This is a genomic window from Pseudomonas sp. S06B 330 (assembly GCF_002845275.2).
In the GTDB taxonomy this organism is placed as follows: Bacteria; Pseudomonadota; Gammaproteobacteria; order Pseudomonadales; family Pseudomonadaceae; genus Aquipseudomonas.
The window spans coordinates 5,146,804-5,608,176 of the sequence record NZ_CP088149.1 but is presented as its reverse complement, the minus strand read 5'-3'; the positions used below and the strand labels follow the sequence as shown (position 1 = coordinate 5,608,176).

Here is a 461,373-nt window from a genome sequence, read left to right as displayed (position 1 = left end):
ACAAGGAACATCCTGGGTTATTTCCTGGGGAACGACCATGTTTGTGTTCTGCTTGTCCATGCCCGAATCATGGCTGCCAGGCAGGACCAGTTCCGCAATGCGCAAGCGCCCCAGTTCCGGCATGTTGCCCATCCAGTTTTGTGTGCTCATGTTGCACTCCTTGCGTAATGAGAGTGCCTAACGTGCGTTGTGCACGGTGTGCTGAGCAGAGGGAAATGTATCGTGGGTCAAGCCAAGGGGGCGGGTCGCCGGTCCAAGTCGGCCTGAATCTGTTCCAGCCCATCGTTTAATGCTTGTTCCAGCTCACGCTTGTAACGCAGGTAGAGCGTGGTTGAACCCTGTTCATCGGCCAATACTTCGGACAGGTCCAGATCGGTGATGTAGCAACGATAGCGCTCGGCTTGGCGGCGCTGCGCGATGATCTCACGAGCGACCATGGCGTATAGCTGGTCACCGTGTTCGAGTTCTGAAAACTCTCGCTGATTGCAGTAAAGCGTGACCATGACTCTGTCACCGACACCAGGCTGTAAGATGGCCTGTACTTCGTAACAAGGCATGCCGAAGGTCAGTCTCGGTGCCTGGCGTGGTTCTACGCTGCGGACCTTGCCCGGGCCGGAGGGCATCAGTTGATAATACAGAGCTTGCGCCGAGCCATGGCAGTGGAGGTCGTCCAGTGGCAAGCGTGCGTCACTGCGCAAGGTGATCGAGTCCAAAAAACGCTGCAGCGGTAGCAGCAGGCTGCTTTCATCGTGAAACGGAATACGCTGCTGCCACAAGGCGTTGTGCTCATCCAGCACATAGAGATCCGCCCAAGCGTCCTGAATCCGGTAGAACACCTGGACGCATGCTGGCTGGCCCAGTGGCAGCAGGTGCGCGAGGTCGTAGTCCTGCAGGGCATTGCCGTCCAGGTGTAGCGGGCTGTAGTCGACGCGCTCCTCGCACAAATAGGTCAATAGCGCTTCGGTGCTGTCCAGTGTGATCAGGTTGATTGCCCCGGCCTGCAGTTCCAGCACATGAGTGTGTTGCTGAACCTGCAGCACGTAGCGATGGTTCAAGCCCTGGCTGAGTAGCGCCTGAGCGGTGGCGAACACCTCTTCGACCCGTTGTGCGATGGCGTTAGCGCGGTTGTGGCAGAAGCAGTGCACGCGTAATTGTGGTCGGTGCCCGGCATTGCTCAGGCCGCTAAGATAGTCACGTAAGCAGCGCAGCAGGGCATGCTCGCTGTCATAGCGTTGTACCTGGACTTCGTTCCAGCTGTTGAGTGTGACCTGATCCAGGGTCAGTACTAGGTTCTCGCGTACACCGGCGTAGCTGAGCGAGTCGGTGCGCTCGGTGGTCATCAGTACATTGAGGTCACGGTGATGCTGCAACGGATCGATACCGACATTAACCAGCAACAGCACCTCATCGGCCACACTCGGTTGTAGCAAGCGTTGGTCACTGACCCTCGGCAAGGGCAGGGGCACGCTCTGTTGCAGGCTACTCAGCAGATTAAACAGTTCGTACTCGCTCAAGTCGCTGGTGCCCGGATGCAAGGCCAGGCGGGTGGTGCTGTCGATCACGCCGTTGCGGTGAGCCCAGGTCAACAACTCAAGCAGCTCGCGGCAGCGCTTGATTGGGGCGAAATGTTCCCACTCGTGAACGCCCAGATTACCGTTGTACAGGCCCCAGTGGGTTTGCCCCGGCTCCTTGCGGTTGGGTGATTGGACGAGGGTCAATGTGTCTTCGGCCAGGTCTGGAGCGATGCCTGGGTTGATAAACTCGACCTTGCCGGCGCGGCGTTCGAACGCGGCATACAAGCGTCGGCCAAGAACGCTGAGATCGCGCTGGTCGATACGGCTGGTGGCGTTCTGGTTACGGGCAAACTGGCACAGGAAGCGGTAGCTGTAGTTCAGTTCGGCCACCAGCTCCCTGCGTTCAACCGCTACCTGGCGCACTTTCCACTGGCTACGGCTATCGAGTAGCGCCAGTTGGCGCTCGTCCCAGCCCCATTCCTGACTCAGTCGCTGCAACAGAGCGCGCTGCCAGCTGGCGCTGCGCTGACGGGGCAAGCCACTGAGTTTTTTGTTCACTTTCAGGTACAGACTGCGGCGTACCAACTCCAGTCGCTGATGTTCGCCACGCCCTTGCAAGTACTGTTCGATACGCCGGTAGACCATCATGTACGGGTCGAGCTCGTCGAGGTCGAGACGGTTGGCAAACACCGCTTTTTTGAACTGCAGGCTTAGACACTGCACCTGCGGGTGTTCGCTGGCATAGACCTCGGTCAGCAGCAGCTTGAGCACCGACTTGTAGGGTGACTCGATGCCCTTGAACAACTGCCAGAGCCCGGCACCGACAAACTCACCCGGGGGAATATGCGCCAGATGACCGAGGTCGAGGTGGTCTTCAGCGCGCACGAAACGCTTGGACAGTAGGGTTTCGATGTATTGGCAATAGCGCTGTTCTTCATAGACCGGCACCAGCCACCATAGCGGCGTGCGTCCCGCCAGCCAGATGGCGGTGCGATAGAACTCGTCGAGCAGCAGGTAGTGCTGCGTGGTGCCACAGTCATCGGAGCTCAGCTGGCTGTCGCGTTCACCTTGAACGAAGCCTTGCGGTTCGATCAGGAACAGATGCGCTTCAGCGCCCTGGCTGGCGGCCCAGATTTCCAGGAGTTGGCACTTTTTACGCAGCTCCGTCAGTTCGTTTTCGGTGAGATCGGCGGCATGGCAGACCCAGACGTCCATGTCGCTTTGTTCGGCCTGGGCGAGGGTGCCCAGGCTACCCATCAGGTAAAGCCCATGGATGGGTTGCGGAGGGTTGCCGCGGCGAGCCTTGTAGGAAAATGAGCGGGTCAAACGTTGTGCTTCAGCCAACAGTTGGGCGTCAGGCTCGAAATTGGCGACGCCAGCCGGTGTAGCGCCGGAGACATAGCCGGGCAGCAGCGGGTGATTGACGTGGAAAAACAGCGCCAACAAGGTCAGGACTTGCTGTTGTCGGCTCGATAGCCCTTCCATGGCTCGCTCCAGACGCCCTTGATTAAGCGTCAGGTAACGTTGGCGCAGTTGGCTGAGCACCTTGCGGTCAATGCCCTGCTCGAGGTTGGGGCGGATTTCGTGGGGGTGGTTCATTGCAAGCTACAACCGGCCGTGTGGAGGAAGCAGTGGCGAGTTTAAGCGTTATTTGAATTTTGACGCCATTTTACCAACGCAGCGGGAGCGGATTCATCCGCGAAGGACTAGGCAGCAGTCCTGTCATTGGGGCCACTATGCGCCCCTTCGCGGATAAATCCGCTCCCACCACTGAGTATCAGGCCGGTTGGGCGATGTTGAGGATGGTTAGCAGTTGTTGCACGTGTTCGGCTGCATCATGGCCCAGGCTGGTCAGGTAGCCGCCATCGGGCTGGTCAGTCAGTTGTTTGTCGTACAGGCGTTTGGCAGCGGCGATGACTTCTGCAGGTGCGGTGTTATGGACCTTGATACCTTCCTGGCTGCTATCCAGGTTGAAAAGGGCAAGGACTTCCAGCTCGGCAATCAGTTCGGGGGTAAACGACATAAAGACTCCGACTTCCAGACAAGGAGGGCAGCACCGTCACCGGTGCCTGGGTGTGCAGTGTAGTCAGGGAAATCCTGCTTTGCTTTAGTCCTTTTCCGGCGGCAGCTCGGGCAGGGCGCGCAAAGCGGTTTCGTACCATTGTGTATTGAATGCGCGGTCTTCTTCGAGCATCGCGTCAATCTCATAGGCCAATACGTGGGCCATGAGGTTGAGGATGTCTTCGCGTTCGTAACCGACCAGGGTCAGCTTGTTGAAGGTGGCTTTGGCGGCAGGCGGGTTGTCGCTTTCGATCTGGTTCTCGATCGCTTCGATCAGGGTCGACTCGGCGAATTCTTCTTCGTCGTTGTCGATATCGGTTGGCTCGCTCATGGGCGATCTCCTCTTGAGGGGATGCTCAGTTTGCCACGAGCCAAGCGCCAATGCCTTGCTATCGACCATCAGTATGATGCTGGTCAGTGTCCTGCACTTGGGTCTATAACTCTCGGGCCAACCCCTTTACGGCCTGGAGGCTGTTTCATGCTCAAGCTTCATGGATTTGCAGTCAGCAACTACTACAACATGGTCAAACTGGCGCTGCTGGAAAAGGGCATTGCGTTCGAAGAAGTGTTGTTCTTCGGTGGCCAGAGCCCGGAAGCGTTGAAAGTCAGCCCGCGCGGCAAGGTGCCGGTGCTGGAGACCGAGCATGGTTTTCTCAGTGAAACCAACTTGATTCTCGAGTACATCGAGCAGACCCAGCCCGGTAAGGCGTTGCTGCCGGAAGGTGCCTTTGCTCAAGCCAAGGTGCGCGAGCTGGCCAAGGAAATTGAGCTGTATATCGAGTTGCCTGCTCGCGCCTGCTTCCCCGAGGCCTTCTTCGGCATGAAAGTCGACCCGGCCATCAAGGACAAAGCCAAGGCTGAGTTGCTGGCAGGCGTGGAAACCCTCAAACGCAACGGCAAGTTCGCCCCCTATGTCGCGGGCAGTGAGATGACCATTGCTGACATGCTGTTCTGCTTCAGCCTCGATCTGGCAAGCGCAGTGGGCAGGGATGTCTTCGACATGGACTTGCTGGCAGATTTCCCTCAGGCCAAGGCGTTGCTCAAGCACTTCAAGGAAAATCCCAACGTGGTGAAAATCACCGCAGACAAGGAAGCGCAGATGCCGGCGTTCCTGGAGATGGTGCGTAGCGGCAAGCGCTAACGAATAGAGCAGCAGGCTCGCGGCCGGACGCCGACGAGCCTGCGCATCTACGACTTAGCGGCTGGCCAGCAGCGCCTGGCCGCGAACTACTGCAGTCCGTACCTGGGCTGGTGCAGTGCCGCCGATGTGGTTACGGGCATTGACCGAACCTTCTAGGGTCAGCACGGCGAACACGTCCTGTTCGATCTGATCGCTGAACTGACGCAGTTCCTCCAGGCTCATTTCAGCCAGGTCTTTGCCGGTATCGACACCGTACTTGACCGCGTGGCCGACAATCTCGTGGCAATCACGGAACGGCAAGCCACGGCGCACAAGGTAGTCAGCCAGGTCGGTGGCGGTGGAGAAGCCACGCAGGGCCGCTTCGCGCATGATTGCATGGCGCGGTTTGATCGCCGGGATCATGTCGGCAAAGGCCCGCAGCGAGTCGCGCAGGGTGTCGGCGGCGTCGAACAGCGGTTCTTTGTCTTCCTGATTGTCCTTGTTGTAGGCCAGTGGCTGGCCTTTCATCAGGGTCAGCAGGCCAGTGAGGGCGCCGAACACGCGACCGGTCTTACCGCGCACCAGCTCCGGAACATCCGGGTTTTTCTTTTGCGGCATGATCGAACTGCCGGTGCAGAAGCGGTCGGGCAGGTCGATGAACTGGAACTGGGCGCTGGTCCACAGCACCAGCTCTTCGGAGAAGCGCGACAGGTGCATCATTGCGACGCTGGCGGCGGCGCAGAATTCAATGGCGAAGTCGCGGTCGGAGACGCCGTCCAGCGAGTTGCCGCCCACCGCTTCAAAGCCCAGCAGTTTGCAAGTCAGTTCGCGATCGATCGGGTAGGTGGTGCCCGCCAGTGCGGCGCTGCCCAGAGGCATGCGGTTGGTGCGCTTGCGGCAATCGACCAGTCGCTCGTAGTCACGGCTGAGCATTTCGAACCAGGCCAGCAGATGGTGGCCGAAAGTAACCGGTTGAGCGGTCTGCAGGTGGGTAAAGCCGGGCATGATGGTTTCGGCTTCACGCTCGGCCTGCTCCAGCAGGCCTTTCTGCAGGCGGGTGATCTCGGCCAGGATCAGGTCGATCTCGTCGCGCAGCCACAGACGGATATCAGTGGCGACCTGGTCGTTGCGGCTGCGGCCGGTGTGCAGCTTTTTACCGGTGATGCCGATGCGGTCGGTCAGGCGTGCTTCGATGTTCATGTGCACGTCTTCAAGGTCGACGCGCCAGTCGAAGTTGCCCGCCTCGATTTCGCCCTGGATGGTTTTCAGGCCATCGATGATGGTGTCGCGCTCGGCGTCGGTGAGCACGCCGACCTTCGCCAACATGGTGGCGTGGGCGATCGAACCCATGATGTCGTGGCGGTACAGGCGCTGGTCAAAATTGACGGAGGCGGTGAAGCGGGCGACGAAGGCGTCGACGGGCTCACTGAAGCGGCCGCCCCAGGACTGATTGGTCTTGTCGGTGCTCATGGATTCACTCGTTGAAGGCGTGAACGGAAAGTGGCGTTGATGATAACAGGGTTGAGCTCTGTGCCGCAGGGCGGCGGTCGGCGCACGTGCGTGATTATGTCGCGCAAGAGGTAGGCGACAGCACACGCGCAACAGGATATTTATCGATTGAACGGCAGCGTTCCGGCAACCGTCTACAGTTGGACAGAGGATCGGCATGTTTCCTGCCGAACCAGTGAATCTTTAGCCATCGTGCGAGTCTGAGCGTGGATCGCCGTGACGGTCGTCACCTCACCCGTCTACGCTACCCTTGTGCGAGACTCACGCAGGAATCCAGCGCTATATGAATGTCCTGATCGTTGATGACGAACCCCAAGCCCGGGAACGCCTGAGCCGACTGCTTGGCGAACTGGGTGGCTATACAGTACTGGAGCCCAGCGCCACCAATGGCGAAGAGGCTCTGGCCCTGATTGACAGCCTCAAGCCTGAGGTGGTCCTGCTCGACATCCGCATGCCGGGCCTGGATGGTCTCCAGGTTGCTGCGCGCCTGTGTGAGCGCGAAGCCCCGCCTGCCGTTGTGTTCTGTACCGGTGATGACGAATTCACCGTGCAGTCCTTCACCGACAGCACCCTGGGCTATGTGCTCAAACCGGTAACGGCCGAGGCCCTGCGTGAAGCGTTGAGAAAGGCTGAGCGCCCCAGTCGGGTACAGCTCGCGGCGCTGACGCGGCCGGCCGCTGAGAGTGGCAGCGGGCCCCGTAGCCATATCAGTGCGCGAACCCGAAAAGGCATCGAACTGATTCCCCTGGATCAGGTGATTTATTTCATTGCCGACCACAAATACGTGACCTTGCGCCATGAAGCCGGCGAGGTGCTTCTGGATGAGCCACTCAAGGCATTGGAAGACGAGTTTGGTGATCGCTTTGTGCGGATTCACCGTAACGCACTGGTGGCGCGCAATCGTATCGAACGGCTGCAACGTACGCCGCTGGGGCATTTCCAGCTGTTCCTCAAGGGCCTTAACGGCGATGCGCTGATCGTCAGCCGCCGCCATGTGGCCGGTGTGCGCAAGATGATGCAGCAGCTTTAGGGCAGGCTTGGAGAATATTCCTACCAAGGATGGTTTATTTCTCCTGTGACATAGATCTGCAAGCGTGTCGGATTGAGCTGTTATCATCCGTTACATCTATCTTTGTACGGATCGATCCATGTCCACTCGTGAAATCCGCATTGCCACGCGCAAAAGTGCCCTTGCCCTGTGGCAGGCCGAATACGTAAAAGCTCGTCTGGAGCAGGCTCATCCTGGTCTGCTGGTTACCCTTGTTCCGATGGTCAGTCGCGGCGACAAGCTGCTCGACTCGCCGTTGTCGAAGATCGGTGGCAAGGGTTTGTTCGTCAAGGAACTGGAAACCGCATTGCTGGAAAACCAGGCCGACATTGCCGTGCACTCGATGAAAGACGTGCCCATGGACTTCCCTGAGGGCTTGGGCCTGTATTGCATCTGCGAGCGTGAAGATCCGCGTGACGCCTTTGTTTCCAATACGTTCAAGAGCCTCGAAGAGCTGCCTGCAGCCAGCATCGTGGGCACCTCCAGCTTGCGCCGTCAGGCCCAACTGCTGAGCCACCGTCCTGATCTTGAAATTCGCTTTTTACGTGGCAACGTCAACACGCGCCTGGCCAAGCTTGATGCCGGTGAATACGACGCCATCATCCTTGCTTCAGCTGGCTTGATCCGCCTTGGTTTCGAAGATCGCATCACCTCTGCCATCAGTGTCGACGACAGCCTTCCAGCCGGTGGCCAGGGCGCGGTGGGCATCGAGTGCCGCAGTGCCGACAGCGAGATCCATGCCCTGCTGGCGCCGCTGCATCATCAGGACACCGCTGACCGTGTGACGGCTGAGCGAGCGCTGAACAAGCACCTCAATGGCGGTTGCCAGGTACCGATTGCCTGTTACGCCGTGCTCGAAGGCGATCAGCTGTGGCTGCGCGGCCTGGTCGGTGAGCCAAGTGGCGGCAAACTACTGAGCGCTCAGGCCCGTGCACCGCGCAGTGCTGCACAAGCCCTTGGCGTTGAGGTTGCCGAGGACCTGCTCAAGCAAGGCGCCGAAGACATCCTCAAGGCCGTTTATGGCGAGGCCGGCCACCCGTGAGGAGCTGGCGCCTGCTCCTCACCCGGCCGGCGGAAGAATGCACTGCGCTGGCCCAGGTGTTGGCCGAACAAGGGGTTGCCAGCAGCAGCCTGCCGTTGTTGGAAATCGAGGCGCTTAGCCTGGATGAGCCTCAGTGTGACCTGTTGCGTACACTGGATCGTTATGCGGCGATTATCGTGGTGAGCAAACCGGCTGCACGCCTTGGGTTGGCACAGGCCTCATGTTTTTGGCCGCATCTGCCGCCGCTAGCCTGGTTTACCGTGGGCGCCGCCTCTGCTCAGATTCTTCAAGCCCATGGCTGTCAGGTCAGCTTTCCAGAGGCGGGTGATGACAGCGAAGCACTGCTGCAACTGCCCGCATTGCATCAAGCCATTGCCGTGGCGGCGCCACGGGTACTGATCATGCGTGGCGAAGGCGGTCGTGAACTGCTCGCCGAGCGTCTCGCCGAGCAAGGTGCTAGTGTCGATTATCTGCAACTCTACCGTCGGCAACTGCCAGCCTACCCGAATGGTGCCTTGTCCTCGCGTGTTGTCGGGGAACGCCTGAATGGCCTGGTGGTCAGCAGTGGGCAGGGTTTTGAACACTTGCGGCAACTGGCCGGGGATGATTGGCCGCAGCTGGCTCGACTGCCGCTGTTTGTGCCTAGCCCGCGGGTTGCCGCACAAGCCCGGGATGCCGGGGCACAGAATGTAGTGGATTGTCGCGGTGCCAGCGCCGCGGCATTGTTGGCGGCACTGCAGCAAATGCCTGCACCTGCCCTCTGAAGCGCTAAGCTGATTGGCGACGAGCCCAATGCAAAGGATGGATACGTGAGCGAAACTGTCTTGCCCAACGATGACTTGCAATCGACGCCTGAAGCGTCTGAACCCTCCACCGCCAAGCCGGAAAAGCGCTCGGGCAATGGCCTGGCGATCCTGGCCTTGCTGCTCGGTGCCGCAGGCGTTGCTGTCGGTGGCTGGGGCGTCTGGCAAGTCCGCCAGCTTCAAGGTGCCGAACAAGGTCAGGGCCAGTACCTGCAGTCCTTGGGCGAAAAGACCCAAGCGCTGCAATTACGTGAACAGCAGATGTCGACGCAGTTGGCGGCCTTGCCTGCTGCCAGCGAGCTTGAAGACCGCCGCCGTCTGGTGGCGCAATTGCAGGGCGATCAGCAACGACTGAGTCAACGCCTGGAAACCATTCTAGGAGCCAGCCGCAAGGACTGGCGCCTGGCTGAGGCCGAGCATTTGCTGCGCTTGGCCAGCTTGCGTTTGTCTGCCTTGCAAGATATCGCCAGCGCTCGCGCACTGGTCCAGGGTGCTGACGACATCTTGCGTGAGCAGAGCGATCCGGGTGCCTTCGCCGCCCGTGAGCAGTTGACCAAGAGCCTGGCTACCCTCAACAGCGTTCAACAACCGGATCGTACCGGGCTGTTCCTGAAGCTGGCGGCCCAGCGTGAGCTGGTGCAGCAGCTCAGTGCGGTGTCGCCGGAATTCGACAGCAATGCCGATGCGTTGGGTGCCTTGACCGCTGATGGTGATGGCGCCAGTCGCTGGTCGCAGTGGTGGGCGGAGTTGTCCAAGTACTTCCAGATTGATTTCAACGCCGATGAGAACATTCGGCCGTTGCTGGCCGGGCAGTCGCTCAATCAACTGCGCCTGGCATTGAGCCTGACCCTTGAGCAGGCCCAGTGGGCTGCGCTCAACGGTGAAGCGAAGGTCTATACCCAGGCACTGGACGATGCTCGTAGTGTTCTGCTGGCCAATTTCAATGCGGACAACCCGCAGAGCAAGGCGATGCTTGACAGTCTCAATGCTTTGGCCGAGGAGCCGGTCTCAGTGGTGGTGCCGGATCTGGCGGACAGCCTCAGCGCGGTTCAGGCCTACCTTGAGCGCCGGCACCTGCCGGCCGAGGAGGCCAAGCCATGAAACGCGTCTACCTGTTGGCGGTGGTGGCCATTGCTGCTGCAGCCGCGCTCGGGATCGCGATCGCCAAGCACAGTGGTTATGTGCTGATTTCCTATGGCAGTTTTCGCTATCAATCGGGGCTCTGGGCGGCGCTGGCGGTGCTGGCTGGCATCATCCTCGCCGTGCTGTTGGTGCGTTATCTGGTCGGTCTGGTTCTGACCTCCAGTGGTGTGGTTAACCCCTGGTCGCGGCGCAACCGCAGCCGACGTACGCGTCTGGCCATTGAGCAGGGCCAACTGGACCTCGCCGAAGGGCGTTGGGCCAGTGCCCAGCGTCACCTGCAACGCGCCGCAGAAGCTGAGCGCCAACCGTTGCTGTACTACCTTGGCGCAGCGCGGGCGGCTAACGAGCTAGGCCGTATTGAGGACCGCGACAACTTGCTGGAACGAGCGCTGGAGCGCCAGCCGCAAGCGGAACTGGCGATTGCTTTGAACCATGCCCAACTGCAGATGGATCAGGGGGAAAGTGATGCGGCCTTGGTCACTTTGCAGGCTATGCAGGAGCGTCACCCGCATAACGCTCAGGTGCTGCGGCTGTTGCAGCGGCTGTATCGCGAACGTGGCGACTGGTCGGCGCTGATCCGCATGATGCCGGAGTTACGCAAGGACAAAGTCTTGCCCGCTGCTGAGCTGGCGGAACTGGAGCGACGCGCCTGGGGCGAGAACCTGAGCCTGGCCGCCAGCCGTGAAGGCGAAGAGCAGAGCGCCCGTCAGTCCCTGGAGCGAGCCTGGCAACAGCTTACGGCGGCCCAGCGCCAGGAACCGCAACTGGTATCGGCCTATGCCGAACAGCTGCGACAGCTGGGTGCCGAGAGTGAGGCCGAAGAAGTCCTGCGCACGGCGATCAAGCGTCAGTACGAAAGCCACTTGGCGCGGCTCTATGGCCTGGTGCGTGGAACTGACGTGGCACGCCAGCTACAAACCGCTGAAGGCTGGTTGAAGCAGCATAGCGATGACCCTGGCCTATTGCTCACCTTGGGTCGGTTGAGTCTGCAAAACCGTCTGTGGGGCAAGGCCCGCGATTACCTGGAAAGCAGTTTGCGCCTGCAGCGCAATCCTGAGGCTTGCGCCGAGCTGGCGAGGCTGTTGGCCGGGCTGGGTGACACTGAACGCAGCAATCAGTTGTTCCAGGAGGGGCTGGGATTGTTGGATGAGCGCCTGCTGGCGTTGCCGCTGCCAGAGGCTGTTCGAGCTTGAGCTACCCTTGGGCTTGCGCTAATCCGCAAGCCCAGGCCGCTGGCGAAAACTCCTACTCGCTCTTACTCCATGGTCATACGAAAGCTGAAGATACTTCCGGTTGAATTCGCGACTATTCCTTTGCGGATCAACGACTTGTCCTAATTGTCGTGCCTTGAAACAAGACCTGGCTTTCCTCTACCGTTAAAGCCTGTCTCTGTCGATTCCGGAACTACCATGTCGTTGGCCCGCTTGCGTTCTATGTTCCTTCCGGCGTTGCTGGTCTCGGTGCTGATGCTGGCGTCTGCATTCTATCTTGAGTGGGGCATGGCATTGGAGCCGTGCCCGTTGTGCTACAGCCAGCGGCTGCTGTTGGCGGGGTATGCACTGGTCTGTCTCTGCGCGGTGATGCAAGCGCCTGGATACTTCGGCACGCGCATTTATGCGGCACTGGCGCTGTGCTTTGCAATGGGCGGAGCGTTGCTCGCAGCCAGGCATGTATGGTTGCAGAGCACGCCGCCGGTAAACATTGGCTGCGAACCCGCCATGCGCTATTTCATTGAAAACCTGCCCCTGAGCCAGTTGCTCAAAGTCATGGTGTTGGGCAGCCCTGAATGCGTGCCCATCAACTGGAGTTTTCTCGATCTGACGATTCCTGAATGGAGCTTGCTGTCATTTGTGCTGTTGGCGGCTCTCCCGATCATTCGCCTGTTCGCACACAGGCGTTCGGTGGTCAGCTCGCAAGTAAAAAACTAAAGCGATCAATTCCAAGTGCAAACGACCGGCGGCAAGAGCAAGTGGGATTAAACACTTGTATGAACTTTGTCGCCTGCGTACCTTGAAGCCTAGGGCGCACGGGAATAATCTCCCTGCACGCATACCGAAAACACAGCTGCTCGATGCTGCCCTGCTGACGTTACCTTTGCTTGCAATCTTGCGAGCGGGGGCAGGGGCATTACCCAGAAGGGAAGAGATCGCCATGCTAGATAGTTGTCAGAATGCTCAGGAACGCTGGGGTGGGGTTCACAAGCTCATTGACCGCTGGTTGGATGAGCGTGCAGAGCTGGTGACAGCCTTCCGTGAGTTACGCGACGCCAAGCCGGCCTTCGCCGACAAGGACAAGAACCGCGACTTCTGTGCGGTACTGATCGATTATGTGTCTGCCTGGCATTTTGAAGTGAGCGAGCAACTGGTCAGCGAAGCCAAAGCGTTTGGCGATACCCGCGGCCTGGAGCTGGCCAAGCAGATCAGCCCGCGTATCGATGCGATTACCGAGATAGCTTCAGCCTTCAATGATCACTGCGACAAGGGCAACTGCAATGATCCAGAGCGTTTCGCGAAAAAGCTAAACGAGCTGGGTAGCTTGCTCCATGAGCGCTTCGAGCTTGAAGACTGCCTGATCGAAGTACTGCACAACGCGCACAGCGAAGAGGCTGAAGTACAGGCTTGATCGGTGCGCCGACGTTTCAGTCGGCCACGTCGAGCAACTCGATCTCAAACACCAATGGCGTAAAGGGCGCAATCAGGTCGCCCGCGCCTTCGGCGCCATAAGCCTGGGCTGATGGAATCACCAGGCGCCACTTCGATCCGCTGGCCATCTCTGGCAATGCTAGTTGCCATCCTTCGATCACACTGTCGAGACTGAACCATTGCGGGTGCTGGTTCTGATCGAAGACGGTACCGTCAGGCAACTTGCCGACATAGCGAACCTGCACTTTTCCTTTTGCTGCAGGTTTGGCACCCGTGCCTATGACCTGTTCGGTGACCAGAATGCCTGCGGCTAATTCGCGCACACCTGGGCGTGCTCGTTCGGTTGCCATGAAGCGTTTTTCTGCGCTCAGCAATTGCTCACTTTGTGCGTGTAGGGCAGCCTCGTTGGTGTGTGTTTCATGTTCACTGAGTAGTGTCGCCATGCGCTCTTTGCTCAAGGCCAAAGGCTTGTTTTGATACGCCTGGCGCAACCCTTCGAGCAAGGCTTCCAGTTGCAGGTCAGGAACGTCTGTACGCAGTCGTTCACCAAGGCTGGCGCCGATGCTGTAGGCCAGATCATGGTCTTTCTGAGCGGTGTTGGCAGGCGCTGCAACGAGCGTTGGTGGCAATAGAAAAAGAGCTAATACTAGATAGCGCGACACGGGCTCACTCCTGCTTCAGCGGAAGTAAAGTATGCCAGCCTTGGCCTGCTACTTCGTGTAAATATCAGCAACACATTGAACAGCATCTACACTTGATTCCAGCTGCAGCGATAACAACTTTGCCCAGGCATGCAACGCGGCGCCTTCATTACTGTCAACATGCCCTAGCGGCGGTAGCAGCAGAAGCATAGTATGAGCCGCACTCTCGTCAGCCAGGAGGTAAGCCATGTCGGCCAATAAGAAGCCAGTAAGTACGCCGTTACACCTGCTCCAGCAACTCTCGGGCAGTTTGCTCGACCATTTGGAAAATGCCTGCTCGCAAGCGCTGGCTGATGCTGAAAAACTGCTCGCCAAGTTGGAAAAGCAACGGGGTAAGGCACAAGAAAAACTGCACAAGTCGCGTCTCAAATTGCAGGACGCTGCCAAGTCCGGAAAAGCCAAGGCGCAGGCTAAAGCCAAGTCTGCAGCAGCTGAACTCGAAGAGTTGCTCGACTCGCTCAAAGAGCGTCAGTCGCAGACGCGCACCTACATCCTGCAGCTCAAACGTGATGCCCAGGAAAGCCTGAAACTGGCCCAGGGTGTTGGCAAGGTCAAAGAAGCTGCAGCCAAGGCACTGACTCAGCGTGCGGCCAAGCCTGCGGTTGTAGCGGCCAAGCCGGCCACCAAGGCTCCTGCGAAAGCCGCGAGCAAGCCTGCGGCTAAACCTGCAGTCAAAGCCGCTGCCAAGCCAGCTGCCAAAGCACCTGCGCGTGCTGCCGCCAAACCAGCCGCCGTGAAAGCGCCAGCTAAGCCTGCGGCCAGAGCCGCAGCGGCTAAACCCGCCGCTGCTAAAGCGCCTGCCAAAGTTGCTGCCGCCAAACCTGCTGCCAAACCAGCGGCTAGAACCACTGCTGCCAAACCTGCTGCCAAGCCAGCCGCCAGAACTGCTGCAGCTAAACCTGCAACCAAGCCTGTTGCGGCAAAAGCGCCAGCCAAGCCAGCGGCCAAACCAGCAGCAGCGAAAGCCCCGGCCAAGCCTGCAGCCAAACCTGTCGCAGCGAAAGCACCTGCCAAGCCTGCTGCAAAAGCACCTGCAAAGCCTGCGGCCAAACCTGCTGCAAAAGCGCCTGCCAAACCAGCGGCCAAGCCTGCTGCAAAAGCACCTGCCAAACCAGCAGCGCAACCCGTTGCGGCCAAACCAGCCGCTGCGCCGACGCCAGCTGCTGCAACCCCGGCACCAGCAGTCACTGCGCCGGCGAGCACCGCGCCGACTGCACCTGCATCCTCGGTAACACCGTCTCAGACCCCGTCTTCGGCATCCTGAGTCGACTGCATCACGGCGCGCAGCTTGTGCAGCGCGTCGTGTTGCATACCGGTGTCGATTGGCGCCAGGTAGTGCAGCCAGTCACACTCAGACTCGCCAGTTGCTGTCCAGCCTTCACAGACTCCCTGCAAGCGCTCCAGTAAAACGCGCTCAGCCTCCAGTTCCAGCCCCTTCACTCGCTCACGTAAGCTCGCCAGTTGCGGATCCTGCGCTGCCGCGTCACGCCAGTGTTGGCGCAAGCTGCGTAGCGGTTTGACCACGTCGGTCTGCCAGGGTGTGGCCATCTCGCGTAGCGCTTGCACGCGTTGTTCGCTCGGCGTTGCACCACGTGTATTGAGCCAGGCCGCGCAGAGCAGCAGGCAGACATCGCCACCTTGATCCTGCCATTGCAGGCAGACCGCCTCCACGCCTGGGCGGGCGTAAAGATTCAAGGCAAAATTCCACAGGTCGGTGTGCATGGTCCCACTCGCGCCAGTTGCCGACGAAGCTGGTAGACTCCGCGGCCATTATGATCAGACTATCGAACCTCACTTTACAGCGTGGTCCCCAGCGCCTGCTAGAAGGCGCTGAATTGACCCTGCACGCCGGTCACAAGGCCGGCCTCATCGGTGCCAATGGCGCCGGTAAATCCAGCCTGTTCGCCTTGTTGCGCGGTGAGCTGACGCCTGACTCGGGCGACTGTCTGCTGCCGGCCGACTGGCGTATCGCGCACATGCGCCAGGAGGTCGACACGCTCGACCGGCTGGCTGTCGATTATGTGCTTGATGGTGATGTCCGCCTGCGCAAGGTTCAGGCGGACCTTGCTGCTGCTGAAGCTGCCCATGACGGCACTGCGCTGGCGCGTCTGCATATCGAACTCGACAGCGCTGACGGCTACACCGCCGATGCCAGGGCACGCAAACTGCTGGCCGGTCTGGGCTTCACCAACGAGCAGATGGACCGCCGTGTAGGTGACTTCTCCGGTGGCTGGCGGATGCGTCTGAACCTGGCCCAGGCATTGATGTGCCCGTCCGACTTGCTGTTGCTCGACGAGCCGACCAACCACTTGGACCTTGATGCGATCCTCTGGCTGGAAGACTGGCTCAAGGGTTACCCGGGCACGCTGTTGCTGATTTCCCACGACCGCGATTTCCTGGATGCGGTGGTTGATCATGTGGCCCATGTCGAGCAGTGCAAACTGACCCTCTACCGGGGCGGCTACACCGCGTTCGAGCGTACGCGTGCCGAGCGTCTGGCACAGCAGCAACAGGCCTATGAGAAGCAGCAGGCCCAGCGTGCGCACATGGAAAAGTACATCGCCCGGTTCAAGGCTCAGGCCACCAAGGCACGTCAGGCCCAGAGCCGGATCAAGGCTCTGGAGCGAATGGAAGAGCTGTCGGCGGCTCATGTCGACTCTCCATTCGATTTTACTTTCCGTGAGTCGGAGAAGATCTCCAGCCCATTGCTTGACCTCTCTGAAGGCCGCCTTGGCTATGGCGACAAGACCATTCTGGAGAAGGTCAAGCTGCAGCTCACGCCGGGCGCTCGGATCGGCTTGCTTGGCCCTAACGGCGCAGGTAAGTCGACCCTGATCAAGAACCTCGCCGGTGAGCTGGAGCCACTTGGCGGACGTCTGGTGCGGGGTGAGAACCTGTCCGTGGGCTACTTTGCCCAACACCAGCTCGACTCGCTGGACAACAAGGCGAGCCCCTTACTGCATCTGCAGCGCCTGGCACCTACCGAACGCGAGCAAACCCTGCGCGACTTCCTCGGTGGCTTTGACTTCCGCGGCGGCCGTATCGACGAGCCGGTGCTGAATTTCTCCGGTGGTGAAAAGGCTCGCCTGGCGCTGGCCTTGATCGCCTGGGAACGACCGAACCTGTTGCTGCTCGACGAACCGACCAACCACCTGGACCTGGAAATGCGCCTGGCGCTGACAATGGCCCTGCAGGAGTTCAGTGGTGCGGTACTGGTGGTATCGCACGACCGTCACCTGCTCAAGAGCACAACCGACGATTTCTTGCTGGTGGCTGACGGCAAGGTCGAGACCTTTGATGGTGACCTCGACGATTACACCCGCTGGTTGGTTGAGTACCGTCAGCGCAATGCGCCGGTCAGTACTGCGCCGGTCAATGGCGACAAGACCGACAAGAAAGCTCAGCGTCAGGCGGCGGCTGCGTTGCGTCAGCAACTGGCCCCGCACAAGCGTGAAGCCGATAAGCTTGAGCGCGAGCTGGGGGCCCTGCATGAGCAACTGGCGAAGATTGACGCCAGCCTGGGTGACAGCGCGTTGTACGAAGCGACACGCAAGGATGAACTGCGCGACTTGCTGGCCCAGCAGGCCAAGCTCAAAGTCCGTGAAGCCGAACTGGAAGAAGCCTGGATGGCCGCCCTTGAGCAGCTGGAGACCATGCAGGCGGAGCTGGAGGCCTTGTCTTGATGGCGTCATTGCAGTTGCCAGTGCCGCCGGAATGGATTGCGCCATTCTGGCTGGGCTTGCAGATACTTCTGATTCTCTGCGCCGCTTTTGTCCTCCAGCGCCTGGTTGGGCGCTGTCTGAAACGACTGGGTGAACGCTACCCGCTGCCGCCGGAACTGATGATGCCGGTGCGCGGCGGCCTGCGCTGGCTGATCATGGGCAGTGCCCTGGTGTTCGTGCTTGAACGCCTGGGGGTTTCTGCCACAGTGCTGTGGACGGCCTTGTCTGGTTTTGTTGCCGTGGCAGCAGTGGCCTTCTTCGCCATGTGGAGCGTGTTGTCGAACTTGCTCTGTGCGGTGCTGATCTTCACCGTTGGGCCGTTTCGGATCGGTGACGTGGTCGAGCTGGTGGAGACCATCGACAAGCCTGGGGTGAAGGGCAGGGTAGTGGCTATCAATCTGTTGTTCACCACCTTGATCGAATTACCGGAAGCCGGTGGAGCGTTGGTTCAGGTGCCCAATAGCCAGTTCTTCCAGAAATCGGTACGACGCTGGCGTGGTGCCGAAGTCTTGCCGCTGGTGGTTGAAGACAAAACCGCGGGTAATTGATCGGCGGCGTTAAAAAAGCGTGGTTATTTTTTCACCAGCGCACTAGCTTAGAGCTTTGTGACAAGCCAGGGCCGAGGTGCGCGATGTCGTTGGAAACGTGGTTGGCATTTTTTGCCGCTTGTTGGGTAATCAGCCTGTCGCCGGGCGCCGGGGCCATTGCCTCGATGTCTTGTGGCCTGCAGTACGGCTTCTGGCGTGGTTACTGGAACGCCCTGGGCTTGCAACTGGGCCTGGTGCTGCAAATTGCGATCATTGCCGCAGGCGTCGGTGCAGTGCTGGCAGCGTCCGCGACAGCATTCCAGATCATCAAGTGGTTTGGCGTTGCCTATCTGGTCTACCTGGCGGTCAAACAGTGGCGCGCGTTGCCTGCGGACCTCAGCGACGACTCTGCTGTGCGGCCCATCGGTAAACCGCTGAGCCTGGTGTTCCGCGGTTTTCTGGTCAACGTTAGCAACCCCAAGGCGCTGATCTTCATGCTGGCGGTGCTGCCGCAGTTCATCAACCCGCAGGCTCCTCTGCTGCCTCAATACCTGATCATTACCGCAACCATGGTCAGCGTTGACCTGTTGGTCATGGCCGGCTACACCGGGCTCGCGGCGCGTGTCCTGCGTTTGCTGCGCACGCCCAAGCAGCAGCGGCGGATGAACCGGACCTTTGCCGGGTTGTTCCTTGGCGCTGCGACCTTGCTGGCAACCATTCGCCGTGCACCGGTGTAAAGCGCTGCGGGCAACGGTGTTGTTCACCGGCTATCAACAGGTCTCCCCCCCTCAAAGATGAATTTGTCACTAAAATTTACTGAGATTGCCAGCTAAACCTTGAGCGATGGCCAATGGAAGTGAACAATGCAATACCTCGCATTGTTATTTGAGATTGGCTCATGATTCTCCGTTCCCGCGTGTTCGCCTGGCTACTCTGGCCGCTGCTGGCGCTGAGCAGTACTGTGCTGCTGGCCGAACCTGGCGATGACGCCGCCAAAGCCTTACACCTACTCGACTACATCGGTGCCGATTATCCGGCGACGGTCGAGGCGGGCAAGGTGGTGGATGACGGCGAGTACCGCGAGCAGTTGGAGTTCACCGACGTCCTGCAAGGCCTGATCAGTGGATTGCCGGCCCACACTGAGCGTCAAGCGCTGGAGCAGGGCGTGGTGAGCTTGCGCCAGGCGATCAATCAGCGCCAGGACGGTGCCAGCGTCGCCCGTCAGGCTCGACAGCTGGGTGCACAACTGGCGGTGGCTTATGAAGTCAGTCAGGCGCCGGTAATCACTCCCGATGCTGTTCGTGGTGCGCCGCTGTATGCCCAGCATTGCTCGGTCTGTCATGGCGACAGTGGTGCTGGCGATGGTCCGGCGGGTGTCGGTCTTGAGCCGCCACCGGCCAACTTGCGCAGCAGCGAACGCCTCGCTCGGCTGAGTTTGTTCGACCTCTACAACACCTTGGGGCAAGGCATCGAGGGCACGGACATGCCTTCCTTCGCCGACCAGCTCGACGAGCGCCAGCGCTGGGACCTGGCCACTTATGTCGCCAGCTTCACCGCGGATCCAGGCAAGGCTAAAGGCGACACCCGCTATAACCTCGCTGACCTGGCGCGTCAGACCCCGTTGGAAGTTGAAACGGCGCAAGGGCCAGAGGCAGCAGCGCAGTTCCGCGCCCAACGTGCCCAGCCTCCGCAGGTTCAGCGTGGGCCGGCACAGTTGCTCGACTACACCGCCACGACCTTGGACAAGAGCCTGACAGCCTATCAGGCGGGCGATCATGAACAGGCCTATGACTTGTCGGTTGCAGCCTACCTGGAAGGTTTTGAGCTGGTCGAAAGCTCGCTGGATAATGTCGATGCCAATGTGCGCAAGGACACGGAAAAATCGCTGATGGCGTACCGGCAGTCCCTACAGGACGGCTTGCCGCTTGAGCAAGTGAGTCAGCGTCTGGACGCCGCCAAGGCCAAGCTTAAGGAGGCTGCGCAATTGCTTGGCGGCGATAGCCTGAGCTGGTCATTGAGCTACATTTCTGGCCTGCTGATTCTACTGCGCGAAGGCCTGGAGGCGATCCTGGTGTTGGCGGCGATTCTTGCCTTCCTGCGCAACACTGGTCAGCAGTCGGCGGTGCGTAGCGTCAACATCGGCTGGGCGCTGGCATTGGTGGCTGGTTTTGCCACCTGGGCGCTGGCGGCCTATGTCATCGACGTCGGTGGTGCACAGCGTGAACTGCTTGAAGGCTGCACGGCGTTGTTCGCCAGTGTCATGGTGCTGTGGCTGGGCGTGTGGATGCACGATCGGCGGCACGCTGCTGCCTGGCAGAACTACATCAAGAGCAGCTTGGTCAGCGGTGGTGGGCGCTTCGGCTTTGCCTTGCTGGCGTTTTTCTCGGTATACCGTGAGCTGTTCGAGGTGATTCTGTTCTACGAAACCCTGTGGTTGCAGGCCGGGCCCGCCGGGCACCAGGCGGTGCTCGCCGGTGGTGCCACGGCATTGGTGCTGTTGGTGGGGCTGGCTTGGGTGATTCTGCGCGGTTCGGCGAAGCTGCCGCTGTCGTTGTTCTTCAGTATCAACGCGGCACTGCTATGTGCTTTGTCGGTGGTGTTTGCCGGTCATGGCGTCAAAGCCTTGCAGGAAGCCGGAGTGTTCGGTACGCGACCAGTGCCGTTCTTCGAGTTCGACTGGTTGGGTATTCACGCCGATGCCTATTCGTTGGCTGCGCAGGCTGTGGCATTGGTGGCGATCTGTGTGCTGTACGGGCGTAGTTACCTGGGGCAAAGGCGTCGCGTCTCCGCCAACTGATTCAAGCACTGCGTGTCAGCTTGCACGGCGTCGATCATATCGCCGGCAAGACCGGCTCCCACAATGGTCCTGCGTACACCGAGCCTGTGGGAGCTGGCCTTGCCAGCGATGCAGACACCGCGAAGCCTCTGACACCGCGCCGATGCCATCGTCAGCAGGGCAGCGAGCACAGAGTTTATGGGGGCGGGCTGCAAAGCAGCTCCGAAGCGCGGATACTGTTCGCCTGTTTGGTTTTTGTGGATAGTTAACCGATGCGTATCTGGATCGACGCCGATGCCTGCCCTAAGGCGGCCAAGGATCAGGTGATTAAATTTGCCCTCAAGCGTCAGCTGGAAGTGGTGCTGGTTGCAGGGCAGAGCCAGATCAAGCCGGCATTCGCCTGCGTGAAATTGATCGTCGTGCCCAGTGGGCCGGATGCCGCCGACGATTACCTGGTTGAGCATGCCGTGCCGGGCGAGTTGGTGATCTGCAGCGATGTGCCGTTGGCCGACCGGTTGGTCAAAAACGGTGTTGCCTGCCTCGATCCGCGCGGGCGAGAGTTTGACGAGCGCAACATGGGCGAACGCCTGGCGGTGCGCAACTTGTTCACCGACCTGCGCGAGCAGGGGCAGGTCGGTGGTGGGCAAGCACCCTATGGCGATCGCGAGAAACAGGCATTCGCGAACTCCCTGGACCGCATTCTGACGCGGCTGGCGCGTCAGTTTCCGCGTTGATAGGGGTTACTTGTCGCTTTCGTGAGTCAGTTCCAGTACCCGATCAACCAGCTTGTTGATGCCGCTCGCCGCTTCGCTGATTGACTTAGCCAACATATAGGCCGGCGTGCTGACCAGCTTGCGCTGGGTATCTTCGACGATGTCATGGACATCACATTCTTCATGGGTGCCACCCATCTTGACGATGGCGGCGCTGGTATCAGCGTCGTTGCCGATGGTGCAGACCACGCCGGGGCCGTAGATCTTCGCCGCCAACGCTGGCGAGATGCAGATCAGGCCCACGGGCTTGCCGGCTTCGGCAAACGCTTCGGTCAAGGCCAGTACATCTGGGTTAACGGTGCAGCCAGTGCCTTCAACGGCAAAGTTGGAGAGGTTCTTCGCCGCACCAAACCCTCCTGGAACGATCAGCGCATCGAAATCGTTGGCGTCCGCTTCATGCAGGTCCTTGATGTCTCCGCGGGCGATACGTGCCGACTCCACCAGGACGTTGCGCGATTCGGGCATCTCTTCGCCCGTCAGGTGGTTGACGACATGCCTTTGCGCAATGTTCGGCGCAAAGCACTGTACCTTGGCGCCGCGCTGATCGAGGCGCAGCAGTGTAATTACGCTTTCGTGGATTTCGGCGCCGTCATAGACGCCACAGCCGGAAAGAATCACTGCAACTTTTTTTTGGGTCATGCTCACTACTCCCGAGTCGAGGCGTTAAATGTCCTCTAAATTGGCAGATGTCGCCATAGGGTTTCCGGTAAACCAGGCCTAATCTTGTGTAATAGCCTGGAGATGGATGACCCATGGATCTGATTCTGTTGGCGGTACCGTTTTTCTTTGTCCTGATTGTGGTCGAATTGATCGCCGATCGCCTGCGGGGGATGCGCACTTACCGTCTGGCCGATGCGATCAACAGCCTCAGCACCGGGGTGCTGTCGACAACCACGGGCTTGTTGACCAAGGGTGTAGGCCTGGTTACCTACGCCGTGGCCTGGGACCATCTGGCGCTGTTCACGTTGCCCAGCGACGCGCTGTGGGTCTGGGTCCTGGCCTTTGTTTTGTACGATCTCTGCTACTACTGGCTGCACCGCTTTGGTCATGAGCGCAACATCCTCTGGGCGGCGCATTCGGTGCATCACCAGAGTGAGGAGTACAACCTGTCGACAGCCTTGCGTCAGACCAGCAGCGGCTTCCTCCTGTCGTGGATCTTCTACTTGCCCTTGGCAGTGCTGGGCGTGCCACCGCTGGTATTTATCACGGTGGCAGCATTGAACCTGCTCTATCAGTTTTGGGTACACACCCGGCACATCCCCAAGCTGGGTTGGTTCGAATGGCTGTTCATTACGCCGTCCAATCATCGCGTACACCATGCGCAGAATCCTTTGTACTTGGATCGCAACTACGGTGGAGTGTTCATTGTTTGGGATCGCCTGTTCGGCACTTTTCAGGAAGAGGACGACAACGAACCGGTGATTTTCGGCGTAACTACGCCACTGGCCAGCTGGAATCCGTTATGGGCCAACCTGCAGTTCTACGCCCAACTCTGGCATGACGCATGTCATGCCGAGCGTTGGTCGGACAAGCTGCGGATCTGGTTCATGCCCACTGGCTGGCGACCTGCCGATGTGGCACGGCGCTTTCCACAGGCCAAACAGGACTTGAGCCGCTTTCGCAAGTTCGAGGTGCCGTTGGGTTGGCCGCAGCAGCTCTATGTGGTGCTGCAGTTTGCTGTGTACGTGGCCTTAGGCAGCTACCTGATGGAGCACGTTGAGCAGCTGTCTGGCGCAGCCTTGCTGGTGGGCTGGGGGGTGATGGCGTTCGGGTTGTTTGTGTTCGGCACAGCGCTGGAGAATCGCCCTTGGGCCTTTAAGCTGGAGCTGGTGCGGCTGGGATTGAATGTCCCGGCCATGGTCCTGGCCGGGATAACCGGTTTATGGCCGATCACTGCCTTGGTCTGGGTCGCGTTGTTTGGCTACACCCTGCTCAGCGTGTTCGGCCTGTATGGCAGCCGCTTCTTCGCGGGCGACCCGCGCCGCCTTGAAGCGACGACGCAGCCACAGGCAACCACCGAAGGCCAGCAGGCCACCGAGCACCCATAGCTCGTACTTCTTCACGTTGCCGAGCATGCCTTCGAGAATGGCACCAAAGTGATAGGCGGCGGTGCCTAGGGCAAGGGCCCAGACCGCCGCACCGATGCCGTTGAGCAGCAGATAGCGGCGTGGCGGATAGCCGGACAGGCCGATTGCGACCGGCATGACCGTGCGCAGACCGTAGACGAAGCGAAAACTCAGCACCCAGATGTCCGGATGGCGGCGAATGTGCTCCAGCGCGCGATCGCCCATCATCTGCCAGCGTGGTTTGCGTGCCAGCAACTTGCGCCCGTGCTTGCGCCCCATGAAGTACCACAGCTGGTCGCCGGCATAGCTGCCGAAGAAGGCCACCAGGACCACCAGGTTGATATCCATGTATCCGCGGAACGCAAGGAAGCCGGCGAGAACCAAGATGGTCTCACCTTCGAAAAACGTGCCGAGAAAAAGGGCAAAGTAGCCGAAATCCTGAAGGAATTGTTGGAGCATTTTCTGGGTGCTGGCGAAATGAACGCGCAGCCTAACCCTTCGTGGCCTTGGGGGAAAGTATCCAAATGTGTCTCGACGTTAACATTTCCTACAAGGACAATGACTGCGTCCTCAAGTCGCAGGGTTGTCCTTGGCTGTCATTCACGCGTCATAATGGCCGCTTATAACTGTCGCGCTCGCCCGCCTGCGCGGGCTCAGGAGTCTGCCGTGAGCTTTACCCCCGCTAACCGTTTGTTTCCTGCCACCCGTCTGCGTCGCAACCGTCGTGACGATTTTTCCCGTCGTCTGGTGCGTGAAAACGTTCTGACTGTCGATGATCTGATCCTGCCGGTATTTGTGCTCGATGGCGAAAATCGCCGTGAAGAAGTCGCCTCGATGCCAGGCGTCGAGCGTCTGAGCATCGACTTGCTGCTGGAAGCTGCGCAAGAGTGGGTGAACCTGGGTATTCCAGCCCTGGCTTTGTTCCCGGTGACACCAACCGAGAAAAAATCCCTGGATGGCGCGCAAGCCTGGAACCCGGACGGCATCGCCCAGCGCGCCACACGCGCCCTGCGTGAGCGTTTCCCGGAGCTTGGGGTGATCACCGACGTTGCCCTCGACCCATTCACCACCCACGGCCAGGACGGTATCCTCGACGAGGAAGGCTACGTACAGAACGACATCACCGTCGACGCCCTGGTGCGTCAGGCGTTGTCCCATGCTGAAGCCGGTGCTCAGGTCGTCGCCCCTTCGGACATGATGGACGGTCGTATCCAGGCCATTCGTGAAGCACTGGAGCTGGCGGGGCACGTCAACGTGCGTATCATGGCCTATTCGGCCAAGTACGCCAGTGCCTACTATGGCCCGTTCCGCGATGCGGTTGGCTCGGCCCTGAACCTGGGTAAGGCCAACAAAGCCTCGTACCAGATGGACCCGGCCAATAGCCAGGAAGCCCTGCATGAAGTGGCTGCGGACCTGGCCGAAGGTGCTGACATGGTCATGGTCAAGCCAGGTATGCCGTATCTGGATATCCTTTATCGGGTCAAGGATGAATTCAAGGTCCCGACCTTTGTCTATCAAGTCAGTGGCGAATACGCCATGCACATGGCCGCGATCCAGAACGGCTGGCTGAGTGAGGGAGTGATCCTGGAATCCCTCACCGCCTTCAAACGGGCAGGAGCTGATGGCATCCTGACCTATTTCGCTGTTCGCGCTGCTCAATTGATGAGAGGGCAGTAACGCCCTTCAGGAACGCCAGATGAATAACGAAGTACTCAGTGATGTCGATATGAAGCAAGCCCAGCCCGTGCCGGAGCAAATGCTCGAAACGCCGCCGGAGCCTGCTGCGGTGCCTGAGCCTGTGGCCGAGGTCGAGGCGCCCGCGCCTGCCCCGGCGCCGGCTGCACCGGTCATCGCTGTCCCAGGCCTGGATGACAGCAGCCTGTACATTCACCGCGAGCTGTCGCAGCTGCAGTTCAACATCCGCGTACTGGAACAGGCGCTGGATGAGAGCTATCCCTTGCTGGAGCGGTTGAAGTTCTTGCTGATCTTCTCCAGTAACCTGGATGAGTTCTTCGAAATTCGTGTGGCGGGCCTGAAGAAGCAGATCACCTTTGCCCGTGAGCAGGCCGGCGCTGACGGCCTGCAGCCGCACCAGGCATTGGCACGGATCAGTGAAGTGGTACACAGCGAAGTTGATCGTCAATACGCGATCCTCAACGATGTGTTGCTGCCGGAACTGGAAAAGCACCAGATCCGCTTCATCCGTCGTCGCCACTGGAACACCAAACTCAAAACTTGGGTGCGCCGCTTCTTCCGTGACGAGATCGCACCGATCATCACCCCGATCGGTCTCGATCCGACGCACCCGTTCCCATTGCTGGTGAACAAGAGTCTGAACTTCATCGTTGAGCTGGAAGGCGTGGATGCCTTCGGCCGCGACTCGGGTCTGGCGATCATTCCGGCCCCACGCCTGTTGCCACGGGTGATCAAGGTGCCGGAAGACGTCGGTGGCCCGGGCGATAACTATGTCTTCTTGTCGTCGATGATCCACGCCCACGCCGATGACCTGTTCCAGGGCATGAAGGTCAAGGGCTGCTACCAGTTCCGTCTGACTCGTAACGCCGACCTGGCACTGGACTCCGAAGATGTCGAAGACCTGGCCCGGGCCCTGCGAGGCGAGCTGTTCTCGCGCCGTTATGGCGATGCGGTGCGCCTGGAAGTGGCCGATACCTGCCCTAAACACCTCTCGGACTATCTGCTCAAGCAGTTCAGCCTGAGCGAAAGTGAGCTGTACCAGGTCAATGGCCCAGTCAACCTGACCCGGCTGTTCAGCATTACCGGCCTGGATAGCCACCCCGAGTTGCAATACACCCCGTTCACGCCAGCAATTCCCAAGCTGCTGCAGAACGCCGAGAACATTTTCAGCGTGGTGGGCAAGCAGGACATCCTGCTCATGCACCCCTTTGAGTCGTTCACCCCGGTGGTCGATCTGCTGCGCCAGGCCGCGAAGGACCCACACGTTCTGGCTGTGCGCCAGACCTTGTACCGCAGTGGTGCCAACTCGGAGATCGTCGACGCGCTGGTTGATGCCGCACGTAACGGTAAAGAGGTCACTGCGGTGATCGAATTGCGCGCGCGTTTCGACGAAGAATCCAACCTGCAACTGGCCAGCCGTCTGCAGGCTGCTGGTGCGGTGGTGATTTACGGCGTGGTTGGCTTCAAGACCCACGCCAAGATGATGCTGATCCTGCGTCGCGAAGCCGGCGAGATCGTGCGCTATGCGCACCTGGGGACCGGTAACTACCACGCCGGTAACGCCCGCCTGTACACCGACTATAGCCTGCTGACGTCCGACGATGCCTTGTGCGAAGACGTCGGTAAGTTGTTCAGTCAGCTGATTGGCATGGGCAAGACCTTGCGCATGAAGAAGCTGCTGCACGCGCCGTTTACCCTGAAGAAGGGCATGCTCGACATGATCGCGCGGGAAACCCAGTTTGCCCTTGAGGGCAAGCCTGCGCATATCATCGCCAAGTTCAACTCGCTGACCGATCCGAAGATCATCCGCGCCTTGTACAAGGCCAGTCAGTCAGGCGTGCGCATTGACCTGGTGGTGCGCGGCATGTGCTGCTTGCGGCCGGGGATTGCCGGGGTGTCGCACAATATTCAGGTGCGCTCGATCATCGGTCGCTTCCTGGAGCACACGCGGGTGTTCTACTTCCTCAACGGCGGCGAAGAGCAGATGTTCCTCTCCAGTGCTGACTGGATGGAGCGCAACCTCGACAAGCGCGTCGAGACCTGCTTCCCGGTCGAAGGCAAGAAGCTGATTCTGCGCGTGAAGAAGGAACTGGAAGGGTACCTGACTGACAACACCCACGCCTGGATCCTGCAACCGGACGGGCGCTATGTGCGCAGCACGCCGACCGGCAACCAGAACCCGCGCAGTGCCCAGGCGACTCTGCTTGAGCGCCTGAGCAACCCGGTCCTCAGCGTACGCTGAGGACGAAGCCGACCCGGGTCAGCCACTCAGCCTCCAGGCCGAAGTCGGCCTGGGTCAGCTGATTCTGTTCCAGCCAACCGGCTGGGAATTCAACGTCAAGGCTGTCCCCAGCAGCGTGCAGGGTGACCGTCGGCATCTGCTGGGTGCCACGGATGTGGTGGAACAGGATCGCAAAGCGCAGCAATACGCACAGGCGAATCAGCTTGGTGCCTTCTTCGCCGAACTCGGCAAACTTGTCTTTGGGGATATTGCGGCGGTGGCCGCGCACCAACAGTGCAAGCATCTGCTGGTCTTCGCGAGAGAAACCTGACAAGTCCGAGTGCTCGATCAGGTAGGCGCCGTGCTTGTGGTAGTGGTAGTGAGCGATATCCAGGCCCACTTCATGCACCTTGGCCGCCCAACCAAGCAGTTCCCGCCAGATCCCGTCTTCCAGGTCCCAGGCCTTGGCCACCTGGTCGAAGGCGTGGAGGGCTTTGCGCTCGACCCGGGCAGCTTGGCCCTGGTCGACGTGATAACGCTCCATCAGCGAGCTCAGGGTGCGTTCGCGCACGTCTTCATGGTGATGGCGACCGAGCAGGTCATAAAGCACGCCTTCGCGCAGGGCGCCGTCGCAGTGATCCATGCGCTGCAGTTCGAGGGCGTCGAAAATCGCTTCCATGATTGCCAGGCCTGCCGGGAAGATCGCCCGACGGTCTGGTTTGACGCCGTCGAAGTCGATCTTGTCGGTATCGCCAAGCTTGAACAGCTTGCGTTTGAGCCAAGCCAGACCTTCGGCATTGACCTCGCCGCTCCCCATGCCGCCTGATTTGAGCGCCAGGCCGATGGCACGGATAGTCCCGGAAGAGCCAATGGCTTCGTCCCAGGTCAAGCGGTGCAGGGCATTTTCAATGCTCATCAGCTCCAGGCGCGCAGCCGTATAGGCTTGTGCATAACGTGCCGGGGTGATCTTGCCGTCACGGAAGTAACGTTGGGTGTAGCTGACGCAGCCCATCTGCAGGCTCTCGCGCAGCAGCGGCTCAAAGCGCTGGCCAATGATGAACTCGGTACTGCCGCCACCAATGTCGGCAACCAGGCGTTTACCAGGGGTATCGGCCAAGGTGTGGGATACGCCGAGATAAATCAGGCGGGCTTCCTCACGGCCGGAAATGACTTCTACCGGATGGCCGAGAATTTCTTCGGCGCGGCGGATGAATTCGCCGCGGTTACGCGCTTCACGCAGGGCGTTGGTGCCAACGATGCGCACAGCGCCGTCGGGCATGCCGCTGATCAGCTGGGCGAAGCGCTTGAGGCAGTCCAGACCGCGCTGCATCGACTCTTCGTTGAGTTGGCGCTCTTCGTTGATGCCTGCGGCCAGTTGCACCTTTTCCCCAAGCCGCTCAAGAATGCGGATCTCGGTATGGTGGGCCTTGGCCACAACCATATGGAAGCTGTTGGAGCCCAGGTCGATGGCAGCAATCAAGGACAGATTCTTGGCTGTGTTTTGCGGCATGATCATGGCTTCTCGGTCGATAACCCGGCAATCCTGCCACGATCCAAGGCTGACGCCAACGCGCAGCTTAGCAAGGCTTGATATAGGGCAGGTTGATTGAGGAAATATGACTTTCCCGTGACAGCGGTGATATGAGCGGTCATGCACAACTATAGTTACACTCAATCGTCGGCGGCTTCCTGTAAGTCGCCGGTGCAGCTATGATGGGCCACGTTTTTTTGCTTACGACCTTGGAGACTTCCATGAGCAGCGATCTTATCAAACACGTCACTGACGCCACCTTCGAAGCCGAAGTCCTGAAGGCTGAAGGCCCGGTGCTGGTCGACTATTGGGCTGAATGGTGCGGCCCTTGCAAAATGATCGCGCCAGTTCTGGACGATATCGCCGCTACCTACGAGGGCAAACTGACCGTCGCTAAGCTGAACATCGACGATAACCAGGAAACCCCGGCCAAGCACGGCGTGCGTGGCATCCCGACGCTGATGCTGTTCAAGAACGGCAACGTCGAGGCCACCAAGGTCGGCGCACTGTCCAAGTCTCAGCTGGCAGCCTTCCTGGATGCCAATATCTGAGTGAAAAAAGCCCCGCATTCGCCGGGGCTTTTCTTTATCGGGTGACTAGACGCCAGAAAAAGCAGGTGTTACATTCGGCCTCGCACTGATTTTTCGGTGCCCTCTGCACGCCGTCGCCGACGCATCCCTAATTCGAATCAGTACGCGATCCTGTCGCCTTCTTTGCGGCGCGGCTTCATTAAGCCAGAAGCTTAATTCCCCCTTCTTACATGATTACGTCACTCCCCTTATGAACCTGACTGAACTCAAGCAAAAGCCGATTACCGATCTGCTCGAAATGGCCGAACAGATGGGCATAGAAAATATGGCCCGTTCGCGCAAGCAAGATGTGATTTTCTCCCTGTTGAAAAAGCATGCGAAAAGCGGCGAGGAAATCTCCGGTGACGGCGTGCTGGAGATTCTCCAGGACGGCTTCGGCTTCCTGCGCTCGGCTGATGCCTCTTACCTGGCCGGCCCTGACGACATCTATGTCTCGCCAAGCCAGATCCGTCGCTTCAACCTGCGTACCGGCGACACCATCGTTGGTAAGATCCGCCCGCCAAAAGAAGGCGAGCGTTACTTCGCCCTGCTCAAAGTCGACACCATCAACTTCGACCGGCCGGAAAACGCGAAGAACAAGATTCTGTTCGAAAACCTGACGCCGCTGTTCCCTAACGAGCGCCTGAAGATGGAAGCCGGTAACGGTTCCACCGAAGACCTCACCGGCCGGGTAATCGATCTGTGCGCCCCGATCGGTAAAGGTCAGCGTGGCCTGATCGTCGCTCCGCCAAAAGCGGGCAAGACCATCATGCTGCAGAACATCGCGGCCAACATCACCCGTAACAACCCCGAGTGCCACCTGATCGTTCTGCTGATCGACGAGCGCCCGGAAGAAGTGACCGAAATGCAGCGCACCGTGCGCGGCGAAGTGGTTGCTTCGACGTTCGACGAGCCACCAACCCGCCACGTGCAGGTTGCGGAAATGGTCATCGAGAAGGCTAAGCGCCTGGTCGAACACAAAAAAGACGTGGTCATCCTGCTCGACTCGATCACCCGTCTGGCACGTGCCTACAACACCGTGATCCCGAGCTCCGGCAAGGTGCTGACCGGTGGTGTTGATGCCCACGCCCTAGAGAAGCCAAAGCGTTTCTTCGGTGCTGCGCGTAACATCGAAGAAGGCGGCTCGCTGACCATTATCGCCACCGCGCTGGTAGAAACCGGCTCGAAGATGGACGAAGTGATCTACGAAGAGTTCAAGGGCACCGGTAACATGGAGCTGCCGCTGGACCGCAAGATCGCCGAGAAGCGCGTCTTCCCGGCCATCAATATCAACCGTTCGGGCACCCGTCGCGAAGAGCTGCTGACTGCCGACGACGAGCTGCAGCGCATGTGGATCCTGCGCAAGCTGCTGCACCCGATGGATGAAGTCGCGGCCATTGAGTTCCTGATCGACAAGCTCAAGCAGACCAAGACCAACGACGAGTTCTTCTTGTCGATGAAGCGCAAGTAAGCGGTTGCGCTGTGCAGCAGAAGCCGGGGCAACCCGGCTTTTTGCTATCTGTACTTTGGCTATTCTGGCTGGCCGGGTTAGGCGCTACACTTTGCTCCCCCGACCGGCTCGGCGAATACGAGGCTTTTGCATGCAGTATCGCGATTTGCGCGACTTTATCCGTGGCCTGGAACAGCGCGGCGAACTCAAGCGCATCCAGGTTCCGATTTCTCCAGTTCTGGAAATGACTGAAGTCTGCGACCGCACGCTGCGCGCCAAAGGTCCAGCGCTGTTGTTTGAAAAGCCCACAGGCTTTGATATTCCGGTGCTTGGTAACCTGTTTGGCACCCCGGAGCGGGTGGCCATGGGCATGGGCGCCGAGTCGGTCAGCGAGCTGCGTGAAATCGGCAAGCTGCTGGCGTTTCTCAAGGAGCCGGAGCCACCCAAGGGCCTCAAGGATGCCTGGTCGAAGCTGCCGATCTTCAAGAAGGTAGTGTCCATGGCGCCGAAAGTGGTCAAGGATGCAGCCTGTCACGAGGTGATCATTGAAGGTGAAGACGTCGACCTGGGCATGCTGCCGGTGCAGCATTGCTGGCCGGGCGACGTTGCGCCGCTGATTACCTGGGGCCTGACCGTGACCCGCGGGCCAAACAAAGAGCGTCAGAACCTGGGGATCTATCGCCAGCAGGTGATAGGTCGCAACAAGGTCATCATGCGCTGGCTCAGCCACCGTGGCGGTGCCCTGGACTATCGTGAGTGGTGCGAAAAGCACCCTGGCCAGCCGTTCCCGGTCTCGGTCGCCTTGGGTGCAGACCCGGCGACTATTCTCGGCGCTGTCACCCCGGTGCCGGACACATTATCCGAGTACGCGTTCGCTGGCCTGTTGCGCGGCAATCGTACCGAGCTGGTCAAGTGCCGGGGCAATGATCTGCAGGTGCCAGCCACCGCTGAAATCATCCTCGAAGGGGTGATTCATCCCGGTGAGATGGCACCGGAAGGTCCGTATGGCGACCATACCGGCTACTACAATGAAGTGGACAGCTTCCCGGTGTTTACCGTGGAGCGCATCACTCACCGGCAAAAGCCGATCTATCACAGTACCTACACCGGTCGGCCACCAGATGAGCCGGCAATTCTCGGTGTGGCGCTAAACGAAGTGTTCGTGCCGATCCTGCAGAAGCAGTTCCCGGAGATCACTGACTTCTACCTGCCGCCGGAAGGTTGTTCCTACCGCATGGCGGTGGTGACCATGAAGAAGCAGTATCCGGGGCACGCCAAGCGCGTCATGCTCGGGGTCTGGTCGTTTTTGCGACAGTTCATGTACACCAAGTTCGTTATTGTCACAGACGACGACATCAATGCCCGCGACTGGAATGATGTGATCTGGGCGATTACCACGCGCATGGACCCCAAGCGCGACACGGTGATGATCGAGAACACCCCGATCGACTACCTGGACTTTGCCTCGCCCATTTCCGGCCTGGGTTCGAAGATGGGCCTGGATGCGACGAACAAGTGGCCAGGGGAAACCACCCGCGAATGGGGACGGGTCATCGTCAAGGATGAAGCTGTCACCCGGCGGATCGATGAGCTGTGGAATCAGTTGGGAATAGACTAAATGCAGGTAACCTTGCAGCCGTCCGGGGCGGTGTTGGTGCTCAACCCCGGAGAAAGGATTCTCGATGGGGCGCGGCGCCTGGGCTACGACTGTCCGCAGAGTTGCCGCAATGGCAATTGCCATGTCTGCGCTGCGCTGCTGGTTGAAGGGCGGGTGCGTCAGGAAGGGCAGGAGCGTGATCACGGCGAACTGTTCACCTGCATCGCCGAGCCACTGGAGGACTGCGTCTTGTTGTGGGATGGCGTGCTCGCCTTGGGCGAGTTGCCGGTACGGACACTGGCCTGTCAGTTGAGCGAGTGCGTTGAGGTCGGTGGTGACGTCTGGCGGGTGCGCCTGCGGGCGCCCGCTGGTAAACCGCCGCGTTATCACGCCGGGCAGTACCTGATGATTGAACGCGAAAGTGGCGACAAGGCGGCGTTCTCCCTGGCTTCAGCACCCCACAGCGGGCGCGACATCGAGCTGCACGTGCTGGCCCGCGAGAACAGTGCGGTGGAATTGATCGCTCAATTGCAACGCAACGGTATGGCGCGTCTGGAGATGCCCTTTGGCGATACGCATCTGGCCGAGTTGCCTGACGGTCCGCTGGTGCTGATTGCTGCGGGTACCGGTATGGCGCAAATGCACAGCCTGCTCGAACATTGCCGAGCGCAAGGCTTCAAGCATCCGGTCCACCTGTATTGGGGCGTTCGCCTTCCCGAGGACTTCTACCAGATCGAGCATTGGGCCGAGTGGGAGCAATTGCCGAACCTATACCTGCACAAGGTCGTCAGCGATCTGTGTGGTTGGGAAGGGCGCTGCGGGATGCTGCATGAGGCGGTCTGCGAGGACTTGAACGATCTGGCGGGTGTGCATGTTTATGCCAGCGGTTCGCCCAATATGATTTATGCCACCCTCGATGCACTGGTTGAAGCGGGAATGGACGCTCACCAGATGCGCGCCGATGTATTCGCTTATGCACCTCGTAGCGAGTGACGGAATAAGGCACGCTGCAATAGCGTGCCCGCTTTAATAACCCAGACTGTGGGTGCGCGGCATAAGACGATTATTATTGCCAGCAAGGTAAATAACTTTCGCTACACTTGAAACAACACCCGGTTGTTGGCGCAAAGCCTCGAGCTAGGGCGCCTCCGGGGTGTGGTGAGGCTTGTGTTCAATACGTAATCTGCCGTACGGTAAGTACGCGGGTAACGTATTCGTTTACAGTAACTCACTTCAGTAGTTCACGAGGAATCCTGGCGGCAGCTATGTCGGCAATTGAAACTGCATCCTTGAATGTGGCCTATCCTCCGTTGCTCGACTTCGGACAACAACTGTCTCGCGAGCAACTTCAACTTTCGGTTCACCACACCATGTCCCGGCATCAGGGTGGCCCGGTCTGGCTGTTTGCCTACGGTTCGCTGATCTGGCGGCCGGAATGCAATGCCGAAGAGCGTCGGCGGGCTCGAGTGCATGGCTATCACCGCGGCCTGTACCTGTGGTCCCACGAACATCGGGGTACCCCAGAGTGCCCGGGCCTGGTCTTTGGTCTGGACCGAGGTGGTTCTTGCAGTGGCTTTGCCTATCGCTTGCCACAGGAGCGCCTGGAAGACTCGCTGTTGGCCTTGTGGCAACGTGAGATGCCTTACCCGGCCTATCGTCCCCATTGGCTCAATTGCCGTCTCGAAGATGGCAGCAAGGTCCAGGCCCTGGGATTTGTGCTGGAGCGGCACTTGCCGTGCTATGCGGGTAACCTGCCGGATGATCTGCTCAGTCAGATCTTCGCCAATGCCAAGGGGCGGTATGGCAGCACCCGCGACTATGTCGAGCAAACCCTTCAGGCCTTGCGCAGTCATGCCATGCCGGATCGTAACCTGGAGGCCCGGTTTCGGCGCTGCCATGCATTACCGCCGCCACAACAAAATCATTTCTCTGCGCCGTAACAACGTGTTCGCTTCGCGTCCAATCGCAGCTTGACGGCAGCGGCTACAACGCTGATCAGCGCGTGGTCACCACCAATTTGCCCACGGCCTTGCGCTGACCGAGCATATCAATAGCCGCGCCCGCTTCACTCAGCGGGAAGGTCTGTGACACCAGTGGCTTGAGCTTGCCCTCGGCGAACCAGGCGAACAGTTGCTTGAAGTTCGCCGCGTTATCCTCCGGCTGGCGCTGGGCGAATGCGCCCCAGAATACTCCGAGCACCGCGGCACCTTTGAGTAACGCCAGGTTCACTGGCAACTCCGGGATGCGCCCACTGGCAAAGCCCACCACCAGCAGACGGCCGTTCCAGGCAATGCCACGCACTGCTTGATCGAACAGGTCGCCGCCGACTGGATCGTAGATCACGTCAGCACCATTGCCGCCGGTTAGGCGCTTGATCTCGTCCTTGAGGCTGTGTTCGCTGTAGTTGATCAGCTCATCGGCGCCAGCGGCCTTGGCGACAGCGAGTTTTTCGGCGCTGCTGGCAGCAGCGATCACCCGTGCGCCCATGGCCTTGCCGATTTCCACTGCCGCTAATCCGACACCGCCCGACGCACCCAGCACCAGCAGGGTTTCGCCGGCCTTGAGCTGGCCGCGTTGCTGCAGAGCATGCATCGAGGTGCCGTAAGTCATGCCAAAGGCGGCTGCACGGGTGAAGTCCATTTGCTCAGGAATTGGCAGCACGTTGTAGGCGGGTACTGCCACCTGTTCGGCAAAACTCCCCCAGCCGGTCAGGGCCATGACCCGGTCACCGACTTTGAGATTGGTGACCTTTTCACCCACCGCGCTGACGACGCCGGCAGCTTCGCCACCGGGAGAGAAGGGCAGTGATGGCTTGAACTGATACTTGCCCTCGATGATCAGTGTGTCGGGAAAGTTGACCCCGGCCGCATGCACATCGAGGAGAATCTCGTTCTTTTTTGCTACGGGGCTGGCGACCTCTTCCAGGACCAAGCCCTGAGCCGGGCCCAGGGTTTTGCACAACACTGCTTTCATCGGGACTATTCCTTTGCGCGTAGTGGCCGATAAGTGTAGGTGGGTCAGGTGCCGGGTCAACGAGCATGGCCCGTCCTGATAGGCCGACATAAGCCCGGGCTTGGGTTTGACCGGTGCGCTGGGTATGCTGGCGCCAACTGTTTGAGGAGCGAATTCGTGAAAGCGTGGATCTTGATGGTACTGGCGCTGATGCTGCCGATGGCGGCCATGGCCGAAGAAGCCAAGGAAGGGGAACCGAAGGTCTCCTACATTTCCCTGAGCCCACCCTTCGTTGGCAACTATGCCCTGGATGGCGGCCCGAAGCTGCGCGTGTACAAAGCCGACGTTGCCCTGCGGGTAAACAGCGATGTGGCGGCGACTGCGGTCAAGCACCATGAACCGCTGATCCGCAATCAACTGGTGGCGCTGTTCACCCAGCAGAACCTGGAAAGCATGAGTAATGTCGAGGCCAAGGAAAAGCTGCGTCAGGAAGCCCTGAAGCAGGTCCAACAAGTGTTGGAGAACGAAGAAGGCAAGCCGCTGGTTGATGACCTGCTGTTCAACAACCTGATTGTGCAGTAATCAGGATGTCAGGCTGCTGCGGAAACGTCTCAAGGCAATAGCAAAGAACGCCAGGCCAATGGCGGTCAGCGCCAGAAGATCCGGCCAGACTACCGTCAGGCCGGCGTCGCGGAACAGGATCGCAGCGCTGAGGCTGACAAAGTGGGTCGAAGGCGATAGCTGCATTACCCACTGTAGCCATTGCGGCATGCTGTCTAGCGGTGTACTGCCCCCGGACAGCAAGAGCATGGGGATGATCACCGGAATCGCCAGCAGGCCGAATTGCGGGGTCGAGCGCGCCAGGGTGGCGAGAAAAATTCCCAGTGCAGTACTGGCAAACAGGTACAGCGCGGTAACCGCCAGGAACAAGCTCAGCGAGCCTGCTAGCGGGACGCCCAGGGCGCCTTTGACCACCACCTCCAGCGATATCCAAGTGCACAGCACCACCACTAGGGCATTGCTGCCGATTTTTGCCAGCATGATCTCCAGCGCTGTCAGTGGCAGCACCAGCAGGTGATCGAGGGTGCCATGTTCACGTTCGCGCAATAGAGCGGTGCCGGTGAGAACAATCGCCAGGATGGTGATGTTGTTGACGATCTGGATTACCGCCAGAAACCAGCCGCCTTCCAGGTTCGGGTTGAAGAGTGCCCTTGGGCTGATCAGCGCCGGGATGTTGGCTGCGGCAGAACCCTGGTTGGCATAGTCGAGCAACTCGCGTTCGAAGATTCGTCCAATGTAGCCGGCGCCCATGAACGCCTGGCTCATGGCCGTGGCGTCGACATTGACCTGCAGTTCCGGCGAACGTCCGGCCAGCAAGTCGCTTTGAAAATTCACCGGTATATTGATCACGAATGTGTACAGGCCGCTGTCCATGGCCTGGTCCAGCTGATCGTAGGCGAGCGGCACTGCAGGCTGGAACTCGGGTGGCTGCAGGGCTTCGGCGAGCTTGCGCGAAACCATGCTGTGGTCTTCGTCGATTACTGCCACGCTGGCATTGTGCACGCCGATGATCGATCCCGCTGCCGGCATGTAGATCGCCACGCTGAAGGCATAGAGCAGAAACAGCAGCAGTACGCTGTCGTGGCGCAGACTGGTCAGTTCCTTCAGGCCCAGGCGCAGGGTGTGTGCCAAACGATGCATCAGACCTCCTGCTTCTTCAGCATGGCCAGGCTCAGGCCGGTGAAACCGAGGAAGAAACCCAGCAGCGCCAGGCACTGCGGCCATAGCTCACGCAGACTCAGCGCCTTGGTGAAGGTGCCGACGGCGATATCGAGAAAGTAGCCAGCCGGGAACAGTTGCCCCATCAGCGCAGCCGAGCCATCGAGTGAGGAGCGCGGTACGATCAGCCCGGAGAATTGGATGGTCGGCAGGCTGGTGATGATCATGGTGCCGAGGATCGCGGCAATTTGCGTGCGGGTGAAGGCGGAGATCAGCAGGCCCAGGCTGGTGGTTGCCAGCAGGTACAACAGCCCACCACAGGCCAGTGCCACGGCGCTACCTTTGAACGGCACACCAAACAGCCAGCGGTTCATTGCCACTAGCAAGGCCAGATTGACCAGGCTGATGGCCAGGTACGGCGCCTGCTTGCCGAGCAGGAACTCCAGGCGGGTCAGTGGCGTAGCATAAAAGTTGGTGATCGAGCCCAGTTCTTTCTCGCGAACGATACCCAAGGCCGTGAGCATGGCGGGAATGAAGGCGAGGATCAGCGCCATCACCCCCGGGCCGATAGCATTGACGCTGACCACATCTTGGTTGTAGCGAAAGCGGGTCTCCAGGCGTACCGGTGTTTGTCCGGGGAGTGCCTGGCTGCTCAGCGCCGCCAATTGCTCAAGGTTGGCCTGGTGCACGGCTTCGACGTAGTTGCGGCTGGTCTCGGCGCGAAACGGCATGCCGCCGTCGAGCCAGGCGGCCACCACTGGCTGGCGTCCGGCGTGCAGGTCGCGAGCAAACCCGGGTGGGATCTCCAGGGCCAATTTGATTTCTGAACGCTGCAGACGCTTATGCAACTGTGCCGAATCGCGAATGGGTGGTTGTTCGGCGAAATAGCGTGAGCCGCGGAAGGCTTCAAGGTAAGCCCTGCTTTGTGGGGTCTGATCCTGGTCGTAGACGGCGAACGCGAGGTTTTCCACATCCAGCGAAATGCCGTAGCCGAAGATCACCATCATGAACAAGGCGCCGAGCAGGGCGAAGGCCAAGCGAACTTTGTCACGCAGCAACTCTTTGCCTTCGCGGGTAGCCACGGCGAACAGGCGTCTGATGCTGAAACCCTGGGACATCAACAGTGGCACTGTCGCGGCGGGTGCATCCAGTTGCTTTGTAGCGGCAGACGTTTCGCTCGTACCTTGGGCTTGTTCAAGACAGGTGACAAATGCGTCTTCCAGGGTGGCGCCGGCGAACTGCTGCTGGAGTGCGGCAGGTGTGTCGCAAGCCAATACCTTACCGGCGTGCATCAGGCTGATGCGGTCACAACGCAGCGCCTCGTTCATGAAGTGGGTGGAGAGGAAGATAGTCACCCCTTGATCCCGTGACAGTTCGATCAGCAAGCGCCAAAAGTCATCACGGGCAGCCGGGTCGACCCCCGAAGTCGGTTCGTCGAGGATCAGCACTTCAGGCCGGTGCAGGACTGCCACCGCCAATGACAGGCGTTGGCGCAGGCCCAACGGCAAGGCCCCGGATTGCTGGTCGGCGATTGCGCCGAGGTCAAAGCGCTCGATCAGCTCGGCGATACGCGGTGCGCTGTCAGCCTTGGGCAGATCGAACAGTCGGGCGTGCAGTTCCAGGTTCTGGCGCACGCTCAGCTCGCCATACAGCGAGAAACTCTGCGACATGAAACCGACCCGCTTGCGCGTGGCCAGGTCTTTGGCGTCCACGGGTCGACCCAGCAGGGTGGCGCTGCCTTCGCTGGCCGGCATCAATCCGGTGAGCACTTTCATGGTAGTGGTCTTGCCGCAGCCGTTGGAGCCGAGAAAGCCGAAGATTTCACCGCGACCGATGGCGAAGCTGACCTTGTTCACCGCAGTGAAATCCCCGAAGCGCAGGGTCAGTTCATGCGCTTCGATCGCAATCGTCGTGTCGCCGTCAGGGCGCGGAGGAATCTGCAGGGGTTGCGCGGCGTGTGCACTGTCGCCTTGGTAATGAGTGAAGGCGTCATCCAGCTTGCCGCTGGCGGTGACGCCGGCAAGTTCGGCGCTAAGCCCTGAGGCAATTAATTTGCCGCGATCGAGCATCAGGCAGTGTTCAAACTGCTCGGCCTCCTCCATGTACGCCGTGGCTACCAACAGGGTCAACTGCGGTCGATCCTTGCGGACCTGCTCCACGAGTTCCCAAAAACGTCGGCGTGACAATGGGTCTACACCTGTTGTTGGCTCGTCGAGGATCAACAAGTCCGGTTCGTGGATCAGGGCACAGCACAATCCGAGCTTCTGCTTCATGCCACCGGACAACTTGCCGGCAGGTCGCTCGGCAAAGCGTTCGAGGTCGGTGGCTAGCAGCAGGTTGTGCATGCGCCGCTCGCATTCCACCGCGCTGAGACCGAACAGGGTAGCGAAGAAACGGATGTTTTCGCGGATCGACAACTCGGGGTAGAGGTTGTTGCCCAGCCCCTGAGGCATAAAGGCGATACGCGGGTATAGGCTATTGCGGTGGCGGCGCTTGCGGATTGAGCCGCCGAGCACTGAGAGCTCACCGTTTTGCAGTTTTTTCACCCCGGCAATCAGACCGAGCAGGCTGGATTTGCCGGCTCCATCCGGGCCGATCAGGCCGCAGCGAGTGCCCGCAGGCAGATTGAAGGTGATGTCCTGCAGGGCGCCCAGCTTGCCATAACGATGGCTGATACCCTCGGCCTGCAGCGCCAGTGCGTTCATTGCAGGTTGGCCGGCCAGTCCACTTCAGCGGTGCGCACGTAGCCTGCGCCTGGCATGCCAGGCTTGGCTTGCGGCACGGCGCTGGGTTCGGTTAGGCGCAGCTTGACCCGAAACACCAGCTTTTGCCGTTCGTCGCGGGTTTCCACTTGTTTTGGCGTGAACTGAGCTTTGGCAGCCACAAAGGCAATCTTCGCTGGCAGAGCCTTTTCCGGCAGGGCATCGAGCACTACTCGGGCCTGATCGCCGACGGTCAGCCGACCGCTGGTCGACGCTGGCAGGTAGAGGTTCATGTACTGGTCATTGGGGTCGATCAGCATCAATACCCGCCCACCCGCGCCAAGGACTTCACCGGGCTCGGCCAGGCGCAACTGAATGATGCCGTTGATCGGCGCACGTAGGCTGCTGTCGTCGATTTCACTGGTGAGTTGGGCGACTTGAGCCTGGGCGGCACCGATGGCGGCCTTGATGGCTGCCAGTTGAGCACGTGCGGCGACGACTGCAGAGTTGGCCGTGTCATAACGTGCTTGCTGCTGGTCGAGCAATTGTTGGCTGGCGTATTTGCGCAGGAAAATTTCCCGTACGCGCTTGAGTTCCTGGCTGGCCAGTAGCAGTTCGCTTTGGCGCAGTTGCACGTTGGCCTGGGCGGCAGAGTAGTTTTCCTGGGCGCGCAGTACTTCTGCCTCAGCCTGGTTACGCTGGGCCTCGAGGGTGCGGGTGTCGATACGGGCTAAAAGTTGGCCCTGAGTAACCTTGTCACCTTCATCGGCCAGTACTTCGGCCAGGCGTCCAGGAATCTTGGTGGCGATCTGCACTTCAGTGGCTTCGAGCCGGCCGTTGCCCATGCTCAGGCCGTCGGGCAAGCGATCGTGCAGGGATTTCCAGTAGCCCAGGCCGCCCGCAGCCAGAAGCAGGGCGATCAAGGCGCCAGCGAACAGTTTTGGGGTATGTTGGCTCATCAGTCTGCATCCTGCTGCATTCACGTCAGAGTGTGACGTGGCACCGATCCTGGCGCGTTGATATTGGTCAATCAGTCCGCAATCCTACGCTGTTTAGCGTAAGGCGAGTACCGCAGCCCATTGTTCGGGAGTCACCGGCATCACTGACAGGCGACTGCCTTTCTGTACCAGGGGTAGTTCGGCCAGGGCGGTCTGTTGCTTGAGGTATCCCAGGCCCAAGATCTTGCTGAAAGTCTCTACGTGAGCAACGTCGACGGCGCTCCAAGGGTTTTTGTCTTCATTGGCTTTGGCGTCGAAATAGTGGCTTTGCGGGTCCAGGGCTGTCGGGTCGGGGTAGGCGGCGGCACTGATCTTGGCGATACCGGCAATGCCGGGCTCGGGGCAGCTGGAGTGGTAGAAGAAAAATTGGTCACCCACTGCCATGGTGCGCAGGAAATTGCGTGCCTGATAGTTACGAACACCGTCCCAGCGCGCCTGTTTCAAGCGTGCCAGATCCTTGATCGAGAGTTCATCGGGCTCGGATTTCATCAGCCAATAGGCCATGGGTGCTGCTCCTGACAAAATTTGAAATAACCTGTTGCATGAAACCGACAGTCGGTTGGCGTCAAGGTTTGCGTGTCGACGCGCGTTGTCGGAGAATGCGCCCATTTTAAGCTTGACGCTGCTGCAACCCATAAAAATGTTGCTGACACGTGATCAGTTTGCCTGAGGGGGGCAATCGATGAATCGCAAACCGGACTTGCTCTGGATTTTGGTATTTTTGTTCGGTTTGGGTGTGGTCACTACCGGTTATGCGCAAAGCCTATGGGAGCGCAAGCTCGACGCTCCTTATGAGATGCCGGTCAATTCGCAACAGCGTTGATCGCTGTGCTTGCGCCTCTTAGCCAGGCGCCAGGTACCAGCCACGGTCCGAGACCGTTCCTTGTAGTGGTACATCCCAACTGGCTTGGGCCAGTCGTTCGACCTTTTGGCATTCATGTGCCAGCCCCAGCAGCAAAGGCTTTTTCCACGCCTTTCGGCGGGCCTGATAGGCCAGGCTTCGATCGTAGAAGCCACCGCCCATGCCCAGTCGGCCACCCACCTCGTCGAATCCCACCAATGGCAGCAGGATCAGGTCCAGTGCCCAGATTGGTCGTTGCCGCGCCAAGCTGATGTGTGGCTCGGGGATGCGAAAGCGGTTGGGGCGCAATTTTTCGCCGTGTTCGATGCGTTGAAAGACCATTTTGCTTCTTGGCCAAGCCTGCAGCACCGGTAAGTAGGTGCGCTTGCCGCGCCGCTGAGCTTCGCGCAACAACAGGCGGGGGTCGATCTCGCAATCATTGGGCAAATACAGGGCGATGTGCCTGGCGCGGCGAAACAGTGGATGCTGGGCCAGTTGCCGGTACAGTCCACGCGCAGCCTGGCGTTGCTCGGCTGGGCTCAGGGCGCGACGGGCATCTCGTAACAGGCGGCGAAGTTGGGGGCGGGTGAGCGGCGCGGTGTCGGTCATGGCACGGGCGTTCCCAGAGAGGGCTGTCGCCGAAGGCGACAGCTCGATTGCACGCGTGTGACGCGAACAAAGGTAATTCAGGCTCCCCGACGAACCGCTGTCGGTGTAGCCCTTGAACCCGAAAGTTCAAGGTGGAGATTGCAGGAGGCGTTCAGGCTTTCCGTCAAGCGGACATGCACACCGGCCCCAACGTGCAACCCCCGTGGTTGTGCGTATCGGCTCAGGGACATGACCGACTGGCAAGCACTCCAGGGAGTGGCGCCAGTATACTGAAACTCAACGGGGTTTTGTATCCGCATCGTCGGTCAGGGCCTGATCGACTCGTTCCAGCAGGTCGCGCACCTGTTCACGGCTGGCACCCGTTGGCACTTCAGGGCGTTCCTGGTTGTGCAGCAGGTCGTGGGTGATGTTCAGCGCAGCCATCACCGCGATCCGGTCGGCGCCAATGACTTTGCCGCTGCTGCGGATTTCGCGCATCTTGCCATCCAGGTAGCGCGCTGCGCTGACTAGGTTGCTGCGCTCTTCGGGCGGACAGATGATCGAATATTCTTTGTCGAGGATCTGAACGGTGACGCTATTGCTTGAACTCATGAGTCTTGCTCCAGGGCCTTGAGTCGCAAAATCATCGATTCGACCTTACGCCGGGCGATTTCGTTTTTTTCGATGAGGTGGGCGCGCTCCTCGCGCCAGGACTTTTCCTGAGCTATTAGGAGTGCGTTTTGCCGTTTTAGTTGCTCGACCCGCTCAATCAGCAGTTCGAATCGGCCCATCAGCGTTTGCAGATCGTTCTCTTGCATTGGTTGCCACTCGATTCGGTCTGGCGGGTGGTTGCCCGGTTTATGCCCCGGCCTGCCCCGAGTTGGCCGCGTCGATGGTCTTGGCGCGCCTGCCGGTGCTAGGATACAAGGTCTTCATTCTAGTCATTGCGCCGTCTGGCGCCTAGTTGCCCATGCCCAATACCAATTCGCCGTACACCGCTTTCGCCACTTTGCTCAGCAGCAACGGGCATCCTGTATCCCCTGCCGAACTGCACGGGCTGTTGCTCGGACGCAGTTGCACCGGTGCCGGCTTTGATGCCGAAGCCTGGTTGGCCGATGCCGCGCACCTGCTGGAAAATGATCCGGCAGACAACGTTCGTAACGCTTTGATCGGTCTACAAGAGATGGTCAAGGGTGAGCTCACCGGTGACGATATCACTGTCGTGCTGTTGCTGCCGGGCGATGATGTCGCGCTGACTGAACGCGCCGCGGCCCTGGGTGAGTGGTGCAAGGGCTTCCTCTATGGCTTTGGTCTGAACGCCGGTGGCTTGACCTTGAGCATCGAGGCCAAGGAAGTCCTGCAGGATCTGGATGCCATTTCCCAGGTTCAGGACGCTCTGGAAGAATCCGAAGACGGCGAAAGCGACTATATGGAAGTAATGGAATACCTGCGCGTCGCTCCGCTGCTGCTGTACACCGAGCTGGCCAAGCCAGTCGAGCCTGCAGCCAAACCTTCGCTGCACTGATTGCAGAGGGACCCCACTGCCCATGAGCCATATCCCCAAGTCGGAATACGCCCGTCGACGCAAGGCGCTGATGGCGCAGATGGAGCCCAACAGCATTGCCATCCTGCCCGCCGCTGCGGTTGCCATTCGCAACCGTGACGTCGAGCATGTGTACCGCCAGGACAGCGACTTCCAGTACTTGAGCGGCTTCCCCGAGCCTGAAGCGGTGATTGCCCTGATCCCCGGTCGTGAGCACGGCGAATACGTACTGTTCTGCCGTGAACGCAATCCCGAGCGTGAGCTCTGGGATGGCCTGCGCGCCGGTCAGGAAGGTGCGATCCGCGATTTTGGCGCCGATGACGCCTTTCCCATCACGGACATCGACGACATCCTGCCCGGTCTGATCGAAGGCCGTGACCGGGTCTACTCGGCCATGGGCAGCAACCCGGAATTCGACCGTCACCTGATGGACTGGATCAACGTGATCCGCTCCAAGGCCCGCCTAGGCGCCCAGCCACCGAACGAATTCGTTGCCCTGGATCATCTGCTGCATGACATGCGCCTGTATAAGTCGGCGGCAGAAGTGAAAGTAATGCGTGAGGCGGCGGCAATTTCTGCCCGGGCTCACGTCAGAGCCATGCAGGCCTGCCGTGCAGGGTTACGCGAATACAGCCTGGAGGCCGAGCTCGATTACGAGTTCCGCAAGGGCGGGGCGAAGATGCCGGCCTATGGCTCTATCGTTGCCGCTGGCCGCAACGGCTGCATCCTGCACTACCAGGAGAATGACGCGCTGCTTAAAGACGGGGACCTGGTGCTGATTGACGCGGGCTGCGAGATCGATTGCTACGCCAGCGACATCACCCGGACCTTTCCGGTCAGCGGGCAGTTCTCGCCGGAGCAAAAGGCGATCTACGAACTGGTACTCAAGGCGCAGGAGGCGGCGTTTGCCGTGATTGCACCAGGCAAGCACTGGAACCACGCCCATGAGGCGACGGTGCAGGTGATCACTGAAGGCCTGGTCGCGTTGGGCCTGCTCAAAGGTGATGTACAGGCGCTGATCGAAAGTGAGGCCTACCGGGCTTTCTACATGCACCGCGCCGGGCACTGGCTGGGCATGGATGTGCACGATGTTGGTGAATACAAGGTCGGAGGTCAGTGGCGTGAGCTCGAACCGGGTATGGCCCTGACGGTGGAGCCAGGCATCTACATCGGTGCCGATAACCAGAGCGTCGCGAAAAAATGGCGTGGTATTGGTGTACGTATCGAGGATGACGTAGTGGTAACAAAGCAGGGCTGTGAAATCCTGACCTCAGGTGTTCCCAAGACAGTGGCCGAAATCGAAGCCTTGATGGCTGCTGCGCGCAGTGCTGCGGCATGAATCGGGTCAACCTGGCAATCATTGGCGGTGGCCTGGTTGGCGCGAGCCTGGCGCTTACCCTGCAAGCCGGTGCCAAGACGCGTGGCTGGAAGATTCTGCTGATTGAGCCGTTCGCGCCGGGCGACAGCTACCAACCGAGCTATGACGCCCGCTCCTCGGCTTTGTCTTTCGGCACCCGACAGATTTATGAGCGTTTGGGCCTGTGGCAGCAGATCAGCCGCCGCGCCGAACCGATCCGCCAGATCCAGGTGTCCGACCGTGGCCGCTTTGGTGCGACGCGTCTGGACGCGCTGGAAGAGGGCGTGCCAGCCCTGGGTTATGTGGTGGAGAACGCCTGGCTCGGCCAGTGCCTGTGGAAAGGCTTGGACGCCGAAGTGGTAAGTTGGCGCTGCCCGGCAGAAGTGACGGCTATGCAGGCGCTGGAGGACGGTTATCAGCTGACGCTCAATGACGATACGGTGGTCGAATGCGACCTGGCGGTGCTGGCCGATGGTGGTCGATCCGGCCTGCGCGAGCAACTGGGTATTCATGTCAGCTCGCGGCCGTACAACCAGAGTGCCCTGATTGCCAATATCACGCCGAGCGAAGCCCACTGTGGTCAGGCGTTTGAGCGCTTCACCGATGAGGGGCCGATGGCGCTGCTACCTTTGCCGGAAAACCGCTGTGCGCTGGTCTGGACCCGTGCCGGCATGGACGCCAAACGCTTGGCCGAAGTGGACGAGCGCAGCTTCCTCAGCGAATTGCAAAGTGTGTTCGGTTACCGCTTGGGCACCTTGCGCCAGGTCGGTGCGCGGCACCTGTATCCCTTGTCGTTGATCGAGGCTCAGGAGCAGGTGCGTCCGCATCTGGTGGTTCTGGGCAATGCCGCCCATAGCCTGCACCCAATTGCCGGTCAGGGTTTCAACCTGTCTCTGCGCGATGTGCAGGCGTTGGCCGAAGGTTTGCTGGCAGGTCCTGCTGTTCCTGGTGACTTTGCCACGCTGCAGGCCTATCGCGAGCGCCAGCGCCTAGATCAGGAGCTGACCGTGGGCTTCTCCGACCGCGTCACCCGCTTGTTTGGCAGCGCGCAACCGCTGATTGCCACCGGGCGCAACCTGGGGCTGTTAGGGCTCGACCTGTTGCCCCCGGCCAAACGTTGGTTTGCCCGGCAGGCCATGGGCCTGGGAACCCGCCCGGACTCACGGAGCTGAGCATGAGCGATCCGCGCAAACTGGCACGGCGTGCACGCATGCTGCGCTGGATGCTGAACCTCTATCCGCCGTACCTCGGCGCGGGCATCCGCGTGCAAAGCATCAGCCCCGACCTGCGCCAGGTGAAGGTGCGCATGGGCCTGCACTGGTTCAATCGCAATTATGTCCATACCCAGTTCGGCGGCAGCCTGTATTCGATGGTCGATCCGTTCTACATGCTGATGCTGATGGAACTGCTAGGCCGCGAGTACATCGTCTGGGACAAAGCTGCCAGTATCGACTTCATTGCACCGGGCAAAGGCCCTGTGTTTGCCGACTTGCGCATTAATGACGCGCTGCTCGCCGAGATTCGCGAGCACACCGCAGGCGGCAAGAAATATCTGCCACGACTTCAGGTCGATATCCGCGACGCTGCCGGTGAGCTGGTGGCGCAGGTCGACAAAACCCTTTACGTGCGGCTAAAGCCGCAAGCGAGACAGGCTTAAGGCATGGAAATGCGCGCAGATCTGTTGATTGTCGGTGCCGGTATGGTCGGCAGCGCCCTGGCCCTGGCTTTGCAGCACAGTGGCCTGGAAATTCTTCTGCTCGACGGTAGTCCGCTGTCGATCAAACCCTTTGATGAGCAGTCCGCCTTCGAGCCACGGGTCAGCGCCCTGTCGATGGCCAGCCAACGCATTCTCGAACGCCTGGGTGCCTGGCCGGGGATTGAACAGCGACGTATCAGCCCTTACTCGGACATGCGTGTCTGGGACGGTAGCGGCACCGGCCAGATCCATTTCTCGGCGGCCAGCGTGCATGCCGAGGTGTTGGGACACATTGTCGAGAACCGGGTGGTTCAGGATGGTCTGCTGGAGCGCCTGCATGACAGTGAAATTGGTCTGTTGGCCAATGCCCGTCTGGAGCAGATGCGCCGTTCCGGTGACGAGTGGCTGCTGACCCTTGCCGATGGCCGCACCTTGCGTGCGCCACTGGTCATTGCCGCTGATGGCGCGAATTCTGCTGTGCGGCGTCTGACAGGGTGTGAGACGCGTGAGTGGGATTACCTTCACCACGCCATTGTCACCAGCGTGCGGTGCGCTCAGCCGCATCAGGCGACCGCCTGGCAACGTTTTACTGACGATGGACCGCTGGCGTTCCTGCCATTGCTTCGCGATGGCCAGCAAGATTGGTGTTCGATCGTCTGGTCGACAACACCAGAACAGTCCGAACGCCTGATGAAGCTGGACGACGCGGATTTCTGTGCGCAACTCGAGCGCGCCTTTGAAGGCCGCTTAGGGGCTGTGCTTGAGGCCGATCCACGGCTTTGTGTGCCGCTGCGCCAGCGGCATGCCAAGCGCTATGTGGCCGAAGGCCTGGCGCTGATCGGTGACGCCGCGCACACCATTCATCCGTTGGCGGGGCAGGGCGTCAACCTCGGCTTTCTCGATGCAGCGGTACTGGCCGAAGAACTGCTGCATGCCTACGAGCGCGGTGAGCGCTTGGCTGATGTGCGTGTGTTGAGCCGTTTTGAGCGGCGGCGCATGCCGCACAACCTGGCGCTGATGGCGGCGATGGAAGGTTTCGAGCGCTTGTTCCAGGCCGACCCGCTGCCGTTGCGCTGGTTGCGCAACAGTGGCCTGAAATGGGTTGAGCAATTGCCCGAAGCCAAGGCTGTGTTTGTCCGTCAGGCGTTGGGCTTGAGCGGTGATTTGCCGGCACTGGCCCGGACCTGATGCCGCTGTAACATCTGGTAACTCCTCCCCGGTGAGTTCGGTTGAGAAGGCAAATGGGATTAACTACCATTTGCGCCTCTATTTGAACTCCGAGGACTGCACCATGTTGCCACGCAAGCACGTATTGGCCGCCCTGGCTCTGACCCTGTTGGGCGGCACTGCCCAGGCGGCGGACGAGGTGGTGGTGTATTCCTCGCGCATCGACGAGCTGATCAAGCCGGTGTTCGACGCCTACACCAAAGAGACCGGGGTCAAGATCAAGTTCATCACCGACAAGGAAGCGCCGCTGATGCAGCGCATCAAGGCCGAGGGGCAGAACGCCACCGCCGACCTGTTGCTCACGGTCGATGCCGGTAACCTCTGGCAGGCTGAGCAAATGGGCATCCTCCAGCCGATTAAGTCTGAGGTGATCGACAAAAATATTCCTGCTCAGTACCGCGCTTCGTCCCATGACTGGACTGGCCTCAGCCTGCGTGCGCGGACCATCGCCTACTCCACCGATCGGGTCAAACCTGAAGAGCTGAGCACCTACGAAGCCCTGGCTGACAAGAACTGGGAAGGCCGCCTGTGCCTGCGCACGGCGAAAAAGGTCTACAACCAGTCGCTGACCGCGACCCTGATCGAAACCCACGGCGAGAAGAAAACCGAGGAAATCATCAAGGGCTGGGTCAACAACCTGTCCACTGACGTGTTCTCCGATGACACCGCCTTGCTGCAAGCCATCAACGCGGGTCAGTGCGACGTCGGTATCGTCAACACCTACTACTATGGTCGCCTGCACAAGGAAGACCCGAAGCTGGCGGTCAAGCTGTTCTGGCCAAACCAGGCCGATCGCGGTGTGCACGTCAACCTGTCGGGTATTGGCCTGACCAAGTATGCGCCACACCCTGAGGCCGCGAAGAAGCTGGTCGAGTGGATGACCGGTCCAGAGGCGCAGAAGATTTTCGCTGGTGTAAACCAGGAATTCCCGGCTAACCCAAGCGTGGCACCGTCGGAAGAAGTGGCGGCCTGGGGCAAGTTCAAGGCTGACAGTATCCCGGTTGAAATCGCCGGTAAGCGTCAGGCTGAGGCAATTCGTCTGATGGATCGGGCTGGCTGGAACTAAGCGCAAGGCTTTATCCTTGCGGGGCCCTGAAGGGCCCCAATCGCTGGCAATGTCAGCTCCCACTTTGACAGCATCCTGTGGGAGCTGGCCTTGCCAGCGATCGACCGCAACGCGGTCGCAATCTTCCCCACAGAGATTTTCTTTTGGCTCACCCCGCCCAACGCCGCTGGTATCCCCTGGTTTTCACCATCGCCGCTCTGGTCCTGCTGCCGCTGAGTGTGTTGCTGCTGTCCTGGCAGTCACTCGACACGCAGATATGGTCGCACCTGCTCGATACCCAGATGAGCCGCTTGTTGGGCAATACCTTGACCTTGATTGTCGGTGTCGGAGTGGGCGTCACTGTACTGGGCGTGAGCCTGGCCTGGCTCACCAGTCTGTGCGAGTTCCCCGGGCGGCGCTGGCTGGACTGGGCATTGATGCTGCCATTTGCCATTCCCGCCTACGTGCTGGCATTTGTCTTTGTTGGCTTGCTGGACTTTGCCGGCCCTGTGCAAACCCTGCTGCGTGAAGCATTCGGGCCGATGCGCTTGCCGCGCGTGCGCTCCACGGGTGGGGTGATCATCGTTCTGGTGCTGGTGTTCTATCCCTATGTCTACCTGCTTGCCCGTACCGCCTTCCTGGCCCAGGGAAAAGGCCTGATGGAGGCGGCGAGAGTGCTGGGCCTTTCACCCCTGCAAGCCTTCTGGCGGGTGGCGCTACCGATGGCGCGCCCGGCCATCGGTGCCGGTATAGCGTTGGCGCTGATGGAGACCCTGGCCGATTTTGGCGCGGTGTCGGTGTTCAATTTCGACACCTTTACCACGGCAATCTACAAGACCTGGTATGGCTTCTTCAGCCTGTCGAGTGCTACCCAGTTGGCCAGCTTGCTGTTGCTGGTGGTAATGCTGGTGTTGTACGGCGAGCGCCGGGCCCGTGGCGCGGTGCGTAGCAGCAATGAGCGTCCACGAGGCAAGGCGTTGTACCACCTGCGGGGCATCAAGGCACTGGCGGCCAGCAGTTGGTGCCTATTGGTGTTTGCCTGCGCGTTTGTCATCCCGGTGCTGCAATTGCTGGTGTGGTTCTGGAAGCGCGGACGCTTTGATCTGGATGAGCGCTATACCAGTCTGATCCTGCATACCCTCTACCTAGGGGCTATGGCAGCACTGATCACCGTCGGTGTAGCCCTGATACTGGCGTTTGCCCGCAGGCAAGCGCCGACACCAGGCATTCGCGCCGGGGTCGGCCTGGCAAACCTGGGCTATGCCTTGCCAGGTTCGGTATTGGCAGTGTCGATCATGCTGGCCTTCAGTTACCTCGACAATCAGGTCGTGGTGCCACTGTCCAACTGGCTGGGAGGCGCCGGGAGGCCACTGTTGTTGGGCAGTTTGTATGCGTTGCTGCTGGCTTACTTGGTGCGCTTCATCGCTGTGGCCTATGGGCCGCTGGAAAATAGCCTGGGGCGAATTCGCCCGTCGTTACCGGAGGCTTCCCGTAGCCTCGGGGTCAGTGGTCCGAGATTGTTTTTCAAGGTGTATCTTCCGTTACTGGTGCCGGGTGCCTTGAGTGCTGCCTTGCTGGTGTTCGTCGACGTCCTCAAAGAGATGCCAGCCACCTTGCTGATGCGCCCGTTCGGTTGGGACACCCTGGCCGTCAGGGTGTTTGAGATGACCAGCGAAGGCGAGTGGGCACGGGCTTCGTTGCCTGCCTTGACGCTGATTCTGGTCGGCCTGTTGCCGGTCATCGGCCTGATACGACGTTCAGCTCGACACGTCGGTCAAACGCGCTGAGGGTGCCAGCCTTCAAGCTTGCAGCTACAATGCGCGGCATTCGCTGCGGTTGGTCCTACAGACCAGGTAGCTACAACGCTACCTACAGCCGTTAGCTTCGCCACGCCCGGAAGGAGAAACCCATGGGACAGCGTACGCCTCTGTATGACCTGCACCTGGCGCTAGGCGCCAAGATGGTCGATTTTGGCGGTTGGGACATGCCCCTGCATTACGGCTCCCAGGTCGAGGAGCACCATCAGGTGCGCCGTGACTGCGGGGTGTTCGATGTTTCCCACATGACCGTTATCGATGTTCATGGCGACCAGGCCAGTGTCTGGCTGCAGCGTTTGCTGGCCAATGACGTCAATCGTCTGGCTGAGTCGGGCAAAGCCTTGTACAGCACCATGCTGGACGAGCAGGGCCGGGTCATTGACGACATGATCGTCTACCGCTGCGATGAGGGTTATCGTTTGGTGGTTAACGCTTCGACCCGTGACAAGGACCTGAAGTGGCTGAACGACCACAAAGGCGCGTTCCAGGTCGAACTCACTGAGCGCCCGGAGCTGGCCATCCTGGCCATCCAGGGGCCTGAGGCGCGCAGCAAGGTCGCCGAGTTGGTAAGCGCTCCGCGAGCAACCCTGATCCGCGAACTCAAACCCTTCGAAGGCCGAGCCGAAGGTGATTGGTTTGTCGCCCGTACCGGCTATACCGGCGAAGACGGCCTGGAAATAATTTTACCCGCCCTGCAGGCGCCTGCCTTCTTCAACGACCTGGTCGGTGCCGGTATCGCTCCGAGCGGCCTTGGCGCCCGCGATACCTTGCGCCTTGAAGCGGGCATGAACCTGTATGGCCAGGACATCGACGAGGACCACACGCCGCTGACGTCGAACCTGGGCTGGAGCGTTGCCTGGGAGCCGGCTGAGCGCGAGTTCATCGGTCGCAACGGATTGCTGGCGGAAATCGAGCGGGGTGTCGAGCAGAAACTGGTCGGCCTGGTGCTGGAGGAGCGTGGCGTCCTGCGCGCTCACCAGGTCGTGCGCGTCGCCGGGATTGGCGAAGGGGAGATCACCAGTGGTAGTTTCTCTCCTACGCTGAGCAAATCGATTGCGCTGGCGCGGGTGCCGATGGCAACCGCCGATCGTGCCGAGGTGGAGATCCGCGGCAAGTGGTACCCGGTGCGGGTGGTCAAGCCGACCTTCGTGCGCCATGGCAAGATTCTGATCTGAACCTATTTTTGGCGGGCTGACCGCTTACCCTATCGAGGACAACAAGATGAGCAATATCCCCGCCGACCTGCGTTTTGCCGAAAGCCACGAGTGGGCCAGGCTGGAAGCTGACGGTAGCGTAACTGTAGGTATCAGCGACCACGCCCAAGAAGCCCTGGGCGACGTAGTGTTCGTTGAGCTGACCGAGGTTGGTAAAGTCTTCGCTGCAGCCGATGCTGCTGGCGTGGTCGAGTCGGTCAAGGCTGCCTCGGACATCTACGCTCCGGTCAGCGGTGAAGTGATCGCGGTCAACGAAGCGCTGGCCGACAGCCCTGAGTCGCTGAACAGCGATCCGTATGGCAGCTGGATCTTCAAGCTCAAGCCAAGCAACACCGCCGAACTGGACAAGCTGCTTGACGCTGCCGGCTACAAAGCCGCCATCGGCGAATAGTTTTCACACAAAGCGGCAATCTCTTCCTAGACTCAATATGCCTCGGTTGGTCGGGGCTTGGTCTAGGAAGAGAGAGCCGCTATGTCCCAGTCGCCGTCCCTGAGCCAACTGCACGACCCCAATCCGTTCTTGCGTCGTCACTTGGGCCCCGATGCCTCGGAGCAGCAGGCCATGCTGCAGGCCCTGAGTTTGGGCAGTCGTGGTGAATTGATCGAACAGACCGTCCCGCCGGGCATCCGCCTGAACCGGCCACTGGACTTGCCTGCCGCCTTGGACGAACAGGCTGCTCTGAGCAAGCTCAGGGGTTATGCCGAACAGAACCAAGTCTGGACCAGTCTGATCGGCATGGGCTACCACGGCACGATCACACCGGCCGTCATCCTGCGTAACGTTCTGGAAAACCCGGGCTGGTACACCGCCTACACGCCTTATCAGCCGGAAATTGCCCAGGGCCGCCTGGAAGCCTTGCTCAACTTCCAGCAGATGATCATCGACCTCACCGGGTTGGACCTGGCCAACGCCTCATTGCTCGATGAAGCCACGGCGGCGGCCGAAGCCATGGCCCTGGCCAAGCGCATGGCGAAGTCGAAAAGCAATGTGTTCTTTGCCGATGAGCACAGCCATCCACAAACGCTTTCGGTGCTGCAGACCCGCGCCGAAGGCTTTGGCTTCGAGTTGGTTATCGATGCTGTGGATAACCTGGCCAACTACCAGGTGTTCGGCGCTTTGTTGCAGTACCCCGATACCCATGGTGAGATTCGCGACCTGCGTCCGGTGATCGAGCAGTTGCATAAGCAGCATGCCCTGGCCTGTGTGGCCGCCGACCTGCTCAGTCTGCTGATGCTGACCCCGCCAGGTGAGCAGGGGGCTGATGTGGTCTTGGGGTCGTCCCAGCGATTTGGCGTGCCGATGGGTTACGGCGGCCCGCATGCTGCCTTCTTTGCCTGCCGCGATGAATTCAAACGGGCCATGCCCGGACGTATCATTGGCGTGTCTAAGGATGCTCGCGGCAACGTGGCGCTACGCATGGCTCTGCAAACCCGCGAACAACATATCCGCCGCGAGAAAGCCAACTCCAACATCTGTACTGCACAGGTACTGCTGGCCAACATCGCTGCGTTCTATGCGGTTTACCACGGCCCGCAAGGCTTGCAGCAGATTGCTCAGCGGGTGCATGCGCTGACCTTCATTCTGGCTGCAGGCCTTGAAAGCAAAGGCATCAAGCGCCTCAATCAGCACTTCTTCGACACCCTGACGCTGGAGGTGGGTGGCAGCCAGACTGCAATAATCGAGAGCGCTGAGGCCGCGCAAATCAACTTACGCATACTCGGCCGGGGCCAGTTGGGCGTCAGCCTCGACGAAACCTGTGACGAAAGCACGGTACTGCGCTTGTTCGATATTTTCCTTGGTGCCGATCATGGCCTGGATATCGCCAGCCTCGATGCTCAGGCCCTGCCCGAAGGCATTCCGGCAGGTTTGGTGCGGCGTTCGGCCTTCCTCACTCATCCGGTGTTCAACCTGCACCACAGTGAAACCGAGATGCTGCGCTACCTCAAACAGCTGGAGAACAAGGACCTGGCGCTCAACCAGTCGATGATTCCCTTGGGCTCCTGCACTATGAAGCTCAACGCTACGAGCGAGATGATCCCGATCACCTGGCCAGGGTTTGCCTTGTTGCATCCTTTTGCTCCTGCGGCGCAAGTGCAGGGTTACAAGGCAATGATCGATGAGCTGGAAGCCTGGCTGTGCGCGATCACCGGCTTTGATGCAGTCTGTATGCAGCCCAACTCCGGCGCCCAGGGTGAATACGCCGGGTTGATGGCGATTGCCAAGTATCACCGCAGCCGTCATCAGAGCCAGCGGGATATTTGTCTGATTCCTTCGTCGGCTCACGGCACCAACCCAGCGTCGGCGCAGATGGCCGGCATGCAGGTGGTGATCGTCGAGTGTGATGAAGCGGGTAACGTTGATCTGACCGACCTCAAGGCCAAGGCTCAGGCCGCCGGAGAACGTCTGTCATGCTTGATGGCGACCTACCCATCGACCCATGGGGTGTATGAAGAAGGCATTAGTGAGATCTGCGAGGTTATCCACAAACAGGGCGGTCAGGTATACATGGATGGTGCCAACCTCAATGCCCAGGTCGGCCTGACCCGGCCCGCTGATATTGGCGCCGATGTCTCGCACATGAACCTGCACAAGACTTTCTGCATCCCTCATGGTGGTGGTGGGCCGGGCATGGGGCCGATTGGCGTGCGGGCCCACTTGGCGCCCTTCGTGGCCAGCCACCCGGTGGTCCCGGTGCCCGGGCCGGACCCACAGAACACCGCAGTCAGCGCCGCGCCGTGGGGGAGTGCGAGCATTTTACCAATCAGCTGGATGTATATCGCCATGATGGGCCCGCAGCTGGCCGATGCCAGCGAAGTGGCGATCCTCTCGGCCAACTACCTTGCTGAGCAGCTTGGCGGAGCCTTTCCGGTGCTGTACCGCGGGCGTAATGAGCGCGTGGCCCATGAGTGCATTCTTGATCTACGGCCGTTGAAAGCACTGACCGGGATAACCGAAGAGGATGTCGCCAAGCGTCTGATGGATTACGGTTTCCATGCGCCGACCATGTCGTTTCCGGTACCGGGGACGTTGATGGTCGAGCCGACCGAAAGTGAGTCAAAGGCCGAGCTGGATCGCTTTGTCGAGGCGATGCTCAGTATTCGTGCGGAGATTCGTGAAGTGCAGGACGGTAACTGGCCGGCAGAAGACAACCCGCTCAAGCATGCGCCGCATACCTTGGCGGATGTATTGGGTATCTGGGAGCGTCCGTACAGCATCGCTCAGGGCATTGCGCCAAGTGAGCATGCGCGCCTGCACAAGTATTGGCCGGCGGTGAACCGAGTGGACAATGTGTTTGGGGACCGGAACCTGTTCTGTGCCTGTGTGCCGGTGGAGGATTATCGGTAGATGGGGCTGTGTTGTGCAGGACGACTGTGGGAGTCAGCCTTGCTGGCAAGACCAGCTCCCACAGGGTTCGACCGTTATTCGCTCGCTACCGCATTCTTGGCCAGAATCGCGTTAGCCAGGTCCATGTCGCTCACTTCAAGCTCTGGGTTATCAGCCCGCACTTTGTGCATCGCGGCTTCCAGGTATGGCCCACGGATTGCGCCTTGGCTGGCAACAAAGCTGCTGGCATCGTCCTGAGTGGCAACGACCAGCTTGTGATCCTTGGACGTCAGATACGTCGAAGCAGTGGTCGCGCCGGAGGAAATGACATTGCGCCAGAACGTATCGGCCATGGCCGAACCGATTGGCAGGGAGAGCAGGGCAAGGGTCGCGACTGCAAATTTGAGACGCATCGAGGGGTGACTCCAACTGATTAACTGGCAGCTTGGAGTGGTTTGCCTGCGTCTAGTTCCCTGGTGCGACCCTGAGCACTTCCGCCGTTGTGGTCAGTCCAGTCGCTACCTTTTGTGCACCGCTCTGCTGCAAGCTTTTCAGGCCTGCCTCGACGGCTTGCTGACGGAGTAATGCCAGGTCTGTATCGGCGCGGATCAGGCCAATCAGTCGTTCGTTCATACACAGTAATTCATGGATACCGGTGCGCCCGTGATAGCCGGTCTGCCTGCACCCGTTGCAGCCTGTAGCCTGGTAGCCCGCGTCGCCCTTGGCGGCTGGCGCCTTGCAGGCACTGCAGAGCGTTCGTACCAAGCGCTGGGCCATGACCCCGATCAGTCCAGCCTTGATCAAGTGTGGCGCAACGCCTAATTCAAGCAAGCGGTTGATGGCGCTGCAGGCATCGTTACTGTGCAGGGTAGAGAGCACAAGGTGGCCGGTCAGCGCCGCCTGGAAGGCCACCTGGGCGGTCTCCAGGTCGCGAATTTCACCGATCATGATGATGTCTGGGTCCTGGCGTAGCAGGGCGCGGGCGCCTTCGGCAAAGCCCAGGTCTATCGCCGTGTGCACCTGCAACTGATTGAAGCCGGGTTCGACCATTTCAATTGGGTCTTCGACCGTGCACAAGTTGACCTCAGGTGTGGCCAGGTACTTGAGTGTGGCGTACAGGGTACTGGTCTTGCCGGAGCCGGTGGGCCCGGTAACCAGGATCAGGCCGTGGCGCTGTCCAATCAGCCCCTGCCAACGCTTCAGGTCGTCGCCGTCCAGGCCAAGTTGGGCGAAATTCTGCTGCAGAAGGAGAGGGTCGAAGATACGCAGTACCAGCTTCTCACCAAAGGTGGTGGGCAGGGTCGACAAGCGCAGTTCGACTTCGTTGCCATCCTGCAGGCGGGTCTTGATCCGCCCGTCCTGAGGGCGACGCTTTTCCACCACATTCATGCCCCCGAGGGTTTTCAGGCGGCTGATGATGGCCAGGGTGACCTCTGCCGGGAACTGATAGACCGGGTGCAGCACCCCGTCGATGCGAAAGCGCATATGGCCCTGGTCTCGCCGGGGCTCCAGATGGATGTCACTGGCGCGTTGATCGATCGCGTATTGCAGCAGCCAATCGACGATGGTGACGATATGGGCTTCATCGTCACTACGCTGCTGGCCGTTTGCGCCGAGATCAAGCAGTTGTTCGAGGTTGCCACCTGAAGAGGATGTTGATGGCTGACGACTGGCTCCGGTGACCGAACGGGCCAGGTGAAAGAAGGTCTGGCTGAACTGGCGAATTTGCACAGGGCTGGCCAGCACATGCTTGATCGGTCGTCGCAACACCCGCGTCAGATCGCTTTCCCATGCTCTGACATAGGGTTCGGCACTGGCCACAGTGATGCTTTGGCTATCAGCGGCTATCGCCAGTATGCCGTGACGTTGAGCGAAGGCTGCGGACATCAGTTCGGTGGTGGCGGCAAGATCAAGCTGCAGTGGATCGATATGCAGATAGGGCAGTCCGGCGTGTTGAGCCAGCCACTGGCCTAGGGTTTCAAGGTTCAGGCGCTGGCCGGGTTGGCGTGGGTCAGGCAGGCTTTGGCGGGCGATATGTTCGAGGGGATGGACGTCGGCGCCCAGACCTTGAGCGCTTAGCGCCTGAGCGGCATCCTGGGTGATGAGTTGCGCGTTGAGTAAATCAGTCAGGAGATCGTCCAGGCTCAGCCTGCGATCCTGTGTACTGACAGACATGTGGCGTCCTTGCCTTGCTGCCTGAAGGGGTGGCAATCACAAGCGTAGTTGACTGTGGGCAAATGCAAGGCCGATATGCGTTTCCAGGCATTGCCAAGTTCAGTCTGTACGCCGGACAAGCTGCAGCCTGACTTCATCGACACAGATCAAGTTGCGCATTTTTTGTGCAATCAATTCGGCGCGGTGCCAGCTCAGGCCGGCAATCTCGATCTCGACGTTGAGTACATCGTCCAGTTGGTTCATCAGTACTTTATGGGGGGTGAGAAATTGCAGCGCGAACAGGTTCAGTAGGCGGCACAGGCTATCGGGTTCAGCTTCGACCTGCAGGTGGTAGTGCACGCAGCTATGGGCGCTGCCAGCGGCCCAGACGTCGTCACGCAGTGGAGTAACAGGGCTGTCGAAGCGTTCAAGTGCGCTCATGGAATTCTCCGGGTTAAGTGTGAGAAATTTTCACATGCGCAGGCGGGTATTTTTTCTCTATGATCAGCGAATGTGGCGAATCTTCGAATTGATCAATTCGCATCAGTACACAATAGGGGAATTATTATGCAAAGCGAACTGGACGCCTACGACCGCCGCATCCTGGCCTTGTTACAGGAAGATGCGTCGCTTTCCAGTGCGCAGATTGCCGAGCGCGTAGGGCTTTCCCAGTCACCGTGCTGGCGACGGATTCAGCGTCTGAAGGAAGAGGGGGTGATTCGCGGTCAGGTGACCTTGCTCGACCGCAAGAAGATTGGCCTGAACACGCAGATTTTCGCCGAGGTCAAACTCAATGCTCACGGGCGCTCCAACTTCACCGAGTTCACCGAAGCGATTCGCGGTTTCCCAGAGGTGCTGGAGTGTTATGTGCTGATGGGCGCAGTGGACTTTTTACTGCGCATTGTCACCCCGGACATCGAAGCGTACGAACGTTTCTTCTTCGAAAAGCTGTCGATGGTGCCGGGGATCCAGGAGGTCAACTCGATCGTGGCCTTGTCCGAAATCAAGTCCACGACGAGTTTGCCGGTGCTGCGCTAGGCTTTACTTGCGCAGCAGGTGCTTCCAGCCACGGCTCTGGAACACAGCCATGGCTTGGTCGGCACGAGCTTCAAGGACCTCAGTGCGAACCTCTGCTTCCACTTCGTCGCTGATCGGCAGGTTGGCCAGTTCGTGCAGCTTGTTCAGCTCACCGAACAGGCGGTCCAGATCCGGGCTCTCCAGCACCTGACGGGCATGGTGCAGCCAGGCCAGCAGGCGCTCGATACGTGGCAGCTGTTCGGCCAGGTCTTCCGGCTGGCGATGGTACAGCGGCAGTTGCAGGTCTTTGGCTTCATCGGCCAGCAGCACGTTCAGCCAGTTGGCCAGTTGTGCGGCACCTTGGCGATCGCCGCGCTTGTTGCGCTCAACCGTCCAGCCACGGGCCAGCAGCCAGCGTGAGGTTTCCAGGGAGAATTGCCCCCAACGGGTGTCCAGCAGCTCTTCGGCGAACTGCTCGGGCGCGGCGCGGCGGACATCTTCGTCGTCGTTGCCGGCCAGCACCAGCGGGCGCCAGTCTTCCAGCAGGGCGTCGAGGCTGGCCCGCAGCGCACGGGTGGTTGCACGCGGTGCAGCCTGGCCTAGGCTGCTGGCCATGGCGCGCAGTTCAGCCAGGGATTCGACCCAGTCCTGCAGCAGGCGCCAGTGGCCATTGAAGCGGTACTGTTCGGCCAGACGCTGGCTGGCGCCGAGCAACTGCCAGGCCAGCGCGGCGAAGGCGTCGTCCAGCGACATTTCAGCGCTCAGTTCGGCAGCTGGCAGGCTCAGCGCGTAGCTGCTCGGGTCGAGCAGGCGATAACCGCGCTCGGCCTTGCTGATGTCGCAGGGGAACAGTGGCAGACTCGCGGCCAGCTCGGCGGCCAACTCCAGTAACGCTTCTGGCTCGCCTTCGCGCAGCTCAAGCTCTAGCTCGCAGATCTCTTCCTTCTGCTTGCCAGCGACCACAGTGCCCAGGTCCAGGGCGGCTTCAATTACAACTTTTGCCTTGCCACGGCCCCAGGCGATTTCCGCGTATTCGCGAGTGAAATCGGTGGTGAACAACGCTTTGATGGCCTTCTTGTCCACCTCGGCGAGTTCGGCTGGCCAGCATTCGTCGTCGAGCTTCTTCAGGTCCAGTTTGGCCTTGGGCAGTTGCCACTCGTGCTCGTTGCGCTGGGACAAGCCCGCGACGCTTTGGCCGCGGGTCTTGAGGGTCTGGATGACCACTTCGCCGTCGCGGCGCAGGCGCAGTGCGACCTTGGCGGCGGCCAGGTCACGCTCCGGGGTGTCGAAGTACTGGTTCAGCAGTTCGCGCTGCTGCCAGCCAGACTTGTTGCGCTTCTTCAGCAATGGGTGTTCGCGCAGGGCGGCGAGGGTCTCGCGGCTGACCCGCAGTTTGATTTCGGTTTCTTTGTGCATTGCTGGGTAATCCAGGCTCGTATGACAGGGAGCGTCTTGGCCGTGCAGTGTACAGGACTCGGCCGCCGACGGTTTATTCCAGGTGCCCGATGGCCCTATGATGGGTTTCGCACTGAGGAGAACGCGCATGCCCTTGCCATCGCTCAAAGACCAGTTCGCCGCGCTGATTGCCGCGCCTTCGGTCAGTTGCACCCAAGCTGCGCTGGACCAATCCAACCGTGCGGTGATCGACCTGCTGGCGGGTTGGCTGGGCGACCTGGGTTTTGCCTGCGATATCCAGCAGGTAACGCCGGGCAAATTCAATCTGCTGGCCAGTTACGGCACGGGCCCCGGTGGGCTGGTGCTGGCCGGTCACAGTGACACGGTGCCCTATGATCCTGGCTTGTGGCAGACCGATCCACTCAAGTTGACCGAAGTCGACGGGCGCTGGGTTGGCCTGGGCAGTTGCGACATGAAAGGCTTCTTCGCCTTGATCATTGAGTCGGTGCAGCCGTTGCTGGCGCATGACTTCAAGCAGCCGCTCTTGATTCTTGCCACCTGTGATGAAGAAAGCTCGATGTCTGGCGCCCGGGCCTTGGCCGAGGCAGGGCGCCCGCTGGGCCGGGCGGCAGTGATCGGCGAGCCCACCGGGCTCAAACCGGTCCGCCTGCACAAAGGCGTGATGATGGACCGTATCGACATTCTTGGTCGCAGCGGCCATTCGTCGGACCCGAGTCTTGGCCACAGCGCGCTGGAAGCCATGCACCAGGTGATGGGCGAATTGATGAAGCTGCGTCAGCAATGGCAAAAAGAGTTCAACAACGCCCAGTTCAGCGTGCCGCAACCCACCCTGAACTTCGGCTGCATCCATGGCGGTGACAATCCCAACCGGATCTGTGGCCAGTGCGCCCTGGAGTTTGACCTGCGGCCGTTGCCGGGGATGGACCCAGAGGCGCTGCGTGCTGCCATCCGGCAGAAACTTGCACCACTGGCCGAGCAACACCAGGTGAAGATCGACTACGCTCCCCTGTTTCCTGAGGTACCGCCCTTTGAGCAGGCTGCGGACGCTGAACTGGTGCGGCTAGCCGAACGTCTAACCGGTCATCGCGCCGAAGCGGTAGCCTTTGGCACCGAAGCGCCTTATCTTCAGCGCCTGGGCTGCGAAACCCTGGTGCTTGGCCCAGGCGACATTGCCTGTGCTCACCAGCCAGGTGAATACCTTGAAATGTCACGCTTGCAGCCTACTGTGCGTCTATTGCGTGAGTTGATCGAACATTATTGCCTGAGCCCGGTAATTGCCCGCTGAGTTCAGCCGTTTTCCCAAAGGAGATTGCGCGTGACGCCAAGCCTGTTCCGACGATAACCCTTCGAGCGCTGTGTGCTTTCCCGTTCTTGTCCCATTTTCTACAGGCTCTGTGGTTATGCCCGATTACGTCAACTGGCTGCGTCATGCTTCGCCTTACATCAATGCTCACCGGGACTGCACCTTTGTGGTCATGCTGCCCGGTGACGGGGTCGAGCACCCCAACTTCGGCAATATCGTCCACGACCTGGTCCTGCTGCACAGCCTCGGCGTTCGCCTGGTGCTGGTGCATGGTTCACGTCCGCAGATCGAAACCCGTCTGGCCAATCGTGGCCTGACCCCGCACTACCACCGCGGCATGCGCATCACCGATGCGGCCACCCTGGAGTGTGTCATTGATGCCGTGGGCCACCTGCGTATCGCCATCGAGGCGCGGCTGTCGATGGACATGGCCGCTTCGCCGATGCAGGGTTCGCGCCTGCGCGTGGCGGCCGGCAACCTGGTCACTGCGCGGCCGATCGGTGTGCTTGAAGGTGTCGACTATCACCACACTGGTGAAGTGCGTCGGGTGGATCGCAAAGGCATCAACCGCCTGCTCGATGAGCGCTCGATAGTCTTGCTGTCGCCGCTGGGCTACTCGCCTACCGGTGAGATTTTCAACTTGGCCTGCGAAGACGTCGCGACCCGCGCCGCCATCGAACTGGGTGCTGACAAGTTGTTGCTGTTCGGTGCCGAGCGCGGCTTGCTCGATGAGCAGGGCCGGCTGGTGCGTGAGTTGCGTCCGCAACAGGTACCTGCGCATTTGCAACGCTTGGGCAATGACTATCAGGGCGAGTTGCTTGATGCCGCTGCTGAGGCTTGCCGTGGTGGCGTTGCACGCAGCCATATCGTCAGTTATGCCGAGGACGGCGCCTTGCTTACCGAACTGTTTACCCGTGATGGTGGCGGTACCCTGGTGGCCCAGGAGCAGTTCGAGAAGGTGCGTGAAGCGGCGATCGAAGACGTCGGTGGTTTGCTTGATCTGATCAGCCCGCTGGAAGAGCAGGGCATTCTGGTGCGTCGTTCGCGTGAAGTGCTGGAACGTGAGATCGAGCAGTTCAGTGTGGTCGAGCGCGAAGGGATGATCATCGCCTGTGCGGCGCTGTATCCAATTGCCGACTCCGAGGCCGGGGAGCTGGCGTGTCTGGCTGTAAATCCCGAGTATCGCCATGGTGGCCGCGGTGATGAGCTGCTTGAGCGCATCGAGACGCGGGCGCGGGAGATGGGGCTCAATACCCTCTTTGTGCTGACGACCCGAACTGCTCACTGGTTTCGGGAGCGAGGCTTCGTGCCGAGCGGTGTCGAGCGACTGCCTGCGGCGCGGGCTTCGTTGTATAACTATCAGCGCAATTCGAAGATTTTCGAGAAGGCTTTGTAGTTTTTGGGGCTGCTTTGTAGCCCATCGCCGGCAAAGCCAGCTCCCACAGGGCTCGGTGTACTCCATCCCTTGTGGGGGCTGGCTTTGCCAGCGATGAGGCACTTGAAAGGCATAAAAAAACGCCGTCGAGCCTAGGAACGACGGCGTTTTTTATTCCAGCACCCAACCGCGTTTACACGGTATGCAGGTACCAGTTGTACTCAAGGTCGGAGATGGAGTGTTCGAACTCCTCCAGCTCACTTTCCTTACAGGCCACGAAGATATCGATGTATTTCGGATCGATGTACTTGGCCAGGATCTCGCTGTCGTCCAACTCACGCAGGGCATCTCGCAAGTTGTTCGGCAGGCTCTGCTCGTTCTGCTCGTAGGAGTTGCCTTCGGTCGGTGCGCCTGGCTCGACCTTGTTGGTCAAACCATGGTGAACACCGGCCAGCACGGCGGCCATCAGCAGGTACGGGTTGGCATCGGCACCGGCAACGCGGTGTTCGATGCGCACGGCGTCTGGGGAGCCGGTCGGTACGCGCAGGGCGACGGTCCGGTTGTCCAGGCCCCAGCTTGGCGAATTCGGCACGTAGAACTGAGCACCGAAACGGCGATACGAGTTGACGTTCGGGCACAGGAACGCCATCGACGCCGGTAGGGTCTCGAGCACACCGCCGATCGCGTGACGCAGTGCGGCGTTCTGCTCGGGATCCTCGCTGGTGAAGATGTTCTTGCCATCTTTGTCCAGCACCGAGATATGGACGTGCAGACCATTACCCGCCTGACCCGGATAGGGCTTGGCCATGAAGGTGGTGTCCATCTCATGGTCGTAGGCGATGTTCTTGATCAGGCGCTTGAGCAGTACCGCGTAGTCGCAGGCCTTCATCGGGTCGGCAACGTGGTGCAGGTTGACTTCAAACTGCGCCGGGGCGCTTTCCTTGACGATAGCGTCGGCAGGGATGCCCTGCTCCTTGGCGCCTTCGAGGATGTCCTGCAGGCAGTCGACGTACTCGTCCAGGTCATCGATCAGGTAAACCTGGGTCGACATCGGACGTTTGCCGGAAATCGGCGAGCGTGGCGGTTGTGGACGGCCGTTCACGTTCTCCTGGTCGATCAGGTAGAACTCCAGCTCGAAGGCGGCGCAGATGGTCAGACCCATCTCGTCGAACTTGCTCACTACCTGGCGCAGCACTTCGCGCGGGTCGGCAAAGAACGGCTCGCCTTCGAGTTCGTGCATGGTCATCAGCAACTGGGCGGTAGGGCGCTTCTGCCACGGCTCGTTGGACAGGGTATCGGGGATTGGATAGCAAATACGGTCGGCATCGCCGATGTCCAGGCCCAGACCGGTGCTTTCGACCGTCGAACCGTTGATATCCAATGCGAAGAGGGAGGCCGGCAGGTTGATGCCTTTCTCGTAAACCTTGTGGAGGCTGGTGCGCTCGATGCGCTTGCCACGCACCACACCATTCATATCTGCAATCAGAAGGTCAACGTAGAGAACCTCAGGATGTTCCTTAAGGAACGCGTTCGCTTCGTTAAGCTGAACGGCACGCGGGGGTACCGACATGATGCAACACCTTTGTTGTTAAAAATATCAATCAATGGGGGCTTGCAGCTCCAGTCAATCGGAAAGCCCTACCGAAGTCAAGCCAACCCCATGATGCCCTAAAACGGCCCTCAAGCGGCATTTTTGCTGCAATTGAGGGCGCAGACAATCACTGCTTTCGTACCATACGAGCGATTTTGAGCGGGCCGTGTTCTATTTTTTACGGGGGTGTTGTGTAAAAAAATGAACAAGGCTAAGCTCGGTGGCAACCCATAACATCAATAATACCGGGGGTTATATGTCACGCCTGCCGACAACCGGCATCACCGCCTGCCGCTCGCAGATCGGTTTGCACGCAATTTGCGCGAGCGCTTATCGCGATGCGTCTGTACGCATTCACCCGGCTGAAATAATTGACGGCCCGGGCAGCCTGCCTGTTGTCGCTGCATCTTCGAATATCCTCTGCCTTCACTATAGCGGCCCTCGTCGCGGCTTGCCCCTGCGTGGCTTTTGCTTTAGCTCCGCGAGGCATCCAGAATGTCTGCGACGGCCCACTCCGGGTGTCCTGACGTCTGTCCAGACATTTACCTCCTGAGGTATTTATGAGTAACAACCTCGACCAGCTCACCGATTGGTTGAAAGAACACAAGATCACCGAAGTCGAGTGCTTGATCAGCGACCTCACCGGGATCACCCGTGGCAAGATTTCTCCAACCAACAAGTTCATTGCCGAAAAAGGCATGCGCTTGCCCGAGAGTGTCCTGCTGCAAACCGTTACCGGCGACTACGTCGATGACGACATCTATTACGAACTGCTGGACCCGGCCGACATCGACATGATCTGCCGCCCTGACGAGAACGCGGTGTTTCTCGTGCCTTGGGCCATCGAGCCGACCGCTCAGGTGATCCACGATACCTACGATAAGCAGGGCAACCCGGTTGAGCTGTCGCCGCGCAACGTGCTCAAGAAGGTGTTGAAACTCTATGCCGACAAGGGCTGGCAGCCGATCGTGGCGCCAGAAATGGAGTTCTACCTGACCAAGCGTTGCGAAGACCCTGACTTCCCGCTGCAACCGCCAATTGGCCGCTCTGGCCGTCCGGAAACTGGCCGCCAGTCATTCTCTATTGAAGCCGCCAACGAATTCGACCCGCTGTTCGAAGACGTCTACGACTGGTGCGAGTTGCAGAACCTGGACCTGGACACACTGATCCACGAAGACGGCACCGCGCAGATGGAAATCAACTTCCGTCACGGTAATGCCCTGGCGTTGGCCGACCAGATCCTGGTGTTCAAACGGACCATGCGTGAAGCGGCGCTCAAGCACAACGTCGCTGCCACCTTCATGGCCAAGCCGATGACTGGCGAGCCAGGCAGCGCCATGCACCTGCACCAGAGCATCATCGACGTGCACACCGGCAAGAACATCTTCTCGACTGAAGATGGGCGCATGAGCGAGCTGTTCCTCAGCCACGTCGGCGGTTTGCAGAAGTTCATCCCTGTGGTGTTGCCGCTGTTCGCGCCGAACGTCAACTCGTTCCGCCGCTTCCTGCCCGATACCTCGGCGCCAGTGAACGTTGAGTGGGGTGAAGAGAATCGTACTGTCGGTCTGCGCGTGCCGGATGCCGGCCCACAAAACCGTCGGGTCGAGAACCGTCTGCCAGGCGCCGATGCCAACCCGTACCTGGCGATCGCTGCCAGCTTGCTGTGTGGCTATATCGGCATGGTCGAAGGCATCAAACCAAGCGCACCGGTGCAGGGCCGTGGTTACGAACGACGCAATCTGCGTCTGCCGTTGACCATCGAAGACGCCCTGGAGCGCATGGAAAACTGCAAGGCGCTGGAGCCGTACCTGGGCAAGAAATTCATCACCGGTTACGTCGCCACCAAACGCGCCGAACATGAAAATTTCAAACGCGTAATCAGCTCCTGGGAACGTGAGTTCCTGCTGTTCGCCGTCTGATCAACCCGGAGCCGCAGGACCGCGGCCGTCAGAAAACGGAGAAGCACATGAGTGTCAACAACCCGCAAACCCGCGAGTGGCAAGACCTGAGCCGTGATCATCACCTGGCGCCTTTCAGTGACTATAAACAGCTGAAAGAGAAGGGGCCGCGCATCATCACCAAGGCTGAAGGCGTGCACTTGTGGGACAGCGAGGGCAACAAGATCCTCGATGGCATGGCTGGTCTGTGGTGTGTGGCGGTCGGTTACGGTCGGGAAGAGCTGGTTGAAGTTGCAGCCAAGCAGATGCGTGAGCTGCCGTACTACAACCTGTTCTTCCAGACCGCGCATCCACCTGCGCTGGAGTTGGCCAAGGCGGTTTCTGCCGTGGCTCCGGAAGGTATGACGCATGTGTTCTTTACCGGCTCCGGCTCTGAAGGTAATGACACCAACTTGCGTATGGTCCGCCACTACTGGGCGGTCAAGGGCAAGCCGCAAAAGCAGGTAATCATTGGCCGCATCAACGGTTATCACGGTTCTACCGTGGCCGGTGCCGCACTGGGTGGCATGAGCGGTATGCACGCGCAGAGCGGCACACTGCCAGGCATCGTGCATATCCCGCAGCCTTACTGGTTCGGTGAAGGCGGCGACATGACTCCGGACGAGTTCGGGGTGTGGGCGGCCGAACAACTGGAAAAGAAAATCCTCGAAGTCGGCGAAGATAACGTCGCTGCCTTTATCGCCGAGCCGATCCAGGGCGCAGGCGGCGTCATCATTCCGCCAGACACCTATTGGCCGAAGATCAAGGAGATCCTCGCCAAGTACGAGATTCTGTTTATCGCTGACGAAGTGATCTGTGGTTTCGGGCGTACCGGTGAATGGTTCGGCTCCGATTACTACGACCTCAAGCCTGACCTGATGACCATCGCCAAGGGCCTGACTTCCGGTTACATCCCAATGGGTGGTGTGATCGTACGTGACGAAGTGGCCAAGGTGGTCAGCGAGGGCGGTGACTTCAACCACGGCTTCACTTACTCCGGTCACCCGGTTGCGGCGGCCGTGGGCCTGGAAAACCTGCGAATTCTGCGCGACGAGAAAATCATCGAGCGGGTTCACGAAGAAACGGCACCGTATTTGCAGAAACGTCTGCGTGAGCTTAACGATCACCCGTTGGTGGGTGAAGTGCGTGGCCTGGGCATGCTCGGCGCCATTGAACTGGTCAAGGACAAGGCCACCCGGGCGCGTTACGAAGGCCAGGGCGCGGGCATGATCTGCCGCCAGTTCTGCTTCGACAACGGTTTGATCATGCGCGCGGTAGGCGACACCATGATCATTGCACCACCGTTGGTCATCAGCCGTGAAGAGATCGACGAGCTGGTGGAAAAGGCACGCAAATGCCTGGACTTGACGCTCGAAGCGCTGAAATAGCCAAGTGCTAGGCTAGCGTAATGGCATCATCAAGTTTCGAGGCGCGCTTTGGTTGAAAGAGCGCCTTGGAACTTGCCAGACTAGCGACTGTTTCAGTCGCCCTGCTTGCGCCGTAAAGAGCCGGCCACTGAACAGATGGCTAAATAAAAAATTCTGGAGCATTACGCATGAAGAAATTGGGCAAGACGTTGTTGGCTGTGTCCTTGATGGGCGCCATGGCCAGTGCTGTTCAGGCGGATGACAAAGTGCTGCACGTTTACAACTGGTCGGACTACATCGCACCAGACACCGTCGCCAAGTTCGAAAAGCAAACCGGCATCAAGGTCGTTTACGACGTCTTCGACAGTAACGAAACCCTGGAAGCCAAACTGCTGGCAGGCAAGTCGGGCTACGACGTGGTCGTGCCGTCCAACAACTTCCTGGCCAAGCAGATCAAGGCTGACGTTTACCAGAAGCTGGACAAATCCAAGCTGCCGAACTGGAAGAACCTCGATACCGACCTGCTCAAGGCCGTTGGCGATGCCAGCGACAAGGGCAACGAACACGCCTTCCCATACATGTGGGGCTCCATCGGCATCGGTTACAACCCTGAGAAGGTCAAGGCTGCACTGGGCGTCGACAAAATCGACTCCTGGGACGTGGTGTTCAAGCCGGAAAACATGGAAAAGCTGAAAAGCTGCGGCGTGAGCTTCCTCGATGCACCAACCGAAATGATCCCTGCAGCATTGCACTACTTGGGCTACCCAACCGACTCCACCGACAAGAAACAACTGGCCGAAGCGGAAGCCTTGTTCCTCAAGATCCGTCCTTCGATCGCCTACTTCCATTCGTCCAAGTACATCTCGGACATGGCCAACGGCAACATCTGCGTCGCCGTGGGTTATTCGGGTGACCTGGAACAATCCAAGGCGCGTGCTCACGAGGCTGGCGACAAGGTCAAAGTCGACTACATCATTCCGAAAGAAGGCGCTGGTACTTTCTACGACATGGTTGCCATTCCTAAGGATGCCGCCAACGTCGACGCCGCGTACAAGTTCATGGACTTCCTGATGCAGCCAGAAATCATGGCTGAAATTACTAATGCCGTGCGATTCCCGAACGGCAACCAGGCGGCCACCCCGCTGGTGGACAAAGAGATCTCCAGCGATCCGAGCATCTATCCGCCGGCTGATGTGAAAGCCAAGTTGTACGCGATCAGCGATTTGCCGGCTGCGGCCCAGCGAGTCCTGACCCGTAGCTGGACCAAGATCAAGTCGGGCAAGTAAGCCGGCTGTGTCCCTGGGTGCGGTGCAAATCACGCCCAGGGATGATTTAAGTACAAATTTTTTTTGCGACAACAGTGCATCGAAGGTAAGTTGCGCGCCGGTTTGTGTTTACGGCAGGTGTTTCTGCCGTTTGCCACTGGCACTAATGTGAGGACCTCCCACTTGTCTATTTCTACTTTTCGCAAGGCCATGCTGGCTGGAGCGGGTCTGACGCTGGCGATCAGCGTCCAAGCGGCGCCCACGGTGCACATTTATAACTGGTCGGATTACATCGGGCAGACCACCCTCGCAGACTTCGAAAAAGCCACTGGCATCAAGCCGGTGCAGGATGTTTTTGATTCCAACGAAACCCTGGAAGGCAAATTGCTGGCCGGTCGTACCGGTTATGACGTAGTGGTGCCGTCCAACCATTTCCTCGGTAAGCAGATCAAGGCGGGCGCGTTCCAGAAGCTCGACAAGGCGCTGCTGCCGAACTATTCGAACCTGGACCCGGCGCTGATGAAGCGTCTGGAAAAGAACGATCCGGGTAACCAGTACGCTGTCCCCTACCTGTGGGGCACCAATGGCATCGGCTACAACGTCGAGAAGGTCAAGGCGGCACTGGGCACCGACAAGATTGACTCCTGGGCCATGCTGTTCGAGCCGGAGAACATCAAGAAGCTTTCCAAGTGCGGCGTCGCCTTCCTCGACTCAGCTGACGAGATGATTCCAGCGGTGCTCAACTACATGGGCCGCAACCCCAACAGCACCAATCCCAAGGACTACGCCGACGCTGAGAAGAAGCTGCTGGCGGTGCGTCCTTACGTGACCTACTTCCATTCCTCCAAGTACATCTCGGACCTCGCCAACGGCGACATCTGTGTCGCTGCCGGTTTCTCCGGTGATGTCTTCCAGGCCAAGGCCCGTGCTGAAGAAGCCGGCAAAGGCGTGGATGTGGCTTATGTGATTCCCAAAGAAGGCGGCAACCTCTGGTTCGACATGCTGGCGATCCCCAAGGACTCCACCAATGTCAAAGAGGCCCATGCCTTCATCAACTATTTGCTTGAACCTGCGGTGATAGCCCAGGTGAGCGATTACGTCGGTTATGCCAACCCGAACCCCAAGGCTGGCGATCTGATGGACCAGAGCGTGCGAACCGACGCAGCGGTTTACCCACCGCAAGAAGTGCTGGACAAGTTGTACGTAAACTCCGAGTTACCACCCAAAGTGCAACGTTTGATGACCCGTAGCTGGACCAAGGTCAAGTCGGGCAAGTAAATATCCAGGGTCCGTCACGGCAGGGGCGGGCGCAAAAAATCTTGTTGGGAGTTTCACAAATGGCTGTTGCCTCCGGTGCCTATAAGAAAGCCCTCGAGGGCGACCAGCAACCTAAACAGGTGCTGGTCAAAATCGACCGGGTTACAAAAAAGTTCGACGAAACGATCGCCGTGGACGATGTGTCCCTGGAAATCAAGAAGGGCGAGATCTTCGCCTTGCTCGGTGGCTCCGGCTCTGGCAAATCTACCTTGTTGCGCATGCTGGCTGGTTTCGAGCGACCAACCGAGGGGCGAATTTTCCTCGATGGCGTAGACATCACTGACATGCCGCCGTACGAGCGGCCGATTAACATGATGTTCCAGTCCTATGCGCTGTTCCCGCACATGACCGTGGCGCAGAACATCGCCTTCGGCCTGCAGCAGGACCGCATGCCCAAAGCCGAGATCGATGCCCGCGTTGGCGAGATGCTCAAGCTGGTGCACATGACCCAGTACGCCAAGCGCAAGCCGCACCAGCTTTCCGGTGGCCAGCGTCAGCGTGTCGCTCTGGCCCGTTCATTGGCCAAGCGTCCGAAACTGCTGCTGCTCGATGAGCCGATGGGTGCGCTGGACAAGAAGCTACGTTCGCAGATGCAGCTGGAATTGGTGCAAATCATTGAGCGCGTGGGTGTGACCTGTGTCATGGTGACCCACGATCAGGAAGAGGCCATGACTATGGCCCAGCGCATCGCCATCATGCACCTGGGCTGGATTGCCCAGATCGGCAGCCCGATCGACATCTACGAGACGCCAACCAGTCGTCTGGTCTGCGAGTTCATCGGCAACGTCAACCTGTTCGACGGTGAAGTGGTCGAAGATGCCGAAGGCCACGCCGTCATTGCCACCCCAGAGCTTGAGCGCAAAATCTATGTCGGCCACGGTGTCACCACCTCGGTGGAAGACAAGCGCATCACCTACGCCCTGCGCCCAGAAAAAATGCTGGTGACCACCGAACAACCGACCTGCGAACACAACTGGTCGCGCGGCAAGGTTCACGACATCGCCTACCTGGGTGGCCATTCGGTGTTCTACGTCGAGCTGCCAGGCGGCAAGATCGTCCAGTCGTTCGTTGCCAACGCCGAGCGCCAGGGCACCCGTCCAACCTGGGACGACCAGGTTTACGTCTGGTGGGAAGACGATAGCGGCGTGGTACTGCGGTCATGAACATGCGCAAGCTCAAGCGAGCCTTCAATCGAATAAAGCCCGAGGGGCGTCATGTCGTCATCGGCGTGCCGTTCATTTGGCTGTTCCTGTTTTTCATGCTGCCGTTCTTCATCGTTCTGAAGATCAGCTTTGCCGAAGCAGACGTGGCGATCCCGCCATACACCGAAATCTACAGCTACGTCGAAGACAAGATTCAGCTGGTCCTGAACATGGCCAACTACGGCCTGTTGACTCAGGATGAGCTGTACATCGCCGCGTACCTGGGTTCGTTGAAGATGGCCTTCTTCAGCACGCTGTTGTGCCTGCTGATTGGCTATCCGATGGCTTATGCCATTGCCAACGCGCGCAAAGAGACTCAGACGGTGCTGTTGCTGCTGATCATGATGCCGACCTGGACCGCGATCCTGATTCGTGTGTATGCCTGGATGGGCATTCTCAGCAACAACGGCCTGCTCAACAGCTTCCTGATGTGGCTGGGCCTGATCGATCAACCGCTGCAGATCCTCAACACCAACCTGGCGGTGTATATCGGAGTGGTCTATTCGTACCTGCCGTTCATGATCCTGCCGCTCTATGCCAACCTGGTCAAACACGACCAGAGCCTGCTTGAGGCTGCCTCGGACCTGGGTTCGAGCACCTTCAACAGCTTCTGGAAGATCACTGTGCCGCTGTCGAAGAACGGCATCATCGCGGGCTGCATGCTGGTGTTTATCCCGGTGGTCGGTGAGTTCGTGATCCCGGAACTGCTCGGCGGTCCGGAAACCCTGATGATTGGTAAAGTGCTCTGGCAAGAGTTCTTCAACAACCGTGACTGGCCAGTGGCGTCCGCCCTGGCGGTGGTGATGCTGGCGATCCTGATCGTGCCGATCCTGCTCTTCAACCGTAGTCAGGCTAAAGAGATGGAGGGCCGGGCATGAAGCGTTTCAGTTTCTCCAAACTGATGTTGGTGCTGGGCTTGTTGTTCATCTACCTGCCCATGCTGATCCTGGTGATCTATTCGTTCAACGCCTCCAAACTGGTAACGGTATGGGGCGGCTGGTCGGTGAAGTGGTATGTCGGCCTGCTCGACAACAGCCAACTGATGGGCTCGGTGATGCGCTCGCTGGAGATCGCCTGCTACACCGCGATCGCCGCCGTGGCGCTGGGCACCCTGGCGGCCTTCGTGCTGACCCGGGTGACGCGCTTCAAGGGCCGTACCCTGTTCGGTGGCCTGGTCACCGCGCCGCTGGTAATGCCTGAAGTGATTACCGGTCTGTCGCTGTTGCTGCTGTTCGTGGCCATGGCGCAGATGATCGGCTGGCCGCAGGAGCGTGGCATTGTCACCATCTGGATTGCCCATACCACCTTCTGTGCGGCCTATGTGGCCGTGGTGGTGTCGGCGCGCCTGCGCGAGCTTGACCTGTCGATCGAAGAAGCGGCCATGGACCTCGGTGCGCGGCCGTGGAAGGTGTTCTTCCTGATCACCATCCCGATGATCGCACCATCGCTGGCGGCGGGCGGCATGATGTCGTTCGCCCTGTCGCTGGATGACCTGGTACTGGCCAGCTTCGTGTCCGGTCCAGGCTCGACCACCTTGCCGATGGAAGTCTTCTCCGCGGTGCGTCTGGGCGTGAAGCCGGAAATCAACGCAGTGGCCAGTCTGATCCTGCTGTCGGTATCGCTGGTGACCTTCATGGTCTGGTACTTCAGCCGTCGGGCTGAAGAGCGTCGTCGTCGGGCGATCCAGCAGGCTATCGAGGAAAGCGCAGCCGATTCGTGGAAACAGCCAGACGTGCGTCGCGCACCGGCGCCTGTTTCGGCGTGATCTGACAGACTCCATCGCGGGCAAGACCAGCTCCCACACGTACTGCATTGACCAGACATTGTGGGAGCCGGCCTTGCCGGCGATTGGACCCTTGTGGTCCTACTCCGGCCAATGCCAGGCCGACTCATCGAACATCCCTTGACCCACCGCTCGGGTCTGTCTCAATTCCTTCTCCAGCACAATCGAGTTGCAGGTCGCATCCTGTCAGATTGATTAGCATCAGTGCGTCCTTGCGTGGTCAGCGGATATAAAGTATTTCTGATTGTAAAAGCTTGAATGAATTACCTTTGTCGCATGCGGCAGATGGAACCCTGATCTACGCTAACACTCGCATCTTTATATCGAATTGGCACATGCAAGGAGCCTGCATGACGGTATTGCGTCCTGTATTGATCGTCAGCCTGGGATTGTTGCTCGTGCTGAGCGGCTGCGGCGAGAAAAAAGCTGTTGAAGCCGAGCTACCCCGAGTGGCTATACAACATGTTGAACCCAGTGATTTCGCGGCGTCCGTGACCCTGACCGGCGACGTTCAGGCGCGGGTGCAGACCGATCTGTCGTTTCGCGTGGGCGGCAAAATCATCTCCCGTAGCGTCGACGTTGGTGACCACGTGAAAGCCAATCAGGTGTTGGCCAAACTCGACCCCAAGGATTTACAAGCGAACCTCGACTCGGCCAAGGCTGAGGTGTTCGCCGAGCAGGCGCGGGTGACGCAGTCCAGCGCCGCTTTTATCCGCCAACAGAAGCTGTTGCCCAAGGGTTATACCAGCCAGAGCGAATATGACTCGGCCCAGGCGCAGTTGCGCAGCAGCCAGAGCGCTTTGAAGGCGGCCCAGGCGCAGTTGGCCAATGCCCGCGATCAATTGAGCTATACCGCTCTGGTGGCTGAAGCAGATGGGGTAATCACCGAGCGCCAGGCCGAGGTCGGCCAGGTGGTACAAGCCACTGTGCCGATTTTTACACTGGCCCGTGATGGCGACCGCGATGCGGTGTTCAACGTCTATGAAGCCTTGCTGGTCGCACCTCCAACCCATGAATCGATCACGGTCAGTCTGGTCGACAACCCGAAAATCACCGCGCAGGGACAACTGCGTGAAGTCACTCCGACAGTGTCGGCGCAAAGCGGCACGGTGCAGGTGAAGGTGGCGTTACGCGATGTACCGCCGGGTATGGAGTTGGGCTCACCGGTCACTGCCACCGGTAATGTCCAGGGCAAGCCAAGCGTCGAACTGCCGTGGTCGGCCCTGACCAAGGACTTGCACGATCCTGCCGTATGGTTGGTGGGGGAAGGCAACAAGGTCAGTTTGCGCAAGGTTCAGGTCATTCGTTATCTCACCTCAAAAGTGGTGGTGGGCGAAGGCCTCAAGGGAGGGGAAACAGTGGTGGTGGCAGGTGGGCAGTTGCTCAATCCGGGCATGCAGGTTGAAGTTGCGCCGCTCAAGGACATCGGGGTGCCTCGATGAAATATCTTCCCCTTGTTTTGGGCAGTGTTCTGCTATTGGTTGGTTGCGGAAAAGAGACGGCGGCACCGGATCCGGTTCGCCCGGTATTGTCGGTGATCGTTGAGCCTCAGGTGCAGGCCAACCTTGGGCGCTTCGCCGGGAACATCCAGGCGCGCTTCGAAAGTACCTTGGGCTTTCGCGTACCCGGTCGGATTGCCCGGCGCTGGGTTGATGTCGGCAGTCAGGTGAAAGCGGGTGATGTGCTGGCGAGCCTCGACCCTACTGACCAGCGCAACCAGTTACGCGCCGCCGAGGGCGACCTGGCCAAGGTCCAGGCCCTGTGGATCAACGCCCAGGCCAATGCCCGCCGCCAGCAACAGCTGTTCGACCGTGGGGTTGGTGCCCAAGCACAACTGGATATCGCGCAGACCGATCTGAAAACTACCGGCGCCTCCCTGGAACAGGCTCGGGCGGCGGTCGATCAGGCACGTGACCAACTCAGTTACAGCGATTTGCGCAGCGATCATGCCGCAGTCGTCACCAACTGGCAGGCCGAAGCGGGGCAGACCGTCAGCGCTGGTGAAGCGGTGGTTACCCTGGCGCGGCCGGAGATCAAGGAAGCGGTTATCGACTTACCTACCTACCTGGCCGAGCAACTGACCCCAGACCTGAAGTTTCTAGTGGCTTCGCAATTGGACCCGAGCATCAACACCGCAGCGACGCTGCGTGAGCTTGAGCCCCAGGCGGATGCCACCACCCGTACCCGTCGCGCACGCCTTACCCTGGCGCAAACACCCAATGCCTTCCGCCTGGGCACAGCGATCAGTGTCACCTTGACCTCCAGCGTGTCACCGCGCAGCGAGCTGCCCGCGTCGGCGTTGCTGGAGAGTGAAGGCAAGACCCGTGTATGGATCGTCGATCCACAGCAAAAAACCGTAGCTACCCGAGATGTGAAGCTACTTGAACGCACGCCTGGCACCGTGGTGCTGGCGTCTGGCGTACAGGCCGGTGAGCGTGTGGTGACAGCGGGTGTGAACAGTCTCAAATCGGGCCAGAAGGTCATCGTCGACGAGGAAGACCCGCAATGAAAGGAAGCTTCAACCTGTCGGAATGGGCGCTGAAGCACCAATCCTTTGTCTGGTACCTGATGTTCGTCGGCTTGCTGATGGGCGTGTTTTCCTACATGAACCTGGGGCGTGAAGAAGACCCCTCGTTCACCATCAAAACCATGGTGATCCAGACCCGGTGGCCTGGGGCGACCCAGGATGAAACCCTCTATCAGGTCACCGATCGTATCGAGAAGAAGCTCGAAGAGCTGGACTCGCTCGACTATGTGAAAAGTTATACCCGACCGGGTGAATCGACGGTCTACGTCAACTTGCTCGATACCACCAAGGCTGAGGACATTCCGCAGATTTGGTACCAGGTGCGCAAGAAGATTCAGGACATTCGCGGCCAATTCCCTCAGGGGATTCAGGGCCCGGCGTTCAACGATGAGTTCGGCGACGTCTTCGGTTCGATCTACGCCTTTACCGCCGACGGCCTGACCATGCGCCAGTTGCGTGATTACGTCGAACAGGTACGTGCCGAGATCCGCGAAGTGCCTAACTTGGGTAAAGTCGAGATGATTGGCACCCAGGATGAAGTGCTGTACTTGAACTTCTCTACGCGCAAAATGGCCTCCTTCGGTATTGATCAGCGCCAGGTGCTGCAAGCGTTGCAGGCGCAGAACGCGGTGACCCCGGCCGGGGTGATCGAGGCAGGGCCTGAGCGCATTTCTGTGCGTACCACGGGCCAGTTCGCCTCCGAGAAGGACCTGGAAGCGGTCAACTTGCGTATCAATGATCGCTTCTTCCGCCTGGCGGACATTGCCGAAATCCAGCGTGGTTATGTCGATCCACCCGCGCCGATGTTCCGCTTTAACGGCGAGCCTGCCATTGGCCTGGCCATCGGCATGAAGGCCGGCGGCAATATTCAGGCCTTTGGTGCCAACCTGCATAAAAAGATGGACAGTGTGGTCGCTGAATTGCCCGTCGGCGTTGGTGTGCACACGGTGTCTGACCAGGCTGTGGTAGTCGAAGAAGCGGTGGGTGGCTTTACCAGTGCGTTGTTCGAGGCGGTGATCATCGTCTTGGTCGTGAGCTTCATCAGCCTGGGTGTGCGCGCCGGCTTGGTGGTTGCCTGCTCGATTCCGCTGGTGCTGGCCATGGTCTTCATCTTCATGGAGTACAGCGGCATCACCATGCAGCGGATTTCCCTCGGTGCGTTGATCATCGCCCTGGGCTTGCTGGTGGACGATGCGATGATCACCGTGGAGGTGATGGTCACACGCCTGGAAATGGGGGAAAGCAAGGAGCAGGCGGCAACCTTTGCCTACACCTCGACCGCCTTCCCGATGCTCACCGGTACCTTGGTGACAGTGGCCGGCTTCGTGCCGATCGGCCTTAACGCCAGCTCGGCGGGCGAATACACCTACACCTTGTTTGCGGTGATTGCCGCGGCCTTGTTGGTGTCCTGGGTGGTGGCGGTTCTGTTTGCCCCGGTACTGGGCGTACATATCCTCAGTACCAAGGTCAAACCGCACAACGAAGAACCCGGACGGGTTGGCAAGGCGTTCGAGCACAGTCTGCTGTGGTGCATGCGCAATCGCTGGCTGACCATCATTGGCACGGTGCTGCTGTTTGTGCTGGCAGTGTTCTGCATGCGCTTTGTGCAAAACCAGTTTTTCCCGTCTTCGGACCGTCCGGAAATCCTCGTCGACCTCAACTTGCCGCAAAACGCCTCGATCGAGGAAACCCGCAAGGCGGTGGACAAGCTTGAAGCGACGCTCAAGGGCGACCCGGATATCGTGCGCTGGAGTACCTATATCGGTCAGGGGGCGATTCGTTTCTACCTGCCACTGGATCAGCAACTGCAGAACCCGTACTACGCTCAGTTGGTCATCGTCAGTAAGGGCTTCGAATCCCGTGAGACGCTGATGAAGCGTTTGACCAAGCGCCTGCGTGAGGACTTCGTCGGCATCGGCACCAACGTCCAGTCGCTGGAAATGGGCCCGCCGGTAGGGCGGCCGATCCAGTACCGGGTCAGTGGCAAGGACATCGACGAAGTGCGCAAGCACGCCATTGCCCTGGCGTCCCTGCTTGATCGCAACGAGCATATCGGCGAGATGATTTACGACTGGAACGAGCCGGGCAAGGTACTGAGGGTTGAGATCGCCCAGGACAAGGCGCGTCAGCTCGGCCTGTCGTCCGAGGACGTGGCTCAGGTGATGAACAGCATCGTCACCGGCGCGCCGATTACCGAGGTGAATGACAACATCTACCTGATCGATGTCGTGGCGCGCGCCGAAGATGCCGAACGTGGTTCGCCGCAGACCTTGCAGAACCTGCAGATCGTCACGCCTAACGGCACGTCGATCCCACTGCTGGCCTTCGCCACTGTGCGTTACGAGCTGGAGCAGCCTTTGGTGTGGCGTCGCGACCGCAAACCAACCATCACCATCAAGGCCTCGGTGCGTGGCGAGATCCAGCCGACCGATCTGGTCGATCAGCTCAAGCCTGAAATCGACGATTTCGCCAGCAAGCTGCCAGTGGGCTATTACGTGGAAACTGGCGGTACCGTGGAAGAGAGTGGCAAGGCGCAGGGGCCGATCGCTAAGGTTATCCCGCTGATGCTGTTCTTGATGGGCACCTTCCTGATGATTCAGCTGCAAAGCGTGCAGAAGCTGTTCCTGGTGGTCAGCGTGGCGCCGTTGGGGCTTATCGGGGTAGTGCTGGCGCTGGTACCGACGGGAACGCCAATGGGCTTTGTGGCGATCCTGGGGATTCTCGCGCTGATCGGCATCATCATCCGCAACTCGGTGATTCTGGTCACCCAAATCGACGAGTACGAGGCCCAGGGCTTTTCACCTTGGGCGGCGGTGCTTGAGGCCACCAACCATCGTCGGCGACCGATCCTGCTCACTGCGGCGGCGGCGAGCCTGGGCATGATTCCGATCGCCCGCGAAGTGTTCTGGGGGCCGATGGCCTACGCGATGATCGGCGGGATCATCGTTGCCACCTTGCTGACGTTGCTATTCCTGCCGGCGCTGTATGTGGCCTGGTACAAGATCAGGGAGCCGCAGGGTAGCGAGGCGTGATTTCATCGCCGGCAAGGCCGGCTCCCACAGGTCATGTGGCTGTCGTGCCATTGTGGGGGCAGCCTGACCGGCGATGGGTTTAGTGGATAAATCACAGGCATAAAAAACCGGCGCTCAAGGCGCCGGTTTTTTGTTTGCCGCGTCGGCTTACAGCCCGTCGAGCATCGCCTTGTTACGTACCGCGCCCTTGTCGGCGCTGGTCGCCAACAGAGCGTAGGCTTTCAGTGCAGTGGTCACTTTACGTGGACGCACTTCCACCGGCTTCCAGCCCTTCTTGTCCTGTTCAACGCGGCGTGCAGCCAACTCTTCATCGCTGACCAACAGGTTGATCGAGCGGTTAGGGATGTCGATCAGTACCTTGTCGCCGTCCTGTACCAGACCGATTGCGCCACCAGCAGCGGCCTCTGGAGACGCATGGCCGATGGACAGGCCCGAGGTGCCGCCGGAGAAGCGTCCGTCGGTGAGCAGGGCACAGGCTTTGCCCAGGCCTTTGGACTTCAGGTAGGAAGTTGGGTAGAGCATTTCCTGCATGCCCGGGCCGCCTTTCGGACCTTCGTAGCGAATGATGACGATGTCGCCTTCTTTCACTTCATCGGCGAGGATGCCGCGCACGGCGCTGTCCTGGCTCTCGAAGATCTTGGCGTTGCCCTCGAAGACATGGATCGACTCATCAACACCCGCAGTCTTCACCACACAACCGTCCAGCGCGATGTTGCCGTACAGCACGGCGAGGCCGCCTTCTTGCGAGTAGGCGTGCTCAACGCTACGGATGCAGCCGTTTTCACGGTCGTCATCCAGGCTCGGCCAGCGGGTCGACTGGCTGAAGGCGGTCTGGGTCGGAATACCGGCAGGGCCTGCCTTGAAGAAGTGGTGTACCGCTTCGTCGTTGGTCTGGGTGATGTCCCACTTGGCGATGGCTTCTTCCATGCTCGGGCTGTGCACAGTCGGCAGGTCAGTGTGCAGCAGGCCGCCACGGGCCAGCGAGCCGAGGATGCTGAAAATGCCACCCGCGCGGTGAACGTCTTCCATGTGGTACTTCTGAATGTTCGGCGCAACCTTGCACAACTGCGGCACCTTGCGCGACAGGCGATCGATATCGCGCAAGTCGAAATCGATCTCAGCTTCCTGGGCAGCGGCCAGCAGGTGGAGGATGGTGTTGGTTGAACCGCCCATGGCGATGTCGAGCATCATGGCGTTCTCGAACGCCTTGAAGTTGGCGATGTTGCGCGGCAAGACGCTCTGGTCATTGTCGCCGTAGAAACGCTTGCACAGGTCGACAATGGTACGGCCAGCCTGAAGGAACAGCTGTTCGCGGTCGCTATGGGTGGCCAGGGTCGAACCGTTCCCCGGCAGGGCCAGGCCCAGTGCTTCAGTCAGGCAGTTCATCGAGTTGGCGGTGAACATGCCGGAGCACGAACCGCAGGTCGGGCAGGCGCTACGCTCGTATTCGGCGACTTTTTCATCGGAAGCGGTCGAGTCTGCAGCGATGACCATAGCGTCGACCAGGTCCAGGCCGTGGCTGGCCAGTTTGGTCTTGCCAGCTTCCATCGGCCCGCCAGAGACGAAGATCACCGGGATGTTCAGGCGCAAGGCGGCCATCAGCATGCCAGGGGTGATCTTGTCGCAGTTGGAGATGCAGACAATGGCGTCGGCGCAGTGGGCGTTGACCATGTACTCGACCGAGTCGGCGATGATCTCGCGGCTAGGCAACGAATAGAGCATGCCGTCGTGGCCCATGGCGATGCCATCGTCGACCGCAATGGTGTTGAATTCCTTGGCCACGCCACCGGCGCGTTCGATCTCGCGAGCGACCAGTTGGCCCAGGTCCTTCAGGTGTACGTGACCTGGGACGAACTGGGTGAACGAGTTGGCGATGGCGATGATCGGCTTTTTGAAATCTTCGTCTTTCATCCCGGTGGCACGCCACAGGGCGCGTGCGCCGGCCATATTGCGACCGTGGGTGGACGTTTTCGAGCGGTAATCAGGCATGAAGCACTCCTGGCGGCTAATCAGGTAACAAAAAGGGGAGTGAGCTTCTCTTGTCCTTTGCACCGAAGGCATGTGGCCGCTGGTACGGATGAAGCCGAGATCGCCGCGGGATCGCCGTGCGCTCGGCCAGAGCTCATAAACCCGCCGGGATGACTGGCGATGAATAGCCCGATTCTACACCGCTGGCGCTGCGAAGGAATGGCGTTGTAGATGGTTGGTGGTGATCAGCGGCGGCCCTGCTCTGCGGCAGGGGTGTCGGCGCTCTGTGTAAGACCGTTCTGAAAAGCCCTGCAAGCCTGGAAAAGCGGCTGTTCCCACTTGCTGAACTGAGTATTATCACCGCGCCGCATGTGCGGCTCATGAGACGACACCTTAATGGACCTTCCCAGTTTCAGTTCATCGCGAACCTACATTCTGGCACTGAACGCAGTGGCGTCAGGGCTGCCCGTTAGCTGACCGTCAGCCTTGTCGGTTGGCCTCCAGGCGCCTGCGTTGCTGCCTGGAGATCGGTATGACATTTACCCACGAAGCAAAGATGGCCGGGCTGACATTGCCCCGCGAGCAGGCGTGCTTTGGCTGGTGTTACTTGCTCAGCCGGATGAAACTCGACCCGGCCACCGCCAGTGGCCCTCTGGTGACGTCGATCGCCGATGCCGCCGGGCTGTACGATCAACAGGCAGGGTCTAGTGGGCGATGTGGATAACGAGGCAGCAGTAGCATTGATCCAGTGGCCAGGAGCATGAAGCCGACACCTAGGCTCGTTGCCACTTGCTCACTGAACAGCGTGATTACACCACTTCCAGCGGCGCCCACGGCGAGTACCAAGGTGTTGATCATCGATGCCGCTGCGCCCACGCGGGTTTGCTGTAACGCCAACGCGCAACTTGTGGCTGCCGGGAGGGCTAAGGTAGTGCCAGTGGTGGCGACGATCATGGGTATCAGTGTCGACATCAGTGACGGTGATTGCGTCCAGGCTCCCATCACCATCATCAGGCCCGCCAGGACAATCAAGCCAAGGCCAATCAAAATTTGTACCGAGGTGCTCAGACGCTGGTTAAAGCATCCGGCGACCAGGCCGCCCACCACAAAGGCAATAGCGTACAGAACGAACACCTGTGCGAAATTGTGAGGGGATAGCCCCAATTGGTCTATGAACAGCAGTGGGCTTAAGACAATGAACGAGAAATGGCAGGTAAAGGCTATGGCTGCGATCACGCTATAGGCAACAAATTCACGATCGTGGAGAAGTGTGCGGTAGATGGCGAAATAATCAACCTTCGACGTGTTTTTGTGAGTGTCATCCCTGAGAAAAAACAAGGACATCAATAGTGCGATACAGGCGAGCTGAGTGAACGTAATGAAACTGCCAGGCCAGTCGAATGCCTGCTGTAGCCAACTTCCAGTCAGGAGTGACAAGGAGATGAACAGACCGCTGGCACTGGTCTGCAGGATTCGCATCGCATTACGTTGCTTACCCTCGAACAGATCCTGAACGAGTGCCTGGGTAAGCACAAAACAGCCGCAGCCCACGGCTTGCAGTATCCTGAAACCGATGAATGTCAGGTAGTGGGTGCTAATTACACAGCCCACTGCGCCAACAATGGAGGTCAATAAACCAAGCAGGAGTAGCCTTTTGCGGCCGATTTTATCGGACAACGGCCCTAAAACAAGTTGTGCAGCAGCGACGGATAAGGCAAACAAACTAATGGAATAGGCAATGTGAGTCGTGTCGACTTCTAAGTGCATGCCGAGTGCTGGAAACGACGGCAGTATTACATCTAGCGGGAATACCCCAAGCAAGCTCATTATCAGTAATAATGCGATGACCAGTTCGGGGTTGGTTTTTTTGTTTTTGTATGGGCTTGTTATCATTTATGTAGCCCCTTTTTAATATTGTGGTTCCGTTGTGAGGTTTACGTGTTCCGCATTGACAACGAATACCGGTTGGTGATGCATGGCAGCCTCTTTTTATTATTTATAGTTGTTGGAAATGATGCGGTTGGAGTGGTGGTGTTGATTCTTGCGGAGTGGATCGCTTTAAAGAGTATGCGTTTATTTTTAATGAGCAATAGGGTGGCGTGTAGGAGGTTTCGTGAACGCTTGTATGATTTATCTTTCGATTATTTGGTTGCGAAACATAAACTGTTGATTATTCGTAATGCAGCTGGCAAAAAAAATCCCGGCACTTGGCCGGGATTTTTATAACTGCACAGCCTTAGCTGTTAGGCAGCAAGCGGCAGGTAATGCTCTTGATGTAACGGGTTTCTGGAATCGCCGGATGCACCGGATGATCCGGGCCCTGGCCGCCACGTTCGAGCAGCTGGATGTTACGGTCCAGGTGACGGGCGCTGGTCAGCAGGATGTTCTGCAGATCGTCCTCGGGCAGGTGCATCGAGCACGAAGCGCTGACCAGAATGCCGTCTTTGGTCAGCAGACGCATGGCTTGCTCGTTCAGGCGCCGGTAGGCGCCTTCACCGTTTTTCAGGTCTTTCTTGCGCTTGATGAACGCGGGCGGGTCGGCAACGATCACGTCAAAACGCTCTTCGGAGGCCTTGAGCTCCTTCAGTGCTTCGAACACGTCACCTTCAATGCAGGTGAGCTTCTCGGCAATGCCGTTGAGCCCGGCGTTGCGCTCAACGCCATCAAGGGCAAAGCTCGAGGCATCGACGCAGAACACTTCACTGGCGCCGAACACGCCAGCCTGCACACCCCAGCCACCGATGTAGCTGAACAGATCGAGAACGCGTTTACCCTGAACGTACGGTGCCAGACGGGCGCGGTTCATGCGGTGGTCATAGAACCAGCCGGTTTTCTGGCCTTCCATTACCGGGGCTTCGAATTTGACGCCGTTCTCTTCCAGGGCAACCCATTCCGGCACCATGCCGAATACGGTTTCAACGTAACGGTTCAGGCCTTCGGCGTCGCGTGCGGCCGAGTCGTTCTTGAACAGGATGCCGCTAGGCTTGAGTACTTGCACCAGGGCGGCGATGACGTCGTCCTTGTGTTGCTCCATGGTCGCCGAAGCCAGCTGAACCACCAGGATGTCACCAAAACGATCAACCACCAGGCCTGGCAACAAGTCAGAATCACCGTACACCAGGCGGTAGAACGGCTTGTCGAACAGACGCTCGCGCAAAGACAGGGCAACATTGATGCGGTGCACCAGCAGCGACTTGTCCAGCGCAAGCTTAGCGTCACGCGACAGCAGGCGTGCGCAGATCAGGTTGTTCGGGCTCATGGCAACGACGCCCAGAGCCTTGCCGCCGGCGGTTTCAAGAATCGCCTGGTCACCGGCCTTGAAGCCATGCAATGGGGTCGCGGCGACGTCGATTTCGTTGCTGTAGACCCACAGATGGCCGGCGCGTAGGCGGCGGTCGGCATTGGCTTTGAGACGAAGGCTGGGCAGGGACATGACGTCGCTCCGGAAAAAAGAGCGGGAGTATAACCTGACGCCCGCTACGCCGACGTGAATAGCGACAAATTGCATCAAAGCGATGGCCTTTCGCTTCACCTCTGGCCAGCATGATCGGGTTAGAATCGCCGCTCAGCCCCGAGTGTGTACATATGTCCCAGGAACTCTCCGCCGAACAGATCCAGCAAGCCTTGCAAGGCATCAGCGTGCCGCCTCAGCCGCAGATCATGGTTGACCTGCAGTTCGAGCAATACATGCCTGATCCCGACCTTGAGGTGATCGCCAAGTTGATCTCCCAGGACCCAGGCCTATCTGGCGCCCTGCTCAAGCTGGTCAACTCGCCTTACTACGGATTGACCAACAAGATTGCCTCAATCCAGCGTGCGGTGAACCTGCTCGGCAGTCGTTCGATTATCAACCTGATCAACGCCCAGTCGATCAAAGGTGAGATGAGTGACGACACCATCGTCACCCTCAACCGTTTCTGGGATACCGCGCAGGATGTGGCTATGACCTGCCTGACCCTGGCCAAGCGCATCGGCTCGCAGGCGGTGGATGAGGCCTATGCCTTGGGACTGTTCCATGACTGCGGCGTACCCCTGATGCTTAAGCGCTTCCCCGATTACATGGGGGTGCTTGAAGATGCCTACGCCAAGGCCGGCAGTAACAAGCGTGTGGTAGATACCGAAAACCAGGCGTTCAACACCAACCACGCGGTGGTCGGCTACTACACGGCCAAGTCCTGGCGCCTACCTGAGCACCTGAGCAATGCGATTGCCAACCATCACAACGCATTGGCGGTGTTCAGCGATGACTCGGCGCGTAACAGCCAGTTGAAGAACCTGTTGGCGATCTTGAAGATGGCTGAGCACATCTGTTCCTCGTACCGGGTGCTGGGCAATCAGAGTTTCGACCATGAGTGGAACGCCGTTGGGCACCTGGTGCTCGACTATGTGGGGCTTTCCGAGTACGACTTCGAGAACCTCAAGCAGACTATTCGCGAAATGGGCAGTCACTGATTCATGCCGGAATTACCAGAAGTCGAAACCACCCGGCGCGGTATTGCGCCTTACCTGGAAGGTCAGCGGGTCAGCCGGGTGATCGTGCGCGATCGACGCCTGCGTTGGCCGATCCCTGAGGATCTCGATATCCGCCTGTCTGGGCAGCGCTTCGTGAAAGTGGAGCGGCGCGCCAAGTACCTGCTGCTTAATGCTGAGGTCGGCACGTTGATCAGTCACTTGGGGATGTCCGGCAACTTGCGCCTGGTGGAAATCGGCTTGCCGGCAGCCAAGCATGAGCATGTGGATATCGAGCTGGAGTCAGGCCTGGCCTTGCGGTATACCGATCCGCGTCGGTTCGGTGCGATGCTCTGGAGCCTTGATCCGCTTAACCACGAGCTGCTGATCAAGCTCGGCCCGGAGCCACTGACCGATCTGTTTGATGGTGAGCGCCTGTTCCAGCTGTCGCGTGGCAAGTCGATGGCGGTCAAGCCGTTCATCATGGACAACGCGGTGGTCGTTGGCGTCGGTAACATTTATGCAACCGAAGCATTGTTCGCTGCCGGAATTGACCCGCGCCGTGAAGCCGGTGGTATTTCTCGCGCGCGCTACCTGAAACTGGCGATCGAGATCAAACGTATCCTGGCCTGCGCCATTGAGCGCGGCGGCACCACATTGCGCGATTTTATCGGCGGCGATGGTCAGCCGGGCTACTTCCAGCAGGAGTTGTTTGTCTACGGACGGCGCGAAGAGCCGTGCAAGATTTGCGGCAGTATCCTGCGCGAGGTCAAGCTGGGTCAGCGCGCCAGTGTGTTCTGCCCGCGCTGCCAGAAGTGATGGTGCTCAGCGTGGGCTGAGCACTTCAGCGGCGCCCACGCCACGTGGGTCGCTCGCAGCCTCCAGGGTCTGTTTGGCCTTGTCCCAGAACAACACTTGCTGATTGCCGTAGGTCCGGCCCAGGTCCTTGAGCTGGTAGCCGCGCGCCTGCAGTTCGCGTTGCTGCTCAATACTGAACGCATTTGGTTCGTGCTCGACCACATCGGGCAGGTACTGGTGGTGATAGCGTGGCACTGCCGGCCAGCTGGCGACCGGTTTGCCTTCGAGAAAGCCCAGCATCGACAACAACACCATGCTCGGAATGCGGCTGCCACCCGGGGTGCCGAAGGCGGCGAACTGCGTGGGACTTTCGATAAAGCTCGGGCTCATGCTCGACAGCGGTCGCTTGCCAGCGGCCACAGCATTGGCCTGGCTGCCAGCCAGGCCGTAACTGTTACTACCGTGAGGGTCGGCGGCAAAGTCGTCCATTTCATTGTTCAGCACCACGCCGGTGCCAGGCGCGCTGAAGGCCGCACCGAAGGGCAGATTGACCGACAGTGTTGCGGCCACGGCGTTGCCCTGAGCATCGATCACAGCGAAGTGGGTGGTGTGATCGCCTTCGCGCCAAGTGGGCGCGGGTGGCAGTTTGCTGCTTGGCGTTGCTTGATGCACCTCGATGCTATCGGCCAGGCTCGTCAGGTACGGGCGCGAAAGCAGCTGTGTAACAGGATTGGCGACATAATCGGGGTCGCCCAGCAGGCCGCGGTCACGGTAGGCCCTGCGCAATACTTCCAGCACGTAATGGCTACGCTGCACCGGCTCGGCACTTTGCCACGGCAGGCGTTGAAGCATGGCCAGGCTCTGCGCCAGGGCTACGCCACCGGCTGATGGTGGGGGGGCGCTAATCAATTCACGTTGGTCAGCCAGCTGATAGCGTAGCGGTTCGCGTTTAGCGGTGCGGTAGTTGGCCAGGTCATCCAGGCTCCAGATCCCGCCCGCAGCTTGCACGCCCTGGACCATGGCCTGGGCAGTGGGGCCGGCATAGAAACCGTCGCGGCCTTGGTTGGCCAGACGCTCAAGGGTGACGGCTAGTTGCGGCTGGCGGATCTGTGCGCCAAGGGCGGGTACTTCACCGTTGATGAGAAACAGCCGGGCGCTTTCAGGATCATCACGCAGGGCGCTTAAGCGCATCTTGGCCCGATCACGGTAAATACGGTCAACGGCAAAGCCCTGGTTGGCCAGGCGAATGGCCGGGGCCAGGGTGCTTTTCAGCGGTAGCTTGCCGTAGTGTGCTGCGAGGTCGGCGAGCGCGGCTGGCAAGCCGGGAATTGCCGCTGCCAGCGGGCCGTTGATTGATAGCCCGGGCTGAACCTTGCCGTCCTTCAGATACATCGCTTCGCTGGCCTTGGCTGGCGCACGTTCGCGAGCATCTATAAAGGCATAGCGCGCGGGTGTGTCGCCTTCGCGCAGGAGGAAAAATCCACCGCCACCCAGCCCGGAACCATAGGGTTCCACGACAGCCAGGGCAGCGCTGACGGCAATGGCGGCGTCGAAGGCGTTACCGCCTTGCTCGAGGATTTCCCGTGCCGCGGCAGTGGCTTCAGCGTGTGGGCTGGCAATCGCAGCGCGTCCCGGGCCTTGTGCCTGGGCACAGACAGCCCCGAGCGCCAGGGTGGCGCCAAGTACTAACGGAACGAGCTTGCCGACAAACGGCATCAGGCCTTGCCGGTGATTTTACGGTATTTGGCCATCAGTTCTTCTTCGGTCTCTGGATGGGCTTCATCCAGGGGAATACAGTCAACCGGGCAGACTTGCTGGCATTGAGGCTCGTCGTAGTGGCCGACGCACTGCGTGCACAGGTTAGGGTCGATCACGTAGATCTCTTCGCCTTGAGAGATGGCAGCGTTCGGGCACTCGGGTTCGCAGACGTCGCAATTGATGCAATCGTCGGTGATAATCAGGGACATGGGGACTCCGGCCAGGGCTCGTAACCCTGGCATTTGAAAACCAATGGGCACAATTGTGCCGCATTAGCGCCCGCAGTGCACGCGGGCGCCGTGGTCAAATCGCCGATGTCACTTTTTGAAGCGCTCGGTCAGGGCCTCGGCCACGATCGGATGGACGAATTTGCTGATGTCGCCACCCAACGCTGCAATTTCCCGGACCAGGGTCGAGGAAATGAACGAATAACGCTCTGAAGGGGTGAGGAACAGGCTTTCCACGTCTGGCGCGAGCTGGCGGTTCATGTTCGCCAACTGGAACTCGTACTCAAAGTCGGAAACTGCACGCAGGCCGCGCAGGAACACATTGGCCTGCTGCTCTTTGGCGAAATGCGCCAGCAAGGTTGAGAAGCCGATGACTCTGACATTGGGCAGGTGCTTGGTGACCTCACGAGCCAGTTCCACCCGTTGTTCCAGCGGGAACAGTGGGTTTTTCTTGGGGCTGGCGGCGACCGCAATGATCACCTCGTCGAACAGCCGTGAGGCTCGCTCGACCAGATCGCCATGTCCCTTGGTAATAGGGTCGAAAGTACCTGGGTACAACACTCGGTTCATCGCGTCGTCCTGGCAGGAGTGCGTTGGGGAGTCGGATGGTATCGCAGCAGTGGCGGTCGGCCAAGTCGCCCGCGCACGCTGAAGGCACTATAGACAGTGTGTCCATTTGTTGTCATCTACCGGCAACCAGGCGTTCGATCAAACCGTCAGTGAGCCGCGCAGTGAGCCCATACACCGACAATTGCGGGTTGGCACCGATGCTGGTGGGGAACAATGAGCCGTCGTGAACCGACAGGTTGGCCAGTTGATGATGTCGTCCCAGGCTGTCGCAGACCGCCTGGCGCGGGTCTTCGCCCATGGCGCAGCCACCCATGACGTGGGCGCTCCCCAGGCGGGTACGAAACAGCTCCAGGCTGAGAGTGTCGATCATTTGTCGGGCTTCGCTCAGGGTCTTCACATAACGGCCATCGCTGTGCATCGGCAGCACGGCGTCGGCACCGGCGGCGAACTGGATTTCGGCCATGGTGTGAAAGGCGCGGCGTACACCGTCCCAGGCATAGGGCGAAACCGAGTAATCGAGCACTGGCGAGCCGTCATCGCGTAGCTGCACTTGGCCGCCGACGCTGTCGGGGTGAAAACCGTCGCGTAACAGGGCGAGCATCACATGGGTGTTGGGCAACTGTTCCATGCGCAGGGCGCTGTCTTTGCCAAATCCGCCGAGTAAGGTTGCTGCCAACGCAGGTTGCAGCGGTGGGACTTCGAGCTTGTAGCCGATCGGGCCGGTAACGCCGTTAAGCCATTGAAAGTGGTCGGAGTAAATCGACTGGGGGGCGCCATAAAACGGATTGACCTTGTCCTTGAACAGACCGGCACTGAAGTTGACCAGGTGCAGGAAGGTTCGCTTGCCCAAGCGCTCATGAGGATCGGGGGCCTCCGAGCGTAACAGCAAGGCCGGGCTGTTGATCCCGCCACCCGCTAGGATGTAGTGCCGCGCCTTGACCTCAATCTTGCGTCCGTTGGGGTTCACGCAGCGTTCATCCATGGCCACACATTGCAGGCTGCTGATGCGTTCGCCGTTGTGGACTAAACGCTCAGCGCGGGCCAGGTAGAGCAGTTCGCCGCCCTTATCCAGGGTGGCGGGAATGGTGGTCACCAGCATCGATTGCTTGGCGTTTACCGGGCATCCCATGCCGCAATACCCCAGGTTCCAGCAGCCGCGCACGTTGCGTGGGATCACTTTCCAGTGGTAGCCGAGGGCTTCGCAGCCGCGCCGCAAGACATCGTTGTTGGCATTGGGCGGCATCGCCCAGGGGGCAATACCCAGGCGTTGTTCCATACGCTCGAACCAGGGCGCCAGCTCGGCGCTGCTCAAGCCTTTGACACCATGCTCGCTGGCCCAGTGCTGCAAGGTCGGTTCGGGGGTGCGAAAGCTTGAGGTCCAGTTGATCAGGGTGGTGCCGCCTACTGCACGGCCCTGGAGGATCGTAATGGCGCCATCTTTGCTCATGCGACCGATGCCTTCTTGGTAGAGGCTGGCATAGGCCTGGTCTTCGAGCAGGTGGAAGTCGCTGCTGGTTTTGAGTGGACCTTCTTCGATCAGCAGTACCTTGAAACCGGCCGCACTGAGCAACTCGGCACTGGTGGCGCCACCGGCGCCGCTGCCGATGATGGCGATATCGGTTTCCAGGGTCAGGTCCTGGTCCAGGCGCGAGGCGTCACGGGCTTTCCAGCCGCGGATCAGTCCTTCGCGAAACAGGTCGGGTACGGGCATCTTCAGCCTCTTGTTGTTAGGGGCGGGTCAGACTTTGGGTGGTCCGGGGTAGCCACATTGGGCCCAGGATTCAGGCATTTCGTACCAGGCCATCTGCAGCAGTTGCAGCAATGAGGCATGGCCCATGTTCAACAGATTGAGCGAGCTGTTCTCCCAGCGTCGCAGAAAGGCTGCAATCTGCTCATTGCTGGCGCTGTCCCAGCTGCCCCAGATGCCTGTCAAGGGGCCGCGGGTCACCGGCAAGGCGAGTACATCGAACAATTGCCGGGTCAGCTTGAGCATGGCCGGGGACAGGCTGGCGAGTTTGTTGTCCAGCCGATGCAGGAGTGCCTCACGGGTGTCGGCAGCCGCAGTGCCAGCAAGAATCACCGGAATCAGCGCGTGGAGGATCGGCAGATCGCTCTGGCGCAAGGTGATGAAACCGCTGGCGGGTGTTTGCGCCGTGCAGCCACTGAGGCTGGCGCCGATCCCGGCGGTGGCCAGAAACGCCGTGGCGCCGAGGCTGAATTTGAGCAGCCCGCGGCGGCTCAGGGTTGCAGTTGTTGGCAGGCTTGTGGTCATTGTTGTTGTGCCTGATCGGTGTGTTAGCGAATGAACAGTTTGAACACCAGCTTGAGCAACGACTTGCCATAAGGTGGGTAGATCAGCCGCGCGGCGTTGAAGCGCTGCTTGGCAAAAACGGCCTTGGCCTTGCTGAAGGTGAGGAAACCTTCGTGACCATGGTAGTGGCCCATGCCCGACGGGCCGACACCGCCGAAGGGCAGGTCATCCTGGGCTACATGCAGCAAGGTGTCGTTGAGACAGGCACCACCGGAGTGGGTTTGCTCCAACACCTTTTGCTGCTCGGCACGGTCGTAGCCGAAGTAGTAAAGCGCCAGTGGGCGAGGGCGCTGATTGATGTATTGCAGGGCCTGATCAAGATGGTCGTAAGGCACCAAAGGCAGCAGCGGTCCGAAGATTTCATCCTGCATCACGCGCATTTCATCGCTGACCTGAAGGAGCAGATGAGGCGGCATGCGTCGGCCCTGGCGCGGCTCTTGCGGATACAGGTTGATTACCGTCGCGCCCTTGTCGCGGGCATCGCTCAGGTAGCTTTCCAGACGAGCCAGGTGACGAGGGTTGATGATTGCACTGTAGTCAGGGTTGTTTGCCAGGGTCGGGTAAAACCCGTGCACAACCGTGCGGTAGGCACTGACGAAGTCATCCATGCGATCACGCGGCACCAAGACGTAATCGGGTGCTACGCAAGTCTGGCCAGCGTTCATGGTCTTGCCGAAGGCGATACGTTCGGCGGCGTCGACCAACGGCACAGTGTTCGAGATGATGGCAGGAGACTTGCCGCCCAGCTCAAGAGTAACTGGGGTCAGATTCTGCGCTGCGGCGAGCATTACATGGCGGCCGATGCTGGTGGCGCCTGTGAATAATAAATGATCGAAAGGCAGGCGCGAGAAGGCCTCGCCGACGTCCGCTTCACCGAGTGTCACGCTGACCAGGTCTTCCGGGAATACCGATGCCAGCAACTTCTTGAGCAGCAAGCCGGTCGCCGGCGTGGCTTCGCTGAGCTTGAGCATGACCCGATTGCCGGCGGCCAGGGCCCCGGTCAAAGGCCCCATGGCCAGAAACAACGGGTAGTTCCAGGGCACGATGATGCCGATCACGCCCAGCGGTTGATACACCACCTTGGCGCTGGCGGGCTGGAATGCCAGGCCCACTTTACGTGGCGACGCTTTCATCCACTGCTTGAGGTGCCGTTCGCTATGGCGCACACCTTGAATGCTCGGCATCAATTCTGCCAGCCGGGTTTCATCGGCGCTGCGACCGCTGAAGTCTTCGTTGATGGCTGCGATCAAGGCTTGCTGCTGTGCGACCAATAGTTCGCGCAGGGTCTTGAGCCATTGTCGGCGCTGCTCCAGAGATGGCATCGGGTTGCCAGCGAATGCCTGACGTTGGGCACTGAACTGCACAGCGAGGTCGTCAAGGGCGGAGGGAGGCAGTAGGCGAGCAGCGTCAGCGGTCATACGGAACTCCACGGCATGTTGTTTTTATAGAGCTTATACTCTAATTCGAGTCCTTAGCGACTGTTTTTTGTCGGACAAGCAGGTACATCCTGATTCGGATACACCGTAAGATGGGTGTATTCATTCGAGCCTGACATCGGAAACTGATCATGGCCCCGCGTATCAACACCCGCGAGCGCATCGTGCAAAACAGCCTGGAGCTGTTCAATCAGCAGGGCGAGCGCAGCGTCAGTACCAATCACATTGCCGCGCATATGGAAATTTCCCCGGGCAATTTGTACTACCACTTCGCCAATAAGCAGGAAATCATCGCCGTCATCTTCACCCAGTACGAAGAGCTGGTGGAAAGCTTTCTGCGCCCGCCCCAAGGGCGAGCTTCGACGGTCGACGACAAGCGTTACTACCTCAAGGAACTGCTGGCGGCGATGTGGAACTACCGCTTTCTGCACCGCGATCTTGAGCACCTGCTCGACAGCGATAAGGAGATGGCGGCGCGCTACCGGCGCTTTTCCCAACGCTGCCTGATCCAGGCCCAGGCCATATATCGTGGCTTTGTTCAGGCCGGAATCGTGCAAATGGACGCTGTGCAGATCGAGTCGTTGACCCTCAATGCCTGGATCGTGCTGACCTCCTGGGTGCGTTTTCTGTGCACCACTCGGGAGAACACTGCGCACCTCAGTGAAGACGCGATCAAGCGTGGCATTTACCAGGTACTGGTGCTGGAACTCGGTTTTGTCACACCGCAGGCCCGCCCGGCGGTGGATGCCTTGTGTCAGGAATTCTACGTTTCGCTCAATCAGGCGCTGGAGCAATAACGCCCAGCCGCTACCCGTTCAATCGTTCAGGAGATTGTCATGCCCCTCGCGCAACTGATCACCGCCCAGCAATTGGCCGAACGCCTGGAGGCGTCGGCGCTGGTGATACTGGATTGCCGTTTTGCCTTGGAAGACATCGATTATGGCCAGCGTAGTTATGCCGAAGGGCATATCGAAGGCGCGCACTTTGCCGACCTTGAGCGGGACCTGAGCGGCCCGGTTATCAAGGGGGTGACCGGCCGCCATCCGTTGCCGGATCCGCAGCGGCTGGTCGAGCGCCTGCGTGCCTGGGGCATCGACAAAGACAGCGACATTGTTCTGTATGACGATGGCCCAGGTGCCTTTGCCGCCCGCGCCTGGTGGTTATTGGCCTGGCTCGGCAAACGTAGCGGCGTGGCGATTCTTGATGGTGGCCTGAAAGCCTGGCATGCGGCCGGATTGCCGCTGAGCCTGGACCCTCCGGCCAAGCGTGAAGGTACCTTCAGCGGCGAGCCGGACGTTAGCCTGGTAGTTGACGCTGCGCAGCTCAGCGAGCGGTTGGGTAAACCCGACCTGACCTTGATCGATGCCCGCGGCCTCCCGCGTTTTCGCGGAGAAGTCGAGCCGATTGACTCGGTGGCCGGACATATTCCGGGGGCGCAATGTGCGGCCTTTACCGACAACCTTGGGCCTGAAGGGCATTTCCTGCCGGTTGATCAACTGAAAAAGCGCTTTGCCGAGAAGCTGGGCAAGCGTGCGCCTGAGCAGTTGGTGGCGTATTGCGGTTCAGGGGTGACGGCGTGCCATAACCTGTTTGCCTTGGCACTGGCGGGTTATCCGTTGGGCAAGCTGTATGCGGGGTCGTGGAGCGAGTGGATTACCGATCCGCAGCGGCAGGTGGCTAAGGGCGACTGAGTTTCGCTGCCTTGATTGGCCCCTCGTAGCCGCTGCCGTGAGGCTGCGATCGGGCGTGAAACGGCTGTAAAATCAGGCCGCCGCGATTCGTCAGACCCAACGAGGTGTACGAGCTGCGACTGCCACGCGGTCGATCGCAGGCGGCTACAGCATCGAGGGGCTGTGAGGCTGGCCGAAGGCTCAGGCGCCTTCCAGCCACTGCGGAATGCGCCTTTCCAGGTAATACCCAGGATTGCGCAGGCTGCCTTCGACAAAGCCGACATGACCACCGCGAGTGTGCAACTCGAAGGTGGTCTGCTTCGGCAGTTCATTGGCCGCCGGCAAGCTATGACTGAACACGAACGGATCATCGCTGGAGTGGATAATCAGCGTCGGCGTGCGGTTTTCGCCAAGAAAATAGCGGCTGGACGCCCGCCGGTAATAGTCCTTGGCATCGGCAAAACCATTCAGCGGCGCGGTGACCCGACCATCGAAATCCCAGAACGTGCGCAGATTTTCCAGTGGTCCGAGACGCTCCAGCGCCGCCAAGCCCTCATGGTGACCGTGGTGCTGAAAGTGCCGTTGCTTGTCCTTCACATAGGCAAGCATGGCGCGCATGAAATGAGCCTGGTAAACCCGCGAGAAGCCCAGGCCAATTCGATCGGCGCACTGGTCCAGGCGAAAGGGCACCGATACCGCCACCGCGGCCTGCAACTGGCTGCGCGAACCTGCTTCGCCCAGGTGCTTGAGCAGTACATTGCCGCCCAACGAGTAACCCACGGCGTAGAGCGGGGCCTGAGGGCGACTGGCGCGCAGGTGCTCAATGGCCTCGGCAAGGTCTTCGCTGGCCCCGGAATGGTAGCTGCGCGGGAGCAGATTAGGTTCGCCTGAACAACCGCGCCAGTTCAGGGCCACGCTGGCCCAGCTGCGGCCTGCCAGCGCTTGCTGCAAGCCAAGGACATAAGGCGAGCTGGATGACCCGGTGAGGCCATGAAGCACCAGCACCAACGGCGCGGTCGCTTCGTGCGGCCCATGCCAGTCAAGGTCGAGAAAGTCGCCATCGGCCAGCCACAAACGTTCGCGTTGGCGGGTCAATGTGGCCGATTTGCGCCACAGTGGCCCCCACAACGTTTGCATATGTGGATTGCCCAGCCCCAGGGCAGGTTTGAAGGGGCTGGGGGGGACAGAAGACATCGGAGGAATCTCTTGAAGAAAAGCGCAACGGTTGCCTTGAAGTGTAATGCCCGTTGCGCCTTTGTGCTTTGAATCAGCCGCGTTGCCAGAGTGCGTAGTACACCTGACCGGCCTTCTTTTCCCGGTGCAGGCGCCAGTTGCCAGGCAGCTGCAGGGTTGAAGGCGGGGTTTCGCTTTCGGTGTAGATCCAGGCATTGGCCGCCAGCCACTGGCGCTCTTCAAGCAGGGCGCAAGTGGTGGGCAGCAGGTCCTGGTGGAACGGTGGGTCGAGGAACACCAGGTCGAAGGCAAGCTTGGCGTCACCCTGCAGGTAACGCTGGGCGTCACTCTGGATCAACTGGCCGCGTGGGCAGCGCAGCAGCTCCAGATTCTGCCGCAGGCTGGCGATGGCGGCAGGGTTGCTGTCCAGCGCTACCGCCTCGGCGGCACCGCGAGACAGTGCCTCCAGATACAGGGCGCCGCTGCCGGCAAAGGCATCGAGCACTTTGGCGCCTTCAATATGCGGGGCGAGCCAGTTGAACAGGGTTTCGCGCACACGGTCCGGCGTCGGACGCAGGCCAGGCGCGTCAGGGAAGCTCAGGCGACGGCTGCGCCATTCGCCAGCGATGATGCGCAGTTGGCCCTGGCCATTGTGTGGCTTGGCCGATTTTGCGGATGGACTGGCCATTAATGCTCCGGTACGCCAAGCGGTTGCTCGGCGGGTTTGTCAGTGGGCGGCGGCAGCGGTTGCTGCGGCACGCTAGGACCTGCCGTGACGATGACCATCTTGTCAGCAGCAAGGTGCTTGTTCAGGGCTGCCTTGACCTGTTCGGTGGTCAGGGCCTGGGATTGCTGCATGTAATCTTCCAGCCAGGTCAGCGGCAGGTTGTAGAAGCCGATGGCGCCCAGTTGGCCAACGATGCTGGCGTTGCTGGCGTTGGACAGCGGGAAGCTGCCGGCCAGTTCGCGTTTGGCATCATCCAGCTCCTGCTGGGTCGGGCCGGTCTTGAGGTAGTCGGTCAGAATATCCTGAACCAGCTTGAGCGTGCCTTCGCTGAGTTCGGCACGGGTTTGCAGGTTGATCATGAACGGGCCACGGACCTGCATCGGACTGAAGACCGAGTATACGCCGTAGGTCAGGCCACGCTTCTCGCGCACTTCACTCATCAGGCGGGTACCAAAGGCGCCACCACCGAGGATCTGGTTACCCAGCGACAGCGCCGCGTAGTCCGGATCATTACGGTCGATGCCCAGCTGGGCCAGCATCAGGTGGGTCTGCTTGGACGGGAAGTCGATGTGCGTGGTGCCAGGCTTTGGCTCAGTTGGCTGAGGTACCTTGGCCAGCGCAGGGCCTTTTGGCAGGGCTGCCGAAACTTGCGCGGCAACAGCTTCGGCTTCACTGCGGCTCAGATCGCCGACCAAGGCAATGACGGCATTGCCAGCGCTATAGGCCTTGGTATGGAAGGCGCGCAGTTGCTCCAGGGTGATGGGCGGGATGCTCTTGGCAGTGCCATCACTTGGATGAGCGTAAGGGTGGTTGCCGTACAGATGTTCGAACAACGCGATGCCAGCCAGCTTGCCAGGGTTCTGCTTCTGGTATTCGAAACCGGCCTGCATCTGGTTTTTGATGCGGTTCAGAGCACCTTGCGGGAAGGTAGGCTTGCCCACCACCTCGGCAAACAGCTTCAGTGCCGGTTCACGCTTGTCGGCAGCACTGAGGCTGCGAAGCGTGGCCACGGCCATGTCGCGGTAGGCGCCATTGCCAAAGTCAGCGCCCAGGCCTTCGAAGCCTTCGGCGATGGCGGTGACGTCCTTGCCGGCCACGCCTTCGTTAAGCATGGCATTGGTTAATGTGGCCAGGCCTGGAGTGTCACCGTCCTGGCTGCTGCCGGCGGCGAAGGTCAGGCGCAAGTCGAACATCGGCAGCTCGCGGGCTTCGACGAACAGCACGCGGGCGCCTTCGGCGGTGTTCCACGTCTGGATATTCAGCTGACGGCGGCTGGGTGCCTTGCCATCCAGCTCGGCCAGCGTCTGCAGGGTATTGACCGGCTTGGCCGCAGTGCTGGCGGACGCCTGGGCGGCATTGTCTGATTGCGCGGGCTTGGCCAGAAAGAAGGCCAATGCACCAACCAGTCCTAAAACGCCAAGGCCGATCAGGGTGTAGCGGGGTGCGCTGCGATCACTCATGAGCGGTCTCCTCGGGCAGTACGTGGGCAACGCTCAGGCGTTCACGGGTGAAATAGGTGCGCGCAGCGTTCTGGATGTCGGCTGGGGTCACGCTTTTCAGCTCGTCGAGTTCACTGTCGATCAACTTCCATGACAGGCCGACCGTTTCCAGCATGCCGATGGCGGTGGCCTGGCTGCTGATGGAGTCACGGTCGTAGACCAACCCGGCGATCACCTGGGCGCGTACGCGCTCCAGTTCTTGCGCCGAAGGAGGTGTGGTCTTGAGTTCGTCGAGCAGCGTCCAGATGCCTTTCTCAACGTCGGCCAGGGTCTTGTTCTTTTGCTGGTTCGGCGTGGCCGAAATCAGGAACAGGCTGTCGCCGCGAGTGAAGGGGTTGTAGTTGGAGGAAGCCCCGGAGACCAGCTCCTGGCCGCGCTCCAGCTGGCTTGGCAGGCGGGCGCTATAGCCACCATCGAGCAGCGCCGAGATCAGACGCAGGGCGTGCACAGTGCGTGGCTCCTTGGCGGTGGCCAGGCCCGGGACGTTGAAACCGTAGATCAGGCTTGGTAGTTGAGTGCGCACATGCAGGGTGGTTTCCCGCAAGCCCGGTTCGGCCAGTTCCAGCGGCAGTTTGGCCGGGGGAGTGGCGCGCTTGGGAATGGCACCGAAGAAACGCTGGGCCAGACCTTTGACCTCGTCCACGGTGACGTCGCCAACCACCACCAGGGTGGCGTTGTTCGGTGTGTACCAGGATTCGTACCAATGACGCAGCTCTTCGACCTTCATGCGGTTCAGGTCAGCCATCCAGCCGATGGTCGGGGTGCGATAGCTGCTGGCCGGAAAGGCCATGGCGCTGAACAGCTCGAACGCTTTGGCGTTGGGCTGATCGTCGGTGCGCAGGCGGCGTTCTTCCTTGATTACCTCGATTTCGCGGCTGAACTCATCGGCTGGCAGGCGCAGGCTGGCCATGCGGTCAGCCTCCAGCTCCAGGGCGATTGGCAGGCGATCACGGGCCAGCACCTGGTAGTAAGCGGTGTAATCGTCGCTGGTAAAGGCGTTTTCTTCGGCGCCGATGTCGCGCAGGATGCGCGAAGCTTCGCCGGGGCCAACTTTCTCGCTACCCTTGAACATCATGTGTTCCAGGGCGTGGGAAAGGCCGGTCTGGCCGGGAGATTCATAAGTCGAGCCGACCTTGTACCAAATTTGCGAGACCACCACTGGCGCCCGGTGATCCTCGCGTACGACCACTTTCAGGCCATTGTCGAGAATGAACTCGTGGGTGGGTTGCGGATCGGCGGCAAAGACGGCGAACGGCAGACAAACTGTGCTGAGCAACAGGCCAGCGGCGCGGCGGGCTAGAGCATTCATACGTTGTTTAACCTGTAGGACTGCCCGCGTGATCTTAGCGTCGGCGGGCTAGGAGGTGCTAGGATACTGATCCGGTTGCCTGACGACCATGCCTGTCGAGGATCTAGCCCGCAGGCTTGATGACAAAATGCTGCGCATGAACGAGCCGGAATAAAAGTAGTCTGTTCTGCGTTAAAAGAATTTTCGAGGCGCCGCAGTGGCGCATCGCTACCCTGAGATAGCCGTCTTCCATGTTTGGTTCCAACGACGACAAAAAGACGCCGGCCGCGCCCGGTGAAAAGAAAGGCCTGTTCGGCTGGCTGCGTAAAAAGCCCCAGCAACCCGTTGCCGAGCAGCCACAAGCCCCTGAGCCGATTGAATCGGAGCAGCCTGCCGCGCTAATCAACGAAGCGCCGGCCGCTGTTGCTCCGGTGGACGTTGCACCGGCTGCGGTTGCCGCACCTGAACCTGTTCAGGTCATCTCCGCCCCCGTGCCGCAGATGCCGCCCGTCGGGTTGGTTCTGCCTGTTCCTGAAGAGCCGGTAGCACTGGTAGCCGACCTGGAGCCGCACACACCACCGCCAATCCCGGAACGTCCGGCGCCTGTGCTGGCAGCCCAGGCCGAACCTGCGCCTGTGATTGTTGAGCCTGAGCCTGAGCCGGTTGTGGTGACACCTGAGCCGGTTTTCGTCGCACCAGAACCGGTTGCCGCCCCGGTGGTAATGCCCGAGCCTGCGCCTGTAGCGCCTGTAGCGCCTGTAGCGCCTGTAGCGCCTGTAGCGCCTGTAGCGCCTGTAGCGCCTGTAGCGCCTGTAGCCATCGTCGAACCGATTGCCGAACCTGCGCCTGTCGAAGAAGCTGCCCCGGTCCGCAGCGAGGAGAGCAAAGGTGGCTTCTTCGCCCGCCTCAAGCAAGGCCTGTCCAAGACCAGCGCCAGCATTGGCGAAGGCATGGCCAGCCTGTTCCTGGGCAAAAAAGCCATCGACGACGACTTGCTCGACGAGATCGAGACCCGCTTGCTGACCGCTGATGTTGGCGTTGAAGCCACTTCGGCGATTGTCCAGAGCCTGACCCAGAAGGTCGCACGTAAGCAGTTGGCCGACAGTGATGCGCTGTACAAGTCCCTGCAAGGCGAACTGGCAGACCTGCTCAAGCCGGTTGAACAGCCGTTGCGCATCCAGGCACAGAACAAACCATTTGTGATCCTCGTCGTTGGCGTCAATGGCGCGGGCAAGACCACCACCATCGGCAAACTGGCGAAAAAGCTGCAGCTGGAAGGCAAGAAAGTCATGCTCGCCGCCGGTGATACCTTCCGTGCCGCTGCCGTCGAGCAGCTGCAGGTCTGGGGCGAGCGTAACCAGATCCCGGTCATCGCCCAGCACACTGGCGCCGACTCCGCGTCGGTGATCTTTGACGCCGTTCAGGCTGCCAAGGCGCGCGGCATCGATGTGCTGATTGCCGATACCGCTGGTCGCCTGCACACCAAAGACAACCTGATGGAAGAGCTGAAGAAGGTCCGTCGGGTCATCGGCAAGCTCGATGCTGACGCGCCGCACGAAGTCCTGCTGGTGCTGGACGCCGGTACTGGACAGAACGCGATCAATCAGGCCAAGCACTTCAACCAGAGCGTTGAACTCACCGGCCTTGCCCTGACCAAGCTCGATGGCACCGCCAAGGGCGGGGTAATCTTCGCCCTGGCCAAGCAGTTCGGCCTGCCGATCCGCTATATTGGCGTGGGCGAGGGTATTGATGATCTGCGCGCCTTCGAAGCTGAACCCTTCGTGAAAGCACTGTTTGCCGAGCGGGAGCATCCATGATTCGATTCGAACAGGTCGCCAAGCGCTACCCCAATGGCCACGTCGGTCTGCATGAGTTGAGTTTTCGGGTGCGTCGGGGCGAATTCCTGTTCGTCACCGGCCATTCCGGCGCTGGCAAAAGCACCTTGCTGCGCTTGCTGCTGGCCATGGAACGACCGACCAGCGGCAAACTGCTGCTGGCCGGGCAGGATCTGGGGCAGATCAGCAATGCGCAGATCCCCTTCCTGCGCCGCCAGATTGGCGTGGTGTTCCAGAATCACCAGTTGCTGTTCGACCGTACCGTATTCAACAACGTCGCGTTGCCGCTGCAGATCCTTGGTTTGTCCAAGGCCGAAGTGGCCAAGCGCGTCGACTCGGCGCTTGAGCGGGTAGCTCTGTCTGATAAAGCCGAGCTGTATCCTGGTGACCTGTCCACTGGCCAGCAACAGCGTGTCGGTATTGCCCGCGCCATCGTTCACCGCCCGGCCTTGCTGCTGGCCGATGAACCGACCGGTAACCTTGACCCGCGCCTGGCCGCGGAGATTATGGGTGTTTTCGAAGATATCAATCGCCTGGGTACCAGCGTGCTGATTGCCAGCCACGATCTGGCGCTGATCGCGCGCATGCGCCATCGCATGCTGACCCTGCAGCGCGGCCGTTTGATCGGCGACGGGGAGGCCGGGCAATGAGTGCGACACGCAGTCCCAAGGTTTCCGAGCGAGTAGCGCCCAAGGCCGCAGATCCTCAACCGGAAAAGAACAAACGCAGCAATCATGACGACGACGGTCCGGATTTTCGCACCCTGCTGCATGCCTGGCTGGAAAGCCACCGTTCGAGCCTGCTCGACAGCTTGCGCCGTCTGGGCAAGCAGCCAATCGGCAGCTTTTTCACCTGTTTGGTAATGGCGGTAGCACTGAGCTTGCCGATGGGCCTGTCGTTGCTGCTGAGCAACGTAGAGCGTCTGGGTGGCTCCTGGCAGCGTGCGGCGCAAATTTCCCTGTACCTCAAGCTTGATGCCAGCAGTCGCGACGGTGAGGCCCTGCGCGAGCAGATCAAGGGCTTGCCGGGCGTTGCCGAGGCCGAGTACGTCAGTCGCGAGCAAGCACTGGAAGAGTTCCAGCAACAGTCCGGCCTGGGGGATGCCCTCCGTGAACTGCCAGAGAACCCGTTACCTGGTGTGGTCGTGGTAACTCCGGCAGAAGTTGACAAACCGGCCCTTGAAGCCTTGCGCCAGCGCCTTGCGGAGCTGCCCAAGGTGGATGTGGCGCAACTTGATCTGGTCTGGGTCGAACGCCTGGCGGCCATTCTCAAATTGGGCGACCGCTTTGTCTTCGGGTTGACCGTTTTGCTGGTCTCGGCGCTGCTTTTGGTAATTGGTAACACAATTCGCCTGCACATCGAGAACCGTCGTACCGAGATCGAAGTGATCAAGCTGGTCGGTGGCACCGACAGCTATGTACGCCGGCCTTTCCTGTACATGGGCGCGCTGTACGGCCTGGGTGCCGGAGTACTGGCCTGGGGGGTGCTAGCATTTGGCCTGAATTGGCTGAATGATGCGGTAATCGGGCTCTCCGGGCTATATGGCAGTGATTTCTCCTTAGCCGGGGTTCCGCCTGCCGATGGTCTGTCGCTCTTGCTTGGTGCGGTACTGTTAGGGTATATCGGTGCTTGGATTGCGGTCGCCCGCCACCTGAGCGAGCTTGCACCGCGATAGTGTCTTTTTGCTGCTATTGACTCTTTTTATTTTTAGGGAACTTGTTTCGTGGTTTCCGGTCAATGTTGGCAGTGCCTGCGGGCACGAGTTTAGTGAGTCGGAGGTTTTTTCGTATGACCACTTCGTTGCAACCTGCCTATGCCCTGGTTCCCGGCGCAAACCTGGAAGCCTATGTGCACACGGTCAACAGCATTCCACTGCTGACGCCGGAGCAGGAGCGTGAACTGGCCGAGAGTCTCTACTATGAGCAGAATCTTGAGGCGGCTCGGCAGATGGTGCTCGCCCACCTGCGGTTTGTCGTACATATCGCTCGTAGCTATTCCGGCTACGGGCTGGCCCAGGCCGACCTGATTCAGGAAGGCAATGTTGGCCTGATGAAAGCGGTCAAGCGTTTCAACCCTGAAATGGGTGTGCGCCTGGTGTCCTTTGCTGTGCACTGGATCAAGGCCGAGATTCACGAGTTCATCCTGCGTAACTGGCGCATCGTCAAGGTCGCTACCACCAAGGCCCAGCGCAAGCTGTTCTTCAACCTGCGCAGCCAGAAGAAGCGTCTGGCCTGGCTGAACAACGATGAAGTCCATCGTGTCGCCGAAAGCCTGGGGGTAGAGCCTCGTGAAGTGCGTGAGATGGAAAGTCGCCTGACCGGTCACGACATGGCCTTTGATCCAGCAGCTGAAGCTGACGACGACAGCGCGTTCCAGTCGCCAGCCAACTACCTGGAAGACCATCGTTACGACCCGGCGCTGCAGCTGGAAGATGCTGATTGGAGCGACAACTCCACCAGCAACCTGCACGAAGCCCTGCAGGGCCTGGACGACCGTAGCCGTGACATCCTCTACCAGCGCTGGCTGGCCGAGGAAAAGGCCACGCTTCACGACCTGGCCGAGAAATACAGCGTATCCGCCGAGCGGATTCGTCAGCTGGAAAAGAATGCGATGAACAAGGTGAAAGCCTTGATCGCAATCTGAGTCGTGATACGGCAATAAACAAAAAGCCCCGACGTGTCGGGGCTTTTTTATGGTGCCAGGTCATTCAGACGGCAGCGCAGGTCTATAATCGCGCCGCATTGGCACCGTCACTTTTTCCGTCACCCCTGTCGAGACTGTTATGACCATTTCCTTGTACGCCGCTTCTGTTCCTGTTTTCAAGCAAATGCTCAACGCCATGAGTGAGGTTCTGAACAAGGCCGAAGCTCACGCCACGGCGAAAAACATTGATCCGAGCGTCTTCCTGCAGGCTCGCCTGTATCCGGATATGTTTCCACTGGTTCGCCAGGTACAGATCGCTGTTGATTTCGCCAAGGGTGTATCGACGCGCTTGGCTGAGGTCGAGTTGCCGAAATACGATGACAGCGAAACTACCTTTGCTGAGCTGCAGGCGCTGATCACTAAGGTTCTGGCTTTCCTGGACGGCGTTGCGCCGGCGCAGATCGATGGCAAGGAAGGCATCGAAATCGTGACCCGTCCGGGCACGCCAAAAGAGAAGCGCTTCACTGGCCAGGCTTATTTGCTGACTTACGGCCTGCCGCAGTTCTTTTTCCACGTAACCACCACGTACGCAATCCTGCGTCACAATGGTGTGGAAGTGGGCAAACGTGACTACATGGGCGCGTTCTAAGGCGTTTACCCAGTAATCAGCAAACAATAAAAACCCGGCAAGGTGTACGCTTTGCCGGGTTTTTTATTGGTTCCAGGGCGCCTTGCGCGGGCTTTCCAGCTGCACCAGATAGCCACTGCCACCCAACTGACGCATCTGCTGACGAATCCAGCCGGCACGCCGTGCCACGTAACTGCTGGGGCGGCTGGCGCTCCAGTTCAGCGGGCTAGGCAGCACGGCGGCCAGCAAGCTGGCCTGCTGACGGCTCAAGCGGCTGGCATCGACGCCAAAATGATGTTGCGCCGCAGCTTGGGCGCCGAACACGCCCTCGCCCCATTCGGCACTGTTGAGGTACACCTCAAGTATCCGCTCCTTGGACCACAGCAACTCAATCAGCGCCGTAAACCAGGCTTCCAGGCCCTTGCGCAACCAACTACGGCCCGACCAGAGAAACTGGTTCTTGGCCACTTGCTGGCTCAGGGTGCTGGCGCCGCGAATGCTGCCGCCGCGTTCGTTGTGGGCAAGCGCCGCCTGGATGGCAATGAAGTCGAAACCCCAGTGACTGGCAAACTTCTGATCTTCGCCGGCGATCACTGCAACCTTGAGCTCATCGGAGATACGCTCCCACGGCTCCCAGTCGCGTTGCAGGTCAATCGGCTCGCCGTTGAACCAGGATTCGACCTTGCGTTCGACCATCAATGCTGTGCCCGGCGGGGGTATCCAGCGCAGCATCAGTACCAGCAAAGCGCTGCCAGCAGCGAACCAGAGCAGGGCGCGGGTAAGACGGCGGATAATGGACGACAACATAGAGATGGCTTGGCCGAACCGAATGAGCGGGCCATTATACAGACCCTGTGATGACTAGGAGTCGCCTCATGTTGCGTAGTTTTCTCTTGCTCGCTGCCTTTTTCGGATTCACCGGCGTTGCCCTCGGGGCCTTTGCTGCACACGGTCTGAAGGGGCGTCTGAGCAGCGAGTACCTGGCGATCTTCCATACCGGGGTCACCTATCAGTTGGTGCATGCCCTAGCCCTGCTCGGCGTTGCCGTGCTGGCCACGCAGTTACCCGGTCGCCTGATTGGTTGGGCCGGTGGCTTGTTCGCCGTGGGGATTGTGCTGTTCTCCGGCAGCTTGTACCTGTTGACCCTCAGTGGCGTCGGCAAACTGGGTATGATCACGCCCATTGGCGGCCTGGCGTTCCTCGGTGGCTGGCTGTGCCTGGGGCTTGCCGCCTGGCGTCTGGGTTGACTCGGCGGTCCGAATCGAGACGAATGGCGATGCTTGGCCTTGGTCGCAGCACCTGATCGGGGCTAGAATGCTGGCCCCTAAAAATAATGGTGGCCGTGCGCATGCGCATTCAATTGAACGGTGAACCCTTCGAGTTGCCCGATGGCGAAAGCGTCGAGGCCCTGCTGACCCGCCTGGACCTTGTCGGGCGCCGTGTCGCGGTAGAGCTCAACCTGGATATCGTGCCACGTAGCCAGCACGCAGCGACGGCGCTGTGTGAAGGTGATCAGGTCGAAGTCGTGCATGCCATCGGCGGCGGCTAGAGCCCCAGGATTACCTTGCAAGTCCCTCAACCTTTCAGAGGATTTCCGATGAGCAACCTTCGCAGCGACAAGCCTTTCACTCTGGCCGGCCGTACCTTCCAGTCGCGCCTGCTGGTCGGCACCGGTAAATACCGTGACCTTGAAGAAACCCGCCTGGCCATCGAAGCCTCGGGTGCCGAGATCGTCACCGTTGCCGTGCGTCGTACCAACATCGGCCAGAACCCGGGCGAACCGAACCTGCTCGATGTGCTGCCGCCGGATCGCTACACTATCCTGCCGAACACTGCAGGCTGCTATGACGCCGTTGAAGCAGTGCGTACCTGTCGTCTGGCCCGTGAGCTGCTCGATGGCCACAACCTGGTCAAACTGGAAGTACTGGCCGACCAGAAAACCCTGTTCCCCAACGTGATCGAAACCCTCAAGGCCGCCGAAGTGCTGGTCAAGGACGGTTTCGACGTGATGGTGTATACCAGCGACGACCCGATCATCGCCCGCCAACTGGCAGAGGCCGGTTGCATCGCGGTGATGCCGCTGGCTGGCCTGATTGGTACTGGCCTGGGTATCTGCAATCCGTACAACCTGCAGATCATCCTCGAAGAATCGAAAGTTCCGGTACTGGTCGACGCCGGTGTCGGTACCGCTTCGGATGCCACCATCGCCATGGAAATGGGCTGTGAAGCAGTGCTGATGAACTCGGCAATCGCCAACGCTCAGCAGCCGATCATGATGGCTGAAGCCATGAAACACGCCATCGTTGCCGGCCGCCTGGCCTACCTCGCCGGGCGTATGCCGAAAAAACTCTATGCCAGCGCCTCGTCGCCGCTGGATGGTCTGATCAAGTAAGAGCCCCTGATGACTGAATCGCAAGAAACGCCGACCTCCACCGAAGGCGAAGAGCGCCAACACCGCCGCATCAAGAGTTTCGTGATGCGCGCCGGGCGCATGACCGAAGGCCAGCAACGTGGTCTGGAGCAGGGTGGTCCACTGTTCATTCTGCCGCTGGCCGATAGCCCGGTGGACTACGACCAGGTCTTTGGCCGTTCGGCGCCGCGTACTCTGGAGATCGGTTTCGGCATGGGCCATTCCCTGCTGGAAATGGCTGCTGCCGCGCCGGAGCAGGACTTCATCGGTGTCGAAGTACACCGTCCGGGTGTCGGTGCGCTGCTCAATGGCGTGCTGACTCAGGGCCTGAAGAACCTGCGGGTGTACGACTGCGATGCCATCGAAGTACTGAACAAGTGTGTGGCTGACAACAGTCTCGATCGCTTGATGCTGTTCTTCCCTGATCCGTGGCACAAGAGCCGTCACCACAAGCGTCGTATCGTTCAGCCCGAGTTTGCTGAGCTGGTACGTAGCAAGCTCAAGGTCGGCGGTGTATTCCATATGGCTACCGACTGGGAACCTTATGCCGAATACATGCTGGAAGTGATGAATGTCGCTCCGGGTTATCGCAACCTGGCGGCGGACGGCAAATGCGTGGAGCGTCCGGCCGAACGTCCAATCACCAAGTTCGAGCGCCGCGGTGAGCGGCTTGGGCATGGTGTTTGGGATTTGAAGTTCGAAAAGCTGGCGTAAACCTCGCGACCGCTTTGCGGTCGATCGCCAGCAGGCCCGGTTCCCACAGGTGCTGTGATTGCCTGCAGTTTTAAATTGTCAGGAGATCTGTGTGGGAGCGGGCCTTGCCGGCGATGGGCTGCGAAGCAGCCCTGAAAGCGACGTGTTTTCAGCGTCGGTCTGCGACCACGCCAATCAACACCAACACAATCAGCAACACCGGCGCCAACGCATAATTGTTGAACTGCGCCAGGCCTTTCACCACCCACGGGGTGGCATAGATCAACGCCGCACCACTGCCGATCATCACCAGCAGCGCCATGAACGGCACGCGCAAGGCGCCTGCCAGGCCGCCCAGGCGTTGTTCTACCCAGCCTTTGATGTCGGTGCCGAACAGCACCAGCAAGCAACCCACAAGCGCCAGTGCGATCTCTGACAGGTTGCTGCGACTCCAGCGAGAAACGGTCGAAAGCAGGTCGAGTACCAAGTCCATTCGTAATCCTTAGGTCAAGAAATACTGCAGCAGGTCGTTGAGGAACAACTGGCCTCGCGGGGTGGCGACCAGTCGCGTCGTTTCGACCTGTAAAAGGCCCTTTTGTTCGGCCTCACGTCGTGCGGCAGTGAGCTGATCCAACGGCAATCCAGTGCGCAGGCTGAACAGTTCGGCATCCACGCCCTGGGTCAGGCGCAGGGCGTTCATCAGGAACTCGAACGGCAGCTCATCCAATGGCAGCAGTTTTTCACCTGCCTTGAAGGCTTTGGCCGGGTTCAGGTAGTCCTTGGGCAGACGCGTCTTCCAGGTGCGCAGGATGCGTCCGTCCGGGTGACTGAGCTTGCCGTGAGCACCCGCGCCGATGCCGATAAAGTCGCCAAAGCTCCAGTAGTTGAGGTTGTGCCGTGCAGCACGACCAGGCTGAGCGTAGGCTGAGACTTCGTATTGGGTGTAGCCGTGGCTGGCCATAAGGGCTTGGCCGGCTTCCTGGATGTCCCAGAGAATGTCGTCTTCAGGCAGCAGTGGGGGCTGGTTCCAGAACACCGTGTTTGGTTCCAGTGTCAGCTGGTACCAGGACAAGTGCGTGGGGTTCAGGGCAATAGCCTGGCGTAGGTCGCCGAGGGCGTCATCCAGGGACTGATCAGGCAGGCCGTGCATCAGGTCCAGGTTGAAGTTATCAAAGCCGGCATTACGCGCCATGTCGGCGGCGCGAATGGCTTCGTCACCGTTGTGGATGCGACCCAAGGCCTCAAGCTTGGCCTGCTGGAAGCTCTGGATGCCGATCGACAAGCGATTGATGCCCAGTTGCCGGTAGGCCTTGAACTTCTCCTGCTCGAAGGTCCCAGGGTTGGCTTCCAGGGTAATTTCGATATCGCTGGCAAACGGGATGCGCTGTTCAACGCCTACTAACAGGCGACCCAGCGCGCGAGCGCTGAATAAGCTTGGCGTGCCACCCCCGAAGAAAATCGAGCTGATCGGTCGGCCATAGACCGCGCCCAACTCCTGGTCAAGGTCAGCCAGCAAGGCGTCGACGTAGGCCTCTTCCGGCAGCTCAGGTGTGGCGGCGTGGGAGTTGAAGTCGCAGTACGGGCATTTGCGCACGCACCAGGGAATATGGATGTACAGCGCCAGAGGCGGCAGCTGTGGCAAGGCCGCCCGCGGCGTTTGGGAAGTAAAGCCAGCCTCGCCCAGATGCAGTGGCTGTGCCGGCGAATGATCGGTCATGCCAGGCCCAGACGTTGACGCAGCAGGCTCATGGCACGGGCTCGGTGGCTGATCTGGTTCTTGTCGGCAGGGCTCAGCTCGGCACTGGAGCAATTACGCTCAGGCACCCAGAACAGCGGGTCGTAGCCAAAACCGTGTTCGCCGCTCGCTTCGGTGAGGATGCGGCCATGCCACAAGCCTTCACAGAGGATCGGCAGCGGGTCATCAGCGTGTCGCACCAGGGCCAGGACGCAGACGAACTGCGCGCCGCGCTCAGCCTCGGGAACGTCCTTGAGGACTTCCAGCAGCTTGGCATTGTTGGCGGCATCGCCCTTGCCATCGGCATAGCGCGCCGAGTAGATGCCTGGTGCACCGCCGAGAAAGTCCACGGCCAGGCCCGAATCATCGGCCAGCGCGGGCAGGCCGGAAATGCGTGCGGCATTGCGCGCTTTGAGGATGGCGTTCTCGACAAACGACAAGCCGGTTTCTTCCGGCTCGACACTGCTGAATTCACCAATGGAGCGCAGTTGCACGGTATCACCGAGCATGGCCTGCAGCTCTTTGAGTTTGCCGGCGTTGTGGCTGGCCAATACGAGTTGTGGAAAAGTCATTAGTCGCCTGGGAAAAGCTCTTGGTTGAAACTGATGGTTTCGGACTTGCCGTCAATTCCAACGTTGATGATGAAGGTGCGGGTTTCCTGTTGTTCAACAGGGAACTGGGCGATGTAGTAGATCGCGCCTTGTTCGTTGATCTGCTTGAACTTCAGTGGGACCGAATTGCTGGTCAGGTCTTTGACGGTGCCGCTGACCTGAGTGACCACCGGTTTGCCGGCCTTGATCACCGACACGTTGATCACGCCCTGGTTCTTGCTGCGAACCAGTTCGGCGGCCTTGGCGGTCTCTGGCTGCAGGAACGTGGATATGAACGTGCTGTAGTGCACCGTCGTATCACCGAAAACTTCCTTGCGTTCGCCCTTGATGGCGTCGGCAGCGACTGCCGTTGCGCTCAGGCAGGCAACCAGTAAAAAACTTAACAAGCGGCGCATGATCGTTCTCCTCCAGTGTGCGGATTAAACCGCGACCTTGTGTTCGGTAAGGCCGGGGCTGCTGACACGATAAATGCCGATCTCCCCTAGAAGATTAGGCCATAGCTTGCTCGCCCACCCGTGACGGTGCAAATGGTCGACGGCCAGACGGTCAAGCACCTGTGCGCGACGCTCGCTGCACAGCGCCTCGAAGTCTTCAAAGGTGCAGAAGTGGATGTTCGGCGTGTTGTACCAGGTATACGGCATGAAGTCCGAAACTGGCATGCGACCTTTGGTCGCCAGGTACCAGCGGCAACGCCAATGGCCGAAATTGGGGAAGGTGATGATGCACTGGCGACCCACACGGAGCATTTCGTCGAGAATCCGGTCCGGGTACTCCACGGCCTGCAGGGCCTGGGTCATGACCACCACGTCGAAGCTGTTGCTGGCGAAATTGCCCAGGCCCTTGTCCAGGTCCTGCTCGATGACGTTGACGCCTTTGGCTACGCATTGGGCAATATTGTCGGGGTCGATTTCCAGGCCATAACCGGCCACTTGCTTGGTGTCGCGCAGCGACGCCAGCAGTTCTCCGGTACCACAACCGAGGTCGAGTACCCGGCTGCCGGCGGGGATCCAGTCTTGGATGATTTCCAGGTCGGCTCTCATAGGGTCCTCAGCAGACGATGCGGTTCATGTAGTTCGTGAATCCCGTGATGTAGCGCGGGGTCGGGATCAGGAAGGCATCATGGCCATACGGCGAGTCGATATCCAGGTAGCAGACGTTCTTGCGGGCGGCAATCAGGGCGTCGACGATCTCCCGCGAACGCGCTGGCGAGAAGCGCCAGTCGGTGGTGAACGACATCACACAGTAATCTGCGGTGACATTGGCCAGGGTTTTGGCCAGATCGCCACCGTGGGCGGCGGCCGGGTCGAAGTAGTCCAGCGCTTTGGTCATCAACAGGTAGGTGTTGGCATCAAAGCGCCCGGAGAATTCTTCACCCTGGTAGCGCAGGTAGCTTTCGACCTGGAACTCGACGCTGTGGAAGTCGTAGTTGAGCTTGTCGCTTTTCAACTCGCGGCCGAATTTCTCGCCCATGGAGTCATCGGAGAGGTAAGTGATGTGGCCGACCATGCGCGCGAGCATCAGGCCGCGCTTGGGGATCACGCCTTGATCCTGGAATGAACCGCCGTGGAACTCTGGGTCGGTGAGAATGGCCTGGCGGGCCACTTCATTGAAGGCAATGTTCTGCGCCGAAAGCTTGGGTGCAGAGGCGATATCCAGGCAGTGACGCACGCGATCAGGGTAGGTGATGGTCCATTGCAGTGCCTGCATGCCGCCCAGGCTGCCACCGATGACAGCAGCCCACTGGCCGATTCCCAGGCGGTCGGCCAGGCGCGCCTGGCTGTGTACCCAGTCCTCCACGGTCAATACCGGGAAGTCGGCGCCATAGGGCTTGCCGGTGACGGGATTGAGGCTGCTGGGGCCGGTACTGCCATTGCAACCGCCGAGGTTGTTCAGGCTGACCACGAAGAAGCGATTGGTATCGATGGGCTTGCCTGGGCCAATGCAGCTGTCCCACCAGCCCGGCTTGCGGTCGTCGGGGCTGTGGTAGCCCGCCGCATGATGGTGGCCGGACAGCGCATGGCAGATCAGCACGGCGTTGCTGGCCGCGCTGTTGAGGGTGCCATAGGTTTCGTAGATCAGTTCATAGCTGGCCAGCGAGCGACCGCAAGCCAGCGCCAAGGGCTCGTTGAACTGTGCCAGTTGCGGTGTTACCAGACCGACCGAATCTTCGGGAAAGACAGTGGACATCGACCCTGCTCACGCTTAAATGAGGCGTAAGTCTAAAGACCACTGGGGTATGCAGCAAGCAATGTACCCGGCCCTTTAACAGCATCGCTGGCAAGTCCGGCTCCCATTGTGGAAGCCGACCTTGCCGGCGATGGCTGCAGCGAGGTTTCGGATCAGACCAAAAGCCGCAGCATCTCAGGCATTGCGGTCATTGCCGCCAGATTGTTGATCACCAGCATATCGATCAGCTTCAGGGCCATGAACGCCAGAATCGGCGAAATATCCAGGCCACCGAGATTGGGCAGCAGGCGCCGGAACGGTGCCAGGAACGGGTCGCAGATCTGATTGACCAGCTCAGCGCCAGGGTTGTGGCTGCCTGGGGCAACCCAAGAGAGGATCACGCTGATGATCAGGGCGAAGAAGAAAATCTTCATGAACAGCGCGGTAACGCCAATCATCGACCAGACCAGCAGTTGCAGCGGATTACCGGTAGTGCCGTAGGCCAGCAGCAGGGTCAGGCCCATGATCAGCAACTGGACAATGATCGCCAGTACCAGCGACGACATATCCAGGCCGAACAGGCTCGGAATAATTCGGCGCATGGGCTTGAGCAGCGGCTGGGTCGCGCGCACGGCGAACTGGCTGAGGGGGTTGTAAAAGTCGGCGCGAACCAGCTGCAAGATAAAACGCAGCATGATGATCAACAGGTAAAGGCTGCCCAGGGTTTGCAGGATGTAAATGGCAGCGGTGTTCAATCCGATCATGTTCGGCTCCTTAGTTGCCCAGTTGTTCGGCCATTTCAGCCGAGCGGTGCGCGGCAGCGCCCAGCGCTCTCTCCACCAGCGCTTCGAATCCATCGGCCTGGAACGACTTGATTGCCGCTTCAGTAGTGCCGGCAGGGGAAGTGACACGGCGACGCAGTTCAGCGGCGTCGACATCACTGCTGACGGCCATGTGAGCCGCACCCAGGGCGGTTTGCAGGGTCAGTTTGGCGGCGATTTCCCGTGGCAGGCCAAGTTTTTCGCCTGCAGCGGTCATAGCTTCGATCAACAGGAAGAAATACGCCGGGCCACTGCCGGAAACGGCGGTGACAGCGTCGAGCTGTTGCTCGTTGTCCAGCCACAGGGCAATGCCTACGGCCGACAGCAGTTGTTCGGCCTGTTGGCGCTGTGCGGCAGAGACCTCAGCGGTGGCGTACAAGCCGCTAACACCTTGGCGCAACAATGCTGGGGTGTTGGGCATGCAGCGCACGATAGGTTGTGCGCCAAGCCATTTGTTCATGCTCGCGCAGGTGATCCCGGCGGCAATCGAAACTACCAGTTGCTCAGGCTTGAGGTTCGGCTTGAGTGCTTCGCACACCGCCTTCATGGCCTGAGGCTTGACTGCCAGCACGACAACGTCGGCACCTTCGATGGCCTGGGCATTGTCGGCGAACAGTTCAATCCCATGCTCAGCGTGGATTTTTGCCCGTTGTTCGGCACCCGGGTCGCTGGCGCGGATCTGCGCGGCGTCCAGGCCCTGGGCGCGCAGGCCGCCGATCAGGCTGGCAGCCATGTTGCCGGCGCCGATAAAGGCAATACGAGTCTTGCTCATGTCAGGTCCTTTAGGGGGAAAGTTGAAAAAGGCATAGGTCAGGGCTGGCCGTAGTCACGTGCGCCGAACAGCGCAGTACCGATACGGACCCAGGTCGCGCCCTGGGCAATGGCGGCTTCCAAGTCGTGGCTCATGCCCATGGAAAGGGTGTCCAGGTCCAGGCCGAGACTGTCTTGCAATTGGCGAACCTGGGCAAAAGCGGCTTCTTGAGCGGCACGGTCATCGGTCGGCTCGGGAATCGCCATCAGGCCACGTAGTTTCAGCCGTGGCAGGGCCGCAATGGCCGAAGCCAGCGCGGGCAACGCCTCGGGCGTGCAGCCGGATTTGCTGGCCTCGCCACTGACGTTCACCTGCAGGCAGATGTTCAGGGGTGTTAGGCCTTCAGGGCGTTGCTCGGACAGGCGTTGGGCGATCTTCAGACGGTCCACGGAATGTACCCAGTCAAAATGCTCGGCAATTGCGCGAGTCTTGTTCGACTGAATGGGGCCGATGAAGTGCCAGGTCAAGGGCAGGTCGGACAATTCGGCCTGTTTATTCAAGGCTTCTTGCAGGTAGTTCTCGCCAACATCGCGCACCCCGGCGGCAAAGGCTTCACGCACGGCAGTGGCGGGTTTGGTCTTGCTCACCGCCAGCAGGCGGATGGCGGACGGCGAGCGTCCTGAGGCCTCGGCGGCAGCGCTGATGCGTGCGGCGAGCGTGGAAAGGTTGTCTGCTATGGTGGACATTGATCGATGCCAGCGGCTCTTTGGGTCTGCGGCATTCTACCTGCTTGGCAGCCTTTGGGGAGTCTCATGGATGTGACTGAACTGCTGGCCCTGGCAATAAGGGAAGGGGCTTCGGACCTGCACGTGGCCACCGATGAGGTGCCTGCGATTCGTTTGGACGGGCGTATTTGCCGCCTGCAGCTGCCGACGTTGAGCGCTGAGCAGGTGCAGAAGATGCTCGCGCAGCTCATGTCCGATGAGCAAAAAAAGGATTTTGAAACACTCTTGGAACTCGATTTCTCACTGTCCATGCCCGGACTTGGTCGTTTTCGCGTCAATGCCTTCAACCAGTTGCGTGGCTCAGGGGCGGTGCTGCGGGTCATTCCTCGTCAGGTGAGTAGCCTGGCCGAATTGGGCTTGGGTGACGTGTTTCGGCGGATTGCCGAGTTGCCCAGCGGCCTGGTGCTGGTTACAGGGCCTACTGGTTCGGGCAAATCCACCACGTTGGCAGCGCTGCTGGATCATCTGAACCGTGAGCGGCAGTTACACATTCTCACGTTGGAAGACCCCATCGAATTTATCCACAGCCCGCAGCGCAGCCTGATCAGTCAACGCGAGATCGGCAGGCACAGTCATGGTTTTACCCAGGCGCTACGCGCAGCGCTGCGTCAGGATCCGGATGTGATCATGCTCGGTGAGCTGCGCGACCAGGAGAGTATCCGTCTGGCCCTCAGTGCTGCTGAAACGGGGCACTTGGTGCTGGCGACCCTGCACACGGTATCGGCCGCAAAGGCGATCGATCGCCTGGTGGATGTGTTTGCCGCTGAGGAGAAGCAACTAGTGCGCGCCATGCTCAGCGAAGCGTTGCAGGCGGTGGTGGCCCAGGTGCTGGTCGAGCGAGTCGCTGGTGGCCGGGTGGCAGCCCATGAAATTTTGCTGGCCACGCCTGCCGTGCGCAATCTGATCCGCGAAGGAAAGGTCGCGCAACTGTACTCGACGATGCAGATGGGTGGGGCGGTGGGCATGCAGACCCTGGAGGGCTGCCTGCAAGGCCTGTCAGCGCGTGGGGAGATCAGGCCAGACTGCGCCCGTGAATGGGCGCATGGCAGTTTTTAGTGGGTGCTGGCCAAGGCCAATTGCTGGCTTTTCGGCAGAACCCGCTTGGCGACCACATAACGGCTACGCCAGTAGGGCTTGTTGAGTGTGTCGATGCTGACTCGCTTGCCGGTGCGCGGGGCATGGATGAAGCGGTCGTTGCCCAGGTAGATGGCAACATGATTGACCCGACGGCTCTTGATGTTGAAGAAAATCAGGTCACCAGGCTTGAGGTCGTTTCGGTCAACCTTCACGCCGTGACCTTGAGCCATGGCATTGGAGGTGCGTGGCAAGTCGATTTCTTCAATGTCGTTGAAGGCATACTTGACCAAGCCGCTGCAGTCGAAGCCTTTACTTGGGCTGCTGCCGCCCCAACGGTAAGGGGTGCCGAGTACATTGACGGCACGGCTAAGCACATCGCTGCTCTGCTGTGGCGACATTGAGGCGACCGGCAGGCTTGGCTTACTGGAGCGGGTGCGGTGCTGGGCCTTGGTGCTGACGTTCTTTGTCGAACGCGCAGCGGCGGAATGTGTGGTGTACCCAGAGTAGCCGTTGGGTAACCGTTGCTCACGGTTGGTGGCGTGGGCGGCCAGTGGCAATAATAGGCAAAGGGTCAGCCATGTCTTGAAAAAAGGACGCATAGGCAGGGCTCTTGGTTGGTTAGCGCGCAACTTTATAACAGCTTTTTGATCACTTTTTGATCCGTTGGTCGACTGCGACGGCCTTGAAAGCCGGCTCCATTGCCACAAAAAAAGGATCATCTCAAAGTGAAGGCTAGAAAAAACAAGCGCTTACGTTTAACGCCAGGGCAAAATGCCACACGTCGGCTCGCCACATGAAAGTCACATTTTTTCTTAGAAAATTTTCTGATAACCCTCAGAGGCTATGAATGAACAGTTATCAACAGGATGGGCAGATGCATGACACTCACAGCAAGGTGATTGGTTATCTGCTGTGGATTTTCGGTTTCACCGGGGCACACCGTTTTTATTACGGCAAGCCGGTCACCGGAACGATCTGGTTCTTTACCTTGGGGCTGCTGGGCATTGGCTGGCTGATCGACTTGTTTCTGATCCCGGCAATGGACCGCGAGGCTGACATGCGCTTTCACGCAGGTCCCCTAGACTACAGCCTAAGCTGGATTCTGCTGACCTTTCTGGGTGTATTCGGCGTGCACCGCATGTATCAGGGCAAATGGATCACCGGGATCATCTACCTGTTCACGGGCGGGTTGTTTCTGGTGGGGGTCTTGTATGACTTCTGGACGCTGAACACCCAGGTGTCGTTGGCCAACGCTCAGCGGCGTTAACAGCAGCGGCCTTGTCGGAGTCGACAAGGCCGCTGATGAGGTTACTGACGGGTCTGGCGCTGCTGCAGCAAGAGATTGCTGAAGCCGCTGCCGGCCAGTTGTTTCTGCGCTACGGTCAGCTGTTCGCGATTGCTGAACGGGCCGACCAGCACCCGGTACCAGGTTTCTTCTTTGACCGTGCCGGACTCCACCTTGACTGCCTGGCCGAGCAGGATGATCTGCGCCCGCACCTTGTCGGCATCAGCCTGTTTGCGGAACGAGCCAGCCTGCAGGAAGAACTGGGTAGTGGCCGCCGGTTTGATCACCGGTGGCGCGGGTGGTGGCGTTTGCCCCATCAGGGCGGCCTGAGCCCGTGCGGTATCAATCTTCGCCGCTTCTGCCGGGGTTACCGGCGGTTGCGCCGGTACCGGTGGGGTCTTCTCTGGTACGGCCTCTGGCGGCACGATCACTTCCGACTCGGGCAGCAAGGTATAGAAGTCATACTTAGGCTTGACCGGCTGCTGCGGGCTTGGCGCCGTCTTGTTGGCTTCAGCGGCTTTCGCCGCTTTCTGCTGTTCAGGCTTGGTGCGCTTGACCTCTTCGTTACCCGGCTCGAGCTTCATCAGGAAAACAACGAACGCACCGATGGTCAGGCCGATCGCCAGCCACATCCAGCCCGGAATCGGTTGCTTTGCAGGGGCCTGGTTGCGGCTGGCGCCACGCTTGGGTGCAGGTTTTTTCTTGGCAGCCAACTTACATACGCTCCAGGGTTTCCAGGCCGAGCAGTTCCAGACCTTGCTTGAGGGTGCGGCCAGTCAGGGCTGCCAGGCGCAGGCGGCTCTGCTGTTGTTCAGGGGTTTCGGCGGCCAGGATTGGGCAGTTCTCGTAGAAGCTTGAGAACAGGCCGGCCACGTCATACAGGTACGCGCAGAGAACGTGCGGGGTGCCTTTCTCGGCGACGTTGTTGAGGATTTCACCAAATTGCGCCAAGCGCGCAGCCAGGTCTTGCTCCTGGGCAGCTTGCAGCACGATGTGCCCGTCCACTTCATCAAAGCTTTTGCCCAGCTTGCGGAACACGCCAGCGACGCGGGTGTAGGCGTACAGCAGGTACGGCGCAGTGTTGCCTTCGAAGTTGAGCATCAGTTCAAAGTTGAAGCTGTAGTCGCTGGTCCGGTGCTTGGACAAGTCGGCATATTTCACCGCGTCGATGCCCACCACTTGGCCGATAGCGCGCAGCTCATCCTCGGGCAGCTCTGGGTTCTTCTCTTTGACCAGGGCGTAGGCGCGCTCTTTGGCTTCGGTGAGCAGGTCGATCAGCTTCACCGTGCCGCCGTCGCGGGTCTTGAATGGACGGCCATCAGCGCCGTTCATGGTGCCGAAGCCCATGTGCTCCATCTGCATCGGGTGGCCGACGAAGCCAGCCAGGCGGGCTACTTCGAACACCTGGTTGAAGTGCAGGGCCTGACGCTGGTCGACGAAATACAGGGCGCGGTCAGCCTTGAGTACGTTGCTGCGGTAGCGCACGGCAGCCAGGTCGGTGGTGGCGTACAGATAGCCACCGTCGGCTTTCTGCACGATTACCGGCAGTGGCTCGCCCTCGGCGGTCTTGAATTCGTCGAGGAACACGCACTGGGCGCCCTTGCTTTCAACCAGCAGACCTTTGGCCTTGAGGTCATTGATGACATTTTCGAGGTCATCGTTATAGGCGCTTTCGCCCATGACGTCGGCCATGGTCAGTTTGACGTTCAGCAGTTCGTAGGTTTTCTGGCAGTGTGACAGCGAGATGTCCTTGAAGCGGGTCCACAGCTTCAGGCATTCCTCGTCGCCAGCTTGCAGCTTGACCACCAGGCCGCGGGCGCGGTCAGCGAACTCTTCGGACTCGTCGAAGCGCTTTTTCGCCGCACGGTAGAAGTTCTCCAGATCCGACAGCTCGTCGCTGGTGATCGGGTTTTCCTGCAGGTAGGCCATCAGCATGCCGAACTGAGTGCCCCAGTCGCCGACGTGGTTCTGGCGGATCACGGTGTCACCGAGAAACTCCAGTACGCGCGACACGGCATCGCCAATGATGGTCGAACGCAAGTGGCCAACGTGCATCTCTTTGGCCAGGTTAGGAGCCGACAGGTCGACCACCACCTTTTGCTGCGGGCCAGCCTTGGTAACGCCCAGCTTGGCATCGGCCAGTGCGGCGTCCAGGCGAGCAGCCAGGGCCTGGGTGTTCTGGAAGAAGTTCAGAAAGCCCGGGCCGGCGATCTCGACCTTGCTCACCTGCTCGTCGGCAGGCAGCGTGGCGATGATTTTCTCTGCCAGGTCACGGGGCTTCATGCCGGCAGGCTTGGCCAGCATCATGGCGATGTTGCTGGCGAAGTCGCCGTGGGTTTTGTCCCGGGCGTTTTCCACCTGGATCGCCGGCGTCAGCCCTTCAGGCAACACACCGTCGGTGACGAGTTGGGTGAGGGCTTGCTGGATTAGCTGGCGAATGGTGTCTTTCATGGGCTTCTCTTTCGACCGCAAGCGCGGCGGCGCTTCGATGCGCAGGTGGAAAAACTGGACATTATCCGTTGCCGGGGGCTAGTTGCCAACCTTTGGGGGAATGCTTGTTGCTTGATGCATCAATACAGGTCAACTGGGTCTACATCTAAAGACCAGCGCACCTGGCGCCCGGACGGCATCTGTTCCAACAGTAGCAACCAGGCGCTGATCAGTCGATGCAAAGGCGCCCGTGCATTGGCCTGGAGCAATAGTTGTGCACGAAAACGTCCCGCACGTCGTTCCATCGGCGCCGGTACCGGGCCGAGCAGCTCGATGCCTTGCAGGTTGTGATCGGCCAGCAACTGCTCGGCAGCGCTGCAGGCTTCATCGAGAAAACTTTCGGCTTGCCCTGGTTTATGCGCTTCTGCCCGCAGCAGCGCCAAGTGGGCGAACGGTGGCAGCCCCGCGGCGCGTCGCTCGCTCAGGGCTTGCTCGGCAAAGGCGAAGTAGCCCTGTTCGGTCAGTTGCACCAACAATGGGTGGTCGGCCAGGTGGGTCTGGATGATCACCTTGCCAGGCTCTTCGGCCCGCCCGGCGCGCCCGGCAACCTGAACGATAAGCTGGGCCATGCGTTCACTGGCGCGAAAGTCACCGGAGAACAGGCCACCATCGGCATCGAGAATCGCCACCAGGGTCACCCGTGGAAAGTGGTGACCTTTGGCCAGCATCTGAGTGCCGACCAGGATGCACGGCTGGCCGCGCTGGATGGTTGTAAACAACTGGTTCATGGCGTCTTTACGCGACGTGCTGTCGCGGTCCACGCGCAGTACCGGAAAATCAGGAAACAGAATGCTCAGGCGTTCTTCGGCACGCTCGGTACCGGCACCTACTGGGCGCAGGTCGACCATGTTGCACTGCGGGCATTGGCGCGGCACCCGCTCGTCATACCCACAGTGGTGGCAGCGCAGCTCGTTGGAGCGTTGATGCACGGTCATACGCGCATCGCAGCGCGGGCACTCGGACATCCAGCCGCAGTCGTGGCAAAGCAGCGTCGGGGCAAAGCCGCGGCGGTTGAGGAACACCAATACCTGCTGGCCGGCAGCCAGAGTCTGACCGATGGCCTGTTGCATCGGTCCGCTGATGCCACTGTCCAGTGGCCGGCTCTTCACATCCAGGCGCAGAAAGCGCGGCTGTTGGGCCCCGCCGGCGCGTTGGGTGAGGCGCAGCAGGCCGTAGCGGCCGCTGTGGGCGTTGTGCAGGCTTTCCAGAGACGGCGTTGCCGAGCCGAGCAGGATCGGGATGTTCTCCTGGCGCGCCCGCACCAGGGCCAGGTCGCGGGCATGGTAGCGCAGGCCTTCCTGCTGTTTATAGGAGCCGTCGTGCTCTTCATCGATGATGATCAGGCCGGGGTGCTTCATCGGCGTGAACAGCGCCGAGCGGGTGCCGATGATGATGTCGGCCTCGCCATCGCGGGCAGCCAGCCAGGCATCCAGGCGCTCGCGGTCATTGACGGCTGAGTGCAGCAAGGCGATACGGGCGTTGAAGCGCTGCTCGAAGCGCGCCAGGGTCTGCGGCCCGAGGTTGATTTCCGGAATCAGGATCAGTGCCTGCTTGCCCGCTTCCAGGGTTTCGCGGATCAGTTGCAGGTAGACTTCGGTCTTACCGCTGCCGGTGACCCCGGCCAGCAGGAAGGCATGAAAACTGTCGAAGCCCGAGCGTACGGCATTGAAGGCGGCGCGTTGTTCGTCGTTGAGCGGCAGCTCAGGCTGTGCCAGCCAGTGTTCATGACGCTCCTGAGGTAGATGGCGGCGCACCTCGACCTCGACCAACTCCTTGGCCAGCAGTAGGTCGAGGCTGTCCTTGCTCAGCATCAGTTTGCTCAGCAGGGTGTGGGCGACGCCGTGAGGGTGTTGCGCCAAGGTTGCCAAGGCTTCGCGCTGGCGAGGCGCGCGGGCGATCCGTGGGTCGTCCAGGCGTGCGCTGGGGGCGATCTGCCAAAAGCGCTCTTGGCGTGCTTCGGCCGGCTCGCCTTGGCGCAATAGCACTGGCAGAGCCCAGCTCAGGGTGTCACCAAGGCTGTGTTGGTAATACTGGGCTGTCCACAGGCACAGCTTGAACAAGGCCGGAGGCAATGGCGAGACGGGGTCGAGCAGAGCAATCGCCGGCTTTAGTTTGTCCGCCGGGACTTCACTCTTGTCGGTGATCTCGATCAGGATGCCGATCATTTCCCGTCGCCCGAACGGCACGCGAATGCGCATGCCGGGGCTCAGCGCCTGGCGCGCCATGCTCGCCGGGGCCCTGTAGTCGAACAGTCGCCGCAAGGGCGAGGGCAGGGCAAGGCGCAGAATGACGTCGGACACGCGAAGAGTTCTCTGAAGGGGTTCCAAGACCCGGCGAGCCTAGCAGACGACAGCCGGTGCAAGCGACAACTTGCGTTGAGAGCATGCTCTGGTATTATTCGCCGCCTAATTACGTGCGGTATTCAACAATGGTGTTGGGTGGCGGCACGCAGTCGAGGAAGTGACCATGAAGCCAGAAATTCACCCGAATTACGAAGTAATCGCAGTCACCTGCAGCTGCGGTAACAAGTTCGAAACTCGTTCGACCCTGTGCGCCCCGCTGGGTACTGACGTTTGCAACGAGTGCCACCCGTTCTACACCGGTAAGCAGAAGACTCTGGATACCGGCGGCCGCGTCAAGCGCTTCGAAGATCGCTTCGCAGCGTTCGGCAGCAAGAAGTAAGATTGCGCGTCGCTGGCCCCTCGGGCTTGGCAATGCTGCTGAAAAAGGCGTCCCTTGTGGGCGCCTTTTTTGTGGGCGCCATATGGCAGTTATCGGCACAGGCCTTCTGCCCGACCCCGATCGATCCCCAGCGCGTGAGCGTTAGTCAGGTGGTCGACGGCGACACCTTGCGTCTGAAAGATGGGCGCAGCGTTCGTCTTATTGGCATCAATGCCCCCGAGATCGGTCGCAAAGACAAAACCAGCGAGCCCTTCGCCGAAGCCGCGCGTCAGCGCCTGCAATCATTGGTCAAGGCCAGTCGTGGCGAAGTAGGGCTGGTGCTGGGTGTCGAGTCTAAAGACAAGTATGGGCGCACCCTGGCGCACATCTATGGCCGCTCTGGTGACAATTTCGAAGCACAGCTACTGAGTGAGGGCCTTGGCTACCGCGTAGCCGTGGCACCGAATGTCAGCCTGACGGACTGTCAGCAGCAAGCCGAGCGTGCCGCTCGTCAGTTGGGTGCGGGGGTGTGGCGCCAAACACCGGTTATTCCAGCGGCACAGGTGCGGCAATCTGGCTTTGCGCTGATCAGCGGTAAAGTCATGGGTATCGACCGCAATCGCGGCGGAGTCTGGATCGAAATTGACGATTCGCTGGTCGTTCAGGTGCCGGCACGGTTGCAGCGCAACTTCCCTGCTTCTTTCTTCGAAGGGCTTAAAGGGCGCACTGTTGAAGTCCGAGGTTGGGTGCTGGATCGTTCCCGCAAAGGCGGGTTGAAAGCCGGGCAGAAGCGCTGGTTGCTGCCATTGACCGATCCTTCGATGCTGGAATGGGTGCAAAGATAAAAAATTGTGGACATTTTTTTATTCGATTGTACACATTGAAACCCTTGCAGGCCGTGGCTCTTGGCGGAAAGTCGTAGGTTAAAGGCCTTGACACAAGTGACCGACCAGTCTTGTAGGCCCTTTGCTCTTTGCGTATCCTCGGCGGTCCGTCAGAACAGTAAATAGCGGAATGCCCACCATGTCAGATTTGAAAACTGCCGCTCTCGAATATCATGCTCAGCCTCGTCCGGGGAAACTGAGCGTCGAGCTCACCAAACCTACCGCGACTGCTCGCGACCTGGCGCTGGCCTACAGCCCTGGCGTGGCTGAGCCGGTACGTGAAATTGGTCGCGATCCGGAGCTGGCCTACAAGTACACCGGCAAGGGCAATCTGGTAGCAGTCATTTCCGACGGCACCGCCATTCTTGGCCTGGGTAACCTGGGTCCACTGGCCTCCAAGCCGGTCATGGAAGGCAAGGGTGTTCTGTTCAAGCGTTTTGCTGGCATCGACGTTTTCGACATCGAAGTCGACTCCGAAAGCCCGCAAGCCTTCATCGACACCGTCAAGCGCATCTCCATCACCTTCGGTGGCATCAACCTGGAAGACATCAAGGCACCTGAGTGCTTTGAAATCGAGCGCGCGCTGATCGAACAGTGCGACATCCCGGTGTTCCACGATGACCAGCACGGCACTGCGATCGTTACCGCTGCCGGCATGATCAACGCCCTGGAAATTGCTGGCAAAACCCTGGCTGACGCCAAGATCGTCTGCCTGGGCGCTGGCGCTGCAGCCATCTCCTGCATGAAGTTGCTGGTGAGCATGGGTGCGAGCATCGAGAACATCTTCATGGTTGACCGTACTGGCGTGATCCACGCTGGCCGTGACGACCTGAACCAGTACAAGGCGGTCTTCGCCCACGCTACCGACAAGCGCACCCTGGCTGATGCCCTGGACGGCGCTGACGTATTCGTTGGTCTGTCCGGCCCGAACCTGCTGAGCGCTGAAGGCCTGAAGTCGATGGCGCCAAACCCAATCGTCTTCGCTTGCTCCAACCCTGATCCGGAAATCGCTCCAGAACTGGCTCACGCTACCCGTAGCGACGTGATCATGGCCACCGGTCGTTCCGACTACCCGAACCAGGTCAACAACGTTCTGGGCTTCCCATTCATCTTCCGTGGTGCTCTGGACGTTCGCGCCAAGCGCATCAACGAAGAGATGAAAATCGCTGCGGCCAACGCTCTGAAAGACCTGGCCAAGCTGCCAGTGCCGAAGGAAGTGTGTGCAGCTTATGGCGTTGATGCCCTGGAGTTCGGTCGTGAGTACATCATTCCGAAGCCAATGGATGCACGCCTGATCACCGTCGTTTCCGATGCTGTGGCCAAGGCTGCAATCGAGACCGGTGTGGCAACCCTGCCGTATCCGAAGAACTACCCGCTCACCAGCGTGGATGACGTGTTCAACGGCTAAGCCGTTGTAGCGTTGTAACAAAAAGCCCCGGCTCGCAAGAGTCGGGGCTTTTTGTTGGGGGTGTGTTTGGCTGGCCCCGTGAAACGGCCGTAAAGCCTGGCTGCCGCGATTGGCCAGGCCCAGTGAGGTGCCTGAGTTGCGACTGCGCTGCAGTCGATCGCAGTCTCGTGCCTCGGCAGCGGCTACAGCAAGTGGCCTGCCTGTCAGAACAGATCGATCGGCGCCGCTTCATCCGCTGGCAGTGGGCTGCCCGGTGCCGAGCCACCCAGCTCGTTCACTGAGGGTGGCGTGTCCTCGGCCTTGAACAGCTCAAAGTAAGCATTAGGCGTGCTCGGTGTGGCCGCCCGGCCGCTGACTGGATCAATTCGCAAGCTGAGGATGCCTTCCGGTTCGGCCGGGGCGTGGTTGGGCTTGTCTTTGAGCGCGGCACCCATGAAGTTCATCCAGATCGGCAGCGCCACCGTACCACCGTATTCACGGCGGCCCAGGGTTTCCGGCTGGTCGAAGCCGCTCCATACGGTGGTCACCAGGTCGGCGTTGTAGCCGGAGAACCAGGCATCTTTGGATTCGTTGGTGGTACCGGTCTTACCAGCCAGGTCGGTGCGGCCCAGGGCCAGGGCGCGCCGCCCGGTCCCGCGCTTGATCACATCCTGGAGCATGCTGGTGAGGATGTAGGTGGTCCGGGCATCGACGATACGCTCAGCCACCGCTGGCGGCTGCGCAATGGCGGGGTCGTTGCTGGCAGTTGCGGCAGCAGCTTCGCCGGGCAGTTGGATGCTGATCGGGGTTTCAGGAGCAGCAATGCCGGCTTCGGCCTGTTCGGCTTGTGGCACCCGTGGAGGGTTGGCTGTGAACAGGGTTTCGCCGTTGCGGCTCTCGATGCGTTCGATCAGGTACGGGGTAATTTTGTAGCCACCGTTGGCAAAGGTGCTCCAGCCCGTGGCGATTTCCATTGGCGTCAGGGTGGCGGTACCCAAGGCTAGGGACAGGTTGGGCGGAAGGTCCTGCTTGTTGAAGCCAAACTTGCTGATGTAGTCGATCGTCCTGCCGACACCCATGGCCTGCAGCAGGCGGATCGACACCAGGTTGCGCGACTTGTACAGCGCTTCACGCATGCGGATTGGGCCAAGGAAGGTGTTGGTGTCGTTCTTCGGGCGCCAGACCTTGTCGAGGTACTCGTCGACGAACACGATCGGTGCATCGTTGACCATGGTGGCAGCGGTGTAGCCACTATCCAGAGCCGCGCTGTAGACGAATGGCTTGAAGCTTGAGCCCGGCTGGCGCTTGGCCTGCATGGCGCGGTTGTAATTGCTTTGCTCGAAGGAGAAGCCACCGACCAGCGCACGGATAGCACCGCTGTTGGGGTCCAGCGAGACCAGTGCGCTTTGCGCTCCAGGAACCTGACTGAATTTCAGGCTGCCGTCGTCCAGGCGCTGAACGCGGATCAGGTCACCGACTTTGGCGACATCGGCAGGCTGTTGCGGCGCACGGCCCTGGCTGTTGGTATTGAGGAACGGGCGTGCCCATTTCATCGTTTCCCAGGCTACGGTTTCCAGCTTGTCGGCGCGGGTCAACACCTGCAGGCCCGTTTTGTCGACTTGGGTGACGATCACGGGCTCCAGGCCGCCCAGTGGGCGCTGTTTGCTCAGTTCCTGCATCCACTGCTCGTGGGTCTTGCCCGGGAAGCGAGCTTCAGGACCGCGATAGCCATGGCGCTCATCGTAGGCGCTCAAACCGTCGAGTACGGCTTTGTTGGCGATTTCCTGAAGGTCGCTAGGCACGGTGGTGGTGACCCGGAAGCCTTCGGTATAGGCATCGCTGCCATAACGGCCAACCATTTCGGCGCGGGCCATCTCGGCAATGTAAGGCGCACTGACTTCAGGGGTCGGTACGTGATAACTGGCATTGATGGGTTCGGCCAAGGCAGCCTGATAGCTGGCTTGATCAATTTTGCCCAGCTTGTACATGCGCCCGAGGATCCAGTCACGGCGCTCTTTGGCGCGCACCGGGTTGGCCAGCGGGTTGAAGCGCGACGGCGCCTTGGGCAGGCCGGCAATCATCGCCATTTGGGCCAGGCTGATGTCACGGATCGATTTACCGTAGTAGACCTGTGCTGCGGCTTCGATGCCGTAGGCACGGTTACCCAGGTAGATCTTGTTGACGTACAGCTCGAGGATCTCGTCCTTGGTCAGCTCGCGTTCGATCTGCAAGGCCAGGAGGATTTCGTTGGTTTTGCGCGAGAAGCTACGTTCGCTGCTGAGGAAGAAGTTCTTCGCCACTTGCATGGTGATGGTGCTGCCGCCGGTTTGAATGTGCCCGGACTTAAGCAATTGTGTTGCAGCACGCATCAAACTACTCGGGTCGACCCCGTAGTGGTTGGCGAAATTGTCGTCTTCGGCTGACAGCAAAGCCTGGATGAAATGCGGTGGAATGTCGGCGAAACGGATGGGAGATCGCCGCATTTCGCCAAACTCGGCGATTAGCTTTCCGTCACTGCTGTAGACCCGCAAAGGGATCTGCAACTGGATGCTTCTGAGGGCCTCTACCGAGGGCAAGCTGGGGCTAAGATACAGAAACGCGCCGCTCAGACCGAGCAGGAGAGCGCAAATGACTGCGACGAAAGACCACCAGAAGAACTTCAGCAGGCGTATCAAGGCTTTTGGGCGTCCAGGTAAAAGAGTGGGTTGCGCGCAGGGCCAGCGGACAAGGAAAAACGCTGGGCATTATAAGCATTTTTCGCACGGGCGCGTTATCGGCGCGCCCGTCTAGGAATCAGCCAGGTTTGACGGGAGCAATGCCCTGTTGACGGCTGCAATCAAGGAAAAACCGATGCTTGGACGCTTGGGCAAGGATGCCAGTTCACTTCTGGGGGTGGAAATTACCCCTCCGTTCATCAGGCTGGTGCGCCTGCACCGACACCGCGGGCGTTACAGCGTGCAAGCCTGGGCCCTCGAGTCGCTGCCGGCGACAGCTATGCACAATGGGTGGATCAGTGATCCTGAACAGGTTGGCATGGCATTGCTCAAGGCTGTGCGGCGCAGTGTCGGGCAGGGGCGGCGCGCTGCCATTGCTCTGCCGGGCGGGTTGGTGATCGAGAAGCGGGTGTCGATGCCAGCCGATTTTGATGAGCATGCCATCATCGAGAACCTGCCCAGTGAAGCTGCTCAGTTTGTGCCCTTTGCCTTTGAGGATGCAGCAATCGACTTTGAGGTCATAGGCCTTGATGCTGATGACCCACAGCGTCAGCACGTTGTCGTAGCCGTCTGCCATCTGGCTTTGCTGGATGTGCTGCAGGCCAGCCTTGAGTCCGCAGGTCTGCAGGCCTGCGTGGTTGAGCCTGACAGTCATGCTTTGCGCCGAGCGGTGCATTTCGATGGCGCGCCCGACAGCTTGTTATTGCAAGTCGAAGCCGATGCCGTGGTCTTCCATGAAGGAGGGGCTGGAGGCGTACCGCTGCGTCGTGAGGTCCCCTTGCATGACCAACGCGACCTTGCGCAGGCGTTGGTGTCGGCTGTGGATAACTACTTGCTGGCCAGCCCAGGCAGGAGGTTACCCGACCAGTTGCTGCTCTCGGGGGCGGGAGTGGGGGATCAGCACTTGCCTGCACAGCTAAAGCAGCGCCTGGGTATGGGGGTGCACCATGTCGACCCCTTCAAGCATTTGACCCTGGCGCCCGGCCTGGAGGCTCGATCGTTGATGGCACAGGCTCCAAGCCTTGCGATCGCGTGTGGCCTGGCAATGCGGGAGGGCGATCGATGCCTGGATTAAACCTGCTGCCTTGGCGTGAGCAGCAGCGCAATGTCCAGATTCGACGCTTTCAAGTGTTGTTGTTGGGTGTGGTCATAGTGGCCGGCTTGATAACCTGGTTGACGGATTACTTGGGGCGTCAGGTGCAGCACCGGCGAATCCTTGAAGACACCTCGATTCGACAGGCCATCGAGCGCTTCGATGCGCAACTGGCCCAGCTAACGCAGCACAAGGAAGAGCAGAGGCAGGTGCAGTACAGGCTACAGCAGCTGGATGATCTACAGCGCAGGCGTTGGCTGCTGGTCGATCTTCTGGAACAGCTTGAGCGTGCAGTGCCTCCGGGGGTGTACCTCACGACGGTTACTCGCCAAGAGGCGCGTCTGCACATCCACGGGCTGGCTCGCTCGGGCTCGCAGGTTGCGCAACTGTTGCGCAATCTGTCTGGGGCGCTTGGGGAAGTCGATATGCAGCAGATGAAGGCGGTGGATGAGGGTCAGGCGTTCGAATTAAGCGTGGCCTTGCGGGGCGAACATTGAGCGTGTGGATCGTGGCTCGATGGCAACACCTGGCGGGTGGCTCGCGAATCCGGCGAGCAGCCCTCTTAGGGGTGGGGCTGGTGTTGATGCTGGGACTGGCATACGTCACTCATTTGCACGCGCTGCTCATCGAGATTGAGAAAGGTGCTGAGCATTCGCAGCGATTGCAGATCGAGCAGGCAGACAAGGCCCAGCGCGCGCAGGCACTGGCTGTTCACGAGGCACAGTTGGCCAAGGCCTATCAGCACCTTGATGAATCACACTGGAGGTTGGCCGCAGGAGGAGGGGTCGCCGACTTACTGGAAGACATTGCTCATCAGGGGCAATCCGATGGCGTGTTCATTGAGCAGGTCGAGCTGTTGCCGGAAATCGCTCATGACCATCACATCGAATTGCCCATGCAGTTGCATTTGCGCGGTACATATGTGGCCTTGGCAACGTTCGTCCAAGGCCTGAGCCAGCGACCTCGACTCATCACCCCGCACGACTTCTCTATGTCACCAGCACAGGCGAGTGGCCCGCCAGGGCTACGGCTGCAGGTACTCGCCAGCGCCTATCGAAGCCGGGTGCAGCGAGCGGCTTCTATGCCGTCAGGGCTTGCCCTGGAGCCTGTTCGGCCTTTGCCGAGTGTTTCGCGCAGTCCGTTCGAGCCGCCGCCGGCAATGCAGCCTCGTCAGTACCTGGAAACCTTATCGTTAGATCAATTTGAGCTGATTGGCAGCCTTGCGCGTGGTGAGCTTCGTTTTGCGTTGCTGCGGGTGGCTGGCGTTGTGCACCGCCTGCAAGTGGGCGATCGACTGGGGCGTGATAGTGGTCGGATTGTGAGTATCGAGGAGCAGCGTGTCGACGTCGCAGAGGAAGTTTTCGTGCCGGGGAAGGGTTGGCTCGTGCGTCATCGAGCGTTGAGCCTGAAAGCGCCTGCCGGCGCGTGATAGCAGGGCGAACCAGGGAGGTCGCAGATGAGGGCAAAATGGAGCGTGGCGGTAGCTGCAATGGTGTTTTCGCTGCAGGCCGTCAGTGAAGTTTCAGTCAGTAGCGTTTCACCGGGCGAGCCGTTGTCATTGAACTTCCAGGATGTCGAGGTTCGCTCGGTGTTACAGGTGCTGGCCGATTTTTCCGGGGTTAATCTGGTCGCCAGCGATGCGGTGCAGGGCAGGGTGACCCTACGCCTGCAGGATGTGCCGTGGGAGCAGGCTCTGGACTTGGTGCTGCGCAGCAAGGGCTTGGAGAAACGCACCGAAGGCAATGTGTTGCTGGTGGCACCTATCGGCGAGCTCTCTGGGCATGAGCGGCAACTGCTGGAAGGGCGCCAACAGGTAGCGGGCTTGGCGCCCACACGACGTGAGTTGCTGGCGATCCACTATGCCCAGGCTAAGGATATAGCCGCCGTGTTCCAGTCACTGATGGATAACGATCCCCACGACTTTGCTCAGGGTGCATTGAGTGTCGATGAGCGAACCAACACCCTGATCGCCCGCCAGACACCGGAACGACTGGAGGTGCTGCGCCAGTTGATCGCGCGACTGGATGTGCCCGTACGGCAGGTGATGATCGAGGCGCGGATTGTCGAGGCTAACGTCGACTACGAGCGAAGCCTGGGCGTGCGCTGGGGGGCAGAGGTGAATTTAGGAGGTGGTCTGGTGTTGGGCGGTGGCGACACCTTTGTCGACCTTGGTGCAGAGCGGGCCACCTCGGCGATTGGGCTGGGCCTGGTGCGCGATAACCTGTTGTTGGACCTGGAGCTCAGTGCCATGGAGAAATCCGGCAACGGTGAAATCATTTCCCAGCCCAAGGTAGTGACTGCCGACAAGGAAACCGCGCGGATCCTCAAGGGCACCGAAGTGCCCTATCAGGAAACCAGTGGCAGCGGCGCTACGTCGGTGACCTTCCGTGAAGCGTCGCTGTCGTTGGAGGTGACGCCGCAGATAACCCCGGACAACCGGGTGATCATGGCCGTCAAGGTCACCAAGGATGAACCGGACTACCTCAACGCCCTGGCCCAGGTGCCGCCGATCAGGAAGAACGAGGTAAACGCCAAGGTTCGCGTCAGCGATGGCGAGACCATCGTGATTGGCGGCGTGTACTCAACGGTGCAAAGTAAAGTTGTCGACAAGGTGCCATTTTTCGGCGATGTGCCGTATGTTGGGCGGCTGTTTCGTCGCGATGTTCTACAAGAGAAAAAATCCGAGCTGCTGGTCTTCCTGACTCCGCGTATCATGAGTGACCAGGCGATTGCTGTGAGTCGTTGATTCTGTGCGAAATTTGATACTTGTGGGGCCCATGGGTGCTGGTAAAAGCACCATCGGTCGCCTGTTAGCCAAAGAGCTGCGCCTGCCGTTCAAAGATTCCGACAAGGAAATTGAACTGCGCACTGGCGCCAATATCCCGTGGATCTTCGACAAGGAAGGCGAACCGGGCTTTCGAGACCGTGAGCAGGCGATGATCGCCGAGCTGTGCGCTTTTGACGGCGTGGTTCTGGCCACCGGTGGAGGCGCGGTGATGCGCGATGCCAATCGCCAGGCCCTGCATGCTGGAGGACGGGTGGTGTACTTGCACGCCTCGGTCGAGCAGCAGGTCGGGCGCACCGCGCGTGACCGCAACCGGCCGTTGCTGCGTACGGCCAATCCGGAAGCGACCTTGCGCGCCTTGCTGGAGGTTCGTGATCCGCTCTACCGCGAGATCGCTGACCTGGTCGTGGAAACCGACGAACGGCCGCCGCGAATGGTCGTGCAGGATATTCTTGAGCGATTGCAGAAGTTGCCGCCCCGTTAAGCCAGGATTATTCTCGGCGACCAGTCATGCCGTGACAGGGCACACCGTTATCGCGCGGGTCGAGCTATCGATGCCGCGCCTTGTTCATTGTGGGGACACATGCAGACACTAAAGGTCGAATTGGGCGAACGTAGCTACCCGATCTACATTGGCGAAGGCCTGCTGGATCAACCCGAGCTGCTGGCGCCGCACATTGCCGGTCGGCAGGTTGCCATTGTGTCCAATGAGACGGTCGCACCCCTCTATCTCGAACGTCTGAGCAAGACCCTGGGTGCCTACTCGGTACTGCCAGTGGTGTTGCCAGACGGCGAAGCGTTCAAGAACTGGGAAACCCTGCAACTGATTTTCGACGCCTTGCTCAGCGCCCGCCATGATCGCCGCACCACGGTGGTCGCCTTGGGCGGTGGGGTGATCGGCGACATGGCCGGGTTTGCCGCAGCCTGCTACCAGCGCGGTGTGGATTTCATCCAGGTGCCCACGACCTTGCTGTCTCAAGTCGACTCTTCAGTGGGCGGCAAGACCGGCATCAACCACCCGCTGGGCAAGAATATGGTCGGCGCCTTCTATCAGCCCAATGCAGTATTGATTGATACCCGCAGCCTTAACTCCTTGCCGCCGCGTGAACTTTCAGCAGGCCTTGCTGAAGTGATCAAGTACGGCCTGATTTGTGACGAACCGTTCCTGGGATGGCTCGAAGCAAATATGGATGCGTTGCGTGGCCTGGATCAGGTTGCCCTGACTGAAGCGATTCGTCGCTCCTGTGCGGCCAAGGCTGCCGTTGTCGGTGCTGATGAGCGTGAGTCTGGCGTGCGAGCCACCCTCAACCTTGGGCATACCTTCGGCCACGCCATCGAAACCCACATGGGGTATGGCGTTTGGTTGCATGGTGAGGCTGTGGCGGCCGGGACGGTGATGGCGCTGGAGATGTCCATGCGCCTGGGCTGGATCAGCCAGCAGGAGCGGGACCGGGGTATTCGTCTGTTCCAGCGTGCCGGTCTGCCGGTCGTGCCACCAGAAGAAATGACCCCTGAGCAGTTCATGGGGCACATGGCAGTAGATAAAAAGGTACTCGACGGTCGTCTGCGTCTGGTCCTGCTGAGCCAAATGGGCGCGGCAGTGGTCACCGACGACTATCCGAAAGAGATTCTTCAGGCCACGTTGGCCGCGGATTACCGCGCAATCGTGGCCCAGCTTTGAGGTTGATGGGAGTTCGATGACTAGTCTGCACGCCGACGAGGCCTTTCTCGGCCATTACCAGTTGAACCATGACCCCTTCGCTGCACGGGTGCCTGGTTTCAAATTCTTCCCAGCCCAACGCAAGCCTGTGCTTGGGCAACTGCACCACCTGGCGCGTTATAGCCAGCTGCTGCTGGTGGTGACCGGCCCGCAGGGCAGCGGCAAGACCTTGCTGCGCCAGGCACTGGTGGCCAGCACCAATAAGCAATCGGTACAAAGTATCGTGGTTTCTGCCCGCGGTGCCAGTGATGCGGCCAGCGTACTTGGCCAGGTGGCTCAGGCGTTGGGTGTGGCTCAGCCGGAAGTCCCCGAGCTGCTGGCCCAGGTCGTGCAATTGGCGCTGACTGGGCAAGAAGTTTATCTGTTGGTGGACGATGCGGAACAACTCGACGAGTCGGCACTCCAAGCCTTGCTGGAGCTGGCGGCGGGTACACCGGAAGGGCGTCCGCATGTATTTCTGTTCGGCGAGCCATCTTTGATCGCCGAGCTGGAAGCGTTCAATGCTGACCTGGAGCGTTTCCATGTCATTGAGCTTGCGCCTTACAGCGAAGATGAAACCCGGGAATACCTCGAGCAGCGCCTGGAAGGTGCCGGGCGCGGTATCGAAGTGTTCACCAGTGAGCAGATTGTCGATATACACCAAAACTCGGATGGCTGGCCTGGAGCAATCAACCAGGTCGCCCGCGATACCTTGATCGAAGCCATGATCGCTAGCCGGACCACGGCCAAGCGACCATCAATGGGGTTCAATATGCCTAAAAAACACGTGCTGGCGTTGTCTGCTGTCGTTGTGGTCGCCGTAGCCGCGGCCGTGCTGATGCCGAAGAAAGGCGATCAGGCACCCACCGCACCTGCAGAACAAGCGCAGTTGCCATTGGGCCAAGGCCAGCCAGGTGATGCCCAGTCCAACAACGGTGGCCCAGCCATCGAGTTCGCGGGCAATTCACAGCCTATGCCGTTGCCGCTGGTAGGCCAGTCGCAGCCGGTCATGCGTGGCCCGCTGGCTGAAGCAGCCGGCATGGGGGAAGGTGAAGAGGGTGGTCCGGCCGGTGACACAGCGCTGCAGCCGCCGACTGTCACCACCATCGCGCCACCTGCTGGCGTTGCCGCCGGCCCGGCACCTGTTCCGGCGCAGCCGATCGCCCAAACGCAGCCAGTGGCGCCAAAGCAGCCGGTTGCACCTGTTGCTAGCAAGCCGGTGGCGCCTGCTGCCAAGCCTGCGCCTACACAGGTTGCAACAGCTAAACCTGCAGCAAAACCTGCCGAGAAGCCTGCAGCCAAGCCGGCTGCCGGTGGTGGTTGGTATGCCGGTCAGAAACCTGGCAACTATGTCGTGCAAATCCTCGGTACCAGCTCCGAAGCGTCTGCCCAGGCCTTCGTCAAAGCCCAGGGTGGCGACTATCGCTACTTCAAGAAAACCTTGCAGGGCAAGCCGCTGTACGTGATCACTTACGGTAGCTTCGCTAGCCGTGATGCAGCGGTGGCTGCAATCAAAGCCTTGCCAGCCAAGGTCCAGGCTGGTAAACCTTGGCCACGTACCGTCGCCAGCGTCCAACAAGAACTGGCCGCGACCCGCTGATAGAGCTTGGTGGCACTACCCCCGCCACCTGCTGAGCGACTCCTGAACTACGGTCAAGCCTGCTGCGTACTGCGCGGCAGGCTTTTCTGTCCCAGACTGCCGGCCACAAGCCCATCTTGCAGTCCAGGCTGAAACGCTTCAGACTCAAGCCATGCCGTTACCACGGCGCACGCTTAAAAACATTCAAAAATGCGACATGGATTTACGACTATTCGTCGTAAATTTGTGGGCTTCCCTGTCGCTGTGCAACAATGGCTCCCCTATTGCCCCCGCAAAGCTGGCATTCGTTCGGCGTGGATGGTAAGTGGTTGTACTAAAAAGAGATTTGCCTTGGTGAGAGGCGAACCTGGTGAGAAAGTGTCTATGAAAACAGGTCTGTACCATCCCGAAGAATTCAAGGATAACTGTGGTTTCGGCCTGATCGCCCATATGACGGGCGAACCCAGCCACCACCTTCTGCAAACAGCCATGCAAGCGCTGACGTGCATGACCCACCGCGGTGGCATCAACGCAGACGGCAAGACCGGTGACGGTTGCGGGCTGTTGATGCAAAAGCCTGATCAGTTCCTGCGCGCCGTTGCCCTGGAGCAATTCGGCTGCGAGCTGGACAAGCAGTACGCGGTCGGCATGGTGTTCTTCAATCAGGACAACGCCAAGGCGCAAGCGGCACGCGAAAACATGAACCGCGAGATCCTCGCGGCTGGCCTGCAACTGGTGGGCTGGCGCAAGGTGCCGATCGACACCAGCGTCCTCGGCCGTTTGGCCCTGGAGCGCCTGCCACAGATCGAGCAGGTGTTCGTTGGCGGTGCAGGCCTGAGCGATCAGGAATTCGCCATCAAGCTGTTCAGCGCCCGTCGTCGCTCGTCCGTGGCCAACGCCGCCGACACCGACCACTACATCTGCAGCTTTTCGCACAAAACCATCATCTACAAAGGCCTGATGATGCCGGCGGACCTCGTCGCCTTCTATCCAGACCTCGGTGATGAGCGCCTGCAGACCGCTATTTGCGTGTTCCACCAGCGTTTCTCCACCAACACCCTGCCGAAATGGCCGCTGGCGCAGCCCTTCCGCTTTCTCGCCCACAACGGCGAGATCAACACCATTACCGGTAACCGCAACTGGGCCCAGGCCCGCCGTACCAAGTTCGCCAACGACCTGATTCCGGACCTGGAAGAGCTCGGCCCGCTGGTTAACCGTGTTGGTTCCGACTCCTCGAGCATGGACAACATGCTCGAGCTGATGGTTACCGGTGGCATCGACCTGTTCCGCGGCGTGCGCATGATCATTCCGCCTGCGTGGCAGAACGTCGAGACCATGGACGCCGACCTGCGTGCCTTCTACGAATACAACTCCATGCACATGGAAGCGTGGGACGGCCCTGCCGGCGTAGTACTGACTGAGGGTCGTCACGCGGTCTGCCTGCTTGACCGTAACGGTCTGCGTCCGGCGCGCTGGGTCACCACCAAGAACGGCTATATCACCCTGGCGTCGGAAATCGGCGTGTGGGACTACAAGCCTGAAGACGTCATCGCCAAGGGCCGGGTCGGCCCAGGCCAGATCTTTGCCGTGGACACCGAAACCGGTCAGATCCTCGACACCGATGCCATCGACAACCGCCTCAAGTCGCGCCACCCGTACAAGCGCTGGTTGCGCCAGAACGCCCTGCGTATCCAGGCCGACTTGAGCGATGATCAAGGCGTGGCCAGCTACGACAGCGACCAGCTCAAGCAATACATGAAGATGTTCCAGGTCACCTTCGAAGAGCGTGACCAGGTGCTGCGCCCGCTGGGTGAGCAAGGCCAGGAAGCTGTGGGCTCGATGGGCGATGACACGCCGATGGCGATCCTGTCGCAGCGCGTACGCTCCACCTACGACTACTTCCGCCAGCAGTTCGCGCAGGTTACCAACCCGCCGATCGACCCGCTGCGCGAAGCGATCGTGATGTCGCTGGAGATCTGCCTGGGTGCCGAGCGCAACATTTTCCAGGAATCCCCTGAGCACGCCTCGCGAGTGATCCTCAGCTCGCCGGTGATCTCGCCAGCCAAGTGGCGTTCGCTGATGAACCTCGACCGCCCGGGCTTCGAACGCCAGGTGATCGATCTCAACTACGAGCAGAGCATTGGCCTTGAAGCGGCCGTGCGCAACATCGCCGACCAGGCTGAAGAAGCCGTGCGCAGTGGCAAGACTCAGTTGGTGCTCAGCGACCGTCACATTGCCCCAGGCAAGCTGCCGGCACACGCCTCCCTGGCCGTGGGTGCAGTGCATCACCGCCTGACCGAGTTGGGCCTGCGTTGCGACAGCAACATCCTGGTAGAGACGGCCACGGCCCGCGACCCGCACCACTATGCAGTGCTGATCGGCTTCGGTGCCTCGGCGGTCTACCCGTACCTGGCCTACGAAGTGCTGGCTGACCTGATCCGTACCGGTGAAGTACTGGGCGACCTCGACGAGGTGTTCAAGTACTACCGTAAAGGCATCTCCAAGGGCTTGCTGAAGATCCTCTCGAAGATGGGTATCTCGACCATTGGTTCCTACCGTGGTGCGCAGCTGTTCGAAGCCGTCGGCTTGTCCGAGGAAGTGGTTGGCCTGAGTTTCCGTGGTGTGGCCAGCCGCCTCAAGGGCGCGCGTTTTGTCGACATCGAGAACGAGCAGAAACTGCTCGCCGCCGAAGCCTGGAGCCCGCGCAAGCCGATCCAGCAGGGTGGCCTGCTCAAGTTCGTGCATGGCGGTGAATACCACGCCTACAACCCGGATGTGGTTAACACTCTGCAGGCTGCTGTGCAGCAGGGCGACTACGCCAAATTCAAGGAATACACCGCGCTGGTCGACACCCGTCCGGTCTCGATGATCCGCGACCTGCTCAAGGTCAAAGTCGCCGAGCAGCCGCTGACTCTGGAAGAAGTCGAGCCGCTGGAAGCGATCCTCAAGCGCTTCGACTCTGCCGGTATCTCCCTGGGTGCACTGTCTCCGGAAGCCCATGAAGCCTTGGCCGAGGCGATGAACCGCCTGGGTGCGCGCTCCAACTCTGGTGAGGGCGGCGAAGACCCAGCGCGCTACGGCACCATCCGTAGCTCCAAAATCAAACAAGTGGCCACCGGCCGTTTCGGGGTCACTCCGGAATACCTGGTCAACGCTGAAGTGCTGCAGATCAAGGTGGCCCAAGGTGCCAAGCCGGGTGAAGGTGGTCAGCTGCCTGGTGGCAAGGTCAACGGCCTGATCGCCAAGCTGCGTTATGCCGTGCCGGGTGTGACCCTGATCTCGCCACCGCCGCACCATGACATCTACTCGATCGAAGACCTGTCGCAGCTGATTTTCGACCTCAAGCAGGTCAACCCGCAGGCGCTGGTTTCGGTCAAGCTGGTGGCAGAAGCGGGCGTTGGTACCATCGCCGCTGGTGTGGCCAAGGCCTACGCTGACCTGATCACCATCTCTGGCTACGACGGTGGTACCGGCGCTTCGCCGCTGACCTCGATCAAGTACGCCGGTGCGCCGTGGGAACTGGGCTTGGCTGAAACCCACCAGACCCTGCGTGGCAACGACCTGCGCGGCAAGGTGCGGGTGCAGACCGACGGTGGCCTGAAAACCGGCCTGGACGTTATCAAGGCAGCCATCCTCGGTGCCGAGAGCTTCGGCTTCGGCACCGCACCGATGATTGCGTTGGGCTGCAAATACCTGCGCATCTGCCACCTGAACAACTGCGCCACCGGTGTTGCCACGCAGAACGACAAGCTGCGCAAGGACCACTACATCGGCACCGTCGACATGGTGGTGAACTTCTTCACTTACGTCGCTGAAGAGACCCGTGAATGGCTGGCCAAGCTCGGTGTACGTAGCCTCGGCGAGCTGATCGGGCGTACTGATCTGCTGGAAATGCTCCCTGGCGAAACCGAGAAGCAAAAGCACCTCGACCTCAGCCCGCTGCTGGGCAGCCCGCACGTGCCGGCAGACAAGCCACAGTTCTGTGAAGTTGACCGCAACCCGCCGTTCGACAAGGGTGTGCTGGCCGAGAAGATGGTCGACATGGCGCTGCCAGCCATTCGAGATATGTCCGGTGCCGAGTTTGATCTGGATATCTGCAACTGCGACCGTTCCATCGGCGCGCGGATTTCCGGCGAAATCGCTCGTCTGCACGGCAACCAAGGCATGGCCAAGGCGCCAATTACCTTCCGCTTCAAGGGTACCGCTGGCCAGAGCTTCGGCGTGTGGAACGCCGGTGGCCTGAACATGTACCTCGAAGGTGATGCCAACGACTACGTCGGCAAAGGCATGACCGGTGGCAAGCTGGTAATCGTGCCGCCTGCGGGCAGCCCGTTTGCTACCCAGCACAGCGCCATTGTCGGCAATACCTGCTTGTATGGCGCCACTGGCGGCAAGCTGTTCGCCGCGGGTACTGCGGGCGAGCGCTTTGCTGTACGTAACTCTGGTGCCCACGCGATTGTCGAGGGCACAGGCGATCACTGCTGTGAATACATGACCGGTGGTTTTGTCTGCGTACTGGGCAAGACAGGTTACAACTTCGGCTCTGGCATGACCGGCGGTTTCGCTTACGTGCTGGACATGGACAACAGCTTCGTTGACAAGCTCAACCATGAACTGGTGGAAATCCAGCGCATCAGCGGCGAAGCGATGGAGGCGTACCGTAGCCACCTGTCGCGCGTTCTGGGCGAGTACGTTGAAGAAACCGGTAGCGAATGGGGCCGTGAGCTCTGGGAAAACCTGGACGACTACGTGCGTCGCTTCTGGCTGGTCAAGCCGAAGGCGGCAAACCTGAAGAACCTGTTGTCCAGCACCCGTGCCAACCCGCAGTGATATGCGCCTGAAGAGTTTGATGAGGTTTTGAACATGGCTGAACGTCTGAGTAATGACTTCCAGTTCATCGAGGTCGGGCGCAAGGATCCGAAGAAGAAACTGTTGCGTCAACGCAAGAAAGAGTTCGTGGAAATCTACGAACCCTTCAAACCCCAGCAGTCGGCCGAGCAGGCCCACCGCTGCCTGGGTTGTGGTAACCCGTACTGCGAGTGGAAGTGCCCGGTGCACAACTTCATCCCCAACTGGTTGAAGCTGGTTTCCGAAGGCAACATCCTCGCTGCGGCGGAGCTATCGCACCAGACCAACACCCTGCCGGAAGTCTGCGGCCGGGTGTGCCCACAGGATCGCCTGTGCGAGGGTGCTTGCACCCTCAACGACGGTTTTGGTGCGGTGACTATCGGTTCGGTGGAGAAGTACATCACTGACACCGCCTTCGCCATGGGCTGGCGCCCGGACATGTCCAAGGTCAAACCAACCGGCAAACGGGTTGCCATTATCGGTGCTGGCCCGGCCGGTCTGGGGTGTGCCGATGTGCTGGTACGTGGCGGTGTGACCCCGGTGGTGTTCGACCGCAACCCGGAAATCGGCGGCCTGCTGACCTTCGGTATTCCAGAGTTCAAGCTGGAAAAGACCGTGCTGAGCAATCGTCGCGAAGTCTTCACTGGCATGGGGATCGAGTTCCGCCTCAACACCGAGGTGGGCAAGGACATCAGCATGGAACAACTGCTCGAAGAGTACGATGCAGTGTTCATGGGCATGGGTACCTACACCTACATGAAGGGCGGCTTCCCCGGTGAAGATCTGCCGGGCGTGCACGATGCCCTGGATTTTCTGGTGGCCAACGTCAACCGCAACCTGGGCTTTGAAAAGTCGCCGGAAGATTTCGTCGACATGAAGGGCAAGAAGGTCGTGGTGCTTGGCGGCGGCGACACGGCGATGGACTGCAACCGCACCTCCATCCGTCAGGGTGCCAAGGCAGTGACCTGTGCCTACCGTCGTGACGAAGCGAACATGCCGGGCTCGCGCAAAGAGGTGAAGAACGCCAAGGAAGAAGGCGTGAAGTTCCTCTACAACCGCCAGCCGATCGCGATTGTCGGTGAAGACAAGGTCGAAGGCGTTAAGGTGGTCGAGACCCGTCTGGGCGAGCCGGATGCCCGTGGCCGTCGTAGTCCTGAGCCGATTCCGGGTTCTGAAGAGATCATCCCGGCTGATGCCGTGGTCATCGCCTTCGGTTTCCGCCCAAGCCCGGCGCCATGGTTCGAGCAGTTCAGCATCCAGACCGACAGCCAGGGCCGCGTCGTTGCGCCGGAGAAGAACACCTTCAAGCACCAGACCAGTAACCCGAAGATCTTCGCCGGTGGCGACATGGTCCGCGGTTCTGACCTGGTGGTGACGGCGATCTTTGAAGGGCGTAATGCGGCTGAAGGCATACTGGATTATCTGGAGGTCTGACCGGCCTCATCGCCGGCAAGGCTGGCTCCCATAAGGTCTTAGGCGCATATAAGACCTATGGGAGCCGGCCTTGCCGGCGATGCTTTCAACAAAATCTATTGACCTACCGCAGGTCGATAGACAAAAGGCACGGTACTTACCGTGCCTTTTCCGTTGGTGTCTGAGAAAATGCCCGCACTTTTTTTCCGGATGCCGACATGACTGCCTTGAAGAACGATCGTTTTCTGCGCGCCCTGCTCAAGCAACCCGTAGACGTTACCCCAGTGTGGATGATGCGCCAGGCCGGCCGCTATCTGCCGGAGTACCGCGCCAGCCGCGCTAAGGCCGGGGACTTCATGAGCCTGTGCATGAACCCGCAGTTTGCCTGCGAGGTCACCCTGCAGCCGCTGGACCGCTACCCGCTGGACGCCGCGATCCTGTTCTCCGACATTCTGACCATTCCTGATGCCATGGGGCAGGGCCTGTACTTCGAGACCGGCGAAGGCCCGCGGTTCAAGAAGGTCATCAGCACCCTGGCCGATATCGAGGCGCTGCCGATTCCTGATCCGCAGAAAGACCTGGGCTATGTAATGGACGCGGTCAGCACCATCCGTCGCGAACTCAATGGCCGTGTACCGCTGATCGGCTTCTCCGGCAGCCCATGGACCCTGGCGACCTACATGGTTGAAGGCGGCTCGTCGAAAGACTTCCGCAAAACCAAGGCCATGCTCTACGACAACCCACAGGCCATGCACCTGCTGCTCGACAAACTGGCGCAGTCGGTCGTCAGCTACCTCAATGGTCAGATCCTGGCGGGCGCACAAGCGGTGCAGATCTTCGACACCTGGGGCGGCAACCTGTCGGCGGCGGCCTACCAGGAGTTCTCCCTGGCCTACATGCGCAAGATCGTCAGCGGTCTGATCCGCGAGCACGAAGGGCGCAAAGTGCCGGTGATTCTGTTCACCAAGAACGGCGGCCTGTGGCTGGAAAGCATTGCCGATGCTGGTGCTGACGCCCTAGGCCTGGACTGGACCTGTGACATTGGCGAAGCCCGCCAGCGAGTCGGCAACAAGGTTGCCCTGCAGGGCAACATGGACCCAACCGTACTGTATGCCAAGCCTGAAGCCATCCGTGCCGAAGTCGGGCGCATCCTGGCCAGCTACGGCCACGGTACAGGTCATGTGTTCAACCTTGGCCATGGCATCACCCCGGAAGTCGATCCGGAACATGCCGGTGCGTTCATCAACGCCGTGCATGAACTGTCGGCGCAGTACCACCAATAAGCGCTGCTGCAAACAAAACGCCCGGCTAATGCCGGGCGTTTTGTTATTTAAGTTTCAATTCAGCCTGTCTGGGTAATCTGTGTCCATCGAAACCCAAACAGGATCTGAACCATGAAAGCTCGTTACCTTGCTCTGTTGCTTGCCCCGCTGTTCAGCACCGCTGCCCTGGCTGCTGGCTACACCGGCCCTGGCGCCCAGCCAGTGACCACGGTTGCCGCCGCCAATGATGCCGCTGACGACACCCCAGTTGTGCTGCAGGGTTATGTGGTCAAGAAAGTGAACAACGATGACAAATACGAGTTCAAGGACAACACCGGCACCATCACCGTCGAAATCGATAACGAAGACATGCCGGCAGTGCCTTTCAACGAGAAAACCAAGGTCAAGCTGACCGGTGAAGTCGAGAAGCACCTGATGAGCCGTGAAGTGGATGTTGATCTGATTGAAGTGATCAACTGATCCAAGCGCCCCATCGCTGGCCTTGCCGGCGATGGGCCGCACAGCGGCCCCTGTTGTTCAGGCTTTAGCCGGCAACCTGCTCAGGTGCAACGCCACGAGCAACGCCAGCACCAGCAAACTGCCAATGAACAGCCCGATCCCGTTCCACCCTGCCTGATGCCAGAACACCCCACCGGCTGTCCCAGCCACACTCGACCCCGCGTAATAGCTGAACAGGTACAGCGACGATGCCTGACCCTTGGCCTTGGTCGCCCGCCGTCCAATCCAGCTGCTGGCTACCGAATGCGCGCCAAAGAAGCCGAAAGTGAATACCAGCATGCCGACGATCACCAGCAGCAGGGGACTGAATAGCGTCATCAGCAAACCACCGAACATCAGCGCGATGGTGCCCCAGAACACGTTGCGCCGCCCCAGCTTGTCAGCCAGGGCACCAATCTGTGCCGAGCTGTAGATACCCGACAAGTACACTACTGAGAGCAAACCGACCAAGGCCTGGCTCATATGGTAGGGCTCGGCCAGCAGGCGATAGCCGATATAGTTGAACAGGGTGACGAAGGCCCCCATCAGCAGGAAGGCTTCGAGGAACAGCCAAGGCAATCCTGCATCGCGAAAGTGCAGCGTGAAGCCTTCCAGCAGGCTGCGCGGGTGCAGGGAGCGCGGACGGAAGTTGCGTGATTCGGGGAGGATCTTCCAGAACACCACGGCGGCGATCAATGCCAGGCTGCCGATCACCAGCAGCGCCGTGTGCCAGCTGACGAAGTCGATCAATACCCCAGTGATCAATCGGCCGCTCATTCCGCCAATGGCGTTGCCACCGATATACAAACCCATGGCCAGGCCAATGTGTTGCGGGTGGATCTCTTCGCTCAGGTAGGTCATCGCTACCGCCGCCAGGCCACTCAGCGACAAGCCCAGCAGTGCGCGGGTCAGCAGCACGCCCTGCCAGCTTGGCATCAGGGCGCTGACGAGGGTGCACAGCGCCGCGCAGAACAAGGCAAAGACCATCACCGGCTTGCGCCCGATGCGGTCGGAGATCGGCCCGGTGATCAGCAGTCCGACAGCCAACATGCCGGTCGACACCGAGAGGATCAGGCTGCTTTGCGCCGCGCTGATGGCAAACTCTTGCGACAGCATTGGCATCATCGGCTGTACACAGTAGAGCAGGGCAAACGTGGCAAAACCGCCGCAGAACAGCGCCAGTACAGTGCGCAGGAAAGCTGGTGTGCCTTTCTCGATCCAGCGTTCAGCCACAGCGGTGCGGTCGTCGACAGGGAAAGCGGGGATTTCGTGGGCGTGGGGCGCAACAGCAGTTTTCACGGGTGACCTCGGGCGTCACAACCTGGCAGGCAGTGAAAAAAGCATATAGCTGGCTAATGATCATTTCCAATATATTGTTCGACCTGTTTAAGAGGTTTTACGACCTATAGGAGTGCTCAATGGAATTGCGTCACCTGCGCTACTTCATTGCCGTCGCCCAAGAGCTGCATTTTGGCCGGGCTGCGCAGAATCTGGGGATCTCCCAGCCGCCGCTGAGCCAGCAAATCCAGGCCCTTGAACAGGAACTGGGCGCACGTTTGTTCGAACGTACCAATCGTCGGGTCGAGCTCAGTGAAGCGGGGCGGCTGTTTCTCGAAGAAGCGCGCCTGGTCCTGGCTCAGGTCGACAAGGCCGCCGACGTTGCCCGGCGTGCGCAGCTGGGTGAGCTGGGCGAGATGAAAATCGGCTTCACTTCTTCGGCGCCGTTCAATTCCAGTATCCCCAAGGCCATCTACACCTTCCGCCAGCGCTTTGCGGCCGTTCACCTTAACCTCAGTGAAATGAGCAGCCAGGCGGTAGCCGATGCCTTGGTCGACGAAACCATAGAGGTCGGCCTGATTCGGCCGTTGACACTGCCCGATAGCCTAGTCGCCACCGAGTTGTTCCGTGAGCCTTTGGTCGCGGTGATCAATGCCACGCATCCACTGGCTCAAGGCAGTGAAGCCGGGTTGCACATGGCGTCATTAGCTAACGAGCCGTTCGTGTTCTTCCCCCGCAGTTATGGCAGTGGCCTGTACGCACAATTGCTGAGCCTGGCCCGGCAGGCCGGCTTCAGCCCGCACTTTGCCCAGGAGGCCAGCGAAGCGATGACCATCATCGGTCTGGTCTCGGCAGGCTTGGGGGTGTCGGTGTTACCGGCCTCGTTCCAGCGCATGCGCATTGACGGCGTGGTTTACCGCACGCTGCTGGATGAGGGCGCAGACACAGCGGTGTGGCTGGTGCAGCGGCGTGAGTCGTCATCGCCGATGGCCAATGCCTTTGCTGCGTTGCTGTGTGCCGAACAGGCAGGTCGTAACGAAGAGCCGGATGGTGCTGGCTAAACCGGCGCGGCGTCGACATACTCGGTCATTCCCTGACACACGGAGGTTTATTCATGCGGCGCGTGGTGTTCAATCAGAAAGGTGGTGTGGGCAAATCGAGCATCGCTTGCAACCTGGCGGCGGTGAGTGCCAATGAAGGCTATCGAACCTTGCTGATCGACCTGGATGCCCAGGCCAACTCGACCCAGTACCTCACCGGGCTGACCGGCGAGGATATCCCCATGGGCATTGCCGATTTCTTCAAGCAGACCCTGTCTTCCGGGCCGTTTGCCAAGAAGAACAAGGTCGACATCTACGAAACCCCGTTCGACAACCTACATGTGGTGACCGCCACCGCCGAGCTGGCTGACCTGCAGCCCAAGCTTGAGGCCAAACACAAGATCAACAAGCTGCGCAAATTGCTCGATGAGCTGGACGAAGACTACGACCGGATCTACCTGGATACTCCACCTGCGCTCAACTTTTACGCGGTTTCCGCGCTGATCGCCGCTGATCGTGTGTTGATCCCCTTCGACTGCGACAGCTTCTCTCGCCAGGCGCTGTATGGTCTGCTGGCTGAGATCGAAGAGCTCAAGGAGGACCACAACGAAGACCTGCAGGTTGAAGGGATCGTTGTTAACCAGTTTCAGCCCCGGGCCAGCCTGCCCCAGCAGATGCTCGATGAACTCTTGGCTGAGGGCTTGCCGGTGTTGCCGGTGTACCTCAACAGCTCGGTAAAAATGCGCGAATCGCATGAGGCCAACCGGCCGCTGATTCACCTGGAGCCGCGGCACAAGCTGACCCAGCAGTTTGTCGAGCTGCATGCGTTGCTCGAAGACAACGCGTAAAACCCTTGGCTTATCGCGGCTGCGAGGTTTTTTGGCTGGCCAATTTCGGTCCTAGGAAATAACCTACGCAGTCTGTCGATCCCCCAATGCTTGCCCCGGGAAGCCAGTCCTTCTAGGCTCCGTGGGTCGCTGTCGGTTCAGCGATCGGGTGTGGAAACCCGAGTGACGCATTGTGGAAGCTGTCGTCATGGCAGCTGTGCGCGGGAGACCCTCGGGTCTGCCGGGTTTTCCACATGCCCCGGTTTTCCACCCTGCGTACAGCTGCCACCATTCGTGTGGAAACGAATAGTTGCAGCTAAACCCCATGTGGAAGCTGCCATGAAAAAAATCGTTCCCGATCCACCTCCCTCGCTTTACGCCACTCTCGACAAACCCTTCGGTGATTGTGACGCTGGTCATCCGCAATTGTTTTCCGTGAACCCCGGCATCGCACCCCATGATGCCCTGGTGCATATCTCGCTGTACCTTCGTTGCGCTTATGACACGGCCTACAAGTCTTTCGACGGCGTCGATGAGTCGGCCAAGGGCTTTCTCTGGTCGACATTACATTCGGTGGAGATGGCCAAGGGGCTGGTTGAGGCCTTGCTCGATGCCCTTGAGAATCGAGAGTTGAGTCCGCTTTAGACCTTCCGTAGCCGCAGCCTGGCGGCAGCGGCTACAACGTTGGCCAGGTAAGACAATGTCCCTCTGGAATCAGTCGGAAAAACGCGTGATATTCAGGACGTCTGTGGTGAGCGTTGCTACGGGGTGCGACCACCAAGTATCAGGCGTTGTACGTTAGAAACAACTCCAGATCTCTGGGTAGCTCCAGCGAACAAAGCTGCTCTATAGCGCTAATTTGCTCGGAAGTAAGTCGGTAGTCGTATACGTAATCACCGTCTTTTTCCCAGCCCATTATCGCTTTAAGGTCCGCGACAGAAACGGGAATCTCCTTTTCAAAGGAGGCGAAGTCCTCACCTTTAGGAACTCCCATAATCACATGCTTCATGGTTCTACTTTCCTTGTCGGGTCTGCTGCTTTGTTTTGCGTGCCAGTTTCGTGATCGAACTCGCCGAGGTGCTTGCCGCGTTTATTGTATTTTTCAACGGCACCATGCTGAAAATCCCATTCGTAGATTGTGCCGTCTTTACTCTTCCAACGTGGACGTAAGCCTCCTCCACCTTGAACTGAAGTTTTTGATTTGGCCCCAAAATCCGCGACCATCTGATCGCTGTAGACCTCGGCCTTAATCACCGGCACCTTCTGCCATTCCCGTTTTGTCCCGGTATAGAACCCATACAGGCTTACAGAATCGTCTGGCAGGTGTTTAACGTTCACCCGTACTCGCTATTGGCTTCGGTGAGTTCGGCGTACTGCTCGGTCGTGTAGAACGCGCTGTCGGGTGAAGTTGTGTTTGGCAACACCATACCTACCATGATCTTCACATTGGGAGGAGCCAGCATCGACAAGACGCCACCCAGGCGTTTAACGAGTTCCATGGCGCTACCGGAACCGCCAATCCACCCCAACGCGGTCTCTGTCGTAGAGACCGCTGTGCCCATGCCCAATACAGCATACACACCGTACTGGTCGAGTAACTCCAGCGGGATAAAACCGTTCGGGTTGCTGTGGTTGATAAACGAAGCCTACTGTTTATCGACTACGCCAAATTGGCTTTTAACGAAGTAAATGATTTTCCAAAAAGTTGAAGCGATTGTTATTTATACCGTGGGGCTTGCGTGCTCGAACAGCTCACTCAGCCGTGTATCGGCGAGCTCTACCTTTGCCGCTAGGCGACGCAGCCCAACCAGTCTTGATGGGGCTGACGGCCGTTTCACGCCCGATCGCAGCCTCACGGCAGCGGCTACAGGGGGCAATCACGACAGTTGCTCCCCACTCGGATCAGCCCAGGCCGTGGCTGCGCAGCCACTGCAGTAACTGCTGAAGTGGAAACGCGCCGCTCTGGCGCGCTACTTCTCGGCCATTCTTGAACAGGATCAGGCTGGGAATCGAACGAATCGCCAATTGCCCCGCCAGTTGTTGGTTGGCCTCGCTGTCGAGCTTGGCCAAGCGGCAGCGCCCGCTCAGCTGGCTAGCAGCTTGTTCGAAGATTGGTGCAAACGACTTGCACGGCCCACACCAGTCCGCCCAGACGTCGATCAGCAATGGCAGGTCGCCCTTGATTTGGCTGGCATAGTCAGCTTGTTTAAGGTCGAACGGTTTGCTCAGGAGTACCGGGCTTTTGCAGCGGCCGCATTTGGGTGTGTCGCCGAGGCGCTCGGCGGGGATGCGGTTCAGGCCATTGCAGTGTGGGCAGGGGATCAGCAGTGGTTCGGTCATCAAAAACTCCGGATGTTGCAGTGTGGGAGCCGGTCTTGCCGGCGATGGGGTGCCTAGCACCCCAAAAGCCATGTCAGGACGAGCAACTGATCTCCAGGTGCTTGCCCCACTCCGGCGGCCGCTCGGCATAGGCCTCCATACCTGGCTGCTCTTCGAACGGCTTGCACAGCACCTGGTGCAGGCGCCGCACTTCTTCGTAATCGCCACCTTGAGCCGCTTCGATAGCGCGTTGCGCCAGATAGTTGCGCAGGATGTACAGCGGGTTGACCGCATGCATGCGGTCGCGGCGGCCTTCGGCATTGCCGGGCTCGCGGTTGACTCGCGCCAGATAGTCCAGCGCCCAGCGGTCAAATCCGGCCAGGTCGACGAAATCATCACGCACTACCTGTAACGCCTGTTCAGCAGGTTGATCGCCGAGCTTACGGAAGAACAAGGTGTAATCCACCGCGCCCGGTTGCATCAGCTGCAACAAGCGCTCGATCAACACCTTGTCGTCATCCTCGGCGTTGAGCAGGCCCAGGCGAGCGCGCATCAGGTGCAGGTAATGAGCCTCATACAACGGCAGGAACAGCGCCAGAGTGTCCTGCAGCGCTTGAACACTAATGAACGGCGTCAGTGCCTGAGCCAGGGCGCTGAGGTTCCAGTGGGCAATCGGCACCTGGTTGCTGTAGCTGTATCGTCCTTGGTCATCGGAGTGGTTGCAGATGAAGTTGGCGTCGAAGTCGTCAAGGAAGGCGAATGGGCCAAAGTCGAAGGTGATGCCCAGAATCGACATGTTGTCGGTGTTCATCACTCCATGGCAGAAGCCATAGGCCTGCCACAGGGCTATCAGTTCGGCGTTGCGTTCAACGATGCTGCGAAACATCGCCAGGTAAGGCTCGGGCTCAGTCTGGCATTCGGAAAAATGCTGATTGAGCACATGCTCGGCAAGGATGCGCTGCTGTTCGGGCTGGCGGGTGTAATAGAAATACTCAAAATGACCAAAGCGCACATGGCTCGGCGCCAGGCGCAGGAGCATGGCGGCACGCTCCTGGGTTTCACGCCAGACCGGCGTGCTGGAACCGATCACGCACAGTGCGCGGCTGCTGGGGATGCCCAGTGCGTACAGCGCCTCGCTGGCGAGAAACTCACGAATCGAGGAGCGCAGCACCGCGCGGCCGTCGCCCATGCGTGAGTAGGGGGTCTGGCCGGCACCCTTGAGGTGCAAGTCCCAGTGCTCGCCAGCGTCGTTGTATACCTCACCCAACAGCAGGCCACGCCCATCGCCCAGGCGCGGGTTATAGCCGCCGAACTGGTGCCCGGAATAGACCATCGCTCGCGGCTCGGCCTCGCTCCACAGTTTGTGCCCGCCAAACAGTTCGGCGAATACCGCTGAGTGCGCTTCGGTGGGTTCCAGATCAAGCAGGGCCATGGCCGCATCGCTGGCCACTACCAGGCGTGGCTCGGCGATGGGCTCGGGTAGCACCGAGGTTGAGAACGCATCGCCCAGGCGGGCAAAGCGGTTGTCGAAGGTCAGTTCGTCGAGGGCTTTCAACGGCCATCTCCAGGAGAATATCCGATCATTCTGCAAGGGTATGGCCGTTGTCGTCCAGTCAGGCCGGTTTACCTGGTGCCTGGTCGTTGGGCTTGCTGCTGTCAGGCACGCCTGGCAATACGGTTCTGTCCAGATTCTCGACCGGGACCATCTTGTACTCCTGACCCTGCATGTTCTTCAGGTAGACCTCCATCTGCCGGAAGGAGATGTTGATCTTCTGCTTCTTGAATTCCTTGTTGATGAAGCGGTTGATCTCATCGAGCACTGGGTTGCGGTCGCCCAGGTCACGCACGTGCATGCGCAACTCGTGGTCCAGGGTGCTTTCGCCGAAGTTCAGGAAGTACACAATCGGCTCAGGCTCCTTGAGCACCCGCGGGTTCTCGTGAGCAGCCTTGAGCAGCAGTTCGCGCACCAGGTCCAGGTCCGAGCCATAGTCGACACCAAGCTTGAGGGTCACGCGAGTGATGGTGTCGGTTAGCGACCAGTTGATCAGTTGCCCGGTGATGAAGGTCTTGTTCGGGACAATGATGTCCTTGCGGTCGAAATCGGTAATGGTCGTGGCACGGATACGGATCTTGCTCACCGTACCGGACAGGTTGCCAATGGTGATGGTGTCGCCGATACGCACTGGGCGCTCGAACAGGATCATGATGCCGGAGATGAAGTTGGCGAAAATCTCCTGCATGCCAAAGCCCAGGCCCACCGACAGTGCGGCCACCAGCCATTGCAGTTTGTCCCAGCTGACGCCGAGGGCCGAGAGGGTCGAGACAAAACCGACCCCGGCAATCACATAGGACAGCAAGGTAGTGGTGGCGTAGGCGCTGCCCTGGGCCAGGTTCAGGCGTGACAGCACCAGCACTTCCAGCAGGCCCGGCAAGTTACCGGCCAGGGCGATGGTGATACCGATGATCACCAGAGCGCCGAGCATGTCACTGAGGCTGATCGGGACCATACTCATGGTCGCGCCGGTGCCGCTGGTGTATTCATACAGGGTGATGTTGTCGAGGTAGGCGACCACGCTGATCAGGTCAGACCAAACCCAGTACAAGGCGGCGATAAAGCCACCGAGCAGCGCCAGGCGGATCAGGCGCAGCGACTGCTGGTTGACCTGTTCGATGTCCAGGGTTGGCTCTTCAATGATGACTTCGCCATCGAGGCCTTCCTTGGTGGTCTGCTGGCGTTTGCTCAGTGCGCGCTGGTAAGCCAGGCGTCGGGCTGCAACGGCCAGGCCACGGACGAAGGCCGCCTCAATCACCAGCCAGAACATCAGCAGATAGAGGGTGTCGATCAAGCGGTCGGTAAGCTTCAGTGCGGTGTAGTAGTAGCCGAAGCACACGGCGATGAACAAGGCGATTGGCAGGGCGGTGAAGGCCACCCCCACCGCTTGGCGGAACAATGAGGTATTGCTGTGCGCCGGGCTGCTGAGCAGTAGGCGGCTGAGCAGCCAAGCCATCAAGGCGTAACAGGTCAGGACCACGCCGATACCCAGCACATCTTCTGCCAGTGCCGACGGCTGGTGTTCAGCGACGGCTACCACGCCGACCAACGCCAACACCACGGTGCCGAGGCGGCGAATCCAGCCGCGCAGGAATTCGACCTGGGGGCGCTCCCAGCGGAAGTGCAACTCGGCCACGCCACCCGGTGCCAGAATCCGGTAGGCGGTATAGAACACCAGCCAGGCCTGAGCGATTTGCAGCAGCGCGGCGCCGAGGTTGGCGTTCTGGCCACGGGCGTCGATCTGCAGGGCCAGGCCGCACAAGGCCAGGCCCAGGCTCACGGGCATGGCCAGGAGGATGTTGACCAGAATGGCCTGTGGTGTGTGCCACTGGCTGTCACGTTTGAAGTGGCCGACGTCCTGGTGAACCTTGCTCAGCCGGGCGTACAGGTATTTGCGCCGCCAGAGCAGGGCACCAATCAACAGCAGCAGCGGCAGGAACAGCAGCGGACGCTGTGTCAGGCCATCGCCCAGCTCCTTCAGGCCAGATCCCCACGGCAGGCTGACGACTTGTTTCTGCAGGCGCTCGGGGACGCTGCGCAACCATTCGAAATCCAGTGGCTTGTTGCTTGGGATCCAGAACATCTGTTCATCGAGTGTGGTGCGCAGGTTCTGGGAAGTGCTGAGCAGTTGCTTCTGGTTCAGTTGCAGAGTGATGGATTCGTTAAGCAGCGCGCTCAGTTCGCGGTTCAGGCGCTCAAGCAGATCGCTGCGGGTGATCGCTACCTCCAGAAGGGCCTTGCGTAGTTGTGGTGTGACGTCTTCCTGCGGCTGGTTGGCCAGTAGTTTGTCAACGTAGCTGCTCGGGCTGCTGATTTGTTCACGCTGTTGATTGATTTCGAATTGATACAGACGGATATCAGCAATCTGGTCGGCCAGGTCGCGATCAACTTTCAGGTGCGGCAGGGCCTGCTTCTGCTTATAGAGGATCTTGGACAACAGCAGGCTGCCCTTGAGCACGCTGATTTGCTCGTCCAGGGCTTGATCGGCCTGAGTGAGGCTGTCGAGTTGCTGTTTGGTCTTGAGGTTTTGCTGGGTCAGCTCGTTGAGGCGGTCAGTGCTGCGCAGTAGATAGTCGGAGAGTTTAAGGTTGGCCGCACTTTCGGTGGCCAGTAGCGTACTCCCACCGGCCTTCTGCGCTTCCAGCGATTGCTCGGTGACGGTTTGCTGCGACTGGGCCAAGCGTTTTTGGTTAATCAGGGTCTGCAGGTCCTGAATTTCCTGCTCCATGCGCGTAACGCGCTCGATCAGCAGGTCATGCTGGCTGTTGCCCAGGTCTTGGAGCAGGCTGTTGCCGGCCAGTTCCTGACGGCGCAGCAGGGTCAAGGCATTGAGGGAGGCCAGTTCGGCATTGAGCTTGTTGCGCTGGTCAGCCGTCAGCGATTTGCCCGCCTCCTTACCCGCCTTGAGGCTGTTGTTGATCTGTAGGGCGCGGGTCTGGTTGGCGCTGATTTCGGCTTGGGCCCGTTCCGGGCGGGTTTGCGAGGTGATGGTCAGGCTGTTGGCTTCTGACAGGGCTTTTTGCAGTTCGCCTTGCTCGGTGGTGCGCTCGGCCAACAGTTGTTCAAGCTGCGGTACGCTCAGCGCGGCATAGCGCTGGGTTACAGGGATCACTTTGCTGGCATTGAGCTTGGCCAGCTCTCGCTGGTTTTCGCTGGTCTGGCGCGGCGCATCATTGAGTTGCTTCTTCAGCGCGGCGAGCTTCTTCTCACTGTCTTCTTTGTCACCAAGGAAGGTCAGCGTCTGTTCGAGCACCTGCTGCAGCGCTTTCTGCTCGGCTTCGGGCAATTTGCGCTCGGCAATCTTGTCCAGGCTGGACTGAACTGACGCGCTGGTAGGCGGTTCGGCCGCATCGGCGAAGGAGAGGGACAGGCACAGCCCGAGCAGGGCTGCGCAAACATAAGTGCGCAGAGACATAGGCAGAAAATTCATGCAACCAGAGGCGAAGTTCGGAGTTTAAAGGAACAATCCGGGGCCGGGTCGAGTTCCTTCGGGGAATTTGACGCCCACTTTGAGGATCTTGTTCCCTTCCATCACGGCTACCGTCCACAGTGTGTTGTTCCATTCGATCTGGTCACCGACCACCGGTGCGCCGCCAACCTTCTGCGCGATGAAGCGACTGAGTGGCATATGCGGGTCCTGGCCATCGAGTTGCAAACCGTACAACGCCGCTACAGCCCCCAGTTCTGCGTCCCCTTCGAGCACAAAGTCGCCGAAGAAACGCAAATCCAGTCCACGTTGCGGCGCCTGGCTGAACAGCTTGCCGAGGGCCGGCAGGTTGTGTTCGTGACCAATTACACAGAGCAAATCATCGACTTCGAGGGTGGTACTTCCCGACGGATGGAGCAGTTGTTGGCCGCGAAACAGGGCCGCGATACGGGTGCCTTCGGGCATTTTCAGTTCACGCAGGGCTGCGCCGATGCACCATTTTTCGGCACCGAGGCGGTACACGAACAGTTCCCACTCACTGGTGATGTGCACTTCCAGGGCCGAACGCGAAATCGGCGCCGGATCCGGCGGCACTGTCACTTTCAGCAGCTTGGCCATCCACGGCAGGCTGGTGCCTTGTACCAACAGCGAGACCAGGACGATAAAGAACGCCAGGTTGAAGAACAGCTGGGCATCGGGCAGTCCGGCCATCAACGGGAACACGGCGAGAATGATCGGTACCGCGCCGCGCAGGCCCACCCAGGAGATAAAGGCCTTTTCTCGGCCATGGAAGGCTTTGAACGGCAACAGGCTGGCGACCACCGACAGCGGGCGGGCGAAGACGATCATCCACAGCGCCAAGCCCAGGGCAGGCAGGGCGATGGGCAGCAGGTCGTGCGGGGTGACCAACAGGCCGAGGACCAGGAACATGCCGATCTGCGCCAACCAGGCCATGCCATCGAGCATGTGCAAAATACCGTGGCGACTGCGAATCGGCCGGTTGCCCAATACCAGGCCGCACAGGTACACGGCGAGGAAGCCGCTGCCGTGCAGGGCGTTGGTCAGTGAGAACACCACCAGGCCACCGGCGATCACCAGGATCGGGTACAGGCCGCCAGCCAGGTTTATACGATTGACCAATTGCAGCATCAGCCAGCCGCCGCCCAAGCCCATCAAGCCACCAATGCCGAATTCGCGTAGCAGGTGGGCGAGCAAGCTCCAGTGCAGGCCGGTCTGACCGCTGGCGATCATGTCGATCAAGGTGACGGTGAGGAAAACCGCCATTGGGTCGTTACTGCCCGACTCGATTTCCAGCGTGGCAGTAACCCGTTCGTTCAGACCCTTGCCACCGAGCAGCGAGAATACCGCTGCGGCGTCGGTGGAGCCGACGATGGCGCCGATCAGCAGGCCCTGGATCAAACTCAGGTCGAACAGCCAGGCAGCGACCATGCCGGTGAGCCCGGTGGTAATCAACACGCCAACAGTGGCGAGCGACAGCGCCGGCCACAGGGCAACACGGAAACTGGCCACACGCGTGCGCAAACCGCCATCAAGGAGGATTACGGCCAACGCCAGGTTACCCACCAGGTAGGCGGTGGGGTAGTTGTTGAAGATGATGCCGCCACCATCCACACCGGCCAGCATGCCGACCGCGAGAATGATAACCAGAATCGGGATGCCCAGTCGTGAAGACAGTGAGCTGACCAGAATACTTGCACCTACCAGCAATGCGCCGATCAAGAACAGGCTATTGATGGTGGACGCATCCAAAGGCAGTACTCCGGGGAAAAGCGGGAAGGGTGGTGCTGAGCACGCAGGTTACGTGCCAACCGATTCTAACCCGAGGCTGGCGCGGGCTGTAAAGTGTTACCACATCGAGCGCCTTGGTATGGGGTGAAGTAATGCTTCATTTCACCCACTGAAGGCAGTACACCTTGACCACATCCGTCGATATATCCCTTGAACGCATCGCCCAGCGATATGTGAGGCAGTTTCCCGACTTGCATGGCTTGGCTCGCCAGGCCGCAGGTCATGTCCTGCGGGGGCATTTGGGGTATTGGCTCGACCCTGACAGTGTTTATTGGCACGAATTCGAGTCGGCCGCCACCAGCACATTGAGTTACACCGGTTGGTGTCATTCTCAACCGCCACACCGCTCCATGACCCTTACCGAATTGGTGATACAACGCTTTAGCCCTGCCCAGCAAACCTATGCTGACGAGTTATCGGTCTATGGCGGCTTCTACCGAGTCGATGCCAGTCAGTCATCCTATGACGAGCGCAATGAGCTCCGTTTGGCGCCGCAGGCAGTGCTTGAGATGTTCTGGCGGTTGGACTTTGCCGGGAAGTACACGACCCTACTGAAGACGTTTCGCACTGAGCGCGGTGATGATTTCTGCCTGCTGGCACGTGCACGGTTTCTCGCCGCGACGGCCAGCGCCCCCCTTGCAGAAAGTGAGCGGGCTCAGGTGTTGGACGCTACGCTGGCCAGTACTCAGGTTCCGCTGACACTGGAGGCACTGCAGCGTTCGCGCCACAGCGTGCCACCTTCAGGTTGGGGCGTATTGACCATCGCGGGGGTCGCTGCCCGTAGCCTCTTTCTATTGACGCTCAAGACCGGCAGGTACTGCCTGTATCTGGCGGACGAGCGTGGCTCGGTGGTGGTGCTTGAGAACCTACGAGCACTTCAGGCGTGGCTGCAGGATCAGGTCGGCTCGAAGCAAGGTCGTGAGCGCATGATGCTGCACTTTGTCGGTGGCGATGTGCTGGCGCAGGCGCTGCGGCCTCGGTTGAATAAGTACTTCAAGTCGTTGGTTATGAATGCGGATCGCATCCGTATCGGATCGCACGCCATACCCGGTGATTTGTTCGAGCACCTGCGTGACCAGGCCATGGACGAGTTGGTTAGCAATGCCCACGAGCGACTGACCAGCAACGCCGAGCTGCGCAAGGCCGCCTGGTTGTCCGGCTTACAGTCGGCTGCCGTGATCATCGCACCCATGGCGCCCCTCGGCTGGCCGATGGCGTTGACTTCGCTCGGTGTTGGTGTGGGTACCCTGGCGTTGCACCTGGACCGTGCGATCAATGGCAAGTCGGCGTGGCGGGCGGCGGCTTGGTGGGCTGTCGTGTTGGATGTGTTGTTCGTTCTTCTGGATGCCGCATTGATCCGCACCGGTGAATTGTTTTCACAGTCTCGTGTACCGCAACGGGTTGCCGCCCAGGCAGTAACGGTGGGTGACCCCGAGTGGGGGCGATACATGCGTCCGGCGGTGGACGACTTGCTGGCCTTCTCGGATCGTGCGCTTGCTCGCCAGGAGTCGCTGTTGGTCGCCGTGCCCTTGGCCGACGAGCAGGCAGTAGGTGCGGCTGGCGAGTACCTTGATGCATTCAGCGAGCCCCTGGCGGTCTATCGCGATGAACTTGGCTACGGGTCGCCAGCTATCGCTGAGTACAGCCACTCACCTGCGCGGTACAGCAACCTTTGGCGCGGTCTGGCGTTGGAGGATGGTTTGGCGGTCTGCATTGCGCGCAGTCATCGGTTGGCTGAAGCCCTGGATCAGATTGGCGTGCATAACCCGCTGCGGATGTACCGAGCAACGTCGAGCATTCGGGGCACCGGATCCCTGGCCTTTCGTGAGGGGCGCTTGGGGGTGGGTGATGTGCTGGTCAGCACGGAATTTTGTTCGTTCACCGATAACCCTTATGCCCTCTGGGAGTTCTTCAATAACCCGCAGGCGCAGGTCAGCGGCAGGGAGGTGTTCGATGATAGTGCTGTGGTCTATGTGCTGGAGCCGGGGGAAGCGATGCAAGTGACACCAGTTGCGCCGTTCTCCACTCGACCGGATGAAGCGGAGTCGCTAATGATGCCGGGGCGATACCTTCAGGTCGAGCAGGTAAGCGCTGTGCAAGGGGAGCGTTATCGCTTTATGGAGGTGCGACTGAAGGCATTGAGTGGGTCACCAGACAGCGGGGGTGTGCATGATATGCGCACCGGTGAACCGTTCGATCGTGCGGCGTTGGCGCAGCAATTGGGGGGCGCTGGTGATGATTCGCTGATGAGGCGATTTTTCCCGTTGCCGACATGAGTCCGGCCGCAGCAGGCGCCGTGCAACAGTTGTAATTGCGTTGATCCTATCGCCGGCAAGGCCGGCTCCCACAAGGGTGATAATGCCCCAGAAACAGTGGGAGCCAGCCTTGCTGGCAATGGGAGCAGCAGGCGTTTAAGCCTGCTTGACCTCACGCATTGGCTTGCCTTTGACAGGCGCGTCATTGGCGACGTAGTACTTGGCAGTGCTACGCGGCAGCGGCTGACGGCCACGGATCTTGTCGGAGATTTTCTCGGCGATCATGATCGTGGTGGCGTTGAGGTTGCCGGTGATGATGATCGGCATGATCGACGCATCGACCACGCGCAAGCCCTGCATGCCATGTACGCGACCTTGGCCATCGACCACGGCCATATCGTCGGTACCCATCTTGCACGAGCAGGATGGGTGGAACGCGGTTTCGGCATGCTCGCGGATGAACGTGTCGAGTTCTTCGTCAGTCTGCACGTCGGCACCTGGGCTGATCTCGCGACCACGGTATGGGTCCAGTGCCGGCTGGGCCATGATTTCGCGGGTCAGGCGAATGCCGTCACGGAATTCCTGCCAGTCCTGCTCGGTGGCCATGTAGTTGAACAGGATGCTTGGGTGCTGACGTGGGTCTTTGGACTTAGCCTGAATACGACCACGGCTTGGCGAACGCATCGAACCCATGTGCGCCTGGAAACCATGTTCCTGAACGCCATTACTGCCGTTGTAGTTAATTGCAACCGGCAGGAAGTGGTACTGGATGTTCGGCCATTTGAACTCTGGACGAGTACGGATGAAACCACCGGCCTCGAACTGGTTGCTGGCGCCGATACCGGTGCCGTTGAACAGCCACTCGGCACCGATGGCTGGCTGGTTGTACCAAAGCAGCGATGGATACAGGGAAACTGGCTGGGTGCAGGCGTATTGCAGGTACAGCTCAAGGTGGTCCTGCAGGTTTTCACCGACGCCCGGCAGGTCGTGGACCACTGGGATGTCGAGTTTTTTCAGCAGTTCGGCCGGGCCGACGCCAGAACGCTGCAACAATTGCGGCGAAGCAATGGCGCCGCTGCAGACGATGACTTCTTTGCGTGCACGGGCTTCTACGCGCTCTTCGCTGGCGCCGACCAGGTAGGTCACGCCTACGGCCCGCTTGCCTTCGAACAGCACGCGATCGCTCAGGGCGTGAGTGACGATGGTCAGGGTCGAACGCTTTTTGGCAGTGTCCAGGTAACCGCGGGCGGTGCTGGAACGACGGCCTTTAGGCGTCACGGTACGGTCCATCGGACCGAAACCTTCTTGCTGATAACCGTTGAGGTCTTCGGTACGCGGGTAACCGGCTTGCACACCGGCTTCGACCATGGCGTGGAACAGCGGGTTGTTGCCGGCTTTAGGCGTGGTCACGCTGACCGGGCCTTCGCCACCGTGGTAGTCGTTCGGGCCGATATCGCGGGTTTCGGCTTTGCGGAAGTACGGCAGGCAGTCCAGATAAGCCCAGTCTTCGAGGCCTGGTAGCTCTGACCAACCGTCGAAGTCCATGGCGTTGCCACGGATGTAGCACATGCCGTTGATCAGCGACGAGCCACCCAGCCCCTTGCCGCGACCGCATTCCATCCGGCGGCCGTCCATGTGTGGCTCTGGATCGGTCTCGTAGGCCCAGTTGTAGCGACGACCCTGCAGCGGGAAGGCCAGGGCGGCTGGCATCTGGGTGCGGAAGTCCATGCGATAGTCCGGGCCACCGGCTTCGAGCAGCAGGACAGTAACGCCTTCGTCTTCGGTCAGGCGGGTCGCGATGGTGTTACCGGCCGAGCCGGCACCAACGATGATGTAATCGAATTCATGGGACATGTTCTGTTCCCTCATTTTGGCAGTAGGCAGGAAAGCGGGAAGCGCCCGGACCTTGCGGCCCGGGCGCAGCTACAGGGGTGCTTAGAACACCGAGTTGTAGTTGCCCAGCTCGACCTGTACCGACTTGATGCGCGTGTACTGAGCCAGCGAGCTCACGCCGTTTTCACGGCCGACACCGGACTGCTTGTAACCGCCAACCGGCATTTCGGCTGGCGATTCGCCCCAGGCATTGATCCAGCAGATACCGGCTTCGAGCTGGTGAATGATGCGGTGGGCGCGGCTGATGTCGTTGGTGCACACACCTGCAGCCAGGCCGAAGTCGGTGTCGTTGGCACGACGGATAACTTCTTCTTCGCTCTCGTAGGAGAGGATGCTCATCACTGGGCCGAAGATTTCTTCTTTGACGATGGTCATGTCGTCGCGGCAGTCAGTGAATACAGTCGGTGCAACGAAAGCACCCTTGGCGAATTCGCCGTCGGTCAGGCGCTCGCCACCGCACAGAACGCGTGCGCCTTCTTCCTTGCCCTTGGCGATGTAGCCCAGCACGTTTTCCATGTGTGCGAAGCTGACCAGCGGGCCGAAGTTGGTGTTTTCGTCTTCAGGGTTGCCAACACGAATACGGGCAACGCGCTCGGCGATCTTGGCTTCGAAAGCCGCTTTCATCGAGGCCGGAATGAATACGCGAGTGCCGTTGGTGCAGACCTGACCCGAGCTGTAGAAGTTGGCCATCATGGCGATATCGGCGGCGCGATCGAGGTCGGCGTCTTCGCAGATGATCAGCGGCGACTTGCCGCCCAATTCCATGGTGACTTCCTTGAGCGAGGAGCTCGAGGCGCTGGCCATGACTTTCTTACCGGTGTCGGTGCCGCCGGTGAAGGAGACTTTCTCGATACGTGGGTGCTCGGTCAGCCAGGTGCCAACTTCGCGGCCGCTGCCGGTCAGGACGTTGAACACGCCGTCTGGCAGGCCAGCTTCGGTGTAGATTTCGGCCAGTTTCAGGGTGGTCAACGAGGTGACTTCGCTTGGCTTGAAGATCATCGCGTTACCAGCAGCCAGGGCTGGAGCGGATTTCCACAGGGCGATCTGGATCGGGTAGTTCCACGCGCCGATGCCGACGGTGACGCCCAGCGGTTCGCGACGGGTGTAGACAAACGAGCTGTCGCGCAGTGGGATCTGCTCGCCTTCGATCGCTGGGACCAGGCCTGCGTAGTATTCCAGTACGTCAGCACCGGTGACGATGTCGACGTAACGGGTTTCGGAGTAGGACTTACCGGTGTCCAGGGTTTCCAGCGCGGCCAGCTCATCGTTGCGCTCGCGCAGGATGTCGACGGCGCGACGCAGGATGCGCGAACGCTGCATAGCGGTCATGGCGGCCCAGACTTTCTGGCCGCGCTCGGCGCTTTCTACAGCGCGCTCGACGTCTTCTTTGGTTGCACGTTGTACCTGAGCGAGGACTTCGCCGTTAGCCGGGTTGATGGCGTCGAAGGTAGCGTCGCTGGAAGCGTCGACATAACCACCATCAATGTAGAGTTTTTGCAGTTCGAAACGGGCCATAGTGTCCTCGCAAGTGCATTGTGTTTTTGGCTATCCGAGCGACGCTCCTGCCTGTTTGGCAATTGCGGCGCGTAGTGGTTCAGAGGCCTGGGTGTGTGTATCCAGACTCGTCTGCTTCGCCAGTTGTAGATCCATGTATTCGTAAGCGATTTGTTTCGCCTGGTCGGTGTCGAAGGCTTCTCCGGACAGTGCTCCGCGCAGCCACAGACCGTCGATCAACGCTGCCAGTCCACGGGCCGCAGTGCGTGCCTCAGGTAACGGCAGGACGCGGCGGAACTGGCAGCACAGGTTGGAATACAAGCGGTGATCGTTGATCCGCTGCAACCTGTGCAAAGACGGCTGGTGCATGCTGGAGGCCCAAAAGGCCAACCAGGTTTTCATTGCCGGGCCGTTGACCTGACTGGCGTCGAAGTTGCCTTCGATGATCACCTGCAGGTGGGCACGCGGGCTGTGATCCTTGAGCGCCTGCCGATTGGCGACGACGTTCTCGCTCAGCACGCTCATCAAATACTGCATGGTCGCTGCGATCAGGCCGTTTTTGTCCTGAAAGTAGTGACTGATGATGCCATTCGACACACCGGCCAAACGGGCGATCAGCGCAATGCTGGCGTCACCCATGCCGACCTGGTCGATGGCCAGCAATGTGGCTTCGATCAACTGCTGGCGGCGAATGGGTTGCATACCGACCTTGGGCATTTTGCAAATCTCCTCAGGCCTGCGAGCAGTCGACGAGCGGCTGCCTCGGCGAAGGCCAGTCTATTTTGTTTTGATTGAACGTTCAATCAACAAAGAATAAGCTCTGCGACAATCTGTGCCATTGACAGGTTTTTTCTACCGTCAGATGGCTCAAATTGGCACCCCAAAAAGACGTGGAACCCCCGGAATACAAGGTGTTGACGGGCGTAAACGGCGTGTTGAACAGATCTGCCGAGCGGTCAATGACTGCGCGGCGCACCCTCGGAGCGGGGCTATTGGTCTGTTTTTTTCAACGCAATCGATTCGGGATCACGGTTTTTCAAGGTGCTTTTATAACACCTGACGCAGTGGGGCTATTGCACCATTTGCGCAGATATAGGTCGTTTCGTTTCTCTCGCACTGCCCGGAGCCTACGTGCAATGAGTTCTGCCTCCCTTACCAAGACCCCCACCGAGAGGGTCCGGGTCAACAGCGTGGTGTTCATCACCTCTGCGTTGCTGATCCTCGTGTTGACTGCCTTGCTTATCGCTGTACCTGAGAAAGCCGGGGAAGTGCTCAACGTCGCCCAGACCTGGCTGACACGCAGCTTTGGCTGGTATTACATGCTGGTGATCGGCGCCTACCTGGTATTTGTGGTCGTTCTGGCCTTCTCCAGTTTCGGCAAGCTCAAGCTTGGCGGTAAGGACGACAAACCCGACTTCAGCTATGGCGCTTGGGCCGGCATGCTGTTTTCCTCGGGTATCGGCATCTCGCTGCTGTACTTCGGCGCTTCCGAGCCGCTGGATCACTACTTCAACCCGCCAGAAGGCACCTCAGCCAGCGCCGAGGCTGCGCGCCAAGGCCTGCAGCTGACCTTCCTGCACTGGGGCCTACACGGCTGGGCGATCTACGCCTTGGTCGGTCTGGCTGTGGGCTACTTCGCCTACCGTCATAACCAGCCGCTGGCACTGCGCTCGGCGCTGTACCCGCTGATGGGTGAGCGGTGGGTCAAGGGTGGCGCCGGTCACGCGGTGGATATCTTCGGCATGTTCGTGACGCTGCTGGGGCTGGTGACCAATCTAGGTATCGGTTCGATGCAGGTGGCCTCGGGCCTGGAATATCTGTTCGGCATGGACCACAGCAAGACTAACCTGCTGATCGTGATCCTGGTCATGGCCACCGTGGCCACTGTGGCCGCAGTTTCCGGCGTAGAGAACGGCATCCGTCGCCTGTCGAACCTGAACATCATGCTGTTCAGCGGCTTGCTTATCTTCGTCCTGCTGGCAGGTGACACCCTGCACCTGCTTAACGGTTTCGTACAGAACGTCGGCGACTACCTCAACGGTATCGTGCTGAAGACCTTTGATCTCTACGTCTACGAAAACGAGACGGGCAAGTCCGAGCGCTGGCTGGGGCTGTGGACCGTGTTCTACTGGGCCTGGTGGATTTCCTGGGGCCCGTTCGTCGGCATGTTCATCGCCCGTATTTCCAAGGGCCGCACCGTGCGTGAACTGGTTGCCGGCGTCCTGCTGATCCCGCTGGGCTTCACCTTGGCCTGGCTGTCGATCTTTGGTAACACCGCGCTGGATCTGGTGATGAATCATGGCGCCGTGGAGCTGGGCAAGACCGCGCTTGAGCAGCCGTCGATGTCGATCTACCAACTGCTGGAGTTCTTCCCGGCGGCCAAGATTGTCATTGGTGTGGCGGTGTTCGTCGGCTTCGTGCTGTTCCTCACCCCGGCCGACTCTGGCGCGGTGATGATGGCCAACCTTTCATGCAAAGGCGGCCAGGTCGACGAGGACGCGCCGCACTGGATGGTCGTGTTTTGGTCGGTGGTGATCACCCTGGTGACTATCGGTCTGCTGTTCGCCGGCAACTTCGCCGCCATGCAGACCATGGTGGTACTGGCCGGCCTGCCATTTTCGGTGGTGCTGGTGCTGTTCATGTTCGGCCTGTACAAGGCCATGAAGCAGGACAGCCAGGTCGAGCAGGAACAAGCCGAGTTAGCCGCTCGCGGTCGCCGCGGCTTCAGCGAGCGCCTGAGCCAGTTGGACCTGCAACCGACCCAGGCGATGGTCCAACGTTTCATGGACAAGCAGGTTAGCCCGGCATTGAAAGACGCTGCGGTGCAGCTGCAGAACCTGGGCGTTGAAGTGGAGACGCGCGTAGGTCAGTCGCGTTCGACCATGGGCCTGCGGGTGATGATGGAAGAGGGTAACCCTTTCGTCTACGAAGTGAGCCTGGACGGCTACCTGGCCGCGCCAAGCGAGGCTCCGGTTGAAGGTGAAAGTGAAGTGCGACAACGCTTCTACCGCGCCGAGGTGTATCTGCATAACGGTAGCCAGGAATACGATCTGATGGGCTTTACGCCTGACCAGATTACCCGTGATGTTCTTGATCAATTTGAGAGCCATCGCCAACTGCTGGGCCGGGTTTACAGCTAACCGGCACCTGCGGTAACGACAAGGGCCCTGTTCGCGAGAACAGGGCCCTTGTCGTTTCAGGCCACGAAGGCCAGCAATATGTAACACCGGTTTAGGACAGCGGGTGGTTAGCGTGGTGGCTTACCGAAAGTAAGGAGTCTGACCTTCATGAGCCGCCCAACAACGAGCCTTTCGGCTTTGGATTTCAAGCAAGCTGTAGCCTTGCAATTTGCCGACCGTCCTACCCTGCGCCAGGTAGCCGCGCAAAAGATTCTGCAGTTAGTAGTCGAACACTATCCGGTCATCGGCGCCATCCAACCGCCCCTGATCGACGCAGAGCCCCTGCGTCTGATAATTCCCCAATCTGCAAACAGCGGCGTACAACAATCACTGGTGCAGGTCGTGTTGCAGGCAGTGCTAGACGCAAGTGTCCTGAATCTTGAACGTGTTAACGATGGCGTTCATGGTCTGTTCCCCGCAGCACCCCATCGCTTCGAAGGCAGTGGCGATCATGAGTTTTTCGCGATTGAGGGGATGAGCGATGCCTTTAACGCGTTGGTGCTTGAGTTGCCGTACCATTTTCAGCAGGCCCAGGTCGATTATTGGCACGGCGAGTCGAGCTCAGGCGTGAGCCGTGATCGCTGGCTGCAGCAGACCTTGAAGTCGGCGTTGCTGCGCAACCTGTCCCTGCAAGGCCTAGATTCTCAGCAGCAGGAATGTATTCATGGGTTGCTAAAGGGTGGTGCTGAGCGTCCTGCCGTGTTCACCGTGGAGGTGCAGCTGGAAACGGACGGGGAGCCATTTCTGAAAATGCTGCCGAACCTGCTGGTGATCGGTGAGTGGGACGAGCGTACGGTGGTGTTGTGGTGCGCACCTTCGAGTGTGGTGAAGTGTTTCGACTCGCTCGACAGCTTTGCCTCAGCACTTGGCGATGAGTTGGCTGGACAATACCGCTTTGAGTCGATGAGCTGGAACCGCTTCGAGCTGGAGGGTGACGTCCATTCCCAACAAGCCGCGTTGCTGCTCGATGCCATGCTGGGCTCAGTGCAACGGTTGCGCTACTCAACATTGGCAGACGTTGCGAAGCTGGAGCAGGCCTATGCCGCTCTTTGTGACCCCTCGCAATGGTTTATTGAAAACTACTTCGCCGTCATTGATGTGAATGCCGCGCCGCCGCCAGGCTTACTAAAGGCTTCAGCAGGTGACAGCTTCGCCTACCAATGCGCACTGTTCGATCTAGCCCTGACCCAGGCTGAATCGAAGGGTAGGTCAGCGCTCGACAATCTGCTGGATCTGCACAGCTTTGCCAGTCAGTGTTTACGCGAGCAGTTGCTCGCCGATTATCCAGATGAAGCCAACTACCTGCCTGACGACTTGAACCTGACCCTCACGGTCGCCAGGGGGATACCCGGTGGCGCGGGGGCAGGCGTGGGCGGCGGTTCGATAGAAACCAGGACCATGACCCTTACGCAGTTTGCCATCGGCAACCTCAGCTCGCTTCAGGGCGCGACGCTGACAGCGATTGAGCACCGTGAAGGCCAATTGATCATGGCGTGGATGAACATCAACTACGTCAAATCGCTGGTTGAGCAAGTCGATATTGGCGGTCGCTATCCGCATTATGTCGCGCAAAAGCTGGACGACCCCATCAATCGTGAACAGCGCGTTTCATGTTTTGCCCGGGAATGGCGCAGTTCACTACTGTTCAGCGCGCTCGCGGCTAAAGTGGATGGCTCATTAAGCGAGGGCGGTCTGCAGTGTGTAGCGGACTATTGCGCGGGTCGTGTGGACCGGAACGTGCCAGCAATCACCTTGATGCCTCTGGCCTTCAAGCGGGAGCCGACAGCTAGCCAGGCCGACCTGGTGCACGGTATGTATGTGTTTTTTTCCGTGCAACCTACGACGGTGTTGTTGTACCGGCCTCTGTACGCGAAGGCACCGTTGATGGAGTTTCCCAGCCTTGAGGCGATGATGGTCGCGATCCGTCAGACGGGGGCACTTCAGGACAGTATCCTCGACTGGGTGGCACCGGATGCGCGAAGCGTCTACGACTATGGCGGATTTAGCGAGCCGCACCTGGGGCGCCCGATCATCGACACCTCGTTGCTGCCTGAAGCCGTACAGCCGGCGAGCCTTGCGCTGCAATTCTGGGGCTTGAACGTCGATGCGAAAATGTACAGTGCCAACCGCGATCTGTTGGTCGAGTTGGCTGACCGTCAGTCGGTTTCCAATACGGAGAGCCGCTGGGCGCTGCTTACCGAAGGTGCCTGGTTGCTGTTTGACGTGGCCACCTTACTGGTGCGTGGCCCTGTGGCTACCGTGGCATGGTTGGTGCAGGCCATCCGTGGAGTACAAAGCGATTTTTCGGCGCTCACTCAGGGCAACCACTTCGAAAAGTCTTTAGCGGTTGTCGACTTGATCCTGAATCTAGGCATGGCCCTGTTCCATGTCCATTTGCCCCGGCGGGAGTTGCCGGTGTTTGTGCGTTTGCCAGAAGCTTCTGATCTGGACGGCCCGACGCGACAGGGCCCAGGTTATGACCCTGTGGCGCTTACGCCGACGCAGGGCAAAGTAGGCTTGCCTGGTGCACTCAGCGAGCAAAGAGCCACGCAGCTGGATTTCACCTGGCGTGGTGGGAATGGATTAAACATGCTTGCACCCGTGCAGCGTGAAACGTTGCTGGCCATGCGTAGCGCTGTACCGTTGAACGGTCTCAAACCTTTGGGCTCAGGCTCTGCTCGTGGCCTCTATCTGGTGGAGGGTCGTTATTACGTGGCCCTCGCTGGCGATACTTATGCGGTTCAACGTTCCGCTGAAGGTGTGCGTGTGGTCGATGGTCAAGGTCATCCCGGACCATGGTTGTCGTTCGAGTGGGATGGCTGGCGCGTCGATGGCGGGTTGCGCTTACGTGGAGGGATGCCTAAAAGCCGCCGGCAAATCCAGGAGGAGGCGAACCGTAAGCAACTTGAAGAAAATCGAGAGCGAGAGGCGGGGCTGGCCCAGCGTCATAACGAGCTCGCTCAGCAATTCAACAAGCTCAAGGCGTTCTTGACGGCGAAAGACGCACAAATTGAGGCGTTGGAAAATGAGGTTGAGCAGGATGACCTGAAAACGGCGGAGCTCGCTGGCCTCAAGAGCTTGCGCAAGTTGACCAATTTGAAAGTGGTGTACGCACTAAAGCCGCTCATCGAAAACAGTTTTACGCATGACAAGGTCGCATCTGACATTGCGAAAATGAGTCGGCTTGAACCAATTCTTGCCGATGTGATCGGCGAACAGCGCAGTTCCATCCGTCAGGAACTCATTGATAACTGTTCGGTTTTCTACAACGAGCTGGCGACGATCATCAATAACGAAGGCGTGGACAAACTGGCGGAAGCCGTTGCCATCCGTCCGGAGTCTGAGGCCGAGGTTGAGCAATACAGACATTTTCTCGTCTCGCTGGAGAAGGTTGTTGGATGGGAAACCGACCTTGTCGAGCTGTCTCGCACGTTCGATTTGTTGCTGGAAGACACGCTCAAAGACAACTCAATTGTTTTCAAAGACGAAGCCGGCACGAAGGCCAATAAGAACCGGGAGGTGGGGGAGATCATTGCGCGGCGTCGAGAGACCGCCGTTGACCTGGACGTGCGTTTGCTCCTCGATCTTGCAGAGTTGAGCCTTGATCGTCTGGCTAGCGTCGATGCTTCTGTTCTGGAGCAGTATCACAATTATCTGGCGGGTGAGAGCTTGACCAGTGCGGGCACCGCCCACGGCGATCTTGCCGGTAGTGGACTGGCGCTGGCAGAACAGATCGAGGTGCTCAACGGTATTGTCGAAGCGTATGACGAGACGTTAGTGCTGGTTGACTACCTCCACACGCTCGGTGGTGCAGCCATCAAGTCAGACAAGCTGCAGTTATACAAGGCTGAGTTGAGCAGTTTGAAAAATGCAGCGGTCTCTGAATTGTCGCAAGCGGTGCGAGAGCAGGAACTGGAAATGCCACGCTTGCCCAGACCTTCCCTGTACGCCGCAAGAGGCGGCAAGCGGCGATTGGTACGGACACAGCGCGGTCGAAGCGTGCTGGCGGAGGAATTTGAGGTTGATGGCGTTGCGGTTGTCCAGCAGCGTGAGAGCCGTACCGGCAGAGTATTGAAGCAATTCCATCAGCAAGGCAACGAATGGGTGGAAGCCGTTTCCCCACCCGTCGAGGAGGTTGAGCCGCCCGTCGCTTCGAAAAATCCCGCTGCTGACAGAAGCCGTGCGCGTACCTTGATCGGTGAAGTTGACGCTGTTATCACGCTGGCTCATCAGTACAGTCCGGACCAGCCACTGGGGTTGTCTTCGGTGATTGAGGGGCACACGGAGAAAATGCACGAGACCCTGGCGTCGTTGTCGCTATCTTCGCCCGACGATGAGCTCAGCGAGGAGCTGGATAGCAATATCCGGCGCCTGAGTAATGCCCGACGCGACATGCTGATCAGTCTCTACCTGAACACCAAGCATCCAACGGCGAACAGCCTGCGCTTTCTGCATCAGGAGCGGCGAATAACCATTGAGTCAGCGGTGCGCCGGAAGGCCTTGTCAGCCAGCGATTTTCTCGACGTTTATGAGGTCCGCAGGCTTGCTGAGCACGGGCAGGCAAAAGGCGATGGTTTATGGGAAGCGCATTTCCATTACCCGAGTATCGATACCCCGGCGCGGCAATTCAGCAAAGGCCACCTGAAGGTCTGGTGGCAGCGCAAGTTGGGTCGAGAAGCGCAACTACGCGCTGCGGGTGCTGGCAAAGAGCTTCTGGAGATTTATCGCAGTGAGCTGCGTCTGCCGGATGTTGAGGGGATCATTCCCTTTGACTGAAACACTCAGCGGTTGGTGTAGCGGCCATGGCTGCCATGGGCAGGCATGGCCTGGTTGCTGCGTTCGGCAATCATCTGCTCAATGCTGATCAATTCGATGCCCTGGCGTTTGAGCCGGGGCATTTCACGTTCCAGCACATCAAGCGTCTGTGGGTAGGGGTGTCCGATCAGTACCGCCGATCCCTGTTTGCGTGCCAGTTCGATGCCGAGTTGCAACTGCGCGGTAATCGCTTCGGGTGTACGCACGTCATCAAGAAATACATCCCGCGAGACATGTGCCAGGTTCAACACTTGAGCCTTGGCCGCCGCCACAGTGGCAGCGCTGGTGCGGCTGTCGACGAAGAACAGGTGACGACGCTGCAGCTCGGCCATCAACCAGGCCATCGGCTCGGCTTGCGAGGTCATGCGGCTGCCCATGTGATTGTTGATACCGGCAGCGTAAGGCACTTTGGCCAGCGCGGCGTCCAGACGCTGAGCGAGTTCCGGCACTGGGGTGCCGGGATGCCAAGCGTAGGGGCCGGTAGCCGGATCCATAGGCATGTGCAGGATGACCGTCTTGCCGGCCTGATGGGCCTGGCGGGCAAACGTACTGGCATGCGGGGTATCAGGCATGATCGCCATGGTTACCGGGCCGGGCAGGGCCAAGGTACGGCTATCACGCGCGCTGCTCTGGCCCAGGTCGTCGATGATTACGCTCATGTACGCCTTGCCCGGTTGGGTGGGTGCCGCGAATGCGGCGCCGCTCAACAGGTACAGCAGGGTACATAACAGGTAACGCATGCAGAGGGTCACTTGCTGTGGGTGATGCTCAAGCCCTTGAGCAGGCTGAGGGCCTGGCTGAGCTGGAAGTCATTGTCCTGAGGGCGCTCCTTGCGTTTGGCACCGCTGGATGGACGGTCTGCGCCGCCATTGCCGTTACCTAAATGGCCTTGCAGGTCGGCTTCCTTGAAGTTGTCGTTGTCGGCCTCAGCCGTCAGTTTGGCCGGGCGTACTTCGATATCCGGCACGATGCCCTGGGCCTGGATCGAGCGACCGTTGGGGGTGTAGTACAGCGCGGTGGTGATCTTCAGCGCACGATCGTTGTTCAACGGCAGCACGGTTTGTACCGAACCTTTACCGAAGCTGTCGGTACCCATCAGCACGCCACGTTTCTGGTCCTGCAGAGCACCGGCGACAATCTCCGACGCCGAGGCACTGCCGCCGTTGATCAACACCACCAATGGCACGCCTTCGCTGGCGTCGGCCGGGTCGGCGGAGAAGCGCAGTTCGGAGTTGGCAATGCGGCCCTTGGTGTAAACGATCAGGCCTTTGGTCAGGAAGTGGTCAGCCACTTCGACCGCCGACTGCAATACGCCACCAGGGTTGTTGCGCAGGTCCAGGATCAGGCCACGCAACTTTTTGCCGTTGTCTTTGCGCAGCTTGGCCAGAGCCTTGCCGACTTCTTCGCCAGTCTTGACCTGGAATTGGGTGATTCGGATGTAGCCGTAGCCGTCCTCAAGCAGTTGGCTCTTGACGCTTTTGACCTGAATGACCGCACGGGCCAGGGTCACGTCGAAAGGCGTGCCGCCGTCGCGTACCAGAGTCAGGGTGATCTTCTCGCCAATCTTGCCGCGCATTTTGTCGACCGCTTCGGTCATGGTCTGGCCACGGGTCGGCTGGCCGTTGATCTTGACGATCAGGTCACCAGCCTCGATCCCCGCACGTGAGGCCGGGGTGTCATCGATCGGCGATACCACCTTGACGATGCCATCCTCCATACCGACTTCGATACCCAGGCCACCGAACTCGCCGCTGGTGCTTTCCTGCAGCTCCTGGAAATCTTCCGGGCCCAGGTAGGCCGAATGCGGGTCGAGGTTGCTGAGCATGCCCTTGATGGCATTCTCCAGCAGGGTCTTGTCGTCTACAGGTTCCACATAGGCTGCCTTGATCCGGTCCATGACCTCGGCGAAGGTGCGCAGCTCTTCGAGCGGCAGTGGCGCCTTGGCAGAAGCCGCTGATACCGTCGTGGCCGGCACCGCAGTGGGCTTGGCAGGCTCGGCCGCAAGGGCCAGTGGCGCGCCGAGGACCAAAGCGATGGTCAGGGCCAGCGAGGTGAGGCGAGGCGTATGCAGCATGTCGAACGAACTCCTGATCCTGGTAGCGCTCCGGCTGGAGCCTCGGCAAGACGCGATATCACGTTATACCGTCAAATAAGGGTGGTGGTACCTATCCTTGGGCACGGCACCATTGTGCGGGATCGCTTGGGCGACCTTGCTGGCGGATGGCGAAGTACAGCCCAGAGTTGTCCTGGCCGCCACTGTTACCAACGGTGGATATTGCCTCGCCGGCCTTGACGACGTCTCCAGCGCTCTTGAGCAGGCTCTGGTTATGCCCGTACAAGCTCAGGTAACCATTACCATGGTCGAGAATGACCAGAAGTCCAGCGCCGCGCAACCAGTCGGCAAACACCACCCGGCCGCCATGTACGGCACGCACTTGGCTGCCAGGCGAGGCGCTGATCATCACGCCATCCCACTTTGTCCGTGAGTCACCACCGCGGGTTTCGCCAAAGCGTGCCAGTAATCGACCATTGACTGGCCATGGAAGTTTGCCCCGGGCCGAAGAAAAAGCTCCGCCGAAGGTTTCGCCGTTGTTGGAAACCAGCGGGCCCGGGATGCTTTTGGCCTTGCTTGGCGAATCATCCTTGTCGGCCAGAGCTTCGCGCTGGCGTTGTTTTTCTGCTTCCTGGGCCGCGAGCAGGGCCTTCTGTCGTGCGGCTTCGGCTTCACGGGCCTGACGTGCGAGGGTTTCCTCAATGGTCTTGAGGACTTTGCTCAGGTCGGCCTGGTCTTGTTCGCGGGCCTGCAGCTTCTGGTCGCGGGCTTTGACGTCGCTGTTCAGTTTGGCCAGGACTTGCTGGCGCTCGGCGCGAACTTTTTCCAGCTCCTGGCGCTGGGCATCGAGGTTACCTTGCTGAGCCAGCAACTGCGCTTGCTGCAGGCTGATGTCCTGTTCGACGTTGGCCAGCTGGCGCAAGGTTTCATTGAAGTTGCGCAGTTGGGTGAGGCGTGCCTGGCTCAGGTAGTCGTAATAGGTCAGGGTACGGGCGAATTTTTCCGGATTCTGCTGGTTGAGCAGCAGCTTGAGGTATTCCTCGCGGCCGTTCTGGTAGGCCGAACGGGCCTGGATGGCAATCAGGCGTTGTTGTTCAACGCGGGCGCTCTGGAGTTTTTTTTTCTCGTGATCAAGGCGCTCCAGCTCGCCTTCAGTCTTTTTTAGTTCCTGCTGCAGGGCCTCCACCTGCTTCTCCAGCTTACCGATGTCGGTTTCAGTGCTGCGCAGGTCCTTCTGCACACCGGATTTTTCCTGCTGCAACTTACCGAGCATTTTTTTCAGCTCGGCAATGTCCTGGCGCGTAGCGTCCAGTTGCTGCTGGGTTTGCGCACGCTCATCGGCAAACGCCGGGCTGAGCAGGCAGGTCAAGGCTAGAAGAATCAGGGCGCGAAACATGGAGTGGGCGACACCAGGGATAGAGACTGGCCTAGTATGCCCGCCATGGCGGGCAAAAAAAACGCCTCACGGCAACTGCAGTGAGGCGTTTGTCCGGAAAACCGACCGTTGCGGCCGGTTTAGCGGCTTCAGGCGTCGATAAGAATCGACGTGCCTGTCATCTCTGCAGGCTTTTCCAGACCCAGCAGTTTGAGCATGGTCGGTGCCACGTCGGCCAATACACCACCTTCACGGACCTGGACATTGCGCTTGCCAACATAAATGAAAGGCACTGGCTCAGTGGTGTGCGCGGTGTGCGCCTGGCCAGTGCATTCGTCTTCCATCTGCTCGACATTGCCGTGGTCGGCGGTGATCAAGGCTTCGCCACCGACCTTGTCCAGGGCCTCGACAATGCGCCCGACGCACAAGTCCAGGGCTTCGACGGCTTTGACGGCGGCTTCGAACACACCGCTGTGGCCGACCATGTCGCCGTTGGCGTAGTTGACCACGATCACGTCGTAGCGCTGCTGCTCGATGGCTTCAACGATACGGTCGGTGACTTCCGGCGCGCTCATCTCTGGCTGCAGGTCATAGGTGGCGACCTTTGGCGACGGAATCAGGATGCGCTCTTCGCCTTCGAACGGTTCTTCACGACCACCGGAGAAGAAGAAGGTGACGTGAGCGTACTTCTCGGTTTCAGCAATGCGCAGCTGGGTCTTGCCGTTTTTTGCCAGGTATTCACCGAGCACGTTGTTCAGGCTGCCCGGAGCAAACGCCGCAGGCGCCGGGATTTTTGCCGAGTACTGGGTCAGGCCAATATATGCGGCCAGCTTCGGCAGGCGCGACCGTGGGAATTCATTGAAGTCAGTTTCGACGAACACCCGCGACAGTTCACGCGCGCGGTCGGCGCGGAAGTTCATGAAAATCACGGCGTCGCCGTCTTCGACCTTGACCGCTTCTCCGATACGCGTGGCCTTGACGAACTCATCGCTCTCGTCGCGGGCATAAGCCGCTTCCAGGCCGGCAAGGGCGGAGTCGGCGCTGTAGTCGGCGACGCTATCGACGATCAGGTTATAGGCGCTCGACACACGGTCCCAGCGGTTGTCGCGGTCCATGGCGTAGTAGCGGCCGATCAGGCTGGCGATGCGACCCTTGCCCAGCTTGGCGAAGGTGGCGTCGAGCAGTTCGATGGACGATTGCGCACTTTTCGGTGGCGTATCGCGGCCATCGAGGAAGGCATGCAGGTAGATCTTCTCGGCGCCACGTTGGGCGGCCAGTTCGGCCATGGCGACCAGATGATCCTGGTGACTGTGCACGCCGCCATCGGACAACAGGCCGAGGATGTGTACGGCCTTGCCGCCGCCCACGGCCTTGTCGACCGCGCCACAGAGCACTTCGTTTGTGAAGAACTCGCCATCTTTGATGGCCTTAGTGACTCGGGTGAAATCCTGGTACACAACGCGGCCGGCACCGAGGTTCATGTGACCGACCTCGGAGTTGCCCATCTGCCCGTCAGGCAAACCGACGTCCATGCCCGAGCCGGAGATCAAGCCGTGCGGCTGGGTGGCGCGCAGGCGATCGTAGACCGGCGTGTTGGCCGAATAGATGGCGTTGTAGTCGGGGCTTTCGCTGTGACCGAAACCATCCAGGATGATCAGGACCAAGGGTTTTGGCGTGCTCGTCATCAATCCCACTCACGGTTGTTCAGATGATAAAGATGCGCATTTTAGGGCAAATTGGCCATGAATGACGAATTAACCTTGTTCGCCACTGGGCGTTGGCCGACGGACTGCAGGGCGTAGATGAGAATTACTGGCGATGAGCCGGTCGGGCGGGCTTTGGCCGACCTTGGGGCCTGTGTATACTGGCCAACATTTTTAATGGCCTGGAACACCCTCCAATGGTTGCTCACCTGATTGAATTCGCAACAAATCACTATCTGCTGGTTGGTATCTTCGTCGTTCTGCTGGTGCTGCTGATCATCCACGAAGCCCGCAAAGGCGGACGCAGCCTGAGCACTGGCGAGCTGACAGCGCTGGTCAACAGTGATAAAGGCCTGGTTATCGACATTCGTTCGACCAAGGATTATGCGGCTGGCCATATCGTTGGCGCCCTGAATATTCCACAAGACAAGTTCGCCGCTCGTATCGGCGAGCTGGAAAAGCACAAGGGCAACAAAACCCTGATCGTGGTCGATGCCATGGGCCAGCACGCCGGCACCACTGCTCGCGAACTGCTCAAGGCCGGTTTCACCGCTGCCAAACTGTCGGGCGGAGTCTCGAGCTGGAAAGCCGACAACCTGCCGTTGGTGAAGTGATATGAGCAACGTCATCGTCTATTCCAGCGATTACTGCCCTTACTGCTCGCGGGCTAAGTACCTGCTGGAGAACAAAGGTGTAGCCTTCGACGAGATCAAGGTCGATGGCAAACCCCAGGTGCGTGCTGAAATGGCTCAAAAAGCCGGCCGTACCTCGGTGCCGCAGATCTGGATCGGCAGCACCCATGTCGGCGGTTGCGACGACCTGTTTGCCCTTGAGCGCGCCGGTAAACTCGACGCCTTGCTCAAGGCTTGAACCAGAACCCCAATTTAAGACCCTGGAAAGAAGGATCTGTCATGACTGATCAACCGAACAACGGCGCAGCCGCAGCAGAAGACGAAAGCGCACCACAGTTCTCCATGCAGCGCATCTATGTGCGTGACCTGTCGTTCGAAGCGCCGAAAAGCCCGGCAATCTTCCGTCAGCAGTGGGAGCCAAGTGTTGCTCTGGACCTGAACACCAAGCAGAAAGGTCTGGAAGGTGATTTCCACGAAGTCGTACTGACGCTGTCGGTTACCGTGAAAAACGGTGACGAAGTGGCCTTCATTGCTGAAGTCCAGCAGGCGGGTATCTTCCTGATCAAGAACCTTGATCCGGCGTCGATGAGCCACACCCTGGGTGCATTCTGCCCGAACATCCTGTTCCCGTACGCTCGCGAAGCCCTGGACAGCCTGGTGACTCGTGGTTCGTTCCCGGCCTTGATGCTGTCGCCGGTTAACTTCGATGCTCTGTACGCGCAAGAGATGCAGCGCATGCAGGAAGCTGGCGAAGCACCTTCGCTGCAATAAGTCTGTTGCGATGTATTGAAAAAGCGCCCATCAGGGCGCTTTTTTCTTGGCTTAGGCAAACCCTTGCTGGCGCCACGCTTCATACACCGTCACCGCCACGGTATTGGACAGGTTCAAGCTGCGACACCCTTCACGCATTGGCAGGCGCAGGCGTTGCTCGGCGGGCAGACTGTCCAGCACTTCGGCTGGCAGGCCGCGGCTTTCCGGGCCGAACAGGAAGGCATCGCCGGGTTGGAATGCGACTTCGTGGTAAGGGTGCGAGGCTTTGGTGGTGAAGGCGAACAGGCGCGGCTGACCGAGGCTTTGCAGGCAGCTTTCGAGGTCGGCATGACGCTTGAGCGGCGCATACTCGTGGTAGTCCAGCCCGGCGCGGCGCAGACGCTTGTCGTCCAGTTCGAAACCAATGGGCTCGATCAGGTGCAAGTGGCAGCCGCTGTTGGCGCACAGCCTTATAATATTGCCGGTATTCGGCGGAATCTCTGGTTGAAAGAGGATGACGTGAAACATGCACGGCTCCGAACATAAAGATGGTGAGCATTCTACTCCTGAACCGGATCCGCGTTCGCAGCAATGGCCGCGCGTGCTGTTTTCTCTGGCGATATTCGGCATGTTGGTGGGCTTGATGATCGGTCGCCTGACCACGCCTGAGCCACGCGTGCTGGAGCACGTGCAGGTGGTAGAGGGGGGGTTGGACCTGTGGTTTAACGAAGAACCCAAGCTGCACGGCGAAGAAGTCGATGGCACCCTGGCCTTGCTGTTCGAGGCCGAAGGCAAGGCCGCGCGTGGCCAGTTGCGTCAGCAGGGCAAGCCGGTTGCTTGGCGCGTGCAGAAAAGTGATGGTGGGCTGCTGGTGACGTTGGTGGCGGCCCGTCCTCTGCACGGCGACTGGAGCGGTGCAGAGGACGATGGCCGCTGGCGAGTGCAGGTGCGCCTGCGCGAATAAAAGAGGGGAATCCCCGGCCTGCCTGTACCAAGGCCCCCAAAACTGGAAGTACTGATACTAATGCAGGGTGTATGCCAGTTTTGTTGCAGTCCGCAAAATACTGGGTTTTATCCGGCGATGCGGGATTGGGGCGGGGATTTGTGCGTTGTGACGGTGCAAAATAGACGTTGCTCGGTGCATGGCAGTGCAATTTCAGGACTGTTTTGCAATCCATCGCCGGCAAGACCGGCTCCCACAAAAGCCTGGGTCAACCCTGAACCTGTGGCAGCCGGCGTTACCAGCGATGAGGCCATGACGGTCAGGCCTCGTCGTCTCCGTCCTCGTCGCCACCATCGACCTTCATCCCCAACTCTTTGATCTTGCGCGTCAGGGTGTTGCGCCCCCAACCGAGCAGCACCGCGGCATCGCGACGGCGACCAGCGGTGTGCTTGAGGGCGGTCTCGATCATGATCCGCTCGAAACTCGGCACTGCACTGTCAAGCAGGTTTGACTGGCCACGGGACAGGGCCTGGTCCGCCCATTGGCGCAGCGCCTGTTCCCAGTTGGTCACCGGCGCGGCATCTTGTGGCAGGTTGAGCAGCTCGGGCGGTAGATCACCGATATGCACTTCCCGGCCCGAGGCCATCACAGTGATCCAACGGCAGGTATTTTCCAGCTGGCGCACGTTACCTGGCCACGGCAAGTTGCGCATGAACTCTTCGGTTTCGGCCTTGAGCAATTTGGGTTCAACCGCCAGTTCCTGGGCAGCACGGCCGAGGAAGTGCCGTGCCAAGGTCGGGATGTCTTCACGGCGATCAGCCAGACGCGGGATATGGATGCGGATCACGTTGAGGCGATGGAACAGGTCTTCACGGAACTTGCCGGCCTGTACCAGGGTTTCCAGATTCTGGTGGGTGGCGGCAATGATGCGCACGTCGACCTTCACCGGCACATGGCCACCGACTCGATAGAACTCACCGTCAGCCAGCACGCGCAGCAGACGGGTCTGGGTATCAGCCGGCATATCGCCGATCTCATCGAGGAACAGTGTGCCGCCATCGGCTTGTTCAAAGCGGCCACGACGCAGATTGGCTGCACCAGTGAACGCGCCTTTTTCGTGGCCGAACAGCTCGGACTCCATCAGGTCCTTGGGAATTGCCGCCATATTCAGAGCGATGAACGGCGACGCTGCACGCGGACTGTGGCGGTGCAGGGCATGGGCGACCAGTTCTTTACCGGTGCCGGATTCGCCATTGATCAGCACAGTGATGTTGGAGTGGCTGAGGCGACCGATGGCGCGGAACACCTCCTGCATCGCCGGTGCTTCGCCGATGATCTCCGGGGTGCGGGTCAGGCTTGGGGCGATATCCAGGCCTTGTTGCTCCTGAGCGTGCTGATTGGCGCGCTTGACCAGCGACACCGCCTCATCGACGTCAAACGGCTTGGGCAAGTATTCAAACGCGCCACCCTGATAGGACGCCACCGCGCTATCAAGGTCTGAATGGGCAGTCATGATGATCACCGGCAGACGCGGGTGCTGATCGCGAATCTGCGCCAGCAGGTCCAGACCACTGGCACCGGGCATGCGGATATCGGAGATGATCACGTCCGGCTGCTGCCGAGCCAGGCGGCTCATGACCCCGTCGGCGCTGTCGAAGCTCTGGGTGGTCATGCCTTCCTGTTGCAGGGCTTTTTCCAGGACCCAGCGGATGGAGCGGTCATCGTCGACGATCCAGACAGTTTCACTACGGCTCATGAGGCGGTGGCTCCTTGTTCCAGGGGCAGGAAGATCGAGAAGGTGGTGTGGCCAGGATGGCTGTCACACTCGATCAGGCCCTGGTGCTGGCTGATGATGTTCTGGGTAATGGCCAGGCCCAGCCCGGTACCGTCGGGGCGACCGCTGACCATGGGATAGAAGATGGTTTCCTGCAGCTCGGCAGGAATGCCGGGGCCGTTGTCGATGATCTCGACCTTGGCCACCAGGCGATGGCGAGTGTGGCCAATGGTGAACTGGCGCATGGCTCGTGTGCGCAAGCTGATACGCCCCAGGCGCAGTTCGTTTTGGCCGCTGATGGCCTGCATGGCGTTGCGCACGATATTGAGTACGGCCTGGATCATCTGCTCGCGGTCGATCAGCACGTCCGGCAGGCTCGGGTCGTAATCGCGCACCAGGGTGATGCCGCCTTGGCTTTCAGCCTCGACCAGGCTACAGACCCGTTCGAGTACTTCATGGATATTGGTCATCGCCAGCGACGGCAATTTGTTCGAACCCAGCATGCGATCGACCAGGTTGCGCAGGCGGTCAGCCTCTTCAATGATCACATTGGTGTAATCCTTGAGGCCTTCCTCGGGCAGTTCCCGGGACAGCAGTTGGGCCGCGCCGCGAATACCGCCCAGTGGGTTCTTGATTTCGTGGGCCAGGCCACGCACCAGCAGCTTGGTGGTTTCCTGTTTGGACAGCTGGGCCTCTTCCTTGGTGATGCGCAGCAAGCGGTCGCGTGGGTGCACTTCGAGCAGTAACAAGGTCCGCCCGCCACTGAGGATCGGCGTTACCGCATAGTCGACGGTCTGGGTCTGGCCGGTCAGTGAGGTCAGTTGCGCTTCGCGCTTGGTGAATGGGTGGGCGTGTACCACCGCCTGGCGCAGGGAATTGAGCGCTTCAGGTGATTCGGTGAACAGTTCGCTGATGAATTGCCCATGGCTGCGCTGGCCGCTGATGGCCAAGAGCATTTCCGCGGCCGGGTTCATGTACTCAAGGCGCAACTCGGCATTGAGCAAGATGGTAGCGGTAGTCAGGTTGTCCAGTAGCAGTCGGTGCAGGGCATCGCTGATGGTCATGGGGCGTCGGTGACCTCTTTTGGCTCATGACGACCCCGGTTGTGCCAGGGTCGCGGGCGCTGGTTGTCTGCTGGTAACAAGAAAATGCAAAAAACAAACCAAGGCTCCGAAAAGAAGCGGATCTGCCGGATAAAGACCTGATTTTGCGCCAGTTATGGCTATAAAGCCCTGATCTGGCCGTTTGCTTGAACCAAAATGGGTTGATTTGCTCAGCTGTATGCTGGGGTGCGCACCAATATAGAGCATAGGGTAAGAATTACATTGCGAAGCGCAAATGGGCGGTGACGCGGACCAGAAAGGCCTCGCCGGCCCGTAGAAGGGCAGAAAAACAAAAGGCCTCCCGAAGGAGGCCTCTGTCTGTCGCGTTACGCCGCTTGCGCAGGCGTCACTGAATTAGCAGCTGTAGTACAGCTCGTATTCCAGTGGGTGTACAAAGGTACGGACCTTGATTTCTTCTTCGCTCTTCAGGGCGATGTAGGCATCGATGAAGTCATCGGAGAACACGCCGCCCTTGGTCAGGAACGCACGGCCCTTGTCCAGCTCTTCCAGGGCTTCTTTGAGGCTGCCGCACACCTGAGGGATCTCTTTCGCCTCTTCAGGCGGCAGGTCGTACAGGTTCTTGTCGGCGGCGTCGCCTGGGTGGATCTTGTTCTGGATGCCGTCCAGACCGGCCATCATCAGTGCAGCGAAGCACAGGTATGGGTTGGCCGCTGGGTCCGGGAAGCGCGCTTCGATACGGCGGGCTTTCGGGCTGGAAACGTAAGGGATACGGATCGAGGCCGAACGGTTACGGGCCGAGTAGGCCAGCATTACGGGTGCTTCGAAGCCTGGTACCAGACGCTTGTAGGAGTTGGTAGCCGGGTTGGTGAAGCCGTTCAGCGCCTTACCGTGCTTGATGATACCGCCGATGAAGTACAGGGCAGTGTCGGACAGGCCAGCATAGCCTTCGCCGGAGAAGGTGTTCTTGCCTTCTTTGGAGATGGACATGTGCACGTGCATGCCCGAGCCGTTGTCGCCGTACAGTGGCTTAGGCATGAAGGTCGCGGTGCGGCCGTAGGCGTCGGCAACGTTGTGTACGCAGTACTTGAGGGTCTGAACTTCGTCAGCCTTCTTCACCAGGGTGTTGAACTGCACGCCGATTTCGTTCTGGCCGGCAGTCGCCACTTCGTGGTGGTGAACTTCGATGACCAGGCCCATTTCTTCCATGGCGTTGCACATGGCAGTACGGATTTCGTGGTCGTGGTCGAACGGCGGAACTGGGAAGTAGCCGCCTTTGACGCCAGGACGGTGGCCTTTGTTACCGCCTTCTACGTCCTGGTCGGACATCCACGAGCCTTGCTCGGAGTAGATCTTGAACATCGAGCCGGAGATGTCGGACTTGAACTTCACTTCGTCGAAGATGAAGAACTCAGGCTCTGGGCCGACGAACACGGTGTCACCGATGCCGGTGGTCTTCAGGTACTCTTCGGCGCGGCGGGCGATGGCGCGTGGGTCGCGGTCATAGCCTTGCATGGTCGAAGGTTCGATGATGTCGCAGACCAGGATCAGGGTCGGTTCTTCGGTGAACGGGTCCAGTACGGCGGAGGAGTCGTCCGGCATCAGGATCATGTCGGAAGCTTCAATGCCTTTCCAGCCAGCGATGGAGGAACCGTCGAACATCTTGCCGGCTTCGAAGAAGTCTTCATCCAGGGCATCACGCGACGGCATGGTCACGTGATGTTGAATGCCTTTGGTGTCCGTGAAGCGCAGATCAATCCATTTAACGTCATGATCTTTGATGAGTTGAACCGACTTCGACATAGTGTCCTCCGGGGTGGGGTAGAGCGTGCCTGTGCAGCCCTTGAATTTGGGTGATGCCGGGCGCGAATAGTCGGCCAAGGCAACCTGCCTCACAAGGGAGCAAATTGCATGCCAGTGCCCCGGTTTGGATGTCTTGCCCGATTTCTACGCATTCCAGCCCCGTTTGGCGGAAAATCTACGGCATTCCTGCACTCATAAGAGGCGTAAATCAGGCTTGATGCCTCATTTTGGTGCGCGTCAAACCTTCTGTAGATTAATTGGTTAAACCTTGAGCAATTTCCGCTATAATCCGCGCCCCACTTTTTTAGTCGGCATTGCGCGCGCTGTTTTCAATGAAACTAATCGTAAAAGTCTTCCCAGAGATCACCATCAAGAGCCGCCCGGTTCGCAAGCGCTTCATCCGTCAACTGGGCCGCAACATCCGTACCGTGCTCAAGGACCTCGATCCTGCGCTCGCGGTTGATGGTGTCTGGGACAACCTCGAGGTGGTCACCCGCATCGAGGACGAGAAAGTCCTGCGCGAGATGATCGAGCGTCTGACCTGCATGCCGGGCATCGCCCACTTCCTGCAGGTCGACGAATACCCGCTGGGCGACTTCGACGATATCGTCGCCAAGTGCAAGACCCACTTCGGCCACCTGCTGGCCGGTAAGCGCTTTGCCGTGCGTTGCAAGCGCGGCGGCCACCACGACTTTACCTCGATGGACGTCGACCGTTATGTCGGCAGCCAGCTGCGCCAGCAGTGCGGCGCCGCCGGGATCGACCTGCGCACCCCGGAGGTTGAGGTACGCATCGAGGTTCGTGACAAGCGCCTGTACGTGATTCACAACCAGCATAAAGGCATCGGTGGCTACCCACTGGGCACGCTGGAGCAGACTCTGGTGCTGATGTCGGGTGGTTTCGACTCCACCGTCGCGGCCTACCAGATGATGCGCCGCGGTCTGATGACGCACTTCTGCTTCTTTAACCTGGGCGGCCGTGCCCACGAGTTGGGGGTGATGGAAGTCGCCCACTTCCTGTGGAAAAAATACGGCAGCAGCCAGCGTGTGCTGTTCGTCAGCGTGCCGTTCGAAGAAGTGGTCGGCGAGATTCTCGGCAAGGTCGACAACAGCTACATGGGCGTGACCCTCAAGCGCATGATGCTACGCGCTGCGACCAATATTGCTGACCGCCTTGAAATTGATGCACTGGTGACCGGCGAGGCGATCTCCCAGGTTTCCAGCCAGACCCTGCCGAACCTGGCAGTGATCGACTCGGCCACCGAGAAGCTGGTACTGCGTCCGTTGCTGGCCAGCCACAAGCAGGACATCATCGACCAGGCCAACCAGATCGGTACCGCCGAGTTCGCCAAGCACATGCCTGAGTACTGCGGCGTGATCTCGGTGAACCCGACCACCTGTGCCAAGCGTCATCGCGTTGACCATGAAGAGAAGCAGTTCGACATGGCTGTGCTCGAGCGCGCCCTGGAGCGTGCTCGCCTGGTGTCCATCGACAATGTGATCGATGAACTCGGCCAGGATATCCAGATCGAAGAAGTCAGCCAGGCGTTGGCCGGGCAGGTGGTGATTGATATTCGTCACCCTGATGCCCAGGAAGACCAGCCCCTGGAACTGGACGGCATCGAGGTCAAGGCCTTGCCGTTCTACGCCCTGAACAGTCGCTTCAAGGAGCTGGACGCTACGCGTCAGTACCTGCTGTATTGCGACAAGGGTGTGATGAGTCGCCTGCATGCCCATCATTTGCTCAGTGAGGGACATGCCAATGTGCGCGTTTATCGTCCGACATAAAACGCCGGGGTTGTATGGCGGGAGCATCCGCCATCGCCCTCCCGACCTGCGGGCCCGTTGAGCGCCATTCATTCATATTCGTCGCCTAGACTGGGCGGCAACCCGAATCCTCTGATCGAGATACACACGTGATCGAAAATCTGCGTAACATCGCCATCATCGCCCACGTTGACCATGGTAAAACCACCCTGGTCGACAAACTCCTGCGTCAGTCCGGCACTCTGGAGCGTAACGAGCTCAACGACGAGCGCGTCATGGACTCCAACGACCAGGAAAAAGAGCGCGGTATTACCATTCTGGCGAAAAACACCGCCATCAACTGGAACGGCTACCACATCAACATCGTCGACACCCCCGGCCACGCCGACTTCGGTGGCGAGGTTGAGCGTGTAATGTCGATGGTTGACTCGGTGCTGCTGCTGGTCGACGCCCAAGACGGCCCTATGCCGCAAACCCGTTTCGTGACCAAGAAGGCTTTCGAAGCCGGCCTGCGTCCAATCGTGGTCATCAACAAGGTTGACCGTCCGGGCGCGCGTCCTGACTGGGTTCTGGACCAGATCTTCGATCTGTTCGACAACCTCGGTGCCACCGAAGAACAGCTGGACTTCAAAGTCGTCTACGCCTCGGCCCTGAACGGCATTGCCGGTCTGGACCACACCGAAATGGCCGAAGACATGACCCCGCTGTACCAGTCGATCATCGACAACGTACCGGCGCCTGCTGTTGACCGTGACGGTCCGTTCCAGATGCAAATCTCGGCACTGGACTACAACAGCTTCCTGGGTGTTATCGGTGTTGGCCGTATCGCCCGTGGTCGCGTCAAGCCGAACACCCCGGTTGTTGCCATCGATGTCGACGGCAAGAAGCGTAACGGCCGTATCCTCAAGCTGATGGGTCACCACGGTCTGCACCGCGTTGACGTTGAAGAAGCCCTGGCTGGCGACATCGTCTGCATCAGCGGTTTCGACGAGCTGTTCATCTCCGACACCCTGTGTGCCCCGGACGCCGTTGAGGCGATGAAGCCGCTGACCGTCGACGAACCAACCGTTTCGATGACTTTCCAGGTCAACGACTCGCCGTTCTGCGGTAAAGAAGGCAAGTTCGTCACCAGCCGTAACATCAAAGAGCGTCTGGACAAAGAGCTGCTGTACAACGTTGCACTGCGCGTTGAAGAAGGCGACTCGGCTGACAAGTTCAAGGTTTCCGGCCGTGGTGAGCTGCACCTGTCGGTACTGATCGAAACCATGCGTCGCGAAGGCTTCGAAATGGGCGTTGGTCGTCCAGAAGTAATCATCCGTGAAGTCGACGGCGTCAAGAACGAGCCGTTCGAGAACGTCACTATCGACATCCCTGAAGATTCGCAGGGCAAGGTCATGGAAGAAATGGGTCTGCGTAAAGGCGACCTGACCAACATGGTTCCGGATGGCAAGGGCCGTGTACGCCTGGAATACAACATCCCAGCCCGTGGTCTGATCGGTTTCCGTAACCAGTTCCTGACCCTGACCAACGGTGCAGGCATCCTGACCTCGATCTTCGATCGCTACGCTCCGATGAAGTCTGGCCACATGTCCGGCCGTCAGAACGGCGTACTGGTTTCGGTAGAAACCGGCAAGGCACTGACCTACTCGCTGGAAACCCTGCAGGCTCGCGGCAAGCTGTTCGTTGAGCACGGTCAGGAGATCTACAACGGTCAGATCGTTGGTCTGAACAGCCGTGACAACGACCTGGGCGTCAACCCTACCAAGGGCAAGAAGCTCGACAACATGCGTGCTTCGGGTAAAGACGAAACCATCGCTCTGGTTCCACCTGTTCGCTTCACCCTGGAACAGGCTCTGGAATTCATCCAGGACGACGAGCTGTGTGAAGTCACTCCTAAGTCGATCCGTCTGCGTAAGAAGATCCTCGACGAAGGCGAGCGTACCCGCGCTGCCAAGAAAGCCAAGAACTGAGTTAGTTCAGGCTGAATGAGAACGCCCCCGGTCGAAAGACCGGGGGCGTTTTTGTTTGTGTAGGGTTTGAAAGCGTGTTGGCCCTATCGCCGGCAAGGCTGGCTGTGGGCGCGGGTCTTGCCGGCGATGCGTTTAGCGGCGCGCTGCAGGCTTGGGGATATACGCGCAATATCCTGGTCGCGGGCCGATCCGCGGGTGGTTGCGGCAGGTGTCCGGACGCTTGTCATAAATGGTGCACATGCGGCTCTTGCGATCCAGGTACAGGCAATCGTCGTTGCTCATCTGCGCCAGGGTGAAAATCCCCGACTTCTGATTGAATCGCTGGATGATGCCGTCCTTCTGCAAACGCTTGGCAATGTTCTTCGGTGGCTCTCCCACCTCGAACTCATCCACTACACCCATGCGGATCAGGTCTTTGATTTTCACTTCCGTCGGCAAGGTGCAGCAGGTCGAGTTGCAGCCTCCGCACATATGGCTTTGGTATTTCTGCCAGGTCTCCAGGCGGTCAACTTCGGCGGCGGCGATCAGGGTCGGTTTCATCAGGCTCAGGTTTTAGATGTTCTATATGGGCGCGCGATCATACCGGAGTTGATCAAAATGTGAACAACCATTTGCCGGTTACGTTGCCATCAGGTAGCGCTTTAGCGCAGAAACTCCCGAACCTACGCTTTCGCTCTGCGTCGAACGGTCTAGGCTGAGAAATCTCCATCCGCATTCGTCAATCTGATCGAGGACGTCGCATGTCTCAGGAACCACTCGCTCGTGACGCAGAGGTGGCCGCTTTTCGCACCGCTGTACTGGATAAGTTGACCTACGCCGTCGGCAAGGACCCGGAACACGCTTTCGATCATGACTGGTTCGAAGCCATCGCCCTGGCTGCCCGTGATCACATGGTCGATCATTGGATGGACCATACCCGGCAGATTTACCGCAGCAGTCAGAAACGGGTGTATTACCTGTCTCTGGAATTCCTCATTGGCCGTTTGCTCTACGACAGCTTGAGCAACCTAGGCTTGCTCGATATCGCCCGCGAGGCACTCAGTGGCCTTGATGTCGACCTTGAACGCATTCGTCTGCTGGAGCCGGATGCGGCCTTGGGCAATGGTGGCCTGGGCCGTCTGGCAGCGTGTTTTATGGAGAGTATGTCGACCCTGGGCATAGCTGCCCATGGATACGGTATTCGTTACGAGCATGGCCTGTTCCGCCAGGCCGTGGTCGATGGCTGGCAGCAAGAGCAGACTGAGCATTGGCTGGATTTCGGCAACCCTTGGGAGTTCGAGCGGGCCGAGGTGATTTACCCGATCAGTTTTGGTGGCAGCGTTGAAACAGTGCAGGATGCCAATGGCCAGCAGCGTCAGGTGTGGTGGCCGGCCGAGACCGTGCGTGCGGTAGCCTATGACACGCCGGTGGTTGGCTGGCGCGGTGCCAGCGTCAACACCCTGCGCCTGTGGCGAGCACGGGCACTGGAAGAGCTACACTTGGAGCGCTTCAATGCGGGCGACCACTTGGGCGCCGTGGCCGAAGTGGCGCGCGCCGAGAGTATCTCGCGGGTGCTGTACCCGGCTGACAGCACCGAGGCCGGTCAGGAGCTGCGCCTGCGCCAAGAGTACTTTTTTGTCTGCGCCTCGTTGCAGGATTTGCTCCGCCGCCACCTGAACATACATGACAGTTTGCTCAACCTGCATGAGTCGGCAGCGATCCAGCTTAACGATACCCACCCATCGATTGCCGTGGCCGAGCTGATGCGCCTGCTCGTCGATCAGCACGAAGTGCCTTGGGATACCGCTTGGCACCTGACCGTCAACACCTTGGCTTATACCAACCACACCTTGCTGCCCGAGGCCCTGGAAACGTGGCCGGTCGGCCTGATGGAGCGCATGCTGCCGCGGCACATGCAGATCATCTACTTGATCAATGCCTTTCACATCGACGCCCTGCGGGCCAAAGGCATTCATGATTTCGATGTGCTGCGTGCGGTGTCGCTGATCGAGGAAGACAACGGCCGGCGTGTCCGTATGGGCAATCTGGCGTTTCTGGGCTCGCACAGCATCAATGGCGTGTCGGCACTGCACACCAAGCTGATGCGCAGTACCGTGTTTGCCGAGCTGCATAAGCTCTATCCCGAGCGGATCAACAACAAGACCAACGGCATCACCTTCCGTCGCTGGTTGTATCAGGCGAACCCGCAGCTGACCGGCATGTTGGTCGAGGCCCTGGGTGAGGACGTGCTGGACAACCCGCAAGGGCGCCTGCGCGACCTTGATCCCTTTGCCGACAAGGCAGCGTTCCGCAAGCAGTTTGCCGAGCAGCGATTGCACAGCAAGCGGGCTCTGGCCAGTCTGATCCAAGAGCGAGTAGGCATTACGGTCAACCCCGAAGCGATGTTCGATGTGCAGGTCAAGCGTATTCACGAGTACAAGCGCCAGCTGCTGAATTTGCTGCATACCGTGGCCTTGTACCAAGCGATCCGCTCCGAGCCCGGCACTCTTTGGGCGCCGCGGGTGAAAATCTTCGCCGGCAAAGCGGCAGCCAGCTATCACCAGGCCAAGCTGATCATCAAGCTGAGCAACGACATTGCCCGGGTGGTGAATAACGACCCGACTGTGCGCGGCTTGCTCAAGGTGGTGTTCCTGCCCAATTACAACGTCAGTCTGGCGGAAAGCATCATTCCAGCGGCGGACCTCTCCGAACAGATCTCTACCGCCGGGTACGAGGCGTCAGGCACCAGCAACATGAAGTTTGGCCTCAATGGCGCGTTGACCATCGGTACCCTCGATGGCGCCAACGTGGAGATGAGCGAGCAAGTCGGTACAGAGAACATGTTCATCTTTGGCCTGACGGCGCAGCAGGTGGAGGCGCGTAAACGCAGTGGCGACTTTGGTGCCAATGCCGCCATCGCGGCGTCGAGTCGGCTCAATGACGTGCTCCAGGCTATTCGTGGCGGGGTGTTCTCTCCAGACGATCCGTCACGCTATGTTGGCCTTGTGGATTCATTGGTGGCCCATGACCGTTTCCTGGTGTGTGCTGACTTCGACGCCTATTGGGATGCCCAGCGCCGTGTTGAGGAACTCTGGCACGATCCCAAGCAGTGGTGGCGTATCGCAGTGCTGAACACCGCGCGGATGGGCTGGTTCTCCTCGGATCGGACCATTGGCGAGTACGCCAGGCAAATCTGGAAGGCGCTTGACTAAGCTCAACATGGCGGCCCGGGAGCGGTGAACTCTCGGGCCAAAGTGCCGTCTGATCGGGCAAGCGCGTCGGATAGCTCGCTAGCGCTGCACTCTCCCTGTAAACTGCGGGGGTTTTTACTACCCCCTTCCTTCGGAGCCTTACATGTCCCGCGTTACCCTGAGTCGCTATTTGATTGAGCAGACCCGCAGCAACAGTACCCCTGCCGATCTGCGCTTCCTGATCGAAGTGGTGGCGCGTGCGTGCAAGGAGATTAGCCACAACGTTTCCAAGGGCGCGCTGGGCGGCGTCCTGGGCAGCATGGGCACTGAAAACGTGCAGGGCGAAGTCCAGAAGAAACTGGACGTGATCTCCAACGACATTCTGCTCGAAGCCAACGAGTGGGGCGGTCACCTGGCGGGCATGGCGTCCGAAGAAATGGACAATGCCTACCAGATCCCGGGTAAATACCCGAAAGGCGCCTACCTGCTGGTATTCGACCCACTGGACGGCTCGTCGAACATCGACGTCAACGTTTCGGTCGGCACCATCTTCTCGGTACTGCGTTGCCCTAATGAGTACCTGAGCCAGAACGAAAGCCTGAACGAGCAGGCCTTCCTGCAGCCAGGCACTAAGCAGGTTGCCGCCGGCTACGCGATCTACGGCCCACAGACCATGCTGATCCTGACCCTGGGCAACGGTGTCAAAGGTTTCACCCTGGACCGCGAACTGGGCAGCTTCGTGCTGACCCACGAGAACATCCAGGTGCCGGAAACCACCGCTGAATTCGCCATCAACATGTCCAACCAGCGTCACTGGGAAGAGCCGGTGACCCGCTATGTGGGCGAGTTGCTGGCCGGTGAAACTGGTCCGCTGAACAAGAACTACAACATGCGCTGGATTGCCTCGATGGTTGCCGATGTGCACCGCATCCTGACCCGTGGCGGCCTGTTCATGTACCCGCGTGACGCGCGTGAGCCGTCCAAGCCGGGCAAGCTGCGTCTGATGTACGAAGCCAACCCGATGTCTTTCATCATCGAACAGGCCGGCGGTGCTTCCACCGACGGTCGTCAGCGCATCCTCGACATCCAGCCAGAGAGCCTGCACCAGCGTGTGGCAGTGTTCCTTGGCTCCAAGCAGGAAGTCGAGCGCGTTACCGGTTATCACCAGGAGTAAGTCCATGCTCGCACCTTGGCAGCCGTTACTGGAGTGGTGGTTCGGATGGGGCACCAGTCCCCAGGACGTCGCTGACGAGAAGAGCACGCTGTGGTTTGGCAAGCACCACGACGTCGAGGCGCAAGAGCGCTTCGGCGATCTGGTCGAGCAGGCCCTGGCGGGTGGTCTGGATGAGTGGCTGCAAAGCCCTCAAGGCTGGCTTGGGCTGGTCTTGTTGCTTGACCAGCTGCCGCGCATGATCCACCGCGACACGCCGCGCGCCTTCGATGGCGACCGGCGTGCGCAAGTGCTGGTGATGCAGGGGCTGGACAAGGCCTGGGACTATCAGTTGTTGCCAATCCAGCGGGTGTTCATCCTGCTGGTGCTTGAGCATGCCGAAGTGCTCGACTGGCAGAACGTCAGCACTGAGCGTTATCGCTTGTTGCTCGATGCCCAGCCAGACAGTGACCGGCGTTTGTTCGAGGGTTTCCTCGATTACGCTGAGCAGCACCAGCGGGTGATTGCCCGGTTTGGCCGCTTCCCGCACCGCAACCTGATTCTGAATCGGCCAAGTACCGATGAGGAGATGGATTTCTTGTTGGAGCCGGGCTCAAGGTTCTGAGGTGAATTCATCGCCGGCAAGGCCGGCTCCCACAATATCGGTGATTCTGTGGGAGCCGGTCTTGCCGGCGATGAGGCCTTCAAGACAGGATCAAATCCTGAAACTACCCACCAACTGCTTCAAGCGACTGGCCTGATTCTCCAGGTCGTTGCAGGCACGCAAGGTCGCCTGCAGGTTCTCCACGCCTTCCTGATTCAGCGTATTAATCTCGGTAATGTCGACATTGATCGACTCGACCACGGCCGTCTGTTCTTCTGTAGCGGTAGCTACCGACTGGTTCATGCCATCAATCTCGCCGATGCGTTGAGTCACACTGCCCAAGCGCGCACCGGCCTGGTTGGCGATGCCCACACTGTGTTCACTGTGACTCTGGCTTTCGGTCATGGTGCTGACCGCGACGCGCGCACCCGCCTGCAGATCTTCGATGATGCGCTGTACCTGTTGCGCCGAGTCCTGGGTGCGATGGGCGAGGTTGCGCACTTCATCGGCGACCACGGCAAAACCACGTCCCGCTTCACCGGCACGCGCCGCCTCGATGGCGGCGTTGAGCGCCAGCAGATTGGTCTGCTGAGAAATGCCACTGATTACTTCGAGGATCTGGCCGATGTTCACCGTATTGGCGTTGAGTGTTTCGATGTTGTCGCATGAGTCGCTGATCTTCGCGGACAGCTGGTTCATCACCTCAATGGTCTGCTCAACCACGTGCTGGCCTTCGGAGGCCAGGCTGCGCGCATCGCTGGAGTGCTGAGAGGCGAGGGCGGCGTTCTGGGCGATCTCTTGGGCGGCGGCACCTAGCTGGTTAATCGCTGCGGCAACACTGCTGGTACGGCTCGACTGCTGGTCGGCGTTGTGAATCGAAGCGTTCGAGGCGCTGATTACCCGCAACGCCACTTCGTTGACCTGGCCGGTGGCCGAGGACACTTCGCGAATCGACTCATGAATGCGTTCGACAAAGCGGTTGAACGATTGGCCGAGGCTGCCGAATTCGTCCTGACCATGAATGCGCAGGCGTCGGGTGAGGTCGCCTTCGCCTTCGGCAATGTCGTGCATCGCCCGTCCCATCACGTGCAGCGGCTCCATCAGCACGCGGATCAGCAGGCCGAGCAGGGCGATGATGATCAGCACCGCGATCACCGTGGCGACTATCGCCGTGGTGCGCAGCTCGCTCAGCATGGCAAAGGCGAAGTCCTGGTCGAGGACCAGGGCCACATACCAGTCAGCCGATGGCACGCCATTGACCTTGGTGAAACTGATGAACTGTTTGTGCCCATCTTGCTCGGCTTCATGCAGGCCCGCGCCGATCTGCGGGGTGTTCTGGGGGTAGGCTTGGTCGAGGCTTTTCAGCACCAGCTTGGCATCAGGGTGCACCAGAATCTTGCCGTCGCCGTTAACGATGAAAGCCTGGCCGTGACCGTCGAAGTTCAGGGCGTTGATGATTGCACTGATGCTGTCCAGGTCGGTGTCGGCACCGTTTACGCCGATCAGTCGGCCCTGATGCTGCACAGGTGTCGCCAGGGTAATCACCAGCTTGTTCGCCGAGGCCGAAATGTACGGTTCGGTGACGATGGTCTGGCCTGCGGCGCTAGCGGCTTTGTACCAGCCGCGCACGCGCGGATCGTAGTCGGCAGGTCGGCTGCCCAGCGGCACCGACTGCATGTAGCCATCCTGGCCGCCGAAATAGGTCAGAAGAAAGTTGCTGCTGTACACCGGCAGATTGAGGCTGCGGGTCAGGCTGTCCTTGCTGGCGCCATCGATGGCCACTTGTTGGGACAGCGATTGCAGAATCTGGATGCGGCTTTGCAGCCAGGTCTGGATGTTGCTGCTGGTCAAACTGCCGAGCTCCTGCATGGAGGCTTCGGTATTGCTGCGTAGGGTCTGACGCTGGCGATAATCGTTGAACAGGACAAAGCAGGTGAAGGCAACAGCGACCACCAGAGCGGCGGCGAGCAAAATCTTGTGGCTGAATTTCAGGTTTTTTGTCATTGCGAGGTCTGTCTGCACAAGGCGGGTCAACGGAGGAGGGCGCGGCAATCGGTCGCAGCGCATCCCTGTGTCGTCCAGTGCGAGCAAAAGATTAACCGCCGAAGTGATCTATACGACCAAAGGCAGGCAATTGACGTCAGGAAAGCGCAAAGGCTCGGGAACCAGAAGGACTTTTGCCCTTCTAAGCTGTCGGTAGGCCACTGCGCCTGCACCCTCATGTCCAGGAGTGACCTTTCATGTCGTTGCGTTCCCTCGCCCTGCTGTCTTTGTGCGTGTTTCTGACTGCGTGCAACAAGATCAACCAGGAAAACTACTCACAACTCAAGGCCGGCATGGCCAAGGCCGAGGTTGAAAAGCTGCTCGGCGCACCGAAGGAGTGCTCCGGCGCTCTGGGCATGTCCAGCTGTACCTGGGGTGATGAGAAAACCTTCATCAGTGTGCAATATGCGGCTGACAAGGTGCTGATGTACTCCGGGCAGGGACTCAAATGAAATCGCTGCTGCTGGCTTTGTGCGCCGCCCTGGTTCTAGGCGGCTGCGCCAACTCGGGGACGGGCCCGATACCGCCGAAGACGGTCGACAACGTCGACCTCAAGCGTTACCAGGGCAAATGGTTTGAGTTGGCACGCCTGCCGATGTTCTTCCAGCGCGATTGCGCCCAGTCCGAGGCCCATTACAACCTCAGGCCCGATGGCTCGGTTGGTGTACTCAACCGGTGCATGACCCTTGAAGGTGAATGGCAGGAAGCCAGCGGCAGCGCTACGCCGCAAGTCCCGGGCAAGACCGACAAGCTCTGGGTGGAGTTCGACAACTGGTTCTCGAAACTACTGCCGGGTGCAATCAAGGGTGATTACTGGGTTCTGTATGTCAGTGCTGACTACCAGACCGCACTGGTCGGCAACCCGGACCGTAAATACCTGTGGATTCTCTCGCGTACGCCGAGTGTTCCGGCTTGGCAGCGTGAAAGCCTGCTGGCCAAGGCGCGTCAGCAAGGCTACGACACCAACCGTTTGATCTGGCGGGTGGCGGATAAGGATATGGCTGTGAATAAGCAGTGAGGTCTTTTCGCGGGGCAAGTCCGATCCCACCGGTGCAGATAGGTAGCCGGTAGGTGCGGGCTTGCCCTGCGATTGCAGATGTAACATACGCCTGTAACAATTTACGGAAGCATCCTACATACCCTCTAGCACCCAAAAATTAAGCTGCGCTCTCTGACAACAGGGAGTAACGCATATGGCGAGTCACGGCTACATAACCATCACAGGTAAGACGCAAGGGCTTATCTCCGCCGGGTGCTCAAGTCAGGAGTCTATTGGCAACAAATGCCAAGCGGGGCATACGGACGAGATCATGGTGCTGGCGCTGAATCACGGCATGACAAATGTTGGCAATATCAAGCGCGCCACACACGGTCCCATCGTCATCACCAAGAATATCGACAAGTCATCACCGCTCTTGGCGCAGGCTCTGACCAATCGGGAGGTAATTGATTGCACTATCAGTTTCTATCGTACCTCTTCATATGGCACTCAAGAGAAGTACTACACCATTAAGCTGGGCGACGCGCAGGTCGCCGATCTGATGCTCGATATGCCCCATGCGGTTCTGCACAGTGAGGCCGAAACTCAAGAGCAACTCTCCATTCGCTATCGCAGTATTATCTGGACCCACCACCTCGCGGGTACCAGTGGCTCCTGTTTCTGGGGTGAAGACGAATGAGCAGTCGTCCCTCACCTTTTCCTCTGGACAGTAATGCTTATTGGGAGGTGAGCGACGCTGCCGTGCGCTTGACGAAACAGGCATGTACCTCAAGTGCGCAGCTTCTGCGCGATGGTAGATTGCGAATGCAGTTTAATCGGGAGTTTGCCTATTATGCCAAGCGAGTAGTGGACGACGTTGCTCTGGGTGAAAAGACACCTGAGCAGGGGCTCTCGGAACTCAATTTGACAATGCGACGGTTGTTTCAAAAAACAGCCGACATCGCTATGAAAGGCATAGGTGTAGCTGCCGGGGGAGCTCAGGTAGCCACTGGAGCTGGTATTTGCTACGCCTCAGTGGGAACGCTTTGCGTGGTGGCGGGTATACCGTTGATGGCGCATGGTGCTAACAATGTTTATGAGAGTGGTCGGAATATTCTAGAGAGGCGTTCTGATGTAGAGGGGCCTGTCAGGAAGGGTTATCAGAGTGTATCTCAAGCGCTAGGGGGGACTACATCTCATGGGGATATAGCTTATGCTTCTGCTGACATAGGGCTGTCTGCTTTTAGTCTGTTGCGGCTGGTTATAAAACCAGGCGCTTGGCGGTTGTTCCACTATCTGCCGACTGACTATGTAAAATCTTACAAGGCTGCTGGGGCGATACCGCTGCTCATGGAAGTGCATGCAAATGGTCAAAATGTTTACCAAATACAAAAAGAGTTACGACAGTGATCCTCTGGTTGTATGTGGTTGCGACTTTTATGGGAGGGTGGGCAGGATACCTTCTGAAGGCTCGCTTCACAGGCCCTGATTTAAATATCCCTACAGCATTGTTCTGCATTCTGTTTAATGGTTTTTTCGGTTTCATTCACATGGGTGTTGCGCTGTATGAGGATTTACTATTTTTTGGTGATATCAGCACTCTGACTATGAAACATCCGATGATTATGTTTTTTGCATTAATCAGTGCATTTGTTCAATCAGCCTTCATGCCGTTCAAGACGGAGCCTTCACCGCCTGCCTCCAATAGTTGAATATCTGGACAGTCGGTTTTTTCTCTTCACCGACTTGGCCGGATGACGCGATCAACATCTTTTCTTTTGCTCAAGATGCCTTGCTCTATAAGCAGAACAAGGCATTTTTTTTCAGCCCAGCAACGCCCGCAGCACCCTGGAAAATTCCTGCGCACTTTCCTCTTCCTGGGCATGCCGCCCCTGGCGCACCACCCACCGGCCGTTGACCATCACATCCCGCACCTGACGATCCCCTCCGGCAAACAGCCAGCGATTGAGAATGCCATCTTCACTGGCGGTCGCCAGATACGGATCGTTGCCATCGAGCACCAGCCAATCCGCCCGCTTGCCTACCGCCAGCTCGCCAATCGGCTGCCCCAGCGCCTGCGCGCCGCCGCTTAACGCCGCGTCATACAAGGTCCGTCCAACCATCGGCTGGTTACCGCGATGGAGGCGGTTGCGCCGCTGGTCCCGCAGACGCTGGCCATATTCCAGCCAGCGCAGTTCCTCGACCACGCTCAGCGACACATGGCTGTCGGAGCCAATCCCCAGGCGCCCGCCCTGGGCCAGGTAATCCACGGCCGGAAAGATGCCGTCGCCGAGGTTGGCTTCGGTCGTCAGGCACAGGCCTGCGACGGCGCCGCTGCGGGCCATCAAGGCCACTTCGTCAGCTTCTGCGTGGGTGGCATGGATCAGGCACCAGCGCGGATCGACTTCAGTGTTTTCATACAGCCATTGCAAAGGGCGGCGACCGCTCCAGGCCAGGCAGTCGTCGACTTCCTTCTGTTGCTCGGCAATATGAATATGCACCGGACAAGCCTTGTCGCTGACGGCCAGGACCTCGGCAATCTGCTCCGGGGTGACCGCACGCAGGGAGTGGAAGCACAGGCCCAGGGCTTGCGCCGGTTGCTTGGCCAACAGCGGTGCCAGGCGTGATTGCAGGCTCAGGTACCGTTCGGTGCTGTTGATAAAGCGGCGCTGGCCTTCGTTCGGCGTTTGCCCACCAAAACCTGAGTGGCTGTAGAGCACGGGCAGCAAGGTCAGGCCAATGCCACTGGCGCTGGCCGCCTGGCTGATGCGCAAAGACAGCTCGGCCGGATCGGCGTAAGCCTGGCCCTGGGTGTCATGGTGCACATAGTGGAATTCGGCAACCGAGGTGTAGCCGGCCTTGAGCATTTCGATGTACAGCTGGCGAGCGATAACCTGTAATTGCTCGGGGCTGATCTTACCGACCAGGCGGTACATCAGCTCGCGCCAGGTCCAGAAGCTGTCATTGGGGTTGCCGGCCACTTCGGCCAGACCGGCCATGGCCCGCTGGAATGCGTGTGAATGCAGGTTGGGCATGCCTGGCAGCAGTGGGCCGGCCACGCGCTCGGCGCCTTCAGTCGAGCCGTCAGCTTGCACACTGGTTAGTAGGCCATCGGCACCGACCTCGATTCGGACGTTTTCGGCCCAGCCCGTAGGCAGCAAAGCGCGCTCGGCAAAGAAGACGGACATCGACCCACACCTCATTGTGATTATTTGTATATACATATACAGACGTTTGCCTGCTGGGTAAACTCCGGCAAGCTACCGTTTATACCAACCGAAAAGGACATATTCCGTGCCGACACCTCCTGTCTCCGCGCTGGTTGCCCAGTTGGGCGAGGGGCCGGCGCCGCTGTATGCCCGGGTCAAGCAAATGATTGCCCAGCAGATCCAGAATGGCAGCTGGCCGCCGCACTATCGAGTGCCGTCGGAAAGCGAGCTGGTTAGCCAACTGGGCTTCAGTCGCATGACCATCAACCGCGCTTTGCGTGAGCTGACTGCCGAAGGGCTGTTGGTGCGCATGCAAGGCGTCGGCACTTTCGTTGCCGAACCCAAGACCCGGTCGGCGCTGTTTGAGGTCAACAACATCGCCGATGAGATCGCCGCCCGCGGTCATCAGCACAGTTGCAAGGTGATCACCCTCGCCGAAGAAGCGGCCGGCTCTGAGCGCGCCTTGGCCCTGGACATGCGTGAAGGGCAGCGGGTGTTCCATTCGCTGATCGTCCATTACGAGAATGGCATTGCCGTGCAAATCGAAGACCGCTTCGTCAATGCACAGATCGCCCCGGATTACCTAAAGCAGGACTTCACCCGGCAGACGCCCTACGCCTATTTGTCCCAGGTGGCGCCGCTGACCGAAGGCGAGCATGTGGTCGAGGCGATCCTCGCTGAGCCGGAAGAATGCCGCCTGTTACAAATCGAACAGAGCGAGCCGTGCCTGTTGATCCGCCGCCGCACCTGGTCGGGTCGTCAGCCAGTGACTGCCGCTCGTCTGATTCATCCCGGTTCCCGTCACCGTCTGGAAGGACGCTTCAGCAAATGAGCCAGTTGCAGGTTTTACGCGCCAAAGACTACCCCCGCATGCCGTGGAAAAACGGCGGCGGCAGTACCGAAGAGATCACTCGCGCCGGCGGCGCCGGCCTTGATGGCTTCGGTTGGCGCCTGTCGATTGCCGACATCAATGAGTCGGGCGGCTTCTCCAGTTTCACCGGCTACCAGCGGATCATCACCGTGCTCGAAGGCGAGGGCATGCGCCTGCAGGTCGATGGTCAGCCCACGCGGCCCTTGTTGCCGTTCGATGCCTTTGCCTTCAGGGGAGAGAGCCAGGTCAGTTGTACCTTGCTCGGTACCTCGATCAGGGACTTCAACCTGATCTATTCCCCCGAGCGTTACCAGGCTCGCCTGCAATGGCTCGACGGCACCCAGCGGGTGTTCAGCTCGTCCTCGACCCTATTACTGTTCGCCGTCTCTTCTCTGGTGGAGGTCACTGTGGCGGGGCAGGGTGAGCACAGGCTTGGCCGCTACGACTGCCTGCACCTTGAGGGTAACGACAGCCTGCAGACCCTCAACCTACAAGGTCACTGCTGCCTGATCGAATTGTCCCCGCGTTGAAACCGTAACAGTCTCGGCCACGTGTATGGGGCGAGGCTGTTACCGATTGACCCGAAGTGGTGCAACGCCACTGGTCGGCTGCTTCTCTCTGGAAACACCTCTCGTAAAAAATATTTCTAGCCAAGCTCAAGGATTACGGGGCTCTAGCGCCTGTGCTCGGGCTGCTTGACGGGGCGATTGCAGAAATTGGCATTTCAATTGCCTATGCTTGTACATACAAGTAAATATGTGTTTGTATGAGTGCCATGACACACCCAATGCCTGGGTTGGTTTGGACTGATCGCTTAGGAGCCATTTCCGTGACTGACAACAATTTCAAAAAATTCCGTGACGTCGAAATCCGCGCAGCCCGCGGCAACAAGCTCACCGCCAAAAGCTGGCTGACTGAAGCACCGCTGCGCATGCTGATGAACAACCTCGATCCGGAAGTGGCAGAGAACCCCAAGGAACTGGTGGTTTATGGCGGTATCGGCCGTGCAGCGCGAAACTGGGAGTGCTACGACAAGATCGTCGAGAGCCTGACCAACCTGAACGAAGACGAAACCCTGCTGGTGCAGTCGGGCAAGCCAGTCGGCGTATTCAAGACTCACAGCAACGCCCCGCGCGTGCTGATCGCCAACTCCAACCTGGTGCCGCACTGGGCCAACTGGGAACACTTCAACGAACTGGATGCCAAGGGCCTGGCCATGTACGGCCAGATGACCGCCGGCAGCTGGATCTACATCGGCAGCCAGGGCATCGTCCAGGGCACCTACGAGACCTTCGTCGAGGCCGGCCGCCAGCACTACAACGGCAGCCTCCAGGGCAAGTGGGTGCTGACCGCAGGCCTGGGCGGCATGGGCGGCGCCCAGCCACTGGCCGCGACCCTGGCCGGTGCCTGCTCGCTGAACATCGAATGCCAGCAGAGCCGCATCGACTTCCGCCTGAGCAGCCGCTATGTCGACGAACAGGCCAAAGACCTGGACGACGCCCTGGCGCGCATCGCCAAGTACACCGCCGAAGGCAAGGCCATCTCCATTGCCCTGCTGGGCAACGCTGCCGAAATCCTGCCTGAACTGGTCAAGCGTGGCGTGCGCCCGGACATGGTTACCGACCAGACCAGCGCCCACGATCCGCTCAACGGTTACCTACCGGCCGGCTGGACCTGGGAACAGTACCGCGACCGCGCCCAGACCGACCCCGCAGCCGTGGTCAAGGCCGCCAAGCAATCGATGGCCGTGCACGTACAGGCCATGCTCGATTTCCAGAAGCAAGGTATCCCGACCTTCGATTACGGCAACAACATCCGTCAGATGGCCAAGGAAGAAGGCGTCAGCAATGCCTTCGATTTCCCGGGCTTCGTACCGGCCTACATCCGTCCGCTGTTCTGCCGCGGTATCGGTCCATTCCGCTGGGCGGCGCTGTCGGGCAATGCCGAAGACATCTACAAGACTGACGCCAAGGTCAAAGAGCTGATCCCCGACGACGCGCACCTGCACAACTGGCTGGACATGGCCCGCGAGCGCATCAGCTTCCAGGGCCTGCCAGCACGCATCTGCTGGGTAGGCCTGGGTCTGCGTGCCAAGTTGGGCCTGGCGTTCAACGAAATGGTCCGTAGTGGTGAGCTGTCGGCGCCGATCGTTATCGGTCGCGACCACCTGGACTCGGGCTCGGTTTCCAGCCCGAACCGCGAAACCGAATCCATGCAGGATGGCTCCGACGCCGTCTCTGACTGGCCGCTGCTCAACGCCCTGCTCAACACCGCCAGTGGCGCGACCTGGGTCTCGCTGCACCACGGTGGCGGCGTCGGCATGGGCTTCTCCCAGCACTCGGGCATGGTGATCGTCTGCGACGGTACCGATGAAGCGGCCGAGCGTATCGCGCGTGTTCTGCACAACGACCCGGCCACCGGTGTCATGCGTCACGCCGATGCCGGTTACCAGATCGCCATCGACTGCGCCAAGGAACAAGGCTTGAACCTGCCGATGATCACAGGCTGATCTTCGCCAATTGGTTGATACTGATATCTATGCAGGCGAATACGCCTCACGAGTACGGAGCATTAACGTGACTGAATTGACCCTGAAGCCCGGCACCCTGACCCTGGCTCAGCTGCGTGCGATCTACAAGCAGCCGGTAAAACTCAAGCTGGATGCCAGCGCCGATCAGCAGATTGACGCGAGTGTCGCTTGTGTCGAGCAGATCCTGGCGGAAAACCGCACCGCCTACGGCATCAACACCGGGTTCGGCCTGCTGGCCTCGACCCGCATTGCCAGCCACGACCTGGAAAACCTGCAACGTTCGCTGGTGCTGTCCCACGCCGCTGGCGTTGGCGCGCCAATCGATGACGCCCTGGTGCGCCTGATCATGGTGCTCAAGGTCAACAGCCTGAGCCGTGGTTTCTCTGGTATTCGCCGCAAGGTCATTGATGCGCTGATCGCGCTGATCAACGCTGAGGTTTACCCACACATCCCACTTAAAGGTTCGGTGGGGGCATCCGGCGACCTGGCGCCACTGGCACACATGTCGCTGGTGCTGCTCGGCGAAGGCAAGGCTCGCCACAAGGGTCAGTGGTTATCGGCTACCGAAGCCCTGGCGGTTGCTGGCCTTGAGCCGCTGACCCTGGCGGCCAAAGAAGGTCTGGCCCTGCTCAACGGCACCCAGGCGTCCACCGCTTTTGCCCTGCGAGGCCTGTTCGAAGGGGAAGACCTATTCGCCGCCGCCATGTCGGTTGGTAGCCTGACCGTTGAAGCCGTATTGGGTTCGCGTTCGCCGTTTGATGCCCGTATCCATGAAGCCCGTGGCCAGCGTGGTCAGATCGACGCCGCCGCCTGTTACCGCGACTTGCTTGGTGACGGCAGTGAAGTGTCGGCTTCGCATCAGAACTGCGGCAAGGTGCAAGACCCGTACTCCCTGCGCTGCCAGCCACAGGTCATGGGTGCGTGTCTGACCCAGTTCCGCCAGGCCGCCGATGTACTGGTGGTCGAGGCCAACGCCGTTTCCGACAACCCGCTGGTATTTGCCAACGAAGGTGACGTGATCTCCGGTGGCAACTTCCACGCCGAACCTGTCGCCATGGCGGCCGACAACATGGCCCTGGCCATCGCCGAAATCGGTTCGCTTAGCGAGCGCCGCATCTCGCTGATGATGGACAAGCACATGTCCCAGCTGCCGCCGTTCCTGGTGGCCAATGGTGGCGTCAACTCGGGCTTCATGATCGCCCAGGTGACCGCCGCTGCACTGGCCAGCGAGAACAAGGCCCTGGCTCACCCGCACAGCGTCGACAGCCTGCCGACCTCTGCCAACCAGGAAGACCACGTGTCGATGGCCCCGGCTGCCGGCAAGCGCCTGTGGGAAATGAGCGATAACGTGCGCGGCATTCTGGCTGTGGAATGGCTGGCTGCTTGCCAGGGCCTGGACCTGCGTGAAGGTCTGAAAACCTCGCAGAAACTCGAACAAGCCCGCCAGACCCTGCGCAGCAAGGTCGCCTACTACGAGAAAGACCGCTTCTTCGCCCCGGACATCGAGGCGGCAATCGCCCTGCTGGCCGAAGGTCACCTGACCGGCCTGCTGCCGGCCAAGGTCCTGCCTAGCCTGTGACCCTCGGGCTGGCCATTGTGCCAGCCACCTGCCGCACGGACCTTTATGGGTCCGTGCCGCTTTTCGCTTACAAAAAAAACAGGACGCGAAATGCACACTCAAGCACAAGGACTCACGCGCGGATTGAACGCGCGTCATATTCGCTTCATGGCATTGGGCTCGGCGATCGGTACCGGTCTGTTCTACGGTTCTGCCTCGGCCATCCAGATGGCTGGCCCGGCCGTATTGCTGGCTTACCTGATTGGTGGTGCCGCTGTCTTCATGGTGATGCGCGCGCTGGGTGAAATGGCCGTGCACAACCCGGTGTCCGGCTCCTTCGGCCAGTACGCCAACACCTACCTGGGGCCCATGTCCGGGTTCATCCTGGGTTGGACCTACGCCTTTGAAATGATCATCGTCTGCCTAGCCGACGTCACGGCCTTCGGCATCTATATGGGCTTCTGGTTTCCGGAGGTGGCCCGCTGGATCTGGGTGCTGGGCATTGTCTTCCTGATTGGCGGCCTGAACCTGTGCAACGTCAAAGTGTTTGGCGAGATGGAGTTCTGGCTGTCGTTGCTCAAGGTCGGCGCCATCGTTGCAATGATTCTGGCTGGCTTCGGCATCATGGCGTTCGGGTTGAGCAATGCCGATGCCGGTAACGCGGTGGGCGTGAGCAACTTGTTCGACCACGGCGGTTTCATGCCCAATGGCGTCGGCGGTCTGATCGCCTCGTTTGCGGTGGTGATGTTCGCGTTCGGTGGTATCGAAATCATCGGTATCACTGCCGGCGAAGCCAAAGACCCGCAGCGTGTGATCCCCAAGGCGATCAACGCCGTACCTTTGCGTATCTTGCTGTTTTATATCCTCACCCTGTTTGTACTGATGTGCCTGTATCCGTGGCCGCAGATTGGTAGCCAGGGCAGCCCGTTTGTGCAGATTTTCAGCAACCTGGGGATCGCTTCGGCCGCGACCGTGTTGAATATCGTGGTGATCTCGGCGGCGGTGTCGGCGATCAACAGCGACATCTTCGGTGCTGGGCGGATGATGTACGGCCTGGCTCAGCAAGGTCATGCCCCCAAGGGCTTTGCCAAAATCTCCCGACATGGCGTGCCGTGGATGACCGTGATGGTCATGGGCGCAGCCTTGCTGGGAGGTGTGGTGCTCAACTACCTGATTCCGGAAAACGTGTTCCTGCTGATTGCCTCGATCGCCACCTTTGCTACTGTTTGGGTCTGGTTGATGATTCTGGTCACCCAGGTTGCCATGCGCCGCAGCATGAGCCGTGAAGAGGTTGCCGGGCTCAAGTTTCCGGTGCCGTTCTGGCCGTATGGACCCGCCGCGGCGATTGCCTTCATGCTGTTCGTGTTCGGCGTGCTCGGTTATTTCCCTGATACTCAGGCAGCGCTGCTGGTCGGTGTGGTCTGGGTACTGTTCCTGGTCGCCTCTTACCTGCTGTGGTGCAAGCCGCGGGCAGCGAAAGGCGAGGTGCCGCTGGCCCAGGATCCTTCCCAACTTCAGCGCTAGAAACGGAGACATTGCATGAGAACCCTCTGGCAGCACTGCCATGTCGCGAGCATGGCCCAAGGCACTTACTCGAGTATCGAGGATGCGGCGATCGTGACCAGTGCCGGCCACATTGAGTGGATCGGTCCGCGGCAGTCGTTGCCAGACCTGACGGCCGAGCGAACTGTGGACCTGCGCGGCGCCTGGGTAACCCCGGGGCTGATCGACTGTCACACCCATGCGGTATTTGGCGGCAATCGCAGTGGTGAGTTCGAGCAGCGTCTGCAAGGGGTCAGCTATGCCGAGATCGCTGCCCAGGGTGGCGGTATTGCCAGCACCGTACGGGCGACCCGCGCAGCGACTGAAGATGAGTTGTTCGCCAGCGCCCGCCAGCGGGTTCAGGCACTGATGCGTGATGGCGTCACCACCCTGGAAATCAAGTCCGGTTACGGCCTGGACCTGGCCAATGAGCGCAAGATGCTCAAGGTCATCCGCCGCCTGGGTGAGGAGCTGCCGCTGAGCGTACGCAGCACCTGCCTTGCCGCGCACGCCTTGCCGCCTGAATACAAGGACCGTGCCGACGATTACATTGCCCACATCTGCGACGAGATGCTCCCGGCCCTGGCCGCCGAAGGTCTGGTTGATGCGGTGGATGCGTTCTGTGAGTACCTGGCGTTTTCCCCGGCTCAGGTCGAACGCGTCTTTATCAAAGCACGTGAGTTGCACCTGCCGGTCAAACTGCACGCCGAGCAATTATCGTCGCTGGCAGGTTCCAGCCTGGCCGCGCGTTATCAAGCGCTATCGGCCGATCACCTCGAGTTCATGACCGAGGACGATGCCATTGCCATGGCGGCGGCTGGCACCGTTGCCGTGCTGTTGCCTGGCGCGTTCTACTTCTTGCGCGAGACTCAACTGCCGCCGATGGACGCATTGCGCAAGCACGGGGTGAAGATTGCCGTGGCCAGCGACCTCAACCCCGGCACCTCGCCAGCGTTGTCGCTGCGGCTGATGCTGAACATGGCCTGTACGTTGTTCCGCATGACCCCGGAAGAGGCTTTGGCGGGCGTCACTACCCATGCCGCGACTGCACTGGGTTTGGGTCAAACCCACGGCTCACTGGAGGTAGGTAAGGTGGCAGACTTCGTTGCCTGGCAGATCGAGCGTCCGGCGGATCTGTGCTATTGGCTGGGAGGTGACCTGCCCAAGCGGGTGGTGCGCCTGGGCCGCGAAATTTTCAATTGAAGGAGGGCCTATGGACAAGGTACTGAATTTTCATCAAGGCAGCTTGCCGCTGCTGATCAGCATGCCTCACGCCGGGCTGCGCCTGACGCCTGTGGTCAAGGCCGGGCTGGTGCAGCAGGCGCAAAGCCTGCCTGACACCGACTGGCATATTCCGCAGTTGTACGATTTTGCCCGTGAACTGGGCGCCAGTGTGGTGGCGGCCGAGTACTCGCGCTTTGTCATCGACCTGAACCGTCCGGACGACGATAAGCCGCTGTACGCTGGCGCTACCACCGGCTTGTACCCGGCGACCCTCTTTGAAGGTGAGCCGCTGTTCCAGGCCGGCAAGGAACCGTCTGCCGAAGAGCGGGCAGAGTACCTGGAAGGAATCTGGCGTCCTTATCACAACACTGTTCGTAGTGAGCTGGCCCGCTTACGCGAACAGTTTGGCTATGCGTTGCTGTGGGATGCCCATTCGATCCGTTCGCACATCCCACACCTGTTTGAAGGAAAACTGCCCGACTTCAACCTGGGTACATTCAATGGCGCCAGTTGTGATCCACAGTTGGCTGAGCGCTTGCAGAACGTCTGCGCCAGGGCTGAGCACTACACTCATGTGCTCAATGGCCGCTTCAAGGGTGGGCACATCACCCGTCATTACGGCGATCCGGCCAACAATATCCATGCCGTGCAATTGGAGCTGGCGCAAAGTACTTATATGGAAGAGGTGGAACCATTCGCCTACCGTGAGGACCTGGCCACACCGACCCAGCAGGTACTGCAGCAATTGATCGACGAGATGGTGAACTGGGGCCGAGAGCGTTACAGCGTCTGAGTGTGAGCCAGCCGGCCTGCAGCGATCGCCCGCTGCAGACCGGCATCGTGCCGATGGGTCAGCGGTATAGCAGCCCTTCCTCTATTGTCAGTTCATGAATCAGCTTTTGTTCCTGGCGTTGCTTGTCAGCTTCCAAGGCTTTGAACTGATCGCTCAGATCATCAAGTGGCACACCTTCAAAGCGGTCAATCATCGCGTTCACTTCCTTCTGGTAGGATTCTTCGACCGCTGTGAACCGCGCGGTGTAGGTCTCGCGCAGGTATTGAGTCCAATGCTCATTAGCCGCCGCGTAGTTCAAGAACGACTCACCGCGTTCACCCTGCAGGACCAGGCTGCGTGCCATGTGCAGCTCGGTTTGGTCGATCTGGGCGTTCACCTCGTAGAGCATGCTGTCGGGCGCCAACGGCAGCTTCAGATCCTCGGCCAAATGCAGTCGATAGGCTAGGCGTACCTCAGCTTCGTCCCTATTACCACCCCTCTGGCGAGCGATGTTGTCCAGCTCCTGCAATCGATACAGGCGTTGAATCAGCTGGTAAAGGTGCTGTCCGCGTTCTGCCTGAGGCACATTGCTCAGGGATTGCTGGGTAAATACATGCGTCTCGATTTGATTGAACACCAGCAAGGCGCCGTCATGACAGGTCTGGGCCCCTGTGTCAGGTTGCACGAGCGCATCCTGGGCCATCGCGTTGAAGAGCGTTAGTTCGTCACTGTTGGTTGCCGCAAGCCCTAACACGCGCCAGACCCGCTCAGAGAATCTGATTCGGCTTTGCTGGTTGCGGTAGGGTGCCGCCTGTCTTAAACGCCCAACCAGCGCCAGCAAGTTTTCCGCGCTGGGGAACTGTTCGAGCTGTTGCCACAGGCGCCGATGGCTTTCGTTTTCGTCTACGGTTCCGAGCAGCCATGCTTCAACATTAGGTGTATCTCCCGGTGCATAGGGAATTGGGCTGTGGACATGATTGCTTCCACTACTGGCATTGCTGCTTGAGCCGTCCCCTGGCGGTGAGAGCTCAAGAATATCCTCAGGTAGATCCATGTCGAAGCTGTAGCTGCTCTGGTCTCCCTGCGAGAGGTGGGCACGGCGCATTGAGGCGTGACTCAGCGGGTTGTCAACCAGTGATATCGCCGTGGAAGAGTCTTCATTGCGAGGGTTGTCCAGAATGTGCTCAGGAAGTTCGGTGATATGGTTGCCACTCAGGTCCAGTAGATCCAGTGGCTGCAGGCCCTCTACCCAGGAGGGCCAGGTGCGCAGTTGCGTGTTGCTCAGATTGAGTCGACGCAGGAGTTGAGGCAGTTCCACTGCCCCTTGGGTGAACGGCACCAGGCGGTTGCCGGAAAGGTCCAACTGGGCGAGGTTGCCCATGAGCGAAAAGATCTGCATCACCTGCGGTTCTATTACCAGGCCTTGGTCGCGCAGTGCTAGCCGGCTAAGTGAGGGCAGCTCCAACAGGGCCCAGGGCGGCTCGACCATCGGTTGAACGTGTCCTTCGAAGGTCAGTTCGTTCAACTGTTGAAAGCGTCTTAGAAACTGATCGATCTGTGATGCAGAGGCCCTCACCCGGGTCAGCACCATGTTGCGAACCCGTTGATAGAACAATGCAGGCAACTGTCGAGGAAAGTCCTCCAGCGCGATGTCGGTAAGTCGCAAAGGGGCTAGAAGTTCGCCTTGGCTCTGGGTGGCCCAGTAATCCAATATCGCAGTGGCGACCTGATTTCTTGACTGTATAACATCTGCGCTCGGAGGGGCGGACGAGCTGGAGGTGTTTACCCAACCGTCAACGGCATCATGTACCTGTTGTTGCTCTTCCCTCAGCTGTATCAAACGTCCTTGGAGGGCGGCAGGTACATCGACATTGAAGCTGAACTGCCGGGGTCTACCATCGTTGCTCAGTTGCAGTCTTTCGAGCTGGTCGGCAAGGATGATGTTGCCTTGCAAAGAGATGACAGAGTGATGCTCGGTATTGATTTCGTTTCTGAGCAGAAAGTCAGGCAATGCCGTGATCCTGTTGTCGCGCAGGGAGACCGTGCCGATGTGTTCCAGTGTTTCTCTGCTCAACCAGTTCGGCCAACGGTCGAACGTCATGCGATCAAGTCCAAGGTAGTTCAATTGCATGCGGTTGAAATTGAATGTTGACCATTGCGACAACCGGTTGCCGCTCAACTCCAGCCTTTCCAGGCGTGACAGCGTCTGGAGTCTTTCTACATCCAACGCATAGAACACGATGTTTTGATTGCTCAGGGTCAGTTCCCTGAGCATGGGAAAGCTATTGACGATCAGCGCGAGACTGCTTGAGAACCCTGAAGGTGCTGCGAAGGGGTCATAGGTGCGATTGATTTCTAGCGACTGCAGGCGGGGAAAGTGCTGGAAAAGTGCTGCCAGTTGTCCCTCGTACTCAGTCCAGCCCTCAGAGGCACCTGACGAAGTCTCAAGGGGGACATCGATAAGTTGCAGGCGTCTGACCCGCGACGTGCTGAACCCGGGCAGGTGTTGCGGGAACTCAGCAATGTAAGTTTGTTCCAGGCGCAGGGGCGCATCCAGGCCGCCGATCTCTGGCAAGGCACTTTCAGACCACTGTCGCCAGAGCGCGTTGCTGATTTCGAGCCGGCTGCTAAGGAGTCTGCCCAAGTGGGCAGTCGTTCCCGGTTGTGCACGCCATTCGTCCAGACTGGTTTGCAGTGCATTGCTCTCACTTTCCACTTGGCGAAGCCTGGCGTTGATCTCTACTCGTGTCAGCCCGTTACCTTCCAGGGCTAGCAGGATGTCCTCGGCCGATCGGGATGTGTGCTCGGGTAACTCCAGCGTACGGATCATGTCCAGCAGTGTTTGCCGGCTGATGTCGTCGCTCAATGTTGCTCTGCCGCTCAAGGGGTAGCCTAGGCGACCATCGGCTAGACGCATGGGGGCGCGGAATCCTTGCCGCTGCATGCCCAGCCACCTTCTGAGGATCCAGCGTGGCAATTGCGGAACTTGACGAATCTGCTCCCTGAGCGCTATCGCGCTCGACACGCCAGAGGTGCCAAGTGCCTCGCGGTGTGCTTCGGGCAGGGCTGCATGCAACGCGTCGTAGAGCGTGTCATGCAAGATGATCGGGTAGCTTGAGCCATACATATCCGAGGCCACATAGCCGTCGGGGGCGCGAGTGATTTTCTTGCGGATTTTGGCTTGGTCGGGGCCGACGCTGTCGATCAGTCCCGCCAAGTGCTTGCCTTCGTGCATCTCGATCCGGATGTCGGTAGGCCAGCCAGGGATGTGCTCAAGCGTGTGTAGGATCAGAATGTCGCTATCTGGATTGTGTACCGACTCCAGGTACACCCCCTCATATGCGCGGGTGAGGCGCACATGCTGCTGATAGGCGTGGATCTCTTCGCCAAGGCGTCGGGGCACTTTTGCACCGATCAGCGTTTGCAGCTCGCTTGGGCTGGCGTTGCGTAACAGTTCCTCGGTGATGGGCGCAGGGAGGTTTGGATACACCCGTTGAATCACGGCGGCACCTGCTACCTGACTTGCGGGCAAGGCTCGATAGCGTCTTTGAAACTCTGCGCGACGTATTCTTGCCGGTGCATTCGGTAGTGAGTGCCTGATCTCCAAATCCAGTTTGAAGCGCTGCAGGGTGTCTTCCAGCAGTGCTGGCAGCCTTTGTTGCTCGCTGAGTATTCGACGAAGAACGCTTTCATCGGTGTTGCTGATGCGCAGGATTTGTAATGCGGTCTCTTCGCTGAACGCCGCGCTGAGATGGCCCAGGCGTCGGAACAATGCCATACCCTGCCATTCACGTGGCCTGTCCAGTTCATGCAGCCAGGCCCCAGCACCGTTGTGGCGCAGCGGGGGCTCGTAGCTCAGGGATTTGCTCGGACTCAAGAGCCTGTATTCGCCACTGGCGGGTGAATGTTTGACTGAGTAGGTCTTGTCTTCAAGCGCCAGCCAGGTTTTGCCTTCGTAGTGATACAAGCCGAACTCATCCGGCTCGAGCCCTGCTGGCAGCACGATGTCATGCGCGAATGGCTGTAGGTCAGGCCACCATAGGCGGTCTTCGCCGCTGGGCAACTTAACAGGCCTGAGTTCGTCGATGAACGATGGCATTTCCACTGGAATCCGCTCAACGGCTGGTGTGCCGCCCTCGGCACCGCCCCCCGCCGCGCTTAGGGCCACCGTGAGCGCCACGTTGTCTACCACATCCATCAGGTAACTGAGTGCTTGCTGTCGATCGCCTTTGGCCCAAAGGTCTATGCCTTCAAAGACTTCGTAGCTAAGTTGAATAGCCGTCAAACCGAGCATCAGTTGCCCCAGCCCAGGCACGAAAAAACCGCCGAGCGCGAGCGCATTGAAAGCCAGCCCGGTAAAGTAGGCGCGGCGTTTGTCGGCCGTTTTCTGATCTTCAAGTGCCGTGGATACGGCATGGAATAGCGCATCGTCCTTGAGCCGCTGTCGCTTTTGGGTGACCAGTTCGTCAAGGAACGGCTGAGTGAACGGCTGCAAGGTTACCGGGAGCCAAGCCTCGGGATCAGGTGCTTGGTCAAACGTCTGCGTGCTTGAATTCCAGGTTGCCGGCTGCAGGCAGTCGCGCAAGGCGCTGATGAAGTTGTGCTTGTCACGCTCAGGTGTCAACGCTCGTAAATGGGGCACATGGACTGCCCGCAGTTGCTCACGTAGGTAGGCTTGCACCTCATGAACCGTGGTGTGCATCTTCAATGGGGTTGGCGCCCCCGGCAGGTAAGTCACCAAGACGCCTTTGTACGGTAGCAACAAGGGGTCGTATGCCAGGAGTCGTTCAGGCGAAGGCACGACACCAATGACCAGGGCACCGGTCAAGGTGACGTCAAAAATGTTCATGAAGGCGCAGCGAATCGGACTGCCCTGATAGTACGCCGGCTCACCACTGGCGAGCGTGAGCAGTGCCTCGTATAGAGCCTTGTCGATCGTCTTGCTCAAATAAGCCCTGTGCAGGTGCAGACGCAAGGCTGATTGCTCGGCGTTGCTGAACGCCTGCCATACCGCGCGAGACGCCGTGTTGTCTGAATCGCCGAGGGGGTGGTAGATCGCGTCAATCAAAGCCTGATATTTGCCCCCAATGTCCAGATCACGTGACAAGGCCGCAAAGGCGTCAGGGGCTAGCGCGACAGGGTTGCCCGTCGGTTTGACGAAAAGGAACTGGTCGCTGTCGACGATCACCGACGGCAGTTGGTCTTCGTCCAGGCCACCAGGCTGCGCTTCCGATGCTTCGAAATTTTGCATGGCGCAATGCAGCAAGGATTGAGTCGCCAGTTTCAAGGCGCGCTGACCATCGGCGATTGGGTCGCCATTGAGGCTCAGTTTGTACGCAGCGGCTTTGCTGGCGTTGATCAAGTACGTTCGGCTTACGTCCAGGTCCAGGTTGAAGCGCTCTCGCAGGGCCTGGGTCAGCATCTGTGTAGCGAACGGTTGCAGCTCAGGCAGTGGATTGAGGAGTGCTTGTACCTCGGCTTCATACTTTCGATGCAATTCATATTCTTGCACCAGCATTCGAGCCATTTGTGGGTCGGCCAAGCAGGCCGCTTCAAACCACGGTGCAGGAGTTTTGCCGGATACACGTAGTTGTTTCAAGGTAGCGGGTGTGGCATTGGATAGCCAGTCAGGTACCTTGCTGGTGATTATCCGTTGCGCGTGAGGGATTATTTCGTCAGGCGCTGTAGCTGCGCGGTCGGGCGGTGTGGCCAGGTTTTTCATGAAGGAGCCTCGCGTGATGGGGCTCTGATGCTATTGCCTGTTTTGCACCGCAAGGCCATAACATGATCTATCAGGTGTGCCGGTTTCCCCGGTGCGAGGGGCATAGCGCATCGACATGACACTGGGGCATGCTCTAAGCGCAATTCAGGTTTATGATGCCCAACGGCAGAATAATTCCCACACGGAGTGCGTAATGCAGACCTTGTACCCGCAGATCAAACCTTACGCCCGGCACGATCTGGCCGTGGAAGCACCGCATGTGCTGTATGTCGATGAGAGCGGTTCACCGGAAGGTCTGCCGGTGCTGTTCATCCATGGCGGCCCAGGTGCTGGCTGTGATGCCCAGAGCCGCTGCTACTTCGATCCCAACCTGTATCGGATCATTACCTTCGATCAGCGTGGATGCGGGCGTTCGACCCCCCATGCCAGCGTGGAAAACAACACCACCTGGCACCTGGTTGAAGACATGGAGCGCATCCGCAAGCATTTGGGTATCGACAAATGGGTCTTGTTTGGCGGCTCCTGGGGTTCAACCCTGGCCCTGGCGTATGCCCAGACTCACCCTGAGCGCGTTCACGGTCTGATTTTGCGCGGTATCTTCTTGTGTCGCCCGCAAGAGATCGAGTGGTTCTACCAGGCCGGCGCCAGCCGGATGTTCCCAGACTACTGGCAGGACTATATCGCGCCGATTCCGGTGCAAGAGCGCGGTGATCTGGTCAAGGCTTTCCACAAGCGTCTGGTCGGCAACGATCAGATTGCCCAGATGCATGCGGCCAAGGCCTGGTCCACCTGGGAAGGGCGCACGGCAACCCTGAGGCCCAACCCGTTGGTGGTCGACCGCTTCTCCGAGCCGCAGCGTGCGCTGTCGATCGCTCGCATTGAATGCCACTACTTCACCAACAATGCGTTCCTTGAGCCGGACCAATTGATTCGTGACATGCCCAAGATTGCCCACCTGCCGGCGGTGATCGTGCATGGTCGCTACGACGTGATCTGCCCGCTGGACAATGCCTGGGCATTGCATCAGGCCTGGCCGAACAGTGAGCTAAAGGTGATCCGTGATGCCGGTCATGCGGCTTCCGAGCCTGGTATTACTGACGCCTTGGTTCGTGCTGCCGACCAGATGGCCCGGCGCTTGCTCGATTTGCCTCAGGAAGAAGCATGAAGGGGTTGCTGCAACGTGTGCGTGGTGCGCGGGTAGATGTAGACGGCAAGACGGTAGGGGCAATCGACCAGGGCCTGCTGGTGCTGGTCGCGGTTGAGCCTGCTGACACCAAGGCTCACGCCGATAAGCTACTGCATAAGCTGCTCAACTACCGGGTGTTCAGCGACCCTCAGGGCAAAATGAACCTGTCGCTCAAGGATATTGGCGGAGGCCTGTTGCTGGTGTCGCAATTCACCCTGGCCGCTGATACCCAGAGTGGCTTGCGTCCGAGCTTTTCTACCGCAGCGCCACCGGCCCTCGGCGCAGAGCTTTTCGATTATCTGCTGGCCCAGGCGCAGGCTCTGCATGGCTCGGTAGCCAGTGGTCAGTTTGGGGCTGACATGCAAGTGCACCTGGTCAATGATGGCCCCGTAACATTTATGTTACAAATCTGATGACAAAAAACCCCTGTTTGCAGGAAAACAAGGGGTTTTGTAGCATAAATAGTTGGTTTGGCCTGATGCGTTGTAACGCTGCCTACTGGATAATCGCGCGCTATGTGAACCTGCGTTCGTGGGTTCGTTTCACTCTGACTTGAGACTGTCCGGAACCGTTTGGGGAATCATTGCGCCCTTTCGGAGTCCGAACAGTGCTCGCCAACCTGGCATATGTCGCTGGCCGTTGGTTTATTCATCTGTTTTTCGGCGAGGGTTGCTCGTGATTGTAAGTCCCTGTAATGCACCAAGAACTCCCGGCAATCGGCTGCGCAAGGCCTTGTTGGCAGGCGCAACGCTGGTCGGCCTGTTCAGCGCTGGCCAGCTCTGGGCGTTCAACCTTGACGATGTGGCGGCCAAGGCAAAGGATCTTGCCGGACAGAAGTACGAAGCGCCGAAAAGCAATCTGCCGGCCGAATTCCGTGACATGAAGTACGGCGACTACCAGCAGATCCGTTTTCTGACGGAAAAAGCTGAGTGGGCCAAGGAAAAGACGCCGTTCAAGCTGTCTTTCTATCACCAGGGCATGCATTTCGACACGCCGGTGAAAATCAACGAAGTCACCGCGACCAAGGTCGAAGAGATCAAGTACGACCCAAGTCGCTTTGATTTCGGCAACGTCAAGTTTGATCCCAAGGCGACTGAAAACCTGGGTTACGCCGGTTTCCGTGTGCTCTATCCGATCAACAAGGCTGACAAGCAGGATGAGATCATGACCCTGCTGGGCGCGAGCTACTTCCGCGTGGTTGGCAAGGGCCATGTCTATGGTCTGTCCGCCCGTGGCCTGGCGATCGATACCGCGCTGCCGTCCGGCGAAGAGTTTCCGCGTTTCACCGAGTTCTGGGTCGAGCGCCCGAAACCTACCGACAAACATCTGGTGATTTACGCACTGCTTGATTCGCCGCGTTCCACCGGTGCCTACAAGCTGACCCTGCGTCCAGGCAGCGACACCATTGTCGACGTCAAGTCCAAGGTGTTCCTGCGTGATCACGTCAGCCGCCTGGGCATTGCCCCGCTGACCAGCATGTTCCTGTTCGGCGGCAACCAGCCATCGAAGGTGCTTAACTACCGTCCGGCCCTGCACGACTCCGAAGGTCTGTCGATCCATGCCGGTAACGGCGAATGGCTGTGGCGTCCGCTGAACAACCCGAAACACCTGGCGGTGAGCAATTTCAGCGTCGAGAACCCGCGTGGTTTCGGCCTGCTCCAGCGTCAGCGTGAGTTCAGCCAGTTCGAAGACCTCGATGACAACTATCAGAAGCGTCCAAGTGCCTGGATCGAGCCTGTCGGTGACTGGGGCAAGGGGACTGTTGACCTGGTAGAGATTCCGACCGCCGACGAAACCAACGACAACATCGTTGCGTTCTGGAGCCCGGAAAAACTGCCAGAGCCAGGCACCCCGTTTGAATACGCCTACCGCCTGCACTGGACCATCGACGAGTCTGAGTTCCACTCGCCGAAGCTGGGCTGGGTCAAGCAGACCCTGCGCTCGACCGGTGACGTCAAGCAATCCAACCTGATTCGTCAACCTGACGGCAGTGTGGCCTTCCTGGTCGACTTCGAAGGGCCGGTACTGGCTAAACTGCCAGAAGATACCGCCGTACGTAGCCAGGTCAGCGTCGGTGACAACGCTGAACTGGTCGAGAACAACCTGCGCTACAACCCGGAAATCAAAGGCTGGCGCCTGACCTTGCGGATGAAGGTCAAAGACCCGAGCAAGTCCGTGGAAATGCGTGCAGCGCTGCTGCGTGACGTTCCGGTCGAGCCGGCTAAGCCAGCCAAGCCGAGCAAACAGGACAAGGCCGCGGCCAAATCTGCCAAGGCTGAGAAACCTGCCGAGCAACCAGCCGCCGATGCGGCGTCCACCACTGGGGCACCGGCCACCACCGAACAGGTGTTGACCGAGACCTGGAGCTATCAGTTGCCTGCCGATGAGTAACTCTCAAGCCCGGCCAGAATCGCTTGGCGAATACCTGGCCCATTTACCACTGAGCGATGAGCAGCGGGCAGAACTTGCCAGCTGCACCTCGTTCAGCGAGCTGCATCAACGTTTGTCGGCCCAGCCGGGCGCGCGTGATGCCGAAGCTGTGCAGGCTTCGGTTGGCGAGCGCCTGAACCTGAACAGTGCCGAGGCCCTGCACGATGCCGAGATGTTGGCGGTGGATGGCAGCGGCCGGGTGTGCCTGAAGGCCACGCCGCCGATCCGGCGTACTCGGGTGATTCCTGAGCCGTGGCGCACCAACATCCTGATTCGCGCCTGGCGCCGCCTGACCGGCCGCACTAACGCTCCGGCTCCGGCCAAGCGTGACCTGCCCAAGGCGCGCTGGCGCTGGGTCGGCTCCATGCGCCGCTACATTCTGCTGGCACTGATGCTGGGGCAGACCATCGTTGCCGGCTGGTACATGAAAGGTATTCTGCCGTACCAGGGCTGGTCGTTCGTCGACCTTGACGAAATCACCCACCAGCCGCTGTTGCAGACTGCTAGCCAGGTCTGGCCGTATGCCTTGCAGACCAGCATCCTGATTCTGTTCGGTATCCTCTTCTGCTGGGTGTCGGCGGGTTTCTGGACCGCCTTGATGGGCTTCCTCGAGCTGTTGACCGGCCGCGACAAGTACCGCATTTCCGGCAGCAGTGCTGGCAACGAGCCGATCGAGGCTGGTGCGCGTACCGCCATCGTCATGCCGATCTGTAACGAAGATGTGCCGCGCGTGTTTGCCGGCCTGCGGGCGACCTTCGAGTCGGTGGCTGCCACCGGTGATCTGGACCGCTTCGACTTCTTTGTACTCAGTGACACCAACGACACTGATATTGCCGTGGCCGAGCAACAGGCCTGGCTGGAAGTGTGCCGCGAGGCCAAGGGCTTCGGGCGTATCTTCTACCGGCGCCGTCGCCGCCGAGTGAAGCGCAAAAGCGGCAACCTCGACGACTTCTGCCGTCGTTGGGGCGGTGATTACCGCTATATGGTGGTGCTCGACGCCGACAGCGTGATGAGTGGCGAATGCCTGACCAGCCTGGTCCGTCTGATGGAAGCCAACCCTGACGCCGGGATCATCCAGACTGCACCGAAGGCTTCGGGCATGGACACCCTGTATGCACGCATGCAGCAGTTTGCTACCCGCGTCTACGGCCCGTTGTTCACCGCTGGCCTGCACTTCTGGCAGTTGGGCGAATCGCACTATTGGGGTCATAACGCGATCATCCGGATGAAGCCGTTCATTGAGCACTGCGCTTTGGCGCCGTTGCCCGGAAAAGGTGCGTTCGCCGGTGCGATCCTCTCCCACGACTTCGTTGAGGCGGCGCTGATGCGTCGGGCCGGCTGGGGCGTGTGGATTGCCTACGACCTGCCAGGCAGTTACGAAGAGTTGCCGCCGAACCTGCTCGACGAACTCAAGCGCGACCGTCGTTGGTGCCACGGCAACCTGATGAATTTCCGCCTGTTCCTGGTAAAAGGCATGCACCCGGTGCACCGCGCGGTGTTTCTCACCGGGGTGATGTCCTACCTGTCGGCACCGTTGTGGTTCTTCTTTCTGGTGCTGTCGACGGCGCTGCTGGCGACCAATACCCTGATGGAACCGCAATACTTCCTGGAGCCGCGTCAGCTGTACCCATTGTGGCCGCAGTGGCATCCGGAGAAGGCCATCGCGCTGTTCTCCACCACCATCGTGCTGCTGTTCCTGCCCAAATTGCTCAGCGTCATTCTGATCTGGGCCAAGGGCGCGAAGGAGTTCGGCGGGCGCTTCAAGGTGACGCTGTCGATGCTGCTGGAGATGCTGTTCTCCATGTTGCTGGCGCCGGTGCGGATGATCTTCCACACCCGCTTCGTCCTTGCCGCCTTCCTCGGCTGGGCAGCAACCTGGAATTCGCCGCAGCGTGACGACGACTCCACACCGTGGAGTGAAGCGGTGCGCCGTCATGGTCCACAGACCCTGTTGGGCGTGGCCTGGGCCCTGCTGGTGGCCTGGTTGAACCCAAGCTTCCTGTGGTGGCTGGTGCCGATTGTCGGTTCGCTGATGCTGTCGATCCCGGTTTCGGTGATCTCCAGTCGCGTGCACCTGGGCCTGCGTGCCAAAGATGAGAGCCTGTTCCTGATTCCTGAGGAATACGCTACGCCGCAGGAGCTGCTGGCGACTGATCGGTACACCCACGAGAACCGCTGGCACGCCCTGCACGACGGTTTCGTCCGGGCCGTGGTCGATCCGCAGCAAAATGCCTTGGCCTGTGCCTTGGCTACTGCCCGTCATGGCGTTGCAGAGCCGATCGAAACGTTGCGTGCCGAGCGCATCGCAAAGGCGCTGGAAGTTGGCCCAGATGGCCTGGATGGCAACACCCGTCTGGCCCTGCTCAGCGACCCGGTTGCTCTGGCGCGTTTGCATACGCGGATCTGGGGCGAGAAAAACGAGGCTTGGCTGGGTGTCTGGCGGCAGTCGATAGCCAACGACCCGCACTCGCCGTTGTTGCCGTTGCATCCGGAGCCTGTGGCGCAGCCTTCTCTGGCCAGCGCCTGAGAGGGTGTGGGAGCGGATTCATCTGCGCCCCTACGCAGGTGAATCCTCCCCCACAGAATCGCCGGCCTCTGCAAAGACGCCGGCGATGCTTTTTCTGCGATCAACAAGCAACAAAGTCATCACCGCCTATATGTAGCGTGGCGCTCATGCGTTAGCATCCCTCTCGAATATCTCGCACCCGTCTGTAGGACGGTTCGCGCTAAAAATAAAATTCGAGCTTTCTTGCTGGGGGATCTGGTGATGTTTAAAAAATATCTGTCGATGCTGCTGGTCGGCGTCACCGCGCTGGTCGCGGTCAACGCGGCTCAGGCAGCCGGCGCCATTGATGAAGCGGTCAAGCGTGGCACCCTGCGCGCAGGCATGGACCCCACCTACATGCCGTTTCAGATGACCAACAAACGTGGCGAGATAGTTGGCTTTGAAGTCGATATCCTCAAGGCCATGGCCAAGTCCATGGGCGTCAAGCTGGAGATGGTCTCCACTGCTTACGACGGCATCATTCCGGCCCTGATGACCGACAAATTCGACATCATCAGCAGCGGCATGACCCTGACTCAGGAACGCAACCTGAAGCTGAACTTCAGCGAACCCTTCATCGTTGTCGGTCAGACCCTGCTGATCCGTAAGGAACTGGCGGGTGAGATCAAGTCTTACAAAGATTTGAACAATGAGAAGTACCGCCTGACCTCCAAGCTCGGTACCACCGGCGAGCTGGTTGCCAAGAAGCTGATCGGCAAAGCCCAATACCACGGCTATGACAACGAGCAGGAAGCGGTGATGGACGTGGTCAACGGCAAGGCTGATGCCTTCGTCTACGATGCGCCATACAACGTCGTGGCCGTGAACAAGGCCGGTGCTGGCAAGCTGCTGTTTTTGGACAAGCCGTTCACCTTCGAGCCGCTGGCCTTTGGCCTGAAGAAAGGCGACTACGACAGCCTGAACTACATCAACAATTTCCTGCACCAGATCAAGCACGACGGTACCTACGATCGAATCCACGACAAGTGGTTCAAGGACACCGCCTGGCTCAAGGACATGGAATAAGGCCGGAGCACTACGCCCGGTTTGAAACCCGACGCGCAGGCTGGCCCTGCGCGTTCGCTTTTACGGAAGTACCCTTAAGTGATCAAACACAAGAAATCCCAGTGGCCCTGGCACGGGCTGACCGCTCTGGTGCTGATCGGCCTGGCGGTGAGCCTGTATTACGCGACCTCGATGATTTCCTACGAGTGGCGCTGGAACCGAGTGCCACAGTATTTTGCCTACCAGGCTGAAGTCGCCCAGCGCGCCGTCGAGAACGGCACCATCGAAGCCATCGTCAGCAAGGGCGATATGGCCAGTGTCACGGTGCGTGACGAGAGTGGTGGTGAGCAGGTCTTTGAGGTCGAGCAGGCCAGTGTGCAGTTGTCGCGTGGCGATGATGTGGCCGAAGGTGACCTGATCGGCGTTACCCATCACTGGGCGGCCGGGCCGTTGGCCTGGGGTTTGTGGACCACGGTTTGGATCTCGGTTGCATCCGGCGTGCTGGGACTGCTGATCGGCTTGTTTGCCGGTTTGTGCCGTTTGTCGAACAACCCGACCCTGCGCGATCTGTCCACAGTTTATGTTGAGTTGGTGCGCGGTACGCCGCTGCTGGTGCAGATCTTCATCTTCTATTTCTTCATCGGCACGGTGCTCAACCTGTCCCGTGAATTCGCTGGGGTTGCCGCGCTGGCCTTGTTTACCGGCGCCTATGTGGCCGAGATCGTCCGCGCTGGCGTGCAGTCGATTGCCAAGGGCCAGGGCGAAGCGGCGCGTTCGCTGGGCTTGAGTGCTGGTCAGTCGATGCGTCATGTCGTCTTGCCTCAAGCGTTCAAGCGTGTGTTACCACCGCTGGCCGGGCAATTCATTAGCCTGGTAAAGGACACCTCGCTGGTCTCGGTGATTGCCATTACCGAATTGACCAAGAGTGGGCGTGAAGCGATCACTACCTCGTTCTCGACTTTCGAAATCTGGTTCTGTGTTGCCGGCTTGTACCTGTTGATCAACCTGCCGCTGTCGCACATGGCCAGCCGGCTTGAGCGGAGGCTTGCGCAAAGTGATTGAAGTTCGTGATCTGGTAAAAGTCTTCGATACCCGTGGTCAGGTGGTGCGTGCGGTCGATCACGTCAGCACAGACGTGGCCAAGGGTGAAGTGCTGGTGGTGCTGGGGCCGTCAGGCTCGGGTAAATCGACGTTCCTGCGCTGCCTGAACGGCCTGGAGTCGTTCGATGAGGGCACCGTCGCCATCGATGGCCTGCAGTTGGCTGACCCGAAGACTGACGTCAACGCGTACCGCCGTGAAGTCGGTATGGTCTTTCAGCATTTCAATCTGTTCCCGCACATGACCGTGCTGGAGAACCTGTGCCTGGCGCAGAAGGTCGTGCGCAAGCGCGGCAAGGCTGAGCGCGAGGCCAAGGCCCGGGCGTTGCTGGAAAAGGTTGGTATCGGTCAGAAAGCCAATGAATACCCCTCGCGCTTGTCTGGTGGCCAGCAGCAGCGGGTGGCCATTGCCCGTGCCCTGGCGATGGACCCGAAGGTGATGCTGTTCGATGAGCCGACGTCGGCGCTCGACCCGGAAATGGTCGGTGAAGTGCTCGATGTCATGAAGACCCTGGCCCTGGAAGGCATGACCATGGTCTGCGTCACCCATGAAATGGGTTTTGCCCGGGAAGTGGCGGACCGGGTGCTGTTCTTCGACCATGGCAAGCTGCTGGAAGACTCACCGCCTGAGCAATTCTTCACCTCGCCTAAAGACCTGCGCGCCCAGGCCTTCTTGCGTCAGGTGCTCTGAGCCCCTTGCCACTAAGCCTTTGCTGATTGTTTGTGGGAGTCAGCTCCCACATCAAAAAACAAGCTCGGCAGCAGCGCTACTCGCTGCAGCCGCTGCCGAGGCACGAGGCTGCGATCGACTGCAGGGCAGTCACCACTTGGGCACCGCGTTGGGCCTGACGAATGGCGGTGCCAGGGCTTTGCGGCCGTTCACGCCCGATCGCCGCCTAACGGCAGCGGCTACAAGGGGCCAGTCAACGCAAGTACTATCGGATTACAGGCTGAAGCGGCCTACCAGCGTCTGCAGTTGACGACCTAGTCGCGCCAGCTCCACGCTCGACGCTGCGGTTTCTTCACTGGCCGTACTGGTCTGGTCCGACACCTCCCGGACATTGATCACACTGCGATTGATTTCTTCAGCCACTGCACTTTGCTCCTCGCTGGCGGTGGCGATCTGCTGGTTCATGCCCTGGATATTCGACACCATGCGGGTAATCTGCCCCAGCGCATCACCGGCCTTGCGACTGAGTTCGACGCTGTCGTGGCTCAAGCTTTTGCTGCTGTCGAGCAGGCGCGTGACCTGATCGGTGCCGTCATGCAGATTGCCAATCAGTAGCTCGATTTCTTCAGTGGAATGCTGGGTACGTTGTGCAAGCCCGCGAACTTCGTCGGCGACTACGGCAAAGCCACGGCCGGCCTCTCCGGCTCGCGCCGCTTCAATGGCTGCGTTCAGGGCCAGCAGGTTGGTTTGCTCGGAGACTGACTTGATCACATCAAGAATGCTGCCGATGCGCAGGCTTTCGCCGGCCAACTGATGCATGGCATCGATCGAATGGTCCACCTGCCTGGCCAGCTGTTCGATCTGTTCTACCGCCTCTGCGACGACTTGATCACCGAGCTGCGCCTGTTCGTCCGCCGCAGTGGTGGCCAGGGAGGCTTGTTCGGCATTCTGTGCGACTTCATGAACCGTTGCGCTCATCTGGTTCATGGCCGTGGCCACCTGATCGGTTTCATCCTTTTGCTGCGCTACCCGGACCTTGGTCTGCTCGCTGACCTCAGCCAATTGTTCTACCGCTGCAGACAACTGGCCGATACCCTGGTCAATTCCTCCGATCAATTCGCGCAGGCTGAGGGTCATGGCTTGCATGCTGTTCTGCAACTGGCCCAATTCGTCGCGCCGCTGGACCGTTTCGGTCAGTTGCAGGTCGCCCTTGGCAATGCGTGCAGCCAGCGCCAGGGTCTGCTTGAGTGGGGTGGTGATCTGTCGGGTAATCAACCCGGCCGCCAGCATGCCCAGCACTAAGGCCAGAAGCGCTTCGCTGGTCAGTACTGCTTGTGCTTCAACGGCTTCGAAATCTCGCTTCTCGATCTGTTTTTCACTCAATTTGGCACTGGCATCACGAAGTTCAATGCCCAGCTGCTCCAGTGCATTTTGCGTGGTTTCCACGGCGATGGCTGCGCGTCGAAATTGATCCAGGCTGTCCTGGTAGCGGCTCAGTGCTGAGCCTAGGGAGGGCTCGTTGTGGCCGGACGGTTCCAGAATCTGCAGCAACTGCGCAAGCGCCTGTTTGGCATTGTCGAGCGCGACCTGGCCGACACCGGCAAATTGTTCAACTGGCGCAAAGGTATAAGCCGGAACGAGGCTTTGCTGGTTGGCGACTTCAATCTGCCGGGCCAATGCTTGGGTGAGGTTCAGAACACGGTCCTGGCTACTCTGCAGTGCTTGGTTCTCTACCTCGTCAACTAGCTCGGCTAGGTGCTGCTCTGCGCCTTGCATGGCTTGCTGGCGTGCCTGACGCAACGCTACCGCTTGCTGCAATTGCTCAAAGGCCTGTCGAAAACGCTGCACTGTTTGCAGCATGGCGGCGATCATCTGCCGATCCTCAGGTTCATCATAACGATCTAGCATCGCTGCCAGCAGCTCATGCAGTACCCTCAATGACTGTTCGAGCTGGGTCTTGCTCTGGGCGTCGTTGAGTACCCGGAAGGTAATGCGTTCGGCTCTGAGGTCTTTGCCGATGTCATTGAGACGAGCGATTTCCTGGAGTTTTTCTGAGCGAAGGATGGCGTCGTCCAATGCACGCCAACCACTGAAAGTGATCAATAGGGTCAGTAACAGCACCAAGGCAAAGGCCAGGGTCAGCTTCAGTCTGACGCTCATGTTGCCTAGCATCCGATTCACAGGTCCGAACATGGGTGTCTCCAGTAGTTGAGGGATAACCGACGCCTGGAAGGGGAGGCGCCGCACCTTGCTCATCGGCTGGTCGGAGACAAGCTGGACCTGTAATGGGTGTAGGAAATTTCGGTGATTGGCCTAGGGGAAATGCCAGTGAACGTGAGGGGAGTAGGACGCTGCCCAAGGGCAAATAGCGGTTAAGTCGGCGCGGCCGCGTCTGTGCTGCCGGAGCTGGCAGCACAGGTTGTTTAATCTCAGAGCTGGAACTTGCCTACCAGGCCCTGCAGGTGGGTGCCCAAGCGTGCCAGCTCGACGCTGGAGGCGGCCGTTTCTTCGCTGGCGGCGGACGTTTGATCCGACACATCGCGCACATTCATCACGCTACGGTTGATCTCTTCAGCCACTGCGCTTTGTTGCTCAGCCGCTGCGGCGATCTGCTGGTTCATCGCCTGGATCGAGGAAACCGTGCGGGTAATGGTGTCCAGCGAGGTACCAGCACGACGGGTCAGCTCGACGCTGCTGTCGGTCAGGTTGCGGCTGGCGTCCATGGTGCTGACTACCTGTTGGGTGCCATTTTGCAGGCTGGCAATCAGAGCCTCGATCTCTTCGGTCGATTGTTGAGTACGTTGCGCCAGGCTGCGCACTTCATCGGCCACCACGGCGAAACCACGTCCGGCCTCCCCGGCACGGGCGGCTTCGATCGCTGCGTTGAGGGCTAACAGGTTAGTCTGCTGGGCTACCGACTTGATCACATCGAGGACGCTGCCAATTTTGTCGCTTTCGCCCTTGAGCTGGCCCATGGCCTCACTGGAGTGGTTCATCTCATGTGCCAGGCGCTCGATCTGGGCGATGGCTTCGCCAACCACCCGATCACCCTCACGCGCCTGCTGGTCGGCCACCAGGGCGGCTTCTGAGGCCTCTTCGGCATTGCGCGCGACTTCCTGCACAGTGGCAGCCATCTCGTTCATGGCGGTTGCCACCTGGTCGGTCTCGACCTTTTGATTGTTGACCCCAGCACTGGTCTGCTCCGTCACTGCCGACAGCTCTTCGGCGGCGCTGGCGATCTGGGTGACGCCGTCGCCAATGCCACCAATGAGCTCACGTAGGCTGACAGTCATGCGCTGCATGCTGCGTTGCAGTTGGCCAAGCTCGTCACGACGCTCGACCTTCAGGTCCTGGCGCAGGTCGCCGCTGGCGATGCGGTCGGCAGCGTTGAGGGTCTGGCGCAGGGGGATGACGATCTGGCGGGTGATGGCCCAGGCGGCAAGCAGGCCAAACAGCAGGGCCAGGGCGGTGGCCAGGGTGAGCATCGACTTGGCGTGCTGCGATTCGGCATCGCGCACCTGGGTCAGGTTGATAATCAACTGCTGGCTTTGCTCAAGGAGAATATCGCCTTGCGCGGCGACTTGCTGTGTTGCCTGGTCAGCGGCAGCTTGTGACACACCGAACTGAATGACCGCCGCACGGTAGCTGTCCAGCGCGCGAGTCGCTTGCTGGAAGCTGCTGGTGAAGTTTGCCGGTAAGACTTCTGCCAGGGTCTTCAGTTGCGTGCTTGCCTGGTCGATGGCATCAAGCGCTGTCTGTTGGAACTCGGCTTTGCCGCTGTAGGTGTAACCCCGGACCTGGAATCGCGCCTGCTGCAGCAGTTTTCCGGCCTCGACGACGCTGTTGAAAAGGTTCAGATCGCTGCCGCTGAGCAATTGTTTTTCGACTTCGGCAATCAATGTTGTGGCTTGGTCTGCGCTGCTGCCAAGTATTTGGCGACTGGCTTGACGTTGCTGGGCAGCCTTCTCCACTTCAGCCAGCCCTTGACGGTACTGTCGGGCGGCGTCCTTCTGCTGTTCGATGCGCCGTTGGTTGTCCGGGAGGACGATGCGTTGATCAACCTGTTGCAGTTGTCGATCAAGAGCCGCCAAGGCGTTGTTGAGGTTCTGCGCTGAGGCTTCATCACCCTTGAGCTGGTAGGCCTGGCGAGCGACGCGCAGTTCGAGGGTAGCCTCAAGCAGTTGGGAGATGCTGCCCAGGGTATCGCCGCGATTGGTGACGCCACTGATGCCCTGCCAGCCTGTCAGGGTAATGCTCAGGGTTAGCAACAGGACCAGGCCGAAGCCGATGCCGAGCTTGCGATTGACGCTCACGTTACCCAGGTGCTGGGCTAACCAACGATACATGGTGGGACTCCATTGCGTTCAGCAGAGGCGATTTTTTGTTCTGGTGCCTATGCATCGGCGCCGGAGCGCAAAACTGAAGTCAGAACAGGCGAGCGAGCAGGGCGGTGACCGCCGTCTCCACGCGCAGGATGCGCTCACCCAGTTGCACTGGGCTAAGCCCGGCCTTGCCCAGCAGATCAATCTCGTAGGGGATCCAGCCGCCTTCCGGGCCGATGGCCAGGGTTACCGGCTGGTCCAGGCCGCGCGGGCAAGGAGGGAAGGGGCCAGGGTGGCCGACCAGGCCAAGCGTGTCTTGGGCAATGGCTGGCAACCGGTCTTCGACGAAGGGTTTGAAACGCTTCTCGATGACGACTTCGGGCAGGATCGTGTCGCGAGTCTGTTCCAGGCCGAGGATCAATTGTTCACGGATGGCCTCGGGCTCCAGGAAAGGGGTTTGCCAGAAGCTTTTTTCGACCCGGTAGCTGTTGACCAGAATCAGTTTGGGCACACCCATGGTGGCGACGGTCTGGAACACCCGGCGTAGCATCTTCGGGCGTGGGAGGGCCAGCACCAGGGTCAGCGGCAGCTTGGCCGGCGGATCGCGGTCGAAGCTGACGGAAAGTTCCGCCTCATGGCCTTCCAGGCGCACTACCTGAGCTTCGCCCATCAGCCCGCCAATGCGTCCGACACGCAGGTTGTCGCCAACCGCCACGCGGTGGATTTCCTGCATGTGGGTAAAGCGCCGGTCGGCCAGAATGACGCGATCAGCCGCGATGAAGTCGGCTTCTTCGAGCAGCAGCAGGTTCACGGTTGAGTCGCTGGCGGCTGGTCGTTGTGGTCGTCGGCAGTGTCGTCGCGGTGTTCGCTGCGTTTACGGATCAGTGAGCCAAACAGAATACCGATCTCGAACAGCAGCCACATAGGCACGGCTAGCAGGGTTTGCGAGAAGATGTCCGGCGGAGTCAGGACCATCCCGACAACAAAGCAGCCGATGATCACGTACGGGCGGATCTTCTTCAGGTACTTCACATCGACCACGCCGATCCACACCAGCAGGACCACGGCCACCGGGATTTCGAAAGCCACGCCGAAGGCGAAGAACAAGGTCATGACGAAGTCCAGGTAGCTGGAAATGTCCGTCATCATCGACACCCCTTCGGGGGTGGCACTGGCGAAGAAGCCGAAGATTAGCGGGAACACCAGGAAGTAGGCGAAGGCCATCCCGGCATAGAACAGAATGATGCTGGAGATCAGCAGCGGAATTGCGATGCGTTTTTCGTGGCGGTACAGACCCGGCGCGATGAAGCCCCAGATCTGCTGGAGAATCAGCGGAATGGCCAGGAACAGCGAGACGATCATGGTCAGCTTGAACGGCGTCAGGAACGGCGAGGCGACATCTGTGGCGATCATCGTCGCATTGGCCGGCAGGTGCTCACGCAGCGGCGCCGAAACCAGGGTGTAGATCTGCTGTGCGAAGGAAAACAGCCCGGCGAAGATCAGGAAGATGGCTGCGACGCAGCGCAGCAGGCGAGTACGCAGCTCGGTGAGGTGCGAAACCAGCGGCATCGGCTGGTCGTTTTCCGGAATTTCGCTCATGGGACTCGCGGTGGCTGTGTCGGTTCTGGGGTGGCGCTGGCGGCCGGAGTGGCCTCGGCGCTGGCGGCAGCCGTTGGCACGCTGGCTTCGCTACTGGTCGCTGCAGCCGCAGGGGGCTGAGGCGTTACGCTCTGTGGGTTGAGGATCTTGCGCGCTTCCTGCTCCATGGAGAGGATGTGCTCGTTATGCAGCTGGCGGCGAATGTCATCGGCACCGATCTCACGCTCCACTTCCTGCTTGATCGCATTGAAGCTGCGTTTGAGACGACCGATCCACAGCCCGGCCGTACGCGCAGCGCCCGGTAGGCGCTCAGGGCCGAGCACCAGCAGGGCCACCAGGCCTACGAGCAGTAGTTCGCTGAAGCTGATCCCGAACATTGATCAATCTTTCCTGATCGGTTCTTCGACCTTGTGTGCCTGGCCGTCGATGGTGTGCGGCTGGTTCAACGGCGAAGCGGCCTGCGGTTGAACGGGTTGCACTGGAGGTGGGGTCTGCTCGTCGGGCTTGGACTCTTCTTCGTTCATGGCTTTCTTGAAGCCTTTGATCGATTCACCCAGGTCGCTACCGAAGTTCTTCAGTTTCTTGGTGCCGAACACCAGTACCACAACGACCAGCAGGACGATCCAGTGTTTCCAGTCAAAAATACCCATGGTGCAATCCCTCGAAATAATTCAGTTAGGCCGACGGCTGACGCGCTGCTTTCTCAGCGTGCCCGGACAGGCCGAAACGGCGGTCCAACTCATCCAGCACAGCCTGCGGGTGCTGGCCCAGTTCAGCGAGCATGACCAGGCTATGGAACCACAGATCGGCGGTCTCGTAGATGACATCGCTGTAATCTCCGCTGTGTGCGGCATCCTTGGCAGCAATGATGGTCTCGATCGATTCTTCGCCGAGCTTTTCCAAAATCTTGTTCAGACCCTTATGGTACAGGCTAGCCACGTAGGAGCTGTCAGGTTCGGCGCCTTTGCGCGCTTCCAGCACTTCGGCCAGGCGGGTGAGGGTGTCGCTCATGTCAGTGTCCTGCGTTGTAGATGGCGTTGGGGTCTTTGAGGACAGGGTCGACGGTCTGCCACTCACCGTTCTGGTAAACACGGTAGAAGCAGCTTTCACGACCGGTATGGCAAGCAATATGCCCCAGTTGCTCGACCATCAGGATGATCACGTCGGCGTCGCAGTCCAGGCGCATTTCATGCAGTTTTTGCACGTGCCCTGATTCTTCGCCCTTACGCCACAGTTTGCCACGCGAACGCGACCAGTAGATGGCTCGCTGCTCGGCGGCGGTCAGCGCCAGCGACTCGCGGTTCATCCAGGCCATCATCAGCACGCGCCCGGTTTTGTGGTCCTGGGCGATAGCCGGTACCAGGCCATCGCTGTTCCAGTTGATCTCGTCCAGCCAGTCTTTCATGTACGACTCCAAAACGAGAGGCTCGATCCTCTGCCGGCCCCTTGCGCTAGTGTGCCAGTCAGCGACGCGGCTGGCTATCGACGCACGATCAGGTAAAGGCCGGCGGCCAGCATCAACCAGGCGGGCCAGGCGGCCGGGGCGCTGAGGCTGACCGCACCGGCGGCCAGGGTCGCTCCACCGCCGAGCAACCCGGCACCGAGCAGGCGTAAGGCCCAGCCATCACCCTTCTGCTGCCAGGGGCTAGGCGGGTCAGCCAAATGCGGCTGTGACATGCGTTCGAGCAGGTCGCGGGTCATACCGGCCAGGTGTGGGATCTGTTCGACCTGGCCGTGCAGGTTCTGCAGCAGGGTCTTGGGGCTGACCCGCTCGCGCATCCAACGCTCCAGGAAGGGCTGGGCGGTGCTCCACAGGTCCAGCTCGGGGTAGAGCTGACGACCCAGGCCTTCGATGTTGAGCAGGGTCTTTTGCAGCAGCACCAGTTGAGGCTGAACTTCCATGTTGAAGCGGCGCGCGGTCTGGAACAGGCGCATCAGTACCTGGCCGAAAGAAATATCTTTTAACGGTTTTTCGAAGATCGGCTCGCAAACGGTACGGATCGCCGCCTCGAACTCATTGAGCTTGGTGTGCGCCGGCACCCAGCCCGAATCAATGTGCAGCTGGGCTACGCGGCGGTAGTCGCGTTTGAAGAAGGCAAAGAGGTTGCGCGCCAGGTAGTCCTGGTCTTCAGGGGTGAGGCTACCGACGATGCCGCAGTCGATCGCAATGTATTGCGGGCTCCACGGTTTGACAGTGCTGACGAAGATGTTGCCCGGGTGCATGTCGGCATGAAAGAAGCTGTCACGGAACACCTGGGTGAAGAAAATCTCCACACCACGCTCGGCGAGCATTTTCATGTCGGTACGCTGGTCGGCCAGGGTGACCAGGTCGGTGACCTGAATGCCATAGATGCGCTCCATCACCAGCACTTTGGGACGGCACCAGTCCCAGTACACCTGGGGCACGTACATCATCTCCGAGCCCTCGAAGTTACGCTTGAGTTGGCTGGCATTGGCCGCCTCACGCAACAGATCGAGTTCGTCGTAGATGGTTTTCTCGTAGTCGTTGACCACTTCCACCGGGTGCAGCAAGCGGGCGTCGGCCGAGACGCGCTCGGCACCGCGGGCAATCAGGAACAACCAGGCCAGGTCCTGAGCGATGACCGGTTTGAGGCCAGGGCGCACGACCTTGACCACCACTTCTTCACCACTCTTGAGTTTGGCGGCATGAACCTGAGCTACCGAGGCCGAGGCCAGTGGCTCGACGTCGAAGCGGCTGAATACGTCGCTGATTTTCGCCCCGAGCTGTTCTTCGATCAGGGCGATGGCCTGCTGTGGATCGAAGGACGGCACCCGGTCCTGCAGCAGCATCAGCTCATCCGCGATGTCTTCGGGCAGCAGGTCGCGACGGGTCGACAACAGTTGGCCGAACTTGATGAAGATCGGCCCCAAGTCCTGCAGGGCCAGGCGCAGACGTGCGCCGCGACTGAGCTCCAGGGTCTTGCGTGGGAACCAGCGCCAAGGCATCAGATGCCGCAGGGCCATCAGCCACCAGGGTAGTGGCAGTTCGAACAGCAGGTCATCGAGGCGGTAGCGGATGACCACGCTCTGGATGCGCAACAGACGGCGGACGGCAAGCAGCTTCATGCGTTATCGCTGGTATCAAGGGATCGGGCAAGGCGCTCAATGCGCGCCTCAAGGCGTTCGATATCGACTTTGAGTGTGTCGAGTTCGCTGAAACGGGCCTCGGCTTCGCGTTGACCAACCAAGGTGCGGGCTTCTTCGGCCAGGTACTCGGAGAGGTTCTGATTGAGATTGGCCAGGCCTTGGCGAGTCCAGCTGGCGCGGCTGCGCAAGTGGCCGCTGAGCAACTGTGTGGCCACGGGACCAAGCCAGCGCGAGACTTCGTATTCCCAGTCAAGCTCGAGGTCCTGTAGCACCGCGACCAGGTCCAGCAGCACAGCGCTGTCGCCTTCGAGCTCGACCTGCGGGCTGTGCAGTACCGCGCTCTTGTCCTGGCTAAGGGCCAGGCGCACCAGGCTGCTGGCCGGGGCGCGCAGGGTGCAGTCGGCCTCCACTGCCCAATGCGAGGCGAGCATCAGCCCTTCTTCACTGGGCAGGATGAACAGTTGCAGGGCCGGCTGGCGGCAGTCGATGGCAATCACCTTGCCATCGAGCGAGCGCAAGCGCGGCAGTGCGGTGCTGTCCAGGCGCAGGACACGGTTCAGGCCGTGCTCGACGCTGGCAAGGAGGCCGGCCAGGAGCATCAGGGCTTGATACCCCGGTGCAGGGCAACGATGCCGCTGGTCATGTTGTGGTAAGTGACGCGGTCGAAACCGGCCTCGACCATCATCGCCTTGAGGGTTTCCTGGTCAGGGTGCATGCGGATCGACTCGGCCAGGTAGCGGTAGCTTTCCGAGTCGTTGGTGATCAGCTTGCCAGCCAACGGCATGAAGGCGAACGAGTAGGCGTCGTAGACCTTGGACATGAAGGTGTTGGTCGGCTTGGAGAACTCCAGCACCAGCAGACGGCCACCGGGCTTGAGCACCCGCAGCATCGAGCGGATGGCGTCGTCCTTGTGGGTGACGTTACGCAGACCGAAGGCGATGGTCACGCAGTCGAAGTGGTTGTCCGGGAACGGCAGCTTTTCAGCGTCGGCCTGGACGAATTCGATGTTGCCGGCCACACCTCGGTCGAGCAGGCGGTCGCGACCGACTTTGAGCATCGACTCGTTGATGTCCGCCAGTACGACTTGGCCGGTCGGGCCAACCAGTTGCGAGAACTTGGCCGCCAGGTCACCGGTGCCGCCGGCGATATCCAGGACCCGGTTGCCGCTGCGCACACCGGACAGTTCGATGGTGAAGCGCTTCCACAGGCGGTGCATGCCGCCGGAAAGCACGTCGTTCATCAAGTCGTATTTGGCCGCTACCGAATGGAAAACCTCAGCAACTTTCTCTGCTTTCTGGCTTTCCGGCACGTTCTGGTAGCCGAAATGGGTGGTGGGTTCGGCGTGGTCGCCTTTGCGCTGATCGTTCATATCGCTTCACCGGGAAAAATTACTGGCCATTCTAGGGCGTACGGTCGGATTTGTCTTGGCGGGGTGTGTCGCAGGTCGGGGCGAGGGCATAATAGAAGTATGCCTCTGAACCCAGGATTGAATGAATGACCCAGATCAGCGTTGAGCGCAAACACAGCCTGGGCCGCGAAGCGGCTCGGGAAAAGGCCCAAGCCCTGGTCGACAAGCTGGCCCGCGAGTACGACCTTACCGCCCGATGGAATGGCGACCGGGTCGAGGTCAAACGCAGCGGTGCCAATGGCAGCGTGCAGATCGGTGAAGACACCATCAAGGTCGAGCTGAAGCTGGGCATGATGCTGTCGATGATGAGCGGGACGATCAAGAGTGAAATCGAGCGGGCTTTGGACAAAGCCTTGGCATGAGCCGGTAGGAGCGGATTAATCCGCTCCTACCGGCATTTTCTTGCCTTAGGGTGAGAATTCTAATTTTTCTCCCTACCTTGTGCTCAAGCCCAACTTCCATGGGCAGTTCCTCCATATCTTTTCGAGCGTGAGGTGCAGAGCATGGCCAAAGTGATTTTGAAGAAGAAAGATGACGCCCAGGGTACGCAGGGTGAGGTGCGCGGCTACGCGCGCAAAATTTGGCTGGCAGGCCTGGGCGCTTATGCCCGGGTGGGTCAGGAAGGTGCTGACTACCTGAAAGAGCTGGTCAAGGCCGGTGAAACCGTGGAGAAGCGTGGCAAGAAACGCATCGACCACGAGCTTGATGCCGCCAACAGCCAGATCGATTCGGTCAAGGGTGAGATCACTAACGTCAAGGGCAAGGTCGAAGTTCAACTCGATAAAATCGAAAAGGCTTTCGACACACGGGTCGCCAGCGCCTTGAATCGCATCGGCATTCCGTCTAAACATGACGTGGAGGCACTCTCTGCCAAGCTCGATGAGCTGACGGCATTGCTTGAACGTGTCGCACGTAAACAATAAGGAGAGCGGGATGGCTGGCAAGAAGAATAGCGATAAAGAAAGCAGCTCCTGGGTCGGGGGGATCGAGAAGTATTCCCGCAAGATCTGGCTGGCGGGGCTGGGTATCTACTCCAAGATCGATCAGGACGGCAACAAGCTGTTCGAATCCCTGGTCAAGGATGGTGAGAAAGCTGAAAAACAGGCCAAGGGCTCCGTTGACGCGGCCAAGGCTTCAGCCAAATCGGCCACCTCGCGCGTGGGTGATGTGAAAGACCGTGCACTGGGCAAATGGAGCGAGCTCGAAGAGGCTTTCGACAAGCGCCTGAACAGTGCCATTTCGCGTCTGGGCGTGCCGAGCCGCAATGAAGTCAAGGCGCTGCATCAGCAGGTTGATACCTTGACCAAGCAGATCGAGAAATTGACCGGTGCATCGGTCAAGTCGGTCTCGAGCAAGCCGGCTGCGACCAAAGCTGCGGCCAAACCGTTGGCCAAGGCTGCACCGAAAGCGGCAGCTAAACCTGCAGCCAAGCCATCGGCGAAAACCGCGGCGGCTAAACCAGCAGCCAAGCCAGCTGCTAAGCCTGCGGCTGCGAAAACTGCAGCAGCCAAGCCGGCCGCGGCGAAAAAACCGGCGGTGAAAAAAGCCCCGGCCAAGCCTGCAGCTGCCAAACCGGCAGCACCGGCTGTCAGCGCAGCACCGGCGCCAAGTGCAGCTCCTGCTGTCACCTCGGCACCGACTGCAGCGGCACCATCAGCGCCATCAGCATCGGTGAGCCCGCTGAATCCGTCCTGATTGCAGGCTGTTGTCAGCAAACGCCCGGCCTTAGTGCCGGGCGTTTTCATTTGTGTTCATTGCAGGTCTGGCCCGCTGTAGCCGCTGCCGCGAGGCTGCGAACCAGTGATTTTCAGCCATCCAGATAGCGCAAGGCCAACTGTTCAGCCGCATGCCGCGAGCCGGTTTCCAAGTGCGGCGCGACCAGCATCATCACCTGATACACCACTACGCCGACTTCACCTTCGCGCGCCAAAACCCGTTGGTAATCCAGTGAGAACAACAGGGTCAGGGTAATCTGCTCAACCAGCTGCCCCAGCGCCCGCGTATCGCTGGTCACCTGACCTTGGGCCTTGAGGCTGGCGAGCAGGGCGGCCAGGGTGCGCTTGAGGGCATTGAGCAGGTTGCGCATGCCGCGCGCCAGTTTCGGCAGGCGCCCGGTCAGGTTCGACAGGTCCTGGAAGAGGAAGCGGTACTGGGCCATGCGTTCGACGATCAGGTGCAGGAACAGCCAGTAATCCTCGGCCTCCAGGCGTACTTCCAGGGGCGGGTCGAGCAGAGGGGTAAGCTCATCCTCAAAGCGTTCGAACAAACCCAACACCAGCGGCTCCTTGCCGTGGAAGTGGTAGTACAGGTTGCCCGGGCTGATCCCCATTTCATTGGCGATCTCCAGGGTTGAGACATTCGGTTCGCCCTGCTGGTTGAACAGCTGCAGGGCACACTCGAGAATTCGGTCGCGGGTTTTCATCCGTTCTTCTTGTTCAGCGCGCCTGGACGTAAGTACCGGGCGCGGGGTCCATGGGAGGGTAATTTTGGTTACCCAGGGCCATCAGGGTTTCGCGCTGGGCACCTGAGCGCGCCTGAATCCAATCAAGCCACTGTGGCCACCAACTGCCGTCCACCTGTTTGGCATCGTAGAACCAGGCCCGTGGGTCGCTGCTCAGGCGCGGGTTGTCAACGTAGTGCGCCTTGGGATTACCGGGTGGGTTGAGGATGCTTTGTACATGGCCGCTATTAGCCAGAATGAAGCGTTTGTCGCCGCCCAGCAGCAGGGTCGAGCGGTACACCGCATCCCAGGGCGTAATGTGATCATTGCTGCCGGCCACGCTGAAGCTGTCAACGTTGACCTTCTGCAGGTCGATCGGGGTACCACACACTTCAAGGCCAGCGGCATGGGTCAGCGGGTTGTGCTTGAAGAAGTCCAACAGATCGCCGTGCAGGGCAGCCGGCAGGCGGGTGTTGTCGTTGTTCCAGTAGAGAATATCGAAAGCCGGTGGTGCCTTGCCGAGCAGGTAGTTATTGACGAAGTAATTCCAAATCAGATCATTCGGGCGCATCCAGGCGAAGACCTTGGCGATCTCCCGGCCGTCGAGCACGCCTTGTTGATAGGAGCGACGCTTGGCGGCCTCCAGGGTCTGTTCATCGGCGAACAGGCTGGCCGGACTATCGATCTGGCTGTCGAGCAGGCTGACCAAGTAGGTGGCACTGCTGATTCGACGCAATTGTCGTTTGGCCTGCAGGTGGCCTTGCAAGGCGGCCATGGTCAGGCCGCCGGCGCAGGCCCCCATCAGGTTGACTTCGCGGCTGCCGGTGATTGCCCGGCAGACATTCATGGCTTCTTCCAGTGCTTCGACATAACTCGACAGGCCCCATTCACGATGACGCCGGTCGGGGTTGCGCCAGCTGATCATGAAGGTCTGCAGACCATTTTTGAGCATGTATTGAACGAAGCTGTTGGCCGGGCTCAGGTCGAAGATGTAGAACTTGTTGATCTGCGGCGGTACCACCAGCACCGGCCGGGCGTACTGGGTTTCGCTCATCGGCTTGTACTGGATCAATTCCAGCAATTCGTTGCGAAAGACAACGGCACCTGGGGTAGTGGCCAGGTTACGACCGACCTCGAACGCCTCGGGATTGACCTGGCGCGGCAAGCCGTCGTTGTGGCGCAAGTCATCGACCAGGTGATTCAAGCCTCGCGCCAGGCTCAGGCCGCCGGAGTTGAACAGCTCTTTGACGGCTGCCGGGTTGAGGAGCGAATTGCTCGGTGACATGGCATCGCTGAGCAGGGCAAAGACAAAGTGCGCGCGGGCGCGGTCATCGGCCTCCAGCTGGCTTTCATCGATCCATTGGCGGGTTTGCTTCTGCCACGCCAGATAAGCCTGGAGCCCGCGGCTGTAAAACGGATTGAGGTTCCACGCAGGGTCCTTGAAGCGATTGTCGCGGGCATGGGGCTGGTGCGGGGTGTCACCGAGCAGCACGCGCCCCAACTGGCCGCCCAGGGCGAGCATGTGTTTGGCGGTGTGAAGCGGGTGACGCAGGCTGTGGCGGCTGACATTGCGTAAGGTGGAAAGTAGGTCACGGCCGCGCAGGCCGGTGATCGCATTCTGCACATTCATATGTGAGGTGGGGACCGGTACCGACCCCTTTGCGAGCTTGTCTTTCATCAGGCAACACTCCGTCGTCAGGCCAACTACAAACAGATCAATGCAAGAGCGACACCAACCTCATGCCGTACACCGGCCTTGGGCGTTTGATCGCAGCGTCTTAGCTGGGGGCGGGCCGAGGGTGCATGACGGCGCGTTGGCGCTCTTGCTGGAGAAACTTCATGATGATCGGGGCGACGGCTTCGGCCCGGGTGATCAGGAACAAATGACCGTCGTCGATTATGTGTAGCTGGGCATTGGGAATCCGCCAGGCCAACAGGCGCATATTGATCAACGGAATCAACGGATCATCGTCACCGGCCAGTACCAGGGTCGGTTGCTGGATCTTGTGCAGCCAGTGAACGCTGGTCCAGCCAAGCCCGGCGAACAGCTGCCAGTAGTAACCGAGTTTGCCCGAGGAGCGCACTTTGGCGGCATGTGCCGTGGCCAGGTCAGGGTCGCGGCGAAAGGCCCCGCCATAGATCTGCGGTGCGATGCGGATGACATGCGAGGGTTGAATGTAGCGTCTGGGGCTGGCCATCAACCACAACACCTTGGGCTTGCCCGGGACCATCACCGCGCCTGCGGCGGTGGCTGCCAATACCAGCTTTTTGCAGCGCTCGGGATAGTCGTGGGCGAACTGCTGGGCCAGCGCCCCACCCCAGGACACACCGATGGCATTGACCTGTCCGTAGTCGAGGTAGTCGAGCATGCGTGCGGTGAGCTTGGCCAGGCCCGGGAAGCGGTAGGGATGCCGGGGCGTCGACGAGCCACCGACACCGGGCACGTCGAAAGCAATGACTTCCAGGTCCGGGTCCAGGGCCTGGATGAAGGGGAACACCAGCTCCAGGTTGGCGCCGATGCCATTGAAAATCAGCAAGGGCGTCAAGTGCGGCTTGCCGGGGCGAACCGCCGTGCGGATGGTTTGGCCATCCAGGTCGACGGTTCTGAAAATATACGGTTGCGGCATGCGCGAAACCCTGTGGTGGATGATTCACCGCGACCCGTTACTGGCCGCGGCGTTCGCTGCAACTAGCGCTCGTGTACGTAGGTCCCTGGCGCGGCCTCGGCCGCGGCATGGGCTTTGTTGCCCAAGCGTGTCGGCGCTTTTTTCAGTTCACCAGAGCGCTCGGTCAGCCAGTTTTGCCAGTGCAGCCACCAAGAGTCGGTGTGCTTGTGGGCGTTCTCCTGCCATTGCTTGGTGCAGGTTGGCATTTCGCTGCTGGTCATGTAGCGCGCTTTGGGATTGCCTGGCGGGTTGAGTATGCTCTGGATATGACCGCTGTTGGACAGCACGAACTCGACATTGCCACCAAACAGCTGGGCTGAGCGGTAGCAGGCTTGCCAAGGCGTGATGTGATCAGTAGTGCCGGCCAGGCTGTAGATATCGGAGGTAACTTTCTTCAGGTCAATGGGCGTGCCGCACACTTCCAGTGCATCGGCACGGGTCAGTGGATTACTTTTGAACATTTCGATCAGGTCGCCATGGAAGGCGGCCGGCAGGCGGGTGGTGTCGTTGTTCCAGAACAGGATGTCGAACACTGGCGGCTCGTTGCCCAGCAGGTAGTTGTTGACCCAATAGTTCCAGATCAGGTCGTTGGGCCGCATCCAGGCGAACACCTTGGCCATGTCGCGGCCTTCAAGCACGCCGGCCTGGTAGGACTGGCGCTTGGCCGACTCGAGCGTCTGTTCGTCAACGAACAGGGCAACCTGGTTATCGAGCGTGGTGTCGAGGACGCTGACCAGCAGGGTCAGGGCGTTGACCTTGGTTTCACCCAGCGCCGCATAGTGACCCAGCAGTGCGGTGCAGGTGATGCCGCCGGAGCAGGCACCGAGCATGTTCAGGTCTTTGCTGCCGGTGATCGCCAGGATCACATCGACGGCTTCTTTGAGGGCATCGATGTAGGTCGACAGGCCCCATTCGCGCTGAGCTTTGGTCGGGTTGCGCCAACTGACGATAAAGGTCTGCACGTTGGAGCGCAGGCAGAAGCGCGCCAGGCTCTTCTCCGGGCTGAGGTCGAAAACGTAGAACTTGTTGATCTGCGGTGGCACCACCAGCAGCGGACGCTCGAGCACTTGTTCGGTGATCGGCTTGTACTGGATTAACTCCAGTACATCATTGCGAAACACCACTGCGCCTTCACTGGTGCCCAGGTTCTTGCCGACCTCGAAGGCTTCCATGTTGACCTGGCTGGGCATGCCACCGTTGTGGACCATGTCCTTGGCCAGGTTCGACAGACCATCGAGCAGGCTTTTGCCACCGGTTTCGAAAAAGCGTTTGACCGCTGCCGGGTTGGCGGCGGTATTGGTCGGGGCCATGGCTTCAGTCATCAGATTGATGACGAAGTGACCACGACTGATGTCCTGGTCCGACAGATTGCTGGTGTCGATCCAATCATGCAGTTCTTTACGCCAGGCCAGGTAAGTCTGTAGGTAGCGGCGATAAAGAGGGTTCTGGCTCCAGGCTGGATCATTGAAGCGACGGTCGTCGTTTTCCGGTTGCAGGGCCGACTTGCCGAAGATCACGTTCTTGAGTTCCAAGCCGAAATGCGCGACATGCTTGGCACCATGCAGCGGCTGACGAATAGCTTGGCCCAGCACCATTCGCGCAGAAGTCAGTAAATCCTTACGGCGCAAGCCGATCACAGGGTTCAGGCCCAGTGTGTTTTCCGAGGCTTGGCGCTGCAGGTCATCGTTGTTCTTGTTACTCATCTACGACGCTCCGTTGTCCTGAGACGAGTACCGGCCTGCTGTGCGCGTTACACAGACGAGTGCCCGGTACTGCTGCTCGGGTGACCAGTGATAACGAACTGCGGTCCTGCGGCCGGATGCAAACGACGATGAGCCATGCGGGTTTTTTCTGCTTGAGAAGACTGCCTGCTTTCGCTCGCGACCTCTGCATACCGGCTCGACCCTGCTGTAAATCAATGCAGGGAGCTTGCCAGATCCATTGGTTACCCGACTTTCGAGTGTTGCGCAAGACGGCCAATCATTGGCCGTTGAGCAGGCATTCAAGCAAATAGAATTAGAAAATGCGCTCTAAACCTTGTAAGGCCTGAACTAGAGCATCAGCTTGACGATTGACTCGGAAGGGTCGCGGGATTTTCCGGCTTTGGCCAACTCGTCGAGGTAGTCTTTCCAGAGGTCCTCTTGGCGCAGGCACAACTGCTCCAGGTACTCCCACGTGAACAAGCCGCTGTCGTGGCCGTCATCGAAGGTCAGCTTCAGTGCGTACTGCCCGGCCGGTTCGATTTGGCTCAGGCCTACACCCAGTTTGCCGAATTGCAGGATCGGGTTGCCGTGGCCTTGGACCTCGGCGGAGGGGGAGTGCACGCGCAGAAATTCTGCGGGCAGGTTGTATACCTCATCGGGCCCGTAAGTCAGGCTCAGGGTTTTGGAGGCTTTGTGCAGGTTGATGCCGGTAGGGAGTCTGGCCATATGGTTCAGGGCCGCAAGCGGCCCTGCCTGTAAGAGAATGAGGCTTACAGAATATAACGAGAAAGGTCTTCGTTCTGCGCCAATTCGCCCAGGTGGCTGTTGACGTAGTCGGCGTCGATACGGATCGGTGCTTCGCTGTGGGCACTGGCCAAGTCACCGGCGCTGAACGAAACCTCTTCGAGCAGGCGCTCGAGCAGGGTGTGCAAGCGACGCGCACCGATGTTCTCGGTCTTCTCGTTGACCTGCCAGGCGATTTCGGCCAAGCGTTTGATGCCTTCGGCGGCGAACTCGATGTTCAGGCCTTCGGTCTTGAGCAGCTCGCGGTATTGCTCGGTCAACGAGGCGTGCGGTTCGCTGAGGATGCGCTCGAAATCTTCAGGGCTCAGTGCCTTGAGTTCGACGCGGATCGGCAGACGACCTTGCAGTTCAGGCACCAAGTCGCTGGGCTTGCTCAGGTGGAATGCACCGGAGGCGATGAACAGGATGTGGTCGGTTTTGACCATGCCCAGCTTGGTGTTCACCGTGCAGCCTTCGATCAGTGGCAGCAGGTCGCGCTGCACGCCTTCGCGGGAGACGTCGGCGCCGCCGACATTGCCACGCTTGGCCACTTTGTCGATTTCGTCGATGAACACGATGCCGTGCTGTTCGACCGCTTCCAGGGCCTTGGCCTTGAGTTCGTCTTCGTTGACCAGGCGGCCGGCCTCTTCGTCACGCACCAGTTTCAGTGCTTCTTTGACCTTGAGTTTGCGGCTCTTGCGTTTGCCCTTGCCCATGTTGGCAAACAGGTTCTGTAACTGGTTGGTCATCTCTTCCATGCCCGGTGGCGCAGAAATATCGACGCCCATGGCTTCGGCCACTTCGATCTCGATTTCCTTGTCATCCAGCTGGCCTTCGCGCAGGCGCTTGCGGAACAACTGGCGGGTGTTGGAATCCTGGCTGGTGGTCTGGTCTTCGTTGAAGCCGGTGCGTGCCGGTGGCAGCAAGGCATCCAGGATGCGCTCTTCGGCAGCGTCCTCGGCACGGTGGCCGACACGGATGATTTCCTGCTCGCGGAGCATCTTGATGGCGGCGTCAGCCAGATCACGGATGATCGATTCAACGTCACGGCCGACATAGCCGACTTCAGTGAACTTGGTCGCTTCGACCTTGATGAACGGGGCATTGGCCAGCTTGGCCAGGCGCCGGGCGATTTCGGTCTTGCCGACGCCGGTAGGGCCGATCATCAGGATGTTTTTTGGCGTGACTTCAACGCGCAGCTCAGCAGGGAGCTGCATGCGCCGCCAGCGGTTACGCAGGGCAATGGCGACGGCGCGCTTGGCATCATCTTGGCCGATGATGTGGCGGTTGAGTTCGTGGACGATCTCGCGGGGGGTCATGGACATGGTTGTGATGGTCCTTGGGCTCGATAAGTCAGCGTGGAAAAGCCCGGCCGTCGGGGCCGGGCGCCAGAACAGCTGAGTTACTCGGCCAGGTCCTGCTCCTCGATAGTCAGGTTGTGGTTGGTGAACACACAGATGTCACCGGCGATGTTCAGGGCGGTCTCGGTGATTTCACGCGCCGAGAGATCGGTTTTTTGCAGCAAGGCACGGGCGGCAGCCTGGGCATAGCCACCACCGGAACCCATGGCGATCAGGCCGTCTTCCGGTTCGACGACGTCACCGTTACCGGTGATGATCAGCGAAGCGTCCTTGTTGGCTACGGCCAGCATGGCTTCCAGGCGGCTCAGGGAGCGGTCGGTACGCCATTCTTTGGCCAGCTCGACGGCGGCACGGATCAGATGGCCCTGGTGTTTTTCCAGCTGGCCTTCAAAACGTTCGAATAGGGTGAATGCGTCGGCGGTGGCACCGGCGAAACCGGCGATGACCTGGCCGTGGTACAGGCGGCGGACTTTCTTGGCGTTGCCTTTCATCACGGTGTTGCCGAGAGAAACCTGGCCGTCGCCGCCCATGACGACTTTGCCGTGGCGGCGAACTGAAACGATGGTGGTCAAGGGAGAGTCTCCACGCAGCGGGGCGAAAATGCCTGATGCAGACTCATATGGGGGTGGTGGGAAGGATTTCAACCTTGAAGGATGAGCGGTAGTGCGATGGGCTGGCTATGCCTGGACCTGTTGTGGGAGCTGGACTTGCCGGCGATGGGGCGCGTAGCGGCCCTTTTTCGCAAGGCAAGGCCGGCTCCCACAGGGGTAAAGCTGTCAGGCCTCGTGGCTGATATGCCCATCAACCAAGGTATAACGCACCGCGCCCGGCAGGCAGTGGCCGATAAACGGGCAGTTGTCGCCTTTGGAACGCCACTGTTCGCCGGCCACGGTCGAAGCCTTGGCATCGAACAGGACCAAATCGGCGGCACCGCCGACTTTCAATTGTCCGGCCGGCAGGCGCAAGGCTTGGGCAGGTCCGCTGGACAAACGTTGCAACAAAGTTGGCAGGTCGAGCAGGCCATCTTCCACCAGGGTCATCGCCAATGGCAGCAGCAATTCAACACTGCTGATACCCGGCTCAGTGGCGCCGAACGGTGCCAGCTTGGCATCACGCTCGTGCGGCTGGTGATGGCTGGAGATCGCCTGAATAACCCCGGACTTTACCGCTTCGCGCAGACCATCGCGGTCAGCGCGGGTGCGCAACGGCGGCTGCACATGGTAGAGGCTGGAGAAGTCGCGCAGAGCTTCATCGGTGAGGATCAGCTGATACAGCGCCACGTCAGCGGTGACTGGCAAGCCGAGTTCCTGGGCCTGAGCGATCAGGCGTGCGCCGCGGGCGCTGGTCAGTTGGCTGAAGTGCGCCCGTACGCCCGTCTGTTCGACCAGCAGCAGGTTGCGCGCCAGGGCCACGGTTTCGGCGGTTTCCGGAATGCCTGGAAGGCCGAGGAAACTGGCCATCGCGCCTTCGTGGGCCAAGCCGCCTTGAGCCAGGTCGCGGTCCTGCGAGTGGAAGATCACCGTCAGGTCAAAGGTTGCCGCGTACTCAAGGGCGCGCGCCAGGGTGCGGTTGTTGCCAAAGGCGTTGAGGCCATTGCCGAACGCCACGCAGCCGGCGTCGCGCAGCGCAATGAGCTCTGCAAGCTGTTCGCCTTCCAGGCCTTTGCTCAGGGCGCCGATCGGAAATACCTTGCTGTGCCCGGCTTCGCGGGCGCGGTCGAGGATCAGCTCGGCGACTGCCGAAGTGTCCAGCACCGGCTTGGTTTGCGGTGGGCAGCACAGGCTGGTGACGCCACCTGCTGCTGCTGCGCGGGTTTCGCTGGCGATGCTGCCTTTGCGGCTGTAGCCCGGCTCGCGCAGGGCGACGTTGAGGTCAACCAGGCCAGGTGCGGCGACCAGGCCTTGGGCGTCGATAGTGCGTGTCGCAGTAAAACCGGCCGGTGCCGCACCGATGGCAACGATCTTGCCAGCATCGATGTGCAGGTCGGTGGTCTGGTCCAGGCCGCTCAGTGGGTCGATGACCCGGGCGCCGAGAATGCTGAGGGTCACTGGGCGTTCTCCTGCTCGAATTGACGTTGGGCAGTTTGCCCGCTCATGGCCATGGACAGCACGGCCATGCGCACTGCGATGCCGTAGGTGACCTGGTTGAGGATCACCGAATGGGCACCGTCGGCCACCGCCGATTCAATTTCTACGCCGCGGTTGATCGGCCCCGGGTGCATGACGATGGCATCCGGCTTGGCTCCGGCCAAGCGGGCGGTAGTCAGGCCGAACAGACGGTAGAACTCGCCCTCGCTCGGCAGCAGGCCACCGGCCATGCGCTCACGCTGCAGGCGTAGCATGATCACCACGTCGACGTCTTTCAGACCTTGTTCGAGGTCGGTGTAGACCTTCACGCCGTACTGTTCGATACCGATCGGTAGCAGGGTTTTCGGACCGATTACGCGAATGTCCGGGCAACCCAGAGCTTTCAGCGCGAGCATGTTCGAACGGGCCACCCGCGAGTGCAGGATGTCACCGACGATCGCCACCGAAAGATTTTCGAAGCCGCCTTTGTGCCGACGAATGGTAAGCATGTCGAGCATGCCTTGGGTCGGGTGGGCGTGACGGCCGTCACCGCCGTTGATAATGGCCACGTCTGGGCACACGTGCTCGGCGATGAAGTGGGCGGCGCCGGAGTCGGCGTGGCGCACGACGAACATGTCAGCGGCCATGGCTTCCAGATTGCGCAGGGTGTCGAACAGGGTTTCGCCCTTGCTGGTCGAGGAGGTCGACACATTCAGGGTGATGACGTCGGCCGACAGCCGCTGTGCGGCCAGTTCGAAGGTGGTCCGGGTGCGCGTGGAGTTTTCGAAGAACACGTTGCAGACGGTCTTGCCGCGTAGCAACGGGACCTTTTTAACGGCCCGGGCGCCGACCTCAAGAAAGGAGTCGGCGGTGTCGAGGATCTCGGTCAGCAGTTCGCGGGGCAAACCGTCGAGCGAGAGAAAATGGCGCAGCTGGCCCTGATCATTGAGCTGCAGCGGGCGCTTGGCGTCGATTGGCGTCATCGCGAGGGACTCTTAAAGTGCGGAAGCGGAGGCGAGGTCCTGGCGCTCGAGGGCGAGCGGTGCGGGTCCGGTCAATTTTACCCGTTCATGGGCCGCCAGCGACAGGGTTGCGCCGACCACATTTGGCCGGATCGGCAATTCGCCAGCGTCGAGGTCGAGCAGGCAGACCAGGGTTACGCTGGCCGGACGGCCATAGTCGAACAGTTCGTTGAGGGCTGCGCGGATGGTCCGACCGCTCATCAGTACGTCATCGATCAGCACCAGGTGCTGACCTTCGATCTCGAACGGCAGGTTCGACGGGCGTACTTGCGGGTGCAGGCCGTTCTGGCTGAAGTCATCGCGATAGAATGAAACGTCCAGAGTGCCCAGGGCGGCTTCGCTGCCCAATTCTTCGAGCAGGGCCTGGGCAACCCAGATCCCCCCGGTGCGGATGCCGATGAAGCGCGGCTCAGTAATGTTGCGCCGGGCCAGATGGGCACGAAGGTCGACGGCCATCTGCCGGATCAGTTCGGCGGGATTGGGTAGGCTCATGCTTGCTCCTCAAGAGGCCGGGAGCATAGCGCTGTCCCGGCTTGAATCCGATGATCTGGGTCAGAACTGCCCGGTGTTGGCCTCCAGCCAGCCCTGCAGCAGCAAGGCTGCGGCAATAGCGTCCACCGGGTTGTCGCGGTAACTGCCACGCTGGCCGCCACGGGCCATGCGCTCGCCCTTGGCTTCGAAGGTGGTCAGGCGTTCGTCGTGGGTGTGCACGGGCAGGTTGAAGCGGCCGTTCAGGCGCCGGGCAAATTTCTCGGCACGGGCACTCATTTCGCTGGGCGTGCCGTCCATATTCAGCGGCAGGCCCACGACAATGGCGTCAGGCTTCCACTCCTGGATCAGTTTTTCTACCTGGGTCCAGTCCGGTACTCCGTTCTGGGCCTTGAGGGTGCACAGCTCACGGGCCTGGCCGGTAATAACCTGGCCGACGGCGACGCCGATCTGTTTGGTGCCGTAGTCAAAACCCAGCAGCAGGCGTAATTCGGCCATCAGGCGTGCCCCGCCTGGCTGGTGAGCAGGCTGAGGTTGATCCCCAGGCTGGCAGCGGCGGCTTCAAGACGTTGCTCGCAAGCCATGCCGAAGATGATCTCGGGGTCGAATGGGCAATTCAGCCAGGCGTTGTCGGCCAGTTCCGCTTCCAGCTGACCCGCTTCCCAGCCGGCATAGCCTAGGGTAATCAGGCTTTGCTTGGGGCCGACGCCGTCGGCAATGGCAAACAGCACATCCTGAGAGGTCGAGAGCGACAATCCTTCCAGCCCGATGGTGGCTTGGTACGCCTTGTCACTGGTATGCAGGACAAAGCCGCGGTCGTTCTGTACCGGGCCACCGATGTAGATCGGTATCTGCAGGCAGCTGGCTGGCGCTTCGACGTCGGGGCGCAATTGTTCGAGGATATCGGCCAGGTTCAGTTCCTGGGGCCGATTGACCACCAGCCCCATCGCGCCATTGGCGTTGTGCTCGACGATGTAGGTCAAGGTGTGCGCGAAGTTCGGGTCGGCCATGTGTGGCATGGCAATCAGGAACTGATGCTTGAGGTAACTCGGGCTGAGGTTTTTCATGGCTAGTAGTTTGGCGTTGGGGCGCCAGACTGACAAGCCCGCTCCCACAGGTTAATTGCTCGACAAACGGTCGCCCCGTGCGAAGCGCCAGGTGCGGATGATCTCCAGACGGTCAATGTCCGCCAGATCGCCGGTAAACGGCGCAAATGGCGCCGCCAGGCGGACGATGCGCTGGGCAGCCTGATCGAGCAGCGGCTGACCGGAAGACTCCAACACCAGCACTTCATAGAGCGAGCCGTCGTGGTTGATCGAAACCATCAACCGTAGGCTGCCATAGATCTGCTGACGGCGGGCTTCATCGGGGTAGTTGAGGTTGCCGATGCGCTCGACCTTCTTGCGCCATTCGTCCTTGTACCAGGCCCCCTTGTCGCGCATGGTCGAGGCGGCATTGAGGCGGTGAATACGCGGGCGCTTGGCGTACAGCTGTTGCTCTTGCGACAGCTCGGCTTCGAGGCTGGCGATCTGGCTGGACAGTTGCGAACTGTCGAAGTCTGGTGTCGCGGCCTTGGGTTTTGGCTGCGGTTTGGCTTCTTTGGGTCGAGTTTCGACTTTTTCCGGCTTTGGCGCCTTGGTAGTGACGACGGCCTTGGGCGGCGTTGGTTGTGGCTTCACTTCCGGCTTGGCGGCTGGTGGTGGCGTGACCTTGTTGATCTTGCTGTCCTGAAATGGGGCAATCTCAGTGGTGGTTGGCACTGCTTTCTTGTCCAGTGTGCCGCTACCTTGCTGGTTGTCCTGGGCCAGGAAGTCGGCCTTCTGCGGCGCTTTCTCGCTCTTGAAGGTGGCCAGGGTGATTTCCATGGTCCGGCGAATTTCTTCTGGCTTGGCAAAGGAAAACCCCAGACCAAGAATCAGCGCCAAGTGCAGCAGGGCCGCCAGAAATAGGGTAAAGCCGAGCCGATCCGCCGGGCGAACGCGGGGCGGGGTGAAGTCGGCAGGGATGTCAGCAGGCAGCGTCATCAGGTATCCAGCAGCCACAAGGCCGGGGAAAAATCGGCAGAGCGGGTGCGCAGGTCAAAAAAACGACCGGCATGATACCCCACTCTGCCTGATTGCTCCGCGTCGGCTGTCAGCGCGCCTTGAGCTGGCGATCAATGGCATCCATCAATTGCACGCCAATGCGGGTGCCAAAGGCGTTGTCGATTTCACGGATGCAGGTCGGGCTGGTGACGTTGATTTCGGTCAGGTGCTCACCGATCACGTCCAGGCCAACAAACAGCAGGCCTTTTTCGCGCAGGGTCGGGCCGACCTGTTCGGCAATCCAGCGATCGCGGTCAGTCAGTGGGCGGGCTTCGCCACGGCCGCCAGCGGCCAGGTTGCCACGGGTTTCACCGCTGGCCGGAATGCGCGCCAGGCAGTAAGGCACTGGCTCGCCATCGATCATCAAAATACGCTTGTCGCCATCCTTGATGGCGGGCAGGTAGGCTTGCGCCATGATCTGCTGGGCGCCAAGTGCGGTCAGGGTTTCGAGAATCACCGAGAGGTTCGGGTCGCCCACCCGGTGGCGAAAGATCGAGGTGCCGCCCATGCCGTCCAGTGGCTTGAGGATCACGTCGCCATGCTCGGCGACAAACTCGCGAATGATGTCCGGGCGGCGGCTGACCAGGGTCGGCGGGGTGCACTGCGGGAACAGCGTGGCGAACAGCTTTTCGTTGCAGTCGCGCAGGCTCTGTGGGCGGTTGACCACCAGCACACCAGCGGCTTCGGCTTGTTCGAGCAGGTAGGTGCTGTAGACAAACTCCATGTCGAATGGCGGATCCTTGCGCATCAGGATCACGTCCAGATCGCTCAGGGCGTTGTCTTCTTCGGCTTCCAGCTCGAACCAGTGCTCCGGGTCGGCGAAGACCTTCAACGGGCGCATCCGCGCGCGGGCTTGGCCCTGGCCTTGGTAGAGGTCCTGCTGCTCCATGTAGAACAGCGACCAGCCGCGCTCCTGGGCGGCAAGCAGCATGGCCAGCGAGCTATCCTTCTTATAGGAAATGCGCGCAATGGGGTCCATGACAATCCCGAGGCGAACGCTCATGGGCTATATCCTCTAGGCGGCGATGTGCCGCGTTGGCTCAAATAAAAAGTGGCGTCAGGGTGGCGCCCGCAGCGCTGGCGGTCAAGGGAAAAACGCATCTGCGGCGGTGGCGTGCCGGGCCGTGGCGCGGGCCGATGGAATGCACCCCCAGAGTGTGCTAAAAAGGCCTGGCACGTGGCCTGCACGGCCCTTCCAGGCGACGCCTGAGCAGCGATGGTAGAGCAATTATGGAACAGCCCGGCGCGGCACTGAAGGTGATGGTGATCGATGACTCGAAAACGATTCGTCGAACCGCCCAATTGTTGCTCAGTGAGGTGGGGTGTGAAGTTATCACTGCCACTGACGGCTTTGATGCCCTGGCCAAGATCGTCGACCAGCATCCACAGATTATTTTTGTCGATGTGCTGATGCCGCGTCTGGATGGTTACCAGACCTGCGCCCTGATCAAGCACAACAGTGCCTTCAAGGACACCCCAGTGATCCTCCTGTCGTCCCGTGATGGCTTGTTCGACAAGGCCAGGGGCCGTGTAGTCGGCTCCGATCAATTTTTAACCAAGCCATTCAGCAAGGAAGAACTGCTGGACGCAATCAGGGCGCATGTGCCCGGGTTCGCCGCAGAAGAACAACACGCACCCTGACGCCGCGCCATGGTCGCGGCGTCCATTCTTTTGATGGGGAACAGCATGGCCCGAGTTCTGATCGTCGACGATTCGCCGACCGAAATGTACAAATTGACTGGAATGCTCGAGAAACACGGGCATGAGGTGCTCAAGGCTGAAAACGGCGCCGATGGCGTGGCCCTGGCGCGTCACGCGAAGCCCGACGCTGTGCTGATGGATATCGTCATGCCCGGGGTCAATGGCTTCCAGGCGACTCGCCAGCTCAACAAGGACCCTGTAACGGCCGCTATTCCGGTGATTATCGTCACCACCAAGGATCAGGAAACCGACAAGGTCTGGGGCAAGCGTCAAGGCGCCAGTGACTACCTGACCAAACCGGTGGATGAAGACACCCTGATCAAGGTGCTCAACGGCGTTCTTAAAGGTTGACCACGCAACCTATGGGCGAGTCGCTGACGGCTTTTGAACTGCTGCTGGATATCGACCGGCGCTGTCGACTGCTGGCAGCCGACTTACCACTGCAGGAAACCCGCCTGCAGAGTTGGAGCGGCATTGGCTTTCGTATCGGCGAACAGTGGTTCGTCGCCCCTATGGGCGAGGTTGCCGAAGTTCTGCACGAGCCGCGCCTGAGCCGGATCCCCGGGGTAAAACCCTGGGTCAGCGGTGTGGCCAACTTGCGTGGGCGCCTGTTGCCGGTGATGGACTTGTGCGGATTCTTCGGCCTGGGCCTTTCGGCACCGCGCAAGCAGCGTCGGGTGCTGGTGCTCGATCATGAGGAGCTGTTTGTCGGACTGTTGGTTGATGAGGTGTTGGGCTTGCAGCATTTCCCCTTGCACAGCCTCGAGCTGTCACCGCCAACACCGTTGCTCAGTGGTGCAGCACCCTTTGTCCAGGGGCACTTCCAGCAGCAACGCTGCTGGGCCATTTTCAGCCCGTTGGCCTTAGCTCAGGCTCCGGGTTTTCTCGACGTGGCGTTGTAAAGGAATGCCAGATTCGTGACCAAGACCAATACGGTAACTTCGCCCCAAGGCTCGCGCAGCAGCACCCGGATCGCGGCGCTGTTCGTCGTGTTGATCCTGTCGATCATTCTGCTGTTCGCCAATTTCGCCTATCTCAACACCCAGGCCAATTACGACAAGCAGTACATCGGCCATGCGGGCGAGCTGCGGGTGCTGTCCCAGCGCATTGCCAAGAACGCCACCGAAGCGGCAGCGGGCAAGGCGCGCGCATTCCGCTTGCTCGGCGAGGCACGCAATGATTTCGAGCAACGTTGGGGCTACCTGAAAAAGGGCGACGCGATCACCGGCTTGCCGGCTGCCCCACCGGCAGTGCGCAATGAGATGGAGGCAGTACTGCGCGACTGGGAAGGCCTGCGCAAGAACACCGACACCATTCTGGCCAGTGAACAGACCGTACTGTCGTTGCATCAGGTCGCTGCGACCCTGGCCGAGACGGTGCCGCAACTGCAGGTTGAGTACGACAAGGTCGTCGAGATTTTGTTGCAGAGTGGCGCACCGGCCAATCAGGTAGCGGTTGCCCAGCGTCAGTCATTGTTAGCGGAACGTATCCTCGGTTCGGTCAATACCGTGCTGGCCGGGGATGACACGGCGGTACAAGCGGCAGACGCTTTCGGTCGCGACGCCAGCCGCTTCGGCCAGGTGCTCGAAGGGATGCTGGGGGGGAACCCAACCCTGCAGATCAGCCGCGTTCAAGATCCGGATGCCCGGGCTCGTTTGGCGGATATTGCCGAATTGTTCCAGTTCGTTGCCGGTTCAGTGGATGAAATTCTCGAGACATCGCCGGAGTTGTTCCGCGTGCGCGAAGCCGCCGGGAACATCTTCAACCAGTCGCAGACCTTGCTCGATGAGGCTTCGCGTCTGGCCAACGGCTTTGAGAATCTGGCCAGTGGTCGCACGCTGGACACTGTCGGTGGCTATGTCCTGGGCCTATTGGCCTTGGCGTCGATCATTCTGATTGGCTTGGTGATGGTCCGCGAGACCCATCGGCAACTACGCGAAACTGCGCAGATGAATGAACGCAACCAGCAAGCGATCATGCGCTTGCTCGATGAAATCGAAGACTTGGCCGATGGCGACTTGACCGTGATGGTGTCGGTTACCGAGGACTTTACCGGCGCGATTGCAGACTCGATCAATTACTCCATCGACCAACTGCGCGATCTGGTGGCTACCATTAACCTCAGCGCCGAGGAAGTGGCCAGCGCCGTGCAGGACACCCAGAACACTGCGCACCAGTTAGCCAAGGCCTCGGAACATCAGGCTGAGCAGATCACCGAGGCGTCGCTGGCTGTCGGCGACATGGCCGAATCCATCGACCGGGTGTCCACCCATGCTTATGAGTCGGCGAAGGTTGCCGAGCGTTCGGTGGCGATTGCCAACAAGGGCAACGAGGTCGTGCACAACACTATCCACGGCATGGACAACATCCGTGAGCAAATTCAAGACACCGCCAAGCGTATCAAACGCCTGGGTGAGTCCTCTCAGGAGATTGGCGATATCGTCAGCCTGATCGATGACATTGCCGACCAGACCAACATCCTTGCCCTCAACGCGGCGATCCAGGCATCGCTGGCCGGAGAAGCAGGGCGTGGTTTTGCGGTGGTCGCCGATGAGGTGCAGCGCCTGGCGGAACGCTCATCGTCGGCGACCCGACAGATCGAGGCGCTGGTGCGTACCATTCAGACCGACACCAATGAGGCGGTGATTTCCATGGAGCAGACCACGGCTGAAGTGGTGCGCGGTGCGCGCCTGGCCCAGGATGCCGGCGTCGCCCTGGAAGAAATCGAAGGCGTGTCGCAAACCCTCGCCGAGCTGATCCATAGCATCTCGGATGCCGCCCAGCTGCAGACATCATCGGCCGGACAGATCTCACATACCATGGCAGTGATCCAGCAGATCACGGCGCAGACTTCGGCCGGGTCAAGCGCAACCGCCGAAAGCATTGGCGACCTGGCACGCATGGCCAGCGAGATGCGCCGCTCGGTGTCAGGCTTTACGCTGCCGCCGACGCCGCCACGTTGAGCGCGCGCAGGTGACCATGGCAACAGGAGCAGATATGGCTGAGCGGCACGACACGGTAGCTCTGGCCTGGGTCAAGGGCGCCATTGCTGACTGCCTGGGGCAGGCGCGTCTGGCGCTGGAGCACTTTTGCGCAGAACCTGGTGATGAAGATGACCTGGTGGGATTCATCGACAACCTGCACCAGGTACGTGGTTGTCTGCTGATGCTCGAACTCAATGGCGCAGCGTTGCTGGCCGAAGAACTGGAGCAGTTGGGCCTGGCCCTCAAAGAAAAGCGTGTCAGCCAGCGCGGCGAAGCCTTGGGCGCCTTGTTTCGCGGGCTTGAACAGTTGCCGCTGTACCTCGATCGGCTGCGTAGTGCCCGGCGCGACTTGCCATTGGTGGTGCTGCCGGTGCTCAACCAGCTGCGCGCCGAGCGCGGTGTCGAAGCGTTGGGCCAGGGCAGCCTGTCGGGCGCGGCGCCGGCGGCAGCCGAGGAACTGGCCAATTTCGATTTATCCCTGGGCTCGTTGCGCGAACGTTTGCAGGCCGGCTCCGACCGCGATGCTTTGCGTTCGGTGGTGGCCGCGCTATGTGAAGACCTGATGCGGGTCAAGGAGCGCCTGGACCAGTTTGTACGCGGCGACCGTCAACGTCTGGATGACCTGCAGCCGCTGCTATCGCCGCTGCGGCAGATCGCTGACACGTTGGCCGTGCTCAGCTTCGGCCAGCCGCGTCGGGTGATCATCGACCAGGTGCTGGTGTTGCAGAGTCTGGCTCAAGGTCAGCGGGTGCCTGACGATGCGGTGTTGATGGATGTTGCCGGAGCGCTGTTGTACGTCGAAGCGACCCTGGCAGGAATGGTCGGCCCCCTGCAGCAAAGCCCCAACCAGAGTTCGCTGCCCGGCACCGACCTGGCTGAAATCCGCCATTTGGTACTCGAAGAAGCACACGGGGTGTTGCAGCAGGTCAAAGACCAGATCGGCGATTGTCTTGAGGCAGGCTGGCAACCGCAGCGCCTGCTGGTGCTGCCGGGCTTGTTACAACAGATTCGCGGTGCTCTGGCAATGCTCATGCTGCCCCGTGCCGCCGCTTTGTTTGGCCGCAGTGGTGATTATGTCCAGGCGCACATGCTCGGTGCTGCGCCACCCGATGCCACAGCCCTGGCGCACCTTGCCGATGCGCTGAGTGCGTGCGAGTGCTATCTGCAATGGCTGGTGGCCGATCCACAGGCCAACCCCAGGCAGTTTCTCGATGCCGCGCAGGCCAGTCTGATTGCACTGGGCTTTGTGCCGGAACCAGAGCCTGAAGTGCTAGAGCTTAAAGTCCCGGTAATCGATACGCCGGTGGTTGATGACGAGCTGCGCGAGGTGTTCCTCGAAGAAGCCGATGAGTTGCTCCCACAGTTGAACGAACAATGGGCGCGTTGGCAGGCCAATCCCGCCGACCGTGAGGCCCTGGTGGAGTTGCGTAGAGGCCTGCACACTCTCAAAGGCAGTGGGCGGATGGTCTGGGCGCAAGGTCTGGCAGAGCTGGCCTGGGCCGCAGAGCACTTGCTCAACCGCGTGCTGGAGGGCCGCGTGGAAATTGGCGCTGTACCCTTGGCCAGTCTGCAGCAGGCATTAGACCTGATTCCCGGGCTGCTGCAGGCTTTTGCGCAGGGCCAGGCGCAGGCAAGCAAGGATGTCGAACAACTGGCATTGCGACTGCACGCGCTGGCCATGAACGACGCCCCCCAGGAGGCGCAGGTCAACGAGGCCATCGATCCGCAACTGCTGGAAATTTTTCGCAACGAGGCCCAAGGGCATCTGGCCAGTCTCGACAGCTTCCTGGCCGCGGCCGATCAATATTTGCCGCAACCGGTCAGTAACAATTTGCAGCGCGCCTTTCACACCCTCAAAGGCAGCGCCGCCATGGCCGGGGTCGCCCCGATCGCCGAGCTGGCGGGTGCGCTCGACTTGCTGGCGCGGGAGTTCAAGGCCCATCAATTGGCCTTCGATCTTGAGGAAATCTACCTGCTGGAAAGCGCCGAACCCCTGTTGCGCCGTGGCCTGGAACAATTATCCAAGGCACCGCTGGCGCCGATTAACGGTGCAGCGACGCTGATTGAGGGAATTCACCAAGTCGTCGACGCGCGCTTGCAGGCGTTGTTGCAGGCGCCGAGCCAAGGCGGACGGATCAAGCGTGATCCGCAACTGATCGCCAGTTTTCTGGCCCAGGGTATGGATATTTTGCTCGATGCCGAGTCGCTGTTGTTGCGCTGGCAGGAACACCCTGGAGAGCGTCAGGAGCTCACCGCACTGCTCGATGAGCTGACGACGCTGGGGCAGAGCGCCCATCTGGCCGACTTGTGGCAGGTGGATGACCTGTGCGAGGCGTTGCTGGACCTGTACGGCGCGGTCGAGGAAAGCAGCCTGGCGGTCAGTGCGTGCTTTTTCGAGCAGGCCCAACTGGCTCACGAGGCGTTGATCGACATGCTCGACCAGATCGCCGCCGGGCAAGAGGTGGATTCGCGTCCGGAGCGTCTGCTGGCCTTGCGCGAGTTGCTCGACGAAGCCTTGGCACCGAATGCCACAGGCCTGATCAGTCATCAACATGGTCAAGCGCACATTGCCGATCTGAGCGCAGCAACGGCAGCGTTGGCGACAGATTCGGCGGTGGTTGAGCTATTTCTCGAAGAAGCCGGTGATGTGTTGCAAGGCGCGAACCAGGTCCTGGAACGCTGGTTGAGTGATCCGGACTATGTCTCGGCACTGTCGTCGCTGCAACGCGACCTGCAGACCCTCAAGGGCGGGGCGCAGATGGCCGCCATCGGCGTGGTGGAAGTGCTCGCGCAAGAGCTCGAACTGATGTACGAAGGATTGGCCGAACGACGCTTTGCCCCGTCGGCTGAACTGCTCACCTTGCTCAAGCGAAGCCATGCAGGTTTGGCAGAAATACTCGAGCAATTGCAGGCAGGCCAATTGCCCGCACCTGCAGTGGAACTACTGGCCGCATTGCGTGAGTTTCGCCATAGCGCGCCACCTGCAGTGGCAGTTGAGAAGCCAGCAGAACCAGTGGAGGATGCCGGCGACAAGGAACTGCTGGAGATTTTCCTCGAAGAGAGCTTTGACATCGTAGAAAGTTCCGGGGCTGCCTTGCTGCGCTGGCAGGCCGAGCCGCGCAACGGTGTCGAGATCGACAACCTGCTGCGCGACTTGCATACCCTCAAGGGCGGTGCGCGGATGGTCGAAATCGCCCCGATTGGCGACCTCGCCCATGAGCTGGAATTTCTTTATGAGCTGTTGGCGGCCGGCCAACTGCAGCCGAGTGCAGCACTGTTCAGCCTGTTGCAGAACTGTCATGACCGTTTGGCCCACATGCTCGATGCGGTGCGCTTGCAACAGCCGTTGCACGCCGCGACAGCATTGATCGACTACATTCGCAACTTCAGCAGTGCGGCACTTGCTGATACCGCTGCCCACCAGGCACAGCCGGAAATCGCCCCACTGGAGGTGTCGGCAGCGGCGCCGGAGCGTGGGCCGGTGGACATGGTCAAGGTGGCCTCAGACCTGCTGGATGACTTGGGCAACCTGGCCGGTGAGCATTCGATCATTCGCGGGCGCATCGAGCAGCAGGTCAATGATGCCCAAGTGGCGCTGAGTGAAATGGAAACCACGCTGGAGCGCATGCGCGATCAGTTGCGCCGGCTGGACAGCGAAACCCAGGGGCGGATCCTCAGTCGTCAGGGGGAGGGCGATGGGCGGGTCTACGATGACTTCGATCCGCTGGAAATGGACCGCCATTCACAGCTGCAACAGTTGTCGCGGGCCTTGTTCGAGTCGGCGTCCGACCTGCTCGATCTCAAAGAAACCCTGACCCTGCGCGCGCAGGATGCGCAAAGCCTGTTGCAGCAGCAGGGGCGGGTCAACAGCGAGCTTCAGGAAGGCCTGATGAGTACGCGCATGGTGCCATTCGAGCGTCTGGTGCCACGTTTGCAGCGGGTGGTCCGGCAGGTGGCCAGCGAACTGGGCAAGCAGGTCGAGCTGGTGGTCGGCAATGCCGAAGGCGAAATGGATCGCAGCGTGCTGGAGCGCATGGTGGCGCCGCTGGAGCACATGCTGCGCAACGCCGTCGACCATGGCCTGGAGACCCGTGAGGGGCGTCTGGCCGCGGGCAAGCCGGAGCAGGGACTGATTTCCCTGAGCCTGCTGCATGAGGGCGCCGACATTGTGATTGAAATGATTGATGACGGCGCCGGTGTACCGCTGGAGGCGGTGCGACGCAAGGCGATTAAGCGCGGCTTGCTCGACCCCGACGCCGTGCTCAGCGACCATGAAGTCATGCAGTTCATCCTGCAGCCGGGGTTCTCCACGGCAGAGAAAATCACCCAGATCTCTGGGCGTGGCCTGGGCATGGACGTGGTCCATGAAGAGGTCAAGCAGTTGGGTGGCTCGATGGTGATTGAGTCCAATCCTGGCAAAGGCGCGCGCTTTCTGATTCGCCTGCCGTTCACCGTTTCGGTCAACCGCGCATTGATGGTGCACTACGGCGAAGAACAATATGCCGTGCCGCTCAATACCATCGAGGGCATTGTGCGGGTACCGCCGGCCGAGCTGGAAGCCTGTTATCAGCTTGATCCGCCGCGCTATGAGTATGCTGGGCATCGTTACGAGCTGCGTTACCTCGGTGAGTTGCTACAAGGCGCGACTCAGCCACGGCTACTGGGCCAGAGCCTGCCGTTGCCGGTGCTCCTGGTACATTCTCACGAGCAGCAGTACGCGATCCAGGTCGACAGCCTGGCGGCCAGTCGCGAGATTGTGGTCAAGAGCCTGGGCCCGCAGTTTGCCAGCGTTCAGGGATTGTCCGGGGCGACATTGCTGGGCGACGGCCGGGTGGTGCTGATCCTGGACTTGCCAGGGCAATTGCGCGGCTTGCAGCAGCACCACGCGCTTCAGACTGGCAGCGTTGCCCGTGGTCACCATACACAGATTGACAGCGCACCGAAGCGGCCTTTGCTGGTGATGGTGGTCGATGATTCGGTAACGGTGCGCAAGGTTACCGGGCGCCTGCTCGAACGCCACGGCATGAACGTGCTGACCGCCAAGGATGGCGTCGATGCTATGGCGTTGTTGCAGGAGCACCGTCCGGACGTCCTGCTGTTGGATATCGAAATGCCGCGTATGGACGGCTTTGAGGTGGCTACGCAGATTCGTCACGATCCAGTCTTGAAGGACTTGCCAATCATCATGATCACCTCGCGAACCGGGCAGAAGCACCGCGACCGGGCCATGTCCATTGGCGTCAACGACTACCTGGGCAAACCCTATCAGGAGTCGGTGTTGCTACAGAGTATTGCGCTTTGGAGTCGTCATGCTTGAACAATCCGCACGCAATGGTCGCCGTAGTAGCCTCACAGGGTTGTTACTGGCATTGGCTGACCGCTGTCTGGTCCTACCCAACGTCGCGGTGGCAGAGTTGATCGGCTACCAATCGGGCACCCCGGCGCCTGAGCAGCCGCAGTGGATGCTCGGCTGGATCGACTGGCGCAATCAGCGTCTGCCTTTGCTCAGTTTCGAGGCGGCGTGTGGCGGCCAGGTAGAGGTGGGTGATCGGGCACGGATTGTCGTGCTCAATGCCTTGGGTGGCAGTCGATTGCGCTTCATCGCCGTGCTGGTGCAGGGCATTCCGCGCTCATGCAAGCTCGACAGTCAGCTCAACTACGTGGACGTGCCACTGGCGGCGCTGGAGCTGGCGGCAGTGCAGGTGGGCGATCAGGTTGCCAGGGTCCCCGATCTTCCGGCGCTTGAGCAGATGCTTGAGGCGGCAGGGCTGGTTTGAAATATTTGCCTGTGTAGGATGGGAACCCAGTCCGTTGTTTGGAGGACCCTATTGCATGTATCACGGTGAACGTTTCAATGCCTGGACGCATTTGGTCGGCGCAGTGCTGGCGTGTGTCGGCGTCATCTGGTTGATGGTGATAGCCAGTTCGCAGGGCGATCCCTGGAAGATCGTCAGCCTGGCGATCTATGGCTTTACCTTGCTCTTGCTCTACAGCATCTCGACCATCTATCACAGCGTGCGCGGCAAGGCCAAAGTGGTGATGCGAAAACTCGATCACCTATCAATCTATCTGCTGATAGCTGGCAGCTATACGCCCTTTTGTCTGGTCAGCCTGCGTGGCCCTTGGGGCTGGAGCCTGTTCGGCGTGGTGTGGGGGCTGGCCGTGATCGGTATGTTGCAGGAAATCAAGCCACGTACCGAAGCGCGCATACTGTCGATCGTTATCTATGCGGTGATGGGCTGGATCGTACTGGTTGCGGTCAAACCGCTGCTGGCCACCCTTGGCGGCGCAGGGTTTGCCTGGCTGGCTGCCGGTGGTGCGTTCTACACCATCGGCATTATCTTCTTTGCCTATGACAGCCGTTTTCGCCATTGGCATGGCATCTGGCATCTGTTTGTCATCGCCGGCAGTCTGCTGCACTTCATTGCTGTGTTCTTCTACGTGCTCTAGAAGTCGCCCCACAGCTGCTGGGCAACGGCTAATGCCACTACCGGTGCGGTTTCGGTGCGCAGTACTCGCGGGCCGAGACGCGCAGCCTGGAAACCGGCGGCCTTGGCCTGTTCGACTTCGGCCTCGCTCAAACCACCTTCCGGGCCAATCAGGAACGCCAGACTGTCCGGCTTCTGGTGGCTGACCAGCGGCTCGGCGACCGGATGCAGGACCAGTTTGAGCTGTTCATCGCAGGCTTTGAGCCAGTCGGCCAACAGCACGGGTGGGTTAATCTGCGGCACGCTGGAGCGGCTACATTGCTCACAGGCGCTGATTGCCACTTGGCGCCAGTGGGCCAGGCGTTTGTCGGCGCGCTCATCCTTGAGTCGCACCTCGCAGCGTTCGCTGACGATTGGGGTGATGATGTTGGCGCCCAATTCAGTGGCTTTCTGGATCGCCCAGTCCATCCGCTCGCCGCGGGACAAGCCTTGACCAAGGTGAACCTTGAGGCTTGAGTCTGCGGGCCCGGCGAAGGTTTCATTGAGCTGAACACGTACGGTTTTCTTGCCGACTTCCAGCAACTGGCCAAGGTATTCCTGGCCGCTGCCGTCGAACAGTTGCACGGCGTCGCCAGCGGCCATACGCAGTACGCGGCCGATGTAGTGGGCCTGGGCTTCAGGCAAGTCGTGCTCGCCGAGGCTCAGGGGGGCGTCAATGAAGAAGCGGGACAGTCTCATCTGCAAACTCTGGAAGTGTATTGGCGGGTCGCTAAGGAACTCTTGAATCGTAGCCGCTGCCGCTAGGCTGCGAACGGACGTGAAACGGCCGCCATTCAGGCCCATCTGGGTGACCGAATGACGACTGTTTCGCCACTGATCGCAGCCTGGCGGCAGCGGCTACAGCTGGCGGTACAGCCTTCGAACGTTTCGGTTAGCCCGGATCGCGGAAGTCGGGGTGAAAATTGGCCGGGACGGCCACGCTGACACCACTGCGGGTAGCAATGTCGATACCTTCGCTGGCCACTTCGGCGAGGAAGTCGATCTGCTCCGGGGTAATGACATACGGTGGCAGGAAGTACACCACGCTACCCAGCGGGCGTAGCAGAGCACCGCGGGTCAGGGCATGCTCAAAGACCTTGAGGCCGCGCCGTTCTTGCCACGGGTAGGCCGTCTTGCTGGCCTTGTCCTGAACCATTTCGATCGCCAGGGCCATGCCGGTCTGGCGTACCTCCGCTACATGCGGATGGTCGACCAGGTGCGCGGTGGCGCTGGCCATGCGCTGGGCAAGTGCCTTGTTGTTCTCGATGACGTTGTCCTGCTCGAAGATGTCCAGGGTCGCCAGCGCCGCCGCACAGGCCAGCGGGTTGCCGGTGTAGCTGTGCGAGTGGAGGAAGGCGCGCAGGGTCGAGTAGTCGTCGTAGAAGGCGTTGTACACCTCGTCGGTGGTCAGGCACGCGGCCAATGGTAGGTAGCCACCAGTCAGGGCTTTGGAGAGGCAGAGGAAATCGGGGCGGATGCCGGCCTGCTCACAGGCGAACATCGTTCCGGTGCGGCCGAAGCCGACGGCGATTTCATCGTGAATCAGGTGCACACCATAGCGGTCGCATGCTTCGCGCAGCAGCTTGAGGTACACCGGATGGTACATGCGCATGCCGCCGGCACCCTGGATCAGCGGTTCGACGATCACCGCCGCTAGGCTATCGTGATGTTCGGCCAGGGTTTGCTCCATGGCCTGGAACATTGTGCGTGAGTGGTCTTCCCAGCTCACGCCTTCCGGACGCAGGTAGCAATCAGGGCTTGGCACCTTGATGGTGTCGAGCAGCAGTGTCTTGTAAGTTTCGGTGAACAGCGGCACATCACCCACAGACATCGCCGCGATGGTTTCGCCGTGGTAGCTGTTGCTCAGGGTTACGAAGCGCTTCTTTTCTGGCAGGCCTTTGTTGAGCCAGTAGTGGAAGCTCATTTTAAGTGCTACTTCGATGCACGAAGAACCATTATCGGCGTAGAAGCACCGGGTGAGCCCTTCAGGCGTGAGCTGTACCAGGCGTTCGGACAGCTCAATTACCGGTTGGTGGCTGAAACCGGCGAGGATCACATGCTCAAGCTGGTCGACCTGGTCTTTGATGCGCTGGTTGATCCGCGGGTTGGCGTGGCCGAAGACGTTGACCCACCAGGAACTGACAGCATCGAGGTAACGCTTGCCTTCAAAGTCTTCCAGCCACACACCTTCGCCGCGCTTGATCGGGATCAGGGGCAGGTGTTCGTGGTCTTTCATCTGGGTGCAGGGGTGCCACAGAACCTTCAGGTCACGTTGCATCCACTGTTGATTGAGGCCCATTTCTATTCTCCTGGCGACGACTGCGCGGACATGCGGCGCAAGCCTATGCAATGCGTCGGCTGAGGACAACCCACGGCGTGCATTCGGCTTGCTGGCGTCACTGGTGATGGCGCTTGGCCTCGCGTATCCTTCGGCTATTCTTTCCAGGGGGATCCCCCCCTAACTGTCTGCTTGAATCCGGAGTTCGCCAAAATGTCTGCTCGGTGGCTGCGCGCCTGTGCGCTCGTAATGATAGGACTGTTCAGCGGCGTCGCGCTGGCCAAAGACAAAACGCCGACGGCAATCGTCATTGGTGGCGGTCTGGCTGGTCTGACGGCAGCGTATGAACTGCAGGGTAAAGGCTGGCAGGTCACCGTGCTGGAGGCCAAATCCGGGATGGGTGGGCGTTCGGGCTTGGCCACCAGCGAGTGGATCGGCAACAGCAAGGCTCAGCCGGTCCTCAACCGGTACCTCGACACGTTCAAGATTGAAACCCTGCCGGCGCCAGAGTTCGTCCGTACGCCGGGCTACCTGATCGATGGCGAGTATTACAGTTCGAGCGACCTGACGACCAAGCAGCCTGCGACCGCCGAGGCGCTCAAGCGTTATGAAAAGACTCTCGACGACCTGGCGCGCTCTATTGACGACCCGCAGAACCCTGCGGCCAACAGCACCTTGTTCGCGCTCGATCAGCTCAACGTGTCCGGCTGGCTGGACAAGCTGCAACTGCCGACCACCGCTCGTCAGTTGATCAATCAGCAAATCCGTACGCGTTATGACGAGCCGTCACGTCTGTCGCTGCTCTATTTCGCCCAGCAGACGCGTGTTTACCGCGGTGTCAGTGACCGCGACTTGCGTGCTGCACGCTTGCCCGGTGGCAGCCCGGTGTTGGCCCAGGCGTTCGTCAAGCAGCTGAAAACCATCAAGACCAGTTCACCAGTCAGCGCCATTATCCAAGACAAGGATGGCGTCACCGTCAAGGTCGGTAGTGTCGGCTACCAGGCTGATTACGTTGTTCTGGCCGTACCGCTGCGTGCCCTGGCGAAGATCCAGATGACCCCGGGCCTGGACAGCAAGCATCTGGCGGCACTCAAAGGTACCAACTACGGCTGGCGCGATCAGCTGTTGCTCAAATTCAAGACGCCGGTGTGGGAGAGCCGCGCGCGTATGACCGGGGAAATCTTCAGCAATACCGGCCTGGGCATGCTGTGGATCGAACCGGCACTTAAAGGTGGGGCTAACATTGTAATCAATCTGTCGGGTGACAACGCACGTTTGCTGCAGGCCTTCGGCGACAAGCAGATGGTCGACCAAGTGTTGATCCGCATGCATGCGTTCTATCCACAGGCACGCGGTGCCTTCACCGGTTACGAAGTCCGGCGTTACAGCACCGACACTAACATGGGCGGTGCCTACCTGGCCTATGGCCCGGGTCAGATCAGCAAGTTCTGGCGTCTGTGGGAGCGTCCGGTACAGCGCGTCGCCTTCGCTGGCGAGCACACTGATGCCCTCTACCCAGGCACCCTGGAAGGTGCCTTGCGCAGTGGTCAGCGCGCAGCCAGCCAAGTCCAGGACCTGGCGGCTGGAAAATCCTTTGACCCGGCCAAAGCGGCCCCCATTGCTGCCGCCACGGCAGTAGCGGCCAGCAAGGGTAACTTCTTCACCAATCTGTTCGGTGGATCCTCTGACAAATCGGCCACGGCCGCTGAGCCTGCGAAGAAAGAAGACAGCAAACCAGGCTTCTTCTCGCGGATGTTTGGCGCTGACGACAAGCCGGTCGAGAAACCTGCGGCCAAGGCTGCAGACGCCGCGGCGGCGCCCGTTGCCCCTGCGCCAGCAGTAGCGCCGGTGGCCACGCAAGCGCCAGTGAAAGCGGCACCTGCCAAGGCGTCGGTCAAGCAGGCACCAGTGAAAAAGCCAGTGGCCAAAAGCGAGCAGGCGAAGAAAGCAGCGGCCAAAACTGCACCGGTCAAGAAGGCAGCCGCCAAGGTTGAGCCAGTGAAAAAGCCGGTGGTCAACATCCAGGCCAAAGCTCAGTAATACAGTTAGCGTATCGCGGTAACGCCGGCCCCCACAGGTGCTCAATGCATGCAGTGCCTGTGGGGCGTCCAGGCTGTGAGATCCTTCCTTCCCCAGTAGTTAATGTTTCCTTAATAAGGCTGTTAAACACTAACAATCGTTTTTCTCGATCGTTCAAAGCGAAATTTTCCGCTTTAATTCGATAGATAACGCGTTAGTCTTGAGCACAGTTCTTACAGGGAAACACGGCAATGCAACTGCGCAATTCTACGTCTCGTTATGGCTTTGTCAGCATCTTCCTGCACTGGGGGGTTGCGCTGGCTGTCTTTGGCTTGTTCGGTCTAGGCTTGTGGATGATGGGGCTCGACTATTACAGCCCATGGCGTAAAGACGCGCCTGACCTGCACAAGAGCATCGGCCTGGTGCTATTGGCTGTCATGTTGCTGCGTGTTGTCTGGCGCTTCATCAGCCCGCCGCCTCCAGCATTGCCGAATCATGGCAAATTGACTCGCGCGGCCTCCAAGGCGGGGCACAGTCTGCTTTACTTCGGCCTGTTCGCGGTGATGATCGCCGGTTACCTGATCTCTACTGCCGATGGCGTGGGTATCCCAGTGTTTGGTCTTTTCGAAGTACCTGCGCTGGTCAGCAACTTGCCCGATCAAGCAGATGTAGCCGGTGAAATCCATTTCTACCTGGCTTGGGGCCTGGTGATTTTTGCCGGGTTGCATGGTGTGGCAGCCCTGAAGCACCACTTTATCGACCGTGACGCGACCCTGACACGCATGTTGGGCCGCAAAGCTTGATGTTCAACCTCAACTCCAAAGGATATAGACGCATGTTGAAAAAGACTTTTGCCGCTCTGGCGCTCGGTACCGCACTGCTTTCGGCCGGCCAAGCCATGGCTGCAGACTACAAGATCGACAAGGAAGGCCAGCATGCCTTCGTTGACTGGAAGATCAGCCACCTGGGTTACAGCTTCATTCACGGTACCTTCAAGGATTTCGATGGTTCCTTCACTTGGGACGCGGCCAAGCCTGAAGCCAGCAAGATCGCGGTTGACCTGAAAACCGCCAGCCTGTGGTCCAACCACGCTGAGCGTGACAAGCACATCGCCAGCAAAGACTTCCTCGATGTAGCTAAGTACCCAGAGGCCAAGTTTGTCTCCACCAACGTCAAGTCGACCGGCGAGAAGACTGCTGACGTGACTGGCGATCTGACCATGCACGGCGTGACCAAGCCGGTCACCTTTAAGGCTACCTTCAATGGCGAAGGCAAGGATCCATGGGGCGGTGAGCGTGCTGGCTTCAACGCCACCACCACCCTCAACCTGAACGACTTCGGCATTAAGGGCCCAGGTCCTGCGTCCCAGACCTTGGACCTGGATATCTCGGTTGAAGGCGTCAAGCAGAAGTAACATCGTTGTACGCAAACAAAAACGCCGCCCCTAGGGGCGGCGTTTTTGTTTGTGCGATTGCTGATCAGCGGTTACGCGTCAGCAGTGCAGGCTTCTCGCCACGCGGACGGCTTGGCAATTGCTCAAGCTGCTCGGCAGTTGGGAAGCGGTCGATCTTCGACTCTTTGTGCATGATCTTCGGTTGCGGCTGGCCTTCACGCGGATTGCGTACAGCCGGTTCGCCCGATGCGTTGTCGCTGTTCGGACGACGATTGCGACCACCACCACCACCACCACCGCCGTCACGGCGCTGCTGGCCACCGCCACCATTGCGTGAACCACCGCGTTTTTCACCTGAGGCCGAACCGCCAGTGCCGCTACCGGTGCGTGGACCGTTGTTGCGGCCTTGGCCGCCGCTACGTGGTTGGCCACTAGCGCCAGCGCCGGCACCGGTCTGGGCAGGAGCGCCCGGACGACGATTGCGGCCCTGGTTGCCTTTGTTCTGGTAAGGGCTGACGTAGTCGGCGCGGTTGCCGAAGTTGTCCACTTCGTCATCCAGGAACTCTTCCGGATCACGGTTGGCTGGCGCAGGTGGTACGCCTGCTTGGGCGGACTGGGGCTGACGTGGCTTTTTATTGTCACGTGGCTTGCGTTCCTGACGACCACCGGCAGATTTCTCTGCGGTTTTTTCCTTGTCCTTGTCGCGACCTTTTTCCTTGCCCTGATCTTTGCCTTTGTCCTTGCGTCCACCGTTGCCGGTGTTGGTGCCATCGGCACGCTGACCACGGCCGCCGCGCGGGTTGTTCTGAGGACGTTCGCGGACTTCAGGTTTCTCGGCTTCAACCTTGGAAGCATCAAAACCCATCAGGTCGCCATCTGGAATCTTCTGGCGGGTAACGCGCTCGATGCTCTTGAGCAGCTTCTCTTCGTCTGGAGCAACCAGCGAAATCGCTTCACCCGAGCGACCGGCACGACCGGTACGGCCGATACGGTGCACGTAATCTTCTTCGACGTTAGGCAGCTCGAAGTTGACCACGTGAGGCAACTGGTCAATGTCCAGGCCGCGAGCCGCAATATCGGTAGCAACCATGATACGCACGGTGCCGGCCTTGAAATCGGCCAGGGCCTTGGTACGGGCATTCTGGCTCTTGTTGCCATGGATGGCCGCAGCGGTCAGACCGTGCTTTTCCAGGTACTCGGCCAGGCGGTTGGCGCCATGTTTGGTGCGGGTGAAGACCAGAACCTGTTCCCAGGCACCGGTGGTAATCAGGTGAGCGAGCAGGGCGCGCTTGTGGCTGGCCGGCAGGCGATAGACCCGCTGCTCGATACGCTCAACTGTGGTGTTGGGTGGCGTAACCTCGATGCGCTCGGGGTTGTGCAGCAGCTTGTCGGCAAGGTCGGTGATGTCCTTGGAGAAGGTTGCCGAGAACAGCAGGTTCTGACGTTTGGCTGGCAGCCGCGCGAGAACCTTCTTCACATCGTGGATGAAGCCCATGTCGAGCATGCGGTCGGCTTCGTCCAATACCAGCGTTTCGACGTGGGACAGGTCGACGCTGCCTTGGCCGGCGAGGTCGAGCAGGCGACCCGGACAGGCTACCAGCACATCAACACCACGGGCCATGGCCTGAACCTGAGGGTTCATGCCGACGCCACCGAAGATGCAGGCGCTGACGAATTTGAGGTCGCGGGCATAGACCTTGAAGCTGTCGTGAACCTGGGCGGCCAGTTCACGTGTTGGGGTCAGTACCAGAACCCGCGGCTGGCGAGGGCCATGGCGCTGGGATTTGTCTGGGTGACCACCTGGAAACAGGCGTTCGAGGATCGGCAGGGCGAAACCGCCGGTTTTACCAGTACCTGTCTGGGCGGCGACCATCAGGTCGCGACCTTGCAACACGGCGGGAATGGCCCGCTGTTGCACCGGAGTGGGCTGGGTATAGCCTGCTGCCTCGATGGCGCTGACTAGAGCCTCGGAGAGACCGAGGGAAGCAAAGGACATGAGCAATCCTGTTCTTAATAAGGGCTAAGCCCGATGGGATAATCTTGCCTGGCGCGACGGGCATCGGGTGATGCTATCGCGTCCGGTCCAGCAGGGTCTTCAATGCGCATCCGGAGTAGGGCGGGCGGGCTCTTGGCCGCGCTGTCCTGCCGGTCGGGATGCCTTTTGCAAGGCCGAGCGTCCGGGCGTAAGCCTGGCGGGAAGGCCCGAGTATAACAGAGCATTCAGGGCGTGCTGCGTTCCTGCTGCTCAACGGTGGTTCGAAAGTTGTCAGCACCCTTGTCATAACGGGCATTCAAGGCGGCATAGGCCGGTTCAGCCTTGAAGCGGCGCAACTCAGCGTCGAAGCGTTGCATTAACAGATCCATGCCAGCGTTGCGACGTACCGCCAGGTACTGACTCTGGCGGCTGACCAGCAATGGCAGTTCGCTGATCTGCTCGTCCAGGCCCAGGTTTTTAGTGAGATAGCGACCGACTCGGCGGTCGGTGATCAACAGGTCGATACGCCCGCGCTGCAACTTGCCGAAGTTGGCTTCATGGGTTGGGGCGGGTTCGCGGATAAACAATGGCGAGTCGTTGAATGCCGGTGCATAAGAGTAGCCTGGGGACGTGCCGACGGTGAGGCCACGCAGGTCTTCCAGGCGGGAGACTTGATGCGGACGGGCAGTGGCGTAGAACAGAGCAAATTCCACGTTCGACAGCGGCTCGCTGGGGAAAAACAGCTGATGGGTACGCTGTTCGGTATAGAAAATATCCAGGATGCCATCGGCCAGGCCTTGATCGATCATGGCCAGACAGCGTTTCCAGGGCAGGAATTGCCACTCCACTTCGACACCCAAGCGCTTGAATACTTCGACTGTGACGTCGTAGTCGATGCCTTTGGCCTGCCCATTCTCCAGGTACACATAGGGTGCCCAGGGCTCGGTGACAATACGCAGTTGCTCACCGTGGGCAAAAGCACTCAGGCAAGTGAGCAGCACAGCGGTCAATAGGCGGGTGAAGTCTGGCATAGCTGGAGATTACGACGTGCAAACGGTAATGGCTAGTAGACATGTGCTTTACGCCTTGTAGGTGTTCAGCGTTGTGATCGCTTTAGCAGCGACTCCCTGACAGTGCCGTGTTTGCTGCCCAGGCCCAGGCGCATACCGGGGCGATCGAACCACTGGTGCAGTTTTTTATGGCACAGCGGCTGTGAATGACGGGCATTGGCGTTCTCCAGTGCCTTGTCCCACCAGGCCGGGGCGCTGGCGCGATCAAACTCGTTGGGATATTCGTAACAGCCGTACATCAGTTCGCGCAGGAACTGACGCTGTTCGCTTGGCAGGGTCAGGCTCAGTGCCTTGTAGCCCAGACGTCGCAAGGTGGGTGGTTTTGGCAACTGGGTGTTGACCCGCGCTACATCTTCCAGCGCCTCACGACTTAGCGGTGCTTGTTGGTGCTTGGCCAGCCAGGCCTGAACCTTGGCCCTGAACAGCTGTTTGCGGCTCCAATAGTGATGGAGCAGATCGGTGCACTGATTGACGTGCATTTGCCGATAGGCCGCCACAGACAGGCAGAACTCTTCAAGGGTGTAAGCACCCTGGGCATGGGGGTAGTACTCATCCATCAGGGCAATGGACTGATCCAGTAGTGACGCATCTTCCTGTACCAGGCCGATGACGCCAGAATTGAGCAGGCTCATGCTGTGGTCAGCCAGCCCGCGGGCTGCGAGCATGGTCGCCAGGCTCTGGTGCAGCCGGCACTGCTTGTTGTCACCGAAGTTAGCGCCGATGGCATTGCACAACAGGGTGCCTGGCTTGATACGCCGGAACAGTTCGATGGGGGACTGGTGAAAGAAGGTGTCGGTGTCGATCAGTGCTGCCACCGGCGCGTTGGCCAGTACCTGGCGCAAGACTACGTGCTTGCTGCGAAAGTGATAGCCATAGGGCTGGTTCCAGGCTTCGCGGGTGCTGGCGTCCAGGGGGTGAACGGTTACCGGGAGGTGCTGGTAGGGCTCCAGGCTGTCACTGTAGACCTGGATGTCCAGCGCTTCACCTGGCGTCTTGTGCAGATTGGCCAAGGCACTGACGATGCTGAACTGCGCTTCCTGATGGTAGGTGTGGGCACCGAAGACGAGGTAAACGAGTTGCGGGCGAGCAGGGGTATGTCCTTTTGGCATGAAGCGCGACAGTCCATTGGATAGATAAAAGCAGAAAAGGCCGTAGCGTAAGCTAAGGCCTTTTCAGTATCCCGCGGTAATTGTTACCAGGGGTGTAGCGGTCGATCAGCGGGGCAACTTGAGGTTGTTCCAGATCGCCAGGCTAGGATCAGCCTGGTTGAGGGTGTAGAAGTGCAGCCCTGGCGCACCCCCTTGCAGCAGTTGTTCGCACATGCGGGTAATGACCTCTTCACCGTATGCCTGGATGCTGTTGACGTCATCGCCATAAGCTTCCAGCTGCTTACGGATCCAGCGTGGGATCTCGGCACCACACGCGTCGGAGAAGCGTGCCAGCTTGCTGTAGTTGGTGATCGGCATGATCCCTGGTACGACTGGAATGGTCACGCCCAGCTGCTGCACGCGCTCGACGAAGTAGAAGTAGCTGTCGGCGTTGAAGAAGTATTGAGTGATGGCACTGTCGGCACCGGCGTTGGCCTTGCGCACGAAGTTGTTCAGGTCATCTTCAAAATTGCGCGCCTGGGGGTGCATTTCCGGGTAGGCGGCGACTTCAATGTGGAAGTGGTCAGCGCTTTCCTGACGGATGAACTCGACCAGCTCGTTCGCGTGGCGCAGTTCGCCGCTGGCCATGCCCATGCCCGAAGGCAGGTCACCGCGCAGCGCGACAATGCGCTTGATGCCGGCAGCCTTGTACTGGGTCAGCAAGCTGCGCAGGTCTTCCTTGCTGTCACCGACGCAGGACAGGTGCGGCGCGGCAGGGATCTTCACTTCGCTTTCCAGCTGCAGCACGGTGTTGAGCGTACGGTCGCGGGTCGATCCACCGGCGCCGTAAGTGCAGGAGAAGAAATCCGGGTTGTAGCTGGCCAGCTGGTGGGCAGTGGCGAGCAGTTTTTCATGTCCAGCATCGGTCTTGGTCGGGAAGAACTCGAAGCTGTAACGACGTTCCTGAGACATGGCGAAATCCTGGTATACCGATCAAGCAGGCCAGCCCTGAAGCTGGCTTACAGAAAAAAGCCGGTATCGCTTACAGCGACACCGGCTTTGGCCCATCAGTAGCGGTAGGCGTGTGGCTTGAATGGCCCTTCAACAGTGACGCCGATGTATTCGGCCTGTTGTGGGGTCAATTGGGTCACCACGCCGCCGAAGCCGCGGACCATTTCCAGGGCCACTTCTTCGTCGAGTTTTTTCGGCAGCACTTCAACCGTCAGGCGCTCGGCTTTCTGAGCGGCTGGCAGATCGGCGTACTTCTGGCCGAACAGGAAGATTTGTGCCAGTACCTGGTTGGCGAAAGAACCGTCCATGATGCGGCTAGGGTGGCCAGTGGCGTTACCCAGGTTAACCAGACGGCCTTCAGCGAGGAGGATCAGGTAGTCGTCATTTTGCGGGTCGAAGTCGCCAGCGCCGGTACGGTGGATCTTGTGAACCTGCGGTTTGACTTCTTCCCATGCCCAGTTCTTGCGCATGAAAGCGGTGTCGATTTCATTGTCGAAGTGGCCGATGTTGCAGACCACAGCGCGCTTTTTCAGGGCCTTGAGCATATTGGCGTCGCAGACATTGACGTTGCCAGTGGTGGTCACGATCAGGTCGATCTTGCCCAGCAGTGCTTTGTCGATGCTTGCTTCGGTGCCGTTGTTGATACCGTCGATGAATGGCGAGACCAGCTCGAAACCGTCCATGCAGGCTTGCATGGCGCAGATCGGGTCGACTTCGCTGACCTTGACGATCATGCCTTCTTGACGCAGCGACTGGGCCGAGCCCTTGCCCACGTCACCGTAGCCGATGACCAGGGCTTGCTTGCCCGACAGCAGGTGGTCGGTGCCGCGCTTGATGGCATCGTTCAGGCTGTGACGGCAGCCGTACTTGTTGTCGTTCTTGCTCTTGGTCACCGAGTCATTGACGTTGATGGCCGGAACTTTCAGCTCGCCCTTGGCCAGCATGTCCAGCAGACGGTGTACGCCCGTGGTGGTTTCTTCGGTCACGCCGTGAACGCGGTCCAGTACGGCTGGGTATTTTTTGTGCAGCAGCTCGGTCAGGTCACCGCCGTCGTCGAGGATCATGTTGGCGTCCCATGGCGCGCCATCCTTGAGGATGGTTTGCTCCAGGCACCACTCGTACTCTTCTTCGGTTTCGCCTTTCCAGGCGAACACAGGGATACCGGCAGCGGCGATGGACGCTGCAGCCTGGTCCTGGGTGGAGAAGATGTTGCAGGACGACCAGCGTACTTCGGCACCCAAGGCAACCAGGGTTTCGATCAGCACGGCAGTCTGGATGGTCATGTGGATGCAGCCGAGGATTTTCGCACCTTTGAGCGGTTGCTCTTGCAGGTACTTGCGGCGCAGGCCCATCAGTGCAGGCATTTCCGATTCGGCGATGATGGTTTCGCGACGACCCCAGGCAGCCAGGGAAATGTCAGCGACTTTGAAATCGGTAAAACCGGCAGGCGTAATTACAGCGCTCATGAAGAGCCTCCATTCGTAGTGTGCGAATGGGCGCCGTTGTGCGTTTAGTGTCGGCAGGCAAGCCTGGCCAGACAACGCCCCATCCGAGCCTGACAGGTTGAACCTGCTGCAGCGCCCCTCGGACAGGTGGCGGGAACGGTATCAAGTGCAGATGACCGTTTTAAAGCGATGGCGATTATAGCTGTGCCAGCGCATCTGCCCAAGGCTTTCTGTCGATTAATCGAGACCATAGTCGATGTTAAATGGAGGAGGGCAGCAGGCTCTGCCATCATTAGCGTCATCGATTGGCAAGACGGTCAGGAGTAACTATGAATTTTCACACCCGCAAATGGGTCAAGCCCGAAGACCTCAACCCCAATGGCACCCTGTTCGGCGGCAGCTTGTTGCGCTGGATTGATGAAGAGGCAGCGATCTATGCGATCGTTCAGTTGGGCAACCAGCGTGTGGTGACCAAGTACATTTCGGAAATCAACTTTGTGAGCGCCTCGCGTCAGGGCGACATCATCGAGTTGGGTATCACGGCCACCGAATTTGGCCGCACTTCGATCACCCTCAAGTGTGAAGTGCGCAACAAGATTACCCGCAAGAGTATCTTGACCGTGGACAAGATGGTCTTCGTCAACCTGGGTGAGGACGGCTTGCCAGCGGCCCACGGGCGGACCGAGATCAAGTATGTCCAGGATCAGTTCCCGGACTCCGCCGTAGAATAACGCCCCTAGGACTGCCCTGTAGCGGTCCGTCGCCGGCAAGGCCGGCTCCCACAGGTCCTGAGTGTGTCGGGCTGTTGTGGGAGCCAGCCTTGCCGGCGATTGCGGTTTCACGGCCGCTCGGTAACCCCGCGTACCACCCGCCCGATCGTCAACCCCTGCAACAGGATCGACGACAGCACCACGATGTAGGTGATGCTCAGCAACAGATCACGCTCGGTGCCCGACGGCAGCGACAGCGCCAGTGCAACTGACACGCCACCGCGTAAACCACCCCAGGTCAGTACCCGTACCGTGCCGCGCGGCACTGTGCGCCAGCGGCGCAGCATGACGATGGCCGGCGCCACGGTCAGCAAACGCGACAGCAGGATCGCCACGGCCAGCACGCCGGCCGCTGCCAGGTGCATCCAGGAGAACGGCAGCAGCAACAACTCCAGGCCGATCAAGGCGAATAACAGCGCGTTGAGCATGTCGTCGATCAGCTCCCAGAAGCCGTCCAGGTAACGCCGAGTCATCTCGTTCATCGCCAGGTTACGGCCCAGGTTTCCGATGATCAGGCCTGCCACCACCATCGCGATCGGCGCTGAAACATGCAGCTCATAGGCCATGGCCGAGCCACCGATGACCAGCGCCAGGGTCAACATCACTTCAACCTGATACTGCTCGATGCTTTTGATCATGCGGTAAGTGACGTAGCCGATCAGGCCGCCGAACAGCACTCCGCCAATGGCCTCGCGGGCAAACAGGATGGCAGTTTCGCTGACACTTGGGGCTTCCCCCAGTTGAGCAATACCCAGCAATACGGTGAAGACCACCACGGCAGTGCCGTCATTGAACAGCGACTCACCGACAATGGTGGTTTTCAGCGGTTTGGAGGCGTTGGCGGTACGCAGGGCGCCGAGTACGGCAATCGGGTCGGTCGGCGAAATCAAGGCACCGAACAGCAAGCAGTACAGCAGGCTGACGTGCCAGCCGAACAGGGCAAAGATCCAGTGCGCCAGGTAACCGATGACCACCGTTGCGATCAACACGCCGACAGTAGCCAGCAAGCCAATGGGCCAACGGTAGCTGCGCAAGTCGGCAAGGTTGACGTGCAGGGCGCCGGCAAACAGCAGAAACGAAAGCATCCAGTGCATCAGCAAATCGTTGAAGTCGATCTGGCTCATCAAGCCTTGCACGCGTTCTTCCAGGCCGGGGTAGCCAATCACGCTCAGACCTTGCAGCAACAAGGAAAACAACAGTGCCGTGACCATCACGCCGATGGTCGGTGGCAGGCCGATGAAGCGGTAGTTCAGGTAAGTGAGGAGTGTCGTCAGACAGATAAACGCAGCAACAAGCTCAAGCATTCGGGGTCCTGTAATGGCTTTCAATTTGGCACCCGATCCTATCGGGCAGCCCTTTGAAGGTTTGTCGATGGCGTGGGGACACAGTTTTTTGACTGCAGGCGTTGACCGCGTCCTGCGCGATTCGTTTCCATCGCAGGCAAATGTGCGCGACGTGGCGCCGAGGGAAATGCTTAGATAGCGGCTGGCCATTGACGACCCGAACTGAATTGCCAAGGACTTTCGTGTGTTAGCCACTTCTCTGGTACTGGTTGCCGCATTGCTGCATGCAACCTGGAACACCCTGATCAAATTCAGCGGCGAACGCCTGCTGGTCATCGCCAGCATGGACGTGGTTGCCTTGGTGTTTGCGCTGGTGATGGTCGGCTTCGTGCAGTTTCCGCCGGCAGAGGTTTGGCCGTGGTTGCTGGCTTCGGCGTTGTTTGAGCAGTTCTACCGTTTTCTACTGATCCAGGCTTATCGGGTGGGCGACCTTGGCTTGGTCTATCCGTTGATGCGCGGCCTGTCGCCGCTGGTGGTACTGGCACTGACCTTGACGTTTGCCGGCGAGGCATTAAGCAGCCAGCAAATCATCGGCATTCTGCTGATCCCTTGCGGTATGGCTTGCCTGCTCTGGCAAGGCGGTGGCGGTGATCGCTTGCCCTGGTCGATGTTGCCGGTGGTGGCCTTGATCGGGCTTTGTATCGGTTGCTACACCTGGTTCGACGGACAGGCGATCCGCTTGTGGTCGCAGCCGCTGGACTATCTTGTCTGGTTGACGCTGCTCAGCGCCTGGCCGTTCCCGGTGTTGGCGAGCGTCGCCCGGCGCGCACCCTTCGTGCTGTTCTGGCGCTTGCAATGGCGACTGGGCTTGGCGGTGGGGATCTGTGTGCTGCTCAGCTATGCCCTGGTGCTCTGGGCCATGCAGCTGGGGTCCGTAGCAGAGGCGGCGGCGTTGCGTGAGGTCAGCGTAATCCTGGTGGTGTTGTTCGGTATGCGCTACCTCAAAGAACCTTTTGGCGGGCCCAGGCTCTTAGCATGTGCCCTGGTGTTGATCGGCATGCTGATCATGAAACTCTGACTTACCAACTGACAAGGATTTAGCCATGACCGTTGCTCTGTGGTGTGTATTGATTGCGTTGTTCCTGCCGATCTTGTGTACCAGTATCGCCAAGCTCAGCAGCGGGCGCTTCAACCTGCGTCAGAACCACGACCCAAGGGCCTTTCTCGACAAACTCGAAGGTATGCCACGACGCGCCCATGCGGCTCAGCTCAATAGCTTTGAAGCCTTCCCGGCCTTTGCTGCGGCAGTGATCATTGCCGACATTGTCGGCAATGCCGAGCAAGTGACCCAGGACGTGCTGGCGGTGCTGTACATCACCAGCCGTCTGCTCTACATCATATGTTACCTGGCCGACTGGGCCGCGCTGCGTTCGCTGGTCTGGTTTGTCGGCCTGGGTTTGGTGGTGTCGTTCTTCTTCGTCTCGATGTAGCGTCGATTACTGCACTTGGGGCACGATCGGCAAGGCGGTGCCCTTTGGCCACAACAGCCAGATCTGGCCTTGCTGCTTCATGTTGCCTGCTAGTTCACCTGCCTGGGCACCGGTGCCCCAGAACAGATCGGCGCGCACTTCGCCGGTAATGGCGCCGCCGGTGTCCTGGGCGGCAACCGGGCGTACCACTGGCGCACCGTCGGGACGGGTAGTGGAGAGCCACAACAGGCTGCCCAGCGGAATCACCTTGCGGTCGATGGCCACGCTGTAGCCTGCAGTGAGTGGTACGTTGAGCGAGCCGCGCGGGCCTTCATTGCTGTCCGGACGGGTGCTGAAGAACACGTAGCTGGGATTGCTCGCCAGCAGTTCAGGCACCCGCGTCGGGTTGGCCTGGGCCCAGGCATGAATGCTGCCCATGCTGACGTCTTCTTTTTTCAGCTGACCTTGTTCAACCAGCCAGCGCCCCACCGGGCGATACGGATGTCCGTTCTGATCCGCGTAACCGACACGCAGTTGGCGACCGTCGTCCAGCTGAATGCGCCCGGAGCCTTGAATCTGCAGGAACTGCAGGTCCATGGGGTCGGTCAGCCAGGCCAGAACGGGTGCCGGTACGCCTTGTTGGTTGATCACTTCAGCTGTGTCGTAGGGTTTAAGGAAACGGCCTTCCAGGCGGCCGCGCAGACGCTTGCCCTTGAGCTCCGGGTAAACGCTGTCCAGCGCCACGACGATCATGTCATCGGGCACGCCATAGACAGGCACATGGGCGTTTTCTGTCTGGGTCAGGCTGCCAGGATAGACCGGTTCGTAGTAACCGGTGATCAACCCGTTGGCGCTGTTTTCACCGGAGCGCATGCTGTAAACATCCAGTTGCGACTGCAGGAAGCTGCGCACCTGAGCGCTGTCGCTAGGCACGCTGGCCGCGGCGGCACAGGTCGTCGCCCAGACTGCATCGCGCTTGAGGCGCTCACAGGCGCTGCGCCAAGCTTCAAAGCCAGCCAGCAGGTCGCTGTCGCTGACGTGGGGCAGGTCTTTCCATGTGCTGCTGGCATACGTGGCGAGCGGGTGAGGTTTGGTTTTTTCCGGGGCACCGCCGTTGCATCCGGCGAGCAGGGCCATTACCGAGAGTGACCATCCCAGATGGCGCAGGGAAAATTTCATGAACAGGGTTTCCTTGACGGTTTACCTGGGCTTCAGCTGCCTGGGCAACCCGTAGAGTTAATAAGGGTATTGGTCTTTGGTGATGAGGCGAGGATACTGGCCGCCTTTTTTCCCGTGAGCCGAACTTACCATGATGCTCAAGCGACTCTCTGTTGTACTGCTGGCTTGCCTGACCTTGACCGCCTGTGGTGGTGTCGATCCTAACTCGCCCTTGGGCCAGCGCAAGACCCTCTTCAAACAGATGCTCAAGACCAGTGAAGACCTGGGCGGCATGTTGCGCGGAAGGCTGGCCTTTGACAGTCAGAAATTCGCCGATGGCGCGGTCAAGCTAGACACATTATCGCGTGAGCCATGGAAGCACTTTCCGCAGGTTCGCGAAGACGATGAGACCAGTGCTCGGCCAGAGGTTTGGGAGAAGCAGGCGCGCTTTGAGGATCTGGCTCGCCAGTTGGAGGCAGCTACAGCAGAGCTTGTAGCCGTTACGCGGACCCAACCACTGAAAGCTGCCGACCTGGCAGCACCGACAGACAAGGTTGAAGCCGCCTGCAAAGCTTGTCATACCGAATTTCGTAACCATTGATGACGCAATCGCGGGGCAAGCTCGCCCCCACAGTGGAACCATTGTCCTGGGGGGGGGGGGGGGGGGGGGGGGGGGGGGGGGGGGGGCCCCCCCCCCCCCCCCCCCCCGCGATGAGGGTAACCCTAGGGCGCTGCCTTACTTATCAAGTTGGTCCAGTGCTTGTTGCAGTTCCTGCTTGGACTCGGCCAGCTTGTCCTTACGCTTGTTGATCTTCTCGGCGTCACCTTTTCTCATCGCCTTGTCCAGGTCCTTGGTGCGCTGATTCACTTCGTGGCGGGCGTCGAGTACTTTCTGTTCGCGCTCTTTATGCAGGTCGCCGTCGGTGCAATAGGTGTTGACTTTACTCAAGGCTCTTTCGAGCCCAGCGATTTGGTTACTGTTGTTGTATTGGCGAGCCTGCTTGAGTTGGTTCTCGATGGCACTGCGCTTGGCGGCGCAGCCAGTAAGGCCTGGGTCGGGCCGGGCGGCTTGTGCCGACGTCGCGCCAAGGCCGATAGTGGCCAGCAGGACGAGGTTAGAAAGAAGTTTCATGTGAGCCTCCTTATCGGGGCAGGGCAGAAAAGTAGGGGATCCTGCCCTCAAATATTCAATTAAGGAACCCTTACTGGGTTTTTCCGTGACATTTAAGGAAAGTCCTACAACATTAAGCGTCTTTTATACTGGACGCTTAAGAATCCATCGATGCCTTGCATCAACAGTTGCTCCGCCAGCGGCTGCACTTGCGATCGCTGAAAGCTGAAGAAAGTCGGTCACTGCTCGGCACGTGTCGTGCTGATTCCAGGCTCACGGGCCCACCGGGCGGCACGAAAAAGCCCCTGCCGATCACTCGACAGGGGCTCTCTTGACGCTTAAAGCTTGTAGCTAACGCTTACAGACCCGCAGCAGCGCGCAGGGCGTCGACGCGGTCGGTACGCTCCCAGGTGAAGGTGGTGAAGGTGTCGTCGCCGACTGTCTTCTGCTGCGGGATACGGCCGAAGTGACCGTAGGCTGCAGTTTCCTGGTACATCGGGTGCAGCAGGTCAAGCATGGTGGTGATCGCGTACGGACGCAGGTCGAAGCATTCACGGACCAGCTGGACGATTTTGTCGTCGGAGATCTTGCCGGTGCCGAAGGTGTTCAGCGAGATGGAAGTCGGCTGAGCTACACCGATGGCGTAGGACACCTGGATCTCGCAACGCTCTGCCAGGCCAGCAGCGACGATGTTCTTGGCCACATAGCGACCGGCGTAGGCGGCAGAACGGTCAACCTTGGACGGGTCCTTGCCAGAGAACGCGCCGCCGCCGTGACGGGCCATGCCGCCGTAGCTGTCGACGATGATCTTGCGGCCAGTCAGGCCGCAGTCGCCCACTGGGCCACCGATGATGAACTGGCCAGTTGGGTTGATATGGAACTGGGTGTCTTTGTGCAGCAGTTCAGCAGGAAGGGTGTGCTTGACGATCAGCTCCATCACCGCTTCTTGCAGGTCTTTTTGCGACACTTCAGGGTTGTGCTGGGTCGACAGGACCACGGCGTCGATGCCGACGACCTTGCCGCCTTCGTAACGGCAGGTGACCTGCGACTTGGCATCCGGGCGCAGCCACGGCAGCAGGCCGGACTTGCGTGCTTCAGCCTGGCGCTCGACCAGGCGGTGAGAGAAGCAGATCGGGGCTGGCATCAGCACGTCGGTTTCGTTGCTGGCATAACCGAACATCAGGCCCTGGTCACCAGCGCCTTGATCTTCCGGTTTGCTGCGGTCAACGCCTTGGGCGATGTCTACCGATTGCTTGCCAATGATGTTCATCACAGCGCAGGTGGCGCCGTCGAAGCCAACGTCGGAGCTGTTGTAGCCGATGTCGACGATGACTTTACGGACGATCTCTTCCAGGTCTACCCAGGCCGAAGTGGTGACTTCACCTGCGATGATCGCTACACCGGTTTTCACCAGGGTTTCGCAGGCCACGCGTGCGTATTTGTCCTGGGTGATGATGGCGTCCAGCACGGCGTCCGAAATCTGGTCGGCGATTTTGTCCGGATGCCCTTCAGACACGGACTCGGAGGTGAAAAGGGAGTATTCGCTCATCTCGACGGGTTCCTAAAATTTACCGATGTTGAGTGTCGCCAGCCGGCCGCTGAAAATGGCGGACCTGAATCTGGAAACCATTACGTAAGCCCACATAGAGGCTATCCCCGGGAGCCAGTCCCGCAGCGCTGGCCCAACGGGCCAGGTCGTCCTGCTCAAAGCCCAGCCAGATATCGCCACAGGCCTCTCTGGCCCAGCTCTGATCGTGGCTGCACAACTCCGTTATCAACAGGCTGCCGCCTGCTTTCACACGGTTGGCCAACTGCCGCAGGGCTTCGGCCGGGGCGCTGAAATGGTGCAGGACCATGTTCAGCACTACGCAGTCGGCTTCCACATCCGTTGCACTGAGTGCATCGGCCAACTGCAGGTTCACATTAACCAAGCCTTCGCGTTGACAGACCTGGCGCGCCAGCTCGAGCATGGTCGGGCTGTTGTCCAGTGCGGTGACCCGAATAAAACGCCGGGCCAGCTCGGGAAGGAACTCACCATCGCCAGGGCCGACTTCAAGGGCGCTGGCGTCAGCGGCGAAGCTGAGCTTGTCGAGCAGAGACAAGAGGCTTTCGCGGTACTGCGCCAGCCCGGCAATCAGGTCCTGCTGGGCGCGAAACTTTTCTTCGACGCGCAGGAAGAAGTCCTGGCTGGTCGCCGCTCGGCGCTGTTGGACCTGACCGATGCGCTCCTGCACTTCATCCGCCAGGCTCAGCCCATCAACCTCTTCGAGCAGCGCTGCATGCAGCTTGCCGCCCAGTCGAAAACCATCGGGCAGGGCGCGACGATAGAAAATCGCATTGCCTTCGCGGCGCGTTGCCACCAGCCCGGCCTGAGACAGCACCTTCAAGTGGTGACTCATGCCCGACTGGCCGATCGCAAAAATCTGCGCCAGTTCGAGTACACCGAACGAGTCGCTGGCCAGTGCCCGTAAAACGTTCAGGCGCAGCGGGTCACCGCTGGCTTTGCACAGGGCGGCCAGCTCGTCACTTTGCTCGGGGCGGATTGACGGTGCAGGTAGATTCATGGGACGGCAGTCTAGTCAGGGCACCCCTAGGCTGCAAGGGCAATATCAAAAAGTTTTGATATTGATCGATAAGCGGGGCAATTCGTCGCAGGCCTTACGGCGGATCCTGCTGTTTGCCCGGGTTAATGCCTGATTCTTCTCTCAAACACAGGAAAATCATGCTGCATCGACCATCCGTCATTGCCCCCGGGCACGTGCGTAGGCGAAAATGGCCGCCTTTTTTCGTTTCGTAATTAATTCAAGCCCAGGAGATAAGCGATGCCCAGCCGTCGTGAGCGTGCCAACGCCATTCGTGCCCTCAGCATGGATGCCGTGCAAAAGGCCAACAGCGGCCATCCAGGTGCCCCTATGGGCATGGCGGATATCGCCGAGGTTCTTTGGCGCGACTATCTGAAACACAGCCCAAGCAACCCGAACTTTGCTGACCGTGACCGCTTCGTGCTGTCCAACGGCCACGGCTCGATGCTGATCTACTCGCTGCTGCACCTGACCGGTTACGACCTGTCGATCGACGACCTCAAGAGCTTCCGTCAGTTGCACAGCCGCACTCCGGGCCACCCGGAGTTTGGCTACACCGCCGGCGTCGAGACCACGACCGGGCCACTCGGCCAGGGTCTGGCCAACGCTGTTGGTTTCGCCATTGCCGAAAAGGTCATGGGCGCTCAGTTCAACCGCGCTGGCCACAACATCGTCGATCACCACACCTATGTGTTCCTGGGTGACGGTTGCATGATGGAAGGCATTTCCCACGAAGTCGCTTCCCTGGCCGGTACCCTGGGCCTGGGCAAGCTGATCGCCTTCTACGATGACAACGGTATCTCCATCGACGGCGAAGTCGAAGGCTGGTTCACCGACGACACGCCAAAGCGTTTCGAAGCCTACAACTGGCAGGTGATCCGCAATGTCGATGGCCATGATCCTGAAGAGATCAAGACCGCCATCGACACCGCGCGCAAGAGCGATCAGCCGACCCTGATCTGCTGCAAGACCATCATTGGTTTCGGTTCGCCGAACAAGCAGGGCAAGGAAGATTGCCACGGTGCTCCTTTGGGCAACGACGAAATCGCTCTGGCCCGCAAGGAGCTGAACTGGAACCACGCGCCGTTCGAAATCCCGGCTGATATCTACGCCGAGTGGGACGCCAAAGAAGCCGGCAAGGCTGCTGAAGCCGAGTGGGATCAGCGTTTTGCAGCCTATGCTGCTGCCTTCCCTGAGCTGGCCAGCGAGCTCAAGCGTCGTCTGAGCGGTGAGCTGCCGGCTGACTTCTCCGAAAAGGCTTCGGCCTTCATCGCTGAAGTCGCGGCCAAAGGCGAAACCATCGCCAGCCGTAAAGCCAGCCAGAACACCCTCAATGCTTTCGGCCCACTGCTGCCTGAGTTCCTCGGCGGTTCGGCTGACCTGGCCGGCTCCAACTTGACCCTGTGGAAAGGTTGCAAGGGCGTCAGTGCTGAAGATGCCAGCGGCAACTACATGTACTACGGCGTGCGTGAGTTCGGCATGACCGCAATCATGAACGGCGTTGCTTTGCACGGCGGTCTGGTGCCTTACGGCGCGACCTTCCTGATGTTCATGGAATACGCCCGCAATGCTGTGCGCATGTCCGCACTGATGAAGCAGCGTGTGATTCACGTCTATACCCACGACTCCATCGGTCTGGGCGAAGATGGCCCGACTCACCAGCCAATCGAGCAACTGACCAGCTTGCGCAGCACGCCAAACCTTGATACCTGGCGTCCAGCCGACGCCGTTGAATCGGCAGTGTCCTGGAAGCATGCACTGGAGCGCAAAGACGGCCCTTCGGCGCTGATCTTCTCGCGTCAGAACCTGCAGCACCAAACCCGCGACGCCGGTCAGATCGCCGACATCAGCCGCGGTGGCTATGTGTTGAAAGATTGCGCAGGCGAGCCTGAGCTGATCCTGATCGCCACTGGCTCCGAAGTGGGTCTGGCTGTTCAGGCGTTCGACAAGTTGACCGAGCAAGGCCGCAAGGCCCGCGTCGTATCGATGCCGTGCACCAGCGTGTTCGATGCCCAGGACGCTGCCTACAAGCAGTCGGTACTGCCGCTGCAAGTCGGTGCGCGTATCGCCATCGAAGCGGCCCATGCCGACTTCTGGTACAAGTACGTCGGCCTGGAAGGTCGTGTGATCGGCATGACCACCTACGGCGAGTCGGCCCCTGCACCGGCCTTGTTCGAAGAGTTCGGTTTCACCCTGGAGAACATCCTGGGTACTGCTGAAGAACTGCTGGAAGACTGATCCCGTTGCCCTGTGGGACTGGCGTCGGCTTCATCGCTGGCAAGCCAGCGCCCACAGGGGCTGCGGTGATCCCTGTGGGCGCTGGCTTGCCAGCGATTGACGTCAACTCGATTCCCGCAGGTTGCAGATAACGCTTCTGTTCCGTGAGCATCCCATGCCTCAACCACGTCCTTACAAAGTTGCACTCAACGGCTACGGCCGGATTGGTCGTTGCGTCTTGCGCGCACTCTTTGAACGGGGGGCGAAGGCGAGCTTTGAGATCGTTGCACTGAACGACCTGGCCGATCAGGCCAGTATCGAATACTTGACACGCTTCGACTCCACCCACGGGCGTTTCCCCGGCGAGGTGAAGGTCGATGGCGATTGTCTGCATATCAATGGCGACTGCGTAAAAGTCTTGCGCAGCGCCGCCCCGGAAGGGATCGACTGGGCGGCGCTCGGCGTCGACCTGGTGCTGGAGTGCTCTGGCGCCTACAACACGCGTGCCGATGGCCAGCGTTTTCTCGATGCCGGCGCACCGCGGGTGCTGTTCTCCCAACCCATGGCCAGCGAGTCGGACGTCGATGCGACGGTCGTCTTCGGTATCAACCAGGGCTGCCTGGATGGCAGCGAACGCCTGGTCTCCAACGCCTCCTGCACCACCAACTGCGGTGTACCGCTGTTGCGCGTGCTGGACCAGGCCTTTGGTCTGGAATATGTGTCGATCACCACGATCCACTCGGCGATGAATGATCAGCCGGTCATCGATGCCTATCACCATGAAGACTTGCGCCGTACCCGGTCGGCATTCCAGTCGGTGATTCCAGTGTCCACCGGGCTTGCCCGAGGCATCGAACGCCTGTTGCCGGAACTTGCCGGGCGAATTCAGGCCAAAGCCGTACGCGTGCCGACCGTTAACGTGTCGTGTCTGGACATCACCCTGCAGACCGCCCGTGACACCACCGCGACCGAGGTCAATCAGGTGTTGCGTGAAGCCGCCCTGAGCGGACCACTCAAGGGGTTGCTGGCCTACACTGAACTGCCGCACGCCAGTTGTGATTTCAACCATGACCCACATTCGGCCATCGTCGATGCCAGTCAGACCCGCGTTTCCGGCCCTCGGCTGGTTAATTTGCTGGCCTGGTTCGACAACGAATGGGGTTTTGCCAACCGTATGCTCGACGTTGCTGATCACTATCTGCACGTCGTCAATCAAACCCGCTCCACTTGTAAACAGCCCTGAAGGACTGCATTCATGACCGTGTTGAAGATGACCGACCTCGACCTGCAAGGTAAGCGCGTACTGATCCGCGAAGACCTCAACGTCCCCGTTAAGGACGGTGTGGTTGCCAGCGATGCGCGTATCCTCGCTTCGCTGCCGACCATCAAGCTGGCCCTGGAAAAAGGCGCGGCCGTGATGGTCTGCTCGCACCTGGGCCGCCCGACCGAAGGCGAGTTCTCTGCCGAGAACAGCCTCAAGCCGGTTGCCGAGTACCTGAGCAAGGCCCTGGGCCGCGAAGTACCGCTGGTTGCCGACTACCTCGACGGTGTCGAGGTAAAAGCCGGTGACATCGTGCTGTTCGAGAACGTGCGCTTCAACAAGGGCGAGAAAAAGAACGCTGACGAGCTGGCGCAGAAATACGCGGCCCTGTGCGACGTGTTCGTAATGGACGCTTTCGGTACTGCTCACCGCGCTGAAGGTTCGACCCACGGTGTGGCCAAGTTCGCCAACGTTGCCGCTGCTGGCCCCCTGCTGGCCGCCGAGCTGGATGCCCTGGGCAAGGCCCTGAAAGCCCCGGCCAAGCCAATGGCCGCCATTGTTGCCGGCTCCAAGGTATCGACCAAGCTCGACGTGCTCAACAGCCTGAGCCAGGTCTGTGACCTGTTGATCGTCGGCGGTGGCATCGCCAACACCTTCCTGGCTGCCGCCGGTCACCCAGTCGGCAAATCGCTGTATGAGCCAGACCTGATCGACACCGCCAAGGCTATCGCCGCCAAGGTCAACGTGCCGTTGCCAGTGGACGTAGTGGTTGCCAAGGAATTCGCTGAAAGCGCCGCGGCCACCGTCAAGCTGGTGGCTGACGTTGCCGAAGACGACATGATTCTCGACATCGGCCCGCAAACCGCGGCCAATTTCGCCGAGCTGCTGAAGTCGTCGAAGACTATCCTGTGGAACGGCCCGGTTGGCGTGTTCGAGTTCGACCAGTTTGGTAACGGCACCAAGGTGCTGGCCCAGGCTATCGCCGAAAGCACTGCCTTCTCCATTGCTGGTGGTGGCGACACCCTGGCCGCTATCGACAAATATGGCGTGGCCGAGCAAATCTCCTACATTTCTACCGGTGGCGGTGCATTCCTCGAGTTTGTTGAGGGCAAAGTCCTGCCAGCGGTGGAAGTACTGGAACAACGGGCCAAGGCCTGATCCTCTCAGCGCCTGGCAAAGGGAGTGACCTGATGGTCAAGCGATTGCCTGTGTTTATCCTGGTCGTGATGCTGGGCGCCTGCTCCAGCACCCCGGAGCCTGAGTCTGATAGTCCTGGCGCACCGAAAGGTGGCTGCTATCAGTCCGAATGGCAGGCGGAAACCGTCCCGGTGATCAACAAGCGGCTGGGCCCGGATGGCCTGGAAAAATACGACGACGAACACCAGCGCCGGGCTCAGGGTTGCCCTTGATCGGTTGATGGCAACCTACCGGCCAGTTTGTGGTCTGCTAGAGGATATTGGATGAAAGGTGTCGTGGCCCTGATGGCCCTGGCAGTACTGGGCGGATGTGCAAGCTTCTCGTCTTCTTCACCGGCGCCGTCGGACAACTGGACCCGTTGGGTCTGTGACAGCCAGGCCGAAGTGCTCTGGCGTTTTGCCGACAGCAGTCAGCAAAGCGTCGATGTACGTCTGGGTGGCGGTGACCAGGTGTATCGGCTCAAGGCCGAACCGGGCGCCTCGGGTACGTTGTACAGCGATGGTGTACTGGCGTTTCACAGCAAGGGTGACGAAGGCCTGGTGTACTGGGTCGCCACCAACGATTTGATAGGGCGGGCCTGCAAGGCGCCGTGACTGGCCGGGCCGCGTGATGGCGGCCCACACTACTTGAATAGCAACCGCCACTGCGGCAGGCTTGCACGAAAAACGACGCTTGTCGGGAGAGAGATACACAATGGCACTCATTAGCATGCGCCAGATGCTGGACCACGCCGCCGAGTTCGGCTACGGCGTTCCAGCTTTCAACGTTAACAACCTCGAGCAGATGCGCGCCATCATGGAAGCCGCCGACAAGACCGACTCCCCGGTGATTGTCCAGGCCTCGGCCGGTGCCCGCAAATACGCTGGCGCGCCGTTCCTGCGCCACCTGATCCTGGCGGCGATCGAAGAATTCCCGCACATCCCGGTGTGCATGCACCAGGACCACGGCACCAGCCCTGATGTGTGCCAGCGTTCGATCCAGCTGGGCTTCAGCTCGGTGATGATGGACGGCTCCCTGGGTGAAGACGGCAAGACCCCAACCGACTACGAATACAACGTTCGTGTCACCCAGCAGACCGTGGCCATGGCCCACGCCTGCGGTGTTTCGGTTGAAGGTGAGCTGGGTTGCCTGGGTTCGCTGGAAACCGGCATGGCTGGCGAAGAAGACGGCATCGGTGCCGAAGGCATTCTGGATCACAGCCAGATGCTGACCGACCCGGAAGAAGCGGCTGACTTCGTCAAGAAGACCCAGGTCGATGCACTGGCAATCGCCATCGGCACCAGCCACGGTGCCTACAAGTTCACCAAGCCACCTACCGGTGATGTCCTGGCGATCGACCGGATCAAGGAAATCCACAAGCGCATCCCTAACACCCACTTGGTGATGCACGGTTCCTCCTCGGTTCCGCAAGAGTGGCTGGCGATCATCAACCAGTACGGCGGCGACATCAAAGAGACCTACGGCGTACCGGTTGAAGAAATCGTCGAAGGCATCAAGTACGGCGTGCGCAAGGTCAACATCGACACTGACCTGCGTCTGGCCTCGACCGGTGCCATGCGTCGTCTGATGGCGCAGAACCCGAGCGAGTTCGACCCACGCAAGTTCTTCGGCGCTACCGTAACGGCCATGCGTGATGTCTGCATCGCCCGTTATGAAGCGTTCGGTACTGCCGGCAATGCCTCGAAGATCAAACCGATCTCCCTGGAAGGCATGTTCCAGCGTTACCTCAAGGGTGAGCTGGCCGCCAAGGTCAACTAAGACCCGGGCGTAAAAAAACCCGCAGCGATGCGGGTTTTTTTATACCCTTCACGCCAAAGACAAGGAGGTATTGGCCTGAGAGGTCAGACCGTTAGTCGGCTAACGGAGCTTTCCTGAGATGATGGCAATCTGATGACTTCAGATTTATGGCAGCCAGGTCTAGAGTTAGTTTCGGATTTCAACCGAAATTCGATGTCAGTTTCCCAAGAGAAGCAGCATGGATTGCGCGCAACCTCATTCAAACGATGGCGGCTCGGTACTACTGGTCGTCGATGACTACCCTGAGAACCTGATCAGCATGCGTGCCCTGCTGGCTCGTCAGGACTGGCAAGTGCTCACTGCAAGCTCCGGAACGGAGGCGTTGAGCGCATTACTTGAGCACGAGGTCGACCTGGTCCTGCTGGATGTGCAGATGCCAGGCATGGACGGTTTCGAAGTGGCCCGGCTGATGCGTGGCAGCCAGCGTACTCGACTTACCCCGATTATTTTCCTGACAGCTAATGAGCAGTCCCAGGCTGCTGTGCTCAAAGGCTATGCCAGTGGCGCAGTCGATTACCTGTTCAAACCTTTTGATCCGCAAATCCTCAAGCCCAAGGTTCAGGCCTTGCTGGAGCAGCAGCGCAACCGCCGTTCCTTGCAGCGATTGAGCCATGATCTGGAAGCCGCGCGGGCGTTCAATGCATCGGTGCTGGAAAATGCCGCCGAAGGTATCCTGGTGGTGGCCGAAGACGGTTTGATCCGCTTTGCTAACCCGGCCATTGCCGGTTTGCTCGACGCGCCGTTCGAACACTTGCAGGGTATGGCGCTGCTGGATTTTGTCCAGTCACCCGGCTCGACCTTATGGCGTGACTCGGTGTTTTACCAGACCTACCTGGAGCGCGGCACACTGCGGATTCACGATGCCGTCTTGCGTACCTTGGGTGGGCATCCGATACCGGTCGCGCTGTCGTGTGCCCCGTTGCCGAGTGAGCAGCGAGCCTTGGTGGTTACCGTGTTAGACATGTCGGTAGTGCGACATCTGCATCAGCAACTTGAGTATCAGGCCATCACTGATCCGCTGACCGGCTTGCTCAATCGGCGGGGGTTCTACCAGGCGGCGGAGAGCGCATTGCTGCGCAACGAACGCTCGGACCGACCGCAGGCGTTGCTGTTCCTGGACCTGGACGGCTTCAAGCGGATCAACGATTCGCTGGGGCATGAGGCGGGTGACCGAGTGCTCAATTGGGTGGCCGAGCAGCTCAAGGATTGCCTGGGCGACTGCGCGATACTGGCACGTATGGGCGGCGACGAATTCACTGCGCTACTTGATTCACTCGAATACCCCGAACAGGCGGCGCGTTGTGCCGAAAAACTCATCGAGCGCATGTCGATCTATCAGGAGATCGATGGGCTGGAGGTGACGCTTGGGGTCAGTATCGGTATCGCTACCCACCCTGAGTGCGGGTCCAGCCTGGATGGTTTGCTGCGCGCTGCGGATGCCGCGATGTATGCGGCCAAGCAATCTGGCCGTCAGCAGTATCGCTACTACGATCAGGACCTGAACGGGCGCGCACGTTCGCGCCTGATGCTCGAGGACAGCGTGCGTGGCGCCATCGAGCACAAGGAGTTCACGCTGGCCTACCAACCCCAGGTCGCGTTGGCTGATGGTCGGCTACGGGGCTTTGAGGCGCTGTTGCGTTGGCGTCATCCCAGTGTTGGTGATGTGCCGCCAGGGCTGTTCATCCCGTTGCTGGAGGAGGCTCGCCTGATTACACGCCTAGCTAGCTGGATTTACCAGAACGGGGCGGCACAGCGTCGGGCCTGGTACAAACGTTACGATGCCGGTCTGGTGCTGGCGATCAGCTTGAGTCAGGTGCAGTTCAGCATGCCTAACCTGGTCGAAGAGCTGGCGCGGGTTATTTTCTGCCAGGAGCTTCAGCCAGCCCAGCTGGAAGTGGAAATTGCCGAAGCCTCGTTGAGCTATAACCTCGATGACGCCGTGAAACAGCTGCACAGGCTGCATAAACTGGGCGTGCGCATTGCGCTGGATGATTTTGGTGCAGGTGATTGCTCGCTGCGCAGGGTCCGCGATCTGCCCATCGACACCCTTAAACTGGATCGGCACCTGGTGGCACGGCTGCCGGACTCGAGTGCTGACGCGGCAATGGTCCGTTGTCTGATTGAGCTCTGCCGAGAGTATGGAATCACCGTTATCGCCGAAGGCGTCGAGACCCGCGAGCAGGTGCGCTGGCTCCAGGCCAGCGGTTGTGAGTACGTGCAAGGCTATTTGCTGGCGCATCCGATGAGCGCCGAGGATGCCGGTGAGTTTCCGCGTTTTTTTGACTGGCAGCAGGTGTAGTTGGGTACACTGCCTTTTTGCCCGCCTGCTTTCGATCATGACTGTACTCAAGTACCTACAAGCCTATCCGAGCGCTCTGCAAGACCAGGTCCGTCAGTTGATTGCCAGCAATCGCTTGGCTGACTACCTGCAACAACGGTACCCGGAGCGTCACGCGGTGCAGAGTGACAAGGCGTTGTACAGCTATGCTCAGGGTCTCAAACAAGCTTACCTACGCAACGCGCCGAATCTGGACAAAGTCGTGTTCGACAACCGTCTGGACCTGACCCATCGTGCGTTAGGCCTGCATACGGCTGTATCGCGGGTGCAGGGTGGCAAGTTGAAGGCGAAAAAGGAAATCCGCATTGCCTCGCTCTTCAAGGATGCGGCGCCGCAGTTTTTGAAAATGATCGTGGTGCATGAGTTGGCTCACTTGAAGGAAAGCGACCACAACAAGGCCTTTTACCAACTCTGTGAACATATGCAGCCGGGCTACCATCAACTGGAGTTCGACCTACGCGTCTACCTGACTTACCGCGAGCTGCCTGGCAACGGGTGAGCCGTAAGGACCTGCCAATGGATGTGAGCAAGACCAAGACCAGCTTCTACCGGCGGCTGTACGTCGCCTGGTTGATTGATAGCCAGACGGCTACCAGCGTGCCAGCGCTAATGGAGGCGACTGGCATGCCCCGGCGTACCGCCCAGGACACAATTGCCGCATTGGCCGATCTGGATATTGTCTGCGAGTTCGAGCAGCAAGCAGGGGCGCGTAACCACGCCGGGCTTTATCGGATTCGCGATTGGGGGGCGATCGACAAGCAGTGGATCATTCAGCATTTGCGCAGTATTCGTGAGGTGCTGGGCTATCCCTGAAAAGAAGGCAGCAGCACCACTTGCTGTCACCGCTGCCGAGGCACGAGGTTGCGATCGAGTGCAGGGCAGTCGCAACTTGGGCACCTCGGTGGGTTGGCGAATTGCAGTGGCCTGGGTTTGCGGGCGTTTCACACCCGATAGCAGCCTTATGGCAGTGGCTACAAGGGGCCAGTCTAGCCCCTTACACTTGCCTCAACCGCGGCGCATACCGATATGGGGGGCATCGTGCTCAAGATATTCCTCACCTACCACGACAAAGCCATGGCCTGCGTAGTAGGCCTGTAGGTTTACCTGCACCGACAGGTAAACCGGTACCCCAGGCCAGTTCTTTTCGGCCTGTTCCAGCGCCTCTTTGATCAGTTCGTGACCCAAACCCTGACCCCGTGCCGACGGCGCGGTGACCACCCGGCCGATTACCACATCGCCGCCCTGAGAGTCTGGATCGAGCAAGCGCAGATAAGCCTTTAGCTCATCATCCTGCCAGCCCATCAGGTGGCACGTGTCGCCGGACAGGTCCTGGTCATCGACTTCTTGATAGGCGCACTTCTGCTCGACCACGAAGACTTCAGTGCGCAGGCGCAGAATGGCATAGAGTTGTTCTTTGCCTAGGTCGCTGTGATGTTTACAGATCCAGTCAATACTCATAGTTGCTCTCAAGCAGTTGATTGGCTTGATCATGGCAGATGCCTGGGCCGAGGACGAGGGCGAAATTGCCACAAGTCAACTCAGTCTCTGATGCCGATCAAGATGGAGGCAATTTGATATCATGGCTACTGCCATGAAGCTTGATCTTTGTATAACCACGGTAGCTCTCAAGCAGTTGATATCAACGACGTGTAATGGCGCGTCTACTAAAGGATTTGAGCATGGCTGCGCTGCTTCGAGTCTTGGCGTTGCTTGGATTGTTGTTGGCACTCAACACAGCGCAAGCGGAAAAATTGCGCCTGGTTGCTGACAGTTGGCCTCCTTTTGCTGACGCCAGTATGCCGGGCGGCGGCCTGGCCACGGTCATCGTTACCACGGCCTTGCGCCGTGCTGGTTACGACAGCGAGTTCGAACAGGTGCCTTGGGCGCGGGCATTACTGGGTGTAGAGGAGGGGCGTTACGATGTCCTGATCAACGCCTGGTTCAATGATAGTCGTACCCAAATCGGGGCGTTCTCTGAGGGTTACCTGACCAATCGTATTCGCCTGCTCAAGCGCAAGGGCGATCCGCTCAAGTTCAAAGTCCTGAGCGATCTTTATCCCTATCCTGTTGCGGTGGTCAGGGGCTATACCTATTCGCCAGCGTTCGATGCCGACCAGCGTTTGCAAAGAATACCGGTGCGCAATTTTTCCGTGGCGGTTCGCATGCTGGCCGCCGGCAGAGTGGGCCTGACCCTTGAAGATGAGTACGTTGCGCGCTACTTCCTGCAGCGCGAGTCGCGTTCGGTGCGTGACCACATCGAGTTTATCGACCCGCCAGTGAGCGAAAACCCACTGCATATTCTGGTGAGCATGAAGACGCCCGAACACCAGCAGATCGTTGCTGGTTTCAATCGTGCCCTTGTCGAGATGAAAGCTGACGGCAGCTACGAGCGGTTACTCAAACACTACGGCTTCTGATCAGGCTGGTGCATCTTCTTTGATCAAGTGAGCCGCCAGGGTGCGCAGCGGGCCCAACTGACGACAGATAAGGGCCAGTTGGGTCTGTACCAGCCGCTGGTTCTCTTCAAGCTCTTCGGGCATCTGTTCAAGCTCATTGGCCAGCGCTTCTTCAGCATCGCTGTGGATCGCCACCGGCAGCTTGCTGGCCAGGCCTTCGGCAATTTCATCCAGGCTATTGGCCAGACTGGCTCCGGCACCGTCGATCAACTGCTCATGGACGTCAGCAGGCAAGGTGGTTTCGCGATGCGCCCCCAGGCCTGACAGGTAGCTGAGCAAAGTGTGCGATAGCACCAGGAAGCGAAAGCCGACGTCGGCCTCCTTACGGAAATGCCCAGGCTCCATGAGCATGTTGGCCAACGTGGTCGACAGCGCCGCATCGGCGTTGTGAGCGTTGCGCCGGGCCAGGCGGTAGGCCAGGTCGTCACGCTTGCCTTGGGCGTATTGCTGCATGATCTGGCGCAGGTAGGTGCTGTTGCAGCTCAGGGTATTGGCCAGCACTTTGTTCAGACGCCGGCCCTGCCAGTCCGGCAGGAACAGAAAAACCGCCAGAATCGCAATCAGGCTGCCGACCAGGGTATCGAACAAGCGTGGTAGGAACAGCCCGTAACCATCGCCGACCTGGTTGAAGCAGAACAGCACCATCAGGGTGATCGCTGCGGTGGCCAAGGTGTAGCGCGTGGTGCGATTGACGAAGAACACCACCCCGGCCGCTACGGCAAACAGCGACTGGATGATTGGGCTCGGAAACAGGTCGAACAACGCCCAGCCCACGGTCAGGCCGATGGCAGTGCCGATGATCCGTTGCACCAGCTTGCGTCGCGTTGCACCGTAGTTGGGCTGGCACACGAACAAGGTGGTGAGGATGATCCAGTAGCCCTGAGTCGGGTGGATCAAGTGCACCATGCCGTAGCCGATCGACAGCGCCAGAGGCAGGCGCAGGGCATGGCGGAACAGCAGCGAGGTTGGGGTCAGTTGCTGACGCAGGCGGCTCCATACGTCACGCAGGTTGCGCGGTGAGCGGTCGAGCAGGCTGCTGTCGCTGGCGTCGGCGAGCATGTCCGGATTGCTGGCGTCGCTGAGCAGGCGATCGAGTGTCGCCAGGTTAGCGGCCAGGGCGCGTAGCGAGCGCAGCAGCCCTCGCCATGCTGGGTTGCTCTGAATGCGCAGATGCTCCAGCGAGGCATTGAGGTCTTCCAGAGCTTGGGCAAAGCCACTGTCGTAGGTGAACGGTTGGCGCAACAGGATCGATTCGGACAACTGCTGGCAGGCCACACCTTGTTGACGTAGCAGGCGCTGGCAGCGAAACAGCACGTCGCTGTGGAAGAAGGCTTCGGTCAGGGCGTTGTAGGGGTAGTGCGAAGAGCTGGCGCGCTCGTGGATATCCTGGGCAAGAAAATACAGTTTCAGGTAGCGGCTGACCTTTGACCCCGGCCGACCATTGCCGACCCGGTGCAGGATAATTTCCTTGGCCGCGTTGAGCGCAGCGACCACGCGGCCATTCTGTTGGGCCAGTTCAAGGCGCCGGGCTTCCACATCCAGTTGGCGGATGGGTTCGAACAGCGTGGCCTTAAGTTTCAGGTAGCGCCCCAGTTCACGGAACAACCGCGCCAGGCTCTGTTGGACTGGCTGGTTGGAGAACAGCGCCTGCCACAGCACCGAGAGCAGCCCGTACCAGGCCGCACCAGCGACCAGCAGCAGGGGTTCGTGCCAGAAGTCGCTGACTTCGCCGCCGCGCTGGTCTACGCCGATCATGGTGTAGACCGAAAGAATGAGGGTGGCCGAGGCTATTGCACCGTAGCGTTCACCCAGCGCACCAAGCATGGTCAGGCCAAAGCTGGCCAGGGCTAGGGCACAGACGAAAATCAGTGGATAAGGGAACAGCAGCTCTACCGACAGCGCAGCAACGGTAAAGCACACCAGCGTCACCGCCAGAGCGTTCAGGCGCCCTTGCCAGCTGTCGTCAGTCTCGGCAAGGGCGCTGGCGATGATGCCCAGAAACAGCGGGATCAACAGGCTCATCTCATCCTGATACCAGCACAGCAACATGCTGCCGGTCAGGGCGATGAGCACACGGATGGCATAGCTGAATTTGTCCAGGGCCCAGAGGCGGCGCAACGATTGGCTGAACGAGGAGGATGACATGTCGGGTAGGCAGGCCTTGGGCGATGATCGAAATTGAGCCAGTCAGATGGCAACCGTGTTACGGAGCCCTCTGACCAGCAAAATTTGTTCCTTGATGCGCTGATTCTACCGCGAAGGTTAGACGAACTGCGCGGCTGCGTACGCCGAGGCCCAGGCCCACTGGAAGTTGAAACCGCCGAGATGGCCGCTGACATCGAGCACTTCACCGATGAAGTAAAGCCCTGGGCTTTTCAGCGACTCCATGGTTTTGGAGGACACTTCGCGGGTATCGACGCCGCCCAGGGTTACTTCTGCGGTGCGGTAGCCTTCGGTGCCGGCCGGAACCACCTGCCAGGCGGCGAGTTTGTCGCCGACTTGGGTCAGCTCGGCCGGGGTGTACTGCTTCATTGGCTTGGAGGTGAACCAGTGCTCGGCCAACAGGTTGGCCATCTTCTTGGTGAAGATCTCCCCGAGCAGTGTTTTCAGTTCGCTGTTGGGGCGTTCGGCCTGTTGCTGTTGCAACCAGCTCAAGGCGTCGTGTTCGGGCAGCAGGTTGATCTCGACCGTATCGCCAGATTCCCAGAAGGAAGAGATCTGCAGGATCGCTGGCCCGCTCAGGCCGCGGTGAGTGAACAACAGGTTTTCACGAAAGCTGGTGCCGTTGCAGCTGGCGACACAATCAACCGAAGTGCCGGACAGTTCTGTGCAGATCGCCTTGAGTTGTGGCTCGGTGATGGTGAACGGCACAAGGCCTGCTCGGGTTGGCAGCAAGGTATGGCCGAACTGGCGAGCGACCTGATAACCAAAACCAGTAGCGCCCAAGGTCGGGATCGACAGGCCGCCGGTAGCGATCACCAGTGATTGGCATTGGAGCTGTCCAGCGCTGGTTTCCAGCAAGTAACCACCGTCGACTTTCTCGATCTGATCAATACGGGTATCCATGCGCAGTTCGGCGCCGGCGTTGTCGCATTCACTCAGAAGCATGCCGAGGATGTCGCTGGACTTGTTGTCGCAGAACAGTTGTCCGAGTTTTTTCTCGTGATAGGGCACGGCGTGTTTGCCGACCATCTCGATGAAGTCCCACTGGGTGTAACGGGCCAGGGCCGATTTGCAGAAGTGCGGATTCTGCGAAAGGAAGTTCGCAGGCTCGGTGTACATGTTGGTGAAGTTGCAACGGCCACCGCCGGACATCAGGATCTTCTTGCCCGGTTTGTTGGCATGGTCGAGCAGCAGCACCTGACGGCCGCGACCGGCGGCGGTCAGGGCACACATCAGGCCAGCGGCGCCTGCGCCAATGATGATCACTTCGGTGGAACGCACTGCAAAATCCTCAAAAATCGGTGGTGAAGCCATCGCCTGAAGGGCCGGCTTCCACAATGTCACGTGCTTGCCTCTGGCCCTGTGGGAGCCGGACTTGCCGGCGATGAAGCCGGCAAAATCAACAACGCACTCAGACGATGCGCACGCGCAATGAGCGCCCCTTGATTTTGCCGCTGTTCAGCCGCTGCAACGCCTGTTTGGCCACTGCCCGTTCCACCGCAACAAACGCCTGGAAGTCAAAAATCGCAATCTTGCCCACTTGAGTGCCCGGCAAGCCGGCATCACCGGTCAAGGCGCCAAGGATATCGCCTGGGCGCAGCTTGTCCTTGCGGCCTGCGGCAATGCACAGGGTACTCATGGTCGGCAGCAGCGGGGCACCGCTCTGAGGCTTAAGGCTGTCCAGTTGCTCCCAGCGCAGTGGGGCTTTCTGCATTTGCTCGATTGCCTGGGCGCGATGGCCTTCGGCGGGAGCGACCAGGCTCACCGCCAGACCTTTCTCACCGGCGCGGCCGGTGCGGCCGACGCGGTGTACATGGATCTCGGCATCGCGGGCCAGTTCGACGTTGATGACCATGTCCAGGGCATCGATGTCCAGGCCGCGGGCAGCGACATCGGTGGCCACCAGTACGGACAGGCTGCGGTTGGCAAACAAGGTCAGCACCTGGTCACGGTCGCGTTGCTCCAGGTCGCCATGTAACGCCTGGGCAGCGACACCTTTGGCTTGCAGGTGTTCGACCAGCTCCTGGCACTGCTGCTTGGTGAAGCAGAACGCTACACAGGATTGTGGTCGGAAGTGGTCGAGTACTTTGCTCACCGCTTCCATGCGCTGCTCAGGGGCGATTTCGTAGAAGCGCTGTTCGATCTGGCTGTCGGCGTGCAGGGCTTCAACCTTGACGGTTTGCGGGTCGCGCATGAAGGTCGAGGCCAATTGCTTGATGCCGGCCGGGTAAGTAGCCGAGAACAATAAGGTCTGACGACGCTTCGGGGTTTGTCCGATGATGTCGGCGATGGCGTCGTAGAAGCCCATGTCGAGCATGCGGTCGGCTTCATCGAGGATCAACGTATTGAGGCCGTCGAGCACCAGGGTGCCTTTGCTCAGGTGCTGCTGAACGCGGCCGGGGGTGCCGACGATGATGTGCGCGCCATGCTCCAGCGAAGCGATCTGCGGGCCCAGCGACACGCCGCCGCACAGGGTCAGGATCTTGATGTTGTCTTCAGCGCGAGCCAGGCGGCGCAGTTCTTTGGCCACCTGGTCGGCCAACTCGCGGGTTGGGCACAGGACAAGCGCCTGGCAACCGAAGTAGCGCGGGTTGATTGGGTTGAGCAGGCCAATGCCGAACGCGGCGGTCTTGCCGCTACCGGTCTTGGCCTGGGCAATCAGGTCCATACCCTTGAGGATGACCGGCAGGCTCTGGGCCTGGATCGGGGTCATTTGGGCGTAGCCGAGGGCGTCCAGGTTGGCCAGCATGGCGGCGGACAGCGGCAAGGTGGCGAAGGCGGTGGCAATGGTGGTCACGAGGCGGGCCTGCAAAACAAAATGTCGCGCAGTGTACCAGCCTCGTGGCCTTTAGCCCTAAGGCTCGATCTCCGGTTCCGGACGAGGGGTACGCCTTCCGTCTGTCCTGGACAGTTGCATGAAGATTGCTGCTGCCAGCATGGCCATCAGGCCGATGGTGAGGAACGTCAGCTGGAAAGCGCCTAAGGTGCTCTCCACGCTCTCGGCATTGCCCGCGGCAGTAAAACCGCCGAGTAACGCGCCGGCACAAGCCACGCCAAGGCTCAGGGACAGTTGCGCGACTACCGAGAGCAAGCTGTTGCCGCTGCTGGCGCTGGCGTCGTCAAGATCGATCAGGGTTACCGTGTTCATCGCGGTGAATTGCATGGAGTTGACGGCACCTAGCAAGCCCAGTTGGAACAGTAGCAAGGCATAAGGCGTTTGTTCGTCCACAAGGCCGAGACTGGCCAGCAGCAGGCCGAGTAACAGGGTGTTGCCAGTCAGAATGGTGCGATAGCCGAAGCGCTCGATTAACGGCCGCGCAATCGACTTGGCCAGCATCGCGGCTGCGGCTAGGGGAATCATGCTCATGCCGGCCTGGGCCGGTGAGTAGCCCAGTGCCACTTGCAACAGCAGTGGTATCAGAAAGGGCAGGGCGCCGCTGCCCAGACGGGCGAACAGGTTGCCGAGAATGCCCACGGAAAAGGTTCGAGTGCGAAACAGGCTGGGCGAGAACAGCGGATTGTCGATGCTTCCGGCGCGCAGCCAGTAAGCCGCCAGGCAGGCCATACCGGCAAACAACAGCAACATCACCCGCAGGTGCGGCAGGTGCAGTTCGCCCAGACCTTCCATGGCGATGGTGATCAACACCATAGCTGCGCCGAACAACACGAATCCCACACCGTCAAAGCGTGTGCGTTCACTGCCGCGCAGGTCGGGAATGAAGCGCCATACGGCGTAACAGCCGATGACACCCACCGGTAGGTTGAGCAGGAAGATCCAGTGCCAGCTGAGGATTTCCACCAGCCAGCCGCCCATGGTTGGGCCCAGCAGCGGGCCGAGCAGGCCAGGAATGGTGATGAAACTCATGATCCGTACCAGCTCCGAGCGCGGGTAGGCGCGCAGCACGACCAGGCGGCCTACTGGCAGCATCAGTGCACCGCCCAAGCCCTGCACCACCCGCGCTGCTACCAGCATGCTGAGGCTTTCAGACAGGGCACAAAGTAGCGAGCCGAGACTGAACAGCAGGATCGCGCCGAAGAAGATGCGCTTGGTGCCGAAGCGGTCGGCGATCCAGCCCGAGGCCGGGATCAGCAGGGCCACCGTGAGCATGTAGGCAATGATCACCGACTGCATGCGCAACGGGTCTTCGGCCAAGTCCCGGGCCATGGCTGGCAACGCGGTGTTGAGGATGGTGCCGTCGAGCGATTGCATGAAGAAAGCGATGGCCACGACCCAAGGGATCCAGCGGGCGGTGGTCGAGTCCAGCGGGGTGCGATTGGGCATGATTTCTCAGGTGTCCTTTAGGGCCTCATCGCCGACAAGGCCGGCTCGCACACATCCTCTGTGGGAGCTGGCCTTGCCGGCGATGAGGCCATCACAATGTCAACGTCAGGCGTTTGACCAGCGCTCCCGGCAAATGGCTGGAACTGGTCTGGCGCTGCCCGTAGGTGCTGGTCGACAGGATCAGCTCCCGCTCGGCGGTCAACGCTTCCAGCTGCGAACCCAACAAACTGTAGACGCTGTCATCAAAACGCATGGTGCTGACCGGTGCCTGGATTTTCCCGTTCTCGACCCAAAAAGTGGCGAAGCGAGTCAGGCCGGTCATGCGTGCGGCGGGCAGGTCGGAGAAGTTCAGGTACCAGAGGTTGCTGATGTACAGGCCGGTGTCCAGGCGGGTGAGGATCTGCTCTTGTGCGAGCTCGCCAGCGGCCATGCTCAGTGCGCAAGGCGACTCATGGCCATCGGCGCCGTTGGCGAGCAGCTCGAACTCGGCGGCGCTGCGGGCACAGATCAACCGGTCCAGGCCTTGGCCTTGCTCAATCAAGCGCAAATCGTTGCGCGGCGCGCCCTCATCGGAAAACGCCGGGCTCAGCGAGCCGCTGACTTGCTCGGCAATGCTGACCATTGGATTGAGCCGCGCATCGCTGGCGTACAGGCGTTGCAGTGGACTGTTCTTGGTGGCCAGTGACTGAGCGGAGAAACCGCCCCAGCAGAGCATGGCCATGATCTCATCGATTGCCGCCGGGGCCAGGTAGGCGCGGTACTCACCAGGGGCGAGGGTCTTGAGAGGCCGACCCAGGTATTCCAGCTGTTCGCGTGCCTGGCGCAGGCGCAGGGCAAAGGCATCGCAGTTCCAGTTCTGGCCGGCATAGTTGGCTTTGACGGCCTGACCGTTGCTATGGAACAGACTCCAGTCGAAGTTGAAGCTGTTGGCCTGGTGCCAGCCGAAGGCGTCGAAAGAGTTGGCAAAGCCACGACAGATCGGTCCCGCGGCGTAGATGCCGACCAGGTCCAGGTCACTTGCCCCTTGCTCGATCTGCGCCAATACCTGAGCGATCTCAGGCAGGGGCTGGTCCTGCACGCTGTGGCTGTTCCAGGCGCTGTCATTGAGTTGTAGATAGGGGTCAGCTGCAAGCAGCGGCAAGGTCTGACGCAGTTGGTCGAGTGCTTGCAGCAAGCGCTGCCGGTCTACTTCGGCATCGTTGCCTAAGGTGAACTGGAGCTCTGCCTGACGGCCGTCGTTGACCAGTTTGAGGACGCAGCTGGCTTGTTGCACTTCACCGGCCTGGCGTACCTTGGCATGGTTGAAACGGATGAAATGCGACTGTTCGGCGCTGTAGCTCAGGGTGAAATGTTCGGGTGCTTGAACCTGTTGTTGCAGGCAGGCCACCAGGTTTTGGAAGCTGTGCAGTGGGGTGGCGGCCATCAGGCGTCTCCTCCGAATACGTCGATCTGGCTGAACACGCAGGCCGGTGAAGCGTGCCCGACCCTAACCACCTGGTTTGGCTCGCCCTTGCCGCAATTGGGCGTGCCCAGCACCTGGAAAGTGCTGGCGTCGCCAACAGCACTGAGGTTGCCCCAGAACTGTGCGGATATCCCCCGGTAGTTGGGGTTCTTCACTACCGCCTTGAGCTCACCGTTTTCGATCAACTGGCCCCATTCGCAGCCGAACTGGAACTTGTTGCGCGCATCATCGATGGACCAGGAGCGGTTGGTGCGCATCAGGATACCGTGTTCGATACCGGCAATCAGTTGCTCCAGACTTTTGTCGCCGGGCTCGATATTTAGGTTGGCCATTCGATCGATTGGTGCGCGGTTCCAACCGCAGGCGCGGCTATTGGCAACACCGTCCAGGCCCGAACGGAACTGCGACAGGGCGCCGCCGAGGGGGCGCAGCAGCAAGCCATCGCGGATCAGGAACTGCTTGTCGGCGGCGCTGCCATCGTCGTCATGGCTGTAGCTGGCCAGCTCTTCGCCAATGCTCGGGTCGAAGGTCACGTTGAGCAATTTCGAGCCGTATTGCAGGGTGCCGAAATCACTGGCTTTGACGAAGCTGGTGCCGGCGTAGTTGCGCTCATCGCCGAGAATTCGATCCATCTCCAATGGATGGCCGATGGATTCGTGAATCTGCAGCATCATCTGGTCGGGCATCAGCAGCAGGTCGCGGACCCCGCTGGGGGTATTGGCTGCCAGGAGCAATTGCAGGGCCTGGTCAGCGACCTTGACGCCAGCGCCAATCAGGCCGCAGCGCTCGATAACATCCAGGCCGCCTTGCTGACCGAAGTTGTCCCGACCCAGGGTGCGGCTCTGACTGTCCTGGCCATCGAACGCGGTAACGCCGAAGCCGGGATAGACAAAACGTTGGGCTTGGCGCAGCTCGGCCCCGGCAGTGTTCAAGTAGATCTGTTCGACGTCGCTGATGCCAAGGCTTGCCTGCCAGTTCACTAGACGGCTGTCGGCGGGCACGCTGGCCGACTCACGGGCGAGCAAGGCATAGCAGTCGGCCAGGGGCGGGAAGGGCTGTTCGAGGTTGGGCGAGTAATAGTCGCTGCGCCCCGTGGCTACGGGCTGCTCGCTGAGGTCAAGCAATGCCTGTGCGCCAATCTGCGCAGCCAGCAGCTGCGCCTGCTCCAGGGCGCGTTGCAGGCCTGCCTGAGACAAATCGGCAGTGGCAGCATAGGCCTCAACACCTTTGAGCCGGACGGTCAGCATTACGCCTTCGTCACGGTAGAAAAACGGCGGCTCGGCGACGTTCTTGCGCACTGAAAGCTGCTGCTGGGACTGCTGCACATAGCGCAGGGAGAAAAATTCGGCATCGCTGCGCAGGGCGGCAAAGCGCTGGCGCAGCAATGCGCTCATCTCAAACATGCAAGAACCTCCGTGAGTACGGTGGTTCCCCCTCAGAACCACCCGTCGCGCATGCTCAGGCAGGTGTCGTCACGGGCCTCGAGCAAGGCCAGCTCATTATGGCAGCCCGGCACTTCCCAGGTCAGGAAATAACGTGCCGTCTGCAACTTGCCTTGGTAGAAGTCGTGGTCGGCGGGAATGCCCCGGGCCAGGCCCTGTTCAGCATGAATCGCCTGTTCCAGCCAGCGCCAGCCGATGACGCAGTGACCGAAGGCCTTGAGGTACAGCGCTGAGTTGGCCAGAGCGATGCTGACCTGACCTTGGGCCAGATCGCCGAGCAGGCTAAGGGTTACGCTCTGCAGGCGCACCTGCAATTGCTCAAGTGGCATGCGCAAATGATCAAGGTTGGGGTAGCCACTGGCGCGCTCGCAGGTGCCTGCGATCAGACGTACCAATTGTTTGAGCCCGGCGCCGCCGTTCTGCGCCAGCTTGCGACCCAGTAGGTCGAGCGACTGGATGCCGTGGGTGCCTTCGTGGATTGGGTTCAAGCGGTTGTCGCGGTAGTACTGCTCGACCGGGTACTCGCGCGTGTAGCCGTGACCACCGAGAATCTGGATGGCCAGCTCGTTGGCCTTGAGGCAGAACTCCGAAGGCCAGGATTTGACGATTGGGGTGAGCAGGTCGAGCAGCTCATGTGCCTGCTGGCGGTGAGCCTCGGTTTCGCCACTTTGGCTGTCATCGAACAACCGTGCTGCATACAAGCCTAGGTCGAAGGCGCCTTCGACATAGGCTTTCTGGGTCAGCAGCATGCGCTTTACATCGGTGTGGCTGATGATTGGCACAGCTGCGGTGGCCGGATCCTTGTTATCCGGCAGGCGCCCTTGTGGTCGCTGGCGCGCATACTCAAGTGAGTACAGATAACCGGCATAGCCGAGCATCACCGCACCCATGCCGACGCCGATGCGCGCCTCATTCATCATCTGGAACATGCAGGCCAGACCCTGATGCGGCTTGCCCACCAGATAACCGACACATTGCCCATTGTCGCCGAAGTTCAGCGCTGTGGAGGTGGTGCCGCGCCAGCCCATCTTGTGGAACAGCCCGGCCAGTAACACGTCGTTGCGTGGGCCCAGGCTGCCATCGGCATTGACCAGGTACTTGGGCACGATAAACAGCGAAATGCCTTTCACCCCAGCTGGCGCATCAGGCAGCTTGGCCAAGACCATATGCACGATATTTTCTGACAGTGGGTGGTCGCCACCGGAAATGAAGATCTTGTTGCCACGCAGGCGATAGCTACCATCACCGGTGGGCTCGGCGCGGGTGCGAATGTCGGCCAGCGACGAGCCAGCATGGGGCTCGGTCAGGGCCATGGTGCCGAAGAAGCGGCCTTCGATCATCGGCTGCAGAAACAGGCGCTTCTGCTCGTCAGTGCCGAAGCTCTCGATCAGGTTGGCCGCGCCCATGGTCAGGAACGGGTAGGCGGTAGTCCCGGCGTTGGCGGCCTGGAAGTGAGCAAAGCATGCTTGCGAAAGCAGGGTCGGCAATTGCATGCCGCCAGCTTCGAAGTCGCGGCTGGCGTTGAGAAAGCCGGCCTCTAGAAAGGCATCGACGGCGGGTTTGACCTCGGGGATTAACACCGCTTCGCCATTTTCATAGCGCGGTTCCTGTTCGTCGCCCTTGCGGTTGTGCGGCGCGAAATACTTTTCGGCAATCGTGCGCGCAGTGTTCAGCGCGGCATCGAAGGTCTCACGGGTGTGTTCGGCGAAGCGAGGGCGTTGGGTAAGGGACTCGGCGTCGAGCACTTCATAGAGTTCGAAGGCCAGGTTGCGGGCGCTGAGCAGGGTCTCGGACATGACGGCATTCCTGTCTGGGGATGCGTCGAGTCTAGGAGGGGGAAGGGAGGGTGCCTAGCACCATAGATGGGGGTGATATGCCGACTGCGCTGACTGCCAGGACCTCTTCGTCGGCAAGGCCGGCTCCCACACTAATCAAGACTGTCTTGATTCCTGTGGGAGTCGGCCTTGCCGGCGATGGGGTTGCCTGGTCTATCAGCCGATTGTCATCAAGCTTGCGTTACCACCGGCAGCAGCAGTGTTGACGCTCAACGCACGCTCGATAACCAAGCGCTCCAGGGCGATTGAGGTTTCACCCGACGACAGGCCGTGGACGCCAACGATGGCGCCGGCGCGTTTGGCCACCTGCTCACAGACAGCGCGCAGTTGGTCGGAGTGGCCATGATGCAGAACGGCGTCGAACACCACCTCATCCTGGGTCCAGTCACCGACCAGCTTGATGCGTGCCTGTACTTCTTTTGGCAGACGGTTGCGCAGGGTCTTGCTCAATTCGCCTTCCGGCCATACTGCCGAGCTGCCCACGGCCAGTACCGCAGCCAGTTGGGTCAGCAGGTCAGCTTCGACCTCGGCCAGGCACAGCACGTGCTCACGCGGCAGGATGGTGTAGCTGTTGCGCTCACCGGTCGGGCCGACCAGCAGGCGGCTGATACCGCTTTGCGACTGTTGGGCGAACTGTTCGCACAGGCTGACCAGATCGTTCAGCTTGTTGCTCGCAGCCCAGGCCTTGAATGCTTGCAGTGGCTTGCTCAGCTCTTCGCGCAGACGGGTGTCCGGAGCGTTGTCACCGTCAGTGCGCTGGAACGATTGCTCAATGGCATCGGCTGGACGGGTCGATAGCAGGCGGTACAGGTACAGCGGGCCACCGGCTTTCGGGCCAGTACCGGACAGGCCTTCACCACCGAACGGCTGGACGCCGACCACGGCACCGACGATGTTGCGGTTGACGTAGACGTTACCGGCGTTGACGTTGTCGATGACCTTGGCAATGGTTTCGTCGATCCGGGTGTGTACACCCAGGGTCAGGCCGTAACCGGAGGCGTTGATCTGCTCGATCAGTTGGTCGAGGTCTTTGCGGTTGTAGCGCACCACGTGCAGAACTGGGCCAAAGATCTCGCGTTGCAGCTCGTCGAAGCTTTCCAGCTCGATCAGGGTCGGCATGACGAAGGTGCCACGCTTGAGCTCTTCACCTTCGGCAATGGCCATCTGGTAGACCGAGCGACCTTTATCGCGCATGCCCTGGATGTGCTTCTCGATACCCGCCTTGGCTTCGGCGTCGATCACTGGGCCGATGTCCACGGACAGGCGCTCTGGGTTACCCAGGCGGCTTTCAGCCATGGCGCCCTTGAGCATTTCGATCACGCGGTCGGCGGAGTCTTCTTGCAGGCACAGTACGCGCAGTGCCGAGCAGCGTTGACCGGCGCTGTCAAAGGCCGAGGACACAACGTCGATGACCACTTGTTCGGTGAGCGCCGAGGAGTCGACGATCATCGCGTTCTGGCCGCCGGTTTCGGCGATCAGCGGGATCGGGCGGCCCTGGGCATCCAGGCGACCGGCGATGTTGCGTTGCAGCAGGCGAGCGACTTCAGTGGAGCCGGTGAACATCACGCCTTTGACCCGGTCGTCACCGACCAGACGAGCGCCGACCGTCTCACCGCGGCCCGGTAGCAGTTGCACTACGCCTTCCGGGATACCGGCTTCCAGCAGCAGGCGCACGGCCTGGGCGGCGACCAGCGGGGTTTGCTCGGCAGGCTTGGCCAGCACTGGGTTACCGGCAGCCAAAGCAGCCGCAACCTGACCGCTGAAGATTGCCAGCGGGAAGTTCCACGGGCTGATGCAGACCACTGGGCCCAATGGGCGGTGGGCATCGTTGCTGAAATCGTTGCGTGCTTGTACGGCGTAGTAGCGCAGGAAGTCGACTGCCTCACGAACTTCGGCGATGGCGTTGGCAAAGGTCTTGCCAGCTTCACGGGCGAGCAGACCCATCAGCGGCTGGATCTCGGCTTCCATCAGGTCTGCGGCGCGCTCGAGGATGGCTGCACGCTCGGCGGGCGGGGTGGCCTGCCAGATCGGTGCTGCGTTGAGGGCGCACTGGATAGCGTTGTCGACGTCGGCAACGGTAGCTTCTTGTACATGGCCGACCACGTCACGGTGATCGGACGGGTTGAGTACCGGCGCTGCTACTTCATTGCTGGAAGCGCAACCGAGCATCGGCGCGGCTTTCCAGTCGTTATGGGCAGTGGCTAGCAGGGCGCAGGACAGCGACGCCAGGCGGTGTTCGTTGGCCATGTCGATACCCGCGGAGTTGGCCCGCTCGGTACCGTACAGGTCGCGCGGCAGTGGGATGCGCGGGTGCGGCAGGCCGAAATTGCCTTCCTGGGTAGCCATTTGCTCGATGGTCGCAACCGGGTCAGCAACGAGTTCCTGGATCGAGATCGACTGGTCGGCGATGCGGTTGACGAACGAGGTGTTGGCGCCGTTTTCCAGCAGGCGGCGAACCAGGTAGGCCAGCAGCGTTTCGTGGGTGCCGACGGGTGCGTACACGCGGCACGGACGGTTCAGCTTGCCATCGGCAACCTTGCCGACAACCTGTTCGTACAGTGGCTCACCCATACCATGCAGGCACTGGAACTCGTACTGGCCTGGGTAGTAGTTCTGACCGGCGATATGGTAAATGGCCGACAGAGTGTGAGCGTTGTGGGTGGCGAATTGCGGGTAGATGACTTCCGGCACCGACAGCAACTTGCGGGCGCAAGCGATGTAGGACACGTCGGTGTACACCTTGCGGGTATAAACCGGATAGCCTTCCAGACCTTCGACCTGGGCGCGCTTGATCTCGCTGTCCCAGTAGGCGCCTTTTACCAGACGGATCATCAGGCGATGGCGGCTGCGGCGGGCCAGATCGATGACGTAGTCGATTACGTACGGGCAGCGCTTCTGGTAAGCCTGAATCACGAAACCGATGCCGTTCCAGCCGGTCAGTTGTGGTTCGAAGCACAGGCGCTCAAGCAGGTCCAGCGACAGCTCGAGGCGGTCGGCCTCTTCGGCGTCGATGTTCAGGCCGATGTCGTATTGCTTGGCCAGCAGGGTCAGCGACAGCAGGCGTGGGTACAGCTCTTCCATCACGCGCTCGTACTGGGCACGGCTGTAGCGCGGGTGCAGGGCCGAGAGCTTGATCGAGATGCCCGGGCCTTCATAGATACCACGGCCATGGGAAGCTTTACCGATCGAGTGGATCGCCTGCTCGTAGGAGGCCAGGTATTTTTGCGCGTCGTGCTCGGTCAGTGCGGCTTCGCCGAGCATGTCGTAGGAGTAGCGGAAGCCCTTGGCTTCGAACTTGCTGGCGTTGGCCAGGGCTTCGGCAATGGTCTCGCCGGTGACGAATTGCTCGCCCATCAGGCGCATGGCCATGTCGACGCCCTTGCGAATCATCGGCTCGCCGCTTTTGCCAATGATGCGGCTGAGCGAAGAGGTCAGGCCAGATTCATTGTGGGTCGAGACCAGTTTGCCGGTCAGTAGCAGGCCCCAGGTTGCAGCGTTGACGAACAGCGAGGGGCTGTTGCCCAGGTGTGGTTGCCAGTTGCCGGTACTGATCTTGTCGCGGATCAGCGCATCACGGGTGCCTTTGTCGGGGATACGCAGCAGTGCTTCGGCCAGGCACATCAGGGCCACGCCTTCCTGGGACGACAGGGAGAATTCCTGCAGCAGGCCCTGAACGATACCGGCGCGGCCGCCAGCGCTCTTCTGGTTGCGCAGCTTTTCGGCAATGCCGGCGGCCAGCTTGTTGGTGGCCTCGGCCATGGCGGCAGGCAAGCGTGCCTGCTCCAGCAGCATAGGTACAACTTCTGGCTCAGGGCGGCGGTACGCGGCGGTGATCGCCGAGCGCAGTACCGACTGCGGCAGGATGCTTTCGGCAAACTCGAGGAAGCACTGGTGGGCGTGGTCACTCTGGATTTCGCCGGCATCGTCGCCGTTATGGTTGGTCTGACCGCTGAGTTCGGTCAGGGTGGCGCCACCCTCGAGCTTCTCCAGGTAATTGAAGATCGCTTGCTTGATCAACCAATGCGGCGTGCGGTCAATAGACTGCGCAGCTGCTTTGAGTCGCTCACGGGTAGGGTCGTCGAGTTTGACCCCAAGGGTGGTCGTCGCCATTTCTTATCCTCATTATTGCCACAGGCTGTGGCTTAAGCTGGCGCCAAGATTAGCTGTGCGCGATTTCGGGTGCAACCTAGTGCAACCCAAAATAAGTAGGAAAAGAGTGCAGCTCGTCCGTTGGGTAAAACCCCACGGGGAAAATGGCTGTTTATGGTGCATTTTCTTCTGCATGCTGAGGTTTTTGCTCCGAAAAGGAGCAAAAAGCCACTGCGGCGCAAGAAATCCGACGAGGTGCAACTGGATTGTAAAAACAGGTTGCACCATCTTTGCGTTGTTGCATAGGATTCGCGGCCTGGGTGCAACCTCTCTTGAGGCTGTCGCTACATAAAAACAAACGCCAGGGCGCAACAATGAGTGTAAGCAATCCAACCTTGATCACATTCGTGATCTATATCGCGGCAATGGTGTTGATCGGCTTCATGGCCTATCGCTCCACCAACAACCTGTCTGACTACATCCTCGGCGGCCGTAGCCTCGGTAGCGTTGTAACCGCACTGTCGGCCGGTGCCTCGGACATGAGCGGCTGGCTGCTGATGGGCTTGCCGGGTGCCATCTATATGTCGGGCCTGTCGGAAAGCTGGATCGCCATCGGTCTGATCATCGGTGCCTACTTGAACTGGCTGTTCGTTGCCGGCCGTCTGCGTGTGCAGACTGAGCACAACGGCGATGCCTTGACCTTGCCTGATTACTTCTCCAGCCGCTTCGAAGACCAAAGCGGGCTGCTGCGGATTATCTCCGCCGTTGTGATCTTGGTGTTCTTCACCATTTATTGCGCCTCCGGCATTGTTGCCGGTGCCCGTCTGTTTGAAAGTACCTTCGGCATGTCCTACGAAACCGCCCTGTGGGCCGGTGCGGCGGCAACCATTGCCTACACCTTCGTAGGTGGCTTCCTGGCTGTGAGCTGGACCGATACTGTTCAAGCGACCCTGATGATCTTTGCCCTGATTCTGACCCCAGTAATCGTGCTGATCGCCACTGGCGGCCTTGATACAACGTTTGCTGCCATTGAGCTGAAGGACGCAGGGAACTTCGACATGCTCAAGGGCACCACCTTCATCGGCATTATCTCGCTGATGGGTTGGGGGCTGGGCTACTTCGGTCAGCCGCACATCCTGGCGCGTTTCATGGCTGCCGATTCGGTCAAGTCGATCGCCAAGGCCCGCCGTATCTCCATGACCTGGATGATCCTCTGCCTGGTCGGTACCTGTGCTGTGGGCTTCTTCGGTATCGCCTACTTCTCGGCTCACCCTGAAGTTGCAGGTCCGGTCACCGAGAACCATGAGCGTGTGTTCATCGAACTGGCAAAGATCCTCTTCAACCCATGGATCGCCGGTGTGCTGCTGTCGGCTATTCTCGCGGCGGTCATGAGTACCCTGAGCTGCCAGCTGCTGGTGTGCTCCAGCGCCCTGACCGAAGACTTCTACAAAACCTTCCTGCGCAAGGGTGCCTCGCAGCTGGAGTTGGTTTGGGTCGGTCGCGCCATGGTGCTGCTGGTTGCTGTGGTCGCCATTCTGATTGCCTCCAACCCTGAGAACCGCGTTCTGGGTCTGGTCAGCTACGCTTGGGCCGGTTTCGGTGCTGCCTTCGGTCCGGTTGTACTGATCTCGGTGTTGTGGAAAGGCATGACCCGCAACGGTGCGCTGGCTGGCATCCTGGTTGGTGCGGTTACTGTAGTGGTATGGAAACACTTCTCCATCTGGGGTCTGTACGAAATTATCCCGGGCTTCCTGTTTGGTGCCCTGGCTATCTACTTCGTCAGTAAGGCCGGCAGCCCTTCGGCTGCAATGGTGTCGCGTTTCGAAGCGGCAGATGAGGCGTTCAAAGTCGGTCATTGATCGACTGCTGAGCGGCGTCTAACAGCGGCCCGGCCTCGAAAGAGTCCGGGCCGTTGTCGTTTTGCGCTGCTGTGCCTGACGTGGTCGGCATGACAGGGTAAACTGCACGGTCTTGCAGGAGTTGCCATGAACTATCGTCACGCCTTTCACGCCGGCAACCACGCCGACGTCTTCAAACACCTCGTGTTGACCCGCCTTATTGCGCTGATGACGCGTAAGGAACAACCGTTCGCTTACCTCGATACCCATGCCGGCCTCGGTCTGTACGACCTGCAGGGCGACCAGGCAACGCGGACCGGCGAGTGGATTGAAGGCGTCGGGCGGCTTTGGGGGCGTGACGATCTGCCGGAGGTTACCGCTGACTACCTGCGCATCCTGCGCAAAATGAACCCTGATGGTGAGCTGCGCTATTACCCGGGTTCGCCCGAGCTTGCGCGGCGCCTGGCGCGTCAGCAGGATCGCGTGTTGCTCAACGAAAAGCACCCCGAAGACGGGCGCATGCTCAAGGACAACATGAAGAAGGATCCGCGCGTTGCCGTGCACCTGGGTGAAGGCTGGCATGTGCCGCGGGCCTTGTTGCCGGTGCAGGAAAAGCGTGCGGTGATGCTGATCGACCCGCCATTCGAGCAGGCTGACGAGCTCAAGCGTTGCACCGTGGCTTTGAAAGAGGCAATCAGTCGCATGCGCCAGACCGTCGCGGCGATTTGGTACCCGATCAAGGATCAGCGTCAACTGGTGCGCTTCTATCAAGACCTGACCAGCACCGGTGCGCCGAAGCTGCTGCGGGTCGAGCTGTATGTGCATCCCCAGGATAGTCCGCAGGGGCTCAATGGCTCCGGTCTGGCCATCGCCAACCCGCCTTGGGGCCTGGAAGAAGAACTGCGTGAGTTACTGCCGTGGCTGAGCCAGGTGTTGGCGCAGACGCAGGGTAGCTGGCGGATGGATTGGTTGATTGCGGAGTAGCTTCATGTCGGATGGCCGAATCGGTTTGCCGATCTTTTCGTTGTTACCATGGATGTGGCTGCACTCGCCAGAAATAGCGCAATCGTCAGCATCGAAAGCGCTGAAGGGTTTACGCATCCAAACGTAACGGCTGCGGAAAAAAGCGCCAATAGCAACAAGGGAGTGTTCGCGATCAAGCTGAAGCAGTACCTCACCCATTTCTTGTTGGATGGTGCGAATTTCAGAGTGACCACATTTCCGATCAGGGCTACGGCTATCGCTGCAACCCCTAGACAAAAAATCAGTAGCGCATATAGCAGGATGATCGGTAGGCCGTACGTGTCCTGAGGGTCGTCAGGGTTGGGAGGGGTGCTGCCAGCGAGGGTGATCAAGCATAGCCATGCAATAGAAAAAATCGTAGGGGCTGAGATGATTTTTACAAATGTTTTCATGTCTTCTCTATGCCTATCGCTCACGCAAAATTCAATTCGAATAGGTGATGGGTATCGATCCTGGTAGCTCGATTTCATAGTGGGTCGCCTTGTTCTTTTCACCAACAAGGCGCAGGGCGGTTGTGAGAGTTTCAGCCCAGATTTGTCGGTGAGTGCTGGCGTTGCCATCGTAAATATCATTGTATGCTCTAGCTTGGCCTGAAAAAGTGACTTTTCCTTCTTTATTGCGTTCAATTGTTCCGATGATACGTAGTGTGATATTTCCTAGATATGCGCCGGTATTGAAGGAGTCCTGAAAGGTATCGTAATTTACCCTTATGTCGATTTCGGTTTTTCCTATGGCAGCAGAGTCGATCATTTTTTGAAGTTCAGGGATTTTCTGTGGTGAAGGCGATAGTCTGGTTTTTTCAAGTGGTACTGTGGCGGTGGCGCCTTTTCCGTAGATGAAGTGTGCGAATGCTTTGAGCGGAGTGAAAATATCGCCAGAAAGCTAGGTTTCAGTGGTTAGGGTTTTGGACTTGTCAGCCCCGTAGGTGGTGGCCTTGCTGCGTCCTTTTTGCCAGGCTGCGCTGTTGGATATTCCCGGTGTTGTCGCCTTGAGCTGGTCGGCATGGTGAGCGCACAAGAGGTCTACAGACATTAGTCCTAGCGAATATGGTGGTCTGTTGTATTGAGCTCTTTTTATATCCAGGCAGAACATCGCCCACCAGTTGCCTGATAGGTAGGCTTCATCTCGCTGTTTCCATATCCTGGCTATAACAAGTGGATGCCCAGGCACGGCCTGCCCACCACTCGAAGACGGTGTTCCATAATCATCTGGATAAACGATGGTCGGTGGCAATTGGATTTGCATAAGTGTGTCCTTGCGGTGATAGTCAGAGTTCCATTGGCTATCTAATTCCTATCGCCCTTTTACGTATACGTGGAAACTTCTCGCAAGGCTGTAGGGCTCTTCTTTAATAATGCCGTTGCCGCTGTAGTGTCAGTCCGGCTGTTGGCCTTGCCGCAGCTCTGCATGACTTCCCAATAAATCGTGCGATACCCCTCCACCCACCCGGTGCCGCCTCGCAGGTGAATGCGCTATAATCCCGCTCTTTCGTTGCCGCTCGCCCCAAGGGGCCAGGGCGCATTTTTACAGATTGAAGAGGCTAGACCCTTGGCATTGACGATTCTTGGCCTGTCCGGCGCCCTTAGCCATGATCCTTCCGCAGCCCTGTACATCGACGGCAAGCTGATTGCCGCCGCTGAAGAAGAGCGCTTCGTGCGCGATAAACATGCAAAGAACCGCATGCCCTACGAATCGGCGAAGTTCTGCCTGGAACAGGCTGGCATCAAGCCGTCCGACGTTGACGTGGTGGCCATTCCGTTCGCCCCGATCAGCCTCTTCGGTGAAGCCCGCTGGCACTATGCCAAGCGTTACTGGTACGCCCCGGACCGCGCCCTCGACGCGATCCTGATGGGCAACCGTCGCTACAAGCGCTATCGCAAGAAGATCGTCTGGTGTCTGGAGCAATTGGGCTTCGATCCGAAGAAAGTCAAGATCGAACCGGTAGAGCACCACCTGGCTCACGCCTCCAGTGCTTACCACTGCTCCGGCTTCAAGGAAAAAACCGCGATCCTCGGCATTGACGGTAAGGGCGAGTACGCCACGACCTTCTTCGGCTATGGCGAAAACGGCAAGATCCACAAGATCAAAGAATTCTTCGATCCAGACTCCCTTGGCGGCCTGTACGGTGCTATCACCGAATTCCTCGGTTTCGAGATGCTCGACGGTGAGTTCAAGGTCATGGGCATGGCCCCGTATGGTGATGCCAGCAAGTATGACTTCTCGCGTCTGGCCAGCTTCGAGAACGGTGAGCTGGTCATCAATACCGACTACGCCAACGTTATCGGTCTGCGCCGTTACAAAGAGAAGGGCAAGGGTTTCTACTTCTCGCCGAAGCTGATCGAGTGGTTGGGTCCCAAGCGCGAAGGCGATATCGCCGACGAGCCGTACATCCATTACGCCGCCAGCATGCAGGCGCTGTTCGAGAAGCTTGCTCTGCAGATGATCGACCACTACCTGGGCGACATCCTCAAGGAAACCGGCAAGCTGGCCTTCGCCGGCGGTTGTGCGTTGAACGTCAAACTCAACCAGAAGATCATTGCCCGTCCTGACCTCAAGGAACTGTTCGTTCAGCCGGCGTCCGGCGACGCCGGTACTGCGGTCGGCGCTGCAGCCTACGTCTCCCACGCCCGTGGTGTGCCGGTCGAGAAGATGGAACACGTCTACCTCGGCCCTGCGTACTCCAATGAAGACGTGATTGCCGCCTGTGCTCGTCACCCGAGCCAGCCGAAATGGCGCAAGCTGGAGAACATGCCCGAGCAGATCGCCAAGATCATGGTCGACGGCAACCCTGTGGCCTGGTTCCAGGGGCGCATGGAGTTCGGTCCACGTGCGCTGGGCGGCCGCTCGATCATTGGTTGCCCAAGCGTGGCTGGCGTTGCCGACCGCATCAACCATCAGATCAAGTTCCGCGAGCGCTGGAGGCCTTTCTGCCCGTCGATGCTCGACACCGTCGCGCCACAAATGATCAAGATCGATCACCCGGCGCCGTTCATGACCTTCACCTTCGAAGTGGCTGAAGAGTGGAAGACCCGTGTGCCGGAAGTCGTCCACGAAGACGGTACCTCGCGAGCCCAGGTGCTCAAGCGTGAGTACAACCCGCGCTACTACGACATGATGAAGGCGCTGGAAGACCTGACGGGCAACGGCGTGTCGCTGAACACCTCGCTCAACCGTCGTGGTGAGCCGATGATCTGCTCGCCGACCGATGCCCTGAACATGTTCTTCGGCTCGGATTTGCAATACCTGATCATGGAAGACATTTTGGTAGTCAAGGACGGTGCGGACACTTATGACGTCCAAGGCTGAACAACGCGTCCTGCAGTTCTGCCACGGCTATGACGGGCCGTTCCTGGACTGCGCACGGCAATACGCCAGCCTGTTCAACGGCAGCGGCTACAAGGTCACCACGGTGTTCTTGACTGGCGCAGCCGATCCTCAGGTGGCGGCCGGTTGTGCGTCCGACGAAGTGATTTTCCTGGAATTCAGCTCCAAGGCCATCCGTGGCCTTAAGCTGGGGGCGATTCGCGCATTGCGTCGAATCGTCGCCACGCGCAATTTCAGCTTCTGTATTGCTCACCGTTTCAAGCCGATCTACATCGCCTTGCTCGGCAGCCGCCTGCCGGTAATCGGCGTGCATCATGCCTTTGGTGACTATCAGCGCGGCAGTCGTCAGCTGTTTGCCAACCTCTTCCGGCAGCGCCTGAGTCTGCTCGGCGTCTCCGACGCGGTGCGTGACGATATGCGCAAATGCCTGCCCAAATGGCCGGCCGAACGCATCCAGACCCTGTACAACCGCATCGATATTGACGCGTTGCAAGCGGCGTTGGTGCCTGCCGCCGATGCGCGCCAAGCGTTGGGGTTGGACCCGCAGGCCTGGATTGTCGGCAACGTCGGTCGCCTACACCCGGACAAGGACCAGGCTACGCTGTTGCGCGGGTTTGCCCAGGCTTTGCCAGGCTTGCCAGCCGGTGCGCGCCTGGCCATTCTCGGCCAGGGGCGACTGGAGTCGTCATTGAAGACCCTGGCAGCCGAACTGGGGGTTGCTGGGCAGGTGGACTTTCTCGGGCAAGTGGCCGATGCACGACGTTATTTCAAGGCTTTCGACGCCTTTGCTCTGAGTTCTGATCATGAGCCGTTCGGCATGGTCTTGCTTGAGGCAATGGTCGCAGGTGTTCCGGTGCTGGCCACCGCGTGTGGCGGCGCCGTGGAAGTGGTCGAAGGTGTCGGTATCTTGTTCCCGCTGGCTGATGCCGGGCGCCTGGCTCAAGGCCTGCAGCATCTAGCCGTGCTTGATCAAGGACAACGCCAGGAATGCGCCGAGCGCATGCTTGCGCGTCTGCACCAGCGCTTCTCAGATGATGCTGTGCGCAGCACCTTCTGGCAGCTGGCGCCGGTACGCGCGCTGACGGCGGAGGCTTGATGCTCAATCATATTCAAAGCTGGCGCGAGCGCGGCTGGAGCGTGATCGATGCGCCCACCTATGCGCAGGCCTGGCAATGCTTTGGCGGTAGTGTGGCCACTCATCCGCTGGTCATCGAACAACTGGCGGAGCTGGCGCAGATTCCCGTGCGCTACCTGGGCTGGGAGCACAAGGGCGAGCTCAAGGCGGCGATTCCTACCTGGGGTCGTTATCTGGCGCTGTCCAAGGATGTGCTCAAGCGCCAAGGCAAGAAGGGCTTGTATGACCTGGGTAACGCCGAGCTGATTCTGCCAGCGGCTGCCGATGCCCAGGCGCCCTTGCGCCATGCCGGGCGTTACTTGTCCGAGCTCAATCAAGGCCGTTTTGCCAACCTCAAGCCACAGACCGAATCACTGGCGATGGCGAGAACGCCTGAAGACCTGTCGAAGAAGTTTCGCTACAACCAGCGCCGCGAGTTGCGTCTGCTTGAAGAGGCGGGTGGTCAGGTGCGCCCGATTGCTGATTTTTCCAGTGGTGAACTGGCGGCAATCTATTGCGATTTGTTCCAGCGTCGCTGGGAATTCCCGGCAACTGGCGCCGAACGCATGGCTGAAGTCATCGAGCGACTGCGCGAGCTATTGATCGGCTCGGTGTTGTTTCTCGACGATGCCCCTATTGCTATCCAGTTGGTCTACCGGGTGGAAGCACCCGAGTGGATCAGCGTCGAGTACATCAACGGTGGCGTCGACCCGCAAACCAAGGCCTTCAGCCCTGGCAGCGTATTGAGTTTCCTCAATACCCAGGCGGCCTGGGAAGATGCCCGGGCGCGTAACAAGCCGTTGCGCTTCTCCTTTGGTCGCGCTGATCGCGAGTACAAGGATCGCTGGTGCAACCCCGTGCCGGTGTATCAGGTGTGAGCCGCAAGCAGCAGTTGCTCAAGCAGCACCGGCGCAACAAGCGGCTGGGGCTGCTGGTTGCGCTGGTCGTGTTGCTGGGGCTGGGGATTTTCGTCCAGTGGTGGTTGCCGCTGTTGCTGCTACCGCTGCTATGGGTCGCCCATGAAGCCTGGTTTGCCGATCACCTGTTCTATTCGCCTGCTGAGGACTACCAGTATCAGTTTCCCGCGCAATGCGTGGCGTACCGGATCAAGCTGGTTGATGGCATGGTGCAGGTGCAATCGCCCCTGCAGCTTGCTGGTGGTGAAACTCTAGTCTTGGCCCTTGGCTTGAAAAGCCGCTGGTTGGGGCGATTCCTTGACCCTGCGGTGCTGTTGAGTGGCGATGATTGCCAGACCTTCGAGCGCGGAGTCGCGGGCCTGCGTTACCTTAATCTGACGGGACTGGGCGAATTGCTCGCTGCAGGGCAGTTGCGCTTGCGCGGACGTTATTGCCGTCTGGCGGCTGAGGGGCAACTGTGGGTTGTTCCAGGCAGCGATTTGCGTCAAAAGCGGATGATGGTCATTGCTCCGCACGCCGACGATGCCGAGCTTGCTGCTTTTGGCCTCTACAGTCAGGCCCAGGAAACCTGGATCGTGACCCTGACTGCTGGTGAAATCGAGGCCGAGCACTATCAGCAAATGGGCATGACCAAGGCTGAGGCCGCGCGTTTGAAGGGGCGGCTACGGGCCTGGGACAGTATTGCCGTACCACGTTGGGCAGGGGTTCCTGAGTCGCAGTGTGTCCAGCTTGGCTATTTCTGTCTGCAGTTGCCGACGATGCAGGCCGCGCCGGATCAGCCAATAGCCTCGCGAGAGGCGGAACTCGCGGATACCCGGCTGTTCAGGCAGTTCAATGCGCTGACATTGCCGGGTGATCAGGATGGTGCACCGACCTGGAATAACTTACTGGCCGACCTGCGCGAATTGTTGCTCAAGGCGCGCCCCGAGGTGCTGGTGATGCCTCATCCTAGCCTTGATCCACACCCTGACCATATCTGCGCCCAGGCTGCTGTGCTCGAAGCCTTGCTGGGGCTGGAGTGGCAGCCGCAAACGTTGCTGGGTTATGCCAATCACCTGCATGACAACGACCGCTGGCCGATGGGTGACAGTGGGGCGGGTGTTGCCTTGCCACCACAACTGGAGGCGCAGCAAGCTTGGGCGCCCTACAGCCTGACGCTGGATCTGACGACTCAGCGCGACAAGGCCATGGCCCTGGGCATGATGCATGACCTGCAGCCGCCGGCGCCCTTTAAGCGTCGTGTTCGGCGCGTGTTACAACGCTGGCTCGCAGGTCGGCGGGCGTCGCCTTATGGCGAGAACGAGTTTTTCCGTAAGGCCGTGCGTCGACATGAATTGTTCTGGCGCCGTGATCTCTGATTCTGGCGCATGACTGTAAGCGGGCGGGTAAGCGCCGCAAGGAAGACAATGAAAGTTCTATTTCTGGTGCAGAAGGAGCAACGGGCCATTCTGGACCGTCTCTACGACGGTGTCGCAGCCCATTGTGAGTGCGATCTGCGCTGGCTCAGCAGCGCAGATCAGCGCAACTTGCGCAGCTATTTTCGTCGTGAAGTCGATGTCGAAAAATACGATCGAATCGTGTTTTTCCTGCGTTTCAAGCAGGAAATCCGTCAGGTCGGCTTCATCCGCACGGTGCCCAATCTGGTTATCCTCGAACATGATGCCTACCAGAATTACATCCCGTGCAAGTACACCGGCAAGTTCAGCGCCCACTACCGTCAGTTGCCTTGGGCCCGGGTAATCAGTTCTGGCTACATGGTCAGCGAGCGCCTGCGTCAAGAGGGCTTTGACGCTGAGTTCGTGCCCAAGGGCTACGACCAGCAACTGCTCACCGATCAAGGGCGCGAGCGGGACATTGATCTGGCCTTTGTCGGCAGTACCAACAGCGTTGCCTACAGTGGGCGCAAGGCATTGCTCGATGAGCTCGCTCAGGTCGAGAACTTGTTGGTGACCCGGACCAAGTCCGGTGAAGAATACTGTGACACGCTCAACCGCATTCGCTTCTTCGTCAGTGCCGATGTCGGCATGGGCGAGTACATGATCAAGAATTTTGAGGCGATGGCCTGTGGCTGCGTGTTGCTGGCGTATGACCAGGGTGAGGCCGAGAACCGCGCTCTGGGGTTACAAGACATGCACAACGTGGTGCTGTATGACAGCATTGCCCAATTGCAAGAGAAGCTTAAGGTGTTGCGTGCCGATCCGGCGCTGGTTGAGCGCATTGGCAGCAACGGTCGTGACCTTGCTGTCTCGCAGTTTAGCTTCGCCCAAGTGGGTCGTAGCATCGTTGAAAAAATGCAGCCACCTCTGCGTTCCCGTCCTGCCTTGACCGGCTGGCAGCGCTTGCGTTTGAGACTGGGCATATGAGCCGGCTGTCCGCGTCAGGGGAAGTGGTCTCGAACAATCGAATACAGAAGATGGGGAGGGAATTCGGTGCGATTCAGTGATGACAGTGAAGTAACCTTGGTGGTTACCAGTTGCGGGCGCTTCGACCTGCTCAAGCTTACACTCGAGAGTTTCGATCGTTTCAATACTGCACCGATTCGTGAAGTGTTCATTACTGAGGACTCGGGGGATGATGCTGTCCACCAGGCGGTCCCGGAGCATTGGAAGCCTCACTGCAAGGTATTCGTCAATCGTCCCAAGTTGGGCCAGTTGGCGTCGATTGACCTTGCCTATAGTCAGGTAAAAACGCCTTACATCTTTCACTGCGAGGATGACTGGGAATTCTATCGGCCGGGCTTTATCGAAGACTCCTGGAACATTCTCGAGGTCAGCCCACAGCTGCTTCAGGTCTGGCTGCGTAGCTACGCCCACGACCTGAAGATACACAGCCCGTATATCCATTTGGGTAAGCGTCAGGTTATTGCCGGCGTCCCCTGCTACCCGTTGCTTTCGGACAAGCCAGAGTGGCAGAGCTTTTCGTTGAACCCGGGCTTGCGCCGGCTTAGCGATTATCAGCGCTGTGCGCCATTTGCCGCCTATGCTGGAGAAAAGGCGCTGTCAAAACGCTACGCCGAGTTGAATCTCACTGCTGTCAGTCTTGAAGGTGACGCAGTGCTGCACACAGGCTTCGGGGCACATGTGGGGCTGCCCGAGGAGCGCCGGCGCAAAAAGCGACGCCGGAAACGTGATCGTATCAAGCTGATTGTGGTGTTGGTGGCGGGGGTGGTCCTGGGCGCAGGAGTGGGCTTCTTTGCACATTGACTTGGTCTGTTTGCTGATAATCCGCTCCGAAAGAGGGGGTAACGCCCCGTGAATATCGTCAATATCATGTGGGCGGGCGGCGCCCCGTATGTTTCGGTGCACAAGGTGCATCAGCAGATACTTTCTCGCGCAGCGCCGAATGCTTCAGTCACCAGTTGGCTGTTGCAGGGGCATGGTTCTTGTTGCAATGACGGTTCGACCCGCGAGTGGCAGTTGTCTCAGCGTCTTCTCAAGGGCAGGCATGTCTGGAAACTGCTGCATCCGTGGATGCGCAGCCGTTTTCGTAATGCATTGAAGCAGGCCGGGACTCAAGTGGTGTTGCTTGACGGTCTGGGGGTGTCGCGCCTGGTTTTGCCGGTGTTGCGCCAGCTTCCGCAGGTGCGGGCGACCATTGTCTTTCATGGCAAGACGCGCCTGCATCGTGGGGACATTGCGTTGTTGCGCAGTTTTCAGACGCCACAAGTCACGCTCGTCGCCGTCTCACAAACCTTGGCCGACGACTTGCAGCGGGACCTTGGCGTACCGGTGCAGGTGTTGCGCTCGGCGCTTGAGCCAGAAAGCTTTCGCCAGGCGTTGCTGGAGCGAACGGCAGCCCGGCAGTCCCTGGGATTACCGTTACAAGGTGTGCCGGTTTTTGGCGCCGTCGGACGCCTGGTCGACAGCAAGGGCTTCGATCATCTGATAGATGCATTTGCCTTGGCCCGCCAACGTCAACCCGATATTCACCTGGTTATTCTCGGCGAAGGCAACGAGCGGCCGGTGCTCGAATCACGCATCAGGGCGCTGGGATTGGAAGCGGTCGTGACGCTTCACGGTCACTGTCGTGAGCTGTCCAGCCTCTATCGGGCATTTGACTGGGTGCTGATTCCTTCCCGGTCTGAAGGTCTGGGATTAGTTCTGCAGGAGGCAGTAATGGCCGATGTGCCGGTGCTGTGCAGCGACCTGTCGGTGTTTCGTGAGCAACTAGGTGATACTGGCGGCTATATTGCCGTTGGTGATGTGGCTGCCTGGGGAGAGGCAATTGCCGACTGTGTGTCGCGAGATGGTAAGCAAGTGGCCAAGGCGCAGTATCAGGCCTTGGCCCCTGAACAGGCCTGGCAGCGTTTCAGTCAACTCTCCGGGAGGTTGCTGGGTAAGCCTTGAGGGGCTCAGCCCAGCAAGCGGCTTTCCAGCTCAGCGAGCGGGAATTGATCTTCTAGACGCTCCCGGGCGATGTAGCGGGCGAAATGTTGCACGTTTCGCCTGACCATGCGCTTAGAGAGTGGTGCCCGCATAAAACGCATGTCGGCAACATCAATCAGACCCAGTTCCTGGTCCGGTGTCACGACGATGTTGCCCAGGTGCAGCGAGCGAAAGTAAATGCCCGCCTTGTGTAACCTGCGTACCAGCGCCACCAGCTCTGGTAGGCGCTCCTGCCAGCTGAAGCCAGTTTTGCGGGACAATTGGCTGAGGGTTTCTCCTGGCAGTGGTTGATACAATACTGCCGTCATTCCCGGAGCATCCAGCTTGTAGTACTTCAACACCTTAAGCGTAGGTATCCCTTTTTCCTTCAGCTGCTTCGCATTGTCGATGAAGCGTTGGGAATACGGGCGCAGCAAGGCAGATGAAATTAACCGCTTGCGCCTGAAGAGTTTAAGGATATTGCCGTCATTGAGCAGGTACACTTTGGCGCCATAGCTATCAGCCTCCAGCACTTTGGCGCCAAGGATGAGCTGGTTGAGGTCGACCTGGTGTAGCCGGGAACATTGCATGGATAGAGGCCTTGCCAACGGGCGAGCAAAAGGACCGGTAATAATGCCGAAAAATTTGCTGATGCACCATGCCGGTGTTGTTGATGCGATGAGAGTGGGCTGAACTCGGGAGGTCCCCGGGTTGGTTCTGTTGGTGGCCTGGGGGCGTGCTCGTCGCCCGGGCTGTGATAAAATTTCCGGTTCAATCTGAACAGCGAGCTCGACGATGGCCGAAACACCGCTAAAGGCGGAGCAGCAGAGCAGCTCCAGCCTGAAAATCTACTTCCGGCTGCTGAGCTATGTGAAACCCTATATCGGCATTTTTATGCTGAGTATCCTCGGTTTCATCATCTTCGCCTCCACCCAGCCAATGTTGGCCGGGATTCTCAAGTATTTCGTCGATGGCTTGAGCAACCCTCAGGCAGTGTTGTTCCCTAATGTTCCGTACCTGAAAGATTTGCAGCTCCTGCAGGCTGTGCCGTTGCTGATCGTACTGATCGCCGCCTGGCAAGGCCTGGGGTCGTTCCTGGGTAACTATTTTCTGGCCAAGGTTTCGCTCGGGCTGGTCCATGACCTGCGTGTCGAGTTGTTCAACAAGCTGCTGGTGCTGCCGAACCGCTACTTTGACAACCACAACTCCGGTCACCTGATTTCGCGTATCACCTTCAACGTGACCATGGTCACCGGTGCTGCCACCGATGCTATCAAGGTGGTGATCCGTGAAGGCCTGACGGTGGTCTTCCTGTTCGCCTACCTACTGTGGATGAACTGGAAACTGACCCTGGTGATGCTGGCTATCTTGCCGGTCATCGCCATGATGGTCAGTACCACCAGCAAGAAATTCCGCAAGCAGAGCAAGAAGATCCAGGTGGCCATGGGCGATGTCACCCACGTGGCCTCGGAAACCATTCAGGGCTACCGCGTGGTCCGCAGCTTTGGCGGTGAGAGCTACGAGCAACAGCGTTTTGCCAATGCAAGCCAGAGCAACACCGACAAGCAACTGCGCATGACCAAGACCGGCGCGGTGTACACGCCGATGCTGCAGCTGGTGATCTATTCTGCGATGGCCACGCTGATGTTCCTGGTACTGTTCCTGCGTGGGGATTCCACGGCAGGTGATCTGGTTGCCTATATCACTGCCGCAGGCCTGCTGCCCAAGCCAATCCGTCAACTGTCGGAAGTCAGCTCAACGATCCAGAAGGGTTTGGCCGGTGCCGAAAGCATTTTCGAGCAGTTGGATGAAGCGCCAGAAGTCGATAACGGTACGGTAGAACTGGAGCGGGTAGAGGGGCGCCTCGAAGTGCGCAACTTGAACTTCACGTATCCGGACACTGAGCGTCAGGTTCTGACTGACATTTCCTTCACTGCTGAACCGGGACAGATGATCGCCCTGGTGGGGCGTTCGGGCAGTGGCAAGTCAACCCTGGCTGCGCTGATTCCGCGGTTCTATCACCATGATCAGGGGCAGATCCTCCTCGATGGCGTAGAGATCGAGGACTATCGTTTGCGCAACCTGCGCCGCCATGTGGCTCAGGTGACCCAGCATGTCACCCTGTTCAACGATACCGTGGCCAATAACATCGCTTATGGTGATCTGGCTGGCGCGCCACGTGCGGATATCGAGGCGGCAGCTGCTGATGCCTATGCCAAGGAGTTTGTCGATCAGCTACCCAAGGGTTTCGATACCCAGGTGGGTGAGAACGGTGTGTTGTTGTCCGGCGGCCAACGCCAACGCCTGGCTATTGCCCGGGCCTTGCTCAAGAACGCTCCGCTGCTGATTCTCGATGAAGCAACTTCGGCCTTGGATACCGAGTCCGAGCGGCATATCCAGGCAGCGCTGGATCATGTGATGAAAGGCCGTACCACGTTGGTCATCGCCCACCGCCTGTCGACCATCGAGAAGGCTGACATGATCCTGGTCATGGATCAGGGCAAGCTGGTCGAACGCGGCACCCATACTGAGCTGCTGGCTGCCAACGGCTACTACGCCAGGCTCCATGCCATGGGCCTGGACGAACCGGCCAAGGCCGATATCACCTGAGCCTGTCGCCGGAGCCCGCCCTGGGCTCCGGCCACGTCCTGCAATAGCTTGTCGATACGGCGGTAATCAAGCGTTTGCCTTGCCTGTGCTAATATCCGCCCCTGTTAATTTTGTATATATGGGTTGCCCATGAAGTTGTCCATGCCGCGTTTCGATCAAGCCCCGGTACTGGTGGTGGGCGATGTCATGCTCGACCGCTACTGGCATGGCGGTACCTCACGGATCTCGCCTGAAGCACCGGTGCCGGTGGTCAAGGTCGAACAGATCGAGGACCGTCCTGGTGGTGCGGCCAACGTTGCCTTGAACATTGCCGCCCTGGGTGCTCCTGCTTCACTGGTTGGTGTTACCGGCCAGGACGAAGCCGCTGACAGCCTGGCCAACAGCCTGCAAGCGGCGGGTGTACGCTCGATCTTCCAGCGCATCGCGCACCAGCCGACCATTGTCAAATTGCGGGTCATGAGCCGTCATCAGCAACTGCTGCGTATCGATTTCGAAGAACCTTTCGCCACCGATCCACTGTCGCTGGGTGCTGAAGTCGAAACCCTGCTCGACGGGGTCAAGGTCTTGGTGTTGTCGGATTACGGCAAGGGTGCACTGAAGAACCATCAGAGCCTGATCCAGGCGGCGCGGGCCAAAGGGATTCCGGTGTTGGCCGATCCCAAGGGCAAGGATTTCTCGATCTACCGTGGTGCCAGCCTGATCACCCCGAACCTCAGCGAGTTTGAAACCATCGTTGGGCGCTGCGCCGATGAGGCTGAGCTGGTGGCCAAGGGTGCCCAACTGATGAATGAGCTTGAGCTGGGTGCCCTGCTGGTTACGCGTGGCGAGCACGGCATGACCCTGCTGCGCCCGGACCATCCGGCCCTGCACTTGCCAGCCCGTGCCCGCGAAGTGTTTGACGTCACCGGTGCCGGCGATACGGTAATTTCGACGCTGGCCGCTGCTATCGCCGCCGGTGAAGAGCTGCCCCATGCCGTGGGCCTGGCCAACCTGGCAGCTGGCATCGTGGTCGGCAAGCTTGGTACCGCTGCTATCAGCGCACCCGAACTGCGCCGGGCCATCCAGCGCGAAGAGGGCTCTGAGCGCGGGGTGCTGAGCCTCGATCAGTTGTTGCTGGCTATCGACGATGCCCGTGCGCACAACGAGAAGATTGTGTTCACCAATGGCTGCTTCGACATTCTCCATGCCGGTCATGTGACCTATCTGGAGCAGGCACGTGCTCAAGGCGATCGACTGATTGTTGCAGTCAATGACGATGCGTCGGTCAGTCGCCTGAAAGGGCCGGGTCGACCGATCAACAGCGTTGACCGGCGTATGGCCGTGCTCGCAGGCCTGGGCGCGGTGGACTGGGTCATCAGCTTCCCTGAGGGCACGCCGGAAAACCTTCTGAGCGAGGTCAAACCGGATGTGCTGGTCAAGGGTGGGGATTATGGCATCGACCAGGTGGTCGGCGCGGACATCGTCAAGGCCTACGGCGGCACGGTGAAAGTGCTGGGGCTGGTTGAGAACAGCTCGACCACGGCCATTGTCGAAAAAATCCGCAAGCACTGATAAAGCCTGTAGCCGCTGCCGCCAGGCTGCGATCGGCTGCGAAGCAGTCGTCATTCTGTTTGGCGGCCGTTTCACGGCCGATCGCAGCCTGGCGGCAGCGGCTACGAATCAATAGCGTGTCACTTGTGTAGCCCGCGCGCCATCTGCAGCAGCTCCCGCGCTTTGCCTGTCAACCGTTGCAGTCCGGTGTCGGGTTTCGGCGTCACCAGCCCTTGTTGGCTGACCCAATCCTTCCAGCGAATCCGCTCATCCCTGACCAGCCAGCCTTCCTGCCGGGCGAAGCTTTCTGCCAGGTACAGCCCCCGGGTGCTTGCCGGCAGTAAACGGTCTTTCTTCAGTGTGTACAGTTCGGCACGGGGATGACCATCCTCCAGCGGCATCAGGTACAGGTCAGGACGGCTGCGATTGAGCCTGGCCACCAGTTGGTCACCTTCAAGCCGCTCATCGACATGAAACAAGCTCAGCGATTTTGCTTCGCGCGGCACCTGCAGGCGCAAGTCGTAGATCAGTTGCAACGAGGCGGTTGGCAAGTGCACGTAGGCCCGCGGCCGCTCCAGTAGTTGCAGGTTGGCGCAGCGCACAGGGCGTGCGGCGCCGGATTGTGGCGTGAGGATGAAAGGCAGTGCCTCACGGTAATGCAGGGCGTCAGCATACGGGGCCGGCAGCCAGGTGTCGTTGAAACGCCCGCCAAGCCAGCCCTCCGGGGTTTCCAGCAGGCACTCTTCAGCGACTTCCTGGATGGCCGTGTGCAGTGGCAGGTTCAGCTCCTGAGCAGGGACATAGCCGGAGATAAGCTTGAGCACCACATCACCGCGATCCTGCCGCTGCTGGCGCACCAGTACCCAGTAATCGCGGTTTTGCCAATGCAGTGTCAGTCGCACCGACACGCCGAGATTGGCCAGTTCAACAGCGAAACGTTGACTGTCCTGCAGCTGAATCTGCTTGCGCCGCTGCTGGGTCTGAACGAAATTCTGAGGCTTGCCGATGCTTTGATAGCACAGCCCCTCGGGGCTGGCTTCGACATGCAGGGGCAGGGTCTTGAAGTTGCTCGGGTTCTTGCGGATCAGCGTTCGCGGCATGTCGGCTCCTTCTTGCGTTGGGGTCGGCCGCGACGGCGGCGCTGGCGTCAGCTCCTGAGTATGGCGGCAACAGTAGCGACGTTATGGGCCAGGTGTACAGGGTTGATAGTGCCGACGATGGCACTGCTCACGCCAGGGTGGGCAAACAGTAGATCGAAGCTGGCACGCACCGGGTCGACACCCGGGCTCAGGCACACATGGCCGCTGGCCAAGGCCTTTTTTACCAGAATGGCTTTACCATGCTCGGCGGCATAGTCGAGCACCACGCGTTCGTTCTGTTCGTTCAGATTGTAGGTGACCATCGCACAATCGCCGCGCTCTAGTGCCTTCAAACCACCCGCTGCGGTTTTGCCGGACAAGCCGAAACCGCCGATCTTGCCTTCCTGCTTCAAGGCTTCGAGTGTCTGGTAAACCTCTTCGTGTTCGAGGATGTGCAGGTCGTTGCCGTCGGAATGGACCAGCACCAGGTCGATGTGGTCGGTTTCCAGGCGCTTGAGGCTGCGTTCGATGGAGAACCGCGTGTGCGCGGCGCTGAAGTCGAAGTGCGAGTGACCGTCGTTGAACTCTTCACCCACCTTGCTGACGATTACCCACTGCTCACGCTGGCCGCGCAGCAGCGGGCCGAGGCGCTCTTCACTGCGGCCATAGGCCGGTGCGGTATCGATCAGGTTGATGCCCAGATCACGTGCCTGGGCCAGCAGCAGGCGGGCCTGCTCGTCGTCGGGTATGGTGAAGCCATTGGGGTATTTGACCCCTTGATCTCGGCCCAGTTTGACGGTGCCCAACCCCAGCGGAGAAACGCGCAGGCCGGTACTGCCCAAAGGGCGGTGCAGATCGTGAAGGGTAGGCAGGCTCATGGCAGCAATTGCTCCCAAACCGGCACAGCCAGCGATGGCTTGGGCAGATCGGGTAGGGCAGTGTGCGCGCGGGGCTTGATGCCATCACGTTCGAGGTTGGCCAGGACCCGGTCAGCAAAGTCCGGCGCCAGCGCAAGTTTGGTCGGCCAGCCAACCAGCAGGCGGTTCTGTTCGGCGAGGAAGGCGTTGTCCGGGCGCACCAGCCCCGACTGCGCGGGCTCAGCGCGATCAATGCGTACAGTGGCCCAGCGTACCTGGCTCAGGTCGATCCACGGCAGCAGGCTGGCGACTTCCTTCTTGGCGGCCGCAATTTGAGCTTCTGGTTCGCGGGCCACACCGTCGGCTTCGGCAAGATCACCGCCCATGTACCAGACCCACTGGCCGTCGGCTGCAGGGTGACTGGTTACCGTGATGCGCGGTTTGGGGCCTCCGCCCAGGCAATGGGCATACAGCGGTTTGAGGCTGGCGCCTTTGGCAATGACCATATGCAATGGGCGACGTTGCATGGCGGGCTGGCTCAGGCCGATCATCTCAAGTAGCGCAGCATTGCCCGCACCTGCGCTGAGTACGATACGCTGGGCACGAATTTCGCGGCCATCGACGCGCAGGCCGAGCAGTTCGCCCGCATCCTGCAGGGGTTCGATTTGCTCGCCAGCCAGCAGGCTGTCACCGGCCAGGTCGGCGAGTCGGGCCAGCAGGCTGGGGACATCGACGACCAGCTCCGCCAGGCGATAGACTTTGCCTTTGAAGGCACGGTCTTGCAGCGCCGGCGGCAATTGGTCGCCTTTGACCTGGTCAACGCGACCACGCACGGCCTTGCTGGCGAAGAAACTGGTCAGGTTGCCGGCAATAGTGCCGGGCGACCACAGGTAATGAGCGTCGGATAGCAGGCGCACACCACTGAGGTCCAGCTCGCCGTTGCCGGCCAGGGCCTCGCTCCAGCGCCGCGGCATGTCGGCAATGGCTTCAGACGCGCCAGTCAGCGCGCCATGCAGGGCATACTTGGCACCGCCGTGAATGATCCCCTGAGATTTGAGGGTCTGCTCGCCACCGAGACTGGCGCGTTCCACCACGACCGTCGAATAACCCAGACGACGCAGGCGAGCATTGAGCCAGAGGCCTGCGACCCCTGCGCCGACGATCAATACGTCGGTGGAAATAACGGATGGCATGCATGCACCTCACAAGCTTGGACAGAAGCCCAGTATACAGCCTGTGAGCGGAATCAATGGCCGGCGGTTTTCGAGAACACCTGGATCACCACCACGCCGCCGACAATCATGGCCATGCCGAGCATGGCCGGAATGTCCAGCTTCTGCCCGTAAATCACCAGCGCGGCGACGCTGATCAAGACAATGCCCAGGCCCGACCAGATAGCGTAGGCGATCCCCACCGGAATGCTGCGCACCACCAGGGTCAGCATCCAGAACGCCACGGCATAGCCGCAGACCATCAGCAGCAGTGGCAGCGGCGTGCTCAGGCCTTTGACGGCTTTCATCGAAGCGGTGGCGATGACTTCGGCGCAGATGGCGATAGCCAGGTAGGTGTAGGCGTTCATGGTGGTTCCTCTGTTCTGGCTGGGCATTTTAGAGCAAGCCTGGATGGGGTAAAGTCATTACCTATCTTTTTTGGAGATAGGTTACATGGCAGAACAGTGGAACCTGGAGCAGCTTCGGCTGTTTGTTCACGTCGCTGAGCAACGCTCGTTTTCGGCCGTGGCTCGCGCCCAGCGCAAGGCGCAGTCGGCGGTGAGCAATGCGATTGCTCTGCTTGAGGCAGACCTGGGCGTAACGCTGTTCGAGCGCAGCAGTGGTCGCCAACCGCGATTGACCGAAGCCGGCACGGCCCTGCTGGAAGATGCTCGCGAGTTGTTGCGTCAATGCGAGCGTCTGGACGGTCGGGCGCTGGCACTGATGCGCGGGCAAGAAGCGCAGTTGCGTGTTGCCCAGGACGAAGCCATGCCCTATCAACCGGTCATCGATAGTCTGGATGAGTTGGCCCAGCACTTCCCCATGCTTGAAGTGCAACTGGCCAGCGGTGCCCAGGGTGATGTCGCCCGCAAGCTGGTCGAGCGCCGCGCAGACTTGGGGTTGCTGTTTCACCATGAACGTATGCCGCAAGCGCTGGAGCGCCGTGCATTGGGGCACGTGGAGATGGTCACCGTTTGCGCCGTCAACCATACCCTGGCGCAGTTGGGCAAGGTCAATCGTCAGCAATTGGCGCGTCACCGGCAGTTATTGATTGCCCCACAGCAAAGCGATTACCCCGGTGGTGAGCCGATCAGTCCGCAGATCTGGCGCGCCGACAGTTTCTACGCCATGGCCGAGCTGTTGATGCGTGGCCTGGGTTGGGCCTGGTTGCCGCGTCATGTGGTGCAATACCCGACCTACCATGCGCAGATGGTAGAACTGAGCTGCGAGTGGACGCCACCGGCACTGGTGGTGGAATTGGTCTGGCGACGTGATGAGCCTCTGGGGCCTGCAGCGCAGTGGTTGGCCGAGCGCTTCGCAGTGCACTTGCGAGCGATTGGCTAGTACACTTTGGCGCCATGAACAGAACACTCTATACCCTGCTGTTTCACCTGGGCCTGCCGCTGGTTGCGCTGCGCCTGTTCCTGCGTTCACGCAAGGCCCCGGCCTATGCCCAGCGTATTGGCGAACGCTTCGCCATCAATCTGCCCGCCATGCGCACAGGCGGTATCTGGGTGCATGCGGTGTCCGTCGGCGAAAGTATTGCCGCTGCACCGATGATCCGTGCCCTGCTGCAGGCTTATCCACAGCTGCCGATCACTGTTACCTGCATGACCCCAACCGGCTCTGAGCGCGTGCGGGCGATGTTTGCCGATGAGCCGCGGATCCAGCATTGCTACCTGCCCTATGACTTGCCTTGGGCGGCGGGGCGTTTTCTCGATCACCTTCAGCCGAAGCTGGCAGTGATCATGGAAACCGAGCTGTGGCCCAACCATATCCACCAGTGCGCCAAGCGCGGCATTCCGGTAGCGCTGGCCAATGCGCGGTTGTCGGAGCGCTCGGCACGAGGCTATGCGCGCTTTGCCGGCCTGACTCGGCCGATGCTGGCTGAGATGAGCCTGATTGCGGTGCAAACCGAAACCGAGGCGCAGCGCTTCCTCCAGTTAGGTGCTCGACCCGAATGCGTGCAGGTGACCGGCTCGATCAAGTTCGACTTGAGCATCGATGAGCACCTGCTGCCACGCGCCCGTGACCTGCGTGCGCAATGGCAGGCAAGCCAGCGCCCGCTGTGGATTGCCGCCAGTACCCATGAGGGCGAAGATGAAGTGATCCTCGCCGCACACAGGCAACTGCTCGAGCACCATGCCGATGCCTTGCTGATCCTGGTGCCACGTCATCCAGAGCGCTTCAACAGTGTGTTCGCGTTGTGCCGTCAGCAACTGGCGACGGTTCGTCGCTCCACTGGTGAGCCAGTAACGGCTGACACGTCAGTGTTGCTCGGCGACACCATGGGTGAGTTGCTGTTTCTTTATGCCTTGGCCGACATCGCTTTTGTCGGTGGCAGTCTGGTGCCCAATGGTGGTCACAACCTACTGGAACCCGCAGCGTTGTCGTTGCCGGTGCTGAGCGGCCCGCACCTGTTCAACTTTCTGGAAATCGCGGCGATGTTACGTGAGGCCGGGGCGTTGCAGGAGGTCGATGACGCTCAAGGGCTGGCGGCAGAAGTGCGGCGCTTGATCGAATTGCCACAGGATGCCCAGCGTATGGGTGATGCGGGGCGGGCGGTGATGAAGGCGAATCAGGGGGCGTTGCAGCGGTTGTTGGACGGATTGGAGCGCTTGATATAAGCGCTATTGATTTGTAGCCGCTGCCGTCAGGCTGCGGCTACAACTGTCCAAGCAAGACTTTTAGGGGCGAGCGTTGAAGTTGGCCTGTGCCGCCGCTGCCAGATCAGGTGGCAGGAAGTCCTTGTCCGGGTTGTAGTCCGGCTTCAGGTAGCGGCTCAGGTCGGTCAGGTCCTGTGGGCTCAGGGTGCCCGCCGCCTGCTTCAGGCGCAGATTGTCGAGGATGTAGTCGTAGCGGGTGTTGTTGTAGTCACGCACCGAGGTGTACAGCTGGCGCTGGGCATCCAGCACGTCGACAATGTTGCGAGTACCAACCTGATAACCGATTTCAGTGGCTTCCAGGGCACTCTGGTTGGATATGATCGACTGCTTGCGCGCCTGCACTTGTTCAACGTCGGTGTTGACCGCGCGGTGCAGGTTGCGGGTGTTTTCCACCACCTGGCGACGCAGGCTTTCACGCTGCTGTTCGCTCTGGCTCAGGCGCTGGTACGCCTCGCGTACTTGCGAACTGGTTAAGCCGCCACTGTAGATCGGAATGTTCAGCTGCAGGCCAATCGTCGTCTGCTCGACGTCACCGCTGTAGTTTTGCCCAGTGAGGTTGGGGTTGGTGAAGCCGAGGTTATCGTTGTCACCTTTTTGGTATTGGGCTACCGCATCCAGTGTGGGTGCGTGCCCGGCCTTGCGCTGGCGCAGGGTTTCTTCGGCGGCGCTGACGGCGTAGTTGGTCGCCTGCAGGTTGAGGTTCTGTTTGCCGGCGGTTTCCACCCAGGACTTGGCGTCGTTGGGCACTGGTACCTGCACCGGCAGGGTGTGGCGGATGCCCTGGATCGCGTTGTAGTCGCGGTTGGTCAGGGTGACCAAGGCTTCGAAAGCGTCGTCGACCTGGCGCTGCGCCACAATCCGGTTGGCCCGCGCGGTGTCGTAACTGGCTTGGGATTGCAGGACGTCGGTCTTGTCCGAAAGCCCCACATCGAAACGCTCGTTGGACTGGTCCAGTTGGCGTTTGAACGCGGCTTCTTCCGCTTTGGTCGATGCCAGGTTGTCCTGAGCACGCAGGACGGCGAAATAGTTCTCGGCACTTTGCAGGATCAGGTTCTGCTCTGTGGCCGACAGCTCCAGCGCAGCTTGTTCGTTGACGGCCTCGGCGGCCTGCAGCTGGAACCAGCGATCGGCGCGAAAGACCGGTTGAGCCAGGGTCGCAGACCAGGAATTACCGCTGCGGTTGGAGGTGATCGATGGATCGTCGATTTTGGTCCGGGAATTCAACATCTCGGCACCGGCCGAGAGATTTGGCAACAGGCCGGCACGGGCCTGGGGTACCACTTCCTTTTGTGCGCCATAGTTGGCGCGGGCGGCGGCGAGGTCGGCGTTGTTGTCCACGGCCTCCTGGTAAACGCTGACCAGATCGGTTTTCGCTGACAAGGGCACGTCTGCTGCCCAGGCCATTCCGTTGGTAGCACAAGACACGGCAAGGGCCAGTGAAAGTTTGCGCAGCATAGGGCGATCCTTGAACAATTGAGTGTTTCTGAGCCGGAGAGTGTAGATGCGCAGACACTTTGCAACAATCTGCCATTTGCGCCATTTATCGTGCCCGTGTTTGTACTATTGGCTTTGCGGTTAAGTCCAGTCTAGACTGAGCGCGTTCTTGTCGGGGTGCCTTGCGTTGAGGCTGAGATCGGATAATCCGGATCCCGTTGAACCTGATCAGGTTAGCGCCTGCGTAGGGAACAAGATTTCTCGCTTTCCCGGCGAGTCTCTTGTGTCAGGTCCGGGAATGTCGAGCCAGCTTCTACAGCTGCAGGCATCACCGCGCATTTGGCACAGCACCACTCATGGTGCGTCCGTGCCTTTCAGGTTCTCCCCGACATTCCACTGCTAGGAAGCCGTCTGGAGAGCCTGTGATGAGTAAACAAGAAAAATACCTTACCAATTTGAGTGAGTCGGCCCAGGTCGATCAACAGTCCGTACAGCCGTTCACCCGTTCGCGCAAAATTTATGTCGAAGGCTCGCACCCGGACATCCGTGTACCGATGCGTGAAATCAGCCTGGACGATACGCCGACCGACTTCGGTGGTGAAGCCAACGCGCCCGTGCTGGTCTACGACACTTCCGGCCCTTACACCGATCCATCCGTCGTCATTGATGTGCGTAAAGGCCTTGGCGATGTGCGCTCCGCCTGGATTGATGCCCGTGGTGACACCGAGCGCCTGGCCGGGTTGTCGTCGGACTTCGGTCAGCAGCGCCTGGCCGATGCCGAGCTGACCAAGCTGCGTTTCGCCCACGTGCGTAACCCACGCCGGGCCAAGGTCGGCGCTAACGTCAGCCAGATGCACTATGCGCGTCAAGGCATCATCACCGCCGAGATGGAATACGTTGCCATCCGCGAGAACATGAAGTTGCAGGAGGCCCGCGCCGCAGGCCTGCTGAACCAGCAGCATCCAGGTCATAGCTTTGGCGCCAGCATTCCCAAGGAAATCACCGCCGAGTTTGTCCGTGAGGAAATCGCCCGCGGTCGCGCGATCATCCCCGCCAACATCAACCACGTCGAACTTGAGCCGATGATCATCGGCCGCAACTTCCTGGTGAAGATCAACGGCAACATCGGCAACAGTGCCCTGGGTTCGTCGATCGAAGAAGAAGTGGCCAAGTTGACCTGGGGTATCCGCTGGGGCTCAGACACGGTCATGGACCTGTCCACCGGCAAGCACATCCATGAAACCCGCGAGTGGATCATCCGCAACTCGCCAGTGCCGATCGGTACCGTTCCGATTTATCAGGCCCTGGAGAAGGTCAATGGCGTTGCCGAGGACCTGACCTGGGAGCTGTTCCGCGACACCCTGATCGAGCAGGCCGAGCAAGGTGTGGACTACTTCACCATTCATGCCGGAGTGCTGTTGCGTTACGTACCGCTGACCGCCAAACGGGTCACCGGCATCGTCAGCCGTGGGGGTTCGATCATGGCCAAGTGGTGCCTGGCGCATCACAAAGAGAACTTCCTCTATACCCATTTCGACGAAATCTGCGAAATCATGAAGGCCTATGACGTCAGCTTCTCGCTCGGCGACGGACTGCGTCCGGGGTCGATTGCCGATGCCAACGACGAAGCGCAATTCGGTGAGCTGGAAACCCTTGGCGAGCTGACCAAGATCGCCTGGAAGCACGACGTGCAGTGCATGATCGAAGGCCCTGGGCACGTGCCGATGCAGTTGATCAAGGAGAACATGGACAAGCAGCTTGAGTGCTGCGACGAGGCGCCGTTCTATACCCTTGGTCCATTGACCACCGACATCGCCCCGGGTTACGACCACATCACCTCCGGTATCGGTGCGGCGATGATCGGTTGGTTCGGTTGCGCCATGCTCTGTTACGTGACACCCAAGGAGCATCTGGGCCTGCCGAACAAGGATGACGTCAAGACTGGGATCATCACCTACAAGATCGCCGCCCATGCCGCCGACCTTGCCAAGGGCCACCCGGGCGCGCAGATTCGTGACAATGCCTTGTCCAAGGCGCGTTTCGAATTCCGTTGGGAAGATCAGTTCAACCTCGGCCTGGACCCGGATACCGCGCGGGCATTCCATGACGAGACCCTGCCCAAGGATTCGGCCAAGGTCGCGCACTTCTGCTCGATGTGCGGGCCGAAGTTTTGCTCGATGAAAATCACCCAGGAAGTGCGTGAGTACGCGGCCAACCAGCGCATTGATGCGGTGGATGTGGCGGTCGAGGATGGCATGCGTGAGCAGGCCGAACGGTTCCGCCAGGAAGGCAGTCAGTTGTACAAGAAAGTCTGACTGGGCTGTATCAGCGGTGTGCCCTGCACACCGTATCGCCGGCAAGGCTGGCTCCCACATGCGCCTTGTTTGCTGGGCCCTGTGGGGGCTGGCCTTGCCGGCGAAAGGGCCCGAAACAACAATAATCTTCTCCCTGTCGAGACCACCTTTGTGAGCACACCCAGCCAATTCTCCCCAGACCACCCGGTCAGCAATCAGCAGCGCGTCCTTAGCGGTCGCGATCTCTGTTCCCTTTGGTTCTCACTTGGCATTGGCCTAATGGTCTTGCAGACCGGCGCCTTGCTCGGTCCAGGTCTGGGGCTGGCCAATGCCGTGTTGGCGATCATCCTCGGTACCAGCGTAGGTGTATTGCTGCTGGCGGCAGTCGGCGTTATCGGTAGCGACACCGGCATGTCGTCCATGGCAGCTTTGCGCCGTAGTCTTGGCCGCGATGGTGCACGCCTGCCAGCGCTGCTCAACTTGCTGCAACTGATTGGTTGGGGCTCATTCGAAATCATCGTCATGCGTGATGCTGCCAGCCTGCTTGGCGCCCGCGCCTTTGGTGAGGGCAGCGTACTGACCAACCCGCTGTTATGGACCCTGTGTTTCGGCGCCCTGGCAACCCTGTTGGCAGTCAGCGGGCCATTGACCTTCGTGCGCAAGATCCTGCGCAAATGGGGTATCTGGCTATTGCTTGGTGCCTGCCTGTGGCTGACCTGGAACCTGTTTGCCAAGGCCGATCTCGCCGCCCTTTGGGCGCGTGCCGGTGATGGCTCGATGTCGCTGGCGGTGGGTATCGACATTGCCATCGCCATGCCGTTGTCGTGGCTACCGTTAATTGCAGACTATTCACGCTTCAGCCGCCATGGCAGCCGGGTATTTATCGGCACGGCGCTGGGCTATTTCGCCGGCAATATCTGGATGATGAGTTTGGGCGTGGCCTACACCTTGGCGTTTGCCCCGGCGGGCGAGGTCAATACCTTGCTGTTGGCCCTGGCGGGCGCCGGTATCGGGATTCCACTGCTGCTGATTCTGCTCGATGAATCGGAAAAGGCCTTTGCCGACATTCATTCGGCTGCCGTTTCCACAGGCTTTTTAGTACGTCTGAAGGTCGAACACCTGGCCTTGGCGCTTGGCGTACTGTGTACCCTGATTGCCTGTTTCGCGCCGCTGGCGCAGTACCAGAACTTTCTGCTGCTGATCGGCTCGGTATTCGCCCCGCTGTTCGGCGTAGTACTGGTGGACCACTTCATCGTGCGTCGCCGCCGCAGTGATAGCAGCCCGATCCATAGCCTGCATTGGCGTGCCCTGCTGGCCTGGGCCTGCGGTGTCGCCACTTACCATGTACTGGCCCACTATGCTGCCGATGTCGGCTCGACCCTGCCGGCGTTGCTGCTGGCAGGGTGCGTGTACTGGTTGGCAGCGCCGTCGGTCAGCCGCGACCGGGAAACAACTCCGGCTTGATCACCCCGTTCAGGCGTGGGTAGGGGATCTTCAGTTCGATGTGACCCATGGAATACGGGGCGATGGCATACACTTCGTACTTGAGCACTACCGCGCCATAGGTCAGGGCAATGTGTGGCGTCTGTTGAAACGGCCAGTTCTTGATGAATTCGGCGTCCTTGTCCATGCCGGTGCGGATCAGCCAGCCCTTGTGGGCTTCCTCGGCGGTCTTCCAGAAGGTCGCCTCCTGGCCCGGTACCAGCATGTCCTGCAGGGTCAGGACTTTGTCTTGCTGGCGCGAGTAGTTGATGAAGCCGCGCCCCGGCATGCCATGGGCACCGCCAGTGTCCAGATAGCTGGACAACTCGATGATCACCAGTCCGTCATGCTGCTCGCGTACCTTGGCTTGCAAGTAGCTGCTATGGCGAGGTTCGGCGCTGGCCATGAACTGATCTTCGTAGGCCTTGAGCGAGCTCGGCAGGGCACTGTTCTGGTTATCCTGGGTCATCTGCAGCAGACGTTTCTCGACGATAGCGTCCAGTTTTGGATTGGCCGGGAAGTGAATGGTGTCGATGTTGACCAGAGGGCATTCAGCCGTGTTGCAACCGGGCTTGATGTGCTCCCAGCGGTCGCGTTTGACCTCCAGCGGGGTGCGCATGTTGGGCTGGAACAGGCTTTGGCAGGCGCCCAGAACCAGGGCCAGCACGGCCACGGCAGTCAATTTCACAAGCGTCATGATGATCCTTGTCAGGCAAAGGTAATCGGGCTTGGACCGTCGGCAAGGCCTTCAGTTCGCCACTAAGCTGAATATCAGCAGGCTGCCTATCCTCGCAGCCCAGCCTGCAACTTTAAAGGGGTGAAACGTGGCGATGCGCAGGTTAGGATGGCGCGATGCAGTACACGAGTTATGAGGATTCCCATGTCAGACACGCTTAAACCTGTGCCCACGGACGTTGAAATCGTCGAGCGGGTGAACTGCTTCAAGGGCTTTTACCAGCTCGATCGGGTTCGCCTGCGCCACGAACTGTTCGCTGGCGGCATGGGCCGCGAGATCAGTCGCGAGCTGTTTGTGCGCCACGATGCGGTGTGCGTGTTGCCGTACGACGCCGTGCGTGACGAAGTGGTGCTGATCGAGCAGTTTCGCGTTGGTGCGATGGGCAAGGTCGCCAACCCGTGGTTGATTGAACTGGTCGCTGGTCTGATCGATAAAGATGAAGCACCGGAAGAAGTTGCGCACCGCGAGGCGCAGGAGGAAGCTGGGCTTGTGTTCAAAGCGCTGTGGCCGATGACGCGGTATTTCCCATCGCCCGGTGGCAGCGATGAGTTTGTCCACTTGTATCTGGGTCAGTGCAGCAGCGTTGGGGCAGGCGGTCTGCACGGGCTGGAGGAAGAAGGTGAAGATATTCGCGTCAAGGTCTGGGCGTTCGAAGACGCCTTGCAGGCCGTGCGCGATGGGCTGATCGCCAATGCGGCATCCATAATTGCCTTGCAATGGCTGGCTTTGAATCGGGATGAAGTCAGGGGGCTATGGTCGTGAATCTGTTGCGCGAACGCTACCGGGTCGATCTGGTCGGCTTGCAGGCAGCCTGCGAGGCCAACTATGCGCGCTTGATGCGCTTGTTGCCGGACATGCGCAGTGCCATGAGTTCGCGCCGCATCGGCATGACCCAGGGTGATCAGATGCTGGGAGTCCTTGTCCTTGATGTGGTCCTTGCCTGTCCGTATACAACCACCCTGCGCGTGCGCCAGGAGCACAGCCTGCCGTGGCTGCCAGTGCCGCAACTGGAGGTGCAGGTGTACCACGATGCGCGTATGGCCGAAGTGGTCAGTGCCGAACACGCCCGGCGTTTTCGCAGCATTTACCCCTATCCCAACGCGGCGATGCACCAGCCCGACGAGAAAGCCCAGCTCAACTTGTTCCTGGGTGAATGGCTGAGTCACTGCCTGGCCTGTGGCCATGAGTTGGCTGTCGTTCGCTGAAATGTGACAGCGGTCGTTTTCGAGTATTTGCTCACATGCCGCTTGCCGCCATAATCGTGCTGAATCCGTTCAAGGAGTCGGCCCTTGCCGCAACAATCGATCCCTGCCAATGACGCACCGGTGTATGTGGTGCAACTGACCGACAGCCATTTGTTTGCCGACGCGCAAGGCACACTGTTGGGCATGAATACTCGCGACAGCCTGCAGCGGGTAATCGACACGGTGCGAGAGGAGCAGCCACGGGTTGATGTGCTGCTGGCCACTGGCGACTTGTCGCAGGATGGCTCAGAAGAGTCTTACGCATGTTTTCGTGAGCTGACAGCAAGCCTGAGGGCCCCGGCGCGCTGGCTAGCGGGTAACCACGACGAGCCGCTGCCTATGGAAAAGGCGGCACAAGGTACGGATCTGTTGAACCCAGTGCTCGATATCGGCAACTGGCGGATTCTGATGCTCAACTCGGCGGTGCCGGGATCGGTCCCAGGGGTACTTGATGAGGGCCAGTTGGCATTGCTCGAACAGTCCTTGAGCGACGCGCCTGAGCGTCACCACCTGATCTGCTTTCACCATCAGCCAGTGTCCATCGACTGTGCCTGGATGGCGCCGATCGGTTTGCGTAATGCCGAGGCACTGTTTGCCGTGCTGGACGGTTATCCACAGGTCAGGGCCTTGCTCTGGGGCCATATCCATCAGGAATGGGACCAGCAGCGCAACGCAGTGCGACTGTTAGCCTCACCTTCCACCTGTATCCAGTTCGAGCCAGGTAGTGAAGACTTCAAGGTCGGTGAGCAGGCCCCGGGCTATCGCTGGCTACGCCTGCATGCGGAGGGTTCGATTGACACCGGGGTGTCGCGAGTGAGTGACTTCGCTTTCACGATCGATTATGCGGGCGATGGCTATTAAATGTTGCTGAATGGGTGAAAACGCTCCATCTGCCGTCGAACAGGCTAAAATGCGCGCTTTCCTGTCTGGCAGCGCCAGGCGGTTCAGGGGCATTTGGGGGCGGCATGTCAGGTTCGATTCTCTATATTCACGGGTTCAACAGTGCGCCTTCTTCGCAGAAAGCCTGCCAATTGGTCGCGGTGATGCAGCAGGTCGGCCTGGGTGAGCGCCTGCGCGTACCGGCGTTGCATCATCACCCACGCCAGGCCATTGCTCAGCTTGAAGCCGCCATTGCCGAGCTCGAATCGCCATTACTGGTCGGCAGCTCGCTCGGCGGCTACTATGCCACCCACTTGGCCGAGCGCCACGGGCTCAAGGCGCTGCTGATCAACCCAGCGGTCAACCCGCACCAGATGTTCGATGGTTACCTGGGGCCTCAGCAGAACCACTACACCGGTGAAACCTGGGAACTGACCCACGATCACGTGCAGGCCCTGGCCGAACTTGAAGTTGCCCCGCCTACGGACGCCGGACGCTATCAAGTCTGGCTGCAAACCGCCGATGAGACCCTGGACTATCGCCGGGCCGAGCAGTTCTATCGGGCCTGTGCATTGCGCATCCAGGCCGGCGGCGATCATAGTTTCCAAGGTTTTGCCGAGCGACTGCCGGCCTTGTTGAGCTTTGCCGGGATTGCCCCACAGCAGTATCAATCGCTCGATTTTTCTGTATTTTGATGACTTATTTTCACCCACGACTGACGACGAGACCCCATGGCCATTCCCAGCGCTAGTGCCTATAACGCAGACGCCATCGAAGTCCTCTCGGGCCTTGACCCGGTGCGCAAACGCCCGGGCATGTACACCGACACCAGCCGGCCGAACCACTTGGCCCAAGAGGTTATCGACAACAGTGTCGACGAAGCCCTGGCCGGACACGCCAAGTCGGTCCAGGTAATTCTTCACGCCGACCACTCGCTGGAAGTGTCCGATGACGGTCGCGGTATGCCGGTGGATATCCATCCGGAAGAGGGTGTTTCCGGCGTTGAACTGATCCTCACCAAGCTGCACGCCGGCGGCAAGTTCTCCAACAAGAACTACCAGTTTTCTGGTGGTTTGCACGGCGTTGGTATTTCCGTGGTCAACGCCTTGTCCACCCAGGTTCGGGTCAAGGTCAAGCGTGATGGCAACGAGTACCAGATGACCTTCGCCGATGGCTTCAAAGCCAGCGAGCTGGAAGTCGTCGGTACGGTCGGCAAGCGCAATACCGGCACCAGTGTGTATTTTGCTCCGGACCCGAAGTATTTCGATTCGCCAAAATTTTCCATCAGTCGCCTCAAGCACGTGCTCAAGGCCAAGGCGGTTTTGTGCCCGGGGCTGCTGGTCAGCTTCGAAGACAAGGCCAGTGGCGAAAAGGTCGAATGGCACTACGAAGACGGTCTGCGCTCCTATCTGGTCGACTCGGTCAGTGAGTTCCAGCGCCTGCCCGACGAGCCGTTCTGCGGCAGCCTGGCGGGTAATAAGGAAGCCGTCGACTGGGCCCTATTGTGGCTGCCTGAAGGCGGCGATAGCGTTCAGGAAAGCTACGTCAACCTGATCCCTACGGCCCAGGGCGGTACGCACGTCAACGGCCTGCGTCAGGGCCTGCTCGATGCCATGCGCGAGTTCTGTGAGTTCCGCAACCTGTTGCCGCGCGGCGTCAAGCTGGCGCCCGAGGACGTCTGGGAGCGCATTACCTTCGTGCTCTCGATGAAAATGCAGGAGCCGCAGTTCTCCGGGCAGACCAAGGAGCGGTTGTCGTCCCGTGAAGCCGCTGCATTCGTCTCCGGTGTGGTCAAGGATGCTTTCAGCCTATGGCTCAACGCGCACCCTGAGCTGGGCATGCAACTGGCAGAACTGGCGATCAGCAACGCCGGGCGCCGCCTCAAGGCCAGCAAGAAGGTCGAACGCAAGCGTGTGACCCAGGGGCCGGCTTTGCCGGGCAAACTGGCGGACTGTGCCGGGCAAGACCCGATGCGTGCTGAGCTGTTCCTGGTCGAAGGTGACTCCGCCGGCGGTTCGGCCAAGCAGGCGCGCGACAAAGAGTTTCAGGCGATCCTGCCGCTGCGCGGCAAGATCCTCAACACCTGGGAAGTCGATGGTGGTGAAGTCCTGGCTAGCCAGGAGGTGCATAACATCGCCGTAGCCATTGGCGTTGATCCGGGTGCCGCTGACATGAGCCAGTTGCGCTACGGCAAGATCTGCATCCTCGCCGACGCCGACTCCGACGGTCTGCACATTGCCACGTTGCTCTGCGCGCTGTTTGTCCAGCATTTCCGGCCCTTGGTCGAGGCTGGGCATGTCTATGTGGCGATGCCGCCGCTGTACCGTATCGACTTGGGCAAGGAAATCTATTACGCCCTCGATGAGGCCGAGCGTGATGGCATTCTCGATCGGCTGGTCGCTGAGAAAAAACGGGGCAAACCGCAGGTCACCCGATTCAAAGGCCTGGGTGAAATGAACCCGCCTCAGCTGCGTGAAACCACGATGGACCCGAATACCCGGCGCCTGGTTCAGTTGACGCTGGATGATCTGGATGGCACCCGCGAGATCATGGACATGCTCCTGGCCAAGAAACGTGCGGGTGACCGTAAGAACTGGCTGGAGTCCAAGGGTAATCTGGCCGAGGTACTGGTTTGATTCGTACGCTTCTGGCCGCAGTCCTTGGTGTTTTTGCCCTGTCAGTGCAGGCAGCGCCGTGGCCGGAGCTGAAGTTTGTCGCCGAACATCCGGTTGAAGGTATGCGCGGTGGCAATCTGTCGGGTCTGGCTCTGTGCAAAGGTGAACTGTGGACGATTTCCGACCGTGATGACGACCTGTTGTACCGCCTGAACACCAAACAGCCGGTATGGCAGGCCGAATCGGTGCCGTTGGTGGCTCCGCCGGTTCCGGAGAGTGGCTTGCCCTGGGGTATTCGTTCGCGAACCTGGGCTGTTGGTCAGGTCCGTGGTGGCGATCTGGATTTTGAAGGCATCAGTTGCGACGCCGCCGGCAATCGTTATGTGGTCAGCGAAGCCCATGCTGCCGTACTGCAGGTACCGGTCGAGGGTGAGCCGAACTGGTTGAAAATTGACCCGAGTATGGTCCGTCAGGCTCGTGCCAGTGGCATGCTTCTGCATTTCAATGCCTTGTTCGAAGGCTTGGCGGTGAGCCCTACCGGTGATCGTATCTGGCTGGCGGCCGAACGTGAGCGCCGTGGCCTGCTGTTGATCAGCCGTCAACAAACGGTTTGGAATTGCGCGAATGGCTGTGTATTGCTCAGTGAGGCCGGGGTCGAGATGCAGCCGCCGCAAATGCCGGGGGCAAGGGCGCTACCGCGGGACTTCGCCGACTTGGCCCTGTTCAACGACAAACTCTTCACCCTGGAACGTAATGCCCATCGGATCTGCCGCCGTCATCTGACCAGCGCCAAGGTTGAGCGTTGCTGGTCGTATGCCGAGGGCGCATTGGCCGAGCCCCGCTTGTACTCACAGCCGTTTGGTTTGGCCGAGGCCTTGGTGATTGATGCCGAAGGTGCCTGGATTGGCTTGGACAATAACAGCGCAACCCGTAAAGACGGCGAATCGCGTCCAATTGTCTGGCGTTTTGCTGCACCGGTCGACGGTTGGAGTGCCAAGCCGTGAGTCAGCCCGCTGGAAAGCGTGCGGGCAGGGTGCTGCTGGTCTTGGCGTGGGCTGCAGGGTTGTTTCTGGCCACACGTTTTTTTGGCGATTGGGAACAACGTCAGGCCAACCCCAATGCTCAGGTGCGCTCTGAGCACGGTGAAGGCTTTATTGAAGTGCAACTGGCAGGAAATGGCCAAGGCCACTTCGTCGCCGATGGCCAGATCAATGGCCAGGCAGTACATTTTCTTCTCGACACCGGCGCTACTGATGTGGCGATTCCCGAGGGCTTGGCAGCCAAGCTCGCGCTTGAACGCGGTGCTCCGGTGATGTTGAGTACCGCCAACGGCCGTACTCAAGGCTATCGCACGCGTCTGGAGACGCTGCAACTGGGCGACATCCTTCTGCGCGAGGTGCGCGCTCTGGTCGTGCCGGGGCTGGATGGCGAACAGGTATTGCTGGGCATGAGTGCCCTGAAACAACTCGAATTTACCCAGCGCAGCGGCACCTTGCTACTGCGCCAGAACCTGAAATGATGAGGCCCGCATGAGCGACTCCCTTGATCTCAGCCTCGATGGCGTAGAGCGCCGGTCACTGGCTGACTTCACCGAACAGGCCTACCTCAACTATTCCATGTACGTGATCATGGACCGTGCCTTGCCGCATATCGGCGACGGCCTGAAGCCAGTGCAACGACGCATCGTTTACGCCATGAGCGAACTGGGCCTGGATGCCGACTCCAAGCACAAGAAGTCGGCGCGAACCGTTGGTGACGTGCTCGGTAAGTTCCATCCTCACGGCGACTCGGCCTGCTATGAAGCAATGGTGCTGATGGCCCAGCCATTCAGCTACCGCTACACATTGGTTGACGGTCAAGGCAACTGGGGTGCACCGGACGATCCAAAGTCGTTCGCCGCCATGCGTTATACCGAGGCGCGCCTGTCTCGTTATTCCGAAGTGCTGCTCAGCGAACTGGGTCAGGGCACCGCCGACTGGGTACCGAACTTCGACGGTACCCTGGATGAGCCGGCGGTGCTGCCAGCGCGTTTGCCCAACATCCTCCTCAATGGCACCACCGGCATCGCCGTGGGCATGGCCACTGATGTGCCTCCGCACAACTTGCGTGAAGTCGCCAGCGCCTGTGTGCGGTTGCTGGACGAGCCCAAGGCCACCATTGAACAGCTTTGCGAGCATATCCAGGGGCCGGACTATCCGACTGAAGCTGAGATCATCACGCCGCGCTCAGAGCTGTTGAAGATCTACGAAAGCGGTCGCGGATCGGTGCGCATGCGTGCGGTCTACCGCATTGAAGATGGCGATATCGTCGTCACTGCCTTGCCGCACCAAGTCTCCGGGGCCAAAGTGCTGGAGCAGATCGCCGCACAGATGCAGGCCAAAAAGCTGCCGATGGTGGCTGACCTGCGTGACGAGTCGGACCACGAAAACCCTTGCCGGATCGTGATCATCGCCCGTTCCAACCGGGTCGACCTCGACGAGTTGATGCAGCACCTGTTTGCCACCACCGACCTTGAGTCCAGCTACCGGGTCAACGTCAATATCATCGGCCTGGATGGTCGCCCGCAGTTGAAGAACCTGCGGGCGCTGCTGGTCGAATGGCTTGAATTCCGTGTACAGACCGTGCGTCGCCGGCTGAAATTCCGCCTGGATAAAGTCGAGCGCCGCCTGCACCTGCTCGAAGGTTTGTTGGTGGCTTTCCTCAACCTGGATGAAGTGATCCACATCATTCGTACTGAGGAACACCCCAAAGCCGCCTTGATTGCCCGTTTCGACCTCACCGAAACCCAGGCCGAGTACATCCTTGAAACCCGCCTGCGCCAATTGGCACGGCTGGAAGAGATGAAGATCCGCAACGAGCAGGATGAATTGGCCAAGGAACAAGCCAAGCTGACCGCGCTGCTGGGTAGTGAAAGCAAGCTGCGCAAACTGGTGCGTTCCGAGCTGATCAAAGATGCCGAAACCTATGGTGATGACCGTCGGTCGCCGATTGTCGAGCGAGCAGAAGCCAAGGCGTTGTCGGAAAATGAATTGATGCCGACCGAGCCGGTTACGGTGGTGCTGTCGGAAAAAGGCTGGGTGCGTTGTGCCAAGGGGCACGACATCGACGCCACGGGCCTGTCGTACAAGGCCGGTGACGGTTTCAAGACCGCCGCGGCTGGGCGTTCCAATCAGTTTGCCGTGTTCATCGACTCCACTGGACGTAGCTATTCGGTGGCCGCGCACACCTTGCCGTCAGCTCGGGGTCAGGGCGAACCGCTGACCGGGCGGCTGACACCGCCACCAGGTGCGGTCTTTGAATGTGTGCTGTTGCCTGAAGACGACGCGTTGTACGTCATCGCCTCCGACGCCGGTTACGGCTTCGTGGTCAAAGGCGAAGATCTGCAGGCTAAGAACAAGGCTGGCAAGGCGCTGCTTAGCTTGCCCAACGGCGCCAAGGTCATTGCTCCACGTGCAGTGGCAGATCGCGAGCAGAACTGGCTGGCAGCGGTGACGACCGAAGGTCGTCTGCTGATCTTCAAAATCAGCGACCTGCCACAGCTGGGTAAAGGAAAGGGTAATAAAATCATCGGCATTCCTGGTGACCGGGTCGCCAGTCGCGAAGAATTCGTCACCGATCTGGCAGTAGTTGCCGATGGCGCAACGCTTGTGTTGCAAGCCGGTAAGCGTACGCTGTCACTTAAGGCCGATGACCTGGAACATTACAAAGGCGAGCGAGGCCGTCGCGGTAACAAACTGCCGCGCGGCTTCCAGCGAGTCGACGCATTGTTGGTGGAAAATCCCGCATAAGCCGGCGTAGCGGCCCCGAATCGGTAATTTAGCGCCCGTTCGGGGCTTAAACACTGGAGTCGGGCCGTTATTTCGCGGATGATAGGGCCCTTGCGGTGCCAGCGTGGCTGTGCGCCCGTATGAATCTATATGAGTATCACTGCGGTTAGCCTTGTGGCAGCCGCCTGGATGGGATGATGAAATTTCTGCGCCTTCCGTTTGTTTTGCTGATGAGCGGCATACTCGGTCTGGCCGGTTGCAGCATGCACCAGCCGGTTTCCCTGTATCAGCTCGACAGCGGTGAGCCTGGCCAACCCAAGCAAAGCGCGGGCATGGCTGTGGTACTCGGCCCGGTATCGGTAGCTGACTACTTGCAGCGCGAGACCCTACTGCAGCGCCAGTCCGATGGCAGCCTGACCGCAGCGACTGATGGCCGTTGGGCTGGTAGCCTGTCGGCGGACATCGATCAATTGCTGGTCCGTCAGCTGGCCTGGCGTCTGGACAGCCAGCGTGTGGTCCTGGCACCCGGCAATACCGGTTTTACCCCGGACGTACAGGTGCTGCTGTCGATCACCCGCCTGGACTCCGGTACCAACCAGCCAGCGATCCTCGATGCCCAGTGGCGACTGCTCGATCGCCGTGGTCAGGTCCGTGACAACCGCATCGTTCACCTCGAACAGCAGCATGCGGGTAGCGCAGCGGCACAAGTTCAGGCCCAGGGCCAGTTGCTGCAAAAACTCGCTGAACAGCTGAGTATTGCCCTCAAGCCTTTGGCCAATCAGCCAGCGATTGCTGAAGAGTCGCCGAAGAGGGCTGCGCCGGTGCAGGTGCGTAAAGGGCCGGAGAAGCCGAAGATTCCACTGGCAACACCGATTCGTACTGATATGGAAGTGTTCCGCTTCTAAGCAGCACCACAAAAAAGCCCGCATCGCTGCGGGCTTTTTTGTGGGCGCGCCCCTTGTAACCGCTGCCGTGAGGTTGCGATCGGGCGTGAAACGGCCGCAAAATCAGAAACCGCGAGATACCAGATCCAACGAGGTGCCTGCGTTGCGACTGCTACGCAGTCGATCGCAGCCTCGTGCCTCGGCAGCGGCTACAGCAAGTGGTGCTGCTGTCTTACACCGCCACTCGGCTTGCTGAAATCGCGGACGCCGTGAACAACCATAAAAAAGCCCGCCTCGCTGCGGGCTTTTTTGTGGGCACGGCCCTTGTAGCCGCTGCCGTGAGGTTGCGATCGGGCGTGAAACGGCCGCAAAATCAGAAACCGCGAGATACCAGATCCAACGAGGTGCCTGCGTTGCGACTGCTACGCAGTCGATCGCAGCCTCGTGCCTCGGCAGCGGCTACAGCAAGTGGTGCTGCTGTCTTACACCGCCACTCGGCTTGCTGAAATCGCGGACGCCGTGAACAACCATAAAAAAGCCCGCATCGCTGCGGGCCTTTTCGTCGTCAGGGATCAGCTCTTGATCCGGCGCTCGTGCATCCGTGCCAACTGGCGCTCCAGCATGGACGGGTAAGGCTCCATCAGGCGCTCGACGCAGCAGGCACCCTCAGGGCTGGCAATCGGACGAATCCGAGCACGCTGGCGAATCAGGGCATCGTCGCTGATCTTGCGTTCAACCAGCAGCAGGTTGCGGCTGTGTTGCGACAGGGCCAGGGCGTCCTGAGCCTTCTCGGTCAGCAACAGATCAATCTGGCTCAGGCCATGCAGGTCTTCACCCAGCACCAGGCCCAGTTGCAGTTGCAAGGTGATGCCGCTGTCGGCCACTTCGATCTGCAGGGCGTGCCCCAGCGCGCGCAACAACTCACCACAGCAAATGGCATTGGTCAGGTAGTCCTCTCCACTGTCCTCGCTGTTGAACAGCATCAGTGTGCTGCCGTCGTTAAGGGTGTGGACTTCGCTTTCATACAGCGAGGCGGCCTGGTCGAGGCAGTCGCGGTAGCGCTCCAGTAGCTCGGTCAGACGGGCCCGAGGCAGGCGGCGAAGTTGTTCCTGGGACCCTAGCTGTACGGCCAGTACCGCACTGGCCTGCGGCTCGCGATTGATCGGCTGTGGGGCAGGGCGTGGGGCGCTGTGCGCTTCGTCGTCGATCAGGTCGGCAAACGCGTCATCGTGTTCATCGTCGGCGGTGACAGGCTTGCTGACCTTGGCCACCGCAGGCTGTTCGTCAAAACTCGGATCGCGCAAATTTCGCACTTCGAACTCGGTTTCGTCTTCCTCCAGCTCTTCCGGCTCCGGCTCGACTTCCCGCGGCGGTGGAGCGAAGCGCGTATGCAGCTGGCGAGCCAGGTCACCAATTTCGTCCTGACGCTCCGTGGCCGGGGTGAACTCGTTGATGTCCCGTAGCCAGACCCGTAGTTGCAGCAGCGGCGTGGAGATGTAACGCCCCAGGCGCAGGCTCATGGCCAAGGCCAGGGCCAACAGGATTCCGGCGAGAATGCCCATGCTCTGCAGGCTGATGGTCAGTGGCTGCTGGAACTGGCTCATGTCCAGGCTGATGCGCAGTTGCCCGGCCGTCACGTCCTGGAAGGTGATTTTGGTTTGGTACAGGCCTTCGGCCTCACCCAGCAGGCCGTTTTTCGGGCGCTGGCCAGCTTCGGCCAGGATCCGGTTGTCGACGCTGTAGATGGCCGCATGGGCAACCAGTGGGTTCTTCACCAAATTACCCAGCAGCACATTGAGGCTGAGGATGTCGTTGGACACCAGCAGCTCGGTTGCCGAGGTAGCGGTCTGCGTGGTCAGGCTCTGCCCCAGGGCATCGGCTTGTTCATGCATGGCCTGTTTGAACTGCAAACCCATCACGCAGGCATAGATCACCAGGGCCAGTGCTACCAGCAGCACGTTGTGGCAGGCGATCCGCAGCGCAAGCGGCACACGGCGTTGGCGCAGAGCATGAAAAATCAGCAGGAAGAAGTTGTCAGTCTTAACGGGCGTGGGCCGGTTCACAGAGCGCGGCTCTTTATGTCGGAGAAGTTGCTGCGCAGTATAGCGAGCGCTCAAGGACCGGCAAAGCATCCACTGCGCCCGATGGTCAGCGAAAATCGGTAGAATGCACTTTTTTTCTACGAGTCGGAGCCCGTCTTGCGCGAAATCGTTCTGATTAACATCACTGGTGAGGACCGTCCGGGTCTTACTGCGGCCATCACAGGCGTTCTGGCCCAGGGTGGTGTGAACATCCTCGACATCGGTCAGGCGGTGATTCATGACACCCTGTCCTTTGGCATTCTGGTGGAAATCCCGGATACCGAGAAGGCTTCATCGGTACTGAAAAATATTCTGTTTGCGGGCTACGAACTCGATCAACAGGTCCGTTTCACTCCCGTTTCCGAAGCCGACTACCAGAGTTGGGTTGAAGGCCAGGGCAAGGCCCGTCACATCGTGACCTTGCTAACCCGTAAGGTTACGGCTGAACAATTGCAGCGGGTCAGTTCGATTACTGCCAAGTATGGGCTGAACATCGACCACATCGATCGCCTTTCCGGTCGCGTGGCATTGGATACGCCGGTCGAACAGGGCAAGGGCTGCATCGAGTTCTCCGTGCGTGGCGAACCGGCGGATCCGCAGGCCTTGCGCGCCGAGTTCCTCAGTGTGGCGCAGGAGCTGAATGTCGATATCGCCTTCCAGCAGGACTCGCTGTTCCGTCGTAACCGTCGCCTGGCGGTGTTCGACATGGACTCGACGCTGATTGAAGCCGAAGTGATCGACGAATTGGCCAAGGCTGCCGGAGTAGGCGAGCAGGTGTCGGAAATCACCGAACGGGCTATGCGTGGCGAACTGGACTTCCGTGCCAGCTTCAAAGAACGCCTGGCCTTGCTCAAGGGGCTGGACGTCGGCGTGCTGGACGAAATCGGCGCTTCGCTGCGCCTGACTGAAGGCGCCGAAACGCTGTTTGCCGAGCTCAAGCGTCTGGGCTACAAGACCGCAATCCTGTCTGGCGGCTTCACCTACTTTGCCAAGCAGCTGCAGGCCAAGCTAGGTATCGACTACGTCTTTGCTAACGAGCTGGAAGTGGTCGACGGTAAAGTCACCGGTGTGGCGGTCGAGCCGATTGTTGACGCCCAGCGCAAGGCTGATCTGCTCGGCGAGCTGGCGCGCAAGGAAGGACTGCAGATGGAGCAGACCATCGCCGTGGGTGATGGAGCCAATGACCTGCCGATGCTGGCCATTGCTGGCTTGGGCGTGGCCTTCCGGGCCAAACCACTGGTCAAACAGTCGGCCAAGCAGGCTATTTCGACCTTGGGTCTGGATGGTGTGCTGTACTTGCTGGGCTTTCGCGATCGCGACGGCCGGGTCTGAAAAGCGAGGCCGTACTAGCCAGAAACAAAAAAGCCCGCATCGCTGCGGGCTTTTTCATGTTCAGGCCTGGGCGGGCAATGCCAGGCGCTGACCCATGCTCACGGCCGAACCGGCACCGAGTTCTTCGGCCCATTTGACCTGCTCTGGTCCGAACAGGACAACGGCGGTCGAACCCAGCTTGAAACGACCCAGTTCCGCACCTTTTTCCAGGTGGATCGGTGCACGGCTAGCTTCGTCGTAGCGGAAAGTCTTGAGTTCACGCTTCGGAGGCGTCACCAGGCCAGCCCAGACGGTCTCGATAGACGCCACGATCATCGCCCCGACCAGAACCACGGCCATCGGCCCACGCTCGGTATCGAACAGGCAGACCACGCGCTCGTTGCGGGCAAACAGTTCAGGTACGTTTTCGGCGGTGGTCTGGTTGACCGAGAACAGCCGACCCGGGACATAGATCATTTCGCGCAGAGTACCGGCCAGTGGCATGTGCACACGGTGGTAGTCCTTGGGCGACAGATAGATAGTGGCAAACTCACCACCCATGAACGGGGCGGCATTGGCCGGATCACCACCAAGCAGCTCCAGTGCGCTGAAGCTGTGACCCTTGGCCTGGAAGATACGACCGTGCTCGATAGGGCCAAGTTGGCTAACTGCGCCATCGGCCGGGCAGAGGATCGCGCCCGGCGTTTCGTCGAGCGGGCGTGCATCGGGTTTCAGGGCGCGGGTGAAGAAGGCGTTGAAGTGCTCGTAAGCGCTCAGGTCTTCGACCAGCGCCTGGGACATATCGACCTGATAACGCTTGGCGAACCAACTGGTGAAGGCGTTTTTGAACCAGCGAACACGGCATTCGGCGATGCAACCGGCCAGGCGTGACAGCAGGTGATGCGGCAGCAGGTGCTGGCTGATGATGAACAAGCGGGATTTCATTGGGTTTCCTTGATTCTTCAAATTTCTACAGGGGTGTCGGGGTGGTTGCCCCATTCGCCCCAGGATCCGGCATAGGCTTTGACCCGAGGGTAGCCCAAGTGCTTGGCTACCAGATAGGTAAAGCCGGAACGGTGATGAGTCTGGCAGTGGGTGACCACTTCCTTGTCTTTGCTGATGCCCAGTTTTTCGAGGATCTCGGGCATGTCTTTGCGGATGCGCAGGTGGTCGTTCATGTCCATGCCTGCAGTCCATTCGAAATTGACGGCACCAGGGATATGCCCACCTTTGGCGGCCAGTACCTTTTCACCGCGGTATTCGCCCGGGCTGCGCGCATCCCAGATGGCCAGGTCGGCGGCGCCGATACGGCTTTGCAGATATTCCCGGGTTGCCGTGGGCTCCTCGTGCAGGGTCAGACTGACCGTGCCGCTGGCCTTGGCCGGTACTTCAGTGCTGAGGGTGCTCGCAGGCCATGCCTGGGCGCCGCCATTGAGGTAGTGGTAGCGGGAGTGGCCGATCACATCCAGCAACCAGATGAAACGTCCGGCCCAGCCGCCGCCCTCGTCGTCATAGACCACGTAGACCGCATTGGCGTTGTGGCCAAGCTCGGCAAACAGCTTTTCCAGATCGGCTTTGGCCGGCAGTAGGCCCGGCGCAGGGGGTTGGCCCAGCTGGGTACGCTTCGGGTCGACAAAGCGAGCCCCGGGGATATGCCCGCTGTCATAGCGGTTGACGCTGGTCAGGTCCACCAGGATCAACTCAGGTACATCAAGCCGGGCTTGCAGGTCAGCCGGCTCAATTACCAGGGGCAAGCCAGAAAAGTCAGTCATCCAGAGTCTCCAGAGCGGAACAGAGGGGGGCGATTGTAGCGCATGGGTCAGGCACTGCGGTTGCTGAAGGCGGTCAGGGCCCGTTCGATACATTGCGCGGTTTTGCCAAAGGCCTGCACGCTGATATCGGCCAGTGGCTTTCCACCCTGGTCAGCGACCAGCAGCATCACCACGCGACCATTGCTCGACAGTGAGCGCAGCAGCAGGTGTTCGCTGCGAAACAAGCTGCGCAGGTGGGCCGGCAACAGTGCCGCGAATTGCGTGTGATTCTCTGGCGTCAACCGTAGTTGCGCGGCGCTGCTCATTAGACGTTGCAGCAACTTGCTCTGCTCGATGGGCAGCACCAGGCTGGCCGCTTCTGCTGGCAATCCGGCAATCTGATGAGCGCGCAGCTGGGTCAGGGTCTTGTCGGCCATCAGCAACATCAGACGCTGCATGCCACAGGCTACCAGCGCTTCGCGGGCCAGGGTCGTCAGGTGGATGGCGTTGCTGAACGGGCTGGGCTCGACCAGCAGTTCAGCACAGCGTTTTCGCCATGCTCCCAAGGCCTGGGCCGAAGGCGGGGGCGGTGCCATCTGCCCCTTGTGCAAGCGGCGCTGATTCCAAGGCCAGAGCAGCGCTTCGGCTGGGTGAAACAGGCCATGGTTGGCATGATGGCGGGCGCTGGTGACCGCTTGTTGGTGCACCCATTGCTGAACGTCATCCAATGACGTTTGCAGGTACAGGCTGGTGAGCAACTGCCAGCGCCGTACATGAGGGTTGGTCCAGCCGACTTGTGCCGCCAGGGCCAAGCCGTTGGCCAGCAACACGGTGTTGGCGGGTTGGTTGAACCAGCGGCGTAGATTTGGCTGGTCATCCAACTGTTGTTGTTGGTGCAGGCTGTTCGGGTCACGGGCGATGAGCAAGGCCTTGGCCAGCAAACGGCGTTCATCCTGCAGCAGGTGATAGCCACGGGTGACCCACTCTGGCAGACGCCAGTGTTCGGCGAGAGCTTTGCACAGGCTAAGCACCCGCACCCCAAACAGCTCCAGCTCCACTTGCGTTGCGGATTCGCCCTTGTGCACAACCCGTAGCTCCCATGCTTCAAGTAGCTTGGGAAACGTCAGGGCCAGTGGCCACAGCGGCGATAGAAACAAAAGACTGCCCCAGTGAATTTCCTGCCAGAGTCGTGCCAGACGGCTGGCGAACAGGCCGTTAGCTTGTTGGCTGGCATGCTGGCTGACCATCTGCAGTTGGCGCAAGGTCAGGGCGATATCGTCTTCAGCCAACGCTGGTAGACGTTCCAGCAATTCAGCGGTTCGCGCCAGGCCCAAGCGATTGAGGGCGATCTCCAGGCTTTCAGCGGGTTCGCCAAGGCTGGTGTTGGTGTGATGGTTGGCTTCGCGCATCACGCTGAGCACCAAAGCTGGGCTGTCCTGCATCAACTCGGCGATGTCCCGCAGCGATCGGCGACTGTCGGCGATCGCAGTTTTTACCTGCTCGTAACTGGTCTGTGGAATCGGTAGTCGAACGCTGTCGAGCAGCTTGACCCAGGCATCGAGTGTTTTAGGTGTTTGTTCTGGCACGATGGTTTCAATAGGCATGCTGGAGGGGCCGAACTGGCTTTTCGCCTTGACTGACTATAGTCTGGCGCAGATCTGCCGATAAGTAGAAGAAGAGTTTTATTAACTTCCGCTCACGACCCTGACCACGACAGTAAGTGCTTTCTATCTATGGCTAAAATTATCGGCATCATCGTCGTATTCGCGAGTGTGCTCGGCGGATATGTTCTATCCCACGGTAAAATTGCGGCACTGATTCAGCCCTTCGAGGTGCTGATCATCGGTGGCGCGGCCTTTGGTGCGTTCCTCCAGGCGAACCCTGGTTACATGACCATGCATGTAATCAAAAAGTCGCTGAAGATGTTTGGTACGCGCTTTACCCACACCTTCTACATCGAGGTGCTCGGGCTGGTCTACGAGATCCTCAACAAGAGCCGGCGCGAAGGCATGATGGCGATCGAAGCCGATATCGAAGACGCCGCTTCCAGCCCGATTTTTGCCAAGTACCCTGCAGTACTGGGTGATGAGCGCATGACCGCTTTCATCTGTGACTACCTGCGCATCATGTCCACCGGCAACATGGCACCGCATGAGCTTGAAGGCCTGTTCGACATGGAACTGCTGAGCATGAAGGAAGAGCTTGAGCATCCGTCCCATGCCGTGACCGGCATTGCCGACGGCATGCCAGGCTTCGGTATCGTTGCCGCGGTACTGGGGATCGTGGTGACCATGGCTTCGCTGGGCGACGGTGACCAGAAGTCCATCGGTTTGCACGTCGGTGCGGCGCTGGTCGGTACCTTCTTCGGTATTCTCGCCGCCTACGGCTTCTTCGGGCCGCTGGCCACTGCCTTGCGTCAGGATGCTCGAGAAGAACTCAACGTCTACGAAGCCATCAAGGCTTCGCTGGTGGCCTCGGCTTCCGGCATGCCGCCGTCGCTGGCTGTGGAATTCGGGCGCAAGGTGCTGTTTCCAGCGCATCGCCCGAGCTTCGCCGAGCTGGAACAAGCGGTTCGCGGTCGCTAAGTCATGGAAAACAACCAGCCCATTATCGTCAAGCGCGTAAAACGCTATGGCGACGGCCACCACGGTGGTGCCTGGAAGATCGCCTTTGCCGACTTTGCCACGGCAATGATGGCGTTCTTCCTGGTGCTCTGGCTGCTGTCCACGGCGACACCGGAACAGAAAATCGCCATCGCCGGGTACTTCAAGGACCCGATCGGTTTTTCCGAAAGCGGTACGCCTTACGTTATCGACCTCGGGGGTTCACCGAAACTCGCTCCGGAAAAGACCATCAACCCGGAAGAGAAGTCCGAGCCAACTCCGGATACCAGTATTCAGCTGGATCAGGACAAGGTTGAGAGCATGGCCGAGCAGGTTGAGCGCGAGCGTCTGGAGCTGCTGTTGCAGGAACTGCAGAACAAGGTCGAAGAAAACCCGCAACTGCAGAAATTCAAGGACCAGATCCTCTTCGAAATCACCCAGGATGGCCTGCGTATCCAGATCATGGATGCTGAGAACCGGCCAATGTTTGACCTGGGCAGCGCCCGTCTCCAGCCGTACTTCGAAGATATCCTGCTGGCCATGGCCGATACCATCAAGGCGGTGCCGAACAAGATCAGTATCAGTGGTCATACCGATGCCAAGCCGTATGCGGGCACGGGGGACTTTGGTAACTGGGAGCTGTCGGCCAACCGTGCTAACGCTGCGCGTCGGGCCCTGGTTGCAGGTGGCTACCCGGATGCTCAGGTGGCACGAGTGGTTGGCTATGCCTCGTCATCACTGTTCGACCGGGCCAACCCGCTCAATCCGGTAAACCGGCGTATCGACATAATTGTCCTGACCAAGAAAGCCCAGCGCACGCTGGAAGGTGAGCAGACGCAGCCACCCGCACCTGCTACTCCTGAAGGCACTGCACCTGGCGCTGAGGCGCCGACGCCTGCGCCGGCCGCTGCGACCGAGCCTGAGCCGATGCAGCCGCGTGAACTGCGCCAGAAGCTGAACATCTTCGAGGACGGTGTGTTGAAGATGGATGAAAGCAAGGAGTAATCCTGTGCTGTGATCACAACGCCCGTGTGCAGCAATGCACACGGGCGTTGTCGTTTTGCGACGCTCAGAAGCCGCGACGAATCTTGGCCTTCAGATCGGCGTGGAAGAAGTCGGCATTTACGCGGTTGATGGCATCGGCGTCAGCACCTTCGTTGTCTATCGAGCGCTTGAAGGTCTGTTCATCGTGGTAGGCGAGCACGAACAAATCGATATGTTCGCGTAAGCGCATTATCGGCCACTTCTCCAGGTAATCAGGTAGTACGCTGTCCGTGCATTGGAACAATGCAATACGGCGATTGCTGAGCGTAGCGGCGCCCAGCTGGAACGGAGTCCACCAGGTGTCGGCATTTTCCTGGGACAGGACGGTGATCAAGTGGGTACAGCCGCTGACGTTGCGACACACCAACCCGGTAATGTCGTCGGCTGTTTGTCCGGCGCTGCCATCGAACAGATCCAGGTGGGTGTCTATGCCTTCGAGTTTCAGGCGCTCGTTGATAATAAAGGCATCCAGGCGTTCCTGGTGGCGATAGCTGATAACAACAGGCATCAGGCGAGCCCTCCTGGTACGCAGGTGGTGCAATTGATACGTAAGGATCGAATTGTCATTGTTGATTCCTTTCATACTCACAGCATGGAGAGGGTTCGCCTCGTCATGGCGAACCTGAAAGGTGACAATCAATGAAAGCTGCTATCGCGGCAAGGGACCACTTGCAATAAAGAAGATCCCTACATTGGATGGTAAATTTTCCTGCGGACTTGTCTTACAGCCAAGAGTGATGAGGCTCGTTGCGAGCCTCAGGTGGCAGGTCAGTAACTGTCTTGAGGCAGGCTGGCGATGATCGAGCGATAGCTGTTCATCCGCTGTTGCTGGACACGGCCGTCTTCCAGGGCCTTGAGCAGGGCGCAACCGGGCTCGCGGTCGTGTTTGCAGTCACGAAAGCGGCAGGTGCCGAGCAGATCGTTGAACTCGATGAAGCCGGCTTCGACATCGGCGCGGCTGACGTGACCGAGGCCGAACTCGCGAATTCCGGGGGAGTCGATCAGCTCACCGCCACCCGGGAAGTGGTAGAGGCGCGCGGTCGTGGTGGTGTGGGTGCCTTGACCGGACCACTCGGACAGATCGCCTACCCGGGTCTGCACCTCAGGCAGCAGGCTATTGACCAGCGACGACTTGCCGACCCCGGACTGGCCGACGAACACACTGATGTGTCCGTCCAGCTGCTTCTGCAACTGCTGCATGCCATCACCGTGATGGGCCGAAACCTCCAGCAGCGGATAGCCCAACTGCCTGTACACCGCCAACAGGGCATTGAGCGCCGGGGCGTTCTGCTCGTTGATCAGGTCGGCCTTGTTCAGCAGCAGCAGCGGACGAATGCCGGCGTGTTCGGCGGCTACCAGGTAGCGGTCGATCAGGTTGGCGTGGGGTTCTGGTGCCGGGGCGAAGACGATAACGATCAGGTCGACGTTGGCCGCTACCGGCTTGAGCTGGCCACGACTGTCGGGTCGGCACAGTTCGGTATGGCGCGGCATTTGCGCGACGATGACACCGATACCCTGGTTGCCTGAGCGCCAGACGACGCGGTCGCCGGTTACCAGCGCTGGCAGATTGGCGCGCAAGTGGCAGCGGAACACCTGGCCGGCGTCATCGCCGTCCTGTGCCTCGACTTCGACCTGCACGCCAAAGTGGGCGATCACCAGGCCGAGTTGTTCCGGGCCCAGGTCACCGCCTTCGAGCTCCTTCAGGGTCTGTTGTTCGCGTTTGGCGGCGCGAGCAGCGCGTTCACCCTGGATTTTTTCGATCCGCCAATTTTGGCGGCGATTGAGCTGGCGTTTGGCCATGAAGGTTCCGTGTTCGGCATGCATTATTAAACGGCGAGGAGTTTAGCACGCTCCACTAGGCTAAACTGCGCACCTACCGAGGAGCAGAATCATGCAGAACCCACAGAACCTGATCTGGATCGACCTGGAAATGACCGGTCTGGATCCGGATCATGACGTCATCATCGAAATGGCCACCATTGTCACTGACAGCGATCTCAACACCCTGGCCGAAGGCCCGGTGATCGCCATTCACCACAGTGACGAGGTGCTGGCGCGTATGGACGAGTGGAACACCCGTACCCATGGTGCCTCCGGCCTGACCCAGCGGGTCAAGGACAGCAAGGTCAGCATGGCCGAAGCCGAGGCGCAGACCATTGCCTTCCTTGAGCAGTGGGTGCCAAAAGGCAAGTCGCCGATCTGTGGCAACAGTATCTGCCAGGATCGCCGCTTCCTCTATCGCCACATGCGTGGCCTGGAAAACTACTTCCACTATCGCAACCTCGATGTCTCCACGCTCAAAGAGCTGGCCGCGCGCTGGGCGCCAGAGGTGCGTGACAGTTTCAAGAAAGGCGGCACGCACCTGGCGCTGGACGACATTCGCGAATCGATCAACGAACTGCGTCACTATCGCGAGCACTTCATCAAGTTTTGATCGCGCCGCCGCACGCTTGTACAGACAATCCGTGCGGCGCCCCCTTTTGGTGCTTGAGGCAACTGGTTAGACTGCGCGCCCCCTTGCACGGATCTGCGCTATGTTGTTGATGCTCTATCTCATTGCAATCACCGCTGAAGCCATGACTGGCGCGCTGTCTGCCGGGCGCCGCGGCATGGACTGGTTCGGCGTGGTGTTGATCGCCTGCATCACTGCGTTGGGTGGTGGCTCGGTGCGCGATGTGTTGCTGGGGCATTACCCGCTGACCTGGGTAAAGCACCCGGAGTACCTGGTGCTGACCAGTTTTGCTGCACTGATGACCATCTTCATCGCACCCTTGATGCGTCACCTGCGCTCATTGTTCCTGGTGCTCGATGCCTTGGGGCTGGTGGCCTTTACCCTGATTGGTTGCATGACGGCACTGGAAATGGGGCAGGGCATGCTGGTGGCGTCGATCAGCGGGGTGATCACCGGGGTGTTTGGCGGTATTTTGCGTGACATCTTCTGCAATGATATTCCGCTGATCTTCCGCCGTGAGCTGTATGCGAGCGTGTCGTTTGCGGCCGCTTGGTTCTATCTGGGGTGTGTTTACTTCAATGTGCCCAGCGAGCAGGCGATCCTGTTGACCTTGTTTGGTGGTTTGCTGCTGCGCTTGTTGGCCATTCGCTTTCACTGGGAAATGCCCAAGTTTCATTACAACGATGAGCACTGAAGTGTTGAGCGGCAAGCTGTAAGCTGCAAGTTGCGGGGATCAGCTAGACGTTTGGGGCTTCGCGCATGCCGCTGCTTTCATCGCATGCTGCCCCAGCGCCCACTGCACATGTTCGCGCACCAGCTCCGACGGATGATCCTGGCGCGCCTTCAGCGCCTCCAATACCGGTATGGTCGAAGGCGCGTTGCCCAATCCCACCGCCAGATTGCGCAGCCAGCGTTCATACCCGGCACGCCTTAACGGTGAGCCTTCGGTACTGTCGAGGAAGGTCTGCTCGTCCCACATGAACAGCACGGCCAACTCCGCGCTATCGAGGTTGTGCCGGGGTTTGAAGTCACTCTCGGCGGTCGGCCGGGCGAAGCGGTTCCAGGGGCAGACGATCTGGCAGTCATCACAGCCGAATACGCGGTTGCCGATCAGGGGTCGCAGTTCTTCAGGGATGGTGCTTTTCAGCTCGATTGTCAGGTACGAGATGCAGCGCCTGGCGTCTAGTACATATGGACCGACAAAGGCCTGGGTCGGGCAGATGTCCAGACAGGCACTGCAACGACCGCAATGCTCACTGGCCTGCGGCGGATCGACCGGCAGCGGAATGTCGACAAATAGCTCGGCGAGAAAGAAGTAGCTGCCGGCCTTGCGGTTGAGCAGCAGGGTGTTTTTGCCAATCCAGCCCAACCCGGCCTGCTCGGCAATGGCTTTCTCCAGGACCGGGGCGCTGTCGACGAAGGCCCGAAAACCGAATGGGCCAATGTCTTTCTGAATGCGCTCAGCCAAGTGCTGCACGCGTTTGCGAATCAGCTTGTGATAGTCACGGCCCAGGGCATAACGGGAGATATAGGCTTTTTCCGGATGGGCCAGTTGCTGGGCCATGCGTGTGTCGCCCGGCAGATAGTCCATGCGCAGCGAGACCACACGCAGGGTTCCCGGCACCAATTGGTCGGGGTGCGAGCGCTTGCTGCCATGGGCACCCATGTAATCCATTTCGCCGTGATAGCCGGCTTCGAGCCAGCGCTCCAGGTGCTGTTCGTGCTCAGCCAGATCCACCCCGGCGATGCCGACATGGGCAAAGCCGAGCGCTTTACCCCAGTCTTTGATCGATTGGGCCAGTGCGGGAAGATCGGGAGTGGCAGCAGACATGGGAAATAGGGCAATACGGACTCAGGTGCGTATAATTCTGCCAGACATCGGAGCCTTTGACCCATGCCTCAGACCAAACACCCTGCAAACGCACCGCAGATCATCAGCAGCGTCACCCTGACGCCACTTGCGCCGCGCCAGATTACGGCGCAAAAGGGCGATTTTGGCCATGTCTTGGTGGTCGGCGGTGATCGCGGCACCGGCGGGGCCGTTCTGCTCAGTGCTGAGGCCACGTTGCGCTGTGGTGCCGGGCTGGTCTCGCTGGCCACGCGCAGCGAGCAGGTCGCCGCTGCTTTGGCGCGGCTGCCGGAGGTGATGTGCCTGGGCGTGCATTCGGCTAACCAATTAATGACGCCCCTCGAGCGAGCCTCGGTAGTGGTAGTCGGTCCAGGCCTTGGCCAGGCGGCCTGGGGGCGTAGCTTACTGTCGGCGGTTGCCAATGCGCGGCTGGCGCAGGTGTGGGACGCCGATGCGTTGAATCTGCTGGCACGGGCGCCGTTGGCGCTGGCAGGCGGCTCGATCATTACCCCGCACCCAGGAGAGGCCGCACGGTTGCTGGGGATCTCCACCGAGGCGGTCCAGGCTGATCGTGCGGGAGCAGCGCGCAAACTCGCGCGTAAATACGCAGTCGTATGTGTGCTCAAGGGTGCGGGTACCCTGGTGGCTGATCCGGCCGGGCAGCTTGCCTTGTGCGAGCGTGGGCACCCGGCTATGGCGGGTGCGGGCCTGGGCGACGTACTCAGTGGGGTGCTGGGGGCGCTGCTGGCTCAGGGGTTGTCGAGCTGGGACGCGGCCTGTCTGGGCGTCTGGTTGCATGCCTGCGCCGGAGAGCGGCAGGGTATGCAAGGTCGTGGGCTGGCGGCCAGTGATCTGGTGCCAGCGATTCGTCATTTATTGGAGGAGCATTCAGCGTGTCAGGTGTAACCCTGTTTTTGGCCGACGAAGAGGCCATGGTCCGTTTCGGTCACCGTATTGCCGAAGTGACCAAAGGTCACGGCGTGATTTTTCTGGAAGGGGACCTGGGCGCAGGTAAAACCACCTTGTCGCGCGGCATCATTCGCGGTCTTGGGCATACCGGAGCGGTAAAAAGCCCTACCTTTACAGTGGTTGAACCTTATGAAATCGGCGATATTCGTGCGTTTCACTTCGATCTCTATCGCTTGGTCGATCCAGAGGAGCTGGAGTTCTTGGGTATTCGCGATTACTTCGAAGATGACGCGTTGTGCCTGTTCGAATGGCCCCAAAAGGGTGCGGGTGTTTTGCCAAAGCCCGACCTGACCATTACCATAAGCCCCCAGGCGAGCGGTCGTTCGCTGAACCTGTCGCCGCAGGGGGCACGTGGCGTAGCCTGGTGTGCCGCTCTGGCCTTGGAATTCAAATAGAAAATGGGGATAGGTATGCGCATTCGCGCACTGGTTGCGGTCGTAGGGTTGCTGCTTACGGCGGTAACTGTTGATGCTTTGGCCGTCACGCAAGTCAAAAGTATGCGTTTGTGGCGAGCGCCGGATAACACACGTCTGGTGTTCGACCTTTCCGGGCCAGTACAGCACAGCGTGTTTACCCTGACAGCCCCGGATCGTCTGGTCATCGATATCAATGGTGCAACACTGGCCGCGCCGTTGGCCGTGTCGACCTCCAATACTCCGATTACCAGTGTGCGCTCGGCCCAGCGTACACCGACCGACTTGCGTGTGGTGATTGATCTGAGCAAGTCGGTTACGCCCAAGAGCTTTACCTTGGCGCCGAATGCTCAGTATGGCAATCGCCTGGTGGTTGACCTTTTCGACCAGGCCGCTGATGCCGTCGCACCTGCGCCAACACCGCCGGTTGCCACCACCCCGGCGGTGCCAGTGACACCTGCGCAGCCGTCGATCAAGCTGACCCCTGTGCCCAGCGGCAAGCGGGACATTGTTATCGCCATCGATGCCGGTCATGGTGGTGAAGACCCTGGGGCTTCGGGCTCCAAGGGCCAGCATGAAAAAGACATCGTATTGTCGATTGCCAAGGAGCTGCAGCGTCAGATCAACAGCGAGAAGGGTTTCCGTGCTGAATTGACGCGTACCGGCGACTATTTCATTCCGCTGCGCAAGCGTACCGAGATTGCCCGCAAGAAAGGCGCTGACCTGTTTATATCGATCCACGCTGACGCTGCGCCCTCCAAGGCTGCCTTTGGTGCTTCGGTATTCGCCCTGTCTGATCGCGGTGCCACCTCGGAAACCGCCCGTTGGCTGGCCGACAGTGAAAACCGTTCGGACCTGATCGGTGGTGCCGGTAACGTCAGCCTCGACGATAAGGACCGCATGCTTGCGGGCGTGCTGCTCGACCTGTCGATGACCGCATCGCTGAGTTCGAGCCTCAACGTCGGGCAGAAGGTTCTGGGCAACATGGGCCGCGTCACCCCATTGCACAAACGACGGGTCGAGCAGGCAGGTTTTATGGTGCTGAAGTCGCCAGACATCCCTTCGATCCTGGTGGAAACCGGCTTTATCTCCAACGCCAACGAAGCGGCCAAGCTCGCAACTCGGAGTCACCAGCAATCGTTGGCGCGTTCGATTCACAGTGGTGTGCGCCAGTTCTTCCAGCAGAACCCGCCGCCCGGTACTTACATCGCGTTCTTGCGTGACAGCGGCAAAATCGCCCAAGGGCCACGCGAACACAGCGTGCGTCCAGGCGAGACGCTGGCCATGATCGCTGTGCGTTATCAGGTCAGCGTGGCTAGTCTGCGCTCGGCCAACAGCCTCAAGAGTGATGAATTGAAAGTCGGCCAGAGCTTGAATATCCCCACGACTGCCCTGGCGTCGCAGCAATGACCGACAGTGCGCGGATCGAGCTGCTCAGCCCGCGGCTGGCGAACCAGATTGCCGCCGGTGAGGTGGTCGAGCGTCCAGCATCGGTGATCAAGGAACTGCTGGAAAACAGCCTGGACTCCGGTGCCCGTCGGATTGACGTGGAAGTTGAGCAGGGCGGAGTAAAATTGCTGCGGGTGCGTGACGATGGTCGTGGCATCGCCGCCGACGACCTACCGTTGGCCCTGGCGCGTCACGCCACCAGCAAAATCCGCGACCTGGAAGACCTGGAACGGGTAATGAGCCTTGGCTTTCGTGGTGAGGCCCTGGCTTCGATCAGTTCGGTGGCGCGCCTGACCCTCACCTCGCGTACCCGTGACGCGGACCAAGCCTGGCAAGTGGAAACCGAAGGCCGTGACATGGCCCCACGGGTGCAACCAGCAGCGCACCCGGCTGGTACCTCGGTGGAAGTGCGTGATCTGTTCTTCAACACCCCGGCCCGCCGCAAATTTCTCAAGACCGAGAAAACCGAATTCGATCACCTGCAGGAGGTGATCCGGCGCCTGGCGCTGGCGCGTTTCGATGTCGCTTTTCACCTGCGCCACAACGGCAAGAGCATTCTCAGCCTGCACGAAGCCTTGGACGATAACGCCCGGGCTCGGCGCGTAGCGGCAATCTGCGGCCCGGGCTTCCTTGAGCAGGCGCTGCCGATCGAAATCGAACGCAACGGTTTGCACCTGTGGGGCTGGGTGGGTTTGCCGACCTTCTCGCGCAGTCAGGCTGACTTGCAGTACTTCTTCGTCAACGGCCGTGCCGTGCGTGACAAGCTGGTAGCCCACGCGGTACGCCAGGCCTATCGCGATGTATTGTTCAATGGGCGGCACCCGACCTTCGTGCTGTTCCTTGAGGTCGACCCTACTGGTGTTGACGTCAACGTTCATCCGACCAAGCATGAAGTGCGCTTTCGTGACGGGCGCATGGTCCACGATTTTCTCTATGGCACCTTACACCGGGCCCTGGCTGACGTGCGCCCGGAAGATCAACTGGCTGCGCCCGCCACAACCAGTGAGATCGTCCGCCCCAGCGGTATACAGGCAGGCGAATTTGGTCCCCAGGGCGAAATGCGCCTGGCGGCAAACCTGCTCGAACAACCGTCGGCCCAGCCGAGCGTTCGACCTCCGGGTGATGGCAACGGCGGCGGGGGCGGTTATCAGTATCAGTACACGCCGCGCCCGGCCCAGGCCGTACCGGCTGCCGAGGCGCAGGGCGTCTACCGTGAATTCTTTGCACCGCTGAACGAGGCAGCACCTGCGGTGCTGCCCGACAGCCAGGGTGATATTCCACCCCTAGGCTACGCCCTGGCGCAGCTCAAGGGCATCTATATCCTCGCCGAGAATGCCGTGGGTCTGGTGCTGGTAGACATGCATGCAGCCCATGAGCGCATCATGTATGAACGCCTCAAGGTGGCCATGGCCAGTGAAGGCCTGAGCGGCCAGCCGTTGCTGGTGCCTGAATCCCTGGCGCTGAGCCAGCGCGAGGCCGACTGCGCCGAAGAACACGCCGAATGGTTCCAGCGCCTGGGCTTCGAGCTGCAGCGCCTGGGCCCGGAAAGCCTGGCGATCCGTCAGATTCCGGCATTGCTCAAGCAGGCTGAGGCCAATCGTTTGGTCCAGGATGTGCTCGCCGACCTGATGGAGTACGGCACCAGCGACCGCATTCAGGCGCACCTGAACGAATTGCTCGGCACCATGGCCTGTCACGGCGCCATTCGCGCCAACCGTCGTCTGGCCCTGGCAGAAATGAATGGTCTGTTGCGCGACATGGAGAACACCGAGCGCAGCGGCCAGTGCAACCACGGCCGACCGACCTGGACCCAAATGGGCCTGGACGATCTGGACAAACTGTTCCTGCGCGGTCGATAACATGAGTGGCAAACCTCCCGCGATTTTCCTGATGGGCCCGACCGCGGCGGGCAAAACCGATCTGGCCATCGAACTGACCAAAGTGCTGCCCTGCGAGCTGATCAGTGTCGACTCGGCATTGGTTTATCGGGGCATGGATATCGGCACCGCCAAGCCTTCGAAAGACATCCTGGCGGCGCATCCGCACCGCCTGATCGATATTCTCGACCCGGCGCAAAGCTATTCAGCGGCTGATTTTCGTCGCGACGCGCTGGAGGCCATGGCCGATATCACCGCCCGCGGCAAAATACCGCTATTGGTCGGTGGCACCATGCTTTATTACAAAGCCCTGCTCGAAGGCCTGGCCGATATGCCAGCGGCTGATCCGCAGGTGCGCGCCGAGCTCGAAGAAGAGGCGGCACGCCTTGGATTGCACGGCCTGCACCAGCAATTAGCGGCTGTTGACCCTGAGTCGGCCGCGCGGATTCACCCCAATGACCCTCAGCGCCTGATCCGCGCGCTTGAGGTTTATCGGGTCAGCGGCATGACAATGACGGCCCATCGCCAACGTCAATCCGCGGAAAGTAGCGCCGCAGGCCCTTCGGCAGCGGGCCATTTGCCCTATACTGTCGCCAGCCTGGCCATTGCGCCGAATGATCGGCACGTTTTGCACGAGCGGATTGCGCTACGATTTGGGCAAATGCTGGAACAGGGCTTCGTTGACGAGGTCCGAGTGCTGCGAGCCAGAAGTGACTTGCATGCGGGACTGCCGTCTATACGGGCGGTTGGTTATCGCCAGGTCTGGGATCATCTTGATGGCAAGTTAACATCAGTTGAGATGCAGGAGCGCGGCATTATTGCCACTCGCCAATTGGCGAAGCGGCAATTCACCTGGTTGCGTAGTTGGGCTGACTTGCATTGGTTGGACAGCCTGGCTTGCGACAATCTGTCTCGCACCTTGAAATACCTGGGGTCGGTCTCCATATTGAGCTGAGTCCTTGCAATTGCCGTCTATCCTTGGGGGTGGGGCGGCTTGAGCCATCAGTTTTTCTTTGATTTTTTTACTATTGATCCTTACAGGAGTGCGGCATATGTCAAAAGGGCATTCGCTACAAGACCCTTACTTGAATACTTTGAGAAAAGAAAAAGTTGGGGTTTCGATCTATTTGGTTAACGGCATCAAGCTGCAAGGCACGATCGAATCCTTCGACCAGTTCGTGATCCTGCTGAAAAACACCGTAAGCCAGATGGTTTACAAGCACGCTATCTCGACAGTAGTTCCTGTGCGTCCGATCCGTCTGCCAAGCGCAACCGAATCCGAGCAAGGCGACGCTGAGCCAGGTAACGCCTGATAGGAGTCTGCTTTGTTCTTTGAGCGCCACGGTGGTGGTGAACGAGCAGTCCTCGTTCACTTGGAAGGTCAGAACCCTGAGGCGCGCGAAGATCCGCAGGAGTTTCGGGAGCTGGCACTGTCGGCTGGGGCCGATATTGTCGCGTTCGCCAATGTGGCGCGACATCAGCCCACCGCCAAATACCTGATTGGCAGCGGCAAGGTCGAGGAACTGCGCGACCTGGTCAAAGCCGAACAGGTAGATTTGGTGATTTTCAATCACACCCTCACACCCAGTCAGGAACGTAACCTCGAGCGAGTATTCGAGTGTCGCGTGCTTGACCGCACCGGTTTGATTCTCGATATTTTCGCCCAGCGGGCGCGTACCCATGAAGGCAAGCTCCAGGTTGAACTGGCCCAGCTTGAGCACATGAGCACGCGGCTGGTTCGCGGCTGGACGCACCTTGAGCGGCAGAAAGGCGGTATCGGTCTGCGCGGCCCGGGTGAATCCCAGCTGGAAACCGACCGTCGCCTGTTGCGGGTACGTCTGCGCCAGATCAAATCACGCCTGGAAAAGGTCCGCAGCCAGCGCGAGCAGGCTCGCCGTGGGCGTAAGCGCGCAGATATCCCGTCGGTTTCGCTGGTTGGCTATACCAACGCCGGTAAATCGACCCTGTTCAATGCCATGACCCAATCCGAGGTCTACGCAGCCGATCAGTTGTTTGCGACACTTGATCCGACCTTGCGCCGGCTTGAGCTCGACGATGTCGGGCCGATTGTCCTGGCCGATACCGTGGGCTTCATTCGTCACCTGCCACACAAGCTGGTCGAGGCTTTTCGAGCTACGCTCGAAGAGTCGAGCAACTCGGATCTGCTGCTGCATGTGATCGACGCGCATGAACCTGATCGGATGGAGCAGATCGAGCAGGTCATGGCGGTACTGGGGGAGATTGGTGCAGAAGGCTTGCCGATCCTCGAGGTCTATAACAAACTCGACCTGCTTGAAGGTGTCGAGCCGCAGATTCAGCGCGATGCCGACGGCAAGCCGCAGCGAGTTTGGGTCTCGGCGCGTGATGGGCGTGGCCTGGAACTGGTGGGGCAGGCAATCGCCGAGTTGCTGGGGGATGACCTGTTTATCGGAACCTTGCGCCTTGAACAGCGTTTTGCGCGATTGCGCGCGCAATTCTTTGCATTGGGCGCAGTGCAGGGCGAAGAGCACGACGATGAAGGCAGCAGTCTTCTGGCCGTGCGAGTGTCTCGGGTCGAGTTCAATCGCCTGGTCAGTCGCGAAGGTTTGAAGCCAGCGGAGTTCATCGAGCAACACACTTTGCAATAAAAGCCCGGCGACGCGGTCGGGCAGCCGTGACAGGCATTCTGTAGCATTGGACGGCGCGCCGTGGGTGCGTCTTTGCTTTATCAGATGGAGAGCGCTATGGCTTGGAATGAGCCGGGTGGCAACTCGAACAATCAGGATCCTTGGGGCGGCCGCCGTGGCGGCGACAAGAAAGGACCGCCGGATCTCGACGAGGCCTTCCGCAAGCTGCAGGACAGCCTGAACGGCATGTTCGGCAGTGGCAAAAAACGCGGCGGTGACGGTGGCATCGGCAAGGGTGGTGGCTTCGGCCTGCTCGGCGTCGGTCTGGCCGTGCTGGCAGCTATCTGGCTGTACAGCGCCGTGTATGTGGTCGACGAACAGGAGCAGGCCGTAGTGCTGCGCTTCGGCAAATACTACGAAACCGTAGGGCCGGGCCTGAACATCTACTTCCCGCCGATCGATCGCAAGTACATGGAAAACGTCACGCGTGAGCGTGCCTATACCAAGCAGGGGCAGATGCTCACTGAAGACGAGAACATCGTCGAAGTGCCGCTGACCGTGCAGTACAAAATCACCAACCTGCAGGATTTCGTGCTGAACGTTGATCAGCCTGAAGTCAGCCTGCAGCACGCGACTGACAGTGCTCTGCGCCATGTGGTGGGCTCCACCGCCATGGACAAGGTGCTGACCGAAGGTCGTGAGCAGATGGCCGTGGAAATCAAGGAGCGCCTGCAGCGTTTCCTCGATACCTACCGTACCGGTATCACCGTCACCCAGGTCAACGTACAGAGCGCGGCAGCCCCGCGTGAAGTGCAGGAAGCCTTTGACGACGTGATCCGTGCCCGTGAAGACGAGCAGCGGGCCCGCAACCAGGCCGAGTCCTACGCCAACGGCGTGGTGCCAGAAGCCCGTGGTCAGGCTCAGCGGATCATCGAAGACGCCAACGGTTACCGCGACGAAGTCGTCTCGCGCGCCAAGGGTGAGGCTGATCGCTTCACCAAGCTGGTCGCCGAGTACCGCAAGGCTCCTGAGGTGACCCGTCAGCGTCTGTACCTGGACACCATGCAGGAAGTCTACAGCAACACCAGCAAGGTCCTGGTTTCCGGTAAGGATGGCCAGAGCAACTTGCTGTACCTGCCGTTGGACAAGATGGTTGAAGGTAGCCGTACCAGCAGTGCCCCGGTCAGCGTCCCGGCTTCGGCCAACGACGCAGCCAATCGCGCGGCGGCGGAGCTGCAACAGCAGCAAACACAGTTGCGTTCTAGGGAGAGCCGCTGATGAGCAATAAATCGCTGATCGCCCTGATCGTTGGCGTGGTGCTGGCGATCGTGGCCTGGAACAGCTTCTACATCGTGTCCCAGACCGAGCGCGCGGTACTGCTGCAATTTGGTCGTGTGGTCCAGGCTGATGTTCAGCCGGGCCTGCATGTGAAGGTTCCGTACGTCAACCAGGTGCGTAAGTTCGACGCTCGCCTGATGACGCTGGACGCTCCAACCCAGCGCTTCCTGACCCTGGAAAAGAAAGCCGTGATGGTCGATGCCTACGCCAAATGGCGGGTCAAAGACGCTGAGCGTTTCTATACCGCGACCTCGGGCCTCAAGCAGATCGCCGACGAGCGTCTGTCGCGCCGTCTGGAAAGCGGCCTGCGTGACCAGTTCGGTAAGCGTACCTTGCACGAAGTGGTCTCCGGTGAACGTGATGCACTGATGGCTGACATCACTGCTTCGCTGAACCGCATGGCCAGCAAGGAGCTGGGTATTGAAGTGGTCGACGTTCGCGTCAAGGCCATCGACCTGCCTAAAGAAGTAAACCGCAGCGTGTTCGAGCGTATGAGCACCGAGCGTGAGCGTGAAGCCCGCGAACACCGCGCCAAAGGTAACGAGTTGGCCGAAGGTATTCGTGCCGACGCCGACCGTCAGCGCCGTGTTCTGCTGGCCGAAGCTTATCGGGAGTCGGAAGAGACCCGCGGTGATGGTGACGCCCAGGCGGCGTCGATCTACGCCAAAGCCTACGGTCAGGACCAGGACTTCTACGCGTTCTACCGCAGTCTGAAGGCCTACCGCGAAAGCTTTGCCAATAAGAGCGATGTACTGGTGCTCGACCCGAGCAGCGAGTTCTTCCGCTTTATGGACAAGCCCAAGCCGTAAGGTTGCACCCCGCCGGGCGGCTAAAACGCTTGGCGGGGTGATCCTGCGAGAAAACGGGTGTATGATGCGGCAGCCGGGAAATTCCCGGCTTTTTTGCGTCTGCAAGATCGAACGGCCGCAAGCGGTCTCCGGTCTACAGAGCAGCCCAAGGTATTTGAGGGTATCGGCACGGCGGTAGCGCTGGAATCAGTGCTGCGCGCTATTGTTTGGCGATACCTGCTTCACTCAAGGCTAGCCCGCGGGCAGGCCGCCCGGACCAAAGGGGAAATGGCGTAATGGCAACGGTAGACCGCTGGCTGCTGCCAGATGGCATCGAAGAAGTACTGCCACCTGAGGCGGCGCGTATCGAGATCGCGCGTCGTCAGGTGTTGGATCTGTTCCAGAGCTGGGGTTACGAGTTCGTCGTGACCCCGCATATCGAGTACCTGGAATCGCTGCTCACCGGTGCCGGCCAGGACCTGGATCTGCGGACCTTCAAGGTTATCGACCCGCAATCGGGTCGGCAGATGGGCTTTCGGGCTGACATCACCCCGCAGGTCGCGCGCATCGATGCGCACACCTTGCGCCGTGAAGGCCCGAGCCGTCTGTGCTACGCCGGTAGCGTGCTGCATGCCCTGCCGCGAGCGCTGTCGACATCGCGCAGCCCGATCCAGCTCGGTGCCGAGCTGTACGGCGACGCCAGCCCGGTCAGCGACGTTGAAGTGATCAGCCTGATGCTGGCCATGCTGCAACTGGCGGATGTGCCGGATGTGCACATGGACCTGGGTCACGTCGGTATCTACCGCGGCCTGGCCCGTGCGGCTGGCTTGTCCGGTGCGGTCGAGCAACAGCTGTTCGATGCCCTGCAGCGCAAGGCCATCGATGAGGTGATCGAGCTGACCGCCAACCTGCCAGCGGACCTCGCCGGCATGCTGCGTTCGCTGACCGAGCTGTGCGGTGGGCGTGAAGTACTGGCCGAGGCGCGTGTGCGTCTGGGGCGTGCGCCAGCTGCGGTGCTGGCGGCCCTGGATGACCTGATGGCGATTGCCGAGCGTCTGGCTACGCGTTACCCCGAGCTGCCCCTGTATTTCGACCTGGGCGAGCTGCGCGGTTACCACTACCACACCGGAGTGGTGTTTGCGGTATTTGTCCCGGGCGTCGGTCAGTCGATCGCTCAGGGCGGTCGTTACGACGACATCGGAGCAGACTTTGGCCGGGCGCGCCCGGCCACCGGTTTCTCCACGGATTTGAAGACCCTGGTCACACTGGGGCGGGCCGAGGTTGTATTGCCGTCTGGCGGGATCTGGATGCCCGACAGCAGCGATGCAGCACTCTGGCAGTTGGTCTGCCAATTGCGCAGTGAAGGTCAGCGGGTGGTTCAGGCATTGCCTGGGCAGCCATTGACTGCCGCCGTCGAGGCGGATTGCGATCGGCAATTGATTCAGCAAAACGGGCTTTGGCAGGTTCTGCCGCTGGCCATTTGAGATTCCCCGCCGGTACGAGCCGGCGCCAAGTTTGCGCGAATGAGGACAAGTGTTATGGGTAAGAATGTCGTAGTCCTGGGCACCCAGTGGGGTGATGAGGGCAAAGGCAAGATCGTTGATCTGCTGACCGAACATGCTGCCGCCGTAGTGCGCTACCAAGGTGGCCACAACGCGGGCCACACCCTGGTGATCGACGGTGAGAAGACCGTGCTGCACCTGATCCCGTCGGGCGTGCTGCGCGAAGGCGTGCAGTGCCTGATCGGCAACGGCGTGGTGGTTGCACCGGACGCCCTGCTGCGTGAAATCAACAAGCTGGAAGAGAAGGGTGTACCGGTGCGCGAGCGCCTGCGTATCAGCCCGTCCTGCCCGCTGATTCTGTCCTATCACGTGGCGCTCGACCAAGCTCGCGAAAAAGCCCGTGGCGAGGCGAAGATCGGTACCACCGGTCGTGGTATCGGCCCAGCCTACGAAGATAAGGTTGCCCGTCGCGGTCTGCGCATCGGTGACTTGTTCCACCGTGAGCGTTTCGCAGCCAAGCTCGGCGAGCTGCTGGACTACCACAACTTCGTGCTGGTCAATTACTACAAAGAGCCTGCAATCGACTTCCAGAAGACCCTGGACGAGTGCATGGAGTACGCCGAGCTGCTCAAGCCGATGATGCTCGACGTCACCGCTGAGCTGCACAACCTGCGTCGCGCTGGCAAGGACATCATGTTCGAAGGTGCCCAGGGTTCGCTGCTGGACATCGACCACGGTACCTACCCGTTCGTTACCAGCTCCAACACCACCGCTGGCGGCATCGCTACCGGTTCGGGCGTTGGCCCAATGTACCTGGACTACATCCTGGGTATCACCAAGGCTTACACCACCCGCGTTGGTTCGGGCCCGTTCCCGACCGAGCTGTTCGATGACGTGGGTGCCTTCCTGGCCAAGCGTGGCCACGAGTTCGGTGCTACCACCGGTCGTGCCCGTCGTTGCGGCTGGTTCGATGCCGTCATCCTGCGTCGCGCTATCGACGTCAACAGCATCTCGGGCCTGTGCCTGACCAAGCTGGACGTGCTCGACGGTCTGGAAACCATCCGTATCTGCGTTGGCTACAAGAACGAGAACGGTGCAGTGATCGACGCGCCAACCGACGCTGACAGCTACATCGGTCTGGAGCCGGTGTACGAGGAGATGCCGGGCTGGACCGAGTCGACCCTGGGTGCCAAGACCCTGGAAGAGCTGCCGGCCAATGCCCGTGCTTACATCAAGCGTGTAGAAGAGCTGGTCGGCGCGCCGATCGACATCATCTCCACCGGCCCTGACCGCAACGAGACCATCGTGCTGCGTCATCCGTTCGCCTAATCCGCGAGTGATGTAAAAGCAAAGGCCCCTTTTTAGGGGCCTTTGTCGTTTCTGTCTGCTGTTCGGCACAACCTTTGCTGTAAGAATCGCTTCAGGGTTGCCATCATTTTAGTGGCCCCAGTAGTAGAGGGTTCTTACGTGTCAGCCGTTCTCTCACTGTTACGAAGCCGCCTGCTGCGGCCTGTGTTTGTTGCCCTTGGTATCGCTCTTTTGGTGCAGGTGCTGGTCGCGGTCGCGCTGACTCGGAGCACCGTCACCACACTTGAGGCTGACCTTGGCAAACGATTGGGCGCCGACAGTCAGAAATTGTCCGCCGAGCTCGAACAGGCCGGGCAGGAAGTCAGCGCGGGGCTTGATAGCCTCTCTGCCAGTACCCGCCAGCGTCTGACCGCGGGGCTTTCCACTCGTCTGCAAAGCGAACAGGCTCAATTGCGGGCAACGCTGGAGAAGAACCTCAAGGACTCGGCCAATGATATGGCTGAACTGCTGGCCTCGGTCGCCCCGCGGGCCATGTGGGACAACGATGTACCGACTCTGTCCGAGTTCTCCCGGCGTGCCCAGCGCAATCCCAGCGTGCTGTTCGTGGTGTACGACGATGTCCAGGGGCAGCACCTGACCCGCTACCTGAATCGGCAGAATCCGATCAACCAGGCCTTGCTGGAAAAGGGGCAGGGTGAGCGGGCGCTGGACAAGGTTCTGGATGCCGCACGCAATGATCCGTCGGTGTATTTCGTCGAAGCCTCGATCAACCCCAACGGCGTGGAAATCGGCAAGGTACTGATGGGGGTCTCTACCGCCGCCGTCGATGCCGAGTTGGTGGCGCTCGACAAGCGCTTCTCGGCGCTGATCGCCAGTGGGGATCAATTGGTCGGTGAAAGCCTGGTGGGCGCGGCAGCCGACAGCAACAAGGCCTTGCGTGCACGCCTGGAGGCTGCACAGGCGAGTGCTGCTGGTATGCAGGCTAATACCTCGCAAAGCGTTCAGGACGCTGCGACAACCCTGCGCTGGAACATCGGCGTCGGTCTGGCCCTGGTCGGCCTTGGTGTGCTCCTGGCGGTGGCGGTGGTGCTGGGGCGGCGGGTGGTCAATAAGCTGCGCCTGCTGATTGCTGCGCTGAACGATCTGGCCGCCGGTGAGGGCGATCTGACCAAGCGGGTCAGCATCGACAGTCGCGACGAGATTGGCGACATGGCGGCAGCGGTTAACCAGTTTGTCGACAAGCTGCAGCCAATCGTACGTGAGGCGGGGGAGGTGGCCCAGCGTACTGGCATTGAGATCGGCGCCATGGCTCAGCGCAACGCTGGGGCTGATGCGGCTGCCGAGCTGCAGCGTGACGAAGTGGCGGCGAGCCTGCGCGACCTGTCGACCATGGCTGATGAGGCCCAGGCCGAAAGCCAGGCCATGCAGTCGGCCTTGCAGCAGGTGGTGGATATTCGTCAGGCCACGGATGAAAACTCGCGCACTTCGACTCAGGTGGCCAAGCTTATTGAAGACCTGGCTGGGCAGGTGCAGACCGGCTCGAAGGTCATCGAGCGCCTGGCGCAGCAAAGCGAGCAGATTGAGGTGGTGCTGACAGTGATTCATGGCATTGCCGAACAGACCAACTTGCTTGCGCTCAATGCTGCTATCGAGGCGGCGCGGGCAGGTGAGACCGGGCGTGGCTTTGCGGTGGTGGCGGACGAAGTGCGGGCCTTGGCCAGCAAAACCCAGAGCTCGACGGGCGATATCCAAGCGCATATTGGTGCGTTGCAGCAGGGTGCGAAAGAGGCGGTGGCCGCGATCAGTCAGGCTGGGCGACAGGCCAGCGAAGGGTTGCTGGTGCTACGTGACAACGCGCGATTGCAGCAGTCGGTGCAGGCGTCGGTTGAGCAGGTGCATGCGGCGATTGGTCTGGCTACCCGCGCGGCGGAGCAGCAGGCGCAAGGCGCGCAAGCGGTGCGTGGGCGGGTGCAGACCATCCATGCCCAGGCCGAGCGGGCTGCCGAAGTGGTGATGCAGACCACCGCCAGCAGCAAGGTGCTGGATGACCTGGCGGAGCAGCTCAAGGCTAGCCTGGGTCAATTCCGCGCCTGATCCCGTCCTCCGAGCTTGTGGGAGCTGGCCTTGCCAGCGATGCAGGCGACGCGTAACAGCTGACACCGCGCCGATTTCATACAGGCAATCAATGCGCCCGGATCCTATGTGGGGAGGGCTCAAGCGCGGTTCAGGTACATTCGCGTTGTCAGTAGGTACACCGGCAACCCAGACACCAGAATCAGCAAGGCGGCATAGGGGGCGGCAGCCGCAAACTCGACATTGGCTGTGTGCGCCCACACCTCGGTAGCCAGAGTGGTCATGCCTGTCGGGCTGAGCAGCAAGGTGGCGGTCAGTTCTTTCATGGCATCCAGAAACACCAGGGCAAACGCCGCTGCCAGTGCCGGGAAGATGATCGGCAAGGTGACCCGGCAGAATGCACTGAATTGAGTCGCCCCGAGTGTTCGCGCCGCCTCTTCAAGTTGCGGTGCTGCCTTGTGCAGCGCTGTGCGCACCGGCGCTTGGGCCAGAGGCAAGAACAGCAGGGCATACGCCAGCAACAACAACCCGGTGGTCTGGTACAGCGCAGGCACGTAGTGCAAAGCGAAATACACCAGGGTCAAGGCAATCACCAGGCCGGGCAGGGCGTGCAACAAATAAGGCAAGCGCTCGGCCCAGATCGCCAGGCGACCTTTGTAGCGCACCACCAGAAAGCTCACTGGCAATGCCAGCAGCAGGCTCAGGCCAGCGCCTCCCAGCGACAGTGATAGCGAGGAGAACAGAGCGCGGCTGATATCGGCGACCGGGAAGGCCGCGGACGAACCAACACTCAGCCAGTAGCCGAGCATGCCCAGGGGAATCCCGCTGCCCAGCAATGCCAGGGCCAGGCAAAACAATTGTCCTGCCGGCATCCATGCCCGTAGGCGAATGGGGGCGCCGCGCCGCGCTACACCCTGGCCAATTCGCACATGCCGGGCATTGCCGCGCACGCGCAGCTCAAACCAGAGCATCAGTAAGCACATGAACAGCAGTACAGCCGAGAGCATGGCCGCATTGGCGTTGCTGAATTCCAGTTCGAATTGTTGGTAAATCGCCGTAGTGAAGGTTTGCAGGCCGAGGATCGACAGCGCGCCGAACTCGACCAGCATGTGCAGGGCAATCAGCAGGCTGCCGCCGAGAATCGATGGCCACAGCAGGGGTAGGGTGATCTTGAAGAACACCCCCCAGCGATTTTGCCCCAGGGTGCGCGCCGACTCTTCAAGTGAGGTGTCGAGATTGCGCAGGGTCGCGGCCACGGGCAGGAACACCAGCGGGTACTTGGACAGGCTCATCACTAGGATGGCGCCGGCCAGGCCTTCGAAGCGCGGGCTCAAGGATACCCAGGTAAAGCCGCTGACGAAGGCTGGTACGGCAAACGGCAGGCAGAGGATCACGCCCCACACGCGTCGCCCAGGAAGATCGCTACGTTCCAGTAGCCAGGCCAGCGCTACGCCGAGGGCCATACAGGCCAGGGTTACGCCCGTCATCAGCATTAGCGTATTGCGCATCAGGCCCCAAACAAACGGGCGCCAGAGCAGATGCAGCGCTTCGCGCCAGCCCGCTTCCCAGGTCTTCAGGGCAACGTAGAGCAGGGGTAGCAGGCTCAAACCGACCAGTAGCAGTACCGGCAGCACGACCCAGATAGAGGGGCGCTTGCGCTTGGGGACATAGCGACTGGTCGGTTGGATCGCGGGCAGGGCTGCGCTCATTACAGCAAGCCAACTTCGCGTTCGAGTTCCAGGGCTTCTTCAGCGTTGCCCAGGTCGGCTGGGGTGATTTTCGGCGGACGCAGGTCCTCGAACGGCTTCAGACCCTGGTCCGAGACCATGCCTTTGTGTAGCGGGTATTCGGCGGTGGTCTGGGTAATTACGCGCTGGCCTTCTTCGCTGGCCATCCAGGCCAGCAGCGCCTGGGCTTCCTTAGGGTGTTTGCTGGCCTTGACGGCTGCGGCGCCGGAAATGGTCATCAGGCCGCCGACGTCGCCATCCGCCAGGTAGTAGAGTTTCGAATCCAGCTGGCCGCGTTCTTTTTTCAGTGCATACCAGTAGTAGTTGTTAACCAGTACGGCGGCTACTTCCCCGTTTTCCACGGCTTTGAGGGCAACCATGTTATTGGTGTAAGTCTTGCCGAAGGCCTTGAGGCCGGTCAGCCATTCTTCGGCAGCCTCACGGCCGTGCAGCTTGAGGATGGCCACGGCCTGTTCCTGGAACGCGCCGCTGGTCGGCACGAAGCCGATCTTGCCTTCCCACTCGGGGTTGGCAAAGTCCATGACCGAAGGCGGAAGTTCTTTCTCGTCGATGACCTTGGGGTTGAAGGCGACAACCCGGGTTCGTGCTGTCACGCCCATCCAGGTGCCGTTGCCGGCGACAAATTCCTTGGGCAGCATCTGCAGGGTGGAGTCGTCGATCTTGGCCAGCAGGCCGAGTTCGCCCAGGTTGTTCAGCGGTGGCGACTCTTCGGTGTAGATGACATCGGCTGGCGAGCGCTCGCCTTCTTCGATGATCTGGCTAGCCAGCTGGTTGCTGCTACCCTTGCGGACGTTGATGTGGACGCCAGTCTTGGCCTCATAGGCCTTGGCGATGGCGTCGCCGATTTCCTTGTGCTGGCCGTTGTACAGGGTCAGCGATATCGGGTCGGCGGCCATGGCGGCGGGGGCGCCAAGCACCAGGGCAAAAACAGAAACGGCCAGGCCGCGCAACAGGGGGTTATTGCGGAACATCATGCGGGTGTTTCCTCGCTTGCGGCTACATATCTGGAAACAATGATAAGCGATATCGCTTCTCAAGTGCCCTTGTGAAGGGAAATTCATGAGCAGGCTATCGGTTAGTCAGGAGGGCGTAGGCAAGAAATGAGGCGGGGTAGAAACGAAAAAACCCGCTTTCGCGGGTTTGATCTGAATTGGTGCCCAGAAGAAGACTCGAACTTCCACGACCGTAAGGTCACCAGCACCTGAAGCTGGCGTGTCTACCAATTTCACCATCTGGGCAAAATGAAGCGGTGTAGCTTGTAACGAAAACAGTGTAGCGTGTTGCAGTAAATCTCAGAAGCGCGGGGCAGTTCTAAGATTTGAAATTGGTGCCCAGAAGAAGACTCGAACTTCCACGACCGTAAGGTCACCAGCACCTGAAGCTGGCGTGTCTACCAATTTCACCATCTGGGCATTTCGCTAAGGTCACATGATGCTTCACATCACGTTGCATCTCAACTATAACGACGGTGGCCGTCGTTGTGGTGCGCACTATACGGATGCCTCTGAGAGCTGTAAAGCCCCGTTCAGAAAAAATCTTAAAATTTTCAAGTCGTTGTTCCTTATGATGGTTTTGGCAGCATCCAGGGGGCTCTGAGAGGGCTGTCCAAGCCTGAAATTTCCGGTTTCAATACGCCTATGCCAAACTAACCCTTATATAGACAAGGTGAACCCCTCCTAATGGCCGATTGGCAGACCCTCGATCCCGAGGCCGCTCGTGAAGCGGAAAAATACGAAAACCCTATTCCTAGCCGTGAGCTGATCCTGCAGCGCTTGGACGAGCGCGGCTCGCCGGCTGCCCGTGAGCAGCTGGTCGAAGAGTTCGGCCTGACCACCGAAGACCAGATCGAAGCCCTGCGCCGCCGTTTGCGGGCGATGGAGCGTGACGGTCAGCTGATCTATACCCGGCGCGGCACTTATGCCCCGGTAGACAAGCTCGACCTGATCCTCGGCCGCATCGCCGGCCACCGCGACGGTTTTGGCTTCCTGATCCCGGACGATGGCAGCGATGACCTGTTCTTGAGCCCGGCACAGATGCGCCTGGTGTTCGATGGCGACCGTGCCCTGGCCCGCGTCTCCGGCCTTGACCGCCGAGGCCGCCGTGAAGGCGTGGTGGTCGAAGTGATCTCGCGTGCCCACGAAACCATCGTTGGTCGCTATTTCGAAGAAGGCGGTATCGGCTTCGTTACCCCCGACAACCCCAAGGTCCAGCAGGAAGTGCTGATCACGCCGGGGCGCAATGGTGGCGCGAAGATCGGTCAGTTCGTTGAAGTGAAGATCACTCACTGGCCGACCCCGCGCTTCCAGCCTCAGGGCGATGTCACCGAAGTGATCGGTAACTACATGGCCCCGGGCATGGAAATCGACGTTGCCCTGCGCAGCTATGACATTCCGCATGTCTGGCCTGAAGCGGTGGTCAAGGAAGCGCGCAAGCTCAAGTCGGAAGTCGAAGAGAAAGACAAAGAGCACCGCATCGACCTGCGTCATCTACCGTTCGTGACCATCGACGGCGAAGATGCCCGCGACTTTGACGATGCGGTCTACTGCGAGAGCCTGGGCAAACTGCGCCTGTTCTCCGGTGGCTGGCGCCTGTACGTGGCGATCGCCGACGTTTCCAGCTATGTGCGCCTGGGGTCTGCCCTGGATGCCGAAGCCCAGGTGCGCGGCAACTCGGTGTACTTCCCTGAACGCGTCGTGCCGATGCTGCCGGAAGAACTCTCCAACGGCCTGTGCTCGCTGAACCCGCACGTCGACCGCTTGGCGATGGTCTGTGAAATGACCATCAACAAGTCCGGGCAGATGGTCGATTACCAATTCTATGAAGCGGTGATCCACTCTCACGCGCGTCTGACCTACAACAAGGTCAGCAGCATGCTCGAACACGCCCGTACCCGCGAAGGCAAAGCCCTGCGCGAGCAGTACAGCGAAGTGGTGCCGGACCTCAAGCAGCTCTATGCGCTGTACAAGGTACTGCTGGCGGCCCGTCATACCCGTGGCGCGATCGACTTCGAAACCCAGGAAACCCGGATTATCTTCGGCTCCGAGCGCAAAATCGCGGAAATCCGCCCGACCGTGCGCAACGACGCCCACAAGCTGATCGAGGAATGCATGCTGGCGGCCAACGTCGCCACTGCCGAATTCCTCAAGAAACACGAAATTCCTGCGCTGTACCGTGTACACGATGGTCCACCGCCAGAGCGCCTGGAAAAACTGCGCGCCTTCCTGGGTGAGCTGGGCCTGTCGTTGCACAAAGGCAAGGATGGTCCATCGCCGAAGGACTACCAGGCACTGTTGGCGCAGATCAGTGATCGCCCAGACTTCCACCTGATTCAGACGGTGATGCTGCGCTCTCTGAGCCAGGCGGTGTACAGCGCTGACAATAACGGCCACTTCGGTCTGAATTACGAGGCGTACACTCACTTCACCTCGCCGATCCGCCGTTATCCGGACCTGTTGACCCACCGGGCCATCCGCAGTGTGATCCGTTCGCGCCAGGAAACCCCGCACGTCAAACGCGCTGGCGCCATGAGCATTCCCAAGGCGCGGATCTATCCGTACGACGAGGCGACTCTGGAGCAGCTCGGCGAGCAGTGCTCGATGAGCGAACGGCGCGCCGACGAGGCCACTCGCGATGTGGTCAACTGGCTCAAGTGCGAGTACATGAAAGATCGCGTCGGCGAGAGTTTCCCGGGTGTGATCACCGCGGTGACCGGCTTTGGCCTGTTCGTCGAACTGACCGACATCTACGTCGAAGGCATGGTGCATGTCAGCGCCTTGCCGGGCGATTACTACCACTTCGACCCTGTGCACCACCGCCTGGCCGGTGAGCGCACCGGTCGTAGCTTCCGCCTGGGTGACACGGTGGAAGTACGGGTCATGCGCGTCGACCTCGAACAGCGCAAGATCGACTTCGAGATGGCAGAGAACACCCTGAAGGCGCCGATTGGTCGCAAGCAGCGTTCCGAAGGCGTGCGCCCCCAAGATGGCAAAGCGGTTCCGGTCCTCGACAAGGCTGAAGTGACCAAGGCCGAGCCTGCGCGTAGGAGCAAAAAGAACGAAACCGCCGAAGCTTATTTTCCTTCGCACGCCGCGGCGAAAAACGCCGAAGTGCGTAAGAGCCGGGAAATGAAGAAGGCACTGATGTCCGATGCCAAAAGCGCCGGTGGCAAGTCGTCTTCCAAGGCTGGCAAGTCGTCGGAGAAACCGAGCAAGCATCGCAAGGGGCCGCCAAAAGCAGGCTCTGGATCACGTAAACCCAAGGCCAAGTCATGAGTCAGTTGGAAAAAATCTACGGCGTTCACGCCGTAGAAGCCCTGTTGCGTCATCACCCTAAGCGGGTCAAGCAGATCTGGTTGTCCGAAGGTCGCAGTGAACCGCGTCTACAGCCTCTGCTTGAACTGGCCGCGCAGAACCGCGTGGCGATCGGCCAGGCAGAGCGTCGCGAGATGGATGCCTGGGTTGAAGGCGTGCATCAAGGCGTTGTGGCTGAAGTCAGCCCAAGCCAGGTCTGGGGCGAGGCCATGCTCGAAGAGCTGCTCGATCGTACCGAAGGCGCGCCGTTGATCCTGGTGCTCGACGGTGTCACTGACCCGCACAACCTCGGCGCCTGCCTGCGCACCGCCGATGCGGCGGGTGCGCTGGCGGTGGTCGTGCCCAAGGACAAGTCGGCAACCCTGACCCCGGCGGTGCGGAAAGTGGCCTGCGGCGCTGCCGAAGTGATCCCGTTGGTGGCCGTGACTAACCTTGCGCGCACACTGGAAAAGCTCCAGCAGCGTGGCTTGTGGGTTGTCGGTACTGCGGGTGAGGCCGAGCAGGAGCTGTATCAGCAAGACCTGACCGGGCCGACCATCCTGATCATGGGGGCCGAAGGCAAGGGCATGCGCCGCTTGACCCGTGAGCACTGTGATTTCCTGGTTAAGCTGCCGATGGCCGGTAGCGTCAGCAGTCTGAACGTGTCGGTGGCGACTGGCGTGTGCCTGTTCGAGGCCGTTCGTCAGCGCCAGGCCAAAGCCAAGGTCTGACACCGCTGCACCTGTGGGGGCGAAATCATCCGCGAAGGACCGCATAGCAGCCCTATCTTTGGGGTCGCGCTGCGACCCAGCGCGGATGAATTCGCTCTCGCAGGTGTTCCGGCTCCCTCTTCGCGGGGCTGCTCAATAATTCACCAATTCCCTTGCTTGTCCCCTGGCGCTTCTCTACAATTGCGCCCCTTGCCATGTTGGCAGGCGCTCACGCGCCCCCAGCCAAGGCAAGACATACAGTGTCATTCACTCCTTGTCTGACCACTCTGGTGGCAGACTACAACCCGTAAGGAGCATTCATGCGTCATTACGAAATCATCTTTCTGGTCCACCCTGACCAGAGCGAGCAAGTCGGCGGCATGGTTGAGCGTTACACCAAGCTGATCGAAGAAGACGGCGGCAAGATCCACCGTCTGGAAGATTGGGGCCGTCGTCAACTGGCCTACGCAATCAACAATGTTCACAAGGCTCACTACGTGATGCTGAACGTTGAGTGCACTGGCAAGGCCCTGGCCGAGCTGGAAGACAACTTCCGCTACAACGATGCCGTGATCCGTAACCTGGTCATCCGTCGCGACGAAGCCGTTACCGGCCAGTCCGAGATGCTCAAGGCTGAAGAAAACCGCAGTGAGCGCCGTGAGCGTCGCGACCGTCCTGAGCATGCTGACAACGCCGATGGCGACGACAGCAATGACAGCGACAACAGCGATAACGCTGACGAGTAATCCACGGACCTTTTGAGGAGCCTATTACATGGCACGTTTCTTCCGTCGTCGTAAATTCTGCCGCTTCACTGCTGAAGACGTGAAAGAGATCGATTACAAAGATCTCAACACCCTGAAAGCTTACGTATCCGAAACCGGCAAAATCGTTCCAAGCCGTATCACCGGTACCAAAGCTCGTTATCAGCGTCAGCTGGCTACCGCTATCAAGCGCGCCCGCTTCCTGGCCCTGCTGCCCTACACCGACAGCCACGGCCGCTGAGACCGGGTCGTCGACAAGTAGCAAAGGATAGAGTGCATGCGCGCCTTAGCTGATTTCATCATGCGCGGTCGCGTGCAGGCCACCCTGGTGGTGGTGGGTTGTGCGGCATTGCCGCTGTTGTTCTGGTTGAGTGCCGCCGCTGGGAGCCTGGTGTTCCTGCGGCGCGGTTTCAAGGACGCCTCCGGAGTCCTCGCCTGGGCATTATTGCCGGCGTTGGCCTGGTGGTTCTTCGGCGAGCCGCGCACCTTGATGGTGTTGCTGGGAACGCTGGGGTTGGCTGCGCTACTGCGCGCCGGACAGTCCTGGAATCGGGTGCTGTTGTTCAGCATCGCCATGGGCCTGGTGTATGGCGTAATCCTGGGTTCGGTGTTCCGCGAACCGATTGAAGCTCTGGCTGGAGCGCTTGAAAAAGCCCTGCCGCAGATGCTCGACGGTCTCTACCAGCAGTTGTCGGTAGAGGAGCGGGCCCGCCTGGGAAGCCTGATTGCACCGGTGCTCAACGGCCTCATAGCGGCATTGTTGCAAGCCGTCAGTGTGCTGGCCCTGATGTTGGGACGGTACTGGCAGGCGTTACTGTATAACCCGGGTGGTTTTGGGCGCGAGTTTCAAGCGGTCAGACTCCCCTTGGTGCCAACGCTGGTGTTGGTGGTGCTCATGCTGGTGGGACCGAATTTCGGTCCTGAACTGGCGATGTTGACGCCGCTGTGCAGCGTACCGCTGATGTTTGCAGGGCTCGCCCTGATGCATGGGCTGGTGGCACAAGGACGACTGGGCAAGTTCTGGTTGGTTGGGATGTACGTGACACTGCTGCTGTTCATGCAGCTGACTTATCCGTTGCTCGTGGTTTTGGCCATTGTCGACAGCCTGATTGATTTTCGCGGTCGCAAGGTACCCCCTAAAGGTGCCGATAACGATTCTGCGAACGGTGAAGGTTAAAAGTAAGAGGATTTTCACATGCAACTGATCCTTCTGGAAAAAATCGCTAACCTGGGCAACCTGGGCGATAAGGTAAATGTTAAGGCTGGTTACGGCCGTAACTACCTGCTGCCATTCGGCAAGGCCACCGCTGCTACCGCTGCCAACCTGGCTGCGTTCGAAGAGCGTCGTGCTGAGCTGGAAAAACTGGCTGCAGAGAAAAAAGCTTCGGCTGAAACCCGCGCTGCCCAACTGGCCGAGCTGGAAGTGACCATCACTGCCACCGCCGGTGACGAAGGCAAGCTGTTCGGTTCGATCGGCACCCACGACATCGCTGACGCCCTGACCGCCTCCGGCGTTGAAGTGGCCAAAGCTGAAGTTCGTCTGCCGAACGGCACCATCCGTAACGTCGGCGAATACGACGTTGCCGTGCACCTGCACAGCGACGTTGAAGCCACCGTTCGCGTGGTTGTTGTCGCAGCCTAAGCTGTACCAATCGGCTGGCACCCTGAGTGCCAGCCGGTTAACATCGGGCACGATCCTGCTTTGCAGGTCGTGCCCTTTGTCTTTTTCATCACCCTGATTCCTGCGTGGCCATGAACGAGATAACCGCCCCCGAGCAATATGATCTGCAAACCTCTGCGCTGAAGGTGCCGCCACATTCCATCGAGGCCGAACAGGCCGTGCTCGGTGGCCTGATGCTGGACAACAACGCCTGGGAGCGAGTGCTTGATCAAGTCTCCGACGGCGACTTCTACCGGCATGACCACCGCCTGATCTTCCGCGCCATCCACAAACTCGCTGACCAGAACGCCCCGTTCGACGTGGTAACCCTGCACGAGCAACTGGACAAGGAAGGTCTCAGCTCCCAGGTCGGTGGCCTCGGCTACCTCGGTGAGCTGGCCAAGAACACCCCGTCGGTGGCCAACATCAAGGCCTACGCGGCGATCATCCGCGAGCGGGCGACCCTGCGCCAGTTGATCAGCATCAGTAACGAGATTGCTGACAGCGCCTTCAACCCCCAGGGGCGTAACGCCGCCGAAATCCTCGATGAAGCCGAGCGACAGATCTTCCAGATCGCCGAAGCGCGACCGAAAACCGGCGGCCCGGTGGGCGTTAACGACCTGCTGACTAAAGCCATCGACCGTATCGACACGCTGTTTAACACCGACAGCGCGATTACCGGCCTGTCGACCGGTTACACCGACCTCGACGAGAAGACCAGCGGGCTGCAGCCGGCCGACTTGATCATCGTCGCTGGCCGTCCGTCCATGGGTAAGACCACCTTCGCCATGAACCTGGTGGAGAACGCCGTGTTGCGCAGCGACAAGGCGGTTCTGGTGTACTCCCTGGAGATGCCAGGTGAATCGCTGATCATGCGTATGCTCTCGTCCCTGGGCCGCATCGACCAGACCAAGGTGCGTTCCGGTCAGCTGGAAGACGACGACTGGCCGCGCCTGACGTCGGCGGTCAACCTGCTCAACGATCGTAAGCTGTTCATCGACGATACCGCCGGCATCAGCCCGTCGGAAATGCGTGCGCGGACCCGTCGCCTGGTGCGTGAGCATGGCGAAATCGGCCTGATCATGATCGACTACCTGCAGTTGATGCAGATCCCAGGTTCCAGCGGCGACAACCGTACCAACGAGATTTCCGAGATCTCCCGCTCGCTCAAGGCCCTGGCCAAAGAGTTCAACTGCCCGGTGGTAGCGCTGTCGCAGCTCAACCGCTCGCTTGAACAGCGGCCGAACAAACGCCCGGTGAACTCCGACTTGCGTGAATCGGGTGCAATCGAGCAGGACGCCGACGTGATCATGTTCGTGTACCGGGACGAGGTGTATCACCCGGAAACCGAGCACAAGGGCATCGCCGAAATCATCATCGGTAAGCAGCGGAACGGTCCGATCGGCTTTATCCGCCTGGCCTTCATTGGTAAGTACACGCGCTTCGAGAACCTGGCACCAGGTAGTTACAACTTCGACGACGACGAATAAAGCCAAATCAGCCAATTCCGACCTTTAACGTCGGAATTGGTTAAATTTTGTGCTATATTCCGCGCCCGCGATTTTTCATCGATTAGCCACCGGTCACTGACATGCAAGCAGCCAAACCACTTTTCGACTATCCCAAGTACTGGGCCGAATGCTTCGGACCAGCACCGTTCCTGCCGATGAGCAGGGAGGAGATGGATCAGCTCGGCTGGGATTCCTGCGACATCATCATCGTGACCGGCGACGCCTACGTCGACCATCCGTCGTTCGGGATGGCGATCATCGGCCGTCTGCTTGAGGCCCAGGGCTTTCGTGTCGGCATCATCGCCCAGCCGAACTGGCAGTCCAAAGACGACTTCATGAAGCTCGGCGAGCCGAACCTGTTCTTCGGCGTCGCGGCCGGCAACATGGACTCGATGATCAACCGCTACACTGCCGACAAAAAGATCCGCTCCGACGACGCCTATACCCCGGGTGGTCTGGCCGGCAAGCGTCCGGACCGCGCCAGCCTGGTCTATAGCCAGCGCTGTAAAGAAGCCTACAAGCATGTGCCAATCGTCCTCGGCGGCATTGAGGCTTCGCTGCGCCGTATCGCCCATTACGATTACTGGCAGGACAAGGTTCGTCATTCGATCCTGATCGACGCCTGCGCCGATATCCTCCTGTACGGCAACGCCGAGCGGGCTATCGTCGAAGTGGCCCAACGCCTGGCGTTCGGTGAAAAGATCGAAAACATCACCGATATTCGCGGCACTGCCTTCATTCGCCGGGACACCCCGCAAGGCTGGTACGAAGTCGACTCCACGCGTATCGACCGTCCGGGCAAGGTCGACAAGATCATCAACCCGTACGTCAACACTCAGGACACCCAGGCCTGCGCCATCGAGCAGGAAAAGGGCCCGGTTGAAGACCCGAACGAAGCCAAGGTCGTGCAGATCCTGGCTAGCCCGCGCATGACCCGTGACAAGACGGTGATTCGCCTGCCATCGTTCGAAAAGGTCCGCAACGACCCGGTGCTCTACGCCCATGCCAACCGCGTGTTGCACCTGGAGACCAACCCGGGCAACGCCCGCGCCCTGGTGCAGAGGCACGCGGAGGTGGACGTGTGGTTTAACCCACCACCCATTCCGATGACCACTGAAGAAATGGACTACGTGTTCGGCATGCCCTATGCGCGCATTCCGCACCCGGCGTACGGCAAGGAGAAAATTCCGGCCTACGACATGATCCGTTTCTCGGTGAACATCATGCGTGGCTGTTTCGGCGGCTGCACCTTCTGCTCGATCACCGAGCACGAGGGGCGGATCATCCAGAACCGTTCGCACGATTCGATCATTCGTGAAATTGAAGAAATTCGCGACAAGGTGCCAGGTTTTACCGGGGTTATCTCCGACCTCGGCGGCCCGACCGCGAACATGTACCGCATTGCCTGCAAGAGCCCCGAGATCGAGTCGGCGTGCCGCAAGCCATCGTGCGTGTTCCCGGGCATTTGTCCGAACCTGAACACCGACCACTCGGCGCTGATCCAGCTGTACCGCAGTGCGCGTGACCTGCCGGGAGTGAAGAAGATTCTCATCGCCTCGGGCCTGCGCTACGACCTGGCGGTGGAGTCGCCGGAGTACGTCAAGGAGCTGGTCACCCACCACGTCGGCGGCTACCTGAAAATCGCGCCGGAGCACACCGAAGAAGGCCCGCTGAATCAGATGATGAAGCCGGGTATCGGTAGCTATGACCGCTTCAAGCGCATGTTCGAGAAGTACTCGAAAGAGGCGGGTAAAGAGCAGTACCTGATCCCGTACTTCATCGCTGCGCACCCGGGCACCACCGACGAAGACATGATGAACCTGGCGCTGTGGCTCAAGGGCAACGGTTTCCGTGCTGACCAGGTGCAGGCCTTTTATCCGTCGCCAATGGCCTCGGCCACGGCCATGTACCACTCGGGCAAGAACCCGCTGCGCAAGGTCACTTATAAGAGCGACCCGGTCACCATCGTCAAGAGCGAGCAGCAACGCCGCCTGCACAAGGCTTTCCTGCGCTATCACGATCCGAAGGGCTGGCCGATGTTGCGTGAAGCGCTGGAGCGCATGGGTCGCGCGGACCTGATCGGTCCGGGCAAGCACCAGCTGATCCCGCTGCACCAGCCTGCAACTGACAGCTACCAGAGCGCGCGTCGCAAGAACTCGACGCCAGCGGGTAGCCACAAGGTGGCCAAAGAGCAGAAGATCCTTACCCAGCATACGGGCTTGCCACCACGCGGTAGTGACGGCGCCAATCCGTGGGACAAGCGTGAGCAGGCCAAGGCTGCGGCGTTTGCCCGCAATCAGCAGGCAGCGAAGGAACGCAAGGAAGCTGCCAAGGGGGGCAAGGGCAAGAAGAAGCCTGCCCGCCAGCCGGTGATTCCACGCTGATTGAGCGGTTTTCTCCATCGGAGCGTTTCAAGTAATCAGCCCATAAATACCCCTCTGTGAGGGGTATTTTTTTGCACGTTACATTTTGGTTGGGCTAGAGGGACCTTTCCCCTAGCCATTGATCAAGCTTGGGCCACATCCGCTTGACCGCCGCCGGTCCCGCCACCAGGCTGATATGGCCACCGGGCAGCACCAGCTCTGCCTTGTCGTGCGAACCCACTCCCGCCACCAAAGGCTGTGCGCAGTCTGGCGGCACGAGCGAATCGTACTGTGCGATGACATGCAGCAACGAGACCTTGATGTTTTTCAAGTCGACCTCTTGGCCAGCGATGCGCAACCCCCCTTCAAACAGCGCGTTCTTTTTTCCCAGGTCCTGATTGATCTGTCGAAAGTATTCGCCTGGAAGCGGCAGGGTTTCGTCACTGAAGCGAGCCATCATGCGGTGACCTTTAACGTAGTCGTCGTTCCACATGTTGTCCCAAAGCCGGACCTGGCTGGCAATACGGCCTGCTGGTCGATGCAGTTCAATTGCCTTGACGATGGTCTGGGGCGGGACAATGCCTTTCGCATTGATCAAGCGCTCAGCCTGGAAATGACGTTGGCTGGCCAACGGCATTTTCGTCCAGTCGATGGGCGTGGTGAAGCACACCAGGTTTTTCAGGGGACCGTCCGGATGTAGGGCGGCGTACAGGGTTGCGAGCACGCCCCCCATGCAATAGCCAACCAGCGTGACGTCATCCACGCCTGAATCCTGCTGTACGCGGCGAATACAGTCGGGAATGAAGTCGAGCACATAATGCTCGAACTTCAGGTGTGACTCCTCCCGAGTTGGCGGATTCCAGTCAATGACATACACGTCGTAACCGCGCGCGAGCAGAAACTCGATCAGGCTCTGCCCCTTCGCCAGATCGAAAATGGCAGCCTTGTTGGTCGTCGCCATAACGAACAACAGCGGCACGCGGTAAATCTCATCTGATGTTGCGTGATAGTGGTACAGGCTTACCGTACCGCGTCGGTGCAGAAGCGTCCTGGGGGTCAAACCAACGGCTGGCGGGGGTGTGCTCAGGTACTCAAGACCCTTGCGGCTACGCTGGATCATCATGCTGACCTCCGAGCGCAGTCTATTGGCCAACGACGCGTCGGCTACCGGGCTTTCATGCGGCCGAGGCATCGAGATTTCCTTCCTTGCTTTTACGTTTGGATGCCGGTTTGAGCGGCGCAGGGGAAACTTCAACCAGCGGACGTCGAGTACGGGGCGGGCGTGTTGCAATCGGCGTACTGCTGGGGGGCGGCAGTAACTGATCAAGTTTGTCCTCTACTCGCTGTAACGACGCAGCGAGCACCGCGATTTCGGAACGGCTGGGCAGGTCCAGACTTCTGTGCAAACGCTCCAGCGACGTTTGCGACAGGTGCTGGAGGCCGAGCGAGACCTTGGAATACTGGTCGATCACAAGACCCAGCTGTTTCGAGTCGTTGTTGCGGGCAGCCAGGGCATTGATGCCGTCCTCGAACCGAGTGATGGCCTCGCGATACAGTTTTAACGGATCAGGTAATGCCATGACGTGGTCCTCACTCAACGGTTAACAGAGCAGTTTTTTTCTATCGGATAGGTTTGGCGTGCGGCCAATTGATCAAGACCGGAAATCGCTTTGCGGCGGATCAGAGCGGTGGGCACGAACAAAGGTTTGATCAACAGCCCACAGGTGTCGGCCGCCTTGGGCGACAACAGGCGTAGCAAGGCGCTGCCCCAGCGTTCGGTAACAACCCACGCGGTCAGGGTCGAGCTGGCCAGTTCACCAGCGCTGGCGCGTAGTCGCGAGTGTTTGCGGGGCATTCTGTCGGCGATCTCGATCGTGCGGTCGGCCGGCGACTGCTGGGCGAACGCATTGCTCAGTGCATCGGCGATGCGCTGCAGCGCGTCACGGCTGGCGCTATTGACCGAGTCGAAATTGATGAAGCCGTGGAACTGACCTCGGTAGTGCAGCAGTTCCACCGGCACCTGGGCTGCACGCAGACGCGCGGCATAGTCCAGGCCGTCGTCGCGGATCGGATCGAAACCGGCACTGACGATAACCGCTGGCGCCAGGCCGTGCAGGTCGGGGTTACGGCGTGGCGAATACCAAGGGTCAAGCAGGTCCAGTGTGCTGAGCGAGGGGGCGAGGGTCTGCTCAATCCACTGAACGGCTTGATCAGTCAGCAGGGCACTGCTGTGCGCGTTCTCCGCGTAGGAGGGGAACTTGTCCACCAGTTCAGTGGCCGGGTACACCAGCACTTGCAGGCTCAGTGCCGACCCGCGGCGGCGCACGTTTTCCTGGGCGATGGCAGCGCAGAGATTGCCGCCTGCCGAATCACCGCCAATGGCCAGACGAGTGATATCGATACCCAGCTGAGCTCCCTGTTTAGCCACCCATTCGAACGCAGCGAGGGCATCGGCACGGCCTGCTGACAGATCGTGCTCCGGCGCCAGGCGATAGCGCACGGCAATGACGATGCAGTTGGCGGCCAGCGCAATGCTGCGGCAGATGCCATCAGCGGTGTCCAGATCGCCGATGATGAACCCGCCGCCGAAAAACCACATAAACGCAGGCCGCAGCGGCTCAGTATGGCCAGGTTTGAACACGCGCAGGGTGATGGCCCCACCGGGACCGTCGATCAGTTGCTCCGTTACTGAGCCCACTGCTGGGTTGCGTCCGAGCGCAAGCGCGGTCAAGCGCCACCCCTGACGCAGTCTGGGCAGAGAATAGGTTTCTGCAGGGCGCAAGCGGGTGGAGAAGTTGACCAGGCGCAAAAATGCCCGCGCTTCTCGGTCGGGTTGCTGGGCGCGCAATACGCGAGGCATACCGATAGCCTGTCGCTCAGGGCTTGCCTTTGGTTTTTTGTTGTTGTTCATTGCCACTCCGTTCGCCGGTAATCCGTATGCCGCGCCATAGCGATAGCCTACTGACCACCGTGGTTTTGCGTCGCTACCCTCAATGGGGGGCCAACGACCCACTCGTCGCTGCTGGCAAAGCCTCAAATCTGTGCAAGGCTTGCACGGCAGCTTCGTTGCGGTGCGTTTCTGGCGCACCTGAGCAGGTTGCGCGGAGCAATCGTGGAACTGGCCACCTGGCACAGGTCTTGCGCGGCTCTGCTACCGTCCAGGCTCGCAGGAGGCCCGCCGTGTCGATCCATGTCGCCTTGCACCATGTCACCGAGTACCGTTACGACCGCGCTGTCGAGTTGGGGCCACAGATCGTCCGTCTGCGTCCGGCGCCCCACAGTCGTACACGGATTCTCTCCTATGCGTTGAACGTGCAGCCGGACGGGCATTTCATCAACTGGCAGCAAGACCCCCAGGGCAATTACCTGGCTCGCCTGGTGTTCCCGGAGAAAACCGACCAGCTACGGATAGAAGTCGACCTGGTTGCCGAAATGGCGGTGTTCAACCCCTTCGACTTCTTTCTTGAGCCCTACGCTGAGCAGATTCCCTTCAACTATGCCAAGGACGAACGCCACGAGCTGATGCCCTACCTGGAGCAATTGCCGCTGACCCCCGCGTTCGCCGATTACCTGCAGAGCATTGATCGCAGCCCTCAGCCCAGCGTCGATTTTCTGGTTGCCCTCAATCAGCGCCTGAGTCTGGACATTAGCTACCTGATCCGGCTCGAACCCGGTGTACAAACACCGCAGCAGACCCTGGAGCTTGGCTCGGGCTCCTGCCGCGACTCGGCCTGGCTGTTGGTGCAACTGCTGCGTCATCTTGGCCTGGCGGCGCGCTTTGTTTCCGGGTATTTGATTCAACTGAGTGCCGATATCAAAGCCCTTGATGGGCCCTCTGGTGCCGATGAAGACTTCACCGACCTGCACGCCTGGTGCGAGGTCTACCTGCCCGGCGCGGGCTGGATCGGCCTGGATGCGACGTCCGGGCTATTTGCCGGTGAAGGCCATATCCCATTGGCCTGTAGCCCTGACCCAACCTCTGCGGCGCCTATCAGCGGGCTGGTCGAACCCTGTGACTGTACTTTCACCCATGACATGCGTGTCGAGCGGTTGTGGGAGTCACCGCGGGTAACGCTGCCTTATAGCGATGAGCAGTGGCAGGCGATCGTCACCCTTGGGCGTCAGGTCGACACGGATCTAAAAGCGGCGGATGTGCGCCTGACCATGGGCGGTGAGCCGACCTTCGTTGCCCTTGATGACCCCGACGGCGCTGAATGGAACACCACGGCGCTGGGACCGGACAAGCGTCGCCTGGCCAGTGAGTTGTTCCAGCGTCTGTATCAGCACTATGCACCCAAGGGGCTGGTTCACTTTGGGCAGGGCAAGTGGTACCCGGGTGAGCAACTGCCGCGTTGGTCGTTGAACTGCTTTTGGCGCCGTGACGGCGAGCCAGTGTGGCGCAATCCAGCACTGATTGCCCGAGAGCAGGAAGACTATGGTGCCGACAGTCAGTTGGCCGGGCGCTTTCTCGCCAGCGTTGCCGAACGGCTGAAGTTGCCCGGCCGTTACGTATTCCCAGCCTACGAAGATGCGCTGTACTACCTATGGCGCGAAGGTGGGTTGCCGTCCAATGTCAGCGTCGAGGATGCGCGGCTGGATGATGAGATGGAGCGCGTACGGCTGCGCAAGGTGTTTGGCCAGGGCCTCGATCAGGTCATCGGTCAGGTCCTGCCGCTGGCGCGCAGTGCCGATGAGCAACGCTGGCAGAGCGGGCGTTGGTACCTGCGCGATGAACATTGCCGGCTGGTGCCCGGTGATTCAGCGTTGGGTTATCGCCTGCCGCTGGCGGCGCAGCCTTGGGTCAGTGCGGCAGAGTATCCCTATGTACATCCGACTGATCCTAATCAGCTACTCGGTGACTTGCCCGGCCGTGACGTATTGGCCGCGGCCAGTGTGGCTCATGAAGTGGATGAACAGGAGCTGCCGGCGCCGAAGGCCGATGCCTCAGCCGACTGGCTGACCCGTACGGCGTTATGTGCCGAACCCAGGGACGGGCGCCTGTACGTGTTCATGCCGCCACTCTCGCGACTGGAAGACTACCTTGAGCTGGTGGCGGTGATTGAGGCAAGCGCGTCTGAACTCAATTGCCCGGTGATCCTCGAAGGCTACGAACCACCCGCTGACCCGCGGCTGATTAACTTCAAGGTGACCCCGGACCCAGGCGTGATCGAGGTAAACGTGCAGCCGTCAGCCAGTTGGGATGAGCTGGTCGAACGCACCGAATTTCTTTACGAACAGGCCCGGCAGACGCGATTGATCAGTGAAAAATTCATGATCGACGGTCGCCACACCGGCACGGGGGGCGGCAATCACCTGGTGCTTGGCGGCGCAACACCGCAGGACTCACCGTTTCTGCGTCGGCCAGACCTGTTGCGCAGCCTGATCAGTTATTGGCACAACCATCCGTCGTTGTCCTATCTGTTTTCTGGCCTGTTCATCGGTCCGACGTCTCAGGCGCCACGGGTGGATGAGGCGCGCAACGACGCGCTGTACGAACTGGAAATTGCCTTCGCGCAGATGCCCGAGCCTGGTGAGTCCTGCGCACCGTGGCAGGTGGACCGACTGCTGCGCAACTTGCTGATTGATGTGACCGGCAACACCCATCGCGCCGAATTCTGCATCGACAAGCTGTATTCGCCGGATGGCCCGGCCGGGCGCTTGGGCCTGCTGGAGTTGCGGGCTTTCGAGATGCCGCCGCATGCGCGCATGAGCCTGCTCCAGCAGCTGTTGCTGCGGGCATTGGTGGCGCGTTTCTGGCGTGAGCCCTATGCACCGACCCGCTTGGTCCGTTGGGGTACTGAGTTGCACGATCGCTTCATGCTGGCGCATTTCATTGAGCAGGATTTTGCCGATGTGCTGGTCGAGCTCAATGCCGCCGGTTACCCCTTGCGTGCCGAATGGTTCGCCGCGCATTTTGAGTTCCGTTTTCCCAAGGTGGGCGACTACGCGGTCAATGGCATCGAACTTGAGTTCCGCCAGGCCCTGGAACCCTGGCATGTGCTGGGTGAGGAGGGCGGTGCAGGTGGCAACGTGCGCTATGTCGATTCGTCGCTGGAACGCCTGCAGGTCAAGGTCACTGGCATGAGCGCCGAGCGCTATCGGCTGACGTGTAACGGTGTCGCCGTGCCGTTGCAGGCTACCGGGCGAGTCGGTGAATTCGTTGCGGGCGTGCGTTATCGCGCCTGGCAACCGGCCAACTGCCTGCAGCCGACCATCCCGGTGCATGCGCCGCTGGTCTTCGATGTGCTCGACACCTGGATGGGGCGCTCGTTGGGCGGGTGTCAGTACCACGTAGCCCATCCTGGCGGGCGCAATTACGACAGCCAACCGGTTAATGCCAACGAAGCCCAGAGCCGGCGCCAGGCACGTTTTTTCCGCCTTGGGCACAGTCCCGGCAAGTTGCCGGTGCCGATGCTCCAGATCGATCCACAAATGCCCTTTACTCTGGATCTGCGCCGTCACTGAGCGCTACTCTGACATTGACCTGTGGCCTTCGAGCACTGCCATGCCTGACTTGTTTGATGCCTACCCGCTGCAAGCGGGTGCTTACCACGAAATGCTTGCAGCCCAAGGCAAGGTTCGTGGCCATTGGCAGCCGGTGTGCGACTATCTGCAACGCAGCGGTCCGGCGCAGTTGGCACAGCGCCAGGCTTCGTTGACCCGGCAGTTGCAGGAAAACGGCGTCACCTACAACATTTATGCCGACCCCAAGGGCGCTGATCGCCCCTGGGAACTCGATCTTTTGCCGCATGTGTTGCCTGCTGGCGAATGGCAGCAGCTGGCTGCAGGCGTCGCCCAGCGCGCTCGGTTGCTCAATGCCGTACTGGCAGACATCTACGGGCCACAACGCCTGATCAGCGACGGCATGCTGCCGGCTGAACTGGTTTACGGGCATAACAATTTCCTTTGGCCGTGCCAAGGTATATGCCCGCCCGACGGGACGTTTCTGCATGTGTATGCGGTTGATCTGGCGCGGGCGCCGGACGGACGTTGGTGGGTGACCGCCGACCGCACCCAGGCACCGTCCGGGGCCGGCTATGCGCTGGAGAACCGCACCATCGTTTCACGGGCCTTGCCGGAGTTGTACCGGGATCTGCAGGTGCAGCATCTGGCGGGTTTTTTCCGGACTTTGCAGCAAACCCTGATCCGCCTGGCACCCAACGATACAGAGCCACCCTTGGTGGTCCTGCTGACACCGGGGCGGTTCAACGAAAGCTATTTCGAACATTTGTATCTGGCGCGTCAGCTGGGGTATCCGTTGGTAGAGGGCAGTGACCTGACCGTGCGCGATGCCACGGTGTACCTCAAGACGCTCAGCGGCCTGCGCCGTGTTCACGCGATCATGCGCCGCCTGGATGATGACTTCTGCGACCCGCTGGAGCTGCGCACCGATTCCGCTCTGGGTGTGCCGGGACTGCTCGATGCAGTGCGCCAGGGTCGGGTGTTGGTGGCTAATGCCTTGGGCAGCGGCGTGCTGGAGTCGCCCGGATTGCTCGGCTTTTTACCTGCGATCAATCAGCGTCTGTTTGGCGAAGCGCTCAGCCTGCCATCGATTGCCACCTGGTGGTGCGGGGAACCTGCAGTGATGGCGCGGGCGCTGGAGCAATTACCGCAGTTACTGGTCAAGCCGGCGTTTCCTTCCCAGAGCTTCAGGCCGGTGTTCGGTCGTGACCTGGACAGTGCTCAGCGCCAAGCCTTGGCCGAGCGGATTCAGGCGCGTCCCTATGCCTATGTTGCCCAGGAGCTGGCGCAGCTGTCCCAGGCGCCGGTCTGGCAGCAGGACACGGGCCAGTTGCAGTCTCGGGCTATCGGCATGCGCGTGTATGCAGTGGCGTCGGCGCAAGGGTACCGCGTGTTGCCTGGTGGCTTGACGCGGGTCGCGGCCCTTGCCGACGCTGAGGTGGTGTCAATGCAGCGCGGCGGTGCCAGCAAAGACACGTGGGTGCTGGGTGAAGCGGCAGCGGTCGGTGAGCCGTGGCGCAGTCAGCGTGATTTGCGGGTGGCAGACCTGGTTCGCCAGGACCCATTCCTGCCTTCGCGCGTGGTGGAGAACCTGTTCTGGTACGGGCGCTATTGCGAACGCTGCGACGCCAGCGCTCGCTTGCTGCGGATTATCCTCACCCGCTATCTGGACGGCGATGACCCCCTGGCCCTGCAGGCGGCGGTAACCCTGGCCGATGAACTGGCGTTACTGCCAGAGGAGGGCACATTGCCCGAGCGCTTGCGTACAGCTCTGGCCGACAGCGACTGGGCTTTCAGCCTCAATGCCAATTTGCAGCGTTTGCAGTGGGCGGCTTCGCAAGTACGCGGCAAGCTTTCGCGCGAAAACTGGCAGGCGCTGGTGGAGTTACAGCGCGAATCGCGCAGCCTTGATGATGACGCTGCAGACTTTGGTGAACAGGTGGATTTTCTCAACCGCCTGCTTATGTCCATGGCGGCGCTGTCCGGGTTTGCCTTGGATGACATGACCCGCGACGAGGGCTGGCGCTTCTTGATGATCGGTCGGCGCATCGAGCGTCTGCAGTCTCTGTGCAGCAGCTTGGCGGCCTTTCTGCGGGGGCCTGCGGTGTTCGATCAGGCCGGGCTGGAGTGGCTGCTGGAGTTGGGTAACAGCAGTATTACCTATCGCTCACGCTACCTGGCGGTGGCCCAGTTGATTCCGGTGCTCGACCTCTTGCTGCTCGATGAGCAGAACCCTCATGCGGTGCTGTTCCAGCTCAAATTGCTGGTGAGCGCCTATCGACGTTTGTGCGCCGAGTTCGCTGGCAGCGTGGATCCTGGTCTGGCGTTGCTGGCCGAACAACTCAAGCATTTTGATTTGCGCAGCCTCGAGGATTCGCTGTTCGGCAGTGCCAGCATTCACGCGGTGCTGCTTGGCCTGGCCGATCTGTTACACGACATCGCCGTGGCCAGCGGTGAGATTTCCGAGCGCCTGGCATTGCGTCATTTCGCCCATGTCGACGATGTCAGCCAGCAAACGGTGTCGGTCTGATGAGCGCTCATTACCAGGTCATTCACGACACCCATTACCGTTATGACAGCCCGGTCTCGCTGGCCCAACAACTGGCGCATCTATGGCCGCGGCCCTGTGCTTGGCAACGTTGCACGGCGCAGGTCTTACAGGTCAGCCCGATGCCGACCCAGCGACGTGATGAATGGGATGTCTTCGGTAACCCGCTTACGCGGCTGGCCTTTGAACGTCAGCATGATCAGTTGCGGGTGGTGGCGCGCTTGCAGATTGAAGTCTTGCCGCGTGCCGAGCCGCAGTTGAGTGCCTCTCCCGCCTGGGAGCAGGTGCGTGATGCACTGAGCTATGCCGCTCAACCGCGATCGGATGAACATCTGCAGGCCTGTCGCTACCGATTCGAGTCGCCCTATGTGCGTCTCAAACAGCGCTTCGTAGCGTTCAGTGCGTCGTGCTTTGCCCCTGGGCAACCGTTACTGACTGGCGCCCAGGCATTAATGGAAAAGATCTATACCGAGTTCACCTTCGATGCCGAGGCGACCCAGGTTGCTACGCCGTTGGTGCAGGTGCTGGAGCGCCGTCGCGGTGTCTGTCAGGACTTCGCCCACCTCATGCTCGCTTGCCTGCGCTCGCGAGGCCTGGCAGCGCGCTACGTCAGTGGCTATCTGTTGACTCGGCCGCCGCCAGGGCAACCCCGGTTGGTCGGTGCTGATGCGTCCCATGCCTGGGTTTCGGTGTTCTGTCCAACGCAGGGATGGGTTGATTTCGACCCGACCAACAACCTGCGGCCTGGGTTGGAGCACATCACTCTGGCCTGGGGCCGGGATTTTTCCGATGTGTCGCCCTTGCGCGGGGTGATCCTCGGCGGGGGCAACCATGACCCGCAGGTGCAGGTCACGGTCATGCCGGTGGAGGAGGGGCAGCTCTAATCAGGTTTTTTGTCGACCCATTTGGGCGCGACGGGCGCTTGGAAACTGTCCATGGCATCAAGCAGTTCACCGGGGGCGTCGGCCAGTTGCAACATGGCGCGGTGCTGTGGACGGACGAAGCCTTCTTCCACCACGTGATCGAGGAAACTGCCCAGCTTACTGTAGAAGCCGTTGACGTCGAGCAGGCCCAAGGGCTTGGCGTGGTAGCCCAGTTGGCCCCAGGTCCAGACTTCGAACAGTTCTTCCAGGGTGCCCAGGCCACCGGGCAGGGCCACGAAGGCATCGCTAAGTTCAGCCATGCGTGCTTTACGCGCATGCATGCCATCGACGACTTCCAGGCGGGTCAGGCCGGTGTGGCCGACCTCGGCGTTTTTCAGCGCTTCGGGGATAATCCCGATCACTTCGCCGCCAGCTGCCATGGCGGCGTCGGCAACGATCCCCATCAGGCCAACCGCGCCGCCGCCGTAGACCAGGGTCAGACCGCGTTGAGCGATGGTCTGACCAAGGGCGATGGCCGCTTCCCGGTAGGCTGGGTTGACGCCGGCGCTGGCGCCACAGAACACACAAACGGAACGTACAGGCATTGCTTCTCTCCGGTTACAAGCGCGCACAGAGTAAGCGGCTGAACGGTACCTTCCAAGAGTGAGCGGTGACATTAACTGCGAAGTGCGGGTTATTCCGGACGCGCGAACTCACACGTCGCACCACTGGCACCGCAGGCATAAGCGGCCAGAAGGCTGCGCATAAGGCTGTTGAGGGTCATGGCAATTACTCCTTAATGAGAGGTTGTTTCATCCTCCCTCAACGGTGCATGATGGGCACTTAGATTTCATGTATACAATTCATAGAACAAATTCACTGCTGATGGCGCTTTGCTAGCACTTGATCCACATCATGGGTTCGCCTCACGCTTTCAGGCAGTCTGCAAACTGATAAAACCCTGCCAAGGAGATTCACGATGTTTGCCAAAGTTGTAGCCGTATCCTTGCTGACCCTCGCCAGCACTCAGGTATTCGCCGCTGAGTGCAAGGTCACGGTCGACTCCACCGATCAGATGACCTTCAACACCAAGGCCATTGAAATCGACAAGAGCTGCAAGACTTTTACTGTTGAACTGACGCACTCCGGTTCGTTGCCGAAGAACGTGATGGGCCACAACCTGGTGATCAGTAAAGAAGCTGACATGCAGCCGATCGCCACCGACGGCTTGAGCGCTGGTATCGACAAGAACTATCTGAAAGACGGCGATGAGCGTGTTATTGCTCATACCAAAGTGATTGGCGCCAAGGAAACCGACTCGGTGACCTTCGATGTATCCAAGCTCAAGGCTGATGAGAAGTACGGCTTCTTCTGCTCGTTCCCAGGCCACATCTCGATGATGAAAGGCACTGTTACTCTGAAGTAATCTGACCCGTTGTAGCCGCTGCCGCCAGGCTGCGATCGACTGCGAAGCAGTCGTCATCCAGTCACCGTGATGGGCCTGAATGACGGTCGTTTCACGCCCGATCGCAGCCTGGCGTCAGCGGCTACGATCAAATCAGGGCGCGAACGGCATCTCGCGCTTGTGTTGGGTCTTCTCGTACGTCCCCTTGATAATCGCAAACGCCTCTTCACTGACCGGCTCACCGTGCAGGAAGGCGTCGATCTGTGCGTAGGTCACGCCATGCGACGCTTCGTCCGGCTTGCCTGGCGCAAGGTCTTCAAGGTCGGCAGTCGGCACTTTTTCTACCAGTGATTCCGGGGCGCCAAAGCTGCGCGCAATGTCACGCACCTGGTTTTTCACCAGGCCGCTCAATGGCGCCAGGTCGCAGGAACCGTCACCAAACTTGGTGAAGAACCCCATCACCGCTTCGGCAGCATGGTCAGTGCCGATCACTAGGCCCTGACGAGCACCGGCGATGGTGTATTGTGCGACCATGCGCATGCGCGCCTTGGTATTGCCGGTCACGAAGTCGACCATGGCCGGCTGACTGTTCTCCAAGGCTTTCACTTCTTTGCTCAACGCCTGGACGGCGGGCGCAATGTTCACCGTGTGCAGTTCATCCGGCTTGATCACCTCCAGGCAGGCCTGGGCATCGTGTTCGTCATGCTGCACGTGATAAGGCAGGCGTACGGCAATGAAGCGATAGTCCGGATCACCGGATTCGTTGCGCAGCTCGTTGATCGCCCGTTGCGCCAGCAGCGCTGCCGTCAGCGAATCGACACCACCACTGATACCCAACACCAGGGTCTTGAGGCGCGCGTTATTCAGGCATTGCTTGATGAACGCCACGCGACGGGTCACTTCGGTATCGAGTGCTGCGCGGTCGGCGAAGGGCGGCTGGACCTTGAGCGCTTGCGCAATCTCTCGCTGGACGGCTTGCATGAATTACTCCTTGGGCACTTTGAAGACGTGGCGCAGGTAGGCAACGAAGTTTTCGTCGCGACATTGAGTCTTGGCGGCCTCGTCGGAAATTTTGGCGACAGGCTGGCCGTTGCAGTCGGTCATTTTAAGCACGATGCTCATTGGCGCCACCCCGGGAATGTCACAGGTGAGGTTGGTGCCAATGCCGAAGCTGACATTGATCCGACCGCGCAGGGCACGGAAGATCTCCAGGGACTTGGTCAGGTTCAGGCCATCGGAGAACACCAAGGTCTTGGTCATCGGGTCGATTCCCAGCTTGCGGTAGTGGGCGATGGCCTTTTCTGCCCAAAGCACCGGATCACCCGAGTCATGGCGCAGACCATCAAACAGCTTGGCGAAGAACAGGTCAAAATCGCCGAGGAAGGCATCCATGGTGATGCAGTCGGTCAAGGCGATACCGAGCAAGCCGCGGTATTCACGCACCCAGCAGTCGAGGGCGGCGATCTGGCTGTCGATCAAGCGTGGGCCCAATTGTTGGTGGGCCATGATCCATTCATGGGCCATGGTCCCCAAGGGCTTGATATCCAGTTTTCGTGCCAGGTGGACGTTGCTGGTACCGACAAAGCGTGCCGGGAAATCGTCCTTGAGCACCCGCACGACTTCTTCCTGAACCTTGTAGGAGAAGCGTCGGCGGGTGCCGAAGTCTGCCACTTGCAGCTCAGCCAGTTCATCGCTGCTGGCATGCGCCCTGAGCCAGTCGAACTTGCGGTAGAGCTGGTCACGGGCCTCGCTGAGCTTGACCTGGGGGTAGCGGTGGCGGTTGCGCACTTCGCTGATGATTGCCAGCAACGGCACCTCGAAGAGGATTACATGCAGCCAGGGTCCCCGTAGACGCAGATAAAACTGGTCGTTTTCGATGCCCATTTGCAGATAACGCAAATTGAAGCGGAACAAACCGAGAAAGCGCAGGAAGTCTGGCTTTATAAAGCTGATCTGCTCCAGAAAATCCAATTGGCCATTCGCCAGGCTCAGTTCACAGAGTTTCTCGATCTGCTCGCGTATCTGCGCCAGATAGGGGCGCAGGTCTTCGCCGTTGCGGCAGCGGAACTCCCATTCAACCTCGACGTTGGGGTAGTTGTGCAGCACCGCCTGCATCATGCTCAGCTTGTAGAAATCAGTGTCGAGCAGGTTCTGCACGATGCGATCGGCGAAGGCGCTCTCGCTCATAAGGGGCTCCGTAAAGGGCGCGCGCCATCCACTGCCAGCAGCAATGACACACAGACCTGTCCATTGTGCCAGCCTTTTTCCACAGGTGGGCGGGTGGGCTTCGGGTACATCAGTAGCAGCTTGTAGCTGCAGCACTTTCCCAGATCAGCAGCTAGCCTGTAATGGTGCCCGGTGTAGCAGTCGCGCACCAAGGATGTGCAGTTCGGTTACGCATGCTGTTACAGGCTGGTTGCACGTAAACACTTGCCGGGGTTGCAATGATGGCACTTTGTGGTTGCTCTTTTTCTCTGGATGGGGTGGCGCTCGCCTTGCGGCAGACGGTTGCACAGCCAGTAAAAAAAGGACGCGCTCAGGGCTGCGGTAAGTTCTTCATGAGTTTTTCCAGAATAAAAAACCAATGGCACGGCCCTTGCTCAGAGCAATTGCTGAAAGTTGTAGTGCCAACCAAAAAAACTCCAAGGAGCACCACCTCATGTCGCAGACGTTTTACAAGAAAGGCTTTCTGGCCCTTGCCGTAGCTACGGCGCTGGGTGTTTCTTCGTATGTTCAGGCCGACATCAAGATCGGTGTAGCAGGCCCGATGACCGGTGCCAACGCAGCGTTTGGCGAGCAGTACATGAAAGGTGCCCAGGCGGCGGCTGATGCCGTCAACAAAGCGGGCGGTGTCAACGGCGAGAAGATCGTTCTGATCAGGGGCGATGACGCCTGTGAACCGAAGCAGGCAGTGGCCGTGGCCAACCGTCTGGTTGATCAGGACAAGGTCGCTGGCGTGGTGGGGCACTTCTGCTCGTCCAACACCATTCCCGCTTCCGAGGTGTATGACGAAGCCGGGATCATCGCGATCACGCCGGGTTCGACCAACCCGCAGGTTACCGAGCGCGGCCTGAGCGGCATGTTCCGTATGTGCGGGCGTGACGATCAGCAGGGCATCGTGGCTGGCGATTACATCGTCGACGTGCTCAAGGGTAAGAAGGTTGTGGTCCTGCATGACAAGGACACCTACGGTCAGGGCCTGGCGGATGCCACCAAAGCTCAACTGGCCAAGCGAGGCGTGACGCCAGTGCTGTACGAAGGCCTGACCCGTGGCGAGAAGGACTTTAGCGCTGTGGTCACCAAGATCCGCGCAGCAGGTGCCGATGTCGTCTACTTCGGCGGTTTGCATCCGGAAGCTGGCCCACTGGTTCGACAGATGCGTGAGCAGGGTCTCAAAGACGTCAAATTCATGTCCGATGACGGCATCGTCACTGACGAGCTGGTCACCACTGCCGGTGGTGCGCAGTACGTAGACGGCGTGTACATGACCTTCGGTGCCGACCCACGCTTGCTGCCTGAAAGTAAGGCGGTGGTAGAGGAGTTCCGCAAGGCCGGCACCGAACCAGAGGGCTACACCCTGTACGCCTACGCGTCGGTCCAGGCCCTGGCCGCCGCCTTCAATGGCGCCAAGTCGAACAAGGGTGAAGACGCTGCCAAGTGGCTCAAGGCCAACCCAGTGAAAACCGTGATGGGCGAGAAGAAGTGGGACGCCAAAGGCGACCTGACCGTTTCCGACTATGTGGTCTACCAGTGGGACAAGGACGGCAAATACCACCAGCTGGAAAAACAAAAATAACAACGGTATCCGACCCGGGTCTGTGCCCGGGTCGCTACCCGGTTTTGCGCCGTACCTGTCTTTTCTCGTAGATATGCACAACCCTGCGCTGCGAGGGCCGCTTCATCCGGGGCTCACCGTAGTCGGCGCTGTGCAATCTCAAATACGTGAGATTGCGTTATGGATGGTATTTTTCTGCAGCAACTGATCAATGGACTGACCTTGGGGTCTGTCTATGGTCTGATCGCCATCGGCTACACAATGGTCTATGGCATTATCGGCATGATCAACTTCGCGCACGGCGAGGTGTATATGATCTCCGCTTACCTGGCGGCGATCAGTCTGGCATTGCTGGCGTACTTCGGTATCGAATCCTTCCCGCTGTTGATGCTCGGGACGCTGATCTTCACGGTCGTGGTAACAGGCGTTTATGGCTGGACCATCGAACGCATCGCCTACAAACCCCTGCGTAACTCCACCCGCCTGGCACCCTTGATCAGTGCCATCGGTATTTCGCTGATCCTGCAGAACTACGCGCAGATCAGCCAGGGGGCGCGTCAGCAAGGCGTACCGACCCTGCTCGAAGGTGCCTGGCGCCTGGAAGTGGGTAGCGGTTTCGTGCAACTGACCTACACCAAGATCTTTATCCTGATTGCCGCTTTCGTCGGCATGGCCGCGCTGACCTACATCATCAAGTTCACCAAGTTGGGACGCATGTGCCGTGCAACCCAGCAGGATCGCAAGATGGCTTCGATCCTGGGGATCAACACTGACCGGGTGATCTCCTACGTGTTTGTCATCGGCGCGGTGATGGCCGCGCTGGCCGGTGTGCTGATCACCATGAACTACGGCACCTTCGACTTCTATGCCGGCTTCATCATCGGCATCAAGGCCTTCACCGCAGCGGTATTGGGTGGCATCGGCTCGCTGCCGGGCGCCATGCTCGGCGGGATCATCCTCGGTATCTCCGAGTCGCTATTTTCCGGGTTGATCAACTCCGATTACAAAGACGTGTTCAGTTTCTCCCTGCTGGTGCTGATTCTGATCTTCCGTCCCCAAGGCCTGCTGGGTCGCCCACTCGTGGCGAAGGTGTAAGTATGTCTGCTGCCAAAACCGTTTCATTCGATCTAAAGCGCAGTCTGATCGATGCGATTCTCGCCGGGCTGATTTCCCTGATTGTTTTCGGGCCCATCGTCGGCGTGGTGCTCGACGGCTACAGCTTCAACATGGAACCGACCCGCGTCGCCTGGCTGGTAGCCGGGGTCATGGTCGGGCGCTTCCTGCTCAGCCTGTTCCTGCAGACCCCCAAGGGCCAATCGATCCTGCAAGGTTTCGAAGGCAGTAGTTCCGGTGTGCATGTGCTGGCGCCGGACTACAAGTCGCGGCTGCGCTGGATCATTCCGGCGCTGATCGTGATCGCCATTGTCTTTCCGTTCTTTGCCAACAAGTACCTGCTTACCGTGGTCATCCTCGGCCTGATCTATGTTTTGCTGGGGCTTGGCCTGAACATTGTGGTGGGGCTGGCTGGCCTGCTCGACCTGGGTTACGTGGCTTTCTATGCCATCGGTGCTTATGGCCTTGCACTGGGCTACCAGTACCTGGGCTTGGGCTTCTGGACCGTGCTGCCACTGGCTGCAATCGCCGCCGCATTAGCCGGGTGCATATTGGGCTTCCCGGTGCTGAGGATGCACGGTGACTACCTGGCCATCGTGACCTTGGGCTTCGGTGAAATCATTCGCTTGATACTGAACAACTGGCTGTCGTTCACCGGCGGTCCGAACGGTATGCCGGTGCCTTCGCCCACCTTTATGGGCCTGGAGTTCGGGCGTCGGGCTAAAGACGGCGGTGTGCCGTTTCACGAGTTCTTCGGTATCGCCTACAACCCCAACATTAAGTTCCTGTTCATCTACATCGTGCTGTTCTTGGTGGTGCTGGCGGTGCTGTACATCAAGCACCGGCTGACCCGTATGCCAGTCGGTCGCGCCTGGGAAGCGCTGCGTGAAGACGAGATCGCCTGTCGCTCCATGGGCCTGAATCACGTGCTGGTAAAACTCTCAGCCTTCACTCTGGGTGCTTCCACAGCCGGCCTTGCCGGAGTGTTTTTCGCCAGTTACCAGGGCTTTGTGAACCCGTCCTCGTTCACCTTCTTTGAGTCGGCGCTGATCCTCGCCATCGTGGTACTCGGCGGCATGGGTTCGACCGTCGGCGTGGTGATTGCGGCATTCGTCCTGACCGTGGCGCCAGAGCTGCTGCGTAGCTTCTCCGAGTACCGGGTGTTGCTGTTTGGCGTACTCATGGTGTTGATGATGATCTGGAGACCGCGCGGCCTGATTCGTATCAGCCGTACCGGTGTAGTCCCGCGTAAAGGAGTGGCGCCATGAGCGATGACGTGATTCTCTCGGTCGAACACCTGATGATGCATTTTGGTGGCATCAAGGCGCTCAGCGATGTCAGCCTCAAGGTCAAGCGCAACCAGATATTTGCCCTGATCGGCCCCAACGGTGCGGGCAAGACCACGGTATTCAACTGCCTGACCGGCTTCTACAAGGCCAGTGGCGGGAAGATCGAACTGAACATGCGCGGTACCCGCACCAACGTGATCCAACTGCTTGGCGAGCGCTTCCAGTTGGGCGACTTCGTCTCACCCAAGCGTTTTATCAGCCGCCTGCACTACAAAATGTTTGGTGGTACCCACCTGGTCAACCGTGCTGGATTGGCGCGCACCTTCCAAAACATTCGCCTGTTCAAGGAAATGTCGGTGGTGGAAAACCTGCTGGTGGCCCAGCACATGTGGGTCAACCGCAACTTGCTGGCTGGTGTGCTTAACACCAAGGGCTATCGCAAGGCCGAAAGCGATGCGCTCGATCACGCGTTCTATTGGCTGGAAGTGGTCGACCTGGTCGATTGCGCCAACCGCTTGGCTGGTGAGCTGTCGTACGGGCAGCAGCGCCGTCTGGAGATTGCCCGGGCAATGTGCACACGACCGCAAATCATCTGCCTGGACGAACCGGCAGCAGGCCTCAACCCGCAGGAAACCGAAGCTTTGAGCAAGATGATTCGGGTGCTGCGCGACGAGCACGACCTGACCGTGGTGCTCATCGAACACGACATGGGCATGGTCATGAGCATCTCTGACCATATCGTCGTTCTCGATCACGGCAACGTGATTGCTGAAGGCGCGCCACAGGACATCCGCAACAACCCGACGGTGATCGCCGCCTACCTGGGTGCTGACGAAGAGGAGCTGGTATGACTGCACCCATTCTCGAACTCAAGGACCTGGATGTGTTCTATGGGCCGATCCAGGCGCTGAAAAAAGTATCGATGCACATCGATGAAGGTGAGACGGTGAGCCTGATTGGTTCCAATGGCGCCGGCAAGTCGACCCTGCTGATGTCGATCTTTGGTCAGCCACGGGCGGCCAGTGGGCAGATTGTCTATCGTGGGACGGACATCACTCACAAATCGTCCCACTACATCGCTTCCAATGGCATTGCCCAGTCGCCGGAAGGACGGCGGGTGTTCCCGGACATGTCGGTGGAAGAGAACCTGATGATGGGCACCATCCCCATTGGTGACAAGTTCGCCAGCGAAGACATGCAGCGCATGTTCGAGTTGTTTCCACGGCTCAAGGAGCGACGTAACCAACGGGCCATGACCATGTCCGGTGGTGAGCAGCAAATGCTTGCCATCGCCCGGGCGTTGATGAGCCGACCCAAGCTGTTGCTGCTCGATGAACCGTCGCTGGGGCTGGCGCCGATTGTGGTCAAACAGATCTTCTCTACTCTGCGGGAACTGGCCAAGACTGGCATGACCATCTTTCTGGTGGAGCAGAACGCTAACCATGCGCTGAAGCTCTCGGACCGTGCCTACGTGATGGTCAACGGGCAGATCCGTCTGACCGGTACTGGCCAGGAGCTGTTGGTCAACGAAGAGGTGCGTAACGCTTACCTGGGTGGACACTGATTCGACCCGCTTCAAAGCGCCCTGCAATGCAGGGCGTTTTTTTTCCACAGCTTTGTGGAAAACCTTACGAGCACTTCTTTTCAGACGCGACACAAAGTCGCTGCAAACAGCTGTTTTGCCGAGCTTTTGAGTTGTCCACCATTGGTGTGGAAGCGGCTGTGGGTAACTTGGTGGCACCTTGCTACAGGCCTTTGTTTTCAAGGCTTTCGGCCATCTGGTTGTTTTTTGATCAAGTGTTCAATAAAGATTTTCAGCGGCTCTTGTCAAGTTTTTTATAACTGGCGCAACCGGCATGAAATATAGCGCCAAGCCTGTGGATAAGTCTGTGGGCAAGCATTGGAAAGAATGCGCAAAGCGCCGTACTCACAGGCGTTGGGCCAGCATCGGAAATTCCTCAATGGAAAGGCCGTAGGTGCTGAGGTCAAACAGCAGGCCAGTGGTCAAGGAAAATACTTTCAAGCCACGCCAAAGCCCGGTCTACAGGGCTCGAAGTTGCCCCCAGAGTGTGTGCAAGAGCCTGTGGATAAGGTGAGCAACGTTTGCTACAGCCCATATGAATCAAGGTGTTGGCGGGTTTGGTTGTTTTTTGTACAGTGCGGCTATGCTTGCTGGCGGCGTTGTCGGCGGGCATGCTGCTCAGCCGTGATCTCGACTTGCAAGGAGTTAGGCATGACCTCTACCGTTTTCATCACCGGCGCGACCTCGGGCTTTGGCGAAGCCTGTGCCCGTCGGTTCGCCGAAGCCGGCTGGTCGCTGGTGCTGACCGGTCGCCGTCAGGAGCGCCTGGATGCGCTGTGTGAAGAGCTGTCGAAGACTACCGAAGTGCACGGCCTGGTCCTCGACGTACGTGACCGCAAGGCGATGGAAGCGGCGATTGCCACGCTGCCGCCCTCATTCGCCAAGCTGCGCGGGCTGATCAACAACGCCGGGCTGGCCCTGGGGGCGGATCCTGCGCCCAAGTGCGATCTGGATGATTGGGACACCATGGTCGATACCAACATCAAGGGCCTGATGTACAGCACCCGCCTGCTGTTGCCCCGGCTAATCGCCCATGGCCGCGGCGCGACCATTCTCAACGTCGGCTCGGTGGCGGGTAACTATCCGTACCCGGGCAGCCATGTGTATGGCGGCACCAAGGCCTTTGTCGGGCAGTTTTCCTTGAGCCTGCGCTGCGACCTGCAAGGCACGGGCGTGCGCGTGAGCAACATTGAGCCGGGGTTGTGCGAAAGCGAGTTTTCCCTGGTGCGTTTCGGTGGCGACCAGGCGCGTTATGACGCGACTTACGCGGGCGCCGAGGCAATTCAGCCGCAGGATATCGCTGAAACCATCTTCTGGATCATGAACCAGCCGGCACACATCAACATCAACAGCCTTGAGCTGATGCCGGTGAGTCAGGCGTGGGCGGGCTTTTCGATCGATCGTTCCGGCAAGGCTTGAGGCCCTCATCGCCGGCAAGAGCGGCTCCCACCATGAGGGAGTCGGCCTTGCTGGCTATGGCGTCAGACCTGACGTTGCAAACCTTGCAGGCAGGTCGCCAGATGATAGGGCGTGGTCGATGGCATATCGCTACGGCTGACCGCGCCACTGGCGTCACGGCACTCATACCAGCCACCAGCATGCAGGAAACGCTGCTGCAGCGCCTGTAGCTGGATCAGGACTTTGTCGGCATTGTCTGGGCGCAAGGCTAGCGCGCGCACGTACTCGGCCTGAGCCCAGATGCGCTGAGTGGCATCGAGGACCTGGCCATCAGCACTGAGCATGGCCAATACGGCAGTGTCTTTCACCCCGTATTGCTCGGCGTAGGCAAACGCCCGGCTGAGTGAAGCATGCAGGTCGCTGCTGCCTAGCAGCGGTGAAGACTCCAGCAAGTAGAACCATTCAAACTGGTGGCCTGGCTCGAACCAGTTATCCACAGCACCCCGCGGCTTTTCCAGCATCACCCCGTGTTCAGGGTCGATGAAGTGCGTTTGCATGGCTGCCGCCAAGCTTGCCAAGGCGTCTTCAACAGCGGCGTCATCACGCACTGAGAGGGTGGCGAGGAAGGCTTCAGCCAAATGCATCAACGGATTCTGCAAGGGGCCACTGGCCAAATCCGACCAGTCTTCAGCGAGACTGGCCTCATACAAGCCATCATCACGTGCGAACTGTTCGGCGACCACGCTCAGCGCCGCATTGAGAGTCGACTCGATCAACTGCTCGCGAACCTGCCCCCAGTAATGGGCACAGGCAAAGATGATGAACGCGTGGGTGTAGAGGTCTTTACGTCGATCCAGCGGCTTGCCCTGAGCATCGATGCTGTAGAACCAGCCGCCATGCTCGGCATCGTGAAAGTGTCGTTGCAACGAGCGAAACAGTGCGGCAGCGCGTTCACGGGCGCCGGGTTGCTCGATGCGACTGCTGAACAGGTACAACTGCCGAGCACAGGCCATGGCCCGGTAGCGTTGCACGGGCAGAGGCTGCTGCTGCGGGTCGAGCGCTTCGTAAGGCAGAGCCAACGTTGCGTTCCAGCCAGGACCTTGCCAGAGCGGCACGATGCGCTGGGTAAAGTGCGCCTGGGCCTGTTCGAGCAGGGCGGGCAGTTCGGGCTGGGCAGTACGAAGGTCGGGCATGGAGAAAAATCGTCGCAATCAAGGCGTTTGCGCGCATGGTAGCAGGAAATGGCTCAGCCCTAGAGGGTGCTGAGCCCTTGCCAGTGTTTGGCGCCGACAAAGATGAAGCGCAGTTGCTGGATGATTTTCTCCTGCGCACTCAGTGGCTCAGCACTGCCGTCAGCCGGTTCATCGATCAGCTCTGGCAGGGTCGCGAACACGGTTTTCACCACCAGGTCAGCAATTACCGACAGCGCGGCATTGTCCAGGTGTTGCCAACGCGGCATGCGCGCAAGGTCAGTGGCCAGGTCTGAGCTAATGCCCTGGCGCAGGGTGGCAATCGCCTGGCGTACCGGCTGTGAGCCGCCATATTGTTCGCGTGCAAGGAACAGGAACTGCGGACGATTGGCCGCCACCACGTCGAGAAAGATGCGTACCGAGGCGTTGGTAATGCCGCCAAGTTCGAATTCGTTTTGGCGCACCAGGCGAATGGTCTGGCGAAAGGTTTCGCCGACTTCATTAACCAGGGCCAGGCCGAGTTGGTCCATATCGGAAAAGTGGCGGTAGAAGCCCGTCGGTACAATGCCGGCGCTTTTGCTTACTTCACGCAGGCTGATGCTGCCGAAGCCTCGACCACTTTCCATCAGGTGGCGGGCGGCATCCAGCAGGGCTTGGCGGGTCTGTAGCTTTTGTTCGGCGCGCGGCAGCATGGCGAGTATCGGCTGGCAATGAAACAGCCCTGCACTCTAATAGCCTGCGCACGGAAAAACAAAGCCCGGTCAATGGACCGGGCTGGGAGGGGAGCTGCTACAGCGCTGGTACCTCTTGTTGTCTGGCATAGGCTTCAGCTCGCCCGTTGGTTCTTTTCGATCAGACGGTCAGAACCACCTTCGGCAACTTGATAGCGCTCTTTCAGACGGTCAGATCCACCTTCAGCGACGCGGTTACGCTCCAGCAGGCGGTCGGCGCCACCTTCGGCGATGCGGTTACGTTCCAGCAGGCGGTCGGCGCCACCTTCGGCGACACGGTTGCGTTCCAGCAGACGATCCGAGCCACCTTCGGCCAGGGTGTTCAGCGGTTGCGAGATCACCGTGGAGCTGGAGCGGGACTCGGCAGTCAGGCTTTGCTCACTGGCTGGAACGGCGAAGGCATTGGCAGCCAGGATGGACAGGGACAGACTCAGCAGCAATTGGCGTTTCATGGTTCGGTGCTCCTTGATGGGGCTGGAAAGTGGGTACGGGGCCAATGCTACGCTTGGGGGCGAGAGATAGAAGTTCATAAGGATAATGGTGACAATCGATGGAATTGATGCTTTGCAGCTAAGGCTCTATAACAATGCTTTCAAGAGGTTTTGCCGTCGTGTTCGGGCGCTGCTGCAGGGGGTTGGCCTGGCGCGGATTGATGGGGAAACGGGAAAATCCAGGGAAATTCCGTCATCAATTAAACCCCTCAGGTTTTCATCAGTCCGATGATTAAGTGCCATCAATACGCCCAGTTTTGCTGTATGGGCGTCAGGAGAATTTTGCAATGACGCGTCCCGCCAGAATCCTCATCTGGACCCTCAGCAGCCTGTTGCTGGTGCTGACACTCCTGGTAATTGCCATCGCGACGTTCGATTGGAACCGGGTCAAACCGACCCTCAATGCCAAGGTATCTGAAGCGTTGCATCGCCCTTTCGCCATCAACGGCAACCTTGATGTGCGCTGGCAGCGTGAGCCGGAGCAGGGTGGTTGGCGAGCTTGGTTGCCGTGGCCGCACTTCATCGCCGAAGACCTGACCCTGGGCAACCCGGACTGGCTCAAAGAGCCACAAATGGTGAGCCTAAAGCGTGTCGAGTTTCGCCTGGCGCCGTTGCCATTGCTGTTTCAGCAAGTCGTCATTCCGCGCATCGATCTCAACCAACCCACCGCCAAACTCAAACGCCTGGCCGATGGCCGGGCCAACTGGACGTTTGATTTCGGGCCCAAGGATGATCAGACTGAGCCTTCGAACTGGGTGCTAGACATCGGCGCTATCGGATTCGATCAGGGCCGGGTGAACATTGACGACCACACGCTGAAAACCAGCGTCGATGTGGTGATCGACCCCTTAGGCAAGCCGATCCCGTTCAGCGACATTGTCGGCAAGGCCACGGCGCAGAAGGCTGGGGCTGCTCAGGACTACGCCTTTGGCCTCAAGGTCAAAGGGCGCTACAAAGGCCAGCCGCTCTCTGGCAATGGCAAGATTGGAGGCCTGCTGGCGCTGCAAGATGCCTCACAGCCGTTCCCGCTGCAGGCCGACATGCAGATAGCCGATACCCGTATCGCTCTGGCCGGCACCCTGACCGATCCGCGCAATCTAGGTGCTCTGGACCTGCGTCTGCGTCTGTCAGGCGCAAGCCTGGGCAACCTCTATCCATTGACCGGGGTGACCCTGCCGGATTCACCGCCGTATTCCACCGACGGTCATCTGCTAGCCAAACTGCACGAGCCAGGCGGTGCGTTTTTCCGCTACCAAGGCTTCAACGGCAAGATCGGCGACAGCGATATCCAGGGTGACCTGACCTTTGTCTCCAGCCAGCCGCGGCCCAAGCTCAGTGGCAAGCTGGTGTCCAATCAGTTGCTGTTCAAAGACCTGGCACCGCTGATCGGTGCCGACTCCAACGCTGAGCAAAAGGCGCGTGGTGGGGCCAGCAAGCAACCGGCGGGTAAGGTGCTACCGGTTGAGGAGTTCCGCACCGAGCGTTGGCGGACCATGGACGCCGACGTAACCTTCAGTGGCAAGCGCATTGTCCACAGCGAGGCGTTACCGTTCACCGATCTCTCCAGCCACTTTGTCCTCGACGATGGTGTACTGCGTCTGGAACCACTGCGTTTTGGCGTGGCCGGGGGGACCCTGGATGCCCAGGTTCGCCTGGACGGGCGGGCGGTGCCTTTGCAGGGCCGGGCTCAACTCAGTGCGCGAGGGTTCAAGCTCAAGCAACTGTTCCCGACCTTCGAGCCCATGAAGACCAGCTTTGGTCAACTCAATGGGGACGCCGACCTCAGCGGTCGGGGTAATTCGGTGGCGGCATTGCTGGCCACCGCTAACGGCAATCTGAAAATGCTCATCAACGATGGCGCCATCAGTCGCGGCCTGATGGAGATCGCCGGGCTCAATGTGGGCAACTATGTAGTGGGGCAGTTGTTCGGTGACAAGGAAGTGAAGATCAACTGCGCCGCAGCCGACTTCGGTATCAAGGATGGCTTGGCGACCACGCGTTTGTTCGTTTTTGATACCGAGAACGCGATTATCTACATCAATGGCACGGCCAATTTCGCCAGCGAACAGCTGGACTTGAAGATCAATCCTGAATCCAAGGGCGTGCGCCTGTTATCACTGCGCTCGCCGTTGTACGTGCGCGGTCCTTTTGCCAAGCCCAGTGCGGGTGTACAGGCAGTGCCACTGGCGTTGCGTGGCGCGGGAATGGTTGCATTGGGGGTTTTGATCGGACCGGCGGCGGGGCTGCTGGCGCTGGTCGCGCCGGGCGGTGATGTGCCGAATCAATGCACGCCGTTGCTAGAGCAGATGAAATCGGGGAAAGCACCGCGGGCGGTGAAGGCGGGCTAAAAGTTATGTGGGAGCGGATTCACCGGTCCTGCGTCCCGGTTAATCCGCTCCCACAACAAGCTATTTGATCCTGTGCGGGGCTTGCCCCGCACAGGATCAAAGACCCTTGAGCAGATCTGCCATATCGTCCGCGTGCTCTTCTTCCTGAGCCAGGATATCTTCGAAAATGCGTCGGGTGGTTGGGTCTGATTCACCGATGTATTGAATGATCTCGCGATAGCTGTCGATGGCGATCCGTTCGGCCACCAGGTCTTCGAGCACCATTTCCTTGAGGTTCTTGCCCGCGACGTACTGGGCGTGGGAGTTCTTGCTCAGGTTGTCGGGGTTCAGGTCCGGCTCGCCACCCAGCTGCACGATGCGCTCGGCCAGCTTGTCAGCATGCTCCAGCTCCTGGGTGGCATGCTCGAGGAACTCCTCGGCGGCAACGCTGGCTTTGATCCCGCTGGCCATGTAGTAGTGACGTTTGTAGCGCAGGGCGCACACCCATTCGGTGGCCAGCGACTCGTTGAGCAGGCGCAAGATTGTTTCCCGGTCGGCGTTGTAGCCCTCGGTTACGGCGCCTTGCTCGACATGCTGGCGGGCGCGCTCGCGCAGGGTTTTGACATCGGTTAGTTCGACGGTGCTCATCATCTTCTCCAGGCTGGAAACGGGATTGGCTACAGCGAAAAGGCTTACACCTTGGATTCGGCGCTCTCGACGGCCTTGTCATCTTCCTGGCGCTGTTCACAGGTCTTGAAACCCTTGGCGTCGACATGGCCGGTGGCGTCGAAGCGCACGTAGTAGGGCTGCTGGTGGCCGTCTTGGTTGAGGATGTAATTGTTGCAGGTACCACCGTGCGGCAGGTCGATGACCGTAGACGGGCTGCCACCAATGGCGATTACCCGTTGCATGGTCATGCCATTTTCCACCTGTTTGACCAAGGGTTCGTCACGGTAGGTGACGTAGTCCACCGGGTTTTCCGGGCGGCTGCCGCAGGCAGTCAGGGCAGTGGTGGCCAGGAGGATTGCCAGGGTCTGTTTGTACATGGTCCAGCTCCTTGCTGAGGGTCTACAAGGTTGGAACCGCAAGGAACGCCGGGAGTTCGATTGCGATTGTTATCACAGTGCCTGTAGTGTTGGGCGAACGACCACGGAATGGGGATTGCGGCCATGGCTCAAGGGCTTGCCACGCGTTATCCACTGGTGCTGGTGCCAGGTATGCTCGGCTTCGTCCGCCTGTTGCTGTATCCCTACTGGTTCGGCATCGTGTCGGCGTTGCGCCGCGGTGGGGCCAAGGTCTTTGCCATCCAGGTATCGCCGCTCAACAGCACTGAGTTGCGTGGTGAGCAGTTGCTGCTGATCATTGAAGGTATCCGTCAGCGCACGGGAGCTGACAAGGTCAACTTGCTTGGCCATAGCCAGGGGGCCCTGACGGCACGCTATGCAGCGGCCAAACGACCGGAATGGGTCGCTTCGGTGACTTCGATTGCCGGCCCCAACCACGGCTCAGAGCTGGCCGACTACCTGCACGAAAAATACCCTGCAGACTCTGCCCGAGGGCGCTTGCTCAAGGCGTTGTTGCATGGCCTTGGCGTACTGATGGGGTGGTTGGAAACCGGCTGGCGCGGGCCCGGTTTGCCAATTGATGTGCACGCCTCGCACCATTCCCTGACCTGCGCCGGTGTGGCCCGGTTCAATCAGGCTTATCCACAGGGCTTGCCCAATACCTGGGGTGGGCAGGGGGCCGCCGAGGTCAACGGCGTGCGTTACTACTCCTGGTCAGGCACCTTGCAGCCGGGGTTGACGGATACGGGGTTGAATCGCCTGGATGGCAGCAACCGCTTCTGTCGCTTGTTTGCGCGAACCTTTATCCGTGAGGCCGGGCACTGCGATGGCATGGTCGGGCGTTACAGCTCGCACCTTGGCCAGGTGATCGGCGATGACTATCCGCTTGATCACCTGGACATCGTCAATCAGTCACTCGGTGCGGTGGGCAGGGGGGCTGACCCGGTGCGGCTGTTCACCGAACATGCCGCTCGCCTCAAGGCTGCGGGACTGTAGCGCTGGCGCTGCGCATCGGGGTTTTCCAGCGTTCGGCAAGGATCACTCCGGCCAGCGTCAGCAGGCCTCCGAACAGGTGGTACAGCGCCAGTTGCTCATCCAGGACAACGGCGGCGATCACTGCCGTTACCGCAGGGAGCAAATTGAAGAACAGCGTCGTGCGACTCGGGCCGAGGCGGCTGACGGCCTGCATCCACACCAGTGGTGCAACCATCGAGGCCAGCACGCAGGCGTACAGCACCAGGCCGATATTGCCCCTGCCAAGGCCGGTTTTCTCTGAGAACAGAAACAGCGGAAACAGCACGATAATTGCTACCAACACCTGCAGATAGAGCAGCAGCAGGGGCGGCAAGCGCAGCTGCCATTTTTTCAACAAGGTGCTGTACAGCGCGTAGGCCAGCGTAGCGATCAGCATCATCGCATCGCCGCCATTGATCCCGTGTTGCAACAGCACGCCTAGATCGCCGGCTGACACCACCAGCAGCACGCCGACAAACGACACCACTGCGCCAACCAGCGCTCCATAGGTCAGGCGCTGGCCCAGGCTGATGATGGCCAATGCCAGTGACATCAATGGCATCAGTGAGAGGATGATGCCCATGTTGGTGGCGCTGGTGATCGCTGCGGCAAAGTAGGCCAGGCTCTGATACACGGCCATGCCCAGGACGCCGAGCACGAAGATCTTGCCCAAGTGTTGGCGGATCTCAGCCCAGTTGCGCAGCATCGGCCGCAGCAAGAACGGGGTGAACAGCAAACCGGCCAGCAGCCAGCGATAGAAGCCGATCTCAGCGGGGAAAATCGCGCCGGCCGACATTTTGGTGATCACGGTGTTGCCAGCCCAGATCAGAATGGCCAGCAGCGGAAACGCATAATTCATGAAGCAGGAACTCTTGAGGATACAGGGCGCTATTATCCACCTGTCTGTCTTGTTAGTTATACTTGCATCCAGACAACCTACCCATCGATCCAGACAGCATGTCGCGCAAATACGTCAACATCCCGCAATTCGCTGCTTTGCCGGCGCCGGTGTACTTTCGCTACGACGAGTTTGGCGCCGATACCCACAGCGCTGCGCATCGTCACGCCTGGGGCCAGCTTAACTATGCGGCCCACGGCATCATGCACCTGGAGATCGACGGCCAGCGCTTTGTCTCGCCTCCCCACTATGCGGTCTGGGTGCCACCGGACACGGAGCACAGCTGCTACAACCCTCAGGCCATCGTCTACCGCTCGGTGTATCTGGACCGTGCCTTGTGCCAGGCGTTACCGGCACAGCCCTGCACGCTGGTGATCAGTGAGATCCTCAAGGCCATTCTTGGCGACTTTGCCCGGCGCGATGTGAAAATCCCCGAAGACCCAGCCGATCATCGTCTGGCGCAGGTTCTGGTCGATCAACTGCGTCTGGCACCGACCCAGAGTTGCTTTCTGCCCTATGCACGCAGTGCCGGCCTGGATGCAGTACTGCAGGCCTTGCAGGCGGAGCCTGGGGACAACCGAGCGTTGGCCGACTGGGCGGCGGGTGTGCATGTCAGTGAACGTACCCTGGCCCGTCAGTTCATTCGTGAACTCGGCATCAGCTTTGGTGAATGGCGCCTGCGCCTGCGCTTTCTGCGGGCGATCGAAGCGCTGGAACAGAACCTGCCGATTCAGCAGATTGCTTTCGAGCTTGGGTACAGCAGCCCTTCGGCGTTTATTGCCATGTTCCAACGGCATGCCCAGTGCACACCTGAGCAATATCGACGCCAGGCTCGCACTGCCACTATGCCTGCCCGGTGAAGGCTGGCAGACTGCGCGTTTCCCCCGCCGTTGCCTCTGAGGTTGTATGACCTTTACCCCGCGCCAGATCAAAATGGCCAGTTGGATCATCGTCTTCGCCGGACTGTTGCTGGTGTTGCCGCTCAAGCTGTTGCCGAGCCTGTTGGCCGGTCTGCTGGTGTTCGAACTGGTCAACATGCTCACCCCCAAACTGCAGCACCTGATCGCCGGGGAGCGCGCGCGTTGGGTGGCGGTGGCATTGCTCGGCACCCTGGTTGTCAGCACCCTGACCTTGTTGTTTGCCGGTGCAATCAGCTTTCTATTGCACGAAGCTGAGAACCCTGGCGCCTCGCTGGACAAGTTCATGCTGCTGGTGGATCAGGCACGTGGGCAGTTACCGCCCTTTGTCGATGCCTACCTGCCGGCCAGTGCGGCGGAGTTCAAAGTTGCCATCGGCGAATGGCTCAAGACCCATCTGGGCGAGTTGCAACTGGTGGGCAAGGGCGCGGCGCACATGTTCGTTACCCTGCTGATCGGGATGATCCTCGGGGCCATTGTGGCCTTGCAGCGCATTCCAGATATTTCCCGGCGCAAGCCTTTGGCGGCGGCCCTGTTCAATCGGCTGGCGCTGCTGGTCCAGGCGTTTCGCAATATCGTTTTTGCGCAGATCAAGATTTCCCTGCTCAACACGTTCTTTACCGGCATCTTCCTCGCCGTGGTGCTGCCATTATTCGACGTGCACCTGCCGCTGACCAAAACCCTGATCGTACTGACCTTCCTGCTCGGCTTGCTACCGGTGATCGGCAACCTGATGTCCAATACCCTGATCACGATCGTCGGCCTGTCGCTGTCGATCTGGGTGGCCATGGCGGCGTTGGGCTATCTGATTGTTATCCACAAGGTTGAGTACTTTCTCAACGCACGGATTGTCGGTGGGCAGATCAGTGCCAAGTCGTGGGAATTGCTGCTGGCAATGCTGGTGTGCGAGGCGGCGTTTGGCTTGCCGGGGGTAGTAGCGGGGCCGATCTACTATGCGTACCTCAAAAGTGAGCTACGTCAGGCTGAATTGGTCTGACGCTAATCGCTGGCAAGTGCGGCTTCCACAGGGGGCGGCGGTTAAACCTATTGTGGGAGCCGGCCTTGCCGGCGAAAGGGCCACATAGCGGCCCCGATGCCCTCAACCGTAACGCTTGCGCGCTTCGATCGCCAAACCGCTACCAATACTGCCGAAGATATTACCTTCAACATGCCGCGCATTCGGCAGCATGGCCGCCACGCTCTGGCGCAGGGCCGGGATACCGCTCGAACCACCGGTGAAGAACACCGTATCGACCTGGGCCACACCCACGCCGGCTTTGATCAACAGCTCGCTGACACTGCCCCGCACACGCTCCAGCAGGTTGTCGATCGACTCTTCGAACAACGCCCGGGTCAGCTCGACGTTCAGCCCCGACTCGACCCGCTTGAGGTCGACCAGGCGGCGGTCGTTGTGAGTCAGTTCGATCTTGGTTTCTTCCACTTCCATGGCCAACCAGTGACCCGCGCGCTGTTCGATCAGTTTGAACAGGCGGTCGATGCCGTCGGTGTCTTCGATGTCGTAGCGCATGCTGCCCAGGGCCAGCTGGGATTTTTGCGAGTACACCGAGTTGATCGTGTGCCAGGTGGCCAGGTTCATGTGGTGGCTGGTGGGCATGAAGGCGCCGCTTTTCATCCGGCTGCCGTAGCCGAACAGCGGCATCACGCCCTGCAGGCTCAACTGCTTGTCGAAGTCGGTACCGCCGATGTGCACGCCGCCGGTGGCGAGGATATCGTCATGGCGGTCATCGAGCATGTGCCGCTCAGGGGCCAGGCGCACCAGGGAGAAGTCCGAGGTACCACCACCGATGTCGACGATCAGTACCAGCTCTTCGCCCTGGATGTTTGACTCGTAGTCGAAGGCGGCCGCAATCGGCTCGTACTGGAAAGAGACTTCCTTGAAGCCGATTTTCTTTGCCACTTCAGCCAAGGTGTCTTCGGCTTCCTGGTCGGCAGCCTGGTCGTCATCGACGAAATGCACCGGGCGACCCAGTACCACTTCATCAAATGCGCGGCCAGCATTGGCCTCGGCACGCTTTTTCAGCTCACCGATGAACATGCCCAGCAAGTCCTTGAACGGTAGCGCGGTGCCGAGCACGCTGGTGTCATGCTTGATCAGCTTGGAACCCAGCAGGCTCTTGAGCGAGCGCATCAGCCGGCCTTCGTAACCTTCGAGGTATTCGTGCAGGGCCAGGCGGCCATAGACCGGGCGGCGCTCCTCGATGTTGAAGAACACCACCGACGGCAGGGTGATCTTGCCGTCTTCCAGGGCGATCAACGACTCAACGCCGGGGCGATGCCAGCCGACGGTGGAGTTGGAGGTGCCAAAGTCGATGCCGCAGGCACGGGCCGGGGATGCGTCACTCATGGGATGTACTGTCCGGGGGAAAAACGGCCGCGCAGTTTATGCCAGCTGTCAGCAGAATCAAGACCGATTATCTGCTTTACAGCAAACCCAAGGGCGACTTGAAAGGCTATGCTTGACCCCAATCTTCAGCAGCATCGAACAACTTGATGGTGATTCCTTAGATGGACTTCAAAGACTATTACAAGATACTTGGCGTAGAGCCGACGGCGGACGACAAGGCGATCAAGACCGCCTACCGCAAGCTTGCGCGCAAGTATCACCCCGACGTCAGCAAAGAGCGTGACGCGGAAGAAAAATTCAAAGAGGCCAACGAGGCCTATGAGGCCTTGAGCAGCCCGGAAAAACGCGCTGAATACGACGAGCTGCGCAAGTACGGTCAGCATGGCCGGCCGTTCCAGGGCCCGCCAGGCTGGGAAAGCCGCAGCTCCGGCGGTTTCGAAGGCGGAGACTTCTCCGACTTCTTCAGCTCGATCTTCGGTGCGCGCAACGGTAACGGCAACGGCAATCCTTTTGGCCGCGGCCAGCAACGCAGCGCCGGTCGGCGAGGGCAGGACGTGGAAATGGAACTGGCGATTTTCCTTGAGGAAACCTTGTCCGCCGAGTCGAAGCAGATCAGCTTCCAGGTGCCGCAGCACAACGCCCATGGCCAGCGAACCGGTTTTACCACCAAGACGCTGAACGTGAAGATCCCGGCTGGCGTTACCGATGGTGAGAAGATTCGCCTGAAAGGCCAGGGCGCTTCGGGGATCGGCGGGGGCGCCAACGGTGACCTGTTCCTGACCATTCGCATGGCACCGCATCCGCTGTTCGATGTCGAAGGTCATGACCTGATCATCACCGTACCGCTGGCACCGTGGGAAGCTGCGTTGGGGACCAAAGTGGCAGTGCCGACCCTGACCGGCAAGATCAACCTGACCATCCGCCCAGACAGCCAGAGCGGTCAGCGCCTGCGGGTCAAGGGCATGGGCCTGGCCAACAAGCAGGGCCAGCGTGGTGATCTGTATGCGCAACTGAAAGTGGTGATGCCCAGCCAGAGCGACGACACAACCCGTGAGTTGTGGAGCAAGTTGGCAGAGAAAGCGGCGTTCAATCCGAGAACACAATGGAGTAGCTGATGATGAGCACCCTGGTCGTTCAACTGGACATGCAGACCCTTTGTCGGGAAGCCGATCTACCGGCGGCCTACGTGATCGAAATCGTCGAACACGGCATTGTTGAACCTTCTGGGCGAACCCCGGAAGAGTGGCTGTTTGACGATCAGGCGCCAGTGCTGGCCAAGCGTGCAGCGAAGCTGCAGCGCGAGCTGGATCTGGAGTGGGAAGGGGTGGCGCTGGCGCTGGAGTTGTTGGAAGAGGTTCAGCAGTTGCGCCGTGAAAACAGCATGCTTCAGCAGCGTTTGAGTCGTTTTTTGCAGGGGTGAAGCGAAGCGCTACCTAGCATTTTTGTCAGTAGATGATTTTTTCGATCGCTCATAGGTAGCCGCTGCCCAAGCAAGACAGACTTACTCTGGAGCAGTCAAAAAATTTCAGTGTTAGTCGCTTTCGGATCTATCCTACGCACGCTGTCGCCTTTTCTCTGTTGTGAGGGAGATGCATCAGGGCTAATTTCCTCGGGTCGTCATTTTTGGCGGCCGGGCGTGAGAACCCGTTGATGAATATAGCGGCAAGCGTGTAATGGCGGCCGTGCGCGGGCAGGCTTCGGTCTGGCCGAGTTTTCCTATGTTCCCTCGGTTTCTCACCCCGCGTACGGCTGCCACCTTTATCCCGTGAGAAGGATTCAGGTGGTGGCTCCTAAATGGAACTAGGAGTTACGCCATGAAAAAGATTGTCCCAGACCCACCTACTCCCTTCACTACCCCCTACTTCTCCATCCACAGCGATCTGATCCCCCCAGACTCCCTGGCCTACGCCAGTGAACTGCTGCGTGGCATACACGAAACCAGCGACGAATTCTGCCGCGTCCACGCCAATGAACCCGGCCAGGGCATGCTGGTGAATGTGCTGTATTCGGCTGAAATGGCTAGAGCCTTGGTCGAGCATGCGCTGAGCAGGCTGCAAGGCATGGACAGAGGAGCGATGACATGAGTACCAATTCATCAGCCAAGACTGACGAGACGGTAGGCATTGCGAGCTTCATTCAAAGTCAGGAACCGGCCATCGACCTGTTTCGAATTTCACCGGGTGTTCCATGCGACTACGCGCTAGAAGAGGCTTCAACCCTCCTCGGGTGTGTGCATAAGCTGATCTTGATCGGTGTTACGGATAAAGACGAGGACACGATTTTGGCAGCCTATTACCTCAGCGGGTTCGCCAAGGCGATCATCGATGATGTGGGGTTGGCGATGAACAAGTCGTGAGCGTGAGGCCTTAGTTACCGTTTTGCCCGGGGACGGGCAAGACGGTACCTACGAATCAATTTGCCGATTTGCCCCGGGGAGCTTAAATCAGTTTGTAGTACAACGCCGTCGCCCGGTAGGTGCCATCCGGCCCGCAGGCATACTGCGGAATTTCCCCTGCCTTGGTGTAGCCCTGCGATCTGTAGAACGCCTCCGCCGCCGAACCTGCCTCGGTATCCAGGTACAACAGGCCGCGCTTTTTCTGCTGCGCGGTCAGCTCCAGCACTTGCATCAACTGCTGACCCAGACCCCGCCGCCGCGCTTCACTGTGCACCAGCAGTTTCTGCACTTCAGCCCGGTTCAGGCCATTAGGCTTCTGGCACAGCCCCAATTGCACGCTGCCCAGTACTTCCTCATCCTTGCTCACCACCCACAGCAACAACTCACCATTGGCCAGGCGCTGTTTTACTTCATCGAAGTAGCTGTTGGCCTGTTGAGCATCGATATCCTCCAGAAAACCAACCGAAGCACCCTGGCGCACAGCATCGAGCAGCAACGCCACCAGGCCGTCGCGGTAATGGGCAAGGCTTTCGTGGGTGACGCGGTTGAGGTACCCAGGATTCATTAAGGCTTTACTCCAGTGAGCGTGGTGTCGCGCCCGGGTTGAGGATCAACTGCATGAATGTCAGGTCGAGCCAGCGGCCGAACTTCACGCCTACTTGGGGCATGTGCCCGTTGAGGGTAAACCCCAGGCGTTCGTGCAACCGAATCGAGGCGCTGTTGCCGCTTTCGATGGCCGCGACCATGACGTGTTTGTCACTGTGGCGGGCGCGCTCGATCAGCGGCTGCATCAACAACGGGCCCAGACCTTTACCGCGTTGGTCGCTGCGGATGTACACCGAATGCTCGATGGTATGGCGAAAGCCTTCGAAGGGGCGCCAGTCACCGAATGAAGCATAGCCGAGCACTTGCGTTGTATCGGCGACGTCCACCGCCACCAGAATCGGATAGTGCTGCGCCTGGCGGGCGTCAAACCAGGCCTGGCGATTGGCCAGGTCGACCGGTTGTTCATTCCAGATCGCCGTGGTGTTGAGCACGGCATCGTTGTAGATGTCGCGAATGCCCGGCAGATCGGCAGATACGGCATCACGAATCAGGTAGGTCATGGCAGTTTCTCGAACGTCTACGAAGTGTCGCTCAGGTTAAATGGTTACCAGCCCGCGCACACCTTCGGCTTCCATGTTTTCACCGCGTCCGGCCTGAACAATCTCGCCTCGGGACATTACCAGGTACTGATCGGCCAGCTCGGCGGCAAAGTCGTAGAACTGCTCGACCAACAAGATCGCCATGTCGCCCCGTGCGGCAAGTTTGCTGATGACCGCACCGATTTCCTTGATCACCGAGGGCTGAATGCCTTCGGTGGGTTCGTCGAGGATCAGCAGGCGTGGCTGGCTGGCCAGGGCTCGGCCGATGGCCAGTTGCTGTTGTTGACCGCCGGAGAGGTCGCCACCGCGACGCTGTTTCATTTGCAGCAGGACCGGGAACAGTTCGTAGATGAACGGTGGGACGCTTTTGGCCTGCCCAGCGCTGAAGCGCGAGAGGCCCATCAGCAGGTTTTCTTCAACACTCAGACGCGGGAAAATTTCCCGGCCCTGGGGCACGTAGGCGATACCGGCCTGGACCCGTTGGTGCGGTTTGAGCGCAGTGATGGCCTGGCCTTCCCAGTGCACGCTGCCTTCGCGCGTGGGCAACAGGCCCATCAGGCAGCGCAGCAGGGTGGTTTTGCCGACGCCGTTGCGGCCGAGCAGGCAGGTTACTTCGCCGACCTTGGCCTCGAAGGACAGGCCGCGCAGGATGTGGCTGCCGCCGTAGTATTGGTGCAGTGAGTCGATTTTCAGCATGTCTGTTGTCCGTTTGTGGTCTGTACTGGCCTCATCGCTGGCAAGGCCAGCTCCCACAGGACCCTGTGGAAACCGGCCGGGGTGATGCAGTCACCGCCCGAGGTAAACCTCGATCACCCGATCGTCAGCCTGCACCTGCTCCAGCGAACCTTCGGCCAATACGCTGCCCTGATGTAGTACCGTGACATGGTCGGCAATGCTGCCGACAAAGCCCATGTCATGCTCGACCACCATCAGCGAATGCTTGCCGGCCAGGCCTTTGAACAGTTCGGCGGTGAACTCGGTTTCGGCGTCGGTCATGCCCGCCACCGGCTCATCGAGCAGCAGCAATTGCGGGTCCTGCATCAACAGCATGCCGATCTCCAGAAACTGCTTCTGGCCGTGCGACAGCAAGCCTGCCGGGCGCTGCACAGAACTGGTCAGGCGTATGGTCTGCAGGACTTCGTCGATACGGTCCTTCTGTTCGCCACTCAAGCGTGCAACCAGGCTAGCCAGTACCGATTTGTCGGCCTTTTGTGCCAGCTCCAGGTTCTCGAACACACTCAAGGCTTCGAACACCGTGGGCTTTTGGAACTTGCGCCCGATGCCGGCCTGGGCGATCTGCACTTCGCTCATGCGGGTGAGGTCCAGGGTGTCGCCAAACCAGGCCTTGCCCGTGGAGGGGCGGGTCTTGCCGGTGATCACATCCATCAGCGTGGTTTTACCGGCGCCGTTGGGGCCGATAATGCAACGCAGCTCGCCGACGCCGATGTACAGGTTCAGGGCGTTGAGGGCCTTGAAACCATCGAAGCTGACGCTGATGTCCTCCAGCGTCAGGACCGTGCCGTGGCGGACATCCAGGCCTTCTGCGCGCAACTGACCAAGGCCGATAGCGTCGCGACCGCTGCCCGCGTCGAGGATCGGTTCGAGCATGAATTCCGGATGGGCCGGTGGCAGGGGTAGGGCTCTCATTGTTCACCTCTTTTCTTCAACAGCCCGACCACGCCCTTGGGCAGGTACAAAGTGACCAGAATGAACAGCGCGCCCAGGCAAAACAGCCAGTACTCGGGGAACGCCACGGTGAACCAGCTCTTCATGCCATTGACCAGGCCGGCGCCGAGCAACGGGCCGATCAGCGTGCCACGTCCGCCCAGGGCCACCCACACAGCGGCCTCGATGGAGTTGGTTGGCGACATTTCACTGGGATTGATGATGCCTACCTGCGGTACGTACAACGCACCCGCCAGGCCGCAGAGCACAGCGCTGAGCACCCAGACAAACAGCTTGAAGCCGCGTGGGTCGTAGCCACAGAACATCAGTCGGTTTTCAGCATCGCGCAGCGCGGTCAGAACCCGGCCGAACTTGCTTCGGGCCAGGCGCCAGCCCAGGTACAGACTGACGACCAGCAGCGCCACGGTCAGCAGGAACAGCACCGCACGTGTACTTTGCGCGGTGATCGAAAAGCCGAGGATGCTGCGAAAGTTGGTGAAGCCGTTATTGCCGCCAAAGCCGGTCTCGTTGCGAAAGAACAACAGCATGCCGGCGAAGGTCAGGGCCTGAGTCATGATCGAGAAGTACACGCCCTTGATCCGCGAGCGGAAGGCGAAGAACCCGAACACTAGCGCCAGCAATCCCGGCGCCAGCACCACCAGGCACAAGGCCCAGGCAAAGTGCTGGGTACCGGCCCAGTACCAGGGCAGTTCGGTCCATGACAGGAAGGTCATGAACGCCGGCAAGCCATCGCCCGCCGCTTCACGCATCAGGTACATGCCCATGGCGTAACCACCGAGGGCGAAGAACAGGCCATGCCCCAGCGACAACAAGCCGGCATAGCCCCAGACCAGGTCCAGCGCCAAGGCAACGATGGCGTAGCAGAGGATTTTGCCGACCAGGGTCAGGGTGTAGGCCGAAACCTGCAGGCCATGGCCGTCGGGCAACAACGACAACAGCGCCAGGGCCAGCAGCACCAGCAGGACAACAGCACCTGTGGCCAGGGTCCAGCGTGGGCCGACCTTTTGGCTGGCGGTAACAAGCAGAGGCTGGTTCATCAGTCGATTACCCGTCCCTTGAGTGCGAAGAGGCCTTGCGGGCGTTTCTGGATGAACAGAATGATCAGTGCAAGGATGAGGATTTTGCCGAGCACCGCACCGATCTGCGGCTCCAGCAATTTGTTGGCGATACCCAAGCCAAACGCGGCCCAGAGGCTGCCGGCCAGTTGCCCGACGCCGCCGAGCACTACCACCAGGAAAGAGTCGATGATGTAGCTCTGGCCCAGGTCCGGGCCGACGTTGCCGATCTGGCTCAGGGCTACGCCACCGAGGCCGGCGATGCCTGAACCGAGGCCGAAGGCGAGCATGTCGACACGCCCGGTGGGCACGCCGCAGCAGGCGGCCATGTTGCGGTTCTGGGTGACGGCACGCACGTTCAGGCCCAGGCGCGTACGGTTGAGCAGCAGCCAGGTCAGCACCACCACGAACAGGGCGAAGGCGATGATCACCAGGCGGCTGTAGGGCAGAACCAGATTGGGCAGCACCTGGAGGCCGCCGGAGAGCCAGGCCGGGTTGGCTACTTCGACGTTCTGCGCGCCAAACAGCAGGCGGATGGCCTGGATCAGGATCAGGCTTATGCCCCAGGTGGCCAACAGCGTTTCCAGCGGTCGGCCGTACAGGTGGCGAATGACCGTACGCTCCAGAAGCATGCCGACGCCGGCACTGACTGTGAAGGCTACCGGCAGGGCAACTAACGGGTAAAACTCGATGGCACCTGGTGCGTAGCGCTGGATCAGCACCTGCACCCCATAGGTGGCGTAGGCACCGAGCATCAGCATCTCGCCGTGGGCCATGTTGATGACCCCGAGCAGGCCGAAGGTGATCGCCAGGCCCAAGGCCGCCAATAACAGGATCGAACCCAGCGAAAGACCACTGAACGCCTGGCCGAGCAGTTCACCGAACAGCAGCTTGCGCTTGACCTGGGCCAGGCTGGTTTCGGCGGCGGTACGCACGTTGGCATTGCTCTCTACACCCGGCGCGAGCAGCGCCTCGAGACGGGTGCGGGCCATGGGGTCGCCGGTTTCACCGAGCAGGCGCACGGCAGCCAGACGCACCGCCGGGTCACTGGCAACCAGTTGCAGGTTGGCCAGGGCCAGGCCGAGCGCGGCATGCACGGCGGCATCGGTTTCGCTGGCGAAGCGCCGGTCGAGGAAGGCGACCTGTGCGGGTTGGGCAGATTTTTGCAGTTGCTGGGCTGCGGCCAGGCGCAGCTTGGCGTCGTTGCTGAGCAGTTGATGGCTGGCCAGGGCGTTATCCACAAGGCCGCGCAGGCGGTTGTTCAGGCGCAGTTTGCGGCTGTCGGTGGGGCTCAAGTGACCCTGCTGCAGGGAGGTCAGCAGGTCCAGACGGGCTGGGTCCGGTTGTGCGGCCCAATCCTGTAGCAGGCGTGCCTGCTCGTTGGCCTTGGCGGCGATGAAGTAGTCGGCGTCGCTAGCCTGGGCGCCGAGGGGCAGCAGCAGGAGCAGGCCGAGGAGGAGGCAGTGAAGAGCCTTGGGCATGGCGGGATCCGTCGCGGTTTTGAGAGGGGTGTCGTCTGCTCCGGCCTCATCGCCGGCAAGACCGGCTCCCACAAGGTTTGCGGCATGCTGTACCTGGGGGAGCCTGGGGCTATCAGTTACCCTTCACCGCATAATCCGGGCGCTTGTCATTACCCGGAATGAACGGGCTCCAAGGCTGTGCCCGCAGTGGCTGCTCGGTCTCCCAGACCACGCTGAACTGCCCGTCATCCTGGATTTCGCCGATCATCACCGGCTTGTGCAGGTGATGGTTGGTCTTGTCCATGGTCAGGGTGTAGCCCGACGGCGCTTTGAAGGTTTGCCCGGCCAGCGCTTCGCGGACTTTGTCGACGTCAGTGGACTTGGCCTGCTCTACTGCCTGGGCCCACATATGGATGCCGACATAGGTAGCTTCCATCGGGTCGTTGGTTACCGCCTTGTCGGCGCCCGGCAGGTTTTTGGCTTTGGCGTAGGCTTTCCAGTTCGCCACGAACTGGCTGTTGACCGGGTTGTCGACCGACTCGAAGTAGTTCCAGGCCGCCAAGTGTCCCACCAACGGCTTGGTGTCGATCCCGCGCAGCTCTTCCTCACCGACCGAGAAGGCCACCACCGGCACATCGGTGGCTTTCAGGCCCTGGTTGGCCAGTTCTTTGTAAAAGGGCACATTGGAATCACCGTTGACCGTGGAGATCACCGCCGTCTTGCCACCGGCGGAGAACTTCTTGATGTTGGCAACGATGGTCTGGTAATCGCTGTGGCCGAACGGCGTGTAGACCTCCTCAATGTCCTTGTCGGCCACGCCTTTGCTGTGCAGGAAGGCGCGCAAAATTTTGTTGGTGGTGCGTGGGTAGACATAGTCGGTGCCAAGCAGGAAGTAGCGCTTGGCCGCACCGCCTTCTTCGCTCATCAGGTATTCCACTGCCGGGATTGCCTGCTGGTTGGGGGCGGCGCCGGTGTAGAAGACGTTGGGCGACATCTCTTCGCCCTCATACTGCACCGGATAGAACAGCAGGCCATTGAGCTCCTCGAACACTGGCAGCACCGACTTACGTGATACCGACGTCCAGCAGCCGAACACCACTGCGACCTTGTCCTGGGTCAGCAACTGCCGGCCCTTCTCGGCGAACAGCGGCCAGTTCGACGCCGGATCGACTACCACCGGCTCCAGCAACTTGCCGTTGACGCCGCCCTTGGCGTTGATCTGTTCGATGGTCATCAAGGCCATGTCCTTGAGCGATGTCTCGGAAATCGCCATGGTCCCGGACAGCGAATGCAGGATGCCGACCTTGATGGTCTCGGCGGCCTGGATGCTCCAGCTCAGGCCCATCGCCGCGATGGACGCGCTGAGGGTGAAGGCCTTGATCAGACTGCGACGCTTCATAGTGCTCTCTCCGTTGAGTTCGAATGTGCGGGTAAGGCAGATGGCGACTTCGCAAGAGAGCTTTAGCAAGGGCTGTGCCGGAACCGCCAAGGGCTCTGGCACGGGTGTTGAGGGGACGCAGAAGAAATTGCTGCACCGGCCTGGGGCTTAACCCGTAGAACGGTGCAGCCGGTTGCGCCGCGCTGGTGCGCAACCGGCGGCAGGTCAGTTCTGCTGCGTTGCCAGTTGCTGGCGATTGCGTCGCACGAACTGGTAGGTCACGGCCAGCAGCAGGAACCACAGCGGCGTGACAATCAGTGCCTGACGGGTGTCGCTTTCCAGGCTCAGTAGCACCAGGATGAAGGCGAAGAACGCCAGGCATACCACCGACATGAAGCGTCCGCCGGGCATTTTGTACTTCGACGCCTGATGCAGGGCGGCGCGATGTTTGCGGTAGCGCAGGTACGACAGCAGGATCAGGGTCCAGACGAACATGAACAAGATCGCCGACACCGTGGTCACCAGGGTGAAGGCTTCGATCAGATCGGGAATTACGTACATCAGCGCGGCGCCGAGCAATAGGCAGGTGCAGGAGAAGTACAGGCCGTTGGCCGGCACCTTGCGGCTGGAGAGGTGTTCGAAGCTACGGGGTGCGTCGCCTTGTTGGGCCAGGCCGAAGAGCATGCGGCTAGTGGAGAACACGCCACTGTTGGCCGAGGAGGCCGCCGAGGTCAGTACCACGAAGTTGATGATGCTCGCTGCTGCTGGCAGGCCAGCCAGTACGAATAGCTCAACGAACGGGCTCTTGCCCGGCACCACGTCGCGCCATGGCGTCACCACCATGATGGTGATCAGGGCCAGCACGTAGAACACGATGATCCGCACCGGGATCGAGTTGATCGCCCGTGGCAGGGTGCGCTCGGGGTTCTTCGCTTCAGCGGCGGTGGTGCCCACCAGCTCGATACCAACGAAGGCAAACACGGCAATCTGAAACCCGGCGAAGAAGCCCATCAAACCATGCGGGAACATGCCGCCATCGTTCCATAGGTTGGCCAGATCGGCACTGCGCCCGCTCGGTGACTCGAAGCCGACCAAGACCATGTACAGGCCGGTGCCGACCAGGGCGAGGATGGCGACGATCTTGATCATGGCGAACCAGAATTCGATCTCGCCGAACATCTTCACCGTGATCAGGTTCAACGACAGCAGCAGGCCGACACAGGCCAGTGCGGGTGCCCATTGCGGTAAGTCGGGAAACCAGAATTGCGAGTAGGCAGAGATCGCAATCACATCGGCAATGCCAGTGATGATCCAGCAGAACCAGTAAGTCCAGCCGGTAAAATAACCCGCCCAGGGGCCGAGCAGGTCGGCGGAGAAGTCGATGAACGACTTGTACTCCAGGTTCGACAGCAGCAGTTCACCCATGGCGCGCATGACGAAGAACAGCATGAAACCAATGATCATGTAGACAAAGATGATCGACGGACCGGCCAGACTGATGGTCTTGCCCGAGCCCATGAACAACCCGGTACCGATGGCACCACCGATGGCGATCAATTGGATATGGCGGTTGGACAGGCTGCGTTCGAGGTGTTCATGTTGGTCAGGCGAGGGGTGTTGCGGGGACAGGTTTACGGTCATAGGCTAGGCATTCCGTTCAGAGCAGTTCTCTTGTGCGCGTTAGGCTAACACGCGCCTTCCTGGCGCAACCGCGACAATACGTCTCAAGACCAATGGGTGCTTGACGGTAATCAACGCTTGCGCATCAGGCCGATAAAAAACAGACCGCCGATCGCTGCCGTGGCGATCCCGATGGGCAGGTCCTCGGGCGAGATCAGGGTGCGCGCAGCAACATCGACCCAGATTAGGAACAGGCTGCCGAGTAACAGGCACACCGGTAACAGACGGGTGTGCTCGGCACCGACCAGGCGCCGGGCAATATGCGGCACCATCAGGCCGACAAAGCCGATCGAGCCACTGATCGCCACCAGCACTCCAGTCAGTAGTGAACAGATGAGGAACGCCAGCAGGCGCACCGTACGGGCGTTGAGCCCGAGGGTTACCGCTGTTTGTTCGCCGGCCATCAGTGCATTGAGCGCGCGGGCCATGCCCAGCAACAGGGTCAAGCCCAGCAACACGCTGATGGCCGGAATCGGCAGCAACTCCCAGCGCGCCAGGCCCAAGCCGCCGAGCATCCAGAACATCACGGCGGAGCTGGCACGGTGGTCGCCAAGGAACAGCAACAGGTTAGCGATGGCCATCATTACAAACGCCACCGCGACACCGCACAGCAGCAGACGGTCACTGTCCAGGCGGCCATGACGGCTGGCAATTGCCAGCACCAGCAGCATGCTGCACAAGGCGCCGATAAAGGCTGCCAGCGGCAAGGTGAAGACGCCGAGCAATTCACCGATATGCAATACCACCAATACAGCCCCGAGGGTGGCGCCGGAGGTCACGCCGAGCAGGTGCGGGTCGGCCAACGGGTTGCGCGTGACGGCCTGCAGCACCGCGCCGATCATCGCCAGTCCCCCCCCCACCAGCGCCGCCAGTAGCATGCGTGGTACGCGGATAAGCCAGACAATATGTTCCTGGCCAGTGGTCCAGGCGGGTGTCTGGGGGGCAATCCCGAAGAGCTTGGACAACAACACGCGCCAGACCACCTCGACCGGCACCGGTGCGGAACCAAAGCCCAGCGACACCACACAGGACAGCAGCAGTAGCCCGATCAGCGCGAGTAACAGCAGACGATAACGACTCATGTGCCGTGTAGGCTCGCAGCAATGGTTTCGATGGCGTCGACATTTTCCAGGCTTGGCGTGGCGGCGACGTAGGGAATAACCACAAATCGCTTGTTACGGATCGCCGACACCGACTGCAGGGCCGGGTGCTGTTCGAGGAACGCCTGCTTCTGTTCGGCGCTGACTTCGCCGTAGTCGACGATGACAATCACTTCGGGATTGCGCTCGACCACGCTTTCCCAGTTCACCCGGGTCCAGCTGGCGTCGATATCGTCGAGCACGTTGCGTCCACCGGCCGCCTCAATCAAGGCCTGGGGCATGCCCAGGCGGCCAGAGGTCATGGCCCGGTCTTCACCACTGTCATACAGAAACACCCGTGGGCGCTGCGCGGGCACATGCTGCTGAACCGCATTGACCCGTTGCTGCATGTGGCTGATCAACTGCTCGGCGCGGTTCTGCACATCAAAAATTCTGCCCAGGTTGCGCACGTCGGTGTAGGTATCGTCGAGGCTGGCGGCTGGCCGTTTCATGACAAAGGCACACGACTCGGTCAACTCGTAGACGGCGATATTCAGCGGCGCCAAGGACTGCGGGGTAAGGTCGCCACCGACGCGCATGCCGTAATCCCAACCGGCGAAGAAGAAGTCGACATTGGCGTTGAGCAGGGTCTCCACCGACGGGTACTTGCTGGCCAGCTCCGGCAGCCCTTCGAGCTCCTTCTGCAGTTCCGGCGTGACTGCCTTCCAGCCACTGACGCCGCTGTAGCCGACCATGCGCGGGCGCAGGCCGAGGGCGAGCATCATCTGGGTCATGTTGATGTCATGGCTCAGGGCATGTTCGGGAGCCTTGTTGAAGGTCACCTGACGGTTGCAGCTCTGTACGGTCAGCGGGTACTGGGTCGCCTCGGCGAAGACGTTGCTGCTGGCGAGCAGGCCCAGCAGCACAAGCAAGGTGGTTCGAATCATCGCTGGGTTATCCAGGTAAGGCGTGGGTGGTCGGCGAGGGGGTGGCGGTCTATCAGGGCGCGTACGCCGAACACGTCGTGCAACAGGTCGGTGGTGAGTACCTCGCTCGGTGTGCCGCTGGCGACGATGCGGCCGTGGTCGAGGACGTACAGACGATCACAGAACGCTGCGGCCAGGTTCAGGTCATGGATGCTGGCCAGGGTGCCGATCCCCAGACGGCGCACTTGCTGCAACAACTCCAACTGATAGCGGGGATCGAGATGGTTGGTCGGCTCGTCGAGGATCAACAATTGCGGTTGTTGGACCAGTGCCCGGGCGAGGATCACTCGTTGCTTTTCGCCGCCCGACAGGCTGACAAAGCTGTGATCATCGAAGCCCTCCAGGCCGACCGCGTGCAGCGCCGTTTTGACCAACTGGCGATCGTCGTCGTTGTCGCCATCGAACAGACCCTTGTGCGGAGTACGGCCCATGGCGACCACTTCCTCGACGTTCAGGCCGAAGGCATCGGGGAATTCCTGCAGGACCACGGCGATACGCTGGGCACACCAGCGCGGCGATTGTCGCCACAGGTCGTGTTCATCCAGGCGTACCAGGCCGCGCTCGGGTTTGTTGAATCGATAAGCGCAGCGCAGCAGGCTGGTCTTGCCACTGCCGTTGGGACCGATCAGGCCGACGAACTCGCCTGCCTTGACCCGCAAGTTGACCTCGCGCAGTTGGAACTGATGATGACAATGGCCGTGGCCAAGCGGCGACCAGTGCAGGTCGCTGATACTCAGGGTGCTCATTGCCGGTCCTGTGAAAAGCGGGCGCCCATGGTAGCGGATTTGTCCCACAACCGCAGGCGCTGGAGTTCCCCGTAGCCGCTGTCGCAGGCTGCGATCGGCTGCACAGCAGGCGCGGAACCTTGAGAGCGCCGGGAACCTGTCGGCCCCATCGCAGCCTGCGGCAGCGGCTACAGACCCAATTCTGCCTTGGGCCTCAGGCGGGTCACGCTCACACGGTCCACCAACCACACCAGCACCATTGAGGCCCCCACCAGCGGAAACGCAACGCCGAGCATCAGCATGATCACCGTCGCGGTTTTCCAGCGTGGCAGGTCATGGCGCAGCGGCGGTACACCCAGCCCGCCTTCCGGACGCCGCTTCCACCACATCACCAAGCCACTGACCGAGCCGAGCAGAATCATCAGGCAGATCAGCAGAATGACCAGTTGGTTCAGCGGACCGAACATCTTGCCTTCATGCAGCATTACGCCAAGCTCGGTAGCTCGGGCGACGTTGTTGTAATCCTGCCAGCGCACGTCGACCAGGACCTTGCCGGTGTATTGATCGACATGCAGGGTGGCATCGTTGCGCGGGTCGTCGGCGAACACGGCGATGGTGTACACGCCTTCGGCGGTGGTGGGCAGGGTAATGCTGTAGCCAGGCTCGACTGCGCGGGCGGTGGCCAGGTCCTGGATCTGTTGCAGGCTGACCTGCGGGGCTGCGGGTGCACTGGAGCCCATGTTATGCCCGGCATGTTCGGCGTGGGCACCCGATTTTGGCATCGGTGTGTTTTCCATCGCCCAGGGCACGGTCTGGCGACTGGCACTGTTCAGCTCGCCTGCCTGCTTGTCGGACTGGGGGACATCCGTCCACATCGCTGCCGGAAAGCTGTTCCATACCTCGGCATACTGCTTGCCCCAGAAACCGGTCCAGGTCATGCCGCTGAGCAGCATCAACAGCAGTAGGGCTGAACCCCAGAAGCCGGTAACCGCGTGCAGATCACGCCAAAGCAGGCGCCCGCGAGCGTTCCGACGCGGCCAAAGTACACCGCCTGTGCGCTTGCCGCGTGGCCACCAAAGGTACAATCCTGAGACCACCAGCACCACGCCCCAACCTGCGGCCAGCTCCACTACGCGATCACCGAGTGTGCCGACCATCAGCTCGCCATGCAGGGCACGGGCGATGGCTTGCAGGTTGTCCTTCGCATCCTGTGTGCCTAGCAATCTGCCGTCATAGGGGTTGATGAACACATTCAGTTCACGGTCGGCATCAGTGACCACAAACTGCGCGCTGCGGTCACTGGCAATGGCCGGCAAGTACTGGCTGACCTGACCCTTGGGGTAGGCCTGTCGTACCTGCTGTAGCAAGCTTTCGGCGTTTTGCGTGTGGTGCCCGGCCTCGACCACCATCAAGTCGCGGTAAAGCAGAGGATCCAGCTGCGGCTTGAACAAGTAGATAATCCCGGTGATCGCCAGCAAGATCATGATCGGGGCGACGAACAGCCCGGCATAAAAGTGCCAACGCCAAGCCAGGTTGTAGAAGGAAATCGACGGTTTGCTCATGGAGCACTCCTGTGTTGCCAGGGTAAGGCGCGATCGATGATCGCGCCCTGATGGTGGGTCAGAAACTCAGGTCGACCTTGGTCCAGAGCGTGCGCCCCGGCTCATCGATTGCCTGTGGATCACTGGCCGGGTAGCCGAAACCGGCATTGCCCGCCAGGTTCAGGTGTTCGGAATAGGCCTTGTCGAACAGGTTATCGACCCCGGCACTGAGCTTCAGGTGCTTGCTGACCTTGTAACTGCCATTGAGCGAGAACACCCCGAAACCGGCACTCTTTTCATAGTCCTTGCCGACCACGTTGCCGTGGTCTTCGTCAATGCGATTCTGCGCCGCCACCAGGCGCCACAAGGCCCCGGCACTCCAGACATCACGGCTATAGGTCAGGCCCAGGCGACTCTCCAGCGGCGGCATCTGTGGTAGTGCCGTGCCATCACTGCTGTTCTTGCCCCAAGCGTAGGCCAGGGTCGCGTCAGCTTTCCAGTTGGAGGTCAACATATAGGCAGCGCCTAGTTCGCCACCCATGATGCGTGCGTCGATGTTCTGCGCCCTTGAGCTGCTCTTGCCCATCATGTTGGTGCTGTAGTCGAACAAGATGTAATCGCGGATCTGCCCGACGTAGCCCGAGGCCCAGGCTTGGAAGTCTTCAGTCTGGTACTGGATGCCGAAGTCCAGCTGGGTGGTTTTCTCCGGTTTGATACTGTCGAAGGCATTGACCGAACCTGCCGGGCCCGACTTGGGTGAGAACAGCTCCCAGTAGTCTGGGAAACGCTCGGCGTGACCAAGCCCCACGTAGGCTGTGGCGGGGAGATCGAGCAAATCATGCTCGTAGCGCGCAAAGCCGCTGGGCAAGGTATCGGCGCGGGTATCGCCGTCGGTGGGGCTGTCTTGGCGATAGTCTTCGGCCGACGCGCGATCAAGACGTGCACCGGTGATCAGGCGGTCCTGATCAGCGGCGTACCAGGTCAGTTCGCCAAACACGCCGTAGTTGTGAAAGTCGGCGTCCTTGGTCCAGGGCATGTTCTTGTGCACATCAATGCCCATGCCGCCGCGCTGACGGTGTTCGTTGGTTTGCGCGTCGATGCCCGCAATCAACTGCAACTCACTCCAGCGCCAGGTACCCTTGACCCGGCCACCCAGGGTACGGCGATCGACGTTGCTGACCATCGGCATACCCATCATGCCCGTGCCCGACGGGGTACGCAGGCTGTAGTTGTCCATCACGTGGTCGGCGTAGTTGTAGTAGACCTGAGCTTCAAGCTTGTCGAACACATCACCGATGTTGGACTTCTCAACGCGCAGACCCAGGCTCTCGCGTTTGAACTGCGAGCCGTCCATGCCGCGCCCCGCGTAACGGGCTTCGCCGTCGCCCTTGCCAGCAGTCAGTTCCACCAGGGTGTCGGCGTCGGGGGTCCAGCCCAGGGCTACATCACCGTTCCATTTGTCCCAGCGCGATGGCACGGTATCGCCATTGCCATCCTCGTAGTCGTCGGAGTGCGACTGGTTGCCGACGAAGCGGGCGTAGCCCAAACGGTTACCTGCGGCGGTGTCGATGACCTTGTCGAAACGCCCGTTGGAACCGCCCAGCAGGCTGGCATTGACCCGGCTGCCCAGCTCACCGAATTTCTCTGGCTCACGGTCAAAGAGAATGGTCCCGGCCGATGCCCCAGGCCCCCAGATCACGCTTTGCGGGCCTTTGATCACAGTCAGGCGGTCGTAGGTTTCTGGCGAGATGTAGGAGGTGGGCGCGTCCATACGGTTGGGGCAGGCGCCGAGCATCACGCCACCGTTGGTGAGAATGTTCAGCCGTGAACCGAACATGCCGCGCAGTACCGGATCGCCATTGGTGCCACCGGCGCGGATGGCAGAAAAGCCGGGGATGGTTTTCAGGTAGTCAGCGCCATCACTGGCCGGCACCGGTTGGCGTGGGTCTTTGGGATTGGTGACGATGGTCAATGGTGAGCTGGGGGCGACGGCGGTTATCACCGTCGGGCTCAGCTCGGATTGTTCGTGAGCATGCTCGTTCACGCTCTGGCTGACGGCCAGAGCCAGTGGGCTGAGTAGGGCGCCGCAGATGACGGCGAGGGTCCCTTGCAGGGACAGGCGATAGACAGCAGTACAGCTGGACATAGTGATTCCAACATCGATCAGTCATGAGGGCGCACCAAGTCATCGGCAAAATGCCGGACCTGAGAACGCAACGGTGAATTCAGACGACGATGAAGGGCGGCGGCGCGCGGGTTCGGGCCCCCGGGAAAACCGTTTGCCGGGCATGGCCCTGACGCGGCTGGACAATCAGTGAGCCACTGACGGGGGCCGCTTCGGTGTTGAGCAGGCTCAGGGCCTGAGGCAGTGCCGGGCAATGGAAAAACAGGCTGCAGTAACCGCATTTCTCCCAGATAACATGCAGCGAAGGACTGCTTTCATGGTGGCTACCACTGTGACAATCAGCGCTGCTGTCCATGGCCATGCTCATGCCCATGTCTGTCGACATGGCACGGTGATCCATCGGCATCGACTGGGAAACCAGTGGGCCGATAAAGATCATCAACATGGCGAACAGGCTCAGCCAGCTACCGCGAACCCTTCTGGAATCAGGGCGCGCAGGGCGGTTGAGGCGGCTGCGGACGATGCTCACGGGGAGCTGCGTTCAGCGATCAGTGACTGTGCGCGGCACCCTCGGGGGCTTGCTTGTGCACGGCGACTTCGACGGTGACATTACCGGCTTTCTCAAAGTGCAGGGTCAGCGGGAAACGCTTGCCGTCCACCAGCAGGCTGCGGTCTTTGGGCTGCATCAGCATCACATGATAGGCGCCTGGGGCGAAGACCAGGTCTTTCCCTGCGGGTACTTCGACGCGCTGCACTTGCTGCATCTTCATCAGACCGTCCTTGTGCACATGCTCGTGCAACTGCGCATCGTCGCTGATCGGGCTGTCGACACCGAGCAGCGTATCGGCGCTCGAGCCATTGTTGTGGACGACGAAATAGGCGGCGACGTTAGGCGCGTTCGGCGGCATTTCCTGCGACCACGGATGGGCGATATGCAGGTCACCTTTGGTGTATTCGTGGGCGTTGGCAAAAGTCGCTGGCAACAGCAGGGCGGCCAGCAGCAGGGCGTTCTTGAACATGGTGATTCTCCAGTCGATTCAGGTTCGCAACAGGTAGCGTAGTGAATTCAGGCTAGAGGGGAGGCGCGCGGGTTCAGCGCTGGCCAGAGTTGGCGCGGGGTCGGCTGAGTGGCGCTGAGCAGGACCTGGGCAGGTGCAAACTCCTGGGCTGGCAGCAGCAAGCGCGGTGGATGCCCCGGCAACGCCAGCAGCGGCGCAGCACCCGAGCAGCACCAGCAATGCTGCATGGTCGAGTGATCGTCGTTCTGTTGGGTGCCGTCCGGCTGGCCCAGGGAGATAGCGATCAGCTTGGTACCGCCGGTGGAGCAGAATGCCCCCCAGAGTAATTGCTCGGTCTGGCTTTTCGGTGCGGCAGCAGACAACGGCATGGCCAGCAGGTTGAACAGCACTGCAAAGCAGGCGATCCAGGCATGGGCAAGCCGATGTGAAGGCATGGAGAGATCCGGTCAGGATTCGAGTGGTGGCTATTTAGCCAGAGTTGAAAGTATATGTAAAAAAGCCGGGCGTGCGATGAAGTGTCGCACGGGCCCGGCTTATGGGGTTGGCGCTGCGGATCAGACTGCCTTGTTACGGCCCATCAGACCGCGCACGGTTTCCTGCAGGTCAGCGGGCAACACCACAACCTTGGCGTTGTCGCTGCCGGCCAGGTTTTCCATGGCGCCGATGTAGCGTTCGCCCAGCAGGTACATCGCCGGGGTGATCTCGCTACCGACCGCGTCACGAACCAGGGTGATTGAGCGCGCCGAGGCTTCGGCCAGATTGATTTGTGCTTCGGCATCGAGCTTGGCCGATTGCAGGCGTGCTTCGGCTTCGAGAATGGCGGCCTGCTTGGCGCCTTCGGCGCGGGTAACGTCGGCTTTACGCTCACGCTCGGCAGCGGCTTGACGCTCCATGGCCGACTGCATGTTCTCCGATGGCTTGATGTCCTGGATCTCGACCGAGCGTACGGTCACCCCCCAGTCTTCGGTCTGCTCTGACATGGCTTCGCGCAGGCGGGCCTTGATCTGTTCACGGCTGGAAAGGGCTTCGTCGAGGTCCATGGCGCCGACAATGGCACGCAGCGAGGTCATGGTCAGGCTGGTCACGGCGTAAGTGAAATCCTGCACCCCGTAGGCGGCCTTCTGCGGGTCGACAACCTTGGCGAAACACAGCGCGTTAGCAACGATGACGGCGTTGTCACGGGTGATGATTTCCTGTTGCTGCACGTCGAGGATGATGTCCTTGGTCGGCAAACGGTAGGCAACCACGTCCATGTACGGAATGAGGATGTTCAGGCCGGGTTTGAGGGTGCTGTGGTAGCGCCCCAGGCGTTCGACGATCCATTCCTCACCCTGGGGCACGATGCGCACCCCCTTGAACAGGGTGATGATGACGAACGCGGCGATAGTACCGGCGACGATGAGGCTGGTCATGAGTCAAAGCTTCCTTTTACTGATCAGGCCCGGGTTACCCGGGCAGTATTGCCTTCGATGGCAGTGATGCGTACGCGCTCGCCCGAGGGGATCTCGTCATCGGCAACGCAGACCCATTCCTCGTTGCCGAGGACCGGTTTCTGGAAGCGCACGCGGCCTTTGTGAAATTCAGAGACCTTAGCGGTGAGCAGGCCGACTTCACCGACCACATCATCAGCGGTCCAGCGGGTGTCTGGTTTCTTCTTGCGAAACACCTTGAACCACAGCAGCGTGGTAACCGACGAGAACAGCACCCAGAGCAGTACCTGCATGTCGAGCTGCAGGCTGGGTGCCAGGTAAGCGATGAGCGATACCAGCACAGCGCCGATGCCGAACCAGAGGATGAAGAAGGTCGGCAGCATCAGTTCGAGCACAACCAGGCCGAAACCGAATACCAGCCAGATCCACCATTGCATTTCCATATGGGCGAATTTCTTCCGGGGGGAGAGGGGGGTAGTTTAAGGCAGTGGGTGATTGTGAGCTATCGGACTAATCTGAAACTGCGATTCAGATGCGCAGACCTGTAGGTGCACTATTGATTCGTATCCGCTGCCGCCAGGCTGCGAAGCAGTCGTCATCCAGTCACCCTGATGGGGACGAACGACGGCCGTTTTACGCCCGATCGCAGCCTGGCGGCAGCGGCTACAGCTGGACAGAGGAATTGAGCCAATCCTCTACGCGTAGCCCAGGCACTCGCTGGAACTCGCGCATATTGTTGGTGACCAACAGCAGCCCCAGCGACCTTGCATGGCCCGCGATCATCTGGTCATAGGGGCCAATTGGTGTTCCAGCCCTGGCCAGTTCCGCGCGTAGCTGGCCGCTATGTGCCGCTGCATGACTGTCGTAGCTGAGGACCTCCAGGCGAGCGGCAAAGCCTTCGACCACGGCCAGATTGCGTTCGGCAGCGGCAGATTTTTCTGCACCGTAGATCAACTCCATCAGCGTAATGGTACTGATGCAGAGTTGGCCATGATGGCGGTTGAATGCTTCACGTATCGCTTGAGGTTTGTTTTTCAGGGTAAAAATGCAGATGTTGGTATCAAGCATGTACTTGAGCATTCAGAAACCCTCGCGCTCCTGATCGGTGGGCTGCTCGCGTTCGGCCATGAAGTCGGCACTGACGCTTGGGCCTTCAAACCAGCTGTCCCAGGTTTCACCGGCGGGGGAAATGATTCGGGTTCGACCCACTGCGACGACATCCACGCGTTTGACATCCTCTGGAAGTGCTACGGATTTGGGCAAGCGTACAGCTTGGCTGCGATTGCTCTTGAAGACCGCACCTTGCTCCATGATCCACCTCATGTATATGCCAAATGTATATCCAAGTTTAAATGTCGGCGGGTATCTGTCAATGGGATATACCTTTGCGCCCTGAGGAGTCCGCGCTAAAGCGCTTGCAACAGCGCCTGCACCGTGGAGAAGTGTCGACTGACGTCCGGGAGTTGCGGGCGGCCCAGAATCAGCACCGTAATCCCACGCTCACGGGCCACTTGCAACTTCGGCTCAGTCGCTGCACTCCCACTGTTCTTGCTGATCAACACATCAATCTGTCGCCGTTCAAACAGGGTTCGCTCATCTTCCAGCTGAAAGGGCCCGCGGGCGCCAATCACTTCGCAGCGGTCATTGCTCGGGCAGGCCTCCAAGGCACGTAACGTCCAGAACTGATGCGCCGGAATTTCATCCAGGTGCGCCAAGGGTTCGCGGCCCAGGGTGAACAACGGGCGGCGGAACGGCCGCAGGGCTTCAATCAGCTCAGCCCAGCCGGCAACCTCGCGCCAGTCATCAGCGGCTTGCGCTTGCCACGCCGGACGTCGCAGGGCCCAGCAAGGAACGCCGGTGAGCTGTGAGGCGCGGGCGGCGTTGGCACTGATCTGTGCGGCATAAGGGTGGGTGGCGTCGATCAGCAGGTCGATGCTTTCGCCGAGCAGATACGCCGCCAGTCCGTCGGCCCCACCAAAACCGCCAACCCTAACCTGACACTTCAAGTCACTGGGCACCCGGCCAATCCCGGCCAGGCTGTAGACATGCTCGGGGCCCAGTGTTCGGGCAATGGCCAAGGCTTCGGTGATGCCGCCCAGCAGCAAGATGCGTTTCATGCAAAGGTTCCTGCGTGGCCGACGATGCCACCCTGGCGATCAATGGCGAAGACCTCCACCTGTACCTGGGCCGGTACCACACTGCGAGCAAAAGTCAGGGCATGGGCACAGACCGCGTCACCCAGGGCGATGCCGGCCGCACTGGCCATAGCCAGGGCCTGCTGGCTGGTGTTGGCCTGGCGAATCGCGGTTTGCAGTTCGCTGTCGGCACCGATGGCAGCAGCCCATTCGGCCAGTTGCGGCAGGTCGATGCTGGAGTGACGACTGTGCAGGTCCATGTGCCCGGCAGCGAGTTTGCTGATCTTGCCGAAACCGCCGCACAGGCTGAGCTTGTCCACCGGCACTTTGCGCAGGTGCTTGAGCACTGCACCGACAAAGTCGCCCATTTCGATCAGGGCGATTTCCGGCAGGTTGTAGACCCGGCGCATGGTGTCTTCACTGGCGTTGCCGGTGCACGCGGCGATGTGCAGGTAACCGTTGGTTTTGGCCACGTCGATGCCCTGATGGATCGAGGCAATATAGGCTGAACAGGAGAACGGTCGAACGATGCCGCTGGTGCCGAGAATCGACAGGCCACCGAGAATTCCCAGGCGCGGGTTCATGGTTTTCAACGCTAGGTTTTCACCGTCCTGGACGTTCACCGTGACTTCGAAGCCGCCGCTGTAGGCGCACTCTTCAGCCAGTTGCTGCAGGTGTTCGGTCATCATTCGTCGTGGCACCGGGTTGATCGCCGGTTCGCCCACGGCAAGGACCAGCCCAGGGCGGGTCACGGTGCCTACACCGTTGCCCGCGACGAAGCGCACGCCAGGGTCAGCGAGCAAGCGCACGCGACTGTAGAGCAGTGCGCCATGGGTGACATCAGGGTCATCACCGGCATCCTTGAGGGTGCCCGCTTCTGCACCGCCTTCATGCAAGCGGCAGAACTCCAGGCGCATCTGCACCACTTTGCCCTTGGGCAGGGTGATCTGCACGGCATCGTTTTCGACGCCGGTCAGCAACAGCCGCGCCGCCGCCAGACTGGTGGCGGTGGCGCAGCTGCCGGTGGTCAGGCCGCTGCGCAGCGGGGCCGGTTGTTCCTGGGTCTCGTCACGCATCTGCGGGCTTGATCGCTTCTAACAGGGTGATGGGCAGGGCTTGGCGCCAGGTGTCGAACTCGCCCAACGGCTGGGCCTGGGCGATGTGGATACGGGTCAGTTCGCCGCCATGTTGCTCACGCCAGTTGACCAGCGTCAGCTCGCTTTGCAGGGTAACGGCATTGGCCACCAGACGGCCGCCTGGGCGCAGTTGCTCCCAGCAGTGTTGCAGCACACCCTCACGTGTTACACCACCACCAATGAAGATAGCGTCGGGGCGCTCAAGGCCATGCAAGGCTTGCGGGGCGCGGCCGCGGATCAACTGCAGGCCGGGCACGCCGAGGGCATCGCGGTTGTGTTCGATCAGTTGTTGGCGGCCCGCATCGGCCTCAATGGCCAGCGCTCGACAGCTGGGGTGAGCGCGCATCCACTCGATGCCAATCGAGCCGCTGCCGGCACCGACATCCCAGAGCAGTTCGCCTGGTCGCGGCGCCAAGCGGGCGAGGGTGATGGCCCGAACGTCGCGCTTGGTCAATTGGCCATCGTGCTGGAAGGCCGAGTCCGGCAAGCCTGCCAGTGGCGACAGGCGCGGTGCATCGGCGCTCGCCAGGCATTCGATGGCAACCAGGTTGAGGTCTGCTGTGCGTGCATGCGGCCAGTCCTGCGCCGTGCCTTGCAAGCACTGTTCAGCCGCGCCACCGAGGTGTTCGAAGACCTTCAGGCGACTGGCGCCGAACCCGCGCTCACGCAACAGCGCAGCAATAGCTGCCGGGCTGCTGCCATCGTTGCTCAGCACCAACAAGCGTACGCCGCTGTACACATGAGCATTGAGGGCTGCCAGCGGACGGGCCACCACTGACAGTGTCGTCACTTCCTGCAGCGGCCAGCCCAGGCGGGCGGCGGCCAACGCACAGGATGAAGGCATCGGCAGCACGCTCATTTCCTCGGTGCTGAGCTGCCGGGCCAGGCTGGCGCCCACCCCAAAGAACATCGGATCACCGCTGGCCAACACGCAAACCGGCTCACCGCGCAGTGCCAATACCGGTGTCAGGGAGAAGGGGCTGGGCCACAGCAGGCGTTCGCCACGGATGCAGTGCGGCAGCAGATCCAACTGGCGCTGGCCGCCAAACACCTTTGCCGCGCCCAGCAATGCGCGCCGGGCATTCTTGCCCAGGCCACTGAAGCCGTCTTCACCGATACCTACTACTGTCAGCCAGGGCGACATGGTTTTTCCTCAATTCACCGCAATCCGACCGGCTGGCTTTTCATGCCTTCGGACAAAGCAGGCATAATACCGCGCCTTCTACACTGAAGTGCCTTTTCACGATTGCCGGGTGACCTTTTGAACCAGCCTGTATCGGCCCACCAGCCCCAAGCTTCGCTGCGTCCCTCGGCCTGTCCGGGGTTGCTGCGCATCGTTCAGGCACAGGACGGTGGGATCTGCCGGATAAAGCTTGCCGGCGGCGCGCTCTGGGCTGATCAGGCGGACGCGGTGGCCGACGCCGCCGAACGTTTTGCCACCGGTGAGATCGAGGTCACTAACCGCGGCAATCTGCAGATCCGTGGCATCGGCAGCGACCCCTCGGGGTTGATTGAGCGATTGCTGGCGGCGGGCCTGGGGCCGCGCGATGCCGCCGGTGATGACGTACGCAACCTGATGCTCAGCCCTACCGCTGGTGTTGATCCGCAGATGCTGGTTGATACCCGGCCGTTGGCGGAGCAATTGCTGCAAGCGCTTGAAACTACCCCGCGCTTTCATCAGCTGTCGGCCAAGTTCGCTGTACAAGTGGATGGCGGCGAGGCCCTGGCGATGCTCGAGCACCCCCATGACGTGTGGCTCAGCACTGTGCGCCTGGAGGGTGAGCTGTGGTGGGTGTTTGGCTTGGCAGGTTGCCCGGCAAACAACGCACCCGTAGGTGCCGTCCCTCTGGTGCAAGGGCATGCATTGGTGCTGGCGGTGCTCAATCGCTTTCTTGATCTGGCTACGCCAGAGCAAGCGCGGATGCGCCAATTGCTGGCAGAGCATTCGCCAGATGATTTTGTTGCCGGCTTAGGGCTGAGCATCCGACGTGATGCAACGGTTTTGCACTGGCGCCGGTCGGCAACCGTCGGCAACGGTTATCTGGGTATTTATCCACAGCAGCAAGCTGGCCTGAGCGCCGTCGGTGGCGCCGCCCCTTTGGGGCGTTTGACTCCGCACATGCTGCGCGGCGCCGCGCAGCTGGCCCGCGAACGGGGCGATGGCAGCCTGCGCATGACACCTTGGCAGAGCCTGTTGCTGCCCAATATTGCGCACCCGCATGCAGCCGCCATCAACCGCGAGCTGGCTCAGCTGGGTTTGCTGTGCTCGCCAGATCAACCGTTGGCGCGACTGGTTGCCTGCACCGGTTCCGCCGGTTGCGCCAAGGCCCAGGCCGAGACCAAGGGTGATGCCCGCCTGCTGGCCACCCTACTTGCCAGTGGCGCCCCAGCCAGCGTGCACCTGAGCGGCTGCCCGCGCTCCTGCGCCATGGCCCATGTTGCCCCGGCGACCCTGTTGGCGCAGAACCCGGGCCACTACGACTTGTACCTGCGTGACGCAGCCCAGCCGGGTTTCGGCAGCTTGCGCGCACGCAACCTCACACTGAAAGAAGCTGGCGCACTGCTAGACGCCTGCTCACGGAGCACCCTTGATGATTGATTACATCCGCGATGGTCAGGAGATCTATCGCAACTCCTTCGCAATCATTCGCGAGGAAGCGCGGCTCGATCGTATTCCTGCCGATCTGGAAAAACTCGCGGTGCGGGTGATTCACGCCTGCGGCATGGTCGATGCGATTGATGGCCTGCAGTTCTCGCCAGGCGCGGGCAAGGCCGGCCGCGATGCCTTGGCCGCTGGTGCGCCGATTCTCTGCGACGCGCGCATGGTCTCCGAGGGTATTACCCGTGCTCGCTTGCCTGCGAACAACCCGGTGATTTGCACCCTGCGTGATGAGCAGGTGCCAGATCTGGCCCGCGAACTGGGTAACACCCGTTCGGCGGTGGCGCTGGAACTGTGGCGTCCGCACCTGGAAGGCAGTGTCGTGGTGATCGGCAATGCCCCCACCGCGTTGTTCTACCTGCTGGAAATGCTCGATGCCGGTGCGCCGAAACCGGCGCTGATCCTTGGTTTCCCAGTAGGCTTTGTCGGCGCTGCCGAATCCAAGGCGATGCTCGCCGCTGACAGCCGTGGTGTGCCGTTCGTGATCATGCAGGGTCGCCTGGGCGGCAGCGCCATGGCGGCGGCGGCGGTCAATGCCCTGGCCACGGAGGTCGAATGATGCAGGCTCGTGGACGTTTGCTTGGCCTGGGCGTAGGCCCGGGTGACCCAGAACTGATCACCGTCAAGGCACTGCGGCTACTGCGCGAATCGCCGGTGGTGGCGTATTTCGTTGCCAAGGGTAAGCGCGGTAATGCGTTTGGCATCATCGAAGGCCACTTGCAGCAAGCCCAGACGCTGCTGCCGCTGGTATACCCGGTGACCACCGAGGTGCTGCCAGCGCCGCTGTCCTATGAGCAGGTCATCAGCGATTTCTACGACGCAGCGAGCCTTGAGGTTGCCGCCCACCTGGATGCCGGACGTGATGTCGCGGTTATCTGTGAGGGGGATCCGTTCTTCTACGGTTCCTACATGTACCTGCATGATCGCCTGGCCGAGCGTTACCAGGCCGAGGTGATTCCGGGTGTCTGCTCGATGTTGGGCGGTGCGTCGGTGCTCGGCGCACCGCTGGTTTATCGCAACCAGAGCCTGTCGGTGCTGTCTGGCGTTCTGCCCCATGACGAACTCAAGCGCCGCCTGGCCGATGCCGATGCAGCGGTGATCATGAAGCTGGGGCGCAACTTCCCCAAGGTCCGTGAGGTGTTGACTGAACTTGGCCTGGCCGAGCGTGCGCTGTACGTGGAGCGCGCGACCATGGCCAATCAGAAAATTGTGGCCCTGGATGAAGTCGATCCGCAGTCATCGCCGTACTTCTCGCTGATCATCGTTCCGGGTGAAAGGTGGCAAGGGTGATGACACGCAAAGCTCCGGCCATCGTCATCCTCGGCAAAGGCAGCCTGGCCACTGCCCGCAAGATTCAGCAACTCTATCCGGACGCTTTGATTCATGGTCTGGAAGGCCGGGTCGAGGACGTCGATCGCAGTTATCAGGAATTCGGCGTGACGCTGCGCCAGCTCTATCAGCAAGACACACCGATCATTGCCTTGTGTGCTGCCGGAATTGTCATTCGCAGCCTGGCCAGCCTTCTGTTGGAGAAAGGTGTGGAGCCGCCAGTCCTGGCGGTGGCCGAAGACGGCAGTGCAGTGGTGCCTCTGCTCGGCGGCCTGGGCGGAGTCAATGTCCTGGCGCGGGAAATTGCCGTAGGCCTGGGCGTAACGGCGGCAATTACCACCAGCGGTGAACTGCGTTTCGGCACTTGCTTGCTCAATCCTCCCAATGGTTATGCCCTGGCTGATCTGGAGCTGGGCAAGCGCTTTGTCTCCGATCTATTGGCTGGCGAGTCGGTGCGTATCAACGGTGAGGCACCCTGGCTAGCCGATGCCCAACTGCCGCACAGCGATCAGGCACAACTGGCCATTCATGTTGGCTGCGAGGCGCGGGAAGTGTCGGCTCACGAGCTGGTTATCTATCCGCGTTGCGTCATGGTCGCGGTTACGGCTGTAGAGTCAGACCTGGCGACAACTGTGCGCGAGGCGTTGGGCAATGCACGCATTGCCGAACCTGCGCTGGCCTGTCTGTTGGCCAGCGAATCGCTGATGGCTGAGCAGGCTTTACACGCTGCAGCGGCTGAGCTGGGCGTAGCAGTACGTTTTGCGCCGGATGCTGAAAGTGCCAGTGCACTGGCGGCACAGGTGCTGCCGCAGTTGCTGCCGCCGCAGCCGGTCTCAGAACACTTGGCGATGGTGGTCTCAAACCAACCCATCGAGCCACTGCTCATCGGTCGCCCCCGTGGTCGTCTGGCGGTGATCGGGCTAGGGCCGGGTGCTGCCGAGTTCATGGTGCCTGCGGTCAAGGCCGAGCTGGCTCAGGCCAATGATATTCTCGGTTACGAAACCTACGTACGCATGGCGGGTCCTTTCCGTGCGGATCAAGTCATGCACTGCACCGACAACCGTGAAGAAATGCAGCGTGCCCGGCATGCCTTTGAATTGGCAGCCCAAGGTCGTTCAGTGGTGGTGGTTTCTTCGGGTGATCCTGGTGTCTTCGCCATGGCTGCAGCCGTGCTTGAAGCCCTGCACGAATCCGGTGATCCACGCTGGCATGCGGTTGAGCTGGAAATCCTGCCCGGCGTTTCCGCATCGTTGGCCACTGCCGCTCAGGCCGGGGCGCCGCTGGGCCATGACTTCTGCGTGCTGTCGCTGTCGGACAATCTCAAGCCCTGGTCGATTATTGAGAAACGCTTGGATCTTGCCTGCCAGGCCGACTTGGCGCTGGCCTTCTACAACCCGATCTCACGCTCGCGTCCTTGGCAGTTGGGCCGGGCGCTCGACATTGTTCGTCAGCACCGTACGGCACAGACGCCTGTAGTACTTGGCCGTGACATTGGTAGGCCGGGGCAGACGCTGAGAGTGGTCACGTTGGGTGAACTGCAGCCAGAGATGGTCGACATGCGCACCATGGTACTGGTCGGTTCTTCGACCACCTGCGGCTTTGCCCGCGCTGATGGCAGCCAGTGGGTGTATACCCCGCGCTGGTATCCAGCACAGGGCTAAGTTTGTCCGGGAAAGGTTTCGATCCTGATCAAAGTGGTTGTCTCCAATAGTGTGAAGCCCCCGCCAATAACGCGCGGGGCTTTCATGAAAAGGACTATTCGAGATGAGCGATACCACTGAAATTCTGAGTACCAACACTGCGGCCGTTCTTGAGCAATCGCTGATGGCGTTTGGTGCCGGCATGTCGGTGCAAAGCCGCACCGACGTGAAGAACTCGTACCAGTTCGCCTCCCTCGTCGCCAGCAAGCTTTATGACCAGGAAGGCCAGGGCGAAGCCTGGTTCAAGCAATTTCTCAAAGTCATGCAGGATTGTGGTTGGGTCACTGCGCGCCGCAGCTACGAGCGTGAGTCTGTTTCCTCGCAAGCATTGACCGTCGGTGCTATCGCCTCCAAAGCGCTGGGCGCTGTCGGTACGGCTGTGCTGGGTGGGGCAATTGGCGTGGCGTTGAACAAGTTGACCAGCGATGCCTTGGCGAAGCTGATCGAAGTTGATCAGGCCCAGAAGCTTTTTGACCATAACGTAAAAGGCAAAGAGGCGGCCACAATCGGTCTGGCGTCCTGCATTGAAACCTCCGAGGGTGAAGTGGTCTTGGCCATGAGCTGTGTGCATTCCGACACCTTGGTCCGTGACCTGGATTCGTTTGTTCTTGAATGGAAAAGCAGCTCTACAGTGTTCTACACCGGCACAGCGGCGCTGTCGTTCAACAAGTCGCTGTACGAGCGACTGCGCGGCACCATCGAGAGCAAGCTGGGCGATAAAAGCCTCAACAACGTACTGGATTACGAGATCTGACCGCACAGGATGGCTCGCTCGGCGAGCCATCCTGTCACTTCAGGAGCAAGAATCATGGAAACGGACGATTACTCGCTGTGGACAGCAGGGGGCACCCTGCTGCTGATTGCCCCCCAAGTGCCACCTGCTCAACGGCAGGCAGTGCTTGACTCGTTGCTGTATGCCCAGCTGTTGGCCAACAAGGTGGTGGGGTCGCGCTTCACTCTGTATCCGTCGTGGTATGCGCGTTACCGGCAGGTGCTTTCTGAGCGTGGTTGGATCACAACCCAGTCCTTCTACGATACGCAGTCTGCAAACGGGTGTTCATTGATTGCCCCCATCCAGCCGGTGCGCCTTTGGCTGGACAGCCAATTCCCGATGGCGGACAACCTCATTGAGTACGGACTCGCCACGTTAAAAAAGACGCAGAACAACCTGGATAACTTTCGCCACTTCACCTTTGAAGGCCATGAGTCCGGCACACGGGTCGCCTTGGAAGTTGGCCTGGTTCATCCCGGGCCGGTGATAAATCTGTGCAGCATTGCATTGCAGACATCGGAACAGGTTGCCCATGTGAGCATCGAGGGGCCGCTACTCGCCAAAGCCTTGCAGGGCGACGTAGTTGTAAAGGGACTGTCGGCGCAACTGGACAACCAGCAGTTCGAGCCTCAGCGAGGGCAATTACGGGCGTTGATCGAGCGTAAGCAGCAAGAGCAATGTTACCTGTCGAATCTTGGCCGGGTGCAAGGAGGCAATCATGAGTAAGCAACAGGCGGCAGTGGTAGGCACCGGGCTGATGTCATTCATGCCTGGCTTGACGGTGGCACAACGAAGTTCGGTGCAGCTTGCATTGCTGCAAGCCGAGCAGGAAACGTGCTTTGTTCATGAACAAGGTCTTGTCGAGGACTGGTACAGCTATTACAAAAACAAGCTGAAGTTCTATGGCTGGGACGCGGTGCCGCCCAGCGAAGTGCACTGGCCGAGCAATGAGCGGCCGAATATTGTTGATCGTACGCTCAATACCATTTCAGCCATTGCCGGTAGCCACTATGCGACGTCCACCGAGCTGGCGCTGCAGGGGCTGAAGAACAATGCCGGGGCGTTGCTGCATTTTGAACAGCGTGCACGTCAGAACGGGCTGTTTCAGTTACTGCCGTGTGCACCGGCCAGAAACGGCGCGGTCGATATGGTGCTGTATCACGAAGTGATCAAGCGCTCGGAGATTGACGCCGGCTTTCTGTTTCGAACGCGTCGGCATCAACTGGTTAGGGCCGAATTGGTGCGCTTCAACACCCGTCTGTTCGATCAACAGTTCAGGAGCAAGGTCGAACGAAGCCTGCAGGCGATTGCCCTGCGAGAAATCCTCGAGCTGCAGATCTAGGGGACCAAGTAACCCTTGATTCCGGTAAAGATAATCTGTGCTGCCAGCGCACAGACAAACAAGCCCATCAACCGGCTGACAATTTGCAAACCCTGGTCGCCAAGTATTCGCTCGATCCGGTTCGAGAGGTACAGCACCAAGCCCACGGTGAAGCTGGCCAGGGCGATACTGGCGATGGCCAGCAACTTATCATCCCAGTGCGGCTGGCCGACGCCCATGACCAACAGAGCACCGATGGTGCCGGGGCCGACGGTCAGGGGGATGGTCAGCGGCACAATGGTGACGTCTTGCTGGACGTTGTCGGTCTGCACCGCCGACTTGCCCTGAGCCATGCCCAGAGCAGAAATGAACAGGACGCTGCCAGCACCGATGCGAAAAGCATCAACGGTGATACCGAACACACCAAAGATCGCCCGCCCGAACAGGTACAGCAGCACGCTGGCGATCAGCGCGGCAATGGCTACTTTCCAGGCCAGGCGTTTGCGCTCTTTGCTGGAATAGCCGCGGGTCAGACTGATAAAGCACGAGAGCACAAAGAACGGGCTGTAGAGCACGAGCATTTTCAGGTAAACGCTGAATAACTCATGGAGCATGATCGGGGCTCGCGGCAAGGGAAATGTGAAAGAAGTGTATCAGGGGCAGCCGAGCTTACGAGGTCGAAACCTGGTTGGGCTCAGCCTCGCGACGTGCCACCCAATGCTCAATCAACTCGCGCAATTGTGACAGCTCAACCGGCTTGGCCATGTGGCCGTCCATGCCGGCCAGGCGTGCGCGCTCTTTATGCTCGGCGAGGATATGCGCGGTCAGTGCTACTACGGGGGTACGCTTGCGCTGGTTGCTGATTTCCCAGATTCGTAGTTGTTGGGTTGCCGAGAAGCCATCAAGCACAGGCATCTCACAGTCCATCAGTACCAGGTCGTAGTGCTTGGTTTTCATCGCCTGCAGGGCTTCTTCTCCGTTGCTGGCGGTGTCGGGTTCCAGGCTGAGCTTGCCGAGCATGCCACGGATGACTTTGGTCGAGATGCTGTTGTCTTCTGCTACCAGGATGCGGAAATCGCTCGGCACGTTCAGTGTTGTACCCAGGCCGACCGGTGTCGGGAAAACGGGTTGGTCCTTGCTGCGCTGGGCCAGCTCTTGCGCCAGGGTGGTTTTGAGGGTGTAACCGGCAACCGGCTTGGCCAGAATCCGTTTGACTCCGGCATTGCGGGCAATGACCTTGCTCGGTGCATTGCTGATGCCGGTGAGCATGATCAGCAGAATATCGTGGTTCAGGCTCGGGTCTTCTTTGATTTTGGCTGCCAACTGCATGCCCGTCATACCGGGCATGTTCTGGTCGAGCAGGACCGCATCGAAATAGTCGCGCAAGTGAGCCTTGGTGCGCAGCAAGGCGAGGGCTTCCTTGCCCGAAGGCACGGCGCTGACGTTCATACCCCAGGCACTGCACTGCTGTACCAGGACTTTGCGACAGGTGTCGTTGTCGTCTACTACCAGCACCCGGGCACCACGCAGGGGGCCGTCGAGGTCGGTGGAAGGCTGTTCGAGGCGCTGCGGATCTAGGGGGAGGGTCAGCCACAACGTGTTGCCCAGGCCGTGGCTGGTCTTGATCCCGAACTCACCCTGCATCAGCGAGATCAGTTGCTTGGCAATGACCAGGCCCAGGTGCCCACCCAGCTTGTTGCTGGATAGAAAATGCTTACTGTGCAGTTCAGCCTGCAACAGCGCTTCGCGTTCGCCTGGGGCGATGGGGTCGCCACTGTCCTGCACGGCGATGCGCAAACGTGGAGCGTTGCCCCGTTGGTCGAGCGCTACCACTAGGAGAATCTCGCCCTGCTCGGTCTTCTTCAGGGCATTTTCCAAAAGACTCAGCAACGCCTGGCGCAGACGTGTCGGGTCACCGCTTATGACCCGGGGCACTTGCGGCTGAGTGAAGCTGATCAACTCGATATTCTGTTGTTCGGCCTTGGCGCGGAAAATACTCAGGCAATCTTCGATCAGCGCGTTGAGGTCGAATTGCACGTCGTCCAGCTCGATCTGCCCGGATTCGAGCTTGGAGATGTCGAGGATCTCGTTGATCAGTGTGAGCAGTTCATTACCGGCGCTGTGGATCGTTTGAACGTAGTCGCGTTGTTTGACTGAAAGCGGCGTGCCCAACAGCAGTTCGGTCATCCCCAATACACCGTTCATCGGTGTGCGGATTTCATGGCTGATCTTGGCCAGGAACTCGGCTTTGGCGTTGATTTCGGCATTGCTGGCGGCCAGCTCGCGACTGGCGCTGAAGCGCTCTTCACTGATACGGCGCAGGCGTTCGCTGACCGACAGATTGAGCAGCAGGCCGCTGAAGCTGGTCAGCCCCAGGAGAATGAACAGCAACCATTGCGTCGGTGTACGGGTCAATCCGAGCAATGCGGGCAGTACCACCAGGCAGCCAATATTGAAAGCGAGCATGGCTAGCGTAAACAGTCGCGCCGGCGCATAGCCCTTGTACCAGTGGTAGCTGGCAATCAGCAGCATACTCAAGCTGCCCACGGCGAATAGCGCGTAGGTCATCAGATTGAGCGGCAGCGTGTCGACGAACAGCAGTAGCAGGCCAGAGAGCCCGATCAGGATCATTTCAGCCTGCAGCAGTCGGCTTAGGCGGGGTTGTTCACAAGGCATGAAAAAGCGCAGCGTGAAAGTCAGGCCGGCCAGGCTGGCGAGCAAGGCAGTAAGATACGCGGCGGGGGTTTGGGCTGAATGCCAGAGGCTCCACCAGGGGCCGCTGAGATTGAGCAAAATCAGTGCGCTGAGCAGCATAAGTCCGTGATAGGCGGCCAGGCTCAGGCTGGTTGTGGAGCGCGAATAGGCGAAACGAATGAGGTTATGCAGCATCAGCATCAACAGGCAGCCAAACAACACGCCAAACATCAGAGGTTGGCGCTGATCGGCAGCGACCTGGGCAGCAGGTTCCAGGCTGATGCTCGGACGCAATTGATGCTCAGAAACCAGGCGCAGGTAGATATCCAGCGTATGCGGACTGTTCGGCAAAGCCAGTTGGTGGTCGCTGCTGCGTAGGGACAGTTCGCCGCTTTCGGCGGTACGACCGTTATGCATGTGCTTGATCAGGTGGTCGCCTTCAAGGGCGTAGAGATCAAGCCGAGACAGATCCGGCGCGAAGACCCGCAGCAGCTGTTCGTGCTGGCCGGGTTCCAGGCGGTAGTGCAACCACAGCGCCTGGTCTGGCGTTGCAGCATCGAGTTGGTTGAGCTGGAGGGGGCTGAATTGGTTGCGGTAGCGCTCGGAGCGCACGTCACTGAGCTGCAGGTTGGCCTGTTCATCGAGCAAAACCGCCCAGCCACTGCTTTGTTCGGCTGACGCCGGGAACAGGCAGAGCAAGGTCAGCAAGCTGACGGTGAGGCCAATGGCGATCCTGAGCCAACGCACAACGAAATCCCTTCTTAGCAAAGTGCTGGACGATAACTATGCGCGGCGCGCCGAGGCGAAGGCAAGGCCCATGGCGGGCCTTGTCGCCGAACCGGAAGCAGGACGCCGGTGGCGTCACTCCTTCCATAGGCTATTTTACTGCTGATCTTCACCACGTTCGCGGGCGATGGCGCGGTAACCGATGTCTTTTCGGTAGAAGCTGCCTTCCCAATTGATTTCGCCAGCCAGGCGGTAGGCCTGCTGTTGGGCGGCTTCGACGGTTTCACCCAGAGCTGTGGCGCACAGTACGCGACCGCCAGTAGCGACGACCTGACCGTCCTTGAGGGCGGTCCCGGCGTGGAACACTTTACCGGTCAAGTTGGCCGCAGCGTCCAGGCCGTTGATGACCGCGCCTTTGCTGTAATCGCCAGGGTAGCCACCGGCAGCCAGGACTACGCCCAGGCTCGGTTGTGGGTTCCACTGTGCTTCAACTTTGTCCAGCGCCTTGGCGAAGGCGGCTTCGATCAGCAGTACCAGGCTAGACTCCAGGCGCAACATGACTGGTTGGGTTTCCGGGTCACCGAAGCGGCAGTTGAACTCGATGACTTTTGGATTACCGGCTTTGTCGATCATCAGACCGGCATAGAGGAAACCAGTGTAGACATTGCCTTCTTCGGCCATGCCACGCACGGTCGGCCAGATCACCAGGTCCATGACCCGCTGGTGCACTTCGGCAGTGACCACAGGGGCAGGGGAGTAAGCACCCATGCCACCGGTATTCGGGCCGCTGTCGCCGTCGCCCACACGTTTGTGGTCCTGGCTGGTAGCCATTGGCAGCACGTTCTGGCCATCGACCATGACGATGAAGCTGGCTTCTTCGCCGTCAAGGAACTCTTCGATCACCACGCGCGAACCGGCATCGCCAAAAGCGTTGCCAGCGAGCATGTCGCGTACGGCATCTTCGGCTTCGGCCAGGGTCATGGCGACGATGACGCCTTTACCGGCGGCCAGGCCATCGGCCTTGATCACGATCGGTGCGCCTTTCTCGCGCAGGTAGGCCAGGGCCGGCTCGATCTCAGTGAAGTTCTGGTAGTCGGCGGTAGGGATCTTGTGGCGGGCCAGGAAGTCTTTGGTGAAGGCTTTCGAGCCTTCCAGTTGGGCTGCGCCTTTGGTGGGACCGAAGCAGTCCAGGCCGCGGCTGCGGAACAGGTCGACGACACCGGCAACCAGCGGGCCTTCAGGGCCGACGATGGTCAGGGCGACGTTTTTCTCAGCGAAATCGGCCAGTTGTTCCAGGGCGGTAACGTCGATGTCGACATTCTCGCACTTGGCTTCGGTGGCGGTGCCAGCGTTGCCTGGGGCAACGAAAACCTTTTCGACCCGTGGGTCCTGGGCAACTTTCCAGGCCAGGGCGTGTTCACGACCACCGCTACCGATAATCAAAACTTTCATGTTAAAACCTCGATGACGCTAATTCTTCAATCAGGAGGTAAAGCCTCCTGCGCTTCTGCTGTGTATGCATTGCGAGGTCGCAATGAAGTAGGTGGATGCAAGGCAGAGCAGGTCACGTTGAGCGCAGTTGCCTCCTGGCAATGAGCATCAGCGGGACCTGCTCCAACGCGGCAGACGCCTGCTTCAGTGCGGCCGTTTGACGATTAGTGGCGGAAGTGGCGCATGCCGGTGAATACCATGGCGATGCCGGCCTCATCAGCTGCGGCGATGACTTCAGCATCACGCATCGAACCGCCTGGCTGGATCACTGCCGTGATACCCACTTTAGCCGCATTATCGATACCGTCACGGAACGGGAAGAACGCATCCGAGGCCATGACCGCGCCCTGCACCTGCAGGCCAGCATGCTCGGCCTTGATTGCAGCAATACGCGCGGAATTCACGCGGCTCATCTGGCCAGCGCCGACACCGATTGTCTGACGGTTCTTGGCGTAGACGATGGCGTTGGACTTGACGTACTTGGCCACTTTCCAGGCGAAGATCAGGTCGTGGATTTCCTGCTCGGTTGGCGCACGCTTGGTGACCACTTTCAGGTCAGCCTCGGTGATCATACCAATGTCACGGCTCTGTACCAGCAGACCGCCGGTCACGCGCTTGTAGTCCCATGCAGCAGCACGCTCAGGCGACCACTGGCCGCAAGCCAGCAGGCGCACATTGGCCTTGGCAGCAACCACGGCGCGGGCTTCGTCGCTGACGCTCGGAGCGATGATCACTTCGACGAACTGACGCTCGACGATGGCTTTGGCAGTTTCTGCATCCAACTCACGGTTGAAGGCGATGATGCCGCCGAAAGCCGATTCGGTATCGGTGGCATAGGCCAGCTCGTAGGCCTGGCGGATGCCGCCTTCAGCGTCCGGGCTCACCGCCACGCCGCACGGGTTGGCGTGCTTGACGATGACACAGGCCGGCTTGACGAAGCTCTTCACGCACTCCAGCGCGGCGTCAGTGTCGGCCACGTTGTTGTACGACAGTTCTTTACCTTGCAGCTGCACCGCAGTGGCGATGCCGGCTTCGGCAGGCTTGCCTTCGACATAGAACGCCGCACTCTGGTGCGGGTTCTCGCCGTAGCGCATTTCCTGAGTCTTGATGAACTGGCTGTTGAAGGTGCGCGGGAACTCGCTGCGACCTTCAGTGCTCAGGGTTTCGGCAGTCTGATTAACCGTGCCCATGTAGTTGGCGATCATGCCGTCGTAGGCAGCCGTGTGTTCGAACGCCTTGAACATCAGGTCGAAACGCTGGGCGTAGGTCAAACCGCCAGCCTTGAGGTTTTCCAGGACCTGACCGTAATCGCTGGCATTGACCACGATGGCAACGTCTTTGTGGTTCTTGGCTGCCGAGCGAACCATGGTCGGGCCGCCGATGTCGATGTTCTCGATGGCGGTCGGCAGGTCACAGCCTGGTTTGGAAATGGTGGCTTCGAACGGGTAGAGGTTGACCGCAACCAGGTCTATCGGCTTGATTCCGTGCTCAGCCATGATGGCGTCGTCGGTGCCGCGGCGGCCAAGGATACCGCCGTGGATTTTCGGGTGCAGGGTCTTGACCCGGCCGTCCATCATTTCGGCAAAGCCGGTGTAGTCGGCAACTTCCACCGCGGCAACGCCGTTGTCCTGGAGCAGCTTGAAGGTGCCGCCGGTGGACAGGATCTCGACGCCAAGCTGTTGCAGCTCACGGGCGAATTCAAGGATCCCGGTCTTGTCGGAAACACTGATCAAGGCGCGGCGGATCGGCAGGCGGGTAGTCTGGTCGGTCATTTCAGATTCCATAACGCGGTGGAGTCAGCAAAAAAGGCGACCTCATCGAATGGGAGCCGCCTTTTCTGGTTTGGATGCTTGCTTACAACAAATCGTACTGCTTCAGCTTTTTGCGCAAGGTGCCGCGGTTGAGTCCGAGCAGCTCACTGGCCTTGGTCTGGTTGCCCTTGACGTAGTTCATCACGCTTTCGAGCAACGGCGCTTCGACTTCCGAGAGCACCAGGTTGTACACGTCCGTGACGGCCGCGCCCTCCAGATGGGCGAAATAGTTGTGCAGCGCCTTTTCCACACTGCCGCGAAGGGTCTGACCCTCTTCGCTCGGTGTATTCAGGTGCTGTTTCAGGTTGACGTTGTCGCTCACGGGCGTTGTTCCACTCACTAAAGTCTCGGTCATCATCGTCATGCGGCCACCCCTTGTCCGTCCTCTGTCTCAAGGCTCTGTTCACGTTCGCGGAAAAAGCCGCGAACGTCGGCGCACTGCGCTTGCGTATCTTCCAAACGATTGAACTGGGCGCGAAACTCCCTGGCGCCCGGAAGCGTTGCCAAGTACCAGCCGACATGCTTGCGGGCGATGCGTACGCCCATGACATCGCCATAGAAGGCGTGCAGCGCGGCTAGGTGCTCCAGCAGTATGCGTTCCACTTCTTGCAACTGCGGCGCCGGCGAATGTTCGCCGGTACGCAGGTAGTGCTCGATCTCGCGAAAAATCCACGGCCGCCCTTGGGCAGCCCGGCCTATCAACAGGCCATCGGCCCCGGTCGCCTGAAGCACGGCCCGGGCCTTTTCTGGCGAAGTGATATCGCCATTGGCAAACACTGGGATCGACACCGCCTGCTTGATCTCAGCGATGGTGTCGTACTCGGCGTCGCCGGTGTAAAGGTCGGCGCGGGTCCGTCCGTGTACCGCCAGTGCCTGGATCCCGGCCTGTTCGGCAATCTTTGCCACCGTCAGGCCGTTCTTGTTCGCCCTGTCCCAACCCGTGCGGATTTTCAGCGTGACCGGTACATCCACGGCGGCAACCACCGCGTGGAGGATCTCGCTGACCAAGGCTTCATCTTTCAATAAAGCAGAGCCTGCAGCTTTGTTGCAGACTTTTTTTGCCGGGCAGCCCATGTTGATATCGATGATCTGTGCGCCAGCTTCGACGTTGGCCCGGGCTGCAGCGGCAAGCATCTGCGCGTCACCACCGGCGATCTGTACCGAGCGTGGCTCGGGATCACCTTGGTGAATCATGCGCAGACGCGACTTGCGGCTGTTCCACAGGCTCATGTCGCTGCTGACCATCTCCGACACCACCAGGCCTGCACCCATTCGTCGGCAGAGCTGACGAAATGGCTGATCCGTGACCCCGGCCATCGGCGCGAGGATCAGGTTGTTCTGCAGTGTGTATGGGCCGATGCGTACCGCCGACATAGGAGTTCCCTGTTGTGGGGCCGGATCATTAGAGTTCGAAAAAGGGTTGGCATGATACCCGCTCTCGGTGACCGGATAAAGATGGATTTGGATAAAATCTGAACAACTGCGGCGTTATGTCCGACAGTTTGGAGTGCCGGGCATGCTGGCCGAGAGCTATTCGGGGGAGCGGAAGCTCAGGCTGTAATTGACCGCCTTGGGCCCTGGATCGAGGATGTCCAGGGCAATGTGGATTGGCACCTGGCTGGGCATCTCGCCCTTGCCGGCCAATTCGCCGCTCAGGTATTCGCCGGGTTTGAAGCGCCGGCTGGCGATCAATTGGCCATTGAGGTCGGCAAAGCGCAGCTCCAGCAGCGGGAACGGCTGGGTGAACGGCGCGCGGTTGTAGATGATCGCATCGACAATCAGTGCCCCGTTAAAGTCCGGGTGGCTGCGCACCACCAGGTTGCTGCTCTTGATTCGGGCGATGTCTACTCGCGACGGGACCTTGCAGCCCACCTGTGGGCAGATCTGCTGGAACCAGGGGCGGTACTGGTCCTGGCGGGCCAGTTCGTCGAAGTGGTACCAGATGTACTGGCCCGCCAAGGCGGCGGCGGCCAGCAGCACCAGGGCTATCCAAAGCAAGCGCTTGCCCCAATGGGCCTTGGGCTTTTGCCAATCCAACTGCAACGGGTCGTCCACCAGATCGAGCAGCGGCTCCTTGCGTTCAGGGCGACTGGAGGCCGCGCCGAATCCCGGCTCAAGACGCTCGTCGGAAGCGTTGGGTCGGGGTTCGAGGTCATCATCCGGCTCATTGGCCGACAGATGCTCCATCGCAATGTCGTCACGCTCGGCGGCGATGGGGTGGGGATGATGCGGTTCATCATCCAGATCGTCATCGAGCACATCAGGATTCAGCGACAGCGAAGGCTCTGTACGCTCGCCGGGCTCCGGGGCAAGGTCCAGTGGTGCTTGTTCAATGAGCGGCGGTTGCGGCTCGTCGAACTCCTCTGCCAGCGGCTCGCGCTCGCTGGCTGGGGTGCTGAACAGGCTATCGGGCCAGTGCTGATCGTCGCGCTCCGGTTCGTCACGGTGGGCGCTGAGGCTGTCCTCACGTGGTGCGCTGGCCTTGTACTCGGTGGTCGGCTGGATTTCACGCTGTTCCAGTCGTGCCAGTTCCTCATCCAGGTCGAGCTGGTCGAGGTCCAGTTCAGCAGCGCTCCAGGTGTGCTGCCTGACTGATGCCTCGGGTGCTGGCACTGGCACTGGCACTGGTGCTGAGACCGTGGGCTCGGCACTTGCAGGCTCTACCGCGGGCTGTTGCGCCGCACTTTGCTCCAGCAGCTGTTTGGCGGCGTTGAATACCTGCAGGCAGGCGCCGCAACGCACCACGCCGCGGGCCACGCTCAATTGATTGTGGTTGACGCGAAAGCTGGTCTGGCAATGCGGGCACTGGGTGACGAAACTGTCGGTCATGCGGCGGTCCGGGTTATACAGAAGGTTATTCTAGGCGCACTTAGCGGCGGCGACCACTGATGCGTACCCAGCCGTCGCGAACGGTAATCGGGTCCAGGTCGAAGTCATTGGCGTAGGCTGCGGCGACTTCTTCGCCCTGTTCGGCCAGAATGCCCGACAGCGCCAACAGACCACCCGGGCGCACCAGCCCGGACAGTTGCGGGGCCAGGGAGACCAGTGGGCCGGCAAGGATGTTGGCCACGAGCACGTCGGCCTGCATTGCTGGCATGTGTTCAGGTAGGTACAGGGCGAATTTTTCGTCGGCAATACCGTTACGACCGGCGTTGTCGCGGGAGGCTTCCAGGGCCTGGACGTCGATATCGGTACCGACCGCTTCGCGAGCGCCGAGCAGCAGCGCAGCAATCGCCAGAATTCCCGAGCCGCAGCCGAAATCGAGCACCTGTACGTCTTGCAGGTCTTGGCCGTCGAGCCATTCCAGGCACAGGGCAGTAGTCGGGTGGGTGCCAGTGCCGAATGCCAGGCCCGGATCGAGCAGCAAGTTGACTGCTTCAGGTTCTGGCGCTGCGTGCCAGCTTGGCACGATCCACAGGCGCTGACCGAAACGCATTGGTTGGAAGTTGTCCATCCAGCTGCGTTCCCAGTCTTGATCTTCAATGACTTCGGCCTGGTGCTCCGGCAGCGCAGCGCCGGTGAGCAGCTGCAAATGGGCGAACACTGCAGCGGCGTCGGTATCGGCTTCGAACAGCGCCAGCAAATGGGTGTGCGACCACAGCGGCGTGGTGTTCAGGTCGGGTTCGAAGATCGGCTGATCTTCGGCGTCCATGAAGGTGACCGAAACTGCGCCTACTTCGAGCAGGGCATCTTCATAGGTTTCGGCTTGTTCCGGGCTGATGGCCAGACGTACTTGCAGCCAAGGCATGGCGGGCACCTTTGGGAAAATCTACAGGGGCAGCTCAGGGCTGCGAGAAGCCCGCCAGTTTACTTGAGTGCGAGGGGTTTGTGGGAATGCTTCGTGGGGCTCCCGCGCTCTGCCTGGCGTAGCCGCTGCCGCCAGGCTGCGATCGGTCGCGAAGCGGTCGTAGGCTGTTCGCAGCGACTGCTGCGCAGTCGATCGCAGCCTGGCGGCAGCGGCTACAGTGCAAAAAAAACCCCGGTCAATAGGCCGGGGTCCTTTTCACATCACTGCGGAATCACTCCTGGTTAGCCAGTTTGTGTTCCAGATAGTGAATGTTGACGCCACCTTTGCAGAAACCTTCATCACGCACCAGGTCGCGGTGCAGTGGGATGTTGGTCTTGATGCCATCGACGACGATCTCGTCCAGGGCATTGCGCATGCGTGCCATGGCTTCGTCACGGTCTTTGCCGTAGGTGATCAGCTTGCCGATCAGCGAGTCGTAGTTCGGCGGAACCGCATAGCCACTGTACAGGTGCGAGTCGACGCGAACGCCGTTGCCGCCTGGGGCGTGGAAGTGCTTGACGGTGCCTGGGCTCGGGATGAACTTCTTCGGGTCTTCAGCGTTGATCCGGCACTCCAGGGAGTGACCACGAATCACCACGTCATCCTGGGTAAACGACAGCTTGTTGCCAGCGGCGATGCTGAGCATCTCCTTGACGATGTCGATACCGGTGACCATCTCCGAAACCGGGTGCTCCACCTGAACACGGGTGTTCATTTCGATGAAGTAGAAACTACCGTTTTCGTAGAGGAACTCGAAGGTACCAGCGCCACGGTAGCCGATCTCGATGCAGGCATCGACACAGCGCTTGAAGACTTCCTGGCGGGCTTTTTCGTCGATACCGGGTGCCGGTGCTTCTTCCAGTACTTTCTGGTGGCGGCGCTGCAGCGAGCAGTCGCGGTCACCCAGGTGCACGGCGTTGCCCTGGCCATCGGACAGTACCTGGACTTCCACGTGGCGTGGGTTGGTCAGGAACTTCTCGAGATAAACCATTGGGTTGCCGAATGCAGCACCGGCTTCGGTACGGGTCAGCTTGGCCGAGGCGATCAGGTCCTCTTCCTTGTGCACCACGCGCATACCGCGACCACCGCCGCCGCCGGCGGCCTTGATGATCACTGGGTAGCCGACTTCACGGCCGATGCGCAGGGCTTCTTCTTCGTCTTCCGGCAGCGGGCCGTCGGAGCCCGGCACGGTCGGAACGCCGGTTTTGATCATCGCGTCCTTGGCCGATACCTTGTCACCCATCAGGCGAATGGTGTCGGCTTTCGGGCCGATGAAGGCAAAACCGGAATTCTCCACCTGCTCGGCGAAGTCGGCGTTTTCCGCGAGGAAGCCATAGCCTGGGTGAATGGCGGTAGCGCCGGTCACTTCAGCAGCGGCAATGATCGCCGGGATGTGCAGGTAGGACTGGCTGGCCGAAGCAGGACCGATGCAGACCGACTCGTCTGCCAGGCCCAGGTGCATCAGTTCGCGGTCGGCCGTCGAGTGTACGGCGACGGTCTTGATGCCCAGCTCTTTGCAGGCACGCAGGATCCGCAGGGCAATTTCCCCGCGGTTGGCGATCAGGACTTTTTCCAGCTTCGCAGACATCGTTGGCTCTCCGCGGTTCAAACGATGGTGAACAGCGGCTGGTCGAACTCAACCGGCTGACCGTCTTCTACCAGAATGGACTCGATCACACCGCTGGTTTCAGCTTCGATGTGGTTCATCATCTTCATGGCTTCAACGATGCACAGCGTGTCGCCTTTCTTCACGGTCTGGCCAACTTCAACGAAGGCAGGCGAGCTAGGCGAGGCTTTGCGGTAGAAAGTACCGACCATTGGCGAACGGGCAACGGTGCCGTTCAGCTTGGCAGCGGCTGGAGCGGCGTCGGCAGCTGGAGCAGCGGCGACAGGCGCGGCGGCTGGAGCAGGAGCGGCGACAGGAGCCGGAGCGTAGTACTGCTGGGCTGGGGTCTTGCTGTGGCGGCTGATCCGTACGGATTCCTCGCCTTCCTTGATCTCCAGCTCGTCGATGCCAGACTCTTCCAGCAGTTCGATCAGTTTCTTGACTTTACGGATATCCATTAATCATCAACTCCCAAGGTTCGGTCAGGGGCGTAAATATAAAAACGTGTTAGCAAACGTTTCTTGTGAGCCCTGGCCCGTAGGCCAGGTTCTCGTCATCAGGGCTTTGCGTTAGCAGCCAGGTGTTCCAGGGCAGACTCCAGGGCCAGGCGGTAGCCAGTGGCGCCCAGGCCGCAAATCACCCCTACTGCGACATCAGAGAAGTAGGAGTGATGGCGAAAAGGTTCGCGTTTGTGCACGTTGGACAAATGCACTTCGATGAATGGGATGCTCACTGCCAGCAATGCGTCACGTAATGCGACGCTTGTGTGTGTGAAAGCCGCCGGATTGATCAGAATGAAGTCGACGCCTTCGCTGCGCGCGGCGTGGATGCGGTCGATCAATTCATACTCGGCATTGCTTTGCAGGTACTGCAAGTGATGGCCGGCGGCGCGGGCGCGCTGCTCCAGGTCCTGGTTGATCTGCGCCAGAGTGACGGCGCCATAGACGCCCGGTTCGCGGGTGCCAAGCAGGTTCAGGTTGGGGCCGTGCAGCACCAGTAGCGTTGCCATCTGTGAATCCTTTTTATCGTTAGGAATCGTTGCGCGGCGACTATGCCGTAAACCGGCGGGCACTGTCCAGTTACCAGCAATAGCCAGCACGATGACCGATATTCACGCTAAATATGTGACTAATTTATTAATTTCAGTCATCGATAAAAGCTTTTCTGCAGCCAGATCAAGTTATAGACCCAGATCGGCGCGAATGCGCGTCAGGTGCTCGGCAAATTCGCCGGCGTTTGTCTCTCCTACTACCCGAACGCTGGTTTTTTCGCTGCCGTTCGCGGCAAAGAACAACAGCGCCGGTGGGCCGAACAGTTGATAGCGATCGAGCAGGGCGCGTTGCTCGGCGGTACTGGCCGTGATATCGAAACGCAATAGCGTGTAGTCCTTGAGCTGAGGCAGCACCGCCGGGGCGTTGAGCACTTCATGTTCAATCACTTTGCAGCTGATGCACCAGTCGGCGTACCAGTCCAGCAGCACAGGCTTTCCGGCCGCCTTGGCAGTAGCAAGGGCGCTGTCCAGCGCGGCGGGGGTGGTGACGGTCTGCCAGGCACTGACACTACTGGTCTGGTTGCTTGGGCTACTGTTGGCGATGTTGGCCTGGGGCAGCGGGCGCAGTGGATCGGTCTGCCCGCTGAGGGCGCCGTACCAGCAGGTCAGGGCGTAAAACAGCAAGGCCAGACCGAGTAACTGGGCCAGGCGCTGGCGAGTGGTTTTGACCGTGAACTCCAGGGCACCAAGGAACACGGCCACCCCGGCGGCCAGCGCACCGACCAGGAGCAAGGTGATCTGCCCCGGTAGCACCCGGCTAAGCAGGCCGATGGCCAGGCCCAACAGCAGTACGCCGATGGCATTTTTCACCGTGACCAGCCACGGCCCGCTTTTCGGCAGCCAGGCCGCGCCGCCAGTCGCCACCAGCAGTAGTGGAGCGCCCATGCCCAGGCCCAGGGCGAACAGTTTCAGCGCGCCGCCGACAGCATCACCGCTGGCGCTGATATACAGCAGTGCCCCAGCTAGCGGCGCTGATACACAGGGCGATACCAGCAGGCTGGAAAACACCCCGAGAATTGCCGCGCCGAGCAGCGAGCCGCCTTTGGTCTGGCCTACCAGGCGTTCCAGGCGTTGGCTGATGGCGTGCGGCAGTTTCAACTCGAACAGGCCGAACATCGCTAGGGCGAACAGTACGAAAAACAGCGAGAACGGCACCAGCACCCAGGCTGATTGCAAGCGTGCCTGCAGGTTCATACCGGCGCCGAACAGGCCCATCAGTGCGCCAAGCAGTGCGAAGCAAGCGGCCATCGGCAGTACGTAGGCCAGCGACAGGCTGAAACCGCGCAGACCGCCCACCTGGCCACGCAAAACGACGCCGGAGAGGATCGGCAGCATCGGCAAGACGCAAGGGGTGAAGGTCAGGCCGACACCTGCGAGAAAGAACAGCAGCAGTTCTTTCCAGGTCCAGACTTTTACCGCCGTCTGCGCGACATCGGTGGTTGAAACGGCTCCCGTACCATCAACACTGAGGCGGGCGGTTTCCGGTGGGTAGCACAAGCCTTTGTCGGCGCAGCCTTGGTAGCCGACCAGTAGGGTAAAGGCGCGCGAGTCGTTGGCGGGCCGGGGGATATCTATGTCGAGAATGCCGTGGTAGACCTCGACGTCGCCGAAGAACTCGTCGTGCTTGGCTTCACCGGGCGGGATCTGTGCTTTACCCAGCGCGATGTCGGCGGGTTCGGTGCGAAACTGGAAGCGATGGCGATACAGGTAATAGCCATCGGTGGCGACGAAGCGCAGTTTGAGGGTGTGTGCGTCGCTTTGAATGAGGCTCAGCTTGAAGGCTTCGTGCACCGGCAAGAAGTCGCTGCTGTTGTTCAGCGAGGCAGCGCCAAGGGTGGCACTGGGACGGTTGTCGAGCAGGCCGGCGCCGACGGCGGGCAAGGCCAGGAGCAGAAACAGTAGGCAAAGCAGGCGGCGCATGGCGGTCTCGCAGTACAGAAGTGCCTGCATGATAACGGACTAAGGCGATGTCTGCAGTCAGCGCAATACGCGGGGGCTTGTATCGCCGGGTAGGCCGGCTCCCACACAAGGTTTGGTTTTTCATGGGGGAGGCGGCCTTGCCGACAATACGCAGATTACAATCGGAAGGCCTGAACAGCCGTGTTCAACGCACCGCCGAGCTTGAGCAACTGCTCACCCTGCTCACGCCCTTCACCAATACGTTGGAGGTTGTCTTCTCCCAAGTCATGAATCCGCTCACTGTGGTCACGAATCTCGCTCACGGCGCCGCTTTGCTGCGCCGTGACGTCGGCAATTCTTACCGCGGTAGCCGAAATGGTCTGGATTGACGCGACGATTTCATCCAGCGCGCCATCGGCCGCCTGAGCCTGGTCGGCCGTGGCTTGGGCATGCTCCAGCTGGGCGCGCATGCCCTCCACGGATTCGCGGGCCGCTTGCTGCAGGCGGCCAATCAGGGTTTGGATCTCGCCGGTAGCGCCGGTAGTGCGCTGGGCCAGCGAGCGAACTTCTTCGGCCACGACGGCAAAGCCGCGACCCATTTCCCCGGCGCGCGCCGCTTCAATTGCCGCATTGAGGGCCAGCAGGTTGGTCTGTTCGGCAATCGAGCGAATCACCGTTAGCACACCGCCGATGGTCGCCGACTCTTCAGCCAGTTGCTCAATCATTTGTGCATTGCCTTGTACTTCATCGACCAAGGTGCGCAGTCCAGTCAGGCTCTGGCCGATGACGGCTTGGCCCTGCTCCACTGCGCGTCCGGCGTCGCGGCTGGCGTCGGCGGCTTGGCTGGCGTCGCCAGCCACTTGCAAGATGGTCGCCTCCAGCTCGCCGAGGGCGTCGCGGATTTGCGCCGTGTCGCCGGCCTGGCGTTCGGCGCCCTGGTGCAGGGCGCTGCTCATGCCGGCCAGGGCATGGCTGCTGCCAGCCACCTGTTCAGCATTGCTGCGGATGGTCCCGACCAGTTCCACCAGGTAGAGGCGCAGGCGGTTTAGGGAGTCCTGAATGTCGTGCATTTCACGGTTGCTTTTGCCCAAGGCGATGGCGTGCGCGAAGTCACCTTCGGCCCAGCGTGACAGGGCTGGCGCCAGGTTGGTCAGCACCCTGGCCAAGCGCCGTTGCAGCGTATCGATGAGCAAGGCGATCAGCAGTATCAGGCCAATCATCAGGCCCTGGATCAGGCGCACTTCACCCTGGATCGAGGCGTGCTGGCTGCGCACCATCGGTTCAAGGGCGGCAATCGCCTGTTGCACGGCGGCGATCTGCTGATGGGTGCTAGTGGCCAGCTCGCTACGACGCTGGATTTGCTCACGGGTGCGTTGCAGTTCTCCCGGATAGCGTTTGAGCAAGCTGTTCAGTTCACGTTTGAGGGCGACTCCGGCGTCTTCGGTTTCGCGGCTGCTTTGCGTCTCCAGGCCCATTAGGGCAGCGAAGTCATCGGTATTCGATTCGCGGGCAGCGGCGACCCCAAGCAGCGGCAACTGATCAAGCTGGTGGGCTTGGGTGATGATGTGTTGCAACTCGCGCTCCACTTCATCGGCTAGCTCGCTGCGACCGCTGCTGACCAACTTGTCGCGTGTCAGCGACAGCCGCGAGAGGTGCAGTGAAGCCTGAAACAACACTGGCGCATAACCTCCGGCATCGCTGCTGGTACTGCTGTTGGCGTAGCTGGCCAGTTGATCAAGGCTCGCCCCCAGCTCGCGCTCAGCCTGCAGCAGCAAGGCCTGTGGGTCGCCGGCCAGCTTGCCAGCTGCCAGCAACTCATTGCCAGTAAAGCGCTGCAGGTTGTCCAGGCTCGGACGTACCGTGGCAGACAAGCGCTCGGGCAGTTGCTTGAGCTCCTCCTGGAGGGCTGCCGTCGTTTGCACCGCCGTAGCATGGCGCAACGCATCGCCGCTGCTCAGGTAATCCTCGATGTTGCGTGCTGCCTGATTCTGGAACTGCTGCGACAGCGACAGGTACCACTCCATGATTTGATAAGGGCGCTCCAGCGCCCGCTGCGACCACCACAGGGTGGCACCCAGGGCGATACAGACAGTTACCAGCAACAGGGTGTTGAAATTGGTTAGCAGTTTCAGGCGCATGTGCAGGGTCTACCAACGGCCGAATGGTAAGCCCCTGAAGTTATTGCGTTTTTGTGACCGGGTGATGACGAAGTTGGGCTGCGCGCTAAAAAAGTGGCACTTTGCCTTTATCTAGCCGACCCGCTGTACGCGGTTCCGCCCTGCGCCCTTGGCCTGATACAGCGCTTCGTCGGCCGCGGTCGCCATGCTCAGTGCATCGAACTCATCACTGAGTTGAACCACTCCGGCGCTGAAGGTGCAGGACAGGTCACGCGGTTGCGCAGGGTAATGGATTTCGGCAAAGCGTCGTCTAATTTCGTCCAGCACTTTATGCGCTGCTGACAAATCGGTGTTGGGCATGACGATGGCGAATTCTTCACCACCGTAGCGTCCAATGAAGTCGGACTTGCGCAGGCGCTGCTTGAGAAACAGAGCCAGGCTCTTGATCACCCGGTCGCCCATGGGGTGGCCATGGCTGTCATTGACCTTCTTGAAGTGATCGATGTCGAGCATGGCAAAGCTCAGTGGCTGTTCTTCGCGGCGGGCACGGAAGCTGCAGTCTTCGAGCAATTGCAGGATATGTGTGTGGTTATACAGGCCGGTCAGGCTGTCGCGAACCATCCGCGCCTTGAGGTTGCGCGCACGCGCGGCTCGGTTGCGTACGGTAGTGATCAGGTGGCGTGAGCGGATCGGTTTGGTCAGGAAGTCATCGCCACCTTCGCTCATGGCGTCGAGTTGTTTGTCCAGGTCGTCTTCGGCTGACAGATAAATGATCGGCACGCTGACATAACGGTCATTGTGACGAATCACCTTGGCTAGCTCGGTACCGGTGCACTCGGGCATGTACATGTCGAGGATGATCAGGTCCGGCTGGAAGTCGGCAAGCTCGGCCATGGTGCGGATCGGGTCGGTCAGGGTGCGGGTGACAATGCCGGCACTGTTGAGCAAGCGTTCGGTGTGCATGGCCTGAGCGCGGGAATCGTCGATGATCAGTACCTTGAAGGGTTCGTACTGAGTGACGCTGGTCAGCAGTTCGACTTTTTCCAGCAGGCTGGAGGCTTCCAGGGTGCCGGTGAGAAACTCCTGGCCACCAGCGCGCACTGCGGCCAGGCGAGTTGGCGTGTCGGTCTCATGCAGGCTGAAGAACAACAGCGGTACCCGCTGCTCCAGGCCGTGCTGGGCTTGGGCCGCCAGTTGCAGGCCGTTACCAGAGCCGCTGAAGTCGACGTCCATGACGATTGCCGATGGCAAACGCTCACTCATGGAGGCGCGAAATGCATCAGCGCTGTACAAGGCTTGTACACCAAGGCCGAAGAACTCCAGTTGCTGGGCCAGGCGCTCGGCCCGGTCGTGGTCCTGAAGCATGATGTAGACCGGTTTGCGCAAGGGGGGCAACGGCACGTGGTCGAGTTGGTCGCCCTGGCGCAGGCCGGTGCGCGACAGACGCTGCATCAGCCGGTTGAGCTCGCTGATCAGATGGCTGCTCAGGCGTGCACTATTAGCCTCGACGGCCGTCAGGGTCTGGCCGATGGCCTCGGCCAACTCACTGTGTTCCGGTTGTTCGAAGCGCTCAGCGTAGCGCTGTAGGCGCAGGTTGGCCTCGCACAGTTCACCCAGGTCGCCAGTCGACCACTCGCTGCGCTGCAGGCGCTGCCAGATCTCGAGAATCTGCCGAGCCTGGTGGATAACCCGCTGGGCAAAGTGTTGCTTGAGGCGCTCACGGTTGGGGTCTTCTGGCTCGGTCATGTCCTGACTACTTATATGGGGTGAGGCAGTTCGAGTGATGGCTCTATGCTAGCACCTCTTTTCCGACAATCGAGTGTCTTGTATCAATTTACTGTACAAGTCTGTTTATTCAGTTGCCGACCCGATAGTCGCTTATGCGAACCGGCGCGCTTGATTTATAGTGCTGGGATACTTGCCCACCCCGGCAGGCGGCGCACCGTGGAAACCGCACAGCGCTGGCACGAAGCCCGGGGGTTGCGGTCGAACCCCTTGAACCGACGTGACAGAAAGGACAACGCCATGCTGGATTGGAAAAACCGTACAGGCAAAGCCGAGGCGCGCGAGCGTGTCGAGCCCCGCAGTGCCGCCACCCGCAGTTACTTTGGCGGATTGTTTTTCAGCCGAGCGCTGGGCACGCTGATTGGCTTGTACTTGTTGGTGTGCATCGGCCTGGGCTGGTACTGGAGCGCGGAGCCGGATCTGTTTCCGGTCCAGCAAAATGCCCAGGCAGCCGCCGAAAAGACTGGTCAGCAGATGGTCGTTGGCTACACCACGGTAGAGACCCTCAAGACCGTTGCGGGTACCTTGCTGCATAAGCCGGGCGGCTACATTTCCAACGACCGCTTCCCGCCAGGCCTGTGGATGGACAACATGCCCAGCTGGGAATATGGCGTGCTGGTGCAGGTCCGTGACCTGAGCCGGGCACTGCGTAAAGACTTCGCCCGTTCGCAGTCGCAGTCCGCTGAAGACGCTGACCTGGCCAAGGCCGAGCCGCGCTTTAACTTCGACAATAAGAGCTGGATCCTGCCGTCGAGCGAGTCGGAGTTCCAGGAAGGCATGAACTCTCTGAGCCGCTACCAGAAGCGTCTGGCCTCGCCGGATCAGCAAGGTGCACTGTTCTATACCCGTGCCGACAACCTCAACAACTGGTTGGGCGACGTAGCCACCCGTCTGGGCTCGCTGTCGCAGCGCCTGTCGGCCAGCGTCGGTCGGGTCAAGCTCAACAGCAGCCTGAAGACCGAGACCGTGGTCGCCGGGCAAGCGCCACAGTTGGATGAGGAGGTGGTCGAGACGCCATGGCTGC

At 60.0% G+C, this 461,373-nt stretch carries 399 protein-coding genes, 2 tRNA genes, 1 other RNA gene, 7 pseudogenes and 2 riboswitches (2 of these 411 cut by a window edge); of the genes and pseudogenes, 215 read left to right on the top strand and 194 right to left on the bottom strand.

Annotation, left to right across the window (positions count from 1 at the left end):
- The 4 genes from CX511_RS25240 to CX511_RS25225 all read right to left on the bottom strand — a co-directional run.
- Window positions 1–150, bottom strand: the start of a protein-coding gene (locus CX511_RS25240; RefSeq protein WP_045181447.1) for a PI-PLC domain-containing protein. It extends 693 nt beyond the left edge of the window; the window shows 150 of its 843 coding nt (coding positions 1–150); it begins with the start codon at window positions 148–150; its stop codon lies beyond the left edge, outside the window.
- Window positions 151–227: 77 nt separating this feature from the next.
- Window positions 228–3,113, bottom strand: a complete 2,886-nt coding sequence (locus tag CX511_RS25235; protein ID WP_045181450.1) for a class I adenylate cyclase — start codon at window positions 3,111–3,113, stop codon at window positions 228–230.
- Window positions 3,114–3,291: 178 nt separating this feature from the next.
- A complete protein-coding gene (locus tag CX511_RS25230) occupies window positions 3,292–3,537 on the bottom strand; it encodes a TIGR02647 family protein (protein ID WP_045181453.1) in 246 nt (81 codons plus the stop codon).
- An 84-nt stretch (window positions 3,538–3,621) separates the two neighbouring features.
- Complete coding sequence (locus tag CX511_RS25225; RefSeq protein ID WP_045181455.1) at window positions 3,622–3,906, bottom strand: hypothetical protein; 285 nt, start codon at window positions 3,904–3,906, stop codon at window positions 3,622–3,624.
- A gap of 147 nt (window positions 3,907–4,053) precedes the next feature.
- Here CX511_RS25225 and CX511_RS25220 point away from each other — a divergent pair, with 147 nt between their 5' ends.
- Window positions 4,054–4,716 carry a glutathione S-transferase family protein gene (locus tag CX511_RS25220; protein WP_045181457.1) on the top strand — a complete coding sequence of 221 codons (663 nt, stop codon included), beginning with the start codon at window positions 4,054–4,056 and terminating at the stop codon, window positions 4,714–4,716.
- A 54-nt stretch (window positions 4,717–4,770) separates the two neighbouring features.
- On the opposite strand, the gene argH is transcribed toward CX511_RS25220, so the two are convergent.
- Window positions 4,771–6,165 carry an argininosuccinate lyase gene (argH, locus tag CX511_RS25215; RefSeq protein WP_045181460.1) on the bottom strand — a complete coding sequence of 465 codons (1,395 nt, stop codon included), beginning with the start codon at window positions 6,163–6,165 and terminating at the stop codon, window positions 4,771–4,773.
- Window positions 6,166–6,383: 218 nt separating this feature from the next.
- On the opposite strand from argH, the pseudogene CX511_RS25210 reads away from it, so the two are divergent.
- The 8 genes and pseudogenes from CX511_RS25210 to CX511_RS25175 form a co-directional block, all read left to right on the top strand.
- A pseudogene (locus CX511_RS25210) lies at window positions 6,384–6,491 on the top strand (sensor histidine kinase); the annotation flags it as partial.
- Window positions 6,488–7,234, top strand: a complete 747-nt coding sequence (locus CX511_RS25205; RefSeq protein WP_045181463.1) for a LytR/AlgR family response regulator transcription factor — start codon at window positions 6,488–6,490, stop codon at window positions 7,232–7,234. The pseudogene CX511_RS25210 and the gene CX511_RS25205, both read left to right, overlap by 4 nt.
- 118 nt (window positions 7,235–7,352) lie before the next feature.
- Window positions 7,353–8,294 (top strand): hydroxymethylbilane synthase, encoded by a 942-nt coding sequence (gene hemC, locus CX511_RS25200; RefSeq protein WP_101293182.1) that lies wholly within the window; start codon window positions 7,353–7,355, stop codon window positions 8,292–8,294.
- On the top strand, window positions 8,291–9,058 hold the full coding sequence (locus tag CX511_RS25195) for a uroporphyrinogen-III synthase (protein ID WP_231353355.1): 768 nt from the start codon (window positions 8,291–8,293) through the stop codon (window positions 9,056–9,058). Before hemC ends, CX511_RS25195 begins: the two co-directional genes overlap by 4 nt.
- A 45-nt stretch (window positions 9,059–9,103) precedes the next feature.
- A complete protein-coding gene (locus CX511_RS25190; protein WP_045181474.1) occupies window positions 9,104–10,198 on the top strand; it encodes a uroporphyrinogen-III C-methyltransferase in 1,095 nt (364 codons plus the stop codon).
- Window positions 10,195–11,433 carry a heme biosynthesis protein HemY gene (locus tag CX511_RS25185; protein ID WP_045181477.1) on the top strand — a complete coding sequence of 413 codons (1,239 nt, stop codon included), beginning with the start codon at window positions 10,195–10,197 and terminating at the stop codon, window positions 11,431–11,433. Before CX511_RS25190 ends, CX511_RS25185 begins: the two co-directional genes overlap by 4 nt.
- A 216-nt stretch (window positions 11,434–11,649) precedes the next feature.
- Window positions 11,650–12,168 (top strand): disulfide bond formation protein B, encoded by a 519-nt coding sequence (locus CX511_RS25180; RefSeq protein WP_101293181.1) that lies wholly within the window; start codon window positions 11,650–11,652, stop codon window positions 12,166–12,168.
- Window positions 12,169–12,391: 223 nt separating this feature from the next.
- Entirely contained in the window at window positions 12,392–12,862 is a 471-nt protein-coding gene (locus tag CX511_RS25175; RefSeq protein WP_045181483.1) for an Rsd/AlgQ family anti-sigma factor, read from the top strand.
- A gap of 16 nt (window positions 12,863–12,878) precedes the next feature.
- Here the strand turns inward: CX511_RS25175 and CX511_RS25170 are convergent, their stop codons facing one another.
- A complete protein-coding gene (locus tag CX511_RS25170) occupies window positions 12,879–13,544 on the bottom strand; it encodes an FKBP-type peptidyl-prolyl cis-trans isomerase (RefSeq protein WP_101293180.1) in 666 nt (221 codons plus the stop codon).
- A 226-nt stretch (window positions 13,545–13,770) separates the two neighbouring features.
- Here CX511_RS25170 and CX511_RS25165 point away from each other — a divergent pair, with 226 nt between their 5' ends.
- Window positions 13,771–14,847, top strand: coding sequence for an AlgP family protein (locus CX511_RS25165; RefSeq protein ID WP_101293179.1), 1,077 nt, complete (start codon window positions 13,771–13,773; stop codon window positions 14,845–14,847).
- Here CX511_RS25165 and CX511_RS25160 read toward each other — a convergent pair.
- Entirely contained in the window at window positions 14,823–15,305 is a 483-nt protein-coding gene (locus CX511_RS25160; RefSeq protein ID WP_101293178.1) for a TIGR02444 family protein, read from the bottom strand. The genes CX511_RS25165 and CX511_RS25160 overlap by 25 nt on opposite strands.
- Before the next feature lie 50 nt (window positions 15,306–15,355).
- Between CX511_RS25160 and CX511_RS25155 the strand changes: the two genes are divergently transcribed.
- From CX511_RS25155 to CX511_RS25135, 5 genes are all read left to right on the top strand, one after another.
- Window positions 15,356–17,266, top strand: coding sequence for an ATP-binding cassette domain-containing protein (locus CX511_RS25155; RefSeq protein ID WP_101293177.1), 1,911 nt, complete (start codon window positions 15,356–15,358; stop codon window positions 17,264–17,266).
- Entirely contained in the window at window positions 17,266–17,853 is a 588-nt protein-coding gene (locus CX511_RS25150; RefSeq protein ID WP_101293176.1) for a mechanosensitive ion channel family protein, read from the top strand. Before CX511_RS25155 ends, CX511_RS25150 begins: the two co-directional genes overlap by 1 nt.
- A gap of 83 nt (window positions 17,854–17,936) precedes the next feature.
- A complete protein-coding gene (locus tag CX511_RS25145; protein ID WP_045181500.1) occupies window positions 17,937–18,569 on the top strand; it encodes a LysE family transporter in 633 nt (210 codons plus the stop codon).
- A gap of 161 nt (window positions 18,570–18,730) precedes the next feature.
- A complete protein-coding gene (locus tag CX511_RS25140) occupies window positions 18,731–20,629 on the top strand; it encodes a cytochrome c/FTR1 family iron permease (protein ID WP_101293175.1) in 1,899 nt (632 codons plus the stop codon).
- Window positions 20,630–20,880: 251 nt separating this feature from the next.
- Window positions 20,881–21,342 carry a YaiI/YqxD family protein gene (locus tag CX511_RS25135; RefSeq protein ID WP_045181504.1) on the top strand — a complete coding sequence of 154 codons (462 nt, stop codon included), beginning with the start codon at window positions 20,881–20,883 and terminating at the stop codon, window positions 21,340–21,342.
- A gap of 6 nt (window positions 21,343–21,348) precedes the next feature.
- On the opposite strand, the gene elbB is transcribed toward CX511_RS25135, so the two are convergent.
- On the bottom strand, window positions 21,349–22,020 hold the full coding sequence (gene elbB / locus CX511_RS25130; protein ID WP_045181505.1) for an isoprenoid biosynthesis glyoxalase ElbB: 672 nt from the start codon (window positions 22,018–22,020) through the stop codon (window positions 21,349–21,351).
- A gap of 113 nt (window positions 22,021–22,133) precedes the next feature.
- On the opposite strand from elbB, the pseudogene CX511_RS25125 reads away from it, so the two are divergent.
- A pseudogene (locus CX511_RS25125) lies at window positions 22,134–23,156 on the top strand (sterol desaturase family protein); the annotation flags it as partial.
- Window positions 23,157–23,261: 105 nt separating this feature from the next.
- Here CX511_RS25125 and CX511_RS25120 read toward each other — a convergent pair.
- Window positions 23,262–23,906: a DedA family protein gene (locus CX511_RS25120; RefSeq protein WP_082071296.1), complete on the bottom strand. Its 645-nt coding sequence runs from the start codon at window positions 23,904–23,906 to the stop codon at window positions 23,262–23,264.
- Between the two features lie 207 nt (window positions 23,907–24,113).
- Here CX511_RS25120 and hemB point away from each other — a divergent pair, with 207 nt between their 5' ends.
- On the top strand, window positions 24,114–25,124 hold the full coding sequence (gene hemB, locus CX511_RS25115) for a porphobilinogen synthase (RefSeq protein ID WP_045181509.1): 1,011 nt from the start codon (window positions 24,114–24,116) through the stop codon (window positions 25,122–25,124).
- A gap of 79 nt (window positions 25,125–25,203) precedes the next feature.
- Window positions 25,204–27,384: a polyphosphate kinase 1 gene (gene ppk1, locus CX511_RS25110; RefSeq protein ID WP_373432751.1), complete on the top strand. Its 2,181-nt coding sequence runs from the start codon at window positions 25,204–25,206 to the stop codon at window positions 27,382–27,384.
- On the opposite strand, the gene ppx is transcribed toward ppk1, so the two are convergent.
- Window positions 27,371–28,873 carry an exopolyphosphatase gene (gene ppx, locus CX511_RS25105; protein ID WP_045182419.1) on the bottom strand — a complete coding sequence of 501 codons (1,503 nt, stop codon included), beginning with the start codon at window positions 28,871–28,873 and terminating at the stop codon, window positions 27,371–27,373. The genes ppk1 and ppx overlap by 14 nt on opposite strands.
- Window positions 28,874–29,115: 242 nt before the next feature.
- Between ppx and trxA the strand changes: the two genes are divergently transcribed.
- The 5 genes from trxA to CX511_RS25080 all read left to right on the top strand — a co-directional run bounded on the left by trxA (window position 29,116) and on the right by CX511_RS25080 (window position 34,450).
- The gene (trxA, locus tag CX511_RS25100) at window positions 29,116–29,445 is read left to right on the top strand and encodes a thioredoxin TrxA (RefSeq protein WP_045181514.1); all 330 of its coding nucleotides are present in this window, start codon (window positions 29,116–29,118) and stop codon (window positions 29,443–29,445) included.
- 229 nt (window positions 29,446–29,674) lie between these two features.
- Window positions 29,675–30,934, top strand: coding sequence for a transcription termination factor Rho (rho, locus tag CX511_RS25095; protein WP_028942380.1), 1,260 nt, complete (start codon window positions 29,675–29,677; stop codon window positions 30,932–30,934).
- 130 nt (window positions 30,935–31,064) lie between these two features.
- Window positions 31,065–32,531, top strand: coding sequence for a 4-hydroxy-3-polyprenylbenzoate decarboxylase (gene ubiD / locus CX511_RS25090; protein WP_045181516.1), 1,467 nt, complete (start codon window positions 31,065–31,067; stop codon window positions 32,529–32,531).
- Complete coding sequence (locus CX511_RS25085) at window positions 32,532–33,503, top strand: CDP-6-deoxy-delta-3,4-glucoseen reductase (protein ID WP_101293173.1); 972 nt, start codon at window positions 32,532–32,534, stop codon at window positions 33,501–33,503.
- Window positions 33,504–33,775: 272 nt separating this feature from the next.
- The gene (locus tag CX511_RS25080; RefSeq protein ID WP_045181522.1) at window positions 33,776–34,450 is read left to right on the top strand and encodes a gamma-glutamylcyclotransferase; all 675 of its coding nucleotides are present in this window, start codon (window positions 33,776–33,778) and stop codon (window positions 34,448–34,450) included.
- 55 nt (window positions 34,451–34,505) lie between these two features.
- On the opposite strand, the gene CX511_RS25075 is transcribed toward CX511_RS25080, so the two are convergent.
- The gene (locus CX511_RS25075; RefSeq protein WP_045181526.1) at window positions 34,506–35,483 is read right to left on the bottom strand and encodes an NADPH:quinone oxidoreductase family protein; all 978 of its coding nucleotides are present in this window, start codon (window positions 35,481–35,483) and stop codon (window positions 34,506–34,508) included.
- A 156-nt stretch (window positions 35,484–35,639) separates the two neighbouring features.
- Between CX511_RS25075 and CX511_RS25070 the strand changes: the two genes are divergently transcribed.
- Window positions 35,640–36,044 (top strand): flagellar basal body-associated protein FliL, encoded by a 405-nt coding sequence (locus CX511_RS25070; protein WP_101293172.1) that lies wholly within the window; start codon window positions 35,640–35,642, stop codon window positions 36,042–36,044.
- Here the strand turns inward: CX511_RS25070 and CX511_RS25065 are convergent, their stop codons facing one another.
- The 4 genes from CX511_RS25065 to CX511_RS25050 all read right to left on the bottom strand — a co-directional run bounded on the left by CX511_RS25065 (window position 36,045) and on the right by CX511_RS25050 (window position 41,385).
- Window positions 36,045–37,163 carry an ABC transporter permease gene (locus CX511_RS25065; RefSeq protein ID WP_045181532.1) on the bottom strand — a complete coding sequence of 373 codons (1,119 nt, stop codon included), beginning with the start codon at window positions 37,161–37,163 and terminating at the stop codon, window positions 36,045–36,047.
- Entirely contained in the window at window positions 37,163–39,886 is a 2,724-nt protein-coding gene (rbbA, locus tag CX511_RS25060) for a ribosome-associated ATPase/putative transporter RbbA (protein WP_101293171.1), read from the bottom strand. The genes CX511_RS25065 and rbbA overlap by 1 nt, the downstream gene beginning before the upstream one ends.
- Entirely contained in the window at window positions 39,883–40,842 is a 960-nt protein-coding gene (locus CX511_RS25055) for an HlyD family secretion protein (RefSeq protein WP_045181536.1), read from the bottom strand. Before CX511_RS25055 ends, rbbA begins: the two co-directional genes overlap by 4 nt.
- Before the next feature lie 93 nt (window positions 40,843–40,935).
- Window positions 40,936–41,385, bottom strand: a complete 450-nt coding sequence (locus CX511_RS25050; RefSeq protein ID WP_045181539.1) for an EVE domain-containing protein — start codon at window positions 41,383–41,385, stop codon at window positions 40,936–40,938.
- A 178-nt stretch (window positions 41,386–41,563) separates the two neighbouring features.
- Between CX511_RS25050 and CX511_RS25045 the strand changes: the two genes are divergently transcribed.
- Entirely contained in the window at window positions 41,564–41,704 is a 141-nt protein-coding gene (locus CX511_RS25045; RefSeq protein ID WP_177327751.1) for a hypothetical protein, read from the top strand.
- Window positions 41,705–41,722: 18 nt separating this feature from the next.
- Here CX511_RS25045 and CX511_RS25040 read toward each other — a convergent pair whose 3' ends face one another.
- The 4 genes from CX511_RS25040 to CX511_RS25025 all read right to left on the bottom strand — a co-directional run bounded on the left by CX511_RS25040 (window position 41,723) and on the right by CX511_RS25025 (window position 43,128).
- Entirely contained in the window at window positions 41,723–42,331 is a 609-nt protein-coding gene (locus CX511_RS25040) for a 5-formyltetrahydrofolate cyclo-ligase (RefSeq protein WP_045181542.1), read from the bottom strand.
- 79 nt (window positions 42,332–42,410) lie between these two features.
- Window positions 42,411–42,589, bottom strand: a non-coding RNA gene (gene ssrS / locus CX511_RS25035) — 6S RNA.
- An 18-nt stretch (window positions 42,590–42,607) separates the two neighbouring features.
- Complete coding sequence (locus CX511_RS25030; protein ID WP_045181545.1) at window positions 42,608–42,922, bottom strand: cell division protein ZapA; 315 nt, start codon at window positions 42,920–42,922, stop codon at window positions 42,608–42,610.
- A complete protein-coding gene (locus CX511_RS25025; protein WP_045181548.1) occupies window positions 42,919–43,128 on the bottom strand; it encodes a TIGR02449 family protein in 210 nt (69 codons plus the stop codon). The genes CX511_RS25030 and CX511_RS25025 overlap by 4 nt, the downstream gene beginning before the upstream one ends.
- Before the next feature lie 152 nt (window positions 43,129–43,280).
- On the opposite strand from CX511_RS25025, the gene CX511_RS25020 reads away from it, so the two are divergent.
- The 10 genes from CX511_RS25020 to gcvP all read left to right on the top strand — a co-directional run bounded on the left by CX511_RS25020 (window position 43,281) and on the right by gcvP (window position 55,555).
- On the top strand, window positions 43,281–43,835 hold the full coding sequence (locus tag CX511_RS25020) for a YecA/YgfB family protein (RefSeq protein ID WP_045181551.1): 555 nt from the start codon (window positions 43,281–43,283) through the stop codon (window positions 43,833–43,835).
- A 22-nt stretch (window positions 43,836–43,857) separates the two neighbouring features.
- Window positions 43,858–45,192 (top strand): Xaa-Pro aminopeptidase, encoded by a 1,335-nt coding sequence (gene pepP, locus CX511_RS25015; protein WP_045181554.1) that lies wholly within the window; start codon window positions 43,858–43,860, stop codon window positions 45,190–45,192.
- The gene (gene ubiH / locus CX511_RS25010; RefSeq protein ID WP_101293170.1) at window positions 45,189–46,382 is read left to right on the top strand and encodes a 2-octaprenyl-6-methoxyphenyl hydroxylase; all 1,194 of its coding nucleotides are present in this window, start codon (window positions 45,189–45,191) and stop codon (window positions 46,380–46,382) included. Before pepP ends, ubiH begins: the two co-directional genes overlap by 4 nt.
- Window positions 46,383–46,384: 2 nt before the next feature.
- A complete protein-coding gene (locus tag CX511_RS25005) occupies window positions 46,385–46,867 on the top strand; it encodes a DUF4442 domain-containing protein (RefSeq protein WP_045181559.1) in 483 nt (160 codons plus the stop codon).
- Between the two features lie 9 nt (window positions 46,868–46,876).
- On the top strand, window positions 46,877–48,094 hold the full coding sequence (locus CX511_RS25000; RefSeq protein WP_177327753.1) for a 2-octaprenyl-3-methyl-6-methoxy-1,4-benzoquinol hydroxylase: 1,218 nt from the start codon (window positions 46,877–46,879) through the stop codon (window positions 48,092–48,094).
- A gap of 103 nt (window positions 48,095–48,197) precedes the next feature.
- Window positions 48,198–49,199, top strand: coding sequence for an extracellular solute-binding protein (locus CX511_RS24995; protein ID WP_045181564.1), 1,002 nt, complete (start codon window positions 48,198–48,200; stop codon window positions 49,197–49,199).
- 143 nt (window positions 49,200–49,342) lie between these two features.
- A complete protein-coding gene (locus tag CX511_RS24990) occupies window positions 49,343–50,965 on the top strand; it encodes an ABC transporter permease (RefSeq protein ID WP_045181567.1) in 1,623 nt (540 codons plus the stop codon).
- Between the two features lie 122 nt (window positions 50,966–51,087).
- A complete protein-coding gene (gcvT, locus tag CX511_RS24985) occupies window positions 51,088–52,170 on the top strand; it encodes a glycine cleavage system aminomethyltransferase GcvT (protein ID WP_045181570.1) in 1,083 nt (360 codons plus the stop codon).
- A gap of 46 nt (window positions 52,171–52,216) precedes the next feature.
- Window positions 52,217–52,600, top strand: a complete 384-nt coding sequence (gcvH, locus tag CX511_RS24980; RefSeq protein ID WP_045181573.1) for a glycine cleavage system protein GcvH — start codon at window positions 52,217–52,219, stop codon at window positions 52,598–52,600.
- 81 nt (window positions 52,601–52,681) lie between these two features.
- Complete coding sequence (gene gcvP / locus CX511_RS24975; RefSeq protein WP_101293169.1) at window positions 52,682–55,555, top strand: aminomethyl-transferring glycine dehydrogenase; 2,874 nt, start codon at window positions 52,682–52,684, stop codon at window positions 55,553–55,555.
- 74 nt (window positions 55,556–55,629) lie between these two features.
- On the opposite strand, the gene CX511_RS24970 is transcribed toward gcvP, so the two are convergent.
- The 3 genes from CX511_RS24970 to CX511_RS24960 all read right to left on the bottom strand — a co-directional run bounded on the left by CX511_RS24970 (window position 55,630) and on the right by CX511_RS24960 (window position 58,129).
- On the bottom strand, window positions 55,630–55,947 hold the full coding sequence (locus tag CX511_RS24970) for a DUF2388 domain-containing protein (protein ID WP_045181579.1): 318 nt from the start codon (window positions 55,945–55,947) through the stop codon (window positions 55,630–55,632).
- A 52-nt stretch (window positions 55,948–55,999) separates the two neighbouring features.
- Window positions 56,000–57,709 carry a GspE/PulE family protein gene (locus CX511_RS24965; RefSeq protein WP_101293168.1) on the bottom strand — a complete coding sequence of 570 codons (1,710 nt, stop codon included), beginning with the start codon at window positions 57,707–57,709 and terminating at the stop codon, window positions 56,000–56,002.
- A 99-nt stretch (window positions 57,710–57,808) separates the two neighbouring features.
- A complete protein-coding gene (locus CX511_RS24960; protein ID WP_045181586.1) occupies window positions 57,809–58,129 on the bottom strand; it encodes an ACT-like domain-containing protein in 321 nt (106 codons plus the stop codon).
- Window positions 58,130–58,255: 126 nt separating this feature from the next.
- On the opposite strand from CX511_RS24960, the gene CX511_RS24955 reads away from it, so the two are divergent.
- Window positions 58,256–58,726 carry an Lrp/AsnC family transcriptional regulator gene (locus tag CX511_RS24955; protein WP_038615673.1) on the top strand — a complete coding sequence of 157 codons (471 nt, stop codon included), beginning with the start codon at window positions 58,256–58,258 and terminating at the stop codon, window positions 58,724–58,726.
- A gap of 3 nt (window positions 58,727–58,729) precedes the next feature.
- Here CX511_RS24955 and CX511_RS24950 read toward each other — a convergent pair whose 3' ends face one another.
- Window positions 58,730–60,121: a CYTH domain-containing protein gene (locus CX511_RS24950; protein WP_045181591.1), complete on the bottom strand. Its 1,392-nt coding sequence runs from the start codon at window positions 60,119–60,121 to the stop codon at window positions 58,730–58,732.
- A 127-nt stretch (window positions 60,122–60,248) separates the two neighbouring features.
- On the opposite strand from CX511_RS24950, the gene argE reads away from it, so the two are divergent.
- A complete protein-coding gene (gene argE / locus CX511_RS24945; RefSeq protein ID WP_101293167.1) occupies window positions 60,249–61,406 on the top strand; it encodes an acetylornithine deacetylase in 1,158 nt (385 codons plus the stop codon).
- A 115-nt stretch (window positions 61,407–61,521) separates the two neighbouring features.
- Entirely contained in the window at window positions 61,522–62,820 is a 1,299-nt protein-coding gene (gene argA, locus CX511_RS24940) for an amino-acid N-acetyltransferase (protein WP_045181595.1), read from the top strand.
- A gap of 172 nt (window positions 62,821–62,992) precedes the next feature.
- Here argA and CX511_RS24935 read toward each other — a convergent pair whose 3' ends face one another.
- Window positions 62,993–64,369, bottom strand: coding sequence for a glutamine synthetase family protein (locus tag CX511_RS24935; RefSeq protein ID WP_045181598.1), 1,377 nt, complete (start codon window positions 64,367–64,369; stop codon window positions 62,993–62,995).
- Window positions 64,370–64,950: 581 nt separating this feature from the next.
- Here CX511_RS24935 and CX511_RS24930 point away from each other — a divergent pair.
- The 10 genes from CX511_RS24930 to CX511_RS24885 all read left to right on the top strand — a co-directional run bounded on the left by CX511_RS24930 (window position 64,951) and on the right by CX511_RS24885 (window position 78,820).
- The gene (locus CX511_RS24930; RefSeq protein WP_045181601.1) at window positions 64,951–66,309 is read left to right on the top strand and encodes a glutamine synthetase family protein; all 1,359 of its coding nucleotides are present in this window, start codon (window positions 64,951–64,953) and stop codon (window positions 66,307–66,309) included.
- 47 nt (window positions 66,310–66,356) lie between these two features.
- The gene (locus tag CX511_RS24925; RefSeq protein ID WP_045181603.1) at window positions 66,357–67,715 is read left to right on the top strand and encodes an aspartate aminotransferase family protein; all 1,359 of its coding nucleotides are present in this window, start codon (window positions 66,357–66,359) and stop codon (window positions 67,713–67,715) included.
- A gap of 167 nt (window positions 67,716–67,882) precedes the next feature.
- Entirely contained in the window at window positions 67,883–68,980 is a 1,098-nt protein-coding gene (locus tag CX511_RS24920) for a polyamine ABC transporter substrate-binding protein (RefSeq protein WP_045181606.1), read from the top strand.
- 162 nt (window positions 68,981–69,142) lie between these two features.
- The gene (locus tag CX511_RS24915) at window positions 69,143–70,237 is read left to right on the top strand and encodes a polyamine ABC transporter substrate-binding protein (RefSeq protein WP_045181609.1); all 1,095 of its coding nucleotides are present in this window, start codon (window positions 69,143–69,145) and stop codon (window positions 70,235–70,237) included.
- Between the two features lie 59 nt (window positions 70,238–70,296).
- Window positions 70,297–71,439, top strand: coding sequence for a polyamine ABC transporter ATP-binding protein (gene potA, locus CX511_RS24910; RefSeq protein WP_045181612.1), 1,143 nt, complete (start codon window positions 70,297–70,299; stop codon window positions 71,437–71,439).
- A complete protein-coding gene (locus CX511_RS24905) occupies window positions 71,436–72,356 on the top strand; it encodes an ABC transporter permease subunit (RefSeq protein ID WP_045181615.1) in 921 nt (306 codons plus the stop codon). Before potA ends, CX511_RS24905 begins: the two co-directional genes overlap by 4 nt.
- Window positions 72,353–73,243, top strand: coding sequence for an ABC transporter permease subunit (locus tag CX511_RS24900; protein WP_045181618.1), 891 nt, complete (start codon window positions 72,353–72,355; stop codon window positions 73,241–73,243). The genes CX511_RS24905 and CX511_RS24900 overlap by 4 nt, the downstream gene beginning before the upstream one ends.
- Before the next feature lie 368 nt (window positions 73,244–73,611).
- Window positions 73,612–74,703: an efflux RND transporter periplasmic adaptor subunit gene (locus CX511_RS24895; RefSeq protein ID WP_101293166.1), complete on the top strand. Its 1,092-nt coding sequence runs from the start codon at window positions 73,612–73,614 to the stop codon at window positions 74,701–74,703.
- Window positions 74,700–75,770 (top strand): efflux RND transporter periplasmic adaptor subunit, encoded by a 1,071-nt coding sequence (locus CX511_RS24890; protein WP_101293165.1) that lies wholly within the window; start codon window positions 74,700–74,702, stop codon window positions 75,768–75,770. Before CX511_RS24895 ends, CX511_RS24890 begins: the two co-directional genes overlap by 4 nt.
- Window positions 75,767–78,820: an efflux RND transporter permease subunit gene (locus tag CX511_RS24885; RefSeq protein ID WP_045181623.1), complete on the top strand. Its 3,054-nt coding sequence runs from the start codon at window positions 75,767–75,769 to the stop codon at window positions 78,818–78,820. The genes CX511_RS24890 and CX511_RS24885 overlap by 4 nt, the downstream gene beginning before the upstream one ends.
- 147 nt (window positions 78,821–78,967) lie before the next feature.
- Here the strand turns inward: CX511_RS24885 and ilvD are convergent, their stop codons facing one another.
- On the bottom strand, window positions 78,968–80,809 hold the full coding sequence (gene ilvD / locus CX511_RS24880) for a dihydroxy-acid dehydratase (RefSeq protein ID WP_045181627.1): 1,842 nt from the start codon (window positions 80,807–80,809) through the stop codon (window positions 78,968–78,970).
- 511 nt (window positions 80,810–81,320) lie between these two features.
- Here ilvD and CX511_RS24875 point away from each other — a divergent pair.
- The gene (locus CX511_RS24875) at window positions 81,321–81,512 is read left to right on the top strand and encodes a magnesium transporter (protein ID WP_101293164.1); all 192 of its coding nucleotides are present in this window, start codon (window positions 81,321–81,323) and stop codon (window positions 81,510–81,512) included.
- Here the strand turns inward: CX511_RS24875 and CX511_RS24870 are convergent.
- Window positions 81,479–82,681, bottom strand: coding sequence for a Bcr/CflA family efflux MFS transporter (locus tag CX511_RS24870; RefSeq protein WP_045181630.1), 1,203 nt, complete (start codon window positions 82,679–82,681; stop codon window positions 81,479–81,481). The genes CX511_RS24875 and CX511_RS24870 overlap by 34 nt on opposite strands.
- Window positions 82,682–82,726: 45 nt before the next feature.
- Between CX511_RS24870 and CX511_RS24865 the strand changes: the two genes are divergently transcribed.
- Complete coding sequence (locus CX511_RS24865; protein WP_143527766.1) at window positions 82,727–83,014, top strand: hypothetical protein; 288 nt, start codon at window positions 82,727–82,729, stop codon at window positions 83,012–83,014.
- Window positions 83,015–83,024: 10 nt separating this feature from the next.
- Here CX511_RS24865 and CX511_RS24860 read toward each other — a convergent pair whose 3' ends face one another.
- Window positions 83,025–84,221, bottom strand: a complete 1,197-nt coding sequence (locus CX511_RS24860; RefSeq protein ID WP_045181633.1) for a class I SAM-dependent rRNA methyltransferase — start codon at window positions 84,219–84,221, stop codon at window positions 83,025–83,027.
- 206 nt (window positions 84,222–84,427) lie between these two features.
- Between CX511_RS24860 and CX511_RS24855 the strand changes: the two genes are divergently transcribed.
- On the top strand, window positions 84,428–85,240 hold the full coding sequence (locus CX511_RS24855) for an HDOD domain-containing protein (protein ID WP_177327754.1): 813 nt from the start codon (window positions 84,428–84,430) through the stop codon (window positions 85,238–85,240).
- Between the two features lie 3 nt (window positions 85,241–85,243).
- Window positions 85,244–86,056 (top strand): bifunctional DNA-formamidopyrimidine glycosylase/DNA-(apurinic or apyrimidinic site) lyase, encoded by an 813-nt coding sequence (mutM, locus tag CX511_RS24850; RefSeq protein ID WP_045181637.1) that lies wholly within the window; start codon window positions 85,244–85,246, stop codon window positions 86,054–86,056.
- A 6-nt stretch (window positions 86,057–86,062) separates the two neighbouring features.
- On the opposite strand, the gene ggt is transcribed toward mutM, so the two are convergent.
- From ggt to CX511_RS24820, 6 genes are all read right to left on the bottom strand, one after another.
- A complete protein-coding gene (gene ggt / locus CX511_RS24845) occupies window positions 86,063–87,751 on the bottom strand; it encodes a gamma-glutamyltransferase (RefSeq protein ID WP_101293163.1) in 1,689 nt (562 codons plus the stop codon).
- Entirely contained in the window at window positions 87,751–88,002 is a 252-nt protein-coding gene (locus CX511_RS24840; RefSeq protein WP_007921257.1) for a YfhL family 4Fe-4S dicluster ferredoxin, read from the bottom strand. Before CX511_RS24840 ends, ggt begins: the two co-directional genes overlap by 1 nt.
- A 108-nt stretch (window positions 88,003–88,110) precedes the next feature.
- Window positions 88,111–88,590, bottom strand: coding sequence for a pantetheine-phosphate adenylyltransferase (gene coaD, locus CX511_RS24835; RefSeq protein WP_045181645.1), 480 nt, complete (start codon window positions 88,588–88,590; stop codon window positions 88,111–88,113).
- A gap of 112 nt (window positions 88,591–88,702) precedes the next feature.
- Window positions 88,703–90,301, bottom strand: coding sequence for a GMC family oxidoreductase (locus CX511_RS24830; protein ID WP_101293162.1), 1,599 nt, complete (start codon window positions 90,299–90,301; stop codon window positions 88,703–88,705).
- A 27-nt stretch (window positions 90,302–90,328) separates the two neighbouring features.
- Entirely contained in the window at window positions 90,329–90,862 is a 534-nt protein-coding gene (locus tag CX511_RS24825) for a twin-arginine translocation pathway signal protein (RefSeq protein ID WP_101293161.1), read from the bottom strand.
- 23 nt (window positions 90,863–90,885) lie between these two features.
- Window positions 90,886–92,319, bottom strand: coding sequence for a coniferyl aldehyde dehydrogenase (locus CX511_RS24820; RefSeq protein ID WP_045181652.1), 1,434 nt, complete (start codon window positions 92,317–92,319; stop codon window positions 90,886–90,888).
- 149 nt (window positions 92,320–92,468) lie between these two features.
- Here CX511_RS24820 and CX511_RS24815 point away from each other — a divergent pair, with 149 nt between their 5' ends.
- Window positions 92,469–93,134 carry a TetR/AcrR family transcriptional regulator gene (locus CX511_RS24815; RefSeq protein WP_045181653.1) on the top strand — a complete coding sequence of 222 codons (666 nt, stop codon included), beginning with the start codon at window positions 92,469–92,471 and terminating at the stop codon, window positions 93,132–93,134.
- A 39-nt stretch (window positions 93,135–93,173) separates the two neighbouring features.
- Window positions 93,174–94,028: a sulfurtransferase gene (locus tag CX511_RS24810; protein WP_101293160.1), complete on the top strand. Its 855-nt coding sequence runs from the start codon at window positions 93,174–93,176 to the stop codon at window positions 94,026–94,028.
- A 180-nt stretch (window positions 94,029–94,208) separates the two neighbouring features.
- On the opposite strand, the gene CX511_RS24805 is transcribed toward CX511_RS24810, so the two are convergent.
- The 4 genes from CX511_RS24805 to CX511_RS24790 form a co-directional block, all read right to left on the bottom strand.
- Window positions 94,209–95,201 (bottom strand): hydrolase, encoded by a 993-nt coding sequence (locus CX511_RS24805; protein ID WP_101293159.1) that lies wholly within the window; start codon window positions 95,199–95,201, stop codon window positions 94,209–94,211.
- Window positions 95,202–95,274: 73 nt separating this feature from the next.
- On the bottom strand, window positions 95,275–95,868 hold the full coding sequence (gene rsmD, locus CX511_RS24800) for a 16S rRNA (guanine(966)-N(2))-methyltransferase RsmD (protein ID WP_045181658.1): 594 nt from the start codon (window positions 95,866–95,868) through the stop codon (window positions 95,275–95,277).
- Window positions 95,868–97,367 (bottom strand): M16 family metallopeptidase, encoded by a 1,500-nt coding sequence (locus tag CX511_RS24795; RefSeq protein ID WP_101293158.1) that lies wholly within the window; start codon window positions 97,365–97,367, stop codon window positions 95,868–95,870. Before CX511_RS24795 ends, rsmD begins: the two co-directional genes overlap by 1 nt.
- Window positions 97,360–98,715 carry a M16 family metallopeptidase gene (locus CX511_RS24790; RefSeq protein ID WP_045181664.1) on the bottom strand — a complete coding sequence of 452 codons (1,356 nt, stop codon included), beginning with the start codon at window positions 98,713–98,715 and terminating at the stop codon, window positions 97,360–97,362. Before CX511_RS24790 ends, CX511_RS24795 begins: the two co-directional genes overlap by 8 nt.
- A gap of 230 nt (window positions 98,716–98,945) precedes the next feature.
- On the opposite strand from CX511_RS24790, the gene ftsY reads away from it, so the two are divergent.
- From ftsY to CX511_RS24765, 5 genes are all read left to right on the top strand, one after another.
- On the top strand, window positions 98,946–100,511 hold the full coding sequence (gene ftsY, locus CX511_RS24785; protein WP_220639093.1) for a signal recognition particle-docking protein FtsY: 1,566 nt from the start codon (window positions 98,946–98,948) through the stop codon (window positions 100,509–100,511).
- Window positions 100,508–101,179, top strand: a complete 672-nt coding sequence (gene ftsE, locus CX511_RS24780) for a cell division ATP-binding protein FtsE (RefSeq protein WP_010222191.1) — start codon at window positions 100,508–100,510, stop codon at window positions 101,177–101,179. Before ftsY ends, ftsE begins: the two co-directional genes overlap by 4 nt.
- Complete coding sequence (gene ftsX, locus CX511_RS24775; RefSeq protein WP_101293739.1) at window positions 101,176–102,204, top strand: permease-like cell division protein FtsX; 1,029 nt, start codon at window positions 101,176–101,178, stop codon at window positions 102,202–102,204. Before ftsE ends, ftsX begins: the two co-directional genes overlap by 4 nt.
- A 113-nt stretch (window positions 102,205–102,317) precedes the next feature.
- Window positions 102,318–103,172, top strand: coding sequence for an RNA polymerase sigma factor RpoH (rpoH, locus tag CX511_RS24770; RefSeq protein ID WP_045181671.1), 855 nt, complete (start codon window positions 102,318–102,320; stop codon window positions 103,170–103,172).
- A gap of 139 nt (window positions 103,173–103,311) precedes the next feature.
- On the top strand, window positions 103,312–103,821 hold the full coding sequence (locus tag CX511_RS24765; RefSeq protein WP_101293740.1) for a DUF1993 domain-containing protein: 510 nt from the start codon (window positions 103,312–103,314) through the stop codon (window positions 103,819–103,821).
- 63 nt (window positions 103,822–103,884) lie between these two features.
- Here CX511_RS24765 and mtgA read toward each other — a convergent pair.
- Window positions 103,885–104,642: pseudogene (gene mtgA / locus CX511_RS24760) on the bottom strand (monofunctional biosynthetic peptidoglycan transglycosylase).
- A gap of 33 nt (window positions 104,643–104,675) precedes the next feature.
- Here mtgA and CX511_RS24755 point away from each other — a divergent pair.
- The 4 genes from CX511_RS24755 to trmB all read left to right on the top strand — a co-directional run bounded on the left by CX511_RS24755 (window position 104,676) and on the right by trmB (window position 106,924).
- Window positions 104,676–105,047 (top strand): DUF423 domain-containing protein, encoded by a 372-nt coding sequence (locus CX511_RS24755; RefSeq protein WP_045181678.1) that lies wholly within the window; start codon window positions 104,676–104,678, stop codon window positions 105,045–105,047.
- A 101-nt stretch (window positions 105,048–105,148) separates the two neighbouring features.
- Window positions 105,149–105,349, top strand: coding sequence for a sulfur carrier protein ThiS (gene thiS, locus CX511_RS24750; protein ID WP_038617011.1), 201 nt, complete (start codon window positions 105,149–105,151; stop codon window positions 105,347–105,349).
- A 48-nt stretch (window positions 105,350–105,397) separates the two neighbouring features.
- The gene (locus CX511_RS24745; RefSeq protein ID WP_038615579.1) at window positions 105,398–106,192 is read left to right on the top strand and encodes a thiazole synthase; all 795 of its coding nucleotides are present in this window, start codon (window positions 105,398–105,400) and stop codon (window positions 106,190–106,192) included.
- A gap of 9 nt (window positions 106,193–106,201) precedes the next feature.
- Window positions 106,202–106,924 carry a tRNA (guanosine(46)-N7)-methyltransferase TrmB gene (trmB, locus tag CX511_RS24740; RefSeq protein WP_045181681.1) on the top strand — a complete coding sequence of 241 codons (723 nt, stop codon included), beginning with the start codon at window positions 106,202–106,204 and terminating at the stop codon, window positions 106,922–106,924.
- Window positions 106,925–107,072: 148 nt separating this feature from the next.
- On the opposite strand, the gene CX511_RS24735 is transcribed toward trmB, so the two are convergent.
- From CX511_RS24735 to CX511_RS24695, 9 genes are all read right to left on the bottom strand, one after another.
- Complete coding sequence (locus CX511_RS24735) at window positions 107,073–107,396, bottom strand: DUF3392 domain-containing protein (RefSeq protein WP_045181683.1); 324 nt, start codon at window positions 107,394–107,396, stop codon at window positions 107,073–107,075.
- A gap of 9 nt (window positions 107,397–107,405) precedes the next feature.
- The gene (gene hemW, locus CX511_RS24730) at window positions 107,406–108,620 is read right to left on the bottom strand and encodes a radical SAM family heme chaperone HemW (RefSeq protein WP_101293741.1); all 1,215 of its coding nucleotides are present in this window, start codon (window positions 108,618–108,620) and stop codon (window positions 107,406–107,408) included.
- Window positions 108,617–109,210: an RdgB/HAM1 family non-canonical purine NTP pyrophosphatase gene (gene rdgB / locus CX511_RS24725; protein ID WP_101293742.1), complete on the bottom strand. Its 594-nt coding sequence runs from the start codon at window positions 109,208–109,210 to the stop codon at window positions 108,617–108,619. The genes hemW and rdgB overlap by 4 nt, the downstream gene beginning before the upstream one ends.
- The gene (locus CX511_RS24720; protein ID WP_101293743.1) at window positions 109,210–109,644 is read right to left on the bottom strand and encodes a DUF4426 domain-containing protein; all 435 of its coding nucleotides are present in this window, start codon (window positions 109,642–109,644) and stop codon (window positions 109,210–109,212) included. The genes rdgB and CX511_RS24720 overlap by 1 nt, the downstream gene beginning before the upstream one ends.
- A 24-nt stretch (window positions 109,645–109,668) precedes the next feature.
- The gene (gene metW / locus CX511_RS24715) at window positions 109,669–110,289 is read right to left on the bottom strand and encodes a methionine biosynthesis protein MetW (RefSeq protein ID WP_045181692.1); all 621 of its coding nucleotides are present in this window, start codon (window positions 110,287–110,289) and stop codon (window positions 109,669–109,671) included.
- 7 nt (window positions 110,290–110,296) lie between these two features.
- Window positions 110,297–111,436, bottom strand: coding sequence for a homoserine O-succinyltransferase MetX (gene metX, locus CX511_RS24710; protein WP_045181694.1), 1,140 nt, complete (start codon window positions 111,434–111,436; stop codon window positions 110,297–110,299).
- Window positions 111,437–111,588: 152 nt separating this feature from the next.
- Window positions 111,589–112,179, bottom strand: a complete 591-nt coding sequence (locus tag CX511_RS24705; protein ID WP_045181697.1) for a YggT family protein — start codon at window positions 112,177–112,179, stop codon at window positions 111,589–111,591.
- Window positions 112,180–112,189: 10 nt separating this feature from the next.
- Window positions 112,190–113,008, bottom strand: a complete 819-nt coding sequence (gene proC / locus CX511_RS24700) for a pyrroline-5-carboxylate reductase (protein WP_101293744.1) — start codon at window positions 113,006–113,008, stop codon at window positions 112,190–112,192.
- Between the two features lie 38 nt (window positions 113,009–113,046).
- On the bottom strand, window positions 113,047–113,733 hold the full coding sequence (locus CX511_RS24695; RefSeq protein ID WP_101293745.1) for a YggS family pyridoxal phosphate-dependent enzyme: 687 nt from the start codon (window positions 113,731–113,733) through the stop codon (window positions 113,047–113,049).
- A 66-nt stretch (window positions 113,734–113,799) separates the two neighbouring features.
- On the opposite strand from CX511_RS24695, the gene CX511_RS24690 reads away from it, so the two are divergent.
- Window positions 113,800–114,828, top strand: a complete 1,029-nt coding sequence (locus CX511_RS24690) for a type IV pilus twitching motility protein PilT (protein ID WP_045181706.1) — start codon at window positions 113,800–113,802, stop codon at window positions 114,826–114,828.
- Here the strand turns inward: CX511_RS24690 and CX511_RS24685 are convergent.
- Window positions 114,825–115,568, bottom strand: coding sequence for a C40 family peptidase (locus CX511_RS24685; protein ID WP_404824706.1), 744 nt, complete (start codon window positions 115,566–115,568; stop codon window positions 114,825–114,827). The genes CX511_RS24690 and CX511_RS24685 overlap by 4 nt on opposite strands.
- A gap of 128 nt (window positions 115,569–115,696) precedes the next feature.
- Here CX511_RS24685 and CX511_RS24680 point away from each other — a divergent pair, with 128 nt between their 5' ends.
- A complete protein-coding gene (locus CX511_RS24680) occupies window positions 115,697–116,116 on the top strand; it encodes a TM2 domain-containing protein (RefSeq protein ID WP_045181711.1) in 420 nt (139 codons plus the stop codon).
- Between the two features lie 41 nt (window positions 116,117–116,157).
- Here CX511_RS24680 and CX511_RS24675 read toward each other — a convergent pair whose 3' ends face one another.
- From CX511_RS24675 to CX511_RS24665, 3 genes are all read right to left on the bottom strand, one after another.
- The gene (locus CX511_RS24675; RefSeq protein WP_045181714.1) at window positions 116,158–116,847 is read right to left on the bottom strand and encodes an SPOR domain-containing protein; all 690 of its coding nucleotides are present in this window, start codon (window positions 116,845–116,847) and stop codon (window positions 116,158–116,160) included.
- A 1-nt stretch (window position 116,848) separates the two neighbouring features.
- Complete coding sequence (argS, locus tag CX511_RS24670; protein ID WP_101293746.1) at window positions 116,849–118,585, bottom strand: arginine--tRNA ligase; 1,737 nt, start codon at window positions 118,583–118,585, stop codon at window positions 116,849–116,851.
- Between the two features lie 119 nt (window positions 118,586–118,704).
- Entirely contained in the window at window positions 118,705–120,924 is a 2,220-nt protein-coding gene (locus CX511_RS24665; RefSeq protein ID WP_045181718.1) for a primosomal protein N', read from the bottom strand.
- A gap of 166 nt (window positions 120,925–121,090) precedes the next feature.
- Between CX511_RS24665 and rpmE the strand changes: the two genes are divergently transcribed.
- The 3 genes from rpmE to CX511_RS24650 all read left to right on the top strand — a co-directional run bounded on the left by rpmE (window position 121,091) and on the right by CX511_RS24650 (window position 123,577).
- Window positions 121,091–121,306, top strand: coding sequence for a 50S ribosomal protein L31 (gene rpmE, locus CX511_RS24660; protein ID WP_045181720.1), 216 nt, complete (start codon window positions 121,091–121,093; stop codon window positions 121,304–121,306).
- Window positions 121,307–121,308: 2 nt separating this feature from the next.
- The gene (locus tag CX511_RS24655; protein ID WP_101293747.1) at window positions 121,309–122,130 is read left to right on the top strand and encodes a thermonuclease family protein; all 822 of its coding nucleotides are present in this window, start codon (window positions 121,309–121,311) and stop codon (window positions 122,128–122,130) included.
- A 178-nt stretch (window positions 122,131–122,308) separates the two neighbouring features.
- Complete coding sequence (locus CX511_RS24650; protein WP_045181725.1) at window positions 122,309–123,577, top strand: malic enzyme-like NAD(P)-binding protein; 1,269 nt, start codon at window positions 122,309–122,311, stop codon at window positions 123,575–123,577.
- A 203-nt stretch (window positions 123,578–123,780) separates the two neighbouring features.
- On the opposite strand, the gene CX511_RS24645 is transcribed toward CX511_RS24650, so the two are convergent.
- Window positions 123,781–126,228, bottom strand: coding sequence for a penicillin-binding protein 1A (locus CX511_RS24645; protein WP_373432752.1), 2,448 nt, complete (start codon window positions 126,226–126,228; stop codon window positions 123,781–123,783).
- A gap of 178 nt (window positions 126,229–126,406) precedes the next feature.
- On the opposite strand from CX511_RS24645, the gene pilM reads away from it, so the two are divergent.
- From pilM to CX511_RS24590, 11 genes are all read left to right on the top strand, one after another.
- Window positions 126,407–127,345 (top strand): type IV pilus biogenesis protein PilM, encoded by a 939-nt coding sequence (gene pilM, locus CX511_RS24640; protein ID WP_101293748.1) that lies wholly within the window; start codon window positions 126,407–126,409, stop codon window positions 127,343–127,345.
- Window positions 127,333–127,860: a PilN domain-containing protein gene (locus CX511_RS24635; RefSeq protein ID WP_101293749.1), complete on the top strand. Its 528-nt coding sequence runs from the start codon at window positions 127,333–127,335 to the stop codon at window positions 127,858–127,860. The genes pilM and CX511_RS24635 overlap by 13 nt, the downstream gene beginning before the upstream one ends.
- Before the next feature lie 11 nt (window positions 127,861–127,871).
- Window positions 127,872–128,792 (top strand): pilus assembly protein PilP, encoded by a 921-nt coding sequence (locus tag CX511_RS24630; protein ID WP_158240011.1) that lies wholly within the window; start codon window positions 127,872–127,874, stop codon window positions 128,790–128,792.
- A 60-nt stretch (window positions 128,793–128,852) separates the two neighbouring features.
- Window positions 128,853–130,109, top strand: a complete 1,257-nt coding sequence (locus CX511_RS24625) for a type IV pilus secretin PilQ (RefSeq protein WP_052675472.1) — start codon at window positions 128,853–128,855, stop codon at window positions 130,107–130,109.
- Between the two features lie 4 nt (window positions 130,110–130,113).
- On the top strand, window positions 130,114–130,632 hold the full coding sequence (gene aroK, locus CX511_RS24620; protein WP_028943928.1) for a shikimate kinase AroK: 519 nt from the start codon (window positions 130,114–130,116) through the stop codon (window positions 130,630–130,632).
- A gap of 99 nt (window positions 130,633–130,731) precedes the next feature.
- Window positions 130,732–131,829 (top strand): 3-dehydroquinate synthase, encoded by a 1,098-nt coding sequence (gene aroB / locus CX511_RS24615; protein ID WP_045181738.1) that lies wholly within the window; start codon window positions 130,732–130,734, stop codon window positions 131,827–131,829.
- Between the two features lie 16 nt (window positions 131,830–131,845).
- Window positions 131,846–133,447, top strand: a complete 1,602-nt coding sequence (locus CX511_RS24610; RefSeq protein ID WP_101293751.1) for an SPOR domain-containing protein — start codon at window positions 131,846–131,848, stop codon at window positions 133,445–133,447.
- 363 nt (window positions 133,448–133,810) lie between these two features.
- Complete coding sequence (gltB, locus tag CX511_RS24605; protein ID WP_045181743.1) at window positions 133,811–138,256, top strand: glutamate synthase large subunit; 4,446 nt, start codon at window positions 133,811–133,813, stop codon at window positions 138,254–138,256.
- 33 nt (window positions 138,257–138,289) lie between these two features.
- The gene (locus CX511_RS24600) at window positions 138,290–139,708 is read left to right on the top strand and encodes a glutamate synthase small subunit GltD family protein (protein WP_045181745.1); all 1,419 of its coding nucleotides are present in this window, start codon (window positions 138,290–138,292) and stop codon (window positions 139,706–139,708) included.
- A gap of 197 nt (window positions 139,709–139,905) precedes the next feature.
- Window positions 139,906–140,970: a uroporphyrinogen decarboxylase gene (gene hemE / locus CX511_RS24595; RefSeq protein WP_045181747.1), complete on the top strand. Its 1,065-nt coding sequence runs from the start codon at window positions 139,906–139,908 to the stop codon at window positions 140,968–140,970.
- A gap of 111 nt (window positions 140,971–141,081) precedes the next feature.
- A complete protein-coding gene (locus CX511_RS24590) occupies window positions 141,082–141,429 on the top strand; it encodes a YgiW/YdeI family stress tolerance OB fold protein (RefSeq protein WP_045181750.1) in 348 nt (115 codons plus the stop codon).
- A gap of 57 nt (window positions 141,430–141,486) precedes the next feature.
- On the opposite strand, the gene CX511_RS24585 is transcribed toward CX511_RS24590, so the two are convergent.
- On the bottom strand, window positions 141,487–142,746 hold the full coding sequence (locus CX511_RS24585; protein WP_101293752.1) for an MFS transporter: 1,260 nt from the start codon (window positions 142,744–142,746) through the stop codon (window positions 141,487–141,489).
- A gap of 119 nt (window positions 142,747–142,865) precedes the next feature.
- Between CX511_RS24585 and CX511_RS24580 the strand changes: the two genes are divergently transcribed.
- The 3 genes from CX511_RS24580 (at window position 142,866) to CX511_RS24570 (ending at window position 145,237) form a co-directional block, all read left to right on the top strand.
- Complete coding sequence (locus tag CX511_RS24580; protein ID WP_101293753.1) at window positions 142,866–143,786, top strand: LysR family transcriptional regulator; 921 nt, start codon at window positions 142,866–142,868, stop codon at window positions 143,784–143,786.
- A gap of 53 nt (window positions 143,787–143,839) precedes the next feature.
- Window positions 143,840–144,613, top strand: a complete 774-nt coding sequence (locus CX511_RS24575) for a ParA family protein (RefSeq protein ID WP_045181758.1) — start codon at window positions 143,840–143,842, stop codon at window positions 144,611–144,613.
- 318 nt (window positions 144,614–144,931) lie between these two features.
- Window positions 144,932–145,237, top strand: coding sequence for a DUF3077 domain-containing protein (locus CX511_RS24570; RefSeq protein ID WP_101293754.1), 306 nt, complete (start codon window positions 144,932–144,934; stop codon window positions 145,235–145,237).
- Between the two features lie 139 nt (window positions 145,238–145,376).
- Here CX511_RS24570 and CX511_RS24565 read toward each other — a convergent pair whose 3' ends face one another.
- The 7 genes from CX511_RS24565 to CX511_RS24535 form a co-directional block, all read right to left on the bottom strand.
- On the bottom strand, window positions 145,377–145,601 hold the full coding sequence (locus CX511_RS24565) for a DUF7683 domain-containing protein (RefSeq protein ID WP_101293755.1): 225 nt from the start codon (window positions 145,599–145,601) through the stop codon (window positions 145,377–145,379).
- Window positions 145,598–145,930 (bottom strand): colicin E3/pyocin S6 family cytotoxin, encoded by a 333-nt coding sequence (locus tag CX511_RS24560; RefSeq protein WP_231353354.1) that lies wholly within the window; start codon window positions 145,928–145,930, stop codon window positions 145,598–145,600. The genes CX511_RS24565 and CX511_RS24560 overlap by 4 nt, the downstream gene beginning before the upstream one ends.
- Window positions 145,927–146,091 (bottom strand): hypothetical protein, encoded by a 165-nt coding sequence (locus tag CX511_RS24555; RefSeq protein ID WP_158240012.1) that lies wholly within the window; start codon window positions 146,089–146,091, stop codon window positions 145,927–145,929. Before CX511_RS24555 ends, CX511_RS24560 begins: the two co-directional genes overlap by 4 nt.
- A 403-nt stretch (window positions 146,092–146,494) precedes the next feature.
- Entirely contained in the window at window positions 146,495–146,932 is a 438-nt protein-coding gene (gene trxC, locus CX511_RS24550) for a thioredoxin TrxC (protein WP_101293757.1), read from the bottom strand.
- A gap of 73 nt (window positions 146,933–147,005) precedes the next feature.
- Complete coding sequence (gene selO / locus CX511_RS24545) at window positions 147,006–148,466, bottom strand: protein adenylyltransferase SelO (protein ID WP_045181767.1); 1,461 nt, start codon at window positions 148,464–148,466, stop codon at window positions 147,006–147,008.
- Between the two features lie 58 nt (window positions 148,467–148,524).
- Window positions 148,525–151,878: a mechanosensitive channel MscK gene (gene mscK / locus CX511_RS24540; protein ID WP_101293758.1), complete on the bottom strand. Its 3,354-nt coding sequence runs from the start codon at window positions 151,876–151,878 to the stop codon at window positions 148,525–148,527.
- Window positions 151,879–151,917: 39 nt separating this feature from the next.
- Window positions 151,918–153,660, bottom strand: coding sequence for a potassium/proton antiporter (locus CX511_RS24535; protein WP_045181771.1), 1,743 nt, complete (start codon window positions 153,658–153,660; stop codon window positions 151,918–151,920).
- 164 nt (window positions 153,661–153,824) lie between these two features.
- Here CX511_RS24535 and CX511_RS24530 point away from each other — a divergent pair, with 164 nt between their 5' ends.
- Window positions 153,825–155,975, top strand: coding sequence for a dermonecrotic toxin domain-containing protein (locus CX511_RS24530; protein ID WP_101293759.1), 2,151 nt, complete (start codon window positions 153,825–153,827; stop codon window positions 155,973–155,975).
- A gap of 135 nt (window positions 155,976–156,110) precedes the next feature.
- Here the strand turns inward: CX511_RS24530 and betA are convergent, their stop codons facing one another.
- The 3 genes from betA to betI form a co-directional block, all read right to left on the bottom strand.
- On the bottom strand, window positions 156,111–157,808 hold the full coding sequence (betA, locus tag CX511_RS24525) for a choline dehydrogenase (RefSeq protein WP_045181777.1): 1,698 nt from the start codon (window positions 157,806–157,808) through the stop codon (window positions 156,111–156,113).
- A gap of 81 nt (window positions 157,809–157,889) precedes the next feature.
- Window positions 157,890–159,362 carry a betaine-aldehyde dehydrogenase gene (gene betB, locus CX511_RS24520; protein WP_045181780.1) on the bottom strand — a complete coding sequence of 491 codons (1,473 nt, stop codon included), beginning with the start codon at window positions 159,360–159,362 and terminating at the stop codon, window positions 157,890–157,892.
- A gap of 30 nt (window positions 159,363–159,392) precedes the next feature.
- Window positions 159,393–160,058 (bottom strand): transcriptional regulator BetI, encoded by a 666-nt coding sequence (betI, locus tag CX511_RS24515; RefSeq protein WP_045181783.1) that lies wholly within the window; start codon window positions 160,056–160,058, stop codon window positions 159,393–159,395.
- Window positions 160,059–160,477: 419 nt separating this feature from the next.
- Between betI and CX511_RS24510 the strand changes: the two genes are divergently transcribed.
- Both CX511_RS24510 and CX511_RS24505 read left to right on the top strand, forming a co-directional pair.
- Complete coding sequence (locus tag CX511_RS24510) at window positions 160,478–162,481, top strand: BCCT family transporter (RefSeq protein ID WP_045181786.1); 2,004 nt, start codon at window positions 160,478–160,480, stop codon at window positions 162,479–162,481.
- 147 nt (window positions 162,482–162,628) lie between these two features.
- Window positions 162,629–167,296, top strand: a complete 4,668-nt coding sequence (locus CX511_RS24505; RefSeq protein WP_101293760.1) for a dermonecrotic toxin domain-containing protein — start codon at window positions 162,629–162,631, stop codon at window positions 167,294–167,296.
- Window positions 167,297–167,301: 5 nt separating this feature from the next.
- Here CX511_RS24505 and CX511_RS24500 read toward each other — a convergent pair whose 3' ends face one another.
- From CX511_RS24500 to gpmI, 4 genes are all read right to left on the bottom strand, one after another.
- Window positions 167,302–168,075, bottom strand: a complete 774-nt coding sequence (locus CX511_RS24500; RefSeq protein ID WP_101293761.1) for a divergent polysaccharide deacetylase family protein — start codon at window positions 168,073–168,075, stop codon at window positions 167,302–167,304.
- A gap of 8 nt (window positions 168,076–168,083) precedes the next feature.
- The gene (locus CX511_RS24495; protein WP_101293762.1) at window positions 168,084–169,409 is read right to left on the bottom strand and encodes a S41 family peptidase; all 1,326 of its coding nucleotides are present in this window, start codon (window positions 169,407–169,409) and stop codon (window positions 168,084–168,086) included.
- 91 nt (window positions 169,410–169,500) lie between these two features.
- Window positions 169,501–170,784 carry a murein hydrolase activator EnvC family protein gene (locus CX511_RS24490; protein ID WP_101293763.1) on the bottom strand — a complete coding sequence of 428 codons (1,284 nt, stop codon included), beginning with the start codon at window positions 170,782–170,784 and terminating at the stop codon, window positions 169,501–169,503.
- Between the two features lie 128 nt (window positions 170,785–170,912).
- Window positions 170,913–172,448: a 2,3-bisphosphoglycerate-independent phosphoglycerate mutase gene (gene gpmI / locus CX511_RS24485; RefSeq protein ID WP_045181799.1), complete on the bottom strand. Its 1,536-nt coding sequence runs from the start codon at window positions 172,446–172,448 to the stop codon at window positions 170,913–170,915.
- Window positions 172,449–172,663: 215 nt separating this feature from the next.
- On the opposite strand from gpmI, the gene CX511_RS24480 reads away from it, so the two are divergent.
- From CX511_RS24480 to secB, 3 genes are read left to right on the top strand one after another with little or no spacing between them, the layout of a single operon-like run.
- On the top strand, window positions 172,664–173,080 hold the full coding sequence (locus CX511_RS24480) for a rhodanese-like domain-containing protein (RefSeq protein WP_045181803.1): 417 nt from the start codon (window positions 172,664–172,666) through the stop codon (window positions 173,078–173,080).
- Between the two features lies 1 nt (window position 173,081).
- Complete coding sequence (gene grxC, locus CX511_RS24475; protein WP_045181806.1) at window positions 173,082–173,336, top strand: glutaredoxin 3; 255 nt, start codon at window positions 173,082–173,084, stop codon at window positions 173,334–173,336.
- A gap of 41 nt (window positions 173,337–173,377) precedes the next feature.
- Window positions 173,378–173,869 carry a protein-export chaperone SecB gene (gene secB / locus CX511_RS24470; RefSeq protein ID WP_045181809.1) on the top strand — a complete coding sequence of 164 codons (492 nt, stop codon included), beginning with the start codon at window positions 173,378–173,380 and terminating at the stop codon, window positions 173,867–173,869.
- Between the two features lie 51 nt (window positions 173,870–173,920).
- Here secB and trmL read toward each other — a convergent pair whose 3' ends face one another.
- Window positions 173,921–174,376 carry a tRNA (uridine(34)/cytosine(34)/5-carboxymethylaminomethyluridine(34)-2'-O)-methyltransferase TrmL gene (trmL, locus tag CX511_RS24465; protein WP_045181812.1) on the bottom strand — a complete coding sequence of 152 codons (456 nt, stop codon included), beginning with the start codon at window positions 174,374–174,376 and terminating at the stop codon, window positions 173,921–173,923.
- Here trmL and CX511_RS24460 point away from each other — a divergent pair.
- Window positions 174,375–174,812: a hypothetical protein gene (locus CX511_RS24460; protein WP_045181815.1), complete on the top strand. Its 438-nt coding sequence runs from the start codon at window positions 174,375–174,377 to the stop codon at window positions 174,810–174,812. The genes trmL and CX511_RS24460 overlap by 2 nt on opposite strands.
- A 298-nt stretch (window positions 174,813–175,110) precedes the next feature.
- Here the strand turns inward: CX511_RS24460 and ntrC are convergent, their stop codons facing one another.
- The 3 genes from ntrC to glnA all read right to left on the bottom strand — a co-directional run bounded on the left by ntrC (window position 175,111) and on the right by glnA (window position 179,429).
- Entirely contained in the window at window positions 175,111–176,547 is a 1,437-nt protein-coding gene (gene ntrC, locus CX511_RS24455) for a nitrogen regulation protein NR(I) (RefSeq protein ID WP_045181818.1), read from the bottom strand.
- Window positions 176,544–177,629: a nitrogen regulation protein NR(II) gene (gene glnL, locus CX511_RS24450; protein WP_101293764.1), complete on the bottom strand. Its 1,086-nt coding sequence runs from the start codon at window positions 177,627–177,629 to the stop codon at window positions 176,544–176,546. The genes ntrC and glnL overlap by 4 nt, the downstream gene beginning before the upstream one ends.
- A gap of 393 nt (window positions 177,630–178,022) precedes the next feature.
- A complete protein-coding gene (glnA, locus tag CX511_RS24445) occupies window positions 178,023–179,429 on the bottom strand; it encodes a glutamate--ammonia ligase (protein WP_045181822.1) in 1,407 nt (468 codons plus the stop codon).
- 332 nt (window positions 179,430–179,761) lie between these two features.
- Here glnA and thiI point away from each other — a divergent pair, with 332 nt between their 5' ends.
- Together thiI and typA are read left to right on the top strand one after the other, a co-directional pair.
- Window positions 179,762–181,216, top strand: a complete 1,455-nt coding sequence (gene thiI / locus CX511_RS24440; protein WP_045181824.1) for a tRNA uracil 4-sulfurtransferase ThiI — start codon at window positions 179,762–179,764, stop codon at window positions 181,214–181,216.
- 128 nt (window positions 181,217–181,344) lie between these two features.
- On the top strand, window positions 181,345–183,165 hold the full coding sequence (typA, locus tag CX511_RS24435) for a translational GTPase TypA (protein WP_045181826.1): 1,821 nt from the start codon (window positions 181,345–181,347) through the stop codon (window positions 183,163–183,165).
- A gap of 132 nt (window positions 183,166–183,297) precedes the next feature.
- On the opposite strand, the gene CX511_RS24430 is transcribed toward typA, so the two are convergent.
- Window positions 183,298–183,705 (bottom strand): YkgJ family cysteine cluster protein, encoded by a 408-nt coding sequence (locus CX511_RS24430; RefSeq protein WP_038615479.1) that lies wholly within the window; start codon window positions 183,703–183,705, stop codon window positions 183,298–183,300.
- A 200-nt stretch (window positions 183,706–183,905) separates the two neighbouring features.
- Between CX511_RS24430 and CX511_RS24425 the strand changes: the two genes are divergently transcribed.
- The 3 genes from CX511_RS24425 to CX511_RS24415 all read left to right on the top strand — a co-directional run bounded on the left by CX511_RS24425 (window position 183,906) and on the right by CX511_RS24415 (window position 188,110).
- Window positions 183,906–186,356: a glycogen/starch/alpha-glucan phosphorylase gene (locus CX511_RS24425; RefSeq protein WP_101293765.1), complete on the top strand. Its 2,451-nt coding sequence runs from the start codon at window positions 183,906–183,908 to the stop codon at window positions 186,354–186,356.
- A 142-nt stretch (window positions 186,357–186,498) separates the two neighbouring features.
- Window positions 186,499–187,509: a class 1 fructose-bisphosphatase gene (locus CX511_RS24420; protein ID WP_045181833.1), complete on the top strand. Its 1,011-nt coding sequence runs from the start codon at window positions 186,499–186,501 to the stop codon at window positions 187,507–187,509.
- A 4-nt stretch (window positions 187,510–187,513) separates the two neighbouring features.
- Window positions 187,514–188,110 carry a DUF924 family protein gene (locus tag CX511_RS24415; protein WP_045181835.1) on the top strand — a complete coding sequence of 199 codons (597 nt, stop codon included), beginning with the start codon at window positions 187,514–187,516 and terminating at the stop codon, window positions 188,108–188,110.
- A gap of 90 nt (window positions 188,111–188,200) precedes the next feature.
- On the opposite strand, the gene CX511_RS25770 is transcribed toward CX511_RS24415, so the two are convergent.
- Both CX511_RS25770 and CX511_RS25765 read right to left on the bottom strand, forming a co-directional pair.
- Window positions 188,201–189,001 (bottom strand): methyl-accepting chemotaxis protein, encoded by an 801-nt coding sequence (locus CX511_RS25770; protein ID WP_409077872.1) that lies wholly within the window; start codon window positions 188,999–189,001, stop codon window positions 188,201–188,203.
- Window positions 189,002–189,055: 54 nt separating this feature from the next.
- Window positions 189,056–190,093 (bottom strand): annotated as a pseudogene (locus CX511_RS25765) (HAMP domain-containing protein); the annotation flags it as partial.
- 236 nt (window positions 190,094–190,329) lie between these two features.
- Between CX511_RS25765 and CX511_RS24405 the strand changes: the two are divergent.
- The 5 genes from CX511_RS24405 (at window position 190,330) to CX511_RS24385 (ending at window position 192,823) form a co-directional block, all read left to right on the top strand.
- Window positions 190,330–190,584, top strand: coding sequence for a lipoprotein (locus CX511_RS24405; RefSeq protein ID WP_045181840.1), 255 nt, complete (start codon window positions 190,330–190,332; stop codon window positions 190,582–190,584).
- Entirely contained in the window at window positions 190,581–191,150 is a 570-nt protein-coding gene (locus CX511_RS24400) for a lipocalin family protein (protein ID WP_045181842.1), read from the top strand. Before CX511_RS24405 ends, CX511_RS24400 begins: the two co-directional genes overlap by 4 nt.
- Window positions 191,151–191,325: 175 nt before the next feature.
- A complete protein-coding gene (locus tag CX511_RS24395; protein ID WP_045181845.1) occupies window positions 191,326–191,811 on the top strand; it encodes an Hcp family type VI secretion system effector in 486 nt (161 codons plus the stop codon).
- Window positions 191,808–192,521, top strand: coding sequence for a DUF4225 domain-containing protein (locus CX511_RS24390; protein ID WP_045181848.1), 714 nt, complete (start codon window positions 191,808–191,810; stop codon window positions 192,519–192,521). Before CX511_RS24395 ends, CX511_RS24390 begins: the two co-directional genes overlap by 4 nt.
- Window positions 192,518–192,823 (top strand): hypothetical protein, encoded by a 306-nt coding sequence (locus tag CX511_RS24385; RefSeq protein WP_045181850.1) that lies wholly within the window; start codon window positions 192,518–192,520, stop codon window positions 192,821–192,823. The genes CX511_RS24390 and CX511_RS24385 overlap by 4 nt, the downstream gene beginning before the upstream one ends.
- A 111-nt stretch (window positions 192,824–192,934) precedes the next feature.
- Here the strand turns inward: CX511_RS24385 and CX511_RS24380 are convergent, their stop codons facing one another.
- Complete coding sequence (locus CX511_RS24380; RefSeq protein WP_045181852.1) at window positions 192,935–194,299, bottom strand: formimidoylglutamate deiminase; 1,365 nt, start codon at window positions 194,297–194,299, stop codon at window positions 192,935–192,937.
- A 184-nt stretch (window positions 194,300–194,483) separates the two neighbouring features.
- Between CX511_RS24380 and hutC the strand changes: the two genes are divergently transcribed.
- The 7 genes from hutC (at window position 194,484) to hutG (ending at window position 202,838) form a co-directional block, all read left to right on the top strand.
- Window positions 194,484–195,152, top strand: a complete 669-nt coding sequence (hutC, locus tag CX511_RS24375) for a histidine utilization transcriptional repressor HutC (protein ID WP_231353500.1) — start codon at window positions 194,484–194,486, stop codon at window positions 195,150–195,152.
- The gene (locus CX511_RS24370) at window positions 195,149–195,721 is read left to right on the top strand and encodes a HutD/Ves family protein (RefSeq protein ID WP_101293767.1); all 573 of its coding nucleotides are present in this window, start codon (window positions 195,149–195,151) and stop codon (window positions 195,719–195,721) included. The genes hutC and CX511_RS24370 overlap by 4 nt, the downstream gene beginning before the upstream one ends.
- Before the next feature lie 299 nt (window positions 195,722–196,020).
- Window positions 196,021–197,700, top strand: coding sequence for a urocanate hydratase (hutU, locus tag CX511_RS24365; RefSeq protein ID WP_045181862.1), 1,680 nt, complete (start codon window positions 196,021–196,023; stop codon window positions 197,698–197,700).
- Window positions 197,701–197,767: 67 nt separating this feature from the next.
- Window positions 197,768–199,300 (top strand): histidine ammonia-lyase, encoded by a 1,533-nt coding sequence (hutH, locus tag CX511_RS24360; protein WP_045181865.1) that lies wholly within the window; start codon window positions 197,768–197,770, stop codon window positions 199,298–199,300.
- A 90-nt stretch (window positions 199,301–199,390) separates the two neighbouring features.
- Window positions 199,391–200,803 (top strand): L-histidine transporter HutT, encoded by a 1,413-nt coding sequence (locus CX511_RS24355; protein WP_101293768.1) that lies wholly within the window; start codon window positions 199,391–199,393, stop codon window positions 200,801–200,803.
- Between the two features lie 15 nt (window positions 200,804–200,818).
- On the top strand, window positions 200,819–202,024 hold the full coding sequence (hutI, locus tag CX511_RS24350; RefSeq protein WP_045181871.1) for an imidazolonepropionase: 1,206 nt from the start codon (window positions 200,819–200,821) through the stop codon (window positions 202,022–202,024).
- Window positions 202,025–202,034: 10 nt separating this feature from the next.
- The gene (hutG, locus tag CX511_RS24345; RefSeq protein WP_045181874.1) at window positions 202,035–202,838 is read left to right on the top strand and encodes an N-formylglutamate deformylase; all 804 of its coding nucleotides are present in this window, start codon (window positions 202,035–202,037) and stop codon (window positions 202,836–202,838) included.
- A 58-nt stretch (window positions 202,839–202,896) separates the two neighbouring features.
- Here the strand turns inward: hutG and CX511_RS24340 are convergent, their stop codons facing one another.
- On the bottom strand, window positions 202,897–208,539 hold the full coding sequence (locus tag CX511_RS24340) for an NEL-type E3 ubiquitin ligase domain-containing protein (RefSeq protein WP_101293769.1): 5,643 nt from the start codon (window positions 208,537–208,539) through the stop codon (window positions 202,897–202,899).
- 193 nt (window positions 208,540–208,732) lie between these two features.
- Between CX511_RS24340 and pip the strand changes: the two genes are divergently transcribed.
- From pip to CX511_RS24305, 7 genes are all read left to right on the top strand, one after another.
- On the top strand, window positions 208,733–209,704 hold the full coding sequence (pip, locus tag CX511_RS24335) for a prolyl aminopeptidase (RefSeq protein ID WP_045181878.1): 972 nt from the start codon (window positions 208,733–208,735) through the stop codon (window positions 209,702–209,704).
- On the top strand, window positions 209,701–210,138 hold the full coding sequence (gene dtd, locus CX511_RS24330) for a D-aminoacyl-tRNA deacylase (protein WP_045181881.1): 438 nt from the start codon (window positions 209,701–209,703) through the stop codon (window positions 210,136–210,138). The genes pip and dtd overlap by 4 nt, the downstream gene beginning before the upstream one ends.
- A 262-nt stretch (window positions 210,139–210,400) precedes the next feature.
- Window positions 210,401–212,116, top strand: coding sequence for a glucan biosynthesis protein G (locus CX511_RS24325; RefSeq protein ID WP_045181882.1), 1,716 nt, complete (start codon window positions 210,401–210,403; stop codon window positions 212,114–212,116).
- Window positions 212,109–214,682, top strand: coding sequence for a glucans biosynthesis glucosyltransferase MdoH (mdoH, locus tag CX511_RS24320; RefSeq protein WP_045181884.1), 2,574 nt, complete (start codon window positions 212,109–212,111; stop codon window positions 214,680–214,682). The genes CX511_RS24325 and mdoH overlap by 8 nt, the downstream gene beginning before the upstream one ends.
- A 240-nt stretch (window positions 214,683–214,922) precedes the next feature.
- Window positions 214,923–215,726 carry a transporter substrate-binding domain-containing protein gene (locus CX511_RS24315; protein WP_045181886.1) on the top strand — a complete coding sequence of 268 codons (804 nt, stop codon included), beginning with the start codon at window positions 214,923–214,925 and terminating at the stop codon, window positions 215,724–215,726.
- Window positions 215,727–215,804: 78 nt separating this feature from the next.
- On the top strand, window positions 215,805–216,767 hold the full coding sequence (locus CX511_RS24310; protein ID WP_045181888.1) for an amino acid ABC transporter permease: 963 nt from the start codon (window positions 215,805–215,807) through the stop codon (window positions 216,765–216,767).
- Window positions 216,760–217,494, top strand: coding sequence for an amino acid ABC transporter ATP-binding protein (locus CX511_RS24305; RefSeq protein ID WP_045182427.1), 735 nt, complete (start codon window positions 216,760–216,762; stop codon window positions 217,492–217,494). Before CX511_RS24310 ends, CX511_RS24305 begins: the two co-directional genes overlap by 8 nt.
- 252 nt (window positions 217,495–217,746) lie before the next feature.
- On the opposite strand, the gene CX511_RS25760 is transcribed toward CX511_RS24305, so the two are convergent.
- The 13 genes and pseudogenes from CX511_RS25760 to ubiE form a co-directional block, all read right to left on the bottom strand.
- Entirely contained in the window at window positions 217,747–218,472 is a 726-nt protein-coding gene (locus tag CX511_RS25760) for a methyl-accepting chemotaxis protein (protein WP_425312579.1), read from the bottom strand.
- A pseudogene (locus CX511_RS25755) lies at window positions 218,446–219,633 on the bottom strand (methyl-accepting chemotaxis protein); the annotation flags it as partial. The pseudogene CX511_RS25755 and the gene CX511_RS25760, both read right to left, overlap by 27 nt.
- A gap of 269 nt (window positions 219,634–219,902) precedes the next feature.
- Complete coding sequence (locus CX511_RS25750) at window positions 219,903–220,616, bottom strand: methyl-accepting chemotaxis protein (protein ID WP_409077870.1); 714 nt, start codon at window positions 220,614–220,616, stop codon at window positions 219,903–219,905.
- A 141-nt stretch (window positions 220,617–220,757) separates the two neighbouring features.
- Window positions 220,758–221,819 (bottom strand): annotated as a pseudogene (locus CX511_RS25745) (methyl-accepting chemotaxis protein); the annotation flags it as partial.
- A gap of 79 nt (window positions 221,820–221,898) precedes the next feature.
- Window positions 221,899–222,606, bottom strand: a complete 708-nt coding sequence (locus tag CX511_RS24290; protein ID WP_045181893.1) for a 16S rRNA (uracil(1498)-N(3))-methyltransferase — start codon at window positions 222,604–222,606, stop codon at window positions 221,899–221,901.
- A complete protein-coding gene (gene tatC / locus CX511_RS24285) occupies window positions 222,603–223,394 on the bottom strand; it encodes a twin-arginine translocase subunit TatC (RefSeq protein ID WP_045181895.1) in 792 nt (263 codons plus the stop codon). Before tatC ends, CX511_RS24290 begins: the two co-directional genes overlap by 4 nt.
- Window positions 223,391–223,771, bottom strand: coding sequence for a Sec-independent protein translocase protein TatB (gene tatB, locus CX511_RS24280; RefSeq protein ID WP_045181897.1), 381 nt, complete (start codon window positions 223,769–223,771; stop codon window positions 223,391–223,393). Before tatB ends, tatC begins: the two co-directional genes overlap by 4 nt.
- Before the next feature lie 3 nt (window positions 223,772–223,774).
- Complete coding sequence (locus tag CX511_RS24275; protein ID WP_045181901.1) at window positions 223,775–224,044, bottom strand: twin-arginine translocase TatA/TatE family subunit; 270 nt, start codon at window positions 224,042–224,044, stop codon at window positions 223,775–223,777.
- A 25-nt stretch (window positions 224,045–224,069) separates the two neighbouring features.
- Window positions 224,070–224,405, bottom strand: coding sequence for a phosphoribosyl-ATP diphosphatase (locus CX511_RS24270; RefSeq protein WP_045181903.1), 336 nt, complete (start codon window positions 224,403–224,405; stop codon window positions 224,070–224,072).
- 1 nt (window position 224,406) lies between these two features.
- A complete protein-coding gene (gene hisI, locus CX511_RS24265; RefSeq protein ID WP_045181907.1) occupies window positions 224,407–224,799 on the bottom strand; it encodes a phosphoribosyl-AMP cyclohydrolase in 393 nt (130 codons plus the stop codon).
- Window positions 224,800–224,873: 74 nt separating this feature from the next.
- Complete coding sequence (ubiB, locus tag CX511_RS24260; protein WP_045181911.1) at window positions 224,874–226,481, bottom strand: ubiquinone biosynthesis regulatory protein kinase UbiB; 1,608 nt, start codon at window positions 226,479–226,481, stop codon at window positions 224,874–224,876.
- Entirely contained in the window at window positions 226,478–227,101 is a 624-nt protein-coding gene (locus CX511_RS24255) for a ubiquinone biosynthesis accessory factor UbiJ (RefSeq protein WP_045181913.1), read from the bottom strand. Before CX511_RS24255 ends, ubiB begins: the two co-directional genes overlap by 4 nt.
- A complete protein-coding gene (gene ubiE / locus CX511_RS24250) occupies window positions 227,101–227,871 on the bottom strand; it encodes a bifunctional demethylmenaquinone methyltransferase/2-methoxy-6-polyprenyl-1,4-benzoquinol methylase UbiE (RefSeq protein ID WP_045181914.1) in 771 nt (256 codons plus the stop codon). The genes CX511_RS24255 and ubiE overlap by 1 nt, the downstream gene beginning before the upstream one ends.
- Before the next feature lie 125 nt (window positions 227,872–227,996).
- Here ubiE and CX511_RS24245 point away from each other — a divergent pair, with 125 nt between their 5' ends.
- From CX511_RS24245 to CX511_RS24235, 3 genes are all read left to right on the top strand, one after another.
- A complete protein-coding gene (locus tag CX511_RS24245; protein WP_045181915.1) occupies window positions 227,997–228,272 on the top strand; it encodes a polyhydroxyalkanoic acid system family protein in 276 nt (91 codons plus the stop codon).
- 141 nt (window positions 228,273–228,413) lie between these two features.
- On the top strand, window positions 228,414–228,833 hold the full coding sequence (locus tag CX511_RS24240) for a phasin family protein (RefSeq protein WP_045181916.1): 420 nt from the start codon (window positions 228,414–228,416) through the stop codon (window positions 228,831–228,833).
- A 10-nt stretch (window positions 228,834–228,843) separates the two neighbouring features.
- Window positions 228,844–229,605 (top strand): phasin family protein, encoded by a 762-nt coding sequence (locus CX511_RS24235; RefSeq protein ID WP_101293772.1) that lies wholly within the window; start codon window positions 228,844–228,846, stop codon window positions 229,603–229,605.
- Between the two features lie 112 nt (window positions 229,606–229,717).
- Here the strand turns inward: CX511_RS24235 and CX511_RS24230 are convergent, their stop codons facing one another.
- From CX511_RS24230 to gshB, 14 genes are all read right to left on the bottom strand, one after another.
- A complete protein-coding gene (locus CX511_RS24230; RefSeq protein ID WP_045181920.1) occupies window positions 229,718–230,332 on the bottom strand; it encodes a TetR/AcrR family transcriptional regulator in 615 nt (204 codons plus the stop codon).
- A gap of 13 nt (window positions 230,333–230,345) precedes the next feature.
- Window positions 230,346–232,028, bottom strand: a complete 1,683-nt coding sequence (gene phaC, locus CX511_RS24225; RefSeq protein WP_045181922.1) for a class II poly(R)-hydroxyalkanoic acid synthase — start codon at window positions 232,026–232,028, stop codon at window positions 230,346–230,348.
- Between the two features lie 100 nt (window positions 232,029–232,128).
- Entirely contained in the window at window positions 232,129–232,977 is an 849-nt protein-coding gene (gene phaZ, locus CX511_RS24220) for a poly(3-hydroxyalkanoate) depolymerase (protein ID WP_045181925.1), read from the bottom strand.
- A 62-nt stretch (window positions 232,978–233,039) separates the two neighbouring features.
- Window positions 233,040–234,719 carry a class II poly(R)-hydroxyalkanoic acid synthase gene (phaC, locus tag CX511_RS24215; protein WP_101293773.1) on the bottom strand — a complete coding sequence of 560 codons (1,680 nt, stop codon included), beginning with the start codon at window positions 234,717–234,719 and terminating at the stop codon, window positions 233,040–233,042.
- Window positions 234,720–235,067: 348 nt separating this feature from the next.
- On the bottom strand, window positions 235,068–235,445 hold the full coding sequence (locus CX511_RS24210) for a gamma-butyrobetaine hydroxylase family protein (protein ID WP_045181930.1): 378 nt from the start codon (window positions 235,443–235,445) through the stop codon (window positions 235,068–235,070).
- A gap of 44 nt (window positions 235,446–235,489) precedes the next feature.
- Complete coding sequence (gene hslU, locus CX511_RS24205) at window positions 235,490–236,827, bottom strand: ATP-dependent protease ATPase subunit HslU (RefSeq protein ID WP_045181933.1); 1,338 nt, start codon at window positions 236,825–236,827, stop codon at window positions 235,490–235,492.
- Between the two features lie 77 nt (window positions 236,828–236,904).
- Entirely contained in the window at window positions 236,905–237,435 is a 531-nt protein-coding gene (hslV, locus tag CX511_RS24200) for an ATP-dependent protease subunit HslV (protein ID WP_045181936.1), read from the bottom strand.
- Window positions 237,436–237,639: 204 nt separating this feature from the next.
- A complete protein-coding gene (locus CX511_RS24195; protein ID WP_045181939.1) occupies window positions 237,640–238,911 on the bottom strand; it encodes a dihydroorotase in 1,272 nt (423 codons plus the stop codon).
- On the bottom strand, window positions 238,908–239,912 hold the full coding sequence (locus CX511_RS24190) for an aspartate carbamoyltransferase catalytic subunit (RefSeq protein WP_045181941.1): 1,005 nt from the start codon (window positions 239,910–239,912) through the stop codon (window positions 238,908–238,910). The genes CX511_RS24195 and CX511_RS24190 overlap by 4 nt, the downstream gene beginning before the upstream one ends.
- Window positions 239,913–239,924: 12 nt before the next feature.
- Window positions 239,925–240,443 carry a bifunctional pyr operon transcriptional regulator/uracil phosphoribosyltransferase PyrR gene (gene pyrR / locus CX511_RS24185; protein ID WP_045181943.1) on the bottom strand — a complete coding sequence of 173 codons (519 nt, stop codon included), beginning with the start codon at window positions 240,441–240,443 and terminating at the stop codon, window positions 239,925–239,927.
- Between the two features lie 60 nt (window positions 240,444–240,503).
- Window positions 240,504–240,938, bottom strand: a complete 435-nt coding sequence (gene ruvX / locus CX511_RS24180) for a Holliday junction resolvase RuvX (RefSeq protein ID WP_045181945.1) — start codon at window positions 240,936–240,938, stop codon at window positions 240,504–240,506.
- Window positions 240,938–241,507 (bottom strand): YqgE/AlgH family protein, encoded by a 570-nt coding sequence (locus CX511_RS24175; RefSeq protein WP_045181949.1) that lies wholly within the window; start codon window positions 241,505–241,507, stop codon window positions 240,938–240,940. Before CX511_RS24175 ends, ruvX begins: the two co-directional genes overlap by 1 nt.
- A gap of 51 nt (window positions 241,508–241,558) precedes the next feature.
- The gene (locus tag CX511_RS24170) at window positions 241,559–242,464 is read right to left on the bottom strand and encodes an energy transducer TonB (protein WP_045181951.1); all 906 of its coding nucleotides are present in this window, start codon (window positions 242,462–242,464) and stop codon (window positions 241,559–241,561) included.
- A 109-nt stretch (window positions 242,465–242,573) separates the two neighbouring features.
- Entirely contained in the window at window positions 242,574–243,527 is a 954-nt protein-coding gene (gene gshB / locus CX511_RS24165) for a glutathione synthase (RefSeq protein WP_045181953.1), read from the bottom strand.
- Window positions 243,528–243,754: 227 nt separating this feature from the next.
- Between gshB and pilG the strand changes: the two genes are divergently transcribed.
- Genes pilG through trhA form a run of 7 tightly spaced genes read left to right on the top strand, consistent with a single transcriptional unit; the run spans window position 243,755 to window position 253,659 of the window.
- A complete protein-coding gene (gene pilG / locus CX511_RS24160; protein WP_045181955.1) occupies window positions 243,755–244,165 on the top strand; it encodes a twitching motility response regulator PilG in 411 nt (136 codons plus the stop codon).
- 45 nt (window positions 244,166–244,210) lie between these two features.
- Window positions 244,211–244,576, top strand: coding sequence for a twitching motility response regulator PilH (gene pilH, locus CX511_RS24155; protein ID WP_045181957.1), 366 nt, complete (start codon window positions 244,211–244,213; stop codon window positions 244,574–244,576).
- Complete coding sequence (locus tag CX511_RS24150) at window positions 244,573–245,127, top strand: chemotaxis protein CheW (protein ID WP_101293774.1); 555 nt, start codon at window positions 244,573–244,575, stop codon at window positions 245,125–245,127. Before pilH ends, CX511_RS24150 begins: the two co-directional genes overlap by 4 nt.
- A 15-nt stretch (window positions 245,128–245,142) precedes the next feature.
- Entirely contained in the window at window positions 245,143–247,188 is a 2,046-nt protein-coding gene (locus CX511_RS24145) for a methyl-accepting chemotaxis protein (protein WP_045181961.1), read from the top strand.
- 34 nt (window positions 247,189–247,222) lie between these two features.
- Window positions 247,223–252,526: an Hpt domain-containing protein gene (locus CX511_RS24140; RefSeq protein WP_101293775.1), complete on the top strand. Its 5,304-nt coding sequence runs from the start codon at window positions 247,223–247,225 to the stop codon at window positions 252,524–252,526.
- Window positions 252,519–252,986, top strand: a complete 468-nt coding sequence (locus CX511_RS24135) for a chemotaxis protein CheW (RefSeq protein ID WP_101293776.1) — start codon at window positions 252,519–252,521, stop codon at window positions 252,984–252,986. Before CX511_RS24140 ends, CX511_RS24135 begins: the two co-directional genes overlap by 8 nt.
- Window positions 252,987–253,041: 55 nt before the next feature.
- Window positions 253,042–253,659 carry a PAQR family membrane homeostasis protein TrhA gene (trhA, locus tag CX511_RS24130; protein WP_045181967.1) on the top strand — a complete coding sequence of 206 codons (618 nt, stop codon included), beginning with the start codon at window positions 253,042–253,044 and terminating at the stop codon, window positions 253,657–253,659.
- Here the strand turns inward: trhA and CX511_RS24125 are convergent.
- Together CX511_RS24125 and CX511_RS24120 are read right to left on the bottom strand one after the other, a co-directional pair.
- Window positions 253,656–254,375 carry a 16S rRNA (uracil(1498)-N(3))-methyltransferase gene (locus tag CX511_RS24125; protein ID WP_101293777.1) on the bottom strand — a complete coding sequence of 240 codons (720 nt, stop codon included), beginning with the start codon at window positions 254,373–254,375 and terminating at the stop codon, window positions 253,656–253,658. The two genes, trhA and CX511_RS24125, sit on opposite strands and share 4 nt — an antisense overlap.
- A 193-nt stretch (window positions 254,376–254,568) precedes the next feature.
- Window positions 254,569–255,975, bottom strand: a complete 1,407-nt coding sequence (locus CX511_RS24120) for an adenosylmethionine--8-amino-7-oxononanoate transaminase (RefSeq protein ID WP_045181974.1) — start codon at window positions 255,973–255,975, stop codon at window positions 254,569–254,571.
- 192 nt (window positions 255,976–256,167) lie between these two features.
- On the opposite strand from CX511_RS24120, the gene CX511_RS24115 reads away from it, so the two are divergent.
- The 3 genes from CX511_RS24115 to CX511_RS24105 all read left to right on the top strand — a co-directional run bounded on the left by CX511_RS24115 (window position 256,168) and on the right by CX511_RS24105 (window position 259,387).
- On the top strand, window positions 256,168–257,994 hold the full coding sequence (locus tag CX511_RS24115) for a flavin monoamine oxidase family protein (RefSeq protein WP_101293778.1): 1,827 nt from the start codon (window positions 256,168–256,170) through the stop codon (window positions 257,992–257,994).
- A 230-nt stretch (window positions 257,995–258,224) separates the two neighbouring features.
- The gene (locus CX511_RS24110; RefSeq protein ID WP_101293779.1) at window positions 258,225–258,776 is read left to right on the top strand and encodes a cytochrome b; all 552 of its coding nucleotides are present in this window, start codon (window positions 258,225–258,227) and stop codon (window positions 258,774–258,776) included.
- Window positions 258,777–258,808: 32 nt separating this feature from the next.
- The gene (locus tag CX511_RS24105; RefSeq protein WP_045181981.1) at window positions 258,809–259,387 is read left to right on the top strand and encodes a YceI family protein; all 579 of its coding nucleotides are present in this window, start codon (window positions 258,809–258,811) and stop codon (window positions 259,385–259,387) included.
- Window positions 259,388–259,451: 64 nt separating this feature from the next.
- On the opposite strand, the gene rhlE2 is transcribed toward CX511_RS24105, so the two are convergent.
- The 5 genes from rhlE2 to ahcY form a co-directional block, all read right to left on the bottom strand.
- Window positions 259,452–261,362 carry an RNA helicase RhlE2 gene (rhlE2, locus tag CX511_RS24100; RefSeq protein ID WP_101293780.1) on the bottom strand — a complete coding sequence of 637 codons (1,911 nt, stop codon included), beginning with the start codon at window positions 261,360–261,362 and terminating at the stop codon, window positions 259,452–259,454.
- Window positions 261,363–261,586: 224 nt separating this feature from the next.
- Window positions 261,587–262,372, bottom strand: coding sequence for a substrate-binding periplasmic protein (locus tag CX511_RS24095; RefSeq protein ID WP_045181985.1), 786 nt, complete (start codon window positions 262,370–262,372; stop codon window positions 261,587–261,589).
- A 65-nt stretch (window positions 262,373–262,437) separates the two neighbouring features.
- A complete protein-coding gene (locus CX511_RS24090) occupies window positions 262,438–263,520 on the bottom strand; it encodes a hypothetical protein (RefSeq protein WP_045181988.1) in 1,083 nt (360 codons plus the stop codon).
- Window positions 263,521–263,625: 105 nt separating this feature from the next.
- Entirely contained in the window at window positions 263,626–264,471 is an 846-nt protein-coding gene (metF, locus tag CX511_RS24085) for a methylenetetrahydrofolate reductase [NAD(P)H] (protein WP_045181992.1), read from the bottom strand.
- A gap of 95 nt (window positions 264,472–264,566) precedes the next feature.
- Window positions 264,567–265,976, bottom strand: coding sequence for an adenosylhomocysteinase (ahcY, locus tag CX511_RS24080; RefSeq protein WP_045181993.1), 1,410 nt, complete (start codon window positions 265,974–265,976; stop codon window positions 264,567–264,569).
- 21 nt (window positions 265,977–265,997) lie between these two features.
- A riboswitch (S-adenosyl-L-homocysteine riboswitch) is annotated at window positions 265,998–266,102 on the bottom strand.
- Window positions 266,103–266,284: 182 nt separating this feature from the next.
- Here ahcY and CX511_RS24075 point away from each other — a divergent pair.
- Window positions 266,285–266,686, top strand: coding sequence for an acyl-CoA thioesterase (locus CX511_RS24075; RefSeq protein ID WP_016501956.1), 402 nt, complete (start codon window positions 266,285–266,287; stop codon window positions 266,684–266,686).
- Window positions 266,687–266,793: 107 nt separating this feature from the next.
- Here CX511_RS24075 and CX511_RS24070 read toward each other — a convergent pair whose 3' ends face one another.
- Window positions 266,794–268,029 carry a cation:proton antiporter gene (locus CX511_RS24070; RefSeq protein WP_045181998.1) on the bottom strand — a complete coding sequence of 412 codons (1,236 nt, stop codon included), beginning with the start codon at window positions 268,027–268,029 and terminating at the stop codon, window positions 266,794–266,796.
- A gap of 223 nt (window positions 268,030–268,252) precedes the next feature.
- Here CX511_RS24070 and CX511_RS24065 point away from each other — a divergent pair, with 223 nt between their 5' ends.
- The gene (locus CX511_RS24065) at window positions 268,253–269,086 is read left to right on the top strand and encodes an EamA family transporter (RefSeq protein ID WP_045182001.1); all 834 of its coding nucleotides are present in this window, start codon (window positions 268,253–268,255) and stop codon (window positions 269,084–269,086) included.
- A gap of 25 nt (window positions 269,087–269,111) precedes the next feature.
- A complete protein-coding gene (locus CX511_RS24060; protein ID WP_045182004.1) occupies window positions 269,112–269,498 on the top strand; it encodes an MAPEG family protein in 387 nt (128 codons plus the stop codon).
- 6 nt (window positions 269,499–269,504) lie between these two features.
- Here CX511_RS24060 and mltA read toward each other — a convergent pair whose 3' ends face one another.
- Entirely contained in the window at window positions 269,505–270,656 is a 1,152-nt protein-coding gene (gene mltA / locus CX511_RS24055) for a murein transglycosylase A (protein WP_045182007.1), read from the bottom strand.
- 130 nt (window positions 270,657–270,786) lie between these two features.
- On the opposite strand from mltA, the gene CX511_RS24050 reads away from it, so the two are divergent.
- Complete coding sequence (locus tag CX511_RS24050) at window positions 270,787–271,236, top strand: c-type cytochrome (RefSeq protein WP_045182009.1); 450 nt, start codon at window positions 270,787–270,789, stop codon at window positions 271,234–271,236.
- A 135-nt stretch (window positions 271,237–271,371) separates the two neighbouring features.
- Here CX511_RS24050 and CX511_RS24045 read toward each other — a convergent pair whose 3' ends face one another.
- The 3 genes from CX511_RS24045 to CX511_RS24035 form a co-directional block, all read right to left on the bottom strand.
- On the bottom strand, window positions 271,372–271,767 hold the full coding sequence (locus CX511_RS24045; protein ID WP_045182011.1) for a DUF1090 domain-containing protein: 396 nt from the start codon (window positions 271,765–271,767) through the stop codon (window positions 271,372–271,374).
- Window positions 271,768–272,104: 337 nt separating this feature from the next.
- The gene (metK, locus tag CX511_RS24040) at window positions 272,105–273,295 is read right to left on the bottom strand and encodes a methionine adenosyltransferase (RefSeq protein WP_045182013.1); all 1,191 of its coding nucleotides are present in this window, start codon (window positions 273,293–273,295) and stop codon (window positions 272,105–272,107) included.
- A 19-nt stretch (window positions 273,296–273,314) separates the two neighbouring features.
- A complete protein-coding gene (locus CX511_RS24035; protein WP_101293781.1) occupies window positions 273,315–274,310 on the bottom strand; it encodes an ArsR/SmtB family transcription factor in 996 nt (331 codons plus the stop codon).
- 258 nt (window positions 274,311–274,568) lie between these two features.
- On the opposite strand from CX511_RS24035, the gene tkt reads away from it, so the two are divergent.
- From tkt to CX511_RS23990, 9 genes are all read left to right on the top strand, one after another.
- Complete coding sequence (gene tkt, locus CX511_RS24030; protein WP_045182019.1) at window positions 274,569–276,566, top strand: transketolase; 1,998 nt, start codon at window positions 274,569–274,571, stop codon at window positions 276,564–276,566.
- Window positions 276,567–276,720: 154 nt separating this feature from the next.
- Window positions 276,721–277,788: an erythrose-4-phosphate dehydrogenase gene (epd, locus tag CX511_RS24025; RefSeq protein ID WP_045182021.1), complete on the top strand. Its 1,068-nt coding sequence runs from the start codon at window positions 276,721–276,723 to the stop codon at window positions 277,786–277,788.
- 12 nt (window positions 277,789–277,800) lie between these two features.
- Complete coding sequence (locus tag CX511_RS24020; RefSeq protein WP_101293782.1) at window positions 277,801–278,964, top strand: phosphoglycerate kinase; 1,164 nt, start codon at window positions 277,801–277,803, stop codon at window positions 278,962–278,964.
- Window positions 278,965–278,996: 32 nt separating this feature from the next.
- Window positions 278,997–279,215, top strand: a complete 219-nt coding sequence (locus CX511_RS24015; RefSeq protein WP_101293783.1) for a hypothetical protein — start codon at window positions 278,997–278,999, stop codon at window positions 279,213–279,215.
- A 51-nt stretch (window positions 279,216–279,266) separates the two neighbouring features.
- Window positions 279,267–279,596: an MliC family protein gene (locus CX511_RS24010; RefSeq protein WP_045182029.1), complete on the top strand. Its 330-nt coding sequence runs from the start codon at window positions 279,267–279,269 to the stop codon at window positions 279,594–279,596.
- Window positions 279,597–279,696: 100 nt separating this feature from the next.
- Complete coding sequence (fba, locus tag CX511_RS24005; protein WP_045182031.1) at window positions 279,697–280,761, top strand: class II fructose-bisphosphate aldolase; 1,065 nt, start codon at window positions 279,697–279,699, stop codon at window positions 280,759–280,761.
- Between the two features lie 217 nt (window positions 280,762–280,978).
- Window positions 280,979–283,099, top strand: coding sequence for a putative bifunctional diguanylate cyclase/phosphodiesterase (locus CX511_RS24000; RefSeq protein ID WP_045182033.1), 2,121 nt, complete (start codon window positions 280,979–280,981; stop codon window positions 283,097–283,099).
- A gap of 37 nt (window positions 283,100–283,136) precedes the next feature.
- A complete protein-coding gene (locus CX511_RS23995; protein ID WP_045182035.1) occupies window positions 283,137–283,637 on the top strand; it encodes a M48 metallopeptidase family protein in 501 nt (166 codons plus the stop codon).
- A gap of 17 nt (window positions 283,638–283,654) precedes the next feature.
- Window positions 283,655–283,951, top strand: a complete 297-nt coding sequence (locus tag CX511_RS23990; protein ID WP_045182037.1) for a winged helix-turn-helix domain-containing protein — start codon at window positions 283,655–283,657, stop codon at window positions 283,949–283,951.
- Window positions 283,952–284,143: 192 nt separating this feature from the next.
- Here CX511_RS23990 and CX511_RS23985 read toward each other — a convergent pair whose 3' ends face one another.
- Window positions 284,144–284,596: a GNAT family N-acetyltransferase gene (locus CX511_RS23985; protein WP_045182040.1), complete on the bottom strand. Its 453-nt coding sequence runs from the start codon at window positions 284,594–284,596 to the stop codon at window positions 284,144–284,146.
- Window positions 284,597–284,817: 221 nt separating this feature from the next.
- On the opposite strand from CX511_RS23985, the gene CX511_RS23980 reads away from it, so the two are divergent.
- Window positions 284,818–285,555, top strand: a complete 738-nt coding sequence (locus tag CX511_RS23980) for a substrate-binding periplasmic protein (RefSeq protein ID WP_045182042.1) — start codon at window positions 284,818–284,820, stop codon at window positions 285,553–285,555.
- On the opposite strand, the gene yccS is transcribed toward CX511_RS23980, so the two are convergent.
- From yccS to putA, 8 genes are all read right to left on the bottom strand, one after another.
- Complete coding sequence (yccS, locus tag CX511_RS23975) at window positions 285,556–287,739, bottom strand: YccS family putative transporter (RefSeq protein ID WP_101293784.1); 2,184 nt, start codon at window positions 287,737–287,739, stop codon at window positions 285,556–285,558.
- A 117-nt stretch (window positions 287,740–287,856) separates the two neighbouring features.
- Window positions 287,857–289,038 (bottom strand): BaiN/RdsA family NAD(P)/FAD-dependent oxidoreductase, encoded by a 1,182-nt coding sequence (locus CX511_RS23970; protein ID WP_045182429.1) that lies wholly within the window; start codon window positions 289,036–289,038, stop codon window positions 287,857–287,859.
- A 130-nt stretch (window positions 289,039–289,168) separates the two neighbouring features.
- Window positions 289,169–290,506, bottom strand: coding sequence for an ATP-dependent RNA helicase DbpA (dbpA, locus tag CX511_RS23965; RefSeq protein WP_231353495.1), 1,338 nt, complete (start codon window positions 290,504–290,506; stop codon window positions 289,169–289,171).
- A gap of 105 nt (window positions 290,507–290,611) precedes the next feature.
- Complete coding sequence (mdtD, locus tag CX511_RS23960) at window positions 290,612–292,039, bottom strand: multidrug transporter subunit MdtD (protein WP_101293785.1); 1,428 nt, start codon at window positions 292,037–292,039, stop codon at window positions 290,612–290,614.
- A gap of 91 nt (window positions 292,040–292,130) precedes the next feature.
- Window positions 292,131–293,462, bottom strand: a complete 1,332-nt coding sequence (locus tag CX511_RS23955; RefSeq protein ID WP_101293786.1) for a TldD/PmbA family protein — start codon at window positions 293,460–293,462, stop codon at window positions 292,131–292,133.
- A complete protein-coding gene (locus CX511_RS23950) occupies window positions 293,462–294,904 on the bottom strand; it encodes a TldD/PmbA family protein (protein ID WP_045182050.1) in 1,443 nt (480 codons plus the stop codon). The genes CX511_RS23955 and CX511_RS23950 overlap by 1 nt, the downstream gene beginning before the upstream one ends.
- Before the next feature lie 32 nt (window positions 294,905–294,936).
- Window positions 294,937–296,739, bottom strand: coding sequence for an acyl-CoA dehydrogenase (locus CX511_RS23945; protein ID WP_101293787.1), 1,803 nt, complete (start codon window positions 296,737–296,739; stop codon window positions 294,937–294,939).
- 195 nt (window positions 296,740–296,934) lie between these two features.
- Complete coding sequence (gene putA / locus CX511_RS23940; protein WP_045182053.1) at window positions 296,935–300,888, bottom strand: trifunctional transcriptional regulator/proline dehydrogenase/L-glutamate gamma-semialdehyde dehydrogenase; 3,954 nt, start codon at window positions 300,886–300,888, stop codon at window positions 296,935–296,937.
- A 353-nt stretch (window positions 300,889–301,241) separates the two neighbouring features.
- Here putA and putP point away from each other — a divergent pair, with 353 nt between their 5' ends.
- Together putP and CX511_RS23930 are read left to right on the top strand one after the other, a co-directional pair.
- Complete coding sequence (putP, locus tag CX511_RS23935) at window positions 301,242–302,726, top strand: sodium/proline symporter PutP (RefSeq protein WP_045182055.1); 1,485 nt, start codon at window positions 301,242–301,244, stop codon at window positions 302,724–302,726.
- A gap of 126 nt (window positions 302,727–302,852) precedes the next feature.
- Window positions 302,853–303,689, top strand: coding sequence for a 23S rRNA (adenine(2030)-N(6))-methyltransferase RlmJ (locus CX511_RS23930; RefSeq protein ID WP_045182057.1), 837 nt, complete (start codon window positions 302,853–302,855; stop codon window positions 303,687–303,689).
- Window positions 303,690–303,691: 2 nt separating this feature from the next.
- Here CX511_RS23930 and CX511_RS23925 read toward each other — a convergent pair whose 3' ends face one another.
- Both CX511_RS23925 and CX511_RS23920 read right to left on the bottom strand, forming a co-directional pair.
- Window positions 303,692–304,120 carry a hypothetical protein gene (locus CX511_RS23925; protein ID WP_045182059.1) on the bottom strand — a complete coding sequence of 143 codons (429 nt, stop codon included), beginning with the start codon at window positions 304,118–304,120 and terminating at the stop codon, window positions 303,692–303,694.
- A gap of 31 nt (window positions 304,121–304,151) precedes the next feature.
- Window positions 304,152–304,973, bottom strand: a pseudogene (locus CX511_RS23920) (lipid II-degrading bacteriocin).
- A gap of 303 nt (window positions 304,974–305,276) precedes the next feature.
- Here CX511_RS23920 and CX511_RS23915 point away from each other — a divergent pair.
- From CX511_RS23915 to CX511_RS23885, 7 genes are all read left to right on the top strand, one after another.
- Window positions 305,277–307,034 carry a carbamoyltransferase family protein gene (locus CX511_RS23915; RefSeq protein ID WP_045182065.1) on the top strand — a complete coding sequence of 586 codons (1,758 nt, stop codon included), beginning with the start codon at window positions 305,277–305,279 and terminating at the stop codon, window positions 307,032–307,034.
- On the top strand, window positions 307,018–308,148 hold the full coding sequence (locus tag CX511_RS23910; RefSeq protein ID WP_045182068.1) for a glycosyltransferase: 1,131 nt from the start codon (window positions 307,018–307,020) through the stop codon (window positions 308,146–308,148). Before CX511_RS23915 ends, CX511_RS23910 begins: the two co-directional genes overlap by 17 nt.
- Window positions 308,148–309,044 (top strand): antimicrobial resistance protein Mig-14, encoded by an 897-nt coding sequence (locus tag CX511_RS23905; protein WP_101293789.1) that lies wholly within the window; start codon window positions 308,148–308,150, stop codon window positions 309,042–309,044. The genes CX511_RS23910 and CX511_RS23905 overlap by 1 nt, the downstream gene beginning before the upstream one ends.
- Window positions 309,041–310,441 (top strand): PIG-L deacetylase family protein, encoded by a 1,401-nt coding sequence (locus CX511_RS23900; protein WP_101293790.1) that lies wholly within the window; start codon window positions 309,041–309,043, stop codon window positions 310,439–310,441. The genes CX511_RS23905 and CX511_RS23900 overlap by 4 nt, the downstream gene beginning before the upstream one ends.
- Before the next feature lie 48 nt (window positions 310,442–310,489).
- The gene (locus CX511_RS23895) at window positions 310,490–311,446 is read left to right on the top strand and encodes a glycosyltransferase family protein (protein WP_045182074.1); all 957 of its coding nucleotides are present in this window, start codon (window positions 310,490–310,492) and stop codon (window positions 311,444–311,446) included.
- A gap of 66 nt (window positions 311,447–311,512) precedes the next feature.
- On the top strand, window positions 311,513–312,286 hold the full coding sequence (locus CX511_RS23890) for a glycosyltransferase family 2 protein (RefSeq protein WP_101293791.1): 774 nt from the start codon (window positions 311,513–311,515) through the stop codon (window positions 312,284–312,286).
- Window positions 312,287–312,334: 48 nt separating this feature from the next.
- Window positions 312,335–313,429: a glycosyltransferase gene (locus tag CX511_RS23885; RefSeq protein ID WP_101293792.1), complete on the top strand. Its 1,095-nt coding sequence runs from the start codon at window positions 312,335–312,337 to the stop codon at window positions 313,427–313,429.
- Window positions 313,430–313,434: 5 nt separating this feature from the next.
- Here CX511_RS23885 and CX511_RS23880 read toward each other — a convergent pair whose 3' ends face one another.
- A complete protein-coding gene (locus CX511_RS23880) occupies window positions 313,435–314,037 on the bottom strand; it encodes a BUD32 family EKC/KEOPS complex subunit (RefSeq protein WP_101293793.1) in 603 nt (200 codons plus the stop codon).
- 205 nt (window positions 314,038–314,242) lie between these two features.
- On the opposite strand from CX511_RS23880, the gene msbA reads away from it, so the two are divergent.
- Together msbA and hldE are read left to right on the top strand one after the other, a co-directional pair.
- The gene (gene msbA / locus CX511_RS23875; RefSeq protein ID WP_101293794.1) at window positions 314,243–316,057 is read left to right on the top strand and encodes a lipid A export permease/ATP-binding protein MsbA; all 1,815 of its coding nucleotides are present in this window, start codon (window positions 314,243–314,245) and stop codon (window positions 316,055–316,057) included.
- A gap of 129 nt (window positions 316,058–316,186) precedes the next feature.
- A complete protein-coding gene (gene hldE / locus CX511_RS23870; RefSeq protein WP_045182084.1) occupies window positions 316,187–317,608 on the top strand; it encodes a bifunctional D-glycero-beta-D-manno-heptose-7-phosphate kinase/D-glycero-beta-D-manno-heptose 1-phosphate adenylyltransferase HldE in 1,422 nt (473 codons plus the stop codon).
- A 119-nt stretch (window positions 317,609–317,727) separates the two neighbouring features.
- On the opposite strand, the gene CX511_RS23865 is transcribed toward hldE, so the two are convergent.
- From CX511_RS23865 to CX511_RS23850, 4 genes are read right to left on the bottom strand one after another with little or no spacing between them, the layout of a single operon-like run.
- Entirely contained in the window at window positions 317,728–318,687 is a 960-nt protein-coding gene (locus CX511_RS23865; protein WP_045182086.1) for a hypothetical protein, read from the bottom strand.
- 47 nt (window positions 318,688–318,734) lie between these two features.
- The gene (locus tag CX511_RS23860; protein ID WP_101293795.1) at window positions 318,735–319,544 is read right to left on the bottom strand and encodes an aldo/keto reductase; all 810 of its coding nucleotides are present in this window, start codon (window positions 319,542–319,544) and stop codon (window positions 318,735–318,737) included.
- Window positions 319,541–320,716 carry an NAD(P)/FAD-dependent oxidoreductase gene (locus CX511_RS23855; RefSeq protein WP_101293796.1) on the bottom strand — a complete coding sequence of 392 codons (1,176 nt, stop codon included), beginning with the start codon at window positions 320,714–320,716 and terminating at the stop codon, window positions 319,541–319,543. Before CX511_RS23855 ends, CX511_RS23860 begins: the two co-directional genes overlap by 4 nt.
- Window positions 320,717–320,769: 53 nt before the next feature.
- Window positions 320,770–321,102, bottom strand: a complete 333-nt coding sequence (locus tag CX511_RS23850; RefSeq protein ID WP_045182091.1) for a DMT family transporter — start codon at window positions 321,100–321,102, stop codon at window positions 320,770–320,772.
- An 85-nt stretch (window positions 321,103–321,187) separates the two neighbouring features.
- Here CX511_RS23850 and CX511_RS23845 point away from each other — a divergent pair, with 85 nt between their 5' ends.
- Complete coding sequence (locus CX511_RS23845) at window positions 321,188–322,078, top strand: LysR family transcriptional regulator (protein ID WP_101293797.1); 891 nt, start codon at window positions 321,188–321,190, stop codon at window positions 322,076–322,078.
- A gap of 14 nt (window positions 322,079–322,092) precedes the next feature.
- A complete protein-coding gene (gene waaA / locus CX511_RS23840; protein WP_045182094.1) occupies window positions 322,093–323,361 on the top strand; it encodes a lipid IV(A) 3-deoxy-D-manno-octulosonic acid transferase in 1,269 nt (422 codons plus the stop codon).
- Between the two features lie 60 nt (window positions 323,362–323,421).
- Here the strand turns inward: waaA and CX511_RS23835 are convergent, their stop codons facing one another.
- Window positions 323,422–324,855 carry a TolC family outer membrane protein gene (locus CX511_RS23835; protein ID WP_045182096.1) on the bottom strand — a complete coding sequence of 478 codons (1,434 nt, stop codon included), beginning with the start codon at window positions 324,853–324,855 and terminating at the stop codon, window positions 323,422–323,424.
- Window positions 324,856–324,997: 142 nt separating this feature from the next.
- Window positions 324,998–325,102: riboswitch (TPP riboswitch) on the top strand.
- 157 nt (window positions 325,103–325,259) lie between these two features.
- Here CX511_RS23835 and thiC point away from each other — a divergent pair.
- Both thiC and cytX read left to right on the top strand, forming a co-directional pair.
- Window positions 325,260–327,149: a phosphomethylpyrimidine synthase ThiC gene (gene thiC / locus CX511_RS23830; protein WP_101293798.1), complete on the top strand. Its 1,890-nt coding sequence runs from the start codon at window positions 325,260–325,262 to the stop codon at window positions 327,147–327,149.
- Window positions 327,150–327,299: 150 nt separating this feature from the next.
- Window positions 327,300–328,592, top strand: a complete 1,293-nt coding sequence (gene cytX / locus CX511_RS23825) for a putative hydroxymethylpyrimidine transporter CytX (RefSeq protein WP_045182433.1) — start codon at window positions 327,300–327,302, stop codon at window positions 328,590–328,592.
- Here cytX and CX511_RS23820 read toward each other — a convergent pair.
- Entirely contained in the window at window positions 328,561–329,307 is a 747-nt protein-coding gene (locus CX511_RS23820; RefSeq protein ID WP_045182099.1) for an RsiV family protein, read from the bottom strand. The genes cytX and CX511_RS23820 overlap by 32 nt on opposite strands.
- A gap of 183 nt (window positions 329,308–329,490) precedes the next feature.
- On the opposite strand from CX511_RS23820, the gene CX511_RS23815 reads away from it, so the two are divergent.
- The 9 genes from CX511_RS23815 (at window position 329,491) to CX511_RS23775 (ending at window position 338,756) form a co-directional block, all read left to right on the top strand.
- Window positions 329,491–330,108 (top strand): NUDIX domain-containing protein, encoded by a 618-nt coding sequence (locus tag CX511_RS23815; protein WP_045182101.1) that lies wholly within the window; start codon window positions 329,491–329,493, stop codon window positions 330,106–330,108.
- Complete coding sequence (locus CX511_RS23810) at window positions 330,099–330,551, top strand: DUF1249 domain-containing protein (RefSeq protein ID WP_045182103.1); 453 nt, start codon at window positions 330,099–330,101, stop codon at window positions 330,549–330,551. The genes CX511_RS23815 and CX511_RS23810 overlap by 10 nt, the downstream gene beginning before the upstream one ends.
- A gap of 84 nt (window positions 330,552–330,635) precedes the next feature.
- On the top strand, window positions 330,636–331,451 hold the full coding sequence (cpdA, locus tag CX511_RS23805; protein WP_045182105.1) for a 3',5'-cyclic-AMP phosphodiesterase: 816 nt from the start codon (window positions 330,636–330,638) through the stop codon (window positions 331,449–331,451).
- A 104-nt stretch (window positions 331,452–331,555) separates the two neighbouring features.
- Window positions 331,556–332,164, top strand: coding sequence for a YqiA/YcfP family alpha/beta fold hydrolase (locus CX511_RS23800; protein ID WP_101293799.1), 609 nt, complete (start codon window positions 331,556–331,558; stop codon window positions 332,162–332,164).
- Window positions 332,165–332,200: 36 nt separating this feature from the next.
- Window positions 332,201–334,105, top strand: a complete 1,905-nt coding sequence (gene parE, locus CX511_RS23795) for a DNA topoisomerase IV subunit B (RefSeq protein WP_101293800.1) — start codon at window positions 332,201–332,203, stop codon at window positions 334,103–334,105.
- Window positions 334,102–335,088, top strand: coding sequence for an esterase-like activity of phytase family protein (locus CX511_RS23790; protein WP_101293801.1), 987 nt, complete (start codon window positions 334,102–334,104; stop codon window positions 335,086–335,088). The genes parE and CX511_RS23790 overlap by 4 nt, the downstream gene beginning before the upstream one ends.
- Complete coding sequence (locus tag CX511_RS23785; RefSeq protein ID WP_045182113.1) at window positions 335,085–335,603, top strand: retropepsin-like aspartic protease family protein; 519 nt, start codon at window positions 335,085–335,087, stop codon at window positions 335,601–335,603. The genes CX511_RS23790 and CX511_RS23785 overlap by 4 nt, the downstream gene beginning before the upstream one ends.
- Before the next feature lie 10 nt (window positions 335,604–335,613).
- The gene (gene parC, locus CX511_RS23780; protein ID WP_045182115.1) at window positions 335,614–337,872 is read left to right on the top strand and encodes a DNA topoisomerase IV subunit A; all 2,259 of its coding nucleotides are present in this window, start codon (window positions 335,614–335,616) and stop codon (window positions 337,870–337,872) included.
- A gap of 176 nt (window positions 337,873–338,048) precedes the next feature.
- A complete protein-coding gene (locus CX511_RS23775) occupies window positions 338,049–338,756 on the top strand; it encodes a PqiC family protein (protein ID WP_045182117.1) in 708 nt (235 codons plus the stop codon).
- A gap of 551 nt (window positions 338,757–339,307) precedes the next feature.
- Here CX511_RS23775 and CX511_RS23770 read toward each other — a convergent pair.
- Complete coding sequence (locus CX511_RS23770) at window positions 339,308–340,798, bottom strand: HAMP domain-containing protein (RefSeq protein WP_101292008.1); 1,491 nt, start codon at window positions 340,796–340,798, stop codon at window positions 339,308–339,310.
- Window positions 340,799–340,933: 135 nt separating this feature from the next.
- Between CX511_RS23770 and serB the strand changes: the two genes are divergently transcribed.
- The gene (gene serB, locus CX511_RS23765) at window positions 340,934–342,148 is read left to right on the top strand and encodes a phosphoserine phosphatase SerB (protein WP_045182121.1); all 1,215 of its coding nucleotides are present in this window, start codon (window positions 340,934–340,936) and stop codon (window positions 342,146–342,148) included.
- A gap of 60 nt (window positions 342,149–342,208) precedes the next feature.
- Here the strand turns inward: serB and asd are convergent, their stop codons facing one another.
- From asd to CX511_RS23750, 3 genes are read right to left on the bottom strand one after another with little or no spacing between them, the layout of a single operon-like run.
- Window positions 342,209–343,072: an archaetidylserine decarboxylase gene (gene asd, locus CX511_RS23760; RefSeq protein WP_045182123.1), complete on the bottom strand. Its 864-nt coding sequence runs from the start codon at window positions 343,070–343,072 to the stop codon at window positions 342,209–342,211.
- Window positions 343,073–343,089: 17 nt separating this feature from the next.
- The gene (locus CX511_RS23755) at window positions 343,090–343,899 is read right to left on the bottom strand and encodes a rhodanese-like domain-containing protein (protein ID WP_045182125.1); all 810 of its coding nucleotides are present in this window, start codon (window positions 343,897–343,899) and stop codon (window positions 343,090–343,092) included.
- Window positions 343,900–343,946: 47 nt separating this feature from the next.
- Window positions 343,947–345,482, bottom strand: a complete 1,536-nt coding sequence (locus CX511_RS23750) for an HDOD domain-containing protein (protein WP_101292007.1) — start codon at window positions 345,480–345,482, stop codon at window positions 343,947–343,949.
- Window positions 345,483–345,611: 129 nt separating this feature from the next.
- On the opposite strand from CX511_RS23750, the gene motA reads away from it, so the two are divergent.
- Together motA and motB are read left to right on the top strand one after the other, a co-directional pair.
- Window positions 345,612–346,463 carry a flagellar motor stator protein MotA gene (gene motA / locus CX511_RS23745; RefSeq protein ID WP_038615227.1) on the top strand — a complete coding sequence of 284 codons (852 nt, stop codon included), beginning with the start codon at window positions 345,612–345,614 and terminating at the stop codon, window positions 346,461–346,463.
- Window positions 346,464–346,466: 3 nt separating this feature from the next.
- On the top strand, window positions 346,467–347,486 hold the full coding sequence (gene motB, locus CX511_RS23740; RefSeq protein WP_045182131.1) for a flagellar motor protein MotB: 1,020 nt from the start codon (window positions 346,467–346,469) through the stop codon (window positions 347,484–347,486).
- A gap of 64 nt (window positions 347,487–347,550) precedes the next feature.
- On the opposite strand, the gene CX511_RS23735 is transcribed toward motB, so the two are convergent.
- Entirely contained in the window at window positions 347,551–348,033 is a 483-nt protein-coding gene (locus CX511_RS23735) for a toll/interleukin-1 receptor domain-containing protein (RefSeq protein WP_045182133.1), read from the bottom strand.
- A 260-nt stretch (window positions 348,034–348,293) separates the two neighbouring features.
- On the bottom strand, window positions 348,294–349,325 hold the full coding sequence (rsgA, locus tag CX511_RS23730; RefSeq protein WP_045182435.1) for a small ribosomal subunit biogenesis GTPase RsgA: 1,032 nt from the start codon (window positions 349,323–349,325) through the stop codon (window positions 348,294–348,296).
- Between the two features lie 91 nt (window positions 349,326–349,416).
- Between rsgA and orn the strand changes: the two genes are divergently transcribed.
- On the top strand, window positions 349,417–349,959 hold the full coding sequence (gene orn, locus CX511_RS23725; protein WP_038615221.1) for an oligoribonuclease: 543 nt from the start codon (window positions 349,417–349,419) through the stop codon (window positions 349,957–349,959).
- A 100-nt stretch (window positions 349,960–350,059) separates the two neighbouring features.
- On the top strand, window positions 350,060–350,671 hold the full coding sequence (locus tag CX511_RS23720; protein ID WP_045182135.1) for a trimeric intracellular cation channel family protein: 612 nt from the start codon (window positions 350,060–350,062) through the stop codon (window positions 350,669–350,671).
- Between the two features lie 39 nt (window positions 350,672–350,710).
- On the opposite strand, the gene queG is transcribed toward CX511_RS23720, so the two are convergent.
- On the bottom strand, window positions 350,711–351,808 hold the full coding sequence (gene queG / locus CX511_RS23715) for a tRNA epoxyqueuosine(34) reductase QueG (protein WP_101292006.1): 1,098 nt from the start codon (window positions 351,806–351,808) through the stop codon (window positions 350,711–350,713).
- Window positions 351,809–351,871: 63 nt separating this feature from the next.
- Between queG and CX511_RS23710 the strand changes: the two genes are divergently transcribed.
- From CX511_RS23710 to CX511_RS23655, 12 genes are all read left to right on the top strand, one after another.
- Window positions 351,872–352,732, top strand: a complete 861-nt coding sequence (locus CX511_RS23710; RefSeq protein WP_045182140.1) for an NAD(P)H-hydrate dehydratase — start codon at window positions 351,872–351,874, stop codon at window positions 352,730–352,732.
- On the top strand, window positions 352,720–353,190 hold the full coding sequence (tsaE, locus tag CX511_RS23705) for a tRNA (adenosine(37)-N6)-threonylcarbamoyltransferase complex ATPase subunit type 1 TsaE (RefSeq protein ID WP_045182142.1): 471 nt from the start codon (window positions 352,720–352,722) through the stop codon (window positions 353,188–353,190). The genes CX511_RS23710 and tsaE overlap by 13 nt, the downstream gene beginning before the upstream one ends.
- Window positions 353,191–353,193: 3 nt before the next feature.
- Window positions 353,194–354,618, top strand: a complete 1,425-nt coding sequence (locus CX511_RS23700) for an N-acetylmuramoyl-L-alanine amidase (RefSeq protein ID WP_218187390.1) — start codon at window positions 353,194–353,196, stop codon at window positions 354,616–354,618.
- Entirely contained in the window at window positions 354,615–356,516 is a 1,902-nt protein-coding gene (gene mutL, locus CX511_RS23695) for a DNA mismatch repair endonuclease MutL (RefSeq protein WP_045182146.1), read from the top strand. The genes CX511_RS23700 and mutL overlap by 4 nt, the downstream gene beginning before the upstream one ends.
- A 1-nt stretch (window position 356,517) precedes the next feature.
- The gene (gene miaA / locus CX511_RS23690; RefSeq protein WP_045182148.1) at window positions 356,518–357,489 is read left to right on the top strand and encodes a tRNA (adenosine(37)-N6)-dimethylallyltransferase MiaA; all 972 of its coding nucleotides are present in this window, start codon (window positions 356,518–356,520) and stop codon (window positions 357,487–357,489) included.
- A 97-nt stretch (window positions 357,490–357,586) separates the two neighbouring features.
- Window positions 357,587–357,847: an RNA chaperone Hfq gene (gene hfq, locus CX511_RS23685; RefSeq protein WP_010221594.1), complete on the top strand. Its 261-nt coding sequence runs from the start codon at window positions 357,587–357,589 to the stop codon at window positions 357,845–357,847.
- Between the two features lie 12 nt (window positions 357,848–357,859).
- A complete protein-coding gene (gene hflX, locus CX511_RS23680; protein WP_045182151.1) occupies window positions 357,860–359,161 on the top strand; it encodes a ribosome rescue GTPase HflX in 1,302 nt (433 codons plus the stop codon).
- A 96-nt stretch (window positions 359,162–359,257) separates the two neighbouring features.
- On the top strand, window positions 359,258–360,418 hold the full coding sequence (gene hflK / locus CX511_RS23675) for an FtsH protease activity modulator HflK (protein WP_045182152.1): 1,161 nt from the start codon (window positions 359,258–359,260) through the stop codon (window positions 360,416–360,418).
- Complete coding sequence (hflC, locus tag CX511_RS23670) at window positions 360,418–361,287, top strand: protease modulator HflC (protein WP_045182155.1); 870 nt, start codon at window positions 360,418–360,420, stop codon at window positions 361,285–361,287. The genes hflK and hflC overlap by 1 nt, the downstream gene beginning before the upstream one ends.
- A gap of 275 nt (window positions 361,288–361,562) precedes the next feature.
- Window positions 361,563–362,750, top strand: a complete 1,188-nt coding sequence (locus CX511_RS23665) for an ATP phosphoribosyltransferase regulatory subunit (protein ID WP_045182157.1) — start codon at window positions 361,563–361,565, stop codon at window positions 362,748–362,750.
- Between the two features lie 54 nt (window positions 362,751–362,804).
- On the top strand, window positions 362,805–364,097 hold the full coding sequence (locus CX511_RS23660) for an adenylosuccinate synthase (protein ID WP_045182160.1): 1,293 nt from the start codon (window positions 362,805–362,807) through the stop codon (window positions 364,095–364,097).
- Window positions 364,098–364,235: 138 nt separating this feature from the next.
- Window positions 364,236–366,170, top strand: coding sequence for a methyl-accepting chemotaxis protein (locus CX511_RS23655; protein ID WP_045182162.1), 1,935 nt, complete (start codon window positions 364,236–364,238; stop codon window positions 366,168–366,170).
- Window positions 366,171–366,289: 119 nt separating this feature from the next.
- Here CX511_RS23655 and CX511_RS23650 read toward each other — a convergent pair whose 3' ends face one another.
- The 4 genes from CX511_RS23650 to CX511_RS23635 all read right to left on the bottom strand — a co-directional run bounded on the left by CX511_RS23650 (window position 366,290) and on the right by CX511_RS23635 (window position 369,309).
- On the bottom strand, window positions 366,290–367,858 hold the full coding sequence (locus CX511_RS23650) for an ABC transporter permease (RefSeq protein ID WP_045182164.1): 1,569 nt from the start codon (window positions 367,856–367,858) through the stop codon (window positions 366,290–366,292).
- Entirely contained in the window at window positions 367,858–368,871 is a 1,014-nt protein-coding gene (locus CX511_RS23645; RefSeq protein WP_101292005.1) for an extracellular solute-binding protein, read from the bottom strand. The genes CX511_RS23650 and CX511_RS23645 overlap by 1 nt, the downstream gene beginning before the upstream one ends.
- Before the next feature lie 177 nt (window positions 368,872–369,048).
- Window positions 369,049–369,135, bottom strand: a tRNA-Leu gene (locus tag CX511_RS23640).
- An 87-nt stretch (window positions 369,136–369,222) separates the two neighbouring features.
- A tRNA-Leu gene (locus CX511_RS23635) sits at window positions 369,223–369,309 on the bottom strand.
- A gap of 267 nt (window positions 369,310–369,576) precedes the next feature.
- On the opposite strand from CX511_RS23635, the gene rnr reads away from it, so the two are divergent.
- From rnr to CX511_RS23595, 8 genes are all read left to right on the top strand, one after another.
- Complete coding sequence (rnr, locus tag CX511_RS23630; protein ID WP_101292100.1) at window positions 369,577–372,168, top strand: ribonuclease R; 2,592 nt, start codon at window positions 369,577–369,579, stop codon at window positions 372,166–372,168.
- Window positions 372,165–372,917, top strand: a complete 753-nt coding sequence (rlmB, locus tag CX511_RS23625; protein ID WP_101292101.1) for a 23S rRNA (guanosine(2251)-2'-O)-methyltransferase RlmB — start codon at window positions 372,165–372,167, stop codon at window positions 372,915–372,917. The genes rnr and rlmB overlap by 4 nt, the downstream gene beginning before the upstream one ends.
- 299 nt (window positions 372,918–373,216) lie before the next feature.
- Window positions 373,217–373,642 (top strand): 30S ribosomal protein S6, encoded by a 426-nt coding sequence (rpsF, locus tag CX511_RS23620; RefSeq protein WP_101292102.1) that lies wholly within the window; start codon window positions 373,217–373,219, stop codon window positions 373,640–373,642.
- A 28-nt stretch (window positions 373,643–373,670) separates the two neighbouring features.
- The gene (gene rpsR / locus CX511_RS23615; protein WP_009403887.1) at window positions 373,671–373,901 is read left to right on the top strand and encodes a 30S ribosomal protein S18; all 231 of its coding nucleotides are present in this window, start codon (window positions 373,671–373,673) and stop codon (window positions 373,899–373,901) included.
- A gap of 36 nt (window positions 373,902–373,937) precedes the next feature.
- Complete coding sequence (locus tag CX511_RS23610; protein WP_045182176.1) at window positions 373,938–374,837, top strand: hypothetical protein; 900 nt, start codon at window positions 373,938–373,940, stop codon at window positions 374,835–374,837.
- Window positions 374,838–374,855: 18 nt separating this feature from the next.
- Window positions 374,856–375,302 carry a 50S ribosomal protein L9 gene (gene rplI, locus CX511_RS23605; RefSeq protein WP_028945689.1) on the top strand — a complete coding sequence of 149 codons (447 nt, stop codon included), beginning with the start codon at window positions 374,856–374,858 and terminating at the stop codon, window positions 375,300–375,302.
- A gap of 110 nt (window positions 375,303–375,412) precedes the next feature.
- Window positions 375,413–376,810, top strand: a complete 1,398-nt coding sequence (gene dnaB, locus CX511_RS23600) for a replicative DNA helicase (protein ID WP_045182180.1) — start codon at window positions 375,413–375,415, stop codon at window positions 376,808–376,810.
- A 101-nt stretch (window positions 376,811–376,911) separates the two neighbouring features.
- Window positions 376,912–379,215 (top strand): YgiQ family radical SAM protein, encoded by a 2,304-nt coding sequence (locus CX511_RS23595; RefSeq protein ID WP_045182182.1) that lies wholly within the window; start codon window positions 376,912–376,914, stop codon window positions 379,213–379,215.
- Between the two features lie 94 nt (window positions 379,216–379,309).
- Here the strand turns inward: CX511_RS23595 and CX511_RS23590 are convergent, their stop codons facing one another.
- From CX511_RS23590 to CX511_RS23580, 3 genes are read right to left on the bottom strand one after another with little or no spacing between them, the layout of a single operon-like run.
- Window positions 379,310–380,317 carry an alpha/beta fold hydrolase gene (locus tag CX511_RS23590; protein WP_231353353.1) on the bottom strand — a complete coding sequence of 336 codons (1,008 nt, stop codon included), beginning with the start codon at window positions 380,315–380,317 and terminating at the stop codon, window positions 379,310–379,312.
- Between the two features lie 52 nt (window positions 380,318–380,369).
- Complete coding sequence (locus CX511_RS23585; RefSeq protein ID WP_101292103.1) at window positions 380,370–380,774, bottom strand: hypothetical protein; 405 nt, start codon at window positions 380,772–380,774, stop codon at window positions 380,370–380,372.
- Between the two features lie 14 nt (window positions 380,775–380,788).
- Window positions 380,789–382,105, bottom strand: coding sequence for an alpha/beta hydrolase (locus CX511_RS23580; RefSeq protein WP_052675478.1), 1,317 nt, complete (start codon window positions 382,103–382,105; stop codon window positions 380,789–380,791).
- A 269-nt stretch (window positions 382,106–382,374) separates the two neighbouring features.
- On the opposite strand from CX511_RS23580, the gene CX511_RS23575 reads away from it, so the two are divergent.
- The 3 genes from CX511_RS23575 to CX511_RS23565 are packed head-to-tail and all read left to right on the top strand — an operon-like array spanning window position 382,375 to window position 389,088.
- On the top strand, window positions 382,375–385,659 hold the full coding sequence (locus CX511_RS23575) for a transglutaminase family protein (protein ID WP_101292104.1): 3,285 nt from the start codon (window positions 382,375–382,377) through the stop codon (window positions 385,657–385,659).
- Window positions 385,660–385,699: 40 nt separating this feature from the next.
- Complete coding sequence (locus tag CX511_RS23570) at window positions 385,700–388,186, top strand: circularly permuted type 2 ATP-grasp protein (protein ID WP_101292105.1); 2,487 nt, start codon at window positions 385,700–385,702, stop codon at window positions 388,184–388,186.
- Window positions 388,186–389,088 (top strand): transglutaminase family protein, encoded by a 903-nt coding sequence (locus tag CX511_RS23565; protein WP_101292106.1) that lies wholly within the window; start codon window positions 388,186–388,188, stop codon window positions 389,086–389,088. The genes CX511_RS23570 and CX511_RS23565 overlap by 1 nt, the downstream gene beginning before the upstream one ends.
- On the opposite strand, the gene CX511_RS23560 is transcribed toward CX511_RS23565, so the two are convergent.
- A complete protein-coding gene (locus tag CX511_RS23560; protein ID WP_045182193.1) occupies window positions 389,085–389,672 on the bottom strand; it encodes a cytokinin riboside 5'-monophosphate phosphoribohydrolase in 588 nt (195 codons plus the stop codon). The genes CX511_RS23565 and CX511_RS23560 overlap by 4 nt on opposite strands.
- A gap of 374 nt (window positions 389,673–390,046) precedes the next feature.
- Between CX511_RS23560 and azu the strand changes: the two genes are divergently transcribed.
- Complete coding sequence (gene azu / locus CX511_RS23555) at window positions 390,047–390,493, top strand: azurin (protein ID WP_045182195.1); 447 nt, start codon at window positions 390,047–390,049, stop codon at window positions 390,491–390,493.
- A gap of 132 nt (window positions 390,494–390,625) precedes the next feature.
- On the opposite strand, the gene nadE is transcribed toward azu, so the two are convergent.
- Together nadE and pncB are read right to left on the bottom strand one after the other, a co-directional pair.
- Window positions 390,626–391,453, bottom strand: coding sequence for an NAD(+) synthase (gene nadE, locus CX511_RS23550; protein WP_045182196.1), 828 nt, complete (start codon window positions 391,451–391,453; stop codon window positions 390,626–390,628).
- A 3-nt stretch (window positions 391,454–391,456) separates the two neighbouring features.
- Window positions 391,457–392,659, bottom strand: coding sequence for a nicotinate phosphoribosyltransferase (pncB, locus tag CX511_RS23545; protein ID WP_045182197.1), 1,203 nt, complete (start codon window positions 392,657–392,659; stop codon window positions 391,457–391,459).
- Between the two features lie 472 nt (window positions 392,660–393,131).
- On the opposite strand from pncB, the gene CX511_RS23540 reads away from it, so the two are divergent.
- The 6 genes from CX511_RS23540 to CX511_RS23515 all read left to right on the top strand — a co-directional run bounded on the left by CX511_RS23540 (window position 393,132) and on the right by CX511_RS23515 (window position 399,650).
- Window positions 393,132–394,268 (top strand): branched-chain amino acid ABC transporter substrate-binding protein, encoded by a 1,137-nt coding sequence (locus tag CX511_RS23540; protein WP_101292107.1) that lies wholly within the window; start codon window positions 393,132–393,134, stop codon window positions 394,266–394,268.
- Between the two features lie 159 nt (window positions 394,269–394,427).
- Complete coding sequence (locus CX511_RS23535) at window positions 394,428–395,342, top strand: ABC transporter permease subunit (protein ID WP_045182200.1); 915 nt, start codon at window positions 394,428–394,430, stop codon at window positions 395,340–395,342.
- 2 nt (window positions 395,343–395,344) lie between these two features.
- A complete protein-coding gene (livM, locus tag CX511_RS23530; RefSeq protein ID WP_045182202.1) occupies window positions 395,345–396,628 on the top strand; it encodes a high-affinity branched-chain amino acid ABC transporter permease LivM in 1,284 nt (427 codons plus the stop codon).
- The gene (locus CX511_RS23525) at window positions 396,625–397,500 is read left to right on the top strand and encodes an ABC transporter ATP-binding protein (RefSeq protein ID WP_101292108.1); all 876 of its coding nucleotides are present in this window, start codon (window positions 396,625–396,627) and stop codon (window positions 397,498–397,500) included. Before livM ends, CX511_RS23525 begins: the two co-directional genes overlap by 4 nt.
- Entirely contained in the window at window positions 397,497–398,213 is a 717-nt protein-coding gene (locus CX511_RS23520) for an ABC transporter ATP-binding protein (protein ID WP_045182206.1), read from the top strand. Before CX511_RS23525 ends, CX511_RS23520 begins: the two co-directional genes overlap by 4 nt.
- Before the next feature lie 669 nt (window positions 398,214–398,882).
- Window positions 398,883–399,650, top strand: a complete 768-nt coding sequence (locus CX511_RS23515) for an SDR family oxidoreductase (protein WP_045182208.1) — start codon at window positions 398,883–398,885, stop codon at window positions 399,648–399,650.
- Between the two features lie 62 nt (window positions 399,651–399,712).
- Here CX511_RS23515 and CX511_RS23510 read toward each other — a convergent pair whose 3' ends face one another.
- The 3 genes from CX511_RS23510 to CX511_RS23500 all read right to left on the bottom strand — a co-directional run bounded on the left by CX511_RS23510 (window position 399,713) and on the right by CX511_RS23500 (window position 402,002).
- A complete protein-coding gene (locus CX511_RS23510) occupies window positions 399,713–400,822 on the bottom strand; it encodes an AGE family epimerase/isomerase (protein ID WP_101292109.1) in 1,110 nt (369 codons plus the stop codon).
- 59 nt (window positions 400,823–400,881) lie between these two features.
- A complete protein-coding gene (locus tag CX511_RS23505; protein WP_045182212.1) occupies window positions 400,882–401,511 on the bottom strand; it encodes a TetR family transcriptional regulator in 630 nt (209 codons plus the stop codon).
- A gap of 134 nt (window positions 401,512–401,645) precedes the next feature.
- Window positions 401,646–402,002 carry a hypothetical protein gene (locus CX511_RS23500; RefSeq protein ID WP_101292110.1) on the bottom strand — a complete coding sequence of 119 codons (357 nt, stop codon included), beginning with the start codon at window positions 402,000–402,002 and terminating at the stop codon, window positions 401,646–401,648.
- Window positions 402,003–402,328: 326 nt separating this feature from the next.
- Between CX511_RS23500 and CX511_RS23495 the strand changes: the two genes are divergently transcribed.
- Entirely contained in the window at window positions 402,329–404,389 is a 2,061-nt protein-coding gene (locus CX511_RS23495; protein ID WP_101292111.1) for an AsmA family protein, read from the top strand.
- Between the two features lie 96 nt (window positions 404,390–404,485).
- Here the strand turns inward: CX511_RS23495 and CX511_RS23490 are convergent, their stop codons facing one another.
- Together CX511_RS23490 and osmE are read right to left on the bottom strand one after the other, a co-directional pair.
- On the bottom strand, window positions 404,486–405,016 hold the full coding sequence (locus CX511_RS23490; protein ID WP_045182220.1) for a ferritin-like domain-containing protein: 531 nt from the start codon (window positions 405,014–405,016) through the stop codon (window positions 404,486–404,488).
- Window positions 405,017–405,060: 44 nt separating this feature from the next.
- Complete coding sequence (gene osmE, locus CX511_RS23485) at window positions 405,061–405,414, bottom strand: osmotically-inducible lipoprotein OsmE (RefSeq protein ID WP_045182222.1); 354 nt, start codon at window positions 405,412–405,414, stop codon at window positions 405,061–405,063.
- A gap of 123 nt (window positions 405,415–405,537) precedes the next feature.
- Here osmE and CX511_RS23480 point away from each other — a divergent pair, with 123 nt between their 5' ends.
- Window positions 405,538–406,428, top strand: a complete 891-nt coding sequence (locus CX511_RS23480; RefSeq protein ID WP_045182439.1) for a lipase family alpha/beta hydrolase — start codon at window positions 405,538–405,540, stop codon at window positions 406,426–406,428.
- Here CX511_RS23480 and CX511_RS23475 read toward each other — a convergent pair.
- Window positions 406,409–407,305: a DMT family transporter gene (locus tag CX511_RS23475; protein ID WP_101292112.1), complete on the bottom strand. Its 897-nt coding sequence runs from the start codon at window positions 407,303–407,305 to the stop codon at window positions 406,409–406,411. The genes CX511_RS23480 and CX511_RS23475 overlap by 20 nt on opposite strands.
- Window positions 407,306–407,403: 98 nt before the next feature.
- Here CX511_RS23475 and CX511_RS23470 point away from each other — a divergent pair, with 98 nt between their 5' ends.
- On the top strand, window positions 407,404–408,204 hold the full coding sequence (locus CX511_RS23470; RefSeq protein WP_045182226.1) for an AraC family transcriptional regulator: 801 nt from the start codon (window positions 407,404–407,406) through the stop codon (window positions 408,202–408,204).
- A 46-nt stretch (window positions 408,205–408,250) separates the two neighbouring features.
- Window positions 408,251–409,258 carry an AI-2E family transporter gene (locus CX511_RS23465; RefSeq protein ID WP_045182228.1) on the top strand — a complete coding sequence of 336 codons (1,008 nt, stop codon included), beginning with the start codon at window positions 408,251–408,253 and terminating at the stop codon, window positions 409,256–409,258.
- Between the two features lie 102 nt (window positions 409,259–409,360).
- Here CX511_RS23465 and CX511_RS23460 read toward each other — a convergent pair whose 3' ends face one another.
- Window positions 409,361–410,626, bottom strand: coding sequence for an Hsp70 family protein (locus CX511_RS23460; protein WP_045182230.1), 1,266 nt, complete (start codon window positions 410,624–410,626; stop codon window positions 409,361–409,363).
- A gap of 161 nt (window positions 410,627–410,787) precedes the next feature.
- On the opposite strand from CX511_RS23460, the gene cbpA reads away from it, so the two are divergent.
- The 4 genes from cbpA (at window position 410,788) to CX511_RS23440 (ending at window position 412,982) form a co-directional block, all read left to right on the top strand.
- A complete protein-coding gene (gene cbpA, locus CX511_RS23455; RefSeq protein ID WP_045182232.1) occupies window positions 410,788–411,741 on the top strand; it encodes a curved DNA-binding protein in 954 nt (317 codons plus the stop codon).
- A complete protein-coding gene (locus tag CX511_RS23450; RefSeq protein WP_045182233.1) occupies window positions 411,741–412,046 on the top strand; it encodes a chaperone modulator CbpM in 306 nt (101 codons plus the stop codon). The genes cbpA and CX511_RS23450 overlap by 1 nt, the downstream gene beginning before the upstream one ends.
- A 394-nt stretch (window positions 412,047–412,440) precedes the next feature.
- Window positions 412,441–412,710: a hypothetical protein gene (locus CX511_RS23445; RefSeq protein ID WP_101292113.1), complete on the top strand. Its 270-nt coding sequence runs from the start codon at window positions 412,441–412,443 to the stop codon at window positions 412,708–412,710.
- The gene (locus CX511_RS23440) at window positions 412,707–412,982 is read left to right on the top strand and encodes a DUF3077 domain-containing protein (protein WP_045182236.1); all 276 of its coding nucleotides are present in this window, start codon (window positions 412,707–412,709) and stop codon (window positions 412,980–412,982) included. Before CX511_RS23445 ends, CX511_RS23440 begins: the two co-directional genes overlap by 4 nt.
- An 82-nt stretch (window positions 412,983–413,064) precedes the next feature.
- On the opposite strand, the gene CX511_RS23435 is transcribed toward CX511_RS23440, so the two are convergent.
- From CX511_RS23435 to cbiE, 23 genes are all read right to left on the bottom strand, one after another.
- On the bottom strand, window positions 413,065–413,586 hold the full coding sequence (locus tag CX511_RS23435) for a GNAT family N-acetyltransferase (protein ID WP_045182238.1): 522 nt from the start codon (window positions 413,584–413,586) through the stop codon (window positions 413,065–413,067).
- A gap of 7 nt (window positions 413,587–413,593) precedes the next feature.
- A complete protein-coding gene (locus CX511_RS23430) occupies window positions 413,594–414,127 on the bottom strand; it encodes a GNAT family N-acetyltransferase (RefSeq protein WP_045182239.1) in 534 nt (177 codons plus the stop codon).
- A gap of 36 nt (window positions 414,128–414,163) precedes the next feature.
- A complete protein-coding gene (gene urtE / locus CX511_RS23425; protein ID WP_101292114.1) occupies window positions 414,164–414,862 on the bottom strand; it encodes an urea ABC transporter ATP-binding subunit UrtE in 699 nt (232 codons plus the stop codon).
- 90 nt (window positions 414,863–414,952) lie between these two features.
- Window positions 414,953–415,774 (bottom strand): urea ABC transporter ATP-binding protein UrtD, encoded by an 822-nt coding sequence (urtD, locus tag CX511_RS23420; RefSeq protein WP_101292119.1) that lies wholly within the window; start codon window positions 415,772–415,774, stop codon window positions 414,953–414,955.
- A gap of 35 nt (window positions 415,775–415,809) precedes the next feature.
- Window positions 415,810–416,889, bottom strand: coding sequence for an urea ABC transporter permease subunit UrtC (gene urtC, locus CX511_RS23415; protein WP_045182245.1), 1,080 nt, complete (start codon window positions 416,887–416,889; stop codon window positions 415,810–415,812).
- Window positions 416,889–418,388 carry an urea ABC transporter permease subunit UrtB gene (gene urtB, locus CX511_RS23410; protein WP_101292115.1) on the bottom strand — a complete coding sequence of 500 codons (1,500 nt, stop codon included), beginning with the start codon at window positions 418,386–418,388 and terminating at the stop codon, window positions 416,889–416,891. The genes urtC and urtB overlap by 1 nt, the downstream gene beginning before the upstream one ends.
- A gap of 112 nt (window positions 418,389–418,500) precedes the next feature.
- The gene (gene urtA / locus CX511_RS23405; protein ID WP_101292116.1) at window positions 418,501–419,766 is read right to left on the bottom strand and encodes an urea ABC transporter substrate-binding protein; all 1,266 of its coding nucleotides are present in this window, start codon (window positions 419,764–419,766) and stop codon (window positions 418,501–418,503) included.
- A gap of 204 nt (window positions 419,767–419,970) precedes the next feature.
- Window positions 419,971–421,386, bottom strand: coding sequence for a D-serine/D-alanine/glycine transporter (gene cycA / locus CX511_RS23400; RefSeq protein ID WP_101292117.1), 1,416 nt, complete (start codon window positions 421,384–421,386; stop codon window positions 419,971–419,973).
- A 110-nt stretch (window positions 421,387–421,496) separates the two neighbouring features.
- Window positions 421,497–422,507, bottom strand: coding sequence for a FecCD family ABC transporter permease (locus CX511_RS23395; protein ID WP_045182255.1), 1,011 nt, complete (start codon window positions 422,505–422,507; stop codon window positions 421,497–421,499).
- A complete protein-coding gene (locus CX511_RS23390) occupies window positions 422,504–423,451 on the bottom strand; it encodes an ABC transporter substrate-binding protein (RefSeq protein ID WP_045182256.1) in 948 nt (315 codons plus the stop codon). The genes CX511_RS23395 and CX511_RS23390 overlap by 4 nt, the downstream gene beginning before the upstream one ends.
- Window positions 423,448–424,236, bottom strand: a complete 789-nt coding sequence (locus CX511_RS23385; RefSeq protein WP_045182259.1) for an ABC transporter ATP-binding protein — start codon at window positions 424,234–424,236, stop codon at window positions 423,448–423,450. Before CX511_RS23385 ends, CX511_RS23390 begins: the two co-directional genes overlap by 4 nt.
- Before the next feature lie 167 nt (window positions 424,237–424,403).
- Complete coding sequence (locus CX511_RS23380) at window positions 424,404–425,777, bottom strand: PepSY-associated TM helix domain-containing protein (protein WP_101292294.1); 1,374 nt, start codon at window positions 425,775–425,777, stop codon at window positions 424,404–424,406.
- A 58-nt stretch (window positions 425,778–425,835) separates the two neighbouring features.
- Complete coding sequence (locus tag CX511_RS23375) at window positions 425,836–427,902, bottom strand: TonB-dependent copper receptor (RefSeq protein ID WP_101292296.1); 2,067 nt, start codon at window positions 427,900–427,902, stop codon at window positions 425,836–425,838.
- Between the two features lie 79 nt (window positions 427,903–427,981).
- Entirely contained in the window at window positions 427,982–428,410 is a 429-nt protein-coding gene (locus CX511_RS23370) for a DUF2946 domain-containing protein (RefSeq protein WP_045182264.1), read from the bottom strand.
- Between the two features lie 19 nt (window positions 428,411–428,429).
- A complete protein-coding gene (locus tag CX511_RS23365; RefSeq protein WP_101292298.1) occupies window positions 428,430–428,900 on the bottom strand; it encodes a copper chaperone PCu(A)C in 471 nt (156 codons plus the stop codon).
- A 47-nt stretch (window positions 428,901–428,947) separates the two neighbouring features.
- Window positions 428,948–429,334 (bottom strand): DUF2946 domain-containing protein, encoded by a 387-nt coding sequence (locus CX511_RS23360; protein WP_045182269.1) that lies wholly within the window; start codon window positions 429,332–429,334, stop codon window positions 428,948–428,950.
- 120 nt (window positions 429,335–429,454) lie between these two features.
- On the bottom strand, window positions 429,455–430,312 hold the full coding sequence (locus CX511_RS23355) for an SPFH domain-containing protein (RefSeq protein ID WP_045182271.1): 858 nt from the start codon (window positions 430,310–430,312) through the stop codon (window positions 429,455–429,457).
- A gap of 23 nt (window positions 430,313–430,335) precedes the next feature.
- A complete protein-coding gene (locus CX511_RS23350; protein ID WP_045182273.1) occupies window positions 430,336–430,773 on the bottom strand; it encodes an NfeD family protein in 438 nt (145 codons plus the stop codon).
- A 220-nt stretch (window positions 430,774–430,993) separates the two neighbouring features.
- Window positions 430,994–431,410: a type II toxin-antitoxin system tRNA(fMet)-specific endonuclease VapC gene (gene vapC / locus CX511_RS23345; protein ID WP_045182275.1), complete on the bottom strand. Its 417-nt coding sequence runs from the start codon at window positions 431,408–431,410 to the stop codon at window positions 430,994–430,996.
- Window positions 431,411–431,641 carry a type II toxin-antitoxin system VapB family antitoxin gene (gene vapB, locus CX511_RS23340; protein WP_045182277.1) on the bottom strand — a complete coding sequence of 77 codons (231 nt, stop codon included), beginning with the start codon at window positions 431,639–431,641 and terminating at the stop codon, window positions 431,411–431,413. It abuts the gene before it with no gap.
- Window positions 431,642–431,736: 95 nt separating this feature from the next.
- Entirely contained in the window at window positions 431,737–432,447 is a 711-nt protein-coding gene (locus tag CX511_RS23335; protein ID WP_045182278.1) for a cobalt-precorrin-6A reductase, read from the bottom strand.
- Window positions 432,444–433,541: a cobalt-precorrin-5B (C(1))-methyltransferase gene (locus CX511_RS23330; RefSeq protein ID WP_101292300.1), complete on the bottom strand. Its 1,098-nt coding sequence runs from the start codon at window positions 433,539–433,541 to the stop codon at window positions 432,444–432,446. Before CX511_RS23330 ends, CX511_RS23335 begins: the two co-directional genes overlap by 4 nt.
- On the bottom strand, window positions 433,534–434,745 hold the full coding sequence (gene cbiE, locus CX511_RS23325) for a precorrin-6y C5,15-methyltransferase (decarboxylating) subunit CbiE (RefSeq protein WP_101292302.1): 1,212 nt from the start codon (window positions 434,743–434,745) through the stop codon (window positions 433,534–433,536). The genes CX511_RS23330 and cbiE overlap by 8 nt, the downstream gene beginning before the upstream one ends.
- A gap of 117 nt (window positions 434,746–434,862) precedes the next feature.
- Between cbiE and cobG the strand changes: the two genes are divergently transcribed.
- The 7 genes from cobG to CX511_RS23290 all read left to right on the top strand — a co-directional run bounded on the left by cobG (window position 434,863) and on the right by CX511_RS23290 (window position 441,403).
- Complete coding sequence (gene cobG / locus CX511_RS23320) at window positions 434,863–436,200, top strand: precorrin-3B synthase (RefSeq protein WP_274071296.1); 1,338 nt, start codon at window positions 434,863–434,865, stop codon at window positions 436,198–436,200.
- Window positions 436,193–436,819 (top strand): precorrin-8X methylmutase, encoded by a 627-nt coding sequence (locus CX511_RS23315; protein ID WP_038615097.1) that lies wholly within the window; start codon window positions 436,193–436,195, stop codon window positions 436,817–436,819. Before cobG ends, CX511_RS23315 begins: the two co-directional genes overlap by 8 nt.
- Window positions 436,816–437,550 (top strand): precorrin-2 C(20)-methyltransferase, encoded by a 735-nt coding sequence (locus CX511_RS23310; protein WP_373432750.1) that lies wholly within the window; start codon window positions 436,816–436,818, stop codon window positions 437,548–437,550. The genes CX511_RS23315 and CX511_RS23310 overlap by 4 nt, the downstream gene beginning before the upstream one ends.
- A complete protein-coding gene (gene cobJ, locus CX511_RS23305) occupies window positions 437,550–439,250 on the top strand; it encodes a precorrin-3B C(17)-methyltransferase (protein ID WP_101292306.1) in 1,701 nt (566 codons plus the stop codon). Before CX511_RS23310 ends, cobJ begins: the two co-directional genes overlap by 1 nt.
- A 103-nt stretch (window positions 439,251–439,353) precedes the next feature.
- Complete coding sequence (locus CX511_RS23300; protein WP_101292308.1) at window positions 439,354–440,043, top strand: hypothetical protein; 690 nt, start codon at window positions 439,354–439,356, stop codon at window positions 440,041–440,043.
- 54 nt (window positions 440,044–440,097) lie between these two features.
- Window positions 440,098–440,787 carry a hypothetical protein gene (locus tag CX511_RS23295; protein ID WP_052675479.1) on the top strand — a complete coding sequence of 230 codons (690 nt, stop codon included), beginning with the start codon at window positions 440,098–440,100 and terminating at the stop codon, window positions 440,785–440,787.
- Window positions 440,780–441,403: a hypothetical protein gene (locus CX511_RS23290; RefSeq protein ID WP_101292310.1), complete on the top strand. Its 624-nt coding sequence runs from the start codon at window positions 440,780–440,782 to the stop codon at window positions 441,401–441,403. Before CX511_RS23295 ends, CX511_RS23290 begins: the two co-directional genes overlap by 8 nt.
- On the opposite strand, the gene tspR is transcribed toward CX511_RS23290, so the two are convergent.
- The 14 genes from tspR to CX511_RS23220 all read right to left on the bottom strand — a co-directional run bounded on the left by tspR (window position 441,400) and on the right by CX511_RS23220 (window position 460,310).
- A complete protein-coding gene (gene tspR / locus CX511_RS23285; protein ID WP_045182289.1) occupies window positions 441,400–441,996 on the bottom strand; it encodes a type III secretion system genes modulator TspR in 597 nt (198 codons plus the stop codon). The two genes, CX511_RS23290 and tspR, sit on opposite strands and share 4 nt — an antisense overlap.
- A 55-nt stretch (window positions 441,997–442,051) precedes the next feature.
- Complete coding sequence (locus CX511_RS23280; protein ID WP_101292312.1) at window positions 442,052–444,823, bottom strand: hybrid sensor histidine kinase/response regulator; 2,772 nt, start codon at window positions 444,821–444,823, stop codon at window positions 442,052–442,054.
- Between the two features lie 135 nt (window positions 444,824–444,958).
- The gene (gene purD / locus CX511_RS23275) at window positions 444,959–446,254 is read right to left on the bottom strand and encodes a phosphoribosylamine--glycine ligase (RefSeq protein ID WP_045182292.1); all 1,296 of its coding nucleotides are present in this window, start codon (window positions 446,252–446,254) and stop codon (window positions 444,959–444,961) included.
- Between the two features lie 203 nt (window positions 446,255–446,457).
- Window positions 446,458–448,065, bottom strand: coding sequence for a bifunctional phosphoribosylaminoimidazolecarboxamide formyltransferase/IMP cyclohydrolase (purH, locus tag CX511_RS23270; RefSeq protein ID WP_101292314.1), 1,608 nt, complete (start codon window positions 448,063–448,065; stop codon window positions 446,458–446,460).
- Between the two features lie 82 nt (window positions 448,066–448,147).
- Window positions 448,148–448,468 (bottom strand): DNA-binding transcriptional regulator Fis, encoded by a 321-nt coding sequence (gene fis, locus CX511_RS23265; RefSeq protein ID WP_003186237.1) that lies wholly within the window; start codon window positions 448,466–448,468, stop codon window positions 448,148–448,150.
- Entirely contained in the window at window positions 448,465–449,478 is a 1,014-nt protein-coding gene (gene dusB / locus CX511_RS23260; RefSeq protein ID WP_045182298.1) for a tRNA dihydrouridine synthase DusB, read from the bottom strand. The genes fis and dusB overlap by 4 nt, the downstream gene beginning before the upstream one ends.
- Before the next feature lie 156 nt (window positions 449,479–449,634).
- A complete protein-coding gene (locus tag CX511_RS23255; RefSeq protein WP_101292316.1) occupies window positions 449,635–450,933 on the bottom strand; it encodes a DUF3426 domain-containing protein in 1,299 nt (432 codons plus the stop codon).
- A 40-nt stretch (window positions 450,934–450,973) separates the two neighbouring features.
- A complete protein-coding gene (gene prmA / locus CX511_RS23250) occupies window positions 450,974–451,852 on the bottom strand; it encodes a 50S ribosomal protein L11 methyltransferase (RefSeq protein ID WP_045182301.1) in 879 nt (292 codons plus the stop codon).
- Between the two features lie 271 nt (window positions 451,853–452,123).
- On the bottom strand, window positions 452,124–453,479 hold the full coding sequence (gene accC / locus CX511_RS23245) for an acetyl-CoA carboxylase biotin carboxylase subunit (RefSeq protein WP_038997371.1): 1,356 nt from the start codon (window positions 453,477–453,479) through the stop codon (window positions 452,124–452,126).
- 17 nt (window positions 453,480–453,496) lie between these two features.
- A complete protein-coding gene (accB, locus tag CX511_RS23240) occupies window positions 453,497–453,955 on the bottom strand; it encodes an acetyl-CoA carboxylase biotin carboxyl carrier protein (protein WP_045182306.1) in 459 nt (152 codons plus the stop codon).
- A gap of 98 nt (window positions 453,956–454,053) precedes the next feature.
- On the bottom strand, window positions 454,054–454,506 hold the full coding sequence (gene aroQ / locus CX511_RS23235) for a type II 3-dehydroquinate dehydratase (RefSeq protein ID WP_045182308.1): 453 nt from the start codon (window positions 454,504–454,506) through the stop codon (window positions 454,054–454,056).
- 171 nt (window positions 454,507–454,677) lie between these two features.
- The gene (locus CX511_RS23230; protein ID WP_101292348.1) at window positions 454,678–456,468 is read right to left on the bottom strand and encodes a protein-disulfide reductase DsbD; all 1,791 of its coding nucleotides are present in this window, start codon (window positions 456,466–456,468) and stop codon (window positions 454,678–454,680) included.
- Between the two features lie 155 nt (window positions 456,469–456,623).
- Window positions 456,624–457,403 carry a methyl-accepting chemotaxis protein gene (locus CX511_RS25740; RefSeq protein WP_409077869.1) on the bottom strand — a complete coding sequence of 260 codons (780 nt, stop codon included), beginning with the start codon at window positions 457,401–457,403 and terminating at the stop codon, window positions 456,624–456,626.
- Between the two features lie 1,293 nt (window positions 457,404–458,696).
- On the bottom strand, window positions 458,697–460,310 hold the full coding sequence (locus CX511_RS23220) for a response regulator (RefSeq protein ID WP_045182311.1): 1,614 nt from the start codon (window positions 460,308–460,310) through the stop codon (window positions 458,697–458,699).
- Window positions 460,311–460,589: 279 nt separating this feature from the next.
- On the opposite strand from CX511_RS23220, the gene CX511_RS23215 reads away from it, so the two are divergent.
- A protein-coding gene (locus CX511_RS23215) for a DUF2333 family protein (protein ID WP_045182313.1) crosses the window boundary here: on the top strand, window positions 460,590–461,373 show its 5' portion. Its footprint extends 290 nt past the window's final position; 784 of the gene's 1,074 nt are visible here — the first part of the coding sequence; its start codon is at window positions 460,590–460,592; its stop codon lies beyond the right edge, outside the window.

Excerpts from the sequence above, each read along its gene's own strand:
- CX511_RS23330 (WP_101292300.1), bottom strand. The coding sequence starts at position 433,541 with ATGCGTGACGAGACCCAGGAACAACCGGCCCCGCTGCGCAGCGGCCTG.
- CX511_RS25160 (WP_101293178.1), bottom strand. The coding sequence starts at position 15,305 with ATGCACACCGACCTGTGGAATTTTGCCTTGAATCTTTACGCCCGCCCA.
- proC (WP_101293744.1), bottom strand. The coding sequence starts at position 113,008 with ATGAGCAAGACTCGTATTGCCTTTATCGGCGCCGGCAACATGGCTGCC.
- CX511_RS23390 (WP_045182256.1), bottom strand. The coding sequence starts at position 423,451 with ATGATTCGAACCACCTTGCTTGTGCTGCTGGGCCTGCTCGCCAGCAGC.
- CX511_RS23815 (WP_045182101.1), top strand. The coding sequence starts at position 329,491 with ATGTCAGACACGCTTAAACCTGTGCCCACGGACGTTGAAATCGTCGAG.
- mdoH (WP_045181884.1), top strand. The coding sequence starts at position 212,109 with ATGAGTAACTCTCAAGCCCGGCCAGAATCGCTTGGCGAATACCTGGCC.
- CX511_RS23750 (WP_101292007.1), bottom strand. The coding sequence starts at position 345,482 with ATGCCTATTGAAACCATCGTGCCAGAACAAACACCTAAAACACTCGAT.
- CX511_RS23465 (WP_045182228.1), top strand. The coding sequence starts at position 408,251 with ATGACCTTTACCCCGCGCCAGATCAAAATGGCCAGTTGGATCATCGTC.
- phaC (WP_101293773.1), bottom strand. The coding sequence starts at position 234,719 with ATGAGTAACAAGAACAACGATGACCTGCAGCGCCAAGCCTCGGAAAAC.
- fba (WP_045182031.1), top strand. The coding sequence starts at position 279,697 with ATGGCACTCATTAGCATGCGCCAGATGCTGGACCACGCCGCCGAGTTC.
- ntrC (WP_045181818.1), bottom strand. The coding sequence starts at position 176,547 with ATGAGCCGTAGTGAAACTGTCTGGATCGTCGACGATGACCGCTCCATC.
- CX511_RS25140 (WP_101293175.1), top strand. The coding sequence starts at position 18,731 with ATGATTCTCCGTTCCCGCGTGTTCGCCTGGCTACTCTGGCCGCTGCTG.
- CX511_RS23515 (WP_045182208.1), top strand. The coding sequence starts at position 398,883 with ATGACCTCTACCGTTTTCATCACCGGCGCGACCTCGGGCTTTGGCGAA.
- hslU (WP_045181933.1), bottom strand. The coding sequence starts at position 236,827 with ATGTCCATGACCCCCCGCGAGATCGTCCACGAACTCAACCGCCACATC.
- CX511_RS25750 (WP_409077870.1), bottom strand. The coding sequence starts at position 220,616 with ATGAACGAGATGGCTGCCACTGTGCAGGAAGTCGCGCGCAATGCCGAA.
- CX511_RS23560 (WP_045182193.1), bottom strand. The coding sequence starts at position 389,672 with ATGCCTGTACGTTCCGTTTGTGTGTTCTGTGGCGCCAGCGCCGGCGTC.
- ruvX (WP_045181945.1), bottom strand. The coding sequence starts at position 240,938 with ATGGCCGAATTACGCCTGCTGCTGGGTTTTGACTACGGCACCAAACAG.
- CX511_RS23565 (WP_101292106.1), top strand. The coding sequence starts at position 388,186 with ATGAGCGCTCATTACCAGGTCATTCACGACACCCATTACCGTTATGAC.
- pilM (WP_101293748.1), top strand. The coding sequence starts at position 126,407 with ATGCTTGGACGCTTGGGCAAGGATGCCAGTTCACTTCTGGGGGTGGAA.
- CX511_RS23315 (WP_038615097.1), top strand. The coding sequence starts at position 436,193 with ATGATTGATTACATCCGCGATGGTCAGGAGATCTATCGCAACTCCTTC.
- CX511_RS23220 (WP_045182311.1), bottom strand. The coding sequence starts at position 460,310 with ATGACCGAGCCAGAAGACCCCAACCGTGAGCGCCTCAAGCAACACTTT.
- CX511_RS24170 (WP_045181951.1), bottom strand. The coding sequence starts at position 242,464 with ATGACGCTGCCTGCTGACATCCCTGCCGACTTCACCCCGCCCCGCGTT.
- CX511_RS24790 (WP_045181664.1), bottom strand. The coding sequence starts at position 98,715 with ATGAATGCTCTAGCCCGCCGCGCCGCTGGCCTGTTGCTCAGCACAGTT.
- CX511_RS25175 (WP_045181483.1), top strand. The coding sequence starts at position 12,392 with ATGCTAGATAGTTGTCAGAATGCTCAGGAACGCTGGGGTGGGGTTCAC.
- urtB (WP_101292115.1), bottom strand. The coding sequence starts at position 418,388 with ATGCCCAAGGCTCTTCACTGCCTCCTCCTCGGCCTGCTCCTGCTGCTG.
- azu (WP_045182195.1), top strand. The coding sequence starts at position 390,047 with ATGTTTGCCAAAGTTGTAGCCGTATCCTTGCTGACCCTCGCCAGCACT.
- hutG (WP_045181874.1), top strand. The coding sequence starts at position 202,035 with ATGGACAAGGTACTGAATTTTCATCAAGGCAGCTTGCCGCTGCTGATC.
- rdgB (WP_101293742.1), bottom strand. The coding sequence starts at position 109,210 with ATGACTTTTCCACAACTCGTATTGGCCAGCCACAACGCCGGCAAACTC.
- CX511_RS24625 (WP_052675472.1), top strand. The coding sequence starts at position 128,853 with ATGGTGTTTTCGCTGCAGGCCGTCAGTGAAGTTTCAGTCAGTAGCGTT.
- CX511_RS23475 (WP_101292112.1), bottom strand. The coding sequence starts at position 407,305 with ATGAATTATGCGTTTCCGCTGCTGGCCATTCTGATCTGGGCTGGCAAC.
- hutI (WP_045181871.1), top strand. The coding sequence starts at position 200,819 with ATGAGAACCCTCTGGCAGCACTGCCATGTCGCGAGCATGGCCCAAGGC.
- CX511_RS24090 (WP_045181988.1), bottom strand. The coding sequence starts at position 263,520 with ATGCCAAAAGGACATACCCCTGCTCGCCCGCAACTCGTTTACCTCGTC.
- argA (WP_045181595.1), top strand. The coding sequence starts at position 61,522 with ATGCCCGATTACGTCAACTGGCTGCGTCATGCTTCGCCTTACATCAAT.
- yccS (WP_101293784.1), bottom strand. The coding sequence starts at position 287,739 with ATGTCATCCTCCTCGTTCAGCCAATCGTTGCGCCGCCTCTGGGCCCTG.
- CX511_RS23990 (WP_045182037.1), top strand. The coding sequence starts at position 283,655 with ATGGATGTGAGCAAGACCAAGACCAGCTTCTACCGGCGGCTGTACGTC.
- CX511_RS24860 (WP_045181633.1), bottom strand. The coding sequence starts at position 84,221 with ATGTCCCTGCCCAGCCTTCGTCTCAAAGCCAATGCCGACCGCCGCCTA.
- urtA (WP_101292116.1), bottom strand. The coding sequence starts at position 419,766 with ATGAAGCGTCGCAGTCTGATCAAGGCCTTCACCCTCAGCGCGTCCATC.
- rbbA (WP_101293171.1), bottom strand. The coding sequence starts at position 39,886 with ATGAACGCACTGGCGCTGCAGGCCGAGGGTATCAGCCATCGTTATGGC.
- msbA (WP_101293794.1), top strand. The coding sequence starts at position 314,243 with ATGGCCGAAACACCGCTAAAGGCGGAGCAGCAGAGCAGCTCCAGCCTG.
- CX511_RS23500 (WP_101292110.1), bottom strand. The coding sequence starts at position 402,002 with ATGAAACGCCAATTGCTGCTGAGTCTGTCCCTGTCCATCCTGGCTGCC.
- parE (WP_101293800.1), top strand. The coding sequence starts at position 332,201 with ATGGCCATTCCCAGCGCTAGTGCCTATAACGCAGACGCCATCGAAGTC.
- CX511_RS24755 (WP_045181678.1), top strand. The coding sequence starts at position 104,676 with ATGTTGCGTAGTTTTCTCTTGCTCGCTGCCTTTTTCGGATTCACCGGC.
- CX511_RS24900 (WP_045181618.1), top strand. The coding sequence starts at position 72,353 with ATGAAGCGTTTCAGTTTCTCCAAACTGATGTTGGTGCTGGGCTTGTTG.
- CX511_RS24140 (WP_101293775.1), top strand. The coding sequence starts at position 247,223 with ATGGCTGAGCGGCACGACACGGTAGCTCTGGCCTGGGTCAAGGGCGCC.
- mutM (WP_045181637.1), top strand. The coding sequence starts at position 85,244 with ATGCCGGAATTACCAGAAGTCGAAACCACCCGGCGCGGTATTGCGCCT.
- CX511_RS23860 (WP_101293795.1), bottom strand. The coding sequence starts at position 319,544 with ATGAGCCTGCCTACCCTTCACGATCTGCACCGCCCTTTGGGCAGTACC.
- CX511_RS23395 (WP_045182255.1), bottom strand. The coding sequence starts at position 422,507 with ATGAGTCGTTATCGTCTGCTGTTACTCGCGCTGATCGGGCTACTGCTG.
- CX511_RS24120 (WP_045181974.1), bottom strand. The coding sequence starts at position 255,975 with ATGGGCCTCAATCAACAGTGGATGCAACGTGACCTGAAGGTTCTGTGG.
- cbpA (WP_045182232.1), top strand. The coding sequence starts at position 410,788 with ATGGACTTCAAAGACTATTACAAGATACTTGGCGTAGAGCCGACGGCG.
- hfq (WP_010221594.1), top strand. The coding sequence starts at position 357,587 with ATGTCAAAAGGGCATTCGCTACAAGACCCTTACTTGAATACTTTGAGA.
- CX511_RS24415 (WP_045181835.1), top strand. The coding sequence starts at position 187,514 with ATGCTCGCACCTTGGCAGCCGTTACTGGAGTGGTGGTTCGGATGGGGC.
- potA (WP_045181612.1), top strand. The coding sequence starts at position 70,297 with ATGGCTGTTGCCTCCGGTGCCTATAAGAAAGCCCTCGAGGGCGACCAG.
- CX511_RS23995 (WP_045182035.1), top strand. The coding sequence starts at position 283,137 with ATGACTGTACTCAAGTACCTACAAGCCTATCCGAGCGCTCTGCAAGAC.
- CX511_RS24960 (WP_045181586.1), bottom strand. The coding sequence starts at position 58,129 with ATGAGCGCACTTGAACGCTTCGACAGCCCTGTTACTCCACTGCGTGAC.
- CX511_RS25085 (WP_101293173.1), top strand. The coding sequence starts at position 32,532 with ATGCAGGTAACCTTGCAGCCGTCCGGGGCGGTGTTGGTGCTCAACCCC.
- CX511_RS24430 (WP_038615479.1), bottom strand. The coding sequence starts at position 183,705 with ATGAAACCGACCCTGATCGCCGCCGCCGAAGTTGACCGCCTGGAGACC.
- CX511_RS24020 (WP_101293782.1), top strand. The coding sequence starts at position 277,801 with ATGACCGTGTTGAAGATGACCGACCTCGACCTGCAAGGTAAGCGCGTA.
- CX511_RS24370 (WP_101293767.1), top strand. The coding sequence starts at position 195,149 with ATGAGCCAGTTGCAGGTTTTACGCGCCAAAGACTACCCCCGCATGCCG.
- CX511_RS23880 (WP_101293793.1), bottom strand. The coding sequence starts at position 314,037 with ATGCAATGTTCCCGGCTACACCAGGTCGACCTCAACCAGCTCATCCTT.
- dusB (WP_045182298.1), bottom strand. The coding sequence starts at position 449,478 with ATGTCGGCGGTACGCATCGGCCCATACACACTGCAGAACAACCTGATC.
- CX511_RS23895 (WP_045182074.1), top strand. The coding sequence starts at position 310,490 with ATGAAAGTTCTATTTCTGGTGCAGAAGGAGCAACGGGCCATTCTGGAC.
- CX511_RS24275 (WP_045181901.1), bottom strand. The coding sequence starts at position 224,044 with ATGGGTATTTTTGACTGGAAACACTGGATCGTCCTGCTGGTCGTTGTG.
- CX511_RS24405 (WP_045181840.1), top strand. The coding sequence starts at position 190,330 with ATGTCGTTGCGTTCCCTCGCCCTGCTGTCTTTGTGCGTGTTTCTGACT.
- motA (WP_038615227.1), top strand. The coding sequence starts at position 345,612 with ATGGCTAAAATTATCGGCATCATCGTCGTATTCGCGAGTGTGCTCGGC.
- CX511_RS24070 (WP_045181998.1), bottom strand. The coding sequence starts at position 268,029 with ATGCTTGAGCTTGTTGCTGCGTTTATCTGTCTGACGACACTCCTCACT.
- CX511_RS24685 (WP_404824706.1), bottom strand. The coding sequence starts at position 115,568 with ATGATCCTTTTTTTGTGGCAATGGAGCCGGCTTTCAAGGCCGTCGCAG.
- CX511_RS24905 (WP_045181615.1), top strand. The coding sequence starts at position 71,436 with ATGAACATGCGCAAGCTCAAGCGAGCCTTCAATCGAATAAAGCCCGAG.
- CX511_RS24460 (WP_045181815.1), top strand. The coding sequence starts at position 174,375 with ATGCACGGCTCCGAACATAAAGATGGTGAGCATTCTACTCCTGAACCG.
- CX511_RS23925 (WP_045182059.1), bottom strand. The coding sequence starts at position 304,120 with ATGAAAACATTTGTAAAAATCATCTCAGCCCCTACGATTTTTTCTATT.
- dnaB (WP_045182180.1), top strand. The coding sequence starts at position 375,413 with ATGAACGAGATAACCGCCCCCGAGCAATATGATCTGCAAACCTCTGCG.
- pncB (WP_045182197.1), bottom strand. The coding sequence starts at position 392,659 with ATGAGCGAGAGCGCCTTCGCCGATCGCATCGTGCAGAACCTGCTCGAC.
- CX511_RS23595 (WP_045182182.1), top strand. The coding sequence starts at position 376,912 with ATGCAAGCAGCCAAACCACTTTTCGACTATCCCAAGTACTGGGCCGAA.
- CX511_RS23300 (WP_101292308.1), top strand. The coding sequence starts at position 439,354 with ATGAGCGATACCACTGAAATTCTGAGTACCAACACTGCGGCCGTTCTT.
- ggt (WP_101293163.1), bottom strand. The coding sequence starts at position 87,751 with ATGCCGTTTGTCGGCAAGCTCGTTCCGTTAGTACTTGGCGCCACCCTG.
- CX511_RS24315 (WP_045181886.1), top strand. The coding sequence starts at position 214,923 with ATGTTTAAAAAATATCTGTCGATGCTGCTGGTCGGCGTCACCGCGCTG.
- metK (WP_045182013.1), bottom strand. The coding sequence starts at position 273,295 with ATGAGCGAATACTCCCTTTTCACCTCCGAGTCCGTGTCTGAAGGGCAT.
- CX511_RS25225 (WP_045181455.1), bottom strand. The coding sequence starts at position 3,906 with ATGAGCGAGCCAACCGATATCGACAACGACGAAGAAGAATTCGCCGAG.
- elbB (WP_045181505.1), bottom strand. The coding sequence starts at position 22,020 with ATGACCCAAAAAAAAGTTGCAGTGATTCTTTCCGGCTGTGGCGTCTAT.
- ppk1 (WP_373432751.1), top strand. The coding sequence starts at position 25,204 with ATGCTCGAAACGCCGCCGGAGCCTGCTGCGGTGCCTGAGCCTGTGGCC.
- CX511_RS24830 (WP_101293162.1), bottom strand. The coding sequence starts at position 90,301 with ATGCCCGTACCCGACCTGTTTCGCGAAGGACTGATCCGCGGCTGGAAA.
- CX511_RS25145 (WP_045181500.1), top strand. The coding sequence starts at position 17,937 with ATGTCGTTGGAAACGTGGTTGGCATTTTTTGCCGCTTGTTGGGTAATC.
- CX511_RS25185 (WP_045181477.1), top strand. The coding sequence starts at position 10,195 with ATGAAACGCGTCTACCTGTTGGCGGTGGTGGCCATTGCTGCTGCAGCC.
- CX511_RS24745 (WP_038615579.1), top strand. The coding sequence starts at position 105,398 with ATGAGCAACCTTCGCAGCGACAAGCCTTTCACTCTGGCCGGCCGTACC.
- CX511_RS24340 (WP_101293769.1), bottom strand. The coding sequence starts at position 208,539 with ATGAAAAACCTGGCCACACCGCCCGACCGCGCAGCTACAGCGCCTGAC.
- CX511_RS23800 (WP_101293799.1), top strand. The coding sequence starts at position 331,556 with ATGTCAGGTTCGATTCTCTATATTCACGGGTTCAACAGTGCGCCTTCT.
- CX511_RS23845 (WP_101293797.1), top strand. The coding sequence starts at position 321,188 with ATGGCAGAACAGTGGAACCTGGAGCAGCTTCGGCTGTTTGTTCACGTC.
- vapB (WP_045182277.1), bottom strand. The coding sequence starts at position 431,641 with ATGGAGCAAGGTGCGGTCTTCAAGAGCAATCGCAGCCAAGCTGTACGC.
- CX511_RS23540 (WP_101292107.1), top strand. The coding sequence starts at position 393,132 with ATGTCGCAGACGTTTTACAAGAAAGGCTTTCTGGCCCTTGCCGTAGCT.
- thiS (WP_038617011.1), top strand. The coding sequence starts at position 105,149 with ATGCGCATTCAATTGAACGGTGAACCCTTCGAGTTGCCCGATGGCGAA.
- CX511_RS23985 (WP_045182040.1), bottom strand. The coding sequence starts at position 284,596 with ATGAGTATTGACTGGATCTGTAAACATCACAGCGACCTAGGCAAAGAA.
- CX511_RS23290 (WP_101292310.1), top strand. The coding sequence starts at position 440,780 with ATGAGTAAGCAACAGGCGGCAGTGGTAGGCACCGGGCTGATGTCATTC.
- cobJ (WP_101292306.1), top strand. The coding sequence starts at position 437,550 with ATGACACGCAAAGCTCCGGCCATCGTCATCCTCGGCAAAGGCAGCCTG.
- betB (WP_045181780.1), bottom strand. The coding sequence starts at position 159,362 with ATGGCCCGTTTCGAACTGCAAAAACTCTACATTGATGGTGGTTATGTC.
- CX511_RS23720 (WP_045182135.1), top strand. The coding sequence starts at position 350,060 with ATGTTGTTGATGCTCTATCTCATTGCAATCACCGCTGAAGCCATGACT.
- accC (WP_038997371.1), bottom strand. The coding sequence starts at position 453,479 with ATGTCTGCGAAGCTGGAAAAAGTCCTGATCGCCAACCGCGGGGAAATT.
- CX511_RS24380 (WP_045181852.1), bottom strand. The coding sequence starts at position 194,299 with ATGTCCGTCTTCTTTGCCGAGCGCGCTTTGCTGCCTACGGGCTGGGCC.
- CX511_RS23525 (WP_101292108.1), top strand. The coding sequence starts at position 396,625 with ATGAGCGATGACGTGATTCTCTCGGTCGAACACCTGATGATGCATTTT.
- CX511_RS25135 (WP_045181504.1), top strand. The coding sequence starts at position 20,881 with ATGCGTATCTGGATCGACGCCGATGCCTGCCCTAAGGCGGCCAAGGAT.
- ilvD (WP_045181627.1), bottom strand. The coding sequence starts at position 80,809 with ATGCCTGATTACCGCTCGAAAACGTCCACCCACGGTCGCAATATGGCC.
- CX511_RS24075 (WP_016501956.1), top strand. The coding sequence starts at position 266,285 with ATGAATTTTCACACCCGCAAATGGGTCAAGCCCGAAGACCTCAACCCC.
- CX511_RS25235 (WP_045181450.1), bottom strand. The coding sequence starts at position 3,113 with ATGAACCACCCCCACGAAATCCGCCCCAACCTCGAGCAGGGCATTGAC.
- hflK (WP_045182152.1), top strand. The coding sequence starts at position 359,258 with ATGGCTTGGAATGAGCCGGGTGGCAACTCGAACAATCAGGATCCTTGG.
- CX511_RS24840 (WP_007921257.1), bottom strand. The coding sequence starts at position 88,002 with ATGTCCCTGATTATCACCGACGATTGCATCAATTGCGACGTCTGCGAA.
- CX511_RS23380 (WP_101292294.1), bottom strand. The coding sequence starts at position 425,777 with ATGAGCAAACCGTCGATTTCCTTCTACAACCTGGCTTGGCGTTGGCAC.
- cbiE (WP_101292302.1), bottom strand. The coding sequence starts at position 434,745 with ATGTCGCCCTGGCTGACAGTAGTAGGTATCGGTGAAGACGGCTTCAGT.
- CX511_RS23570 (WP_101292105.1), top strand. The coding sequence starts at position 385,700 with ATGCCTGACTTGTTTGATGCCTACCCGCTGCAAGCGGGTGCTTACCAC.
- CX511_RS24610 (WP_101293751.1), top strand. The coding sequence starts at position 131,846 with ATGACTAGTCTGCACGCCGACGAGGCCTTTCTCGGCCATTACCAGTTG.
- thiC (WP_101293798.1), top strand. The coding sequence starts at position 325,260 with ATGAGTAAACAAGAAAAATACCTTACCAATTTGAGTGAGTCGGCCCAG.
- CX511_RS24650 (WP_045181725.1), top strand. The coding sequence starts at position 122,309 with ATGTCAGATTTGAAAACTGCCGCTCTCGAATATCATGCTCAGCCTCGT.
- urtD (WP_101292119.1), bottom strand. The coding sequence starts at position 415,774 with ATGCTCGAACCGATCCTCGACGCGGGCAGCGGTCGCGACGCTATCGGC.
- livM (WP_045182202.1), top strand. The coding sequence starts at position 395,345 with ATGTCTGCTGCCAAAACCGTTTCATTCGATCTAAAGCGCAGTCTGATC.
- queG (WP_101292006.1), bottom strand. The coding sequence starts at position 351,808 with ATGTCTGCTGCCACTCCCGATCTTCCCGCACTGGCCCAATCGATCAAA.
- CX511_RS24510 (WP_045181786.1), top strand. The coding sequence starts at position 160,478 with ATGAGTTCTGCCTCCCTTACCAAGACCCCCACCGAGAGGGTCCGGGTC.
- CX511_RS23855 (WP_101293796.1), bottom strand. The coding sequence starts at position 320,716 with ATGCCATCCGTTATTTCCACCGACGTATTGATCGTCGGCGCAGGGGTC.
- gcvH (WP_045181573.1), top strand. The coding sequence starts at position 52,217 with ATGAGCAATATCCCCGCCGACCTGCGTTTTGCCGAAAGCCACGAGTGG.
- CX511_RS23905 (WP_101293789.1), top strand. The coding sequence starts at position 308,148 with ATGCTCAATCATATTCAAAGCTGGCGCGAGCGCGGCTGGAGCGTGATC.
- CX511_RS24825 (WP_101293161.1), bottom strand. The coding sequence starts at position 90,862 with ATGACCACAAGCCTGCCAACAACTGCAACCCTGAGCCGCCGCGGGCTG.
- CX511_RS23350 (WP_045182273.1), bottom strand. The coding sequence starts at position 430,773 with ATGGAAATGCAATGGTGGATCTGGCTGGTATTCGGTTTCGGCCTGGTT.
- CX511_RS24570 (WP_101293754.1), top strand. The coding sequence starts at position 144,932 with ATGAAAAAAATCGTTCCCGATCCACCTCCCTCGCTTTACGCCACTCTC.
- CX511_RS24580 (WP_101293753.1), top strand. The coding sequence starts at position 142,866 with ATGGAATTGCGTCACCTGCGCTACTTCATTGCCGTCGCCCAAGAGCTG.
- aroQ (WP_045182308.1), bottom strand. The coding sequence starts at position 454,506 with ATGGCAACGCTACTGGTGCTGCACGGCCCCAACCTGAACCTGCTTGGC.
- CX511_RS24920 (WP_045181606.1), top strand. The coding sequence starts at position 67,883 with ATGAAGAAATTGGGCAAGACGTTGTTGGCTGTGTCCTTGATGGGCGCC.
- rnr (WP_101292100.1), top strand. The coding sequence starts at position 369,577 with ATGGCCGATTGGCAGACCCTCGATCCCGAGGCCGCTCGTGAAGCGGAA.
- CX511_RS24690 (WP_045181706.1), top strand. The coding sequence starts at position 113,800 with ATGGATGTGACTGAACTGCTGGCCCTGGCAATAAGGGAAGGGGCTTCG.
- CX511_RS24490 (WP_101293763.1), bottom strand. The coding sequence starts at position 170,784 with ATGTTTCGCGCCCTGATTCTTCTAGCCTTGACCTGCCTGCTCAGCCCG.
- CX511_RS25040 (WP_045181542.1), bottom strand. The coding sequence starts at position 42,331 with ATGACCGACACCGCGCCGCTCACCCGCCCCCAACTTCGCCGCCTGTTA.
- tatB (WP_045181897.1), bottom strand. The coding sequence starts at position 223,771 with ATGTTCGGGATCAGCTTCAGCGAACTACTGCTCGTAGGCCTGGTGGCC.
- phaZ (WP_045181925.1), bottom strand. The coding sequence starts at position 232,977 with ATGCCGCAACCGTATATTTTCAGAACCGTCGACCTGGATGGCCAAACC.
- CX511_RS25025 (WP_045181548.1), bottom strand. The coding sequence starts at position 43,128 with ATGCAAGAGAACGATCTGCAAACGCTGATGGGCCGATTCGAACTGCTG.
- ftsE (WP_010222191.1), top strand. The coding sequence starts at position 100,508 with ATGATTCGATTCGAACAGGTCGCCAAGCGCTACCCCAATGGCCACGTC.
- CX511_RS23820 (WP_045182099.1), bottom strand. The coding sequence starts at position 329,307 with ATGACGCTTGTGAAATTGACTGCCGTGGCCGTGCTGGCCCTGGTTCTG.
- gshB (WP_045181953.1), bottom strand. The coding sequence starts at position 243,527 with ATGAGCGTTCGCCTCGGGATTGTCATGGACCCCATTGCGCGCATTTCC.
- rhlE2 (WP_101293780.1), bottom strand. The coding sequence starts at position 261,362 with ATGTCCTTTGCTTCCCTCGGTCTCTCCGAGGCTCTAGTCAGCGCCATC.
- CX511_RS24190 (WP_045181941.1), bottom strand. The coding sequence starts at position 239,912 with ATGACGCCAATCGACGCCAAGCGCCCGCTGCAGCTCAATGATCAGGGC.
- miaA (WP_045182148.1), top strand. The coding sequence starts at position 356,518 with ATGAGTGGCAAACCTCCCGCGATTTTCCTGATGGGCCCGACCGCGGCG.
- CX511_RS23505 (WP_045182212.1), bottom strand. The coding sequence starts at position 401,511 with ATGCTGCCGCGCGCCGAACAAAAGCTACAGACCCGCCAAGCCCTGCTG.
- trmB (WP_045181681.1), top strand. The coding sequence starts at position 106,202 with ATGACTGAATCGCAAGAAACGCCGACCTCCACCGAAGGCGAAGAGCGC.
- rlmB (WP_101292101.1), top strand. The coding sequence starts at position 372,165 with ATGAGTCAGTTGGAAAAAATCTACGGCGTTCACGCCGTAGAAGCCCTG.
- CX511_RS23950 (WP_045182050.1), bottom strand. The coding sequence starts at position 294,904 with ATGTTTGAGATGAGCGCATTGCTGCGCCAGCGCTTTGCCGCCCTGCGC.
- CX511_RS23735 (WP_045182133.1), bottom strand. The coding sequence starts at position 348,033 with ATGCCTGTTGTTATCAGCTATCGCCACCAGGAACGCCTGGATGCCTTT.
- CX511_RS23230 (WP_101292348.1), bottom strand. The coding sequence starts at position 456,468 with ATGCGCCGCCTGCTTTGCCTACTGTTTCTGCTCCTGGCCTTGCCCGCC.
- pilG (WP_045181955.1), top strand. The coding sequence starts at position 243,755 with ATGGAACAGCCCGGCGCGGCACTGAAGGTGATGGTGATCGATGACTCG.
- CX511_RS23610 (WP_045182176.1), top strand. The coding sequence starts at position 373,938 with ATGCGCGCCTTAGCTGATTTCATCATGCGCGGTCGCGTGCAGGCCACC.
- CX511_RS23480 (WP_045182439.1), top strand. The coding sequence starts at position 405,538 with ATGGCTCAAGGGCTTGCCACGCGTTATCCACTGGTGCTGGTGCCAGGT.
- CX511_RS25065 (WP_045181532.1), bottom strand. The coding sequence starts at position 37,163 with ATGCATCGTTTGGCACACACCCTGCGCCTGGGCCTGAAGGAACTGACC.
- CX511_RS24270 (WP_045181903.1), bottom strand. The coding sequence starts at position 224,405 with ATGAGCGACACCCTCACCCGCCTGGCCGAAGTGCTGGAAGCGCGCAAA.
- CX511_RS24950 (WP_045181591.1), bottom strand. The coding sequence starts at position 60,121 with ATGCACAAAGAAACCGAAATCAAACTGCGGGTCAGCCGCGAGACCCTC.
- CX511_RS24480 (WP_045181803.1), top strand. The coding sequence starts at position 172,664 with ATGGTTGCTCACCTGATTGAATTCGCAACAAATCACTATCTGCTGGTT.
- CX511_RS24115 (WP_101293778.1), top strand. The coding sequence starts at position 256,168 with ATGTCTGCTCGGTGGCTGCGCGCCTGTGCGCTCGTAATGATAGGACTG.
- tspR (WP_045182289.1), bottom strand. The coding sequence starts at position 441,996 with ATGCTCCATGAGTTATTCAGCGTTTACCTGAAAATGCTCGTGCTCTAC.
- CX511_RS24820 (WP_045181652.1), bottom strand. The coding sequence starts at position 92,319 with ATGACCGCTGACGCTGCTCGCCTACTGCCTCCCTCCGCCCTTGACGAC.
- putP (WP_045182055.1), top strand. The coding sequence starts at position 301,242 with ATGAGTGTAAGCAATCCAACCTTGATCACATTCGTGATCTATATCGCG.
- argE (WP_101293167.1), top strand. The coding sequence starts at position 60,249 with ATGCCCTTGCCATCGCTCAAAGACCAGTTCGCCGCGCTGATTGCCGCG.
- CX511_RS23430 (WP_045182239.1), bottom strand. The coding sequence starts at position 414,127 with ATGACCTACCTGATTCGTGATGCCGTATCTGCCGATCTGCCGGGCATT.
- CX511_RS23835 (WP_045182096.1), bottom strand. The coding sequence starts at position 324,855 with ATGCTGCGCAAACTTTCACTGGCCCTTGCCGTGTCTTGTGCTACCAAC.
- aroB (WP_045181738.1), top strand. The coding sequence starts at position 130,732 with ATGCAGACACTAAAGGTCGAATTGGGCGAACGTAGCTACCCGATCTAC.
- hisI (WP_045181907.1), bottom strand. The coding sequence starts at position 224,799 with ATGAAAGACTGGCTGGACGAGATCAACTGGAACAGCGATGGCCTGGTA.
- hemW (WP_101293741.1), bottom strand. The coding sequence starts at position 108,620 with ATGACCGATCATTCGCCGGCACAGCCACTGCATCTGGGCGAGGCTGGC.
- CX511_RS23295 (WP_052675479.1), top strand. The coding sequence starts at position 440,098 with ATGGAAACGGACGATTACTCGCTGTGGACAGCAGGGGGCACCCTGCTG.
- CX511_RS23510 (WP_101292109.1), bottom strand. The coding sequence starts at position 400,822 with ATGCCCGACCTTCGTACTGCCCAGCCCGAACTGCCCGCCCTGCTCGAA.
- CX511_RS23440 (WP_045182236.1), top strand. The coding sequence starts at position 412,707 with ATGAGTACCAATTCATCAGCCAAGACTGACGAGACGGTAGGCATTGCG.
- CX511_RS25150 (WP_101293176.1), top strand. The coding sequence starts at position 17,266 with ATGGCGTCATTGCAGTTGCCAGTGCCGCCGGAATGGATTGCGCCATTC.
- CX511_RS24505 (WP_101293760.1), top strand. The coding sequence starts at position 162,629 with ATGAGCCGCCCAACAACGAGCCTTTCGGCTTTGGATTTCAAGCAAGCT.
- CX511_RS25080 (WP_045181522.1), top strand. The coding sequence starts at position 33,776 with ATGTCGGCAATTGAAACTGCATCCTTGAATGTGGCCTATCCTCCGTTG.
- CX511_RS24870 (WP_045181630.1), bottom strand. The coding sequence starts at position 82,681 with ATGATAACAAGCCCATACAAAAACAAAAAAACCAACCCCGAACTGGTC.
- CX511_RS23365 (WP_101292298.1), bottom strand. The coding sequence starts at position 428,900 with ATGTTCAAGAACGCCCTGCTGCTGGCCGCCCTGCTGTTGCCAGCGACT.
- CX511_RS25155 (WP_101293177.1), top strand. The coding sequence starts at position 15,356 with ATGATCAGACTATCGAACCTCACTTTACAGCGTGGTCCCCAGCGCCTG.
- CX511_RS23255 (WP_101292316.1), bottom strand. The coding sequence starts at position 450,933 with ATGACCGACAGTTTCGTCACCCAGTGCCCGCATTGCCAGACCAGCTTT.
- ppx (WP_045182419.1), bottom strand. The coding sequence starts at position 28,873 with ATGCCGCAAAACACAGCCAAGAATCTGTCCTTGATTGCTGCCATCGAC.
- rpsR (WP_009403887.1), top strand. The coding sequence starts at position 373,671 with ATGGCACGTTTCTTCCGTCGTCGTAAATTCTGCCGCTTCACTGCTGAA.
- CX511_RS24815 (WP_045181653.1), top strand. The coding sequence starts at position 92,469 with ATGGCCCCGCGTATCAACACCCGCGAGCGCATCGTGCAAAACAGCCTG.
- CX511_RS25120 (WP_082071296.1), bottom strand. The coding sequence starts at position 23,906 with ATGCTCCAACAATTCCTTCAGGATTTCGGCTACTTTGCCCTTTTTCTC.
- CX511_RS24695 (WP_101293745.1), bottom strand. The coding sequence starts at position 113,733 with ATGTCCACCATAGCAGACAACCTTTCCACGCTCGCCGCACGCATCAGC.
- CX511_RS24245 (WP_045181915.1), top strand. The coding sequence starts at position 227,997 with ATGACCCAGATCAGCGTTGAGCGCAAACACAGCCTGGGCCGCGAAGCG.
- CX511_RS24565 (WP_101293755.1), bottom strand. The coding sequence starts at position 145,601 with ATGAAGCATGTGATTATGGGAGTTCCTAAAGGTGAGGACTTCGCCTCC.
- CX511_RS24015 (WP_101293783.1), top strand. The coding sequence starts at position 278,997 with ATGGTCAAGCGATTGCCTGTGTTTATCCTGGTCGTGATGCTGGGCGCC.
- metW (WP_045181692.1), bottom strand. The coding sequence starts at position 110,289 with ATGAGAGCCGACCTGGAAATCATCCAAGACTGGATCCCCGCCGGCAGC.
- CX511_RS23310 (WP_373432750.1), top strand. The coding sequence starts at position 436,816 with ATGATGCAGGCTCGTGGACGTTTGCTTGGCCTGGGCGTAGGCCCGGGT.
- CX511_RS24230 (WP_045181920.1), bottom strand. The coding sequence starts at position 230,332 with ATGAAAACCCGCGACCGAATTCTCGAGTGTGCCCTGCAGCTGTTCAAC.
- CX511_RS24010 (WP_045182029.1), top strand. The coding sequence starts at position 279,267 with ATGAAAGGTGTCGTGGCCCTGATGGCCCTGGCAGTACTGGGCGGATGT.
- CX511_RS25000 (WP_177327753.1), top strand. The coding sequence starts at position 46,877 with ATGCGCGCAGATCTGTTGATTGTCGGTGCCGGTATGGTCGGCAGCGCC.
- ubiE (WP_045181914.1), bottom strand. The coding sequence starts at position 227,871 with ATGAACGATCAGCGCAAAGGCGACCACGCCGAACCCACCACCCATTTC.
- CX511_RS25050 (WP_045181539.1), bottom strand. The coding sequence starts at position 41,385 with ATGGCCTATTGGCTGATGAAATCCGAGCCCGATGAACTCTCGATCAAG.
- tkt (WP_045182019.1), top strand. The coding sequence starts at position 274,569 with ATGCCCAGCCGTCGTGAGCGTGCCAACGCCATTCGTGCCCTCAGCATG.
- CX511_RS23700 (WP_218187390.1), top strand. The coding sequence starts at position 353,194 with ATGGGGATAGGTATGCGCATTCGCGCACTGGTTGCGGTCGTAGGGTTG.
- CX511_RS24425 (WP_101293765.1), top strand. The coding sequence starts at position 183,906 with ATGTCTCAGGAACCACTCGCTCGTGACGCAGAGGTGGCCGCTTTTCGC.
- CX511_RS23665 (WP_045182157.1), top strand. The coding sequence starts at position 361,563 with ATGGCAACGGTAGACCGCTGGCTGCTGCCAGATGGCATCGAAGAAGTA.
- ftsY (WP_220639093.1), top strand. The coding sequence starts at position 98,946 with ATGTTTGGTTCCAACGACGACAAAAAGACGCCGGCCGCGCCCGGTGAA.
- metF (WP_045181992.1), bottom strand. The coding sequence starts at position 264,471 with ATGTCTCAGGAACGTCGTTACAGCTTCGAGTTCTTCCCGACCAAGACC.
- coaD (WP_045181645.1), bottom strand. The coding sequence starts at position 88,590 with ATGAACCGAGTGTTGTACCCAGGTACTTTCGACCCTATTACCAAGGGA.
- CX511_RS24995 (WP_045181564.1), top strand. The coding sequence starts at position 48,198 with ATGTTGCCACGCAAGCACGTATTGGCCGCCCTGGCTCTGACCCTGTTG.
- CX511_RS24600 (WP_045181745.1), top strand. The coding sequence starts at position 138,290 with ATGGCTGAACGTCTGAGTAATGACTTCCAGTTCATCGAGGTCGGGCGC.
- CX511_RS24555 (WP_158240012.1), bottom strand. The coding sequence starts at position 146,091 with ATGGAACTCGTTAAACGCCTGGGTGGCGTCTTGTCGATGCTGGCTCCT.
- CX511_RS23470 (WP_045182226.1), top strand. The coding sequence starts at position 407,404 with ATGTCGCGCAAATACGTCAACATCCCGCAATTCGCTGCTTTGCCGGCG.
- pip (WP_045181878.1), top strand. The coding sequence starts at position 208,733 with ATGCAGACCTTGTACCCGCAGATCAAACCTTACGCCCGGCACGATCTG.
- CX511_RS24035 (WP_101293781.1), bottom strand. The coding sequence starts at position 274,310 with ATGAATCTACCTGCACCGTCAATCCGCCCCGAGCAAAGTGACGAGCTG.
- CX511_RS24965 (WP_101293168.1), bottom strand. The coding sequence starts at position 57,709 with ATGTCTGTCAGTACACAGGATCGCAGGCTGAGCCTGGACGATCTCCTG.
- ubiB (WP_045181911.1), bottom strand. The coding sequence starts at position 226,481 with ATGAAGCTGCTTGCCGTCCGCCGTCTGTTGCGCATCCAGAGCGTGGTC.
- fis (WP_003186237.1), bottom strand. The coding sequence starts at position 448,468 with ATGACGATGATGACCGAGACTTTAGTGAGTGGAACAACGCCCGTGAGC.
- gltB (WP_045181743.1), top strand. The coding sequence starts at position 133,811 with ATGAAAACAGGTCTGTACCATCCCGAAGAATTCAAGGATAACTGTGGT.
- CX511_RS24635 (WP_101293749.1), top strand. The coding sequence starts at position 127,333 with ATGCCTGGATTAAACCTGCTGCCTTGGCGTGAGCAGCAGCGCAATGTC.
- CX511_RS24210 (WP_045181930.1), bottom strand. The coding sequence starts at position 235,445 with ATGGCCAGACTCCCTACCGGCATCAACCTGCACAAAGCCTCCAAAACC.
- mdtD (WP_101293785.1), bottom strand. The coding sequence starts at position 292,039 with ATGCCCAATCGCACCCCGCTGGACTCGACCACCGCCCGCTGGATCCCT.
- osmE (WP_045182222.1), bottom strand. The coding sequence starts at position 405,414 with ATGTACAAACAGACCCTGGCAATCCTCCTGGCCACCACTGCCCTGACT.
- epd (WP_045182021.1), top strand. The coding sequence starts at position 276,721 with ATGCCTCAACCACGTCCTTACAAAGTTGCACTCAACGGCTACGGCCGG.
- CX511_RS24240 (WP_045181916.1), top strand. The coding sequence starts at position 228,414 with ATGGCCAAAGTGATTTTGAAGAAGAAAGATGACGCCCAGGGTACGCAG.
- pilH (WP_045181957.1), top strand. The coding sequence starts at position 244,211 with ATGGCCCGAGTTCTGATCGTCGACGATTCGCCGACCGAAATGTACAAA.
- CX511_RS23355 (WP_045182271.1), bottom strand. The coding sequence starts at position 430,312 with ATGACCAGCCTCATCGTCGCCGGTACTATCGCCGCGTTCGTCATCATC.
- CX511_RS23535 (WP_045182200.1), top strand. The coding sequence starts at position 394,428 with ATGGATGGTATTTTTCTGCAGCAACTGATCAATGGACTGACCTTGGGG.
- CX511_RS24255 (WP_045181913.1), bottom strand. The coding sequence starts at position 227,101 with ATGCTCCTGGCCGGCCTCCTTGCCAGCGTCGAGCACGGCCTGAACCGT.
- CX511_RS24395 (WP_045181845.1), top strand. The coding sequence starts at position 191,326 with ATGGCGAGTCACGGCTACATAACCATCACAGGTAAGACGCAAGGGCTT.
- CX511_RS23810 (WP_045182103.1), top strand. The coding sequence starts at position 330,099 with ATGGTCGTGAATCTGTTGCGCGAACGCTACCGGGTCGATCTGGTCGGC.
- waaA (WP_045182094.1), top strand. The coding sequence starts at position 322,093 with ATGAACAGAACACTCTATACCCTGCTGTTTCACCTGGGCCTGCCGCTG.
- CX511_RS23375 (WP_101292296.1), bottom strand. The coding sequence starts at position 427,902 with ATGTCCAGCTGTACTGCTGTCTATCGCCTGTCCCTGCAAGGGACCCTC.
- prmA (WP_045182301.1), bottom strand. The coding sequence starts at position 451,852 with ATGCCTTGGCTGCAAGTACGTCTGGCCATCAGCCCGGAACAAGCCGAA.
- hldE (WP_045182084.1), top strand. The coding sequence starts at position 316,187 with ATGAAGTTGTCCATGCCGCGTTTCGATCAAGCCCCGGTACTGGTGGTG.
- CX511_RS24000 (WP_045182033.1), top strand. The coding sequence starts at position 280,979 with ATGGATTGCGCGCAACCTCATTCAAACGATGGCGGCTCGGTACTACTG.
- CX511_RS23490 (WP_045182220.1), bottom strand. The coding sequence starts at position 405,016 with ATGAGCACCGTCGAACTAACCGATGTCAAAACCCTGCGCGAGCGCGCC.
- hflC (WP_045182155.1), top strand. The coding sequence starts at position 360,418 with ATGAGCAATAAATCGCTGATCGCCCTGATCGTTGGCGTGGTGCTGGCG.
- CX511_RS24705 (WP_045181697.1), bottom strand. The coding sequence starts at position 112,179 with ATGATCGGATTGAACACCGCTGCCATTTACATCCTGCAAACCCTGGGC.
- CX511_RS25180 (WP_101293181.1), top strand. The coding sequence starts at position 11,650 with ATGTCGTTGGCCCGCTTGCGTTCTATGTTCCTTCCGGCGTTGCTGGTC.
- trxC (WP_101293757.1), bottom strand. The coding sequence starts at position 146,932 with ATGACCGAACCACTGCTGATCCCCTGCCCACACTGCAATGGCCTGAAC.
- grxC (WP_045181806.1), top strand. The coding sequence starts at position 173,082 with ATGAGCAACGTCATCGTCTATTCCAGCGATTACTGCCCTTACTGCTCG.
- CX511_RS25030 (WP_045181545.1), bottom strand. The coding sequence starts at position 42,922 with ATGAGTTCAAGCAATAGCGTCACCGTTCAGATCCTCGACAAAGAATAT.
- ubiH (WP_101293170.1), top strand. The coding sequence starts at position 45,189 with ATGAATCGGGTCAACCTGGCAATCATTGGCGGTGGCCTGGTTGGCGCG.
- accB (WP_045182306.1), bottom strand. The coding sequence starts at position 453,955 with ATGGATATCCGTAAAGTCAAGAAACTGATCGAACTGCTGGAAGAGTCT.
- ubiD (WP_045181516.1), top strand. The coding sequence starts at position 31,065 with ATGCAGTATCGCGATTTGCGCGACTTTATCCGTGGCCTGGAACAGCGC.
- pyrR (WP_045181943.1), bottom strand. The coding sequence starts at position 240,443 with ATGAGCCTACCCAATCCCGCCGAACTGATCCGGCAGATGGCCGTCGAC.
- CX511_RS24060 (WP_045182004.1), top strand. The coding sequence starts at position 269,112 with ATGACCGTTGCTCTGTGGTGTGTATTGATTGCGTTGTTCCTGCCGATC.
- trxA (WP_045181514.1), top strand. The coding sequence starts at position 29,116 with ATGAGCAGCGATCTTATCAAACACGTCACTGACGCCACCTTCGAAGCC.
- rpoH (WP_045181671.1), top strand. The coding sequence starts at position 102,318 with ATGACCACTTCGTTGCAACCTGCCTATGCCCTGGTTCCCGGCGCAAAC.
- trhA (WP_045181967.1), top strand. The coding sequence starts at position 253,042 with ATGTATCACGGTGAACGTTTCAATGCCTGGACGCATTTGGTCGGCGCA.
- trmL (WP_045181812.1), bottom strand. The coding sequence starts at position 174,376 with ATGTTTCACGTCATCCTCTTTCAACCAGAGATTCCGCCGAATACCGGC.
- argS (WP_101293746.1), bottom strand. The coding sequence starts at position 118,585 with ATGAAAGACACCATTCGCCAGCTAATCCAGCAAGCCCTCACCCAACTC.
- parC (WP_045182115.1), top strand. The coding sequence starts at position 335,614 with ATGAGCGACTCCCTTGATCTCAGCCTCGATGGCGTAGAGCGCCGGTCA.
- purD (WP_045182292.1), bottom strand. The coding sequence starts at position 446,254 with ATGAAAGTTTTGATTATCGGTAGCGGTGGTCGTGAACACGCCCTGGCC.
- CX511_RS23955 (WP_101293786.1), bottom strand. The coding sequence starts at position 293,462 with ATGGCCGCCACCCCACTGCACAGCTTCCAAAACCTGGTGGCCTGCCTG.
- CX511_RS24420 (WP_045181833.1), top strand. The coding sequence starts at position 186,499 with ATGTCCCGCGTTACCCTGAGTCGCTATTTGATTGAGCAGACCCGCAGC.
- mutL (WP_045182146.1), top strand. The coding sequence starts at position 354,615 with ATGACCGACAGTGCGCGGATCGAGCTGCTCAGCCCGCGGCTGGCGAAC.
- dtd (WP_045181881.1), top strand. The coding sequence starts at position 209,701 with ATGAAGGGGTTGCTGCAACGTGTGCGTGGTGCGCGGGTAGATGTAGAC.
- orn (WP_038615221.1), top strand. The coding sequence starts at position 349,417 with ATGCAGAACCCACAGAACCTGATCTGGATCGACCTGGAAATGACCGGT.
- mscK (WP_101293758.1), bottom strand. The coding sequence starts at position 151,878 with ATGTCTCTGCGCACTTATGTTTGCGCAGCCCTGCTCGGGCTGTGCCTG.
- CX511_RS24895 (WP_101293166.1), top strand. The coding sequence starts at position 73,612 with ATGACGGTATTGCGTCCTGTATTGATCGTCAGCCTGGGATTGTTGCTC.
- CX511_RS24720 (WP_101293743.1), bottom strand. The coding sequence starts at position 109,644 with ATGCGCCGCTTGTTAAGTTTTTTACTGGTTGCCTGCCTGAGCGCAACG.
- CX511_RS25220 (WP_045181457.1), top strand. The coding sequence starts at position 4,054 with ATGCTCAAGCTTCATGGATTTGCAGTCAGCAACTACTACAACATGGTC.
- rsmD (WP_045181658.1), bottom strand. The coding sequence starts at position 95,868 with ATGGCCAGTCCATCCGCAAAATCGGCCAAGCCACACAATGGCCAGGGC.
- CX511_RS25020 (WP_045181551.1), top strand. The coding sequence starts at position 43,281 with ATGCCCAATACCAATTCGCCGTACACCGCTTTCGCCACTTTGCTCAGC.
- metX (WP_045181694.1), bottom strand. The coding sequence starts at position 111,436 with ATGTCCACTGTCTTTCCCGAAGATTCGGTCGGTCTGGTAACACCGCAA.
- CX511_RS24970 (WP_045181579.1), bottom strand. The coding sequence starts at position 55,947 with ATGCGTCTCAAATTTGCAGTCGCGACCCTTGCCCTGCTCTCCCTGCCA.
- CX511_RS24050 (WP_045182009.1), top strand. The coding sequence starts at position 270,787 with ATGATGCTCAAGCGACTCTCTGTTGTACTGCTGGCTTGCCTGACCTTG.
- nadE (WP_045182196.1), bottom strand. The coding sequence starts at position 391,453 with ATGCAAGCCGTCCAGCGAGAGATTGCGCAAGCGCTCAAGGTCCAGCCG.
- ahcY (WP_045181993.1), bottom strand. The coding sequence starts at position 265,976 with ATGAGCGCTGTAATTACGCCTGCCGGTTTTACCGATTTCAAAGTCGCT.
- rplI (WP_028945689.1), top strand. The coding sequence starts at position 374,856 with ATGCAACTGATCCTTCTGGAAAAAATCGCTAACCTGGGCAACCTGGGC.
- CX511_RS24680 (WP_045181711.1), top strand. The coding sequence starts at position 115,697 with ATGAACAGTTATCAACAGGATGGGCAGATGCATGACACTCACAGCAAG.
- CX511_RS24400 (WP_045181842.1), top strand. The coding sequence starts at position 190,581 with ATGAAATCGCTGCTGCTGGCTTTGTGCGCCGCCCTGGTTCTAGGCGGC.
- CX511_RS23580 (WP_052675478.1), bottom strand. The coding sequence starts at position 382,105 with ATGAACAACAACAAAAAACCAAAGGCAAGCCCTGAGCGACAGGCTATC.
- glnA (WP_045181822.1), bottom strand. The coding sequence starts at position 179,429 with ATGTCGAAGTCGGTTCAACTCATCAAAGATCATGACGTTAAATGGATT.
- tatC (WP_045181895.1), bottom strand. The coding sequence starts at position 223,394 with ATGAGCGAAATTCCGGAAAACGACCAGCCGATGCCGCTGGTTTCGCAC.
- CX511_RS24125 (WP_101293777.1), bottom strand. The coding sequence starts at position 254,375 with ATGAGACTGTCCCGCTTCTTCATTGACGCCCCCCTGAGCCTCGGCGAG.
- CX511_RS24890 (WP_101293165.1), top strand. The coding sequence starts at position 74,700 with ATGAAATATCTTCCCCTTGTTTTGGGCAGTGTTCTGCTATTGGTTGGT.
- CX511_RS23660 (WP_045182160.1), top strand. The coding sequence starts at position 362,805 with ATGGGTAAGAATGTCGTAGTCCTGGGCACCCAGTGGGGTGATGAGGGC.
- CX511_RS23650 (WP_045182164.1), bottom strand. The coding sequence starts at position 367,858 with ATGAGCGCAGCCCTGCCCGCGATCCAACCGACCAGTCGCTATGTCCCC.
- CX511_RS23385 (WP_045182259.1), bottom strand. The coding sequence starts at position 424,236 with ATGAGCACCCTGAGTATCAGCGACCTGCACTGGTCGCCGCTTGGCCAC.
- ftsX (WP_101293739.1), top strand. The coding sequence starts at position 101,176 with ATGAGTGCGACACGCAGTCCCAAGGTTTCCGAGCGAGTAGCGCCCAAG.
- urtE (WP_101292114.1), bottom strand. The coding sequence starts at position 414,862 with ATGCTGAAAATCGACTCACTGCACCAATACTACGGCGGCAGCCACATC.
- CX511_RS24765 (WP_101293740.1), top strand. The coding sequence starts at position 103,312 with ATGACCATTTCCTTGTACGCCGCTTCTGTTCCTGTTTTCAAGCAAATG.
- gcvP (WP_101293169.1), top strand. The coding sequence starts at position 52,682 with ATGTCCCAGTCGCCGTCCCTGAGCCAACTGCACGACCCCAATCCGTTC.
- CX511_RS24355 (WP_101293768.1), top strand. The coding sequence starts at position 199,391 with ATGCACACTCAAGCACAAGGACTCACGCGCGGATTGAACGCGCGTCAT.
- CX511_RS23460 (WP_045182230.1), bottom strand. The coding sequence starts at position 410,626 with ATGAGTGACGCATCCCCGGCCCGTGCCTGCGGCATCGACTTTGGCACC.
- CX511_RS24795 (WP_101293158.1), bottom strand. The coding sequence starts at position 97,367 with ATGAGTGATCGCAGCGCACCCCGCTACACCCTGATCGGCCTTGGCGTT.
- CX511_RS24135 (WP_101293776.1), top strand. The coding sequence starts at position 252,519 with ATGCTTGAACAATCCGCACGCAATGGTCGCCGTAGTAGCCTCACAGGG.
- CX511_RS24875 (WP_101293164.1), top strand. The coding sequence starts at position 81,321 with ATGACATTTACCCACGAAGCAAAGATGGCCGGGCTGACATTGCCCCGC.
- CX511_RS24175 (WP_045181949.1), bottom strand. The coding sequence starts at position 241,507 with ATGAAAAACCTCAGCCCGAGTTACCTCAAGCATCAGTTCCTGATTGCC.
- CX511_RS23335 (WP_045182278.1), bottom strand. The coding sequence starts at position 432,447 with ATGAAACGCATCTTGCTGCTGGGCGGCATCACCGAAGCCTTGGCCATT.
- CX511_RS24045 (WP_045182011.1), bottom strand. The coding sequence starts at position 271,767 with ATGAAACTTCTTTCTAACCTCGTCCTGCTGGCCACTATCGGCCTTGGC.
- hemE (WP_045181747.1), top strand. The coding sequence starts at position 139,906 with ATGACTGCCTTGAAGAACGATCGTTTTCTGCGCGCCCTGCTCAAGCAA.
- CX511_RS23590 (WP_231353353.1), bottom strand. The coding sequence starts at position 380,317 with ATGATGATCCAGCGTAGCCGCAAGGGTCTTGAGTACCTGAGCACACCC.
- gcvT (WP_045181570.1), top strand. The coding sequence starts at position 51,088 with ATGGGACAGCGTACGCCTCTGTATGACCTGCACCTGGCGCTAGGCGCC.
- CX511_RS24805 (WP_101293159.1), bottom strand. The coding sequence starts at position 95,201 with ATGTCTTCTGTCCCCCCCAGCCCCTTCAAACCTGCCCTGGGGCTGGGC.
- CX511_RS25075 (WP_045181526.1), bottom strand. The coding sequence starts at position 35,483 with ATGAAAGCAGTGTTGTGCAAAACCCTGGGCCCGGCTCAGGGCTTGGTC.
- CX511_RS23710 (WP_045182140.1), top strand. The coding sequence starts at position 351,872 with ATGCCTCAGACCAAACACCCTGCAAACGCACCGCAGATCATCAGCAGC.
- betI (WP_045181783.1), bottom strand. The coding sequence starts at position 160,058 with ATGCCCAAGGTCGGTATGCAACCCATTCGCCGCCAGCAGTTGATCGAA.
- CX511_RS24105 (WP_045181981.1), top strand. The coding sequence starts at position 258,809 with ATGTTGAAAAAGACTTTTGCCGCTCTGGCGCTCGGTACCGCACTGCTT.
- CX511_RS25740 (WP_409077869.1), bottom strand. The coding sequence starts at position 457,403 with ATGAGCAGCGCCCTGCACCAGGGCGCCGAACGCCAGGCCGGCGACACG.
- CX511_RS23520 (WP_045182206.1), top strand. The coding sequence starts at position 397,497 with ATGACTGCACCCATTCTCGAACTCAAGGACCTGGATGTGTTCTATGGG.
- pepP (WP_045181554.1), top strand. The coding sequence starts at position 43,858 with ATGAGCCATATCCCCAAGTCGGAATACGCCCGTCGACGCAAGGCGCTG.
- rsgA (WP_045182435.1), bottom strand. The coding sequence starts at position 349,325 with ATGGCCAAACGCCAGCTCAATCGCCGCCAAAATTGGCGGATCGAAAAA.
- CX511_RS24235 (WP_101293772.1), top strand. The coding sequence starts at position 228,844 with ATGGCTGGCAAGAAGAATAGCGATAAAGAAAGCAGCTCCTGGGTCGGG.
- CX511_RS25005 (WP_045181559.1), top strand. The coding sequence starts at position 46,385 with ATGAGCGATCCGCGCAAACTGGCACGGCGTGCACGCATGCTGCGCTGG.
- argH (WP_045181460.1), bottom strand. The coding sequence starts at position 6,165 with ATGAGCACCGACAAGACCAATCAGTCCTGGGGCGGCCGCTTCAGTGAG.
- asd (WP_045182123.1), bottom strand. The coding sequence starts at position 343,072 with ATGAAATCCCGCTTGTTCATCATCAGCCAGCACCTGCTGCCGCATCAC.
- urtC (WP_045182245.1), bottom strand. The coding sequence starts at position 416,889 with ATGAACCAGCCTCTGCTTGTTACCGCCAGCCAAAAGGTCGGCCCACGC.
- CX511_RS24575 (WP_045181758.1), top strand. The coding sequence starts at position 143,840 with ATGCGGCGCGTGGTGTTCAATCAGAAAGGTGGTGTGGGCAAATCGAGC.
- CX511_RS24390 (WP_045181848.1), top strand. The coding sequence starts at position 191,808 with ATGAGCAGTCGTCCCTCACCTTTTCCTCTGGACAGTAATGCTTATTGG.
- CX511_RS23645 (WP_101292005.1), bottom strand. The coding sequence starts at position 368,871 with ATGATGTTCCGCAATAACCCCCTGTTGCGCGGCCTGGCCGTTTCTGTT.
- dbpA (WP_231353495.1), bottom strand. The coding sequence starts at position 290,506 with ATGCTGGCCAACCTGGACGCCCTCGGCTACGCCCAAATGACCCCGATC.
- CX511_RS23755 (WP_045182125.1), bottom strand. The coding sequence starts at position 343,899 with ATGACTGACTTTTCTGGCTTGCCCCTGGTAATTGAGCCGGCTGACCTG.
- CX511_RS25045 (WP_177327751.1), top strand. The coding sequence starts at position 41,564 with ATGAATCGCAAACCGGACTTGCTCTGGATTTTGGTATTTTTGTTCGGT.
- CX511_RS23450 (WP_045182233.1), top strand. The coding sequence starts at position 411,741 with ATGATGAGCACCCTGGTCGTTCAACTGGACATGCAGACCCTTTGTCGG.
- phaC (WP_045181922.1), bottom strand. The coding sequence starts at position 232,028 with ATGAAAGACAAGCTCGCAAAGGGGTCGGTACCGGTCCCCACCTCACAT.
- CX511_RS23945 (WP_101293787.1), bottom strand. The coding sequence starts at position 296,739 with ATGTCCGAGACCCTGCTCAGCGCCCGCAACCTGGCCTTCGAACTCTAT.
- secB (WP_045181809.1), top strand. The coding sequence starts at position 173,378 with ATGACTGATCAACCGAACAACGGCGCAGCCGCAGCAGAAGACGAAAGC.
- CX511_RS23910 (WP_045182068.1), top strand. The coding sequence starts at position 307,018 with ATGACGTCCAAGGCTGAACAACGCGTCCTGCAGTTCTGCCACGGCTAT.
- purH (WP_101292314.1), bottom strand. The coding sequence starts at position 448,065 with ATGACCGACCAGACTACCCGCCTGCCGATCCGCCGCGCCTTGATCAGT.
- hemC (WP_101293182.1), top strand. The coding sequence starts at position 7,353 with ATGTCCACTCGTGAAATCCGCATTGCCACGCGCAAAAGTGCCCTTGCC.
- CX511_RS25230 (WP_045181453.1), bottom strand. The coding sequence starts at position 3,537 with ATGTCGTTTACCCCCGAACTGATTGCCGAGCTGGAAGTCCTTGCCCTT.
- betA (WP_045181777.1), bottom strand. The coding sequence starts at position 157,808 with ATGTCCCATGAATTCGATTACATCATCGTTGGTGCCGGCTCGGCCGGT.
- CX511_RS23865 (WP_045182086.1), bottom strand. The coding sequence starts at position 318,687 with ATGCCGCGAACGCTGATCCGCAAGAACCCGAGCAACTTCAAGACCCTG.
- CX511_RS24095 (WP_045181985.1), bottom strand. The coding sequence starts at position 262,372 with ATGCCAGACTTCACCCGCCTATTGACCGCTGTGCTGCTCACTTGCCTG.
- CX511_RS23775 (WP_045182117.1), top strand. The coding sequence starts at position 338,049 with ATGAAATTTCTGCGCCTTCCGTTTGTTTTGCTGATGAGCGGCATACTC.
- CX511_RS24810 (WP_101293160.1), top strand. The coding sequence starts at position 93,174 with ATGCCCCTCGCGCAACTGATCACCGCCCAGCAATTGGCCGAACGCCTG.
- CX511_RS23585 (WP_101292103.1), bottom strand. The coding sequence starts at position 380,774 with ATGGCATTACCTGATCCGTTAAAACTGTATCGCGAGGCCATCACTCGG.
- rpmE (WP_045181720.1), top strand. The coding sequence starts at position 121,091 with ATGAAGCCAGAAATTCACCCGAATTACGAAGTAATCGCAGTCACCTGC.
- mltA (WP_045182007.1), bottom strand. The coding sequence starts at position 270,656 with ATGAAATTTTCCCTGCGCCATCTGGGATGGTCACTCTCGGTAATGGCC.
- CX511_RS24925 (WP_045181603.1), top strand. The coding sequence starts at position 66,357 with ATGAGTGTCAACAACCCGCAAACCCGCGAGTGGCAAGACCTGAGCCGT.
- CX511_RS25165 (WP_101293179.1), top strand. The coding sequence starts at position 13,771 with ATGTCGGCCAATAAGAAGCCAGTAAGTACGCCGTTACACCTGCTCCAG.
- motB (WP_045182131.1), top strand. The coding sequence starts at position 346,467 with ATGGAAAACAACCAGCCCATTATCGTCAAGCGCGTAAAACGCTATGGC.
- CX511_RS24735 (WP_045181683.1), bottom strand. The coding sequence starts at position 107,396 with ATGGACTTGGTACTCGACCTGCTTTCGACCGTTTCTCGCTGGAGTCGC.
- CX511_RS25205 (WP_045181463.1), top strand. The coding sequence starts at position 6,488 with ATGAATGTCCTGATCGTTGATGACGAACCCCAAGCCCGGGAACGCCTG.
- rpsF (WP_101292102.1), top strand. The coding sequence starts at position 373,217 with ATGCGTCATTACGAAATCATCTTTCTGGTCCACCCTGACCAGAGCGAG.
- CX511_RS24500 (WP_101293761.1), bottom strand. The coding sequence starts at position 168,075 with ATGCGTTACCTGTTATGTACCCTGCTGTACCTGTTGAGCGGCGCCGCA.
- CX511_RS23360 (WP_045182269.1), bottom strand. The coding sequence starts at position 429,334 with ATGCCTTCACATCGGCTTGCCCATGCCTGGATCGCCTGCTTTGCAGTG.
- CX511_RS23495 (WP_101292111.1), top strand. The coding sequence starts at position 402,329 with ATGACGCGTCCCGCCAGAATCCTCATCTGGACCCTCAGCAGCCTGTTG.
- CX511_RS24885 (WP_045181623.1), top strand. The coding sequence starts at position 75,767 with ATGAAAGGAAGCTTCAACCTGTCGGAATGGGCGCTGAAGCACCAATCC.
- CX511_RS23980 (WP_045182042.1), top strand. The coding sequence starts at position 284,818 with ATGGCTGCGCTGCTTCGAGTCTTGGCGTTGCTTGGATTGTTGTTGGCA.
- rho (WP_028942380.1), top strand. The coding sequence starts at position 29,675 with ATGAACCTGACTGAACTCAAGCAAAAGCCGATTACCGATCTGCTCGAA.
- hutC (WP_231353500.1), top strand. The coding sequence starts at position 194,484 with ATGATTGCCCAGCAGATCCAGAATGGCAGCTGGCCGCCGCACTATCGA.
- CX511_RS25055 (WP_045181536.1), bottom strand. The coding sequence starts at position 40,842 with ATGAGCCAACATACCCCAAAACTGTTCGCTGGCGCCTTGATCGCCCTG.
- putA (WP_045182053.1), bottom strand. The coding sequence starts at position 300,888 with ATGGCGACGACCACCCTTGGGGTCAAACTCGACGACCCTACCCGTGAG.
- vapC (WP_045182275.1), bottom strand. The coding sequence starts at position 431,410 with ATGCTCAAGTACATGCTTGATACCAACATCTGCATTTTTACCCTGAAA.
- CX511_RS24590 (WP_045181750.1), top strand. The coding sequence starts at position 141,082 with ATGAAAGCTCGTTACCTTGCTCTGTTGCTTGCCCCGCTGTTCAGCACC.
- CX511_RS23445 (WP_101292113.1), top strand. The coding sequence starts at position 412,441 with ATGAAAAAGATTGTCCCAGACCCACCTACTCCCTTCACTACCCCCTAC.
- CX511_RS24930 (WP_045181601.1), top strand. The coding sequence starts at position 64,951 with ATGAGTAACAACCTCGACCAGCTCACCGATTGGTTGAAAGAACACAAG.
- CX511_RS23435 (WP_045182238.1), bottom strand. The coding sequence starts at position 413,586 with ATGAATCCTGGGTACCTCAACCGCGTCACCCACGAAAGCCTTGCCCAT.
- CX511_RS24110 (WP_101293779.1), top strand. The coding sequence starts at position 258,225 with ATGCAACTGCGCAATTCTACGTCTCGTTATGGCTTTGTCAGCATCTTC.
- glnL (WP_101293764.1), bottom strand. The coding sequence starts at position 177,629 with ATGACCATCAGCGATGCCCTGCACCGACTGCTACTGGACAACCTGACT.
- CX511_RS24955 (WP_038615673.1), top strand. The coding sequence starts at position 58,256 with ATGCAAAGCGAACTGGACGCCTACGACCGCCGCATCCTGGCCTTGTTA.
- gpmI (WP_045181799.1), bottom strand. The coding sequence starts at position 172,448 with ATGACGAGCACGCCAAAACCCTTGGTCCTGATCATCCTGGATGGTTTC.
- CX511_RS24935 (WP_045181598.1), bottom strand. The coding sequence starts at position 64,369 with ATGTCGGTACCCCCGCGTGCCGTTCAGCTTAACGAAGCGAACGCGTTC.
- CX511_RS23930 (WP_045182057.1), top strand. The coding sequence starts at position 302,853 with ATGAACTATCGTCACGCCTTTCACGCCGGCAACCACGCCGACGTCTTC.
- cycA (WP_101292117.1), bottom strand. The coding sequence starts at position 421,386 with ATGACCGTAAACCTGTCCCCGCAACACCCCTCGCCTGACCAACATGAA.
- thiI (WP_045181824.1), top strand. The coding sequence starts at position 179,762 with ATGAAACTAATCGTAAAAGTCTTCCCAGAGATCACCATCAAGAGCCGC.
- CX511_RS23850 (WP_045182091.1), bottom strand. The coding sequence starts at position 321,102 with ATGAACGCCTACACCTACCTGGCTATCGCCATCTGCGCCGAAGTCATC.
- CX511_RS24495 (WP_101293762.1), bottom strand. The coding sequence starts at position 169,409 with ATGCTGCATACGCCTCGCCTCACCTCGCTGGCCCTGACCATCGCTTTG.